General features: G+C 60.5%; 402 protein-coding genes, 2 tRNA genes and 8 pseudogenes (1 of these 412 only partly in view). 189 read left to right on the top strand and 223 right to left on the bottom strand.

Going from position 1 to position 461373, the window contains the following annotated elements; genetic code table 11:
- On the bottom strand, positions 1–235 hold the 5' portion of the coding sequence (locus ASE80_RS18365) for an MFS transporter (protein ID WP_056860189.1). The gene continues 977 nt to the left of window position 1, outside the view; only the first 235 of its 1212 coding nucleotides appear in the window; the start codon lies at positions 233–235; the stop codon falls past the left edge of the window.
- 97 nt (positions 236–332) lie between these two features.
- On the opposite strand from ASE80_RS18365, the gene ASE80_RS18360 reads away from it, so the two are divergent.
- On the top strand, positions 333–1154 hold the full coding sequence (locus ASE80_RS18360; protein ID WP_056860341.1) for an AraC family transcriptional regulator: 822 nt from the start codon (positions 333–335) through the stop codon (positions 1152–1154).
- Here ASE80_RS18360 and ASE80_RS18355 read toward each other — a convergent pair.
- Together ASE80_RS18355 and ASE80_RS18350 are read right to left on the bottom strand one after the other, a co-directional pair.
- A complete protein-coding gene (locus tag ASE80_RS18355; protein ID WP_111452759.1) occupies positions 1147–2334 on the bottom strand; it encodes an MFS transporter in 1188 nt (395 codons plus the stop codon). The two genes, ASE80_RS18360 and ASE80_RS18355, sit on opposite strands and share 8 nt — an antisense overlap.
- Positions 2334–3356, bottom strand: coding sequence for an alpha/beta hydrolase (locus ASE80_RS18350; RefSeq protein WP_056860187.1), 1023 nt, complete (start codon positions 3354–3356; stop codon positions 2334–2336). Before ASE80_RS18350 ends, ASE80_RS18355 begins: the two co-directional genes overlap by 1 nt.
- A 166-nt stretch (positions 3357–3522) precedes the next feature.
- Here ASE80_RS18350 and ASE80_RS18345 point away from each other — a divergent pair, with 166 nt between their 5' ends.
- Positions 3523–4440, top strand: coding sequence for an AraC family transcriptional regulator (locus ASE80_RS18345; RefSeq protein WP_056860186.1), 918 nt, complete (start codon positions 3523–3525; stop codon positions 4438–4440).
- On the opposite strand, the gene ASE80_RS18340 is transcribed toward ASE80_RS18345, so the two are convergent.
- Positions 4415–4921, bottom strand: a complete 507-nt coding sequence (locus tag ASE80_RS18340; protein WP_056860185.1) for a GAF domain-containing protein — start codon at positions 4919–4921, stop codon at positions 4415–4417. The two genes, ASE80_RS18345 and ASE80_RS18340, sit on opposite strands and share 26 nt — an antisense overlap.
- 52 nt (positions 4922–4973) lie before the next feature.
- A complete protein-coding gene (gene proP, locus ASE80_RS18335) occupies positions 4974–6476 on the bottom strand; it encodes a glycine betaine/L-proline transporter ProP (RefSeq protein ID WP_017138953.1) in 1503 nt (500 codons plus the stop codon).
- A gap of 153 nt (positions 6477–6629) precedes the next feature.
- Between proP and ASE80_RS18330 the strand changes: the two genes are divergently transcribed.
- A complete protein-coding gene (locus ASE80_RS18330; protein ID WP_056860184.1) occupies positions 6630–7160 on the top strand; it encodes a GNAT family N-acetyltransferase in 531 nt (176 codons plus the stop codon).
- A gap of 143 nt (positions 7161–7303) precedes the next feature.
- Positions 7304–8707: an MFS transporter gene (locus ASE80_RS18325; RefSeq protein ID WP_056860183.1), complete on the top strand. Its 1404-nt coding sequence runs from the start codon at positions 7304–7306 to the stop codon at positions 8705–8707.
- Positions 8708–8766: 59 nt separating this feature from the next.
- On the opposite strand, the gene ASE80_RS18320 is transcribed toward ASE80_RS18325, so the two are convergent.
- From ASE80_RS18320 to ASE80_RS18310, 3 genes are all read right to left on the bottom strand, one after another.
- Positions 8767–10059: a PQQ-dependent sugar dehydrogenase gene (locus ASE80_RS18320; protein WP_056860182.1), complete on the bottom strand. Its 1293-nt coding sequence runs from the start codon at positions 10057–10059 to the stop codon at positions 8767–8769.
- On the bottom strand, positions 10056–10481 hold the full coding sequence (locus ASE80_RS18315) for a DUF2231 domain-containing protein (RefSeq protein ID WP_056860181.1): 426 nt from the start codon (positions 10479–10481) through the stop codon (positions 10056–10058). The genes ASE80_RS18320 and ASE80_RS18315 overlap by 4 nt, the downstream gene beginning before the upstream one ends.
- A gap of 126 nt (positions 10482–10607) precedes the next feature.
- Entirely contained in the window at positions 10608–11120 is a 513-nt protein-coding gene (locus ASE80_RS18310; protein ID WP_056860180.1) for a GNAT family N-acetyltransferase, read from the bottom strand.
- Positions 11121–11243: 123 nt separating this feature from the next.
- Between ASE80_RS18310 and ASE80_RS18305 the strand changes: the two genes are divergently transcribed.
- The 3 genes and pseudogenes from ASE80_RS18305 to ASE80_RS30255 form a co-directional block, all read left to right on the top strand.
- A complete protein-coding gene (locus ASE80_RS18305; RefSeq protein ID WP_056860179.1) occupies positions 11244–11723 on the top strand; it encodes an AAA family ATPase in 480 nt (159 codons plus the stop codon).
- Positions 11720–12484: a nucleotidyltransferase domain-containing protein gene (locus ASE80_RS18300; protein ID WP_056860178.1), complete on the top strand. Its 765-nt coding sequence runs from the start codon at positions 11720–11722 to the stop codon at positions 12482–12484. Before ASE80_RS18305 ends, ASE80_RS18300 begins: the two co-directional genes overlap by 4 nt.
- 109 nt (positions 12485–12593) lie before the next feature.
- Positions 12594–12725, top strand: a pseudogene (locus ASE80_RS30255) (LysR family transcriptional regulator); the annotation flags it as partial.
- 12 nt (positions 12726–12737) lie between these two features.
- On the opposite strand, the gene ASE80_RS30820 reads toward ASE80_RS30255, so the two are convergent.
- From ASE80_RS30820 to ASE80_RS18290, 4 genes and pseudogenes are all read right to left on the bottom strand, one after another.
- Complete coding sequence (locus tag ASE80_RS30820; RefSeq protein WP_133257289.1) at positions 12738–13097, bottom strand: hypothetical protein; 360 nt, start codon at positions 13095–13097, stop codon at positions 12738–12740.
- Positions 13098–13394: 297 nt separating this feature from the next.
- Entirely contained in the window at positions 13395–14099 is a 705-nt protein-coding gene (locus tag ASE80_RS31915; protein WP_442962913.1) for a methyl-accepting chemotaxis protein, read from the bottom strand.
- Positions 14100–14297: 198 nt separating this feature from the next.
- Positions 14298–15254, bottom strand: a pseudogene (locus ASE80_RS31910) (cache domain-containing protein); the annotation flags it as partial.
- Positions 15255–15475: 221 nt separating this feature from the next.
- Positions 15476–16120 (bottom strand): aspartate/glutamate racemase family protein, encoded by a 645-nt coding sequence (locus tag ASE80_RS18290; protein WP_056860176.1) that lies wholly within the window; start codon positions 16118–16120, stop codon positions 15476–15478.
- Between the two features lie 85 nt (positions 16121–16205).
- Here ASE80_RS18290 and ASE80_RS18285 point away from each other — a divergent pair, with 85 nt between their 5' ends.
- From ASE80_RS18285 to ASE80_RS18275, 3 genes are read left to right on the top strand one after another with little or no spacing between them, the layout of a single operon-like run.
- Positions 16206–16652, top strand: coding sequence for an HIT family protein (locus ASE80_RS18285; RefSeq protein ID WP_056860175.1), 447 nt, complete (start codon positions 16206–16208; stop codon positions 16650–16652).
- On the top strand, positions 16649–17080 hold the full coding sequence (locus ASE80_RS18280; RefSeq protein ID WP_056860174.1) for a bleomycin resistance protein: 432 nt from the start codon (positions 16649–16651) through the stop codon (positions 17078–17080). Before ASE80_RS18285 ends, ASE80_RS18280 begins: the two co-directional genes overlap by 4 nt.
- Entirely contained in the window at positions 17073–17522 is a 450-nt protein-coding gene (locus tag ASE80_RS18275) for an NUDIX hydrolase (protein ID WP_056860173.1), read from the top strand. The genes ASE80_RS18280 and ASE80_RS18275 overlap by 8 nt, the downstream gene beginning before the upstream one ends.
- Here ASE80_RS18275 and ASE80_RS18270 read toward each other — a convergent pair.
- Both ASE80_RS18270 and ASE80_RS18265 read right to left on the bottom strand, forming a co-directional pair.
- The gene (locus ASE80_RS18270) at positions 17519–18079 is read right to left on the bottom strand and encodes a cysteine hydrolase family protein (protein ID WP_056860172.1); all 561 of its coding nucleotides are present in this window, start codon (positions 18077–18079) and stop codon (positions 17519–17521) included. The two genes, ASE80_RS18275 and ASE80_RS18270, sit on opposite strands and share 4 nt — an antisense overlap.
- Positions 18080–18345: 266 nt before the next feature.
- Positions 18346–18978 (bottom strand): TetR family transcriptional regulator, encoded by a 633-nt coding sequence (locus ASE80_RS18265; protein WP_056860171.1) that lies wholly within the window; start codon positions 18976–18978, stop codon positions 18346–18348.
- A gap of 120 nt (positions 18979–19098) precedes the next feature.
- On the opposite strand from ASE80_RS18265, the gene ASE80_RS18260 reads away from it, so the two are divergent.
- Positions 19099–19755: an O-methyltransferase gene (locus ASE80_RS18260; protein WP_056860340.1), complete on the top strand. Its 657-nt coding sequence runs from the start codon at positions 19099–19101 to the stop codon at positions 19753–19755.
- A gap of 103 nt (positions 19756–19858) precedes the next feature.
- On the top strand, positions 19859–22057 hold the full coding sequence (locus ASE80_RS18255; RefSeq protein WP_056860170.1) for an OsmC domain/YcaO domain-containing protein: 2199 nt from the start codon (positions 19859–19861) through the stop codon (positions 22055–22057).
- A 52-nt stretch (positions 22058–22109) separates the two neighbouring features.
- Here ASE80_RS18255 and ASE80_RS18250 read toward each other — a convergent pair whose 3' ends face one another.
- The 8 genes from ASE80_RS18250 to ASE80_RS18215 all read right to left on the bottom strand — a co-directional run bounded on the left by ASE80_RS18250 (position 22110) and on the right by ASE80_RS18215 (position 29411).
- Positions 22110–23276 carry a cystathionine gamma-synthase gene (locus tag ASE80_RS18250; protein WP_056860169.1) on the bottom strand — a complete coding sequence of 389 codons (1167 nt, stop codon included), beginning with the start codon at positions 23274–23276 and terminating at the stop codon, positions 22110–22112.
- On the bottom strand, positions 23273–24649 hold the full coding sequence (locus ASE80_RS18245; RefSeq protein WP_056860168.1) for a pyridoxal-phosphate dependent enzyme: 1377 nt from the start codon (positions 24647–24649) through the stop codon (positions 23273–23275). Before ASE80_RS18245 ends, ASE80_RS18250 begins: the two co-directional genes overlap by 4 nt.
- A gap of 139 nt (positions 24650–24788) precedes the next feature.
- Entirely contained in the window at positions 24789–25640 is an 852-nt protein-coding gene (dapA, locus tag ASE80_RS18240) for a 4-hydroxy-tetrahydrodipicolinate synthase (RefSeq protein WP_056860167.1), read from the bottom strand.
- Positions 25641–25925: 285 nt separating this feature from the next.
- On the bottom strand, positions 25926–26900 hold the full coding sequence (locus ASE80_RS18235) for an alpha/beta hydrolase (protein WP_056860166.1): 975 nt from the start codon (positions 26898–26900) through the stop codon (positions 25926–25928).
- 194 nt (positions 26901–27094) lie between these two features.
- Positions 27095–27574 (bottom strand): VOC family protein, encoded by a 480-nt coding sequence (locus ASE80_RS18230; protein WP_056860165.1) that lies wholly within the window; start codon positions 27572–27574, stop codon positions 27095–27097.
- A 50-nt stretch (positions 27575–27624) separates the two neighbouring features.
- The gene (locus tag ASE80_RS18225; protein ID WP_056860164.1) at positions 27625–28026 is read right to left on the bottom strand and encodes an ester cyclase; all 402 of its coding nucleotides are present in this window, start codon (positions 28024–28026) and stop codon (positions 27625–27627) included.
- Between the two features lie 16 nt (positions 28027–28042).
- Positions 28043–28762 carry an SDR family NAD(P)-dependent oxidoreductase gene (locus tag ASE80_RS18220; protein ID WP_056860163.1) on the bottom strand — a complete coding sequence of 240 codons (720 nt, stop codon included), beginning with the start codon at positions 28760–28762 and terminating at the stop codon, positions 28043–28045.
- A gap of 28 nt (positions 28763–28790) precedes the next feature.
- Positions 28791–29411, bottom strand: coding sequence for a LysE family translocator (locus tag ASE80_RS18215; RefSeq protein WP_056860162.1), 621 nt, complete (start codon positions 29409–29411; stop codon positions 28791–28793).
- Between the two features lie 236 nt (positions 29412–29647).
- Here ASE80_RS18215 and ASE80_RS18210 point away from each other — a divergent pair, with 236 nt between their 5' ends.
- Positions 29648–30136, top strand: a complete 489-nt coding sequence (locus ASE80_RS18210; protein WP_056860161.1) for a DUF2867 domain-containing protein — start codon at positions 29648–29650, stop codon at positions 30134–30136.
- Positions 30137–30290: 154 nt separating this feature from the next.
- On the opposite strand, the gene ASE80_RS31905 is transcribed toward ASE80_RS18210, so the two are convergent.
- From ASE80_RS31905 to ASE80_RS18090, 24 genes are all read right to left on the bottom strand, one after another.
- Positions 30291–30995 (bottom strand): methyl-accepting chemotaxis protein, encoded by a 705-nt coding sequence (locus ASE80_RS31905; RefSeq protein WP_256598176.1) that lies wholly within the window; start codon positions 30993–30995, stop codon positions 30291–30293.
- A 972-nt stretch (positions 30996–31967) separates the two neighbouring features.
- Entirely contained in the window at positions 31968–34130 is a 2163-nt protein-coding gene (locus tag ASE80_RS18200; RefSeq protein WP_056860159.1) for a TonB-dependent siderophore receptor, read from the bottom strand.
- A gap of 159 nt (positions 34131–34289) precedes the next feature.
- Positions 34290–35309, bottom strand: coding sequence for an alpha/beta fold hydrolase (locus ASE80_RS18195; protein WP_056860158.1), 1020 nt, complete (start codon positions 35307–35309; stop codon positions 34290–34292).
- Between the two features lie 139 nt (positions 35310–35448).
- Positions 35449–37995, bottom strand: a complete 2547-nt coding sequence (locus ASE80_RS18190) for an autotransporter family protein (RefSeq protein ID WP_056860157.1) — start codon at positions 37993–37995, stop codon at positions 35449–35451.
- 245 nt (positions 37996–38240) lie between these two features.
- A complete protein-coding gene (locus ASE80_RS18185; RefSeq protein WP_056860156.1) occupies positions 38241–39002 on the bottom strand; it encodes a PIG-L deacetylase family protein in 762 nt (253 codons plus the stop codon).
- A 177-nt stretch (positions 39003–39179) separates the two neighbouring features.
- Entirely contained in the window at positions 39180–39839 is a 660-nt protein-coding gene (locus ASE80_RS18180) for a glycosyltransferase (RefSeq protein WP_056860155.1), read from the bottom strand.
- Entirely contained in the window at positions 39836–40435 is a 600-nt protein-coding gene (locus ASE80_RS18175; RefSeq protein ID WP_056860154.1) for an SAM-dependent methyltransferase, read from the bottom strand. Before ASE80_RS18175 ends, ASE80_RS18180 begins: the two co-directional genes overlap by 4 nt.
- A complete protein-coding gene (locus ASE80_RS18170; protein ID WP_056860153.1) occupies positions 40432–41190 on the bottom strand; it encodes a PIG-L deacetylase family protein in 759 nt (252 codons plus the stop codon). Before ASE80_RS18170 ends, ASE80_RS18175 begins: the two co-directional genes overlap by 4 nt.
- A complete protein-coding gene (locus tag ASE80_RS18165) occupies positions 41187–42185 on the bottom strand; it encodes an acyl-CoA dehydrogenase family protein (protein WP_056860152.1) in 999 nt (332 codons plus the stop codon). Before ASE80_RS18165 ends, ASE80_RS18170 begins: the two co-directional genes overlap by 4 nt.
- A 1-nt stretch (position 42186) precedes the next feature.
- Positions 42187–44346, bottom strand: a complete 2160-nt coding sequence (glgX, locus tag ASE80_RS18160; RefSeq protein ID WP_056860151.1) for a glycogen debranching protein GlgX — start codon at positions 44344–44346, stop codon at positions 42187–42189.
- A 124-nt stretch (positions 44347–44470) separates the two neighbouring features.
- Positions 44471–44740, bottom strand: a complete 270-nt coding sequence (locus tag ASE80_RS18155) for a DUF2934 domain-containing protein (RefSeq protein WP_017138916.1) — start codon at positions 44738–44740, stop codon at positions 44471–44473.
- 24 nt (positions 44741–44764) lie between these two features.
- The gene (locus ASE80_RS18150; protein ID WP_056860150.1) at positions 44765–47521 is read right to left on the bottom strand and encodes a malto-oligosyltrehalose synthase; all 2757 of its coding nucleotides are present in this window, start codon (positions 47519–47521) and stop codon (positions 44765–44767) included.
- Positions 47518–49602 carry a 4-alpha-glucanotransferase gene (malQ, locus tag ASE80_RS18145; protein WP_056860149.1) on the bottom strand — a complete coding sequence of 695 codons (2085 nt, stop codon included), beginning with the start codon at positions 49600–49602 and terminating at the stop codon, positions 47518–47520. Before malQ ends, ASE80_RS18150 begins: the two co-directional genes overlap by 4 nt.
- Entirely contained in the window at positions 49599–51344 is a 1746-nt protein-coding gene (treZ, locus tag ASE80_RS18140) for a malto-oligosyltrehalose trehalohydrolase (protein ID WP_056860148.1), read from the bottom strand. The genes malQ and treZ overlap by 4 nt, the downstream gene beginning before the upstream one ends.
- Before the next feature lie 38 nt (positions 51345–51382).
- A complete protein-coding gene (gene glgA, locus ASE80_RS18135) occupies positions 51383–52939 on the bottom strand; it encodes a glycogen synthase GlgA (RefSeq protein ID WP_081321457.1) in 1557 nt (518 codons plus the stop codon).
- Positions 52940–53561: 622 nt separating this feature from the next.
- A complete protein-coding gene (locus ASE80_RS18130; RefSeq protein WP_056860146.1) occupies positions 53562–54512 on the bottom strand; it encodes a D-2-hydroxyacid dehydrogenase family protein in 951 nt (316 codons plus the stop codon).
- 26 nt (positions 54513–54538) lie between these two features.
- Complete coding sequence (locus ASE80_RS18125; protein WP_056860145.1) at positions 54539–55540, bottom strand: alpha/beta fold hydrolase; 1002 nt, start codon at positions 55538–55540, stop codon at positions 54539–54541.
- A gap of 43 nt (positions 55541–55583) precedes the next feature.
- Positions 55584–56027, bottom strand: coding sequence for a YqaA family protein (locus ASE80_RS18120; protein ID WP_017138910.1), 444 nt, complete (start codon positions 56025–56027; stop codon positions 55584–55586).
- A 3-nt stretch (positions 56028–56030) separates the two neighbouring features.
- Positions 56031–56477, bottom strand: coding sequence for a DUF411 domain-containing protein (locus tag ASE80_RS18115; protein WP_056860144.1), 447 nt, complete (start codon positions 56475–56477; stop codon positions 56031–56033).
- 112 nt (positions 56478–56589) lie between these two features.
- Positions 56590–57048, bottom strand: coding sequence for an SRPBCC family protein (locus ASE80_RS18110; RefSeq protein WP_056860143.1), 459 nt, complete (start codon positions 57046–57048; stop codon positions 56590–56592).
- 90 nt (positions 57049–57138) lie between these two features.
- A complete protein-coding gene (locus ASE80_RS18105) occupies positions 57139–59133 on the bottom strand; it encodes a methyl-accepting chemotaxis protein (RefSeq protein ID WP_056860142.1) in 1995 nt (664 codons plus the stop codon).
- Positions 59134–59310: 177 nt separating this feature from the next.
- Entirely contained in the window at positions 59311–60207 is an 897-nt protein-coding gene (locus tag ASE80_RS18100) for a calcium-binding protein (protein ID WP_236708847.1), read from the bottom strand.
- Positions 60208–60391: 184 nt separating this feature from the next.
- Positions 60392–61048 carry a M91 family zinc metallopeptidase gene (locus ASE80_RS18095; RefSeq protein WP_082463643.1) on the bottom strand — a complete coding sequence of 219 codons (657 nt, stop codon included), beginning with the start codon at positions 61046–61048 and terminating at the stop codon, positions 60392–60394.
- Between the two features lie 549 nt (positions 61049–61597).
- Positions 61598–62509, bottom strand: coding sequence for an AraC family transcriptional regulator (locus ASE80_RS18090; protein ID WP_056860139.1), 912 nt, complete (start codon positions 62507–62509; stop codon positions 61598–61600).
- Between the two features lie 102 nt (positions 62510–62611).
- Here ASE80_RS18090 and ASE80_RS18085 point away from each other — a divergent pair, with 102 nt between their 5' ends.
- Genes ASE80_RS18085 through ASE80_RS18065 form a run of 5 tightly spaced genes read left to right on the top strand, consistent with a single transcriptional unit; the run spans position 62612 to position 67016 of the window.
- On the top strand, positions 62612–63172 hold the full coding sequence (locus ASE80_RS18085; RefSeq protein ID WP_056860138.1) for a carboxymuconolactone decarboxylase family protein: 561 nt from the start codon (positions 62612–62614) through the stop codon (positions 63170–63172).
- Between the two features lie 38 nt (positions 63173–63210).
- Positions 63211–64272 carry an acyl-CoA dehydrogenase family protein gene (locus ASE80_RS18080; RefSeq protein WP_056860137.1) on the top strand — a complete coding sequence of 354 codons (1062 nt, stop codon included), beginning with the start codon at positions 63211–63213 and terminating at the stop codon, positions 64270–64272.
- Positions 64269–65072 carry an ABC transporter ATP-binding protein gene (locus ASE80_RS18075; protein ID WP_056860136.1) on the top strand — a complete coding sequence of 268 codons (804 nt, stop codon included), beginning with the start codon at positions 64269–64271 and terminating at the stop codon, positions 65070–65072. The genes ASE80_RS18080 and ASE80_RS18075 overlap by 4 nt, the downstream gene beginning before the upstream one ends.
- Positions 65059–66258, top strand: a complete 1200-nt coding sequence (locus ASE80_RS18070; protein ID WP_056860135.1) for an ABC transporter substrate-binding protein — start codon at positions 65059–65061, stop codon at positions 66256–66258. Before ASE80_RS18075 ends, ASE80_RS18070 begins: the two co-directional genes overlap by 14 nt.
- Positions 66255–67016, top strand: a complete 762-nt coding sequence (locus ASE80_RS18065; protein WP_056860134.1) for an ABC transporter permease — start codon at positions 66255–66257, stop codon at positions 67014–67016. The genes ASE80_RS18070 and ASE80_RS18065 overlap by 4 nt, the downstream gene beginning before the upstream one ends.
- A 48-nt stretch (positions 67017–67064) precedes the next feature.
- Here ASE80_RS18065 and ASE80_RS31140 read toward each other — a convergent pair whose 3' ends face one another.
- Positions 67065–67202, bottom strand: coding sequence for a hypothetical protein (locus ASE80_RS31140; RefSeq protein WP_162843025.1), 138 nt, complete (start codon positions 67200–67202; stop codon positions 67065–67067).
- Positions 67203–67374: 172 nt separating this feature from the next.
- Between ASE80_RS31140 and ASE80_RS18060 the strand changes: the two genes are divergently transcribed.
- A complete protein-coding gene (locus tag ASE80_RS18060; RefSeq protein WP_056860133.1) occupies positions 67375–67569 on the top strand; it encodes a hypothetical protein in 195 nt (64 codons plus the stop codon).
- Between the two features lie 27 nt (positions 67570–67596).
- On the opposite strand, the gene ASE80_RS18055 is transcribed toward ASE80_RS18060, so the two are convergent.
- The gene (locus ASE80_RS18055; RefSeq protein WP_056860132.1) at positions 67597–67974 is read right to left on the bottom strand and encodes a hypothetical protein; all 378 of its coding nucleotides are present in this window, start codon (positions 67972–67974) and stop codon (positions 67597–67599) included.
- A gap of 239 nt (positions 67975–68213) precedes the next feature.
- On the opposite strand from ASE80_RS18055, the gene pvdQ reads away from it, so the two are divergent.
- Complete coding sequence (gene pvdQ, locus ASE80_RS18050; protein ID WP_056860131.1) at positions 68214–70493, top strand: bifunctional acylase PvdQ; 2280 nt, start codon at positions 68214–68216, stop codon at positions 70491–70493.
- A 212-nt stretch (positions 70494–70705) separates the two neighbouring features.
- Positions 70706–70779 (top strand) — tRNA-Cys (locus ASE80_RS18045).
- 303 nt (positions 70780–71082) lie between these two features.
- Here the strand turns inward: ASE80_RS18045 and ASE80_RS18040 are convergent.
- Positions 71083–71724, bottom strand: coding sequence for a hypothetical protein (locus tag ASE80_RS18040; RefSeq protein WP_056860130.1), 642 nt, complete (start codon positions 71722–71724; stop codon positions 71083–71085).
- Between the two features lie 117 nt (positions 71725–71841).
- Between ASE80_RS18040 and arr the strand changes: the two are divergent.
- Positions 71842–72258, top strand: a pseudogene (arr, locus tag ASE80_RS18035) (NAD(+)--rifampin ADP-ribosyltransferase).
- Positions 72259–72435: 177 nt separating this feature from the next.
- Here the strand turns inward: arr and ASE80_RS18030 are convergent.
- Genes ASE80_RS18030 through ASE80_RS18005 form a run of 6 tightly spaced genes read right to left on the bottom strand, consistent with a single transcriptional unit; the run spans position 72436 to position 77599 of the window.
- Positions 72436–72669 (bottom strand): hypothetical protein, encoded by a 234-nt coding sequence (locus ASE80_RS18030; RefSeq protein WP_056860129.1) that lies wholly within the window; start codon positions 72667–72669, stop codon positions 72436–72438.
- A 24-nt stretch (positions 72670–72693) separates the two neighbouring features.
- Positions 72694–72945, bottom strand: coding sequence for a hypothetical protein (locus ASE80_RS18025; protein WP_056860128.1), 252 nt, complete (start codon positions 72943–72945; stop codon positions 72694–72696).
- Complete coding sequence (locus tag ASE80_RS18020; RefSeq protein WP_056860127.1) at positions 72946–73479, bottom strand: GNAT family N-acetyltransferase; 534 nt, start codon at positions 73477–73479, stop codon at positions 72946–72948. It lies immediately after the preceding gene.
- A gap of 31 nt (positions 73480–73510) precedes the next feature.
- Positions 73511–74932, bottom strand: a complete 1422-nt coding sequence (locus tag ASE80_RS18015) for an efflux transporter outer membrane subunit (protein ID WP_056860126.1) — start codon at positions 74930–74932, stop codon at positions 73511–73513.
- Positions 74929–76497: a DHA2 family efflux MFS transporter permease subunit gene (locus tag ASE80_RS18010; RefSeq protein ID WP_082463642.1), complete on the bottom strand. Its 1569-nt coding sequence runs from the start codon at positions 76495–76497 to the stop codon at positions 74929–74931. Before ASE80_RS18010 ends, ASE80_RS18015 begins: the two co-directional genes overlap by 4 nt.
- Positions 76490–77599: an HlyD family secretion protein gene (locus tag ASE80_RS18005; RefSeq protein ID WP_056860125.1), complete on the bottom strand. Its 1110-nt coding sequence runs from the start codon at positions 77597–77599 to the stop codon at positions 76490–76492. The genes ASE80_RS18010 and ASE80_RS18005 overlap by 8 nt, the downstream gene beginning before the upstream one ends.
- 112 nt (positions 77600–77711) lie before the next feature.
- Here ASE80_RS18005 and ASE80_RS18000 point away from each other — a divergent pair, with 112 nt between their 5' ends.
- From ASE80_RS18000 to ASE80_RS17990, 3 genes are all read left to right on the top strand, one after another.
- Positions 77712–78422, top strand: coding sequence for a CerR family C-terminal domain-containing protein (locus tag ASE80_RS18000; protein WP_056860124.1), 711 nt, complete (start codon positions 77712–77714; stop codon positions 78420–78422).
- 491 nt (positions 78423–78913) lie between these two features.
- Positions 78914–79519, top strand: a complete 606-nt coding sequence (locus ASE80_RS17995; protein ID WP_056860123.1) for a LysE family translocator — start codon at positions 78914–78916, stop codon at positions 79517–79519.
- 458 nt (positions 79520–79977) lie between these two features.
- Positions 79978–80961 carry a GlxA family transcriptional regulator gene (locus tag ASE80_RS17990; RefSeq protein WP_056860122.1) on the top strand — a complete coding sequence of 328 codons (984 nt, stop codon included), beginning with the start codon at positions 79978–79980 and terminating at the stop codon, positions 80959–80961.
- A 745-nt stretch (positions 80962–81706) separates the two neighbouring features.
- On the opposite strand, the gene ASE80_RS17985 is transcribed toward ASE80_RS17990, so the two are convergent.
- Genes ASE80_RS17985 through ASE80_RS17965 form a run of 5 tightly spaced genes read right to left on the bottom strand, consistent with a single transcriptional unit; the run spans position 81707 to position 88148 of the window.
- Positions 81707–82963, bottom strand: a complete 1257-nt coding sequence (locus tag ASE80_RS17985) for an NAD(P)/FAD-dependent oxidoreductase (RefSeq protein ID WP_056860121.1) — start codon at positions 82961–82963, stop codon at positions 81707–81709.
- A gap of 3 nt (positions 82964–82966) precedes the next feature.
- Positions 82967–84538: an aldehyde dehydrogenase (NADP(+)) gene (locus ASE80_RS17980; RefSeq protein ID WP_056860120.1), complete on the bottom strand. Its 1572-nt coding sequence runs from the start codon at positions 84536–84538 to the stop codon at positions 82967–82969.
- A gap of 60 nt (positions 84539–84598) precedes the next feature.
- Positions 84599–85546: a dihydrodipicolinate synthase family protein gene (locus ASE80_RS17975; RefSeq protein ID WP_056860119.1), complete on the bottom strand. Its 948-nt coding sequence runs from the start codon at positions 85544–85546 to the stop codon at positions 84599–84601.
- 38 nt (positions 85547–85584) lie between these two features.
- Positions 85585–86511, bottom strand: coding sequence for a 4-hydroxyproline epimerase (locus tag ASE80_RS17970; RefSeq protein ID WP_056860118.1), 927 nt, complete (start codon positions 86509–86511; stop codon positions 85585–85587).
- Between the two features lie 11 nt (positions 86512–86522).
- On the bottom strand, positions 86523–88148 hold the full coding sequence (locus ASE80_RS17965) for an APC family permease (RefSeq protein WP_056860117.1): 1626 nt from the start codon (positions 88146–88148) through the stop codon (positions 86523–86525).
- Between the two features lie 289 nt (positions 88149–88437).
- On the opposite strand from ASE80_RS17965, the gene ASE80_RS17960 reads away from it, so the two are divergent.
- The 3 genes from ASE80_RS17960 (at position 88438) to ASE80_RS17950 (ending at position 91913) form a co-directional block, all read left to right on the top strand.
- Positions 88438–89196, top strand: a complete 759-nt coding sequence (locus ASE80_RS17960; RefSeq protein WP_056860116.1) for an AraC family transcriptional regulator — start codon at positions 88438–88440, stop codon at positions 89194–89196.
- 72 nt (positions 89197–89268) lie between these two features.
- Complete coding sequence (treS, locus tag ASE80_RS17955) at positions 89269–91335, top strand: maltose alpha-D-glucosyltransferase (RefSeq protein ID WP_056860115.1); 2067 nt, start codon at positions 89269–89271, stop codon at positions 91333–91335.
- Positions 91336–91520: 185 nt separating this feature from the next.
- Positions 91521–91913: a tautomerase family protein gene (locus ASE80_RS17950; RefSeq protein ID WP_056860114.1), complete on the top strand. Its 393-nt coding sequence runs from the start codon at positions 91521–91523 to the stop codon at positions 91911–91913.
- Positions 91914–91961: 48 nt separating this feature from the next.
- Here ASE80_RS17950 and ASE80_RS17945 read toward each other — a convergent pair whose 3' ends face one another.
- The 4 genes from ASE80_RS17945 to ASE80_RS17930 all read right to left on the bottom strand — a co-directional run bounded on the left by ASE80_RS17945 (position 91962) and on the right by ASE80_RS17930 (position 94333).
- Positions 91962–92567 carry a cysteine hydrolase family protein gene (locus tag ASE80_RS17945; protein WP_056860113.1) on the bottom strand — a complete coding sequence of 202 codons (606 nt, stop codon included), beginning with the start codon at positions 92565–92567 and terminating at the stop codon, positions 91962–91964.
- A gap of 191 nt (positions 92568–92758) precedes the next feature.
- Entirely contained in the window at positions 92759–93460 is a 702-nt protein-coding gene (locus ASE80_RS17940) for a 2OG-Fe(II) oxygenase (RefSeq protein ID WP_082463641.1), read from the bottom strand.
- Positions 93457–93726 carry an Ada metal-binding domain-containing protein gene (locus ASE80_RS17935; RefSeq protein WP_056860111.1) on the bottom strand — a complete coding sequence of 90 codons (270 nt, stop codon included), beginning with the start codon at positions 93724–93726 and terminating at the stop codon, positions 93457–93459. Before ASE80_RS17935 ends, ASE80_RS17940 begins: the two co-directional genes overlap by 4 nt.
- Positions 93716–94333 carry a 2OG-Fe(II) oxygenase gene (locus tag ASE80_RS17930; RefSeq protein ID WP_056860110.1) on the bottom strand — a complete coding sequence of 206 codons (618 nt, stop codon included), beginning with the start codon at positions 94331–94333 and terminating at the stop codon, positions 93716–93718. The genes ASE80_RS17935 and ASE80_RS17930 overlap by 11 nt, the downstream gene beginning before the upstream one ends.
- Positions 94334–94545: 212 nt before the next feature.
- On the opposite strand from ASE80_RS17930, the gene ASE80_RS17925 reads away from it, so the two are divergent.
- From ASE80_RS17925 to ASE80_RS17915, 3 genes are all read left to right on the top strand, one after another.
- Entirely contained in the window at positions 94546–96264 is a 1719-nt protein-coding gene (locus tag ASE80_RS17925; RefSeq protein ID WP_056860109.1) for a hydrogenase maturation protein, read from the top strand.
- Between the two features lie 83 nt (positions 96265–96347).
- The gene (locus ASE80_RS17920; RefSeq protein WP_056860108.1) at positions 96348–96899 is read left to right on the top strand and encodes a GNAT family N-acetyltransferase; all 552 of its coding nucleotides are present in this window, start codon (positions 96348–96350) and stop codon (positions 96897–96899) included.
- A 54-nt stretch (positions 96900–96953) separates the two neighbouring features.
- A complete protein-coding gene (locus ASE80_RS17915) occupies positions 96954–97397 on the top strand; it encodes an anti-virulence regulator CigR family protein (RefSeq protein WP_056860338.1) in 444 nt (147 codons plus the stop codon).
- A 58-nt stretch (positions 97398–97455) separates the two neighbouring features.
- On the opposite strand, the gene ASE80_RS17910 is transcribed toward ASE80_RS17915, so the two are convergent.
- Complete coding sequence (locus ASE80_RS17910) at positions 97456–97866, bottom strand: VOC family protein (protein ID WP_056860107.1); 411 nt, start codon at positions 97864–97866, stop codon at positions 97456–97458.
- A gap of 263 nt (positions 97867–98129) precedes the next feature.
- On the opposite strand from ASE80_RS17910, the gene ASE80_RS17905 reads away from it, so the two are divergent.
- The 5 genes from ASE80_RS17905 (at position 98130) to ASE80_RS17885 (ending at position 103566) form a co-directional block, all read left to right on the top strand.
- A tRNA-Leu gene (locus ASE80_RS17905) sits at positions 98130–98216 on the top strand.
- A 375-nt stretch (positions 98217–98591) separates the two neighbouring features.
- Complete coding sequence (locus ASE80_RS17900; protein WP_056860106.1) at positions 98592–101423, top strand: xanthine dehydrogenase family protein molybdopterin-binding subunit; 2832 nt, start codon at positions 98592–98594, stop codon at positions 101421–101423.
- Positions 101416–101955 (top strand): (2Fe-2S)-binding protein, encoded by a 540-nt coding sequence (locus ASE80_RS17895; RefSeq protein WP_056860105.1) that lies wholly within the window; start codon positions 101416–101418, stop codon positions 101953–101955. Before ASE80_RS17900 ends, ASE80_RS17895 begins: the two co-directional genes overlap by 8 nt.
- Before the next feature lie 2 nt (positions 101956–101957).
- Positions 101958–103193: a c-type cytochrome gene (locus ASE80_RS17890; protein WP_056860104.1), complete on the top strand. Its 1236-nt coding sequence runs from the start codon at positions 101958–101960 to the stop codon at positions 103191–103193.
- 73 nt (positions 103194–103266) lie between these two features.
- Positions 103267–103566 (top strand): hypothetical protein, encoded by a 300-nt coding sequence (locus ASE80_RS17885; protein WP_056860103.1) that lies wholly within the window; start codon positions 103267–103269, stop codon positions 103564–103566.
- Positions 103567–103748: 182 nt separating this feature from the next.
- On the opposite strand, the gene ASE80_RS17880 is transcribed toward ASE80_RS17885, so the two are convergent.
- Positions 103749–104030: a hypothetical protein gene (locus ASE80_RS17880; RefSeq protein WP_056860102.1), complete on the bottom strand. Its 282-nt coding sequence runs from the start codon at positions 104028–104030 to the stop codon at positions 103749–103751.
- A 184-nt stretch (positions 104031–104214) separates the two neighbouring features.
- On the opposite strand from ASE80_RS17880, the gene ASE80_RS17875 reads away from it, so the two are divergent.
- Positions 104215–104673 carry a GFA family protein gene (locus ASE80_RS17875; RefSeq protein WP_056860101.1) on the top strand — a complete coding sequence of 153 codons (459 nt, stop codon included), beginning with the start codon at positions 104215–104217 and terminating at the stop codon, positions 104671–104673.
- Positions 104674–104675: 2 nt separating this feature from the next.
- On the opposite strand, the gene ASE80_RS17870 is transcribed toward ASE80_RS17875, so the two are convergent.
- Positions 104676–105203 carry a DinB family protein gene (locus ASE80_RS17870; protein ID WP_056860100.1) on the bottom strand — a complete coding sequence of 176 codons (528 nt, stop codon included), beginning with the start codon at positions 105201–105203 and terminating at the stop codon, positions 104676–104678.
- Between the two features lie 122 nt (positions 105204–105325).
- Between ASE80_RS17870 and ASE80_RS17865 the strand changes: the two genes are divergently transcribed.
- Complete coding sequence (locus ASE80_RS17865; RefSeq protein ID WP_056860099.1) at positions 105326–106033, top strand: DUF533 domain-containing protein; 708 nt, start codon at positions 105326–105328, stop codon at positions 106031–106033.
- Here the strand turns inward: ASE80_RS17865 and ASE80_RS17860 are convergent.
- The 10 genes from ASE80_RS17860 to ASE80_RS17815 all read right to left on the bottom strand — a co-directional run bounded on the left by ASE80_RS17860 (position 106030) and on the right by ASE80_RS17815 (position 115228).
- Positions 106030–106851, bottom strand: a complete 822-nt coding sequence (locus ASE80_RS17860; RefSeq protein WP_056860098.1) for a hypothetical protein — start codon at positions 106849–106851, stop codon at positions 106030–106032. The genes ASE80_RS17865 and ASE80_RS17860 overlap by 4 nt on opposite strands.
- An 18-nt stretch (positions 106852–106869) precedes the next feature.
- Positions 106870–107217: a DUF2493 domain-containing protein gene (locus tag ASE80_RS17855; protein ID WP_056860097.1), complete on the bottom strand. Its 348-nt coding sequence runs from the start codon at positions 107215–107217 to the stop codon at positions 106870–106872.
- Positions 107218–107282: 65 nt separating this feature from the next.
- A complete protein-coding gene (mgtA, locus tag ASE80_RS17850; protein WP_056860096.1) occupies positions 107283–109997 on the bottom strand; it encodes a magnesium-translocating P-type ATPase in 2715 nt (904 codons plus the stop codon).
- A 235-nt stretch (positions 109998–110232) separates the two neighbouring features.
- Positions 110233–110541: a hypothetical protein gene (locus ASE80_RS17845; RefSeq protein ID WP_056860095.1), complete on the bottom strand. Its 309-nt coding sequence runs from the start codon at positions 110539–110541 to the stop codon at positions 110233–110235.
- 317 nt (positions 110542–110858) lie between these two features.
- Entirely contained in the window at positions 110859–111470 is a 612-nt protein-coding gene (locus tag ASE80_RS17840) for a LysE family transporter (protein WP_056860094.1), read from the bottom strand.
- Between the two features lie 72 nt (positions 111471–111542).
- Positions 111543–112337, bottom strand: coding sequence for an AraC family transcriptional regulator (locus tag ASE80_RS17835; RefSeq protein WP_056860093.1), 795 nt, complete (start codon positions 112335–112337; stop codon positions 111543–111545).
- A 48-nt stretch (positions 112338–112385) separates the two neighbouring features.
- Positions 112386–113075, bottom strand: a complete 690-nt coding sequence (arsH, locus tag ASE80_RS17830; protein ID WP_371920486.1) for an arsenical resistance protein ArsH — start codon at positions 113073–113075, stop codon at positions 112386–112388.
- A 9-nt stretch (positions 113076–113084) separates the two neighbouring features.
- Complete coding sequence (locus ASE80_RS17825; RefSeq protein WP_056860091.1) at positions 113085–113555, bottom strand: arsenate reductase ArsC; 471 nt, start codon at positions 113553–113555, stop codon at positions 113085–113087.
- A gap of 13 nt (positions 113556–113568) precedes the next feature.
- On the bottom strand, positions 113569–114852 hold the full coding sequence (locus tag ASE80_RS17820; protein ID WP_056860090.1) for an arsenic transporter: 1284 nt from the start codon (positions 114850–114852) through the stop codon (positions 113569–113571).
- 19 nt (positions 114853–114871) lie between these two features.
- Positions 114872–115228, bottom strand: a complete 357-nt coding sequence (locus tag ASE80_RS17815) for a metalloregulator ArsR/SmtB family transcription factor (protein ID WP_056860337.1) — start codon at positions 115226–115228, stop codon at positions 114872–114874.
- Positions 115229–115407: 179 nt separating this feature from the next.
- On the opposite strand from ASE80_RS17815, the gene ASE80_RS17810 reads away from it, so the two are divergent.
- From ASE80_RS17810 to ASE80_RS17795, 4 genes are all read left to right on the top strand, one after another.
- Positions 115408–115623, top strand: coding sequence for a hypothetical protein (locus ASE80_RS17810; protein ID WP_017138831.1), 216 nt, complete (start codon positions 115408–115410; stop codon positions 115621–115623).
- Between the two features lie 75 nt (positions 115624–115698).
- The gene (locus tag ASE80_RS17805; protein WP_056860089.1) at positions 115699–116394 is read left to right on the top strand and encodes an AzlC family ABC transporter permease; all 696 of its coding nucleotides are present in this window, start codon (positions 115699–115701) and stop codon (positions 116392–116394) included.
- Positions 116391–116702: an AzlD domain-containing protein gene (locus tag ASE80_RS17800; protein WP_056860088.1), complete on the top strand. Its 312-nt coding sequence runs from the start codon at positions 116391–116393 to the stop codon at positions 116700–116702. Before ASE80_RS17805 ends, ASE80_RS17800 begins: the two co-directional genes overlap by 4 nt.
- Before the next feature lie 305 nt (positions 116703–117007).
- A complete protein-coding gene (locus ASE80_RS17795) occupies positions 117008–117361 on the top strand; it encodes a lipoprotein (protein WP_056860087.1) in 354 nt (117 codons plus the stop codon).
- Positions 117362–117506: 145 nt separating this feature from the next.
- Here the strand turns inward: ASE80_RS17795 and ASE80_RS17790 are convergent, their stop codons facing one another.
- From ASE80_RS17790 to ASE80_RS17755, 8 genes are all read right to left on the bottom strand, one after another.
- A complete protein-coding gene (locus tag ASE80_RS17790; RefSeq protein ID WP_056860086.1) occupies positions 117507–118211 on the bottom strand; it encodes a YoaK family protein in 705 nt (234 codons plus the stop codon).
- A 69-nt stretch (positions 118212–118280) separates the two neighbouring features.
- Positions 118281–119915 (bottom strand): ABC-F family ATP-binding cassette domain-containing protein, encoded by a 1635-nt coding sequence (locus ASE80_RS17785; protein WP_056860085.1) that lies wholly within the window; start codon positions 119913–119915, stop codon positions 118281–118283.
- Between the two features lie 124 nt (positions 119916–120039).
- The gene (locus tag ASE80_RS17780) at positions 120040–121089 is read right to left on the bottom strand and encodes a DNA topoisomerase IB (RefSeq protein ID WP_056860084.1); all 1050 of its coding nucleotides are present in this window, start codon (positions 121087–121089) and stop codon (positions 120040–120042) included.
- A gap of 74 nt (positions 121090–121163) precedes the next feature.
- The gene (gene modC, locus ASE80_RS17775) at positions 121164–122243 is read right to left on the bottom strand and encodes a molybdenum ABC transporter ATP-binding protein (protein WP_056860083.1); all 1080 of its coding nucleotides are present in this window, start codon (positions 122241–122243) and stop codon (positions 121164–121166) included.
- Between the two features lie 5 nt (positions 122244–122248).
- On the bottom strand, positions 122249–122935 hold the full coding sequence (modB, locus tag ASE80_RS17770; RefSeq protein WP_177336529.1) for a molybdate ABC transporter permease subunit: 687 nt from the start codon (positions 122933–122935) through the stop codon (positions 122249–122251).
- On the bottom strand, positions 122932–123690 hold the full coding sequence (modA, locus tag ASE80_RS17765) for a molybdate ABC transporter substrate-binding protein (RefSeq protein ID WP_056860081.1): 759 nt from the start codon (positions 123688–123690) through the stop codon (positions 122932–122934). Before modA ends, modB begins: the two co-directional genes overlap by 4 nt.
- A 113-nt stretch (positions 123691–123803) precedes the next feature.
- Positions 123804–124868, bottom strand: a complete 1065-nt coding sequence (locus tag ASE80_RS17760) for an NAD(P)H-dependent flavin oxidoreductase (protein ID WP_056860080.1) — start codon at positions 124866–124868, stop codon at positions 123804–123806.
- Between the two features lie 107 nt (positions 124869–124975).
- Positions 124976–125854 carry an alpha/beta fold hydrolase gene (locus tag ASE80_RS17755; RefSeq protein ID WP_056860079.1) on the bottom strand — a complete coding sequence of 293 codons (879 nt, stop codon included), beginning with the start codon at positions 125852–125854 and terminating at the stop codon, positions 124976–124978.
- A gap of 175 nt (positions 125855–126029) precedes the next feature.
- Between ASE80_RS17755 and ASE80_RS17750 the strand changes: the two genes are divergently transcribed.
- Positions 126030–126623, top strand: a complete 594-nt coding sequence (locus tag ASE80_RS17750) for a CGNR zinc finger domain-containing protein (protein ID WP_056860078.1) — start codon at positions 126030–126032, stop codon at positions 126621–126623.
- Between the two features lie 54 nt (positions 126624–126677).
- On the opposite strand, the gene ada is transcribed toward ASE80_RS17750, so the two are convergent.
- The 4 genes from ada to ASE80_RS17735 form a co-directional block, all read right to left on the bottom strand.
- Positions 126678–127730, bottom strand: a complete 1053-nt coding sequence (gene ada / locus ASE80_RS17745) for a bifunctional DNA-binding transcriptional regulator/O6-methylguanine-DNA methyltransferase Ada (RefSeq protein WP_056860077.1) — start codon at positions 127728–127730, stop codon at positions 126678–126680.
- A 75-nt stretch (positions 127731–127805) separates the two neighbouring features.
- Complete coding sequence (gene alkB / locus ASE80_RS17740) at positions 127806–128471, bottom strand: DNA oxidative demethylase AlkB (RefSeq protein WP_056860076.1); 666 nt, start codon at positions 128469–128471, stop codon at positions 127806–127808.
- Positions 128472–128474: 3 nt separating this feature from the next.
- Positions 128475–128633 carry a hypothetical protein gene (locus ASE80_RS30815; RefSeq protein ID WP_156376419.1) on the bottom strand — a complete coding sequence of 53 codons (159 nt, stop codon included), beginning with the start codon at positions 128631–128633 and terminating at the stop codon, positions 128475–128477.
- 26 nt (positions 128634–128659) lie between these two features.
- Entirely contained in the window at positions 128660–128962 is a 303-nt protein-coding gene (locus ASE80_RS17735) for a DUF1883 domain-containing protein (protein ID WP_003173824.1), read from the bottom strand.
- 213 nt (positions 128963–129175) lie between these two features.
- On the opposite strand from ASE80_RS17735, the gene ASE80_RS17730 reads away from it, so the two are divergent.
- The 4 genes from ASE80_RS17730 to ASE80_RS17715 all read left to right on the top strand — a co-directional run bounded on the left by ASE80_RS17730 (position 129176) and on the right by ASE80_RS17715 (position 131585).
- The gene (locus ASE80_RS17730) at positions 129176–129526 is read left to right on the top strand and encodes a hypothetical protein (protein WP_056860075.1); all 351 of its coding nucleotides are present in this window, start codon (positions 129176–129178) and stop codon (positions 129524–129526) included.
- A 171-nt stretch (positions 129527–129697) separates the two neighbouring features.
- The gene (locus ASE80_RS17725) at positions 129698–130345 is read left to right on the top strand and encodes a c-type cytochrome (RefSeq protein WP_056860074.1); all 648 of its coding nucleotides are present in this window, start codon (positions 129698–129700) and stop codon (positions 130343–130345) included.
- The gene (locus ASE80_RS17720; protein WP_056860073.1) at positions 130342–131265 is read left to right on the top strand and encodes a c-type cytochrome; all 924 of its coding nucleotides are present in this window, start codon (positions 130342–130344) and stop codon (positions 131263–131265) included. The genes ASE80_RS17725 and ASE80_RS17720 overlap by 4 nt, the downstream gene beginning before the upstream one ends.
- 89 nt (positions 131266–131354) lie before the next feature.
- Positions 131355–131585 carry a hypothetical protein gene (locus tag ASE80_RS17715; RefSeq protein WP_056860072.1) on the top strand — a complete coding sequence of 77 codons (231 nt, stop codon included), beginning with the start codon at positions 131355–131357 and terminating at the stop codon, positions 131583–131585.
- Positions 131586–131594: 9 nt separating this feature from the next.
- On the opposite strand, the gene ASE80_RS17710 is transcribed toward ASE80_RS17715, so the two are convergent.
- Together ASE80_RS17710 and ASE80_RS17705 are read right to left on the bottom strand one after the other, a co-directional pair.
- Positions 131595–131879 (bottom strand): hypothetical protein, encoded by a 285-nt coding sequence (locus ASE80_RS17710; protein ID WP_017135492.1) that lies wholly within the window; start codon positions 131877–131879, stop codon positions 131595–131597.
- A gap of 144 nt (positions 131880–132023) precedes the next feature.
- Positions 132024–132212: a hypothetical protein gene (locus ASE80_RS17705; protein ID WP_017135493.1), complete on the bottom strand. Its 189-nt coding sequence runs from the start codon at positions 132210–132212 to the stop codon at positions 132024–132026.
- A gap of 308 nt (positions 132213–132520) precedes the next feature.
- Between ASE80_RS17705 and galU the strand changes: the two genes are divergently transcribed.
- Both galU and gorA read left to right on the top strand, forming a co-directional pair.
- Positions 132521–133360: a UTP--glucose-1-phosphate uridylyltransferase GalU gene (galU, locus tag ASE80_RS17700; RefSeq protein ID WP_003212579.1), complete on the top strand. Its 840-nt coding sequence runs from the start codon at positions 132521–132523 to the stop codon at positions 133358–133360.
- Positions 133361–133457: 97 nt separating this feature from the next.
- Positions 133458–134816 (top strand): glutathione-disulfide reductase, encoded by a 1359-nt coding sequence (gorA, locus tag ASE80_RS17695; protein WP_056860071.1) that lies wholly within the window; start codon positions 133458–133460, stop codon positions 134814–134816.
- On the opposite strand, the gene ASE80_RS17690 is transcribed toward gorA, so the two are convergent.
- Positions 134817–135824: a DNA-binding protein gene (locus tag ASE80_RS17690; protein ID WP_056860070.1), complete on the bottom strand. Its 1008-nt coding sequence runs from the start codon at positions 135822–135824 to the stop codon at positions 134817–134819.
- 170 nt (positions 135825–135994) lie between these two features.
- Between ASE80_RS17690 and ASE80_RS17685 the strand changes: the two genes are divergently transcribed.
- From ASE80_RS17685 to ahpF, 3 genes are all read left to right on the top strand, one after another.
- Entirely contained in the window at positions 135995–136927 is a 933-nt protein-coding gene (locus ASE80_RS17685) for a site-specific integrase (RefSeq protein ID WP_056860069.1), read from the top strand.
- A 133-nt stretch (positions 136928–137060) separates the two neighbouring features.
- Complete coding sequence (ahpC, locus tag ASE80_RS17680) at positions 137061–137624, top strand: alkyl hydroperoxide reductase subunit C (protein ID WP_003173835.1); 564 nt, start codon at positions 137061–137063, stop codon at positions 137622–137624.
- Between the two features lie 127 nt (positions 137625–137751).
- Positions 137752–139317 carry an alkyl hydroperoxide reductase subunit F gene (gene ahpF / locus ASE80_RS17675; protein WP_056860068.1) on the top strand — a complete coding sequence of 522 codons (1566 nt, stop codon included), beginning with the start codon at positions 137752–137754 and terminating at the stop codon, positions 139315–139317.
- A gap of 106 nt (positions 139318–139423) precedes the next feature.
- On the opposite strand, the gene gloA is transcribed toward ahpF, so the two are convergent.
- Entirely contained in the window at positions 139424–139945 is a 522-nt protein-coding gene (gene gloA, locus ASE80_RS17670) for a lactoylglutathione lyase (RefSeq protein WP_017135498.1), read from the bottom strand.
- Positions 139946–140139: 194 nt separating this feature from the next.
- Here gloA and ASE80_RS17665 point away from each other — a divergent pair, with 194 nt between their 5' ends.
- Entirely contained in the window at positions 140140–140676 is a 537-nt protein-coding gene (locus ASE80_RS17665; protein WP_056860336.1) for a DUF4946 domain-containing protein, read from the top strand.
- 105 nt (positions 140677–140781) lie between these two features.
- Here ASE80_RS17665 and ASE80_RS17660 read toward each other — a convergent pair whose 3' ends face one another.
- Together ASE80_RS17660 and ASE80_RS17655 are read right to left on the bottom strand one after the other, a co-directional pair.
- Positions 140782–141144: a histone-like nucleoid-structuring protein, MvaT/MvaU family gene (locus ASE80_RS17660; RefSeq protein WP_056860067.1), complete on the bottom strand. Its 363-nt coding sequence runs from the start codon at positions 141142–141144 to the stop codon at positions 140782–140784.
- Between the two features lie 199 nt (positions 141145–141343).
- Positions 141344–142885 carry an EAL domain-containing protein gene (locus tag ASE80_RS17655; protein WP_056860066.1) on the bottom strand — a complete coding sequence of 514 codons (1542 nt, stop codon included), beginning with the start codon at positions 142883–142885 and terminating at the stop codon, positions 141344–141346.
- Positions 142886–143182: 297 nt separating this feature from the next.
- Between ASE80_RS17655 and ASE80_RS17650 the strand changes: the two genes are divergently transcribed.
- Genes ASE80_RS17650 through ASE80_RS17635 form a run of 4 tightly spaced genes read left to right on the top strand, consistent with a single transcriptional unit; the run spans position 143183 to position 148240 of the window.
- Positions 143183–143743, top strand: coding sequence for a fimbrial protein (locus tag ASE80_RS17650; RefSeq protein ID WP_056860065.1), 561 nt, complete (start codon positions 143183–143185; stop codon positions 143741–143743).
- A gap of 59 nt (positions 143744–143802) precedes the next feature.
- Positions 143803–144582, top strand: coding sequence for a fimbrial biogenesis chaperone (locus tag ASE80_RS17645; protein WP_056860064.1), 780 nt, complete (start codon positions 143803–143805; stop codon positions 144580–144582).
- A gap of 2 nt (positions 144583–144584) precedes the next feature.
- Complete coding sequence (locus ASE80_RS17640) at positions 144585–147206, top strand: fimbria/pilus outer membrane usher protein (RefSeq protein ID WP_056860063.1); 2622 nt, start codon at positions 144585–144587, stop codon at positions 147204–147206.
- Positions 147206–148240, top strand: a complete 1035-nt coding sequence (locus ASE80_RS17635) for a fimbrial protein (RefSeq protein WP_056860062.1) — start codon at positions 147206–147208, stop codon at positions 148238–148240. Before ASE80_RS17640 ends, ASE80_RS17635 begins: the two co-directional genes overlap by 1 nt.
- Here the strand turns inward: ASE80_RS17635 and ASE80_RS17630 are convergent.
- On the bottom strand, positions 148221–149117 hold the full coding sequence (locus ASE80_RS17630; protein ID WP_056860061.1) for a LysR family transcriptional regulator: 897 nt from the start codon (positions 149115–149117) through the stop codon (positions 148221–148223). The genes ASE80_RS17635 and ASE80_RS17630 overlap by 20 nt on opposite strands.
- A gap of 44 nt (positions 149118–149161) precedes the next feature.
- Here ASE80_RS17630 and ASE80_RS17625 point away from each other — a divergent pair, with 44 nt between their 5' ends.
- Both ASE80_RS17625 and hppD read left to right on the top strand, forming a co-directional pair.
- A complete protein-coding gene (locus tag ASE80_RS17625; RefSeq protein ID WP_371920482.1) occupies positions 149162–150118 on the top strand; it encodes a DMT family transporter in 957 nt (318 codons plus the stop codon).
- 245 nt (positions 150119–150363) lie between these two features.
- Positions 150364–151440, top strand: a complete 1077-nt coding sequence (hppD, locus tag ASE80_RS17620; protein WP_017135508.1) for a 4-hydroxyphenylpyruvate dioxygenase — start codon at positions 150364–150366, stop codon at positions 151438–151440.
- 64 nt (positions 151441–151504) lie between these two features.
- On the opposite strand, the gene rarD is transcribed toward hppD, so the two are convergent.
- The 3 genes from rarD to ASE80_RS17605 all read right to left on the bottom strand — a co-directional run bounded on the left by rarD (position 151505) and on the right by ASE80_RS17605 (position 154576).
- On the bottom strand, positions 151505–152386 hold the full coding sequence (rarD, locus tag ASE80_RS17615; protein WP_056860060.1) for an EamA family transporter RarD: 882 nt from the start codon (positions 152384–152386) through the stop codon (positions 151505–151507).
- Positions 152387–152581: 195 nt separating this feature from the next.
- Entirely contained in the window at positions 152582–153592 is a 1011-nt protein-coding gene (locus tag ASE80_RS17610) for an aldo/keto reductase (RefSeq protein ID WP_056860059.1), read from the bottom strand.
- A gap of 81 nt (positions 153593–153673) precedes the next feature.
- On the bottom strand, positions 153674–154576 hold the full coding sequence (locus ASE80_RS17605; protein ID WP_056860058.1) for a LysR family transcriptional regulator: 903 nt from the start codon (positions 154574–154576) through the stop codon (positions 153674–153676).
- 101 nt (positions 154577–154677) lie between these two features.
- On the opposite strand from ASE80_RS17605, the gene ASE80_RS17600 reads away from it, so the two are divergent.
- The gene (locus ASE80_RS17600; RefSeq protein WP_056860057.1) at positions 154678–155382 is read left to right on the top strand and encodes an SDR family oxidoreductase; all 705 of its coding nucleotides are present in this window, start codon (positions 154678–154680) and stop codon (positions 155380–155382) included.
- 144 nt (positions 155383–155526) lie between these two features.
- On the opposite strand, the gene ASE80_RS17595 is transcribed toward ASE80_RS17600, so the two are convergent.
- A complete protein-coding gene (locus tag ASE80_RS17595; RefSeq protein ID WP_056860056.1) occupies positions 155527–156837 on the bottom strand; it encodes an MFS transporter in 1311 nt (436 codons plus the stop codon).
- 198 nt (positions 156838–157035) lie between these two features.
- Between ASE80_RS17595 and ASE80_RS17590 the strand changes: the two genes are divergently transcribed.
- From ASE80_RS17590 to ASE80_RS17580, 3 genes are all read left to right on the top strand, one after another.
- Complete coding sequence (locus tag ASE80_RS17590) at positions 157036–158142, top strand: sugar diacid recognition domain-containing protein (protein ID WP_056860055.1); 1107 nt, start codon at positions 157036–157038, stop codon at positions 158140–158142.
- A 91-nt stretch (positions 158143–158233) separates the two neighbouring features.
- Positions 158234–159379, top strand: a complete 1146-nt coding sequence (locus ASE80_RS17585; RefSeq protein WP_056860054.1) for a glycerate kinase — start codon at positions 158234–158236, stop codon at positions 159377–159379.
- Between the two features lie 238 nt (positions 159380–159617).
- On the top strand, positions 159618–160130 hold the full coding sequence (locus tag ASE80_RS17580) for a GNAT family N-acetyltransferase (protein ID WP_056860053.1): 513 nt from the start codon (positions 159618–159620) through the stop codon (positions 160128–160130).
- On the opposite strand, the gene ASE80_RS17575 is transcribed toward ASE80_RS17580, so the two are convergent.
- Complete coding sequence (locus ASE80_RS17575; protein ID WP_056860052.1) at positions 160127–160819, bottom strand: aspartate/glutamate racemase family protein; 693 nt, start codon at positions 160817–160819, stop codon at positions 160127–160129. The genes ASE80_RS17580 and ASE80_RS17575 overlap by 4 nt on opposite strands.
- A 171-nt stretch (positions 160820–160990) precedes the next feature.
- On the opposite strand from ASE80_RS17575, the gene ASE80_RS17570 reads away from it, so the two are divergent.
- The 6 genes from ASE80_RS17570 to xylB all read left to right on the top strand — a co-directional run bounded on the left by ASE80_RS17570 (position 160991) and on the right by xylB (position 167706).
- Positions 160991–161485 (top strand): hypothetical protein, encoded by a 495-nt coding sequence (locus ASE80_RS17570; RefSeq protein ID WP_056860051.1) that lies wholly within the window; start codon positions 160991–160993, stop codon positions 161483–161485.
- Positions 161486–161755: 270 nt separating this feature from the next.
- Complete coding sequence (locus ASE80_RS17565; RefSeq protein WP_056860050.1) at positions 161756–163288, top strand: sugar ABC transporter ATP-binding protein; 1533 nt, start codon at positions 161756–161758, stop codon at positions 163286–163288.
- Positions 163281–164258, top strand: coding sequence for an ABC transporter permease subunit (locus ASE80_RS17560; RefSeq protein ID WP_017135608.1), 978 nt, complete (start codon positions 163281–163283; stop codon positions 164256–164258). Before ASE80_RS17565 ends, ASE80_RS17560 begins: the two co-directional genes overlap by 8 nt.
- Positions 164259–164291: 33 nt before the next feature.
- Positions 164292–165224, top strand: coding sequence for an ABC transporter substrate-binding protein (locus ASE80_RS17555; protein WP_056860049.1), 933 nt, complete (start codon positions 164292–164294; stop codon positions 165222–165224).
- Positions 165225–165242: 18 nt separating this feature from the next.
- Positions 165243–166244 carry a LacI family DNA-binding transcriptional regulator gene (locus tag ASE80_RS17550; RefSeq protein ID WP_056860048.1) on the top strand — a complete coding sequence of 334 codons (1002 nt, stop codon included), beginning with the start codon at positions 165243–165245 and terminating at the stop codon, positions 166242–166244.
- A gap of 7 nt (positions 166245–166251) precedes the next feature.
- On the top strand, positions 166252–167706 hold the full coding sequence (gene xylB / locus ASE80_RS17545; RefSeq protein WP_056860047.1) for a xylulokinase: 1455 nt from the start codon (positions 166252–166254) through the stop codon (positions 167704–167706).
- A gap of 181 nt (positions 167707–167887) precedes the next feature.
- On the opposite strand, the gene ASE80_RS17540 is transcribed toward xylB, so the two are convergent.
- The 3 genes from ASE80_RS17540 to ASE80_RS17530 all read right to left on the bottom strand — a co-directional run bounded on the left by ASE80_RS17540 (position 167888) and on the right by ASE80_RS17530 (position 170069).
- Positions 167888–168346 (bottom strand): REP-associated tyrosine transposase, encoded by a 459-nt coding sequence (locus ASE80_RS17540; RefSeq protein ID WP_056860046.1) that lies wholly within the window; start codon positions 168344–168346, stop codon positions 167888–167890.
- Positions 168347–168669: 323 nt separating this feature from the next.
- Positions 168670–169527, bottom strand: a complete 858-nt coding sequence (locus ASE80_RS17535; RefSeq protein WP_056860045.1) for an NmrA family NAD(P)-binding protein — start codon at positions 169525–169527, stop codon at positions 168670–168672.
- Between the two features lie 101 nt (positions 169528–169628).
- Complete coding sequence (locus ASE80_RS17530; protein WP_056860044.1) at positions 169629–170069, bottom strand: Lrp/AsnC family transcriptional regulator; 441 nt, start codon at positions 170067–170069, stop codon at positions 169629–169631.
- Between the two features lie 109 nt (positions 170070–170178).
- On the opposite strand from ASE80_RS17530, the gene ASE80_RS17525 reads away from it, so the two are divergent.
- Positions 170179–171084 carry a DMT family transporter gene (locus tag ASE80_RS17525; protein ID WP_056860043.1) on the top strand — a complete coding sequence of 302 codons (906 nt, stop codon included), beginning with the start codon at positions 170179–170181 and terminating at the stop codon, positions 171082–171084.
- Here the strand turns inward: ASE80_RS17525 and ASE80_RS17520 are convergent.
- From ASE80_RS17520 to fabF, 3 genes are all read right to left on the bottom strand, one after another.
- Complete coding sequence (locus ASE80_RS17520; RefSeq protein ID WP_056860042.1) at positions 171062–173041, bottom strand: peptidase U32 family protein; 1980 nt, start codon at positions 173039–173041, stop codon at positions 171062–171064. The two genes, ASE80_RS17525 and ASE80_RS17520, sit on opposite strands and share 23 nt — an antisense overlap.
- A gap of 194 nt (positions 173042–173235) precedes the next feature.
- Positions 173236–173616 (bottom strand): RidA family protein, encoded by a 381-nt coding sequence (locus ASE80_RS17515; RefSeq protein ID WP_056860041.1) that lies wholly within the window; start codon positions 173614–173616, stop codon positions 173236–173238.
- Between the two features lie 65 nt (positions 173617–173681).
- The gene (gene fabF, locus ASE80_RS17510) at positions 173682–174950 is read right to left on the bottom strand and encodes a beta-ketoacyl-ACP synthase II (RefSeq protein WP_056860040.1); all 1269 of its coding nucleotides are present in this window, start codon (positions 174948–174950) and stop codon (positions 173682–173684) included.
- 106 nt (positions 174951–175056) lie between these two features.
- On the opposite strand from fabF, the gene ASE80_RS17505 reads away from it, so the two are divergent.
- Entirely contained in the window at positions 175057–175533 is a 477-nt protein-coding gene (locus ASE80_RS17505; protein ID WP_056860039.1) for a winged helix-turn-helix transcriptional regulator, read from the top strand.
- On the opposite strand, the gene ASE80_RS17500 is transcribed toward ASE80_RS17505, so the two are convergent.
- Entirely contained in the window at positions 175534–176856 is a 1323-nt protein-coding gene (locus ASE80_RS17500) for an OprD family porin (protein ID WP_056860038.1), read from the bottom strand. It lies immediately after the preceding gene.
- Between the two features lie 471 nt (positions 176857–177327).
- Positions 177328–178197: an isocitrate lyase/PEP mutase family protein gene (locus tag ASE80_RS17495; protein ID WP_056860037.1), complete on the bottom strand. Its 870-nt coding sequence runs from the start codon at positions 178195–178197 to the stop codon at positions 177328–177330.
- A 280-nt stretch (positions 178198–178477) separates the two neighbouring features.
- Here ASE80_RS17495 and ASE80_RS17490 point away from each other — a divergent pair, with 280 nt between their 5' ends.
- Entirely contained in the window at positions 178478–179419 is a 942-nt protein-coding gene (locus ASE80_RS17490) for a cupin (protein WP_056860036.1), read from the top strand.
- 78 nt (positions 179420–179497) lie between these two features.
- Here the strand turns inward: ASE80_RS17490 and ASE80_RS17485 are convergent, their stop codons facing one another.
- Positions 179498–180394: a LysR family transcriptional regulator gene (locus ASE80_RS17485; RefSeq protein ID WP_056860035.1), complete on the bottom strand. Its 897-nt coding sequence runs from the start codon at positions 180392–180394 to the stop codon at positions 179498–179500.
- Positions 180395–180699: 305 nt separating this feature from the next.
- On the opposite strand from ASE80_RS17485, the gene ASE80_RS17480 reads away from it, so the two are divergent.
- Together ASE80_RS17480 and ASE80_RS17475 are read left to right on the top strand one after the other, a co-directional pair.
- A complete protein-coding gene (locus tag ASE80_RS17480; RefSeq protein WP_056860034.1) occupies positions 180700–181671 on the top strand; it encodes an ABC transporter substrate-binding protein in 972 nt (323 codons plus the stop codon).
- Complete coding sequence (locus tag ASE80_RS17475; RefSeq protein WP_056860033.1) at positions 181668–182981, top strand: LLM class flavin-dependent oxidoreductase; 1314 nt, start codon at positions 181668–181670, stop codon at positions 182979–182981. Before ASE80_RS17480 ends, ASE80_RS17475 begins: the two co-directional genes overlap by 4 nt.
- Before the next feature lie 51 nt (positions 182982–183032).
- Here ASE80_RS17475 and ASE80_RS17470 read toward each other — a convergent pair whose 3' ends face one another.
- Positions 183033–188471, bottom strand: a complete 5439-nt coding sequence (locus tag ASE80_RS17470; RefSeq protein ID WP_056860032.1) for a WGR domain-containing protein — start codon at positions 188469–188471, stop codon at positions 183033–183035.
- The gene (locus tag ASE80_RS17465; RefSeq protein ID WP_056860031.1) at positions 188459–189661 is read right to left on the bottom strand and encodes a M48 family metalloprotease; all 1203 of its coding nucleotides are present in this window, start codon (positions 189659–189661) and stop codon (positions 188459–188461) included. Before ASE80_RS17465 ends, ASE80_RS17470 begins: the two co-directional genes overlap by 13 nt.
- Positions 189662–189925: 264 nt before the next feature.
- Between ASE80_RS17465 and ASE80_RS17460 the strand changes: the two genes are divergently transcribed.
- The 6 genes from ASE80_RS17460 (at position 189926) to ASE80_RS17435 (ending at position 197186) form a co-directional block, all read left to right on the top strand.
- Positions 189926–190324 (top strand): cytidine deaminase, encoded by a 399-nt coding sequence (locus ASE80_RS17460; protein WP_082463638.1) that lies wholly within the window; start codon positions 189926–189928, stop codon positions 190322–190324.
- A gap of 54 nt (positions 190325–190378) precedes the next feature.
- Entirely contained in the window at positions 190379–191644 is a 1266-nt protein-coding gene (locus tag ASE80_RS17455) for a NupC/NupG family nucleoside CNT transporter (protein WP_017135630.1), read from the top strand.
- A gap of 10 nt (positions 191645–191654) precedes the next feature.
- Complete coding sequence (gene deoA, locus ASE80_RS17450; RefSeq protein ID WP_056860030.1) at positions 191655–192962, top strand: thymidine phosphorylase; 1308 nt, start codon at positions 191655–191657, stop codon at positions 192960–192962.
- Positions 192959–194188: a phosphopentomutase gene (locus ASE80_RS17445; protein WP_056860029.1), complete on the top strand. Its 1230-nt coding sequence runs from the start codon at positions 192959–192961 to the stop codon at positions 194186–194188. Before deoA ends, ASE80_RS17445 begins: the two co-directional genes overlap by 4 nt.
- Positions 194189–194256: 68 nt before the next feature.
- Entirely contained in the window at positions 194257–194883 is a 627-nt protein-coding gene (locus tag ASE80_RS17440; RefSeq protein WP_056860028.1) for a dTMP kinase, read from the top strand.
- 167 nt (positions 194884–195050) lie between these two features.
- The gene (locus ASE80_RS17435; protein WP_056860027.1) at positions 195051–197186 is read left to right on the top strand and encodes a TonB-dependent siderophore receptor; all 2136 of its coding nucleotides are present in this window, start codon (positions 195051–195053) and stop codon (positions 197184–197186) included.
- Positions 197187–197610: 424 nt separating this feature from the next.
- Here the strand turns inward: ASE80_RS17435 and ASE80_RS30810 are convergent, their stop codons facing one another.
- Both ASE80_RS30810 and deoC read right to left on the bottom strand, forming a co-directional pair.
- Complete coding sequence (locus ASE80_RS30810) at positions 197611–197787, bottom strand: hypothetical protein (protein ID WP_156376418.1); 177 nt, start codon at positions 197785–197787, stop codon at positions 197611–197613.
- A gap of 233 nt (positions 197788–198020) precedes the next feature.
- Positions 198021–198704 (bottom strand): deoxyribose-phosphate aldolase, encoded by a 684-nt coding sequence (gene deoC / locus ASE80_RS17430; RefSeq protein ID WP_056860026.1) that lies wholly within the window; start codon positions 198702–198704, stop codon positions 198021–198023.
- Positions 198705–198831: 127 nt separating this feature from the next.
- On the opposite strand from deoC, the gene deoR reads away from it, so the two are divergent.
- Complete coding sequence (gene deoR / locus ASE80_RS17425; protein WP_056860025.1) at positions 198832–199590, top strand: DNA-binding transcriptional repressor DeoR; 759 nt, start codon at positions 198832–198834, stop codon at positions 199588–199590.
- Here deoR and ASE80_RS17420 read toward each other — a convergent pair.
- From ASE80_RS17420 to rbsK, 3 genes are read right to left on the bottom strand one after another with little or no spacing between them, the layout of a single operon-like run.
- On the bottom strand, positions 199587–200633 hold the full coding sequence (locus ASE80_RS17420; protein WP_056860024.1) for an aldose 1-epimerase family protein: 1047 nt from the start codon (positions 200631–200633) through the stop codon (positions 199587–199589). The genes deoR and ASE80_RS17420 overlap by 4 nt on opposite strands.
- Positions 200630–201958 carry an L-fucose:H+ symporter permease gene (gene fucP / locus ASE80_RS17415; RefSeq protein ID WP_017135709.1) on the bottom strand — a complete coding sequence of 443 codons (1329 nt, stop codon included), beginning with the start codon at positions 201956–201958 and terminating at the stop codon, positions 200630–200632. The genes ASE80_RS17420 and fucP overlap by 4 nt, the downstream gene beginning before the upstream one ends.
- 27 nt (positions 201959–201985) lie before the next feature.
- Positions 201986–202906 carry a ribokinase gene (gene rbsK, locus ASE80_RS17410; RefSeq protein ID WP_056860023.1) on the bottom strand — a complete coding sequence of 307 codons (921 nt, stop codon included), beginning with the start codon at positions 202904–202906 and terminating at the stop codon, positions 201986–201988.
- Between the two features lie 207 nt (positions 202907–203113).
- Here rbsK and ASE80_RS17405 point away from each other — a divergent pair, with 207 nt between their 5' ends.
- Positions 203114–204310: a multidrug effflux MFS transporter gene (locus ASE80_RS17405; RefSeq protein ID WP_056860022.1), complete on the top strand. Its 1197-nt coding sequence runs from the start codon at positions 203114–203116 to the stop codon at positions 204308–204310.
- 94 nt (positions 204311–204404) lie between these two features.
- Positions 204405–205262: an SDR family oxidoreductase gene (locus ASE80_RS17400; protein ID WP_056860021.1), complete on the top strand. Its 858-nt coding sequence runs from the start codon at positions 204405–204407 to the stop codon at positions 205260–205262.
- Positions 205263–205459: 197 nt separating this feature from the next.
- Here the strand turns inward: ASE80_RS17400 and ASE80_RS17395 are convergent, their stop codons facing one another.
- Positions 205460–206374: a site-specific integrase gene (locus ASE80_RS17395; RefSeq protein ID WP_056860020.1), complete on the bottom strand. Its 915-nt coding sequence runs from the start codon at positions 206372–206374 to the stop codon at positions 205460–205462.
- A 108-nt stretch (positions 206375–206482) separates the two neighbouring features.
- Positions 206483–207301 carry a M949_RS01915 family surface polysaccharide biosynthesis protein gene (locus ASE80_RS17390; protein WP_056860019.1) on the bottom strand — a complete coding sequence of 273 codons (819 nt, stop codon included), beginning with the start codon at positions 207299–207301 and terminating at the stop codon, positions 206483–206485.
- A gap of 472 nt (positions 207302–207773) precedes the next feature.
- On the opposite strand from ASE80_RS17390, the gene arnC reads away from it, so the two are divergent.
- From arnC to ASE80_RS17335, 12 genes are all read left to right on the top strand, one after another.
- Positions 207774–208808 carry an undecaprenyl-phosphate 4-deoxy-4-formamido-L-arabinose transferase gene (gene arnC, locus ASE80_RS17385; RefSeq protein ID WP_056860018.1) on the top strand — a complete coding sequence of 345 codons (1035 nt, stop codon included), beginning with the start codon at positions 207774–207776 and terminating at the stop codon, positions 208806–208808.
- Entirely contained in the window at positions 208805–210796 is a 1992-nt protein-coding gene (arnA, locus tag ASE80_RS17380; RefSeq protein WP_056860017.1) for a bifunctional UDP-4-amino-4-deoxy-L-arabinose formyltransferase/UDP-glucuronic acid oxidase ArnA, read from the top strand. Before arnC ends, arnA begins: the two co-directional genes overlap by 4 nt.
- Entirely contained in the window at positions 210796–211680 is an 885-nt protein-coding gene (gene arnD / locus ASE80_RS17375) for a 4-deoxy-4-formamido-L-arabinose-phosphoundecaprenol deformylase (RefSeq protein ID WP_056860016.1), read from the top strand. The genes arnA and arnD overlap by 1 nt, the downstream gene beginning before the upstream one ends.
- Positions 211677–213332: a lipid IV(A) 4-amino-4-deoxy-L-arabinosyltransferase gene (gene arnT / locus ASE80_RS17370; protein ID WP_056860015.1), complete on the top strand. Its 1656-nt coding sequence runs from the start codon at positions 211677–211679 to the stop codon at positions 213330–213332. Before arnD ends, arnT begins: the two co-directional genes overlap by 4 nt.
- On the top strand, positions 213329–213676 hold the full coding sequence (gene arnE, locus ASE80_RS17365) for a 4-amino-4-deoxy-L-arabinose-phosphoundecaprenol flippase subunit ArnE (protein ID WP_056860014.1): 348 nt from the start codon (positions 213329–213331) through the stop codon (positions 213674–213676). The genes arnT and arnE overlap by 4 nt, the downstream gene beginning before the upstream one ends.
- On the top strand, positions 213673–214086 hold the full coding sequence (gene arnF, locus ASE80_RS17360; protein ID WP_056860013.1) for a 4-amino-4-deoxy-L-arabinose-phosphoundecaprenol flippase subunit ArnF: 414 nt from the start codon (positions 213673–213675) through the stop codon (positions 214084–214086). Before arnE ends, arnF begins: the two co-directional genes overlap by 4 nt.
- Entirely contained in the window at positions 214083–215462 is a 1380-nt protein-coding gene (locus ASE80_RS17355; protein ID WP_056860012.1) for a UDP-glucose dehydrogenase family protein, read from the top strand. Before arnF ends, ASE80_RS17355 begins: the two co-directional genes overlap by 4 nt.
- 4 nt (positions 215463–215466) lie before the next feature.
- Positions 215467–217089, top strand: coding sequence for an ArnT family glycosyltransferase (locus ASE80_RS17350; RefSeq protein WP_056860011.1), 1623 nt, complete (start codon positions 215467–215469; stop codon positions 217087–217089).
- Between the two features lie 231 nt (positions 217090–217320).
- The gene (locus tag ASE80_RS30805) at positions 217321–217545 is read left to right on the top strand and encodes a type VI secretion system contractile sheath small subunit (protein WP_330219949.1); all 225 of its coding nucleotides are present in this window, start codon (positions 217321–217323) and stop codon (positions 217543–217545) included.
- 164 nt (positions 217546–217709) lie between these two features.
- A complete protein-coding gene (locus tag ASE80_RS17345) occupies positions 217710–218423 on the top strand; it encodes an HPP family protein (protein ID WP_056860010.1) in 714 nt (237 codons plus the stop codon).
- A gap of 117 nt (positions 218424–218540) precedes the next feature.
- A complete protein-coding gene (locus tag ASE80_RS17340) occupies positions 218541–219644 on the top strand; it encodes an enoyl-CoA hydratase/isomerase family protein (protein WP_056860009.1) in 1104 nt (367 codons plus the stop codon).
- Positions 219645–219647: 3 nt separating this feature from the next.
- Complete coding sequence (locus ASE80_RS17335) at positions 219648–220799, top strand: acyl-CoA dehydrogenase family protein (RefSeq protein WP_056860008.1); 1152 nt, start codon at positions 219648–219650, stop codon at positions 220797–220799.
- A 139-nt stretch (positions 220800–220938) separates the two neighbouring features.
- Here the strand turns inward: ASE80_RS17335 and ASE80_RS17330 are convergent, their stop codons facing one another.
- The 5 genes from ASE80_RS17330 to ASE80_RS17310 are packed head-to-tail and all read right to left on the bottom strand — an operon-like array spanning position 220939 to position 226493.
- Positions 220939–221712, bottom strand: coding sequence for an enoyl-CoA hydratase (locus tag ASE80_RS17330; RefSeq protein ID WP_056860007.1), 774 nt, complete (start codon positions 221710–221712; stop codon positions 220939–220941).
- A gap of 11 nt (positions 221713–221723) precedes the next feature.
- Positions 221724–222851, bottom strand: coding sequence for an acyl-CoA dehydrogenase (locus ASE80_RS17325; RefSeq protein ID WP_056860006.1), 1128 nt, complete (start codon positions 222849–222851; stop codon positions 221724–221726).
- A gap of 9 nt (positions 222852–222860) precedes the next feature.
- Positions 222861–224045, bottom strand: coding sequence for an acetyl-CoA C-acyltransferase (locus tag ASE80_RS17320; RefSeq protein WP_056860005.1), 1185 nt, complete (start codon positions 224043–224045; stop codon positions 222861–222863).
- A 12-nt stretch (positions 224046–224057) separates the two neighbouring features.
- Positions 224058–224825 (bottom strand): SDR family NAD(P)-dependent oxidoreductase, encoded by a 768-nt coding sequence (locus ASE80_RS17315; RefSeq protein ID WP_056860004.1) that lies wholly within the window; start codon positions 224823–224825, stop codon positions 224058–224060.
- Between the two features lie 21 nt (positions 224826–224846).
- Positions 224847–226493, bottom strand: coding sequence for an AMP-binding protein (locus ASE80_RS17310; RefSeq protein WP_056860003.1), 1647 nt, complete (start codon positions 226491–226493; stop codon positions 224847–224849).
- A 226-nt stretch (positions 226494–226719) separates the two neighbouring features.
- On the opposite strand from ASE80_RS17310, the gene ASE80_RS17305 reads away from it, so the two are divergent.
- From ASE80_RS17305 to ASE80_RS17290, 4 genes are all read left to right on the top strand, one after another.
- Complete coding sequence (locus ASE80_RS17305; protein WP_056860002.1) at positions 226720–227613, top strand: bestrophin family protein; 894 nt, start codon at positions 226720–226722, stop codon at positions 227611–227613.
- A gap of 78 nt (positions 227614–227691) precedes the next feature.
- Positions 227692–228750 carry a HEAT repeat domain-containing protein gene (locus tag ASE80_RS17300; RefSeq protein WP_056860001.1) on the top strand — a complete coding sequence of 353 codons (1059 nt, stop codon included), beginning with the start codon at positions 227692–227694 and terminating at the stop codon, positions 228748–228750.
- Positions 228751–228992: 242 nt separating this feature from the next.
- A complete protein-coding gene (locus ASE80_RS17295) occupies positions 228993–230495 on the top strand; it encodes an ATPase domain-containing protein (RefSeq protein WP_056860333.1) in 1503 nt (500 codons plus the stop codon).
- Positions 230492–232162 carry an ATP-binding protein gene (locus tag ASE80_RS17290; RefSeq protein ID WP_056860000.1) on the top strand — a complete coding sequence of 557 codons (1671 nt, stop codon included), beginning with the start codon at positions 230492–230494 and terminating at the stop codon, positions 232160–232162. Before ASE80_RS17295 ends, ASE80_RS17290 begins: the two co-directional genes overlap by 4 nt.
- Before the next feature lie 26 nt (positions 232163–232188).
- Here the strand turns inward: ASE80_RS17290 and ASE80_RS17285 are convergent, their stop codons facing one another.
- The 5 genes from ASE80_RS17285 to ASE80_RS17265 all read right to left on the bottom strand — a co-directional run bounded on the left by ASE80_RS17285 (position 232189) and on the right by ASE80_RS17265 (position 238756).
- A complete protein-coding gene (locus ASE80_RS17285) occupies positions 232189–232566 on the bottom strand; it encodes a response regulator (RefSeq protein ID WP_003217591.1) in 378 nt (125 codons plus the stop codon).
- A 78-nt stretch (positions 232567–232644) separates the two neighbouring features.
- On the bottom strand, positions 232645–233838 hold the full coding sequence (locus ASE80_RS17280; protein ID WP_017138793.1) for a hybrid sensor histidine kinase/response regulator: 1194 nt from the start codon (positions 233836–233838) through the stop codon (positions 232645–232647).
- On the bottom strand, positions 233832–234431 hold the full coding sequence (locus ASE80_RS17275; RefSeq protein ID WP_056859999.1) for a chemotaxis protein CheB: 600 nt from the start codon (positions 234429–234431) through the stop codon (positions 233832–233834). The genes ASE80_RS17280 and ASE80_RS17275 overlap by 7 nt, the downstream gene beginning before the upstream one ends.
- Positions 234428–235258 (bottom strand): CheR family methyltransferase, encoded by an 831-nt coding sequence (locus tag ASE80_RS17270; protein ID WP_177336525.1) that lies wholly within the window; start codon positions 235256–235258, stop codon positions 234428–234430. The genes ASE80_RS17275 and ASE80_RS17270 overlap by 4 nt, the downstream gene beginning before the upstream one ends.
- The gene (locus ASE80_RS17265; protein WP_056859998.1) at positions 235259–238756 is read right to left on the bottom strand and encodes a response regulator; all 3498 of its coding nucleotides are present in this window, start codon (positions 238754–238756) and stop codon (positions 235259–235261) included. It lies immediately after the preceding gene.
- 266 nt (positions 238757–239022) lie between these two features.
- On the opposite strand from ASE80_RS17265, the gene ASE80_RS17260 reads away from it, so the two are divergent.
- The 3 genes from ASE80_RS17260 (at position 239023) to ASE80_RS17250 (ending at position 245143) form a co-directional block, all read left to right on the top strand.
- Positions 239023–242841 (top strand): hypothetical protein, encoded by a 3819-nt coding sequence (locus ASE80_RS17260; RefSeq protein ID WP_082463637.1) that lies wholly within the window; start codon positions 239023–239025, stop codon positions 242839–242841.
- A gap of 220 nt (positions 242842–243061) precedes the next feature.
- Complete coding sequence (locus tag ASE80_RS17255; RefSeq protein ID WP_056859997.1) at positions 243062–243427, top strand: response regulator; 366 nt, start codon at positions 243062–243064, stop codon at positions 243425–243427.
- A 315-nt stretch (positions 243428–243742) separates the two neighbouring features.
- The gene (locus tag ASE80_RS17250; protein WP_056859996.1) at positions 243743–245143 is read left to right on the top strand and encodes a DUF1254 domain-containing protein; all 1401 of its coding nucleotides are present in this window, start codon (positions 243743–243745) and stop codon (positions 245141–245143) included.
- A gap of 101 nt (positions 245144–245244) precedes the next feature.
- Here ASE80_RS17250 and ASE80_RS17245 read toward each other — a convergent pair whose 3' ends face one another.
- Positions 245245–245913, bottom strand: a complete 669-nt coding sequence (locus tag ASE80_RS17245; RefSeq protein WP_056859995.1) for a DUF3313 domain-containing protein — start codon at positions 245911–245913, stop codon at positions 245245–245247.
- A gap of 286 nt (positions 245914–246199) precedes the next feature.
- Between ASE80_RS17245 and ASE80_RS17235 the strand changes: the two genes are divergently transcribed.
- From ASE80_RS17235 to ASE80_RS17220, 4 genes and pseudogenes are all read left to right on the top strand, one after another.
- Entirely contained in the window at positions 246200–247531 is a 1332-nt protein-coding gene (locus ASE80_RS17235) for a sensor histidine kinase (RefSeq protein ID WP_056859993.1), read from the top strand.
- Positions 247528–247911, top strand: a complete 384-nt coding sequence (locus ASE80_RS17230) for a response regulator (protein ID WP_056859992.1) — start codon at positions 247528–247530, stop codon at positions 247909–247911. Before ASE80_RS17235 ends, ASE80_RS17230 begins: the two co-directional genes overlap by 4 nt.
- Before the next feature lie 9 nt (positions 247912–247920).
- Positions 247921–249171, top strand: coding sequence for an EAL domain-containing response regulator (locus ASE80_RS17225; RefSeq protein WP_056859991.1), 1251 nt, complete (start codon positions 247921–247923; stop codon positions 249169–249171).
- A 165-nt stretch (positions 249172–249336) separates the two neighbouring features.
- Positions 249337–249522 (top strand): annotated as a pseudogene (locus tag ASE80_RS17220) (haloacid dehalogenase type II); the annotation flags it as partial.
- Between the two features lie 12 nt (positions 249523–249534).
- Here the strand turns inward: ASE80_RS17220 and ASE80_RS17215 are convergent.
- Both ASE80_RS17215 and ASE80_RS17210 read right to left on the bottom strand, forming a co-directional pair.
- Positions 249535–250296 carry an N-acetylmuramoyl-L-alanine amidase gene (locus ASE80_RS17215; RefSeq protein ID WP_056859989.1) on the bottom strand — a complete coding sequence of 254 codons (762 nt, stop codon included), beginning with the start codon at positions 250294–250296 and terminating at the stop codon, positions 249535–249537.
- A 170-nt stretch (positions 250297–250466) separates the two neighbouring features.
- The gene (locus tag ASE80_RS17210; protein WP_056859988.1) at positions 250467–251465 is read right to left on the bottom strand and encodes a succinylglutamate desuccinylase/aspartoacylase domain-containing protein; all 999 of its coding nucleotides are present in this window, start codon (positions 251463–251465) and stop codon (positions 250467–250469) included.
- Between the two features lie 90 nt (positions 251466–251555).
- Between ASE80_RS17210 and ASE80_RS31465 the strand changes: the two are divergent.
- Positions 251556–252095, top strand: a pseudogene (locus ASE80_RS31465) (TetR/AcrR family transcriptional regulator); the annotation flags it as partial.
- Here the strand turns inward: ASE80_RS31465 and ASE80_RS17200 are convergent.
- From ASE80_RS17200 to ASE80_RS31895, 6 genes are read right to left on the bottom strand one after another with little or no spacing between them, the layout of a single operon-like run.
- Positions 252051–253049: a DMT family transporter gene (locus ASE80_RS17200; protein ID WP_056859987.1), complete on the bottom strand. Its 999-nt coding sequence runs from the start codon at positions 253047–253049 to the stop codon at positions 252051–252053. The pseudogene ASE80_RS31465 and the gene ASE80_RS17200 overlap by 45 nt on opposite strands.
- Entirely contained in the window at positions 253046–253744 is a 699-nt protein-coding gene (locus ASE80_RS17195; protein WP_056859986.1) for an ABC transporter permease, read from the bottom strand. Before ASE80_RS17195 ends, ASE80_RS17200 begins: the two co-directional genes overlap by 4 nt.
- A 7-nt stretch (positions 253745–253751) precedes the next feature.
- Entirely contained in the window at positions 253752–254456 is a 705-nt protein-coding gene (locus ASE80_RS17190) for an ABC transporter permease (RefSeq protein ID WP_056859985.1), read from the bottom strand.
- Positions 254456–255310, bottom strand: a complete 855-nt coding sequence (locus ASE80_RS17185) for a transporter substrate-binding domain-containing protein (protein WP_026013821.1) — start codon at positions 255308–255310, stop codon at positions 254456–254458. The genes ASE80_RS17190 and ASE80_RS17185 overlap by 1 nt, the downstream gene beginning before the upstream one ends.
- 24 nt (positions 255311–255334) lie before the next feature.
- Entirely contained in the window at positions 255335–256096 is a 762-nt protein-coding gene (locus tag ASE80_RS31900) for an ABC transporter ATP-binding protein (protein WP_133257292.1), read from the bottom strand.
- Positions 256093–257328 (bottom strand): pyridoxal phosphate-dependent aminotransferase, encoded by a 1236-nt coding sequence (locus ASE80_RS31895; protein WP_236708846.1) that lies wholly within the window; start codon positions 257326–257328, stop codon positions 256093–256095. Before ASE80_RS31895 ends, ASE80_RS31900 begins: the two co-directional genes overlap by 4 nt.
- 409 nt (positions 257329–257737) lie before the next feature.
- On the opposite strand from ASE80_RS31895, the gene ASE80_RS17170 reads away from it, so the two are divergent.
- Together ASE80_RS17170 and ASE80_RS17165 are read left to right on the top strand one after the other, a co-directional pair.
- Positions 257738–262651, top strand: a complete 4914-nt coding sequence (locus tag ASE80_RS17170; RefSeq protein ID WP_236708845.1) for a glycosyltransferase family 32 protein — start codon at positions 257738–257740, stop codon at positions 262649–262651.
- A 71-nt stretch (positions 262652–262722) separates the two neighbouring features.
- A complete protein-coding gene (locus ASE80_RS17165; protein ID WP_056859984.1) occupies positions 262723–264075 on the top strand; it encodes a cation:proton antiporter in 1353 nt (450 codons plus the stop codon).
- Here the strand turns inward: ASE80_RS17165 and ASE80_RS31135 are convergent.
- The 3 genes from ASE80_RS31135 to ASE80_RS17155 all read right to left on the bottom strand — a co-directional run bounded on the left by ASE80_RS31135 (position 264066) and on the right by ASE80_RS17155 (position 265047).
- Positions 264066–264206 carry a hypothetical protein gene (locus ASE80_RS31135; RefSeq protein ID WP_164488403.1) on the bottom strand — a complete coding sequence of 47 codons (141 nt, stop codon included), beginning with the start codon at positions 264204–264206 and terminating at the stop codon, positions 264066–264068. The two genes, ASE80_RS17165 and ASE80_RS31135, sit on opposite strands and share 10 nt — an antisense overlap.
- Positions 264207–264217: 11 nt before the next feature.
- A complete protein-coding gene (locus ASE80_RS17160) occupies positions 264218–264430 on the bottom strand; it encodes a hypothetical protein (RefSeq protein ID WP_056859983.1) in 213 nt (70 codons plus the stop codon).
- A gap of 71 nt (positions 264431–264501) precedes the next feature.
- Complete coding sequence (locus ASE80_RS17155) at positions 264502–265047, bottom strand: hypothetical protein (protein WP_056859982.1); 546 nt, start codon at positions 265045–265047, stop codon at positions 264502–264504.
- Between the two features lie 375 nt (positions 265048–265422).
- Here ASE80_RS17155 and ASE80_RS17150 point away from each other — a divergent pair, with 375 nt between their 5' ends.
- The 3 genes from ASE80_RS17150 to ASE80_RS17140 all read left to right on the top strand — a co-directional run bounded on the left by ASE80_RS17150 (position 265423) and on the right by ASE80_RS17140 (position 268322).
- Positions 265423–266832 carry a circularly permuted type 2 ATP-grasp protein gene (locus ASE80_RS17150; RefSeq protein WP_056859981.1) on the top strand — a complete coding sequence of 470 codons (1410 nt, stop codon included), beginning with the start codon at positions 265423–265425 and terminating at the stop codon, positions 266830–266832.
- Positions 266833–266834: 2 nt separating this feature from the next.
- Entirely contained in the window at positions 266835–267785 is a 951-nt protein-coding gene (locus tag ASE80_RS17145; RefSeq protein WP_056859980.1) for an alpha-E domain-containing protein, read from the top strand.
- A gap of 108 nt (positions 267786–267893) precedes the next feature.
- Positions 267894–268322, top strand: coding sequence for a nuclear transport factor 2 family protein (locus tag ASE80_RS17140; RefSeq protein WP_056859979.1), 429 nt, complete (start codon positions 267894–267896; stop codon positions 268320–268322).
- Between the two features lie 122 nt (positions 268323–268444).
- Here ASE80_RS17140 and msrA read toward each other — a convergent pair whose 3' ends face one another.
- The 3 genes from msrA to msrB all read right to left on the bottom strand — a co-directional run bounded on the left by msrA (position 268445) and on the right by msrB (position 271573).
- On the bottom strand, positions 268445–269140 hold the full coding sequence (msrA, locus tag ASE80_RS17135) for a peptide-methionine (S)-S-oxide reductase MsrA (RefSeq protein ID WP_056859978.1): 696 nt from the start codon (positions 269138–269140) through the stop codon (positions 268445–268447).
- A gap of 133 nt (positions 269141–269273) precedes the next feature.
- Entirely contained in the window at positions 269274–271034 is a 1761-nt protein-coding gene (locus tag ASE80_RS17130) for a cytochrome c biogenesis protein DipZ (protein WP_056859977.1), read from the bottom strand.
- A 38-nt stretch (positions 271035–271072) separates the two neighbouring features.
- Positions 271073–271573, bottom strand: a complete 501-nt coding sequence (msrB, locus tag ASE80_RS17125) for a peptide-methionine (R)-S-oxide reductase MsrB (protein WP_056859976.1) — start codon at positions 271571–271573, stop codon at positions 271073–271075.
- Between the two features lie 298 nt (positions 271574–271871).
- Between msrB and ASE80_RS17120 the strand changes: the two genes are divergently transcribed.
- The gene (locus ASE80_RS17120; RefSeq protein ID WP_056859975.1) at positions 271872–272582 is read left to right on the top strand and encodes a response regulator transcription factor; all 711 of its coding nucleotides are present in this window, start codon (positions 271872–271874) and stop codon (positions 272580–272582) included.
- Positions 272579–274045, top strand: coding sequence for a sensor histidine kinase (locus ASE80_RS17115; RefSeq protein ID WP_056859974.1), 1467 nt, complete (start codon positions 272579–272581; stop codon positions 274043–274045). The genes ASE80_RS17120 and ASE80_RS17115 overlap by 4 nt, the downstream gene beginning before the upstream one ends.
- Before the next feature lie 135 nt (positions 274046–274180).
- Here the strand turns inward: ASE80_RS17115 and ASE80_RS17110 are convergent, their stop codons facing one another.
- Both ASE80_RS17110 and ASE80_RS17105 read right to left on the bottom strand, forming a co-directional pair.
- Complete coding sequence (locus ASE80_RS17110; protein ID WP_056859973.1) at positions 274181–276439, bottom strand: ATP-dependent DNA helicase; 2259 nt, start codon at positions 276437–276439, stop codon at positions 274181–274183.
- The gene (locus ASE80_RS17105; protein WP_056859972.1) at positions 276436–278079 is read right to left on the bottom strand and encodes a VRR-NUC domain-containing protein; all 1644 of its coding nucleotides are present in this window, start codon (positions 278077–278079) and stop codon (positions 276436–276438) included. The genes ASE80_RS17110 and ASE80_RS17105 overlap by 4 nt, the downstream gene beginning before the upstream one ends.
- Before the next feature lie 200 nt (positions 278080–278279).
- Here ASE80_RS17105 and ASE80_RS17100 point away from each other — a divergent pair, with 200 nt between their 5' ends.
- Positions 278280–278504 carry a YgdI/YgdR family lipoprotein gene (locus ASE80_RS17100; protein ID WP_017135598.1) on the top strand — a complete coding sequence of 75 codons (225 nt, stop codon included), beginning with the start codon at positions 278280–278282 and terminating at the stop codon, positions 278502–278504.
- A 170-nt stretch (positions 278505–278674) separates the two neighbouring features.
- Here the strand turns inward: ASE80_RS17100 and ASE80_RS31130 are convergent, their stop codons facing one another.
- Positions 278675–278836, bottom strand: a complete 162-nt coding sequence (locus tag ASE80_RS31130) for a hypothetical protein (RefSeq protein WP_164488402.1) — start codon at positions 278834–278836, stop codon at positions 278675–278677.
- Between the two features lie 198 nt (positions 278837–279034).
- Between ASE80_RS31130 and ASE80_RS17095 the strand changes: the two genes are divergently transcribed.
- Entirely contained in the window at positions 279035–279298 is a 264-nt protein-coding gene (locus ASE80_RS17095) for a hypothetical protein (protein WP_236708844.1), read from the top strand.
- Here ASE80_RS17095 and ASE80_RS17090 read toward each other — a convergent pair whose 3' ends face one another.
- From ASE80_RS17090 to ASE80_RS17045, 10 genes are all read right to left on the bottom strand, one after another.
- Positions 279299–280729 carry a polyurethane esterase gene (locus ASE80_RS17090; protein ID WP_056859970.1) on the bottom strand — a complete coding sequence of 477 codons (1431 nt, stop codon included), beginning with the start codon at positions 280727–280729 and terminating at the stop codon, positions 279299–279301.
- Between the two features lie 215 nt (positions 280730–280944).
- A complete protein-coding gene (locus ASE80_RS17085; RefSeq protein WP_056859969.1) occupies positions 280945–284052 on the bottom strand; it encodes an autotransporter outer membrane beta-barrel domain-containing protein in 3108 nt (1035 codons plus the stop codon).
- Positions 284053–284221: 169 nt separating this feature from the next.
- Positions 284222–287179: an autotransporter serine peptidase EprS gene (eprS, locus tag ASE80_RS17080; RefSeq protein ID WP_056859968.1), complete on the bottom strand. Its 2958-nt coding sequence runs from the start codon at positions 287177–287179 to the stop codon at positions 284222–284224.
- A 30-nt stretch (positions 287180–287209) separates the two neighbouring features.
- A complete protein-coding gene (locus tag ASE80_RS17075; RefSeq protein WP_056859967.1) occupies positions 287210–288544 on the bottom strand; it encodes a TolC family outer membrane protein in 1335 nt (444 codons plus the stop codon).
- Between the two features lie 2 nt (positions 288545–288546).
- Entirely contained in the window at positions 288547–289860 is a 1314-nt protein-coding gene (locus ASE80_RS17070; protein ID WP_056859966.1) for an HlyD family type I secretion periplasmic adaptor subunit, read from the bottom strand.
- On the bottom strand, positions 289857–291614 hold the full coding sequence (locus ASE80_RS17065; RefSeq protein ID WP_056859965.1) for a type I secretion system permease/ATPase: 1758 nt from the start codon (positions 291612–291614) through the stop codon (positions 289857–289859). The genes ASE80_RS17070 and ASE80_RS17065 overlap by 4 nt, the downstream gene beginning before the upstream one ends.
- 103 nt (positions 291615–291717) lie before the next feature.
- On the bottom strand, positions 291718–292086 hold the full coding sequence (locus ASE80_RS17060) for an AprI/Inh family metalloprotease inhibitor (protein ID WP_056859964.1): 369 nt from the start codon (positions 292084–292086) through the stop codon (positions 291718–291720).
- Positions 292087–292135: 49 nt separating this feature from the next.
- Positions 292136–293584 carry a serralysin family metalloprotease gene (locus ASE80_RS17055; protein ID WP_056859963.1) on the bottom strand — a complete coding sequence of 483 codons (1449 nt, stop codon included), beginning with the start codon at positions 293582–293584 and terminating at the stop codon, positions 292136–292138.
- A 368-nt stretch (positions 293585–293952) separates the two neighbouring features.
- Positions 293953–295056: a DmpA family aminopeptidase gene (locus ASE80_RS17050; RefSeq protein WP_056859962.1), complete on the bottom strand. Its 1104-nt coding sequence runs from the start codon at positions 295054–295056 to the stop codon at positions 293953–293955.
- A gap of 9 nt (positions 295057–295065) precedes the next feature.
- A complete protein-coding gene (locus ASE80_RS17045; protein ID WP_056859961.1) occupies positions 295066–296430 on the bottom strand; it encodes an APC family permease in 1365 nt (454 codons plus the stop codon).
- A 200-nt stretch (positions 296431–296630) separates the two neighbouring features.
- On the opposite strand from ASE80_RS17045, the gene ASE80_RS17040 reads away from it, so the two are divergent.
- Positions 296631–297416 (top strand): helix-turn-helix transcriptional regulator, encoded by a 786-nt coding sequence (locus ASE80_RS17040; protein ID WP_056859960.1) that lies wholly within the window; start codon positions 296631–296633, stop codon positions 297414–297416.
- A gap of 79 nt (positions 297417–297495) precedes the next feature.
- Here the strand turns inward: ASE80_RS17040 and ASE80_RS17035 are convergent, their stop codons facing one another.
- Genes ASE80_RS17035 through ASE80_RS17020 form a run of 4 tightly spaced genes read right to left on the bottom strand, consistent with a single transcriptional unit; the run spans position 297496 to position 301266 of the window.
- Positions 297496–298575 carry a polyamine ABC transporter substrate-binding protein gene (locus ASE80_RS17035; protein ID WP_056859959.1) on the bottom strand — a complete coding sequence of 360 codons (1080 nt, stop codon included), beginning with the start codon at positions 298573–298575 and terminating at the stop codon, positions 297496–297498.
- A 60-nt stretch (positions 298576–298635) separates the two neighbouring features.
- The gene (locus ASE80_RS17030; RefSeq protein ID WP_056859958.1) at positions 298636–298977 is read right to left on the bottom strand and encodes a cupin domain-containing protein; all 342 of its coding nucleotides are present in this window, start codon (positions 298975–298977) and stop codon (positions 298636–298638) included.
- Positions 298978–299003: 26 nt separating this feature from the next.
- Complete coding sequence (locus ASE80_RS17025) at positions 299004–300410, bottom strand: NAD(P)/FAD-dependent oxidoreductase (RefSeq protein ID WP_056859957.1); 1407 nt, start codon at positions 300408–300410, stop codon at positions 299004–299006.
- A 49-nt stretch (positions 300411–300459) separates the two neighbouring features.
- Positions 300460–301266 (bottom strand): helix-turn-helix transcriptional regulator, encoded by an 807-nt coding sequence (locus ASE80_RS17020; protein ID WP_056859956.1) that lies wholly within the window; start codon positions 301264–301266, stop codon positions 300460–300462.
- A 256-nt stretch (positions 301267–301522) separates the two neighbouring features.
- Between ASE80_RS17020 and ASE80_RS17015 the strand changes: the two genes are divergently transcribed.
- Positions 301523–301795, top strand: coding sequence for a DUF1652 domain-containing protein (locus ASE80_RS17015; RefSeq protein ID WP_026013572.1), 273 nt, complete (start codon positions 301523–301525; stop codon positions 301793–301795).
- Between the two features lie 138 nt (positions 301796–301933).
- Here the strand turns inward: ASE80_RS17015 and ASE80_RS17010 are convergent, their stop codons facing one another.
- Positions 301934–304381, bottom strand: coding sequence for a UvrD-helicase domain-containing protein (locus ASE80_RS17010; RefSeq protein ID WP_056859955.1), 2448 nt, complete (start codon positions 304379–304381; stop codon positions 301934–301936).
- A gap of 220 nt (positions 304382–304601) precedes the next feature.
- Here ASE80_RS17010 and ASE80_RS17005 point away from each other — a divergent pair, with 220 nt between their 5' ends.
- Positions 304602–305297 carry a pirin family protein gene (locus tag ASE80_RS17005; protein WP_056859954.1) on the top strand — a complete coding sequence of 232 codons (696 nt, stop codon included), beginning with the start codon at positions 304602–304604 and terminating at the stop codon, positions 305295–305297.
- Positions 305298–305412: 115 nt separating this feature from the next.
- Here the strand turns inward: ASE80_RS17005 and pgm are convergent, their stop codons facing one another.
- The 4 genes from pgm to ASE80_RS16985 all read right to left on the bottom strand — a co-directional run bounded on the left by pgm (position 305413) and on the right by ASE80_RS16985 (position 311740).
- On the bottom strand, positions 305413–307059 hold the full coding sequence (gene pgm / locus ASE80_RS17000) for a phosphoglucomutase (alpha-D-glucose-1,6-bisphosphate-dependent) (RefSeq protein WP_056859953.1): 1647 nt from the start codon (positions 307057–307059) through the stop codon (positions 305413–305415).
- Between the two features lie 106 nt (positions 307060–307165).
- Complete coding sequence (locus ASE80_RS16995) at positions 307166–308572, bottom strand: aminotransferase-like domain-containing protein (protein WP_056859952.1); 1407 nt, start codon at positions 308570–308572, stop codon at positions 307166–307168.
- Positions 308569–309999, bottom strand: a complete 1431-nt coding sequence (locus ASE80_RS16990; RefSeq protein ID WP_056859951.1) for a hypothetical protein — start codon at positions 309997–309999, stop codon at positions 308569–308571. The genes ASE80_RS16995 and ASE80_RS16990 overlap by 4 nt, the downstream gene beginning before the upstream one ends.
- 718 nt (positions 310000–310717) lie before the next feature.
- Positions 310718–311740, bottom strand: a complete 1023-nt coding sequence (locus tag ASE80_RS16985) for a zinc-dependent alcohol dehydrogenase family protein (protein WP_056859950.1) — start codon at positions 311738–311740, stop codon at positions 310718–310720.
- A 247-nt stretch (positions 311741–311987) separates the two neighbouring features.
- On the opposite strand from ASE80_RS16985, the gene ASE80_RS16980 reads away from it, so the two are divergent.
- From ASE80_RS16980 to ASE80_RS16970, 3 genes are all read left to right on the top strand, one after another.
- Positions 311988–312902, top strand: a complete 915-nt coding sequence (locus ASE80_RS16980) for a LysR family transcriptional regulator (RefSeq protein WP_056859949.1) — start codon at positions 311988–311990, stop codon at positions 312900–312902.
- Between the two features lie 488 nt (positions 312903–313390).
- A complete protein-coding gene (locus ASE80_RS16975; RefSeq protein ID WP_056859948.1) occupies positions 313391–314224 on the top strand; it encodes an oxidoreductase in 834 nt (277 codons plus the stop codon).
- 26 nt (positions 314225–314250) lie between these two features.
- The gene (locus ASE80_RS16970; RefSeq protein WP_056859947.1) at positions 314251–315192 is read left to right on the top strand and encodes an AraC family transcriptional regulator; all 942 of its coding nucleotides are present in this window, start codon (positions 314251–314253) and stop codon (positions 315190–315192) included.
- Between the two features lie 154 nt (positions 315193–315346).
- On the opposite strand, the gene ASE80_RS16965 is transcribed toward ASE80_RS16970, so the two are convergent.
- The 4 genes from ASE80_RS16965 to ASE80_RS16950 form a co-directional block, all read right to left on the bottom strand.
- Positions 315347–315739 carry a RidA family protein gene (locus tag ASE80_RS16965; protein WP_056860328.1) on the bottom strand — a complete coding sequence of 131 codons (393 nt, stop codon included), beginning with the start codon at positions 315737–315739 and terminating at the stop codon, positions 315347–315349.
- Positions 315740–316690: 951 nt separating this feature from the next.
- Positions 316691–317461, bottom strand: coding sequence for a molybdopterin-dependent oxidoreductase (locus ASE80_RS16960; protein ID WP_056859946.1), 771 nt, complete (start codon positions 317459–317461; stop codon positions 316691–316693).
- Entirely contained in the window at positions 317454–318077 is a 624-nt protein-coding gene (locus tag ASE80_RS16955) for a cytochrome b/b6 domain-containing protein (RefSeq protein WP_056859945.1), read from the bottom strand. Before ASE80_RS16955 ends, ASE80_RS16960 begins: the two co-directional genes overlap by 8 nt.
- Before the next feature lie 71 nt (positions 318078–318148).
- The gene (locus tag ASE80_RS16950; protein ID WP_056859944.1) at positions 318149–318760 is read right to left on the bottom strand and encodes a hypothetical protein; all 612 of its coding nucleotides are present in this window, start codon (positions 318758–318760) and stop codon (positions 318149–318151) included.
- Between the two features lie 215 nt (positions 318761–318975).
- Here ASE80_RS16950 and ASE80_RS16945 point away from each other — a divergent pair, with 215 nt between their 5' ends.
- Both ASE80_RS16945 and ASE80_RS16940 read left to right on the top strand, forming a co-directional pair.
- Complete coding sequence (locus ASE80_RS16945) at positions 318976–319671, top strand: heavy metal response regulator transcription factor (RefSeq protein ID WP_056859943.1); 696 nt, start codon at positions 318976–318978, stop codon at positions 319669–319671.
- The gene (locus ASE80_RS16940; protein WP_056859942.1) at positions 319644–321038 is read left to right on the top strand and encodes a heavy metal sensor histidine kinase; all 1395 of its coding nucleotides are present in this window, start codon (positions 319644–319646) and stop codon (positions 321036–321038) included. Before ASE80_RS16945 ends, ASE80_RS16940 begins: the two co-directional genes overlap by 28 nt.
- 60 nt (positions 321039–321098) lie before the next feature.
- Here the strand turns inward: ASE80_RS16940 and ASE80_RS16935 are convergent, their stop codons facing one another.
- Together ASE80_RS16935 and ASE80_RS16930 are read right to left on the bottom strand one after the other, a co-directional pair.
- Entirely contained in the window at positions 321099–321599 is a 501-nt protein-coding gene (locus ASE80_RS16935) for a nuclear transport factor 2 family protein (protein ID WP_056860327.1), read from the bottom strand.
- 85 nt (positions 321600–321684) lie between these two features.
- Entirely contained in the window at positions 321685–322443 is a 759-nt protein-coding gene (locus ASE80_RS16930; RefSeq protein ID WP_056860326.1) for an SDR family oxidoreductase, read from the bottom strand.
- A gap of 222 nt (positions 322444–322665) precedes the next feature.
- On the opposite strand from ASE80_RS16930, the gene ASE80_RS16925 reads away from it, so the two are divergent.
- The gene (locus ASE80_RS16925; RefSeq protein WP_056859941.1) at positions 322666–324123 is read left to right on the top strand and encodes an MFS transporter; all 1458 of its coding nucleotides are present in this window, start codon (positions 322666–322668) and stop codon (positions 324121–324123) included.
- Position 324124: 1 nt separating this feature from the next.
- Here the strand turns inward: ASE80_RS16925 and ASE80_RS16920 are convergent, their stop codons facing one another.
- On the bottom strand, positions 324125–324985 hold the full coding sequence (locus tag ASE80_RS16920) for a LysR family transcriptional regulator (protein WP_056859940.1): 861 nt from the start codon (positions 324983–324985) through the stop codon (positions 324125–324127).
- Positions 324986–325104: 119 nt separating this feature from the next.
- Between ASE80_RS16920 and ASE80_RS31460 the strand changes: the two genes are divergently transcribed.
- The 3 genes from ASE80_RS31460 (at position 325105) to ASE80_RS16900 (ending at position 328193) form a co-directional block, all read left to right on the top strand.
- Positions 325105–326967 (top strand): NAD(P)-binding domain-containing protein, encoded by a 1863-nt coding sequence (locus ASE80_RS31460; RefSeq protein ID WP_236708843.1) that lies wholly within the window; start codon positions 325105–325107, stop codon positions 326965–326967.
- Positions 326968–327055: 88 nt separating this feature from the next.
- Positions 327056–327403, top strand: a complete 348-nt coding sequence (locus tag ASE80_RS16905) for a chorismate mutase (RefSeq protein WP_056859939.1) — start codon at positions 327056–327058, stop codon at positions 327401–327403.
- Between the two features lie 136 nt (positions 327404–327539).
- Entirely contained in the window at positions 327540–328193 is a 654-nt protein-coding gene (locus ASE80_RS16900; RefSeq protein ID WP_156376417.1) for a hypothetical protein, read from the top strand.
- A gap of 445 nt (positions 328194–328638) precedes the next feature.
- On the opposite strand, the gene ASE80_RS16895 is transcribed toward ASE80_RS16900, so the two are convergent.
- Positions 328639–329574: a helix-turn-helix domain-containing protein gene (locus ASE80_RS16895; RefSeq protein ID WP_056859937.1), complete on the bottom strand. Its 936-nt coding sequence runs from the start codon at positions 329572–329574 to the stop codon at positions 328639–328641.
- Between the two features lie 567 nt (positions 329575–330141).
- Here ASE80_RS16895 and oxdA point away from each other — a divergent pair.
- The 9 genes and pseudogenes from oxdA to ASE80_RS16855 all read left to right on the top strand — a co-directional run bounded on the left by oxdA (position 330142) and on the right by ASE80_RS16855 (position 339491).
- Entirely contained in the window at positions 330142–331200 is a 1059-nt protein-coding gene (gene oxdA / locus ASE80_RS16890) for an aliphatic aldoxime dehydratase (protein ID WP_056859936.1), read from the top strand.
- Between the two features lie 84 nt (positions 331201–331284).
- Entirely contained in the window at positions 331285–332151 is an 867-nt protein-coding gene (locus ASE80_RS16885; RefSeq protein ID WP_056859935.1) for a transporter, read from the top strand.
- 181 nt (positions 332152–332332) lie between these two features.
- The gene (locus tag ASE80_RS16880; RefSeq protein WP_056859934.1) at positions 332333–333847 is read left to right on the top strand and encodes an amidase; all 1515 of its coding nucleotides are present in this window, start codon (positions 332333–332335) and stop codon (positions 333845–333847) included.
- A gap of 78 nt (positions 333848–333925) precedes the next feature.
- Positions 333926–334519, top strand: a complete 594-nt coding sequence (nthA, locus tag ASE80_RS16875; protein ID WP_056859933.1) for a nitrile hydratase subunit alpha — start codon at positions 333926–333928, stop codon at positions 334517–334519.
- Between the two features lie 41 nt (positions 334520–334560).
- The gene (nthB, locus tag ASE80_RS16870) at positions 334561–335217 is read left to right on the top strand and encodes a nitrile hydratase subunit beta (protein ID WP_056859932.1); all 657 of its coding nucleotides are present in this window, start codon (positions 334561–334563) and stop codon (positions 335215–335217) included.
- Positions 335214–336470 (top strand): GTP-binding protein, encoded by a 1257-nt coding sequence (locus ASE80_RS16865; RefSeq protein ID WP_056859931.1) that lies wholly within the window; start codon positions 335214–335216, stop codon positions 336468–336470. The genes nthB and ASE80_RS16865 overlap by 4 nt, the downstream gene beginning before the upstream one ends.
- Positions 336471–336488: 18 nt before the next feature.
- Positions 336489–337487: pseudogene (locus ASE80_RS31655) on the top strand (PAS domain-containing protein); the annotation flags it as partial.
- A pseudogene (locus ASE80_RS31890) lies at positions 337488–337772 on the top strand (methyl-accepting chemotaxis protein); the annotation flags it as partial.
- 78 nt (positions 337773–337850) lie between these two features.
- Complete coding sequence (locus ASE80_RS16855; protein ID WP_056859929.1) at positions 337851–339491, top strand: AMP-binding protein; 1641 nt, start codon at positions 337851–337853, stop codon at positions 339489–339491.
- 139 nt (positions 339492–339630) lie between these two features.
- Here the strand turns inward: ASE80_RS16855 and ASE80_RS16850 are convergent, their stop codons facing one another.
- The gene (locus ASE80_RS16850) at positions 339631–340131 is read right to left on the bottom strand and encodes an Lrp/AsnC family transcriptional regulator (protein WP_056859928.1); all 501 of its coding nucleotides are present in this window, start codon (positions 340129–340131) and stop codon (positions 339631–339633) included.
- Between the two features lie 119 nt (positions 340132–340250).
- On the opposite strand from ASE80_RS16850, the gene ASE80_RS16845 reads away from it, so the two are divergent.
- Positions 340251–341285 (top strand): histone deacetylase family protein, encoded by a 1035-nt coding sequence (locus ASE80_RS16845; RefSeq protein ID WP_056859927.1) that lies wholly within the window; start codon positions 340251–340253, stop codon positions 341283–341285.
- Between the two features lie 215 nt (positions 341286–341500).
- Complete coding sequence (locus ASE80_RS16840; protein ID WP_056859926.1) at positions 341501–342916, top strand: amino acid permease; 1416 nt, start codon at positions 341501–341503, stop codon at positions 342914–342916.
- Positions 342917–343032: 116 nt separating this feature from the next.
- Here ASE80_RS16840 and ASE80_RS16835 read toward each other — a convergent pair whose 3' ends face one another.
- The 4 genes from ASE80_RS16835 to ASE80_RS16820 all read right to left on the bottom strand — a co-directional run bounded on the left by ASE80_RS16835 (position 343033) and on the right by ASE80_RS16820 (position 346955).
- Positions 343033–343491, bottom strand: a complete 459-nt coding sequence (locus tag ASE80_RS16835; RefSeq protein WP_056859925.1) for an Hsp20 family protein — start codon at positions 343489–343491, stop codon at positions 343033–343035.
- Between the two features lie 180 nt (positions 343492–343671).
- Entirely contained in the window at positions 343672–344037 is a 366-nt protein-coding gene (locus ASE80_RS16830; RefSeq protein WP_056859924.1) for a response regulator, read from the bottom strand.
- A gap of 23 nt (positions 344038–344060) precedes the next feature.
- Positions 344061–345503, bottom strand: coding sequence for an ATPase domain-containing protein (locus ASE80_RS16825; RefSeq protein WP_164488406.1), 1443 nt, complete (start codon positions 345501–345503; stop codon positions 344061–344063).
- Between the two features lie 201 nt (positions 345504–345704).
- Positions 345705–346955 carry an MFS transporter gene (locus ASE80_RS16820; RefSeq protein ID WP_056859922.1) on the bottom strand — a complete coding sequence of 417 codons (1251 nt, stop codon included), beginning with the start codon at positions 346953–346955 and terminating at the stop codon, positions 345705–345707.
- Between the two features lie 102 nt (positions 346956–347057).
- On the opposite strand from ASE80_RS16820, the gene ASE80_RS16815 reads away from it, so the two are divergent.
- Positions 347058–348026, top strand: coding sequence for an AraC family transcriptional regulator (locus ASE80_RS16815; RefSeq protein WP_056859921.1), 969 nt, complete (start codon positions 347058–347060; stop codon positions 348024–348026).
- 36 nt (positions 348027–348062) lie between these two features.
- On the opposite strand, the gene ASE80_RS16810 is transcribed toward ASE80_RS16815, so the two are convergent.
- The 6 genes from ASE80_RS16810 to ASE80_RS16785 form a co-directional block, all read right to left on the bottom strand.
- Positions 348063–348824, bottom strand: coding sequence for an SDR family oxidoreductase (locus ASE80_RS16810; protein WP_017135558.1), 762 nt, complete (start codon positions 348822–348824; stop codon positions 348063–348065).
- A 29-nt stretch (positions 348825–348853) separates the two neighbouring features.
- Positions 348854–349681: a DMT family transporter gene (locus ASE80_RS16805; protein WP_056859920.1), complete on the bottom strand. Its 828-nt coding sequence runs from the start codon at positions 349679–349681 to the stop codon at positions 348854–348856.
- Positions 349682–349763: 82 nt separating this feature from the next.
- Positions 349764–350660 (bottom strand): transcriptional regulator GcvA, encoded by an 897-nt coding sequence (gcvA, locus tag ASE80_RS16800; protein ID WP_056859919.1) that lies wholly within the window; start codon positions 350658–350660, stop codon positions 349764–349766.
- Positions 350661–350776: 116 nt separating this feature from the next.
- Positions 350777–351619 (bottom strand): DUF1460 domain-containing protein, encoded by an 843-nt coding sequence (locus tag ASE80_RS16795; protein WP_056859918.1) that lies wholly within the window; start codon positions 351617–351619, stop codon positions 350777–350779.
- Positions 351620–351669: 50 nt separating this feature from the next.
- Positions 351670–353724 (bottom strand): prolyl oligopeptidase family serine peptidase, encoded by a 2055-nt coding sequence (locus ASE80_RS16790; RefSeq protein ID WP_056859917.1) that lies wholly within the window; start codon positions 353722–353724, stop codon positions 351670–351672.
- A 42-nt stretch (positions 353725–353766) separates the two neighbouring features.
- Positions 353767–354678: a LysR family transcriptional regulator gene (locus ASE80_RS16785; protein WP_056859916.1), complete on the bottom strand. Its 912-nt coding sequence runs from the start codon at positions 354676–354678 to the stop codon at positions 353767–353769.
- Positions 354679–354792: 114 nt separating this feature from the next.
- Here ASE80_RS16785 and ASE80_RS16780 point away from each other — a divergent pair, with 114 nt between their 5' ends.
- The 5 genes from ASE80_RS16780 (at position 354793) to ASE80_RS16760 (ending at position 362835) form a co-directional block, all read left to right on the top strand.
- Complete coding sequence (locus ASE80_RS16780) at positions 354793–356007, top strand: MFS transporter (RefSeq protein ID WP_056859915.1); 1215 nt, start codon at positions 354793–354795, stop codon at positions 356005–356007.
- Between the two features lie 233 nt (positions 356008–356240).
- The gene (gene mexE, locus ASE80_RS16775) at positions 356241–357482 is read left to right on the top strand and encodes a multidrug efflux RND transporter periplasmic adaptor subunit MexE (protein WP_056860324.1); all 1242 of its coding nucleotides are present in this window, start codon (positions 356241–356243) and stop codon (positions 357480–357482) included.
- Between the two features lie 15 nt (positions 357483–357497).
- Entirely contained in the window at positions 357498–360677 is a 3180-nt protein-coding gene (locus ASE80_RS16770) for an efflux RND transporter permease subunit (protein WP_056859914.1), read from the top strand.
- A complete protein-coding gene (locus ASE80_RS16765) occupies positions 360674–362089 on the top strand; it encodes an efflux transporter outer membrane subunit (protein WP_056859913.1) in 1416 nt (471 codons plus the stop codon). The genes ASE80_RS16770 and ASE80_RS16765 overlap by 4 nt, the downstream gene beginning before the upstream one ends.
- A gap of 221 nt (positions 362090–362310) precedes the next feature.
- The gene (locus ASE80_RS16760; protein WP_056859912.1) at positions 362311–362835 is read left to right on the top strand and encodes a hypothetical protein; all 525 of its coding nucleotides are present in this window, start codon (positions 362311–362313) and stop codon (positions 362833–362835) included.
- Positions 362836–362896: 61 nt separating this feature from the next.
- Here the strand turns inward: ASE80_RS16760 and ASE80_RS30785 are convergent, their stop codons facing one another.
- The 3 genes from ASE80_RS30785 to ASE80_RS16745 all read right to left on the bottom strand — a co-directional run bounded on the left by ASE80_RS30785 (position 362897) and on the right by ASE80_RS16745 (position 368101).
- The gene (locus ASE80_RS30785; RefSeq protein ID WP_133257291.1) at positions 362897–363277 is read right to left on the bottom strand and encodes a hypothetical protein; all 381 of its coding nucleotides are present in this window, start codon (positions 363275–363277) and stop codon (positions 362897–362899) included.
- A gap of 238 nt (positions 363278–363515) precedes the next feature.
- Positions 363516–366950 carry a hypothetical protein gene (locus ASE80_RS16750; RefSeq protein WP_056859910.1) on the bottom strand — a complete coding sequence of 1145 codons (3435 nt, stop codon included), beginning with the start codon at positions 366948–366950 and terminating at the stop codon, positions 363516–363518.
- A gap of 131 nt (positions 366951–367081) precedes the next feature.
- The gene (locus tag ASE80_RS16745; protein ID WP_056859909.1) at positions 367082–368101 is read right to left on the bottom strand and encodes an AraC family transcriptional regulator; all 1020 of its coding nucleotides are present in this window, start codon (positions 368099–368101) and stop codon (positions 367082–367084) included.
- Between the two features lie 167 nt (positions 368102–368268).
- Here ASE80_RS16745 and efeU point away from each other — a divergent pair, with 167 nt between their 5' ends.
- Genes efeU through efeO (ASE80_RS16725) form a run of 4 tightly spaced genes read left to right on the top strand, consistent with a single transcriptional unit; the run spans position 368269 to position 372490 of the window.
- Complete coding sequence (gene efeU, locus ASE80_RS16740) at positions 368269–369114, top strand: iron uptake transporter permease EfeU (RefSeq protein ID WP_056859908.1); 846 nt, start codon at positions 368269–368271, stop codon at positions 369112–369114.
- A gap of 10 nt (positions 369115–369124) precedes the next feature.
- Positions 369125–370327 (top strand): iron uptake system protein EfeO, encoded by a 1203-nt coding sequence (gene efeO / locus ASE80_RS16735; RefSeq protein WP_056859907.1) that lies wholly within the window; start codon positions 369125–369127, stop codon positions 370325–370327.
- A gap of 14 nt (positions 370328–370341) precedes the next feature.
- Positions 370342–371646: an iron uptake transporter deferrochelatase/peroxidase subunit gene (gene efeB, locus ASE80_RS16730; protein WP_056859906.1), complete on the top strand. Its 1305-nt coding sequence runs from the start codon at positions 370342–370344 to the stop codon at positions 371644–371646.
- On the top strand, positions 371633–372490 hold the full coding sequence (efeO, locus tag ASE80_RS16725) for an iron uptake system protein EfeO (protein ID WP_305891257.1): 858 nt from the start codon (positions 371633–371635) through the stop codon (positions 372488–372490). The genes efeB and efeO (ASE80_RS16725) overlap by 14 nt, the downstream gene beginning before the upstream one ends.
- 60 nt (positions 372491–372550) lie before the next feature.
- Here the strand turns inward: efeO (ASE80_RS16725) and ASE80_RS16720 are convergent, their stop codons facing one another.
- The 3 genes from ASE80_RS16720 to pssA form a co-directional block, all read right to left on the bottom strand.
- Positions 372551–376417, bottom strand: coding sequence for a hypothetical protein (locus tag ASE80_RS16720; RefSeq protein ID WP_236708842.1), 3867 nt, complete (start codon positions 376415–376417; stop codon positions 372551–372553).
- A gap of 168 nt (positions 376418–376585) precedes the next feature.
- Positions 376586–379246, bottom strand: a complete 2661-nt coding sequence (locus ASE80_RS16715) for a hypothetical protein (protein ID WP_156376416.1) — start codon at positions 379244–379246, stop codon at positions 376586–376588.
- A 934-nt stretch (positions 379247–380180) separates the two neighbouring features.
- Positions 380181–381524: a CDP-diacylglycerol--serine O-phosphatidyltransferase gene (gene pssA / locus ASE80_RS16710; RefSeq protein ID WP_056859903.1), complete on the bottom strand. Its 1344-nt coding sequence runs from the start codon at positions 381522–381524 to the stop codon at positions 380181–380183.
- A 125-nt stretch (positions 381525–381649) separates the two neighbouring features.
- Between pssA and ASE80_RS16705 the strand changes: the two genes are divergently transcribed.
- Complete coding sequence (locus ASE80_RS16705) at positions 381650–382213, top strand: TetR/AcrR family transcriptional regulator (RefSeq protein WP_056859902.1); 564 nt, start codon at positions 381650–381652, stop codon at positions 382211–382213.
- Positions 382214–382267: 54 nt separating this feature from the next.
- Complete coding sequence (locus tag ASE80_RS16700) at positions 382268–382747, top strand: nuclear transport factor 2 family protein (RefSeq protein ID WP_056859901.1); 480 nt, start codon at positions 382268–382270, stop codon at positions 382745–382747.
- A 219-nt stretch (positions 382748–382966) separates the two neighbouring features.
- On the opposite strand, the gene ASE80_RS16695 is transcribed toward ASE80_RS16700, so the two are convergent.
- Both ASE80_RS16695 and ASE80_RS16690 read right to left on the bottom strand, forming a co-directional pair.
- Complete coding sequence (locus ASE80_RS16695; protein WP_056859900.1) at positions 382967–384121, bottom strand: PQQ-dependent sugar dehydrogenase; 1155 nt, start codon at positions 384119–384121, stop codon at positions 382967–382969.
- Between the two features lie 12 nt (positions 384122–384133).
- Complete coding sequence (locus tag ASE80_RS16690) at positions 384134–384451, bottom strand: hypothetical protein (protein WP_056859899.1); 318 nt, start codon at positions 384449–384451, stop codon at positions 384134–384136.
- A gap of 196 nt (positions 384452–384647) precedes the next feature.
- On the opposite strand from ASE80_RS16690, the gene ku reads away from it, so the two are divergent.
- Positions 384648–385502: a non-homologous end joining protein Ku gene (gene ku, locus ASE80_RS16685; RefSeq protein ID WP_056859898.1), complete on the top strand. Its 855-nt coding sequence runs from the start codon at positions 384648–384650 to the stop codon at positions 385500–385502.
- Positions 385503–385526: 24 nt separating this feature from the next.
- Positions 385527–388013, top strand: a complete 2487-nt coding sequence (gene ligD / locus ASE80_RS16680; RefSeq protein ID WP_056859897.1) for a DNA ligase D — start codon at positions 385527–385529, stop codon at positions 388011–388013.
- Between the two features lie 153 nt (positions 388014–388166).
- On the opposite strand, the gene lpxO is transcribed toward ligD, so the two are convergent.
- On the bottom strand, positions 388167–389066 hold the full coding sequence (gene lpxO, locus ASE80_RS16675; RefSeq protein WP_017138809.1) for a lipid A hydroxylase LpxO: 900 nt from the start codon (positions 389064–389066) through the stop codon (positions 388167–388169).
- Positions 389067–389430: 364 nt separating this feature from the next.
- On the opposite strand from lpxO, the gene ASE80_RS16670 reads away from it, so the two are divergent.
- A complete protein-coding gene (locus ASE80_RS16670; protein ID WP_056859896.1) occupies positions 389431–389817 on the top strand; it encodes a TIGR03067 domain-containing protein in 387 nt (128 codons plus the stop codon).
- 136 nt (positions 389818–389953) lie between these two features.
- Here ASE80_RS16670 and ASE80_RS16665 read toward each other — a convergent pair whose 3' ends face one another.
- Positions 389954–390766 (bottom strand): class I SAM-dependent methyltransferase, encoded by an 813-nt coding sequence (locus ASE80_RS16665; RefSeq protein ID WP_056859895.1) that lies wholly within the window; start codon positions 390764–390766, stop codon positions 389954–389956.
- Between the two features lie 154 nt (positions 390767–390920).
- Here ASE80_RS16665 and ASE80_RS16660 point away from each other — a divergent pair, with 154 nt between their 5' ends.
- The 3 genes from ASE80_RS16660 (at position 390921) to ASE80_RS16650 (ending at position 395388) form a co-directional block, all read left to right on the top strand.
- The gene (locus ASE80_RS16660) at positions 390921–392159 is read left to right on the top strand and encodes an MFS transporter (RefSeq protein ID WP_056859894.1); all 1239 of its coding nucleotides are present in this window, start codon (positions 390921–390923) and stop codon (positions 392157–392159) included.
- 142 nt (positions 392160–392301) lie between these two features.
- Positions 392302–393888, top strand: a complete 1587-nt coding sequence (locus ASE80_RS16655; RefSeq protein ID WP_074854431.1) for an ABC-F family ATPase — start codon at positions 392302–392304, stop codon at positions 393886–393888.
- A 324-nt stretch (positions 393889–394212) separates the two neighbouring features.
- Positions 394213–395388 (top strand): MFS transporter, encoded by a 1176-nt coding sequence (locus ASE80_RS16650; protein WP_056859892.1) that lies wholly within the window; start codon positions 394213–394215, stop codon positions 395386–395388.
- On the opposite strand, the gene ASE80_RS16645 is transcribed toward ASE80_RS16650, so the two are convergent.
- From ASE80_RS16645 to ASE80_RS16635, 3 genes are all read right to left on the bottom strand, one after another.
- The gene (locus ASE80_RS16645) at positions 395382–396419 is read right to left on the bottom strand and encodes an alpha/beta hydrolase family protein (RefSeq protein WP_056859891.1); all 1038 of its coding nucleotides are present in this window, start codon (positions 396417–396419) and stop codon (positions 395382–395384) included. The two genes, ASE80_RS16650 and ASE80_RS16645, sit on opposite strands and share 7 nt — an antisense overlap.
- A 241-nt stretch (positions 396420–396660) precedes the next feature.
- The gene (locus tag ASE80_RS16640; RefSeq protein ID WP_017138816.1) at positions 396661–397272 is read right to left on the bottom strand and encodes an FMN-dependent NADH-azoreductase; all 612 of its coding nucleotides are present in this window, start codon (positions 397270–397272) and stop codon (positions 396661–396663) included.
- A gap of 129 nt (positions 397273–397401) precedes the next feature.
- Positions 397402–398328 carry an AraC family transcriptional regulator gene (locus tag ASE80_RS16635; protein WP_056859890.1) on the bottom strand — a complete coding sequence of 309 codons (927 nt, stop codon included), beginning with the start codon at positions 398326–398328 and terminating at the stop codon, positions 397402–397404.
- Positions 398329–398485: 157 nt separating this feature from the next.
- On the opposite strand from ASE80_RS16635, the gene ASE80_RS16630 reads away from it, so the two are divergent.
- From ASE80_RS16630 to ASE80_RS16620, 3 genes are all read left to right on the top strand, one after another.
- Positions 398486–399865 (top strand): NAD-dependent succinate-semialdehyde dehydrogenase, encoded by a 1380-nt coding sequence (locus tag ASE80_RS16630; RefSeq protein WP_056859889.1) that lies wholly within the window; start codon positions 398486–398488, stop codon positions 399863–399865.
- Positions 399866–399978: 113 nt separating this feature from the next.
- Complete coding sequence (locus tag ASE80_RS16625; RefSeq protein ID WP_017138819.1) at positions 399979–400887, top strand: LysR substrate-binding domain-containing protein; 909 nt, start codon at positions 399979–399981, stop codon at positions 400885–400887.
- Positions 400884–401240: an MmcQ/YjbR family DNA-binding protein gene (locus ASE80_RS16620; protein WP_056859888.1), complete on the top strand. Its 357-nt coding sequence runs from the start codon at positions 400884–400886 to the stop codon at positions 401238–401240. Before ASE80_RS16625 ends, ASE80_RS16620 begins: the two co-directional genes overlap by 4 nt.
- Here the strand turns inward: ASE80_RS16620 and ASE80_RS16615 are convergent.
- Positions 401229–401612, bottom strand: a complete 384-nt coding sequence (locus tag ASE80_RS16615) for a DUF1294 domain-containing protein (protein ID WP_056859887.1) — start codon at positions 401610–401612, stop codon at positions 401229–401231. The two genes, ASE80_RS16620 and ASE80_RS16615, sit on opposite strands and share 12 nt — an antisense overlap.
- Positions 401609–402439, bottom strand: a complete 831-nt coding sequence (locus ASE80_RS16610) for an undecaprenyl-diphosphate phosphatase (protein WP_056859886.1) — start codon at positions 402437–402439, stop codon at positions 401609–401611. The genes ASE80_RS16615 and ASE80_RS16610 overlap by 4 nt, the downstream gene beginning before the upstream one ends.
- Positions 402440–402663: 224 nt before the next feature.
- Here ASE80_RS16610 and ASE80_RS16605 point away from each other — a divergent pair, with 224 nt between their 5' ends.
- From ASE80_RS16605 to ASE80_RS16595, 3 genes are all read left to right on the top strand, one after another.
- Entirely contained in the window at positions 402664–404298 is a 1635-nt protein-coding gene (locus ASE80_RS16605) for a methyl-accepting chemotaxis protein (RefSeq protein WP_056859885.1), read from the top strand.
- A gap of 175 nt (positions 404299–404473) precedes the next feature.
- Positions 404474–405037, top strand: coding sequence for a nicotinamide riboside transporter PnuC (pnuC, locus tag ASE80_RS16600; RefSeq protein ID WP_056859884.1), 564 nt, complete (start codon positions 404474–404476; stop codon positions 405035–405037).
- Positions 405034–405579 (top strand): AAA family ATPase, encoded by a 546-nt coding sequence (locus ASE80_RS16595; protein ID WP_056859883.1) that lies wholly within the window; start codon positions 405034–405036, stop codon positions 405577–405579. The genes pnuC and ASE80_RS16595 overlap by 4 nt, the downstream gene beginning before the upstream one ends.
- A 12-nt stretch (positions 405580–405591) precedes the next feature.
- Here the strand turns inward: ASE80_RS16595 and ggt are convergent, their stop codons facing one another.
- On the bottom strand, positions 405592–407316 hold the full coding sequence (gene ggt / locus ASE80_RS16590; protein ID WP_056859882.1) for a gamma-glutamyltransferase: 1725 nt from the start codon (positions 407314–407316) through the stop codon (positions 405592–405594).
- A 159-nt stretch (positions 407317–407475) separates the two neighbouring features.
- Between ggt and ASE80_RS16585 the strand changes: the two genes are divergently transcribed.
- Positions 407476–408123, top strand: a complete 648-nt coding sequence (locus ASE80_RS16585) for a TetR/AcrR family transcriptional regulator (protein WP_056859881.1) — start codon at positions 407476–407478, stop codon at positions 408121–408123.
- Between the two features lie 118 nt (positions 408124–408241).
- On the opposite strand, the gene ASE80_RS16580 is transcribed toward ASE80_RS16585, so the two are convergent.
- The 4 genes from ASE80_RS16580 to ASE80_RS16565 form a co-directional block, all read right to left on the bottom strand.
- Positions 408242–411760: a molybdopterin cofactor-binding domain-containing protein gene (locus ASE80_RS16580; protein WP_056859880.1), complete on the bottom strand. Its 3519-nt coding sequence runs from the start codon at positions 411758–411760 to the stop codon at positions 408242–408244.
- Complete coding sequence (locus ASE80_RS16575; RefSeq protein ID WP_056859879.1) at positions 411757–412248, bottom strand: (2Fe-2S)-binding protein; 492 nt, start codon at positions 412246–412248, stop codon at positions 411757–411759. The genes ASE80_RS16580 and ASE80_RS16575 overlap by 4 nt, the downstream gene beginning before the upstream one ends.
- A 201-nt stretch (positions 412249–412449) precedes the next feature.
- Positions 412450–412884: a MarR family winged helix-turn-helix transcriptional regulator gene (locus ASE80_RS16570; protein ID WP_082463654.1), complete on the bottom strand. Its 435-nt coding sequence runs from the start codon at positions 412882–412884 to the stop codon at positions 412450–412452.
- 188 nt (positions 412885–413072) lie between these two features.
- Positions 413073–414125, bottom strand: coding sequence for a 2,5-dihydroxypyridine 5,6-dioxygenase (locus ASE80_RS16565; protein ID WP_056859877.1), 1053 nt, complete (start codon positions 414123–414125; stop codon positions 413073–413075).
- A gap of 305 nt (positions 414126–414430) precedes the next feature.
- Here ASE80_RS16565 and ASE80_RS16560 point away from each other — a divergent pair, with 305 nt between their 5' ends.
- The 5 genes from ASE80_RS16560 (at position 414431) to ASE80_RS16540 (ending at position 419356) form a co-directional block, all read left to right on the top strand.
- A complete protein-coding gene (locus ASE80_RS16560) occupies positions 414431–415564 on the top strand; it encodes an FAD-dependent monooxygenase (RefSeq protein ID WP_056859876.1) in 1134 nt (377 codons plus the stop codon).
- Complete coding sequence (locus ASE80_RS16555; protein ID WP_056859875.1) at positions 415561–416361, top strand: alpha/beta fold hydrolase; 801 nt, start codon at positions 415561–415563, stop codon at positions 416359–416361. The genes ASE80_RS16560 and ASE80_RS16555 overlap by 4 nt, the downstream gene beginning before the upstream one ends.
- 10 nt (positions 416362–416371) lie before the next feature.
- The gene (locus ASE80_RS16550; protein WP_056859874.1) at positions 416372–417124 is read left to right on the top strand and encodes a maleate cis-trans isomerase family protein; all 753 of its coding nucleotides are present in this window, start codon (positions 416372–416374) and stop codon (positions 417122–417124) included.
- Between the two features lie 11 nt (positions 417125–417135).
- Complete coding sequence (locus ASE80_RS16545; RefSeq protein WP_056859873.1) at positions 417136–417768, top strand: N-carbamoylsarcosine amidohydrolase; 633 nt, start codon at positions 417136–417138, stop codon at positions 417766–417768.
- A 277-nt stretch (positions 417769–418045) separates the two neighbouring features.
- Positions 418046–419356 carry an MFS transporter gene (locus ASE80_RS16540; protein ID WP_056859872.1) on the top strand — a complete coding sequence of 437 codons (1311 nt, stop codon included), beginning with the start codon at positions 418046–418048 and terminating at the stop codon, positions 419354–419356.
- An 81-nt stretch (positions 419357–419437) separates the two neighbouring features.
- Here the strand turns inward: ASE80_RS16540 and pdxR are convergent, their stop codons facing one another.
- Positions 419438–420814, bottom strand: a complete 1377-nt coding sequence (gene pdxR / locus ASE80_RS16535) for a MocR-like pyridoxine biosynthesis transcription factor PdxR (protein WP_056859871.1) — start codon at positions 420812–420814, stop codon at positions 419438–419440.
- A 132-nt stretch (positions 420815–420946) separates the two neighbouring features.
- On the opposite strand from pdxR, the gene ASE80_RS16530 reads away from it, so the two are divergent.
- From ASE80_RS16530 to ASE80_RS16520, 3 genes are read left to right on the top strand one after another with little or no spacing between them, the layout of a single operon-like run.
- Complete coding sequence (locus tag ASE80_RS16530) at positions 420947–421423, top strand: carboxymuconolactone decarboxylase family protein (protein ID WP_056859870.1); 477 nt, start codon at positions 420947–420949, stop codon at positions 421421–421423.
- The gene (locus tag ASE80_RS16525; RefSeq protein WP_056859869.1) at positions 421413–421856 is read left to right on the top strand and encodes a GNAT family N-acetyltransferase; all 444 of its coding nucleotides are present in this window, start codon (positions 421413–421415) and stop codon (positions 421854–421856) included. The genes ASE80_RS16530 and ASE80_RS16525 overlap by 11 nt, the downstream gene beginning before the upstream one ends.
- Positions 421853–422443, top strand: coding sequence for an FMN-dependent NADH-azoreductase (locus ASE80_RS16520; protein ID WP_056859868.1), 591 nt, complete (start codon positions 421853–421855; stop codon positions 422441–422443). Before ASE80_RS16525 ends, ASE80_RS16520 begins: the two co-directional genes overlap by 4 nt.
- A gap of 60 nt (positions 422444–422503) precedes the next feature.
- Here ASE80_RS16520 and ASE80_RS16515 read toward each other — a convergent pair whose 3' ends face one another.
- Positions 422504–426730, bottom strand: a complete 4227-nt coding sequence (locus tag ASE80_RS16515; RefSeq protein WP_236708841.1) for a hypothetical protein — start codon at positions 426728–426730, stop codon at positions 422504–422506.
- Between the two features lie 430 nt (positions 426731–427160).
- Between ASE80_RS16515 and ASE80_RS16510 the strand changes: the two genes are divergently transcribed.
- Positions 427161–428306, top strand: a complete 1146-nt coding sequence (locus ASE80_RS16510) for a MalY/PatB family protein (protein ID WP_056859866.1) — start codon at positions 427161–427163, stop codon at positions 428304–428306.
- Between the two features lie 163 nt (positions 428307–428469).
- Here ASE80_RS16510 and ASE80_RS16505 read toward each other — a convergent pair whose 3' ends face one another.
- Positions 428470–428685, bottom strand: coding sequence for a TOBE domain-containing protein (locus tag ASE80_RS16505; protein WP_003173733.1), 216 nt, complete (start codon positions 428683–428685; stop codon positions 428470–428472).
- A 317-nt stretch (positions 428686–429002) separates the two neighbouring features.
- Between ASE80_RS16505 and ASE80_RS16500 the strand changes: the two genes are divergently transcribed.
- Genes ASE80_RS16500 through ASE80_RS16490 form a run of 3 tightly spaced genes read left to right on the top strand, consistent with a single transcriptional unit; the run spans position 429003 to position 431519 of the window.
- Positions 429003–429968, top strand: a complete 966-nt coding sequence (locus ASE80_RS16500; RefSeq protein ID WP_056859865.1) for an aliphatic sulfonate ABC transporter substrate-binding protein — start codon at positions 429003–429005, stop codon at positions 429966–429968.
- Positions 429969–429978: 10 nt separating this feature from the next.
- On the top strand, positions 429979–430806 hold the full coding sequence (locus ASE80_RS16495; RefSeq protein WP_056859864.1) for an ABC transporter permease: 828 nt from the start codon (positions 429979–429981) through the stop codon (positions 430804–430806).
- Entirely contained in the window at positions 430803–431519 is a 717-nt protein-coding gene (locus ASE80_RS16490; protein ID WP_056859863.1) for an ABC transporter ATP-binding protein, read from the top strand. Before ASE80_RS16495 ends, ASE80_RS16490 begins: the two co-directional genes overlap by 4 nt.
- A gap of 248 nt (positions 431520–431767) precedes the next feature.
- Here ASE80_RS16490 and ASE80_RS16485 read toward each other — a convergent pair whose 3' ends face one another.
- The 3 genes from ASE80_RS16485 to ASE80_RS16475 form a co-directional block, all read right to left on the bottom strand.
- Positions 431768–432688: a FecR domain-containing protein gene (locus tag ASE80_RS16485; RefSeq protein ID WP_056859862.1), complete on the bottom strand. Its 921-nt coding sequence runs from the start codon at positions 432686–432688 to the stop codon at positions 431768–431770.
- A complete protein-coding gene (locus tag ASE80_RS16480; RefSeq protein WP_056859861.1) occupies positions 432685–433203 on the bottom strand; it encodes a sigma-70 family RNA polymerase sigma factor in 519 nt (172 codons plus the stop codon). Before ASE80_RS16480 ends, ASE80_RS16485 begins: the two co-directional genes overlap by 4 nt.
- Positions 433204–433295: 92 nt before the next feature.
- Complete coding sequence (locus ASE80_RS16475; protein WP_056859860.1) at positions 433296–433913, bottom strand: LpxA family transferase; 618 nt, start codon at positions 433911–433913, stop codon at positions 433296–433298.
- 120 nt (positions 433914–434033) lie between these two features.
- On the opposite strand from ASE80_RS16475, the gene ASE80_RS16470 reads away from it, so the two are divergent.
- Together ASE80_RS16470 and ASE80_RS16465 are read left to right on the top strand one after the other, a co-directional pair.
- Positions 434034–434999: a threo-3-hydroxy-L-aspartate ammonia-lyase gene (locus tag ASE80_RS16470; protein ID WP_056859859.1), complete on the top strand. Its 966-nt coding sequence runs from the start codon at positions 434034–434036 to the stop codon at positions 434997–434999.
- Positions 434996–435376 carry a RidA family protein gene (locus ASE80_RS16465; protein WP_056859858.1) on the top strand — a complete coding sequence of 127 codons (381 nt, stop codon included), beginning with the start codon at positions 434996–434998 and terminating at the stop codon, positions 435374–435376. The genes ASE80_RS16470 and ASE80_RS16465 overlap by 4 nt, the downstream gene beginning before the upstream one ends.
- Here ASE80_RS16465 and ASE80_RS16460 read toward each other — a convergent pair.
- The 6 genes from ASE80_RS16460 to ASE80_RS16430 all read right to left on the bottom strand — a co-directional run bounded on the left by ASE80_RS16460 (position 435364) and on the right by ASE80_RS16430 (position 443036).
- On the bottom strand, positions 435364–435990 hold the full coding sequence (locus ASE80_RS16460) for a helix-turn-helix transcriptional regulator (protein ID WP_056859857.1): 627 nt from the start codon (positions 435988–435990) through the stop codon (positions 435364–435366). The genes ASE80_RS16465 and ASE80_RS16460 overlap by 13 nt on opposite strands.
- A gap of 290 nt (positions 435991–436280) precedes the next feature.
- Positions 436281–437891, bottom strand: a complete 1611-nt coding sequence (locus ASE80_RS16450) for a GMC family oxidoreductase (protein ID WP_056859855.1) — start codon at positions 437889–437891, stop codon at positions 436281–436283.
- A gap of 27 nt (positions 437892–437918) precedes the next feature.
- On the bottom strand, positions 437919–439136 hold the full coding sequence (locus ASE80_RS16445) for a mandelate racemase/muconate lactonizing enzyme family protein (RefSeq protein WP_017135452.1): 1218 nt from the start codon (positions 439134–439136) through the stop codon (positions 437919–437921).
- Position 439137: 1 nt separating this feature from the next.
- Positions 439138–440445, bottom strand: a complete 1308-nt coding sequence (locus ASE80_RS16440) for an MFS transporter (RefSeq protein WP_056860322.1) — start codon at positions 440443–440445, stop codon at positions 439138–439140.
- A 76-nt stretch (positions 440446–440521) separates the two neighbouring features.
- Positions 440522–441946, bottom strand: coding sequence for an aldehyde dehydrogenase (gene aldA, locus ASE80_RS16435; RefSeq protein WP_056859854.1), 1425 nt, complete (start codon positions 441944–441946; stop codon positions 440522–440524).
- A gap of 160 nt (positions 441947–442106) precedes the next feature.
- Positions 442107–443036 carry a LysR substrate-binding domain-containing protein gene (locus tag ASE80_RS16430; RefSeq protein WP_082463633.1) on the bottom strand — a complete coding sequence of 310 codons (930 nt, stop codon included), beginning with the start codon at positions 443034–443036 and terminating at the stop codon, positions 442107–442109.
- 285 nt (positions 443037–443321) lie between these two features.
- Between ASE80_RS16430 and ASE80_RS16425 the strand changes: the two genes are divergently transcribed.
- Positions 443322–444554, top strand: coding sequence for an MFS transporter (locus tag ASE80_RS16425; protein ID WP_056859852.1), 1233 nt, complete (start codon positions 443322–443324; stop codon positions 444552–444554).
- Here the strand turns inward: ASE80_RS16425 and ASE80_RS16420 are convergent.
- Positions 444492–445406: a LysR family transcriptional regulator gene (locus ASE80_RS16420; protein WP_056859851.1), complete on the bottom strand. Its 915-nt coding sequence runs from the start codon at positions 445404–445406 to the stop codon at positions 444492–444494. The genes ASE80_RS16425 and ASE80_RS16420 overlap by 63 nt on opposite strands.
- Positions 445407–445511: 105 nt before the next feature.
- Between ASE80_RS16420 and ASE80_RS16415 the strand changes: the two genes are divergently transcribed.
- The 8 genes from ASE80_RS16415 to ASE80_RS16380 all read left to right on the top strand — a co-directional run bounded on the left by ASE80_RS16415 (position 445512) and on the right by ASE80_RS16380 (position 455347).
- Complete coding sequence (locus tag ASE80_RS16415; RefSeq protein WP_056859850.1) at positions 445512–446393, top strand: HalD/BesD family halogenase; 882 nt, start codon at positions 445512–445514, stop codon at positions 446391–446393.
- 51 nt (positions 446394–446444) lie between these two features.
- Positions 446445–447671, top strand: coding sequence for a M24 family metallopeptidase (locus ASE80_RS16410; protein ID WP_056859849.1), 1227 nt, complete (start codon positions 446445–446447; stop codon positions 447669–447671).
- Positions 447672–447964: 293 nt separating this feature from the next.
- The gene (locus tag ASE80_RS16405; protein ID WP_056859848.1) at positions 447965–449599 is read left to right on the top strand and encodes an ABC transporter substrate-binding protein; all 1635 of its coding nucleotides are present in this window, start codon (positions 447965–447967) and stop codon (positions 449597–449599) included.
- A 65-nt stretch (positions 449600–449664) separates the two neighbouring features.
- Positions 449665–450618 (top strand): ABC transporter permease, encoded by a 954-nt coding sequence (locus ASE80_RS16400; protein ID WP_056859847.1) that lies wholly within the window; start codon positions 449665–449667, stop codon positions 450616–450618.
- Positions 450615–451451 carry an ABC transporter permease gene (locus ASE80_RS16395; protein WP_056859846.1) on the top strand — a complete coding sequence of 279 codons (837 nt, stop codon included), beginning with the start codon at positions 450615–450617 and terminating at the stop codon, positions 451449–451451. Before ASE80_RS16400 ends, ASE80_RS16395 begins: the two co-directional genes overlap by 4 nt.
- A 2-nt stretch (positions 451452–451453) precedes the next feature.
- Positions 451454–453091, top strand: a complete 1638-nt coding sequence (locus tag ASE80_RS16390) for a dipeptide ABC transporter ATP-binding protein (protein ID WP_056859845.1) — start codon at positions 451454–451456, stop codon at positions 453089–453091.
- A gap of 84 nt (positions 453092–453175) precedes the next feature.
- Complete coding sequence (locus tag ASE80_RS16385) at positions 453176–454345, top strand: hypothetical protein (protein ID WP_056859844.1); 1170 nt, start codon at positions 453176–453178, stop codon at positions 454343–454345.
- Between the two features lie 126 nt (positions 454346–454471).
- Entirely contained in the window at positions 454472–455347 is an 876-nt protein-coding gene (locus ASE80_RS16380; RefSeq protein ID WP_056859843.1) for a LysR substrate-binding domain-containing protein, read from the top strand.
- Here ASE80_RS16380 and ASE80_RS16375 read toward each other — a convergent pair.
- The 5 genes from ASE80_RS16375 to ASE80_RS16355 all read right to left on the bottom strand — a co-directional run bounded on the left by ASE80_RS16375 (position 455294) and on the right by ASE80_RS16355 (position 460418).
- Positions 455294–456670 carry an MFS transporter gene (locus ASE80_RS16375; protein ID WP_056860321.1) on the bottom strand — a complete coding sequence of 459 codons (1377 nt, stop codon included), beginning with the start codon at positions 456668–456670 and terminating at the stop codon, positions 455294–455296. The two genes, ASE80_RS16380 and ASE80_RS16375, sit on opposite strands and share 54 nt — an antisense overlap.
- Positions 456671–456847: 177 nt before the next feature.
- Positions 456848–458281, bottom strand: a complete 1434-nt coding sequence (locus ASE80_RS16370; RefSeq protein WP_056859842.1) for an NAD-dependent succinate-semialdehyde dehydrogenase — start codon at positions 458279–458281, stop codon at positions 456848–456850.
- The gene (locus ASE80_RS16365; RefSeq protein WP_056859841.1) at positions 458278–459312 is read right to left on the bottom strand and encodes an aldo/keto reductase; all 1035 of its coding nucleotides are present in this window, start codon (positions 459310–459312) and stop codon (positions 458278–458280) included. Before ASE80_RS16365 ends, ASE80_RS16370 begins: the two co-directional genes overlap by 4 nt.
- A 10-nt stretch (positions 459313–459322) precedes the next feature.
- Positions 459323–459835, bottom strand: coding sequence for a formaldehyde-activating enzyme (fae, locus tag ASE80_RS16360; RefSeq protein WP_056859840.1), 513 nt, complete (start codon positions 459833–459835; stop codon positions 459323–459325).
- A gap of 115 nt (positions 459836–459950) precedes the next feature.
- Complete coding sequence (locus ASE80_RS16355) at positions 459951–460418, bottom strand: GNAT family N-acetyltransferase (protein ID WP_056859839.1); 468 nt, start codon at positions 460416–460418, stop codon at positions 459951–459953.
- Between the two features lie 248 nt (positions 460419–460666).
- On the opposite strand from ASE80_RS16355, the pseudogene ASE80_RS31885 reads away from it, so the two are divergent.
- Positions 460667–460831: pseudogene (locus ASE80_RS31885) on the top strand (ribonucleotide-diphosphate reductase subunit beta); the annotation flags it as partial.
- Positions 460832–460965: 134 nt separating this feature from the next.
- Positions 460966–461373, top strand: a 408-nt coding sequence (locus ASE80_RS16345) for a ribonucleotide-diphosphate reductase subunit beta (RefSeq protein ID WP_177336528.1), incomplete at its 3' end; no start/stop codon positions are given.

Genomic DNA, 461373 nt, shown 5'->3' with positions numbered 1-461373 from the left:
CGATCCAGGGTTGCAGCAGCGAGGCGGTCAATTGGAAGGTCAGGGTGATCAGGCCCACCTGGGTAAAGCTCAGCCCGTAGTTGGCCTTGAGCATCGGGTAGATCGAGGGCAGCACGGCCTGGATCAGGTCATTGATCAGGTGGGCCAGGGCGCAGGCGCCGAGGACGCGCATGACCAAGGGGCTTACTTGGGGTGTAGTGGTTGCAACGGCGGGTGACGCGGTGACGGTCGTCATGCAGGCATTCCATACAGGGCAGCAAACTGAGGTGGCGAGTACTTGAGCCCGTCACCCATTTCTAATTGTTTCAACGGTTATGCTAAATTCGGTGCCAATGCCTGTCTCACGAAATTCGGGAGGCAACTGTCGCAAAAAGGGCGAAATGATCAAACCACTGAATGAATTTTTGCAGGAAATCGACGCAGGCGACTGGGCTGTCATCAGTTCCGCCACCGATTACCCCGAAAACTGGGTGATCCCCGAGCATAGCCACGAAAAGCACCAGTTACTTTACGCCATCGAGGGCGTGATGGTGGTGCACTCGGCGCACAACCAATGGACGGTGCCGTCCAATCGCGGCTTCTGGATGCCTTGCGGGCAAGTCCACTCGTTGCGCTGTGTGGGCCCGTTGAAAATGCGCAGTGTGTTTGTGCGCCCCGATGCATTCCCGAACCTGCCGACCGAGACCAAGGCGGTGAGCGTTTCGCCGTTGCTGAGTGAGTTGATCAAGGCGTCGGTGAGTTTGAGGCCGCCGTACGCCGAGGACTCACGCGATGCGCGGATCATGCACCTGATCCTCGATGAACTGGCGATTCTGCCGGCGTTGCCGCTGTCGCTGCCGCAACCGGGCGACCCGCGTATCAACCGGATTTGCCTGGCGCTGCAGCAGGATCCTGGGGATGCGTCGACGGTGGAGGATTGGAGTGGGCGGCTTGAGCTGGACCAGAAAACCATCCAGCGTCTGTTTCGCAAGGAAACCGGCTTGACCTTCGGCCAATGGCGCCAGCAGGCGCGGTTGCTGCTGGCGCTGGAGCGCATTGCGGTGGGGCAGAAGATTATCGATGTCGCCATCGAATTGGGTTACGAGAGCCCGAGCGCCTTTACCAGTATGTTCAAAAAGCAGTTTGGCAAGACGCCGAGTCAGTTTTTCAGGTAGGGCGGCTGGCCATCAACCCCGGCGCTGAGTGCAGCGCGGCCAGGCCTGCCAGCAACGCAGCCAGCCCCAGCGTGGCCGCGCTGAGCTCAAAGGTTGCCTGATAACCGCTGTGGTCGAACGCCAGGCCGCCGACAGTGGCACCGGCAGTAATCGCCAATTGAATGATCGCCACCATCAACCCACCGCCGGCCTCGGCATCGTCCGGCAACACGCGCGCCAGCCAGGTCCACCAACCCACCGGCGCGGCGGTCGCCACGAAGCCCCAGCAGCCAAGCAACACGGCGGTGGTGATCGGCGAGCCGCCGAAGGTCACCAGGGCCACGGCAATCCCCGCCATGATCAATGGAATGGCGATCAGCACAGGGTACAGGCGGTTTTTCAGCACGCGCTCTATCAGCACCGTGCCCGCCAGCCCGGCCAGGCCGAGCACCAACAGCAGCAACGAGAGTGTGGAGGTGCTGACCCGCGTGACGCTTTCCAGAAACGGACGCAGGTAAGTGAACAGCATGAACTGGCCCATGAAAAAGCCGCTGATGGCGAGCATGCCCAGGGCCACGGGCGGCTGTTTGAACAAGCGCAGCACGTTGCCGGGCTTGGCCTGGCCTTGCACCTTGATCGCGGGCAAGCTGAACAGCAGCCACAGGCCCGCCGCTACCGCCACCGGCACGACGCAGAAAAATGCGCCGCGCCAACCGATCAGTGCGCCGAGAAAGCTGCCCAAGGGCGCCGCGATCACCGTCGCCAGCGCGTTGCCGCCATTCACGATCGCCAGCGCGCGCGGTACTTGGGCCGTGGGCACCAGGCGCATGGCGGTCGCCGCCGACAGCGACCAGAAGCCGCCAATGGCCACGCCGATCAGCGCGCGACCGAGCATGAACGTCAGGTAGTTCGGCGCCAGCGCCACTACGGTTCCAGACAATATCATCAGGACGGTCAACGCCAACAGCAGACGCTTGCGTTCAACCCGCGCAGCGACGGCGGCGATGACCAGGCTGGTGAGCAGGGCGAACAGGCCGGACACCGAGATGCCTTGGCCGGCCTGGCCTTCGGAAATCTGCAGGTCGGTGGCCAACGGCGTCAGCAGGCTTACCGGCATGAACTCGGAGGCCACCAGTGCGAACGCCGCCAGCGACATCGCAAACACCGCAGCCCAGCTATGCATCTGTGGTTTATCGGACATTATTTCAACTGGCCTTTGAAGAAGGTGGCGAGTCTGTCGAAAGGGATCAGATCGACCCGGTCGTAAAGATCGACATGGCCTGCGCCCGGGATGATCACCAGTTCCTTGGGCTCGGCCGCCCGTTGGTAGGCGTCTTCACTGAACTCACGTGAGTGCGCGTCGGCCCCGGCGATCAACAACAGCGGGCGCGGGGAGAGCGTCTCGATATCGTTGAAGGGGTAGAAGTTCAGGAACTTCACGTTACTGGTCAGGGTCGGCCGCGTGGTGGTTTGCGGTGAGCCGCCGACGGGGGTGAATTCGCCGCGCGCCGTACGGTAGAAATCGTAGAACTCATCACCCACCGCATCGCCGGTAAGCGTGGCTGGCGTGCCGCCGGTGTAGACGGTTTCGCCGCCCTGGAATTCCACATAGCGCTGGTTGGCGGCCTGGCGCAGCAGTTGCTGACGTTGTGCCAGCGTCACGCTATGTTTGAGGCCATTGCGGTTGGCCGCACCCATGTCGTACATGCTCACGGTTGCGATGGCCTTCAAGCGTGGGTCGATCTTCGCGGCGGCGATGGCGAAGCTGCCGCTGCCGCAAATACCGATCACACCGATGCGCTCGCGATCGACCTGCGGGCGGGTACCGAGGAAATCCACGGCGGCGCTGAAGTCCTCGACGTAGAGGTCGGGCAGCACCGCATTGCGTGGTGAGCCTGCGCTGTCGCCCCAGAATGACAAGTCCAGAGAGAGGGTGATGAAGCCTTGTTCGGCCATTTTGGTGGCGTAGAGGTCTGCGCTCTGCTCTTTGACGGCGCCCATCGGGTGTCCCACCACCAGGGCTGCGCTTTTTGCGCCGGGGGCGAGGTTTTTCGGCATGAACAAATGGCCCGCGACCGCCATGCCGTATTGGTTGTTGAAGGTGACGTTTTGCACCGTCACTTGGTCGCTTTTGTAGAAGTTGTCAGCACCGTTGGACATGTCGGCTCCCAATGAAGAAAAAGACGTCAGCAGCACGCTCAGGGCGAGCAAAAGGCTTTTCATGGCGTGATCCCAGATGAGGTCGGTCCGCGCATTTTCCCGGCATGGGCCGGCGTTCTGTAGTGCGTTCCAGTGGATTACTTGCCTGATCCTCTGAGTCTTGTGGGTTGTCGGCGACACTTGCCTGCGGTGCGCGGTACAGTTCGGTCACGCGTTAAAAGAGCCTTTTATGACGATTAATCAATTGCCTCTGAACACCTTGATCCAAGCGATCAACGCGCAGGTCGCGGCGCCCGGCGACTACCCTATGCCAGTCCCGGGCCTGGGCTTTTATCGGCGTGAACAGCCGGCAGCGCCGGTGGTGTGCATGGTCGAGCCGTGTGTGGTGCTGGTGGTCCAGGGTGAAAAACAACTGTGGGTCGGCGGTGAGGGCTACCCCTATGACCCGACGCGATTTCTGCTGACGTCTCTGGATATCCCGGCCAACTCCGAAGTGCTGGTCGCCAGCCCGACCCGGCCCTGCCTGGGCCTGACCTTCAAACTGGACCTGCGCATCCTCGCCGAGCTGATCGCCCAGAGTGAGTTGCCGCCCACTCGGGAGCGGGCGGTGATGAAAGGGGTGGGAATCGGCACGGTCACCGAAGGCATGCTGGCGGCGTTCGCACGCTTGGTCGCTTTGCTGGACGAGCCCGAGGCGATCCCGGTACTCGCGCCGTTGATTCAGCGTGAGATCCACTACCGGCTGCTAAAGACCGACCAGGCCGGGCGCCTGCGTCGGATCTGCGCCGTTGACGGGCAGGGTTATCGGATCGCCAAGGCGATCGATTGGCTGAAGCTCAATTACACCGTGTCGCTGCGGGTGGAGGAATTGGCCGCGCGGGTGCAGATGAGCGCAGCCACCTTTCACCATCACTTTCGCCACCTGACGGCGATGAGCCCTCTGCAGTATCAGAAGTGGCTGCGTTTGAATGAGGCGCGGCGCTTGATGCTCAATGAACATCAAGATGTGTCCAGTGCGGCGTTCAAGGTGGGTTATGAAAGCCCGTCACAGTTCAGTCGCGAGTACAGCCGGCTGTTCGGCGTGCCGCCCAAGCGCGATATGGCCGCCTTGCGCGGCAAGCTTACTGATCAAGCGGGCTCAGGTTAGCGAAGAAAATACAGCCGATCAGCCGCGCAAACAGGCTCAGGGTTTCCGGCAGATTGGGGTCTTCAAACAGCATCGCGCGCGAATCCAGTGCGCACAACGCGCCGAACAGGCGCCCATCGGGCAGGAAGATCGGCGCACCGGCGTAGCTTTCGATGGCGAACTGCTTGACCACCGGGCGTGCGGCGAAGCGGCCGTTGTGGCTGATCTGCGGGATGAACAGAGTCTGCGGGTTAATGCAGAATTCACTGCACAGTGTGGTTTCGAGGTCGAGCACGTCGTCGACATGAATGCCCATGTCGGCCGTGTCATGCACCGAACAGACGACCCACTCAAGGTCGGTGAACTTGGCGATGCCGGCAAAGCGCATGCCGGTCAGGCGGGTGACCAGTTGCAGGATGCTGGTGGTGGCTTCTATCTCGGCGATGGCAGCGCGTTCGTCGGCGCTGAGTAGCGAATGTGCTGCGGTGACGCTTGGAACCATGTTCAGGCACTCCAAAGGCATGGCGGCAGGGGCCGCCACACCAGGTCAGTAGTCAGTTGATGCGTGGGTGCTGCTGCACCAAGTTCTGGCGCTTGGCTTCCAGTTCGGCAATCTGAGTGTCGATGTCTTCGATCTTCTGCTCGATATTGTCGTGGTGCTCTTGCAGTATTTCCTTGGCTTCTGCCATGTCCGAGGCCGCAGGCGCCGCGCCGCGCAGTGGCTTGTTGGCGGTTTCCTTCATGGTCAGGCCGGTGATCAGGCCAACCACGGCAAACACCATCAGGTAGTAGGCGGGCATGAACAGGTCGTTGGTGCTTTCCACCAGCCACGCCACGGCGGTGGGGGTGACACCGGCGATCAATACCGAGACGTTGAACGCACTGGCCAGCGCGCTGTAGCGCAGGTGCGTGGGGAACATCGCCGGCAGGGTCGAGGCCATTACGCCAATGAAGAAGTTGAGGACTACCGCCAGGATCAGCAGGCCGGCGAAGATCAGGCCGATCTTGCCGCTGGTGATCAGCATGAACGCCGGAATGGACAGGAACAGCAGGCCCACGCTGCCGGCGATGATGAAGGGTTTGCGGCCGATCTTGTCGCTGACAAAACCAATGAACGGCTGCACAAACAGCATGCCGACCATGATCGCGATGATGATCAGCACACCGCTGTTTTCTTTGTAATGCAGGTTATGCGACAGGTAGCTGGGCATATAGGTGAGCAGCATGTAATACGTCACGTTGGTGGCCGCGACGATACCGATGCAGGTCAGCAGGCTGCGCCAGTGCTGGGTGGCGACTTCCTTGAAGGAGACTTTGGGGCCGTGGGTCAGGCCTTGGCGGTCGCCTTGTTCGAGCTTGTCCATGTGCTGCTGGAAGGCCGGGGTTTCTTCCAGCGCGTGACGCAGGTAGAGGCCGATGATGCCCAGCGGCAGGGCCAGGAAGAACGGCAGGCGCCAGCCCCAGGCTTCGAAGTCGGCTTCACCGAGGATTGTCGAGATCAGCACCACGACGCCGGCACCGAGCACGAAGCCGGCGATAGAGCCGAAGTCCAGCCAGCTGCCGAGGAATCCGCGTTTACGGTCCGGCGCGTATTCGGCGACAAAGATCGAGGCGCCGGTGTATTCACCGCCCACCGAGAAGCCCTGGGCCATTTTGCACAACAGCAGCAGGATCGGCGCCCAGATGCCTATCGAGGCGTAGCCGGGGATCAGGCCGATGGCGAAGGTGCTCAGGGACATGATCACGATGGTGGCGGCCAATACTTTCTGCCGCCCGTACTTGTCGCCCAGGGCACCGAAGAACAGGCCGCCCAGTGGGCGAATCAGGAAAGGCACGGAGAAGGTGCCCAAGGCAGCGATCATTTGTACGCTGGGTGAGGCGTCGGGGAAGAACACCTTGCCAAGCACGTAGGCGACGAACCCGTAGACACCAAAGTCGAACCACTCCATGGCATTACCCAGTGCGGCGGCGGTGATCGCCTTGCGCACCTTGGTATCGTCGACGATGGTGATGTCTTTCAAACCGATGGGTTTGACGCTTTTCTTACGTAATTTCATGCGGGTCACTCTAAAACTGAACAGGGGAGGTGCCATCGTTGCGATGGCACCGCTCTGTCACTTCAGATACAAGCCGACACCAAATAATTCACCGCTATTTGCGTTTTTTTGCTGATGGGTTGAACTTTATGCCTTCAAGAAGGAATTGTGTACATGCCTGACACCTCCTCACGGCTGATCTATCGCAAGCCAGAAGCCAACGATGTGCAGCGATTATTCGCGATCTTCGGTGACCCGCGGACAAACCTGTTCAACCCTGCCGGGCCGATCGCCAGCCTGGAGCACGCCCAGCGCGTGCTCGACCACTGGCTGGAACAATGGGCCACCCAGGGTTATGGCTGGTGGGCGATTGCCCGCAAGGAACAGCCCGCATACCTCATCGGTTTTGGCGGCATAGCGCCGCTTAATTACCTGACCGAGCGGCGCATCAACCTGGGTTATCGCTTCGCGGTGGAGGCGTGGGGGCAGGGCTACGCCACCGAGTTGGGTCGGGATGCGCTGGCACTGGCCTTCCAGACACTGAATCTGCCGGAGGTCTTCGGCCTGGTGCGGCCCGATCACGCAGCCTCGATCCGTGTGTTGGAAAAGCTCGGCATGCAACCCTGCGGCATGCTCGACGATGTACCGGGCAAGGCGCCTAGCCGAGTGTTTAGCATTCGTCGTCCTACAACTGCTTTGCGCTGATTGCTTGCACGCCCGTGTAATACCTGAATAAACGCCAATCTTTCAGATTGACACCGCCAAGGCGCCCGGCTATAAAAGTCGCAGTTGTACGACGACATATGACGTTACATATGTCCTATCTAACAAAAATAAAAAGTGATGCCATGAATTTGAATGAGCCCATAAGCGCCCACCGCGTCGGCCAGGCCGTCGGCAACTATCGCTGGACCATCTGCGCGATGTTGTTCTTTGCCACCACCGTCAACTACCTCGACCGCCAGGTGCTGAGCCTCTTGGCACCGCAGTTGTCGACGCAATTTGGCTGGAGCAACACCGACTACGCCAACATCGCGGCGGTGTTCCAGTTCGTGTATGCGATTTCCATGCTGTTTGCCGGGCGCTTTGTCGACAAGATCGGCACCAAGGCGGCCTATGTGGTGGCCATCGCCATCTGGTCCACCGGCGCGATCATGCATGCGTTCTCGGTGCCGATGGGCGCGGGCATTGCCTCGCTCAGCGCCGCCATCGGCCTGGCGGTGATTCCGGTATCGATTGCCGGCTTTATGCTCTCCCGCGCGGTGCTGGCGATTGGTGAGGCGGGCAACTTCCCGATTGCGATCAAGGCCACCGCCGAATATTTCCCGAAGAAAGAACGCTCCCTGGCCACCGGCATCTTCAACTCCGGCGCCAACGTGGGGGCGATCCTGGCGCCGATCTGTGTGCCGCTGATTGCCGGCATGTGGGGCTGGGAAGCCGCGTTTATCGTGATCGGCATGCTCGGGTTTGTATGGGTGGCGGTGTGGTCGATGCTCTATGAGAAACCGGAGCAGCAAAAGCGCTTGTCCGCCGAAGAACTGGCCTACATCCGCAGTGACCAGACCGTACAGCCTTTCACGCCGGAGCCTGTAGGGGCGGCGCCGAAAAAAGTCTCGTGGTTCAAGCTGCTGACCTATCGCCAGACCTGGGCCTTCGCCTTCGGCAAGTTCATGACCGACGGCGTGTGGTGGTTTTTCCTGTTCTGGCTGCCCACTTACCTGTCGGCGCAATACAACATGAAGGGCGCGGACATCGTGATGCCGTTGGCCGTGCTGTACAGCATGACCATGGTCGGCAGTATCGGCGGCGGCTGGTTCCCCAGCTACTTCATGGCGCGTGGCGATGCCCCGTATGACGGCCGCATGAAAGCCATGCTGGTGATCGCACTGTTCCCACTGGTGGTGCTGCTGGCGCAACCGTTCGGTTACCTGAGCTTCTGGGTACCGGTGTTGCTGATCGGCGTGGGCGCCTCGGCGCACCAGGCGTGGTCGTGCAACATCTTCACCACCGTGTCGGATATGTTCCCGCAAAAAACCGTGGCGTCGGTGGTCGGCATCGGCGGCATGGCGGGTGGCCTGGGCGGTGTGGTGATGACCAAGATCGGTGGCTGGGTGTTCGACTACTACAAGTCCATCAACGACATTCACACCGGCTACATGATCATGTTTGCGATCTGTGCCCTGGCCTACCTGGTGGCGTGGAGCGTGATGAAAGCGCTGGTGCCGCGCCATAAGGAAATCACTGACTTGTAACCCATCCTCTGTGGTGAGGGAGCAAGCTCCCTCACCACAGTACCAGGGTTAAACAGCGGTTACCGATTGCGCGTCACCCGCCAAACGGTGTTGGCCAGGTCATCGGCAATGATCAGCGCACCTTTGGGGTCCACCGTCACGCCCACCGGGCGGCCACGGGTCTTGCCGTCATCGCCGCGAAAGCCGGTGGCGAAATCAATCGGTTCGCCCGCCGGCTTGCCGTTGCTGAACGGTACGAAGATCACCTTGTAGCCCACCGGGTTGTCGCGGTTCCAGCTGCCGTGTTCGCCGACAAACACACCGTCGGCAAATTGTTCACCCATGGCCGGGATCGAAAAATCCACGCCGAGTGCGGCAACGTGGGAGCCCAGGCTGTAGTCCGGCTTGATCGCGGCCGCGACTTTCATCGGGTTCTGCGGTTGCGCGCGCGGGTCGACGTTCTGGCCCCAGTAGCTGTAGGGCCAGCCGTAAAAGGCGCCTTCGCGCACCGAGGTGAGGTAGTCCGGCACCAGGTCGGGGCCGAGTTCGTCGCGTTCGTTGACCACCGTCCACAATTGCCCCGAGCCCGGTTGAATGGTCAGCGCGGTCGGGTTACGCAGGCCGGTGGCGTAGGGCTTGTGCGCGCCGCTGGCCGCGTCGATCTGCCAGACCATGGCGCGGTCGATTTCCACTTCCATGCCGCGTTCAGTGATGTTGCTGTTGGAGCCGATGCCCACATAGAGCTGGCGCCCGTCTTCGCTGATGGCCAGGGATTTGGTCCAGTGATGGTTGATCTGCGCCGGCAGGTCGGTGATTTTGGTCGGCGCGCCGCTGGCTTTGGTTTGGCCGTCGGCATAGTCGAAGCGCACCAGGGCATCCTGGTTGGCCACGTACAGCTTGCCGTCGGCGTAAGCCAGACCATAGGGCGCGTTGAGGTTGTCGGCAAACACGGTTTTGAGCTCGTAGTTGCCGTCACCGTCGGCATCGCGCAGCAACGTGATGCGGTTACCGCTCTTGACCTTGGTGTTGCCCTGGGCCTTGATCACGCTGGCGATTACGTCCTTGGGCTTGAGTTTGGCAGCACTGCCGCCACGGCCTTCGGCAACGAGAATATCGCCGTTGGGCAGCACCAGCGTCTGGCGTGGAATGGCCAGGTCGGTGGCGATGGCCGTGACGCTGTAGCCTTGCGGCACTGTGGGTTTTTGCTCGCCCCAGGGTGTCGGCTCGGCAATCTTCATGCTTGGCAGCAAGCTGCTTTGTTGCGCGGGCAGTTTGGGGTCGGGGCCGCGTGCCTGGGTTTTGTCGCCGGCGTCGCCACAGGCGCTCAGCAGCAGCGCCGCGCTCAGTAAGGTCAGCGTATGGAGTGGGTTCATTTGGCAGCTCCCGAGCGCAGGTTGGTCAGGCCGATCCACGTGGCAACGATCGCCAGAACCGTCACTATCACCGACAGCACCAGGCCCACAGGCATCATGGCGTAGGCGTCCTTGGCATGCTGGAACGCATTGACCAACCCGAGTACCCAGGTGATCAGCAACAGCAGGAAGTACGCGGCGGGGCGTCCGCCTTTTTGCTCGGCACGCACCAGGTTGACCAGCGCGAACAACAATGCAAAGCCACAAAACACCAAGGCTCCGGCGATCAGCCAGGAGGCGAAGTTGGCCCATTGGATCTGATAGGTCTGGCCGTAGGCGATGTCACTGAGCAACGCGCCCAGAAACAACGGCACGGTGCCGGCCAACAGGGTCGAATGCAGCGGGCCAGGCCTGACGAGTGGGTAGGCGGGAAGGGTGGTCATGGGGTCGCGGCTCCTTGTTTTATCCAACGCCCCGGGGCGGGGCAGCGCATAGGGAAGGAGCGTAGAGCCTGGCGGATAGTTCAGCGTAATTCGTGTCGAAATATTATTTTAGGCTTTGACAGTGCCTCAACGGGTCCACACATAGCGCACCTCTTCCAGCGTCACGCCGCCGCGCACCAGCGTGCGACGGCTACCCGGGTCTTCAGTGCCGCCAAAGCGTGTATAGAAACGTACGGCTCTTTGGTTTTCGGCTAAAACCCATAAAGAAATGCGTTTAAAACCCTGGTCAACCAAGCGCTGGAAACCCGCCTGCCACAATTGCGCGCCGATACCCTGGCCCCAATAATCGGCCAACACGTAGATAGCCATGACCTCTCCGGATGTCGTCTCGGGCGTGTCCGCATCACGGCAGGGGCCCAGCGACAGCCAACCGATAACGTTGCCCTCCACTTCGGCGACTAAAGTGTCCGCGTCCTGGCTTTCGATTGAACGCGCCCAGTAAGCTTCCTTCTGCGGCAGTGTGGTGGTCAGCGAGGCTAGAAAATCCGCCGGCATCAGGTCTGCATAAGCCTGTTGCCAACTGCGCACATGCACCTGAGCGATCTGCTTGGCGTCCTTGGGTAATGCATCACGAATCATAACCATCCCTTGTCGGTAATTTGTCGAAACCAGGGTGCCCATTCACTGTTACAGAACAGGTTCTCATTATGCAGAGCCCTGAAAACTGGCATGCTTCAGGGCCTGACAAAAGGAACCCTGTCCATGCCAACCCTGCACCTGCTGTGCGGCAAGATCGCCTCCGGCAAATCCACCCTGGCCAACACTTTGGCCGCTGAACACGCCGCCATCCTGTTAAGCGAAGACCATTGGCTCGCCACACTTTACCCCGGCGAAGTCCGCTCGATTGCCGATTACGTGAGCTGCGCCCAGCGTATTCGGGGTGTGCTCGGGCCGTTGGTGATCAACGTGCTGCAATCGGGCATCAACGTGGTGTTGGACTTCCCGGCCAATACGCTGGCTAATCGCGAGTGGCTGCTGAGTTTGGCCCAGGCGGCGCAAGCGCCGCACTGCCTGCACTATTTGGAGCTGGATGACGCCACCTGCCGCACTCGTTTACAGGCGCGCAATGCTCAGGGCAAGCATGATTTCGCCGCCACCGACGCCGAGTTTGACCTGATCACCCGCCATTTCTGTGTACCGAGTGAAGCCGAAGGCCTGGTGATTGAGGTGCATCATCCATGAGTACGGTGACCGGTGTGGATGCCCAGGGCTGTGTGCTGACGTTGGACGATGTCGCCTTCCAGCCTGAGTTTGAGCCGCTGCTGGCGGATGTCATCGCCAGCCTCTCCCTGTCTGGGCTGGACGGAATTTATGTGTATGGCAGTGTCGCCAGGGGCGAAGCAAGCCCCGGCGAATCGGACCTGGACCTTAGCCTGATTCTGCTCGAGCCGCCGGATGCATCGGTATTGGCCCACCTGCAAGCGCTGCGCCAAAGCCTGGAGCAAAGCCACCCGGAGGTCACCAAAATTGACTTCGATATCGGCCACCGCGCCGAAGTGCTGGCGCCCGAAAACGCAAATAAATGGGGTTTCTGGCTCAAGCATCATTGCCGTTGTGTGTGGGGCGAGGATCTTTCGCTGCGCTTTGAACGCTTCCAGCCTTCGCGCGAAATCGCCCTGGCGTTGAACGCGGATTTCGAACCGGTATTGAGCGAGTATCTCACGCGTATCGAGAAGGCCAGTACTCCACTCGGACGCCTTCGCCTGCAATGCGAGGCTGCGCGCAAGCTGATTCGCGCCACTAACACCTTGCGCGCCCGCAACGCGTCAACCTGGCCACACACCCTCGAAGAGCACGTTGCAGCATTCATTCAGCACCATCCGACGATGCGCATCCAGATCGCGTATTTCCTGTTTGAGGCGCGCAACCCCAGTGCCGAGGGTGAGGCATTTACTACCCGATTGCGCACCTTTATCGACTGGATGGTTTTACAGCAGGCATAGGCATAGATAGGTATATAGGCGCTCAACCTCACTTTACATACGCCGAGCCTATGATCAACTTCCGCCTGATTCACCACCTTTGGCTGTTCCTTGCCGTTGCAGGAGAACAGAAGTGCGCTCGGTGGCCTCGCAAATCGCCTTTGTCAGCTGCGGTCAGGGCATCGCGCTGGTGCCGGCGTCATTCAAGCAGCTGGCGCCGGAGAATGTGGTGCTGCGCGCGCCGACGCAAAAGCTCAATGTCCCCTGCAGGTCTTCAGCACTTTAGTTTTATTATGCCGCCACAGTTTTTAAGATTTTCAACGTCATCACGCATCCAGCGAGTAGTGCTGACAGTTTTATTTTGTATCTCTCTTGTAGTGGTTTTGTCGGGAACCTCTGGGTGAGTGCCGGGCGCGGAACATGAAAGAGGGAGTTCGCAGGCTGGCTGGTGCTGATACGCTGGGTCAGGTGGCGGCAGTACCTTCAGCGAGGCTGTTGTATTGAGGTCGCAAGTTAACCGGGCACTCTTGTTTTTTTGCCACGCTTCATCGCACTCGTTGGCGTATGCCATATTCAGCGTTGCCAATAGATACAGTATCAGTAGGGCGGCCGTAGTGTTTTTGGCGCGTTTCATATTTTTAACTCCTGAGTTTGGAGGTGAGGGGGGATTTGGATCCTTTCGCAGACAATTTTTTAGTACTCAGGATAGATGCTTGTGTGATGTTCTTAACCTGTAAGAAATAACAGTTTTTTATATCCATTTGAGCTAATTGATAGTGGGTTTTCTTTTATATAAAGAGCCTTTAATAAGGGCAAGTTGTCGATTGAACATTAAGATTCGTTTGTTGTCCGCTCGGCGCGGATAGATGTGTTGGCGGGAGGTATAAAATAGGCCCCATGGTTCGTTATGGGGCCTGTTTGGTTTCAGTGCTTACGACTTGAAGCGTCCAACGAGCCCACCTAACTCATCCGACAGGCCCGCCAACCGCTCGGAATCATCCTGCGCAGCATTGGCCAGGCTCTCCACCAACCTTGCCTCGTCATAGATCTGCTGGATGTGCCGGTTGATCTCTTCGGCCACGCTGTGTTGTTCCTCGGCGGCGGCGGAAATCTGCAGGTTCTGGTCGCGGATCTCGTTCACCGACAACTGGATGCCCTCGAAACTGTCCCGCGCGTTTTCGATGGACGACACGCTGGCGCGGGACAGGTCCAGGCAACTGCTCATCTTCTGGGTGACTTCTTCGGTCTTGCTGCCGAGGGTGCCGAGCAGTTGCTCGATCTCGCCGGTGGAGTCGGAGGTGCGCTTGGCCAGTGCGCGCACTTCGTCGGCCACCACGGCAAAACCACGGCCCTGATCGCCGGCGCGGGCGGCTTCGATGGCGGCGTTGAGGGCCAGCAGGTTGGTCTGCTCGGCGATGGCGCGAATGGTGCCGAGGATCTGGTTGATGCTGCGGCTGCCGGCTTCCAGCTCGACCATGGCCTGGGATGACTCGGTCAGGCGGCGGCCCAGGCGGTTGACGTTATCGGTGGTGACTTCGATCTGCTGTTTGCCTTCGGCCACACGGCGATGGCCGTTCTCGGCCGACTCCGCCGCGCCACTGCACGAACGCGCGACCTCGTTGGCGGTGGCGACCATTTCGTTGAACGCGGTAGACACCAACTCCACCGCCTCACGCTGGCGCCCGGCGGCTTCGTTCATGTTGTGCGCCACTTCGCTGTTGACCCGTGACGCGTCCTGAAGATTGGTGGAGGCCGCGCCAATATGCTGGATCAGCTGACGGATTGCGGCGAGGAATTTATTGAACCAGCCCGCCAGCTCGGCGGTTTCATCCTTGCCCTGTACCTGCAGCTCATGACGCAAATCGCCTTCACCCTGGGCAATGGACTGCAAGCCGGTGCTGACCTGGCCGATCGGTTTGACGATCACCTTGGAAAACGCCGCGGCGATCAGCCCGAAGATCAGCACCAGCACGGCCACGATTACCGTGGTCAGGTAGGTCATGCGCGTCGCCGCCGCCATGACTTCGTTGTATTCGATCAGCCCCACATACCGCCAGCCCAGGCCCGGAGAGGTCCACACGTTGGCCATGTAGCGCACACCGTCGATGACCACCTCGGTTGAGCCCTGAGGCGTCTCGGCCAGGTGCGCATAGGGCGCGCCGAGGTCCTTGAGCGGCTTGAAGTTGTGTGCGGCGTTGCGCGGGTCGACCAGCACCACGCCGTCCTCGATCAACATCACGTAGCCGCTTTCACCCAGCTTGATGCTCTTGAGCAATTCGGTGAGGTTCTTCAGTGACACGCTGACCACGAACACGCCCTTGGCCTTGCCGCTGCTGTCGAGCAGCGCACGTGCGGTGCCCACCAGCGCCACATCATCCTTGTCATAGTAGTAAGCGGGCGTGCGCACGGTCTTGTTGGGGCTGGCCATGGCGGCCTTGTACCAGGGGCGGGTGCGCGGGTCGTACTTGGCCAGCTGTGGGTCATCTGGCCATTTGGCGTAGGTGCCGTCTTCAAGGCCGATGGACAAAATGGCAGCGGAAGGGTGGGTGGCACCGAAACGGGCAAACTGCTCGATTACCTGCTGCGCCTGGGCGGGCATTGGCTGACTCGCGGCGTTTGCAGGCTGGTAATCCTTTAGAGTGTTCACGGAAGTGTATACAGGATCAGCGGACATTTGATCGACGTTCTGCAAGGTGCCGTCGAAGAATTGCCGGATATTGCCATCGATCTGACGTATTTCGCGGGTGCTGCCATCAATAAACTGATCGACCGCCTGAGTCCGCGTGTTCATGACGGAGATGACTGCAACCAGGCTGACCGGAATAAAGGCGACAGAGACGAACGCGAGCACGAGCTTGTTTTTTATTTTCATCGAGACGACCATCGGGCGAAGAGGCGATTTGATATCACTGACTGTTTCGGCCTGAGGGTTATAAAGCTTTAGCTTTATTTTGTGTACAACAACAATTGATTTTGTCCTGAGAAATTAACCTGCAGGAAGGCGCACTTGGGTTAACCCTTAATTGCCTTCAAGGCAGCCTTAAGGCCGGCGGTCGCGCTGGTCAGCGGCGTCGGCCCTGCCGTCACGAGAGCAGCGGCCCCGCCCATGGAGGCTTGGGCCAGCGCAACCACGGATGCGCCATCGATATAGGCCTGATCGGCCGCCTTGGCGATGGTCGACAAGTAACCCTCAATATTGCCCGCCTTGAACAGTGCCCATGCGCCTGGAACCAGCCGCACGTCAACGGTTGCGTCTGACTGCAACGCTGCGCGGTAGAACAGGCTCGAGGTGGGGGCGAGGGTGGTTTCGACGGCACATAACACCACGACCTCGCCGCCTGCTTGAACGGCTGTAAGGGCGAGGGCTTGGTCCGCCCTGAGAATGAATGACGGGATGCGCTCGTCAATCTCATCAACCGATGGCCCCAACGTCGAGCAGGTGAGCACTACGACGTCGGCGTGCTGAGCGAGTGAAAGCAATGCGTTGGCGGTTGAAGCCGCAATTTCAGGCGTTAGCCCGCCCATTTCTTCCGCTCCGGCCAGTAGGTCCGCACGTACTTCATGCTGCAAAATGGCGGGTGCGATTCCCAGAGCTTGTGCGGCTGCGTCGAAGACGGCAATGTTGCTGGCTGCGGTATGAAGGCAGGTGATTCGCATAGGGGGTCGCCAGGTTGGAAGTGCTGAGCCCCACAGTGTTATCACAGTTAAGATGCCGTCGATATCTTCTCATTAAGGACAATGCATGCCACTGATCACGGAACGTGTAGCGCTCGCCCGCAACGGCGCCAACGATAAGGTTATTTGCCGCATGGCCTCAGGCTGGGCGGTGATGGGCGATGTGCAGTTCTTGCCGGGCTATTGTTTGTTGTTACCCGACCCGGTGGTTGCCAGCCTCAATGATCTGGACGCCGAGGCGCGTGCAACCTACTTGCTCGATATGGCGCGCCTAGGCGATGCCGTGCTGGCGGCTACCGGTGCCTTGCGCATCAACTACGAGATTCTGGGCAACTCGGAACCGGAGTTGCATTGCCATATTTTCCCGCGCTACGCCTCGGAGCCGGAGGACAAACGCAAGATGCCGGTGTGGTTCTACGACTGGAAAACCGCGCCACCTTACGCTGAAGATCAACACGGTGAGTTGCGCAACACGATCGCGCACTTCCTCCAATCCGCCATGGAAGCTGGATGATGCATAGAAATAATCTGGTCCCGGAATTGATGGTGACCGACCTGAGCCGCAGCCTTGAGTTCTGGGTCGGTTGTCTGGGGTTCACGGTAGCTTATCAACGCCTGGAAGACGGCTTCGCGTATCTTGACCTGGACGGCGCTCAGGTGATGCTTGAGCAAGTCGATCCACGCGCCAATCAATGGCTCACGGGGGCGTTGGAACGCCCGTTTGGGCGCGGCATGAACCTGCAGATTGATGTCGTGGCGGTGCATCCAGTCATTCAACGGCTGGAGAGGGCGGCACACCCGGTGTTCAAGGCCAGCCAAGACGTGTGGTACCGGGCAGGCGAAGTCGAGGTCGGGCAGCGTGAGTTTCTGGTGCAGGACCCGGATGGTTATCTGGTCAGGCTGGTGGAGCGTTTGGGCGAAAGGGTTGCTGCCCATGCGTGAACGTCAAGCTGCGCGCCTGCTGGTGATCAGCCCTGCGCGAAAAGTGCTGCTGTTCCGGTTTGTGCACAAGAAAGGAGCGCTGGCCGGCAGGAATTACTGGGCGACACCCGGCGGCGGCGTCGAAGCCGGGGAGAGCTTCCACACGGCGGCGATCCGTGAGCTGCGCGAAGAGACCGGCATTGTGGTCAGTGACGTGCAAGCGCCGGTAGCAGATCGCCGATTTGAGCTGATGCTGCCCAGTGGCGAAACCGTGTTGGCCATTGAACAGTACTTTGTTGTTCAGGCGCAAAACGAGCACCTTTCGCGAGACGAATGGACGGCGCAGGAAGCCCAGGTCATGGCGGATCATCATTGGTGGTCGATTGAGGAGCTGCGATCGACGGCAGACACGGTATGGCCAGAAGGGCTTATCGACATGCTCGCCCAGGCAGGCGTTTTTTAAAGCATGGCGAGGATATTGGCGGTGCCTGTGACCCTGGCGTAATCCATCGCCAGGTTGCTCAGCGACAGCGCATGCACATCCTCGGCAGGCCAGAGGCGACCCGACAAATCAGCTTGATCAAAGGTGTAGCAGGCATCCGCCGCCACGGTGACCTCAAAACCCAGGTTGCCGCCGGTGCGCGCCGTAGACTCGACAGAGTTGTTGGTGATCACCCCAACGATCACCAATTGCCGGATCCCACGCCCATGCAGCCAACGCTCCAGGCCGGTGGCGGCGAATGCATCCGGTACGTTTTTTTCTACCACATGCTCATGCTTGAGCGGCGCCAGTGCCGGCTGGAACTCACAGCCCGGTTGGCCTGGCCAAAACACCGAGCCCTGGCTGCGGGACATATGCCGCACATGCACCACGGGGCGATTGGACTGCCGCCAGTCACGCAGCAGGTGCTGTATCTGCACCTCGGCGTCAGGGTTATTGCGTCGCCCCAGCTTGGGATCGTGCATGCCTTGCTGCATATCGATGATCAACAACGCGGCATTTGTGGCTAACGGTTCCATGGCACATCCTTTAGCTGGGTCAGGGGCGAAACATAGCAGCGATTGGGCGTGATTAAACAGGGCTGTTGTTCGAAGCTGATTTGCATGATGCACATCGATCCAAAGTGGGAGCTGGCTTGCCTGCGATAGCGGTCTATCCGTGCATACATCGGTGACTGACCCACCGCCATCGCAGGCAAGCCAGCTCCCACAGTCGCCGATGCTCCCATCGAGCGCTGGTGCCTTCAATCGCCGTGTGAACCTTGCGCTACGGCTTCGTTAAACAATCAGGGCCGATTGAGTGCATTCACATAAGCGCTGAACATGGCGGCCATGCCATCGGCGTACACCTCGATCTCGGCAGCGGTGCGCGGGCTGAAGGAAAAGTCTTTGCCCACGCAACCCAGCGTGCTGCGGAGGAGGTCGCACGCCAGTGCGCGGGTTGCGTCGGGCACCTCGGGCAGCAACTCGAGCATGAAGGTCTCGAAGGCCTGCCGGCCGGCTGCGCGCACTTGCACGGCTTCCGGCGCATCGCGGTACAGCGGCGCCGCGTCGTGCAGCGCACCGCGCATCAGCGCCTCCTCGCACTCGGAATGGATAAATGCATGCACCAAGGTACGCAGGCGGGTCAGCGGTGCTACTTCGGTTTGTTCGAGGATGTCGCGCAGCAGTTGGGTGGTCTGCTGCCATTCATCACTTTGCAGCCGAAACAGGATCGCGGCCTTGTTGGGGAAATATTGATACACCGAGCCGACACTCACGCCGGCTTTTTCCGCGACCCGTGCGGTGGTGAAACGCGTAGCGCCTTCCTTGGCCAAAACCTGAATAGCGGCTTCGAGAATCGCCGCCACCAACTCGGTCGAGCGTGCCTGTTGTGGCTGTTTGCGCGAGGCAATACGGGGCGTCTGGCGGGTGGTCATTTCGGGTTCCGAGCGCTGGGCGAACGCGAATAGCGAAGGCGATGAATCACTCGCATACTTTTAATGCGACGAATCAGTCGCATCTTAGTCCCCCTTCGACGGAAATCAATCATGACCACCCTGAGCACTCTGACTACCGCGCCTCTTGCCGCCTTGATCGAACGCCTCTACACCCAAGCCAATGCGGCGACCAGCCCGCTCATCGACACGGTGTCGCCGCAAGAGCGCAACCGCCTGATGCACAGCAAAACCGAGTACCTTGAGCTTTACACGATGCTCAAGGATCTGTGGCTGCCCGTCTCGCGTGACACCGGCAACCTGCTCTATATGCTGGCCCGCAGCAGCCATGCAAAAGCGATTGTCGAGTTCGGCACCTCGTTTGGGTTGTCCACCTTGTTCCTGGCTGCCGCACTGCGCGACAACGGCGGCGGCGTGTTGATCGGCAGCGAATTCGAACCGTCAAAGATTGCCCTGGCCCGTGAGCATTTCATTGAAGGCGGCGTCAGCGACCTGATCGAAGTGCGTGAAGGCGATGCCCTGGTTTCACTGGCGACAAACCTGCCGCCATCGGTCGACCTGCTGCTGCTCGATGGCGCCAAGTCGCTGTATGGCGACGTGTTGAACCTGGTGGAGCAGCACCTGCGGCCGGGCGCGCTGGTGGTGGCTGACAACACCAACTATTGCCCTGAATACCTGGCGCACGTGCGCGAACCTGGAAATGGTTACCTGTCGGTGCCGTTTGCCGATGATATCGAATTGTCGATCCGCCTCGGCTGAACGGGCACCGATCGGCAGCCGATTCGCAAAACCCTGAGACTTCCCGGCGAAAATCTTCATAATGACGGCCAATTTGTTTAGCTCGTTATTCTGGTGTGCCCGCATGGAAATTAAGGTCAACTTTCTCGACAACCTTCGGCTTGAAGCCAAGTTCGATGACTTCACGGTGATTGCCGACCAGCCGATTCGCTACAAAGGCGACGGTTCGGCCCCGGGTCCGTTCGATTACTTCCTGGCTTCGTCGGCGTTGTGCGCGGCGTACTTTGTTAAGCTGTACTGCGCAACACGCAATATTCCAACCGAGAATATTCGCCTGTCGCAGAACAACATCGTTGACCCGGAAAACCGCTACAACCAGATCTTCAAGATCCAGGTCGAGTTGCCGGCGGACATTTCCGACAAGGACCGCCAGGGCATCCTGCGCTCCATCGACCGCTGCACGGTGAAGAAAGTCGTGCAGGCCGGGCCGGAATTTGTCATCGAAGAAGTGGAAAACCTCGACGCGGATGCCCAGGCATTGTTGATGCCCAATTCCACGTCCGAGGCGGGCACCTACATCGCCGGCAAGGACCTGCCGCTGGAGCAGACCATCGCCAACATGTCCGGCATTCTCGCCGGCCTGGGCATGAAGATTGAAATCGCCTCGTGGCGCAATATCGTGCCCAACGTGTGGTCGCTGCATATCCGCGATGCACACTCGCCGATGTGTTTTACCAACGGCAAGGGCGCGACCAAGGAAGGCGCACTGGCGTCGGCGTTGGGCGAGTTTATCGAGCGACTCAATTGCAACTTCTTCTACAACGACCAGTTCTGGGGTGAAGAACTGGCCAACGCGCCGTTCGTGCATTACCCGGACGAGTGCTGGTTCCAGCCCGGGCCCAAGGATGAACTGCCGAGTGAAATCCTCGACGCCTACTGCCTGAAGGTCTACAACCGCGAGGGCGAGCTGCGCGGTTCGCACCTGTTTGATACCAACTCGGGCAATGAAGAGCGCGGAATTGTTGCGCTGCCGTTCGTGCGCCAGTCCGACGGCGAAGTGGTGTATTTCCCGTCCAACCTGATCGAAAACCTTTACCTCAGCAACGGCATGAGCGCGGGCAATACCTTGGCTGAAGCCCAGGTGCAGTGCCTGTCGGAGATTTTCGAGCGTGCGGTGAAGCGCGAAATCATCGAAGGCGAGTTCGCCTTGCCGGATGTGCCCGCAGAGGTGCTGGCCAAATACCCCGGCATTGTCGCGGGGATCGAAGGCCTGGAAGCCCAGGGTTTCCCGGTGCTGGTCAAGGACGCGTCCCTGGGCGGCGAGTTCCCGGTGATGTGCGTCACCCTGATGAACCCGCGCACCGGCGGCGTATTCGCCTCGTTCGGCGCGCACCCGAGCATGGAAGTGGCGCTGGAGCGCAGCCTCACCGAACTGCTCCAGGGCCGCAGTTTTGAAGGCTTGAATGACTTGCCGCAGCCGACCTTTGAAGGCCAGGCGGTGACCGAGCCAAACAACTTTGTCGAGCACTTTATTGATTCGAGCGGCGTGGTGTCGTGGCGCTTCTTCAGTGCACAGTCGGACTATGAGTTTGTCGAGTGGGACTTCTCGGGCGAAGGTGAAAACTCCAACGCCGAAGAGGCCGCCACTCTGTTCGGCATTCTCGAAGGCATGGGCAAAGAATCCTACATGGCTGTGTACGAACATCTGGGCGCTACGGCTTGCCGGATCCTGGTGCCGGACTACTCGGAAATCTACCCGGTGGACGACCTGATCTGGGACAACACCAACAAGGCGCTGTTTTTCCGTGCCGATATCCTCAACCTGCACAGCCTTGACGAGGAGGCGCTGCAGGCGTTGGTCGAGCGTCTGATCGAAAGCGAGCTGGACGATTACACCGACATCACCACCTTGATCGGCATTGAGTTCGACGACAACACGGCGTGGGGCCAGTTGACCATCCTGGAGTTGAAGCTGCTGATCTTCCTGGCCTTGCAGCAATATGAGGAGGCCAAGGAGTGCGTGGAGATGTTCCTGCAATACAACGACAACACCGCTGAACGCGGCCTGTTCTACCAGGCCATGAATGCGGTGTTGGAGATGCAGTTGGACGACGACCTGGACCTCGCCGATTACGAGGCCAACTTCCGCCGGATGTTCGGTCACGAGCGGATGGATGCGGTGATGGGTTCGGTGGACGGCAGTGTGCGGTTTTATGGCCTGACGCCGACCAGCATGAAGCTCGAAGGCCTGGATCGGCATTTGCGCTTGATCGAGAGCTATAAAAAACTGCATTCGGCGCGGGCCAAGGTCACTTCAGCCTGACTGATCGCTGGCTGATCGTTCCCACGCGGAGCGTGGGAACGATCATGTGGGGTTAGATCAGGGCCAGCGCCTGGGCCAGGTCAGCTCTCAAATCTTCCACATCCTCAACCCCCACCGACAACCGCACCAACCCATCGCCAATCCCCAACTGCGCCCGTGTCGCCGCTGGAATGCTCGCATGGGTCATGATCGCCGGGTGTTCGATCAGGCTTTCCACGCCGCCGAGGCTTTCGGCGAGGGCGAAAATCTTCACGTTTTCGAGAAAACGTGTGGCACCCGCCAGGTCACTGTTCAAGTCCACCGAAATCATCCCGCCAAACCCGTGCATCTGTTGGCGCGCCAGTGCGTGCTGCGGGTGCGAGGCCAGGCCTGGGTAGTACACCCGCGACACTTGCGGCTGCTGTTCCAGCCAGGTGGCCAGGTCCAGGGCGTTGCTGCAATGGCGCTCCATACGCAGTGCCAGGGTTTTTACCCCGCGCAGGGTCAGGAAGGCATCGAACGGGCCGGCAATTGCGCCGACCGAGTTTTGCAAAAAGCCCAGGCGCTCGGCGAGTTCCGGGTTGTGGCCGACGATGGCGATACCGCCGATCACGTCGGAGTGGCCGTTGAGGTATTTGGTGGTGGAGTGCACCACGATGTCGAAGCCCAGCTCCAGTGGGCGCTGGATCCATGGGCTGGCGAAGGTGTTATCCGCCACGCAGATGATGCCGCGATCGCGACAGATGCGCGCAATGGCGCTGAGGTCGGTGAGGCTCAGCAGCGGGTTGCTCGGGGTCTCGACCCAGACCATGCGTGTGTCGCTCTGCAGTGAGGCTTCAAAGGCCGACAGGTCGCTTAAATCGACAAAGCTGAAACGGTGCCCGGCGCTGCGTTGGCGCACCTTGTCGAACAGGCGGAACGTGCCGCCATACAGGTCGTTGCCGGAGACAATATGCGCACCGGCATCCAACAGTTCCAGCACAGTGGAAATCGCCGCCAGCCCGGAAGCAAATGCAAACGCCGCGCTGCCGCCCTCCAGGTCGGCCACGCAGCGCTCCAGGGCAAACCGCGTGGGGTTGTGGGAGCGCCCGTAATCAAAACCCTTGTGCACGCCGGGGCTGTCCTGCAAATAGGTGGAGTTGGCGTAGATCGGCGGCATCAGCGCGCCCGTGGTCGGGTCGGGGGATTGCCCGGCGTGGATCACACGGGTGGCAAACGCGCTTTTATCGGGCAGGCTCATGCAAGGGATCTCCGTAGGTGGTTAAGCAGGTCGACGCGGGTGATCAGGCCATGGAAGCCGGAAGTGTCGGCAATAATCGCGACCAGGCCGCGATCCAGTTCCGCCTGCAGTTCGGCCAGGCTGGCGCTGGGGGCCAGGGTTTGCAAGGTTTTGCTCATGGCGTCTGCCACCACCATGGAAAAATGTGTGGCGTCCTGATGCAGGCCCAGCAGGATGTCGGATTCGTCGATGACACCGACCAATTCACGCCCATCCACCAGCACCGGCAGTTGCGAGACATCCGCCAGGCGCATGCGCTGGAAGGCGGTGAGCAAGCTGTCGTCGGGGCTCACGCTGATCACCCGGCCGTCTTCGAAGCGCCGCGCGATCAGGTCACGCAGGTCGCCGTAGTGTTTGTATTGCAACAGGCCCGCGTCGTTCATCCATTGGTCGTTGTAGACCTTGGACAAGTAGCGCGTACCGGTGTCGCAGACGAAGGTGACCACGCGCTTGGGCTCGGTTTGTTCGCGGCAATAACGCAGTGCGGCGGCAAGCAGGGTGCCGGTGGATGAGCCGCCGAGGATACCTTCGGCCTTGAGTAACTGGCGGGCGTGGTCGAAGCTTTCTTCATCGCTGATGGAGTAAGCATGGCGCACGCTGGAGAGGTCGGCAATCGAGGGGATAAAGTCTTCGCCGATGCCTTCCACGGCCCAGGCGCCGGGCGTTTGCATGTTGCCGCTGCGGCTGTATTCGGCCATCACCGAGCCCACCGGGTCGGCCAGTACCATTTCCAGCTCGGGCTGCACGCGTTTGAAGAAGCGCGTAAGCCCGGTGAGGGTGCCGGCCGAACCGACACCGACCACAATAGCGTCCAGATCATGCTGGGTTTGCGCCCAGATTTCCGGGGCGGTGCTGGTTTCGTGGGCCAGCGGGTTGGCCGGGTTGTTGAACTGGTCGGCGAAAAATGAACCGGGAATGTCGTTGGCCAGGCGTGCGGCCACATCCTGGTAATACTCGGGATGGCCCTTGCCCACGTCGGAGCGCGTGATATGCACCTCGGCGCCCATGGCCTTGAGGTGCAAGACCTTTTCAGTCGACATCTTGTCGGGCACCACCAGCACCACACGATAGCCTTTGGCCCGGCCGACCAGCGCCAGGCCCAGGCCGGTGTTGCCGGCGGTGGCTTCGATGATGGTGCCGCCCGGCTGCAGGCGGCCGTCGCGTTCGGCGGCGTCGATCATCGCCAGGCCGATGCGGTCCTTGATCGAACCTCCGGGGTTCTGTGATTCAAGCTTGAGAAACAGCGTGCAAGGGCCAGTATCGAAACGGCTGACCTTGACCAGCGGCGTGTTGCCGATCAGTTCGAGCACGGCGGGACGTGAAAGGCTGGGCATGAATTCACCTTGGTTGCGAGCAGACAGAGGTGGAGCAGCAAAGTAAACGCGTGCCTTGGAACATAGGCCGGGATCGCGCCGGTCGCAACCGGGCGGTCCGTTGGATGTCTTTTTTTGGCGCATGAACCCGACAGGGCGTTTACAGCAGCTCGCCCAACGCCTGCTTTACGTGCGCACTGGCGGCTTGCATCGGCGCGCGCAGTTCGCTGCCGATCAAGCCTTGCAACGCCAGCGCAGCCTTCACCGGTGCCGGGTTGGGCTCCATAAACAGCGTGTTGATCAGCGGCAACAGCGTGAAAAACGTCGCCCTGGCCTCGGCCAATTGGTGGTCGCGAACTTGCTGGCACAGCGCCACAAAGGCCTCGGTGCGCACATGCGCCGAGGCCGCAATCGCGCCACTGGCGCCCAGGCATAGCGCGTTGAAGATCTGGATGTCTTCGCCGCACAATACATCCACGTCACCACTGGCCAGCAGCGCCAAGGTGTTGGCCAGGTTGCCGCCGCAATCTTTGATCGCAGCGATTCGCGGGTGTTTGACGATGTTCAACAACGTAGCCTGCTCGAAGGTTACGCCGGTGCGGTAGGGAATGTCGTAGAGAACAATCGGCACGCTGGAGGCATCCGCCACCGTGCGAAAAAACGCCTCAAGGCCAGCCTGGGAAGGGCGGATATAGCTGGGCGCGGGCACCAGCAGACCAGCGACCGGACGCTTGAGAATTTCGCTTTGAAAGTGCAGCAGTTCAATCTGATTGCTGCCCGCCAGGCCCATCACCACCCGCTGTGCGGGTACCCATTGCAGTACGGCATCGAGCACGGCGAGCTGCTCCTGGCGGCTCAACGCCGCGGCTTCGCCGGTGGTGGTGCAGACCATGATCCCGGCCGCGTGTTTTTCCAGCAGGTGGCTGACCAGCCGGTGCAGGCCGATAAAGTCGATGGCGCCATCCTGAAACGGCGTGACCACGGGCACCCATATACCTTGAAACGATGACATGCACTTTCTCCTGATGGTTGACCGCTAAAGTCACCGTCAGAAGGCCAGAGGGGATTGTGCAGAAGGAGGTGGGGTCCGTCGCGCTCAATGTCCTGTCAGCTCATCTGACGGGACAGCGCGCCCCGGTCACATGAGCGACTGTTTCTTCGATTTGAGGGCGTGCGCCACGCAACCTTGCGCCTTGGCAATCAAGCCAATGACGGGAAGGTTAACGAAAGACGCTGCTGACATGCGCTGGCACACCCTGAATAAGATCTGCATCTTCAGGGGATGTGACGGGATGTGTCAACCCCGCCGCAGGTGTTCACGCACAAATGCGGCGACCTCGGCTGCCAGCTCCGCATCTTCCGGTGCACCCATGAAGCCACCATGGGGCATGGCTTCGAACACATGCAGTAGCGCCGGCACCTGCGCCTGGCGCAGGGCACGGTGCATGCGCACGGTGTTGGACAGGAACAGATCCCGTGTGCCGCTTTGCAGAAAGGTCGGCGGGAAGCCAGTCAAATCACCAAACAGAGGCGACAGGTACGGGTGGGACAAATCCGCGCCGTTGGCATACAGCAAGTTGGTGCTCATCAGCGGCATGGGCAGAACCACGTCGACGCCTCGGTTGACGTGGAAACTGTCGCCGGATTCGGTCAGGTCGACCTCCGGCGAGAGCAGCACCAGCGCCGCCGGCGTCGGCAACCCTTCATCACGGGCGCGCAACACCATTGCCGCCGCCAGGTTGCCGCCTGCCGAACGGCCGCCAATCACGATGTGCTCAGGCGCATGGTGCTTGAGTACATGGCGGTAGGTGGCCAGACAGTCATCCAGCGCCGCCGGGTACGGGTGGTCGGGCGGCATGCGGTAGTCGATGCCGTAGCACATCACGTGGTGCTGGTCGGCCTGCTTGCCGGCGGCAATACGGCAGTTTTCGCCGCCACCGAACACCAGTGCGCCGCCGTGCAGATCAATGTAGGCAAAGGGTGTGTGGCCTGGCGGTGTGGCCACGTGCACGGTGGCGCTTTCTATGGTGATGGTGTGTAGGTTGGCGCGCAGGGCGTCCGCTTGCCCTGCGTTGGCGCTGGCGTAGTTCTGGGCGACGACGGCTTGCAGCTGGCGCCAGCCATCGTGGTCGTGCGGCGCGGGCATGCTGTGCAGTGCGTTCAGCGGCACGCCATCAGCCCCGACCAGGCGCTGGAGTGTTGCCTGGGCTGGGGCGCTGATCGAGCTTGGGACCGGGATGGTGCGCGGTTCGAGTTTTACGCCATGGTTCATGGGCCTGAGACTCGTGTTCGACGACTGAGGCCGCTAGGATGACAGAGTGCGGGCGGGTGCGGGAGCCGGCAAGCCTTACTCGGTCAACTGTGGGAGCGGGCTTGCTCGCGAAAGCGGTGTATCAGTGGCCGTTAAATTGACTGACCCACCGCTTTCGCGAGCAAGCCCGCTCCCACTTTAGGTTTGTGTTGCGTTCAACGCCCAGCTACCGCAGCTTCGATGGCGGCCACGTCAATCTTGGTCATGGTCATCATCGCATCGAACGCACGCTTGGCGATGTCAGGGTCGGCGTGAGTCACCGCCTCAGACAAGACGCGCGGGGTGATCTGCCAGGACACGCCCCACTTGTCCTTGCACCAGCCGCAGGCGCTGGCCTGGCCGCCGTTGTCGATAATGGCGTTCCAATAGCGGTCGGTTTCGGCCTGGTCGTCCGTGGCCACCTGAAACGAAAACGCTTCGGTGTGCGGGAACGCCGGGCCGCCATTCAGGCCCAGGCAGGGGATGCCCAGCACGGTGAAATCGACGGTCAACACATCGCCTTGCTTGCCCGCCGGAAAGTCGCCGGGGGCATGATGCACGGCCTTCACAACGCTGTCCGGAAACGTCTCGGCGTAGAACTTCGCCGCCTCCAGGGCGGTGCCGTTGTACCAGAGGCAGAGGGTGTTTTTGTTCATCTTGGGTCTCCACGGGTTGGTCGGGTGTAGAGAGTCTAGACGACAGTCGATCAAGGCTTATCGGGTGTCAGCTGTTGGGCTATCGCGGCTTTGTCGATCACCGACCAGACCTGCGCAATTTTGCCGTCGCGGCACTCGTAGAACACGTTTTCATCGAAGCTCACCGTCCTGCCATTGATCGGCAGCCCGAAGAACTCACCTCTGGGGCTCACGGTGAAATTCAACCGGCTGGCGACGGTAGGCGGGTCGGCTACCAGCAGTTGGATGTGAAACACCAGGTCGGGGATCTCACGAAAGTCGCGTTCCAGCATCGCGCGGTAGCCTGCCAGGCCGACAGCGGTGGCGTTGTAGGTCACTTGCGGGTGGACGAAGTGGCCCAGCTGTTCCCAGTCCTGGCGGTTGAGACAATCGATGTAGCCTTGGTAAAAGTCGGCGAGCTCGGTTCGGGTCATGTCGCGTTCTCCTTGGTCAAAAGCGCTCGTCAAGGATGGCGGGCAAGGTGATGTCCTTGACGAAACTGGCCGAAGACAAACTCAAGGCCATCCGCACCACCTGCACCACATCGTGCACGGGAATCGAGTGGCCTTCATCGCGTTGCGCGGCCTGGGCGCGTGGTGTGCTCAGCGGGTCTTCGGTGTTCAGGTAGCCCAGATTCAGGCACGTCACCGCCAGGCGCTGGTTTCGGTAGCCTTCGCGCAAGGCATCGGCGATTCCGCGCAGGGCGAATTTGGAGGCACCGAAGGCAACTTCCGGGCGACCACTTTGCGGCAGGCCGGAGGTGGAACCGGTGAGGATAATCCTCGGGTTGGCGCTCTTGAGTAGCACCGGCAGCAGGCGTTTGATCAGCAGGATGGTTGAAGTGATATTGCAACTGACGATGGCTTCCAGCTGGTCGTCGCTGTCGTCGGTGAACAGGTAGGCCGGGTCGAAGGCTAACGCTTCCCAGATGCCGAGGTTGTAGATCAGCGTGTCCAGCCCTTGCTCTGCTACTGCGTCGGCAATGACCTGCGCAGCCTTGGCAGGCTCGGCCAGGTTGGCCTCGACCCAATGCAGGTGCACACCGGCAAGCGGCGCGAGGATTTCAGGACGGCTGCGGGAAACACCGATCAGTGTGTCATCGGGCTCACCAAGGCCTTCAATCAAGGCTTTGCCCAGGCCTTTGCTTGCACCGACTATCAGGGTTTTCATCGACTTTTCCTTGTCTTGGGGGAGATAATTAAGTCCTGCGCGCCATCAACAATACCGTCGCCGCCGCCGATAACAACCCGGCGCAGCAACGATTGAAAATCCGCTTGCCACTGGGCTCGGCAAACCAGCGGCGCATGTGCAGGCCCATATACGCGTAGGCACTGATGGCGATCCATTCAAGCGCCAGGAACATCGCACCCAGCAGCGCGAATTGTGGGGTGATCGGTTGGCCTGGCACCACGAATTGCGGGAGGAACGCGGTGAAGATCAGGATGGCTTTCGGGTTGCCGGCCGCCACCAGAAACTCCTGACGCGCCAAGGCCCACAATCCCACCTGGTGCGTCGCTGATTCAGCTTCTTGCTCTGGATTAGCCCGCCACAGCTGAAACGCCAGATAAAACAGATACGCTGCACCGAGAATCTTGATCCCGTAGAACAGCAGCTCCGAAGTCTGCAACACCACCGCCAAACCGGCAGAGGCGAGGGCGATCATGCCGGCAAAGGCCAGCAAACGGCCAATACCGGCAAGGCAAGACGTGCGATAGCCATAGCGCGTGGAGTTGCTCACGGACAGCAGGTTATTGGGGCCGGGCGCCATGTTCAGGGCGAAGCATGCGGGGAGGAAGAGGGCGAGGGTGGCGAGGTCCATGGCGGCTCTGGGTTGGGGTGGATGGAAGCGTTGAGGATAAATGCAGTCGAGGCGCTTGAGCAATTAGCGCGTGAGCCCCCGCGCGCGTGGGGCACAATCACGAAGTCAGCCCCTGAGGTCAGATTTATCTTGGCTTACTACGATACCCAGCCTGCCCCGCGCTTTACTTGAGTCGCCATGCAAAATAACCTGCGCCCTGCGTCATCACACACCGCGTTTTTCAGGGAGAAAATCAGTTGGTTACCACGAACATTGTTCACGCGCTGGGTGTACCGACAGCGCTTGATTACTACGACCGCAGGTCGGTCCTGTTGCCCGCTGATATCACTGCACTGGAGGCGTGGAACATCATGACCGCCGAACCTGGGGTGTTCATGCAGTTGGCCTTTCGAATCCGCGACGGGATTTCTTCGCGGTTCGGTGTGAAACGTATCGGTGGGTTCTCGGGCTCACCGCGAAACACCGTGCAGGCGGGCGAGCGGCTGGATTTTTTCCTGGTAGAACACAGCGCCCCGGACGTGTTGGTGCTGACCGAGCGCGACCGGCACCTGGATGTGATGATTTGTCTGTCGATCACTGATCGGGTGTTTACGATTACCTCATCGGTGCTTACCCATAACACCTTTGGGCGTCTGTACATGTTGCCGGTGGGGCCGGCGCACAAGCTGATCGTCAACAGCAACCTGAGGCGACTCAAACGCACGCTGGATGCACTGGAACAGTAGCCTGTCGCCAAGCTGCGTACCTGAAGAACCTGGTACTCAGAGGCACGCTTGTGTCAGTGGCTGGCGCACCCGCACGGTGTATGCCTTGGCGCGGATGCGGGCAAGAAAATCGGCGATTCTGCCAGGCTGAGCCATCTTCACGCTGACGCTGTCTTCACGGATGAAACCTGCGCCCCAACGCATCCAGCCTTATCGCAATCGGCGGCAACCGCTCACTGCTGCGCGCCAGGGTTTCCACATCATCGGCGGTACTTTGCGCAATGTTTTGCACTGACTGCAGGCGCCCGACAATCTCCAGGTTGGCCGAGGTCTGTTCGCGGGTGGTCGTCACGATTCGCCCGTTCAGCTCGTCGATATGCGCGATGTCGGCGCCCACGGCCTGCAACATGTCCACTGCCAGTTGGCTGTCTTCCACACAACGCGCTACACCTGCCTGGCTGTCGTGCATGGCCTCGACGGCTTGGCGGCTGCCGTGTTGCAGGCCTTCGATGATCTGTTTGATTTCCTGGGTGGAGACGGCGGTGCGTTGCGCCAGGCTGCGGACCTCGTCGGCGACCACCGCAAAACCTCGGCCTTGCTCGCCGGCGCGGGCGGCTTCGATGGCGGCGTTGAGCGCCAGCAGATTGGTCTGGTTGGCGATGCTGCTGATCACTTCGAGTACCGAGCCGATCTGCTCGGCTTGTGTGGCCAGGCCTTGCACCGTCTCATTGGTGCCGTTGATGCGTGAGGCCAATTGGGTGATTTCATGCTGGGCGCGACCGACACTGTCCTGGCCCCGTGCAATCTGTTGGCTGGCTTTGCCCGCGTGTTCCACGGCTTGCTCGACGTGCAGGGTAATGTGGCCAGTGGCGTCTTCCATGCGCTGCATTGAGTCGGTCATCTGGTTGATTTCGACCAGTTGATGGCGCGCACCTTTTTCTAATGTGCCGCTGGCGCTGGCCAACGCCTGGCCGAGTTGGCCGAGACCGTGGGAGTCGCGGGTCACGCCATCGATCAGGTGGGTGATCTGCTGCAGGAAGTGGTCGAAACGCTTGGCCAGGGACACATGCGCCTTGCCTTCACCCTGGGCGGTTTCTACCGTGAGCTGGGACGTCACGGCGAGCATTTTTTCCAGCATTTCCTGGCTTTCGACCGCCTCGGCCTGGCTATGAATGGCGAGGTAGAGCAGGGCGACCGTCTCCATCACTACGTAGAAAGCGTGCACGAACACCATGTTCCAGCCGCCATGATGGTCCATCACAAACACCGGGAAACCCTGGTGCTGCAACGCGTGAAACACCACGTGGTGGACGGCGATGGTCACCGCCGCGACGAGGATCGGCAGCCAGTCGCGGTAAAACGTCAGCACCGCCAGCAGTGCGAAGATACCGAAGTGCGATTCGATCAAGCCCTCGGACTGGTTGATCTGCAGCGCGGCCATGACCATCAGGCCAGCGCCCAGCAAACAGCGCATCAATCGGGTGCCTCCGAGGGCGCGATAGAGCAGTGTGAGCACCACGCTGGCGCCGCCGCCGACGATCACGGCTTGCAGCCAGGTGTCGTGCCAGAAGGCCAGGCCCAGGGAGAATAGAAACATCAGCCAGATCAACGCCAGCATGATGCGGTCGGCTTTGCGGTAGTGCTCCAGGAAACGGGCGCGTTCGGGCATTCACTTTTACTCCATGTGGTCGAGCCAGGAACAAAGCATGTGGCGTGCCACGAAGGGCCGCCGGTAAAAAGCAAAGCAGGTATCAGGTTTTTTGCCGGATCAGCTGTAACCAATCGTTATCGGCAGTGGACAGGAAGACTTAAGAACGGCCGCCCGAACGGGCGACCGAAAATACAAACAGGGTCAGAAGCTATATTTGGCGGTCACCATCATATTGCGCGGTGCGCCGTAGGAGTCGCCGCCATAGCTCACGGAGCTGGAGATGGACTGGTAATACGTGCGATCAAAGATGTTGTTGGCATTGAGCTGCAGGTCCAGATGCTGGTTGACCTGGTAGCCAGCCATCAGGTCGGTCACGGCATAGGCGCCTTGTTTGAGGCGGTAGGTGCTGCCGTCCGCGACTTTGAAGTCGTTGTACAAACGGCTTTGCCAGTAGACGTTGCCGCCTATGCGGAGTTTTTCCAGAGCGCCCTGGAAGTGGTAGTTGGTGGTCAGTTTGAACAAGTGTTCCGGGATGTCGGTGTCGAACTGTTTGTTAACATTTTGCGGGTTGGCGTCATCCTTGATGGTGTGGGTGCGTGCATAGGTGTAGCCGCCGCCAACCTGCCAATTGGGGGTCAATGCGCCCTGCAGTTCCATGTCGATACCCTGGCTGCGAATCTCGCCTGAGGCTACCGCGCAGGATGCTTGCGGGCAGTTCGGTACTACGACCGCCACGGCACGGTTTTCCTGGTCTACACGAAACAGCGCGACACTAGCATTCAGTGCGCCGCCCAGGTATTCGCCCTTGATACCGACCTCATAGTTCTTGCCGACAATCGGTTTGAGCGGTGTGCCGGTGCTGTCCTTGTCACTCTGCGGAGTAAAGATGTCGCTGTAGCTGACATACACCGAGTGGTGGTCGTCCAGGTCGTAGATAAGTCCGGCGTAGCGGGTGAGGTTGCGCGTGACATGGTAATCGCCATCGTTGCTGCCATGGGCATCGTAGTCATACCAGTCCAGGCGGGCGCCCAGGATCAGCTTCAGCGGGTCGGCCAGGCTCAGGCGTGTGGTGAGGTAGACACCATCCTGGGTGGTGACGTCGCGGTCGCTGGTGGTGTGGACGAAGTCCGGTTTGCCCGCCGTCAGTGGCCAGTTCAAGTTGTACGGGCTGTAGTTGTGGGTGGTCATGTCAAAGATGCGGCGGCTGGCGCCGACCACCAATTCATGGGTACGCCCGAAGGCCTGGAAGGGGCCGCTGGCGAAGGCGTCGACGCCGGCCTGGTTTTCATCGTAAGAGGCCTGGTAAACCGTGCGCGCCAGGGTGTTGTTGACCCAGCGCGACTGGTAGGAGCCCGAAAACAGCGCGTCCTGCTCAGCGTAGTTGGCGTTGATCTGCAATTTCCAGTCGTTGGCCAGGCGCTGACGCAGTTCGGCAAACACCGTGTTGATTTCCTGGTCCTTGTTCTCCCAAGTGGTCCCTGGGTTGTAGGAGCGCGGCAGGTTCAAGTGATGGCCGTCCTGGCCAACCATCGAAGATCCCCAGAAGTAATTGGTCTTGTCCTTCTGGTTCGAGAAACCGAGGGTCAGGGTGGTGTCTTCGCTGAGGTCTGCCTCGGTGACGGCATAGAACAGGCCGTGGTCTTCCTTGGCTTTGTCGATAAAACCATTGGCGTCACGGTAAGAGGTCACAACCCGGCCGCGCCATGTGCCACTGTCATTGAGTGGGCTGGAGGCGTCCAGCTCGCCACGGTAGTCGTCCCAGCTGCCGGCGGCGCCGGTGAGGGTGACCTTTTGCTCGTCCAGTGGTCGCTTGCGTATCAGGTTGATGGCCGCCGAAGGGTTGCCTGCACCGGTCACCAAACCGGTGGCACCGCGTACGATCTCGACGCGGTCGAACATTGCCAGGTTCGGCTGGGCGCCGACTGAAACGCCGTTATAGCCGGTGGGGATGCCGTCATACATCAGGTTGTCGATGTCGAAACCACGTGAGGTATAGGATTCCCGCCCAGGGCCACTGGAGAAATTCAGGAACAAACCTGGCGTGGCTTTTACCACGTCGTTGATGCTGGTCATCGCCTGGTCGTCCATCCGCTGACGGGTAATGACCGTGACCGCTTGCGGGGTTTCACGCAGGGTAAGCGGCAGTTTGGTCGCGGTTGCCATCGAGCCGGTGGTGTAGGAATGGCTGCCTTCGGTCGTCGCACCGAGGACTTGCTCAGTGTTGATCTGCGTCGCACCCAGCTCAACCACCTCTGGCGGCTGTTGCGCGTCGGCGGCGAAGGCCGCAGGCGAGGTGGCAAGACAAACCGCCAATGCCATCAAACTGGGTGTAAAAGCTTTGCCACCATGAAGTTGCACAGACATGAAACGGAGTCTCCCCTGAACGCCGTCCCTAGCGAATAATAAATCTGTTGATAATTATTCGCATTAGTGTGGCAGATCGGGCCGTAGCAAAAAAGCCTTTGGGGAGACATAGTTAACAAAAATTTCACATCTTCCATAGGTGGCATATGGCTAGAGCCGTCACAGCTGGTCGGCGTCTATGACGGCCTTGGCAAACGCCGCCGGCGCTTCTTGCGGCAGGTTATGGCCGATGCCGCCGCTGACCAGACGGAACTGGTACTTGCCGGTAAAACGTTTGGCGTAGTCCTCCGGTAGCGGGTGCGGCGCACCGTTGGCGTCGCCTTCAAGGGTGATGGTCGGCACGCCAATGCTCGGCGACTGCGCCAGTCTTTGCTGCAGGGCCGCGTATTGCGCTTCGCCCTGCACCAGGCCGAGGCGCCAGCGGTAGTTGAACACCGTGATGGCCACGTGATCGGGGTTGTCCAGGCCTTTGGCGCTGCGCTCGAAGGTGGCGTCGTCAAAGGCCCACTTCGGCGAGGCGGTCTGCCAGATCAGCTTGGCAAAATCGTGGGTGTTTTTCTGGTAGCCGGCGGCGCCGCGTTCGGTGGCGAAGTAGAACTGATACCACCACTGCAATTCCGCTTTGGGTGGCAACGGGTTTTTGCCGGCGGCCTGGTTACCGATCAGGTAGCCACTGACGGACACCAACGCCTTCACGCGTTCGGGCCACAGCGCCGAGACAATATCCGCCGAACGGGCGCCCCAGTCATAACCGCCGAGCACCGCTTGCTGGATCTTCAGCGCGTCCATGAAGTCGATCACATCCTGGGCCAACGCTGCCGGTTCACCGTTGCGCAGGGTCTTATCCGACAGAAAACGCGTGTCGCCATACCCACGGGCATACGGGATCAACACGCGATAGCCCTTGGCGGCCAACAGCGGCGCGACGTTGGCGTAGCTGTCGATATCGTAGGGCCAGCCATGCAACAGAATCACCACTTGGCCATCGGCCGGGCCAACCTCGGCGTAGGCCACGTCCAGCAGGCCGGCCTTGATGTGCTTGAGCGTGCCGAAACCGGCTTGGTGCTGCGCTGCCGCGGGTTGCGGCTCGGGCATCTCGGCATGGGCCATGCCCACGGCAGTGAAGGGCAACAGGGCAAAGGCGAGGAACAGTGGGTGGCGTTTCAACTGAGCGTGCATGGCGAGCCTCCTTGGGCTTGATGTGTGCCGGGTGCTCAGTTGAACGTCGCGCTGTATCGGCTGTGTTTCAGCAAACGCTGTGGGTTAAACGTTGTGTATCGCAACGTCTCCTATACACAGACTGATACAAACATGCGGTTTAGAAATCCATGCTCAGCCCCAGTGTGACTTGGCGACCGTTGAGCGCGTTGCTGTCCAGGTTGCGGTTGTAGCCCAGTTGGCTGTACAGGCTGATGCCTTTGGCAATGGTCAGGTTGGCGCCGAGGTTGAGGTCCAGCGTGGTCGACTTCTGCTCAGTGTCGATGTCGGTAGCATCATCGAATCGCACCGTGTTGGTGCCGGCTCGGGCATGCCAGATGTTGGCGCGCACATACGGCTGCAGCGGCATGCCACGCACTTCATAACTGCCGCGCAGGCGGGCACCGAGACGCGTGGTAATGTGGGTGTCGGCGTCGTAGGCGACGGCGGAGATCCGGTCGTGCTGGCTGTCCAGTCGGGTGCGGTCAACGATGAGCTGGGCTTGTGGCTCCAACTCCCAGTGTGCGCCCAGCGTAAAAGGCCTGCCCACCTCGGCGGAAGCCAGTGCATTGCTGCCTTTGGTTTTCATCTTGATACCCCGCTCGGACTCGTTGTTGCCGGTGAAGCGGGTGCCCATTACCACCAGGTCCAGATACGCGCGGTTGGCGCCGATCAGTGTCCAGTAGACGCCCAGGCTGTCGCCGCGCAAGGTGAGGCTGCCCGCGTGCTTGTCCTGGAAACCAGCGTTGAAGCCCTTGACGTCGCCTTGCAAGCGGCTGTGGCCGACAAAAAAGCCGACTCGGTGAGTGTTGCCGTTGTCCGTGGTGGTGGCGTACAGGTCGCTGCCCACCTGGAACGCCGACACTGAGCTGTCCAGCGTCGGGCTGACCGTGCCGGCAAAGCGCTGGCGACTGTTGCCGCCGAACACGCGGGCCCAGCCGGTTGGAAACACTCCGGTCGGTTGTTGCCGACCCTGATCGCCCTGGCGTTCATGGTAAGTGCCCAGCATCCCTTGGACGATGTGTTCGGCGGCCTCAAAGAGCACCGAGTAAACCGGCACTTCAGCGCGGTAGAGGGGGATGGCGGCGCTGCCCGAGCTGGGTGGCAGTGCCGGTGTGCCAGGCGCAGGGGCGGGCGCCGCTATCACCGCACCGGGTGCGGGGAGGGCAGGCACGGTGGAGCGCAGGTAATAATTTTGCTCAGTACCGGCAGTCACGCCGCCTTTAAACAACTGATAGTCAAACGCACCGGCAGACACGGGGCCCGCCAACGAGAAAGCGCCGACGCTGCTGGTGGCGCCCTGGGTTGCCTGCACCACCGCAATGCCATCCTGCACGGTCAACGCACCTGCACCGCCCAGGTTGGTGATGCTGATCGCCGTGGTGCCCTGCAGTGTGCCTTGGCTGACCACCAGTTTGTCGCTGGCGGAGTTATCCGCACCCAACACCGTTTGCAGCGCCAGCCGACCGCCCGTGCCGATGTAATTGCCATTGACCGTCAAACTGTCGGTCGCACTGGAACTGCCGGTGGTCATGTCGATCAGGCCTGCATTGTTCAAGCTCACCAATTGCCCGGCCGTGAAGGGTGAGAGGGTGCCGGTGGTAACGCTCAATCGGCTCGTTGCATCGATGCTCATCGCGCCCGTCCCGGTATCACTGCTTCCCAACACGAATACGCCGCCCAGTGTCAGGGCTGAGCCATTGACTAGAAACACCCGTTCCCAGCCGGTGTAGTGGCTCGGGGCACTGGTTTGTGTGGCGTCAAAGGTCAGTGTGTCGTTACCCAGGCCGCCGTCCAGTTGGGGGTTGGAGGCCAGCAAGGTCTCGCTGAGGTTTTTCAACAGGGCAGCATCATCATCGGCGCCCATGAGGATTGCCCCATTGATGGTTCCCCCATCGATCCAGATGAACTGATCGGCGCCGAAGCTGGTGAGGATTTGGCCGTTGACCCAGCCACCACTGACCCGAATCAGATCCACGCCGGCGCTGGTGCTGATGTTGCCGCCGATGATGCTGGTACCCGATACCAGAATGGTATCCCTGCCAAGCCCAGTGACAAGGTTGCCGACGATGGTCCCGCCGCGCATATCGAAGACGTTGTTATCGAGTTTCATGTCGACCCGGCCAAGGGTGCCGCCGGTCATCAGCGCTTGATCGCCGTCTTCAAAAGCGCCCTTGACGGTGCCACCGGTCATGGTAAAGGTGTCATGCCCATCGCCTTGGGCCAGGGATTCGATGGTGCCGGCGCTCATGACAAAGTTATCGACGCCCCCGCCCTGGATGATCGCCCCGGCCTGCCCGCCGCTGATCTGTGCCAGGTCCGCGCCATCCCCTTGGGTGACGGCCCCGACGGTGCCCAACGTCAGGCGAAAGATGTTCGCGCCGTCACCCTGGTCCAACGCCCCATTGATTGCAGCTGTCGCACCGTTGATCTCCACCGAGTCGTTGCCGGCACCGAAGGTGACAGCGCCATTAAGGGTGCCGCTGCCGCTGAGGTTCAGCGTGTTGTTGCCGGCTGTGTCGGTAAAGCCCGGTGCGGCACCGCTGTCACAGGTCGAGGTGTCATTGCCGGCGGTGGTGTTGATCGTGCAAGCGCCTGGCGACGGCAGTGGCCAAGCCGCCATCAACGTGAAAGCCAAATACGTGAGAGAAACTGGCAGTGTGCGCATGACTGCTCCTTGTCAGAAGTTAGTTCCTGCACCTGGACAATCAGGTGCAGCTCTAGCCATGGCAAGGAAGTGCGCGATACGGAGCAGGGACTACAAGTTACCTGTTCGGCGAAAACACCGGCGAATGCAAGAGGTTGGCATGGCTTTCTCGACTGCACGTCAACCCGTGCAGGACTTTTTGCACCCTAGTCGCACATTGCGCCGGCCGCTACTGTGAGAATTAACAGGTACAGACGAGCGCTGCCCTAGGCAAACACGATCTCATAGGGCTCACGCATGCGCTCCAGCAATTCCTGGGCAAGCATCGGCGCCAGGCCGATCTCCGGGTCGCCGACCAATTGGCTGGCATACGCGTGGGCGGCGTGAAGTTTGCGCGCGACGCTCCAGCTGTCCAGGCGCACTTTGCGCGCGCGTTGCCAGGGGATCACCGAGCCTTCGCGCAGCGGCCAGTGCCAGGCCCATACCGGCAGCTCATACAGGCGCGCGCCGGTGAGCATGCAGGCTTTGGCGCTGGCGCGGCCGACGGCGTCATGGTCGTCGTTGCCGTCGTGGCGCCAGGTGGTAAACACCACGTCGCCCGGTTGCAGGTAGCGCGCAATGAACTGGCTCATGGGTTGTTCGCGGGCGGCGAGGGCGTTGTCACAAAACCCGCCGCGAATCCACTTCAGGCTGTGCAGTGGCATGCCCAGGCGCCGCAGTGCCTCGGCGCTTTCCTGCGGCCGGATCACACTCAGGCGGCTTGCCGGCCAGGCATTCGAGCCTGGGTGACTGGCGCTGCCATCGGTGATCGAGATCAACTGCAGCGGGTGGTTGAGGGTGCTGAGCAGTTGTAATAAACCGCCACAGGCTAACACCTCGTCGCCGGGGTGAGGCGCGATGACCACCACGCGCGCGCCGCGTGGCACCAGGGAGGAGGGCTTGATAAAGGGGATGTGCGCCAACTGCGGCGCACTGTTCCAGATTTGCGCAGGGCCGCGACGGCCCTCGCTCAATGAGGCAGATTTCATGGGTGTCACGTCCTTGTCGAATGATGCCGGGTCGTACCCCGTTGACGGGACGACGCTCTTGTACTCAGCACAGGCTCCGCTGCGATGAACTGCGGCCATCCAACCCTGGATGACCAGCAAGGCGATTTCAGCATAGTCAAGGATTCGGCGTTTTTACATCTTGCACGGCCTAAATTTTCAAGTGGCCTGCATCAGGCTCTTCAGGTAATCACCAAAACCGCCCTGTGCACGGCAGTCCAGGCGCGCGCTGGTAATCACCTGGGGCGTGTGGCTCCAGGCGATTGAAGCGCCGCAGCGTTCCAGGTTGCGCACCAGTTGCACATCCTCGTGGCAGGCCAGCGGCTCGAAACCACCGGATTGCACATAGGCAGCGGCGCTTACGCCCAGGTTGGCACCGTGAATATGCCGATGGCCGTCGCGGGCCTCGTAGGCTTGGGTGTAGCGGATCTGCGCGGCGGCGTCGAAGCCTTCGCTCCAGGCATCCACCGTTACCGTGCCGCACACGGCATCGGCGCCCAAGGCCAGTTGCGCCACCAACCAGTCGGGGGCGACACGGCTGTCGGCGTCGGTGCACGAAATCCAGCGCGCACCCTGGTTCAACAAGTGCCGCGCACCCACTCCGCGCACCTGCCCGACGTTACGTGCCTGCACGTGTAAACACTGCACCGGATACGCCTGGGCAATCGCCGCGCTGCCATCGCTGCAGCTGTCGAGCACGGCCAGGATCTGCACCGGTTCGCCGAGCAAGCCCGGGTGGCTGGCGGCAATCATTGCGGCTTTGAGGCAGTCGCCCAACAGCGCTTCTTCGTTATGCACCGGGATCAGAATGCCGATCATCGCAAGCCCTCATGGGTGGCGACCGAAGTGCCGTCACGGCTCCACAGGTCGAGTAGAAAGTCACTGTCGTGATGCTGGACGAGGTGGGCCATGCCCAGGCGTTGCGCGAGCATTTCGTGCACCTGTTCAGCCGTTTGCGGGCAGCCGTCGATGCGGGGGCGCCAGTGGCAGGCAAGCAGTTGGCCATTGTCGGTCAGTGCGTTGAGCGCGCAGTCGATCAGGCGCTGTAAGTCTTGGGTGTCGAGGTAGTAGCACAGCTCGCTCAACACGATCAGTTCGAATTGGCCGGGCGGCCATTCCTGAGGTAAACGGCTTTGCCGGATTTGGGCATGGGGAAACGCCATCAAGCGGGTTTGCGCCAGCGCCACGGCCGCGGCGGCCGTGTCGCAACACACCAGGCGGTCGCAGCGCGCTGCCAACTCGGCACTCAGCTCACCGTTGGCGCAACCGGGTTCAAAGATCGACGTGTAATGAGGGCGGGTCAGCACCGCCAGGGTCAACGCGCGCTTGCGCTGTTCGTACCAGCGCTGGCGAAAGGCCCATGGGTCGTCATTGCCGGCGAACAACTGATCAAAATACGGCGTGGCCACACTCATACAAACACCACTTCAAAAGGTTGCAGCAAACGCTCCACCACATAGGGTGCCAGCACCGGTGCCAGGCCCACCTGCGGGTCGCCTTCCAACTGGCTGGCAAAGGCATGAATGGCGTGACGTTTACGCGCCACCGCTTCAGGTGTCAGGGCGATCTTGCGCGCACGGTGCCACGGCACCTGGCTGTCTTCGGGCGTTGCCCAATGCCAGGTCCACACGGGCAGCTCGTAAAGGGTGGCGCCGACCGCCTGCGCCGCCTTGGCGCTGGCGCGGCCAACGGCTTCATGGTCGCAATGGCCGTCTTCGCGCCAGGTGGTGAACACCACGTCGGTGGGCTTGAGATAACGCTCTATGAATGCGCTCAACTCATCTTCACGGGCCGCGACCTGGCTGTCGGCAAAGCCTGCGCGCAGCCACTGCAAACTGTGCAATGGCAGGCCGAGACGGTGCAGAGCCTGGGCCGATTCCTGCGGGCGCACCACGCTCAAACGCTGGACCGGCCAGCGCCTGGAACCTGGGTGACTGGCGCTGCCATCGGTGACGGAAATCAGCTGGATCTGCCGGCCCAGCAGGGCCAGGCCTTGCAACAGGCCGCCACAGCCCAGCACTTCGTCATCCGGGTGCGGAGCAATGATGACGGCGCGGTGCCCCGCCGGCACCAACTGCTCGACACTGATCTGCGGCAACTGGGCCATCAGGGAGGAAGCTTGCCACTGGTGCAGTGGCGTGCCCTGGCCAACGATGGGGTTGGGTTTCATAACAGCCACCTCCCTGTGGGGTCGTCCGCCACCAGCTTTCCCAACGCCGCCAGGTCGCGCTCGGCGTGGCTTTGGCGTACATACACGGGTAAGTCCGCCATCAACTGGGCGAAGTGCGGATCTTTGCAATAAGGCCCGGCACCCACCGCGCGACCGACATGTTGCATGACCTGTTCGACCGTATCCTCGATGCACGCCCGTGCCTGTTGGGCCAACTGCTGAGAATCGGCGCGAGGGTCGCGGTCGATCTGCTCAGCGGCGTCGCGCAGTACACAGGCGGCGCTGTTGAGCACGCTGTCGACCGCGCCCAAATGCGCCAGCGCATGGGGTTCAGAGCGTTGGCTGCAATGTGCGCGCAGCACTTCGGCCAGGCGTTGAGCACCGCCATACCAGCAGGCGGCGATACCGACGCCGCCGTGCCAGAAGCCCGGCCGTGACAGGTAGTCGCCCGGCTCGCCGACCGCAATGCCGCGGGCCTCATCGAAGAGGATTTCGACACTGCCGGTGGCCGCCATGCCCACGGCTTTCCAGCCTTCGTGGGTGACGGTGACGCCGGGCTGAGCCATCTCGACCGCGACCAATTGCTGGCGGTCGTCTTCGTCCCAGGCCGTCAGCAAGCCATGGCTGACCACCGCTGCGCCGGAGCACCAGGCTTTGCGCCCATCGACGATCAGGCGCTGGCCGTCACGGCGCACACGCACCTTGGCCGTCGGCGGTTCGGCGGCCCACATGCCCCAAACGCTGCCCAGGGGCGGCAAGGGGCTGTCGAGCTCGGCGATGATCGCCAGGGCATCAGTGTGGCCTTCGAACAGCTTGCACAGGCGCAGGTCATGACCTGCCACCTGTGCCAGCCGGCTGAAGCGCTCGAGCGTCTGGCCGCTGCCGGGCAATGGCAGTTGGTCCAGGCCTTCTTCCTGAAGCGCCTTCAGTGCAACGCCCAGCGCCTGAGTATCGGCGTAGCTGCGGTTGCCTTGAAGGAATCCATGCAGGGCCATGTCACACCTCATCGTCTCGTTGCAGTTCGAACAGTAGCAGGGAGCGGCCCGTCACCGCGTATTCGTGCTCGAAATCAAAACGCTCCTGCCCGCGCACTGCCGGGGCATTGGTGTCGAGCATACAGGTCCAGAATTCCCCCTGCGGCACCGGCGGCAGGCGGAAATTCACCATGTCGTGGTGGGCGTTGACCACCAGCAACAGGGTCGCGTCACCGCCTGGGCGACGAATCCCGGTTTCCTGGGCGCGGCCGTCCATCAGCATGCCCAGGCAGCGGCCATGGCTGTCTTCCCACTGTTCGGTGCTCATCTCGTTGCCATCCGGCGCCAGCCAGGTGACGTCTTTTACGCCGAGATCTTCGTTGTAGTCGCCCACCAGGAAGCGCCCACGGCGCAGGATCGGGTAGGCCAGGCGCAACTTGATCAAGCGTTTGACGAACTTGAGCAGTGCCTTGCCGTCGTCGTCTAGGTCCCAGTTGACCCAGCCGATCTCGCTGTCCTGACAATAGGCATTGTTGTTGCCGTGCTGGGTGCGCGCGAACTCGTCACCGGCCACGATCATCGGCGTGCCTTGGGCCAGCAGCAGCGTGGCGAAGAAATTGCGCATCTGGCGCAGGCGCAGGGCGTTGATTTCCGGGTCTTCGGTGGGGCCTTCGACGCCATGGTTCCAGGACAGGTTGTTGTTGCTGCCGTCCTGGTTGTTCTCGTCGTTGGCCTCGTTATGCTTGTCGTTGTACGACACCAGGTCGTGCAGGGTGAAACCATCGTGTGCGGTGATAAAGTTCACCGAGCTGTAGGGTCTGCGCCCCCGATGGTTGAACATCTCGCCCGAGGCGGTCATACGCCCGGCAAAGTCCGCCAACTGGCCGTCATCGCCTTTCCAGAACGCACGCACGGTGTCACGGAAGCGGTCGTTCCATTCCACCCAGCCTGGTGGGAAGTTGCCCACTTGATAGCCGCCGGGGCCGCAGTCCCAGGGCTCGGCGATCATTTTCAGCTGGCGCAGCACCGGGTCCTGGCGGCAGGCCACGAGGAAGCTGTGGCGCTCGTCGAAACCGTCGCGGTAGCGCCCCAGAATGGTCGCCAGGTCAAAGCGGAAACCGTCCACGTGCATCTCGGTGGCCCAGTAACGCAGGGAGTCGGTGACCATTTGCAGCACGCAAGGGTGGCTCAGGTCCAGGGTATTGCCGGTGCCGGAATCGTTGATGTAGAAGCGCTTGTCGTCGGGCATCAGCCGATAGTACGAAGCGTTGTCGATGCCGCGCATCGACAGGGTAGGGCCGCGCTCGTTGCCCTCGGCGGTGTGGTTATAGACCACGTCGAGGATCACTTCGAGCTTCTGTTCATGCAGGTGCGCGACCATCTCCTTGAACTCGGCGATCTTGCCGCTGGCCAGGTAGCGCGGGTCGGGCGCAAAAAAGGCGATGCTGTTGTAGCCCCAATAGTTGGTCATGCCTTTTTGCAACAGGTGCTGGTCGTTGACGAAGGCGTGCACCGGCAGCAGCTCAACGGATGACACGCCGAGCTGGCGAATATGCTTGAGCACGTCATCTTCCATCAGCCCGGCACAGGTGCCGCGCACCGACTCGCCCACCGACGGGTGACGCATGCTGATGCCACGCAGGTGGGTTTCGTAGATGATCGTGCGGTCCCACGGCACCCGCACCGGCTGGTCGTTGCCCCAGGTGTGTGCGGGGTCGATGACCTTGCACTTGGGCACGAAAGGCGCGCTGTCGCGTTCGTCGAAACTGAGGTCGTCGTCCGGGTGGCCGATGGTGTAGCCAAACAGCGCCTCGGACCATTTGAGTTCACCCACCAGCTGTTTGGCATAGGGGTCGATCAGCAATTTGTTGTGGTTGAAGCGGTGACCATTGGCCGGGTCATACGCACCGTACACGCGGTAGCCGTAAATCAGCCCTGGGTGGGCGTCGGGCAGGTAACCGTGGAAGGTTTCGTCGGTGTATTCGGGCAGTTCGATACGTTCAAGCTCGACCTCGCCGGTGTCATCGAACAGGCACAGCTCGACCTTGGTGGCATTGGCTGAGAACAGCGCAAAGTTGACGCCCAGGCCATCCCAGGTGGCGCCTAGAGGGAAGGGCAAACCTTCACGAATCCGCGACGGCTCGTTTTCCGACGTGGCTGAGTTGTTATCGGGTTTGCTCATTAAATTGCTCCTGCAAGGGTCTTTTTTCGGGCCGAGCGCTACCGTGCCGACGGTTGCTCAGCTGACGCACTGAAAAGTAAAAAGGGCCGCCTGCCGAGCGTGTCGGCAGGCGGCGCGTGGGCTGTTAAGGTTTGGGCTTTTTCGGCGCCGCAGGCTTCTTGGCCGCCGGCGGTGCGGGCTTGCTGGCTGCCGGGGCCGGCGGCTTGGCTTTTGGCGCAGGCTTGGGTGCGGTCTTGGGCTTGGCCGCAGCCTTGGGTTTGCTCGGGGTCAGCGCTTCGGCTTCGGCCAACTTGCGCGCCATCTCCCAGTGGCGTGCATCTTCACCGTGGGGCTTGCCTTCGGACTCCCAGATCTGATGCGCCAACTCGCGTATGCGTTTGTCTTCAGTACTCATCGCAATACTCCTCACAGAAAATTTTCAGCTTTCTTGATCATCGGAATTGATAAAGACATTGACCGGGAAATCCCCCAGGGCAGCGCTGATCAACAGCTCCTTGTTTGGTGTGACTGCGCCTGTATGAAAAAGTCCCTTCCAGTTTTGTGTTGTGGTGGCGAACGGTAATTTCACCCGCGTATCGCCCCAAACCTGCGCATTGATATGGGGCTGTTCACCGTTTTCCAGCAAGCGATGGGGCCAGCGTGGCACCACCACCAGCAGGTGTTTGCCCTGATACGCGCGGCAAAATGCGACGACGTGATCGGCGTGTTTGCCCAGCACTTCCAGCGGGGTGTAGCTGCCGCGTTGGAAGAGTTCGGCATTGGCCTTGCGCACGGCCAGCACCCGGGCAATCAGCGCCTGTTTGATACGCCCGTCGCGCCAGTGGGACAACAGCTCGCCGACGTTCGGTGGGGTCTCCAGCGCGTGTTGCCGTGCGTTGAAATCCACCGGGCGGCGGTTGTCCGGGTCTACCAGGCTGAAGTCCCAGAACTCATCGCCCTGGTACAGGTCCGGTACACCCGGCACGGTGATACGAAGCAAGGATTGCGCCAGGCCGTTGAGTGCACCCGCCGTGGCGATAGCCTGGGCGGCACTGCCGATGGCATTGCGTAACGTGGCGCCGGCATCGCTGAGCAACAGGCGTGACAGGAAGGCTTCGACCGCCTGTTCATAAGCTTCGTTGGGCGCGCTCCAACTGCTTTGCAACTTGGCTTCGCGCAGGGCTTTTTGCTGCCATTGCCACAGGCGTTGCTGGTAAGGCTGCATGTCCGGGTTGGTATCCAGCGGCCAACTGCCGAGCAGCACTTGATAAAGGATCAGTTCATCGCCCGCCGACGGGCTGTGTGCATCATCGCGCAACGGTGCGGCGAGGCGGCGCCAGTGCTCGACCTGTTCGACATACCACGGCGCGCATTCGCTCAGTACCGCCAGGCGTGCCCGCGTGTCTTCGCCGCGCTTGTGGTCGTGGGTGGCGGTGGCCAGCAGGTTGTCGGGGAAGGTCTGCAGGCGCTGCTGATTGGCCGCATGAAAGTCCGCCAGCGGTGCACTGAACTGTTCGGTGCTGAAGCCCACATCGTTACGCGACAGCAGCACTGCCGAGCGGTAGAAGGCGGTGTCTTCCACCGCTTTGGCGGCCGCCGGCGACGTGAGCTGCTGGAAGCGCACGCAGGCATGCTTGAGCATCTTGCGCTCACGGCCCACCGGGCGATTGCGCCACGGCTGGCCGCCCAGCCATTTTTCCAGGTGGTCGAGCACTGGCCAGTCGCCTTCGCCCAAGGTGCTGCGGGCACCGGCCAAGGCTTGCAGGAAAAACACATCATCGTGCGCACTGCGCCCACGGGCGCTGATGTAGGTGCGGTACACCGGGAAGTGCACGATCAACTCCTGCAAGGCACGGCGGATCGCGCCCAGGGTCAGGTCGCGGGTCATCACGTCATCGCGGGCCACTTGCAGCAGCGCCTGGGCCACGCTCTCGAAGTCGCCGGCCAGGGAGCCGTTGAGAATCTGCTGGCGGGCCAGCCAGGCTTCTTCGATAAAGGCCGCGGGCCGTTCGCTGTGGCGCGTCCACAGCTCAGCCAACGGCCCAAAGCCTGCCGGGTCGTGTTGCAACAGCGACAGCTGGTTCATGAACTCATAGCCGGTGGTGCCGTCTACCTGCCAGTCTTCGCGCAGGGTTTCGCCTTCACCGAGGATCTTTTCCACGAAGATCGGCAAATGCCGGTTGGGCGAAAGGGAGTCCACGCGCCGGCGCAACTTGCGGCAATACCCGCGTGGGTCGGCCAACCCGTCGATATGGTCGATGCGCAAGCCGTCCACCAGACCTTGGCTGATCAGCTCGAAAATCTTGCCATGGGTGGCTTCGAACACGGCGCTGCGTTCAACGCGCAGGCCGCCCAGTTCGTTGACGTCGAAGAAGCGCCGCCAGTTGATATCGTCCGCTGCGGTGCGCCAACTGGCCAGCCGATACACCTGCTGTTCCAGCAAGGCGTGCAAGTGAGTGAAGCCATCCGGCTGGCGCCCGTCGAATTCGGCCAGCCGGCTTTCGATGGCGTGCAGCACCGAGGCTTCAGTGGCTCGTTCGGCCAGCACGTGTTTGAGCCAGCCGGCTTCGGTGTAGGCGTCATCCTGGAAGGCAAGGGCGCTGAAACGGTCGGCCAGGGGCTTTAACGGCTCATCGCTGCCCAGGATCATGGCGTAGTCACGCGGGCAAATCGGGAAGCGGTGCTCGTAATGCTCGACGTAAAACCCGCCTTGGTCGGCATCGAACTGGAGCTTCAGGTCGCCGCTTTGCAGCGCTTCACCGTAGTCGCTGCCCAGAAACGGCATCAGCAACTGGCCTTTGAGCAGCGGGTCCGGCGAGTGCCACTGGATATCGAAAAACTCACTGTAGGGGCTCATGCGGCCCCATTCCAACAGGTCCAGCCACCACGGGTTGTCCGCGCCGCCGACGGCCATATGGTTGGAGACGATATCGAGGATCAGCCCCATCCCATGCGCGCGCAGCGCCGCAACCAGCCTGTGCAAGGCCGGCTCGCCGCCAAGCTCGGGGTTGACGCGGGTCGGGTCGACCACGTCGTAGCCGTGCATGGAGCCGGCGCGGGCGGCGAGCAGCGGCGAGGCGTACAGGTGGCTGATGCCGAGCTGGGCAAAGTAGGGCACCAGGGGCACGGCATCATCCAGGGTAAAACCTTTATGAAATTGCAGGCGCTGGGTCGCGCGCAGGGGTAATGCATTCATCGGTCACGCTCATGGGCTTGGTTGCGCGCCACGGCCAGCAACTCCAGACGACGGGCGGCGCCGTTGTTGTCGAGCAGGCTGGCAGCCTCACCCGGCAGGCGGCGGCGCCAATTGGGGTGGGTGTCGGTGGTGCCGGGCAGGTTGGCTTGTTCCTCGATGCCCAGCGCGTCTTCCAGCGGCAATAGCACCAGCGGCGCGCGGGTGTGGCCCAGGTAGCGCACGCTGGCGTCGATCATATGGTCGGTGTCGTTGCGGATTTCATCGACGAAGTTCTGCGGGTCCTGGCTCAAGGCCTGGCGCAGTGCCTGGCGTTCGCGCAAGCGGTGTTCGCTCCACTGCTCCACGGTGGGCGCATCGATCAGGCCCAGCTGGATATTCCATTCAATATCGCGGCTGTGCCACCAGCCGTTGAGGGTCGGCAAGTCGTGGGTGCTGGTGGTGGCCAGCGCGTTGTCCGGCCAGTCGAGGATCGGCGTGAAGTGGCCTTCGTGGTTTTGCTCAAAGAGCAACACGCGCATGCCCAGGATCGAGCGGCCGCTGAGTTTTTCGCGCAGGCCATCGGGCACCGTACCCAGGTCTTCACCGAGCACGATGGCCTGGTGGCGGTGGGATTCCAGCGCCAGCAGGCGCAGCAGGTCATCCACCGGGTAATACAGGTAGGCGCCGTCGCGCGGCGTAGCGTCCATGGGAATGACCCACAGGCGTTGCAGGCCCATCACATGGTCGATGCGCAGGCCGCCGGCGTGGGCGAAGTTGGCCCGCAGCATCTCGATAAAGGCGCGAAAACCGTTGCGCTTGAGGCCTTCGGGGGAAAACGCCGAAATGCCCCAACCTTGGCCCGCGCGGTTGAGAATGTCGGGCGGCGCGCCGACGGTAAGGTTGGCCAGCAACTCGTCCTGCCGGCTCCAGGCCTGGCTGCCGCCGCCGTCGGCGCCCACGGCCAGGTCTGCGATCAGGCCGATGCCCATGCCGCTGCCACGCGCGGCTTGTCGCGCGCGCTCCAGGCAGCGGGCGATCAGCCACTGGCAGAAGGCGAAATAGCCGATTTCATCCGCATGCTCGGCGGCAAATTGCGCCAGCGCCGGGCTCTGTGGCGAGCGCCAGGCTTCGGGCCAGTGGCGCCAGTCGAGGTCTTCACCCGCGGCGGCGCGCAGGGCCTGCACGGCTTCGAAGCGACAGTGGTTTTCCAGGGCTTCGCCGCCGGCCTGGCGAAAGCTCAGGAAATCGGCGTGTTGCGGGTGCTGGCCGTGGCGGAAATCTTCATACAAGGCGCGCAACAGACGCTGCTTGGCGCGGGCGGCGGTGGGCCAGTCGATCAGGCTGAGCTGCTCCAGCTCGTGCAGCTCATCGGTGAGGTCCAATGCCTCGATGGCGTTGCGCACTTCGCGCTCGCCAAGGATGCAGGCGGGCGAGGCATACAGGCTGTTGAGGAACAAACGGCTGGAGGGTGAATAGGGGCTGTAGCGCTCGGTGTCGGCGCTGAACATGGCGTGCATCGGGCTGATGGCCAAGGCGTCCGCGCCGCGCTCGGCGGCGCTGCGGGCCAGGTGCTCCAAGGCCAACGTGTCACCGAAACCGCCGTCACCCAGACGGCGCAGTGCATACAGCTGCGCACTCAGGCCCCAGGCGCGGGCCGATTGGCTGTCGACCGCTTCACCGACGCTGTAGCAATGGGTCGGGGCCACGGCCAGGGTGAAAGTTTGGTCTTCAATATGCACCTGGTGATAACCCAGTGCTATCACGCCGGGCAGTTCGGCATTGCCATCCAGGCGCAATTCGAGGGTTTCGCCCTGTTCCAGGCTGACGCGGCAGGGTGTGTCCGGGGAGAAGTAACGCGCGAGGTCCAGACCCGCGCCGGTGTCCACGGTCATCAGCGGCGGCAGGTGCTTGTCTTGTTGCACCCGTTCCATTTCGAGCAGGCTGGCATCGATCTCGGCGTCGGTATCGGCCGGGTGGCCCAGGCCTTTGAGGACGGCACGCAAGGCGGCGGGTTTGACATGTTGCGGGCGGCCGTTTGCGTCGATCCAATCGACGGCCAGGCCCGCGCGGCTGGCGAGTATTTCCAGGTTCGCTTCGCTCAAGGGTGATCTCCAACAGGGGATAAGGCGACGCGTGCACTCAATGGCGCCAGTTGCGCGCCTTCATGGCCAGACGTCTCGAATAGCAGGTGTGGCGGCGCCGGGTGATCCAGCGGCGTGGTGCCCAGGTTCAGGTCGATCTGCAACACGCTGCCATTGCCCAGGCGCCAGCGCGCGGTGACGGCGCCGTCGGCCAGTACCTGCGCGCCCAGGGCCACGCTGCCCGGCAAGTGCGGCACGATATGCCGATGGCGCAGGCTCAGCAGCTGGCGGTATAGCTGCGCGTGTTCGTTCTCGGTGAAGCGGGGTGCTGACTGTAGAAAGGTCGGCAGCGCGTTGGGGTCGGGAATATGTTCGCGCCGTTCAGGGTCTTTAAACGCGGCGAAGTCGGCGAATTCGTTGCGTCGGCCTTCGCGCACGGCTTCGGCCAGCTCACCGTGGTGATCGGTGAAAAACAGGAACGGCTGCTCGGCGTTGACTTCATCGCCCATGAACATCAACGGAATCATCGGTGACATCAGCAGTAAGGTGGTGGCGGCTTTCAGCGCCTGGGGTGAGCACAGTTGGTGCAGGCGCTCGCCCAAGGCACGGTTGCCGACCTGGTCGTGGTTTTGCAAAAACGCCACGAAGGCGCTGGGTGGCAGGTCCCCGCTGGGCTCGCCGCGTGTGTGGCCGTGGCGGGTGGTGTGGCCTTGGTAGACAAAACCTTCGCCCAGGCAGCGCGCAAGTTTCTCGGTGGGGTCTTGCGCGAAGTCACTGTAATACGCATCCGTTTCGCCCGTGAGCAGCACGTGCAATACGTTGTGGAAGTCGTCGTTCCACTGCGCATCAAAGTCGTGCGTGAGCAGGCTGGCCTGGTTGAGTTCGTTTTCCAGTACCAGCCACACGTGCCGGCCGGTGTCCACCTGCTGGCGTACCCGATGCGCGAGTTCCTTGAGGAAACCGGGGTTGTCGATGGCGTGCACCGCGTCCAGGCGCAGGCCGTCGAAGCGGTACTCGAGCAACCACATCAGCGCGTTGTCGAGGAAAAAGTCGCGCACCTCGCGGCGATCGAAATCAATGCCGGCGCCCCAGGGCGTGTGCACATCTTCTTCAAAGAAGCCTTGGGCGTACTGGCCCAGGTAATTGCCGTCGGGGCCGAAGTGGTTGTAGACCACATCCAGGATCACCGCCAAACCGTGTTCGTGGGCACTGTCGATCAGGGCCTTGAGTTGTTCGGGGGAGCCATAGGAGGCTTGCGGGGCGTAGGGCAGTACGCCGTCGTAGCCCCAATTGCGCTCGCCGGGAAACTGCGCCAACGGCATCAGTTCAATGGCGGTAACGCCAAGCTCGGCCAGGCGGGGCAGCTGTTTTTCAACAGCGGCATAACCGCCCATTGCGCCGACATGCAGCTCGTAGATAACCGCCTGATGCCAAGGGCGACCTTGCCACTGGCTGTGTCGCCATTGATAGGCGAGGGGATCGACGACGATGCTCCAACCGTGTACGTCAGTCGCCTGAGCCCTGGAAGCGGGATCGGGCACGTCGTGTTCGCCATCGATGTTGTAGCGGTAACAAGTGCCCGCCGGGCACTTGGTTTCTACCTCGAACCAGCCATCTGCCTGGGGCAGCATGGCGATGGACTTGCCGTCTTGCAATTCAACGCTGACATAAAACGCGTCTGGCGCCCACAAGGCAAAACGCGTGTGTTGCGCGTCCAGCATGATTGCGCCGTGGGGCCAGGTTTCCAGAGTCCGTGACGGCATCTATGAAGACCTCCCTTTTTTTAAACAACAACTAAAAATTACTTCGTGGGTTTCCCCAGGGCCTTGGCCACCAGCTGTTCATACAGTTCAGCGTAGGGTTCCACCGCCTGGCTCCAGTTGAACGGCTGGGTCATGGCGCGGCTGCGCATGGCGTTAAGCAGGCCTTTATTGGCAAATACCCTGAACGCGCGGCTCAGCGCCTCTTCATAGCTCTCGACGGTGGACTCATTGAACAGGAAGCCGGTGACGCCATTTTCGATGGTGTCCGCCAAGCCGCCGGTATTGCGCGCCACCGGCAGCGAGCCGAAACGCTGGGCGTACATTTGGCTCAGGCCACACGGCTCGTAGCGCGAGGGCATGAGCAGGAAATCGCTGCCGGCGAACATGCGCCGTGCATCGGTTTCATTGAAGCCGATGCGCACACCCACCTGGCCCGGAAAGCGCAGGGCCAATTCGCGCATGGCGTGTTCTTCTTCCGGCTCGCCGCGGCCGATAATCGCGATCTGGCCGCCGTTTTCAACGATGTAACGACTGACCGCTTCGGTCAGGTCCAGGCCTTTCTGGTACACCAGCCGCGAGACCACCGCGAACAGCGGGCCGGTGGAATCGTGCAGGCCAAACAGCTCGCGCACATGGGCCGCATTCACCGCCTTGCCTTCCCAATCGCCGATATTGAAGTTATGAGTCAGGTGCGTGTCGGTGGAGGTTTCCCAGCTTTCATCGATGCCGTTGGGGATCCCACTGAGCAGGCCTTGCTGGGTCTTGCTGGCGAGGAAGCCATCGAGGCCACAGCCGAATTCCGGCGTAGTGATTTCCTGGGCGTAGGTCGCACTCACGGTGGTGATATGGCTGGAATAGGCCATGCCCGCCTTGAGGAACGACATCTTGCCGTAGAACTCCATGCCTTCCTGTTGCAGGGCATGGGGTGGAATGCCCAACTCAGGGGTAGAGGCCAGGCTGACCACACCCTGGTAGGCGAGGTTATGAATGGTGAACAGCGTGGGGGTGCGCGACCCACGCCAGTGCATATAAGCCGGCGCCAGGCCTGCGGGCCAGTCATGGGCGTGCACCAGGTCCGGGCACCAGTGGATTTGTGCGAGGTTGGCGGCCATGTCGGCGGCGGCCAGACCCAGGCGGGCGAAGCGAATATGGTTGTCCGGCCAGTCGCGGCCGTTGTTGGCGCCGTAGGGCGTGCCTTCACGCTCGTAGAGCTCGGGGCAGATCAGCACATAGATGACCAGGCCATCCTTGAGGTCCATGCGCCCGATCTTGCACGGCGGCAGCGCCGCGTGGCCGCCCAGTTCGCCGATGATATGGATCGGGTTGTCGCTTTCCATCACCTGCGGGTAGCCGGGGATCAGCACGCGCACATCATGCAGGTGCGCCATGGCACGGGGCAGGGCGGCGGAGACGTCGCCCAGGCCGCCGGTTTTCACCAGGTCGGCGAATTCGGACGTCACAAACAGGACTTTCTTGCGATTAGGGTTCTGACTCACGATCGGCCGCACAGTGTTGGGCAGGTCGGCCAACGAAGTCGGTCCCCCTGCCGGCTGACTAAAACGCTCTCCCTGAGTATCGACTGCAGCACTGATCATCGTTCTCTCCTACATATTGGGTCGGCTGATGGCCCGCTGCCATCGGCTCCGATTGGCCACATCCTGCGGCCAGGCGCACAAGCACAGTACAAACTGGCAAGGCGTATGCCAGTTGCACTCATTGCGAAAAAAGAGTGGATGGACGGGCATTCGGCTGAATCGCCTGCGCTCGCCTCCCTTAAAAACTTGACCTGCGGCAGAGTTGTAAAGTTTCGATTTTTTGCGGGGTTTTTGTTTTGGAACGGACCCATCGGTCATGAGTCTAGGACAGATCCCAGCGCCTGTATGGTTTATAGGCGTTTTTTGTAGGACAAAAAACTTGTAACGATATGCACCGTTCGCAATTGCTGTGATTTTGCGAGAACGGCCGGGGCAATAGTGGCGAACGGCCTATGTGTGGCGAGCAGGCTTGTTGTGGCGAGCAGGCTTGCCCTGCGTTGGAGCGCGCAGCGCTCCCAAATGGCCCATTCGGTGCATCAGGTAGGTCGGGTGTGTTCATTATGGGGCTGCTGCGCAACCCAACGCAGGGCAAGCCTGCTCGCCACAACAAGCCTGCTCGCCACAACAGGCCTGCTTGCCCCAAAAATCCTGCATGCCAGGAAAAGCCTGCTTGCCATACCGCTTACAGGCTGCGAATCGGCGTCCCGCTGGCCCAGGCTTGGATGTCTTCGATCATTTGCTGATAAAACTGCCGATAATTCTGTTCACTCACATACCCAACGTGCGGCGTGGCCAACACATTGGGCAAACGCCGGAAGGGATGATCAACCGGCAGTGGCTCTTCGCTATACACATCCAGCGCGGCCCCTGCCAGTCGCCCGGCTGATAACGCCTCGATCAGCGCCTGCTCATCCACAATCGGCCCACGTGATGTATTGACCAAACGCGCACTGGCCTTCATCCAGCTCAGCGCCTGGGCATCTACCAGGCCGCGACTGCGCTCGCTGAGCACCAGGTGCACGCTCAGAATATCCGCCTGCTCGAACAACTCACGCTTGCTGACCCAGCTCACACCCACCTCGGCGGCACGCTCCGGCGTGAGGTTCTCGCTCCAGGCGATCACGCGCATGCCGAATGCCTGGCCAAACTGGGCGACTTTCTGGCCGATGCTGCCCAGCCCGAGAACACCCAGGGTTTTGCCATACAGGTCGCCGCCCAAGCCGACCTGCCAACCGCCGGCGCGCAGTGAGTTGGCTTCGGCCAGCAGGTTGCGGGTCGAGGCCATGATCAGCGCCCAGGTCAATTCCGGCGCCGCCTGCTTGTAGCTGTCGGTGCCGCACACCTGGATGCCCAGGGCTTTAGCGGCAGCAATGTTGATGGCCGCGTTGCGCATGCCGCCGGTCACCAGCAGTTTCAGCTTGGGCAGGCCTTGCAACAGGGCCTGATCGAAGGTCGAGCGCTCGCGCATCACACAAATCACGTCGAACGCCTGCAAACGCTCGACCATCGTGGCGGTATCGGCGGGGTAATCGTGCAGAAAGTGCACCTGGCCCACCGCCGCCAGTGCCGACCAATCCACCACACCACTGGCTACATTCTGCCAATCATCAATGACTGCGATTTGTACCGACATTCACGAGTGCCTCGAAAAAGGTTGGATTAAAGGGCGTTCAACCCCTGCAACAGAGCCTGATGAAACTGCGCCGGTTCTTCCATCTGCGGTGCATGGCCCAGGCCCGGGAATTCCACCAGGGTCGCATGGGGGATCAGCTTGGCTGCCTGTTTGCCCAGCACGTCGTAGTGACCGAGCCTGGCCTTGACCGCCGGCGGCGCGATATCGCTGCCGATGGCGGTGGTGTCGGCGGTGCCGATCAGCAGCAGCGTGGGCATCTGCAAGTCCTTGAACTCGTAGTACACCGGCTGGGTGAAGATCATGTCGTAAATCAGCGCCGAGTTCCATGCGACCTGGGTGTGGCCGGGGCCTTTATTCAGGCCTGCGAGCATGTCGACCCAACGCTCGTATTCCGGCTTCCAGCGTCCGACGTAGTAAGTGTTGAGTTCATACTGGCGAATGCCGTCGGCGCTGAGTTTCAGCTCGCGCTCATACCATTGGTCGACGCTGCGATAGGGCACGCCCAGGGCTTTCCAGTCTTCCAGGCCGATGGGATTGACCAGCGCCAACTGCTCGGTTTGCTGCGGATACAGCAGTGCATAACGGGTGGCGAGCATGCCGCCGGTGGAATGGCCGATGAGGGTGGCCTTCTGAATACCGAGTTTTTCCAGCAGTTGATGGGTGTTGATCGCCAGTTGCTGGAAGCTGTACTGGTAGTGGTCCGGTTTGCTGGAGGTGCAGAACCCGATCTGGTCCGGCGCGATCACGCGGTAACCCGCTGCGCTCAAGGCCTTGATCGAATCGTCCCAGGTCGCGCCGCAGAAGTTCTTGCCATGCATCAATACCACGCTGCGGCCATTGGCACGGCCCTTGGCAGGCACGTCCATATAACCCATTTGCAGGGTTTTGCCTTGGGACTGGAAACTGAAATGTTCGACCGGGTAAGGGTATTGAAAGCCTTGCAGCTCGGGGCCATAGGCGCTGGCAAGGGCAGTAGCGGCACTTGCCGTCAGCAGGCCGGCGATGCAACAGGCGCGAATGAGAGACATGGAAGGGCTCCGATGGGAATGCCCGGATGCTGTTGCGAGGGGATTAAGTGGGGATTAACACCCAGTGCAAGGTCAGCGCCGCCAGTACGCCATAGCGCAGGCTCTTGGCCAGCGTGACCAGCAGCAAAAACCGCCACAGCGGTTCGCGCATGACCCCGGCGACCAAGGTGAGTGGGTCACCGATGATCGGCACCCAACTGAGCAATAACGTCCAGTGCCCCCAGCGTTCGTAATGGCGGCTGGCCTTGTCGAGCTGCTTTGCGCTGACCGGAAACCAGCGACGATCCTTAAAGTGTTCAACCCAGCGGCCCAGCCACCAATTGACCACCGACCCCAGCACATTGCCCACCGTCGCAATACCCAACAGCAGCCACAGGCTGTAGTGGCCGCTGAGCAATAAGCCCACCAGCACCGCTTCCGATTGCAGCGGTAACAAGGTTGCCGCGCCAAAGGCGGCGAAAAACAGCCCCAGGTAACCGGCGAGCATGAATCAACGGGCCGGGTAGTCGGCCACCACTACATCCTGACCGTCGCGCGTCAGGCCGATGACCTGGTAGGCCTCGCGCCGGTCGCCCATTTCCATACCGGGCGAACCCATGGGCATGCCGGGGGCGGCAATACCCAGCAGGTCATCGCGTTTGCGCAACGCCAGCACCTGCTCGGCGGGCACGTGGCCTTCGACGAACTTGCCGTCGATCACGGCGGTATGGCACGAGCCCAGGCGCGGTGCTACGCCCAGGCGCTGCTTGACGGCGCTCATGTCGGCTTCAACGTGGTCGTTGACCTTGAAACCGTTGGACTCAAGGTGAGTGATCCATTTTTTGCAGCAACCGCAGTTGGCGTCGCGGTGCACGTCGATTGGGATCAGGTCGGCCGCCTGGGCCAGGGTAGTGGTGAACAGGGCACAGAGTAAGGCCAGTCGCAACGGGTTTTTCATGCGGGTCTCGTGGGCAAGAGGACGGCGTCGGGATTTTGCGGCGATCATGACGACGTCATCGCAGGCAAGCCAGCTCCCACAGGGTGAGAGGGGTGTCAGTAATGTTTCTAAATTATACGAAAGCCGCGTTTTCAAGGCGGCGCTTGAGCTGTTCCAGCGCATTGGCCGACAGCTCGACCATGCGCGCGTGCAAGGTGGGCAGTTGCAACTCGGTCTCGTAGGTGAGCACCCGCTTGAACAGCGTGCCGCCACGGTGGGGTTGCAGGAAGTAGTGAATCGAACCGTCTACCGCCAGGGAAGTGAACACGGTCTTGAATTCACTGGGGCAGCGCGCGACCTGTACGCGATAGCTCATGGGGACGCGCACGCCCAGCAAGTCGATGATTTCGGTAAAGCGCGTGCCGGCCGGCAGTGAACCGGTGGTGCCGGTGTCGGCACTCAGGGAGGTGGGGTGCCACTCGTGACAGCGATCCGGCTGGGTCACGTAGTCGTAGATGACCTCGATCGGGGCCTGGATGAAGCGTTCCTGACTGATCCGCTCCAAGCGGACCGAATGCTCAGCTGCGTGCATGACACACCTCCTGTGTGGCGAGAGTTTGTCCTGAGAACTGTCAGAATAGTCCCACTCCCGCGCATTGCACGGGAGTGTCTCAGTCTTTTATCAGCGCACCTTGAAGCGGCCCATCAACGCAATGACCCGGCCATTGGCGTCCAACAGGCTCTGGGTGTTGGTTTGCGTGGCGTGGCCGCTTTCTACCAACTCGTCGACCATCTGTCGGATCTGCACCATGCTGCGGTTGATCTCCTCGGTCACCGCGCTTTGCTGCTCGGCCGCCGTCGCGATCTGGGTGCTGAGGTTATTGATATGGCTGACGGAACCAGCCATCTCGTCCAGCCCGGTGTTCACCCGTGCCGTGGCGTCGGCCGCCGACTGGCAACTGGCCTGGGTGTTTTCCATGGCCGCCACCGACGAACTCACGCCGGTGGTCAGGCGCGCGAGCATCTCATTGATCTGCGAGGTGCTGGCCTGGGTGCGCGCCGCCAACGCCCGAACCTCATCGGCCACCACCGCAAAACCACGGCCTTGCTCACCGGCCCGCGCCGCTTCAATCGCCGCGTTGAGGGCCAGCAGGTTGGTCTGGCCGGCAATCGCGCCGATCACCCCGAGGGTCTCGGTGATGCGTGCAGCGTCCTGGCGCATCGCCTCCACGGTGTGGGTGGCGCTGGCGACTTCGCCGATCAACGCGCTGACACTGGTGGACGCTTCGCCCACCACCACGCGGGAGCGGTCGGCGTGCTCGTTGGCGCGCTGGGTGAACGAGGCGGTTTCCGCCGCGTTTTGCGCGACGGTGTCGGCAGTCGAGCTCATTTCGGTGATGGCGGTGACGGTCTGGTCGGTCTCCGAGGCGTGGCGCACCAGGATCTGGTTGGTGTGGGCCGAGGTCTGCTGCAACTGCGCCAGGCTCGATGACATGGCGCCCGTGGCTTGGGTCACTTCACCAATCATGTTCTGCAAGTAGACGATAAAGTGGTTGACCGAATGGCCGATGGCGCCCAGTTCGTCTTCGGCGCGAATGGTGATGCGCCGCGTCAGGTCAGCGTCGCCGGCGGACAAGGCATCGATATTGGTCTTCAACGACTTCATGCGCTGCACCAGTTGGCGGATCGCAAAAGCGGCCAGCAGCACCAGCAGCAACACCATGGGGATTTGTATCAGGGCCAGGCTGCCGAGCACGTCATCGCGCTGGGCGGTGATCAACGAGGTGGGCAGGGCGGTGGCGAGGAACCACGGCGTTCCCTCGATCGGTCGCAGGTAGAAGGTGCTGGCCACGCCCTGGTTGTCGAACTCGGTGCGTACAAGCCCTTGGTCGCGGTGGGCCAGGGCTTTACTCACCTGGGCGGCAAACGCCGAGGTGCCGACCAGTTCGCTGATGTTCTTCAACACCACCGGGCCGCTGATGCGCGAGCTGTTGCTGATGATCTTGCCATCGCCTTCGACGATCAGCATCTGGCCGCCGATGTCTTTTTCCTTGCTGGCTACCAGCTCATTGAAGAACCCCAGGGTGACGTCAATGGTAGCCACGCCATAGGCTGCGCCATCGCGCTGAATGGCCATGGCACAGTTGGTGCGTGGCTCCTGGCTGGCGTCGTCCTTGTAGGCGGCGGCCCAGGCGCACTGGCCGCGCGGAGAGGCGAGGCCGCCTTTGTACCAGCTCTGGTCGTAGTAGTTGGGCGCAGCGTCGCTGTTCCAGAACGTGTTGACCGCCAACTTGCCCGACGCATCGCGGTGCCAGAAGGTACTGAACTTGTTGAGCCCAGGCGCGCGCTGGTTGGGCAGTGGCCAGATACCGCCGCCGAAGACTTTCAGCTCGCCATACTGGTCCACCAGGCCGGGCAGCACTTTGTCGATGGCATCGCTGTCGAGCAGGGGAATGGTTTGGGTGATGCTGCGTTGTTGGGCTTGAACCTTGTTCAGTTCGCCCTGGATGCGCTCAGCCACTTCGGCGACGCGGTTGAGCACCACCTGTTCTTCGGTATGGCGCAGCGTGGGGGCCACCAACTGGCCGATACCGACGACGGTCAACACCAATATCAGCAGGACGAACAGCACCAGGAACAGGGTGTAGCGGGTTTGGATGGAGCGCAGTGGAGGCATGGGGGTCGTCCTTACGAAGCGTTATTATCGACGCGGCTTTGTTAAAGCTTCGTAGGGCTATCGGCTTGAGGAGGAGGAGCTTTAGGTACGATGGTGCAATGTGGTTGGGTGAGCGGTGACCCTGCTGGCGTTTGCTGCGCAAGGTCACCGAATGGACGCGCTGTTATCCCAACAAATCTATTGGCCAGCGTTGCCCGGCTTCACCTCAGTAAAAGTTGAACCTTGGGTGCGGTCGAACTGATCGTTGGCCCCGGCGACAATGCTGTCCTGGCTTGAGTTATGCAGGATGCGGTCGTTACCCTCGCCGGTAAAAAAGTGCGTGCGGTCATAGCCCCACAAGCGGTCATCACCGTTGCCGCCATGCAGATAATTGTCTCCGCTACCGGCCATGAGTGTGTCGTTGCCATCGCCACCCTCCAGCTTGTTCCATTTGTGCGCATCGCTGAACCCGGCCTCGAGAACATCGTCACCCTCGTCGCCGATCAGGACGCTGTTGCCGGTGCCACCGTAGAGCCTGTCATTTCCTTCGTTACCTTCTGCATAGCCGAAGTTACTGCCGAGCCGCAGGGTGTCGTTACCGCGTTGCCCGGAGAGGCTGGTAACGCCTCCGCCGGCCTGGAGTGTGTCGTTGCCATCGCCACCCTCAATGAGCACGTAATGCTTGACGTCATCATCGATGATGACGCTGTCATCACCGCCATTTGTTTTGATGAGCAGGCTGTTGTTAAAGCTTTGTTGTGGCGGGATATCAACCACATACGACTGGCCATTAACGATGAACTGCAATTTGTCCCCTGGCCAGCTGCGCACACGGATGGTGTCGGCGTCGTTACCGGTTTCCACCAGAAGTTGATTGGCAACAATCTTCGGTTTATCGGGGTACGCCGCGCTCCAGGTGATTTCCCGGCTAAAGGTCACATTGTCTTTTTGGAGCAGAATGTGTGTCCTGACTTCGCGCGCGCCTGGTGCCAGATCGGCGGGTGGATCATAGGGTGAAGCTTTGGGCTTGACCGGCTCGACGCTTGGCACTAGGTGACGCGCGGTTGCTGGGGCGTGAGCGTAGGGAGAGAGCATGGTGATGTCCTTCTCAATAACCAAGGTATAAACCTGACAGCATGTCAGGGCTCCTCTTACGTGGGCGATCGATGCAAGAGCGTTCCTGGCAACCGCGCAGAGCTTGCGACTGGATATTTCGTTCGCGCCTCGATGTTTTCAAGCATCACCTGGCCTATGCCCGGTGACGCTCTACCGTGGAGGGTCAGACCAGGTAGCTCTTGCGTAAAGGCCGGCCCATTTCACGGTGCATGCCGTTTTCCGTGAAGTGTTCGGGATTGATGGTGGTGGGCGGGGTAGAGGGGTCGTTGTCGAAGTCAAAAGGCTGCGCGGTGCTGCCCGGTAAGCCGACGACCTGAAACTCTGTGTTGTGGATGTAATCGGTAATGGCAGGATTGGACGCTGAACGGTCCAAGGTGTAGCCAGGCAGATTCGTGCCTGTAGCGCCATTGTAGGCGTGACCGATTTCATGGACCAAGTTGACGACTGGTGGGGTAAAAAAGCGTTCGTCACCGGTATCCATCGGATCGTAATTCACCGCCCCCGCATCAGCACGTGACCCGGGTTTGTTGCCAATGACCCTGCCGTATCGTGGGTCATCAAGGTCGATTTTCTTGAACAGCGCACTCGGTACTCGACCTAGTTCAAAACTGCGAAACGAGTAGCTGTTTGCAACGGTTGCTTTCTGGATGGTGACTTTGGCGCCAGCTTTCGGGGCTTCCTTATCCATATCCGCCAGTATTTTTTGCCCATTGGGCGAGCTGCGCAGGAATTCGCCCTGAACCCAGCCAAAGCCTGTCGTCACCTGCGCCACCCAGTGCCCTGGTCCTGCCTGCCCCGGCGATAAAGGTATCATTCCCATCACCGCCTCCAAACGTGACGGGGTTATTGACTATTGTGCTGATGGTTACGTGGTCTGGCCCGCCATTGGTTTTAATGTGCAGCTCAATGGGCTCACCGTTTTTACCCTTTGCGTCGAAAGGGTATGACTTGCCATTGATCTGCACCTGCAAACTTCCGTCAGGGTTGTTGCCGACATGGAGCGTGTCGGCGGCGTTACCGGTTTCCAGGGTCAGGGTGACGCGCTCGATTTTGGGCGGTTGGGCATAGATGTCCCATTTGGCCTGCTGGGTGATTTTTACGTAGCCATCATCGAGTAAGGTCTCGGTTTTGGTTCGAGTTCGGCCATTCCCGGGGGCATAAAAATCTGGAGCGTTATAAATGGATTATCGTGGGGCAAGGGCTGTTGTGTGGTGCGTGTTCACGCGGTTGCCGGACTGCGGGGCGTAAGCGAGCGAGGTCGGAGTCATAGTTCCAAGGTCTGGGGGTAATGGACCCGTTGTGTGGAATTAACCCGCAACACAGTTCCATTTCTTACAGACGATGGTAAACAAACCGACTTCCCTGTTTGCTAATTCTGCAACTGCCCTTTGCGATAAGCCCCAGGCTGCTGGCCGGTGGTCTTGTGAAACGCCCGCGTAAACGCCGCCACCGACTGATAACCCACGGCCAGCGACACATCGGCCACGGTCATGTTTTCTTTGAACAGACGGCACGCATGGCGCATGCGCATCATCAACAGCACGTGCCCCGGCGATTGCCCGCACAGTTCGCTGAAGCGTTTGAAGAACGCCGAGCGGGACAAGCCGGTGCAGGCGGCCATGCTTTCCAGGGTCCATGGGTCTGCCGGGCGGGCGATCAATTGCTCCAACAGTTCGGTGAACGCCGGTTGCCGGCCCAGCGCTGCCAAGCCGCCCAGTTCGGGGTTATCGATGACCTGCTGACGCAACACATACAGAAACAACAAATGGCACAGACGTTCGAGCAGTGCCGAGGAGGGCGCCGGGACGCGCTCGCACTCTTGCAGGATCAATTCGAACAGATTGCGCGCAGCGGTCAGCGATGGGTCGCCGGCGCGCAGGATGATCCAGGCGGGCAGGCCGTCGACGATCATTGCCGACAACCCGGAATGGAAGTGAAAAAAGCCGCAGACCAGGCCGACGCCATCGTCGGCGTTGCTGTCCAGTGCCAGCATCGGTCGGCGCGGGCTTTCCTGCGCGGCTGCGGCCGTAGCCTCGCCAGACAGCCGATACTCGAGGTCACGCAGCAGAAACACCGCATCACCATTATTCAGGTGTTGGGGAAGGGGTTCGCCGTCAATATGCAACCAGCATTGGCCCTGCACAATCAGATGGAAACTCGCGCTGGCCAGCCCATGGGTGCTGGCGTGCCACGCGCCGCAATAGCGGCCGACATGGAACAGGCTGGTGTTGAGTTCGAGGCTGTCTAATAACCAATCAACGAGTGCACTGGACGAATTCATCTAACGGAAAGACTCTAGAGCAAGTAATCGCTACTTTAGCCTATTGAGGCGTTTTTTTATAACCAACAGACTTAGGTGATGAACCCATCAGGAGACCACTCCATGTCCCGTGTACCGTTGCTCACCCCCGAAACCGCCCCGGAAGCGGCCAAGCCCTTTCTGGAAAACGCGCTCAAGGGCTCGGGTTTCATCCCTAACCTGCTCGCCGTGTTGGCCAATGCACCGGCGGCGCTGGAAACCTACATCACCGTGTCCGGGCTCAACGCCAAGTCGGAGCTGACCCTGGCCGACCGCGAAGTGGTGCAATTGATTGCCGCCACCACCCACGGCTGCGATTTCTGTGTGGCCGGCCACACCGCCGTGGCGCGCAATAAGGCCAAACTGCCCGAAGACGTGATTGACGCCCTGCGCCAGCGCGGTGAATTGCCCAACGCCCGTTATGAGACACTCGCCGCCTTCACCCGCGAAGTGATCGCCACCCGTGGCGATGTCAGCGACGCGGGTTTTGAAGCGTTCCGCGCCGCCGGCTATACCGATGGCCAGGCGCTGGAAGTTATTTTGGGCGTCAGCCTGGCAACCCTGTGCAACTTCGCTAACGTGTTTGCCCGTACCCCGCTGAACCCGGAACTGGCGCAGTACCGTTGGGAAAAACCGGCAAGCTGAATCGGCGATGGTCCACCTGCTGTAAAAAGGAGAATTGAATGCTTGACCCAATCTTGAGCCGTTGGCTCGATGTTCAAGCGCAGGCCCTGGATGTGGGCAGTTGCGATCCACAGGAAGTGCTGCCACGGCTGGCAGAGTCAAATGTATTAAGCATCGGCGTGCCCAAGGCGCTGGGCGGGCTGGGCGGTGATGTGACCGGCGCGGTGGAAGCCATCGCCAATGTCGCCAGCCATTCCCTGGCGGCGGCGTTTGTGTGCTGGGGCCAGCGCTCTTTTATCGAATATTTGTTACAGAGCCCGAATGAGCGCCTGCGCGAGCAACTGCTGCCGGACTTGCTCAGCGGCAAGCTGGCCGGGGCCACCGGGCTGTCGAACGCCATGAAGTTTTTGTCCGGCATCGAAACCCTGCAAATCAGCGCGCAGCCGACCGAAGACGGCTGGACCCTCAACGGTCGCCTGCACTGGGTGACCAACCTGCGCAAGAACGGTTTTGTTGCGGCGGCGGCGATCGAGCATGCCGGCGGCGGCGCGCCGTTTATCCTGGCGATCCCGGATTCGGTCGCAGGCCTGCAGCGTTCGCGTGACCTGGAGCTGATGGGCCTGCAATCGAGCAACACGGCGGCCCTGGGCCTGGAAGGCGTGGAGCTGAGCCGCGACTGGTTGCTGCATGAGGATGCGCGCAAGTTTCTGCCGGCGGTGCGCCCGGCGTTCCTGGGCTTGCAGTGCGGCATGTCCATCGGCCTGGCGCGACGCTCCCTGGCGGAAGTCGCCAACCACCTCGGCGCCTCACGCACGGTGCTGCGTGACGAGCTCGAAGCCCTGCGGGTCACCCTGGATCATCTGGTCACAGAACTGAAAAGCGGCCTGCTCGCCGGGCGTTTCGCCGCCGAGCCGGTGCCTTTGTTCAAACTGCGTATCGCCCTGGCCGAAACCGCCGCCAGCGCGGTGCAACTGGAACTGCAAGCCAGCGGCGGCAAGGCCTACCTCACCGCCCATGGCAGCGGCTTTGCGCGGCGCTGGCGCGAGTCGGCCTTTGTGCCGATCGTGACGCCCAGCCTGGTGCAACTGCGCACTGAGCTGCACCGCCAGGCCAACCTATGAGTCAGGCGGTATTGAACGCCCAGGGCATTTGCCTGGGCTATGCCAGCGGGCCGGTGTTGCAAGGCTTTGACTTGCAATTGCAGGCAGGTGAAGTGGTGTCGATCCTCGGCCCCAGCGGCGTGGGTAAATCCAGCCTGCTGCGGGTGCTGGCCGGTTTGCAGGCGCCCCAGGGCGGTAGCGTGCAGGTGCTGGGCGAGCCACTGACCGGGCCGCATCCACGGGTGGCCGTGGCGTTTCAAGACCCCAGCCTGTTGCCCTGGCTGAACCTGGAAAAGAACGTCGCCTTCGGCCTGGATTTCGCCCGTCAGCCGCACTTGAGCCCTGAGGCGCGCCGCCAGCGCGTCGACCACGCCATTGCGGCGGTCGGTCTGGAACATGCGCGCCAGCAGTTTCCAGCGCAGTTGTCCGGCGGCATGGCCCAGCGCACCGCGCTGGCCCGCTGCCTGGCCCGTCAGCCGCAGGTGTTGCTGCTGGATGAGCCGTTTGGCGCACTGGATGAAGTCACCCGCGCCGACATGCAGCACCTGCTGCTCAAGGTCAACCGTGAGCAAGGGTCGGCGGCGGTGTTGATCACCCACGACATTGACGAAGCGCTGCTGCTGTCCGACCGCATCCTGCTACTGGGCAACCGCCCGGCGCGGACCTTGGGCGAATGGCACATCGAGTTGCCGCAACCGCGCGACGAGCAGGTCGAAGCCATCGGCGCGCTGCGTATCGAAATTCTGAAAACCTTACGGCAGGCGAGCCGCCCTCAACCCCACCCCATTGACCAACAGGAGTTTTCACATGTGTCTGGATGACCTCACGCACTCGCGCCGTGACTTTCTCAAACTCTCGGCGGTGCTCAGTGCCGCCGGTGCCTTGCCGTTGCTCAGCAGCCTGCAGGCCCGCGCCGCCAGTGAGCCGGACGCACCGGTGCGCATCGGCTATTTACCGATCACCGACGCCACGCCCTTGCTGGTCGCGCATAACAACGGCTTGTTCGAGGCCGAAGGCATCAAGGCCGAGCGCCCGGTGCTGTTGCGCAGTTGGGCGCAGGTCATCGAGGCGTTTATTTCCGGGCAGGTCAACGTGATTCACCTGCTGTCGCCGATGACGGTTTGGGCGCGCTACGCCAGCAAGGTGCCGGCCAAGGTCGTGGCCTGGAACCATGTTGGCGGTTCGGGCCTGACCGTGTCGCCAGGCATTACCGATGTGAAGCAATTGGGCGGCAAGTCGGTGGCGATTCCGTTCTGGTACTCGATCCACAACGTGGTAGTGCAGCAACTGTTCCGCGACAACGGCCTTACGCCCGTGGCGCGTGTCGCCGGCTCTGCGATTGCGGCCAACGAGGTTAACCTGATCGTGTTGCCGCCTTCGGACATGCCGCCGGCCCTGGCCAGCAAGCGCATCGATGGCTATATCGTCGCCGAGCCGTTTAACGCCCTGGCAGAGAACCTCCAGGTCGGCCGCGTGCAGCGCTTTACCGGCGATGTGTGGCGCAACCACGCGTGCTGCGTGGTGTTCATGCACGAGCATGACCTGACCAACCGCCCGGAGTGGTCGCAGAAAGTGGTCAACGCCATCGTCAAGGCGCAGGTGTGGACCCGGGATAACCGCGAAGAGGCGGTCAAGCTCTTGTCCAAGGACGGCCCTAATCGCTATACGCCGCATGCCGAACCGGTGTTGAGCAAGGTCCTGGCCCCGGCCGCCGCCGACCGTGCCGCGTACCTGGCCGACGGCGCGATCCAGCATGCCAACTGGGACGAGCATCGCATCGACTTCCAACCGTACCCATTCCCCAGCTACACCGAGGAGTTGGTGCGACGCCTGAAGGACACCTTGATCGAAGGCGACAAAAAATTCCTCGCCGACCTGGACCCCGCCTTCGTGGCCAAGGACCTGGTGGACGACCGCTTTGTGCGCAATGCCATCGAATCCGTGGGCGGCATGAAAACCTTCGGCTTGCCCGACGGTTATGAACGGCACGAGGAGATCGGCGTTTGAACAACGGCAGAATCCCAGGCTGGTGGCTGGGGCTGAGTGGTTTGGCGGGCTTGTTGCTGCTCTGGTGGTTGGGCGTGAAGGTGTTTGGCGACGCCGAGGGTTTATCGGCGCGCTTTTCGCTCGCGGCAACCGCCAGCAGCTTGTGGGAATTGCTGGGACGCAGCGAGTTCTACCTGCACATCGCCGTGAGCTTGAAGCGTATTTTTGTCGGGCTGTTGCTGGCCTTGCTGGTGGGTGTGCCATTGGGGTTGCTGGTGGGCAGTTCGCGCAACCTGGAGGCGGCCACCACACCGGCGTTCCAGTTTCTGCGGATGATCTCGCCACTGTCCTGGATGCCCATTGTGGTGATGTTGATGGGCGTGGGCGACCAGCCCATCTACTTCCTGCTGGCGTTTGCCGCGGTGTGGCCGATCATGCTCAACACCGCCGCCGGCGTACGCCAGTTGGACCCGCGCTGGTTGCAGCTGAGTAAAAGCCTGAGCGCCACGCGCTGGGAAACCCTGCGACGGGTGATCATTCCCGGCGTCGTCGGGCATGTGCTGACCGGCGTGCGCCTGGCCATCGGCATTTTGTGGATCGTGCTGGTGCCGTGCGAGATGCTCGGGGTCAGTGCGGGGCTCGGCTATTACATCCTCGACACCCGCGACCGGCTGGCGTATTCGGAGTTGATGGCGATGGTGGTGGTGATCGGGTTGCTGGGGTTTGCGCTGGATGCGTTTGCGCGGTGGTTGCATCAGCGTTGGGTGCATGCTGGCTGAACGGCGAACATCTCGCTTTCCGTCCTGGAAAGCGAGAGGCGTCCGGTATCAGCGACGTTCGTAGCCAGGGCCGCCATCGTAGCGATGGTCGTGCCAGCCACCGCCGCCACCGCGTGGGAAAAAGAAGCAGCCGCTCATGGTCAGCATGATCAGCAATGGAATCAGCAGCGTGATTCGACGGAGCATTTTCAAATCCTCTAAAGTACCGACAGGTTCAATCAGGCGCGGAACAAGCCAAAATTTCTCAGCGCCTGTAACATATGACCCTGCCGAACCGGTGCCATCCCCGTAACCGGGTATGTGCTTGGCATGCTCGGCGGTACAAAGTGGATACATTCTTAAGCTTCAGGAACCCGTCATGACCCAAAAGCAACGTTTGAAATATTCGATTCTGATCGCCCTGACAGTACTGGCGTCGATGTTTGGCCTGTCTTATCTGCAAAACACCGGCGTGATCAGCGAAAAAACGTTCCAGTACCTGGCGATTGCGATTGCCGTCGTGGTGGTGGTGATCAACGGCATCATGCGTCGTAAGGTCAAACCTAACTTCTGATGCCTGCTAAAGCGCCAGGCCGAAGCGTCAGGCGCGACCGTCGAGCACTTTGGCAGCCTCGGCATGGAGGCTGTAGCTCTTATCGGCATTGAGGGTGATCACGCCCTCGCTGCACAGGCGCTTGAGCACCTCACGCACGCTGAGAAACGACAGCGGGATGCCCAGCTCCAGCAAATGGCTGTGCACGCCGCGCACGCCCAGTGTGCGCTGGTTGTCGGCGGCGGTGAGCAGGGCGTCGATGACCTTCAGCCGGATCAGGCTGGTGCGCAAACCGAAGCACTTGAGCAAATGGCGGATACGCTGGTTGCCGTGCTCCGGCGCCTTGCCGAACGCTTGTGCGCCGCCGCCGTAATTGGCGTCGGCAGCCGGTGAATGTCCATCCGTGGGCGGTTGCGGGTTGTACATGCAAAAAACTCCTTATCAGAGCCTGATCAGGAAAATGATGGCGCTCTTATTTGAATAAGACGAACGAGCGAGCGAAATCATGAAGTCCCGGATGTAGAAATTTTGTCGGTATCCGCTTTGTCACACGTCAACTGCCGTTTAATAAACACTCGCAGCGGCTAAATTATTCCCGGTTGCCTGCGTTCTTACGGTGGGGTCGTTGCCCCTTGTAAGGGTGTTCATTTGACTGTGGAGCTTGCGTGATTATTTCCAACCGGTTGTCCAAGGCGTGCGTGGCAGGGCTGTTGCTGGGGCTGAGCCTGAACGCTTCAGCTCGTGAGCAGGTGACACAGGCTGGTGCAGATATTCGTCGCACCAGCTTCGGCGTGCCGCATATCCGCGCCAATGATGAGCGCGGTTTGGGCTACGGCATTGGTTACGCGTACGCGCAAGACAACCTGTGCCTGCTGGCCAATGAAGTGGTCACGGTGAACGGCGAGCGTGCGCGGTTTTTCGGCCCGGACCAGGCGACCCTCGAAGAGCGCAACAACCTCGCCAGTGATGTGTTTTTCAACTGGCTGAACACGCCCCAGGCGGTAGCCGCATTCTGGAAGGCGCAAACCCCGCAGATGCAGCAGCGCATCGAAGGCTATGTCGCCGGCTACAACCGCTATCTGAAAGAGCAGGGCGCACCGACCCAGTGCCCCGCCACGTGGGTGCGCCCGCTGGTAGTGGAAGACCTGGTCAAGCTGACGCGCAGGCTGCTGGTGGAAGGCGGTGTCGGCCAATTCGCCGAAGCCCTGGTCGGCGCCACGCCGCCTCAAGCCACTGCCGCTGTGCCGTCGAGCATGAAGGCCTTTGAACTGGCAGCAGCCAATCAGCAACGCTTCAGCCTCGACCGTGGCAGCAACGCCGTGGCCGTGGGCCGTGATCGTTCATTTAATGGCCGTGGCATGCTGCTGGCCAACCCGCATTTTCCGTGGGGCGGTGGCATGCGTTTTTATGAGATGCACCTGACCATCCCGGGCCAACTGGACGTGATGGGCGCAGCCCTGCCGGGTTTGCCGGTGATCAATATCGGCTTCAACCAGCACGTGGCCTGGACCCACACGGTGGACACGTCCAAGCATTTCACGCTGTATAGGCTGACCCTTGATCCGAAGGATTCCACGCGTTATCTGCTGGACGGAAAATCCATCGCTATGGAGCATCGTGCGGTGAAGGTCCAAGTCAAACAACCTGATGGCAGCCTCAAAGAGGTCACTCATACGGTCTACAGTTCGCAATTCGGCCCCGTGGTGCAATGGCCCGGCAAACTCGACTGGGACAGCCACTACGCCTTCAGCCTGCGCGACGCCAACCTGGGTAACGACCGCGTGCTGCAACAGTGGTACGCGATGAACCGCGCCACCAGCCTTAAAGAGCTGCAAACCTCGGTGCACACCCTGCAAGGCATTCCGTGGGTCAACACTGTGGCCGCCGACGACCAGGGCCAGAGCCTGTACATGAACCTGTCGGTGGTGCCCAACGTCAGCGCCGCCAAACTGGCGCAATGCAGCGACCCACGCGCCGGCCTGCAAATGATCATGCTCGACGGCGCCCACAGCGCCTGTGCCTGGGAGGTTGACCCGCGTGCGGCGCAGCCCGGCATCTTCGCTGCCGACAAACTGCCGCAACTGCAACGCACCGACTACGTGCAACACTCCAACGACTCGGCGTGGCTGGCCAACCCCAAGTCGCCACTCACCGGCTTCTCCCCGGTGATCAGCCAGGACCACATCGGCCTCGGCCCCCGCGCACGTTTTGCCGTGCAACGCCTGCAATCCCTGGAGAAACAACCGATCAGCGTGGCCGACCTGCAAAACATGGTGATGGACAACGAGGTGTACCTCGCCGGCCAGGTCATGCCCGACCTGCTGGAGTTCTGCGCCAAACACCTGGGCGCTGATGCCGCCGCACTGCAACCGCTGTGCACCAGCCTGAAAGCCTGGGACCAGCACGCCAACCTCGACAGCGGCATCGGCCTGGTGCACTTCATCAACCTGGTCGAACACCTGCAACAAATCCCCGACGCCTGGCGCGTGCCTTTCGACCCGGCGCAGCCGTTGACCACACCCCGTGGCCTGGCCATCGACCGTATCGAGGTGGCCAACGCCCTGCGCGAAGCCATGCTGGCCTCCAGTGAAGAGGTCGGTAAACTCAAGGCCACCCGCTGGGGCGACATCCAGGTCAGCGGCCAAACCCCAATGCACGGCGGCCCGCAACAATTGGGCATCTACAACGCCATGCAAACCGTGCCCCGCGCCGACGGCAAACGCGAAGTCGTCAGCGGCACCAGCTACCTGCAAATCGTCACCTTCGACGACCAAGGCCCCGAGGCGCTGGGCGTGTTGGCATTCTCCGAATCCAGCAACCCCGCGTCCAAACACGCCAAGGACCAGACCCAAGCTTTCTCCGAGAAAAAACTGCGCGCGCTGCCCTTCACCGAAGCCCAGATCAAGGCCGACCCGCACTATCAGCAGCAACGCATCCAGGAGTAGGGCAGGCCCGCAACCCCTTGATGGCTATACGAAATATTTTTGAAATCAAGGGGTTGCAGGTAAAAGCAAATACGTACATAATGGCGCCCATCGAACGCAACGAAGCATTTAAAACTTCAATGTATTCAATGAGTTAGAGTAGAGGCAGGGTTTTATAGCCCACTCAAGTTTTTATGCGGTGAATGTCAGTATTAAGGGCATTGATCGTTTGAGGCCGAGTAGCAAAATGGTTATGCAGCGGATTGCAAATCCGCCTACGCCGGTTCGATTCCGACCTCGGCCTCCACTCTTGAAAACCCCGTAGATTAACGTCTACGGGGTTTTTTATTGCCTGCAATTTGAGAGCCGTTCCGCAACCCCGCGCATGGCTCGCGCATTTGCAGTCAAGCGAATGCGCGAGCCATGCGCGGCGGCTGCGGGGAGGCGGAGATATTCTTCTTTTGCCTGGCCAAAGGCGACCCGCAATTAAAACGCCAAAAGTACAGCCCCGATCCAACTCAAAAAATCGAAATCGACCAGCGCTGATGCTCTGCTGCCGAGAGAAGGGGCGGACCTATGTTCAGTGACATGAATCCATCCCTTTCTTTTGTTAAGCCGCCACCGCCGTAGCAACCGGAGCGTACAGTGCTTGGCGTTCCTGAAGGCTCAGCAACTGCCAATTTTTCCCGACGCGTTTATACAGATCGGCGTTGTGTGGGATCTTCACCGTATTGAGCAGCCGCTGTTGGTAGCAGCCATACAGGTGTTTCAGAAAACCAGGTGGCATCACGATGTCTGTACTTGGCACATGGAACGAAATTGCCATGGGCCATTCTTTTTGACGAACGGACCCCAGCAGAGCAGGGCTGACGTCTTCAGGTTTGCCAATGGATACCCAGGTGGCGGGGTGTTTGCCATCCATCCAATAGGCGAACCATTCTGGCAGGCGCCCGCGCTTTGCCGGGTAGGGCATCAATACGCCAGCCTGCATTTTCTTGATCAGGTTTTCCCGAGTCAGTCGGTGGGTGATGCGAACGGTGGGAAGACGCTTTATTGCCTCCAGAAACGCTTTGTTATCAGCGAGTGCGCCAACGTGCGCAGCCACGTGCATGATCATCACGATGAGCGCCAGAACCCCAAGGAAAAGCCAGAATTTAATCGACGGGTCAACACGGACGTAAAGGGGGAAGGCATAAACGACAGCGGCCAACGGAATGAACGCGCCAGTGCAATATAGAAATTTCTTGTTCACGCGGGGGCCTCAAAAGAAAAGCGGTGATGCTACAGTGCCATCACTGTTTTGGCTTCTCCATTTCATCCTTTTTTTGTGCTACTACCCCAATTCCCTTCCTCCAAGGAGCACCCAGCCATGTCCACCACTGCCGGCGTATTCACCCGCCAGTTCTTCCACGGCACCCGGGCTGACCTGGAGCCAGACGACACCATCCGCGTCGGCTACCCATCCAACTTCACAACGGATAAACCGCTGTCCTAGGTCTATTTCGCGGGCACGTTGGACGCTGCAATCTGGGGCGCGGAACTGGCGCTGGGCGAGGGGGCAGAGCGTATTTATGTGCTAGAGCCCACCGGGCCGATCGTGGATGACCCCAACGTGACGGATAAGAAAATTGCCGGCAACCCCACGCTGTCGTATCGCTCGTTGGAGCCGCTGCGGGTGGTGGCTGAGGTGACGAAGTGGCAGGGTCATGCGCCTGAGCGGTTGCAGCAGATGAAGGACAACCTTGCCCGTTTGAAGGCGGAAGGTCGCGACGTCATTATCGACTGATTGAGTTGCGGGATAAGCCTACTCAGGCGACGTGGTAAGTCAGTTAGAGTGAGATGGGGCTGCTTCGCAGCCCAACGCAGGGCAAGCCTGCTCGCCACAGTTACGGTGTTCGCTTTTAATTGATGGGTGATGGTCATAAAAACGTGGAGCATTTCGGCTGTGGTTTACACCTTTTTGTCAGGCTTTTTTCGCGAGCGCCACAGCAGCGGTAATGGCCGCCCGCGCCTGGGGGCTATTTTTCCAGCAGGTCGACCCGACTACTGCCGATGCCTGCGCGAGAATGTCGCCCACGTCTGACTTTCCAAGCACTTCCAATGAGTCAATGCCCAACTGCTCCAGCCGTGTAATCACGGTGGGGCCTACGCCCTTGAGAGCGAGCAAGGCGGTTCTTTCTTCCAATGAAAACGGCATGTGTAAATTCCTTTTTATTGCTCACTAGGCCTCAGCGCGGACAATCCGTTGCGCCTTCACTTCTTCGGCGTACACGCCAAGCTTTGCTTGTTGCGCAGCCAGCAATGCGCACATTTTCATTAGCGCCACCGCTTCATCGGGTGTTCGGCCGTTCGCGGCCATCGCCGTCAGCTCCACCACCGACCAGCCGATAACTGCCCGCGCATCGTCAAGGTCGTAAAACAGTTCCTGTTGCGCGGTTCTGGGCCCGTCGAGGCCCTCTATCAGTTCGGCCATTTAGCGCTGCACCTGTTGTTTCAATTCTAGCCCCATGACGACCATCCCGATGTCGGCAAGGTCCGTGCTGAAGGGGATTTCGCCCATGCGCCGAAACCCGAATGCCTCGTAAAAACCCTGTGCACTGACGTTGGTTTTGAGCACGTCCAGCCACAGTAAATGCTCACCACGTTGCGCCACTTCATCGCGAACACACTGCAACAGTTGTTTGCCGTAACCCCTGCCGGCGGCGGATTTAAGCAGGTAGATTTTCTGCAGCTCCGCGCCCATTTCAGCGGTTAACGGTGCCGGCACTGCCCAATTCACTTTGGCAAACCCGACGGCGTTGCCTTGTTCATCGAAAGCAATAAACCACGCATGCCTGCCTGGCAACTCGAGTGACTGGCGCAGTGCACTGGATGAAAAATCCTGCTCAAGAAAACCGTGCATACCGGCAGGCGACCATAACGTGGAAAAATGCTCGCGATAGGTCTGGCAACCGACCTCGCGCAGCGTATCGATATCGGCCGTTGTCGCTTTACGAAGGGTGATCATGTTGTTCCCTGGTTTATGTGCGTAGAACCCTTTACAGCGTCCAGCCTAACCCAAGCGCCTTGTGCAGCGAGGCAAAATCCTTCAGCAGTTCAGCGTCGCCGGATATCCGGCTCTCTTGCGCCTGGTAGCGCGTGCGCTCGGCATCCAGCCAATCGAGGGTGCTGGCCGTGCCCGCGCGATAACGCTGGCGTGTCAGGTCGGCGGCGCGTACTGCCGAAGATTCCACGTTACGCAGCAGCACCACATTCTGGCGCTGATGCCCATAGCGTGCCAAGGCCACATCCGCATCGCGCAATGCACTCAATACCACGCTCTTGTACTGCGCCAAGGCTTCATCGCGTCCGGCCTCGGCGCCTTTGACGCTGGCGGCGACGCGGCCGAAGTCGAGGGCGTTCCAGGTGATGCGCGGCAGGATCAGCCAGGTGCCGCTGTCTTTGCGCGCAAGGTGGCCGGGGTCGCTGGCTGAGAACGACAGGTCGCCGGTGAGGCTGAGTTTGGGGAACCAGTCGGCGGTTTTTTCGCCGATCTGTGCGTTGCTCGACGCCAGTTTGCGTTCGGCCATGCGGATATCCGGGCGCGCCTTCAGCACCGCTGCCGGGTCGGCCAGCGGTACGGCGCTGGGTAAGGCGGGCAGGGCGCGGGCAGTGGCGAGTTGGCCATCCAGTTCGCCGGGCTCCAGGCCGCAGAGCAGGCCGAGTTGGTCGAGGGATTCGACGATGGCGGCTTGCAGTGGCAGGCGCTGGGCCTGGGTGTTTTCGGCTTGGGTGATGACTTGTTCGAGTTGCAGCTGCGAGGCCACGCCGCGCTCTCGGCGCTGCTGGGTGAGGTCCAGGGCCTGGTTTTCGATGTCTACGCTGGAGTCCACCAGCGTCAGGCGTGCTTGCTGGTCGCGCAGGTCGGTGTAGGCCTGGACGATTTCGGCGGCCAGTTGCACTTGGGCATCGGCCAGTTGCGCCTGGGACGCGTCGGCTTCGGCTTGCGCGGCTTCGACGGCGCGGCGGGTGCCACCGAACAGGTCGGCTTCCCAGCTGGCATCGAAGCCGGCGAGGTAGAGGTTCAGCGGACCGCGGCCGCCGCCACTGTTGCCACCCAACGCGGAGGTGTCGGGCGAGCGCAGTTTGAGCATCGCCGCATCACCGCTGACCTTGGGCATCGCATTGGCCTGCGCACCGCTGAGGCTGGCACGCGATTGCTGCAAACGGGCCTGGGCGGTGGCGATGTCCGGGCTGTTGTGCAGGGCTTTGTCCACCAGATCGTTGAGCTGCGCGTCGCCCAGCGTGCGCCACCACTGCGCGACAGCGGGTGCGCCAGGGGAGGTGTTATCGGCATGGGGCAAACGCCCGGCCGCCAGGGTTTTTGGCGCGACGTTGGGCGCACCCTGGTAGTCGGGGCCGACCGTGCAGGCGGACAGCAGCGCAACGCTGAGCAGAAGAGGAAGCTTGCGAGGGATCATCGGGTTACCGTGCGCTTTTTCAGAATAAAGATCAGGGGCAGGCACGCCAGCATCGCCAGTCCCAGTAGATAAAACGAGTCGTTGTAGGCCATCACTGAAGCTTGCCGCGCAATATCGTTGGCCAGTTGCGCAAAGGCTTGCAGCTGTGAGGTCGACGCATCACCGGTTTGTGCCAGGTAGCTGGCGGTGCTGCTGGCCATGTGGTCCTGGGCCAATTGGCTGTTGGCCTGGATGCCTTCGCGCAACATGTCGTCGTGAAAGTGGCTGCGCCGGTCCATCAACACGCCGAGAAGGGCCAGGCCGATGGTGCCGCCCAGGTTGCGCGACATGTTGTACAGCCCGGCGGCGTCGCCGGCTTCGTGGGTTTGCACCGAGCGCATGGATAATTGGCTCAGAGGCATCATCACCAGGATCTGCCCGAAGCCGCGCAGCAGTTGCGACCAGATAAAGTCGTGGCCGACGCTGTCGGTGGTGAGCGTGGTGTCGACGTAGCAGCTGGCCCAGTACAGCAACAGCCCGGCGCCGACCATCCAGCGCAGGTCGTAGCGGCCCAGCATTCTCGGCAGAATCGGCATCAACACAAACGCCGGAATCCCCGACAACAGCATGATCGCGCCGGATTGCTGCGCGTTGTAGCCCGACAAAATGCCCAGGAACTGCGGCACCAGGTACGCCGTGCCATAGATGCCGGCACCGACCGCTGTGCCGATCAACAACACGCTGCCAAAGCTTTTGTTGAGCACCAGTTGCAGGCGCAGGATCGGTGTTGTTGAGCGCAGTTGCCCCACCGCAATCAGGAAGAACCCGGTGACAGTGGCGATGCTCAGCCAGATGATCAGCAGCGAATCAAACCAGTGTTCGCGCTGGCCTTCTTCGAGCACCACGGTCAGCGAACTCAGGCCCATGGCCAGGCCGAGAATGCCCAGCCAGTCAGCGCTGATAAAGCGTTGCAGGTTCATGCGCTCGGTCGGCAGGCCGGTGATCAGCAAGGTGATCAGCGCGATGCTGATGGGCAGGTTGAGAAAGAAACACCAGCGCCAGTTGATGTTTTCCGTGAGCCAGCCGCCGATCACCGGGCCCAGCAACGGGCCGAGAATCACGGTCATGCCGAACATCGTGGTGCCGATCGCCAACTGGTGCGGCGGCAGGCGCGTGCGCACGATGGTCTGCGCGGTGGGGATCATCGCGCCGCCGGCAAAGCCCTGGCCGATGCGCCCGGCGATCATCGCACCGAGGCTGGACGACAAGCCGCAGAACATCGAAAACGCGGTGAACATCAACGCCGTGCCGATCAGAAAACGGCGCAGGCCGAATACCCGCGTCAGCCATGCGGCGAGCGGGATCATGACGATTTCCGACATCAGGTAGCCGGTGGCGATCCACGTGCCTTCGGTGCCGGTCGCGCCGATCTGGCCCTGGATTTGCGGCAGCGCCGAGTTGGTGATCGACACGTCCAGCGTCGCCAGCAACGCGCCCAATGCCCCGGCTGCGACGGCGATCCAGTCGGTCAACGAGGCGTTACGCGGTTTTTCGGCGACGGCCTCGGCCATCAGCGCCTCAGCCATGATTGGCATCCGCAGCGTGGGTGCGCGTGTCGACGTCGACGGTGGCCGACAGGCCGGGCATCAACGAGGCGCGAATATCATCGGGTACATCAAGCGCGATCCTCACCGGCACACGCTGGACGATTTTGGTGAAGTTGCCGGTGGCATTCGACGGCGGCAACAAGGCGAACTGCGCGCCAGTGCCGGGCGACAGGCTGTCGATATGGCCCTGCAGGTTACGGCCGGGCAGTGCATCCACGTGTACCGTTACGGCCTGGCCGGGGCGCATCTCGCCGATCTGGGTTTCCTTGTAATTGGCGGTCAGGTAGATCGCGCTGATCGGCACCACCGTCAGTAAGCGCGTGCCGGGCTGCACGTACTGGCCGACGCGCACACCACGGTCGGCGACCCGACCATCGAGCGGGCTGCGGATCACCGCATCATCCACATCCAACTGGCTCTGGGCTTCGCTGGCCTTGGCCACGCCGAGTTGCGCCTGGGCTTGTTTGAGTTGGGCTTGCAGGGTGCCGTAGCGGGTTTCGCTGGAGCGCAGCGCAGCCTGTTTGGCGGCCACGGTGCTGCGCGCCTGCGCCAGCTGGTTGTTGAGTTGCGCCAGGCGTTCTTCTGGCTCGGCGCCGGAGCGGGCCAGCGGCGCATAGCGAGCCACTTCGGTTTGCGCGTGTTGTGCGTCGGCCTGTGCTCCTTGCAGTTGGGCGCGGGCTTCGGCGATGGTCGAGTCCTGCTGCACCAGGTCGGCCTGGGCTTTGGCGTAGTCGGCATTGCGCGCGGCAATCGTCGCCGAGGCTTCGTCGCTCACCGCCTGGTATTTGCGCGCATCCAGGCGCACCAGCACGTCGCCGCGCTTGACGTTCTGGTTGTCGCTGACCAGCACCTCGGCCACATAGCCGTTGATCTTGGGCGCCACGCTGATGCTGTCGGCCTGCAGGTAGGCGTCGTCGGTGGTCTCGACAAAGCGCCCGTTCAGCCACCACCACGCGGCCCAGCCAAGGCCGCCCAGCAGCGCGAGGCTGGCGATACCCAGCAGAATACTGCGCGCCTTGCTGCGCTGGCCATTCACGGTGTCTTCAGGAATGACCTGAGGGGAGGGTGTTGCAGCGGACATCGGGTCATTCCTGTTTGTGAGAGCTGGTTTTATATCGGTTGGAATAAATTCTATTTTTCGCGAATTTTTGTCAACTGGTATATTTTGGTCCGGTATTCGAAAGGAGCTGCACATGGCACGACATAAACCCGCCGCCGAAGGTGGTTACCAGCGCGGTGAAGAAACCCGCGCACGTATTGTCGAGGCGGCGGTCGAGGTGTTTGGCGAGCGTGGCTATGACCGCGCGTCCACCCGCGACATCGCCACGGCGGCCGGGGTCAATGCGCCGGCGATCCAGTACTACTTTGATGGCAAGGAAGGTGTGTACCTGGAGTGTGTCGAGCATTTGATCACGCTGCTGTGGCGCAAGATGTCGCCGTGTGTGGAAGCCGCCGAAGCGGCGTTGGCCGATGCCAAGGCGAGCGATAAAACCTTGATCGATGTCTCGCTGGGCATTCTTGGTACTGTGGTTTCGACCATCCAGGACAGCCCCCAAACCACGATCTGGCGCGCATTCATGGATCGTCATCAGGCCGGCCTGTGCCCGCAAAGGGCAACCACTGCCTTCGAAGACCGCTTTAAGGCACGCATTGGCCGCGTCATTCGTCAACTGATCGCGCGCGTGGCCGGCTTTGCCCTGGAGGACGAGCGCACGGTGATTCATTCCATGGCGCTGTTCACCCAGGGCTTGGCGTTTCGCGTGCAGAAGCCCAAGTTGCTGGAAGCGCTGAAGTGGACCGAGGTGAATCAGAAAGAGATGGAGGCGGTGCGCGATGTGGTGCTGATGCAGGCCCGATTTACCCTGGAAGGGCTGGCGAGGCAGCGGGATATGCGCCCGGCTTGAACCCGTGTTTAACCCAGAACTTTTAACCTGAACAAGGAAGTACTATGTCGGTTTACGCCATTACTGCTGATTATGTGCCGCATATGTTTGCGTATCTGCGTAAGGGCTAGAGCCAGCATTGGTGCTTTTCTGTGGGAGCTGGCTTGTCGAATCGTCGTACCGCTGCGATGCAGACTCCTCGGTACCTCAGGCACACCGAGTTGATGCTATCGCAGGCAAGCCAGCTCCCACCTTTGACCGAGTATGGCTCTGCTGTTGCTCCGGCTCTAACATCCTTCATCAACGGTTCCCGGCGGGCTCAGCGGGAACCTTGGTAGGCCTGTAAGCCGTTGTGAAGTGTTCAGCACAGATTCAAGCAAGGTGCGCAACTTCTACCGATCAGCTCGATAACGCCAAAGTGTACGCCTCGATCCGCCCCTAGCTGTACGGGGCGACAAGGGCTGTAACCCACTACTGTCGCAGGCATACCACTACCGTTTGGATGCCGCGCCATGTTCATGTCCACCAGCCTGTTGTCCGCTTTTGTACTGTTTGCCTTCGTGTCCTCGATCACGCCCGGCCCGAACAACACCATGTTGCTCGCCTCGGGGGTGAACTTTGGCTTTCGCCGTTCGATGCCCCACGCGCTGGGAATCAGCATCGGCTTCATGCTGTTGGTGATTTCGGTAGGTCTGGGCCTGGGCGAAGTGTTCAAGGTGTTTCCGTGGGCCTACACGGTATTGCGCTATGTGGGCGCGACCTATTTGCTTTACCTGGCGTGGAAGATCGCCACGGCTGGCGGCATGTCCGAGAACCCTGACGAGCGTGGCAAACCCATGACCTTTTTGGGCGCGGCCGCGTTTCAATGGGTCAATCCCAAGGCGTGGATCATGGCGCTGGGGGCGATCACCACCTACACCCCGGCCGAAGGCTACGTGACCAATGTGTTGGTGATCGCACTGGTATTTGCCGTGGTCAACCTGCCCAGTGTGTGCGTGTGGGTGGGCTGTGGCAGTGGCTTGCGCAACGTGCTGCGCGAGCCGCGTTGGTTGCGGGTATTCAATGGGTCGATGGCGGCGTTGTTGGTGCTGTCGTTGTACCCGATGCTTTTTGCGTGAAGCAGTGCCTCACACCGGCGAGATGGTTGCCAGCAAGCCGATGCCGATGGTCAGCACCAGAAAACCGAACAGGAAAAGTGCCATCTTGGTCATAAGGCCTCCGAGGGGAAGGGAGTCGACAGGAGTGTCGGGATGGCGCCCATTGTCCGCTTCACTGGCGTTTCGATACAGACGCAGATAGCAAAGAAAAAACCGTATCAGATGGGTCCGCAGCGGCCAGGCTACGGGCCTGGGAGGCGGGCGCTTTTGTAAAGATCAGGCTTGAAGGCCGTGTTGACTATCACCAGGCAAGCATCCTTCATCGTGGCGGCGGCCAGTAAAGTGGCGCGCAGCATAGCAATTATTCTTTGCGGGAATGCGGCACGACAGCCGGCGCATTTGCCCCTAAGATAGCGCCCACTGCATCAATAATAAGAGTGGGCCAAGCCTCGATGGAAAGACGCCAGTTCAGCGGTGGCATGAAAGGCAAGAACCTGCGCTACCTCAATGAAAACTTCCAACAGCCGTCGCCGGTCACCCGCGTCGGTTTTTTGCTGCTCGAACACTTCTCCCTGCCGGCGTTCACCCAGACCCTCGACACGCTGATCACTGCCAACCTGCTACGTCCCGATCTGTTTGCCACGCGCACGTTCGGCTGTGACGAGGGCGAAGTCATCAGCGACCTCGGCCTGGTGATCCGCCCGGATGCGCGGCTGGAGGCGTCAGCATTGCCAGACCTGGATTTGCTGGTGATCTGTGGTGGTTTTCGCACCGAGCTCAAAGCCGGCGATGAGTTCACCCAGCTGTTGCGCAGCGCCGCCGAACAAGGCGTGAGCCTCGCCGGCCTGTGGAACGGCGCCTGGTTCCTTGGCCGCGCCGGGCTGTTGCAGGGCTATCGCTGTGCGATCCACCCGGAGCATCGGCCGGCGCTGTCGGAAGTGTCCAAGGCCGCCCAGGTCACCAGCGAACCCTACGTGATCGACCGCGATCGCCTTACGGCCTCCAGCCCATCGGGCGCGTTCCACATGGCCCTGGACTGGATCAAAAGCCTGCATGGCAAAGCCCTGGTCGAAGGTATCGAGGACATCCTGGCGTTCGAAGAATCGCGCTACCGGCGTATCAAACCCACGGAAAACATCAGCGTCAGCGCGCCACTGCGTGAAGTGGTGAAGCTGATGGACGCCAACCTTGAAGAACCCCTGGAGCTGGACCAATTGGCGGTCTACGCCGGCCGTTCGCGGCGCCAGCTCGAACGCCTGTTCAAGGAGCAACTGGGCACCACGCCGCAACGCTATTACATGGAACTGCGCGTCACCGAGGCGCGGCGCCTGTTGCAGCACACCGAGCTGTCACAGGTGGATGTACTGGTGGCGTGCGGGTTTGTGTCGCCGAGCCATTTCAGTAAGTGCTACAGCGCGTATTTCGGCTATCGGCCGTCCAAAGAGAAGCGCTTGGTCAAGTAGCGTTGAGGGCGAGCACTGTGACTGTCACTGCCACTGTGATTGTCACTGTGGCGAGCAGGCTTGCCCTGCGTTGGGTGGCGAAGCCGCCCCTCATTCAGACGACTCGGCGAGTCAGGTGTAACGGTATGGGGCTGCTGCGCAGCCCAGTGTAACGGTATGGGGCTGCTGCGCAGTGTCACTGTGGCGAGCAGGCTTGCCCTGCGTTGGGTGGCGAAGCCGCCCCTCATTCAGACGACTCGGCGAGTCAGGTGTAACGGTATGGGGCTGCTGCGCAGCCCAGCGCAGGGCAAGCCTGCTCGCCACAAGAACATCCAAGACCTAAAAGCGTGCCAATCGGTAAGGTGCCAGAAAGCAGCCGTTCCAAGATCTTTAAAAAACCCGAGTTGTCTTCGTTTAAGGGCGAACACTGTCACTGTGGCGAGCAGGCTTGCCCTGCGTTGGGTGGCGAAGCCGCCCCTCATTCAGACGACTCGGCGAGTCAGGTGTAACGGTATGGGGCTGCTGCCAAGCCCGGTGTAACGGTATGGGGCTGCTGCNAAGCCCTGGTGGTACGTAATGGCAGCTCCTGGAAAAACGCAGCCTGGAACGCGGCTGGTGATGCCGAGCCCCTAGAGCAGGCTTGCCCTGCGTTGGGTGGCGAAGCCGCCCCTCATTCAGACGACTCGGCGAGTCAGGTGTAACGGTATGGGGCTGCTGCGCAGCCCAGCGCAGGGCAAGCCTGCTCGCCACAAGAACTCCAAAGACCTTAAAAGCGCGCCAATCGGTAAGGTGCCAGGTCCGGCAACGGCATGCGCTTATCAAGCGTGGCCAGTTGCACAACCATCTCCGCCGTCACCGCCGCCTGCGTCAACCCCAAGTGCTGGTGCCCAAATGCAAGCAATACCTTGCCATCCGCCACCCGATCAATGATCGGCAGCGAGTCCGGCAACGACGGGCGAAAGCCCATCCAGGGGGTTGCGTCCCGGGTACTCAAGTCCTGGCGAAACAAGCCCTTGCTCAAACGATGCAGTTGCCAGGCGCGTTGCATATTGGCGGGGCGCTCCAGGCCTGCGAATTCGACCGTGCCGGCCAGGCGCAAGCCATCGCGCATGGGCGTCATGATGAATTTGCGCTCGAACGAGGTCACGGCAAAGGGCAGGCGCTGGTGCTCGTGGGGCAGCATCAGGTGATAGCCGCGCTCGGTGTCCAGCGGGACCGATGTGCCGGTGAGTGCAGCGGTGAGTTTGGCCGAATGGGCGCCGCAGGCGATCAGCACCTGGCGGGCGGTCAGGCTGCCTTGATCGGTCAGCAGCGATACGCCGTCCGACTCCAGGCGCCCATCGAGCACGCGTTGCTGCACAAACTGCACACCGCACGCCTTGGCCGCGCTCACCAGTGCGCACACCACGCTGTATGGATCAATAAAATGCCCTGTGCCTGGGAAGAACAGGCCTCCCTGGATTGCATCGCTCAGTTGCGGTGCGGCCTTGCGTATCGCCTCGCCCGACCAGAAATCCACCGGCACATCCTGCTGCTGCATGCGTTGGCGTAACGCATCGATAGCTTCCCCAGACGCGGCACGCTCAAATACCAGCAATGAACCCTCGGCGTGCAACAACTGCGGCTGCTCAATGGACAGCAGCAGGCGTTGCCACGCGCCCAGGCTGGCCTCATTCAGTGCGCGAATACCCGCCACCGTGCGCCGGTAGCTCGCCGGGCGCAGGTTGAGCAACAGCCGCGCAAACCAGGGCAGGGCGCGTGGCAAGTACTTCCAGTCCAGGCGCAGCGGGCCCATGGGGTCCATCAGCATGGCGGGCAGGCGCTTGAGAATCGACACGTCGGCAATCGGGAACACTTGCTCGGTGGCCAAATGCCCGGCGTTGCCATAGGAGGCGCCCATGCCCGGCGCCTGTGGGTCGATGACCACCACGCGCTGGCCTTGCCGGGCCAATTGCAGGGCGCAGGCGACGCCAATGATGCCGGCGCCGATCACGGCGATATCGGCGCGGTTGCTGTCGCTCATGGTTCAGGCCTCTCTCTGGCCGTCGAGCAAGCGCCGCAACCGCAGCGGGTTGGCGTGTTGCAGCGCAGCGGGCAGCAAGCTGTCCGGGAAGTCCTGGTAACACACCGGGCGCAGAAAACGCAGGATCGCTGCGGTGCCGACCGAGGTGCTGCGTGAGTCGCTGGTGGCCGGGAACGGGCCACCGTGGACCATGGCGTCGCACACTTCCACACCGGTCGGCCAGCCGTTGACCAGCAGGCGCCCGGCCTTGCGTTCCAATACCGGCAGCAGGGCTTGGGCGCGTGCCAGGTCGGCGTCGTCCAGGTGCAGTGTGGCGGTCAATTGACCTTCCAACTGCTCGGAAACCTGACGCACTTGCTCGTCGTCGGCACACACCACCACCAGGGAGGCCGCGCCGAAGACTTCCGCTTGCAGATGCTTATTACCCAAAAACGCGCTGGCCTGGGCCACAAACAGCTGTGCCTGGCCTTGATTCGGGCCTTGCGCCGCCATGCCTTTGGCGGCGATTTGTGCGTGTTCGGTCAAGCTGCCGACGCCCGCTTCATAGGCCTGGAAAATACCCGGTGTCAGCATGGTCTGGGCGGCGCACGCCGGGAGCAACTCACTCGCCGTGGCGACAAAGCGCTCGAGTGCCGGGCCTGCGACCGCAATCACCAAGCCAGGGTTGGTGCAAAACTGCCCGGCGCCTTGGGTCAACGAGGCGACAAAACCCTGGGCCAATGCTTCAGCACGCGCGTTCAGCGCCGCAGCAAACAGATACACCGGGTTGATCGAACTCATTTCCGCATACACCGGAATCGGCTCCGGCCGCGCTTGCGCCGCCTGGGTCAGGGCGAGACCGCCGCTGCGTGAGCCGGTAAACCCCACTGCCTTGATACGCGGGTCGCTGACCAAGGCAATGCCGACTTCGCGCCCTGAGCCATACAACAGCGAAAACACCCCGTCGGGCAAACCACAGTCTTTAACCGCCTTGGCCAGCGCACGGCCCACCAGTTCACTGGTGCCGGGATGTGCGCCATGGGCCTTGACGATCACCGGGCAACCGGCGGCGAGTGCCGAGGCGGTGTCGCCGCCCGCCACTGAGAACGCCAACGGGAAATTGCTCGCACCAAACACCGCCACCGGCCCCAGCGCAATATGCCGTTGGCGCAGGTCTGCACGTGGCAATGGCTGACGCGCCGGTTGCGCGGTATCCACACGCACGTCCAGCCATTCACCGGCGCGCACAGTGCGGGCGAATGTGCGCAATTGCCCGCAGGTGCGGCCGCGTTCGCCCTGGATACGCGCGCGCGGCAGGCCGGTTTCGGCCACGGCGCGTTCGATCAGGTCGTCGCCAAGGGCTTCAATGTTGTCGGCGATGGTTTCAAGAAAGGCCGCGCGCGCTGCCAGCGAAGTGTCGCGATAGGTGTCAAACGCGGCCCAGGCCAAGGCACAGGCTTGGTCGACATGCTCGCCATCGCCGCCTGGGTAGGCAGGCGCCAAGGGCAGGTCAGTGGCGGGATTAATCGCCTGGATCGCTTGGCGATGGCCGAGGATTGCGTGCTGACCGATCAGCATCTTGCCCGTCAGAGTCATGGGGAGTCCTTGAAAAATAAGGGTTGGCCGCTGCGAGAACCACAGCGGCGCGCGAGGGAGTCAGGCCACGTTCTGTTCAGCCGACCAGTTGGCGTACCACTGTCGGAACAACGCGTACTGGTGCTCGGCATAACGCTGTTGGGCGGTGCTGAGTGCGTCGGTTTCGTTGAAGTGCAGGGCGTAGCCCTGGTCGCCGTTGAGCACCATCAAATGCTTGTAATACAGCACCAGGTCGCAACCCTCGTCGAAGGACGACAGCACGCCCAGCGCGGCCTCCAGCTCACGGGCCAGGCGCCGGGCCTTGGCGTCGCCTTTGGCGGCTTTTTTGCTCAGGGCCACCAGTTGCAGCACTTCGCGCGGCAGTGCGTTGCCGATACCGGTGATGGCGCCGGTGGCGTTGCAATTGACGAAACCGTGTACCACTTGGGTGTCGACGCCGACCATCAGGGTCACGGCATCGTCCTGGGAGGTGATGTTTTCTGCGGCGTAGCGCAGGTCGGCGCCGCCGCCGAATTCCTTGAAACCGATCAAGTTGGGGTGTTCGCGGCGCAGTTCAAAGAACAGGTCTGCGCGGGTAGCGAAGCCGTAATACGGACTGTTGTAAATCACTGCCGGCAGGTTCGGCGCGGCCTTGAGGATCGCCGAGAAGTGCGCCTTTTGCGCGGTGGCCGAAGCGCCACGGGACAGCACGCGCGGGATTACCATCAAACCATGGGCGCCGACCTTGGCCGCGTGGGCGGCGTGGGCCACCGCTTCACGGCTGTTGACCGCGCCGGTGCCGACGATGGTCGGCACGCCAGCGGCAACCAAACGGGCCACGCCTTCCTGGCGTTCGGCTTCGGTCAGCAGCGGCCAGTCACCCATGGAGCCGCAATACACCACGGCGCTCATGCCGATATCGATCAGTTCACGGCCCTTGGCGACCAGGGCGTCGAAGTCCGGTTTACGCTCAGGCGTGCACGGGGTCATCAGTGCAGGGATGCAACCGGTGAAGATGTTGTCGCTCATTGTTCTAACTCCAGCGTTCAGTTAAATAAGGCCCAGGCTCAGATGCCCCAGGCAAAAGGGTCTTGTTCGTCGATCAGCAAGGTGCTGTCGGCGGTCATGTAGGCGCGGCCGGTGATGAAGGGGCGAATGCGCTCGCCATCCCATTCATAACGGCCTTCGAATTGGCTGCCGGTGATGCTGGCTTGCACCCAGGTGGCGCCCGGCGCGAGTTTGTCGTCAGCCGCCAGGCACGCCAGTTTGGCGCTGGTGCCGGTGCCGCACGGTGAGCGGTCGTAGGCTTTGCCGGGGCACATCACGAAGTTGCGGCTGTCGGCGTGGGCGTCGTCGGCGAACAGTTCGATATGGTCGATCAACGCACCGTCTGCACCGTGGATGCCTTGGGTTTCCAGGGCCTTGAGCATCGCCCAGGTGTAGTCGGTGAGGGTGTCGACGTTGTCCATCGCCAGCCGGTGGCCGTGCTGCGACACCAGGAAAAACCAGTTGCCGCCCCAGGCAATATCGCCATGCACCACGCCATAGCCCGGCACGTCCACCGCTACCTGCTGGCGATGACGGTAGGCGGGTACGTTGCGCAAGGTCACTGCGCCGTCGTCGTGCAAGGTGGCCGCTACCGGACCCACCGGCGTGTCGATGGTGTGCACGCCAGGCCCAATGCGGCCCAGGTGGTGCAAGGAAGCAACCAGGCCGATGGTGCCGTGGCCGCACATGCCCAGATAGCCGGCATTGTTGAAGAAGATCACCCCGCAGGTGGCGCCGGGCGTGACCGGCGCGCAGTACAGCGCTCCAACCAGCACGTCATTGCCACGCGGCTCCAGCAGGCAGGCGCGGCGCCATTGATCGTGTTCGCTGCGCAAGGTGTGCAACTGCTCGGCAATGGTTGCGCCGGCGAGCGCAGGGAAGCCGTCCATTATCAGGCGCGTCGGTTCGCCGCCGGTGTGGGAGTCGATAACATGCAGGCGCTTCATAACAGGCTCCATCAGTGAGTGGCTGGCGACAGTGGCGCGCTGTAATGCGCGTCGCTGACGGCTTCGCTTTCGTCGTCTTCGTGTTCCAGGCGCACCAGATGCGCGGGCACACCAGTGGCGGCGCCCCAGTAGTAGATGCCCAGGGCGCAGAGGGCGACGACCAGCGTGTCAAACGGATGGCTGATCACACCGATGCCGCCGAAACTGCCGAGATTGGACAGCAGGATGGTCACCGCATAAAAGCCGATCAGCCAGGCCGATGAGCGCACTTGCTGCTTGAGATTCAGGTGCGCGGTGGGCACCCAGCGTGCGCACAGCAGGTACACCACAAACATCAGAATTTGCAGGCCAAGCAACCACGACACGGTGCTCCAGCCCGACCAGTAAACGATCAGCGCGGCGATGATGAACGACAGCGGGCCGAGCACCGCCATGCCTTTGACCCGGAACGGCCGCGGCATGTCCGGTGCATTGCGGCGCAGCGCGGCGACGGTCACCGGGGCCACCGCGTAGCTGAGAATCAGCGCCGCCGACACCACATTGATCAGCGCTTCCCAGGACGGAAACGGCAGGGTCCAGAACACCGACAAACCAAAGGTCAACCACAGCGCCGGACGCGGTATGCCGGACTTCTCATCAATGCGCGTAAAGATCTTGAAAAACGTGCCGGTCTGCGCCCAGCCGTACACCACACGCGGCGTGGCGTTCATGTAGATATTGCCGCAGCCGCTGGGCGAGATCACCGCATCGGCCACCACCAGGTACGCCAGCCAGCCCACGCCCAGTGCCAGGGCAATGTCGCGATACGGCAGCGCCAGTTGCTTGCTGATACCCGCCCAGCCATCGGCGAGCATCTTGGTCGGCACGCCACCGAGGAACGCGGTTTGCAGCAGCACATAGATGGCGGTCGAGAGCAGCACCGAGAGGATCAAGGCAATCGGAATCGTGCGTTGCGGGTTCTTTACTTCACTGGCCACCGAGATGATCGGCGTGAGGCCCAGGTAGGCAAAAATCACCCCACCGGCCGACACGGCCATCTCGATGCCCGACAGGCCAAACGGGGCAAAGCCCTGGGTCTGGAAGTTCTCGGGTTTGAAGAAGGTGAATAGCACACCAATCACCAGCAACGGCACGATGAACTTGAACACGCTCACCAGGTTATTGGCGATGGCGAAGGTCTTCACGCTGCGGTAATTGAGCACAAAAAACAGGCACAGCAGGGCGAACTGCACCAGCCAGCCCAGGGTGGTCGGGTCGCTGGAACCGACCTTGGTCAGTTCGGGAAACCAGGCAGCGGCGTATTGGCGCGAGGCGACCACTTCGATGGCCACCAGGCTTGAGAACGCGATCAGCGTGATAAAGCCCATCAGGTAGCCCAGCAGCGGGCCATGGGAATACACCGGGTAACGCACCACGCCACCGGCGCGGGGCAGGGCGGCGCCGAGCTCGCAATACACGATGCCCAGCAGCAGCACGGCGAAACCGCCGATCAGCCAGGAAATAATCCCCGCCGGGCCGGCGATGGCGGACACGTGGCTGGCCGCAAATAACCAGCCCGAACCGAAGATGGCGCCTAACCCGATAAAGGTCAGGTCCATCAGTGAAAGTTGTTTCTTGAACTTGCCTTGAGCAGACATGGCGGCGCCTTCTTGTGAGTTATTGGATAGGCATGCAGTGGCGATATCCTGAACCGATCAAGGGGCGCTGCGATTGATGTTTTGCGTTGATGTGGATGACGAATTCGGCACAGTTTGTATCCGCCGATCTAAGCTTTTATGTGGGAGCTGGCTTGCCTGCGATGCGGTTGACTCGGTACATCAGGCACACTGAGTTGATGCCATCGCAGGCAAGCCAGCTCCCACAACCTTGTGTGGATACGCAGGCTGGCATAGTGCAATCTGCCTAAAAAAATCGGAGCCTCAGGCCATGCTGCCCAGTGCATTTTCGACCTTTCTACAGGCCAACCGCCCCACCAGCATCGAGCAACTATTGGCCGGGGTCGCGCAGTTGTTGCCCTTGCTCGACGTAATCCCCAATGCCGCGATTTTCATCAAGGATATCGACGCCCGTTACGTGCTCGCCAACCACACCCTGGTGCAACGCTGCGGCCTTAAACAGCTGCATCCGCTGCTGGGCAAGACCAGCGCCGAAGTGTTCCCCGCGCAATTGGGGCCGGGCTACACCGAGCAGGACCGACGCGTGCTGGAGCAGGGTTTTGTGCTCGAAGACCAGCTTGAGCTGCACCTGTATGGCAGCCGCGAACCGGGCTGGTGCCTGACCCACAAATGGCCGTTGTACAACGACAAGGGCACGATCATCGGCCTGGCGGGTATTTCGGTGGACCTGCAATCGGCCAGCGAAACGCACCCGGCCTACCAGCGCCTGGCCGCCGTGGATGAACACATTCGCCAGCATTTCAACCGACGCGTCACCCTCGGTGAGCTGACCCGCATTGCCGGGATTTCCGTGGCGCAACTGGAGCGCTACTGCAAACGCGTATTCCACCTTACGCCCCGGCAGATGATTCAGAAGGTGCGCCTGGAGCATGCGCGTCGGCTGTTGCACACCGACCTGCCGATCACCGAGGTGGCGCTGCAATGCGGCTACACCGACCACAGCGCGTTTACCCGCCAGTTCAAGGCGTTGACCGGGTTTACGCCCAGGCAGTATCGGCAATTGGAGTAAATGCAACGAATCATGGCATCCGCTGCTCCTATGCTTACGAATAACCTTTTCACGGCAAGAGGAAACAGGCTTATGACGGCGGCGGACAACGATCATGTGAACTGGCTGGTGCAACAATCCATGCTCAATGCGGCGCGTCAGCGGGCCAGGCTCTATAGCGGGCAAGGGCGCTTGTGGCAGCAGCCGTATGCGCAGACCCGGCCGCGTGATGCCTCAGCGTTGTCGTCCGTGTGGTTCACCGCGTACCCGGCATCGATCGTGACCCGTGAAAACGGCACGGTGCTCGAAGCCCTGGGCGACGAAAGCCTGTGGCAGGCGTTGTCCAAAATTGGCATTCAGGGCATTCACAACGGCCCGCTGAAAAAGTCCGGTGGCCTGGACGGTACGCGGCATACGCCGACCATCGATGGCAATTTTGACCGCATCAGCTTCGAGATTGACCCACAGTTGGGCACCGAAGCGCAGTTGCAGGCGCTGACGCGTATGGCCGCCGCGCACAATGCGGTGATCATCGACGATGTGATCCCCTCCCACACGGGCAAGGGCGCGGACTTCCGCCTGGCCGAGATGGCGTATGAGGATTATCCGGGGCTCTACCACATGGTCGAGATCCGCGAGGAAGACTGGCCCTTGCTGCCCGATGTGGCCGAAGGGCGTGATGCGCAGAACCTCAGCCCCGCGCAGGTGGATGCGCTGCGCGACAAGCATTACATCGTCGGCCAGTTGCAGCGGGTGATCTTCTTCGAGCCCGGCGTCAAGGAAACCGACTGGAGCGCAACCCCGGTGGTCGTTGGCGTGGACGCCAAACCACGCCGCTGGGTGTACCTGCATTATTTCAAGGAAGGCCAGCCGTCGCTGAACTGGCTCGACCCTTCGTTTGCCGCGCAGCAGATGATCATCGGCGACGCCCTGCATGCCATTGATGTGATGGGCGCCAAGATCCTGCGCCTGGACGCCAATGGCTTTCTCGGCGTGGAGCGCAAGCTGGACGGCACCGCCTGGTCGGAAAGCCACCCGTTGTCGATCACTGGCAACCAGTTGCTGGGCGGGGCGATTCGCAAAGCGGGCGGGTTCAGCTTTCAGGAGTTGAACCTCACCGTCGACGATATCGCCGCCATGTCCCACGGCGGTGCCGACCTGTCCTATGACTTCATCACGCGCCCGGCGTATCAGCATGCCCTGCTGATGGGCGACACCGAATTTCTGCGCCTGATGCTGCGTGAGATGCACAGCCAGGGCATTGACCCAGGCTCTTTGATCCATGCGCTGCAAAACCACGATGAGCTGACCCTGGAGCTGGTGCACTTCTGGACCTTGCACGCCCACGACAGTTACCTCTACCAAGGCCAGACCTTCCCCGGCAACAGCCTGCGCGAGCATATCCGCGAGCAGATGTACGAGCGCCTGGCCGGCGAGCATGCGCCGTATAACCTCAAGTTCGTCACCAATGGGGTTTCTTGCACCACCGCCAGCATTATCACGGCAGCCTTGGGCATCCGTGACCTGGAGGCGATCACGCCGGCCGATATCGAGCAGATCCGCCGTATCCATATACTGCTGGTGATGTACAACGCCATGCAGCCTGGGGTGTTTGCGTTGTCGGGTTGGGACCTGGTCGGCGCGTTGCCGTTGGCGGCCGATGCGGTTGCGCACTTGATGGGCGATGGCGACACGCGCTGGATTCATCGCGGTGCCTATGACCTGGTGGAGTTGAACCCTGACGCCGAACTGTCCGCCGGCCAGATGCCAAGGGCGAAAACCCTCTATGGCAGCCTCAACAGCCAGTTGCTGGACCCGGACTCGTTTGCGTCCCAGTTGCAGAAAATTCTCGCGGTGCGCAACGCCTACGGAATCGCCGCCAGCCGCCAGATTCTGGTGCCGGATGTGGAGCATCCGGGGCTGTTGATCATGGTTCACGAGTTGCCGGCCGGGAAGGGCACGCAAATCACCGCGCTCAACTTCGGCAGTACGGCACTGACCGAAACCCTGCACCTGCCCGACATTGCGCCGGGGCCGGTGGTGGACATTATCAACGAGCGGGTTGAGGGCGATCTGACTGCTGAGGGTGAGTTCACCATCACGCTGGACGCGTATGAGGGGCTGGCGCTACGGGTGGTCAGCCTGTCGCCGATGCTTTAGGAGCGCGAGGCGCTGATCGCCTGGTCGATCAGCGCTGATTATGCATTTGCCGGGAGCATTGATAACATGCAATTTGCGCATTATTAAATAAATAAATATACGCTTGATGAATTTTGTCGTTCGGGCTAGCGTAGTCTCAATGGCCGCTTTCGAGTACCGGCCACTGACCTGCCGAGGAATTTCCCATGCCTTTAGTTCGAATCGACCTGGCCGCCGACACCTCCACTGAAACCGCCGCTGCGATTGGTGACGTGATCTACGCCGCCATGACGAGCGTGGCCAATGTACCTGAGCATGACAAATTCCAGATCATCAATCGTCACGCCAAGGATGAGTTGGTGTATCCGGCGGCGGGGTATCTGGGGATTACCTACACGCCGAACATCGTGTTTATCCAGGTGACCTGGAGCGCCGGGCGTAGCATCGCGGTGAAAAAGGCTTTTTATAAATTTATCGCTGAGGGTATCCACGCCAAAACCGGGCTGCGCAAAGAAGATGTGTGGATCAGCCTGGTGGATGTAAAGCGCGAAGATTGGTCGTTTGGCAACGGAGAGATGCAGTACGTGCCCGACGAGTGAGGCAGGCCTGCAAGCAGGCGGCGACTCAGTGATGAGTCGCCGTTGTTTTTATTGGGCGTTCAATGCTTGTAGAAACTGGGTGTGTTTCAGCGTTTGCGAGAACATCGGCAAGGTGAAGTTCTCGGCGGCGTGTTGTTGCTCATCACTGAAGGTGGCGGTGCAGTCGGTCAACGTCACCACGTCGTAGCCTTTCTCATAACCCGAACGAACCGTGCCTTCAACGCAGCAATTGGTCAAAAAGCCCGCGACGACCAGGTTCTGGATGCCGTTGTTGCGCAGCACCAGGTCCAGGCCGGTGGTGGCAAACGCATCCAGGCCGCGTTTGCCCTCGATCAGGATGTCAGCCGGCTCACGGCTCAGTGCCTCGCTGATCTCAGCGCCCCAGCTGCCAACTCGAAAGGCGCTGCCGTCTGCCACACCCTTGAGAATGCCGTAGGAGCGGTGCGTCAGTTCGGGGTAGCCGTCGGCAAATTGAATCGGCATATGGATGATCTTCACACCGAGTTTTCGTGCTTGTTCAACGGTGGTTGCAGTGTTTGCCAGCATGTCGGTGCTGTGCATGACGCCTTTGACCGCGTCGTGAAACACCCCACCCGCAGTGGTGAAGTCATTTTGGAATTCAATCAGGACCAATGCGGTTTTCGTCGGGTTCATAGTGATGCTCCGTCAGGTGGTTTTTTCACTACAGCAGTTATAGGCGCCAAATCCAAGGGCCGCACTCATCGTGTGGGGGCGGGCTTGCTCGCCAATGCGGTGGGTCAGTCAGTGTTTACGTGTCTGACACACCGCATTCGCGAGCAAGCCCGCTCCCACATAAAAGCAGAATTGCGACTCGATGACCGCATTCATTTGGCATCGTGAAAAATGATCCCCAGCGTGTGGCGTTCTCCACGATGCAGGCGGCTCACCCCATGACGCACGCTGACTTTGCAAAAACCACGCGTGGAGCGTTCCGGGCGGCTGTTGACGGCAAAGATCAGCGCCTGGCCTTGTTCAAGGGGGACCACTTCAGCCCGAGCGGGCTTGCTGGAGCCAGTGTGAGTGAGGACGAACTCACCCCCTTCGAAATCCAGGCCCGGCTGGTCCAGCAGGAATACCACCTGAAACGGAAACACCTGCTCGCCATACAAGTCCTGATGCAGGCAGGTGTAGTCATCTTGTCGATAGCGCAGCATCAGCGGCGTGGGCCTGCATTGGCCGGCCTGGTGACATAGCGCTTTGAATTGGGCATGGGTGTCGGGGAATCGTTGATTGATCTTCAACGCCGCGTGCCAGCGATTGGCGACCGGTGCGAGGCGTTCGTACAGGCGCGAGCGCAGGTTGTCGACGAGCGCCGGCAGCGGGTAGCGAAAGTATTGGTATTCACCCTGCCCGAAAGCGTAACGCTGCATGACGATGCGGCTGCGGAAATGGCTTTCATCGGCATAGAGCGCTGCGAGTTGCTGACAGGTTTGCCTAGCCAAAAGTCTTGGCAGCAGCGCGAAACCGTCGTTCATCAGGTCCGCTTCTATCGTTGGCCAATCGAGACTTTCCAGATGAGTGTTCATAAGGGCTGCTGACGTTTCCATTCGCGATACTCGGCTGGCATGCACATGGCGCAGGGGCGATAGCCCGCAGCGATGGCGCTGGATTGATTGAGGAAAAACACCCGGTGCTGCACATAGCCACCACGGGCGATGGCGTGCAGCGCCGCGCGGCAATCCAGCTGGCCGTAGCGTTTGCCGCGTCGATGGCCACCCAGCGTGCCCGGTTGGGCGCTTGAGTAGGGTTGACCATCGCTGCCCAACAACCGCCATACACGCTCAGCAGTCATCGGGCGCCCCAGGGCCTAAGTGAAAACTGAGCAAAAAACCGCGCCGTTCGCCGCTTCGGACTGGGCTGATCGCGTGTTTCATATTCACCCGGTAGTAACCCTTGCTGCCCTTGAACGGGCGGTGCGCCGTGGTGATGACCGTCAGATCGCCACGCTGCAACGGCACCACCATCGGCCGCGATTGCATTCTGGGCCGTTGCTCGGTGAGGATAAATTCACCGCCGGTGAAATTCTCAGCGGGCGCCGACAGCACGCCGACCAGTTGAAAGGGGAATACGTGCTCGCCCTCGGCGTCCTGCCCCAACGCCTGGTGCTCGTCTTTGCGCAGGCATGTCAGCTGGGGCAGTGCTTGCTGTTGGCCGACGGCGCGGCACTGCGCGTGAAAGTCGGTGAGTTGGGGCGGGAAGCGGTAGGGCAGTTGCAGGATGTCGTTCCACTGGTTGGAAAGCTGTGCCAATGGCGGATAAAAGCCGTTCAGAAGGTGGGTGAACAAGCCTGGGACCTCAAGTTCGACCATGCCGGGCAGCACGATGAAACCTTCGCGGTCGAGTGCCAGGCGGATGATTTGCCAATCCAGGCGTTCCAGGGTGGCGGCAAGGGGAGTCATGAAAGCCTCGGTCACTGAGCATTCGCGCCAGTGTAGGCAGGCGCCCGGTCACTGAAACTCCGGTTCTTGCGACGCAATTCAGCACTCCCGCACCGAAGATTGATCTCGGTCAGGTGCCCCGCCTGGCAGGCCTTTTAACCTTGCGCTTCCATCAAAGGCCAGGGACGGCTCAATGCGAGCCTGTGGCCGTGCACCTCAAGGAAGAGTCTGCCATGCGATCACTGAAGATCATCTTGTTGTCCTCTGCATTCAACGGTCTGACCCAACGGGCCTGGCTGGATTTGCGCCAGTCGGGGTTCAACCCCAGCGTGGTGCTGTTCACCGATGAAGCCTCGGTGTGCCGGCAAATCGAGGCATCGGACGCCGACCTGGTGATCTGCCCGTTCCTCAAGGACCGCGTGCCGCAGCAGCTGTGGAGCAACCTCGACCGCCCGGTGGTGATCATTCATCCGGGTATTGTCGGTGACCGTGGCGCCAGCGCGCTGAACTGGGCCATCACCCGGCAGGTCAGCAGCTGGGGCGTCACCGCGTTGCAGGCGGTGGAGGAGATGGACGCGGGGCCGGTGTGGTCGACCTGTGAATTCGACATGCCCGCCGAGGTACGCAAGTCCGAGTTGTACAACGGGCTGGTGCGTGATGCGGCGATCACCTGTATTCGCGACGTGGTGGAAAAATTCACCCGTGGTGTGCTCCCTACGCCGCTGGATTACACGCAGCCCAACGTTATCGGGCGCTTGCAGCCGAACATGAAGCAGGTAGACCGGGCTTTCAGCTGGCACGACTGCGCGCGCTTCATCAAACGCAGCATCGACGCCGCCGACGGCCAGCCGGGTGTGTTGGCCAGCATCCAAGGCGAGCAGTATTACTTGTACGACGCGCACCTGGATGCACGCCGGGGCCTGCCGGGTGAAATGCTTGCGGTACAGGATGATGCGGTATTGGTCGCGGCCGGCGATCAGAGCGTGTGGGTCGGCTCGCTCAAACGCAAGGCCCAGCCAGGCGAGGAAACCTTCAAGTTACCGGCCCGTCACGTGTTGGCCGGGCGCCTGGCGCGCGTGCCCGTGCTGGACAGCTCAATCGCCCATCAAGCCTTCAATGAACAGGCCTATCAACCGATTCGCTATCGAGAGTGCGGCGATGTCGGCGAGTTGACCTTCGAGTTCTACAACGGCGCCATGAGCACCGTACAATGCCAACGGCTGGTCGCTGCACTGCGTTGGGCCAAGGCGCGCAGCACAAAGGTGCTGCTGATCAAGGGCGGGCGTGGCAGCTTTTCCAATGGCGTGCACCTCAACGTCATCCAGGCCGCAGCCGTACCGGGGCTGGAGGCTTGGGCGAATATCCAGGCGATCGACGATGTGTGCCAGGAACTGCTGACCGCCCGGCAACTGGTGGTCAGTGGCCTGACTGGCAGTGCCGGCGCCGGCGGTGTGATGCTGGCCCTGGCGGCCGATATCGTCTTCGCCCGTGCCGGCGTAGTACTCAACCCGCATTACAAGAGCATGGGCCTGTATGGCTCCGAGTACTGGACCTACAGCCTGCCGCGTGCGGTGGGCAGTGAAATTGCCCATAAGCTCACTGAAGAGTGCCTGCCGATCAGCGCCATTCAGGCACAGCAGTGGGGCATGGTGCAGGACATTGGGCCACGTTGCCCGAGTGCGTTCAGTGCATGGTTACTGCAAGCGGCCCAAGGCGCGCTGAGCGATGAGAAATACGCCGCGCAACGCATGCGCAAAGCCACTATCGACTTTGAGCCAATGGATCGCTGCCGCCAAAACGAGTTGGCCCAGATGGAACTGGACATGGTGCACAACCGCCAGCAGTTTGCCGAGAAGTGCCGCAACTTTGTGTTTAAGCGTAAAGCCTGCCAGACGCCGCAACGGTTGATTGCGCCGTGGGCGTTGGCGCGTAAGGGCGAACTGGTCGACTGAGCAGTACTGCGCTGCCCCATGTGCTTGCGAGTGCCATATCCCTTGCGCGATGATCTGGCACTGTCAGCGCCTGGAGTACAGTAATGCAATCGCTACCCATCCCGCCCTCCATCAAGGGCGCGTTAATTGAGCTGCGCCCGCTGGAAGCCGGGGATTTCGAGGCCCTGTATGGCGTCGCCTGCGACCCGTTGATCTGGGCCCAGCACCCCAGCCCCACGCGCTACCAGGAACCGGTGTTTCGCGAATGGTTCGAGCAGGCGCTGGCATCCCCCAGCGTTGTGGTGGTGATCGACCGAAGCAGCAACAGGGTAGTGGGTAGCTCTCGTTACTATGACTTCAGTGAGCCGCAGCGTGAGGTGGCGATCGGGTACACGTTTCTGGCGCGTGAAAAATGGGGCGGCGGGGCCAATGGCGAGCTTAAACAACTGATGCTCAAGCACGCCTTTCAGTGGGTCGATACCGTATGGTTCCACGTCGGCGCCGACAATATTCGCTCGCAACGGGCGATGGAGAAAATCGGCGGGCAGCTTTCGCATACCTCAATAAAAACCTTCGCAGGGCGTTCGCAAGAGAATCGGTTTTATAAAGTTGAGCGGGCTGCATTTGAGCGCTCCGTAATGGGCGAGCGCTACTGATTTCGGCAATTCGATCTATATTCAAAAGGGCAGTCCCTTCTGGAGTGAATGATCATGTTCAAATCTCGCTCGTTGGTAGTCGTCATCACTTGCATTGCCCTGGTCGCGGGCTCGGCGACGGCGTTGGCTGATCCTGGTAACGGGAAGGGGCAAGGCCATGGCAACGGCAACGGCAACGGCCAAGGCGGGCAGGGCAAGAAGGGCAAAGGCGGCGATTCGCACTATGGTCCGAGCATTGATCGAGGCAGTGTGCTGGGCGTGCTCGGTGGCTATCGTGATTATTGGCGGCCTGGCCCACCACTGCCCCCTGGCATACAAAAGAACCTCGCCCGAGGAAAGCCGCTGCCTCCAGGGATTGCGAAAAAGCTGGACGGCCGATTACTCGGCAGGCTGCCTCATTACGACGGCTACGAATGGCAGCAGGCAGGCACGGATCTGATCCTCGTGGCTATTGCTTCCGGGATCATCTACGAAGTGCTTAACGGCGCTTTTGACTAGTGCGCTGAAAGCCTGGCGCACGATAAACGTATCGTTCGCCGTCCTCTATGCAGCTAGCCTAAATGGCAGGGCCTTTCAGCTCGATCCGGTTATCATCCGGATCGTTGAAATAAATCGACCAGCCAGTCCCGTCTGCGCCATAGCGCTTCTGCGCTTTCTCAGCAAACACACCCGCCTCAGCCAAGTGGTTGAGAATCGCGGATTCATCAAAAGGCTCAACCCTCAGGCAGACGTGATCGACATTATGCCTTTGCTTGCCCGCCGGCTCCCCACCTTCACGACCGATCGACCCGTTCACATCGACCAGGTCAATCAGGGACGTGCCGGCACTCAGGTGGATCATGCCTAGGTCATCACGACGCTTTTTGACGTCACAGCCCAGTACCGAGGTGTAAAACGCCAGGCTGCGGGTGATGTCCTTCACGCGTAAAACAACATGATCTATATGTTGGATTGAAAAGGTGCGCATTGCGATCATTCCTGTTTGATCATGGGTTTTGGTATCGCCAAAGTCTTCAACTTAGCTGATTCTGGAAAACGAGTGCTGCATTTAACCCGTGGCATCGGCCCAGGACAGTCAGCCAACCCGCTTGGTGCAATGCCAGGTTGGCTGCGTAGATCACTGATCTGACAAGGTTTTTCAGCTCAGGATGAGCACGATAAAGGTGCGCCTCGACCTTGCATCCAAGCGCCGGGGTCTATATATTCCCAACCCTGCAACACCGCGCTACCGCCCGAATGGCGAAACTGGTAGACGCATGGGACTTAAAATCCCCCGCTCGTAAGGGCGTCCCGGTTCGATTCCGGGTTCGGGCACCATAGATATCAAGGGCTTGCATGATTTTTCATGCGAGCCCTTTTTCGTTTGTGCTCCCCAAAATCAGAAAACTCCACCGCTCGTTTTGTCGGCATGACCTGTTTGCCGATCCTTTTGCGTGTGTAGCCATCCTGATATTTCCCTGATCCTTCGCGACCTTTGCTTTAACTCAGAGCAAAGCGGCAACGCGTTGATTCTTTGTTCGGTTTTTGTAACAGATTGTTTGCGGCAGGCGCAGAAACCTATAAAGTTAACCTTTCGGTCAGCTTTGCACTGTCAACTCCAGCCTTTTGCTTCCAGCGAAAGCGCGCCTGCAAGGATCGATTCCCCAGAACATAACTAAAAGGGCGGACCCATAACCGCCCAGAGGATGATCCATGTCCAACCGTGATATCTCCCGGCGCTCGTTCCTTCAGGGCGGGCTGGTGGCGGGTGTGAGCGTGACGCTTACACCGCTAAGCACCCAGGCGCTGGCGGCCTTGATGGAAAACAGCGTGACCGTGCCGTCCGAGCAATGGCTGGGCAACAACGGCAAGGCACGCTCGCGTAACGACGCCTTGTCCAAGGTCTGCGGCAGCAAGGTGTTTGCCCGCGACATCCGCGCCAAGGACATGCCGGGTTGGCCGCAGCAGCAGGGCCATGCCATGTTGCTGAAGACAACCAAGGCCGATCGCATTTACGCCGGCTACGATCTTTCGTGGCTCGGCGCCGAGTTGCAACCTGACCGCATCGTCACCGCCGCCGACCTGGACAAGGACGGCATCGTCTTCCCGGAAGAGCACGCGCCGGATCCGCTGCTGCCGGAAGGCAAGGTGCCGATGTTCATCGGTCACCCTGTGGCGATCCTGATCTGGAACGACTTCGAGCGTTTCCGTCAGTCCAAGGCCAAACTCAAATTCAATGACAAAGCCATCCGTTACGGTGCCCAGGTGCCGTATTACGAACGTGATCCTTACGGCAGCTTCCGCTACGTGCGCGTCGGCGGTGCGACCTCGGCGGACGCGGATGAATTCGCCAGCCTCAAGGATTCGATCCTGTTCCCGATGCTGAAAAACCGTCGCCCGGTATGGAATTCCCAGCCGGACCTGCACGGCAACTTGACCGAGCGCGGGCTGTTTTACGCCGACCGGATGCAGCAGCAAATCGACGCGCCGCCAGACAACTGGCTGGTGTTCGACGAGCGCTACAAAACCCCGTCGATTGAACCGGCAGCGATGGAGCCGGACAACGGTAACGGCTGGTACGATCCGGCCACCAAGACGTTGCACTTTGTCGTCGCGACCCAGTGCCCGCTGGAAGCCGCCACCGAAACCGCAAAGATGATCGCGCCATCGCGCTTCGGCCTGGCGAATCTGAACATGCACCCGGGCTACACCGTTGGTTATGGTTCCAAGGACCACAACATTTTTGTCTACTACGCAGCCCTCGCCGCGCTGTATGGCGCCGGTGTGCCGGTGCGCCTGGCCAACGACCGCTATGAGCAGTTCCAGAGCGGCATCAAGCGTCACCCGTTCGACATCCGTTACCAATTGGCGGTGGATAAAAACGATCACAGTTTCCAGATCTTTCGTGCCGAGATGAACGTCGACGGCGGCGGGCGTATCAACTACAGCCCTTCGGTGGCAGCGGTTGGTGCCACGGCAGCGCAGTCGATCTACTACATGCCGCAGAACGATTTGCAGGTCACGGCCTACCATTCTCGCGCGGTTGAAGCGGGTTCGATGCGCGGTTACGGTACCCTGCAAAGCATGGCCTCGACCGAGATGATGGTCGACGAAATCGCCGGGCGTCTGGGCATCGATGCCATCGACCTGCGCAAGAAAAACGCCATGCTCTCGGGCATGAAAAACACCCAGGGCGCGGTGCCGGCCGGGGCGTTGCGCTTACACGAGATTCTCGACAAAGCGGCTGCCCACGACGTCTGGAAAAACCGCGACCAGATCAAAAACACCCGCGAAGCCGCTGACCCGGATAACTGGTATGGCGTCGGTTTTGCCATCTGCCAGAAAGACTTCGGCACCGGTTCCGAGGCACCCATGGCCAGCATCGAATTCACCGCTGAAGGGCATGTGACGTTGCGCCATATCGGCATTGAAATCGGCACCGGCATGTCCACCTCGCAAGCCCTGGTGGTGGCGGATTTCATCGGCATCCCGGCCACGCAAGTGAAGACCGGCGAAACCGAATGGGAAGAGTTGCAACTGATCACGGGCGGCAACCCTTACGTCATGAGCCAGGCCGAGCAGGATGGTTTCCTGCGCAACCCGCGCTGGGTCGGCAAACTGGCGTCGGCTTCGTCGGCGACCAACTCGGCGTATTACTTCAGCCACGCCACCCGTGAAGCCTCGCGCGTGCTGTTCAACCACGGCCTGTGGCCGGCGGCGTTGCAGATCTGGGGCCAAGGCCCTTACGGCGGCCAGGCCAACCCGTATGTGGTGCGCCGCGAAGATGCGCATTGGGTCGACGGCAAACTCACCGCCAACGGCATGCAGCCGCTGAGCTTTGAGCAATTGGCCAAACACGCCCACGAAAAAGGCCTGGTGACCGGCGCCACTGTGCACGGCTTCAACCGTTGGAGCTGGGCCGAAGCCGATTACAGCATCGACGGCGTGCGTGAACGCCTGCCGCTCGACGGCCTGGCCGTGAAGTACGGCGACGGCGCGCCAAACGCGAAGAAAGCCCAGATGACCAGCAACGGTTTCCACCTGCTGGATCGCCAGAACGTCCACTACCCGGACACCCAGTTGAACAACGCGGCGGTGACTTACTACAGCCCGGTCGCGACGCTGGTGGAATTGAAAGTGAACAAGGGCTCCGCCGACGTGCAAGTGCTCAACCATCACTCGTGGGTCGAGTGCGGTCGGGTGCTGGTGGAAGAACTGGTCAAGGGCCAGCTTGAAGGCGGGATCGCCATGGGCATTGGCCATGCGTTGATGGAAGAGATGCCGCTGTACGAAGGCGGGCCGGGGGAGGGTGACTGGAATTTCAACCGTTACCGTCTGCCGATGGCTCGACACGTTGCTGTGTGGAACCAGACGGCCGAAATCCTGCCGCCGCTGTCGCCGAGCGACCCGTCCAAGGGCATTGCCGAAGTGGTGATGATCCCGATCGTCGGCGCCATCGGTAACGCCGTGGCCCACGCCATCGGCAAACGTGTCCGCGACCTGCCAATCACTTCTGCGCGCATCAAGGAGGCCCTCAATGGCTAACCGTCCGTTTCAACTGACCCTCAACGGTCAATCCGTCGGCCCGGTGGACATCCCTGATGACCTGCCGATGATCGACTACCTGCACGAATACAAAAACCTCACCGGCTCGCGGCTCGGCTGCGGCCAGGGCATTTGCCACGCCTGCGTGGTGATCGTTGACAACCCGGACGGCACCAGCGAAGAAGTGCGTACCTGCATCACCGGGGCACACTATTTCGAAGGCAAGAAAGTACGCACCATCGAAGGCCACGCGACTCGCGACGAGCAGGGCAACGTGACTGAGCTGAACCCGATCCAGCAGCGCTTCGTCGATGAATTCGCCTTCCAGTGCAGCTACTGCGCGCCGGGTTTCGTCAATGCCGCGACCGTGCTGGTGGAGAAGCTGCAGCGTCAGCCGATCGTCAAAAGCCAGCTGGAAAAGGTCATCGAGGACAGCCTCGGTCACCACATCTGCCGCTGCACCGGCTATGTGCGTTACTACAACGCGACCCGCAACGTGCTGACCGATCTCGGTCTGGTCAAGGAGGGTTAAGCATGAAGCAACTACTTTCCCGTCTTGCGCTGGCGGTTGGCCTGGCTACTCCGGTGTTGCTGGCGCACGCGGACGATCAAGTCAAACGCGGCGAATATCTTGCCCGCGCCGCTGACTGCATGGCCTGCCACACCGCACCGGGTGGCGCGCCGTTTGCGGGCGGTCTGCCGATCGTTTCGCCGTTCGGCACCATTTATGGCACCAATATCACCCCGAGCAAAGAGCACGGCATTGGCCTGTACAGCGATGACGAATTCTTCGCTGCGCTCACCGAAGGCAAACGCCGGGATGGCGCGAATCTGTACCCGGCGATGCCGTACACCTCGTATCACCTGATGCCCCGTGCAGATTCGGACGCGATCCATGCGTACCTGAAAACCATCGAGCCCATCGAGCGTGCGGCCCCGGTTACCCGCCTGAGCTTTCCGTTCAACGTGCGTCTGGGCCTGATGGGCTGGAACATGCTCTACGGCAAGGATGTGAAACTTGCGCCGACCGAGGGCAAAAGCGAAGCGTTCCAGCGTGGCCAATACATGGTCGAAGTGCTCGGCCACTGCGGCGAATGCCACACGCCTCGGGGCTTGCCCGGCGCGATGCAGCAGGATAAACGCCTGACCGGCGGCATGCTCAACGGCTATCTGGCACCCAGCCTGTTGGCCACTGACCTGGCCGCTCGCGGCTGGAATCATGAGGACCTGAGCACGTTCCTCAAGCACGGCATGAGTGCCCAGGGCACGATGTTCAACGAGATGTTCCCGGTGTTCCATAACAGCACCCAGGGCCTTAACGATCCGGACCTGGCTGCCATGGCGACCTTCCTGCTGGGCGATCAACCGCCGGCGGCCAAGGTGCTGAGCGAGACGTCGCTGGAAGCCATGAGCCCAAGTGCCCGACGCGGTCGTCAAGACTATCTGAACGTGTGCGCCGGCTGCCACGCGCCGAACGGCGAGGGCAAGCCGCACATCGCGGTGGCCATGCGCGGCAACACCACGTTGCGCCTGGAAGACCCGCGCAACCTGCTGCGGGTGATCGAGGACGGCATCGGCGAGCAGAAATTCACCGGGTTTGAACGCATGCAACCGATGCCGGGCTTTGCCGACAAGCTCAATCACCAACAGCTGACCGACCTGCTCAACTACCTGCGCCAGGGTTGGGGCGGCCAATCGGGTGAGCTGGCGGTCAGCGACGTGCAGAAGCTTGCGGCCGATGCGCCGCCCGCCGAGCACCAGGCGCACTGAACCGCCGACGCCGGGAACGACCGGCAATGCCTGTCAGTCTACCTGTATGTACTCATGGGTAAGGCTCAGCACAATGGATAAGACAATCAGGTTGGATCAACTGGCGGCCACCGACCTTGGATCAATCAACGAAATATGGCTCGGCGGAACTCATACCCAGCTATGCCTATGGCGTGGCGAACAGGTGTTCACCCACGAGATGATGAGCGAGGGCACTCACGATCAGAATGTCCAACGCCTGTGCTTGCAGTTGGTCAACGCTGACGATCAGGCTGCAGTGGCCCATGTTGAGGCAATGGTGCGCGAACGCCTGAAAAAGACAGGGAAGGAGGGCGTGTTTTATCCCGCTGAGCAGGCAGACACTCATCTATAGGCAAAGGAGCATCGCCCAGGTGATCCTGGGATTTGAGGCAGAAGAGGTTGAGTCGGTGTTGCCACAATTGAGCAGCGCAGAGGTACGGATGCCGGTGACGAATATGCCATGGGGCACTACGTCTGCGCTGCTGCAGGACCCCGATGGAAACCGGGTTAATCTGTTTTCAGCGCCTGAACAGCTCAGACAAATGGCTGCCCGCTGAAACCCCGTGGCAGACGCTGCAGCCCCGGCAAATCGGTGAGGCGTTGCGTCCAGGCACTGCGCCAGTCCACGGCAGTATGGGTTTTGGCTTTGCGCGCGGAACGGCGGGCGGCGTTGCGCTGGGTGCGGCGCGCTTCTTTGTAGGCGTCGGTATTGCGGCAGCTGCGGCATTTGACTCGGTTCAGCTCGGTGCTGGACGTGAGGTTGGTGCCGTGATGGCCGCAAGCCAGATGCCCGGCGACCTTGAAGTGAGTGACCATGTAAGCGTCTCCTTCTTATGGGGGTACGCGCGGCCAAAAACCAGCGGCGACGCGTGGGCAGGGCGGGGGCAATCAACCCCGAGCCCTCAGGGTTGTGACCGCGCGGGCGGTGCGGCGTTCGGTTTTATTCCACGGGCGGTTCACGCTACCCTGTGGTGCCAACAATCATAAAAAGGAGTGAGTGATGAGCGTCGAAACCTTGCCGCTGGAAGGCAGTTGCCGTTGTAGTCGGGTGCGTTTCAGCGTGAGTTTGCCGCCGGTAATCACCATGGCGTGCCATTGCAGCGGCTGTCAGCAGATGACCGCCAGTGCGTTTTCCCTTAGCGCGTTGATTCCGGCCGCAGGTTTCACCGTGACCCAGGGTTGCCCGGTGATCGGCGGCTTGCACGGCGTGGACCGCCATTATTGCTGCCCGCACTGCATGAGCTGGCTGTTTACGCGCCCCCATGGCATCGATGAGTTCGTCAATGTGCGCGCAACCTTGCTGGATAACGCCCGCGACTACGTGCCGTTCATGGAAACCTGGACCAGCGAAAAACTGCCTTGGGCCGCGACGCCGGCGGTCGAAAGCTTTGCGCAACTGCCCGAGCCGCAGGACTTCCCGCGCTTGATGCAGGCTTACGCCACCTTCAGTGCCCGCTGAGTTCAATCAATCAGGGCCAGCAAGTCGGTATCACCGACGTCCACGCCCGCCTGGGTCAGCAATGTGGTTGCCTGGCCCCGGTGGTGGGTCTGGTGGTTGAAAAAATGCATCAGCAGTGCGAAGAACGGCTTGTGGTTCGCCACGCCGCGCATGTTGTGGTACTGCAGACGCTGGTCCAGATCGGGTTCGCACAGGCTGTTGGCCCAGTCGATGATCAGTTGGTCCAGCCAGGCGCGGCGGGCCGCCAGCTCGCGCAGGTTGGCAAAGGCCAGTTGCTTCAAGTCAGAAGGCGTGGCAATCGACGCTAATGGCGCCAGCCGGGCAAAGCCTGCCGGATGTTCGGCAAATCGCTTGAGCCACACCGTGTCCCCGAGTGTCAGGTGATTGAGTGTGCCGAGGATCGAGCCGAAGAACGCCTGCCGGTCCGTGGTCAGTTCTGCGTCGGTAAGCTGGCTGGCGGCGGCATAGACGTTGCGGTTCATCCACTGGTTGTAGTCAGCCATCAACAAAATGTGCTCAAGACGGTTCACGCGGTTTCTCCTTCAACGTGGTGAGGCCATCATAAGGCGTGCCTGCCCGGCGGTCTTGGTGTTCCTGCGCTGGCGGGCTATGGTTGTTGAACGCCAATACGACGCTGCGGGAGAGTGACACCATGAATACCGGCAATTTACTGGAACAGCTGCTGCGCGCCAGCCAGCAAAACAGCGGCGGCTCAGGCGGTGGGCTGGGCGGCCTGGGTGGTCTGCTGGGCGGCTTGTTGAACAGCTCCGGCAGCGGCAACGCTGCGGCAGGTGGTGGTGGGCTGGGTGGTTTATTAGGTGGCCTGGGCGGATTGTTGGGCGGTGCGCCTGCCGGTGGCACCCCGCAAACGCGTTCAGGCGGGATGAACTATGCGGCATTGGCCTCCTTGGGGATGGCGGCTTTCCAGGCGTATCAGGCCTGGCAACGCCAGCAGGCCAGCGCACCGCAGCAGGCCATCCAGACGGTTGACCAGCTTGACGGTCAGGCAGCTGAAGCCCATAGCCATGCACTGTTACGCGCTCTGATTGCGGCCGCCAAGGCCGATGGAGAGATCGATGACAAAGAGCAGGAAATGATTTCGGCCGAACTAGGCCGCCATACCGACGACGCTAACTTGCAGCAGTGGCTCAACGACGAAGTCGCCAAACCTCTGAATGCCGCCGATTTCGCCGAATATGCCTCTGATCCAGGGTTGGCGACCGAGGTCTACCTGGCCAGCGTGATGATGGTCAATGACCAGGCGCCGAAGGAGCGCGGCTACCCGGACGAACTGGCCGCGCAGTTGCAACTCGAACCAGCGTTGCAACTGCACCTGGAGCAACAGGCTAAAAAAGCCTAAAAACGCACAGTTGCGCCTGTGGTCAGCCATTGGTTGTAATCACCGGAGAGGCTCTGCCCAACCACCACATCCACATCCACCAGTTTGCCCACATGGAACCGCGGCCCGGCCTGCCACGCCTGGTCACCGCCTTCCTGGCCGTAACGCTCACCGATCAGCGTCAGCGTGTCCGCCAACTGGTACTCAAAGCCGGTGCCCCACGTCAGGCGGTGGTTTTGTTCACCGCCGTTGTAGGCGTGGGTCCAGCCGCCATTGAGGCTCAGGCGCAATGCCTGCACCGGTTGCCAGGTCAACGGCACATTAAAGTCCGCGCCGTCGAATGCATGCTGGCGGTCCAGGGCAAAGTGGCTGGTGGCAGACACGGCCATTTGCAGCCCCAGGCTTTCCTGTGACCACACCTGCGCCTTCACCTGCGGGCTGATTTGCGTCTCGGCATCCCCCGCATGACTGGCGCGCGACAGTGCCGCGCTCCACTCCACGGCAGGCAGTGCGCTGAAGGTGCACGCCGGGTTAAGCGTCTGGTTATGAATGTTGCCTTGATGCCGGTTGGCGGTGTACCAGGCGTCGACGCTGCACTCGCCCGGATCGTTGATCCCGCCGTCGTCGACCACATACGAACCGCCCGCCGCCTGGGCTTTGGAAAACAACGCGATCAGTAAGATAAGGCCAAGTGTGGTACCGACAAAAATCAGGTTGCGTTGCAGTGCGCGGCGCTTGGCCGGTGGCAGCAGCAACAGGGTATGGCGAGCGCCCCGGTAGTGACGTTCGCGGTATTTGGCAAACCCGTCCGGGCGCTGTGGGCTGTGTTTTTTGTGCATGATGCACCTCGCTTGAATTCAGCTTTCTACGGTCAGCACCGAAATGCCGCTGGCTTTGGCCTGGCAGACCAGCTCCGAGGTGTCTTCACCACCCGGCAGGGCGATGATCACGTCGGGGCGGCTGTCGGCGAGCATGAAATGGTTGCGCTGGCGTTCCGCCTGCTTGCCGTGGCGTTGCCAATTGGGCGGGTAGCGCACCACGTCGATGCGCATTTCCCGCGCCCATTCCTCGATGTCGCTGCCTAGGAACTGGTTGCCGCCGTGAATCAAAACCTGCACGGGGCGCAGGCGGTGGTAGGCGTCCAGCACTTGGCGGGACTTTTTGGTGTCAGCGTAATGACGACCTGCACAGATAAGCACGCGCATAGTCAGGGTCCTTGTGATGCACGGTGGCGGCCGGGCGACCGCCACCGTTTAAACGGCGGGGGTGATCAGTACCACTGCTTGAAGCGGCGGATGTAGATCGTTTTCATCAGTTGTGCCACGCAGCAGTAGGCGAGCAGGGTGCCGACCAGCCACGGGAAGTAGGCCAGCGGCAGCGGCTCCAGGCCGACCAGGGTGCCCAGCGGCGAGAACGGCACGTAGATCCCCAGGCAGATGACGATGGCGGTCATCATCAACACCGGCCAGGCAGCCGTGCTCTGGAAGAAGGGGATCTTGCGGGTGCGCAACATATGCACCACCAGGGTTTGCGAGAGCAGGCCCTCGATAAACCAGCCGGACTGGAACAGCGTCTGCATTTCCACACTGTTGGCGCTGAACACGTACCACATCAACGCAAAGGTGGTGATGTCGAAGATCGACGAGGTCGGCCCGATCCAGATCATGAAGCGGCCGATGTTCTTGGCATCCCACTTGCGCGGTTTGGCCAGGTATTCCTTGTCCATCTTGTCCCACGGCAAAGCCAGTTGGGAGATGTCGTACATCAGGTTTTGCAGCAGCAGGTGAATCGCCAGCATCGGCATGAACGGGATGAACGCACTGGCCACCAGCACCGAGAACACGTTGCCGAAGTTGGAGCTGGCGGTCATGTTCAGGTACTTCATGATGTTGCCGAAGGTTTCGCGGCCCTTGAGCACGCCTTCTTCCAGCACCATCAGGCTCTTTTCCAGCAGGATGATGTCGGCCGATTCCTTGGCGATATCGGTGCCGCTGTCCACCGAGATACCCACGTCGGCATCCCGCAGCGCCGGGGCATCGTTGATGCCGTCGCCGAGGAAGCCCACGGTGTGGCCGTTGGCTTGCAGGGCTTTCAGTACGCGGGACTTCTGCAATGGCGTGAGCTTGGCGAACACCGTGCGTTCTTCCACGCGGCGCAGCAGGGTGGCGTCGTCCATCGCTTCGATTTCCACGCCCAGCAGCGGCTGGCCGGGCTCCAGGCCGACCTGGCGGCAGATCTTGCTGGTGACCACGGCGTTATCGCCGGTCAACACCTTCACGGCCACGCCGATTTGTTGCAGCGCGGCAATCGCCGGGCCTGCGGTTTCCTTCGGTGGATCAAGGAAGGTCAGGAAGCCCTGGATCACCAGGTTGCGCTCATCGGCGGTGGTGTACTGCTGGCGCGCCATGGATTTAGGGATGTTGCGCGTCGCCACCACCAGGACGCGGAAACCGTCCTCGTTGTAGTCGTTGGCCAATGCCAGCAGTTCTTCGCGGCGTTGATCATCCAGCGGCACGGCGGTGCCACCTTCGAGCGTGTGTGTGGAGATGCTCAACATCTCTTCCACGGCGCCCTTGCACACCAGCAATTGGTCGCCGGCCGTGTCGCGCACCACAATAGACAGGCGCCGGCGCACGAAGTCGAACGGCAGTTCATCGACCTTGCTGTAGGCCAGCGGCAGCTGGAACTTGGGGTTCTGCTCCGAGAACTGCACCACGGCCTGGTCCATCAGGTTTTTCATGCCGCTCTGGTGGAAGCTGTTGAGCCAGGCCAGGGACAGCACCGCGTCATCGCGCTGGCCGAAGGCGTTGACGTGGTGCTCGAGGATGATCTTGTCCTGGGTCAGCGTGCCGGTCTTGTCGGTGCACAGTACGTCCATGGAACCGAAGTTCTGGATCGCATTGAGGCGCTTGACCACCACTTTGCGCTTGGCCATGGCGGTAGCACCCTTGGCCAGGTTGGCGCTGACGATCATCGGCAGCATTTCCGGGGTCAGGCCCACGGCAACCGCCAGGGCGAACAGGAACGCATCGCCCCAGTCACCTTTGGAGAAGCCGTTGAGGAAGAACACGATCGGCACCATCACCAGCATGAAGCGGATCAGCAACCAGCTGACGCTGTTCACCCCACGGTCGAAGGCGGTTTGCACGCGGGAACCGACAATCGCCTTGGCCAGTGAGCCAAAGTAGGTGCGCGGTCCGGTGGCGACCACCACGGCCTTGGCGCGACCGCTGACCACGTTGGTGCCCATAAAGCAGATGTTCGGCAGGTCCAGCAGGTTGCCTTGGTCGGCCGCAAGGGTAGAGGCGGATTTTTGCGTGACATCGCCCAGGGTGTCGTACTTCTCTACCGGCAAGGCTTCACCGGTGAGCACGGCCTGGCTTATAAACAGGTCGCGGGATTCGATCAGGCGAATATCGGCCGGGATCATGTCGCCGGCAGACAGTTGCACGATGTCACCGGCGACCAGGTCGCGCATCGGCACTTCGCGCAGGATCGGCTGGCTGCCGACCTGCTCGCGGCGCAGCACCGTTGCGGTGGTGCGCACCATGGCTTTGAGGGCTTCGGCGGATTTGGCCGAGCGGTGCTCCTGCCAGAAACGCAGCAGGCTGCTGAGCAGCACCATGGTCATGATGATGATGACCTTGGTCAAATCCACTTCTTCACCGGCCTGCAAGGGTAACCAGTAGTCAGTGACAAAGCTGATCCCGGCAAGCGTCAGCAGTACATAGATGAACGGGTTGTTCAGTGCCTGCAGGAACTGGACGATGGCATGAGGCGGCTTGTCATGGGCCACTTCGTTGTAGCCTTCGCGTTGCAGACGTGCCGAGGCGTCCAGTTCGGTCAGGCCGTCCTGGGTGGCACGCACATTGGCGAGGGTGGCCGACAGGCCGTTCTGGGCTTCACGGGCGGCACGCATCGACAGTTTGGTGTCGGTTGCAGTGCCATTTTTCTTGTGCAGAGGCGTGTTTTTTACGGCGCTCATTGTCTGTACTCCTGTCGCCAATTCTCGACAAAACATACCCGGTACTTACCTGAATACAGGCGAGCGAAAGCATGCCGAGCCGCGGACTTCGCGATCGGTTTAAATAGGGTGTTCACATAACTTCTACAGTGCCCGCTTAGTGCGCGTTAGTTAACTGGCGCGCAGCGGGCTACTACTGGATGTGTTCATAACGAACTCCAGAATAATCATCAGGAAGTTGCTGTTTCCAGCTGGTTTAAGCGGCGCGATTGCTCAGGTAAAACTCGAGCAACAGGCTGGCTTGAGCCAGGGTGGAAACCTGAGGTCTCTGCGGGTCTTGAGGGTCGGCGTGGTCCCAGTGCTGCAGCAATTGGCCGCTGGCAGGGCAGACACGCCAGTGCGCCAGCGGGGGAGCTGGGCGCAGGGGATCTTTGCTTGCTTGAGGGAAGGGTGCAGCAAAGGTTGAGCGCGCAGGCGCAAAGCCCACGGGGTCGCGGCACAGCTTGGCCCGCAGGGCTGCGGCCAGCGTGCGAATGTCAGGCAAAACAATCAGTTGAAAGGTCATAACACACCTCGGGACCGGACGAGCGACCGGCGAGGCAGTTACGGTGGAGCATCAAGCTCTAGCGCAGCTTACCGGACCTGGAAGGCGAGTCCTGTCATATTCTGGGTTTGGCGCCCGATGCCCGCGTGAGCGGTGCTCGGACAGCGACTAGATACTGTGTCCATTGGCTTCTTTTGTGAGGTTTAAAAAAGGCCCCGGTTGTGGGCAGGGGCAATCTACTCAGCGGGGTACAAAATGTCAACGCATAGTTGGTTAAATACGTCGGTGTTCAGAGTTTATTCAGATAGCCGCATCGACAAGTTGTGCGATATATAACTTCATATCCCTTGTGCAGCCAGAACTGCCAGATAGATCAATACCACACCGCAGGCGCCATAACTGATGCGTTGCCATAACGGTGAAGCGTTCTTGCGCAGCAGGTTGACCAACGCTGCAATCAGAAAGCACGACAACACCGATGCCAGCATAAAGCCCGCAAAAAACATCAGCGTTTGCCCATGGCTGGGCGTGGTGCCGACGATGCCGGACAAGGCGCTGCCCAGCGCACCCCAATAGACAATGTTTTTCGGATTGGCCAGGGAAATCGCCGCGCCTACCGCCAGCGCATTTTGCCCGGAGCTGGCAGGCGCGCTGCTCGCCTCGGGCAAGCGCCAGGCATCGATCAAGCTGCGGATCCCCAGCCAGGCCAGGTACAGCGCGCAGACCACCGTGAGCGGCACACGCACCGCGTCATGCTGGATGAGCAAGGCGATGCCGGTAAGGCCGATCACTGCCCACACCGCATCGCCTACCAGCGAGCCGATCTGCACCAGCAAGGCCGGGGTAAAACCGTGCAGCAGGCCCCGGCGCAGCGTCTCTGCCAGCACGGCGCCGGGCGAGAGGCAAAACACAAAACCGAATACCAGCGCGTAAAAGAAGATCGTCAACATGCCCGCGTTCCTTCAAGAGAGGGCGGGCAGTGTGGCGGCAGGTGGGGCAGGCGTCTTGAACCAGATTGCGCTTCAGCGTTTAAACAAGACGCTTTGATAGCGGCCGGGCGTGATGCCATAGGCGGCGCGAAAATGCCGATTGAGGTGGCTTTGGTCAGCAAAACCCAGGTCATGGGCGACTTCGCTGGCCGCCATGCCATTGCGCAACAAGCCTTTGGCGCGGCGGGTGCGCAGTTGCATCGCCCATTGCCGCGGGCTGAGCCCGGTTTCCTTCTGGAAGGCGCGCAGCAGGTGAAATTTGGACAATCCCAGCTCATCGCCGAGGTGGTCCAGGGGCAACACTTGATGCAAGTGCGCAGCGAGCAATTCCTGGGCGCGGCTGATCATGCTTTTGCCCGTTGCTGTGCTGCCGGGTACACGCACACCACTGACGCTGACCACCTCACCCAGTAGCAATACCAAGGCTTCCTCATTGAGATCGCGGACCAATGCATCGGTACTCAAGGCACCTTTCACCGCCACAGCCAGGCGCTGCGCCAGATCAGGCTGAAAGCACATCGAGCGATCAAACTCCAGTTGCGCCAACCCAAGGTCAGCGGCCAATTGATCGGCCGTGGCATACAGGCTGACAAACTGCCAGGGCGCGCCTGGCGCCGCGCCGCCGCCCTGGATCTGACCGGGGTTGTACAGCGTAATGCTGCCCGGCCCGGCTTCGAATTCGCGGCGGTCGAGCCAGACCTTTTCCTCACCGACGAGGTTTACGCCGATCACGCATTCATCGTGGCTATGGCGGGCAAAGGTCAGGCCGGTGCAGGCGGTGCTGCTGACTTCGTAGTTGCCCAGCCAGGCGTGGTGCAGAGTGCTCATGATTCAGCTCAGAATGCGGTTGGCATGAGCATACGCCAGCAGGGCCGCTCAAATCGACCGTTGGTTCACACGCTGCGACAGCTCATCGGCGCTTTCCTTGCGCTCCGAATAGCGGTCCACCAGGTCTGGGCGATCACGCAGTAATACGGTGAACTTCACCAGTTCCTCCATCACATCGACCACGCGATCGTAGAGCGCCGACGGCTTCATACGGTCCTGGTCATCGAACTCCATGAATGCCTTGGGTACCGAGGATTGGTTGGGGATCGTGAACATGCGCATCCAGCGCCCCAGCACGCGCAGTTGGTTGACCGTGTTGAACGATTGCGAGCCCCCGGACACCTGCATCACCGCCAGTGTTTTGCCCTGGGTCGGGCGAACCGTACCGAGGGCCAGCGGCACCCAATCGAGCTGGGCCTTGAACACTGCCGACATCGAACCGTGGCGCTCGGGCGAGCACCACACCTGGCCTTCAGACCACTGCATCAGGTCCAGCAGCTCCTGGACTTTAGGGTGATCATTGGGCGCATCGTCGGGGAGCGGCAGGCCCGAAGGATTGAAAATCCGCGTGTCGGCTCCGAAGTGGCGCAACAGCCGCGCGGCTTCTTCCACCAGCAAACGGCTGAACGAGCGCGGGCGTGTGGAGCCGTAAAGCAGCAGGATGCGCGGCGGGTGGCCTGGCCCGACGGGCAGCGGGCCTGCGAGGGTGCTGTTGAGGTTGGGCAGCGTGGTCATTATGTCCTCGGGTTAAAGCGCTGCGATGCGGGCCAGTTCTGCCTTCAACTCGGCAGGGCTGAGTTGGGCGAAGGGCAAGGCCAGGAACGCCTTGCAACGCCTTTCTATGGTGCTGAGCGTGGCCTTGAAGGCTGCGTCCACACTGGCCTCGTCACCCTGAACATCCGACGGGTCTTCCAACCCCCAATGCGCCTTCACCGCCGGCCCGAAATACACCGGGCAGGCCTCACCCGCAGCTTTGTCGCACACGGTAATCACCACATCCGGCGGGCTGCCCTCAAAGGCGTCATTGCCCTTGCTGTGCAGACCTTCGGTGCTGATGCCTGCGGCCTGCAACGTGCTCAGGCTGCGCGGCAGCACCTGGCCCTTGGGGAAGCTGCCGGAGCTGATCGCCTCGAAACCTGGCGGCGCGAGGTGGTTGAACATCGCCTCGGACAAGATGCTGCGGCAGCTGTTGGCGGTACACATGAACAGGACTTTCATTGCAGTATCTCCTTCAAAAACTCAGGCGCAAGGCGAGGGCGGCGAGGGTGATCAACAGCACCGGCAAGGTCAGCACGATGCCGACCTTGAAGTAGTAACCCCAGGTGATGGTGATGCCTTTGCGCGCCAGGATATGCAGCCACAACAAGGTGGCCAGGCTGCCGATCGGGGTGATTTTGGGGCCCAGGTCGCTGCCGATCACGTTGGCGTAGATCATCGCGTCCTTGACCACGCCCACGGCATGGCTGGACTCGATCGACAGCGCGCCGATCAGCACCGTCGGCAGGTTGTTCATCGCCGACGACAACAGCGCCGTCAGCACGCCGGTGCCCATGGCAGCGCCCCACACGCCGTAGGTGGCAAAGGTGTCGAGCCAGGTGGCGAGGTAGGTGGTCAGGCCGGCGTTACGCAGGCCGTAGACCACCAGGTACATGCCCAGGGAAAACACCACGATCTGCCACGGCGCTTCTTTCAACACTTTGCGTGTGGAGATCTTGTGGCCCTTGGCGGCGATCACCAGCAGCAACACAGCGCACACGGCGGAAATCGCACTGATGGGAATGCCCAGCGGCTCTAACGCGAAACAGCCCACCAGCAAGATACCCAGCACCCACCAGCCGGCGCGAAAGGTCGCACGATCATGAATGGCGCTGTCGGGGTCTTCGAGGTCGGCCGGGTCGTAGGCCTCGGGAATATCGCGGCGAAAGAACCACAGCAGGACCGCAAGGGTGGCGGCGACACTGACGAAGTTCACCGGCACCATCACCGCCGCGTACTCGTTGAAGCCGATCTTGAAGTAATCCGCCGAGACGATATTCACCAGGTTCGACACCACCAGCGGCAGGCTCGCGGTATCCGCGATGAACCCCGCGCCCATCACAAACGCCAGGGTCGCTGCCGGAGAAAAGCGCAAGGCCAGCAGCATCGACATGACGATGGGCGTGAGGATCAACGCGGCTCCGTCATTGGCGAACAGCGCCGAAACCAGCGCGCCCAGCAGCACCATATAGGCAAACAGCCGCCGGCCACGCCCACGGCCCCAACGCGCCACATGCAGGGCGGTCCAGGCAAAGAAGCCGGCCTCGTCGAGCAACAGGCTGATGACGATCAGTGCAACAAAGGTGCCGGTGGCGTTCCAGATGATGTGCCACACCACGGGGATGTCCGCCAGGCTGATGACCCCGCAGGCCAGGGCCAGAATGGCGCCCATGCTTGCACTCCAGCCGACTCCGAGGCCTTTGGGCTGCCAGATGACCAGAACGATGGTGAAGATAAAAATGCCAATTGCGACAAGCATGAATTAACGCTCCGATGGCTCAGCAGCAGGTGCTGGCCCGTTGTGGTCGGTCGCCCATGGCAGCAAGACGCTGCGCGTCGTGGTGCAACCAGGGCTGGTTGGCTTGCAAGGTGGTGTCCAGCACTTGAGTGACCCATGCGGGCAGTGCCGGGTTGATGCGGTAGTAGATCCATTGGCCCTGACGACGGTCCAGCAGCAACCCGCAACTGCGCAGTTGCGCCAGGTGACGGGAGATCTTTGGCTGGCTGTCGTCCAGAGCATGGATCAGTTCGCACACGCAAAGTTCGCCTTCGCGCAGGATCAATAACGTCAAGCGGGCGCGGGTGGCGTCGGCCAGGCATTTGAACAGGGTGGGCGGTGAGAAGGGGTCTGACATGATGAAAGTCTTTTTCATATATGTTTATACGAATATACGTATGTCCATATATGTAGGTCAAATCCTGTATTCGATTGATATGGATCAAACCCCGCCCAATCAACCACAAGTGACTGAAATTAAAATGAAACACGAATGTCCTAAAGTGCCTGCCCATTGCTGATGAAGGATGAACCCGCGTGACCCGTGCCACTCGCAACCTGCGCAAGACCCTCGATTCCGTCGCGGACAATAACGAAACCGCGGCGTTTGACCTGATGCGCGCCGTCGAAAAACTCGGCGATGAAGTGCTGCGCCAACGCCTGCTCAATACCATTCACCGGCTCAATCAGGACGCCCATGAACTGCGTGAGGCGCGCGACTCGGTGGAGCAGGTGTCGGTCAAGCTCGCCTGAGTGCGCAAGATCGTTCAAGACAACCCGCTTTAAACGCTGGCATGCTTGTCGACTGTCTGTCGATGAGCCGTCTCCATGCCTGCTGCCTTACCGCATTACGCCTTCGCCCGCGGCGCCATCGCCGTTATTCCGTTATCCCTGGCCTGTGCGCCGTGGGGGCTGCTCGCCGGCTCCATGGCCATTGACGCGCAATTTACCCCGCTGCAGGCCCAGGGCTTATCCGCCATCGTGTTTGCCGGTGCTGCGCAGTTGGTGGCCATCGGCATGCTCAAGAGCGGCGCCAGCCTGATCTCGATTGTGTTGACCACCTTGCTGCTGACTTCCCAGCATTTGCTGTATGGCATGCACATGCGCCCGACACTCTCGTCACTTAACGCCCGCTGGCGCATGAGCCTGGGTTTTCTGCTGACCGATGAGTTCTTCGCGCTGGTCAACCACTATGACCGCGAGACGTTCAATCGCTGGTATGCGTTGGGGGTGGGGCTGACGTTCTACATCGCCTGGAACCTCTTTACCCTGGCCGGCATTGTGCTTGGCAAAAGCATTCCCGGGCTTGACCAGTTGGGGTTGGAGTTTTCAATTGCTGCGACCTTTATCGCGTTGATTACGCCGGTGGTGCGTGATGTGCCGACGGTGGTGTGCGTGGCGGTGTCATTGCTGTTTTCGGTGTGGCTGAGCTTTTTGCACTGGGAGTCGGCGGTGGTGGTGTCCGGGGTGTTGGGCATGAGTGCGGGGTTTGCCTGCAAGCGGCTGGGGGTAGGGCAGAAGTGATCTACATCATGATTGTGGCCATGGGGCTGGTGGTTTTTCTTAATCGTTACTTGTTTATCGAGCCGCGTTTGCCGGTGCGGCTTAACCGTGGGGCGCGGGAATTTCTGGGGTTTGCAGTGCCTGGGATGCTGACGGCGATTTGCGGGCCGATCATTTTTCTTGCTGACCATAAGTTGAATCTGAGCCCGGGCAATCCTTATTTGCTGGCGGGCGTCTGTGCGGTGGCGTTGATGTTTTGGACGCGTAGCGTGTTGATTACGGTGCTGTTGAGCATGGGGTTGTTTTATTTGTTTCGCTGGTGGTTTTGAGGGGCACGCCCTGGTGTTGCTTTTACTGCCGGGGTTGCCGGCGATGGCGTTACCTCGATGTATTCAGAAACACCGTGGTGATGCCATCGCAGGCAAGCCAGCTCCCACAGGTTGACCGCATCTCGCCCTGAAATCGCAGGCAAAAAAAAGCCCGCGGGAGAGCGGGCAGAAGGGATACTTCTTAAAAATGAGCCTGCTGACTATAGGGGCCAGGCGCACCCTTCACAGTGAAACAAAGTTCATGCACGCATCAGACAATCAGCGGAGAGTGGTAAAGTCGCGTTTTTTCCAAAGGAAGCAATGGCATGCGAAAGCTGGTAATTGGCGCATTGGCAGTGGCCGCACTGTCCGGCTGTGCAGGCTCGAAGATGAAGGAAGCGCGCAGCGGTCAGCCCTACAAAACCCTGGCGTCGGACAAGGCCGCATTGGTGGTAGCCCAATGCATCCAGTTCGGCTGGCAGGACGAGGCGGTGTTCGGCGTTGACGCCGGTGGCTTCAAAGAGCCGCTCGAAGCCGGTGGTTTTACCGTCTACACCACGGGCGCTGACTACTTTGCCGATGTGCGCGTAGCCGGTGGCGGCTCCAGCATCAGCTACTATGCCGCCCAGGACACGATGCCGGCCAAGCGTCGGTTGGCCGCACTGGCAACCTGTCTGTAGGCTGTCTCCTTAGCATTTTTCGGAAATGCCCGGCGGGACAGGCGCTGGACATTGAATTATCATTCCTCCCGCTCGCTCGACGTGATGGCTCTTTACCAGTACACGGACGTCGAGGCCTTATCGTCGAGCGGGCCTCGTTTTCTTCCTAGCGCGGCATGTAGCCCAAGTGCCAGCGCCGGGGGATCTTCAGTGACACCATCCCCAGCACGGCGGCCAATGCGCCACTGACCAGCAGCGCCTTGAGCCCGAGCTGGTGCTCCAGCACCGCGCCAATCACGGCGCCCACGAACATGCCAACCCACGGCACCAGTTGCACCCGCCAACCATTACGCCGCTCCCCCAGTATCCAGCGCCCCAACCCGCGGCCAAAACGTGAGAGCGCGCCGGTCACATAGGTCAGGCCCACCGGCAAACCGTTGACCTCTTCCACGGCAGCATTGAGCATGCCCATCGCCAGAATCGCCGCCAGCAGCGCCGGCAACGTATCGTCGAAGGGCCACAGCGCGGCGCCGCACAACAAGGCGGCGATGCACAGCAGCAAAGGCAGCGCATGCCGGCGGCTGAAGCGGCTGACCACCACGCCCAGTGCGTTGCCCAGCACAAACATCGCCACCAGCAACAGCAGGCGCCCGGTCAGGCCCAGGTCACCGGCGCTGATTGCCACCGCCAGGCGCGTGGTGTTGCCGCTCATGAATGAGACAAAATCCCCGCTGGCCATAAAGCCAATCGCATCGGTCATGCCCGCCAGCACCGACAGGCTGGCCACCAGCATCAAGCCGACCCGCCCGCGCCAGCGTTGGCGATGGGCAAGCGCTGCATTGGCGTAAGGCCTTTGGGACGAAGGCAACATAGGAGCGGGCTCCGCAGTGAGATTATTCGGCCACTACCGTAGGACGCTTTGGCGGTGCATGCAATGACCTCAGACACTTTCCAGTCGCCAGCCGTTGGGCTGCCAGATCAAATGGTGGGTCGGCCGGATCGCCTGGATGAACGCCTCGTCATGGGACACCACGACAATGGCCCCGGTAAACCCGCGCAGCGCCTGCTCGAAGGCCAGTACCGATTCCAGGTCCAGATGGTTGGTGGGCTCGTCCAGCAATAACAGTTGCGCCGGCGAATCGCGCCACAAGGCAATCGCCATCGCAGCTTTCAAGCGTTCGCCGCCGCTCAGTTGGCCGGTGGGCTGGGTAACGCGCAGGGCGTCCAGTTGCAACAAGGCCAGGCGCGTGCGCAGCTCGGCTTCGGCCAGGGGCGTGTCGAGCAGGTTGAGTTGTTCGACGATGGAACGCTCATCCGTCAGCAGCGCCAGGTGCTGATCGATATACGCGGCGGGTATCGACACCGTGCAGGCGCCGCTGACCGCTTGCCATTGGCCTGCCAGCAGCTTGAGCAGGGTGGACTTGCCGCAACCGTTCGGCCCACGCACGGCCACGCGTACCGGGCCGATCAGGTTGAGCGTGAGGTAAGTCGCCGGCTGGTGCGGGTCGATCCACGGCAGTTGGGCGTGCTCCAGGGTGAGTACGTGTCGGCCGTTGGGCAAGGCCGAGCCGGGCAGGGCGAGCAAGGTCGGGGTTTCATCGACGACACGCGCATAAGCCTTGCGCACCTGGCCATCCAGCTCATGCTTGTAGGCGTGGTGAGCGCTGCGCGCCGTGCTGACGACTTCCTTGGCGGCGCCTTTCCAGCGGGCTTTGGTAAAGCGATCAACGTTGGCGGTTTCGGCATGCTTGCGTGAGCGGGCGGCATTGCGTTGCAGGCTGTCGTGATCTTTTTGCAGGCGCTTGCGTTCGCGGCTGCGTTGCAGGCGAGCATGCTCAAGCGCCATGGCGGCAGCGTACTGTTCGGTATCGCGTTGCTGGCGATAGGCGTCGTAATTGCCGCCATACACACGCATGCCAAGGGGCGACAGCTCGACGATGCGCGTCAGGGTATTGAGCAGCTGTCGATCATGGCTGACCACCACCAAACCGCCGCGCCACTCGCGCAAAACCCGCAGCAGCCACTCGCGCCCATGGCTGTCGAGGTGGTTGGTGGGCTCATCCAGCACCAGCAGGTCCGGCGCCGCCAATAGCGCACCGATGACGGCAACCCTGGCCAGTTGGCCGCCACTCAGTTGATGGGCTGGCGCGTCAAAGCCGAGCGCGTGTAAACCCGCGTCATCGAGTGCGGCACGCAGGCGTTCGGCAAGGTCCCAGCGATCGTCAATCAGCTCAAGGTCACCGGACCGGGCCTCGCCTCGGGCCATGCGCTCAAGCGCGGCCAAGGCCTGGGCAGTGCCGGTGATCTGCGCAAGGCTTTGTCCAGCTTGCAGCGTCAGGCTCTGTGCGACGTAAGCTACGCGGGCCTTGCCGTCCAGCGTACCGGAAGAGGGCGCAAGCACCCCGGCAAGCAGCTTCGCCAGGATACTTTTGCCACGACCATTACGGCCGACAATCCCGGTGGGTGTGTAATCAATGGACAGGGTGAGGTCGTCCAGCAAGGTTTCGCCATTGGCGAACTGGAAGCACACGTGTTGCAGGGAAACCAATACGGGCAGGCGTTTGACGTCAGTCATCAGCACCTCCAAAAAAATGTCGAACAGGCCAACAAGCGCGCCAGGCGGCTCGTTGCAGGTACATTTTGGAAGGCTTAGTGGTTCACGTCGGCGCTCATCCCGTGAGTCAGAAGGGACCCGCAGGCTAACCCGGCTTGGCGCCCTTGGGCAAGTCGGTGGCCAATTGCTCGAGGAACATCGCCAGCGCGACTTCTTCGGCTTTGAGGCCCTTGCGCACCCGTGGCTTGGGCAACTTGGACAGCTCGCCCAGGCTGAAATGCTCCAGCACGGCAGGGTGGATATAGCACTTGCGGCACACCGCTGGCGTATTGCCCAACTGTTTGGCGACGTCCTTGACCATCGCCACCACGTGGCGCTTGGCATCGGATTCAGGCTGCCACTGCAATTCGCGCAACACCGCCAGCGCCATGGCGGTGCCGGCCCAGGTGCGGTAATCCTTGGCGGTGAAATCGGCGCCGGTGAGGCTGTGCAAATAGGCATTCACGTCGTGGGAACTGACGGTGTGGCGCTCGCCGTCTTCGTCCAGGTACTGAAACAGATTCTGCCCTGGCAACTCCAGGCAACGCTTGACCACCGTGGCCAGACGTCGGTCCTTGACGCTGACCTGGTGCTCGACGCCACTCTTGCCGCGAAACTGAAACTGGATTTCGCTGCCCTTGATGTCCACATGGCGGTTGCGCAGGGTGGTCAGCCCGTAGGATTTGTTGTCGCGGGCATATTGGGTGTTGCCGACGCGGATCAATGTGGCGTCCAGCAACATCACCACGGTGGCCAGGACTTTTTCACGGGTGAACCCCGGCGCGGCGATTTGCGCTTCCAATTGTTTGCGTAATTTGGGCAAGGCCTTGCCGAACTCTTGCAGGCGTGAGTATTTGTCGGTGTCGCGCACTTCGCGCCAGCGGCTGTGATAGCGGTACTGCTTGCGGCCTCGGGCATCACGGCCGGTGGCTTGCAGGTGGCCGCGCGGGTCGGCGCAGATCCACACATCGGTGTAGGCCGGCGGCACGGCCAACGCATTCAGACGCTTGATTTCATCGGCATCGGTGATGCGCTGGCCTTTGGGGTCGACATACTGAAACTTGCCACGCAGCTTTTTGCGGCGGATGCCAGGTTGGGTGTCGTCAACATAATGCAGGTCGCGGGGCAGGTCGGCAGGCAGCGCAGAGTCGGGCATGGTGCAGGTTCCTTGGCAACAGATCAGGCCGGTATACCTGATTGACCACAGGGTTTTGCGCGGGTGCCAAATACTTACGCCAACACCGCCACCGCCTTGATTTGCGCCCACAACGTCTGGCCCGGATGCAGGTGCAGTTGGTCGCGGGAAAAGCGGGTAATCCTTGCCAGCAGTGGCGTACCTCCGGCATCCAGGCGCACCAGCACGTGGGCGCTGTTGTCCGCCGCTATTTCCTGGGTGACCGTCACCGGCAAGCGGTTGAGGATGCTGCTGGCTTCTTCGGCGTGCAGGCTGAGGCTGACGTCGCGTGCCTGCACCTTGACCCGCAACGGTTTGCCCAACGCCAGTGGTGCATGAGCCACGCGCATTTGCAACGGGCTGTCGGGCAATTGCAGGGTGAGCAGTTGATAGTGTTCATCGTAGGCAATCACGCTGCCATTGATGACCACACCGGCGTCATCGCCGAGTGCCATCGGCAAGTCCAGGCGTGCCAGGGTTTCGCCGATGGGGCCGCTGGCCAGGGCCTTGCCGTCGCTTAATAGCACGATGTGATCGGCCAGCCGCGCGACTTCGTCCTGGGCATGGCTGACGTACAGCACCGGAATATCCAACTCATCGTGCAGACGTTCGAGGTAGGGCAGAATCTCGCTTTTGCGCTTGCTGTCCAGAGCTGCAAGGGGTTCATCCATCAACAACAGCTGCGGGCTGGTAAGCAGCGCGCGGGCGATGCCGACGCGTTGGCGTTCGCCGCCGGACAAGTGCTGCGGGTGGCGTTCAAGCAAGTGGCCAATGCCCAGCAGTTCGGCGGCCTGGGCCAGGTCCACGCGGCGAAGCGAGCGTGCAATACGCTTGAGGCCGAATTCCAGATTGGCGCGCACCGACAAATGCGCAAACAGGCTTGCCTCCTGGAACACATAACCCAATGCGCGCTTATGCGGCGGTACAAACACACCGTTGCGGCTGTCTTGCCAGACCTCTTGGTTGATCTGGATAAACCCGTCTTCAGCCCGCTCAAGCCCGGCGATACAGCGCAGGCATGTGGTCTTGCCGGAGCCGGAATGCCCGTACAGCGCGGTCACGCCACGGCCGGGCAGGTGCAGGTCTACGTCCAGGGCAAAACCTGGGTACTTCAGGTTCAGGCGTACATCAATCATGGCGGTCAGCTCCAGCCCATCCTGGTTTTACGGCTGGAATAGAGCGCCAGCAATACGAGAAAAGCGAACACCACCATGGAGCCGGCCAGCCAGTGGGCCTGGGCATACTCCATGGCTTCGACGTGGTCGTAGATCTGCACTGAGACCACGCGGGTCTTGTTGGGGATATTGCCGCCGATCATCAGCACCACGCCGAACTCACCCACGGTGTGCGCGAAGCCCAGAATCGAGGCAGTGATAAACCCCGGACGGGCCAGGGGCAGGATCACCGTGAAAAACGTGTCCCAAGGGTTGGCGCGCAACGTCGCCGCCACTTCCAGTGGGCGCGTGCCAATGGCAGAGAAGGCGTTTTGCAACGGCTGCACCACAAACGGCATGGAATAGATCACCGAGCCGATCACCAGCCCGGCGAAACTGAACGTCAGGGTGCCCAGGCCCAGCCATTGGGTGAACTGGCCGAAATAACCGTTGGGCCCCATGGTCAACAGCAGGTAAAAGCCGATGACCGTCGGTGGCAACACCAACGGCAACGCGACAACCGCGCCTATGGGGCCGCGCCACCAGGAGCGGGTGCGCGACAGCCACAGGGCGATCGGAGTGCCGATGATCAGCAGGATCACAGTCGTCAGCGACGCCAGTTTGATGGTCAACCAGATGGCGGAAAAATCGGCACTCGACAGCGGCATAGTCAGTTGGCCAGTTCGTAACCGTAGGACTTGATCACCGCAGCGGCTTTTGGCCCCTTGAGGTATTCAACCAGGGCTTTGGCCGCCGCGCTGTCCTTGCCTTTATTGAGGATCACCGCGTCTTGCTTGATCGGGTCATGCATGGCCGCCGGGACGATCCACGCCGAGCCGCTGGTGACCTTGCCGTCCTTGTAGATCTGCGACAGCGCGACAAAACCCAACTCGGCGTTGCCGGTGGACACGAACTGGTAGGCCTGGGTGATGTTCTGGCCTTCGACCAGCTTGTCCTTGACCTTCTCGGTGAGGCCTTCTTTAGCCAGCACTTGAGTGGCCGCCAGGCCATAAGGCGCCGCTTTCGGGTTGGCGATGGACAGGTGTTTGAAGTCGTTTTTCTTCAGCACGTCGCCCTTGGCATCCACATAACCTTCTTTGGCCGACCACAGCGCCAGGGTGCCGACCGCGTAAGTGAAGCGTGAACCTTTGACCGTGTCGCCTTCGGTTTCGAGCTTTTGCGGGGTGGTGTCATCGGCGCTGAGGAACACTTCGAACGGCGCGCCATTTTTGATCTGGGTATAGAACTGGCCAGTAGCGCCGTAGGCGGCGACCAGTGTGTGGCCGGTGTCTTTTTCGAAATCGGCGGCAATCGCCTGGATCGGCGCGGTGAAGTTGGCAGCTACTGCGACCTGGACTTCATCGGCGTGGGCAGTGCCGAAGGCAAAGGCGGCAATAAGGGTGGCCAGGTGTGAAGCGCGGATCATCATGAAGCAGCTCCTTGGGGGTTGTACGGCTTGTTATAGGTAGAAGGCTTTACCGCTATGTATGGGAATATATAGCGGTTGGCCATTGCCGGTACAGTGCAAAGTTGCCCCAAGTGTCAGTCGCGCTTGAGCTTGGCCAGTGCCTGTTCGGCCAACTGACGGGTCAGGTCATAGCTGGAAATATCTTTACCCAGACGCAGTGCCTGGCCTGCCCACAGGTTGCTGAAGCCGGCTTCATCCCTGGCCTTGAGTGGCATCAGGGCGCCGCCAGCGGTGGGGAATGCCGGTGCCGTTGGGTTGATCGCGCCCAGTTCACGCATCACCCGATTGACGATGCCGCGCGCCGGGCGGCCGGTGAACAGGTTGGTCAGCGCGGTTTCGCTGGCCTGGGCATGGCGCAAGGCATAGTGGTGTGACCCGCTGACGGTGGCTTCAGGGGTGAACAGGTACGCAGTGCCGATTTGCACCGCCGAGGCACCCAGGGCCAATGCCGCGACGATGCCGCGTGCATCGCCAATGCCGCCTGCGGCGATCACCGGCACCTTCACCGCGTCGACCATTTGCGGCACCAGCGCCATCAAGCCGATTTGGGTGTTGAGGTCGTCACTGAGGAAAATCCCCCGGTGGCCACCGGCTTCAAAGCCCATCGCAATGATTGCATCGCAGCCATGCTGTTCGAGCCAAACGGCTTCTTCAACCGTGGTCGCCGAGGACAGCACCTTGGCACCGGTGGCTTTAACCCGATCGAGCAAGGCTTTCTCGGGTAGCCCAAAGTGAAAGCTCACCACCTCGGGGCGAAACTCTTCGACGACGTTGCAGGCGGCTTCGTTGAACGGCGCACGGTTGGACACCGGGGTGGGTGCATCAAAATCGGCGCCCAGCTCGCGGTAGTAGGGTTCCAGCAACGCCTTCCAGCGCTGGTCACGCGCTTGATCCGCAGCTGGCGGTTGATGGCAGAAGAAATTGACGTTGATCGGGCCTTTGCTGGCTTGGCGAATGGTGCTCAAGGCTTCGCGCAGTTGCTCAATGCTCAGCGCGGCGGCGGGCATTGAGCCCAAGGCGCCGGCCTGATTGGCGGCGATGACCATCGCGGCGGTGGTGGCGCCGGCCATCGGCGCCTGGATGATGGGCACGTCGATGCCCAGCAGGTCGAGAATACGGGTGTCTGGCCAGGTGCTCATGGGGCGTCTCCAGCGTGAGTAAGACTTTGCGCTGTTTTAGCAGGGCCATTGGCACCCGGCCAGTCTGTTTTATTCACTGGACAAGGTAGCGGTTTCGTGATTTTGCGTCAGTCGATGGCATGCCCCAATACCGTATGAATGCGTTCGGCGATATGCGCGGCGTGGGTTTCCAGGGCGAAGTGGCCGGTGTCCAGCAACTCGACCACGGCATTGGCATTGTCGCCCCTGTAGGCGTGGGCGCCGGGTGGAATGAAGAACGGGTCGTGCTCGCCCCAGATCACTAGCGTTGGCACCTGCGTGGCTTTGAAAAATGCCTGGAATTGCGGGTACAGGGTGAGGTTGTTGCGGTAGTCGAGAAACAGGTCCAACTGGATCTCGTCATTGCCCGGGCGCTGCATCAACAACGCATCAAGCATGTAGGACTCCGGCGCGATCAACTCAGGTGTACTTACGCCGTGCAGGTACTGGTAGCGCGTGCCTTCCAGGCTGATCACCGCGTTGCGGATCACTTCGCGGTTGGCCTGGCTGGGCTCGGCCCAATAGGCACGAATCGGTGCCCAGGCATCGCCGAGGCCTTCCAGGTAAGCGTTGCCATTTTGCGAGACCAGCGCGCTGACCCGTTGTGGGTGCGCCACCGCCAGCCTCAGGCCAACCGGTGCGCCGTAATCGAAGACGTACAGGGCGTAGCGCGTGAGTTTCAGTGCGTCGACAAAATGCCCCACGGTGGTTGCCAGGTTGTCGAAGCTGTAGCGGTAGTCGCGTTCTGCGGGCACTTCGGTAAAGCCGAAACCTGGCAAGTCCGGCGCGATCACCCGAAACCGCGTGGCCAGCAGCGGGATCAGGTCGCGGTACATGTGCGAAGAACTCGGGAAGCCGTGCAGCAGCAACATCACCGGGGCCGCCGGGTCGCCGGCTTCACGGTAGAACATGCGCACGCCGTCGGCATCGACGTGGTGGTAGCGAACGACAGGGGCTTGGATAGACATGATCAGTACGCCTTTTGTAACTTGTTTGGTTTAGTTTAGGGGTTACATCCTCTAAAAAGCTGCGCTCAAAAAAGTAACCTGTCAAATGATTTATACCGGTTATAAATCTGCCTGGTGTAACTACACAGAAATGGAAATAACGGTTACGATTGTGTCGTGATCAAGAGGATTCACCATGGCCATCTCTACGCCCTCAGTTGCACCACTCGAACCTTATGTCCTGGCCGATGAGCCGGTGTTGGACATGCTCAATACCCTGGCGACTATCGACGGCGTGCCGTGGGATTTCTGGCAGGCGGACGCGGACGTGCAGCGTTGGCTGGTGCGTTTGCAGTGGGCCGAGGCGGGCGGCATTCCGGTATTTGATGACGGCGCGTTGCTGCGCGCCGCGCGGGAGCTGCGTGAGGTGATTCGTGAATTGGTCGCCGCACGCAAGCAGGGCCAGGCGGGCAACCCGGCGGCCCTCAATGGCTTTTTGCGCAAGGCGGTGAGCCACCCGCAGTTGCTTTGGCCGGCAACCGGCGCGCCGCAATTGGAGCGCCAACGCAAAGTGCAGACCGCCGAGCAATTTTTGTCGCCGATTGCCGAAGCCGCGGCTAATTTATTGGTGGCCGGCGACTTCAACCTGATTCGCCGCTGCGAGCATCCGGAATGCATCCTGTGGTTTTACGACCGGACCAAGGCTCACAAGCGCCGCTGGTGCAGCATGGCCTTGTGTGGCAATCGGCATAAGGTGGCCGAATTCCGTAAACGAAAACTGGGGCTTTAACGGCAAGGGCGCTGCAAGCGATCAGATAACAGCCGGTGTCTATACCGGTATTCCCTAGGGTTTCACCGACTGTTCGCGCTCCAGCAGTTGCCGTTTGCGCTCTACGCCCCAGCGGTAGCCCGACAGCTCTCCATCACTGCGCACCACGCGGTGGCAGGGTATCGCCACCGCCAGGCTGTTGGCGCCACAGGCCTGGGCCACCGCGCGAAACGACTTGGGCGCGCCGATCTGCGCAGCTATCTGCGCGTAGCTGGCGGTGCTGCCCACCGGGATGTCGCGCAGTGCTTGCCACACCCGTTCCTGAAAGGCGGTGCCGCGCAAATCCAGGGGTAAATTCAAACCCAGGGCAGGGGCTTCGATAAAGCCCACGACCTGGGCGATCAACTGTTCGAATTCATGATCTGCGCCGACCAGTTCGGCTTTGGGGAACTGGTCTTGCAGGTCGCGCAGCAGGGCGTCCGGGTCATCGCCCAATAAAATCGCACACACACCTCGTTGGCTTTGCGCCACCAGAATCGCCCCCAGCGAGCATTGGCCCACGGCAAACAAAATCGTGCTGTTGGTGCCGCCGGCTTTGTAGTCGCTGGGCTTCATGCCGAGCAGTTGATTGGCGGATTCATAAAAGCGGCTGTTGGAATTAAAACCCGCGTCATACAACGCATCCGTCACCGAATGCTCGCCCTTGAGGCTGTGGCGGACTTTGCGCGAACGCAAGGCGCTGGCGTAGGCCTTGGGTGTCAGCCCGGTCACCGCTTTGAATACGCGGTGAAAATGGAATGCGCTTAGCCCGGCGCCATGGGCGAGTGCTTCCAGGCTGGGCGGGGTTTCGGCTTGCTCAATCTGCCGGCACGCCTCGGCCACCCGTTGGGCGTGGTGGGCCGCCAATTGCGTCTGGTCGCCGGCCGCGCGCTTGCTCGGGCGATAACCCGCCGCTTCAGCTTGTGCCGGGGTGTCGAAGAACTCGATGTTTTCCGGGCGTGGCAACCGCGAGGCGCTGCTGGGGCGGCCATACACGCCGGTGGTTTTAACGCCGTAGACAAACAAGGCGTCGGCCTTGGCATCGCGGGCGACGATAGCGGCCCAGCGTGGGTCTTGTTCGGTGGTCATGGCCTGCACTCTTGACGGATCAAAGCCAGATTAACCGCGTTGCTGATGGCCGACACTCTGAAGCTTGCGGTCAAATTAGCCGGCGGTGCGAAAGGTCAGGTTGATGCGTTGCGGGCCCATGACCGCATGCACGCCTTCCTTGATGGGCATCACCCCATGAAAACGCAAGCGATCGACGCCACCCCAGACCACCACGTCGCCGTGGAACAGTGAAACTTTCTGGGTTTTGTCGCTGCGCTCGTGGCCGCCAAACAGGAATATAGCCGGCAAACCCAGGGAGATTGAAACCACAGGGGCGTTATAGACACGTTCGTTTTTATCCTGATGCAGGGACATCTTGGCGCCTGGCACATAGCGGTTGATCAGGCAGGCGTCCGGGGCAAACGCGCTGAAGCCGGCTTCGGCTGCGGCAAGCGTGGCCAGTTCACGCAAGGTCTCGGGCATGGCCGGCCAGGGCTGCTGGCTGCGTGGGTCAATCGGGCTGTAGCGGTAGCCGGCGCTGTCGGTGGTCCAACCCAATGCGCCGCAGCTGCTCAGCGCTGCCGACATGGTGAAGCCGCCGGGCGTGACCATTTGCCGGAACGGCGATTGGGCCAACACCCGTCGCAACTCGGGCAGCAGGCGGTCAATCCAGGGCAGGGCGAAGCCCCTGAGTACGTAGGACTCGTCACCAATTTGCTCGCGCCCCGCCGGTTGCTGCAAGGCATCCTCAGCGAACAGGTCAGCCGTCGGGCCTGGCATGGGTTACAGCGCCTTGCTCACGGTGATGTCGGTGATTTCATCGGTGGCATCGTGGATTTTTGCCAGGGCTTCCTTGGCTTCTTCAACGCTTCCCGATGGCAGCAGGGCGAATTCAAAGCGACGTTCGCCATTGAGCTTGTACTTCATAACGTATTTAGTCACAGCGGTTTTCCTGTCGAGGGTTCGGCTCAGCTCAGTTTGGTGCTGGTGCGGCGAACGATGCGAATCTTGTGGGACAACGCAGGTTTGCGGGTCACGCTGATGGCGCGGCGCGTGACCACATCCAGGGTAATGTTCCAGAACCCGGTGCTGGGTGCGGTGATTTTCGCCGGGAATTTGTCAAACGCGCCGCCATGGTAAGTGTGGCGGCCGCCGTTCTTGAAACTGCGGAAATTGGCATCGCTCATCAGGCGAATGTTGCAGGTCTGCGAGCATTCGATGACAACGATGTCGCCCTCGTTGAGGTGCTCGCGCTGGTGGATGAATTTCATGGGGGTGTCTCCAGAAGGGCTTTTTCTGAAAAATCAGAATGATACGTAGGTTAAGATAGAGTTTATCAGCCCTGACGCGATTATTATCGGGTCGTCGTCGACGACTTCGACAATTTAAAACAGTTATTTCCCGAGTTTTCAGAGATAAATCCTACATTGGCGGGAGAAATTTTCTCTCTACGCTGTCGTAGGGTCTTTATCGGAGGTTTAAGTATGAAGTGGAGTGTGTTGGTTCTGGCCTTGGCGTTGGGTGGATGTGCTTCGGTTGCAGATATCAAGCAGACCCCGCCAACCCTAGTGGTTATTTCAGGCAAAAAACCGCCTGAATATGCCGCGTGTGTGGTCCGAAAACTGGAAGCGACGCGCCGGCCGCCGCAGATTGAGCCGCATAAGGACGGTGTACAGGTCATTGTGCCGCAGAAATTCTCGGCCGACCCTTCGGCGATCTTCGAGATCGAAGATCGCTCCAGCGGCAGCAGTATCAAGCTCTATGAAAGCATGTCAAATGTGCCGATTCGCCCAGGCGACATCAAGAAAGCCGGGGAGGATTGCATCTCCGGCTGAGCCTCTGGTTTATCCGCGTACTGAACCCGATAAAAAAGCCTGACCCTGCCGTTGCAGCGTCAGGCTTTTTTTTGCGTCTATTGAAGTGTTGTCGCCTGAGGATCATTGCCCTACTATTTGTAGGCTTATGCGTTTGTAGTCTAAGCATATAACTATAAGGAAGGAGCCGTGATGATGTTTCTGGAGCGACTGTTGATAGGCAGCGCGTTGCTATTGCTAGTGGGCAATGCCCACGCGCTGGAGGGAAAAAAGGTCTTTACCGAAGGCGGTTCACAGCCGGGCGCCATGCCCTGTGTGGCGTGCCACGGTGCCGATGGGCTGGGCCTGGCTGCCGCCGGTTTCCCCAGGCTGGCAGGGTTGCCGGCCGAGTATGTGCGCAAACAGTTGGCGGACTTCAGCAGTGGGGCGCGCAGTAATCCGGTAATGCAACCGTTGGCCAAGGCGCTGACTGAAGATGAAGTGACGGCGGTCAGTGAGGCGGTGGCGGCGATGCCGTTTCCGGGCGTGGCGACGGCGTATCGCAGCGATATGCCTGTAGGTGCCGCGCAAAAGCTTGCACTGCAGGGCGCCTGGGAACGTCAGATTCCCGCGTGCGTCAGCTGCCATGGGCCTGCCGGTGTCGGTGTAGGTGATGCGTTCCCACCGCTGGCGGGCCAGCCAGCCGCGTACCTGGCGGCGCAGTTGATGGCCTGGCAGAACGGCAGCCGTCACAATGACCCCAGCGACTTGATGGGCCATATCGCCAAGTCCCTGACAGCAGAAGAAGTGCAGGGCGTGGCTCAGTATTTCGCAGGGTTGAAGCAGGAGGCCAAGCCATGAAGCCCTTCACGTTAGCGGCTGTACTCGGCTTGCTGGTTGCACTGCCTGCCCACGCGGCACCGATTGCCATGGAAGACCAGTCCCAATTGCAACCATCGGCCAAGCCCGCGGCGGCCGACCTCTTCCAGCCGCCACAGGAAAGCGAGCTGCCCGACAATGCCTACGGCAAGCTGGTGCGCCAGGGCTACGCCTTGTTCGTCGACACCAAACGCCTGGCGCCACAGTTTGTCGGCAACGGGCTCAACTGCAGCAATTGCCACCTGGATCAAGGCCGCCTGGCCAACTCGGCGCCGCTGTGGGGCGCGTACCCGATGTACCCGGCGTATCGAAAGAAGAACGACAAGGTCAACACCTTCGCCGAACGCCTGCAGGGCTGCTTTCAGTTCAGCATGAATGGCGGCACGCCACCGGCCGCCGACAGCCCGGAGATTACCGCACTGTCAGTCTATTCCTACTGGTTGGCAAGCAAGGCGCCACTGGGCGTGGAGCTCGCGGGGCGCGGCTACCCGGACGTGGCGCAACCGGCCGAGGGTTACAACCTGGCCCAGGGCGCCGAGGTGTATAAGGGCCAGTGCGCGGTGTGCCACGGCGGCGAAGGGCAGGGGCAAAAGGTCGGTGACAGCTATGTGATGCCGCCGCTGTGGGGCAAGGATTCCTACAACTGGGGCGCCGGCATGCACCGAATCAACACGGCTGCCTCGTTCATCAAGCACAATATGCCGCTGGGCAAGGGTGGCAGCCTGAGTGATCAGCAGGCGTGGGATGTGGCGGCCTACGTCAACAGCCACGAACGACCGCAGGACCCACGCCTGGTTGAAGGCTCCATAGAGAAGACCCGGGTCAAGTTCCACGCCAATGACGGGGTCAATCTTTACGGTCAGACGGTAGAGGGCGTGCTGATCGGGCAGGGCATCCGTTAAACTGTCGGCCATTCAATGCGCCATTCAATGCAAAGATGCCGCTCAAACCCTAGGTTTGCGCGGCATTTGTCCTTCCTGGAAAGCCCGTCATGAAACGAGAACACGTCAAAGCCCGACATGCCGAAGGCCATATTTCGGCCACCCATGTTATCCAGAACCCCGCCGACCTGGGCGAGTGGATCGTATTTTTCAAGAAGAGCGGCGGTCGCAGTTACTTCCTGGTTGACGATCAGGACGAGGTTGAGTCATTTCCGCGCCTGGACGACCTGATCGAGACCTTGCGCGGCCTGGGGATCAAGTTCGCCGAAGTTCATCTGTAGCGCGCAGGGTTACTTGCACACCACCACGACGCTGCGGCTTTTGAAGTTGCCCACGTCTTTACCCAGGGTCTTGTCGCTTTCCTTGAGTGCCGGCGTGCCTTCGGTGCCGACGATGCGGTAGCCGGTGCCTGCACACGAAGCGTCAGCTTTTTCGTAGCAACTGGCCCACGAATTGGCCTCGCCCGAGCAGTCGATGGTCAGGCCTTGCTCACCGTTTTTCAGGTAGGTGTCGGACGTGGTGGTGCAGCCGGTCATCAGCGCCAGGGCCGCAGTCAGTGCCAGAATCTTGTTCATGAGTTGGGTCGTCGTTGAGGGTGTAGGTGGGGCGCAGACACTGTCGTGGGGCGTTTTCAGCAAGATTATAGCGAACGGCCATCAAGGTACAGACAAACACAAAAAAGCCCCGTCGACCGGGGCTTTGTGCGCAAGCAATGACGCTTACTTTTTATCTTTTGGGCGCTTGCTCGACGCGTGGCCGGCTTCATCCACAAACACTTCAGCCACCGCAACGGCCATGCTTTCGCTCGCGAATACCCCGGCGACGCTGTCGCCGTGGAAGTTGATCAGGTGCCAGCCGTCCGCTCGCTTGGTGATCAGGTAGCCGTTTACGCCTTTGGGTTCTGACATCTATCAATCTCGTGGTGTGGTTCAGGCGAGCAATGATAGCGCCAATTGGCCCTGGGGCGCGCAAGTTGTTGCAGGTCAGTGCCGTGCGGCGAAAAGCGTGCTAAAACCATTGAGGCGCTCGTAAGCAAAGGGGCGATGGCGGGTTATGTCGCGTCCTGAGTAAATGCTCTTCGTAGGATCAGCGGAACTTACGCGCACATTTTTTCTCTATGTTGACATCGCAACGCCAGCAGGACCCATTGTAAGGTGACTGCGGCCTGATTAGACTGCGCCGAATTCCGTACGCACAGCCCTTTGTAAGGACTTATATGATCAAGAAATGCTTGTTCCCAGCAGCCGGTTACGGCACTCGCTTCTTGCCAGCGACCAAAGCCATGCCCAAAGAGATGCTGCCGGTGGTGAACAAGCCACTGATTCAGTACGGCGTCGAAGAGGCACTGGATGCCGGCCTGAACGAAATCTCCATCGTTACCGGCCGTGGTAAGCGCGCGCTGGAAGACCACTTCGACATCAGCTACGAGCTGGAAAACCAGATCAAGGGCACCGACAAAGAAAAGTACCTGGTCGGCATCCGTAAACTGCTCGACGAGTGCTCGTTCTCCTACACCCGTCAAACCCAGATGAAAGGCCTTGGCCACGCCATCCTCACCGGCCGCCCGCTGATCGGTGACGAACCGTTCGCCGTGGTCCTGGCGGACGACCTGTGCGTCAACCTGGAAGGCGACGGCGTACTGACCCAAATGGTCAAGCTGTACCAGAAATACCGTTGCACCATCGTTGCGGTTCAAGAGGTCGACCCTCAGGAAACCAACAAGTACGGCGTGATCGCCGGCGACGACATCGGTGATGGCCTGATTCGCGTGCGTGACATGGTTGAAAAACCGGCGCCGGAAGATGCGCCTTCGAACCTGGCGATCATCGGTCGTTACATCCTGACGCCGGACATCTTCAAGCTGATCGAAGAAACCGAGCCAGGCAAAGGCGGCGAGATTCAAATCACCGACGCCCTGTTGAAGCAAGCCAAAGATGGCTGCGTGATTGCCTACAAATTCAAAGGCCGTCGCTTCGACTGCGGTGGCGCTGAAGGCTACATTGAGGCCACCAACTTCTGCTACGAACACTTCTACAAGACCGGTAAGGCTTACTGATTCACAGTAGCTCGCCCAAAAAGCCACCTTCGGGTGGCTTTTTCGTTTTTCAGCCCCATGTAAGTCGGTATGCTGATGAGCTGCCGAGGAGAGTGAAATGGCCTACGATTTTGATCTGTATGTAATTGGCGCCGGTTCCGGCGGTGTTCGCGCGGCGCGCTTTGCCGCAGGCTTTGGCGCAAAAGTGGCGGTAGCTGAAAGCCGTTACCTGGGTGGTACATGCGTGAACGTTGGCTGCGTGCCGAAAAAACTGCTGGTGTACGGCGCGCATTTCGCCGAAGACTTTGAGCAGGCCAGCGGTTTCGGCTGGTCACTGGGTGAGGCGAACTTTGACTGGGCGACCCTGATCGCCAATAAAGACCGCGAAATCAACCGCCTCAATGGCATCTACCGCAACCTGCTGGTCAACAGCGGCGTGACCTTGCATGAAGGGCACGCGCGTTTGGTTGATCCGCACCAGGTGGAGATCAATGGCGAGCGCTTTACGGCCAAACACATCCTGATCGCGACGGGCGGCTGGCCGCAGATCCCTGAGATCCCGGGGCGTGAGCATGCCATAGGCTCCAACGAGGCGTTCTTCCTCAAAGAGCTGCCCAAGCGTGTGCTGGTAGTCGGCGGTGGCTACATCGCCGTCGAGTTTGCGGGCATCTTCCATGGCCTGGGCGCACAGACAACCTTGCTGTATCGCGGCGACCTGTTCCTGCGCGGGTTTGACGGCGCGGTGCGCACGCACCTGAAGGAAGAGCTGACCAAACGCGGCCTCGACCTGCAATTCAATGCCGATATCGAGCGCATCGACAAGCAGGCCGACGGCAGCCTCAAGGCCACCCTCAAAGACGGTCGCGTGCTCGAAGCCGACTGCGTGTTCTACGCCACCGGTCGCCGCCCGATGCTCGACAACCTGGGGCTGGAAAACACCGGCGTCAAATTGGATGAGCGTGGCTTTGTCGAAGTCGACGACCTGTACCAGACCGCCGAAGCCTCGATCCTGGCGATTGGTGATGTGATCGGGCGGGTGCAATTGACGCCCGTCGCGCTGGCCGAAGGCATGGCGGTTGCGCGTCGGCTGTTCAAGCCTGAGCAATACCGCCCGGTGGATTACGCGATGATCCCGACCGCGGTGTTCAGCCTGCCGAATATCGGCACCGTGGGCCTGAGCGAAGAAGACGCGAAGAAAAACGGCCATAACGTGCAGATCTTCGAAAGCCGCTTCCGGCCGATGAAGCTGACGTTGACCGATTGCCAGGAAAAAACCTTGATGAAGCTGGTGGTCGACGCCGACACCGACAAAGTCCTGGGTTGCCACATGGTCGGGCCGGATGCGGGTGAGATCGTCCAGGGCTTGGCGATCGCGCTCAAGGCGGGCGCGACCAAGCAGCATTTCGATGAAACCATCGGCGTGCACCCTACGGCGGCGGAAGAGTTCGTCACCATGCGCACGCCTGTGGCGGGCTGATCAGGCGCCGGTTGTTGCCTCTGGCGGCGTTGCAACGACGGCCGCCAGGCGCAATGCCTCGATACTGGCCTGGGCCTTGATCAGGTCCAGCTCCTGGGTTTTGCTGAGCTGCTGTTGCTCACTCAGCGCCGCCTGGCGCGCTTGACTTTCCTCGACCGCAACCCGCAAACGCTCCTGAAGCAGGGTGCGTTCGCTGTCTATCCGCCCAAGCTGTTCGCTGAGTGTTTGCTGTTGCGCCTGGTCCTTGCGTGATTGCTCCTGCAAGGCGGTCAATTCCTTGCTGGTCACGCGGTGCTCGATCAACAGTCGTTCATTGTCGCGATGCAGCTGAGTGATCTCATCCTGACGCACCATGGCGCTTTGTTGCGCCTGGCGCAGCTCGGCCTGCACCTGCTGCAACTGGCCTTCATGGCGCCGTTGCTCCTGCTCGCGCTGCTCCTTGACCGCATTGCGGTAGTGCTCAAGTGCGTCGCGGGCGTGCAGGTGCTTGTCTTCCAGCGAGCGAATCTGCTCGTCCTTGTCGTTGATGCGCAACTCGTAATCGCTGCACGCCTGGCTGAGCCCCGCATTGCGGGTTTGCTCGGTTTGCAGGCTGGTGCTGGCGGTCTGCAAGGCGGCGCTTTCGTCGGCGAGTGCGGCGGCCTGGATATCAAATTGCTGCTTGAGCTGGCCGTGGGCTTCTTCAAGCGCTTGCACCTGGGCGAGCAGGGCGGCTTTTTGCTGTTCGAATTGCGCCAGCGCCAAGTCAATCGGCTCCTGGGCCTTGTCTTTAAGGCGTTGGGCCAGCCGCGCTACCAACTCGCCCAGCTCGTCGTCGATGGGCGCCTGGGTGATCGTCAGCCGGGTTTCGTTGTCATCCAGCTCCTTCAAATAGCGATGAATCGTGGTTTTCGAGCCGGTATTGCCCATCTCGATGCGTACCGCATCGATGCTGGGGTTTTCGCCACGGGCCAGGATCGCCAGGCGTGCCGTTTGAACCACTGCTTTGTTTATGCCGCCGCGCGCCATGGGGTCTCCGTCGATTTGGTACTGTGGTACGTGGTATGTATATACATACTGTATCACGAATAAAATACCGTTTAAATTCATGATTTAACAGATGGGATATTGGCGTATTATCCCGTGTCATAGCGGTATTAACCGTCAATGCACCCGCCAGCAGTACGAATAGGCCTTTTATGAGCGACCTGGACCGTTACCTCAACGTCGCTACCCGCGACAACACGCGGCGCAGCTATCGCGCGGCGATCGAGCATTTTGAAGTGAGCTGGGGCGGGTTCCTGCCGGCCACCAGCGACAGCGTGGCGCGCTACCTGGTGGCCCATGCCGGGGTGCTGGCGGTCAACACCTTGAAGTTGCGGCTCTCGGCGCTGGCGCAGTGGCACACCAGCCAGGGTTTTCCGGACCCGACCAAGGCGCCGGTGGTGCGCAAGGTGCTCAAGGGCATCCGGGCGGTGCATCCGGCGCAGGAAAAGCAGGCCGAGCCTTTGCAGCTCAAGCACCTTGAGCAAGTGGTGGCCTCCCTTGAGGTTGAAGCCAGGCAGGCCATTGAGGCGCAGGATCAGCCGCGATTGCTGCGCGCCAAGCGCGACACCGCGTTGATCCTGCTGGGCTTCTGGCGCGGCTTTCGCAGCGACGAGCTGTGCCGCCTGAACATCGAACACGTGCAAGCGGTGCCCGGCGCTGGCATCAGCCTGTACCTGCCGCGCAGCAAAAGTGACCGCGACAACCTCGGCAAGACCTACCAGACCCCGGCACTGCTGCGCCTGTGCCCCGTGCAGGCTTACAGTGAATGGCTCAGCGTCTCAGCCTTGGTGCGCGGCCCGGTGTTCCGTGGCGTAGACCGCTGGGGCAACCTGGGCGAGGAGGGCTTGCACCCCAACAGCGTGATCCCGCTGCTGCGCCAGGCCCTGGAGCGCGCGGGCATCCCTGCGGATCAATACACCAGCCACTCACTGCGCCGTGGCTTTGCCACATGGGCCCACCGCAGTGGCTGGGATTTGAAGTCGCTGATGAGTTACGTCGGCTGGAGCGACATGAAATCCGCCATGCGCTATGTTGAAGCGACACCCTTTTTGGGCATGACCCTGGCGACCCAACCGCTGCTTTGAGATTTCTTCTATTAATACAGAGACCTGATAGGGAAAACCAATCGTCAGCATCAGGTTTGCCAATGAGCCATCGACGCAAAGAGTGAGTAGGATTCATCTCATCAACTTCTCAACCACTGACGGAGAGTCACCGATGCCTATCATCAACAGCCAAGTAAAACCGTTCAAAGCGACCGCCTACAAAAACGGCAACTTCGTAGATGTGACTGACGCTGACCTGAAAGGCAAATGGTCGGTAGTTTTCTTCTACCCAGCCGACTTCACCTTCGTTTGCCCAACCGAACTGGAAGACCTGGCTGACAACTACGCCGAATTCCAGAAACTGGGCGTCGAGATCTACAGCGTTTCCACCGACACCCATTTTGCCCACGCTGCCTGGCACAACACTTCGCCAGCCATCGGCAAAATCCAGTACACCATGATCGGCGACCCAACCCTGACCATCTCCCGCAACTTCGACGTACTGATCGAAGAAGCTGGCCTGGCAGACCGCGGTACTTTCGTGATCAACCCGGAAGGTCAGATCAAGATCGTTGAACTGAACGACGGCGGCGTTGGCCGTGACGCTTCCGAGCTGCTGCGCAAAATCAAAGCCGCTCAATACGTCGCTGCTCACCCAGGCGAAGTTTGCCCAGCCAAGTGGAAAGAAGGCGAGGCTACTCTGGCTCCGTCCCTGGACCTGGTCGGCAAGATCTAAGTCTGTGAAACATCAAGGGCGGATTGCCGCACCTTAAGTAAGCTGCACCGCCCTCAAAACGCCCGGGCGAGATTCGCTCGGGCGTTTTTTTGTCTGCAATAAACCGAATTAACAGGAAATCGCCCGTATGTTGGATGCCAATCTTAAAGCTCAGTTGAAGTCATACCTGGAACGGGTCACCCAGCCGATCGAGATCATCGCCTCCCTCGACGACGGTGCGAAATCCCAGGAAATGCTTGCCCTTTTGCAGGACGTAACCAGCCTCACCACGCTGATTACCCTCAACACCGATGGCAATGATGCGCGCAAGCCGTCGTTCTCCATCAACCGCCCGGGTGCCGATATCAGCCTGCGTTTTGCCGGCATCCCCATGGGCCATGAATTCACTTCGCTGGTGCTGGCCCTGCTGCAAGTCGGTGGCCACCCGTCGAAGGCCAGTGTCGAAGTGATTGAACAGATTCGTGCCCTGAAAGGCGAGTTCAGCTTCGAGACCTACTTTTCGCTGTCGTGCCAGAACTGCCCTGACGTGGTTCAGGCGCTGAACCTGATGGCCGTGCTTAACCCGAACATCCGCCACGTCGCCATCGACGGCGCGCTGTTCCAGGCTGAAGTCGATGAGCGCCAGGTCATGGCAGTGCCCAGCGTGTACCTCAATGGCGTGAACTTCGGTCAGGGCCGCATGGGCCTGGAAGAAATCCTCGCCAAACTCGACACCAGCGGTATCGAAAAGGCTGCCGAGAAAATCAGCGCCAAAGATGCCTTTGATGTGCTGGTTGTAGGCGGTGGCCCGGCCGGTTCTGCTGCTGCGATTTACGCTGCACGTAAAGGTATTCGCACCGGCGTTGCAGCTGAGCGCTTCGGCGGCCAGGTGCTGGACACCATGTCCATCGAAAACTTTATCTCGGTGCAGGAGACCGAAGGGCCGAAACTGGCCAGCGCGTTGGAAGCCCATGTGCGTCAGTACGACGTGGACATCATGAACCTGCAACGTGCCAGCAGCCTGGTGCCGGCCAAAAACGCCGGTGACTTGCACGAAATTCGCTTTGAAAGCGGTGCGACCCTCAAGTCCAAAACCGTGATTCTGGCCACCGGCGCCCGCTGGCGCGAAATGGGTGTGCCGGGCGAGCAGGAATACAAGGCCCGTGGCGTGTGCTTCTGCCCGCATTGCGACGGCCCGTTGTTCAAGGGCAAGCGTGTGGCAGTGATCGGCGGCGGTAATTCCGGCGTTGAAGCGGCCATTGACCTGGCTGGTATCGTCAGTCACGTTACCTTGCTCGAGTTCGACAGCAAATTGCGTGCCGATGCGGTGTTGCAGCGCAAGCTCCACAGCCTGCCGAACGTGGACGTGATCACCAGTGCGCTGACCAGTGAAGTCAAAGGCGATGGCCAGAAGGTCACCGGCCTGGCGTACAAGGATCGTGACAGCGGCGAGTTCAAGACCATCGACCTGGAAGGCATCTTTGTTCAGATCGGCTTGTTGCCCAACACCGACTGGCTCAAAGGCACGGTGGAATTGACCCCGCGCGGCGAGATTATCGTCGATGCGCGTGGCGAGACCTCGCTGCCGGGCGTGTTTGCCGCCGGTGACGTAACGACCGTGCCGTACAAGCAGATCGTGATTGCGGTAGGCGAGGGCGCGAAGGCTTCGCTGAGTGCTTTTGATCACCTGATCCGCACTTCGGCACCGGCATAAAATCAGGTACCGAAAATAAAAAACCCCATGAGTGATCATGGGGTTTTCTCGTTCCCACGTTCTACGTGGGAATGCATCCGGTGACGCTCCGCGTCACGCAGAACGCTTACAGCGGCGCTGGCTGAATAATCTCAACCCAGTACGCATCCGGGTCTTTGATGAACGCCAGGCTTTTCATGCGGCCATCGCTCAGGCGCTTCTGGAAATCACAGCCCAGCGCTTCAAAACGCTCGCAGGCCGCGACGATATCCGGCACCGAGATGCAGATATGGCCAAAGCCGCGCGGGTCGGTATTGCCGTTGTGGTAAGCGAAGTCGGCATCGTTTTCGGTGCCGTGGTTGTGGGTCAGTTCCAGGATGCCTGGGATCGACTTCATCCACTGCGTGCGCGCAGCGGCGTCGGCCGGGATCTGGGCCTTGTCCACCAGGGCGAGGAAGTACAGGCTGAATTCGGCTTCAGGGAAGTCGCGTTTTTCAACCAGGGAAAAGCCCAGGACGCGGGTGTAGAAGTCCAGCGATTTGGTGATGTCCTTGACCCGCAGCATGGTGTGGTTGAACACGAAGTTCGAAGTGGCGGTGTCAGGTTGGGCAGTGACGCCCGGGAAAGTGTTCAGATCGTGCAGGCTCATGGGCCCTCCAGAAAAAATGGGGCAAACGCGACTCGTGACTTGAGTGGTCCCTTGGCTTGCGGCCGGCATCCGTGCCGCACCGTCATGATACGCAAGCGTGACCGGCCGAGCCAAATGAAAAAGGTCACTCAGCCCTTGCGAGTCAAGGGTGCCAGGCTCAAACTTCGACGCTTGAACCTTGGGTGTTTGTCTTGATGATTGAATTTCGTAAACCGCTGTTGAGCGCTGTGTGTATGTTGCTGAGCAGCCCCTTTGTGTTGGCGGCCGATCCGGAAATTCATTGGCCCAGTGGCTGGCAAGTCGAGGAGGTCGTGCCCGACGACGACGCGCCGGTAAAACCTCAGGCGGTGTCCCGTCAGCGCGCCATCAAGAATGATGAAAACGGTAACACCCTGATGGTCATGGAGTTGACCGGCACACCGATTGAGGCAGGTCATAAAGTTAATCTTGAAGGTGTACTGCTGGAAATGCGCAAATCCATCCAGAAGGATTTTGCCGGCAGTGGTTATCAAAGCGTGTGCACCAAAATGCACACCAGCACATTGAGCCGTCTTGAAGCGCTGGAAACTACTTGCGTGATTACCGAGAACGGCCGGCACATATTGTCACAAACATTGGTCGGCGCAGTTGATACCGATAAAGCCTATGTCTTTTCCTTCGCCGGCCAGGCCCAAGCCTATGAAGCCAGTAAGGACGAAGTCAATTCGGTGCGTGATAGCCTTAAACTTTGAGCGGGTTATCTCGCTGGTTTTTGAACACAGTGATCGGTTAATCAAGTTCGTTTTCGAAGCAAAAAAAACCCCGCATCCGCGGGGTTTTTTGTACGCGCCTTTCGATCAGCCGCGCAACCAGGAATCTACAGTGGCAGCGCCATACTGTTCTTTCCAGGCTTTCAGGCCGCGGTGGTTGCCGCCTTTGGTTTCGATCAGTTCGCCGGTGTGCGGGTTGTGGTAAACCTTGACCACACGTGCGCGGCGCTGTTTTGGTGCGGCGGCGGCAGTGCTGGCTTTGCCAGGGTTAGGATCAAGGATCGAGATGATGTCGCGCAGGCCTTTGCCGTAGTGCTTCATCAGGCCTTGCAGCTTTTCTTCGAATTCGATTTCTTTTTTCAGGCCGGCGTCGTTCTTCAAGGATTCCAGCTGAGCCAGCTGCTCTTGAAGGGCTTTTTCTGCTGCGCGAAATTCGGCGAGTCTGGACAAAATCTTTACTCCAATAGTGTAGTTGGCTGATATCAACTGCAGATAAAGCGTGTAAGCCAAGAGCTTTAAGGTAACTCAAAGAAAGAGGCCTTTCTGCGAGTTCAGCACAGGCAGGAAAAATTGTAGTAGTTAATGCCGCACGAGTAAATCACGGCGTTACCTGAATAAGATTATTTCATCCAACGGACTAGATGGCTATTCAATGGCTGGCCAGCGACTTAATGAATTCTTCACAGGGTAACGGCCGACCGAACAGGTAGCCCTGCAGGAAATCCACACCTTGGGCCGCGAGGTATTCGCATTGCTCTGCTGTTTCCACGCCCTCGGCCACAATACCCAGGTCCAGCTTGCCGCTGAGTTCTATGATGCTGTCCAGAATATGCCGTGAGAGTGCATCGGCGCCGATCATGGCGACAAAGCTTTGATCGATTTTCAAGTAGTCGACATTGAAGTTGCGCAAGTAACCCAGGCTGGAATGGCCGGTGCCGAAGTCATCAATCGCGATCATCACCCCCAGTTGATGCAGGGCATCGAACAGGCGGGCGGTGGTGTCGGTCGGCTGAATCAGCTCACGTTCGGTCAACTCCAGTACCAGCGTCACCTGGCCAGGGGCGAACGCAGCGAGAAATTCCCGACAGTCCTGCACCAGGTCCAGGTCCTGGCAGTGACGGGCGGTGATGTTCACGCCGATATGGAAACCCGGGCTGAAGCGTCCGGCATGCGGGGCCAGTTGTGCGGCGGTCTGGCGTAGCAACGAGCGGGTCATCGGCACGATCAGGCCCGAGTGTTCGGCCAGCGGGATAAACAGGTCAGGGCGAACCAGGCCTTCCTTCGGGTGCCGCCAGCGCATCAACACTTCACAGCCGGCCCATTCGCGGGTGTCGCCACGCACCACGGGCTGGAAATACGGAATGAATTCATTCGCCCCCAATGCCCGCTGCAACTCATGGGTCGGCGCGGACGAGCGCTTCTGCAGCCAGTGGGCCAACACGCCGGCCAGCACCCCAAAGAACACCAACAGACTGAACAGCGCCGGGTAACGCGCCTCCATGTACCGCCACACCTCACCGACGGGCATGCCGGCATCGACACTGTACGGGTAACGCTCAGAGGCCAGGTGCTGATGGGCCACCGCAAACTGCGGCATCGCCGTGGTGTGCACCTTGCCGTCGGCGTCCAGCCAGTTGGGCCCCACTTGCAGGATCAGGTGCGCGTAGCGGCTGATCAGGCGCAAGGCGTTGGTCAGGTGGTAGCCGTCAACCGAGGCAAATGCGGCTTTATCGCCATCGACCAGGCGGTAAACCAACAATGCGGTATCGGGTGTGACCGGGTTGCCGTTCATCAACCACAGCGTGCCCGCTACGTAGTCGTCCGGGTTGACCGGTGACTGGTAGTTGTCGCCGAACAACGAGCTGCAATAGATGTTTTTTTGCCAGGACAAGGTGGTTGCCCGCACAAAAGGGCGCCGCGTGACCTGCTCGCGCAGTGCCAGTTGCGCGCCGTTGTCGCACGGTTGGCCGGCCAGCGGCAGTAATGTCCGGGCGGCGAGGGCGGTGTTGTCGAGCATTAAATCGAACTGGCGCACAGCCTCCTGCGCGGTTTGGGCGGTGCTTTGCTCAAGGGTGCGTTCGGCTTGCCAATGAAGAATCACAACCCCCAATAAAACGGGAATCAGGCCGCAGGCAGTGCTGATGAGCGCGCGTGCGGTTCGGCTTCGGGGGCCTTTGGCGGTGAGGGGCATAGAGGCAGCCAATAACGGAATAAAAAGACGGGTGTGTGCCGATGATAGTTGGCATTGCGCAGTGCCGCTCACTTGTTTGGCGCGACTTGACCTAGCCGTTCGGTCAGTTGTTGCGATTGTCTCAGCTTGGCAAGATAAACATCGTTGCAAAAAGTAAGAGACTTCGGAACACCGACCCTTCCAGCCTCTCTCTCAGCCGTTTCAGCCCACTTCTGGCGGGACGGTCGACCCTCGTCTTTCAATTGTTGAAATTCGTTTCGTAACCCGTTAACGCGACTTGATAAGGAACTACCTGCAATGAAAAACCTCCGACTGGCCGCTGCCTTCCTGGCCGCTACCGGCGTCGCCGCGCTGCCTGCTTTTGCCGCAGACGGTACCATCAGCCTGACCGGTGAAATCACCGGCACCACCTGCAGTATCAGCGGCGGGGCAGGCTCGGCGCCTGGCGCCAGCCCGAACTTCGCCGTGGTGCTCAACAAGGTTCAGGCCAGCGCACTCAAGGCAAAAGGCCAGACGGCCGGCACCACCCCTTTTGTTGTGCGTGTGGGGGCGTGCCCCAAGGACACGACGGTGGCGGTGTTGTTCGAGAGCAGCAGCCCGGCGATCAACCCGGCTACCGGCAACTTGAAGAATCAAGCGCCGGCCAAACCCGTGCCTGCCAGCCTCGTTGAGGTGCAGATTGTCGACGGCACCACCCAAAAGCCTATGGACCTGCGCCTGGCGCTCAATTCGAGCAGCGCAAAAGTCCCCGACAAGGGTGAGGTGTCGCTGCCGTTTGCCGCGCAGTACTTCGCCACCGGCGCCGCAACCCCAGGCCCGGTGAGCACGCAGGTGCTGTACTCCGTCACGTTCCCCTGATCAGGGCCCGGAGCCTGGCGGTTCGCCAGGCTCCGGACAGCGCCTTGGAGGACCGCCCCATGCTTGCCCGACTCCTGTTCGCAATTGCCCTGCTGCTCGCCATTTCGGTGTGCAGCGGATGGCCATCCGTTGTCCATGCCGGCGTAGTGATCGACGGCACGCGGCACATTTACCCGCAGCAGCGCCGCGAAATCACCTTGCGCCTGACGAACGACGACGAACGCGCTCCGCGCCTGGTTCAGGTGTGGCTGGATAAGGGAGACCCAGCCTCAGACCCCTCTGGCAGCGAGGTGCCTTTCAGCCTTTCGCCGCCGGTGTTTCGCCTGAACCCGCAGAAAAGCCAGGCCGTGCGCCTGGTCTACACCCAAGAGCCACTGCCGGCGGATCGGGAATCGCTGTTCTGGCTGAATGCGCTGGAGATCCCGCCGAAGGTCAACACGGAGGCCGATGCCGATGATGCCCCGGCCAACCACCTGCAGTTTGCCTTTCGTATCCGTACCAAAGTGTTTTTTCGCCCCGCCGATCTGCCCGGCAGCCCGAACGAAGCGCCCACGCAATTACGCTGGACCTTGCGCCGCAGTGCCCAGGGGACGCTGCTGGAGGTACACAACCCATCGGCCTATCACGTGACATTCAACGAGGTGGCGTTGGCCATGGGCGCGCAAAAAGACGCGCCACTGCTGCAGGCGCAAGAGGGCATGGTGCCGCCAGGCGGCAACTTGACCCTGACGGTGCACGAGGCCGTGCAGGCCATCCCCGCGGATGCCCAGGTGCATTTCAAATTCATCAATGACTACGGCACGTTTTCCGCGCCGCAGCGTGCTCCTCTGAAGTTCTGACTATGCCTGCCTTGTTGCCACTCACATTCTGCCAAGGCGCTGCCTGGCTGCTTTCCCACCCTCGACTGCTGTGGCTGTTCGGCTTGCTGAGCACGCTTGTGTTATCGGCCGAGGCGGCCCCGTTGTTGTTTGATCTGGAGGCCTTTACCAGCGGTGTGTCCAGCCCGGCAGATCTGTCGCGCTTCACTACCAGCAATGTGTTAACGCCTGGGGTTTACCGCGTTGACGTGATACTCAACGGGCAATCACTGGGCCGTCGCCCGATCACCTTCGTAAACCTGGAAAAACAGGACGCTGCGCAACCCTGTGTGAGCGCGCAACAATTGGCCGAACTCGGGGTGGTACTGCGCAACGCCGAGGCAGCCGCCGAGGAGGATTGTCGCGATTTCGCCGCATGGATTCCCATGGCCGGCAGCCATGTCGATGTCGAGTCCCTGACCCTGGACGTGAGTATCCCGCAGGTCTACATCAATCGCTCCGCACGCGACTACGTTGACCCCGCCCAATGGGACGCTGGCATTGATGCCGCGCTGCTCAATTACACCTTCAGCGCCGCGGCGGTGACCTCGGGTGCGGGTGAAGATCGCGGTTACCTGGGCCTGGATGGCGGGGTCAACCTGGGTGACTGGCGGCTGCGCCACCAGGGCGGGCAAGCCTGGGCTTCACGAAGCGGCCACTTGCCTTATCAAGCCACGGCTACCTACCTGCAACGCGCCGTTTCCGCCTGGCAGTCGCAACTGACCATGGGCGACAGTTTCAGCAGCGGCCAGATCCTCGACGGCGTGCGCGTGCGCGGCATTACCCTGGCCACTGATAACCGGATGCTGGCGCCGTCGCAACAAGGTTATGCACCCCAGGTGCGCGGTGTTGCCGACAGCAATGCCACGGTGACGGTGCGCCAGAACGGCTACACCCTTTACGAAACCACGGTGGCGCCCGGGCCTTTTGTGATCGATGATCTCTACCCCACGGGCTACGGTGGCGACCTCGACGTCAGTGTCGCCGAGGTAGATGGGCGGCGCAGCACCTTTGTCGTGCCTTATTCGGTGGCCCCGCAGCTCTTGCGTTACGGCGCCACGCACTACAGCGCAACGGTGGGGCAGGTGCAGCAGCATGGCGTCAGCGATGCCAACGCCTCGGTGTTTCAAGGCACGCTGCAACATGGGCTGATCGATAGCCTCACCGTTTATGGGGGCGCCACCCTTTCCCAGGGCTATAGCCAAGGCAAGACGGGCCTGGCGATCAGTACAGCGGTCGGCGCGTTCGCCCTGGACACCACCCACTCGCGCACGCAGGTGCAAGGGCAGGCAGTGGCGCGCGGACAAAGCCTTGGCCTGGCCTATAACAAGAACCTGCCGTTTTCGGGAACGCATTTTGCGCTCGGCGCCTATCGCTTCTCGACCGCTGGCTACCTGAACCTGCCGGACGCCTTGAATGTGCGCGATCTGGGCCGTCACGGCGGGAACCTGGACAGCTATGCCCGGCAAAAAAGCCGCCTGGACCTGACGATCAGCCAGCAGTTGGGGGAGGGCACCCTGAGTGTGTATGGCAGCTCTACTGACTACTGGGCCGGGCAGCAAGGGCGCCAAACGTCGTTCACTGCCAGTTATGGGGCCAACTGGAAGTCACTGAGCTGGAACCTCTCGGCGCAGCGCTCGAGGATCAGCGAGCTGTATCGGGCGAGCGACCGTGAACGCGCCGAGGATGTTTTTTTCGGCCGCTCGGCGCGCACCGAACGCGTGGAGAATCACTGGGTACTGAGCCTCTCCATGCCTTTGGGCGAGGGCACGCGCGCTCCGACCCTGAGCAGTTCACTGTCGCGGGATGCGGGGGATTCGCGCGGCAGTCAGCAACAACTCGGCATCAATGGCTTGCTGGGGGAGGCGGCGCACACCCATTACGGCTTGGTCGGCAGTCGCGGCAGCGGCGATCACGGCGGCTCCAGTTTCAACGCTTACGCAGGTTATCGCAGTCACGCCGCCAACCTGCGCGGCGGTTATGGTCAGAGCCAGCGCAATGCACAAGTGTCCATGAGCGCCGACGGCGGCCTGATCGCCCACAGCGGTGGCGTCACCCTGGCGCAAAACCTCGGTGAAGCGTCGGCGCTGGTGCATGCGCCGGGCGCCCAGGGCGCGCAGCTCGGCGGTTCCGGGGTGCGTATCAACAAGCAGGGTTATGGGGTCATGTCTTCTTTGCGGGCGTACCAGCCCAACGCCGTGGACATCGACCCGCAGGGCATGCCCATGGACGTGGAATTAAAGGAGTCGAACCGTTCCGTGGTGCCGACCCTGGGCGCAATATCGCTGGTCAAGTTCGAGACCGTCAGTGGCCGGGCGGTGGTGATCAAGGCCACTCACCCGAACGGCAAGCCCCTGCCGTTCGCAGCCCAGGTATTTGACGCACAAGGTCACGAAGTCGGGGTGGTCGGCCAGGCGGGCAAGGCCTTTGTACGCGGAGTTGCCGACCACGGCAGGCTGACCGTGCAGTGGGCTGAGGCGGCGGGTGAGCGGTGTTTTATCCATTACCGTTTGCCGCCCCGCGCCCCCGACGAGCGCCAGCAAAACGCCGACCAACTGGCCAGCCAGTGCTCGCCCGACACCGCTGCACACGAGGAAAACAGCTGATGAACCGCACGCGCTGCCAACGGCCGGCCCTGCTTGTTGCACTGGCCTGCCTTGCACTATTGGTCACGGCAAACACCCAGGCCAATGCCCGGTGCGAGCCCGGCGCGCCCACAGTGTTTTCGCTGCCGCGTATCACTGTGCCCGCCAACCCGGCGGTGGGCCAGGTCCTGGGCGACCCGGACGGCTACCCCATTGAGGCGCCGCACGGGCTGAGCTGCACCTATTCCAACCTGGTCATCCAATACTGGTCGAGCATCGGCATCTCCCGCGATATTCGCTGGACCGGGCGCTATTTCGGGCATTCATCGCTGGCCATGCCGGTGTATGAAACCGGCGTGCCGGGGGTCGGCTTTGCATTTATGGCCCAAGACCGTGACGGCGGCCCGATGAAGATTGTGTCGACGGGTGTCGCCGTACTGCGTGGCCCCCTGCATCCCGGCCTTTCCACTTGGGGCATGCGCGGGCGCCTGTTTTTTGTGGTGACCGGCGCGATCCAGGGCGGCGCTGTCACGCCGCGAACCTTCTCGGGCCTTAACCTGTACACCAACCCTACGTACCACGCCTTTAACTTCGGCAGCATTGAAATCGGCGAACCCAGCCGGCCCACCTGCAGTGTGTCGACCTCCACCGTGGCGATTGCCTTGGGGGCCGTGGAAAGCCGAGCCTTCAAGGGCATCAACAGCGTCGCCGGCAATGGCAGCGGTACGATCACTTTGCAATGCCCCGTCGGCAGCCCGGAGCAGTATGTGCGGGTGACATTGGTCGACCAGACGCAACCGGCCAACCGCAGTGACCGGCTGTCGCTGACCGCCAACTCCACCGCCAAGGGCGTGGCCTTGCAGGTAGTGTTTGGTGGTCGCGTGATCACTTATGGCCCTCCTGCGGGCACTCGTACGGACGATCAACCCCTGGGCCGCGCTCGCGCCAATGGCACTTTCCAAGTGCCGTTGACGGCTCACTACATCCAGACGGCCGCGACAATTGAACCCGGCACGGCCAATGGCCTGGCGACATTTACCCTGGTCTATCGGTGACCCACTTCTGCGCAAGCGCGAGAAAAGCCAGTGTGGCAGGCGAGGCCTGGCGGCGATCCAGCACCGCCAGGCCGATGCGGCGCGGCACGGGCGGCGATAACGGCCGCTCGACATAACGGCCGTCGGCGTGTTCGGGCAGCGATGCCTGCGCCACGATGCTCACGCCGTCGCCACGGCTGACGGCCGCCAGCGTGCTGAGCAATTGCGCGCAACGATACCGCACGTTGGGCCGCAGACCGGCGACGCTGAACAAGCGCATCACCAGCTCCGATGAGCCGGCTTCGGTGAGGATGAACGGGTCCTTGCACAATGCCTGTAATGGCACCGACGCGCCGGCAACCAGCGCATGGGTGGCCGGCAACAACGCGACCAACTGATCCTCGAACAACGCCACGGTGTCGAAACGTTCACTGTCTGTAGGCGTGTCGGCAAGCACCACAAAACCCACGTCGACGCGCCGCTCGTCCAGCCACTGGATGACTTGCCGGTCCGGCCCTTCGTCCACATGCACTTCAATGCCGGGGTAGGCCCGCCGGAAGTGGCTGAGGATTGCCGGCAACAGGCGCACCGACGCGGTGGGCCCGAAGGAGCCGATGCGCAGCGTGCCACGCTTCATGCCGCGGGCATCGGCGGCTTCCTGCTGCAAGGTCGCGGCCAGACCGAGCATGGCGCGGGCGCGCCCGAGTAATTGCGCGCCGATGTCGCTCAACTCCACCAGCGTCTGGTGGCGCCGGAACAATTCCACGCCCAGTTCCTGTTCCAACGCCTTGACGGCATGGGACACCGCCGACTGGCTGATGCCCAGGCGGTGCGCCGCACTGGTGAAACCTTGCAGCTCGGCCACCAGAGAAAAAATTTCCAGCTGGGTCAAGGTCATGAGTAAAGGCTCATTTTACGATTACTGATCATTAGTCGAAGAATATGCCCATCCTGTCGCCTGTCGAGCAACTGCTATTGCAACCTCCGTCTGATCGCCTCACCTACCTGAAGCTCGCCGCTGTGACCATGATCTGGGGCGGCACTTTTGTCGCCGGGCGTTACCTGGCCAATCAAGTCGACCCGCTGCTGGCCGCCAGCCTGCGGTTTATCCTGGCTAGCCTGGCGCTGCTGCTGTTTATGCTGTGTGCACGCATCCCGCTGGCGCGGCCACGTCCCCGGCAACTGCTGCGTCTGGCGGTGCTGGGGTTTTTCGGGATCTTTTTTTACAACCTGTGCTTTTTCTACGGCCTGCATTACATCAACGCCTCGCGCGCTTCGTTGATCGTGGCGTTGAATCCGGCGGTGATCGGCCTGGCTTCCTGGTGGTTGCTCAAAGAGCGCCTCGGCGCTGCCAAGGTGCTGGGCATCGCCTTGTGCCTGGCCGGCGCTGCGGCGGTGATCGTCAGTCGCAACCCGCAGTTGCTGCACGGTGCATCGAGTACCTGGCAGGGCGACGTGCTGGTGTTTGGCTGTGTGCTGGGGTGGGGGATTTACTCGTTGTTTTCCCGCGGGTTGAATCAAAGCCTGGGGCCGTTGCAAACCGTCACCTGGTCAGTGCTGCTGGGCACCCTGATGCTGACGGTTGTCACCGCGCTCACCGGGCGCTTCACGCTTGCCGGGCTTGGCAGCCTGCAGTTGCCGCAGGTTGTGAGCCTGTTGTATTTGGGCGTGCTCGGCTCCGCGCTGGCATACATCGGCTATTACGATGGCATCCGGCGTATCGGCGCAACCCGCGCAGGCGTATTCATCGCGCTGAACCCGCTGACGGCGGTGGTCTGCGGCGCGCTGCTGCTCGGCGAACAACTGACGTTGCCCATGGCGCTGGGCGGCGCGGTGATCCTGCTGGGCATCTATCTGTGCAACAAACCCCTTGCGCAGCCCAGGGCAATAGGGATTTGATGAGAGTGCGGACAAATACTGTTACGCTGTGTAGAATCGATTTACGCATACAAGAATATGGACTTGCGCTCACGCAAGCCTCGGCCGTCAGAGACTGATGTAATCATGAAGCTACTCGGCTCCCCCCTGATCTTTGGTGACTTCCTCGCCCGCAGCGTGCGGGGTCTCTCGTGTGCGCCACCCTGCAACCTCATCCTTGCCTGTAATTGACTGCTTGCTACTTACAAGAATGATGAGGTGCCGAAATGGCCGACCAATACGAAAACCCAATGGGCCTGATGGGCTTTGAATTTATTGAATTCGCATCGCCGACTCCAGGCACTTTAGAGCCGATCTTCGAGATCATGGGTTTCACCAAAGTCGCGACCCACCGCTCCAAGAACGTGCACCTGTATCGCCAGGGCGAGATTAACCTGATCCTCAACAACCAGCCCGACAGCCTGGCCTCGTACTTTGCCGCCGAACACGGCCCGTCGGTGTGCGGCATGGCGTTCCGGGTCAAAGACTCGCAGCAGGCTTACAACCGCGCTTTGGAGCTGGGTGCTCAACCGATCCATATCGAAACCGGCCCGATGGAACTCAACCTGCCGGCCATCAAGGGCATTGGCGGTGCGCCGCTGTACCTGATCGATCGCTTCGGTGAAGGCAGCTCGATTTATGACATCGACTTCGTGTACCTCGAAGGTGTCGACCGCAACCCGGTAGGTGCGGGCCTCAAGGTCATCGACCACTTGACCCACAACGTGTACCGCGGCCGCATGGTCTACTGGGCGAACTTCTACGAGAAGCTGTTCAACTTCCGTGAAGCGCGCTACTTCGATATCAAGGGCGAATACACCGGCCTTACGTCCAAGGCCATGAGTGCCCCGGACGGCATGATCCGCATCCCGCTGAACGAGGAATCGTCCAAGGGCGCCGGTCAGATCGAAGAGTTCCTGATGCAGTTCAACGGCGAGGGCATCCAGCACGTGGCGTTCCTCACCGAAGACCTGGTCAAGACCTGGGATGCGTTGAAGAAGATCGGCATGCGCTTCATGACCGCGCCGCCGGACACCTACTACGAAATGCTCGAAGGCCGCCTGCCCAACCACGGCGAGCCGGTGGACCAACTGCAGGCGCGCGGTATTTTGCTGGACGGCTCCTCGATCGAGGGCGACAAGCGCCTGCTGCTGCAGATCTTCTCGGAAACCCTGATGGGCCCGGTGTTCTTCGAATTCATCCAGCGCAAAGGCGACGATGGGTTTGGCGAGGGCAACTTCAAGGCACTGTTCGAGTCGATCGAGCGTGACCAGGTACGTCGCGGTGTACTGACCACCGACTAAGCATCAGCAACAAAAAAGCCCGGCAGAGAAGGTTCTCAGCCGGGCTTTTTAGTGCCTGCACATTTTAAGCTTTGCGCTGACGCACCAAATGTTTGAAGCCTTCATACACCAGCACCATCACGGCCAGCCAGATCGGGATATACGTCAGCCACTGGCCGCCCTTGATGCCTTCGCCCAACAACAAGGCCACAAAGAGTAGCAACACCGGCTCCACATAGCTGAGCAACCCGAACAGGCTAAAGGCCAATAAACGGCTGGCGATGATGTAGCTCACCAGCGCCGAAGCACTGATCAAACCCAGCATCGGAATCAAGGCATAGAGCTTGGGGTGCACATCCAGCACGGCAAAACCTTGTTCGCCATGCTGCACAAACCACCAGGCCACCGGCAGCATCAGCGCCATGTCCAGCCACAAGCCACCCAGGTGATCGGTGCTCAGGTATTTGCGCACCACGAAGTAAACCGGGTAACCGATGATCACTACCAGAGTGGCCCAGGAAAAACCACCGGCCTGGTACAGCTCATTGAGCACCCCGAGCGCGGCAAAAAATACCGCGATCTGCTGCAAGCGCGACAAGCGTTCGCCGTACACCAGGCGCCCGGTCAGCACCATGGTCAGCGGCAACAGGAAATAGCCCACCGACACATCCAGGCTGCGCCCGTTCAGCGGCGCCCACATGAACAGCCACAGTTGCACGCCCAGCAGGGCAGACGACAACACCACGCCGCCGATCAGCCGTGGGCTGGCCGCCAGCCTGCGCAGTAACTCCCACACCCGCCGCCATTCACCGCTGACCATCATGAACACCGTCATGCACGGCACGGTCAGCAGCATGCGCCAACCAAAAATCTCCAGGCCGCTCAAGGGCGTGAGCAGCGAGGTAAAGTAATACATCACGGCAAACAACACCGAGGCCAAGACCGATAAAACAACACCTTTAGACACACTGTCCTCGCGAAAACTGTCTGATACAAAAAGAAGGGGGATTTCAGAAGGTGATTATGGTGCTTTTGGAGAGGGTCGGTCGCACTGTTTAGGGGCGTTTTGCAGAAAATTACTCACGAGCAGGGCGTCGCTTGAAACAGCTGGCGAGCAGGCAAGCCTGCTCGCCACAAGGGGAGGGTGAACGGTTTTTATCTGCTACGAGCGCGCAATGCGGCCCGACACAAAATGGCCCACATCATTAAACCCCGGCGTAGACGAATGCCCCGGCGTCACCAGCGAGTCAATAAACGCCTCGTCATCCGCCGTGATCTTCACCGCCAGCGCCCCGGTGTACGCATCCCACTGCGCCTCGGTACGCGGCCCGACAATCGCCGAGCTGACCGCCGAGTTGTTCAGCACCCAGGCAATCGCAAACTCGACCATTCCCACGCCCCGCCCCTGGGTGTACTGCTGAATCTGCTGGGCGATCCGCAATGACTCCACCCGCCATTCGGTTTCCAGGATGCGTTTGTCCTGGCGCGCCGCACGGCTGCCGGCTTCGGGCGTCACGTCGGGGGCGTATTTGCCGCTGAGCACGCCGCGGGCCAGTGGGCTGTAAGGCACCGCGCCCAGGCCATAGGCGGCTGCGGCGGTGAGTTGCTCGACCTCGGCCTGGCGGTTGACGATGTTGTACAGCGGCTGGCTGATGATCGGCTGGTCGACGCCAAGGCGCTCGGCCACGCGAATCACTTCGGCGATACGCCAACCCCGGTAGTTGGACAGGCCCCAGTAGCGGATCTTGCCCTGGCGGATCAGGTCGCCAATCGCCGACACGGTCACCTCCAGCGGCGTGTCGTGGTCCTCACGGTGCAGGTAATAGATGTCCAGGTAGTCGGTGTCCAGACGCTTCAGGCTGGCTTCCAATGCATTGAACATGCGCTTGCGGCTCAAGCCGCTGCGGTTGGGCAGGCCGTCCGCCGGGCCGAAGCCGACTTTGGTGGCCAGCACCCAATCCGAACGGTGGCGGGCAATGGCCTCGCCGACGATTTCCTCGGAGCGCCCGCCGGTGTAGACGTCGGCCGTGTCGATAAAATTGATGCCCTGGTCCCAGGCCTTGTCGATGATGCGCAGCGAGTCTTCCGTGTTGGTCTGCTCGCCAAACATCATGGTGCCCAGGGTCAGTGCGCTGACCTTCAACCCGGACTGGCCCAATGTGCGGTAAATCATGCAAAGCTCCTCATGGCAGGGAAACGTTACCCATGCAATACCAGACTCGGCAGCTCTGGAACAAGCCCTGCGCGTGTTTCTTCATGGATTCAGCAAGGCCTGGCAACGCTGCTGTAAAAAACCATGCAGCACTTTCACCCGTTCCGACACTTGCAGGCGGTGTGGGCACATCAGGTTGAACGGCGTGGGCTCGCCTTGCCAGTCGGGCAGCAACGGCACCAGCCGCCCGGCCTTGATATCGCCGGCAATATCGAGGTTGGCCTTATAAGCGATGCCGTGGCCTGCCAGCGCCCAGCGCCGCACGATTTCACCGTCATCGCTCAGGTAGTCGCCCGACACCTCGACCTCTTGCAGCAAGGCGCCCTGGCGAAAGTACCAGGTGCTATTCGCCTGCCCACGGCGCATGTAGCGCAGCGTGCTGTGCTGCGCCAGGTCAGCTGGCGTGCGGGGTGTGCCATGACGCGCCAGGTAGTCGGGGCTGGCGCAGGGGATGCGATGGTGGCCAGGCACCACCGGCAGCGCCACCAGGCTGGAATCCCTTGGCACACCAAAGCGCAGGGCGATGTCGACGGTGTCACGAAACAGATCCGCGTTGCTGTCGTTGAGCAGCAACTGCAGGCGGATAGTCGGGTGTTCGAGCTTGAACTCATCCAGCCAACCCAGCAGTACGTTACGGCCAAAGTCCGAAGGTGCCGCCAGTTGCAATAACCCACTCAAGCTCTGGCCTTGTTGCTTGATCGCCTGTTCACCTTCGGCCAGCGCTTCGAGGGCCACCCGCACGCTGTCCAGATAGCGTCGGCCTTCTTCGGTCAGGCGCATGCTGCGCGTCGAGCGGGCGAGCAAGCGGATGCCCAGCCGTGTTTCCAGGCGCTTGAGCGCAATACTTGCCGCCGCCGGGGTGAGGTTGAGGCTGCGCGCGGCGGCAGACAGGCTGCCGGTGTCGGCGGTACGCACGAACACTTCAAGGTCCAGGGTCGAGCTCATTTGTAAAAATCCTTTAAAGATCTTGTCGTTTTACCGGGATTTTTCACCGATTGCCAAGCTGAGAAGATCAACGCTCACTTTCTTAGCCAGGTAGCAACCCCATGACATCTTCCCTCAGCGGTAAAACCGTCATCGTGATCGGCGGCAGCAGCGGCATCGGTGCCGCCGTGGCCAAGGCCGCCACCGCCCGTGGCGCACAGGTGGTGCTGGCCGGGCGCCGTTTGACCTCCGGGGCGGACAATGGCGTACGCAGCGAACCGGTCGACGTAACAGACAGCGCTTCGTTGCAACGGTTGTTCGAAACGGTCGGGCGCTTTGACCATTTGGTGTACACCTCAGGCCCGTCGGTGCAGGCCAAACCGCTGGTCGAGACAGACCTGGACGAGGCCCAGGACAATTTCAACGTGAAACTCTGGGGCGCATTGCGCGCGATTCAGCAAGCGCTGCCGTTTTTGGCAGAGCATGGCAGCATCAGCCTGACCTCGGGCCAACTGGGCCGTAAGTTGATGGCGGGTCAGTTCATCAAGACGGGTATCAATGCTGCGACTGAAGCGCTCGGCAAGCAGTTGGCAAAAGAACTGGCACCACGGCGCGTCAACGTGATCAGCCCCGGCGTGATCGACACGCCGGCGTATGCGGGGCTGGCAGAAGAGCAACGCTTGGCGATGTTCGCCAAGGCCGGAGGGGCGTTGCCGGTGGGGCGAGTGGGGCAAGCAGAGGAGGTCGCGGCAGGGTATGTGCTGGCCATGGAAAATGGCTTTATAACCGGCGCCGTGTTGGATATCGACGGCGGCGGCCTGTTGTAAACGCCGAGTAAAAATGGGGTAGCTGCTTATGTGGGAGCTGGCTTGCCTGCGATGGCATCAACTCGGTGTACCTGATAAACCGAGGTGTCTGCATCGCAGGCAAGCCAGCTCCTACAGAAGAGGCCAGCTCCCACAGAGGCCGCGCTATACCTTCAAGGTGCGCGTCATGCGCAACGCCAACACACTGCCGGCCACAATCACCGCCGCCAGCAGATACAACGCCATGTCTGTGGACCCGGTGGCATCCTTCACAAAGCCGACGATGTACGGGCTCAAGAACCCCGCCATCTGGCCCATGGAGTTGATCAGCGCCAACCCGCCAGCCGCCGCACCCGTACTGAGCAGGGCGGTGGGCACCGGCCAGAACATCGGCAGGCCGGTAAGGGCGCCCATGGTGGCGATGGTCAGGCCGAGAATCGCAAGGGCCGGGGTGGTGGCGAAGTTCACCGCGATCACCAGGCCAATCGCGCCCATCAACATCGGTACCACCAGGTGCCAGCGACGTTCCTTGCGCAAATCGGCGGAGCGGCCCACCAGCAGCATGAACACGGCGGCCAACAGGTAAGGGATCGCACTCAGCCAGCCAATCACCAGGTTATCGCTGAAGCCCAGGTTCTTGATGATCGATGGCAGCCAGAAGTTGATGGCGTACACGCCGCTCTGGATGCAGAAGTAGATCAGCCCGAACGCCCAGATCGCCGGGTTCTTGAACACCTCGCCGAGCGAATCGGTGGTGGTTTTCGGCTTGTTGGCCAAATCCGTCGCCTGATCGGCTTCCAGCACCGCACGCTCATGGGGCGTGAGCCACTTGGCGTTGGCAAAGCTGTCGCTGAGCAGGAAGTAGGCGAGGGCGCCGAGTATCACGGTGGGGATACCTTGCAGCAGGAACATCCACTGCCAGCCTGCAAGGCCGCCTTGGCCTGGGGCGAAGTGGTTGAGGATCCAGCCGGAAAACGGGCTGCCCAGCAGGCCGGACACCGGAATTGCCGACATGAACAACGCCATGATCCGCCCACGGCGAAAGGTCGGGAACCACTGCGAGAGGTACAGCACCACGCCGGGGAAGAACCCGGCTTCAGCGGCGCCGGTCAGCAGGCGCAAGCCGTAGAAGTGGCTGGGGGTGGTGACGAACAGCAGGCACGTGGAAAGCGTGCCCCAGACAATCATCATCAGCGCAATCCAGCGCCGTGGGCCGAATTTGGTCAGCGCCAGGTTGCTCGGCACGCCGCACAGCACGTAGCCGATAAAGAAGATCCCGGCACCAAGGCCGTATACCGTTTCGCTGAATTTCAATGCATCGAGCATCTGCAACTTGGCAAAGCCAACGTTCACCCGGTCAAGGTAGTTGAACAAGTAGCAGATAAAAATGAAGGGGATCAGGCGCAGGGTAATGCGCTTGTAGATGGCGTTTTTATCGTCATCGGTGGCCAGTGTGGCAGCGGCGCTCTGTGACATGGCAGTCTCTCTTTATTATGATTTTTTCGCGATGCGAGGGTAACGTTGATCGCCCAAAGAGTCTCGGCCACCTTGTTGGGTGCTGTCTTTGTGCCTGTGCACTGTCAAGCGGGCTTTGCGCTGTGCCTCTGAACAACAACATGAACAACGGCATGAACAACAACATGAACAACCACGCCTTTAAAGGAACTTAGCCCCATGTTTGAGCTGGATCATGACCTGGCGCAGGACATCGTCAATCGCACCATGGCGATACTGCCCTATAACGTCAATGTCATGGACAGCCAGGGCCTGATTCTCGGCAGTGGCGAACCGGAGCGAATCAACACCCGGCATGAAGGCGCGCAGTTGGTGTTGGCCAACGGCAGAGTTGTGGAAATCGATGGCCAGACCGCCAAACACCTGAAGGGCGTGCAGCCCGGCATCAATTTGCCGTTGATGCACGACCAACGCCTGATCGGCGTGCTGGGCATCACCGGCGAGCCTGAGTTGTTGCGCACCTACGCGCAACTGGTGCGCATGACTGCCGAAATGCTGGTCAGCCATCGCCATCAACAAGCCGAGCAGCAGTGGCGGCGCCAACGCTGTGATGACCTGCTGGCCTTATTGCTGGCCGACAGCGGTGACTCACCGCGCCTGGTCGATGAAGCCCGGCAGTTGGGGCTCAAACCCCAGCTGGCCCGCACGCCCTACCTGTTCGAACTGGGTGCAGGCCAATCAGCGGAGGCCTTGAGTGCCTGGCTGAGCAGCCGATTCCCGGACAGTTGGTGCGTCAGTTCCGCACAGTTTTCCTTGCTGTGGTGCAGGCCTGCGGCGACCCAGGTGGATAATCCAAAACTGCTGGAAAAACTTCAGGGCCTGGGCTGGAAGGTCTTGCGTGTGGCGGTTGGCGGGCAGGCCGATGGCCTGGCCGGGTTGCGCCGTTGTTATCGGCGTGTCACAGACTTGCTGGCCTATGGTCGCGATATCCTGCCGCAATCGCAGCTGTTGACCCTTAATCGCTATCGCCTGCCGGTGATGCTCTGGCGCCACCGCAATGACGACGCCCTGGACGAATTGCTCAACCCCTTGCGCAACGTCCTGGCCAAGGACAGCAACGGCCAGTTATTGGCTACTTTGCGCAGTTGGTGTGAACACGACGGCCAAAGCCAGGCCTGCGCCGATGCCCTGGGCATTCACCGCAACAGCCTGCGTTACCGCATGGAACGCATTGCCGAACTCAGTGGTGTCGACCCGCTGACCCTCGACGGCATGCTCGCGCTGTACCTCGGCGTACAGCTATTGCCTCAGGCTTTGTCGGAATGAACAACAAACCTCACCGGCACTTGTGCATCGGACCGGCGTCATTGCCGATGGCAACTGGCAGCATGGGCGTTATAAAAACCGGAGAAAGCCCATGAAAATCATCATCGCCCCCGACTCATTCAAGGACAGCCTGAGTGCCGAAGGCGTTGCCCAGGCGATTGCCGACGGGCTCGTTCAGGTATGGCCGGATGCACAGATAATCCAGTGCCCAATGGCCGACGGCGGTGAGGGCACGGTGGATGCGGTACTCGCCGCCTGCAACGGCGAACTGCGCCGCGCAACGGTGCGCGGGCCCTTGGGGGAGGCCGTCGAAGCACGCTGGGGCTGGCTTGCAGACAGCCACACCGCGATGATCGAAATGGCTGAAGCCAGCGGCTTGCAACGCGTACCGACTGGCCAGCGTGATGCGTGCATCAGCAGCACATTCGGCACCGGCGAGCTGATCCGCGCGGCGCTGGATGCCGGTGCGCAGCGCATCATCCTGGCCATTGGCGGCAGCGCCACCAATGACGGCGGGGCAGGCGCGATGCAGGCGCTCGGCGTGCAGTTGTTCAACGCCCAGGACCAGGCCCTTGCACCGGGCGGCCTGGCCTTGGCAGGGTTGACGCGCATGAGCCTGGAGCACCTGGACCCGCGCCTGGCCCAGGTGCGTTTTGAAATCGCGGCCGACGTGAATAACCCGCTGTGCGGGCCGCACGGCGCGTCCGCCATTTTTGGCCCGCAAAAAGGCGCCAATCCGCAACAAGTCGAACAGCTTGACGCCGCGCTTGGGCACTTTGCTGATCACTGTGCCAAGGTTTTACCCAAAGACGTGCGCGATGAACCGGGCAGCGGCGCGGCCGGCGGCCTGGGGTTTGCCGCCAAGGCCTTTCTCGGGGCGCAGTTCCGTGCGGGCGTGGAGGTGGTCGCCGAGTTGGTGGGCCTGGACGCGGCCGTGCGTGGCGCGGACCTGGTGATCACCGGCGAAGGCCGCTTTGATGCCCAGACCCTGCGTGGCAAAACCCCTTTTGGTGTGGCGCGGATTGCTCAACGTCATGGCGTGCCGGTCATCGTGATCGCCGGCACCTTGGGCGAAGGCTATGAGCACATGTACGCCCACGGTGTGGCCGCCGCGTTCGCCTTGCCATCAGGCCCGATGAGCCTGGAGCAGGCTTGCCAGGACGCGCCGCGTTTGTTGCGTGAGCGCGCGGCGGACATTGCGCGGGTATGGCGCACAGCGCTCGGCCAGCGCAGTTAACAAGGCAGCTCCCACAGAAAGGCATATCTTCAGTGCATGCAAATCCGCAGCCGACCTCATATTCAAAACTGCATGCGGTCAACTGTGGGAGCGGGCTTGCCCGCGAATGCGGTGTGTCAGTCAATTAATCTGTAACTGGCCCACCGCATTCGCGAGCAAGCCCGGCTCCCACCCTAGCCAGGATGCAGCCTTGCCGCCTACACTGGCCGGCCACTTGTCTTTCATAGGATGAAACGCAATGCACACACCTGAACCCCATATCGTGATCCAGCGCTTTACCGAAGCCCACCTCGAAGGCGTCGCTGCGCTCTATAACGAACCGGCCGTATGCCGTCAGGTGCTGCAAATGCCTTATCAATCGGTGGAGGCCTGGCGCAACAAGCTGGCGTTGGATAACGAGCGGCGGCTACAGCTGGTGGCGGTGCATGGCGGCGAGGTCATCGGCCAACTTGGCCTGGAGCAGACCCTGCGAGTGCGGCGCAGCCATGTTGGCTCGTTCGGCATGGGCGTGGCCACGGCCTGGCAGGGCAAGGGCGTGGGTTCCCGGTTGTTGACGGCCGCGCTGGACGTGGCGGACAACTGGATGAACCTGCACCGCGTGGAACTCACGGTGTATGCCGACAATGAAGCCGCGCAAGGCCTGTACCGAAAGTTCGGCTTCGAAGTCGAAGGCCTGTTGCGCGATTACGCCTTGCGTGATGGCAAGTTTGTCGACACCGTCAGCATGGCGCGCCTGCGCCAACCGGCCTAATCGGCCAGTGCAAACGCCACCGCAGCCTGCGCATGCAGCTCGGTGGTGTCCAGCAGCGGCAGGTGGCTGTGCTGTGGCTTGATCAGCAGGCCGATTTCCGTGCAGCCAAGAATGATCGCTTGGGCACCCCGTGCCGCCAATGACTCGATCACGCGTTGATAAACCTGGCGCGAAGCCTCGCTGATCACCCCGACACACAACTCCTCATAAATGATCCTGTGCACGGCCTCGCGCTCGTGCGCGTCGGGCACGAGTACGGTCAAGCCCTGTGCGGTCAGGCGTGCCTTGAGAAAGTCCTGCTCCATGGTGAACGCGGTGCCCAGCAGGCCGACGGTCAAGGTGCCGGCTTCGACCGCTGCCGCTCCCGCCGCATCCGCAATATGCAGGAACGGAATCGACACCGCCGCCTCGATACGCGGCGCCACCAAATGCATGGTGTTGGTACACAGCACCACACAGTCGGCGCCACCCGCTTGCAGGCGGCGCGCGGCGTCTTCGAGGATCAGCGCGGTGTCACCCCAACGCCCGGCATGCTGGGCTTGTTCCACCGGGCCGAAGTCCACGCTGTACATCAACAGTTGCGCCGAGCGCAGCGGCCCGAGCTGGTCGCGCACGCGCTGGTTGATGATGCGGTAATACTCGGCGCTGGACTCCCAGCTCATGCCGCCGATAAGGCCGATGGTGCGCATGCGATGCTCCGGAACAGAAATGTTGCCTCACCTTACCCACCGGCCATGGATTAGTCATACGCAGTTGCCGGCGAAATCACCGGTGCAGTTGCGCAGGCGTTAATCATACGGTCAGCCGCCGCATCTGCCATGATCGTTGCTCGCAACCTGGCTCACCCAAGGAAAATGGCAATGGACGATGTACAGCAACTGGGCGAGATGCTTCGCCATTACGCCGACAGCGAAGCGCATAAAAAACAGCAATTTGACCTGCAGTCAGCGCGCTGGGCACAAAAGCTCGGTGAGGTGTTCGGGCAGATCGAACAGTGGCTGGAGCCGGTAAAACGCGTCGGTTTGCTCGAGGTTCAGCGCGAAGCCTACGTCGCCAGCGGCCCGGGCCTGCCAGCCGAGAGTTCGACCTTCAAGACCGAAAAACTCACCGTGCAGATCACCGGCAAGGCCGTGGAGTTCGTGCCGGAAGTGATGGGGGCCGGTGGTTCGGTCTCGGTGTCGGTGATCGGCCTTACCGCTGCGCGGCATGGCAGTGTGTCGCTGGTGCTGCCGGCCGATAAAAACGATTGGCTGTGGAAGAAAACCAACGGCTTGAAAGACCCGGACACCTTTGCCTTCGATGCCAACTTCCTGGCCACGCAACTGCAGAGTCTGATCCCGCGTGAGCGCGGCTGAAAGCGATTGGCTGGACTCGGTCAAGTGTCGGCGTGGGACGCCGGCGTGATCGAGTGCCAGTGGGCAGGACGGGCAGGGCAGGTTTGTCATTCGAGGGGCTTTAACATTCATTTCATTTTCGGGCGCGCAGGGCGAATTTCGCCGTTCTGCGCGTGATGAAACGTTTAATCAAACGAAAAAATGCCTACGCAAGCGCTTGCGTACGCAAATGCATCTGGCATAGAGTCGGCAACACTCGATTACAAAAATAATAAATCCAGGAGCTCATCCATGAGCCTTGAACCCTTGCTTGAGATGCAGGGCATCAGCAAAACCTTCAACGGTTTGCGCGTGCTCAAGAATGTCGGCCTGAAGGTTTACCCCGGTGAAATCCACGCCTTGATGGGTGAGAACGGCGCCGGCAAGTCAACCTTGATGAAAATCCTCTCCGGCGCTTACCAGGCCGATCCCGGCGGCGAAATCCGCATCGACGGCCAGCCCGTCGCCACCTTTGACCCTGCCACTGCCAAGACCCTCGGCATCGCCGTGATCTACCAGGAACTGAGCCTGTGCCCGAACCTCAGCGTGGCCGAGAACATCTACCTGGGCCGTGAACTGCGGCGTGGCTGGACCATCGACCGCAAGGGCATGCAAGAAGGCTGCGTCGAAGTGCTGCAACGCCTGGGCGCCGAGTTCAAACCCGCCACGCCCGTCAGCAGCCTGTCGATTGCCGAGCGCCAATTGGTCGAAATCGCCCGCGCCCTGCATGCCCATGCACGCATTCTGGTGATGGACGAGCCGACCACGCCGCTGTCATCGCGTGAAACCGACCGCCTGTTTGCCTTGATCAAACAACTGCGCAGCCAGGGCCTGGCGATCATCTATATCAGCCACCGCATGGCCGAGATCTACGAGTTGTCGGACCGGGTCTCGGTGCTGCGCGACGGCCAGTACATCGGCGAACTGACTCGCGATGCGCTGTCGGCCGAAGTGCTGGTAAAAATGATGGTCGGCCGCGACCTGTCAGGCTTCTACAAGAAGGAACACGCCGCGTACAACCCCGGCAACGTGGTGATGCGCGTGCGCGATATGGCTGACGGCAAACGCGTGCGCAATTGCAGTTTCGACCTGCACGCCGGTGAAGTGCTGGGCATTGCCGGGCTGGTCGGGGCAGGGCGCACCGAACTGGCACGCCTGATTTTCGGCGCCGACCCGCGCACCTCCGGCACCCTGGAAGTGGTCGGCAAGAGCGTCACCCAACTGCGAAACCCGGCGGATGCGATTCGCGCAGGGGTCGTGTACCTCACCGAAGACCGCAAGGCTCAAGGCCTGTTCCTGGACATGAGCGTGGCCGACAACATCAACGTGTGCGCCTGTGTACCGGATGCACATGCCGGTGGCGTGCTGGACCGTGGGCACGCGGCGCAACGCGCTAACGATGCGATCAGGTCGCTGTCGATTCGCGTGGCGTCGGGCAAGGTCAATGTTGGCGCGCTGTCCGGTGGCAATCAGCAAAAGGTGCTGTTGGCGCGGCTGCTGGAGGTCAAGCCGCATGTGCTGATCCTCGACGAACCCACCCGTGGCGTGGACATCGGCTCCAAGTCCGAGATCTACCGCATCATCAATCAACTGGCGCTGGCCGGTGTGGGCATTGTGGTGATCTCCAGCGAGCTGCCGGAAATCATCGGCACCTGCGACCGTGTGCTGATCATGCGCGAAGGCCAGTTAGTGGCCGAAGTCGGCGGGGCTTCGGGCCACGTCATTTCCCAGGAACGAATTATCGACCTCGCCACTGGTGGCGATCAGGTGGCTGCCCATGGCTGATTCAATGATTGCAACAACCGGCAAGGCCGAACGCGTGCGTGAGCTGATGCGCACCGTCGGCATGCTGCCCGTGCTGGTCTTGCTGCTGGTGGGCTTTGCCCTGGCCAGCGAGAACTTCCTCACGGTGCAGAACCTGTCGATCATCACCCAGCAAGCCTCGGTCAATGTGGTGCTGGCGGCGGGCATGACCTTTGTGATTCTGACGGCGGGCATTGACCTGTCAGTGGGCGCGATTCTGGCGGCGTCTGCGGTGGTGGCCTTGCAGGCATCGATGTCGCCGCAGTTCGGCATGTTCGGGATTGCGGCGGGCATTGGTTTTGGTCTGTTGCTGGGCCTGGTCAACGGCGGGCTGATCGCTTTTATGCGGCTGCCGCCGTTTATCGTCACCCTGGGGGCGCTGACTGCCATGCGTGGCCTGGCGCGTTTGCTGGCCGATGATAAAACCGTGTTCAACCCCGACCTGCCGTTTGCGTTTATCGGCAATGACTCCGTGCTCGGCGTGCCATGGCTGGTGATCATCGCCGTGGCCGTGGTGCTGCTGTCGTGGTTCATATTGCGCCGCACGGTGATGGGCGTGCAGATCTATTCAGTGGGCGGCAACCCGGAAGCGGCGCGGCTATCGGGCATCAAGGTGTGGAAAGTGCTGCTGTTTGTCTACGCCATGTCCGGCGCGCTGGCCGGGCTTGGCGCCGTGATGAGTGCTTCGCGCCTGTTCGCCGCCAATGGCCTGCAACTGGGGCAATCCTATGAGCTGGATGCAATTGCTGCGGTGATCCTGGGTGGCACCAGTTTTACCGGCGGCGTGGGCACCATCGGCGGCACGCTGATCGGCGCACTGATTATCGCGGTGCTTACCAACGGCCTGGTGCTGCTGGGGGTATCGGATATCTGGCAGTACATCATCAAGGGCATCGTGATCATCGGCGCAGTGGCGCTGGATCGCTATCGCCAGTCCGGCGCACGTACCTGATTCACCTCAACAACAATCACAAGAGAGACCGGTATGAACTTCAAACGTATCTTTCCCGTTATGGCCTTGGCTGCCCTGATGTCCCATGGCGTCGAAGCCCGCGAACTCAAAGCCCTGGGCATCAGCATGGGCTCGCTGGGCAACCCGTATTTCGTGACCCTGGCCGACGGCGCCACTGCACGGGCCAAAGAGCTGAACCCTGCTGTGAAGGTCACCTCGGTGTCGGCCGACTATGACTTGAGCAAGCAGTTTTCCCAGATCGACAACTTCATTTCATCCAAGGTTGACCTGATTCTGCTCAACGCCGTCGACCCATCGGCCATGGCCTCGGCGATCAAGAAAGCCAGGGATGCCGGCATTGTGGTGGTGGCGGTGGATGTGGACGCCAAAGGCGTAAACGCCACGGTGCAAACCGACAACGTCGAAGCCGGCAAGCTGGCCTGCCAGTTCCTGGTGGACAAGCTGGCGGGCAAGGGCAATGTGATTATCCAGAACGGCCCGCAAGTGACCGCTGTGACCGACCGCGTCAAAGGCTGCAAGGCCGCATTGGCCGGTGCACCGGATATCAAGGTGCTGTCCGATGATCAGGACGGCAAAGGCTCACGGGAAGGGGGCTTGAATGTGATGCAGGGTTACCTCACGCGCTTCCCGAAAATCGACGGCTTGTTCGCGATCAATGACCCGCAAGCCATCGGCAGCGACCTGGCGGCCAAACAGCTCAAGCGCAGCGGCATCATTATTACCTCGGTGGACGGCGCGCCGGATATCGAAAACGCGCTGAAGACCGACACCCAAATCCAGGCCTCTGCCAGCCAGGACCCTTGGGCGATGGCCCAGACTGCCGTCAACGTCGGCAATGACATTCTCAATGACAAAGCCCCGGCCGAAGCGGTAACCCTGCTCACGCCAAAACTGATCACCCGCGACAACGTTGCGACGTACAGCGGCTGGTCGAGCAAACATTGAGTTAAAGGGGAAAGCGTCGTGGTCACCATGGATGACGTGGCAAGCCGGGCCGGGGTGTCCACCTCGACCGTGTCCCACGTATTGAACGGCACCCGCAAGGTCAGCCCGGCCACGGTGCAGGCGGTGCAGCGCGCGATTCAGGCGTTGGGCTATATCCCCAACACCCTGGCGCGCTCGCTGGCGCGTTCGAGCACCAATACCATTGGCGTGGCGATCTCGGCGTTGTCCAACCATTACTTCAGCGAAACCGTGCAAGCGATTGAAACCGAGTGCGTCCGCCACGGCTACATGATGCTGTTTGCCGACCCGCACGATGACCCGGAGCAGGAGCTGCGGGTGGTCACGGCGCTGCATCACCGGCGGGTCGACGGGATTTTATTGGCGCCGTCGACCGGCTCCAGCGCGTTGGAATATCTGCAGGCCAACGAGATGCCGACGGTGCTGGTGGACCGCATGATGAGCGCGCAGTTTGATCAGGTCGGGGTGGAGAACACCCAGTCCACCCAGGCGCTGGTCGCACACTTGATTGAACATGGGCACCGGCGCATCGGCTTTATTGCCGGGCGCGAAGGGCTGAGCACTACCGATGAACGCGTGGCCGGTTACCGTGCGGCGTTGCAGGCCGCCGGGTTGCTGTTCGACCCACAGTTACTGGTCAACGGTGGTTCCAACAGCGAGCCTGCGCGGCAAGCAACCGCGCAGTTGCTGGCGTTACCGGTGCCACCCACGGCAATCATGGCCGGCAATAACCTGATGACGCTGGGCGCCATGCACGCTCTGCGTGACGCGCGCATCGAGGTGCCAGGCCAGATGGCCCTGGTGGGCTTTGATGATTTTGACTGGGCGGATTTCTTCGTGCCACGCCTCACCCTGATCGCCCAGCCGGTCAAGGAACTGGGCGCCCGCGCGGTGCATATGCTGCTGCAACGCATGGCCACGCCCGGCGCACCCACCCAAAGCGTGCGCCTGGCGCCGAGCCTGCAACGGCGTGACTCCTGTGGTTGTATTGAAGTGGAATAACTGACGTATGCGCAACCCTGTTTCCCTCGGCATAGACCTCGGCACTTCAGAGCTCAAGGCGATTTTGATGGACGTCGACGGTAGCGTGCTGGCCCACGCCGGTGTGCGCCTGAGTGTGTCGCGACGCCACAGCGGCTGGTCCGAGCAGGCCCCCGAAGACTGGTGGCAGGCCTGTTTGCAGGCGCTGGCGCAGTTACGCGAGCACGCGGCGTTTGCGCGTGTGGCGTGCATCGGCCTGTCCGGGCAGATGCATGGCGCGGTGCTGCTGGGTAAGGATAATCGTGTGCTGTACCCGGCCATCCTGTGGGATGACGCGCGCGCAGTGGCCCAGGCCGCGCAACTGGGCAGCGGCTTTGCCGACACCACCGGCAGCCTGCCGATGGCCGGGCTCACGGCGCCCAAACTGCTGTGGTTGCAGCAGCACGAACCCGAAGTCTTCAAGGCGATTGAGTGTGTGCTGTCACCCAAGGATTACCTGCGGTTATGCCTGACGGGCGAGCGCATCAGCGATATGTCGGATGCCGCTGGCACGCTGTGGCTGGACGTCGCGCAGCGTGAATGGTTTGCGCCGATGCTGCACGCCACCGGCCTGACATTGGCCCACATGCCCAGGCTGGTAGAAGGCGGTGCAGCGAGTGGTGTACTGAATGTCAGCGGGTTGGGCCTGTCGCCCGAGGTGGTGATTGCCGGAGGCGGCGGCGATAACCCGGTGGCGGCGGTGGGTATCGGTGCGGTCAATACCGGTGACGGCTTTATCACCCTGGGCACCAGCGCGGCCATCGTCGCCATCACCGACCACGCCGCCGGCAACCCGGCCAGTGCCGTGCACAGCTTCTGCCACGCCTTGCCCAACCGCTGGTACACCATGGGCGCCATGCTCGCCGGGGCCAGTTGTTTGCGCTGGGTGACGCGCTTGACAGGCCAGCCGGATGAACAAGCATTGCTGGATCAGGTGCAGGCGCAGTTGCCCATCGAGCAGCCGGTGCCGCTGTCAACGCCGTTGTTTCTGCCGTACCTGGCCGGTGAGCGCACCCCGCACAACGACCCGTTATTGCGCGGTGGGTTTATGAACCTGGGCCATGACTGCACCCCGGCGATGCTCGGTTATGCGGTGATGGAGGGCGTAGGTTTCGGCCTGCTCGATGCGCTGCGTGCGGTGCAATCGACCGGTGCCGACGTGACCGCCTGCGCCTTGGTCGGCGGCGGGGCCCGGAGTGAGTATTGGGCGCAGTTGCTGGCCAACATTCTGCAGCGAGAGATCTTCACGCTGCACGGCAGTGAATTGAGCGCGTGTGTGGGGGCGGCGAAGTTGGGGTTTATGGCGATCGGCATCGACCTGTTGGCGGCGGGGATGAAGGTGAAGATGCGCTACAGGCCGGATGCCCGGCAACAAACGACGCTGAAGGCCCGGTATTGCAAATTCCAAGGCTTGCTGACTGCTGCAAAAGCGCTGCACGACTAAAATTGTGGCGAGCAGGCTTGCCCTGCGTTGGGGCGCGAAGCGGCCCCTATACCTGAAGACGCAATACACCTGGAAATACGCGGTGGCTGGTTTGGGGCTGCTGCGCAGCCCAGCGCAGGGCAAGCCTGCTCGCCACAGGGAGCCTGTTTGCTGGAACAGCTCGGTGCATCCCGTAAGCTTTTTATAACCAGGCCGCATCCCATAACGGGTAATCACCAATGTGCTCGACCAGCCCGGCTCGCAGAGGGTTGGCGATGATGTAGCGGGCCATTTTCAGAACATCTTCATCGGCTCGAACGGCGCGGTCGTGGTAACCACGCTGCCAGAATCTTTCTCGGCTGCTTCGGGCTCGATTGATACTGAGCGTGCTGCGCGACTTGGTCTGGCGCATCACATCGCGCAGTGTTGAGTTGTTCAGGTCGAACAACCAATGAAAATGATCCGGCATCACCACCCACGCCAGTGAGTTGACGAGGCCCGCTTCGTGAGTTCGTTTAAATTCTGCGACCAACAAACGGCCCAGCTGAAAGTCCCGAAACAAGGGCAGACGCTGATGCACCACGGCAGTGACCAAATACGCTCGACCATTTTCTGAATAGCGGCCACGACGTAACAGATGGGAGTTGGGTTGAGGAGACACGCCGTTGTTCCTTGCATGGATAAGAGACTTTGACGCTAGCAGTGCAATCGTCCCAGCCAGGGAGACTTGCGTGTCCCGATATTTCTACACCCGTCCCCTGTGTTGAATCGCCTTCCTGTGGTGAGCAGGCTTGTTGTGGTGAGCAGGTTTGTTGTGGCGAGCAGGCTTGCCCTGCGTTGGGCTGCGAAGCGGCCCCTATACCTGAAGACGCAATACACCTGGAAATACGCGGTGACTGTTTTGGGGCTGCTGCGCAGCCCAGCGCAGGGCAAGCCTGCTCGCCACAACAAGCCTGCTCGCCACAGGGAGTCTGTTTGCAACACTCAGCGGGTGTTGTCGGCCAGTTCGCGCAGCACCGTCAGCAACGATGTTTGCCCTTTAAGCACCTGCTCCTGCTCAAAACAGATCCAACCTTCATTGAACCCATCGACCATGCGCATACGTGGCAATGGGTTCTGGGCGCCCTGGGCACGCAACAAGGCTTCCCACGTCTCACGCGCCACCGCTTCGGCGCGCACGTCGCGGTCGAGTACTTGCGACAAACCTTGGGCGATGTCGTTGGGGCTGACCCACTGGCCTTCCAGTTCAACCACCCGATGGCCGGCCCACTCTTGTTGCAGCAGTTGCGCGGCGAGGGTGCCGATATCCGCCGTGGCGATCATGGGCACCGCCTTGTCCAGAGGTTGCAGAAAGCTGTGGATCACACCGGTTTCACGCGCGGCGATCAGGTCGTACAGCGCGTTCTCCATAAACCAGGCAGGGCGCAGGAAGGTGACCGGTATGTCCAGGGCGCTAAGGGCCTGTTCCATCAGGGTGCGTTGGGTCAGCAGGTTGACCTCTGTGGCCTGGGCGCCGATGGTCGACAGGCACAGCACCTTTTTCGGCGTGGCCGCCTGCAGCGCCTGGCTGACTGCGGCAATCACTGCACGGGCTTCAGGAAAACCCGGCTGCGGATCAAACCCGGGAGGCGGCAGGATAAACACGCCGGTTGCGCCCTTGAACGCCTCGGCTAATGCCTGTGCGTCGTCCATCTGTGCAAAGACTACGTCGCAACCTTGATCGGCCCAGTAGGCCGCCTTGCCGGCATCGCGCATCACCGCGCGCACCGGTTGGCCGGCCTTGATGAGGTTGCGCGCCAGGGCGCCGCCGACTTTGCCTGTAATGCCAGTAATCACGTACATGAGCTTTATACCTGTGGGTTCCAATCAGTGGAGCCCAGCATAAAGATCGGCCAGTGATGACAGAATAGCGATTGCGTCACTGCGTTAGTGACGCAAAATCACTAATCAGCCAGCGGTGGCAAACGGCGTTTTACCGGGGTTTTCTTGACGATGGCCGTATTGGTTTCGGCATAGGCGTTGAGGCGGTCGAGCAGGCTGTCGAGCTGGTCCATGGTGCGCACATGCAAGCGTGCGATAAAGCAGTCGTCACCGGTGACCTTGTCGCACTCGGTGAATTCAGGTATCGACTGGATCTGGCGCTCCACCTCCTGCAACTTGCCGGGCAGGGGGCGAATGCGCACGATGGCTTGCAGTAGGTAGCCAAAATGCCTGGGGTCGATATCAACCGTGTAGTGGGTGAGTACGCCGCGCTCTTCAAGGCGCCGCAAGCGTTCGCCGACGCTGGGCGAGGACAGCCCGGTAATGCCCGCCAAGGCCTTGAGCGACAGGCGCGAGTCGTCCATCAAGGCGCTGATCAGTTGCTGGTCGATGGTGTCAATCATGCTGTCCGCCTAATAACAAAAGGTGAATAAAGGTTTTTGCCTTTTTTAGTCGCTGGAGCCGCTGACCAGCAGATTGCCATAATTGCGCCTCACTTGAGGAGCTTTCATCGTGGACACATCTATCCGTCGCGGGTCGTGGGAAATGGTCGCCGCCATGCTGATCTCGGGCACTATCGGCTGGTTTGTGCTGGTGTCGGGCGTGTCGGTGATCGAAGTGGTGTTCTGGCGTTGCGTCATCGGCGCACTGGCCCTATTGCTGGTCTGCGCACTGCTGGGTTACTTGCGACTGGAATTGCTTACCTGGGCCAAGTTCGGCCTGGCGATGCTCAGTGGCGTGGCCATCGTCGGCAACTGGCTGCTGTTGTTCGAATCCTATTCCCACGCGTCAATCGCCATCAGCACGGCGGTCTACAACGTGCAGCCGTTTATGTTGGTGATGCTGGCAGCAGTATTTCTCGGTGAGAAAATTACCGTGCAGAAACTGGCGTGGTTGAGCGTCGCGTTTCTCGGCATGTTGGCGATTGTCACCGCCCATGGCGAGCAGCAAAGCGGTGGCGCTGATTACCTGGCGGGTATCGCTTTGGCCCTGGGCGCGGCGTTTTTATATGCGGTTGCCGCACTGATCATCAAGCGCCTGAAGGAAGTGCCGCCGCATCTGATGGCGTTGATCCAGGTGACAACCGGCGCACTGTTACTCGCGCCGTTGGTGCCCTGGAACAGCCTGCCGACAGCGCCAACTGCCTGGGCCGCACTGGTCACGCTGGGCGTGGTGCACACCGGTTTGATGTACGTGTTGTTGTACGGTGCGATCCAGAAACTGCCCACCGCCATCACCGGGGCACTGTCGTTTATCTATCCGATTGCGGCGATTTTTGTTGACTGGATTGCGTTCGGCCATCGCCTGGGTTGGCTGCAATGGCTGGGTGTGGCCGCAATCCTGCTGGCGGCAGCGGGATTGCAGCGGGGCTGGTGGTGGCCCCGCGCCTCAAGGGCTAGTGCGTGCCCTGAAAGATGATGTTTTCCGGGTTGAAGTGCTCCACCTTACTGCCCGGCTGCGGCAGCCCAAGGATATGCCCCTTGATCTTGCCCACCACGTGCATCTCGCACGGTTTGCAGTCGAACTTGAGGGTCAGCACTTCATCGCCGTGAATCAACTGCATCGGCGCCACCTTGGTTTTCACACCGGTCACACCCTTGGCCTGTTTGGGGCACAGGTTGAACGAGAAACGCAGGCAGTGTTTGGTGATCATCACCGGCACTTCGCCGGTTTCTTCGTGGGCTTCGAAGGCGGCGTCGATCAGCTTGACGCCGTGACGGTGATAAAAATCACGGGCCTTCTGGTTGTAGACGTTGGCCAGGAATGACAGGTGCGCTTCCGGGTAGACCGGTGGCGGTGAGGTTTCAGCTTTACGCCCACCACGCGGGTGCGCGGCAACGCGTGCGGCAGTCAGTGCTTCGATCACTTCACGGCGTAAGGCCTTGAGCTGCGAGTTGGGGATGAAGAACGCCTGCGGTGCATCCAGCTCGATGTGCGTGGCGTGGTATTCGGTGGTGCCGAGTTGGCCGAGAAGGTCGCGCAGGGTGTCGAGCGCCTGTTCCGGCTTGTTGGCCACGCCAAACGGGCCGGGCAGGGTGACGCTGGCGCTGATGCCTTCTTCGCTGGTGGCGGTGACTTCAAGCTGGTCTTCACGCAGACGTGCCACCCAGGCCAGGCCAATGCGGCGCTCGGCGGAGGTTTTGAGCAGCGCTTGTTGCCAGTTATGGTCGAGGTTGCGGTTCAGCGGATGGTTCGGGCGCAGCTGATGCAGGCCGGCCGGCATTTCGTTCGGCTCAACGCGGTAGCGATAGCGCTTCTCACCGTCTTCCTCAAATTCGCCTTTAGGCTCGGCGATGTTGGCGCGGAACCCCACGACCTCGCGCTTGACCAGCACATTGAGGCCATCGCCATTGGAGAGTGGCTCATGGGTGACCACCTGCAGGTCGCGTTTGCCGGCCTTTTCCACTACACCCACCGGCAAGCCGGTAAAGGTCGGGGTATCGAAAGCGCCGATGTCGACCTTGCGGTCGGTGACAAAATAGTCGGTGCTGCCCCGGTGGAAGGTTTTTTCCGGGTCGGGCAGGAAGAAGTGCGCAGTACGGCCGCTGGAGGCGCGGGCCAGGTCCGTGCGGTCTTCGAGCACGTCATCAAGGCGCTGGCGGTAATAGGCGGTGATGTTCTTCACATAGCCCATGTCCTTGTAACGGCCTTCGATCTTGAACGAGCGCACGCCAGCCTCGACCAGGGCGCGGATGTTGGCGCTCTGGTTGTTGTCTTTCATCGACAGCAGGTGCTTTTCAAAGGCCACGACGCGGCCCTGGTCATCTTTCAATGTGTAGGGCAGGCGGCAGGCCTGGGAGCAGTCGCCACGGTTGGCGCTGCGGCCATTTTGTGCGTGGGAGATATTGCACTGCCCGGAGAACGCCACGCACAGGGCGCCGTGGATGAAGAACTCGACGGCCGCGTCGGTCTCGTCGGCGATGGTGCGGATTTCCTGCAGGTTCAGCTCGCGGGCCAATACCAACTGCGAAAAACCGGCCTGGTCGAGAAACTTGGCGCGGGCCAGGGTGCGGATATCGGTCTGGGTGCTGGCGTGCAGCTCGATGGGCGGAATATCCAGCTCCATCACGCCCAGGTCTTGCACGATCAAGGCATCGACACCGGCGTCGTAGAGCTGATGGATCAGCTTGCGCGCAGGCTCCAGCTCGTTGTCATGCAGGATGGTGTTGATGGTGGTGAACACGCGGGCGTGGTAACGGCGGGCGAATTCGACCAGTTGAGCGATATCGCTCACCTCGTTGCACGCATTATGGCGTGCGCCGAAGCTTGGGCCGCCGATGTAGATGGCGTCGGCGCCATGCAAGATAGCCTCGCGCGCAATGGCGACATCACGGGCCGGGCTGAGCAATTCCAGGTGGTGCTTGGGCAAGGACATAGTTTTTTTAGTCAGGCTTGTCACGGTTGAGGCGCGCATTGTAGCTGTGAAATGCCTGACCGGCATCTACCGCAGGGCGTCGTGTGGGAGCTGGCTTGCTTGCGATGTGGGTAACTCGGTACATCAGGCACACCGAGGTGATGCAATCGCAGGCAAGCCAGCTCCCACAGTGGATGGGTGTTGTGGCTTGGAACTCAGGCTTTGGCGGCCATCGCGGTGACTTCCACGCGCATGCCTTCTACCGCCAACGCAGCCACGCCAACGGCGGCGCGAACGGGCCAGGGCTTGGCGAAAAAGCGCTTGTAGACGTCGTTGAATGCCGCGCGATCAGCCATGTCGGTGAGGTAGATGGTCAGGTGCATCACCCGGTCCATGGAGCTGCCGGCCTTCTCCAGCGCGACCTTCAGCGCTTGCAGGGTGCATTCGCTTTGCAGGGTGATATCGCCCAGTTCCAGGCTGCCGTCGGCGTGCGTGGGGATTTGGGTGGAGACCAGGATGCCATTGAAACCGATGACGTCGCTGGAGATGGAGTCGGCATCCGGGTCGGGGGTGAAGGAAAGGTCGTGGTTGGCCATGGGCGCCTCTTGTTGGCAGTTGCAGAAAGGCGCCCATGGTCCCCGAAATCTACGGCAGGGGCAAACTACACCCAGCGCCGGAACAGCACGCTGGCATTCACCCCGCCAAAACCGAAGCCATTGGACAGCGCGTATTCAATCGGCATGGGCCGCGCCTCACCGCGCACCATGTCCAGGCCGTCCGCCAGCGCATCCGGGTTGTCGAGGTTGAGGGTCATCGGGGCCATCTGATCGCGCAGGGCGAGGACGGTGAAGATCGCTTCAATACCGCCGGCGGCGCCCAACAGGTGGCCGGTGGCGGATTTGGTCGAGCTGATGGCCGGGTGGCCACTGGCGCCGAACACGGTCTTGATGGCTGCCAGTTCGCCTTTGTCACCCACGGGTGTCGACGTTGCATGCGCATTCAGATACTGCACCTGGGACGCCTCGATACCGGCTTGACGCAACGCTTGCGTCATTGCCCGCCGCGCGCCATCGCCGTCTTCCGGGCCTGCGGTCATGTGATAGGCATCGGCGCTGGTGCCATACCCGACCAGTTCGGCGATGGGTTGCGCGCCGCGTGCCAGGGCGTGCTCAAGCGTTTCGATCACCAGGATCCCCGCACCTTCGCCCATCACAAAACCATCACGCGCCTGATCGAACGGCCGCGAAGCGAGTTCCGGCGTGTCGTTTAAGTCGCTGGACAACGCCCGTGCGGCAGCAAAGCCGGCGAGGCTGACCCGATGAATCGCCGCTTCCGCGCCGCCGCACACCGCCACATCGATTTCCCCGGCGCGGATCATTCGCGCCGCATCGCCAATCGCCTGTACACCTGCCGCGCAGGCGGTCACCGGCGCGCCCAATGGGCCTTTCAAGCCATAGTTGATCGACACATGCCCGGCCGCCATGTTGCTCAGAAACGATGGAATGGTAAACGGCGACAACCGCCGTGGGCCTTTGCTGTCGGTGGTGCGCACCGCCTCGGCAATCGCCGGGAAACCGCCGACGCCGGAGGCAATGATGGTGGCCGTGCGTTCCTGCTCTTGCGGCGTTTCTGGCGCCCAACCGGCTTGCTTCAGGGCTTCATCCGCAGCGGCCAGGGCGAACAGGATAAAGCGGTCCATCTTGCGCTGTTCCTTGGCGGCCAGCAGCCGATCGGGATCAAACCCGGCTTCGGGGTCTTGCAGCACAGTTTGCACCTGGCCACCGATGCTGACGGCCAGGTCGCCGACCAAGTCTTGCGGCAGGCGACGAATGCCCGATTGCCCGTTCAACAAGCGCTGCCAGGTGGATTCCACACTCGACCCCAGCGGCGTCAGCGCGCCCATGCCTGTCACGACGATACGTTTACTCATGATCAATCGACTCCTGTTGCTTGAGGGATACACAGCTGTGGACGTCACTATCATGATGAAAGTAACATGGCGTCACACACTTTTGCACCCGCACACAGGAACCTCCATGCAACGCAAATCCCTTGTCAGCGACGAATGCCCCATCGCCCGCAGCCTTGAACGGGTAGGGGAGTGGTGGAGCATGTTGATCATGCGTGACGCGCTGCACGGCTTGCGACGTTTTGATGAGTTCTCGCGCAGCCTGGGCATCGCGCCGAACATGCTGACGCGCCGCCTGAATGGTTTGGTGGAGGCCGGCATGCTCGAGCGCCGCGCCTACAGCGAGCGGCCGCCACGTTACGAATACGTGCCGACAGCCAAGGGCGAAGACTTTCGCATGGTGCTGATGGCGTTGGTGGCGTGGGGCAATCGGCATTACGCCGAAGAAGGCCGCAGCGTGGAGGTGGTGGAGCGCGAGACCGGCCAGTTGCTGGAGCCGATGATGGCAACCGCCGAAGGCGTGGTGGTGGGGTGGGAAGGCTGCGTGGTGCAGGCCGGTCCAGCCGCCAGCGCAGGCATGCGCGAGCGGCTGAGCCTGGATTGATTACAGCAGGGTAAACGGATAGTCGACGATCACCCGCAGTTCATTCAACTTGCCGTCGCGCTGGTCTGCATTGGATGAAACCATGGCGTCACGCAGGCGAAACGACAGGTTTTTCGCCGGGCCGCTTTGCAGCACGTATTTGGCTTCCACATCGGTCTCGTGGTGGTCGCCGTCGGCGCCATAGTCGCCGGCGTAGGCACTGTTGGTGGGTGTGTGGGTGCCGTTGATGTCCGAGCCGTTGACGTAGCGGGTCATGAAGCTCAGGCCCGGTACGCCGTAGCTGGCCATGTTCAGGTCATAACGAATGCCCCACGACTGTTCGCCCGGCCCGTTGAAGTCACCCCACTGGATCGAGTTGGCGAGGAACACCGAATCACCGCCTTCGCCCGCGCCATTGTTGCCGGTGCCGATGTAGTCGAACGGCGTGTCGCCGTGGACTTTCTGGAACGACAGCGTCAGGGTGTGCGCCGCCAGGAACGAGTAGGCCGCCGCCACCGAGTAGGTGGTGTTGTTGATGGCCCCGGCCTTGGCGCTGCCGGTGTCGAGAGTGCGGTACAGGTTGCCGTCCAGCGCCAGTGACTGGTCATGCCCCAGCGCGATCACGTAGTTGAGGTTGGTGTAGTACTGGCGCCAGATGTCTTCCAGCTCGCCGGCATACAGGGTCGCACTCAACGATGGCGTGAAGGTGTATTTGCCGCCGACAAAACTTGCGCTGTTGGCCGCCACGTTGGCGTAGGTCGCGTAGATGTCGTGGTCATGGTTGCTGGTCATGCCGCTGTTGGTGCTGGTGAAGTGCCCGGCTTCCAGGTCCAGGCCTGCGATTTCGCTGCTGGTGAGGTCAAAGCCGGTGGCGGTTTGCGGCAGAATGCGCGTACCGCCGGTGGCGAATACCGGCGCGGTGGGTTGCATGTCACCGAATTTGAGTTGGGTCTTGGAGACCTTGATCTTTACCGCAGCGCCCACCGAACCATAGCCATTCTCCGGATCGCCATTGCGGTTGGTCGGCAGTTCACCGGTGCCGGCATCGGCGTGGGTGGCGTCGAGTTTCATCGCGCCGTAGGCGTAGGCATCCACACCAAAGCCGATGGTGCCCTGGGTAAAGCCCGAGGCGTAGTTGAGCATCGCGCCTTGGGTCCAGTCGCGGTTGTCGGCCTTGCCACTTTGACGGTCGCGGTCGAAGTAATAGTTGCGCAACAACCCGGTAATGCTACTGCCGTCGATAAAACCTTTGGAATCGGCCTGGTCGCTGACCGACTCGGCGAGGGCCGCTTGGCTGATACTGGCGCACACCGCCAGCGTTAACAGGCTCCACTGTTTGATCATGTTGTTACTTCCCCGGAATAATTAACGCGTGCACAGAAACACCGCATGCTTGGATAGCGCTTAAGGTTGTATGGCAGATGTTTCAGGTGAGCGTAATGCTGTTTTTATTGTGCTCGACGTAGTTGTCGAAGCTGATTTTTATCATATTTTTCGAGGGGTGCAGCGGTGGCGCGGATTAAACTGGATTAATTAAACTTCACCTCGTTTAATTTTTTAAAGGTGTAGCGTTCGTCGGGTCTTAGCCGCTCTGCTTCGACAAAAACCTTTGGTTTGCCGCCGCAGTCTCTGCGGCGGATTTTTTAACTAAATTAAACGCACTTATATAAATATTCATCATCGCCATCGTTTTATCAGTAATGGCTATATGAATGTGCACACTTTAATTCGGGCTTGTAACAACACTGTTGCATTTGCCTGGCTGCGGTCAGATGTGGGAGCAAGCCCCTCCCACCTAAAACCGATCAGCGACAATTACTCTTTAACGTCCATGAACTCTTCAGCCCAGGCCACGTAGCTTTCCGGCAACGTGTAGGTATGGGTCAGCTCCGTAGCGCTGAGGTTGGAGGTGCTGCTGGTCAGCTTGCGCTGGGCGCGCAGGCTGTCGTAAGTGGCTTTGATCGACGCAAAGTAGGCGCCGTGGCCGGCCACCACAATGCGCACGCCCAGGGCCGCCAGGCGCTCGCTGTCATTGAGCTGCGGGTTGCCGTAGGTCACCAGCATCAACGGCACCGTCAGGTTGGCGGCGATCTGCTCAAGGTGGTCGAAGTCTTTGACGCCAACCATGCAGATGCCGTCCGCGCCGGCTTTCTCGTAGGCCTTGGTGCGTGCGATGACATCTTCGGTGGGCAGCACGCCGGCATTGGTGCGCGCAATGATCGACAGCTCCGGGTCAACGCGCGCTTCCAGCGCCGCCTTGACTTTGCCGATGCCTTCCTCGACGGAAATCAAATCGGTGGATTTGCGCCCGAACTGCGCTGGCAACAGCGTGTCTTCAATGGTCAACGCGGCCACACCGGCACGCTCAAGCTCTTCGACCGTGCGCATCACGTTCAGCGCATTGCCGTAACCATGGTCGGCGTCGGCAATAAACGGCAGTTGGGCGACGCGGCCGATGCGGGTGGCCTGTTCAACGAACTCACTCAGTGTGATCAACGCAAAATCGGGGGCTGCCAGTACCTGCAACGAGGCGACCGAACCACCGAGGATGCCGACTTCAAAACCCAGGTCGGCGGCGATGCGCGCGGACATGGGGTCGAAGACGGAGGCGGTTTCAACGCAGATGTGTTTTGCAAGCAGTTCACGGAAGTTGCGGCGCAACGCTGAGTGAGAAATCTTTGGCATGTTCTTTCCTGGCTTTGGTCATCGTCATGTGACGATCAATGTCTATTCGTGGTGGCGCCAAGATTACCACGCAGAGGAACCGGGGATTATGACGTTTGAGCATGAGATACACGCCGAACACATGGATCATCGGTTCACACTCAGGCGCTGGACAGGCTGATTGCACCGTCACAGGGCAGAGCCGCCCCATCCTGCACAACTGCTGTGCCGACGGAGTGCTTAATCTCTACAAACGCGATGCCTATAGTGGATTCAAACCCGCCCAAGCCTGAGGTGATTGATGAACCGCGAATTCAAACCCGACCTGACCGATGCAGTGCCAAACGAGCAAGTGGACGCCGAGTACTTCGAATACAGTAAGGCGGCCAACCCGATCAGTGCCAACCTGATTACCCGCATTCCCTACCACAGCTTCCCGGCCTCGCTGTACGACAGCGGCGCCTCGCGGGTGGTCGCGCTGGACCTCAGTGACGCGTTGGGCTGTGAAGGCCCGGCGACCGGGCCGGGGTTGTGTGCCAACTTTATTCGCTTGAACGCCGGTGATGCCCTGGACCTGCACCCCAATGCGACCTCACAGGTGTTTTATGTCATCGCAGGCGAGGGCCGGGTGGTACAGGGCGAGCATGATATCCCATGGTCGAGCGGTTGCTTTATCGCGCTGCCTGGCCTGCAGCCCGCGCGTTTCAGTGCGTCACAGGATGCTCGCCTGTACTACGTGCATGACGAACCGCTGTTGCGCTACCTGGGTGTGACGCGTAGCAGCGACCGCTTCGTGCCGACGCTGTACCCCGCCGCGCTGGCCAACCAGAAGCTGCGGGAAGCCGCGGATGACCCCCGTGCCCAGGACCGCAGCCGCATCAGCATTTTGCTCGGCAACCGCAATTTCCCCCAGACCCGAACCGTCACGCATGTGCTTTGGGCCATGTACGGCATCCTGCCACCGGGCTCGATCCAGAAGCCGCACCGGCACCAGTCGATTGCACTGGACTTCATTATCGACTGCCCCAAGGGCTGTTATTCACTGGTGGGCACGGAGCTGGACGCCGACGGCCAGATCCGCAACCCGGTGCGGGTCGACTGGTCGCCAGGCCTGGCGTTCGTCACGCCACCGGGTTATTGGCATGCGCACTTCAACGAGTCGGACACCGAGGCATTCCTGATCCCGATTCAGGACGCCGGGCTGCAAACCTACCTGCGGGCGCTGGATATTCGCTTCAGCTGACAGTACTCGGTCAAAATGTGGGAGCTGGCTTGCCTGCTCCCACAGGTTTTGCCTTAGTGCCAGCCGCTCAGGTCGGCCTTATTTCCAATACGGTGTTTCACCCAGCTGTTCGACGACAAAATCGATAAAACAGCGCACCTTGGACGACACGATGCGCTTGGGCGGGTAGACAAACCACACCGCAAACGCCTGTTCAGCCCCTAGGATGTTCCAGTGCGGCAACCAGACCTGCAACTCACCCGCCTCAACGCTTTTGCTCACCAGCCAATCAGGCAGCAAGGCAAAGCCCAGGCCTTGGCGTGCAGCGAGCAACTGCGCGTCCAGGTCGTTGATGCGGATACAGTCGCCGTATACCAGCGGCAGGACTTCACCACCGGCCTCGAAGGCAACATCATGCGTGCTCAGGATGGCGGGCAGGCCGGCCAGGTCCGCCGGAGTCGCCGGGGCCGCGTGCTGCGCACAAAACCCCGGGCTGGCCACCAGCAGGTACTTTCCCGCGCAGATCTTGCGCGCCTTGAGCGTGGAGTCGGGCAGGGCGCCAATCCGAATCGCCAGGTCAACGCCTGAATGGATCAGGTTGACCTGGGCGTTATCCAGCACCAATTCCAGCTTGATTTGCGGGTAGCGCGCCAGGAACAGGTTCAACACCGGCAGGATATGGTGTCGGGCAAACGCCGGCGGCAAATTGAGTTTGAGCACCCCACGCGGTTGCTGGTTGAGCGCCGAGGTCGCGGCCTTGGCTTGCTCAAGCTCATCCAGCACACGGCGGGCGTGCAGCAGAAACGTCTGGCCGCCTTCGGTCAGGTGCAGCGTGCGTGTCGAGCGATTGAACAGGGCGATGCCCAAATCCTGCTCAAGATCCTTCACGTAGCGCGAGACCGTGGATGCCTTGATGCCCAGTCGCTCAGCCGCCCGGGAGAAGTTATTGCCTTCGGCGGCTTCGACGAAGGCGGTGAGCGCAGCGAAATAATCCAAGTGCCGCCTCGGTGGTCAGCGTGGGTGAGCGCTCAGGTTACCGGCTGTGGCCTGGCACCGCCACGGGCACGGGGCCCGGTTGTTCGGCGTCGCGAGCAGGTGCATCTGGGGATGGGTGGACTCAAGCCAGTGTCGGTGGTGCCGGGCACCAGGCAATACCGGCCCCTGAGCTGCGCACGCAATGAAGTCTATAAAATGCATATTCCGCATTTTTATAGAATTAGGATATGCATTTTCAGTATTTTACACCGCGTGGTCAGTCCCTCATCTTCTCTCTCCTTATAAACAGGCATTTGGAGAAAAACGTGCGTTACCTGACAACACTGGCGGCCGGCATGACGGCCGCCTTGCTATGCCTGACTGCGCACGCGCAAACGCTGGTGGTTGGCGATCAAAGCTACAACGCCCAGGCCGTGATGGAAGCTGCGGGCGTGCTTAACGATCTGCCTTACACGCTGGAATGGAAGCAATTCACCGCCGGTTCGCCCGTCGCCGAAGCGCTGAATGCCAACAGCCTGGACATCGGCCTGCTGGGGGATGCGCCGGTGCTGTTCCTGGGCGCACTCGGCGCGCCGATCAAGGTAATTGGCATCAGCCGACAGAACCTCGAAGGCGTGGCGATTCTGGTCAGAAAAGACTCCTCGATCCACAGCCTTGCGGACCTTGCCGGCAAGCGCGCGGCCGTCTGGAAAGGCTCCTGGAGCCAGCAGCTGCTGATGACGGCGCTGGACAAAGCGGATGTGCCACGTGACTCACTGGAACTGCGCTACCTCAGCGCGCTGGATGCTTCCCATGCGCTGGAAGGCGGCTCGGTCGATGTGATCGCCACCTGGGAACCCTACGTTACCCAGCAGGAACGCCAGGGCGCACGGGTATTGGCGACGGCGGAAGGACTGATCCCGGCCCAGAGTTTCATCGCCGCCAACGCCAAGGCTATCGAGGCCAAGCGTGCGCCAATCACTGATTTTCTCCAGCGCCTGAAAAAGGCCCGGGACTGGACCCGCCAAAGCCCGGCCAATGCCGATGCGTATGCCGATGCCTGGGCCAAACGCACCCGCGCCGATGCCGACATCGCCCGCGCCTGGTTTGCCCGTGCGCGCACCACGGTCGAGCCGGTCACGGCCCAGTCGCCGGTGGAAGCGCAAAAGACCGTGGACTTTTTTGCCAGCCAGGGCCTGGTCAAATCCTATTCGGCGGCCAGCCTGTTCGACGACTCATTCGCGGCCGCCTTGCAACCCGCCGTGGCCAAAACGCTTCAAGGAACACTTAATCAATGACTAAAAGACAGCTGAAACTTGGCGCCCTGACGATGGGCTGCGGTGGCCCCGGCCGCCACAACCTGTGGCTTGATCCCGAGTTACCGGCCGATGCCAGCGTCAACGTCGACTGGTACATCGACATTGCCCGCCAGGCCGAGGCCGCGTTGTTCGACTTGATGTTTATCGTCGACAGTCAGTTCATCACGCCCGGCTCGCCGTCCCATTACCTAAACCGACTGGAGCCGCTGACCCTGTTATCGGCGTTGGCCGTGAGCACCCGCCATATCGGTTTGGTCGGCACGCTGACAACGTCCTATAACTCGCCGTACAACGTGGCACGGCGTTTGGCCTCTCTGGACCTGATCAGCAAGGGCCGCGCCGGCTGGAACGTGGTCACCAGCGGCGATGCCGGCACGGCCGGCAATTACAGCCGTGACGAGCATTACGACTATGACACCCGCTACGGCCGCGCCGCCGAACACGTCCAGGTGGTGCAGGGCTTGTGGAATTCCTATGAAGACGACGCCTTCGTGCGCGACCGTGCGACAGGCCAGTTCCTCGACCCGAGCAAACTGCACAGCCTGAACCACAAGGGCGAGCACTTTTCGGTGGTCGGCCCGCTGAATATCCAACGCTCGCCCCAGGGCCAGCCGGTGATCTTCCAGGCCGGTGACTCCGAACAAGGCCGCGACCTCGGCGCCGCCACGGCGGATGTGATCTTCACCCACGCCGCCAGCATCGAGCAGGGCCAGGCGTTTTACCGGGACATAAAGGGCAGGGCGCTGCAACACGGGCGCGATCCGGAGCAATTGCTGGTGATGCCCGGCGCGGAAATCTATGTGGGCGACACCGACGAACAGGCGCGTGAAATCGAGCAGTATTACCATCAGGCCGACCATAGTTTTGAGCTGGCACTGAAGGAGTTCGGGCGTAATTTCGGCTGGCATGATTTCAGCCAATACGACCTGGATGCGCCGTTTCCGCAGGAGAGCCTGGAAGCTGCACGCAGCAGCTTTTTTACCAATGCCAAGCGCATTGCCGATCAGGCGCGGGAGAAGGGGTTTACCTTGCGTCAGACGGTTGAATTTGGCCGGCAACTGCGGCCGGGGGCGTTTGTGGGCACGGCGGATACTGTCGCGCAGAAAATGGCGGATTGGCTGGAGGCGCGGGCGGTGGATGGGTTCAATATTTATATTGGGCATCCGGGGCAGTTCACGCGGTTTACGCAGGAAGTCATACCGTTGTTACAGGAACGCGGTGTGTACCGCACGGCGTATGAAGGCACGACGTTACGCGAAAGCCTCGGGCTTAAGATTCCGAGGCGTTGATACACGGGCCAGTGATGTGTGGCGGCGCCCGATGTGGGCGCCTTGGTGTCGTCATACCTGCTCTTGATAGCCTTTACGCAACTTCTCTGCGATCAGTTTTTCTGCCTCGCGTAGTGCACGGTCGGGGCTTTCCAGCGACTTGATCAACGTCTGGCCCTTCGTTCCGATGCGGCCAAAGCTCACCACTACGTCCGCCCCGGTGACGCCGATACGCCAGAACTTGTTCGAGTTGCCTTCACCGAACGTGAACTCGCGCAGGGTTGGCGTCGCTTCCAGGGGTGGCGGTAAATGGGCCTCGACCGCCTCCGGCTCGACGGTCTCTTCAGGTTCCGGCAGGGCGCTAACTTCGTCACCCCTCAGCAGCGCCTCGATGCCATCGAGCACATCTTCCGGGTTCCGTAGCCAGTCCTGGCTGGGTATATCGATAATCTTCCAGCCAAAACTGCGCAACACGGTTGGGCGAAAGATATAGCGTTCACGCACGTCAGCGGTAGCGGCCGTATCGCTGTCCAGCAACACGCCGAGGCTGAAGTGCTCACCATTGGCGTCGCTGATTGCCAGATCGCAGCGAAACTGCGAACGCCCCACATATTCCTGCACCTTGTGCCCACGTTTGCGCAGCGCGCTGGCGAGGGCGCTGCGCAGGCTGTCCTTGGGTAAATCGACGGCGAAGGATTGCTTGGCGCCGGGGTTGAGGTTAGCGAGAATGCCCTGGGAGCGCGGTGCATCGCCACTGGCGCTGGCCTGGGCGAACTGCAGGAAGGCGCGCAGCGCAGCAGCACCATCGTTGTGGGTGTTGGTGATAGCGTCCGCCTCGATGCTGGAGACAATCGCCATGCGTTTGCGCGCGCGACTGAAGATCACATTGAGGCGTTTTTCCCCGCCGCGCTGGTTGATCGGGCCGAAGTTCATCAGCATCTTGCCGTTAGGACCTGGCGCGTAGCAGATGCTCAAGATGATCACATCGCGTTCATCGCCCTGAACGTTTTCCAGGTTTTTGACAAACAAACCATTGAACTGCCCGGCGTCTTCCCGCACGTACTCGCGCTCCAGGCGCGTGGCGAAGGCCGAGTCACTGGCGGCCAAGTCCTCCAGCGCCTGCTCGATGGCGCCTTGCTGGGCCTCGGAGAAGGCGACGATGCCAAGGCTCAAACCTGTCTCGCGCTGCAGCAGTTCACGCACCAGGTTGGCGATATACCGCGCTTCGGCCAGGTTACTGCGGCTGAGATACACGCCATCGCTCATCTTCAAGAAGCTGATGGGGCTGTTCAGCAAGGTGTCTGCGCCTTGCGCCACTGCCTGGGCATCCGTGGAGTCAAGGGCGGCCTGGGCCGGGGCAGGGCGCTCGATCCGGCGGTCGGGAATGGTGATCAGTCGCCCTTCGTAGAACGCCGCATTGGAGAAGCTGATTAACGCTTCGTGACGGCTGCGGTAGTGCCAGGCCAGCAGGGTCGCCGGCAGATTACGCGCGGCCTGGCTCAGCAGGCTGTCGGCATCGAGATTGATTGCAATCTGTTCGCCGTCTTCCATGGCAATCAGTTCGCTGTCGTCCTGGTCATCGGCGCTGGAGAAGAAGTTGGTCGGTGGTAACTGCATTTCGTCACCCACCACAATCACCTGCTGTGCACGGCTCAATGCCGGTACGGCTTCTTCGCTGGGGATCTGGCTGGCTTCGTCGAAAATCACCACGTCGAACAGGTCCGGAATCAATGGCAACGTGTCGGACACCGACAGCGGGCTCATCAGCCAGATGGGCTTGAGGTCATTGATCACTCGACCACTGTCGCCACTTGCCATCTCGCGGATGGAACGATAGCGCATGGTCTTGCCCAGTTCGTGCTCCAGTTCGCGGCGGCCTTTGGCATAGACTTTTTTGAACTCGCGGGCCTGAGCGTCCAGCTGGGTCACCGACATCGCCGACTGCTTCACATGCTCGAGAAAACGCTGGTGCAGTGAGGCACTGAGCACGTGGGCATTGTGCTTGAGCAGGTTACTTTGCGCCTGGCTGACTTGACGCGCTGCCAGGCTCAAGGCCGGGCCGTCAAAACGCGCCAGTTGCGGATTCGCGCGATACAGCCGGGTGAGGTTTTCCTGGGCAATCAAGCCTTCCAGTGCCGGCTGCGTCAGGGCGTGCTGTTGCATGGCCGACAGGCAAGCGGGGTCAGCCTGGTGCAGCTCATTGAGCAGCGGCAGGGTGTCGGGCAATTCTTCGAGTTCTTCACGCAGGTCACGCAGGTATTCGGCCAACGCCCCCAGGCTCGGTGCGGCTTCAAACACACAATACTGCGCCACCGATTCGGCCAGGCGCGCCACTGGTTGGCGCAGGCTGGCTTCCTGACGCACGCCGGGCAGGGAATTCACGTTGCCGCGCAGGCCGTCGACCCACTGACGCAGCAACGGTGACGCACTCAGTTGGTGGAGCAGGTCTTGCAGGTTTTGCACGAATACATTGATGTCCGCTATACCGTAGCGACTTTGCAGACGCTGCTGTTCGGCCTGCAACTCGGTGGTGGCGCGGTGTTCGGCAGCCAGGTTGTCGAGCACGCTGCGATAGCTGGGCTGGACCGCGTGTTGGCTGAAGTCGTAGCGCCGTTGCAGTTCGCCACGCAGACGCCACCACGACGGTTGCAGCCAACGCAGCACCGAACCTTCCAGGCGTTGCACCAGATCCTGGGCGGCTTGGGTGTCCTGGGGCGCGAGCTTGTCGCGCCAATGGCGAGTGGCCTCACAGGCGTTGTGTTGCTGCACGGTCAGTGCCTGCAACGCCGCTTGTTCGGTGCTAAGCGCCTGGGAACCGGGAGAGCCTGGCTCCAGCAAGTCGAGGTGCTCGGCCAGATTGGCGCTGGTCAGTTGCTCGGCTGCCTGGGTCAGCAGGCACGCGTCAGTCAGGCTGGTGTCACTGGACAGCAGGCTCACAGGTGACTCCAGCAGCTCCTCGACGCTGTCCATCAACCCACTGGCTTCATCCAGGAATGCCTTGAGCTGGCCGTAGGCGTGCTCGTGGGTGATGAGGCCGGAGGCCAAATGGCTGAAAGGGTGGCGCGCAAAACTGTCGAGGCCGAAACGCTCATTGATTGCCTGGTACACGCGGCCGGTCAGCTCACTGTGTGCCTGCCAGTGACGCCACTGCGGCAGGCGCTCCAAGGCTTCGGGAGGCAGCTCGGCCGTGACGGCCGGCAGTTCGATGAGGTGACGCACCAGTTCACGTACCGAACAGGCAAGGGGTTCAGGCACCTCGGTCATGGCCTGTTCAAAACGCTCGATCAGACCCAATTGTTGGCTCAGGGAAGCAACTGTGGCGCTGCGCCGGGCTTGCAGTTGCTGCGATTGCGCATCACCGGCGATCCAGCGCTCATAACACTCGCGCAGGTTGCCCACGAAGGCCTTTTTGTCGGTCTGGGAGTCGTGGATCAGGCAGCACAAATCGCCCAGTTCACTCTGTTGCAGGCGGTGGAATACCACATCCAGCGCCGCGCGCTTTTCGCACACAAACAGTACCCGCAGGCCACGACCGGCGTAGTCAGCGATCAGATTGGTAATGGTCTGGGACTTACCGGTGCCAGGCGGGCCTTGGATGATGAAGTTACGCCCGGTACGGGCCAGGCTGACAGCCGCATTTTGCGTTGCATCACCTGCCACCACATTCCATTGTTCGGGCAACGGAATCGGGTCCGGGGTCTGGACTTCAACCTCCCGCGGCTCGATGGAGAACATGCGGTCAAACGCTTCGTTGCGGGCGGGCTCGTCGATCAACTGCGCGTAGTCGCGCACCAGCGACATCTTGCGATAGTTAAAGTTGGCCAAGGTCACCTGGGTCAGGTCGATGTCCCAGGCATATCTGTGCCCCTGATTGTCGGGCAGGGCGAACGTGCTGTTTTCGGTACTGCTGGCGACCATCTGCGGGTGTTGGCTGCGCAGTGACGGTTTGGCGCCTACCGCCAGACGCAACGGCAACTCACTGGGCAGCACCTTTTGCTGGAACAATTGCAGGCCCAGCGGTCGATAGTCTTCGCGGTCGTAGCTGAAGTCCGGTTTGACCAAGGGCATGGCCGAGCGCTGACGGGCGCGGCGGCGCTGGAAGTGGTGCAGGTGCTGCACCGCCTTCTGGTGGATCAGCTCGATTTGCGGTTTGCTTTGCAGGCGCAATTCGACGCCGGGCTCGGTCAGTTTGATCTGACGGGCAATATCGGCGTGAATGTCTTCCAGAGAAATCTTCTGCAGGTCGACGGTTTCCGGCAATTGGATATCGTAGAGCTGACGCAATTGATGACGCAGGACCGGGTTGAACTCGGCCTCGGTTTCATCGCACTGCAACATGAACTGGTCGCGTACGCCCTTTTTGCGGCTCAGTTCCACCGGCAGCCATAGCAACGGAGTGACGATGCGTTCTTCTGGCGTGTCCTTGAGGTTGTGCCAGCGCATGAACGCGGCGACCAGGCGCAGGTTGCTGAAACCGAATTCGGCGCGGTCACGGCGGGTTTCCTGGATGATGCGTTCCAGTGACGCCTGCAGCCACGTCTGGTCCTCGAACCGCAGCCATTGTTGTAGACCCACAGCCTTGCCACTGAGTATCTGTTCCGAGAAACCACCGAAGGCAGGCTGCCAGGTACACAACGCCTCGGGACGGATACTTTCGATACGCATCACCAGCGGCACGCTGGCCACGGTCAAATTGACGTTGGCCTGAGTCGGCCGGAAGTACAGCAGGCGATTACGCCGCGACAGGTCAAACAGCCGGTTGCGCAGATGCTCCAGCACGACAGTCCGTCTTGAGGCCGGGCCTTCAGCCTGGGCCAGTACGCGTTCGACATCCAGGCTCGCCGGCTGCTCGCGCCAGGACTCCAGGCGCCGCATCAGCGAGTCGACAGCGGTGGCGCGTTCATGACGGTTAAGCTCAGTCATCTCGACGATCAGGTTGGCCAGCACCGGATTGAGCCGGCTATTGAGCTGGAACAGGTTGCGCCGGTGCAGGGCAAACGTCTTCAGGTCGTTGATGTCGGCAAAATCCAAACCGCAGGCCAGGCACGCCAACACCTGGCCGAGTTGGAAGATATCTGTGATCTCGTCGTGATGCCCGACGTTATGCTCCCAGCTGTGCAACCCCGTCAGGAACACCGGGTGGTCGATGGCTTGGTGGAGGTCTTCCTGGACTTGCAGGTCGGTAATCGTCACACCACTGGCTGAATCCCGGGTCAGGCGTACCTTGCCGACGATATTGAGTGCCGACTCCGGATTGGGCTGTACCTGTTTGATCGCTTCCAGAGCCAGGCGTGGCAGCACGCCCTCGGGGTTGCGCAGTTGCAGCGTGCGCTCTGGCCCTTGTATTACATCCAGGTAACTGAGCTGGGCGACACGCCCGAGTTCATGCAACTGCGCCACCTGACGCAGCAGCGGCAAGGCCAGGAACAGCACGTCGTCGATGGGCACGGCGGCGCCATCGTGGGCCTGTAGCACCTGAGTGAATGTGACGGGTGGGTTTACTGGGTCCATGTGTCGACCTCCGCTTTGAGTGCGCGAACGATCGGGTCGAGCTCACGTTTGGGTAATTTGATGTCGCGCTTGAGTACGCTGATAAAGTCGTCGGCGCTGCCGAGCTTCTTCGCGGTACGCGCAGCATGCAGCAAGGCTTCGTCACGCAGGTCGCGGTCCACCAGGCTCAGGTCGAGCATGATGAAGTGCAGGTATTCGTGGATGCTCGCGTCGATACGCTCGGCATTCAGGGTGGCCAGGTCCAGCGGTGCTTCATTGTCTTTCCAGTCGGGGAAGAAGCCACGGACCTGATTGAGCACAACCTGCGACTGCAACACGCTGGCGCCCGTAAAGTTGGCAATGAACCCACGGGTGAGGGCGGTCAGCTCGATCTGGTCGGTCACATCCAGGCGGTTGAGCGATAATGGCCCGCGTAACCGCCTGTGCAACCAGGCGTCTGTCTCCGGCAACTGACGCCACCAACTCTCAACCGCCTGGGAGCGTAAAAACGTCTCTGGATGCGAAACGCCCTGAGACAGTTGCGCGTCCTTGCCGTCCAGCTCGCGGGCCTGTTGCAAATAACTGGCTGCGTCGACACTGACAATCCCGGTATGGATCTTGACCAGCGAAGTAATGGACGCTTCGGGGCCGCCGGCAACCAGGGCCGCACCACGGTCGGCGTAGATCTCGGTGTGCAGGCTGTATAAACGCGCAGTCTGTTCCAGGCTCGGTGGCGTATTCGCATCCGCCATTGCGTGATTGAGAATGCGCTCGGCGGTCAGGTAGTCACCGTCGTGCTCTGACCATAAACGGTAATGGGCCAGTTCATGCCCCAGCAACGCCAACAGTTCCTGGGCGTCCAGTCGTTCAAGAATGGGGCCATAGAACACCACATGCACTTCACCGGCCAGGTAATACAGGCTGGCATTCATCGCGCCATCGCCGGCTTGGTAAAGGGTGGCGGGAGCCTCGATCTGCAAGTGCTGCAACGCTGTGGCACAGGCTTGATAGGCCTGCGGATGAGTCTCGGGGTTCAGGCGATAGGTGTCGCGCAACAATTGCGCGCGCACATCCTGGGCATGTTCCTGCTGAACGCCCAGGGACGAGGCCCAGTTCCACACGGCAGGTTCACTGGTTTTCAGGTAGCCGACCACCTGCTGGTGGTAAGGCAGAGGGGACAGGCTGCTGATGTCCAGCGCGGGGGTACTCATCGTTCAAACGTCCTTGAGGATACGGCTCCATAAGCTGCGCCTGGGCAGCAGAGGCGTGGGCTGGCATCCCGGTGGCAGTGATAGGCAATAAACGCGGAGCATACCTAGAGGCAAAGGAAATTACTTGTGAAAGTACATCCCCCGCTTTTGCCCACGCGCAAAAATAAAGATTGAGTATTCACATCAAATGTTATTTTAATAACACCCATAAGAGCGTCACGACCTCCCTGGACGTGCTCGCAAGAAAATGGGATGCCCCTGTAAATGACAATTGAACAGCGTTTGATGGAACAGGCCAAGCGGGCGGCCGAGCGTACGTATTCGCCTTATTCCAAATTTCCGGTCGGCGCAGCGTTGCTGACCGCCGACGGTGAGGTCGTATTGGGCTGCAACGTGGAGAATATCTCCTACGGGCTGACCAATTGTGCCGAACGCAGCGCTTTGTTCAGTGCCATCAGCCAGGGCCATGCGCCGGGCAGTTTCAGGGCCATCGCGGTTTACGCACCCAACGTTTCACTGATAAGCCCTTGCGGTGCCTGCCGCCAGGTGATGCTGGAGTTGATGGCCAAGGATGCAGTGGTGATTTGCCAGGGCAGTGACCCTGCTGCCACGCGTATCTGGACCCTGGCGCAATTGTTGCCGGGCGCCTTCGACGCTTTCTAATCCTGGGCAGGCCAATCGGCCTGCGTCCGCTTGGTCCCTTGTTGAGACGCCTGCATGATCAGTCTTGTCGGAATAGCGACCCTTATTGTCATTGCCATTGCTTTATCCCACCAGCGACGCTCGATCAACTGGCGCACCGTTTCGGTGGCCTTTGTGATTCAGGTGTTGATCGGCGCTTTTGCGCTGTACGTGCCCTGGGGCCAGACGGTGCTCGCCGCGCTGTCGGGCGCGGTAGCCTCCCTGCAGCTTTATGCCAACAAAGGCATCGAGTTTCTGTTCGGCGGTTTGAGTTCGCCGCACATGTTTGAAGTGTTCGGCAATGGCGGGTTTGTATTCGCTATCCGGGTGTTGCCGATGATTGTGTTCTTCGGCAGCTTTATCTCGGTGCTGTATTACATCGGCGTGATGGGCTGGATTATCCGGCTGGTGGGCGGCGGCCTGCGCCTGTTGCTGGGCACCAGTCGGGTCGAGTCGATGGTGGTGACGTCGGCGATTTTCATCGGCCAGTCGGAGGTGCCGCTGGTGGTGCGGCCGTTCATTGCCAAGCTGACGCGCTCTGAGTTGTTCGCGGTGATGGTCGGTGGTTTTGCCGCGGTGGCAGGTTCGGTGCTGCTGGGTTACGCCGGGCTCGGGGTGGAACTCAAGTACCTGATCGCCGCATGTTTCATGTCGGCGCCGGGGGCGTTGTTGATGGCCAAGCTTATGGAGCCGGAAACCGAAGCGGCGCGCACCGACGAGGTGATTGAAGAGCTGGGGCAGGCCGAGAATCGGCCGACCAATATCATCGACGCGGCTGCCGAGGGCGCACAGGTCGGCTTGCGCCTGGCCTTGGCGGTGGGCGCGATGCTGCTTTCGTTTATCGCGTTGATCGCCTTGTTCAACGGGCTGCTCGGCTGGGCGGGCAACTGGTTCGGCTACCCGCAGTTGACCTTGCAACTGGTGCTCGGGCACGTGTTGGCGCCCATCGCGTTTCTGCTCGGGGTGCCGTGGCATGAGGCGGTGCTGGCCGGCGGCTTTATCGGGGAAAAACTGGTGCTCAACGAGTTCGTCGCCTATGCCGACCTGGCCAATTACCTGACCGCAGACAAGGCCGCCGCAGCCGGAGTGCCGCTGTTGTCGGCACACACCCAGGTGATCGTCACCTTCGCCCTGTGCGGCTTTGCCAACCTGTCCTCGATTGCGATCCAACTGGGCGGCCTCACGGGCATCGCCCCGCAACGGCGTCAGGAACTGGCACGGCTGGGCCTGCGGGCCATGATCGGCGGCACGCTTTCCAACCTGATGAGCGCGGCGATTGTCGGCTTTTTCATTTCGCTGTAAGGAGCGCAGTATGTGGTTGCCACAAGAAGTGATTCGCCGTAAGCGCGACGGGCATGCCCTGGCCGCTATCGACATTCAACGGTTCGTCGCCGGCATTGCCGACGGTAGCCTCAGCGATGGGCAAGTGGCGGCGTTCGCCATGGCGGTGTTCATCAAGGGCATGGACGTGAGCGAACGCATTGCCTTGACCGAGGCAATGCGCGACTCCGGCCAGACACTGAAGTGGGAACTGCCGGGGCCTATAGTCGACAAGCATTCCACCGGCGGCGTCGGCGACATGATCAGCTTGTTGCTCGCGCCCTTACTGGCGGCCTGCGGTTGTTATGTGCCGATGATCTCCGGGCGCGGCCTGGGGCATACCGGCGGCACCCTGGACAAGCTCGAAAGCATCCCCGGCTACGACTGCCACCCCAGCACCGAACGCCTGCGTGCGGTGGTGGCTGAAGTCGGCTGCGCGATCATCGGCCAGACCGCCAACCTCGCGCCGGCGGACAAGCGCTTGTACGTGATCCGTGATGTAACAGGTTCGGTGGAGTCGATAGACCTGATCACCGCGTCGATCCTCGGCAAGAAACTCGCCGCCGGCCTCGATGTGTTGATCATGGATGTGAAGACCGGCAACGGCGCCTTTATGGCTGAGCCTGAGCAGGCGCGAGCACTCGCCGCCAGTATCGTCGCAGTGGCCAACGGTGCCGGAGTCAACATCCGCGCCCTGATCACCGACATGGACCAGCCGCTGGCCCGCAGTGCCGGCAATGCCCTGGAAGTGGCTGAAGCGGTCGCTTTGCTCAAGGGCGAAGTGCGCAGCGAGCGCCTGTGGGCGGTGACGTTGGCGCTGGCCACCCAGGCACTGACGATGGCCGGCCTGGCGAGGGACGAGGCCCAGGCCCGTGATCAATTGCTTCAAGCCTGGCAGAGCGGCGCGGCCTTGCAGCGCTTTGAACAGATGGTGGTTGCGCTGGGCGGTCCGCAGGGTTTTACCGACAAACCAGATGAACATTTACCCAAGGCTGCCGTGTCGGTGCCGGTGTGGGCCGAGGAGGAGGGTTGTGTCACCGAGATCGACACCCGCGCCGTGGGGTTGGCGGTGGTGACCTTGGGCGGTGGACGCAGCCATCCGGACGACGTGCTGGACCTGTCCGTGGGTTTCAGCGAGTTGGCCTTCGTCGGCGAACAGGTGAATGCAACACGGCCTCTGGGCTGGGTACACGCGCGCACCCAAGAGCAGGCCGGGCAGGGCGCATCCGCCTTGCGCGCAGCGTATCGGCTGGGCGGTGAAAGCCCGGCCGCGCGCGAATTGATCCAGGCAATCCTATGAGCAAGGCCATCGTATTAGTGCTGGACTCATTGGGCATCGGCGCGAGTGCCGACGCCGCGCTGTTTGGCGATACCGGCGCCGACACCTTGCGCCATATCGCCGAAGCCTGCGCCCGTGGTGAGGCCGATGGGCCATTGCGACGCGGACCTTTGACCCTGCCGAACCTGGGCCAGCTGGGATTGGGCGCCGCAGCGGCGGCCAGTGGCAATGGCCCGCTGCCAGGCAACTGGGGCGACGCGACACCGATCGGCGCCTTTGGCCATGCGCGCGAGCAATCATCCGGCAAGGACACGCCGTCCGGGCATTGGGAAATGATGGGCGTGCCAGTGTTGTTTGACTGGGGTTATTTCGAGCAGCCGACCGAGTCCTTTCCACCCCAACTGCTGGCCGACCTGATCGAGCGGGCAGGGTTGCCGGGCATCCTGGGCAATTGCCATGCCTCGGGCACCACGGTGCTGGACGATTTGGGGGAATTGCACATCCGCAGCCGGCAGCCGATTTGCTACACCTCGGCCGACAGCGTGATGCAGATCGCCGCCCATGAAAGCCATTTCGGCCTTGAAGCACTGTACCGAGTGTGTGAAATCGCGCGCACCTTGTGTGATGAATACACGGTCGGCAGGGTCATTGCCCGACCGTTCACCGGCGAGCACGCGGGCCAGTTCCGCCGCACCGGCAATCGCCGCGACTACACCGTGCCGCCACCGTCAGCGACGCTGCTTGATCGCCTCTGCGACGCCGGCGGCACCGTGCACGCGGTGGGCAAGATTGGCGATATTTTCGCTCACCGAGGCATCAGCCGGTTGTACAAGGCCGATGGCAACGACGCGCTGTTCGATGCCACGCTCAAGGCCTACCGGGAAGCACCCGACAACAGCCTGGTGTTTGCCAACTTCGTCGACTTCGACATGCTCTACGGGCACCGCCGAGACCTGGCCGGCTACGCTGCCGCGCTGGAAGCCTTCGACCGCAGGCTGCCGGAGTTATTGGCGTTGATGGACCCGCAGACATTGCTGATCATCAGCGCCGACCACGGCTGCGATCCCTCGCGCCCGGGCAGCGACCATACTCGTGAGCATGTGCCCGTACTGGCTTATGGTGCAGGCGTGGCGGCGGGGTGGTTGGGCGAGCGAGCCAGTTTTGCCGATATCGGCCAGAGCCTGGCGGTGCACCTGGGGTTGGAGCCGTTGGCATGGGGCACGTCTTTTTTGCTGCGTGAGCCATAGCATTGCCAAGCGTCATCGGCCCCAAACTACGTTAAGGTGCTCATCACTTATCCATCATTACGTGAAGCATGAATCGTCCATTATTTGTCTCCCTGGATGGGCCTAAAGGCACAGGGAAAACCACGCTGTTGGAAGCCGTTACCCAAGCACTGCGGGCAGACAACAAAAAGGTGATCCGTCTTTGCGAGAGAAAAAGCGATCCCTACAGGGCTGAAACCATGGCCCTGGTCAACGCACACGCCAGAAACCCCACCGATGATTCGGAGTGGAGAGTGTGTGAGCGCTTTGCGGATAGCCGGCTCTGGATTTCCCGGCACGTGCTGACTAAACAGCCACCTGACAGCATTATCCTGATAGACCGTTGGTACCCTTCAGATGCCGCGTTTCGCCGCACAGTCCCGTTCGTAGACATACTGCAGTTAAACCTGGACCGACACGTGCAAGTGCCGGACCTGCATGTGGGCGTTATCACCGACCCCGAGATTTCATGGTCGAGGGCCGCGCAGCGACGGCGCGGGTTGGGCAGTACGTTGATCCATACGCTGCAGGAGCATGTCGAATGTACCCAGGCGTTCGTGCGAGCGGCGCAAGATCAGGGTTGGGTTTTGTGCCGTAATGAAGGGGCGATTGAACAGGCAACAGGGCAGGTGGTTTCCGAGATTTACGGCGTCCTTAAGGCAGTCGAAGCAGGTTAGAGAAATTGCCCCTGCCATCCCGGCCCTGGGATGGCATAGGTACAAAGCCGATACTCGAAAAAAGACAAATGAGAATGAGTGGCAAATGAGATTTGCTGGTATATCATGCCCCCCGAATTCCAGGCAGGTTTACCTTCCCGTCCGCTCATCCATTAGGTCCAAAATCCATGCGTCATACCCTGATTTCTCTCTGCGTACTTCAGGCGGTTGCCCCTGTTGCCTGGGCGCAGGTGGCCGGCAGCGAAAATGCCAGCCTTGAGTTGCAAGCCATCAATGTCACGGGAGACGTAGACGCCGAGACGGCTCAGGGGCCTGTCAAAGGGTATCGCGCCACACGCTCTGCCAGTGCCACGCGCACAGACACCTCAATTCATGAGACGCCACAGTCCATCACCGTAGTGCCCAAGGACGTGGTCGAGGACATTGGTGCGACGCGCCTGCAGGAGGCCCTGGACTATGCCGGCGGCGTCGGCCGAGCGAACAACTTCGGTGGCCAAGGGCTTACCAGCTTCACGGTGCGTGGGTTTACAACTGCAGAGTTCTACCGCAACGGTTTTCCGATCAACCGGGGCTATCCCAGCATGCCGGACGCCAACAGCATTGAGCGCCTTGAAGTGCTTCGCGGGCCAGCGACGATGCTCTATGGGCGCGGCGATCCCGGCGGTACCTTCAACGTGGTCTCCAAACAGCCTTTGCCTGAACGTACGGTCACATTGGGTAGCCAGGTGGATGATCAGGGTATGAAGCGCGGCACCCTCGATGCCTCCGGCCCGCTGGATGAGCAAGGCCGCCTGGCCTATCGCCTCAACGTGGTGGGAGAGGGCGGCGACACCTTCCGCGACCATGTCTCGACCGAACGCTATGGGGTCACGCCGGTACTGAGCTGGCAGGTCAATGACGACACCAAGGTAATTTTCGAAGGCGACTTCATGCGTAACAATCATCCGCTGGATCGAGGCCTGACCCGCTTCGCCAACCAGGGTGGCACGCCGTCCCGTGAGACCTTCTGGGGTGAAAAGTACGCCGGTAACCTGCACAACGATAACAACATGGCTCAGTTGCGCTTCGAGCATCTACTCAACGACAACTGGACACTGGGCGGTGGTGTGCAGTGGTTGGACGGTACGATGAAGGGCAATGGTGTTGAGGCAAACAATGCCACCAGCCTCAACGCCGATGGCCGAACCCTCCAGCGCAACTTCAACTACCGCAAGCTGGACTGGACCGACCAGGACTATCAACTGAACCTGACCGGGCGCTTTTCCACGGGCGGCCTTGATCACACGTTGCTGACCGGCATCGAGTACGAGGACTACGACTACAAGTCGATCATCCAACGCTCCAGCGGCGCGGCGGGAGCTTTCCCAATCGATATCTTCAACCCGGTCTATGGCCAGCCACGTCCGGCGCTGACGCGTACGCCGACCCACGATAAAGAAAACCTCAAGACTTACGCCGCCTTCGTCCAGGATCAAGTGGCGCTGACCGAGCGTTTAAAGGTGCTCGCCGGTGCGCGCTTTGAGCGCTTCGAGCACCAGTACGAATCCTACGTGCCCGGTGTGAGAAACTGGAACGCCGCCGACAACGCCGTCACGCCGCGCATCGGGGTGATGTATGACCTCACTGACACGGTTGCGATCTACGCGGACGCCGCGCGCTCGTTCAAGCCCAACACGGGTGCCAGTCGTCAAGGCGGCGGGTTCGAGCCGGAGAAGGGCAAGTCCTACGAAGTGGGCGTTAAGTGGGAAGCGCTGGACCGTCAGTTGAGCGTTGACGCGGCGATCTATCAGATCGAGAAGAAAAATGTCCAGGGTGTCGACCCGGTTGACTCGGCCTTCAATGTCGCGACAGGTCAAGTTCGCAGCCGCGGCTTCGATCTGAACGTGGCCGGTAACCTGACGCCCGAATGGCGCATGATCGGTGGCTATGGTTATGTGGATGCCGCAGTGACCAGAGACACGACCGTGCGCTCCGGAACACGTCTGGCGAATATTCCGCGCAATAGCTTCAGCCTGCTCAACGTGTACGAGTTTCAGGATGGCGCGCTCAAAGGGTTTGGCCTTGGCGCAGGTGGGAAGTACGTAGCCGAACGTGCCGGGCAGACCGCCAATGACACGTTCTCGATGGGGGCTTACACCGTCGTCGACTTGCTCAGTTATTACAAGGTAAACGAAAAGGTCAGACTCAACCTCGACGTGAAGAACCTGTTCAACCGTGAGTACGACGAAGGCTCGTTCCTGAACTTCTACGCTTATCCCGGTGAGCCGCGTACGGTGCAAGTGGGGATCTCTTATACGCTGTAACCCAATCGGAATAGGGTTCGTCGTGGGGGATTGGCGAACCGTGGGCCGGCCTTGGATCGGGGCGGGCTGCAAACTGAGCGCGTGGCGGTGCTGACTTACCATCGCCAGTGTGTGATACATAATTTAACATAATATACATTATGCGTAACACGATGTTACGTAATCAGGAGCAGTACGCGTCAGATTTTGAGTCAGCGTCTCCAGGCTTTTCATCCTCTGGCGAGCGCGTTGATGAGGTCATCTTTATTTATTGCCATGATAAAGCTCCTGCCGTGGATATGCCCAATGCATACCAATAGGGAGATGCTTTACTTTCTCAAGCAAATTTACACCTGTTAGAAGTACTAGTTTTTTAAAGTCCTCAATAATATACGAGCAAACGAATCGCTATATTCCTCCAGCTTATAACGAAAACTCCCTAGCCTTATTGCTGAGGTTTATTGATGGCTTTGAAGGGACCGTTCGTTGCTGTGCCATCTTGATCCAGGACCAGTAACGCCACACCTTTGGAGTTTGCCTCATTGAGGTTGATGTACCAGACGCCGTACAGATCTGTTTTTTCATAGTGAGCTGTGCTGCTGGGCAATGTTTCGCTGGTCATGACTGCGCCGACAGGCACTGACAGTGCGCCAATAGTAATGCGGCAGCCTTAATATGCTTTCTCAAATGAATCTGATGTCCTTTCAGAAAAAAATCGGTTTCGCTAGAGGCAGTTCTTATACTAGTGATTGATAATGGCCTCTAGTTCATCAGTTGAACTACCCTCCTCTTTATAATAACGATTAAATATAACTCAACTAAATATCTATTTAGTTGAGTTATATAAGCATCGTTTCAATAACCACCCACCGCCGCCATTTCCCCACCCACAATCGCAACCCCCGAGCTGCTGCCCAAGCGCGTAGCCCCGGCCTCAATCATCTTCACCGCCGTCGCATAATCACGTACGCCGCCGGACGCCTTGACCCCAACCCCAGCGCCTACTGTCTTGCGCATCAAGGCCACGTCTTCAAGCGTGGCGCCACTGCGGCTGAACCCCGTGGACGTCTTGACGAATGCCACGCCCAAATCCCGGCAGATTTCGCAGGCCTGGACCTTCTGTTCGTCGCTGAGCAGGCAGGTTTCCAGGATCACCTTCAACGGCACGGCGCCGCAGGCTTTATGCACCAGGGCAATGTCTTCACGCACGGCCTCAAGCAGCCCTTCCTTCAGCCAACCGATATTAAGCACCATGTCGATCTCCCCTGCCCCGGCGGCTATCGCCCGTTCGGCTTCGAAGGCCTTGGTGTCGCTCAGGCCGGCGCCCAGTGGGAAGCCCACCACCGCACAGATCACCACGCGATCATCGCTCAGGCAGGACGCGGCGTAAGGCACCTGCCCCGAGTTCAGGCACACGGAATAAAAGCCGTGCGCCTGCGCTTCCTCGCACAGGGTGCGAATCTGTTCACGGGTAGCATCGGGGGCCAGCAAGGTGTGATCGATGTACTTGGCCAATGCTGCGGGTTGAAGCGTATTCATATAACGTGCCCTTGCCTGTATGTTGCCAATGGTGGTGTACCGCGTGTTGCGGCGCTCACATTAAGCGTTACAATATTCACAATTAATGTTACTTAGTTAACACAAACAATCAAGCCCTGGAATGCCCGTGGACAGTAAAAAAGCCGAGCGACTCAAGCTTATCCAGCAAGCCCTGCAGGACCAGAGCGCCATTCACCTGCGGGAAATGGCGGCGCTGCTGGATGTTTCCGAGATGACCCTGCGCCGCGACCTCAGCCACTTCAGCGAGCATTTGCGCCTGCTCGGTGGCTACATCACACGGGTCGGCAGTGAGGCTGGCGATTACCGGGTCGCTGACCAAGGCACGCGTCACGTCGAAGAAAAACGCCGCATCGGCAAACTCGCTGCGCGGTTGATACAGCCCGGTGACACGGTATTTTTCGACTGCGGCACCACCTCGCCGTTTGTGATTGATTTCATCCCCGACGAGCTGGAATTCACCGCGGTGTGCAGCTCGTTGAACGTGTTGCTCAAGCTGCAGAACAAGCCCAACTGCCATATCGTGCTGTGCGGTGGCACCTTTCACCGCAAGAACCAGGTGTTTGAAAGCGGCGCCGAAAGCAGCATTCTCGACAGCGTGCGCCTCACGTGGGCGTTTGTGACGGCGGCGGGCGTCAGCCAGGAATTTGGCGTGACCTGCTTCAATTTCAATGAAGTCGAGGTCAAGCAAAAGGTCCTGCGCCAAGCCCAGCAGCGCTTGTTGCTGGCGGACTTCAGCAAGTTCGACACGGTGCGCACGGCGCACTTCGCCAGCCTTGCAGACTTTCATTACGTGGTCAGCGACAAGAAAATCCCCCAGGCCTACAAAGACGCCATCCAGGCCAGCGGCGCGCAACTGCTGGTTTAACCCAACAACATCTGGCGCTCCCGCGCATTCAAATAGCCGGTGGTGACGCTGAACGAAGCGCTGGCCCCGGCCGCCAGCACCCGCACGTGGCCTTTGGCTTTTTCGGCGTTATAACCTTCGGGTTCACAGGTTGACGGCAGTACGAACGCCGCCACTTGCTGGTCCGGTGAGTGCAGGATCCAACGTGCGGCGTGCTCGAACTCCTTGGGGCGATAACGGGTATAAAACGCCGCACCATTCGGGTGGTCCAGCAGAAAATGCGCATGGCCAGTCGCATCTGCACCCACGTCGTCGAAGAAAAACACGATTTCAGGGTCGTACAACGCCGGTGTGTCGAGACACGCCAACTGCGCCGGATGCTCGGCCAGTTGCGCCATATAGGCGCTCCAGTCCGGCGTGGGCTTGACGTGGTCCGGCACGCTGGTGCGCAGGCGCAGGCGCTGCATGCCCAGCGGCTCGACAAACTGCGCGCCGGCCACATAGGCGTAATTCATGTGGGCCATATACATCAGTTCCATGGGCTTGCCGGCCAGATTGGTGACGTCCAGGTCGATATCGAACAGCGCCGAATCGGCGCGTAGAGTCACGCTTGGGGTTGCCCTGTAGCGATCGCCAAAGCCCTTGGCATATTGGTAGGTGCCACCCAGGCGCACGACGCCCTCGCCTGTTTCCAGCCAGGCCGTGTCCATCGGCGCGCAGGGCATTTCGCCGTGCAAGGCATGGGTGTCATCCGGCGCCGGGCAGCCGTTGCGCAGCAAGCCACTGTGAAACATGAAGCAGCCGTAAGTGTCGATTATCGTCGGGCTGGGCCTTGGCTGCTCGAAGAGATGGGTCATGGTCAGGTCGCAGCCGTCGAACACGGCTGACCAGATCATCTGCCCCTGATAAGGCAACACCACCAGGCGTCCACGGCTGTTCTCCAGGCTCACGGCCAGCACGCCGGACGGGTAAACCCAGGCGCTGACCTTGAAGTCGTCGGATTGCAGCAGGACCTTTTCCTGCTCGCTGAACAGCACCGGATACAGCGGGATACGCGCGTTCATGAGGCCACCGCCGCTGCACCCGACGGCACGCTGTCCGATTGGCGCATGCACTTGAGCGCATACATCACGATCACGATAAAGCACAGCAACGGCACGCTGTAGGCCAACTGCATGTTGCCACCGCTGGCGTCGGACAACAGGCCCTGGAAGATCGGAATCACCCCGCCACCGACAATGCTCATCACCAGCAGTGAACCGCCGACACCGGTGTCTTCACCCAGGCCATCGATGGTCAGGCCGTAGATGGTCGGCCAGCACGGGCCAAGAAAAATGCTCACGCCAACTGCCGCATACACTGCGGAAATATTCGGCACCAGGATGGTATAAGCCAGCAGCACAATGCACAGCACGCCGTATATCGCCAATACCCGGGCCGGGTGCAGGCGGCGCATCAGCAGGTTGGCGATCATCTTGCCGACAAAGTAGGCGGCAAAGGTCGTCAACAGGAACCACGAAGCGCTGCGCTCATTCATGCCGCCCATTTGCATGGCCAGGCGAATGGTGAAACTCCACACACCGACCTGCGCGCCCACATACAGAAACTGCGCGAGTACACCAAAGGTAAAGCGCGGGTTGCGCCACAGTCGGCCCAGGCTTTGGCGCAGGCTGCCGGATTTATTGTCGACGGGCTTATTGCCCTTGCAGGCCGGGAACCTGGTAATGGCGATCAGGATAAACATCAGCACCAGTACGGCGATCATCCACTTGTAGGGCAACAGCGTGGACTGGATCATCTGCAACTGCTGCACCGCCGCCTCGGAGGCGCTCATTTGCGTCAGTTGCTCGGTGGTGGCATCGGTGTCCTTGAACATCACAAAGCTGCCCACGTACACCCCGGCCATGGCGCCAAACGGGTGAAAAGTTTGCGAGATGTTCAAGCGCCGCGTCCCGGTTTCCCGTGGGCCCATCAGGGTTGAATAGGTGTTGCACGCGGTTTCCAGGAACGACAGGCCCGCCGCGATCACAAACAGGGCCAGCAGGAACATGCCGTATTTGGCGGTGGACGCGGCTGGGAAGAACAGCAGGCAGCCCAGCATGTACAGCAGCAGGCCGATCAGAATCGTGCTTTTGTAGCTCAAGCGGCGCACCACCATCGCGGCCGGAATCGCCACGAAAAAGTACCCCAGGTAAAACGCCGACTGCACAAAGGCGGTCTGGAAATCGCTGAGCAAAAAGGCTTTCTTGAAGTGCGCGATCAACACGTCGTTCATGCTCGCCGCTGCGGCCCACAGCGCAAAGATGCTGCACAGCAGGATAAACGCGAACCAGGGTGTGCGGTTCAGATAGAAGCCATCGGGTGTCTGTTGCAGCGCAGGTTTGTTCATTATTGTTCTCCGGCTGGGTTGAGGGTCTTAGCGCTGTTGCTGGAAACGGGCGAACGCTTCGGCGTCGGGATAGGAGGTCTGCGTACCCAGCGCTGTGACCGAACAGGCCGAATACGCCACTGCCTGCTCCATGGCCTGGCGAATAGCGCCGTCGCGGCTCCAGTGCTGGATGAAACAACCGATAAAGGCGTCACCGGCGCCGGTGGTGTCACGGGCAACTACCCGCTGGCCAGGCACCTGGAACTCGCCCTCCGCGCCCACGTACAGCGCGCCGTGCTCGCCGAGGGTGACGATCACGTGGCGAATGCCGCTGGCGACCAGTGACTGTGCGGCGCTGCGGGCCGAGTCCGGCGAATCCACGAACCGGCCGGTGATCAACGCCAGCTCCGATTCGTTGGGAATCAGGAAATCCAGCTGCGCCAGATGTTCAGCGCTCAAGTTGGCCAGGGCTGGCGCCGGATTAAGCAGCACTGCAATGCCATGGCGACGGGCGAATTCGATGGCGTAGTAGACCGTGTCCAGGTTGATCTCCAGTTGCAGCACGATCAGCGTGCATTCACGCAGGTCGGCAGCCGCTGCCTCGATGTCCGCCGGCAACAAATGCGCATTGGCGCCTTTGACGATCAAAATGCTGTTATGGGAATCGGCGCGCACGAAAATCGGCGCCACGCCACTGGAAACGCCCCGCACCCGTTGGACGTAGCGGGTGTCGATACCAAACCGCTGGAAGTTGGCCAGGGTGTTGTCGGCAAACATGTCGTCACCGACTTTACTCAGCATCAGCACATCCGCACCAAGCTTGGCCGCCGCCACCGCCTGGTTGGCGCCTTTGCCGCCACACCCCAGGGCAAAGCCCGGCGCTTCCAGGGTTTCGCCCTGGTCCGGCATGCGGTCGATGTAAGTAATCAAATCCACCATATTGCTGCCGATGACTGCGATCTTGCCCATTGCTATCTCACCTTGTTGCGGCACGACCAGGCAGGTCGTAGCGCTCTTGTTTTGTTATTTAAATAACATTAAGTGTGATTATTCAATCTTTATTTTATGAAGATCCGCCAAGCCGCAGGAAAATGTAGCGTCTGTGTAAGCATCACCTTGTGTGCCCAGGTACAGCTCACTAAGCTGGCCGATCTTTTGCTTACACCCGGAACCCCCATGTCTCGAAGTATTGCCCACCTCGCCTTGTTGCTGGGGTTGATCACCGCCATTGGCCCGTTCGCCATTGACAGCTATCTGCCTGCACTGCCCACCCTGGGTGCCAGCCTGCAGGCGTCGCCGGCGGCCGTGCAGATGAGCCTGACGGTGTTCTTCATGATCATTGGCGTGTGCCAGTTGTTCTACGGGCCTATCAGTGATGTGTACGGGCGCAAGCCCCCGATCTACGCGGGCCTGGCGATTTTCGCGGTGGCCAGCGTCGGCTGTGCGCTTGCGCCGACGATTGAAGTGCTGATTGGGTTTCGCGCCCTGCAAGCCTTCGGCGCCTGCGCCGGTATGGTGATCCCGCGGGCGGTGGTGCGTGACCTGTACACCGGCCACGAAGCGGCGCGCCTGATGGCCTTGCTGATGCTGGTGATGAGTGTTTCGCCGATCCTCGCGCCCCTGGCCGGCAGCGTGGTGATTTCACTCTGGAGTTGGCGTGAAGTGTTCGTGGTGCTCGCGGTGGTTTCGCTGTTGTGCCTGGTGATGACCTTTGTGCAACTGCCCGAAACCCATCCTGCCGAACGCCGCCTGGGCAAGACCCTGGGCAGTGCGATCGGCAGCTACGGCGCCTTGCTGCGCGACCCGGTATTCACCGGCCTGTCGGTGGTGTGCGGGTTTGGCCTGGCGACGTTCTTTGTGTTTATCGGCAGCGCGCCGTTCGTGTACATCGAGTATTTCGGCCTCACGCCCACGCAATTCAGCCTGTGTTTTGCAGTCAACGCCGCGTCGTTCTTCGCCATGAGCCAGCTGACCGCACGCCTGAGTGCGCGTTTTGGCCTGGCGCCGCTGATTCGCGGGTCGGTGATCTGTGTGGCGGTGGTCATGAGTGCGCTGGCCGTCACCACCTTGTGGAGCGACAACCTCGCCTTGATGATGGCGCTGCTGTTTATCGGTTTCGGTTTCCTCGGCCTTCTGCTGCCGGCCGCCGGGGTGTTGTCCATGGAGGATCACGGCGCAGTCGCAGGTTCTGCGTCGGCGCTGCTGGGGGCTATCCAGATGATCACGGCGGCCGTGTCGATGACGCTGGTGGGCGTGTTTGCCGACCATACGCCTGCGCCCATGCTGGTCGGCATTGCGCTGTGCGCGGTGGCGGCGATGCTGGTGACCTTGTGGACCTTGCGCCGTTTGCCCGCTCACTTGGCGCGTGATTGACACCATTCGTCGGGCCGTGGCCCATCCATTACAACTATCGCGGGCGGCAAAACAACTAACTCCATAGCACCTTTGACGATCTATGGAGTTAGACATGACCGACTACCCTCGCCCACCCTTCGCGCCTCAAGCCCAGTCCGTGCCAGGCACCCAGAAGAAAATGGACCCGTACCCCGACTGCGGCGAGAAGAGCTACAAAGGCTCCGGCCGGCTGGCCAACAAGATCGCCCTGATCACCGGCGCCGACAGCGGTATTGGCCGTGCGGTGGCCATCGCCTTCGCCCGTGAAGGCGCCGACGTGGCCATCGCGTACCTGGATGAGCATGAAGACGCCCAGGAAACCGCACGCTGGGTCGAAGAAGCGGGCCGTCAATGCCTGTTGTTGCCGGGCGATATCGCGCAAAAAACCAACTGCCAGGCGCTGGTGGACAAGACCGTCGAGCAGTTTGGTCGCATCGATGTGCTGGTCAACAACGCCGCATTTCAAATGACCCACGAAACCTTTGAAGAAATCGAGGATGAAGAATGGGTCAAGACCTTCGATATCAACATCACCGCGATGTTTCGCATCTGCAAGGCAGCCTTGCCGCATATGAAAGCCGGCAGTTCGATCATCAACACCAGTTCGGTCAATTCCGATATGCCCAAGCCAACCCTGCTGGCCTACGCCGCCACCAAAGGCGCGATCGCCAACTTCACCGGTGGCCTGGCGCAGTTGCTGGGTGACAAGGGTATTCGCGTCAACAGTGTGGCACCTGGGCCGATCTGGACGCCGCTGATTGTAGCGACCATGCCCGACAAGGATGTGCAGAGCTTTGGCAGCGAAACACCGCTCGGCCGGCCAGGCCAGCCTGTGGAGGTGGCACCGATCTATGTGCTGCTGGCCTCGGACGAAGCCAGCTATATCTCCGGTTCGCGCTACGCGGTCACTGGCGGCAAACCGATTCTCTAACTCGTTGCGACTGTGTGGCAACGGCACTCTTGTGGCGAGCAGGCTTGCCCTGCGTTGGGATGCGAAGCAGCCCCAAACTCAGAGACTGAGTTCTTTCAGGAGAAATTCAGTACCTTTACTGGGACTGCTTCGCAGTCCAACGCAGGGCAAGCCTGCTCGCCACAGAGGGGCTCCAAAATCTTTGCTATGTTTCAGAACTACAAATCAAACCGGTCCACCGCCCGCCGCCGCTCGTTGTCATCGCGCACGTCATAACTGGCGGTGGTCTGGATATTGGTGTGATGCGCCAGTTTCTGCGCAATCGATAGATCATGTTCTTCAATCACCCGCGTGATAAACGAGCGCCGAAAGTCATGGGGCATGATCTTCACGCCCACCTGCTCACCGCGTTGACGGGCGATGTAGTAAATCGCGTGCTTGGTGATGCGTTCACGGGTGATATGGCTGCCACGGCGGATACGGTTGAACAGGAAACTATCGTCCTGCTCGCCGTCCTTGAGTTGCTCGCGGCGAAACGCCAGCCAGGCCTGCAGCTTGTCAAACGCCCAGGCCGGGGCGTACTTGATCAGCTCTTTGTTGCCTTTGCCAATCACACGCAAGCTGCGTTCATCGAAATTGATCTGGGCCAGATCCAGATTCACCGACTCCGACTTGCGCATGCCTGAACCATACAAAATGCCGATCACGGCGGCATCCCGCAGGCCTTGTGGGCGTGGGTCGGCGGCACAGACTTCCATCATTTCGCGGATCAGGCTGCGGCGCAGGTTACGCCCCTGGCTAAGCCGCGTGCCCGGAGTGGCCTTGACCGAGCGCATTTTCAACAGATGGTCCTGGCTGATCAGGCTCATCCGCCAGGCCTCGTTCATCACCCCGCGGACCGCATTCACATACAGCGATGATGTGTTCGGCGCACAACCGTCCTCGCGCAAGGCGCCGACCAGGGCAATCACCTGTTCGGGTTGCAGCAGGTGCCAGTCGATCTCTTCCAGGTTGATATCTTCGTAGCCCAGGCGGTCGGCGGCATCTTGCAGCACGTAGCGCATGGTCAGTTGGCTGGAGGGCGCCAAGCGGGTGAGGTAAAGGGTCAGTGGGTTGCGGATAGACTCAGTCAAGGTAGATCAGCCTTTGGATTAAATACCTCGTTCAAGCCATTGTTTAATCGAGGTATTTAGTGAATTGGCGAAGGCCGAGTCTAACCCGGCAGCAGGCCTGGCACAAAATCACGGCGCCGATTCGTCGTCCTCGGTCGGGTTTTCACCCTGAGGCTGCGCCTGGGATTGGCTCCAGTCGGCGTCCTGTTTCTGCATTAGTGCAAACCAGTGCTGACGCATGAACGCCAGGTAGCTGTCCGGCGCTTTGGCAAAGTCGCTTTCATCGCCGTAACAGCCCGGCAGCGGCAGCTCGGTGCCCTGCTCCTTGTACTGGCTGACCAGTGCCTGCTGCGCGGCAACGCTGCAGTCGGTCGGCAGCGGCATACCCCGCAGGGCACCGGCATCCTCGTCCCACCAGCTTGCGCCGACGCGATCGACACCGCGCAGACGGTACTTCTGCGACTTGCCCACATGCATGATCAGCTTGAACTCGCGCGGGCTGACATCACTGGTGCAGGTGCGCGAATAGCCCACCGTGGCCTGGGTAATGCCATCGCCGGCAAGGTCAGTGACCTTGGTTGCCGCCATATCAAAACGCAGCCCTGCGTCGAATTCGCAATGCTGCACATCGTCATAGAGCATCCAGACCCGCCTGGGACGCTCGCCGCCGAGCAAATACTGGGCCGCGTACACAAATGCCGATTGGGTGCCGTCATCATCGCGTTCACTGACCTGCTCGGCGAGTACCAGCAAGTTCTTGCCCTGGTGGTCGTCCCAGGTATAGGCCGCGACCTGTTTGCCACGCACTTCCACGCCGTCCGGCACCTGCTCGACGCTGGTAAGCGCCACGCCATCGTCGGCTCGAACGGTGGTGACACAGGCCACCGCCATCAACACGCCCATCAATGCAGGCCGCAACTGGCCGCGCAAAATCCGCACACTATTCATCCGACTACCCTGGCAAGAGATGGCTTACTTTACCGGCACTTGAGGGCCAATGCAGAGAAGTTTGTTGAATTAGCCTGCGCAGCAGCGCAACGCTGCAGAATCCATCGGGGTTTTGCCCGCAGAACCAATCCCCAGGCGCCTCAGCGGTTTAGCTGAACCCTACCTGTCTACCTGTCAAATAAACGAGTTTTTCATCCGCCTTTCATATTCGTTCAACAATTTTCCGCTTAATCTTGGCCCCAGGACTTGAGAACGAACCGCGTCTTCCCCGACTAACCTGTTGATTACGCTTTACCTTTAATAGTTTTCGTCTTTAATCTGCTAGCCCATGGAAGAAACCGTTGCCCGTCCTCAGGAAAGTCGAATGAATGCCGCATACCCACGCTACGTTGTTTAATCTTTCGGCGTTGTTTATCGATGGATTACTGCTGTTTTCACGCTCCAATTGTTCTAGCCCCGAGGTCATGAATCTTTGAAACCCTACCCTATTCATTGCGTGTCGATCGTTATCCCGGTCTACAACGAACAAGAGAGCCTGCCTGAATTGCTGCGTCGCACCACCGCAGCTTGCAAGCAACTGGCTTACGAATACGAAATCATCCTGGTGGATGACGGTAGCCGCGACAATTCCGCCCAATTGCTGGAAGACGCCGCCGCAGAAGACGGCAGCAACGTCGTGGCGGTGATCCTCAACCGCAACTACGGCCAGCACGCGGCGATCATGGCCGGCTTCGAGCAATGCCGTGGCGAGGTGATCATCACCCTCGACGCCGACCTGCAGAACCCGCCCGAAGAAATCCCGCGCCTGGTCGAGCAAGCCGCCCTGGGCTACGACGTCGTCGCCACCGTGCGTAACAACCGCCAGGATTCGGCCTTCCGCCGCTGGCCTTCGCGCCTGATCAACCTGGCCGTGCAACGCTCCACCGGCGTGGCCATGACCGACTACGGCTGCATGCTGCGCGCTTACCGCCGCACCATCGTCGACGCGATGCTGGCCTGCCGTGAGCGCAGCACCTTCATCCCGATCCTGGCCAACGGCTTTGCCCGCCACACCACCGAGATCCTGGTGCACCACGCCGAGCGTGAGCATGGCGAGTCCAAATACAGCGCCATGCGCCTGATCAGCCTGATGTTCGACCTGCTCACCTGCATGACCACCACCCCGCTGCGCCTGCTGAGCATCGTTGGCTTCAGCCTGGCGGCACTGGGCATGCTGTTTGCCTTTGCGCTGGTGTTCCTGCGCTTGGTGTTCGGCGCCGAATGGGCCGGTTCAGGCATGTTCGTGCTGTTCGCGGTGCTGTTTGTGTTCACCGGCGGCCAATTCATCGGCATGGGCCTCTTGGGTGAATACCTGGGGCGCATGTACAGTGACGTGCGTGCCCGTCCACGGTTCTTTATTGAAAAGGTGCTGCGTAACCAACCCGCAGAACCGGCTCCGGTCGTCGTCGTCGACGGCCTGGCAACTTCCCACTCTCCTACTTCTCCTTCCGATCAGGTTTCGTCATGAATTCAAAAGCTGTTGTCTTCGCTTATCACGATATTGGCTGTGCAGGTATTGAAGCCCTGCTGACTGCCGGCTACGACATTGCTGCCGTGTTCACCCATGCCGACGACCCCAAGGAAAACAATTTCTACGGCTCCGTCGCCCAACTCTGCGCCCGTAACGGTATCCCGGTGCACGCACCGGAAGACGCCAACCACCCGCTGTGGATCGAGCGTATTGCCAAGCTGAACCCGGATTTCATCTTCTCGTTCTACTACCGCAACCTGCTGAGCGAAGCCCTGCTGGCCACCGCCAAGAAAGGCGCGTTCAACCTGCACGGTTCCTTGCTGCCTAAGTACCGTGGCCGCGCTCCGGCCAACTGGGTGCTGGTCAACGGCGAAACCGAAACCGGCGTGACCCTGCACCGCATGGTCAAGCGTGCCGACGCCGGCGCGATCCTGGCCCAGCAAAAAGTCATCATCGACCGCACCGACACCGGCCTGACCCTGCACGCCAAACTGCGTGACGCGGCCACCCACCTGCTGCGTGATGCCCTGCCACAACTGGCCCAAGGCAAACTGGCCGAAACCGCCCAGAACGAAAGCCAGGCCACCTACTTCGGCCGCCGCACCGTGGCTGATGGCAAGCTGGACTGGAAAAAGCCGGCTGAAGAGCTGTTCAACCTGGTTCGTGCCGTGACCCAACCGTACCCGGGCGCATTCTGCGCTGTCGGCGAGCACAAACTCATCGTTTGGCAAGCTGAAGTGGTCAAGGGCAACGAAGGCCTGGCCCCAGGCCGTGTGATCAGCGTCAACCCGCTGCGCATCGCCTGCGGTGAAGATTCCCTGGTGGTCAAGTTCGGCCAGCGCAACGAAAACGGCCTGTACCTGGCCGGTCCTTCCCTGGCTGACGAACTGGGCCTGGTCGACGGTTCCGTACTGCGCGGCGCCGAGTCCGGCCGCAAGCCACGTCGCACCCGTGTACTGATCCTGGGTGTTAACGGCTTTATCGGTAACCACCTGTCCGAGCGCCTGCTGCGTGACGACCGTTACGAAATCTACGGCCTGGACATCGGTTCCGACGCCATCGAGCGCCTGCGCAGCCACCCGAACTTCCACTACGTGGAAGGCGACATCAGCATCCACTCCGAGTGGATCGAGTACCACATCAAGAAGTGCGACGTGGTCCTGCCGCTGGTGGCCATCGCTACGCCAATCGAGTACACCCGTAACCCGCTGCGCGTATTCGAACTCGACTTCGAAGAAAACCTGAAACTGGTTCGCTACTGCGTCAAGTACAACAAGCGCGTGATCTTCCCATCGACCTCCGAAGTCTATGGCATGTGCCAGGACCAGTACTTCGACGAAGACACCTCCAACCTGGTGGTCGGCCCGGTCAACAAGCAGCGCTGGATCTACTCGGTTTCCAAGCAACTGCTGGACCGCGTGATCTGGGCCTACGGCGACAAGGGCCTGAACTTCACCCTGTTCCGTCCGTTCAACTGGATGGGCCCACGCCTCGACCGCCTGGATTCGGCGCGTATCGGCAGCTCCCGTGCCATCACCCAGTTGATCCTCAACCTGGTGGAAGGTACGCCAATCCGCCTGTTCGACGGTGGTGAGCAGAAGCGTTGCTTCACCGACATCGCCGACGGCATCGAAGCCCTGGCCCGCATCATTGATAACGACAACGATGTCTGCAACGGCCAGATCATCAACATCGGCAACCCGGAAAACGAAGCCAGCATCCGTCAGCTGGGCGAAGAACTGCTGCGTCAGTTCGAAGCTCACCCGCTGCGCAGCAACTTCCCTCCGTTCGCCGGTTTCCGCGACGTAGAAAGCAAGGCGTTCTACGGCACCGGTTACCAGGACGTGGCACACCGCAAGCCAAGCATCGAAAACGCCAAGCGCCTGCTGAACTGGGAGCCGACCGTTGAGATGAGCGAAACCATCGGCAACACGTTGGACTTCTTCTTGAAAGAAGCCATGCTCGAAATCGCGGACAAGAAGTAATGCAGGCAGGCTTGCGAATCGACGTCGACACCTATCGTGGCACCCGTGAAGGTGTGCCGCGGTTGCTTGAATCCCTGGATGAAGCCGGGGTTAAGGCGACGTTCTTCTTCAGTGTCGGGCCGGACAACATGGGGCGCCACTTGTGGCGCCTGATCCGCCCGCAGTTTCTGTGGAAGATGCTGCGTTCCAATGCCGTCGGTTTGTATGGCCTAGATATTCTCCTGGCCGGCACCGCCTGGCCAGGCAAGCCGATCGGCCGTGACCTGGGGCACTTGATGCGCCAGGCCAAGGCTGCCGGCCATGAAGTCGGCCTGCACGCATGGGACCATCACGGTTGGCAAGCCAACACCGGGCGCTGGAGCGACGCACAGCTGGTCGAGCAGATCCGTCGAGGCGTGGACACCCTGAGCGACATCCTGGGTGAACGCATCGACTGTTCAGCCGCCGCCGGCTGGCGTGCCGATGAGCGCGTGGTGCAAGCCAAACAAGGTTTCAACTTTCGCTATAACAGCGATTGCCGGGGCACCAGCCTGTTTCGACCGACCCTGGCCGATGGCAGCGCGGGCACCCCACAAATTCCGGTAGACCTGCCGACCTTCGACGAAGTCGTCGGCCCGGTAGTGGCTGCCAAAGATTTCAACGGCTTCATTCTTGACCGGTTCGCCGAGTCGAAGCTGAACGTCTATACGATCCACGCAGAAGTAGAAGGGATTCTGATGGCTGACGATTTTCGCCAACTGCTCGCCCAGGCCGGGCAGCGCGGCATCGACTTCAAACCCTTGGGCGACTTGTTGCCCGCGGATGTGACCACCCTGCCCCAGCAACAGCTGGTGCGCGGCGCGCTCAGCGGCCGTGAGGGTTGGCTCGGAGTGCAAAAGGCATGATCCGGCGCTGGGCATTGCCCCTGCTCCTGTTGGCGTTTGGCGTGTTTTACCTGTTGCCCCTGGCCAGCCATGGCCTGTGGATCCCGGATGAAACCCGCTATGCGCAGATCAGCCAGGAAATGCTGCTGACCGGCAAGTGGGCCTCGCCACACTTCATGGGCATCCGCTACTTCGAGAAACCCGCTGCGGGCTACTGGATGATCGCGCTGGGCCAGGCGATTTTCGGGCAGAACCTGTTCGGCGTGCGCTTTGCGTCGGCCTTGAGCACCGGGCTGAGCATCCTGCTGGTCTATCTGGTCTCGCGCCGGTTGTGGAACGACCCGCAAAAAAGCCTGGTCAGCAGCGTGCTGTACATGAGCTTTGTCAGCGTGGCCTTGCTCGGCGGTTACGCCAACCTGGACCCGCAATTCACTTTCTGGGTCAACCTGACGGGCGTGGCCTTGTGGTTTTGTTTCGACAGCACCACGCGCAACGGCCGCCTGGGGGCCTGGGCCTTGCTCGGTTTTGCCTGCGGCATGGGCTTTATGACCAAAGGCTTCCTGGCCTGGCTGCTGCCGGTGCTGATCGCCCTGCCCTACGCGATCTGGCAGAAACGCTTTCGTGAATTGCTGGGCTATGGCGTGGTTGCCGTGGTCGTCGCCATTGTCGTCAGCCTGCCCTGGGCACTCGCCGTGCACCTGCAAGAGCCGGACTATTGGAACTTCTTCTTCTGGCACGAACACATCCAGCGCTTTGCTGGCGATGACGCCCAGCATGCCGAGCCGTTCTGGTTCTACCTGCCGCTGATGGTCGCGTTCTCGTTGCCATGGATCGCCCTGCTGCCGTCCACGGTCAAACAGGCCTGGCTGGAAAAGCGCCTGCCCAAGACTGCGTTCCTGCTGCTGTGGCTGTTGATGCCCCTGGCGTTCTTCAGCCTGGCCAAAGGCAAGCTGCCGTCCTACGTCATGCCGTGCCTGCTGCCCCTGGCGTTGTTGATGGGCTCTACGCTCAGCGACAAGCTGGCCAAGGGGCATGGCCGCGCCTTGCGCATCAATGGCTGGTTGAACCTGGTTATTGGGGTCGTGGCGTTGCTGGCCATCAGTTGGTTCCAATTGAAGAAGCCGGTGTATGAACCGGGTCAGGAAACCTTCAGCCTGGTGCTGGTGTTTACCTTCCTGTTCGGCTGGATCGTGGTCAACCTGCTGCAAGCTGCGCGCCCATTGAAACTGTGGGCTGCGCCGGTCATCGGCAGCTGGTTGCTGGTGGCCCTGGTGCCCGCCGCCCTGCCCCATTCGGTGGTTTATAACAAAACCCCGGACCAGTTCATCATCGACCACTTGCCCGAACTGCAACCGACCACCGCCCTGCTCAGCAATGACCTTGGCGCTGCATCGGCGCTGTCATGGCGCCTGGGTCGCCCGGACGTCGCACTGTACAACACGATCGGTGAGGTGAAATACGGCATTGCCTATCCGGACACCGCCTATCGCAAGGTCGGCACCGCTGACGTTCAACAATGGATGAGCGAAGCGCGTAAAAAAGGCTCGGTTGGTGTGGTCATGCGGGTCAAGGGCGACGATGAAGTGGCCGAAGTGAACCTGCTGCCTCAAGACGGCAAGCGCTATGAGCAAGGCAATATCGTCATCCTGATTTTCCCACAGGCTGCGCAATGATCACTTTGCTTCTCCTGTTGGGCGCCTGTCTGCTCACCTGCATGGGCCAGGTTTCGCAAAAGTTTGCGGTGGAAAGCTGGCGTGACCAGCCCGACGGTTGGGCGCCCAAATTGCGCTCGCCGTGGCTGTGGTCGGCGCTGGTGTGCCTGGGCCTTGGCCTGCTGGTATGGCTGCTGGTGTTGCAGCGCCTGGAAGTGGGCATCGCCTACCCCATGCTCAGCCTCAATTTTGTGCTGGTCACGCTGATGGCACGGTTTGTCTTCCATGAACACATCGATGGCCGTCACTGGCTGGGTGTCGCCCTGGTGATCGGTGGCGTAGTACTGCTGGGGCGTCACGTATGAGCCGCGCGCAAGGGTTTGCCCTGGCTTTGGGCAGTGTCGGCCTGGTCAGCGCCGCCCAGTTGGGCATGCGCTGGAGCATGACGCGCCTGCCATTGCCGACCGAATGGTTGAATGCGTTCAACAGCAACGCCATTGATATGGGCGCCCTGGGCGTGGTGGTGCTGGCGATCATCGCCTATGCGCTGTCGATGCTGTGCTGGCTTGGCGCGCTCAAACACCTGCCCCTGGGCCGCGCCTATTCATTGCTGAGCATCAGCTACGCGCTGGTGTACCTGCTGGCGGCCAGCCTGCCGATGTTCAACGAACATTTTTCGCTTTCAAAAACCCTGGGGGTGGCCTTGGTCATTCTCGGTGTTCTGGTTATTAACTCTCGTCGTGCTAGCGTTGCAAGCCCCAGGAATGCCCCATGAAAATCAGTGTATTTGGTAGCGGTTACGTCGGTCTGGTACAGGCCACCGTATTGGCCGAAGTCGGTCACGATGTGATCTGCATGGACGTGGACAAGAGCAAAGTCGAGTCGCTGCAAAAAGGCCACGTGACCATTTTCGAGCCGGGCCTGGCGGCCATGGTCAAGGAAAACCTGGAAAGCGGGCGCCTGCACTTTACCTATGATGAAAAACTCGCCGTAGAACACGGTGAAGTACTGTTTATTGCCGTGGGCACGCCATCGGACGAAGACGGTTCGGCCGACCTCAAATACGTGCTGTCGGTGGGCGATGCCGTGTCCCGCCATCGCGTGGAGCCGGTGATCCTGGTGGAAAAATCCACCGTGCCGGTCGGCACTGGCGATACCCTGCGCGCCCATATCGAAAAAAACCTGCACATCGCCGGTCGCCACCTGGCGTTCGATATCGTCTCCAACCCCGAATTTCTCAAGGAAGGCTCGGCCGTTGCCGACTGCCGCCGCCCGGACCGCATCATCATCGGCTGCGAGCGCGAAGAAGTGCGTGAAGTCATGCGCGACCTCTACGCGCCGTTCAACCGCAACCATGACCGCATCATCTTCATGGACCTGCGCAGCGCCGAACTGACCAAGTACGCCGCCAACTGCATGCTGGCCACCAAGATCAGCTTCATCAACCAGATCGCCGAGCTGGCCGAACACTTGGGCGCCGACATCGAAGCCGTGCGTTTGGGCATCGGCGCCGATTCGCGCATCGGCTACCACTTTATCTACCCAGGCTGCGGCTACGGCGGTTCGTGCTTCCCTAAAGACATGCGCGCCCTGATCCACAGCGCCAAGGAAGCCAACTGCTCCAGCGACCTGCTCGAAGCCGTTGAAGCGATCAACCAGCGCCAGAAGAGCAAGCTGTTCGAACGCATCAACGCTTACTTCAAGGGCGAGCTGCAAGGCAAAACCTTCGCCTTGTGGGGCCTGGCGTTCAAGCCCAACACCGATGACATGCGCGATGCCCCAAGCCGCGTGCTGATGGAAGCCCTCTGGGCGGCCGGCGCCAATGTCCGTGCGTTCGACCCCGAAGCCATGCAGGAAACCCAGCGCATCTACGGTGACGAGTCGCGCCTGACCCTGCTGGGCACGCCGGAGTCGGCCTTGAGCGGCGCCGACGCGTTGATCGTCTGCACCGAATGGCAGCAATTCAAGGCGCCGGACTTCGAACTGATCCACGCCCGCCTGAAAAACCCGGTGATCTTCGACGGTCGCAACCTGTACGACGGCGAGCGCCTGGCGCGCAAAGGCTTCAAGTATTTCCCGATGGGCCGTGGCGACTCCTGCGAGCTGCCGATTCCCCAGCAAAACTGGGTCGCGCCAGCCAAGGAAGCCTAAAGACGTGAACAAAGCTCAACCGCCGCTGCTTACAGCAACGCTGCGCAACCAGTCGCTGGGGCTTGGGCTCCTGGCGCTGGTGCTGTTTATTGTCGGCAACTGGCACCAGGCAATCATCGGCTTTGACTCGCGCTTTGTGGTGTTTGCCCAGGAAATGCTGCGCCATGGGCCGAGTTTTTTCCCCACCACCTATGGCCAGCCTTACGCTGACTACCTGGCGACCTCGACCCTGCTGACCTGGCTGTTGTCCTTGCCGTTTGGCGAGGTCAGCAGCCTGACGGCGTGGTTGCCCACGTCCATCGCCTCGGCGCTGATCGTGGTGCTGGTGTATCGCCTCACGGCGCCCTACTCCACGCGCTGGGGCCTGCTCAGTATCGCGATGTTGCTGCTCAGCAGCACCTTTATCAGTGAAACCCGCGCGGTGTCGCTGGACCAGATGCTCGCGGCCATCGCCTTGACGGTGTTCTACCTGGGCTATGCCCATGATCACTTCGGCGCGGCCAAACGCTTGCATTGGCTGTTCCTGCTGCTGATCCTGGGCTTTGCGGTGCGTGGGCCAATCGGCCTGGTGATCCCCACCGGCGTGCTGTGCAGCTACTACCTGATCAACCGTCAATGGCGCCAACTGTTCACCTTTGGCTTTATCGCCCTGGCCGTGCTGGCGGCGTGTGTCGGCCTGTTGTTGCTGTTGGCCAAGCTCAGTGGTGGCGAGGACTTCATGCAGGACGTGATCCGCATGCAGTTCCTGGGGCGCATGGACGGCACCGAAGGTTCCAGCGGTGTTTTGTATTACTTCACCAGTTCCATGGGCAACTACGCGCTGGCCTATCCGCTGGCGTTGCTGGTGTTGCTGGCGGTCGCCATCAGTGGTCGTCGGGCACCCGACCCGGCACTGAAGCTGGTGTTGTATTGCGCCGCGGCGGGCTTGCTGGTGATGCTCGGCCTGTCGGTCCCTCAGGCCAAGAAGGCACGCTACATCCTGCCGATGCTGCCCATGGCGGCGATCATTGCGGCCTATCCGTTCCAGGTCAGCCAAGGGCGCTTGTTCGCCTGGCTGCGCGGCTTGATGCTGGGCATCTGGACGCTGCTGCCGGCGCTGCTGGTGGTCGGGCTGGTGGTGGCGCGCAAGCGTTACCCGGCGCAGTTGGACAGCCTGGGGCTGGTCTTCGGCCTGCTTGGCGTGCTGCAAGCCGTGGCGCTGCTGTCACTGCTCAAGGCGCGTCTACGCCCGCTGGGGTCGGCACTGGCGGCGGTACTGGCGCTGTGGTCGACCTACATTGTGGTGGTCGAGCCGTTGGAGCGTACCCTCTACGACACCCGCACCTTCAGCCTTGGCGTCAAGGCGCAGATCATGCAGCAACCGGCACCGGTGGTGCTGCATGGTTTGGGCAAGGATGCGAAAGCCATCAAGTTTATGGTCAACTTCAACTGCGATAAGGTGCCGCTGTTTACCCAGTCGGCGGCAGACCTGGCGCCGCTGCAAGGCCCGGCGTGGCTGGTGATGAGTGCCCAGGACTTCGAAAAACTGCAGGATCCGCGCTTGCGTTCGATCACGCCGACGCTCACCGGGGAATTCGACAAAGACCCGTATGTGTTGCTCCACCTGGAGAAAGTCAGCGCGCCGTAAATACGCTGACAGCGGTCTGACGGAAACGGCGCCCACTCCTTCGAGAGTGGGCGTTTTTCGTTATAACCGCCCGGAAAGCGCCTACATAGCTATGCGTAAACGCTGGCGCACTTTGCCTTCCGATGCCCGGAACCCAAATGTAGACTCCTTTGTCATGTGCGTTAACTATCTACTACCGGGCGCAGTCAGCCTTCCACGCACACAGACCTGCTTGATCAAAAGGGCAATGCCGTGCCAGAAGACCTGTTGCTTATCCCTGCGCCGAGGCTGGATCGATTGATGGCGTTGCGCGACGCCCTGGTAGCACTGAAGGGGCCGCTGGCTGACGACCCTGCACTGCAGGAGAACCTGCAAAGACAGCTGTTCAATGAAGAGACGGACAGTCGTGTACTCGGGCGCATCTGCACGCCACTGCCGCAACCGACGCATCGCATCGTCTATAACGAGGGCCATTAACTGCATTATTTTTGCATTTAATCTTCATTAATATGCATTGGCGCCAGGGCAGCAAGCTCGGCACACTGCACAGGTTCCTCCCCCAACTGTTGGAACGTTCAAAGGGCTTATCCGGGCAACCAGGCGAGCCTTTTTTTTCGCCTGCTGCTTTATGGATCGTGTCGATGCTCGCTCGCTGGTTACCCGCTGCAATCAATACCCGCCCCGCTGAATGGAGCCGCGCCGCCATTGGCATGGCCCTGGGCACGCTATTGAGCGTCTGGGTGTGTGCCCAGGTATTCGGTATGGAAGTCGCCTTGCACCTGCTCGGACCGCTCGGTGCATCGGCGGTTTTGCTGTTTGCCGTGTCGTCCGGTGCGCTGGCTCAGCCCTGGTCGATTATCGGCAGCTACTTGTGCGCCGCCGTCGTGGCCTTGCTGGTGGCGCGGGTACTCGGCCGCACCCTGGGCAGTGCTTGCCTGGCGGCGGGCATGACGGTGGTGCTGATTTGCTGGCTGCGCTGCCTGCACCCACCCGCCGGTGGCCTGGCCATGACCCTGGTACTCGCAGACCCGGCCTCCATCGCCTTGGGTTGGCAGGAAGTGGCACCGGTGATGCTCGGCGCAGGCGCGCTGCTGGCCTGTGCGCTGGCCTATAACAACGCGACACGCACGCGTTACCCCAAGGGCGCAGTCGAGCCGCCGGCCATCGTGCTGGGCAACACCGCGCCGGTGACCGACGCGGCCATCACGGCAGCCGATCTGAAGCTCGCTCTGGCCGACATGGAGCAGTTCTTTGATGTGGAGCCGACCGAGCTGGAGCAATTGATCCACGCAGCGGAAGGCCATGCCCGGCGCCGCAGCATCGCTGAAGTGCTGGGTAGCCGCAGCGCTGCATAAATGCAAAAACGACCTGCATGATTCCGGGTTGTACTGGGCAAATTTGCACTGGTACGATCGCGAGATAGTTCGTGCGCGAACATCTTGATAAAGAACAATAAAAGCAGGGAGTTAGTGATGACTGCTCAGGTTTCATCCGAAGCAAGCCAGGCCGGAATTCTTCAAGACGAGGTACTGGCTGAAGTCCGCAACCATATCGGCCACCTCACCCTCAACCGCCCCGCCGGTTTGAATGCCATCACCCTGGACATGGTCCGCAGTCTGACCACGCAGTTGCAGACCTGGGCGGATGACCCGCAGGTGTATGCCGTGGTCCTGCGCGGTGCCGGTGACAAGGCGTTCTGCGCCGGTGGCGATATTCGCTCCCTCTACGACAGCTTCAAGCAGGGCGACAGCCTGCACCAGGATTTCTTCGTCGAGGAATACGCCCTCGACCTGGCGATTCATCATTACCGCAAACCCGTGCTGGCGCTGATGGACGGGTTTGTTCTCGGCGGCGGCATGGGCCTGGTGCAAGGCGCCGACTTGCGTGTGGTGACCGAGCGCAGCCGCCTGGCGATGCCGGAAGTGGCCATCGGTTATTTCCCGGACGTGGGCGGCAGCTATTTCCTCTCGCGCATCCCTGGCGAGCTGGGGGTTTACCTTGGCGTCACCGGCGTGCAGATTCGCGCCGCCGATGCGCTGTATTGCGGGCTGGCCGACTGGTGTATCGACAGCGCCAAACTCGCCGAACTCGACCAGAAGCTCGACCGCCTGCAATGGCAGGATTCGCCGCTCAAGGACCTGCAAGGCGTACTGGCCAAGCTTGCGGTTCAACAATTGCCTGACGCCCCACTGGCCGCGCTGCGCCCGGCGATCGACCACTTCTTCGCGTTGCCGGATGTGCCGAGCATGGTCGAGCAACTGCAGCAAGTCACCGTTGCCGACAGCCACGAATGGGCGCTCACCACCGCCAGCCTGATGCGGACCCGCTCGCCGCTGGCGATGGCCGTGACCCTGCAGATGCTGCGCCGTGGCCGCCGCCTTTCGCTGGAACAATGTTTCGCGTTGGAGCTTCACCTGGATCGCCAGTGGTTCGAACGCGGAGACCTGATCGAAGGGGTTCGCGCGTTGATTATCGACAAGGATAAAACCCCGCACTGGAACCCCGCGACGGTCCATGAGCTGGATGCCAGCCATGTCGAGAGCTTCTTCAGCAACTTCACGCAGAGCGAGAAATAAGCCATGCAAGATATTGAATACACTGAAGAACAAGTGATGATTCGCGACATGGCCCGCGACTTTGCCCGTGGCGAAATCGCCCCGCATGCGCAAGCCTGGGAAAAAGCCGGCTGGATCGATGACGCCCTGGTCGCGAAGATGGGCGAACTCGGCCTGCTGGGCATGGTGGTGCCTGAAGAATGGGGCGGCACCTATGTCGACTACGTGGCATATGCCCTGGCCGTCGAGGAAATTTCCGCCGGTGATGGCGCTACCGGCGCACTCATGAGTATCCATAATTCAGTCGGTTGCGGGCCAATCCTCAACTACGGCACCGATGCACAAAAACACACCTGGCTGGCCGAACTGGCCAGCGGCCAGGCGATTGGCTGCTTCTGCCTCACCGAGCCCCAGGCCGGTTCCGAAGCCCATAACCTGCGCACCCGCGCCGAATTACGCGATGGCCAGTGGGTAATCACCGGCGCCAAGCAGTTTGTCAGCAACGGCAAGCGCGCCAAGTTGGCCATTGTGTTTGCGGTGACGGACCCGGAGCTGGGCAAGAAAGGTATCTCGGCCTTCCTGGTACCCACCGACACGCCGGGCTTTGTGGTCGACCGCACCGAACACAAGATGGGCATTCGCGCTTCGGACACCTGCGCCGTCACGCTCAACCAGTGCACAGTACCCGAAGCCAACCTGTTGGGTGAACGCGGTAAAGGGCTGGCCATTGCCCTGTCCAACCTCGAAGGCGGGCGTATCGGCATCGCCGCGCAAGCCTTGGGCATCGCCCGTGCGGCGTTTGAGGCGGCGCTGGCGTATGCGCGTGATCGCGTGCAATTCAACAAGGCGATTATCGAGCACCAAAGCATTGCCAACCTGCTGGCCGACATGCAGACCCAGCTCAATGCCGCCCGCTTGCTGATCCTGCACGCCGCACGCCTGCGCAGTGCCGGCAAGCCGTGCCTGTCGGAAGCCTCCCAGGCCAAGCTGTTCGCCTCGGAGATGGCCGAAAAGGTCTGCTCCTCGGCGATGCAGATCCATGGCGGGTATGGGTACCTTGAGGATTACCCGGTAGAGCGTTACTACCGGGATGCGCGGATTACGCAGATTTACGAAGGCACCAGCGAGATTCAGCGGATGGTGATTGCCAGGGAGCTGAAGAACTACCAGCTCTGACTGCCAGTTGCTCGTTCCCACGCTCTGCGTGGGAATGCATCCGGTGACGCTCCGCGTCACGCCTCAAGAGCTGACGCAGAGCGTCAAGGGCGGCATTCCCACGCAGAGCGTGGGAACGAGCATCTTCAAGGTTTTCGGGTTACTGGTCCTTGAACTCAGGCGCGCGCTTGGCCACAAATGCCGCCATGCCTTCCTTCTGGTCCTGGGTGGCAAACGCGGCATGGAACACTCGGCGCTCAAAGCGCACGCCTTCAGACAGGCTCACCTCAAACGCACGGTTCACGCTTTCCTTGACCATCATGCTGATGGGCACGGACTTGCCGGCAATCAAGGTCGCGGTTTTCAGCGCCTCTTCAAGCAGGTCATCGGCCGGCACGATACGCGCCACAATCCCGCAGCGCTCCGCTTCGACGGCGTCGATAAAGCGCCCGGTCAGGCACATTTCCATGGCCTTGGCCTTGCCCACGGCGCGGGTCAGGCGCTGGGTGCCGCCCATGCCCGGAAGTACGCCGAGGTTGATTTCCGGCTGGCCGAATTTGGCGCCGTCACCGGCCAGGATAAAGTCGCACATCAAGGCCAGTTCACAACCGCCGCCCAGAGCGAAACCGTTGACGGCAGCAATGATCGGCTTGCGGCGGTTGGCCACGCGGTCACTGTCGCTGAACAGGTCGTCGAGGTAGATCTGCGGGTAGGTCAGCTCGGCCATCTCTTTGATGTCGGCGCCGGCGGCGAAGGCTTTTTTCGAGCCGGTCAGCACGATGCAGCCAATCTGCGGGTCGGCTTCCAGGCCGTCCAGCGCCTGGTTCAACTCGCTGACCAACTGGGCGTTCAAGGCGTTCAGGGCTTGCGGGCGATTGAGGGTAATCAGCCCGACGCGGCCCTGGACTTCAAGCAAAAGGGTTTCGTAACTCATGTATCGGCTCCTTAAAGGTTGCGTGAGATGACCATGCGTTGAATATCGCTGGTGCCTTCGTAAATCTGGCAGACCCGCACATCGCGGTAGATCCGCTCCAGTGGAAAGTCGCTCAGGTAACCGTAACCGCCCAGGGTTTGCAAGGCGGCCGAGCAGACTCTCTCGGCCATTTCCGAAGCAAACAGCTTGGCCATTGACGCTTCGACCAAGGCCGGCTTGCCGCTGTCACGCAGGGCCGCGGCGTAATGCACCATTTGCCGGGCCACCGCGATTTGGGTCGCCATGTCGGCCAACCGGAAGGCCACGGCCTGGTGTTCGATCAACGCCTTGCCAAAACTTTCGCGCTCGCGGGCATAGTCACGGGCGGCTTCGAAGGCGGCGCGGGCCATGCCCACCGATTGTGAGGCGATGCCGACGCGGCCGCCTTCGAGGTTGGCCAGGGCGATCCTGTAGCCTTCGCCCTCCTCGCCCAAACGGTTGGCCACCGGCACTTTTACGTCTTCGAAGAGGATCTGACAGGTGTCGGACGCATGTTGGCCGAGTTTGTCTTCCACTCGCGCCACCGTGTAGCCCGGCGAGTCGGTGGGCACGATGAACGCGCTGATCCCGCGCTTGCCTGCGGCCGGGTCGGTGACCGCAAACACAATCACGATCCCGGCGTTCTGCCCGGAGGTGATGAACTGTTTGCAGCCATTGAGCACGTAATGGTCGCCCTCAAGGCGGGCGCGGGTTTTCAGGCTGCTGGCATCGGAACCGGCCTGGGGTTCGGTCAACGCGAAGGCACCGAGCATGGCGCCGCTGGCCAGCGGCGTGAGGAACTGGTGTTTCTGCTGGTCGTTGCCGAATTTGAGGATCGGCACGCACCCCACCGAGTTGTGCACGCTCATGATGGTCGAGCACGCGCCATCGCCGGCGGCGATTTCTTCCAGGGCCATGGCGTAGGCCAGGTAGCCGGTGTCGCAACCGCCCCACTGTTCCGGCACCAGCATGCCGAAAAAGCCCAGCTCGGCCATTTCGCCGATGGCTTCCTTGGGGAAACGGTGCTCGCGGTCCCACTCGGCGGCGAAGGGTTTCAGGCGTTCCTGGGCAAATTGCCGGGCCGCTTCGCTGATTTGCAGTTGTTCGTCATTGGGCAGCATGTTGAGTCCTTAATACAGGCATTCGACGGCCATGGCCGTGGCTTCACCGCCGCCGATGCAGATGGCGGCAACCCCGCGCTTGAGGCCTTTCTGGCGCAGGGCCGAAAGCAACGTCACCAGGATGCGCGCACCGGAAGCACCAATCGGATGGCCCAGGGCACAGGCGCCGCCGTGAATATTGACCTTGCTGTGGGGGATTTCCAGCTTGCTCATGGTCACCAGGCTGACCACCGCAAAGGCTTCGTTGATTTCAAACAGGTCAACGTCGCCGAGCGTCCAGCCGGTCTTGCTCATCAGCTTGCGAATCGCGCCCACGGGCGCCACCGGGAACAACCCGGGTTCATCGGCAAACGCCGCGTGCCCGTGGATCACCGCCAAGGGCTTGAGGCCACGCCGTTGCGCCTCGGACTGACGCATCAGCAACAACGCCGCCGCCCCATCGGAAATCGAGCTGGAGTTGGCCGCCGTCACCGTGCCGCCCTCGCGGAACGCCGGTTTCAGGCTGGCGATCTTGTCCAGCTTGGCCTTGGGCGGTTGCTCGTCATGCAGGATGGTCTTTTGCTCTTTGCCGACGGTGACCTGCACCGGAACGATTTCGGCGGCAAAGCTGCCGTGGGTGATGGCCTCTTGCGCGCGGGTCAGCGAGGCAATGGCGAAGGCGTCCTGGGCTTCACGGGTGAAGCCGTTGTGCTCGGCGCAGTCTTCGGCAAAGGTGCCCATCAGGCGGCCCTTGTCATAGGCGTCTTCGAGGCCGTCAAGGAACATATGGTCGAGCACCTTGCCGTGGCCCATGCGGTAGCCGCTGCGCGCGCGGTCGAGCAGGTACGGCGCGTTGGACATGCTTTCCATGCCGCCGGCGACCACCACGTCGACACTGCCGGCCAGCAGCGAGTCGTGGGCGAGGATGGTCGCTTCCATGCCCGAGCCGCACATCTTGTTCAAGGTGGTGCAGCGCGTGGCCTTGTCCAGCCCGGCGCCCAAAGCGGCCTGACGCGCAGGCGCCTGGCCAAGGCCTGCGGGCAGTACGCAGCCGAACAGCACTTCGTCCACCGCATCCGGGGCAATCCCGGCCCGTTCGACGGCGGCGCGGATCGCGGCAGCGCCCAGTTGCGGCGCGGTCAGGCCTTTGAGGTCGCCCTGGAAACCGCCCATGGGCGTGCGCACGGCGCTGACAATGACAATCGGATCGTTCATGCGGTGTTCTCCTTACTTGGCGGCCATGCGCAAGGCGCCGTCGAGACGGATCACCTCGCCATTGAGCATGCTGTTTTCGATGATGTGGCGTACCAGCGCGGCGTACTCGGACGGTTTGCCCAAACGCGGCGGGAATGGCACACCCGCGGCCAGGGAATCGCGCACTTCGGCGGTCATGCCGGCCATCATCGGGGTTTCGAAAATGCCCGGGGCAATAGTCATCACGCGAATGCCAAAGCGCGCCAGTTCGCGGGCGGCGGGCAAGGTCAGGCTGGCGATGGCGCCTTTGGAGGCGGCATACGCCGCCTGGCCGATCTGACCGTCAAACGCGGCCACCGAGGCGGTGTTGATGATCACGCCACGCTCACCGTCGGCGTTCGCCTCGGTTTCAGCGATGGCAGCAGCCGCCAGGCGCAGCAGGTTGAAGCTGCCGATCAGGTTGACGTTGATCACCTGGGCAAAGCTGGCCAACGCGTGCGGGCCGTTCTTGCCGAGGATCTTCTCGCCACGTACCACGCCGGCGCAGTTCACCAGCCCATGCAGGCCGCCAAAGGCTGCAACGGCGGCGTGTACGGCCGCTTCGGCGGCGGCTTCCTGGCTGATATCGGCCACGGCGCTGCGGGCGTTGTCGCCCAGTTGCCTGGCTTTGGCGGCTACGGCGTCAGCGTTCAGGTCGACCAGCATCACCTTGGCACCGGCGGCAATCAACATTTCAGCGGTGGCCGCGCCGAGGCCCGAAGCACCGCCGCTGACCAGGAATACCTTGTTTTCAATCTGCATCATTGTTTCCTTAAAAGTGGATCAGGCGATGGCCTGTGCCTTCGCGATTTCCTGATTACGCAAAATAAAGCGTTGCAGCTTGCCGCTCGGGGTCTTGGGCAAGTCGCTGACAAATTCGATTTCCCGTGGGTAGGCGTGGGCCGCGAGGCGCTTGCGCACGTGCAGGCGCAGCTCCTCGGCCAGCTCCGGCGTGGCGCGGTACTGTTCGTTGAGCACCACAAAGGCTTTGACCAGTTCGGTGCGCTCCGGGCAGGGTTTGCCGACGACGGCGGCTTCGACCACGGCCGGGTGTTCGACCAGTGCGCTTTCGACGTCGAATGGCCCTACGCGGTAGCCGGACGTGGTGATCACATCATCACTGCGCCCGACAAAGCTGATGCTGCCATCGGGGTTGAGCTCCACGGTGTCGCCACTGAGGTAATACTTGCCGACAAATGCCTTGGTCTTTACCCCGTCGTAGCCGGCGAACCAGCACATCGGCGACTGTTCACGGTCGATGGCGAGGATGCCCGGCTGGCCCGCCGGCAGTTCCTGGTACTCATCATCGAGCACCACAATGCGGTGGCCCGGTGAGGCAAAGCCCGCCGAGCCAACGTGCACGGGGTGCTCCAGGCCATGGTGGTTGCACAGCACCATGCCCAGTTCGGTCTGGCCGTAATGGTCATGGATGGTCACGCCCAGGTTGTCGGCAAACCAGCGGATCACTTCCGGGTTAAGCGGCTCGCCGGCACTGCTGACGATACGCAGCTTGCCCTTGATCGAGCGCGCGAACTGTTCGCCGCCGGCGATCAGCAGGCGGTAAGCGGTGGGCGAGCCGGTGAGGTTGGTAATCCCGTACTTATTGATCACCCGGCAGGTGCTTTCCAGGGTGAACGGCCCATCGTAGAAGGTAATCGGGTGGCCCATGGACAACGGCCCGGTCACGCCAAAATAGATGCCGTAGGCCCAGCCCGGGTCAGCGACGTTCCAGAACGCGTCTTCGGGGCGCAAATCCACCGCGTCGCGGGTGTAGCTCTGGAACGCGACGATGGCCTTGAGCGGCACCGACAGTGCTTTTGACGGGCCGGTGGTGCCTGAGGTGAACATCAACAGGAACGGGTCTTCTGCGCCCAGCAGCACCGGCTCGCAGGTATTCGAATAATTCGGCAGCTCAGCCCAGAAGCTGTAGTCGCCGCGCACAATGCCTTCGCCCTTGTCCCCAGCCACCGTGACGATGGTCGGGCAGCCCTCGACGTCTGCCAGCTTGGGGCGGTTAACCGCATCGGTCACCACCAATGCGGCGCCGGAGCTGTTCAGCCGATGCTCGATGGCCTTGGGCCCGAAGGCGGTAAACAGTGGCTGATACACCGCGCCGATACGCCACGTGGCGAACACCACCACCAATAACTCTGCCGTGCGTGGCAGCAGCCCCGCCACCTTGTCACCGCGTTGCACGCCTTGGGCCAGGAGGAAATTGGCAAAGCGCGCCGCCTGGTCCTGCAATTGGGTGAAGGTCACGCTGGCGCTAAGCCCATCCTTGCCTTCCCAAAACAACGCAATGCGCCCCGGCAGCGCGTGGCGGTCGCAACACTCCACGCAGGCATTCAAGGCTTGCAGGTTGCCGGACAGGGCGGCGTCAACGGTGTGCTGGTAATCGAATGCGGTGGTGGCAGCCAAATACTCACGCATGGTTCCAAATCCTTGTGTGTTTTTATTTTCAGGACATTTTCACGACGAGAATCGTGGAAATAATCGCCCTGGCGCGCGGTGGCGGCAATGGTCAAAGCCTTCAACTTGGCTGACTGGTTTGGCTAATCATTGATCCGGCCTATCAGCCGGTCAGCCGCAGTGATTGGACGCTTTGGGCGCAACCTCCTAATCTCCAGGCCTGCGCCGCCAAAGAAGCCGTGTCCCGATGATCGTCCGTCCCAAACCCAACCTCATGGGTATCCTGTTTTCCCTTAAAGGTTCGATTGCCAAGCGCATTGCCTTGCGCAGCCTGATGGTCACGTTGCTGGCGTCGGTGATCGTGCTGGTGGAGACCCTGCACCCGGCCTACTTCTCCAAGGTCAATGCCACGCCGTTTACCTTGCTCGGGTTGTCGTTGTCGATCTTCATGAGCTTTCGCAACAACGCCTGCTACGACCGTTGGTGGGAGGGCCGCAAGCAGCTGGGGCAGATGGTCATTGAGGTGCGCTCGCTGATTCGCGAAACCCAGGTGCTGGGCGACTCACCTGAACGCGCCAGCCTGCTGCGTGGGCTGTGCGGGTTTGCCCACGGCCTGGTCGCGCACCTGCGCGGTGAAGAACAAGCCCGCGTCATCACGCCCTGGATGGCTGTCGACCCGGCGCATCCCAACCTCCCCGACCACGTGCTGCAGCAACTGGGCGCGCGCTTTTCGCGACTGGCCGAACAGGGCGTGATCAGTGAATGGCGCTACACCCAGCTGGAAACCCGGCTGGTCAGCCTCAGCCTGGTGCAGGCCGCCTGCGAGCGGATCAAAAACACGCCGCTGCCCTTCCCGTACACCTTGCTGTTGCACCGCACCATTTACCTGTTCTGCATTTTGCTGCCGTTCGCCATGGCCGAGCCATTGGGGTGGTTGACGCCGGTGTTCACCGCCATCGTCAGCTACACGTTTTTTGGTTTGGATGAAATCGGTGATGATCTGGAAGACCCGTTCGGTTTCGATGAAAACGACCTGCCCTGCAATGCGATAGTGCGCACCCTGGAGCGCGAGATTATCAAAGCCCTGGGCGAGATCGACCTGCCCCCTGCCCTGGAACCGGTGGATTACGTGCTCGGCTGATACGGGTTTGACACTCGTCGTGGTCTGGCCGAAGCTTGAGGCTTTGCGATTAGCTGCCCCCAGCTTTTGGACGCCTGCATGTCAAAGTCACGCCGTTATTCCATCCTCGGCCTGTGCGCCCTGTTGTTGCTTGTGTTGGTCACCTGGTATTTCTCCCGCTCCACCCCGGTGGTCGTACCGCCGGCGATTGCCCATGGTTACGCCAAGGCGTTGAAACAGGCGCGCAACGGCGAACCCGGCGCCGCCCGTGTGCTGTATCAACAGCTGGGTCGCCCGGACCTGTCACCTGAACGCCGCGCGGCGTTACACGCTGAACTGCCCAACTACCCAAGCCCTCAGGCGTTGAAGCTGGCGGATAAAGACCTGGCCGATGAGTCGCCGTTGGTTCGCGAAGCGGCGATTCACAGCATTGTCGGCCTGGTACCCAGCGGCCAGCGCACCTTGCTGCTTGGCCCGGCCCTGGACGACCCTGAACAAGCCGTGCGTTTTGCCGCCGCCAACGCCCTGCTCGGCCTGTCGCCGGATACCCTGGGCCTGTATTTCGGGCCTTTGCAGCAAGTGCTCGATGAATTTGTGAAAAAGCTCAAGGCTGAGCCCGAAACCGCCGAGGGCTGGATCCAGCTCGCACGCTTGTACATCCACAGCGCCCTGCTGCCGGACGCACAACATGCCCTCGAGCAGGCCATGCGCTTGCAGCCGGACAACCTGCAAGCCGTGGTGGCGCAGATCGAATTGCTCGATAAACAGGGCAAAACCGACGAGTCCCGTCAGTTACTGGCGCGGCAATTGGCGGCGCACCCGGAGTCGGCCTACCTGCAACACGCTCTGGGCATGTGGCTGTTGCACCATGGGGAGCGGCCGTACGCGTTGCTTGGCCTGTCCAAAGCCGTGGAGCTTGAGCCCGACAATCAGGATTACCGCTTCGACCTCGCCACCACCCTGCACGCCCAGGAAGAAGTGGACGCCGCCCAGCGTCAGCTGGAAGAAATCGTCCAGCGCCACCCCGCCAATCGCAAGGCGCGTGTGTTGCTGGTCAACTATTGGAAAGAAACCGGGCAGTTGCAGAATGTGCAGGTGTTATTGGCGCAGCTGGAGCAGCAGAACCCGGATGATCCGGCGTTGCAGCAGGGGCTTTAGTTTCGCGCGCTATGTGGGAGCTGGCTTGCCTGCGATGCAGACACCTCGGTCTGACAGATAAACCGAGGTGATGCTATCGCAGGCAAGCCAGCTCCCACACAAAAGCAGCGCTTTGGCGCAGGTCACAAATCCACTACGATTTATACGACAGGTTGAACCGCCACAAACCGCTACGGTCAAGTAAATATGGCGCGCCCAAGGTGGCGCGCCCCCATTACATGTACGTGACCCGAGGGCACTTCTTGTCTACATCCAAAGAGCTGTTCAGTGAAAAGGCGGCCACCGGCATCGAAGGTCTTGATGACATTCTTTCCGGGGGGCTATCACGCAGCCACCTGTTCCTGCTGGAAGGCGAACCCGGCACCGGGAAAACCACCGTAGCGCTGCACTTCCTGCAAGCCGGCGCAAAAAACGGTGAGCGATCCTTGTACATCACCCTGTCGGAAACCGAGCGCGAATTGCGCCAAGGTGCCAAGTCCCACGGCTGGGACATGGACGACAACATTCATATCTTCGAGTTGACCCCCCCGGAAAGCCTGCTCAACGCCGAGCACCAGCAAAGCCTGCTGTATTCCTCCGACCTGGAACTGGGTGAGGCCACCCGGCAGATTTTTGAAGTGGTGGAACGGGTCAAACCCACCCGCGTGGTGCTCGACAGTCTTTCGGAAATCCGCCTGCTGGCGCAAAGCTCGCTGCGCTATCGACGCCAGATCCTGGCGATCAAACACTATTTTGTGCGCTATGACGCCACCGTGCTGCTGCTTGACGACCTGACCACCGAGTCCCTGGATAAAACCGTGCACAGCGTGGCCCACGGCGTAATTCGTCTGGAAGAGCTGACGCCCACTTACGGCGCTGAACGCCGCCGCATCCGCGTGGTGAAGTACCGTGGTCAGAAATACCGGGGTGGCTTTCACGACTTCACCATTATGCAAGACGGCATCCACGTGTTCCCTCGCCTGGTGGCCGCCGAGCATCGTGGTGGTTACGTGCGTCAGACCTTGAGCAGTGGCATCCGTGAAATGGACGCCTTGATGGGCGGCGGCGTAGAAACCGGCTCCAGCACGCTGATCCTCGGCCCGGCCGGTACCGGCAAATCCTTGATCTCGATGATCTTCGCCGCCGCTGCCGTGTCGCGCGGCGAAAAAGCCGCGCTGTTCATTTTCGATGAAGAGCTGGGCCTGTTGTTCGAGCGCATGAAAAACATGGGCATTGACCTGGCCGCGCTGCAAGACACCGGCAACCTGCTGATCGAGCAGGTGGACGCGGCAGAGCTGTCGCCTGGCGAGTTCTCCCACCGAGTCAGGCGTTGCGTCGATGAACGTGGGATCAAGACTGTGGTCATCGACAGTATCAACGGCTACCAGGCGGCGATGCCTGAGGAAAACTCTCTGATCCTGCATATGCACGAGTTGCTGCTGTACCTGAACCGTCGCGGCGCGGCGACGTTCATGACGGTGGCTCAACATGGGTTGGTGGGCGACATGCAGGCGCCCGTCGACATTACTTACCTGGCTGATACCGTGATCCTGTTGCGTTACTTCGAAGCCCTCGGCAAGGTCCGCCGGGCTATTTCGATCATCAAGAAGCGCACCGGCACCCACGAATCGACCATTCGCGAATATCGTATCGCCAGCAATGGTTTGACGGTGGGCGAGCCTCTGGACAACTTCCAGGGCGTACTGCGCGGTATCCCGACATATATGGGCGCCGGTTCCCCACTGCTCAAGGAAGAGGGCGTGTGACCGGTCTTTCTCCCGTCTCCGAGCGCGCAATTATCCTCGCGCCACTGGGCCGTGACGGCTCCCTGGCGCTGATGATGCTCAAGGAAGCCGGCTACAACGGCATGGTTGCCGCCAACCTGACCGCACTCTGCGAAGCACTTGAGCACGGCGTCGGTATGTTGGTTATTGCCGCTGAAGCTCTGCGCGGTGTCGACCTGGAGCCGCTGCTGACCTACCTGCATGAGCAACCGGCCTGGTCCGACTTGCCCATCGTGCTGCTGACCCACCATGGCGGCAGTGAACAGAACGGCTCATCGCACCTGAGCGGTTTGCTGGGCAACGTGACCTTCCTGGAGCGCCCTTTCCATCCGGTGACCCTGATCAGCCTGGTGAGCGCAGCGCTGCGCGGGCGGCGCCGGCAATACGAAGCGCGTGACCGCCTGATCGACCTGAGCGAGAGCGAGCTGCGCCTGCAACGCACCCTGGAAACCCTTGAGCAGCAGGTTGAAGAACGCACGGCGCAACTGCGCAACAACGAAGAAGCGTTGCGCCAGTCACAGAAAATGGAGGCCGTCGGCCAGTTGACCGGCGGCATCGCCCATGACTTCAACAATATGCTCACCGGCATTATCGGCAGCCTGGAGCTGCTGCGCCGGCGGGTGGCCCGCGGCAAACTGGACGACCTCGACAGCTTGATCGACCTGGGCGTGACCTCGGCCAACCGCGCTGCCGGCCTGACCCACCGTTTGCTGGCGTTTTCACGCCGCCAATCGCTGGACTCCAAACCCGTGGAGATCAACCAGCTGGTCAGTTCCATGGGCGAATTGCTGCAACGCAGTATCAACGAAAGCATCGCTTTGGACATGCGTCTGAGCGATGAACTGTGGACCGCCGAGGCCGACCCCAATCAGCTGGAAAGCGCCCTGCTCAACCTGGTGATCAATGCGCGCGATGCCATGCCCAGCGGCGGTAGCCTGACTGTAGAGACCACCAACCGCCACCTCGACAATGTGTTCACGGCCGCCTATGGCACCTTGCTGCCAGGCGATTACGTGGAACTGAGCGTCAGCGACACCGGCTGTGGTATTCCCGAAAGCCTGTTGGGCCGGGTCTTCGACCCGTTCTTTACGACCAAGCCGATCGGCCAGGGCACCGGCCTCGGCTTGTCGATGATCTACGGCTTTGCCCGGCAATCCCATGGCCATGTGACCATCCACAGTGAAGTCGGCAAGGGCACGACGGTCAGCCTGTTCCTGCCGCGCTTTATCGGTGAGCGTGTCGCGGACGCGGTCGTCAACCCGGCGCTGCTGCCTTTCGCCAATGCCGGCGAAACCGTACTGATCGTCGAAGACGACGCCGCCGTGCGTCTGTTGGTCAGCGCTGTGCTCAAGGAATTGGGCTATGCCTTTGTCGAGGCTGGGGATGCCAATACCGCCGTGCCGATCATCCAATCCGACCAGCGTATTGACCTGTTGATCAGTGATGTGGGCTTGCCTGGCATGAACGGGCGGCAACTGGCAGAAATCGGGCGGCAATTGCGCCCGGAACTCAAGGTATTGTTTATCACTGGCTACGCCGAGCATGCGGCGGTGCGCGGGGGGTTCCTGGACCCGGGAATGCAGTTGATCACCAAGCCGTTCACCTTCGATTTGTTGACGGCGAAGGTGCGGGAGATGATCAAGCAATAGGGCTGCTGCGAGGCAGCCCTGTTGCTTCAGGCCAGCAGGCGCTGGATATGCTCTTGCAAGGTATCCAGATCAAAAGGCTTGGCCAGAATCGGCGCATTGCGTGTGATCGGGCTGTTGCAGTCGAGGATCTCCTGCGGGTAACCGCTGATAAAGATCACTTTCAATTCAGGTCGCAGCTTGATCGCAGGCTCAGCGATCTGCACGCCGGAAATCCCGCCCGGCAGGCGGTAATCCGTGACCATCAGGTCCAGGTGCGGCTTGGTGGCCAGAATCTCGAAGGCCTGCTCCCCATCGATCGCCTTCAGTACCCGGTAGCCCAGGCCTGCCAGGTATTCACCCAGCACAAACATAATGGATTCGTCGTCTTCGACGATCAGTACGACATCTTGTGCATCTTCACTCATGGGAAGCCTTCGTCCGGTCAGTTGCTGCAAGTACGACCATGGGGTCACGCAGAGGTTGCGTCGAGCTGACGATTGATTTCATTGCGGCTCGCCAAGTGGCAGGCACACCCGGAACAGCGCGCCCTCGCCTATCTGGCTCTCGACCTCGATGGTGCCGCCATGGGCCGTCACGATCTGCTCGGAAATAAACAGCCCCAGGCCCAGGCCTGCCGCGACATGGCTGGCCGAAACGCGTTCGAATTGCTGGAAAATACGCTTCTGGTTGTCTGCGCTGATGCCGATGCCACGGTCACGCACCTCGACGCGCGCCTCACCGTGCTCGGTGTACACACGCACATCCACCGGGCTTTTGGCACCGTAACGCAGGGCGTTGGTCAGCAGGTTGGTGACCACTTGTTCAATACGGAACTCATCCCAATTGCCCTCCACCGGCTCATCGGCAACCAGGTGCATTGAAGAACCGGCGGATGCCACTTGCGGGGCGAAGTTTTTCACCAGGTTGCGCACCAGTTGCGCCAGGTCGAAGCGCGCCGGACGAATCGACAGTTTGCCGGTGCGGATACGCGACACGTCGAGCATGTCCTCGATCAGGCGGATAAGGCTCTGGATCTGGCGCTCGTCGCGGTCGACCATGGCGTGCATCTTGTCCAGGGTGAACGCGGCGGCATTATCCCGCGCCAGGTGCATCTTGCGCAGCTGGGTCTCGAGGATCAGCCCGTTAAGCGGCGTGCGCACTTCGTGGGCGACGATCGACATGAAGTCGTCACGCATGCGCACAGCCTGTTCAAGCTCCGCCTGGGTGGCCTGCAGGCGCGTCAGCAGCAGTTCCTGCTCGCGGCGGCTGCGCTCCAGGGCTTCGACCTGCTGTTTCATCGCCTTGCTCTGGCGGTACAGGTCAACGAACACATTGACCTTGCTCTTCACCGCGTGGATATCCAGCGGCTTGTGCAAAAAATCCACCGCGCCGCTTTCATAGCCTTTGAAGGCATAGTTGAGTTCGCGGCCGGCGGCGCTGACGAACACAATCGGGATGTTCTTGGTCTTTTCGGTGCCGCGCATCAGTTCGGCCAGCTCGAAACCGTTCATGCCGGGCATCTGCACATCGAGAATCGCCATGGCGAACTCATGCTCCAGCAACAGTGACAAGGCCTCGTCAGCGCTCAATGCCTTGAAGACCTGGCGATCTTCGCGCTTGATCAGCGCTTCAAGGGCCAGCAGGTTTTCCGGCAGATCGTCGACGATCAGCAGTTTGGCCTGGACAGTACTTAACATGGGGAAGATTCCAGGGAAGCCAGCAGTGAACCAATCCGGCTCAAGGTGAGAATATGATCAGGTGTGTGCAAGGCCAGCGCCGCCAGGGGCATCACGGCGATACGCGCTTCTGTGGGCTCTTGGACGATGGTGGTGCCACCCGAGTCTTTGACGTGGGCAAGGCCACGCGCGCCATCCTGGTTGGCGCCGGTCAGCAGAATCGCCAGCAGGCTGTTGCCGTAGGTGTCGGCAGCCGAGGCAAACAGGTAATCGATGGCCGGCCGCGAATGATGCACGCGGTCTTCCTGGCTCATCGACAGGCTGCGGTCGCTTTCTACCGACAGGTGATAGCCGGGGCCGGCGAAATACAGGGTGCCTGGCGTAATCGTTTCCTTGTCGCGTGCTTCTTGCACCGGAATGCTCAGGCGCCGCGCAAAGACTTCGGCCAACTGGCTGCGACGCTCATCCGGCAGGTGCAGCACGGCAATGATCGGTAAGCCGAAGGTGTCAGGCAACGTACCAAAAATCGTCAGCAACGCCTCAACACCGCCGGCGGAAGCGCCGACGACGATGGCTTCAATCCCGCGTGGCGGGTTAGTTGCGGCGTCGCTCATGATTTTCGGTAGATCCGTTCCTGTTTGACCAAGGGTTCGAATTGCTTGCTGTAGGCGGAGAAATCCAGGGTTTCCTTACTGCCCAGCACCAGAAAGCCGCGATGGCACAGCGACTCATGAAACAATCCGAACGCTCGATCCTGCAACTTTTTATTGAAATAAATCAATACGTTGCGACATGAAATTAATTGAGTTTCTGAAAAGACGCTATCGGTTGCCAGGCTGTGATCGGCAAAGGTCACGTTCTCGCGCAGCGTCTTGTCGAAGATCGCGTAATCGTAAGCCGCTGTGTAGTAGTCGGCAAATGAACGTTGGCCGCCCGCCTGCTGATAATTGGCGGTGTAGGCACGCACGTTCTCCAAAGAGAAAATCCCCTGCTTGGCTTTGTCCAGGGACGCCGGGTTAATGTCGGTGGCGTAAATGATGGTGCGTTCCAGCAAGCCCTCTTCGCGCAGCAGGATCGCCATGGAGTACACCTCTTCGCCCGTGCTGCACCCGGCGATCCAGATTTTGATCGAGGGGTAGGTCTTGAGCAGCGGCACCACTTCCCGGCGAATCGCCAGAAAGTGCGACGGGTCGCGAAACATCTCGCTCACCGGGATCGTCAGAAACTGCAGCAACTGCATGAACGCGGCCGGGTCGTGCAACACCCGCTCCTGCAGCGCCGAAATGGTGGCGCAATCGAACTGGCGCAGTGCGTGGGCCACGCGGCGCTTGACGGACGCGCCGGAATAGTCGCGAAAGTCATAGCTGTACTTGAGGTAAATCGCCTCAATCAGCAGGCGCAGCTCAATGTCGCTGCTTTTTTCCAAGAAAACGTGCTCCACTTAAATGCGTTCCATCTTCGGCAGCCATACGCGAATCAGCGAGAACAGCCGGTCCAGGTCAATCGGCTTGGCCAGGTAATCGTTGGAGCCTGCCGCCAGGCAGCGTTCCTGATCGTCTTTCATAGCCTTGGCCGTCACCGCAATAATCGGCAGTTTCTTCCAGCGCGGGTCCTGGCGGATCAAGGCCGTCGCCTCGTAACCGTCCATCTCCGGCATCATCACGTCCATCAGCACCAGGTCGATGTCCTCGACTTCATTGAGTTTGTCGATGGCTTCATAGCCATTACGCCCGATCACCACCACCGCGCCTTTGTGCTCCAGGGCACTGGTCAGGGCGAAGATGTTACGCACATCGTCGTCTACCAGCAGGATCTTGCGCCCCTCGAAGACCTTGTCGCGGCTGCGGGCGGTCTTGAGCATCTTCTGGCGGTCATGGGACAGCTGGGATTCGACTTTGTGCAGAAACAGCGTCACTTCGTCCAGCAAGCGTTCAGGTGAGCGTGCGCCCTTGATGATGATCGAGCGCGAATACTTGCGCAGCTCGGCTTCTTCGTCACGGGTCAGGTTACGCCCGGTGTACACGATCACCGGCGGGAACGAGCAGATATCTTCGGTGGCCATGCGCTTGAGCAGCTCGTTGCCGAGCATGTCCGGCAGCTTCAGGTCGATGATCATACAGTCGTAGATGTTGGTGCGCAGCAGGTCCAGGGCCGCTTGGGCGTAGCCGACGTCGGTGATTTCAATGTCATCGTCGCCGATCAGGCGGGCAATGCTGTCGCGCTGCAGGTCATCGTCCTCCACCAGCAGCACGCGCTTGACCTTCTGGGTCAGCTTGGCTTCCAGGCGCGCAAACACGTCCTTGAGCTCTTCGCGGGTGGTCGGCTTCACCGCATAACCGATGGCGCCCATGTGCATGGCGGCTTCGACGCGGTCTTCAACGGAGATCACGTGCACGGGAATGTGGCGGGTATTGGCGTGTTCCTTGAGGCGTTGCAGCACGGTCAAGCCGGAATGGTCAGGCAGGCGCATGTCCAGCAGGATCGCGTCCGGGATGTACTCCTCGGCCAGGCTGTAGCCTTCGTCTGCGCCGTGGGCAACCAGGCAGTGGTAGCCCAGTTCGTGGGCCAGGTCGAAAAGGATGCGGGCAAAGTTGGGTTCGTCTTCCACCACCAGGATGCAGCGGGTGGCGAACGGTGCCTTGTCGCGGTCGTCGGCAAAGCGCGGAATCTGTTTGGCATCCACCACCGGCAGCGGTGAGATCGCCATGGGCTTGGGCGCCGGCGCCGCCACCACCTGGCGTGGCGCCTCGATCGGCGCGGCACCTTCCTCGCGCTCTACATAATGCTCCGGCAGTACCAGGGTGAACACGCTGCCCTTGCCCGGCTCGCTGGTCACGCTGATATAGCCGCCGAGCAAGCTCGCCAGGTCACGGGAGATCGACAGGCCCAGGCCAGTGCCGCCGTAACGGCGGTTGGTGGTGCCATCGGCCTGGCGGAAGGCTTCGAAGATGCTTTCCTGCTGGTCCAGCGCGATGCCGATGCCCGAGTCGCGCACGGTGAAGGCAACGCCCTCCCCTGGCGCACGGGACACCGACAGGCTGACATCGCCCTGCTCGGTGAACTTGACCGCGTTGGACAGCAGATTTTTGAGGATCTGCTCCAGGCGCTGGCGGTCGGTGAACAGCATCGGCGGCGCGTCCGCTTGAATGTCCACCTGGAAACCCAGCTTGCGATCTGCGGCCAAGGGTTCGAACATCCCGCGCAGGCCATCGACCAGGCGCGCCACGCTGGAGTTTTCCGGGCGCATTTCCAGCTTGCCGGCTTCGACCTTGGAAATATCCAGGATGTCGTTGATCAGGTTCAGCAGGTCATTGCCCGCCGAATAAATCGACTCGGCAAACTTGACCTGCTCGGCGCTGAGGTTTTCCTGCGGGTTCTCGGCCAGCAATTTGGCCAGAATCAACGAGCTGTTGAGCGGCGTGCGCAGCTCATGGGACATGTTGGCAAGGAACTCGGACTTGTACTTGCTGGAGCGCTGCAGCTCGTCGGCACGGTCTTCGAGCTCCAATTGGGCCTGGTTCAGCTCGACGTTCTTGCGGTCCATGGCATCGCGCTGATCGGACAGGATTTGCGTCTGTTCGGCGAGTTGCTCGTTGGTCTGCTCAAGCTCCGCCTGTTGGGTTTCCAGGTGGGCCTGGGACTCCTTGAGGATGCGCGACTGTTCTTCGAGTTCTTCGTTGGCGGTCTTGAGCTCTTCCTGCTGCACTTGCAGCTCTTCATTGAGTTGCTGGGTCTCGGCCAGCACTTCCTGCAGGCGCTGGCGATAGCGCGCGGCTTCGATGGAGGTGCCGATATTGCCGGCAATCAGTTCCAGCAACTCAACGTCACGTTCATCCAGTGGGCGCAGGAACCCCAGCTCGATCACACCATTGACGCGGTCATCATCACTGGTGGGCACCACCAGTACACTGCGGGTCGCACCTTCGCCCAGGCCGGAGCTGACCTTGAAGTAATCCACCGGCACATCGTCCAGGCGAATCAGGCGATCCAGCTGGGCGGCCTGGCCGACAATGCCTTCGTCGCTGTAGATCGCCTGTTCTTTTTGCTCCTGCTCGCGGGAAAACCCGTAGGTGGCCACGCGCTTGAGGCTGCCGTGCTCTTCGCGCACGTAGAGCGCTGCAACCGCCGAGCCCATGTATTGGGCAAAAAACTGCAGGATATTGCGCCCAAGCATGTTCAGGGTCAGTTGGCCGAGCACCTGTTCGGCCAGTTCGGTCTGGCCGTTACGCAGCCAGGCCTGTTGCTCCAGGCGCCGGGCAATCTTCTGTTGTGACGCGAGGTTTGCGCTGTAACTCTCTGAAAGTGCGACTAGATTTTTCCTGCCGATATAGGCCAGGAACCCGCTCAACCCGAGCACAAAAGCCAGGTACAAGGTCACGCTGATAATCGTGGTGCGGGTCACATCGGCATTGCGGCTGACACGAAATGCCTGCTCCATCGCCACCGCATCCGCGTATTCATTGCGAATCGCGTCGGTCAGGCTCTTGCCGCGTCCGGCCTTCACCGCCCCTCGGTAATCGCCGCTGTTGCGCTGCAAGTCGATCATCGACTGGGCGTACTTGTTCCACTCGTACTGCATCGACTCCAGGCGCTTGAGGCGATCGACCTGCTGCGGGTTGTCCGCCACCAGTTCCTGCAGGTTGCGCAGGTCACCAATGATGCGCGGCTTGGCGACTTCGTAAGGGTCGAGGAAATGCTCGTCGCCGGTGATCAGGTAGCCGCGCAGGCCGGTTTCCAGGTCCACCGTGAGCTTGGACGACTCATTGAGGTTATTGATAACCCGGTCGGTGTGCTCCACCCACTGGATTACCGACAGCAAATAAGTGATCAGGCAGACGAAAAACACCGCGCTGAGTACGCCGACGCCCAAAGGTAACGCGACGTTTCGGCTCAGCAGGGTACGGAAGCTCTTTTCATCGACGGACGACGCGGGAGTCATGGGCATGCCTTGGCCAAGTGCGGAAAAAGGGGGAGTTTGCCCGAATAGCAGTGGCCAAGGCTATGTTTGTGCGTTGTTTTGAAGTGCTTGCCTACAGGCTGCAAGTGAGTTTCGCGCCAATCCGGGCCGGTTTCGTCAGGCCACATACACACATGCACACAGATGCGGCGGAACGTAGAGGAAGGGTTGCGGCACTCAGGACAGCGCCTCAGGAACACGGAAGATCTTTTGGAAGGCGTCTTTATTGACCCACCAAGGTAACCCCAATGAGCATAACCACCCCTCCCCGTACACTTGCAGACAACCCCAGCCCTTTTGTCGTCGAAACTCCCGTAGCTGTTGCGCAAGGCGCCTCAAGCACTTCCACTACGAACGCCTCAGACGCCCAGCACTCGGTTCAAACACCTGCTCCCGACGCCTTGCGCACACAACAGGCAGACCAGCAAAACCTGCGCAACCTGGCCGCGCAACTGCGCGGCATTGATACCCGGGCGCATGGCAAGCCCGTTACCCCGGACGCCGTCTTGTCAGGGCTGAACAATAATCTTCTGACGGCCCAGAAAGACTCGGCGTACGCCCACGTGCAGCCCACAGCGCAAACCCTGGCGACCGTCATCACGCACCTGGGTTTTGAACTGCCGCGCACCGTCGAAGAAGTGGCGGCACTCGCGCAGAAATTGGAACAAAAGGCCTCACAGCATCCCCTGGGTGATTTCGGGGGCGCCCTCACCTGGCCAATTCCCATGGCGCCGGCGGACCAGCACAGCCTGCGCGCCTTCCTCAAATCCGACACAACAGGGTTGCCAGGTTTGCCGTTGCCACCCCATGGCAACGGCGTACTGACGTATCTGCTGAGCGGCAGCTCGGTCAGCCAAAGCGACTTGCAGAACCCGACCGTGGCGGTACAAAAGCTGCTCGACTCACCCAAGGCCCGAGCACTCGGCCAGGCTTTGCAGGACCACCTGCAGGGCACGGCCACGGATACCAGCCTTTACGACTACGTTTTAGCAGCGATTCACCTGGGGCTCGACCCAGAGTCACTCAAGTCACCTGAGCGCAACAAGATCGCCGAATGGCCTCTGCATGACCCTGATCACTGGGGGCAGCCACCCTCAGAGGTTGTGGCCTGTCTGAGCCGCCATCTTGAGAAAAATGGCCGCGCCAATTCCAACACGGTCAAACTCGCTACCCACCTCTTGCTGTCCAGGGTAGCGCCGCAGTTTCTGATTAAAGACATTCCCGACAGTGTAAAGATCGGCAGCGTGGCGTGGTTCAACCTGACGGTCGCGGCTGCGGCTATTGAAGCCGAACGGCCAGGTACCGTCGCCAATATGACCTTTGCCGAGGTGATGTGCGATGCCCAAAAATGTGCACCATCGGCTGCGAATGCGCACGCTCAGACCCGCGCACTGGTGGATTGGGGAGTCGCCAGCGGTGTACTGGTCAAAAATGCAGATGACAGCTACAGCCCCGAACAACTCAATACCCTTCAGGCTGCGTTCAACAGGCAAGTAAACAGGCGGCTGGTTGCAGGCCAGACATTGGACGATGCATTACCCACGCGAGAAGGTATTGCACGGGCCAGGCTCATCGAGCGATTCGGCGACCTGGGAGAGCTTTTCGACGCGAAGGTGCTCGGTACGGACCAGTATCGCGGGGAGCCTGGTCAAGTCGGTCTGGGCGGCCTGCATTCGCTATTGGATATCGCCATGATGGACATGCCGAATCCGCGCCCCTTTATGTCAACTGACCCGCGCATCCCACTGGAAGCCTTGAACAGTAACCCGAGGTTTGGCGTCCGTGAGGAGTTCGATCAGCAATTTGCACGCGCAATCGCTGAAAAAAAGGACGCGGTAGCTACAACTGTTCAGCACATGATCTCGCAACTTCCCTTAGAGGATCGAAAAAAATTCCAATTCGGAAAACTGGAGTTTTTCTATGAAGGTTCATCCAGGTTGTCGACCGGCTTTTGGGGCAGCACGCCGGATAAAAATAAACCGCAACTGTTGGTCAAGGTTGAGCTGGAGGGGCAGATAACCACCTACGAAATCGACCTCAACCGCGGCACGATTGAAAGGGCGCCGCTGTCCAGGATCACGGAGCCCAAGCCCAGGCAGGCCAACAGGGTATTTACCGTCAATCAGGTCAAACTCGAGGGTGCCGGCAGTCGTCTCAGCATGGAGCAACCGGTAACTGAAGGCCCCTTGGATAGCTTCAATAGCGGGCGTTCCTATCGCATAGGCACAGTGTTCGCCGAACACCTTGAACTCGACGACCCTGCGATAAAGGAGCAGGCGCGCGGCCAGACCACTCTGGATAAATTGGAGGGAGGGCCAAAACCGCTCAGTGATTTTTTGTTAAATCTGATTCCTTTCAGGTCGGCTGTCATCAACTTTAAAAAGGGCAACTATGGCGATGGAATATTCGACCTGACACTGGATATCTTCGGATTCCTGAGTGCCGGCGCCGCCACCGCCGGAAAACTGATCAAGATAGGTGGCTCGGCGCTTACCACTGGCGCCAAGGGGTTAAAGGCCGTCCAGATTATCGGTGCCGCCACGCTCGGCCTGCTCAACCCCGTGAGTGGTTTGGGTGATTTGGCGGTTGGAGGCCTCAAGCTACTGGGTAAAGGTGGCAATTACTTGCTGTCCAAAGGTGCCGATGCTATCAGCGCGCTCAAAACCGCGAGTAAAAGCCACGGCGTTGTCGCAACAGGCACCTTCAAGCTTGCGGAGCAGAGCGTTGAAGGGATGGCTGTGTTTCGAGAAGGCAAATGGTATGGCTACAACCCTGTTAGCGACCGTCCATATGGCCCGCCGCTCAAGGACTTCACGCCCCAGATCGCCGCACTTGAGGGAGAAATCAAACTCTCTTTCACCGAAAGCTGGCTAGGCAAAATGATTGGCTCCGTGGTGGCGCCGCCCGCGAACAATCCCCATTTTCGCAGGGATTTCATACGGGCAACAACCAACGCCAACCTCACCGATCGCGCCGCCTACATCCGCGGTCAAAACACCGGGCGGCCGGAGGCTATTTATGGCTACTCCTCAGCGCTGAACGTTGATGACTTAAAGCGCCTGGCCGTAGCCGAACACCGTACACCGGCTGAGCTTGGCAGTTTGGTGAAGCGCATCGATGAACTTGAGACCCTTCCTTTACGATTAGATACAGCACGCGACACTGCGAAACTTTCGGACCCTCTAGCGTATGCGAATGGATACAAAACCGGAAAACCCGAAGGTATCAAAGGGTTCTCAGACACCTTGACCAGCAATCAACTGGCAGAACTTGTTGCGGCGCGGGGGCGAACCGCCGAAGAGGTGGGACAACTGGTCAAATATATGGAAACCCGAAGAATTAACATCAGCCTGGAAAACTTCAAGGTATTCAGCGCCGAAATAACAGCCGCTGGCGGCAAAGTAACGCCACTGCCACAGGGGATGTATCTGAGTCAAGTGTCCCTGCTGTCGGAGGGCGAATGTGCAGCGCTGTCCAATGTGATGGCAGCGGCCATCAAGAACAATAACAAAAGCCAAGAAAGATTGATTAAAAACCTTTACGCCGCGATGACGCCTAAACTCAGCGCTCGCGAGATCGCCGAGTTACGCCAGTTGGGCAAAAACCAACAGGCGAACATCGAACAAGCCAAATTAGCCTTCAGAGACAATCTCAACCAGCTACAAGGCGCACTGGGCTCACAATTCCATTTGGGAAGGCAGTCCAGACAAGTGCCCTACACCACCATCATCTCGGAACTGGCTAATGCGCGCAGCGACAAAACGCTGTTAATCAGCGGCCCCAGCCATGGCATCACCGCCGGCGTGGTGACTGTCAACGGCAGGAAGGAATGGTTCTATTTCGATCCTAACTTCGGAAAAGCTACATTTGATACTCAAGCGGCAATGAGCGCTGCCTTGGAGAGTACCCTTAGCACCGGTCGCACTAAAAACTTACTGGCGCACTTTGTCGGGCAAAACCCCGGCGTGCCTGAGTATAGAATCTCAACATTTGACCCCGCTGATCTGAATAACATCACGGCACCGTTGAACATCGATGTGATGAAATTTTTCCAGACTGATCTGTAAGCCCCCTGTATGGACACTTGACGGTCGGCCTTCCGCGCGACCGTCAACTGCAATGGAAAGCACAGGATAGCGAGGTCAGAGGCATTACCGAAGGGCGACATTTGCATCCATTCCCTTCACAATGCCCCGCCAATGGAACTTGCCGAGAGGGCCGTGACTCAGTAGAGAACGGCCTTTCACCGCCAGACACCTGCCTTTCCATTTTTCAGGAATTCCCCTTATGAGCGCTGCCCCCTCCACCATCCTTGTAGTCGAAGACGACGCCATCGTGCGCATGCTGATCGTCGATGTACTTGAAGAGTTGGAGTTCTCGGTGGTTGAAGCTGCCGACGCCGAAGAGGCCCTCAAGATTGTTGAAAATACCGACCAGTCCATTGACCTGATGATGACCGATGTGGGCTTGCCGGACATGGACGGTAAACAGTTGGCGACCAAAGTACGTGAGTTACGCCCTAGCCTGCCAATCCTGTTCGCCAGCGGCTATGCCGATAACATCGACGTGCCCGCAGGCATGCAAGTGATCGCCAAGCCGTTCTCCATCGACCAACTGCGTGACAAGGTCAAATCGATGTTGCCCGCTGCTTGAGCCCGATACCTGCAGCGTTTTAGCCCTGCGCAAAACCGTGAGCATCCCCACACGCACACACTAATGCCTTTGGTCAGCCGGAGTCTGAACGCCTGCTACCTTCCCATCGGCGTGGGCGCATGCAAGGCCTGGAAAGCCGGCAGCTGTATCGTCAACACCCTTGTCGAGCCGCAATGGACAGTGGCACGCAAAGGCGATGGATTAGCTCAGTTCAGGTTGTTTGCAGGGATTAACGTGACGTTCGGCCAATAAAACAGGAAACTCGGCGCTTTGATCCCACGCCCTCTATAAAGCACTCAGGAAGGACGCAACAACATGATTGGAAAACCGACGCGCCTGCTGTTGGCGAGCCTCTCGATACTCATGAGCACCGGCGCCTGGGCCGACTTCACGGCGACCCCGACCGAAGCCCGGGCCATTGCCAAGGAAGCCTACCTGTACGGCTACCCGGTAGTGGAGATGTACAAGACGCTCTACACCCAAGCCGTCGACAAAGGCGGTGCCAACTTCAAGGCGCCGTTCAACCATATCGGCAATACCGCCCAGGTGTTCACGCCCAGGGACACTGCCTTCGTCACCCCGAACGCGGACACGCCCTACTCCTTCGTATGGATGGACCTGCGCAAAGAGCCGCTGGTACTGACCCTGCCCAAAATCGACGACAACCGTTACTACTCGGTGCAGTTGATCGACCTCTACACGCAGAACATTGCCTACCTGGGTACTCGCAGCACCGGCAACAATGGTGGCCACTACATGATCGCCGGGCCCGACTGGAAAGGTCAGCAGCCTGTCGACGTCGACCGCGTGATCTACAGCGAAAGCAACATCGCTTATGCGCTGTACCGCACGCAGCTGTTTGATGAAAAGGACCTGAACAAGGTCAAGCAGATCCAGAATGGCTACAAAGTCCAGCCGCTGAGTGCCTACGTGAAGCAACCTGCGCCGGCCAAAGTGGCGAAGATCGAATGGCCCAAACCCATGGCAACCATGACCGAAGGCCCGCAGCTGTTTCGCTACCTGAACTTCATGCTGGCCTTTGCCGCGCCCCAGGACAGCGAAAAAGACCTGATGGCGCGCTTTGCCAAGATTGGTATTGCCCCTGGCGCGGCCTTCAAGGTCAAGGACCTGACCGCTGAACAGCGCAAAGCCCTGGAAGAAGGGATCGCCGATGGCCGCGCCGAGTTTGCCGCGTTCAAGAAAGACAAGGTCGATACCCACCAAGTCACCAGCAGCGACCTGTTCGGCAGCCGTGACCGCCTGAAAAACAACTACCTGTACCGCTACGCCGGCGCCAACCTGGGGATTTTCGGCAACTCCACCGACGAAGCCATCTACATGACCTACTTCGTCGACAGCGAAGGCAAACCGGCCAACGGCGCGCGTCACAGCTACACCGTGCATTTTGCCAAGGACCAACTGCCACCGGCCGAAGCGTTCTGGTCGCTGACCATGTACGACGCCAAGACCAAACTGCTGGCGCCCAACCTCAAGAAGCGCTACCTGATCAACTCAGGGATGCTGCCCAACCTCAAGCGGGACGCCGACGGCGGCCTGACCCTGGCCTTGCAGCACCACGAGCCGCCAAAAGCCGAACAGAGCAACTGGTTGCCGGCCCCACCCGGTCCGTTTTACGCCGTACTGCGGATTTACCTGCCCAAGCCTGAGGTGGGCAATGGTCAATGGAAGCTGCCGCCACTGACACCGCTTAAGTGATGCTCCGGCACGCGCCTCAAGACATCAGGCCGACAAGGAAGCATCACGTTCACGAATGAAACCTGTGGCGAGGGAGCTTGCGCCCTTGCCACAGTCAGTTCTCAGGGCTTTTTGAGCTTCACAAACGACTGATGCAAGTCCGACGCCCAGCCGTCGATCACGCTTTTCACGTCATCGGCCTTCATCACCTGCGAGTCGTTGGACAACGGCTTGCCGGTGCCTTTGCGCACCACCTGGGCAATCACTTTTGCACTGCCGCCGTCGAGGAACTGCGCCTCGGTGCCTAGGGTGGTTTCCTGGTCACGAATGCCGGTGCCGGTGCTCACCGCAGCTGCCACCAGCGCCACAGGCACGTACTCGTAGGGCTTGAGGCTTTCGGTCTTGCTGCTGACGGCGGTAATGGCCGCGCGCACCACGATCACACCCGGGCCTGTCGCGTTGGCCAGCGGCAGCGACTTGGCCAGCTCACGCTTGAGCGCCTGGTTGTAATAGGTGTTGATGCCGTTGAGGGTGCTTTCCGGGATTTTTGCGGTGGCTTGGGGCTTGGGGTAGAACTGCGTCGGTTCAATGAACACCGCCGTGTAGGTATTCAGCTTCAGGTCGGGGTCAACCCAGCGCATCACCTCGACCCCTGAAGGCGACTTCGCCTCTTTGAGGTGGCTGTAGTCCGAGAGAAAGCCTGAATACTCGTCCGGTTGCGTTACCTTGCTGGCACAGCCGACCATTGCGATTGCAACGCACAGCGTGCTGATCATTAGCCTTGATTTCATCATTGAACTCCCTGGCAGTCATCGTCGAGACCTTGAACTGTAGGTATAGCCAACTTTGTCAAATCAGCCTCGACCCTCTGCGCTCGCAACGCCCAGCCTTGGACTGATCTATCCGTTTGAAGGCTGAAAATTTGCGGAGGGACGCTTTCAGCCTTCGAATCGCCATAATCTCTGCTATTGTCCAAAGACCTCATCTCCTCCTCATCGCTTCAACGCGATCTTCTGTGAGCATGCTCTGCGACACCGCTGTGGTGGTGTCGGGCCCGAATGTCACGGAAGTCAAGCGATGGACTCAGCCTTACCCGACCCGCCGCAATCGCGCGCAGAAAAGATCGTCGAATTCAAACGCCAGAAAACCCTGCTCAAGACCGGCGCGCTGCAAGACGCCATCTTCAACAGCGCGTATTTCTCCAGCATCGCCACTGACGAAAAAGGTGTGATCCAGATCTTCAACGTCGGCGCCGAACGTATGCTCGGTTATGCCGCCGTCGACGTGGTCAACCGCATTACTCCCGCCGACATCTCCGACCCCGGCGAGCTGATCACCCGCGCCGCCGCCCTCAGCCAGGAACTCGACACGCCCATCACCCCAGGCTTCGAAGCCCTGGTATTCAAGGCCTCGCGGGGCATCGAAGACATCTACGAGCTGACCTATATCCGCAAGGACGGCAGTCGCCTGTCGGCCATGGTCTCGGTCACAGCCTTGCGCAATCGCCACGATACGATCATCGGCTACCTGTTGATCGGCACCGACAACACGGCGCGCAAGCAGGAGGAACTCGAACGCCAGGGTTTTGAACGCGCGCTGGAAGAAAAGAACCTGGAACTGGAACACGCCAACCATATGAAGTCCGAGTTCCTCGCCACCATGTCCCACGAATTGCGCACTCCGCTGAACGCGGTGATCGGCTTTTCCGAGGCGCTCAAGGACGGCCTGGTGGGTGACATGAGCGATATTCAGCGCGAATACATCGGCGATATTTTCACCAGTGGCCAGCACTTGCTGTCGCTGATCAACGACATTCTCGACCTGTCCAAAGTCGAGGCCGGGATGATGGACCTGGAACTGGAGCCGGTTGAACTCGCAGGCTTGCTGGCCAACAGTTTGTTGATCGTGCGCGAAAAAGCCGCCCAGCAACGCATCCAGCTGAAACTCGACAGCCAGGGTGACTTCGGCACCCTCGCGCTGGACCTGCGCAAGACCAAGCAGATCATCTACAACCTGCTGGCCAATGCGGTGAAGTTCAGCGCGCACGGCAGCTGCGTGACCCTGGCGGTGCGTGAGGTCAGCCGCGATCAAGTCGGGCAGATTGCCGGCGACTGGCCCGTGCACAGCTTTGCCCTGTCACCCAGTGCGCAACAGCAGTTCCTTGAATTGAGCGTGAGCGATACCGGTATCGGCATTGCCGTGGACAACATGGGCAAACTGTTCAAGGCCTTCAGCCAGATCGACAGCAGCCTGGCGCGCAAATTCGAAGGCACCGGCCTGGGCCTGGCCATGGTCAAGCAGTTGACCGAACTGCAGGGCGGCAGCGTGGCGGTAGCCAGCCAACCCGACCTGGGCGCACGCTTTGTGGTGTGGTTGCCATTGCATCGCGCCAGAGAGGCCAGCGAATGACCGACATCCTGATCGTCGAAGACAACGAGGCGAACATGCGCCTGGCACGCCTGTTGCTGGTCAATGCCGGGTACAACGTGCTGTGGGCCGCCGACGCCGAAACCGGCCTGACCCTGGCCCGCGAACAGCAACCGGCGCTGATCCTGATGGATATCCAATTGCCCGGCATGGATGGCCTGGCGGCAACGCGCTTGTTGAAACAAGACCCGCACACGGCGCACATCCCGGTGATCGCCCTGACCGCCATGGCCATGAAGGAAGACAGCGAAAAAACCCGCCAGGCCGGCTGCGACGCGTATGTCAGCAAGCCCCTGAGCTACAAAGAGCTGTACCGCGTGATCGCCACCCTGCTACCCCCACACATCACATCCTCTGTATGAGTCCTCTCCATGGCCAGCTCACCCGCAACGCTGTTGATCGTTGATGACGAACCCCAGGTTCGCAAGCTGCTGGAAACCCTGCTGCAACATGAGGGCTACCAGACCCTGACCGCCAGCAGCGGCGAAGAAGCCTTGCAATTGGTGGCGCAGCAGCCGCCCGACCTGATCCTGCTGGACATCATGATGCCAGGCATGGACGGCTATGAAGTCGCCAGCCAACTCAAGGGCAATGCCACTACTGCGAACATCCCGATCATCATGCTCACGGCGCTCAGCGAGTCCGAGGCGCGGGTCAGTGGCTTGGAAACCGGGGCCGAAGAGTTCCTCAGCAAGCCGGTGGAGCACATCGAGTTATGGCTGCGGGTGCGCAACCTGCTGCGACTCAAGGCCCACGGTGATCAATTGAAAACCCATAACCTGATGCTCCAACAGCAACTGCAGGATCAGACCCACGAAACCGTGCATGACCTGGCCCGCGAGGCGCTGGAAGACGACCTGCGTCTGGCGGTCGAGCGCAGCGATTTCACCCTGTATTACCAACCCAAGGTCGAGCTGGCCAGTGGTGCCGTGTGTGCCCTTGAAGCCCTGCTGCGCTGGGACCGCCCCGGCCACGGCGCGGTGTCGCCGGCAGTGTTTGTGCCGCTGCTGGAAACCCTGGGCCTGATTGTGCCCGTCGGCCGCTGGGTCATCGACAACGTGTGCCGGCAGATCGCCGCGTGGCAATGCAGCGATATTGGTGCGGTGGAGGTCTCGGTGAACGTCTCCGGGCATCAATTGATTGAAGGCGACCTGATTGCCGATATCGCCAGCAGCCTGAAAAATACCGGCGTTGAGGCCCATTGGCTGGAGGTGGAACTGACCGAAAGCTCACTGATGGAAAACACCCAGCACACCATCGCCAGCCTGCAACGCCTGCGCGCGATGGGCGTGAAAATCTCCATCGACGATTTCGGCACCGGCTATTCCAGCCTGGCCTACCTGCGGCGCTTCCCGATCGACACGCTGAAAATCGACATTGCGTTTATCCGCGAAGTCACCAGTAACCCGCAAGACGCAGCCATTACCCGCACCATCATTGAACTGGCCCACAGCCTGGAATTGCGCGTGGTGGCCGAAGGCGTCGAATCCCAGGCGCAATTGGCGTTTCTGAAGGCAGCCGGCTGCGATCAAATCCAGGGCTACTTGTTCAGCAGGCCGTTGCCGATGCAAGAGCTTGAGCGTTTGCTCCTGGAAAAACGCAGCCTGGAACGCGGCTGGTGATGCCGAGCCCCTAGGCCTATGCTGCGGCTGTATTCCCCTGTGGCGAGCAGGCTTGTCCTGCGTTGGGCTGCGAAGCGGCCCTAATCCAGGCGCTGAGTGGTTTCAGGTAAAACTGCGGTGCCTTAATTGGGGCTGCTGCGCAGCCCAACGCAGGGCAAGCCTGCTCGCCACAAAGTGGTGCATATCTGCGCCACCCCACACTTGGATCACGCGGCGGCACGGGATATTGGCTTTCGTTGTGTATGGATCGACCGTGGCACCGGCCGCCAATTGCTGGCCGATTACACTCCGGATGCGATTCTGCCGATGCTCGACGGCATATCTGAGCTATTCAAATCTCTGGGTTGGTGAGCCACACCACAATCAGCGGAAATACTTATGGATCAACGCATATAAGGCGGCCGCGGTTTCTGCGTCCAGAAAACCGTCGTATTTTTCCGGGCGAAAGTGCGACTGAAATGCACGAATCAAATTGGCGTAACCGCTTTCACTGGATGACGCTGACGTGTCATACCCATATCGGCTCAAGTTACTGATGACGTCGGCTTTACTGGGCAGGTTTTGCGCGAATTGCGCCTGATAGTTTTGCATGATTGATTCTTCATACCAGGCGCCTACACCCGCAGCGTAGAGCGCCTTCCACGGAAAAGCGGGCCCCGGGTCACGTTTCCTGCCAAGCGCAATATCACTGTGCCCGACAACATTGGTCGCAGTGATATCCGGATGGCGGTCAATGATGCCCTTTGCCAGTTCTATTACTGCGGCAATTTGTGTGGGGTCATAAGCCGGAAAGCTAAACAGACCACGGTCATCTTTAGCCAGGTTCACGATTTCAATACCGATTGAGGTGTCATTTAGATTATTGCGTCCAGCCCACTGACTGACGCCTGCATGCCACGCGCGTTGATTTTCATCGACCAGATTGAAAATACGTTTGTCATTGAACCTGGCGGTATATTCCTCCTTAGAGTAATCGGGAATCAGATAATGGGCGCTGACCGATGGCCCCGTCAGAGCCGCAACCGAGGTATTAAAGTCGATGGCTGTATAGTGCATCACCAAAAAACGAATACGCCCGTTGAACCCTTCAACCGAGCGAAAGCTGCTGTTATCAATCTCATACATAACAATCTCCTTTTGTTAATTCACTGACTGCCCATTCCACCTCCTGTTAACTTAAACGATAGGACGGGTATAAAAACCTGTGATAAGTGACAGGCTTTTATACTCTTTTGAAGTAACGGCTACACCGTTTCTCTTCGAACGCGCAGCTCACTCAATGGCGCTGATATAACCTAAGGGTCCAGCACCCCACCGCTGTAGCTGTCCGACAACCGTGTGCCGGTGAATTTGGCCACCACCGACCCCTGGGCCACCAGGCGTTCACGGTGGCCTGTCACCCTGCGGCCGGTTTGTGCGGCCCGCAAAATCACTTCCGAAGACGGGTCGCCAGGGCGGCCGATGATGCGCGCGAAACGCTCGCCCTCTTCAACCGGGTCACCCAGGCCTTTTTCAAACACCAGCACGCCGGCGCAGGGCGCCAGGACGGTTTCCATGCAGCCCATGTCCACCACCTCGCCCTGCCATTCGCGGATGCGGGCGACTTCATCAATCACGCCATTGATGCACAGCCACGCCCACAGGCCGTCGGCGTCTTGTTGCGCGAGCGCGTCACTGACATCCGCCTGCCCGCGCAGCTCGACAGTTGCAGCCAAGCGCGGCGCAGCGTGGTTGATGATGGTTTCTTCAAAGGAGCCGTCACCGCCTTCATCCCACACAATCACCACCTCGACCTGCAACGCGGCCGCCAGTGCCAGGCCGTGTTCGGGCCAGAAGCTGCGATGAATGTAGAGGTACGGCAAGGCCTCATCGTCGGTGTGCAAGTCCAGCACCAGGTCGGCGTCGGAAGCCAACTGCACCAAACTTTTTTGCCAGTGCGCCAGGTTGCTCGCCGGGCGTTCCATGGCCAGGGAATGATCGAACGCACGGTTGAAGTTTTGCCCGGTGGCCTCATGGAAACGCCCGAGCAATTTGCCCTGGCGAAACTGGCCAATGCCAAAGGGGTTGGCCTGGGGCACCACGGTCACGCTGCCGCGCAAACGGCCCTGCGCCTGGCATGCCTGCAAGCGCGGCAGCAGTTGGTGCAGCACCAGCATGCCGGCGATTTCATCGGCGTGTACGCCAGCCTGCAGGTGCACCTTGGGGCCACTGCCGTCGCCTTCAAAGCGCCAGGCGCCGATGTGCAGCGTGTTGCCGGCATCGCCTGGCACCTGCCACGAAAGGTCTTTTGCCATGTCTTGCCCTCCTCTGATCATTTAATCGCTAGAGATTGAACACACGTTCAATTAACCTGAGCACTCCGGTCTTACATCAAAGGCATTCCCGTGACTGTCGACCCTCCCAAACTGCGCCGCGCCGACCCCGATGAACGCCGTGACTTATTGGTTGCCGCTACCCTCACCTGCCTGGCCCGCGACGGCCATGCCGGGATTTCGGTGCGCCGCATCGCCGCCGAAGCCGGGGTGTCGGTGGGCTTGCTCAACCACCATTTCGGCAGCATCGACGCGTTGATCGCCGAGACCTACCACAAGCTCGCCAATGAGCTGACCAGCGCGTTATGGGCGCAAGTCGAGCTGGCCGAAGGCGCCGCCGCGCGTCTGGACGCGTTTCTGCGCGCATCGTTTTCGCCACGGGTGATGGACCCCGACCTGCTCGGTGTGTGGGTGGTGTTCTGGAGCCTGATCCGCCACTCGCCCCACGTAAACCAGTCCCACGAAAACAGCTACCGCGCCTACCTGGCGCTGATCCAACAGCTGTTGGACGACCTGGCGCGCAGCGAAAACCTCAAGATCCACGACAGCCACCTGGCGGCCATCGGCCTATCGGCGATGCTCGACGGGCTCTGGCTCGAGGGGTGTCTGAACCCCGGCACGTTCAGCCCCGCCAACGGGCTGCACATCTGTCGCTGCTGGGTACAGGGGTTGCGTCACGGCGCATTCGGCGCCGACCACGTCCTGTGATTCCGGGTGGCGGGCGCTGAGCATGGCCAGGGTGCCGCTGACCGCGATCAACACCGCGCCGATGATCAGCGACACATCCATCGACGTGCCCCAGATCAGGCTCGACAGCAAAAACGCCCAAATCAACCCGGTGTATTCGAACGGCGCCAGCAAGGTCGCCGTGGCCCGACGGAAACTCGCAAACAACAAAAACTGGCCGATGCCGCCGACCAGACCTGCGGCCAGCATTCCCAGCCAGGCCGGGGTCGGCGCCGTGGTGTGGGTCCAGGGCAAGGTCACCGCCATGCACATCACGAACACCACGTTGGTGATCAGCATCTGTTCCAGCACCGAGGTTGCCGGGTCGACCTGGCGCAGCTGGATATAGGTGAACGCCCAGCACAACGCGGCGGCCAATGTCAGCACGATGGGCAGCGGATCGACCATGTTGCTGGGGCGACAAGCGATTACCACGCCGACAAAGCCGATGATCAACGCCACCCATTGCCCACGGCTGGCACGCTCCTTGAGGATCAGCGCAGCCAGCAGCGTGACCATGATCGGCGCGGAGAAATACAAGGTGGTCATTTCCGCCAGGGTCAGGTCCTTGGCGGCGGTGTAATACAGCAGCCACGCCAGCAGCGAGAGCAGCCCGCGAATGATCAGCAGCTTGCGGCTCACCGAGGTCCATGCCCGGCGCAACAGGCCCATGCGGCCGGCGATCACACAGGCACCGACCACCACCAGGCTGCGCCAGAACAAAATGCTGAACACCGAATAATCGGCCACCAGCCATTTGATCACCGCGTCCTGCAACGCCAGGAACGCGTAGGCCAGTGAGCACAGGGCAATGCCCTGCAGCGCGCGGTCCTGTTTCATCCCGTCGACCTGCGCAACGGCGTGCCGCGCCGTTCGGCGATGGCGTAGACGCCCTCGATCAGGAAGGTCAGGCACAGGTAAACACTGGCCACGAGCAGCAAGGGTTGATAAATCTGCAAGGTCTGCGCACGCACCACGTTAGCCGCGCCCAGCAGGTCGACCACGGCGATGGTCGACGCCAGCGCCGTGGATTTGAGCAGCATCACCGTCTCACCGGCCAGGGTCGGCAACAGCAGGCGCATCGCCCGTGGCAGGCGCACCCGCAGCAGCGCCTGACGCGGGGTCATGCCGAACGCCGAAGCGGCTTCCATCTCACCCTTGGGCACCGCCAGCAGGCCCCCGCGAATCACTTCACCGACATAGGCGCCCACTGACAGCACCAGGGCAAACACGATGTACCAGTAGCCGTCACGCAGGAACGGCCACACAAAGCTGCCCCGAATCATCGGGAACTGGGCAAACAGGCTGCCCAGGCCGTAGTAGAAAATGTAGATCTGGATCAGCAGCGGCGTACCGCGCAGCACACTGGTGTAGGCCAGCGCACTGCGCGCCAGCCATTTGCGGCGTGACAACCGTGCCAACGCCACCAGCACCGCCAGGGCAAAACCCAGCACAGCGCTGATCAACAGCAACGACAAGGTGGTCTGCAAGCCCTTGGCGATCAGCCCCGCGTAGTAACTTATCCACTCAGGCATGCGTGCCTCACTCGACAACCGGCATCCAGCGACGGATACGTCGCTCCAGGCGCCCGGACAGGTAGTTGGAAGCCAGCGTCACCAGGTAATACAAGGCAGCGGCCGTGAGGTAGAACAGCAAATAATGACGCGTGGAACCCGCCGCCTGCTTGGCGGTGTACAGCAGCTCGTTGGTGCCGACCACGCTGATCAAGGCGCTGTCCTTGATCAGGTTGATCCACAGGTTGGACATGCCCGCCAGCGCGTACGGCGCCATGATCGGCAAGGTCACCCGGCGAAACAGGCCAACGCCGCTCAAGCCAAAGGCCCGCGCCGCTTCGATCTGGCCGTGGGGAATCGCCAGGATCGCCGCGCGGAAAATCTCCGACGCGTAGGCACCCTGCACCAGCCCCAATACCAGGATCGCCACCAACGGCCCGCTGATGTTGACCTGGGCAAACCCCAGCCACAGCATCAAGGCATTGAGGCCCATGGAGCCGGCGTAATACAGCAGCAGGATCAGCAGCAGTTCCGGCACCGCGCGAAACACCGTGGTGTAACCGCGCATCAACAGCGCAATCGGGCGCGGCGCACTGAGCTTGGCGCAGGCCACCACGAGGCCGATCAGCAAGCCCACGGCAAATGCGCCGACGGAGATTTGCAGGGTCATCCATAACCCTTTGAGCAGTGCGTTGCCCCATCCTTGGTCACCAAAGCTGAGGAGATCGAGCATTATTCGGTCTTCTGGGCGATTTGCTGGTAGGGGCTGTCACAGGTCTTGCTCACAAACGCCGGCGTGTCGCCGCGCTTGCACGGGCTGACCGACAGGCCGAAGTAGTGCTGGGACAAGTCGTCATAGTCCTTGCTCACCAGCAGCTCGCCGATGGCCTTGTCCAGGCGGGCCTTGAGCGCGGTGTCTTCCTTGCGCAGACCGGCGCCGACGCCACGCCCGATAATCGGGTCGTAGGGCACGCTGGCGATATGCGCCAGGCCGCTGGCTTCGGGGGTCTTGACCATCATGGCGATGGCGGTGTCGTCGGCCATCATGTAGTCGATACGCCCGGCGATCAGGTCGGCATTCGCCGATTCCTGGGTGTCGTAGTACTTGAGGTCAGCGATATTTTCGTAGTACTTCTTCAGGTAGTTGGCGCTGACCGTGGAGATCTGCACGCCGATCAGCTTGCCCTTGAGGCCTTCGGGGGTGATGTCCACCGTGGCGCCTTTGGGGCCTGCCACGCCCAACAGTGAATCGTAATAGGCGCGGCTGAAGGCGATCTGCTTTTCACGCTCATCGGTCACCGACATCGAAGAGAAAATCACGTCGATTTTCTTCGCCAGCAACGACGGAATGATGCCGTCCCACGCCACTTCCTTGATCTGACACTCGGCTTTCATGCCTTCACACAGCTTGTGGATCAGGTCCACTTCAAAGCCCGACCACTGGCCGTTCCCACCTTTTACGGTAAACGGCGGATAGGGTTCGGCCGCCACCGCAAACACAATGGGTTTTTCTGCCGCCAGGGTAAAACCTGCGGTCAACATCAACACTGCACTGCCCAACCACGTTGCCATGCGTTTGCATTTCATGATTTGCCCCGTCTTTTTCTGGAGTTAGCGAGTTTGATGCGCGTTGACGAACTGTCGGCAACGCTCACTGCGTGGGTCGAGGAACACCGCGTCCGGCGTGCCGGTTTCTTCGATCAAGCCTTGGTGCAGAAAAGCCACTTTGGAGGACACATCCCGGGCGAAGGCCATTTCATGGGTGACCAGGATCATGGTGCGGCCCTCTTCGGCCAGGGAGCGGATCACGCGCAGCACTTCGCCCACCAGTTCGGGGTCGAGGGCTGAGGTGGGTTCGTCGAACAGCATGACTTTGGGGCGCATGGCCAGCGCGCGGGCAATCGCCACACGCTGCTGTTGGCCGCCGGACAGGAACGCCGGGAATTCATTGCGTTTGGCGGCCAGGCCAACGCGGTCGAGCAAGGCTTCGGCGCGCTCGATGGCTTCGGCACGGCTTTCGCGCAGTACCTGGGTGGGCGCTTCGATAAGGTTTTCGAGGACGGTGCGGTGCGGCCACAGGTTGAAGTTCTGGAACACCATGCCCAGGGTCGAACGGATACGCACCAGTTGCCTGGCGTCCGCCACCAGTGGCGCGCCGGGCATGCCGTAATTGAGCTTGATGCTTTCACCGTCCACATGAATGCTGCCCTGGTCGGGCACTTCAAGCATATTGATGCAGCGCAACAAGGTGCTTTTGCCCGAGCCGCTGGCGCCGATCAGCGAAATCACCTCGCCTTCATTGGCTGTGAGCGAGATGCCCTTGAGCACTTCGATATTGCCGAAGCGCTTATGCAGGTCGATCACCTCAATCATCTTGCGCGCTTCGACCGGCGGCAGCACCTCGATTTTAGGCGTCGGCGCCACTCGCGGCTCACCGGCAAGCTTGGCGACAAACCCGGCGATACGCTCGCAGGCCTCAGCCAGGCGGGCTTCGCCCAAGGTGAACGACAGCCGCACAAACCCTTGCGCGGGCTCGCCAAACGCCGCGGCATCCAGTACCGACACGCCGGCCTCGCGGAACAGCGCCAGGCAAAATCCAATGAACCCAAGCCCGTGCCGCGCACGTCCACCAGCACAAACATCCCGGCTTGGGGCGCCTGCACCTTGATGCCGGGGCACGCACTCAGGCCGGCAACGACCAGGTCACGGCGGCGCCGGTAGATGTCGAGCATGCCCAGTGTCACTTCATCATGGGCCAGCACGGCTGCCGTGGCGGCTTCCATCACAAACCCCGGCAAACCATAGAGCATGCTCAGCACCAGGGTTTCGGCGTGGCTGATCATGTCCGGCGACGCGATCAGCCAGCCGGTTCGCCAACCGGTCATGGCGTGGGATTTGGACAGGCTGCCGATCACGATGCAACGCTCGGCCATGCCGGGTAACGCGGCGAGGCTGTGGTATTGGCCGTCGAACACCAGGCTTTCGTAGACCTCATCCACCACCACCCACAGGTCGTGGGCAATGGCCAGGTCGGCTATCGCTTGCAGTTCCTGCGGGTTGAGCACCACGCCGGTGGGGTTGTTGGGGTTGGAGAAGAAGATGGCGCGGCTGCGCGGGGTAATGGCGGCGGCGAGCAAGCGTGCATCCAGGCGAAACCCGGACTCCGGCGAGCACGGTACGCGCACCAGGCTGGCGCCGCTGGCGTTGAGCGTAGCTTCGTAGGTGACGTACATCGGGTCGAGCACCAGCACTTCATCACCGGCTTGCAACAGGCACAGGGAACTGATGAACAACGCGTTCTGCGCGCCGGGCACGATGATCACGTTTTCGGCGCTCAGTGAGCGCGCCAGAGTCTTGCTGTAGCGCGCTGCGACGGCCTCGCGCAGGGCGCTGCGGCCGGGGATTTCGGTGTAGTGGGTGTCGCCGCTGCGCAAGGCGCTGACGGCGGCGTCGGTGATGAACGACGGCGTGGCGAAATCGGGGTCGCCGACGCTGAGGATGATGATGTCTTCGCCCTGGCTGGCGGCCTGGAACGCTGCGTGGTGGATGTCCCAGGCGGCGACGCCCTGCCCTGCAATTCGTTCGACGAAGGGGGAAAACCGCATGCCAGAGCCTCTCGTTCAAGAAGAAAACGCGCGAACCCGGTTGTGTGCAAACGGGTGGATGCGGTCAACATAGTGCAAACTGAACAGTCGTTCAATGGGTATGTTTGAGAGGGTGTCGTTTATCGAGTGAACAGGTCGTGAATAACATTCTCCTGGGTCTGTGAGCATAAGCTGAAGGTCTGCTTTTCTGTGGGAGCTGGCTTGCCTGCTCCCACCTTTGACCGAGTATGGCTCTGCTGGAAACACATTGAAACTGGACCAGCAGGCTGGCCTGTGGGGGCAGAAATATAGAGCAACGACATAATCGGCGGGTCGAGGGAATCAATCCGGGGCGGTTGTCACGCAGGAGAAACACTCCGTAATCACCCCAGGCCAAGGGTGTGTTTCCACACGCCAAAGGACGCCCCCTATGAACAGCATTTCCAGGCAGATCATCGCCGCGCCTCAAGCGGGTCCAGCTATGTCGCTACTCCCGCCGCTTTCACGGCCCAAACGTGACACCGCTTCCCCGCAGGAAGAGCAGGCCACCACACGCGCCAATGGAGACAGCGAACTGGCAATGCAATACGCCATCGCCCTGAACCTGGCTGGCCGTCGTACTCATGTTAAAGACCTCGATCACATTCCTCCCCACTCCACCTTTGGCCAATGGTGGCGGCACTTGCATGATGCCTTCCAAGCGCCCGATGTTCAGCAGTGGATGAAAGCCCTGGGAGTTGATACCACCTCGATAAAAATCGATGCCAAGTCAGGGCGAATATCCTTTTACCTTGAGCACTTTATTGACCCGCTGCGCACGTTGCACACGCTGGGTCAGGACGACAGCCAGTGGGCGGCTCTGAGCGGGCCTATCCTCCGGGCCGCGAGCGTCATAGAGGGCGAATTAGCTTTTGCACCTCCCGTCAATACCCCGGACGCGCCTGTACCCTGGCAGTTGGTCGGCCGATTTTATCAGGAGCCACAGAACCTGACGCTGTCTGGCATGCTCAAGCGAGCGGACGAAATCAGCCACCGGACGTATACCTTCAAGCGCCTCGACCCAACCCGCTTTACGGACAAGATCCAGGCGCGCAGCGAAGAAACACTTCAGCATCAGAAAGCGGCGCTCGGTGACATCCACAACTGGCACCGGGCGGGCACTGCACTGCAACGCCTGGCGATGGCCCTGGAAGATGGCAGTAAAAAAATCGAGGAGCTCCAGACCGAACTTCAGCAGCCACTCCCTCTGTCCGCAGACAGTACCTACCGGCCAACGGGCAGTGGCGCCCCAACTGAAGTCAGCCTGCAGCAGTTTCTGCAGGATCATGGCTGGGACATTCCCACCCACTCCGAGCAGCTTGAGAACCTGGCCAGCGCCCTCCTCGCGCCGAATTTAAAGTCCGCCACCCATGGCAATCTAGGGGGCGCGTCAGCATGGCCCGAACCGCTGGCGCCTGACGACCAGGCACAACTGAGGATGTCGATAAGCGCGGGAAAATTCGGCGATCTCACTTTGAAACCCTTCAAGAATGTCCTGGACTATCTGCTCAATGGCAGACCGATCTCCGCGGAGGAACAGCTCAATCCGCGACAACTGATCGACAGTTTGGTCAGCTCACCCAGAGGCACGGCACTGGGCGAGGCCATTCAGGCCACATTCGAAGCACGCTCAGTTAAAGGCAGTGCCAACGACTGGCTGCTGGCAGCCTTGGGGGTGGGGAAACACCGCGACGGCGATGGTCAAGGGCGTATCGAAGGCTACACGCTGGTATCAGCCACCAACAGCCACAAATCGGCCTCGGCGGTGGTCCAGGAGCTGAAGGAGCATCTGCTCGCCGGCGGCCTCGCCGACTCCGCGCCCGCAGCATCGGTACAGGCCTATATCAGTCTCGCCAGCCGCGCACCGCAGTTCCTGGTCAAGGGTATCCCGAATGAAGTGACGATGGGTTCCCACAGCTGGGTCAGCTTCACCACGGCGGTTGCCCGTGTGGAAGCAAAAGCGCCGGGCGCAACAAGCAGAATGAATTATGCGCAAATCATGTTGGCGGCCAACACGGCACCGATCTCGGACGAGGAGCGCCAGGTTGAATATGCCGCCCAGAACGAAGCGATCAAAACATGGGCGCTTGCCAATGGCATGGGCTATCCGACAACCGATACCGCCCTGACCGAGGTACGCACCGCGTTCGACCAGCATGTCAGAGAACTGAGCGAAGCAGCCGCGCTGCCCCCCCTTGAGACACCGACCACCCAAGCGATTGCGATCGAGTATCTGAAACAAGCGTGCCCGAACATGGACCCGGCGCTGTTCGAGAAAAAGTGCATTACGTCGCAACCTTCCACCCGCGTATTCCCCGGCCCCTACTCACTGTTGGACCTGCTCATCGATGGCAGAGCACTCAGATCCCCGCCGCCCGATTCCGACGACGGAAAGCCTGGGGCATGGGTTTCATCATCAGACGAAATCAATATCAGCGATCTGCTGCCAACCCTCAAAACCCTGCCGGATCCGATCAAGCAATTTAATCAGGACTTTCGCACATACTCTGACGCCGTCAAAAAGGCCACGTCGGCGCAGCTCAAGGTGCTGATTTCGAGATTGCCTCTGGAAGACAGGCAGAATCTGGAGTTCGGTGAAATCGTCGTGCACCAGGACATTCGCTACGACCGTGTGCCTGGCTCCAGTTATAACAAGCGTGTTGAAACAGGCGTGGTGCTGGTCGAGACCCGGCGCACCGTCAACGGTAAAACCCAGAGCATGCAGTATGCAATCAACCGGCTGGAGGGCACTATTACCCGGCAGCGGAGCCAGTTTTATGAAGCACTCTCGCCTGCCAGCCTGGCGTCCACCGGCCCACGTTATATAGCAGACCAGATAACGCCCAGGGGTGAGTCCCCCTCCGGGATAATGGACGAACGCAAAGGCGCCACAGGTGTACCGAAGAGCCTTGCCAGTGCCAGAACCCAATACCTGGCCGATGCATTGATCGAGGATATGAAGTTGCCTGAGCTGGGCGCCTATTCACGAGGAACAACCACCTTTCAGACGGAACACCGCACCACCGAAGCCATTCGTGAGGTCCTGCTGGGCCTGATCCCGTTCAGGGCGGCCCTCAAAAATTTCAACGAGGGCAAGACTGGCGACGGCGTTGTCGACTTGGCGTTCGACATTTTTGGTTTCATGGTCGGCGTCGGCTCCGCCGCCAAGGCCGCAAGAGCTTCATTTGTCGGTGCTTCCTTGCTGTCAAAAGCTGCCATTGCGTTCAAAATTGTTGGACGGGCAGCAGTCGGCGCGCTCAATCCATTGGGCGGTATTGATGACCTCGCACGTGAGGCGATAAGGGGCGTAAAGTTTGTAGCCGGCAAAGCCTATAAAGGTGTCAATTACCTGCGCGGTTCGTACCGCCATGTCAACCTGCTGGAGTTGGCCAAAAAAGCCGATATCGCTGAAGGCACATACCGTGCCGCCAACAGCGCTCGCAGCACTAAAGCTTTGGCCAAGTTCGACGAGGCAACCCAGAAGTGGTACGCCCTGGATCCACGCACGCAACAGGCCTACGGCAAACCGTTGGAGCACTTCGTCCCAGGCGTGCGCAAGCCTGGCGACTCGAACAGTTTGCGAGCAATCGCCAGCGACGACACCCTCCAGACCGCAAGCGAACAGCACGGCCTGGCAGCCACCGGGACGATCCAGGTGGGGCAGGAAACAGTCCAGCGCCAGGCTGTGATGTTCCAAGGCAATTGGCATGAATACGACGCGTTGAAGCAACGCGCCATTGGCCCGCCCTTGAAAGACTTTAAACCTGACCGCGTTGCTGCCAGCGGGGAAGTACGCTCACTGGACAACCTGCACGGCTATGAAACTCGCTACATCGCTGAGGACCAGTTATCGACCAAGGGTTTGCAGAACAATGTGTTTGTCGGCCGCAGTAATCGCGAATATGTGAAGGTCGATGGCAGGCTCTTTGAGTCCCGGGTCAAAGACGGCCAGCGCGTCATCCTCCACCCCAAAGGCACGGCCGCCGATATTCCGGTCAAGGATCTTGGCCCTTCAGGGTGGGCACCTTTGTCCCGATCCGAACGTTTGCTGGGCGGCGCAAGCAGTACACCGACGCCTTTCAGATTGGGGGATGGAACCTACGTAGTGCCGATGGACGGTATTAAAATCGTGGAAACGTCAGGCAATCCTTTCAGGATCAATTACAAAAACGTCGATCAGGAAGTTGCGTTCGATAGCACGGCGGGCGCATGGAGAAGCCCCCACGAACAAGGGCATCACTATTATTGGCGAACGCCCAAAGGCGACTGGCAACGGGGAACACTTGAAGAATCCAGAAAGGCTAAAAAAGCCAGCGACCACCGCTATAACTTTGTTGACGTTTCGTCGATTCCCAGCATTCCCAAACAGCTGGCTCCCGTGCCCAAAACACTGAACTATTTTTGGGCGGGCCAGGAAATACCTGCCCACCTGGTCGATAACATCGCCCAAAACGCCATGCGCACCCCAGGGTATAAATCAGTCCTGCACGTGGACGCTGACAGTCCCGACGTTTTCAAACAAATAGAAAGCAGGCTGAAAGAAAAAGTGCCTGGCATTACGGTGGTCAACCTCAATGAAGATGCCGCATTCAAGCAGTTGAAGAACGGCGAGATGTACAGCTACTTCCGACAAGGGCAAGGCAAGAACCTGGCGGCCGCTTCGGATGTAGCCCGCTACCCGATCATGAATAAGCACGGCGGTTTCTATCTGGATACCGACGATCTCATCCAGAACAACGTCGATGCCGCACAAATAGCAGCAGGCGCCGACGATGTGCTGCTCGGTTTACCGGTGACGCATCAACTGTCCGACTATAAAACGTTCTATAACACCAGCAACTTCGCGACTCGACCTGGCAACCCGGTGCTTGAAGAGATAATTAAGGAGATGAATGAACGTTTTACAACGAACAAATCCTACTTTGTGAATAATCGACCGACTGTCACTCGAGGGCCCGATGGCAAAGTCCAGTTCACCCCGGAGTTCAAGGCTTATGAGGCAAAAATATTCGATACCGTAGGGCCGAATATGTTTAATGACATCCTTAAGACCAAAAGACCCGACATGTACGAATTGGGTTTCGATAGCCTCGCCAAAGAAGCCAAGTTGGTCGATGGCAAGGTCGTGGCGCACGGTCCGGTCGTCAACGTTCACGAAAGCGTAAGTCAGGCCTACGCGCGCCAGGGCCTGGTGCCGCCGATAACGGTGCCGCTCCAGATTCAGAAAACCAAAGAGCATTACTTCCCGCTGCGCTACAAGTTCAGGGTGAGCGTTGGGGCTGACCATTCCTGGATCGATACCTGATCGAACCCGATTGAACCTGCACCGAGCCGTGGCCCTCCAACCGAGATAGACCACGGCCCGGTACATGCTCGATGACGTTTATTTTATGGATGGCCGTACTCGGCGCCGTACTGCTCACCCTCGCCCTCACCTCCTCCTACCTGCGCTGGATGCCGGTGACCACCTCGGCGGTGTGTCTGCTGCTGGGCGTCGCCATTGGCCCGCTGGGCGTCGACCTCCTGGGCTTGAATATCAAAGGCTCGGCGCGCTGGATGGAGCACCTCACCGAAGTCGCGGTGCTGTTCTCTCTATTTGTCAGCGGCTTGAAACTGCGCCTGCCGCTCAAGCATCGTACCTGGCGCGTAGCGTTTGGCATGGCCGGACCGGTGATGCTGCTGACCATCCTCGGTGTCAGCCTGGCGCTGCATTATGTGTTTGCGTTGTCCTGGGGGGTGTCGCTGCTGGTCGGCGCGATTCTGGCACCGACCGACCCGGTGCTGGCCGGGCTGGTCCAGGTCAATAATGCCCAGGACTATGACGCGCTGCGGTTCGGCTTGTCCGGTGAGGCCGGTTTGAATGATGGGACTGCCTTTCCGTTTGTGATCTTTGCCCTGCTGTTCATGCAACACGGCGGGTTTGATGGCGGCTGGTTCGGTGGCTGGGTCCTGAAAAACCTGGTGTGGGCGGTGCCCGCCGGGTTGTTGATCGGTTATTGGATGGGGCGTGGTATCGGCCGTGTGACCCTGTGGCTGCGCATCACCCATGCCGACAGCACTTTGTCACCCAACGACTACCTGACCCTGGCGTTGATTGCCCTGGCCTATGTGGCCGCCGAGGCCGTGGGCGGTTACGGCTTCTTGTCGGTGTTCGCCGCCGGGCTGGGCTTGCGCCAGGCGGAGTTCCGCTCCACGGGGCACTCGCAGACGCCCTCGGAGCATTTGGCGTTGCCGGTGGTGGGCCATCTGGAAGTGGAACCTGAGCGCGCCCTTCAAGGCGATGTGAGTGAACTGCAAGATACGCAAATTGCTGCCGGCGTGATGATGGGCGACATGCTGTCGTTTGGCAGTTTGGTGGAGCGTTCGATGGAAGTGTTCCTGGTGACCGTGCTGGGCATTGTGCTGGCCAGCCATTGGGATTGGCGGGCGCTGCCGGTGGCTGCGCTGCTGTTTTGCGTGATCCGGCCATTCAGCGTGCTGGTCATACCGTGGGGCAGCCTGATCAGCACGCGGCAGCGCGGCTTGATGGGCTGGTTCGGCATTCGCGGTATCGGCAGCATTTACTACCTGTTCTACGCGCTCAACCACGGGCTGGTCGGCACCAGCAGCGCGGTGGCAGTCGACCTGACGATTTCGGTGATCGCCTTGAGCATCGTCGTTCATGGCGTGAGCACCCAACCGATGCTGGCCTGGTATGAACGACGCGCAAAGGTGAACCCTCAGTCCTGATTTTCGGTGTTGCCTACATCCGCTGCATCATCCAGATCGTTCAGCGGTACTTCTGCATCGTCCATCAATGAGCCCGGGTCTTCGTTGCCCGGGTCATTGAGTTCTTCTTCATCATCGAGTTCCTGGGACATGACTGTCTCCTCTAACCGCCTTGGGTGTCGATATCGGCATCGGTTTCAGGCTTGGGCGCACGCTCGGGCTTGAAGTCTGGACTGTAGTCGTTTTCCCGCGCTTTGGGGTCGCTGGCAGGCTTCGGGTCTTTAGGCGCATCGGCAGCGGTGCCGGGCGCCGGCTCGCCGCCATCGATGGCCGGGTCGTTACGGTTGCTGGTTTGGGGGTCGTTACTGGTGTTCATAAATCACCTCTGTGTAAAACGCACACTGCGTAACGTTAAGGTTCCAGGCAGCGCCACGAAGTTCAAATTGCTTAAGACACCGGGTTATCCACCTGGATATAAAACGCATAGGCCCCCAGCAGCACCCAGAACACCATGAACAGCCACGGCGCGCGCATGGAGAACAGCAGCGACTTGCGATAGCCCTTATGGGATGACTCGGTCTCGCAGAACAGCGGTGAATCGTCATAGGCCAGGCCCATCACCGGCTCGCTGCGCAGCAACTCGCTCTGCTTATAGTGCCAGTGGTCGATGATTTCGTAGGCGGCACGAATACCCGGCCAGGCGTTCAGTGAGCTGAGAATGCCCAGGGCGGCCAGAAACGCCGGCACGATCAAGGTAAAAAACTTGCCCCACTCCGGGTTCAGGTTGCCCATGCCCGAGACAAACGCGATCACCAGGAACGACTGGGCCGTGAGGTAGGCGTCGGTGCGGTTGGCCAGGATGCTGGTTTCGTACTGGATTTCACGGCGGTAGAAGTCAAGGCGGTCCTTGGGCGAACCGAAGATCTTGGCATTGTGTTCGCTGTGATCGTCCACGGCAGCGGCCGGGGTGTTGGTAGAGATGATTCTGGGCACGACGTGCTCCACAAGGTGACGAAACTTGTTAGAAGAATCGGGCCTGGGTGAAGTTCAAGTTTGTTCGTGCACCCATTTAACGCATGCGCTGCACCCTTGTAGTGAGCGGGTTTGCGTGGCGAGTGCGTTTATGGCGAGCAAGCTCGCTCACCACAAGGTAATCACTGCTCTGAACACCGTTCCGGCACAGGCATTGCTTAATGCATTCATCTGCCCGGATACAGGAGCATTCGTTACCCCCCGACCCAGAGCCGACCCCATAAGAAAGTAAGGACCAGGCCCGTTGGCACCGTCAGCCACAGGCTCATAAAAATATGCGTTTTTTTAAGCGGCAGTGCCACCCAAGGCAACCCTGGGCACTGACAAGGTACTGGAATGGCTCGATCTTTCTTTGATGAAATGAATGACGCAAACGGCGCCTGCCGTGCGCACTATCAGGATTTCTCCCGCTGGCTGGCCAATACGCCGCCGGAACTGTTGGCCCAACGGCGTCGCGAGGCCGATTTGCTGTTCCACCGCGCCGGGATCACCTTCACCCTCTACGGCGATGAACAAGACACCGAACGCCTGATCCCCTTCGACATCATCCCGCGCAGCATCCCCGCCAGTGAATGGGCCGTGATCGAACGTGGCTGCATCCAGCGCGTCAATGCGCTGAACATGTTCCTTGCCGACATCTATCACGACCAGCGCATCATCAAGGCCGGGATCATCCCGGCGGACCAGGTGCTGGGTAACGAGGGTTATCAGAAGGCGATGGTCGGGCTGGACCTGCACCGCGACATCTACTCGCATATTTCCGGTGTCGACCTGGTACGCGACGGCGACGGCACCTACTACGTGCTCGAGGACAACCTGCGCACCCCCAGCGGCGTGAGCTATATGCTCGAAGACCGCAAGATGATGATGCGCCTGTTTCCGGAAGTGTTCGCCAAACAGCGCATTGCGCCGGTGGACCACTACCCCAATCTGCTGCTCAAGACCCTCAAAAGTTCCAGCCGGCTCGACAACCCCAACGTGGTCGTACTGACGCCGGGGCGCTTTAACAGCGCGTTTTTCGAACATGCGTTCCTGGCGCGGGAAATGGGCGTGGAGCTGGTCGAAGGCGCCGACCTGTTCGTGCACGACCTGAAAGTGTTCATGCGCACCACCGACGGGCCCAAACCGGTGGACGTGATCTACCGGCGTATCGACGACGCCTTCCTCGACCCCAAGGCCTTCAACCCGGATTCCATGCTTGGCGTGCCCGGCCTGGTCGCCGCTTACTGCGCGGGCAATGTGGTGCTGGCCAACGCGATCGGCACCGGCGTGGCCGATGACAAGTCGATTTACCCCTATGTGCCGGAAATGATCCGCTTCTACCTGGACGAAGAACCGGTTCTGCAAAACGTGCCAACCTTCCAGTGCCGCAAGCCGGATGAACTGTCCCACGTGCTGGCGCATTTGCCCGAACTGGTGGTCAAGGAAACCCAGGGCTCCGGCGGCTACGGCATGCTGGTCGGCCCGGCGTCGAGTGCCGCCGAGATCGAGGACTTCCGCCAACGCATCAAGGCACGCCCTCACGCCTACATCGCCCAGCCGACCCTGAGCCTGTCCACTTGCCCTACATTCGTTGAAAACGGCATCGCACCCCGGCACATCGACCTGCGCCCGTTCGTGCTCTCGGGCAAGGAAACCCGCCTGGTGCCTGGCGGGTTGACCCGTGTGGCGTTGAAGGAAGGCTCGTTGATCGTCAACTCGTCGCAAGGCGGCGGAACCAAGGACACCTGGGTGGTGGAGGGCTGAGTATGTTGAGTAGAACCGCCGCAGATCTGTACTGGATGTCCCGTTACCTGGAACGTGCCGAGAACCTGGCGCGCATGCTGGAAGTCAGTTATTCGCTGTCGTTGATGCCCCAGGCGGGGCGCAGTGACGGGCTGGATGAACTGGCCATGTCGCTGCTCAGCAGCGGCACCCTTGACGGTTATCTGGAGCGCCATAAACAACTGGACGCCGAACGCATGCTGCACTTCTTCGCCCTCGACGAAGAAAACCCGGCCAGCATTTACAACTGCCTGCGCGCCGCCCGTGGTAATGCCCACGCGGTGCGCGGGCGCATCACCGCCGACATGTGGGAAAACCTCAACGCCACCTGGCTGGAAATGCGCAGCATCGCCGCCGGCGGCCTGGCGCGCCATGGCATCAGCCACTTCTGTGACTGGGTCAAACAGCGCTCGCACCTGTTTCGCGGGGCCACCTCCGGCACCATCATGCGCAATGACGCCTACCGGTTTATTCGCCTGGGCACCTTTGTCGAACGTGCGGACAACACCTTGCGCCTGCTGGATGCGCGCTACGAGATGTTTGGCGAGGAATCCGAAGAGGTCAGCGACTTGTCGGCGCGCGGTTATTACCAGTGGAGCGCCCTGCTCCGTGCGTTGTCGTCATTCGAGGCTTACACCGAGCTGTACCCGAATGCACTGAATGCGCGCTCGGTCTCGGAATTGCTGCTGTTGCGCAGTGATGTACCGCGCTCACTGCATGCGTGCATCGAAGAGTTGAGCCATATCCTCGCCGACTTGCCCGGCAGCTATGGGCGCACGGCCCAGCGCCTGGCGGCCGAGTTCGAGGCACGCCTGCGCTATACCGGCATCGATGAGATCCTGGAGGACGGCTTGCACAGCCGCCTCACGGACTTTATCGACACCGTGCGCGAACTGGCGCGGGCGATTCACAGCTCGTACCTGGAAGTGGTGTGAGTGCATTCGGGTTACTTATCTGTCAATTCGGGTGATTGACCCTGCTTGAGTGCCGCTCTTATGTTGGGCAGGTGAACGACCTTCCCAACATAAGAACAGGTACAGCCCATGTCCGAACTCCACCTGAACCCCGCCGCCGCCCACACCCTGCAACGCTGGCACACCCTGCTGGCCACTCGCGACCTCACCGCCCTGCCCGAACTGCTCGCGCCTGACGCGGTGTTCCGCTCGCCCATGGCCCACACGCCCTACCCCGGCGCGCCCGTGGTGTCGATGATCCTCAACACCGTGATCAAGGTGTTCGAGGATTTCGCCTATCACCGTGAACTGGCGAGTGCCGACGGGCTCAACGTGGTGCTGGAGTTCAGCGCACGCGTGGGTGAAAAACAGCTCAAGGGCATTGATATGATTCGCTTCAACGAACAGGGGCAGATCGTCGAGTTTGAAGTGATGGTGCGCCCCTTGAGCGGGTTGCAGGCACTGGGTGAAGAGATGGGCCGCCGGCTGGCGCCGTTCCTGGCCAAGGCCAAATCCTGATGACGATCGTTCCCACGCTCCGCGTGGGAATGCCTCTTGTGACGCTCTGCGTCACGTCTTGGGACGCGGAGCGTCCTGGGCTGCATTCCCACGCAGAGCGTGGGAACGATGAGTCCGGGTGGTTATTGGTTTTTGACTAATACCGGCTCGGCACGGTACTGGTCGGGGAACAGTTTCTTGAGCTGCGCCACCTTGGGCAAATCATTGATCACGATGTAAGGGTAAGACGGGTTCTCGGTCAGAAAGTCCTGGTGATAGGACTCCGCCGGGTAAAACGTCTTGCCCATCTCCACCTTGGTCACGATCGGCTTGTCGAAGGCTTTGGCGGCGTCCAACTGGGCGATATAGGCCTGGGCGACTTTTTGCTGTTCGGCATTTTGCGCGAAAATTTCCGAGCGGTACTGGGTGCCGCTGTCCGGGCCCTGACGGTTCAGTTCAGTGGGGTTGTGGGCCACCGAGAAGTAGATCTGCAACAGCTTGCCGTAGCTGACTTTGCTCGGGTCGTAAGTCACCGACACCGACTCGGCGTGGCCGGTATCGCCGTCGCTGACCGACTCGTACTGGGCCGTGTTTGCCGCGCCGCCGTCATAGCCGGACACGGCGTTTTTGACGCCTTGCACATGCTGGAATACGCCTTGCACACCCCAGAAGCAACCACCGGCGACCACTGCGGTTTGCAGGTTGCCGGACTCGGCGGGCAGGTCCATGGCCGGTGGCGCGATCATCACCGCGTCTTCGGCACCCCCGAAGGAGAACGCCGAGCTTTGGCCGACGAAAGCGGCGAAGGCCAGTGCGGGTAAAAATTTGAGCAGCTTCATAAAACTCACTCCAGTACGCGGTCAAGTGTGGGAGCTGGCTTGCCTGCGATAGCGGTGTACCTGCCGACGATGATGTTGGATCTGCCGGTGCCATCGCAGGCAAGCCAGCTCCCACATGGATCAGGTTTTCACTTCAACCGAAGGTGAAGGCATACGCCGACACATGCGGGTCGAGAAATTCGATGCTGAAGGTGCGGTCCTTAACGCCGGCGGGCTGGCGTACCAGTTGGTACAGACGCTGCTCGGTCACCGTGCCACTGCCATCTGGCGCCACATCGGTGCCATGAGCATCGCCTGGGGCCTGGCCATCAATCTTCACCTTGAAGCGCACCGGCTTGCCATCGGCGCCAGGCCCCAGCACAAGGTGCAGGTCACGGGCATGAAAGCGGTAAACCACACGCCCGCCGGCCTGGTCGAGGGTGGCTTGCTGGCCGCCGACATTCCATGGGCCTTCCAGGGTCCAGTTGTTCAGGACCAGGTGGCCGGCCGCCGGGTAATTCACGACTTTGTCGGTGCCTAAGGTGCCGGTCGTGACGAAATTTTCCGCACGTTGAAAGCCCAGGTAGGTTTCCGGCGATTGCACTTCGTTCATGTCCGGCGCCTGCTGCACACCCTTGGCATCAGCCTCGATCAAGCCACCGGCGACGTGGGTTGCACCGGCCTCACGCAGCAGTTGCTGAATCACCCGCTCCGACTCGGCGTAGTCGCCCTCACCAAAGTGGTGATAGCGGATCTGCCCTTTGGCATCGGCAAAGTAATGCGCAGGCCAGTATTGGTTGTTGAAGGCGCGCCAGATCTTGTAGTTGTTGTCGATCGCCACCGGGTAGGTGATGCCCAGGTCTTTCATGGCCTTGGTGACGTTGTTCACATCGCGTTCAAAGGCAAACTCCGGGGCGTGTACGCCAATCACCACCAAACCCTGGTCTTTGTATTTCTCGGCCCAGGCTTTGACGTACGGCAAGGTGCGCAGGCAGTTGATGCAGGAGTAGGTCCAGAAATCCACCAGCACGACCTTGCCCTTGAGGGCCTCAGCCGTCAGCGGCGGGCTGTTGAGCCATTGCACCGCGCCCTCCAGCGGCGGCAGCGAGCCTTCGATCGGCAGTGTGTCGCTGTGGTTGGCAGCCGCCATCATGGCGCCACCGGCCATCATCGCCCCGCTCTTCTGTGCAGGCTTGACGCTCAGTTGATCCACCAGGCTTTGTTCCAGGCCGCCGGTTGAGGCGGTCGACAAGCGCGACAGCACGCCCGTGTCCAGGCCCAGGGCGATGGCAGCCACACCGGCCAGCATCAGCGCACCCAGGCCACGGCGCAGCCATTCACCGGCGCCCAGGGATTTTTTCATCAAGCCAAAGACTTTACCGCCGACCATCAGAGCCAGGGCCAGGGACGTGGCAGCCCCGGCGGCGTAAGCCAGCAAGAGCAAGGTAGTGCCGATACTGGCCCCTTGCAGCGCGGCGCCGGTCAGCACCAGCCCCAGGATGGGCCCGGCGCAAGGCGCCCAGAGCAAACCGGTGGCCACGCCGATCAGGAACGACGCGCCCGGCCGCGGTTTGGCATCGGCCCCGGCGGCTTCCGACAAGCGATTGCCGGCGGCCACCAACGGCCGCGTCAGGCGCTCCGACAGGTGCGGCAGCAACAGCGTGAGCCCGAACAGGGCAACGCACAGCAACGCGAGCCAACGCCCGTATTGATTGACTTGCACCACCCAACCGCCGCCCACCGCAGCCAGTGAGGCCACCAGGGCGAATGTCACCGCCATCCCCGCTAACAGCGGCAAGCCACTGCGCATAAACGGCTGCCCGGTGCGAGCGAAGACAAAAGGCAGAACAGGCAGGATGCACGGGCTGACAATTGTCAGCACGCCGCCCAGATACGCGAGAACCAGCAGCCACATGGGATCGACCCTTATACGAATTTAAAATAGACATCGGCTTAAGCCGCCGTGAACGTCATGGCGACGCCATTCATGCAATAGCGCAGGCCGGTAGGCGCAGGGCCGTCGTCAAATACGTGGCCCTGGTGGCCACCGCAACGGCGGCAATGGATTTCCTTGCGCACCACGCCATAGGAGGTGTCGACGTGGCTGGCGACCGCGTTGTCCAGCGGCTGCCAGAAGCTTGGCCAGCCGGTGTGGCTGTCAAACTTGGTGCTCGAGGAGAACAGCGGCAATGCGCAGCCGGCACAGGCAAAGGTGCCGGCACGGTGTTCATCATTGAGTGTGCTGCTGTAAGGGCGTTCGGTGCCCTCCTCACGCAGCACGTCGAATTGCTCGGCCGTCAGCAAACTGCGCCACTGGGCTTGGGTGTGGTTGACCTCAAAGGTCTCGGCCGCTTCGGCTTCGCTGATCATGTTGAGCTGTTTCAGCAGGCCACCGGCCAGGACGGCGACGCCCAGGCCACCACCGGCCAGCAGCATTTGTCGACGTGAGTACATACGATTCTCCTCAACCCATAAGCATTCATGGCGGGTGTGCAACTGTGGCGAGCGAGCTTGTTGTGGCGAGCGGGCTTGCCCCGCGTTGGAGTGCGCAGCGCTCCCGCTTTTTTGGGGCCGCTACGCAACCCAACGCGGGGCAAGCCCGCTCGCCACATAACACCCATCCGCAGCAACAATGTCGCCATCCTGAGCCTTGGACGGTCGCGAAATCCTCACGCAGAGTTAAACAATTCGTGATAACTACACTCTGGCAAAAGCCGCACAATGCGCGGACTACAAGCGAAGGTTTTCTGTTATGGATCAGCCCAAACGTGTCCTGGTGGTCGAGGACGATGCCCATATTGCCGACTTGATCTGCCTGCACCTGCGCGACGAGCAGTTCGAGGTGGTGCACAGCGCCGACGGCACCGAAGGCCTGGGCCTGCTCGAGCAAGGTGGCTGGGATGCACTGATCCTCGACCTGATGCTGCCCGGCGTCGATGGCCTGGAAATCTGCCGCCGGGCCCGCGCCATGGCGCGCTACACGCCGATCATCATCACCAGCGCACGCTCCAGCGAACTGCACCGCATCCTCGGACTGGAGTTGGGCGCCGACGACTACTTGGCCAAGCCGTTCTCGATGCCGGAGCTGGTGGCACGGGTCAAGGCCCTGTTGCGCCGGGTCGACGCCATGGCGCGCAACCTGAAGATGGACGCCGGCAGCCTTGAGCTGGGCGCGTTGTTCATCAACCCGCTGACCCGTGACGCCACCCTGCAAGGCCAGCGCCTGGACCTCACGCCGCGCGAATTCGACCTGCTGTACTTCTTTGCCCGCCAGCCCGGCAAAGTCTTCTCACGCATGGACCTGCTCAACGCGGTGTGGGGCTACAGCCACGAAGGCTACGAGCACACCGTGAACACCCATATCAACCGGCTGCGCGCCAAGGTCGAGGTCGACCCGGCCAACCCGGCGCGCATCCTCACGGTGTGGGGCCGTGGCTACAAATTCGCCGAGAGCGCGCCATGAAGCTGACCCTGACCCAACGCTTGTCGGTGGTGTTCGCCGTGTTGCTGGTGATCTGCAGCGGCACCTCGGCCTGGCTGCAAGTGCGCTCCAACCACATGCATGAACTGGAAGTGGTGCAAGGTCTGTCCCGCGACCTGGCGGCGCACATTGCCCGCGACACCCAACTGATGGACGCCGACGGCCTCAAGCCGGATGCCGTGCGCAACCTGTTCAGCCAACTGATGCTGGTTAACCCGAGTGTCGAGGTGTACCTACTCGATATCGACGGCCGTGTGGTCGGTAACGCAGCCCCCAGCGGGCATTTGCTGCGTGACCATGTGGATCTTGCGCCGGTTCGGCGCTTTCTCAGCGGCGCCATGCTGCCGATCCTAGGCGATGACCCGCGCAGCGTCGACGGGCGCAAAGTGTTCAGCGCTGCGCCGCTCAAGGCCAACGGCCAGCAAACCGGCTTTCTGTATGTGGTGCTGCTGGGCGAAGCCCATGATGTGTACGACGCCAAGGACGCCACCGGCATGGCCTTGAAGATCGCCCTGTGGTCCATCGGCCTGGTTGCCCTGCTCTGCCTGATGGCTGGCCTGATCGCTTTTGCCTGGATCACCCGACCACTGCGTCAACTGACCGACAAGGTCGGCCGGTTCGACATTAACGGCGCGCCGAAAGCCGCCGAAACGCCGGTTCCCGAACTCGACAGCGGCGATGAAATCGCGGTGCTCGATCACGCCTTCGTGCAGATGCAAAACCGTCTGGGCGAGCAATGGCGCGCCATTACCCATCAAGATCAGGAACGCCGCGAGATGGTCGCGAATATTTCCCACGACCTGCGCACACCCCTGGCGTCCTTGCATGGCTACCTGGAAACCCTGTCCCTCAAGGACGCGAGCCTGAGCCCCGAAGACCGTCGGCGCTACCTCGGCATCGCCCTGGACCAGAGCCGCAAAGTCGGCGGGCTGGCCCAGTCACTGCTGGAGCTGGTGCGCCTGGAGCATGGTTTTGTGCAGCCCGTGATTGAGGGCTTTTCGCTGCCGGATCTGGTGCAGGACATCTTCCAGAAGTTCGAACTCACCGCGGAAGCCCGCGCCATTACCCTCACCGCCACGCTACCGCCCAAAGTGCCGACAGTGTTGGCCGACCTGGGTTTGATCGAGCGTGTGCTCACCAACCTGCTGGACAACGCGCTGCGCCATACGCCGGTGAATGGCGAGGTCGAGGTGATCCTGGCCCCCGAGGGCGGTGCCGTGGCGGTCACCGTCAGCGACAGCGGCCCGGGCATTGACGCCGAGCTGCGCGAAGGCTTGTTCCTGCGCGCGTTCACCATCGGCGGCGCACGCCGCGATGGCGGCCTGGGCCTGCGCATCGTGCACCGCATCCTGCAATTGCATGGGCGCAGCATCCAGTTGGTGGAACGGCCTGGGCACGGCGCAACCTTCAGGTTCTCCCTGGAAACCCGCGCATCAGCGCGTTGACTGGCTTTCCTGTGGGAGCTGGCTTGCCTGCAATAGCATCAACTCGGTGTACCTGACACACCGAGGTGTCTGCATCGCAGGCAAGCCAGCTCCCACATTTTTCACCGAGTTCGGCCTGAACTAATGTTCCAGCCGTTACATCCCTTCCACCGCCCACCAGCGCGGCAACAACTGCCGCACACGCGCCTCGCCAAAGCGGTCATCGATCAACATCACCACGCCCCGGTCCTGCTGGCTGCGGATCACTCGCCCTGCCGCCTGCACGACCTTTTGAATGCCGGGATACAAATAGGTGTAGTCATAACCCGCGCCGAAAATCGCGCCCATGCGCGCTTTCATCTGCTCGTTGACCGGGTTGAGCTGCGGCAAGCCCAGTGTGGCGATAAATGCGCCGATCAAGCGCGTGCCGGGCAAATCGATGCCTTCGCCAAACGCGCCGCCCAGCACGGCAAAGCCGATGCCTTGGCTGTGCTGGGTGAACTGGTCCAGAAACCCCTGGCGCTCGGCCTCGGCCATGCCGCGTGACTGCAACCACAGCGCAATCTGCGGATGCCGCTCGGCCATCAACTGCGCCACCTGTTGCAGGTAATCAAAACTTGAGAAAAACGCCAGGTAGTTGCCCGGCTGCCTGGCAAACTGCTCGGCAATCAACTCGACAATCGGCGCCAGGGAGGCTTGGCGATGCACAAAACGCGTGGAGATGGCATCAATAATACGCACCTGCAGTTGCTCGGCCTGGAACGGCGACTCCACATCGATCCACGCGGTATCCCCAGGCAAGCCGAGCAAGTCGGCGTAATAGTGGCGTGGGCTTAAGGTCGCGGAGAACAGCACACTGCTGCGGGCGGCGGTCAGCCTGGGGCGGATGAATTCGGCGGGCACCACGTTACGCAGGCACAGCGTCGAGGCGCTGTGCTTGCCGAACTGGCGCTTGCTGATATCGAAGATGAAGTGTTCATTGAACAGCTCCGCCACCTTGGCAAACTGCAGCGCCTCGAAATAGAAGGCTTGCAGGTCGCCGCTGAGGGCTTCGGGGTGGTCGTTGAAATAATCGCCCATGGCGCTGCTGCACAGGCTCAGGGTCTGGAGCAATTTGTCGGGTTTACCGGCGTAAGCCTGGTACGGTGCGAGCTGGTCCTTGTGCAGGGCGTTCCATTCGCGATTCAGGCGCTGCAAAGGCTTTTTCAGAGGCTCCGGCGCGCTGTCGCGCAGGGTCTTGAGGCTGTACTGGTCGAGGCTGGCGCTGTACATCGAGCGGGCGCGCTCCACCAGGTTGTGGGCCTCGTCCACCAGCACGGCGGCGCGCCATTGGTTCAACTGGGCCAGGCCGAACAGCATGGCGCCGAAGTCGAAATAGTAGTTGTAGTCGGCGACCACCAGGTCGGCCCAGCGCGCCATTTCCTGGCTCAGGTAATACGGGCACACCTCATGGGCCAAGGCCACCTCGCGCAGGTTGCGCTGGTCCAGCAGGCGCACCTTGGACGCCGCCACGCGTGCCGCCAGCAAGCGATCATAAAAGCCCTTGGCCAACGGGCAGGAATCCCCGTGGCAGGCTTTGTCCAGGTGCTCGCAGGCCTTGTCGCGCGCCACCAGTTCAAGCACCCGCAACGGCAAGTCGGGGCTGCTGGTGTAGAGCACGTGCGCGGCGTCGAGGGCCAGCTTGCGGCCGGGGGTCTTGGCGGTGAGAAAAAACACCTTGTCCAGCTGCTGCGGCGCCAACGCCTTGAGCAGCGGAAAGATCGTGCCGACGGTCTTGCCAATCCCGGTGGGCGCCTGGGCCATCAGGCAGCGGCCGGTGCTGACGGCCTTGTACACCGACTCGGCCAATGCACGCTGGCCAGTGCGAAACGCGGCATGGGGAAACGCCAACGCCTGGGCGGCGTGGTTGCGCGCCTCGCGGTGCTGCATTTCCTGGTGGGCCCAGCCGAGGAACAGCGCACATTGCTGGTTGAAGAACTGCTCAAGGTCGGCCGCTTGAAAGCGCTGGTTCAGCAAGGTTTCGCCTTCGCCGACAATATCGAAGTACACCAGCGCCAGGTCGATCGCTTGCAGGCCAAGCTTGTGGCACATCAGCCAGCCGTACACCTTGACCTGCGCCCAATGCAATTGCCGATGGTTGGCGGGTTGGGCCTCGAGGTCGCCGCGATAGGTTTTGACTTCTTCCAGGCGATTGCTGTCGGGGTCGTAGCCGTCTGCCCTGCCCCGCACCTTGAGCTGCTGGTACTCGCCTTCCAGGGCCACTTCATTCTGGTAATGGGCGCTGCGCCGCGAGGCGACCGTACGATGGCCGATAATGCCTTCCTGGGCGCTGGGCGACGGCGTAAAGCGCAGGTCCAGGTCGCCGACCTTGGCCGTGAACTCGCACAGCGCGCGCACCGCAACGTTGTAGCTCAAGCGGTTTGCGCCCAGCGCACATAACAGACGGTGACGGGCATCTGGTACTCGCCGCAGAACTCCAGCCAGCGCAGTTGGTTGTCCTGCAGGCGGTCGCCGGGGCCCTTGACCTCGATCATGCGGTAGCTCTTTTGCGCCGGCCAGAACTGGATCAGGTCCGGCATGCCGGCGCGGTTGGCGCGTATATCCAGCAGCAGGCGTTCAAACCAGTAGCGCAGGTGGTCGGCGGGCAAGCACGTCAGGGCTTGCTCCAGCAGCTCTTCACTGAGCAGGTTCCAGAACACGAATGGCGACTGGATGCCCCATTTGTCCACGTAGCGCTGGCGGATAGTGGTTTTGTAACGCTCATCCGTGAGCTGTTCGAAGCAGGCGGCGAACAACGCTGCGCGACGTTGGTGAAAGTCCTCGCTGTGCAGGTCCACCGGCCCGCGCTGGAACGGGTGGAAAAACGACCCCGGCAGCGGCGCAAAAATCGCCTCCCAGCACAACAGCCCGAACAGCGAGTTGATCAACCCGTTTTCGACGTAATGCACCGGCGCATCGGGCTCACTCAGATGCGCCTGCACGCAGGATTCCACCGACATCAGCGGCGCCTGCACCAGTGCCAGGTCCAGGCGCGTGACCTCACGCGGCTTGACCTTGGGCAGCGCCGGCTCGCCGAGCTTGCGCCGCAGGCGTGGCAGCACGCGCAGCAGGTGTTGCTGTTCGGCAGCGCTTTGCGGTGCTTGTTGTGCCGCACACGCCAGGGCCATGGCTTGCGCGTAATCCTCCTGGCGTTCGAGCACGCGAATCAAGCGCGAGCGCGCACCGGGATAGGCGCAATCACGGTAGATCTGCGCCGCCAATTCCAGCTCGGCACTGCGCTCGCAATACTGGCCGATCTGGAACAGCAATTTAGCCCGGCGTTTTTCCAGCCAGGGGTTGTCGGTGGCCAGCAGCACGATCTGCGCCAGTACCTCGTCCAGCGCCTGCCCGGCTTCGAAGGCTTGCTGGCATTGGTGCAGGAACAGAAAACCGTGCACATCGTCACGGCTACGCAGGCCACGGGATTCGGCGCAGAACTCGACTTTTTCGTAGGTGTAGATACCCAGGTCCGCCAGCACAAACTCTGACCAGTCCTGGTGCAGGTTGCCGAAGAACATCAGCCGCAGGCGGTCGCACAGGTCCATCACGGTGAGGCTGTAGAGCGTGTCGTTCAGTTCGGGGCACCACTGGGCAAAGCTGCGTGACTCAGTGAACTGCGCCGCCAGCCCTTCCAGCCAGTCGGCCTTCTTGCCTTTGGGTTGGTCAATCCATGGCGCGAAGGCGGCGAGGATTTCGCTTTTTTGCAGCAGCGCGAACAGCTCTTCAACACTCAACGGGCTCAGGTTTTCGACCCAGCCCTGCTGCACCAGTGCCAGCGCGGCCGTGTGGGTGCAGCCGATTTCCAGGTAATTGAGCTTGCTCCCGCGAAAATGCACACCTTTGCGCATCACCATGCGCACCAATAACGCCTGGGACGGCTGCGGCAACCTGTCAAATTGCTGAATAAACTGCATTTCGTCCGGGTCGAGCAAATCGGCATAGCGCTGCCCCAGCCACAGCAGTACTTGGCGGAAGTTATGCAGGTAATACAGGGGATCGTCGAGGGGGTTGGCCATGTCGCGCACTGATCAAATACTGGTTATGCATACAGAGTGCCGCCAGTGGCGGGCTGTTGCAATCAGTAATAGATAAATGGCCCACGCAACTTTTTGTATAAAAGTGATCAGATAGGACAGTTGATGACGTAACATTTGTGGCTCGAGGCCTTAGGCCCGGGACTTTTCAGCAGGACTTTTCAGGGTTAAAGGTAAGGGTAATGAACATGAAGAATTTGGGTCTGCCGCTGGTTGCACTCACTTTTCTGCTGATGGCCGGTTGCTCCACGCAAACCGTAGTGACATTGCAAAATGGCACGCAGTATTTGACCAAGGACACCCCCAAGACCAAGACAGCCGATGGGTTCTATGAATTCACCGACATCGCCGGCAAGCACATCCGCATCAAGGCTGATGACGTTGCCACGGTACGCAGCGAAAAGTGAAAGCAATCGCCTGAACATAAAAAGCCCCGCAATGCGGGGCTTTTTCTTGCCTGCTTGATTTGATCGTTCCCACGCTCCGCGTGGGAATGCAGCCCAGGACGCTCCGCGTCCCAAAGCGTGACGCAGAGCGTCACAAGAGGCATTCCCACGCAGAGCGTGGGAACGATCAGTTAGCGGTAGTACGGGTGGTAATAAGGGTGATAGTAGGGATGGTAATAGTACGAGTGGTAGTACGGCCGGTAGCAGCATGGGCCGGGATAGGCCGGGTACACCGCACACCCGCCCAGGCCCAGCAATACCAGGGCGCACAGCAGCAATCGAAGTCGGGACATGCTCGGTTCCTCACATGACGCGCGAAACAGCTCGCGACGAGTGATTAAACGTGTGAGGCCCGCCCAACCCGTCGCAGCGCTGCGCCGTTGATCGATGAAGATTTATTTACCGAAGGATTTTCACCAACCTGGCGTTTAACCGATAAGCCGCCTTCATCTTCGAAGGCGGTAGAACGGAGAAAGACGGCCATGGCACTCATGTCCCGGACGATACGCGCGCTGTTACTCATCCCCCTGAGCCTGGCGGCCCTGGCCAGTGCACCGACGTTTGCCGACACCCTTATCATCCGTCAGCCGCCGCGGGTCATCGTAGTCGCTCCCCCGCCGCCGCCGGTTTATTACGGGCACTGGGGTTACGCCCCTCGGCCTTACTACTATCCACATCATGTTTACAGCTACGGCTACGGCTACCCCCACCGGCCGTACTACGGTGGCGGCTGGCGGGGGCACAATTGGCATTGATCAGCCGATGCTGACGCCGTCCGCCCACAGGCCGCCGTGCCCGACGCCGACCAGGGTCACCGAGTCGGCGCCAAAGGTCAGCACCGTGTCAGCGCCGACCACTTTGGCATGATCACGCAGGTCGGTGCTGCCTTCCACGTTCTGGAACACCAGCTTGTCCGTGGTTTGGTAGCCGATCACCCGATCATTGCCAAAATGGCCGCTGAACAGGAAGGTGTTATGCCCACTGTTGTCGCGGATCGTGTCATTGCCTTTGCCGCCTTCGATAAAGTCTGCGCCCTTGCCGCCCTGAATCAGGTCATTGCCGTGGCTGCCGATGATGAAGGTGTTGCCCTTGTGGGGTTCGGCATTGCGGTTGAGGTCCTGCACCCAGGTGGTGGCCCGCGCCGGGTCGGACAGGTTGGCGACGATCACCGTGGAGTCGCGGGTCATCTGGTCGTAGAAGCCGGACTCGAGGATGCGCGTCATGCCGTCGCCATAGCCGGTGGGCAAATGCGAGACCCAGGTCGGCAGGTTGACGATCGAAAACGGCAGGATATTCCACAACGTCGAGGCGTAGTGGTCGTTGAAGCTGACGATATTGTCGGTGGTCGACTCGTGGGGTTTGTCGTGCACGCCCAGGGACGACAGGTTGAAGGATGAGCCGTCAAGCGCGCGGAACACCGGGTCGTTTTCGTAGCCGATGTTCAACACTTTATCGCCCGCGCTCTGGGTCGGTGAGGCATAGGCCACGTAGTTGGCGTCCTTGTAGAACCCCGACCATTTGTTGTTGCTTAAATCCGCCATGCTGTTGACCGCCAGGCCGCCCAGGCTGTGGCCGCTGACCACCACGTCCTTGCCGCTCAGGCCATGGGCGCCGGCATAGTCGGCGACATTTTTGAGCAAGCCGCCAAAGGCTTCGCCCGCGTAGTTCTTGGCATAATCCTTGGGGCCAAAGGCCGCCAGCAGGTCGCTGATCACGTCGCCGATGGAGTCGGTGATCAGGCTTTCCCGTGGCCCCGAGGTGCCTCGAAAGCCGATGCCGATTTCGAGCAGTTTGCCGGCGTCATCGTACTTGCCCAGCACCTCGACCTGGGCCGTGGTGTAGCCGGCCTTTTCGCCAAAGAAAGTGCCGCGCGCATCGACCTTGCCGCCATAGCCCAGGGCACTGGCGCTGATGGGCGTCCAGCCGGCTTTTTGCACCGCTGCAAGCGCGGCTTTTTCCGAGTCGGGGTTCCAGGGAATGCCGGGAATCACACCTTGTGAATCCGTGCTGCCCAGCAGCGCACCCACCAGCGTGGCCGGCAAGCCAAGCCCCAGGCCATTGTGCTGGTAACCCACGGCAAAGCCGTTATCCAGGTTGTGGTAGGAATACAGCGTGATCGCCATGGCATCGGCGAACAGCGTTTTGGAGCCCTCGGTGCCGAGGTTTTTATAGTCAAAGATACCCATGGTAGTGCCTCTCTGTTGTTGGATTTGTAGAGAAAGCGAAAACACGTGTGGCTATGGAGCAGCTCTATCTGATCTCCCGCGATCCAAATGTGGGAGCGGGCTTGCTCGCGAAAGCGGTGTATCAGTTAACAGATTCATTGGCTGAACCACCGCATTCGCGAGCAAGCCCGCTCCCACATAAACCCGGTACTCACTTTAAGAAGTGTCGTCCCCCTTTAGAACGCCCAGTCGAGGCTCAACCCCACCCCGTGGACCTTGTCCTTGCTGGCCAGCAGGCCGTTGTAGTCAAAGTTCACCCGCGCATCCTTGCTCACCGCCAGGCTGACCCGCGCACCCACCAACGCCGCATCACGCACCATCGGCGCACTTTCCACTGCGAACGCCGGGCCGCCCGAGGCAAACGCCAGGTGTCGCTCGGAATCGATGCTGCTCAGGTTGTGCTGCCAGCCCAGGGTGCCGGACACTTCCAGTTGCTGGTGATCATTCACATTGAAGGTCTTCAAGGCGCGCACGCCCAGGGTGCTCAGCACCACATCGCGCGTATCGTCGTGGCCTTTGAGCGCGGCGGCGTCACCCTTTTCGGTGAACCCATCAGTGTTCAGATGCACATAGGCCAGGTTGGCGAACGGCTCCAGGGCCAGCGGTTGCAGGTTGACGCGATAGGCCGCTTCACCGAACACCTGAGTGCTGCTCGCGTCGACTTTGACCTTCTGCTTGCCGGCCACATCGCCGTATTGCAGGTCACGCTTTACATCGCCGCGGTGCCAGCTGTAGGTCGCCCCACCGCTCAGGCGCAGGGCACCGATCTCATGCCCGGCATAGGCACCGAAGTGGTAGCTGTCGACCGAGGCACGGGAGTGGGTGTCGTTGCCCATGTTCAACGAGGTGTCGCTGTAGCCGGCGACCAAACCGATACGCGTCGACTCATCCAACACGCCATCCACACCGGCGAGCATGCCGCCCAGCGACGTGGTGTAGCCCGCGGTGTCGCTGCGGCTGTCGGTCTTGCCCCATGCGCCCAAGGCCTTGACCCACACGTTGCCACGGCTGTCGAGGGTGTCGCTGCTGGCGCCCATCTCGCCATGGCGCAGGCGTTCGCCCACGGCTTCGCGCACGTAACGGCTGTCGTTGATCAATGCACTTTGCAGCGCCGGGTAGATTTCACCGGAGAGCTGCTGGAACGCGCCCTGGGCCGAGGCCGCATTCGGCGCCAGCAACAGGCTTTCATACACCGCATTGCCGGCGCCCAACTGGTCCGCCGCCGCCGCGACCGCCCGCTGGTTCGGCGTGACCGCCACACTGGCGAAGCTGTTGGTGCGCGCCACGTCCAGCTGCACGCCGTTGGCGGCATAGTTGAGGGTGCCGCCGATAAACAGGTAGTTCGGCAGCACTGCGCCGAAGCTGCCGGTCACCCCGCCTGCGGCTTGCAGAATGTTGTACTGGCGGCCGATCAGGCTTTGTGCCTGGGCGTTAGTCAACAGTGTCGGGCTGTTTTCCAGCGCCAGGGTCACGGTGCCGCCATTGAGCGTGGCGGTGCCGCCGGCAACGATGCGGTCGCTGCTGGTGGGCGACAGCTCCACCGCGTAGGTCGAACCCGCATCAAAGGTCACGTTGCCCGCCACATTCAAGGTGCCGATGGAGTTACCCGGCGCCACGGTGCCGCCGCTTTTGGCGGTCAACGAGCCGATACGGCCCGAGCCTCCGAGCACACCGGTCTGGCTTACGGTAACGTCGGAAGTGACCGAACCATTAATCGCCAGCAATCCCTGGTTGACCAGGGTCGGCCCGCTGTAGGTGTTGGTGCCGCTCAGCACCAGCGTGCCGATGCCTTGCTTGGTCAGGCCGCCATGGCCGGAAATGGCATTGCTCCACACATCCAGGCCGCAATGCACGTCGGTGCACAGACGCTGAGTCGGTTTACCGGCATCCACCACCGCACCGATGCCTGGCAGGTCGGCGACAAACTGGCTGCTGCCATAGGCGCCGTCGATACGGAACTCGGCAGGAATATCCTCGGCCGTGACGAACATCCCTGGCCCGTTGACGGCTTTGCCCAGGTTGATCATGCCCCAGCCATACAGCGCGTCGATGCCCGGTGCGCCAAGGTCGGTGGCGGTGGTTTTAAGCACCGTGGCGACCTGCTCGCCGCTCATGTAGGGGAAGCGCTCCATCAGCACCGCCGCTGCGCCGGCCACATGGGGCGCCGCCATGGAGGTGCCGTTTTTGTTGGCCCAGTCGCTGGTCAGGTTGCTCAGGTCGGTGCCGTTGATGATCGAACTGAAGATCTTGGTGCCGGGCGCCGACACACAGAAGCTTGCCGCATAACCACAGCGCGACGAGAAGGTGCTGATCACATACGGGTTGGCACTCGCGGTGTCCGGGTTTTGCTGCAAGGCCGCTACCGACAGCCAGTTCGGCGCGATCTCCGGCACGAAGTACGCCAGGCCCGACATCGCATCCGGGTTGTTACGGTTGTAGTCGTTACCGGCAGCAAAGATGGTCAGCACGCCGCTGCGGGCGGCATCGATTGCGCCTTGGTAGGCACCGCCGGCGATGGTGCCGAGGATCGGCCGGATATTGTTGAACTGCGCCTGGGCTTCATTGACCGTGAAGTTGGGGAACGCCGGATCGCGGCCGCCCTTGGCGTATTGATCGCCAATGCCGATGCCCCAGCTGTTGTTGATGATGCGTGCGCCGCTGGCCACCAGCCCATCCCAGCCGGCCTTGTACACCGCGCCGTCGTTACCGAGGATAATCCCGTCTTCCGGGCCCGGGTCGCCGTTTTCGGCGCTGAGGATTTGCGCATTGAACGCCACGCCGTGCATCGGCCCGCCGTCACGGTTACCGGCGGCAATCCCGCCGACGTGGGTGCCGTGGTTACCCAGCTTGCCGTTGGAGTCCTTGGACGGCGTGCCGTCATAGCGGAACGCATCGCCGGCCTTTACCGGAATATACGGGTCGGTGTATTGGCGGATGCCTTCGGTGACAATCGTCACCACCTTGTTGGGGCTGGCGAACTCCGGGTGCTGCGCATACACCGGCTGGTCAAAGATGCCCAGTTTGACGCCTTTGCCGGTGTAGCCGGCGGCATACGCGGTGTCCGAGTGGATGGCGCCCAGGCCCCAGTCAGCCTTGAACTCGTTGCTGCGCCAACTGGCGGCGTCGCCCAGTTTGCCGGTTTCCACATAGGGTGCGGCCTGGGCGGTCCCCAGACTTGCCAGGCAGCACAGCAACGCGCCGTATGGCACGCAGCTCAAAGCCTTGAGCGGGTAGCCCGGGCCTGTGTGAGTGGCGATCATTAACCCTGGTTTGCGTTTGTTCACGGTGACCTTCCTTAGTTTTCTTATTGCACTTTTTTGGAAATCCAACCCGATCGTTCCCACGCTCCGCGTGGGAATGCAGCCCAGGACGCTCTGCGTCCAAAGCGTGACGCAGAGCGTCACACGAGGCATGCCCACGCGGAGCGTGGGAACGATCATCGCTGCGGTGTTTTTAGAACTGCCAGTTGAGGCTCAGGCCCACGCCTTGGGTTTTCGCGCTCCCACCCAATTGGCCGTTGTAATCCAGGTTGACCCGCGTGGCCTTGCTCAGCGCCAGGCTGGCCTGCACACCAACCAGCGCGGCATCACGCAGCAAGGGCGAACTGCGCACGGCAAACGACGGCCCGCCGGCGACAAACGCCAAGTGTTCTTCGGATTCCACCGCCGTCAGGCTGTGCTGCCACCCAAGCGAGCCGGACAGCTCCAGCTGCTGATGGTCGTTCAGAGCCAGGGTTTTCAAGGCCCGCACGCCGAGGGTGCTGAGCACCGCATCGCGCCGATCGCTGCCACGCTCCAGCGCCGCCGCAGCGCCTTTTTCATGAAAGGAATCGCTGTCCAGGTGCACATAGGCCAGGTTGGCGAACGGCTCCAGCGCCAGCGGTTGCAGGTGAATACGGTAGGCAGCTTCAGTGAACAACTGCGCCGTGCGGGCATCCAGCTTGGTCTTTTGCTTGCCGCTGACTGCGCCGTATTGCAGGTCACGCTTTACGTCGCCGCGGTGCCAGCTGTAGGCGCCGCCCACGCTGACGCGCCAGTCACCCAGTTCACGCCCGGCATACGCGCCGAAGTGGTAACTGTCGATGGACGCCGATGAATGCGTGCCGCTGCCCATATTCAACGAGCTGTCGCTGTAGCCAGCCACCACACCTACGCGGGTCTGCTCGTCCAGAGCGCCGTCCACACCGGCGAGCAAACCGCCAATCGAGGTGTTCGAGCCAGCCGTTTCGCTGCGGCTGTCGGTCTTGCCCCAGGCGCCAAGGGCCTTGAGCCACAGGTTGCTTTCGCCGTTCACCGGCACATGGCGCAGGCGTTCGCCCACGGCATCGCGCAGTTGCAGGCTGTTGTTGATCAGCATCGCGCCAATCGCCGGGTAGATCTCACCTGACAGTTGCTGCAAGCCCTGGCGGGCCGTGGCCACCGAGTCCGACTGCAACAGGCTTTCATACACCGGGTTGCCGGCGCCCAGTTGCTCGGCTGCCGCCGCGACATTGCGCTGGTTGCGCGTGGCGGCAACGCTGGCGAACGCAGCGTTGTTGCGCCCCACGTCCAACTGCACGCCGTTGGCGGCGTAATCGAGGGTACCGCCGAGGAACAGGTAATTGGGCAACACCTGGCCAAACTGGCCCTGAATGCCGCCCGCCGCCTGCAGGATGCTGTACTGGCGGCCGATCAGGCTTTGCACTTGGCTCTGGCTGAGCAGTGTCGGGCTGTTTTCCAGCGCCAGTGTCACGGTGCCGCCGCCCAGCACGGCTTTGCCGCCTGCGACGATGCGGTCGCTGCTGGTGGGCGTCAGTTCCACCGCATAGGTGGAGCCCGCGCCCAGGTTCACATCACCGGCCACCTGCAAGGTGCCCACGGAATTGCCCGGTGCCACGGTGCCGCCGCTGTTGACGCTCAAGGCGCCGATGCGCCCGGAACCGCCGAGGGTGCCGCTGTTGTTGACCGTCACCGCCGAGGTCAGCGAACCGTTGACCGCCAGCAGGCCGCCATTGACGCTGGTTGCACCGCGATACGTGCTGTCGCCGCTGAGCACCAGGCTGCCGGCGCCGGATTTGATCAGGCTGCCCTCGTACACGCGGTTGGCGGCTGCCTGATCACGGGCAGTGCCAACGGCGTAATCGGTCTGGTCCTGCTGGCTGGCATTCGCGCCCACGCCGTTCTGCCAGCCCTTGTCGATCAGGGTTTGCTGCCACGCGCTGTGCTCGGCGCGGTCTTCGGCCTGGCGCTGGACCAGGGCCTGATCCGAGATGCCGTTGCTCCACACATCGCCCTGCCCGGCCGCGAGGTTGACGTTCATGCTGCCAAGCAATTGCCCGGGCCCGTGCATGGCCCGGCCGAGGTCCGGCACGCCCCAGCCCACAGTGGTGTTGGGCGCCTGGGTGATCGAACCGTCGAGCTGCGTGGCGGTGGTCAACAGCACCTGCAACGCCTGCTCATTGGTCATGTACGGGTAGCGCTCCATCACCAGCGCCAGCGCGCCGGTGGCATGGGGTGCCGACATCGAGGTGCCGGATTTGACCCCATAACCGCCGTCGGGAATGGTGCTGTTGATCAGCGCGCCGGGCGTGGAGATGCACCAGTATTTGGCAATCCCGCACTTGTTGTATTTCTGGTTATTGGCCTTATCCAGGCCGGACACTGCCAGCCAATGGCCTTCCAGTTCCGGCTGGAAATACGGCAAGGCCGAGCGCACGCTGGCATTCGCATAACCGCTGTTGCCGGCGCTGAACACATTGATTACACCGGCTTTGGCCACGTCCGCTGCGGCATCCAGCCAGGTGCCCCGGTTGTAATGCTGGGCATAGGCCGCATGCAGGTCGCCGAGGGTCTGGTAGCTGACATCCTTGGGCTGGCTGCCCCAGCTGTTGTTGATGGCGCGCACGCCGGAATCCACCAGCGCGGTGTACACCGCCTTGAAATACTTGGGGTCCGGGGTCGGGCCAAACAGGAAGCTGTCGTTGGCGTTGGTATTGCCCACGTAAATTTGTGCGTTATACGCCACGCCGTGCATGCCCACGCCATCACGGGCCGCGCCCATGGTGCCGGTGACATGGGTGCCGTGGGAGTCGTTGTTGGGGTTGAGTGCGCCGGTGGTGCTGAACGCGCTGCCATCCACATACGTGCCGCTGGCGCTGACCGCGTGGTAGCGGTCTTTTGAAGCTTCGGGGTGGTTGGGGTCAAAGCCCGAGTCCAGCGCGCCGACTTTGACCCCGTTGCCGGTGATGCCGGCTGCGTAGGCTTCATCGGCCTTCATGCGCCCCAGGCCCCAGTCGCTCTGGAATTCGGCGGAGCGCCAACTCGCCGGGTTACCCGCTTGGCCGGTTTCGGTGTAGGCCGCCTGTGCCGCAACGGACAACAGGAGTAACGAGCCTGCGGTAAACGGTTTGAAACGTGGTGAATGGGTGATCATCTAACCCCTCCTTATTCTTCTTATGGATGCTCATTTCACCGGGCCGAAAGCCTCATCGACTTTCGCCAGGTCGGTGTCGCGCAAGTTGCCCGCGTAGTAGTGCAATTTGGTCCAGGCCATCAGGTAGTCGTAACGCGCCTGCGCCAGGTCGCGACGGGTGCTGTACAGCTGTTGCTCGGCGTTCAGCGCGTCGAGGTTGACTCGTTCGCCGCCGAGGATGCTTTGCTTGGTCGACACCACCAGCGCCTCGGCCGAGGTCAGCGCCTTTTGGTACGCGCGCAATTTGCTCACGCCCGACAGGCACGCACTGAACTGGCGGCGCAGTTCGATCAGGGTTTCACGGGTCTTGCCTTCCAGCTCGTACTCGGCCTGTTCCATGCCACGGCTGGCCTGACGGGTGGAGGCAGAGATGCCACCACCGGCATACAACGGCAGGCTGACTTCAACGCCGATGGTGTTGGTGTCGTAGCGCTGGTTGTAAGTGTTGCCGCTGTCGGACTCCTGTTTGCGCGAGCTGGCATACGCGGTGATCTTGGGCAAATGCCCGGCGCGGTTGCGCTCCACTTCATAACGCGCGACTTCCACGGCTTGGCGTTGCGACGCCAGCGTGGGGTTATTGCTCAGCGCCAGTTCATGCCAGGTGTCGTAGTTGGCCGGGGTCAGGGTGAAGGCGGCAAAGCTCTGGTTCAGCGGCGCCAGGTCGTGGATGTCGACGCTTTGCACGCCGATCAACGCCCCCAGCTCGCGCAACGACGCGTCCTGCTCATCCAGCGCCTGGATCTCTTCGGCGGTGGCCAGCTCATAGCGCGACTCGGCTTCGAGAATGTCGGTGCGTGTGCCTTCGCCCTGCTGGAACAGGTGCTGGTTCTGCTGGAACTGCTGCTCGTAGGCCTTTTTCTTGGCGCGCGCGATGTCGATCTGGTCCTGGGCAAACAGCGCCTGGGTGTAATAGCTCAGCACCCGCACCAGCAACGCCTGGCTCTTGTCGCGAAAGCTTTCATCGGCAAACAGCGCCTGGGCCACGCCCTTGCGGTAGTTGGCGTAGGCTTCGTAGTCGAACAACGGCTGTTGCAGGCTGAAGGTCGAGCCATAGCTGTTGTAGTTGCGGTCGTCGCGGTAACTGCCGCCGCGCCCGTCCGGCAGGTGCGCTTCGGAATTGTTGCGGCCCTTGTTGTAGTTGTACGACAGGCGCGGCAACAGCCCGGCGCGGCCGATGGTGCGGTTTTCCAGGCCGGCGTCACGCTCCTTGATGGCGCCGAGAAACACCGGATCGTTACGCAATGCCTGCTCGTACACATCAAACGGGCCCATGGCGGCGTGGGCACTGGTGCAGCTCAACAATAAGGTGATGAACACAACGCGCATGCTCATTCCTCAGTCAACGCAGAACCGGCGCGATCGAGCAGCGGCTTGAACAGGTAATTGAGCAGCGAACGTTCGCCGGTGCGTACAAACATCTCGGCGGGCATGCCCGGCTTGATCACCAGGCCGTGGAGTTTTTCCAATGCCGCCTCGCTGACCGTGGTGCGCAGCACGTAGTAAGGCTGGCCGGTCTTTTCATCGAGCATCTGGTCGGCCGAGATCAGGCTGACTTCGCCCGGCACGCGCGGGGTGCGGCTTTGGTTGAACGCAGTGAAGAGGATATCGACCGGCAGGTGGGTGCCTACTTTATCGACCAGATTCACCGGCAGGCGCCCTTCCACTTCCAGGCGTGTGCCCTGGGGCACGATCTCCAGCAGGGTTTCACCGGCGCGCACCACGGCGCCCTCGGTGTGCACACTGAGGTTGACCGCAATGCCATCGGCCGGCGCATTGATTTCGCTGTGCTGCAAATCAAAACCCGCCGAGGTCAGCTGCTGCTCCAGGGTCAGGCTGCGCAGTTGCGCGTCGGCCAACTGGCTGCGCACTTCTTTCTGATATTCCTCGCTGTGCTGCTGCAACTTGAGGCGCGATTCGAGAATGCCCTGCTCCACTCGGCCACTTTCGCCGCTGTTTTGGGCCAGGTCCTGCTGCACCTGGGACAGTTGGCGCTGGTAGTCCAGCAAGCGGTTGCGCGGGATATAACCGTTGTCGGCCAGGGGTTGCAGGTTGGCCAATTGATCACGCAGCGATTGCGCCTGGGCGGACAGGTCGGTGCGCGCGCGGCGCATGCCACTCAGTTGCGAGGTGGCGCCATCGATATTGGCGCGGATTCCGGCCTGCTCGCGGGCAAAGGCTTCGCGGCGGCTGCTGAACAATTGGCGCTGGCCCTCCAGCACCAACGCCAAAGCCGGATCGGGGTTGGCGCTCAGCTCAGCAGGAAAGGTAATCGCGGCCTGGTTGTCACGCTCGCTCTGCCAGCGCGCGACGCTGGCCCAGGCCATGCGGTACTGGGCTTGCAGCGATTGCACGTCGGCCTGGTTCTGGGTCTGGTCGAGGCGAAACAGCGGCTGGCCCTGTTTGACCAGTTCGCCCTCCTTGACCAGGATGCGGCTGACCACGCCGGGGCTGAAGGTTTGCACGGCCTTGCGCTTGCCCGAGACCACCACCGTGCCTTGCACCGGGATACCCTGGTCCAAGGGCGCGAGGCTGGCCCAGAGGAAAAACCCGCCGGCGCCGACAACCGTCAGCAACCAGCCCATCTTCACGAAAAAACCGGCATCACGCTCTTTAAAACGGGGCTCAACTGTAAGGCTGCTCATGCGCCTGGATTCCTTCCGGTCTGGTACTGACGGCTAAGGCTCACACCGGCCTTTTCCCGTGGCGCTTCCTGCTGTTGCTGGCCCGACAACGCGCGCAGCACTTCCTGGCTGGGGCCGAAGGCCTGCAATTGGCCTTCGCTGAGCACCAGCAACTTGTCGGCCTGGGCCAACGCCGAGGAGCGGTGGGTGACCAGCACCACGCTGCTGCCCTGGGCTTTCATCTGCACGATGGCGCTGGCCAAGGCGGCCTCGCCCACGGTGTCGAGGTTGGAGTTGGGTTCATCCAGCACGATCAAACGTGGCGCGCCGTACAGCGCACGCGCCAGGGCCACCCGCTGCTTCTGGCCACCGGAGAGGCCGCCACCGTTGTCGCCCAGCACGGTGTCGTAGCCTTGGGGCAGACGCAGGATCAACTCATGCACACCGGCCTGTTGCGCGGCTTTCACCACCCGCTCCGGGTCGGCGTCACAAAAGCGCGCAATGTTGTCGGCGATGCTGCCGCTGAACAACTCGATGTCCTGGGGCAGGTAGCCGATATGCGGGCCGAGGTCGTCGCGGTTCCAGCGATGGATATCCGCACCGTCCAGGCGCACGGTGCCGGCCAGGGTAGGCCACACGCCAACCAGCACGCGGGCCAGGGTCGATTTGCCCGAGCCCGAGGCGCCGAGCACGCCCAGCACTTCACCGGCGCCGAGGCTGAAACTGACCTGCTGCAACGTCGCCACACGCCGCCCGGGCGGGCCAGCGCTGACCTGCTCAAAACTCACTTGGCCCTTGGGCGCCGGCAAGGTCATGGGCTCGGCTTCGGGTGGAAACTCGCGCAGCAGGTCATCAAGGCGCTGGTAAGCCAGCTTGGCCGAGCTCCACTGCTTCCACACCGCAATCAATTGGTCGATGGGGCTGAGCACACGGCCCATCAGAATGGACCCGGCGATCATCATCCCGGCCGTCATCTCGCCCTTGATCACCAGGAAGGCGCCCAGGCCCAGCACCAGGGATTGCAGGCACAGACGCAGGGATTTACTCAGCGAGGTCATCACCGAACCGGTGTCGCTGGCCTTGTTCTGAAACCCGAGGAACTGCGAATGCACCGCGAACCAGCGCTTGCGCAACGCGCCGAGCATGCCCATGGCCTGGATGGTCTCGGCGTTGTGCAGGTGGCTGGTGGCCAGTTGGGTCGACTGCTGGGAAAAAGCCCCCGCCTCGCCCAGGGGCTTTTTGGTCAGGTATTCATTCAGGCACGCCAGCGCGATCAGCAGCACAGCGCCTGCCGTGGCCAACACGCCCAGCCACACGTTGAAGAGGAAAATCACAAACAGGTAGATGGGAAACCATGGCGCATCAAAGAACGCGAACAGCGCCGGCCCGGTGATGAATTGGCGGATCACGGTCAAATCGCCCAGCGACTGCCCGGCGTGCCCCTGGCCGCGTTGCAGGTTGCGTTCAAATGCGGCTTTGTACACACGCAAGTTGAAGCGCCGTTCCAACTGGCTGCCGATGCGAATCACGACAAAACTGCGCAACACTTCCAGGGTGCCGATAAAGACAAAGAAGCCCACGACCATCAGCGTCAACATCACCAGGGTGGTTTCATTCTGGGAGGACAACACACGGTCATACACTTGCAGCATGTAAATCGACGGCACCAGCATCAACAGGTTAATCAAGGCGGTAAAGCAACCGATGCTGATCAAAATGCTCTTGTATTCACCCAGCGCCCTGAATAAAGGCGCAACCACGTGGGACTTCGCCATAGTATCTGTTCTTCCCCAAAGCAAATGACGCGCAATAGTTGCCCCAGCCCTGAAGTGGGGTGGCCAACTATTAATCTCTAGTTATAAGCTTATAACGCTTTAATTAAGGTGTTCGTTGCAGCACAACTTCCGCTATTGAAGCTGTATGCCCTTTGTATTCACCGTCGTTTTCGCGGTTCAGATGAATAATCCCGCTGCCCTCGGTGTTAAACAGCCAGATACCGTCCGGGGTCGGCGACCAGGTCATCGGTTTATCCCCCAGCCAACGTTCGGCGCAGGCGACATCACCGGCCAGGGCATTGGGCTGGTCCAACAGATCGAGTGCGCACACCTGATCCTGCTGCTTCAACTCCCAATGGCCGGCCAGTTGCGCGGTGGTGGGTAAAACAAGACTGCTCGCCATGACGTGGGCTCCTGCCGAAACGAACAACACCTGTGAAGCACAGGCGATCAAATGAGAAAAACGCGGCATCTGCTGCTCCATCCTGAGCGCGCGGCGCCGGGGCGCCGCGCGCTTTACATCAAGCTACGATGTCGCTGGCGACTGCCTGGCCGACGGTGGTGACGAGGAAATCCGCCACGCCGTGCCCGGAGAAGTCCACCGCCAAGGTGCCCAGATTGGTACCCGAGGCATAGCTCAGTACAGCATCGCCGGCATGCCCGGTGAATGCATTGACGTAGCTCAAGCCTGCACCTTTGGTGATGCCGGACAGGTCGATCTTGTCCGAACCGGAGGTGAAGTCAAAGATCTTGTCCGCCGCACCCGGCTTGGAGTCGGAACTGGCACCGTACACGAAGGTGTCATTGCCGGCGCCGCCCCACAGTTGGTCCGCACCGCCACCGCCGTAGATGATGTCGTTGCCGGCACCGCCCTTGATCACGTTGACGGCGTTGTTGCCGATGATCAGGTCATTGCCCGAACCGCCGAACGCGTTCTCGATGGTGACGCCCTTGGCGATGGACACGTTGCCTACCAGGCCGCCAACGTCGGAGAACGAGGCCTCATTGAGGTTGATCTTCTGGTTTTGGGTGAAACCGGAGAAGTCCAGGGTGTCGTTGCCGCCACCGTCCCATACCGAGAACACCAGCTTGTCGGCATTGGAGGTGGCGCTGAGGAAGTCACGCCCGGTGTTGGAGTTGAAACCGTAGGTGGTGTCGCCGGCGCGGGTGGCGTAGTTAGCGCCGTAGAGCTTCTGGATCGCGGCAATGTCGTCGATCAGCGGGCCGGACGAATAGGCTTCGACCCCGCCTTTACTGAAGTTCTGGTTGGTGTTGCTCTCACTCCAGTAACTCATGACGCTGTAGCCACGCGTGTCCTGTCCATAGTCCGCGTCTTTGTAGGAAGGGTTGCCGGTCCCGGCGTTGTAGTCGCCAGGGTGATCCAGGCCCAGGGTGTGGCCGATCTCGTGGGTCAGGGTCTGCCGGCCATAGTTATTCAGGTCCGGCGTCTTGTTCGGCGTGTAGCTGTTGTTGGTCAGGTACCAGGAGGTACCGTCCAGCCCGCTCTCGTTGTACTTGGCATTGGTGCCAGGCAGGTAAGCGAAGGCCGCTGCGCCGTCCTGGCCGCTGCTGTAGTTGCCGAAGGTCATGTGGAAGTCACCGCCCGAGGCTTTCTCGGTGAAGGTGACCTTGGCCACATCCGCCCAGGATTGCATGGCAAGTACGGCCTGTGCTTTCTGCTGGGTGTTGAACTGGCTGAACCCGGAGATGCCATGTTTGTTCATGGTGGCCGAGGAAGCCGAGGTCAGGAAGGTGTAGGTGAGATCGATCTTGCCGTTGCCATCAATGTCCCGATACGCAGCGTTCTCGCGCAGCAGGTGGTCGGCGGCCTGGTCCACGGTGAACGAGGGCTTGCCGTTGACCGTGAGGTTACCGCCACGGTCATAAAGATGGCTGAAGCTATCGATTTGCGAGTAAGCAGTGCTGGCTTGCGCGGCAGATACAATAGCTTTGTCTTTTACTTTTGACATAAACGTACTTCCTTGTTTGCAAGTGCATCAGTCTTTGTTCGATAGGAACCTCGCGGGCGAGGATCGTCCTATCACTCGCCTCTTTTGAAGGCGTATCGAAACTGACACAACTTGAAATCTTTCGTCTACACATATTTCAGCAACAAAAATGTGACGTAGATTCAACTTAAGGAAGTCGCACACAGCGTTTATTGGGGGTAATTGCGCTTGCGTCGCAAATCGCCGCCGAGTGTTATTTAAATATTAAATAGCGGTAAAGCCGCTCTTGATGAGCGGCCCTCTGGAATAATGGATCCAATATATTGACACGGTGTCATAGTTCAATATTAAAGAGCCACCACCGGCACTATTAAAGTGCATGTCCCCCATTACCGGGGCAGGCTCCAACCGCACTTGTTTAACGCGCCGATTAATACTTCGTCGGCAAGTCCGGGCACCGTGACGCCGTCTTCAGTGGTCATGTCCTCGCCCGCCAGGATCGCGTTGATGATCGCCTCCTCCACCGCCTCTGCAGCGGCACTGAACAACGGCGAAATATGGTCGTTGTTGACCATGCGCAACACGCTGCTGAGTGCCAGGTCCTTGCGCCCGTAATCTGCCGGTGGCAACCCGTGATTACCGGTGGCGAAGGCCAGGAACAGGTCGCCACTGGAATCCTCGGTGCCGCCGCCGGTGCGCGCGATACCGATGGACGCGCGTTGCGCCAGGCGCTGGCATTGATGGGGCAACAACGGCGCATCGGTGGCGATGATGACCACGATCGAACCCATGCCCGGCGTGCCGCGCTCGGCGAACGGCGAGGGTATGTCCATCAACTGGCGCCCCACCGGGTAGCCATCCACGCGCAGCTCCTGGCGCTTGCCATGGTTGGCCTGCACCAGCACACCGACGGTCCAGCCGCCCTGCTCCTCTGGCACACGCCGGGAGGCGGTGCCGATACCGCCCTTGAACTCATGGCAGATCATGCCGGTGCCGCCGCCGACGGCGCCCTCTTGCACCGGCCCGCCCTCGGCCGCCTCCAGCGCCTGGCGCACATGTTCTGGCTTGACGTGCTGGCCCCAGATATCGTTGAGCAGGCCGTCGTAGGTTTCCATCACCACCGGCATGCACCAGTACACCGCCGGGTCCGCCAGGCGCTCGCGCTCCAGGGCGATCAGGCTGTCGCGCACAATCCCGATGCTGTGGGTGTTGGTGATGGCGATCGGCGTGGTCAGCAGCCCCGCTTCGCTGATCCACTCAAGGCCGGTGGCGTCGCCGTTGCCGTTGAGCACGTGGTAGCCGGCGAAACACGGTTGCTGGCGTGCCTCCCCGGCGCGCGGCTGGATCACGCTGACGCCGGTGCGCACCTGTTTGCCGTCGACACTCGCCTTGAGCGTGGCGTGGCCCACGCGGACGCCGGGAACATCGGTGATGGCATTCAATTCGCCGGGCGTGCCCAGCCCCAACGTAATGCCCAATTGACGTGCACGCATACCCACTCCTTACAATTTCTGATACGCCGGACTCGTCCGGCCACTGATGCAATACAAAATCACCGACAAGGCCAACAAGCCGATGATGATCATGATGTCGCGCACCGACGCCGCCGCGATCAGGGTCACCAGCAGGTAGCCGGCGCCCAGTACCGCCAGCACTGCCGGCAGCGGCCATAACGGCATGCGATACGGATGCTCGCGATCACGCAGCAGCACCCGGCTCATCAGCGCGCTCAACGCCACCACCAGGTACACCAGGATGATCAGCAATACACTGAAGGACGTCAGGTCCGCCAGGTTCGAACTGAAACTCAGCAGCGCCGAAGGGATGGCCAGAAACAATGTCGCCAGCCATGGAGAGTCCCAGCGCGGGTGGATACGTGTAAACAGCGCGTTGATACGCGGCGTCCACAGGGCATCACGGCCGCTGCTGAACACCACGCGGCCAATCTGGATGACGATGGCGACAATCGCGTTGAACACCGACAGGAAGATCCCGGCGCTGACCAGACGTGACAGGGTTTCATTGCCGTGGCTGCTCAGCAGATAGCCAATCGGGTCGGGGCTGCTGATCATCGCGCTCAGCGACGGCGCGCCGATCAACAACGCCGTGATCGGCACCAGTTCGATCACCACCACCAGCCCCAGCGACCACAGCACCGCCTTGTGTACGCCTTTGCCACCGCACTTCATGTCTTCGGCCAGCAATACCGCCGGACCATAGCCATTGAACGAGAACAGGCCGATGCCCACGGCGCCGATCACCAACGCCCAGGGCGCCAGGTGCAGCACGCCGTTTTCGACGATCTGCGGCTGGAACAGCACGCTGGCCGGCTGCGCCGGGTTGCCAAAGCCGATAAACACGATCACCAGCAAGGCCGCCACTTCCAGCAGCAGGCACGTGCCGGTAATCCAGGCATTGAGCTTGATATTGAGGATACCCAGGGCGTAGCTGCACACCACGATGACCAGGGCCACGGTTTGCGAATCGAATGTTGTGCCCAGTGCATTATTCAGGTACGTCGCGGCGCCGGTGGCCAGTACCGGCGGGATAAACAACAGCATCACCAACACCGTAAGAAATGTCGCGTAACCGGCCATGCCGCCAAACACTCGTTTGGCATACACATATTCACCACCGGCGCTGTTATGGGCGCGACCGAGTTCGGCGTAACAGAAGGCGAACATCAGCGCGAGCAAGGCGGCCATCACAAACGCCAGGAACACACCACTGCCCGCCTGCTGGATGGCAAAGGGTGCAATCACGAATACCGAGCTGGCCGGCGTGACTGCCGAAACCGTGATGGCTACCACATCGAACACACTCAGGGTTGGCTTGAGCACGCCGTCTGGCGCGGGGGAAGCACTCATATCGTTATCCTCTATCGTTGTTTTTGGTAGGAGGCAGAAACGAAAAAAGTCAGGCGCTTGCGAGATATGTTTCTCGCTGGATGACGGAAAAGTAAACGCTGTGTTTATTCAGGCCAATTCCCCTATTGGCGTACTCCCCTTGACGATACGCGGCAAAAGCCGAACCCTTGGCCGATCTATTGAGGGCTGGAGCCGTGTTTATGAGCCTGTTCAGAGAGGTCGGCATGCATGCTGGCCTGGGCCGCACCGTCGCACACCTGGGCAGCGAGCGCTTCTGGAAACAGCTGGTGCTGTTGCTGCACCAATGCCTGCCGTTCGATAACGCCCTGGCGATTTTTTATCCCCTCGATGGTCCGCCCCTGGCCCTGGAAGAGTTTGACGCCCAGCCCAGCAGCAAACCGGCCTCGATGCTGGTGTACCTCAATGGCCTGTACCTGATCGACCCGTTTTACCAGGCTTACCGCGAAGGTTATGCCAGCGGCGTGTATCGCCTGGAGGAAGTGGCACCGGACCATTTTCGCCAGAGTGAATACTTCCTCAACTACTTCCACGACAACGTGCTGGAAGACGAGGTGCAATTCATTCTGCAATTGCCGGGTACGGGGACGCTGTCGTTATCGCTGGGCATGCAGCGGCGCTTCAACTTTGAAGAAACCGGGTTAATGACCACACTGGCGGCCTGGGTGCTGCCGCTGATGCAGCAGCACTGGCAGCAAAGCACCCAGCGTGCACCGGCGATGGACACGCAAATTCGCGATGCGCTGAGCCATTTTGGCAGCGGTGTGCTGTCGGAACGCGAGCTGGAAGTGGCGCGCCTGGTATTGCGCGGGTTCTCGTCCAAGGCCATGGCCGAGCGTTTGAAGATCTCGCCGGACACCGTGAAGGTGCACCGGCGACACCTGTACGCAAAGCTGGATATTTCGTCACAGCCGGAACTGTTTTCGTTGTTTATCCAGTCGTTGGGGCATGATCTGGAAAATCCCTGAAAACCGGGACGCGGAGCGTCCCTGGCTGCATTCCCACGCAGAGCGTGGGAACGATCAAACAGGGGGCTCAGTGTGACGCCTAGCGCCCGGTACGAATGGTGTTCCACACCCGCGTGCGAATCCGGTCGATGTTCAGTGGCATTGCTTCCAGTGCAAACAACTTGCCCATCATTTCCGGGCTCGGGTACACCTTGGTGTCGGCCTTGATTGCAGGGTCTACCAGGCTGTCAGCCGCCGCGTTGCCGTTGGCGTAGTGCACGTAGTTGGTGATGCTGGCCATCACTTCCGGGCGCAGCAGGTAGTTCATGAACGCGTAGCCGGCTTTTTCGTTCGGGGCATCGGCGGGCATGGCGACCATGTCGAACCAGATGGCGGCGCCTTCCTTGGGAATGTTGTAGCCGATGTTCACGCCGTTCCTGGCTTCCTTGGCGCGGCTTTCTGCCTGCAGGATGTCGCCGGAGAAGCCGACGGCCACGCAAATGTCGCCATTGGCCAGGTCAGCGGTGTATTTCGAGGAGTGGAAGTAGGCCACATACGGGCGCACTTTCATCAGCAGCTCTTCAGCCTTTTTGTAGTCCTCGGCCTTCTTGCTGTGGGGCGGCAGGCCCAGGTAGTTGAGCGCCGCCGGCAGCAGTTCCGGGCCGTTGTCGAGAATCGCCACGCCACATTTTTGCAGCTTGGCCATGTTCTCGGGTTTGAAAATCAGGTCCCAGGAGTCGACGGGCGCGTTATCGCCGAGCACCGCCTTGACCTTGTCGATGTTGTAGCCGATGCCGGTGCTGCCCCACAGGTAGGGGAAACCATGCTCGTTGCCCGGGTCGTTGTTTTGCAGGGCCTTGAGCAACACCGGGTTGAGGTTTTTCCAGTTCGGCAGCTGGCTTTTATCGAGCTTTTTAAGGGCGCCGCCCTGGATCTGCCGGGCCATGAAGTGGTTGGAGGGGAACACCACGTCATAGCCGGATTTGCCGGTCATCAACTTGCCGTCGAGGGTTTCGTTGCTGTCGTATACGTCGTAGGTGAAACCGATACCGGTTTCTTTCTGGAAGTTCTTGGTGGTGTCCGGCGCGATGTAGTCCGACCAGTTGTAGATCTTCACCGTCTCGGCGGCCTGGCTGATAGCGGCCACCCACATCAAGGGCAACAGGGCAATGGCTTTCATGGTTCGATTTCCTGGCGGTTTTAGGGCTGTTTTTATGGCAGGCGATCAAGGATCAAAGCGTTACAGCATCAATACGTAGGTCTTGCGCACGGTTTCTTGAATGTCCCAGATGCCGGTGCTGTTGGCCGGCAACATCAGTGCATCGCCGGCTTGTAGGTGAACGACTTCGCCGTTGTCCGGCGTGAAGGTGCAGCGGCCCTGGATGAAGTGGCAAAACTCCTGGGATTTGATCTGCCGACGCCAGCGGCCTGGCGTGCATTGCCAGATGCCGGTTTCGACGCCATCGCTGCGCTCAACACTTAAGGTCGAGGCCACGGCGATGGGCTCGCCCAAGGGCACGGCCACCGGTGAGGAGTCCGGCAGGTGGGCATTCAGCGCGTCTTTGAAGTGAGTGATGCTCATGGGTTTTCCCGTGTGAGTGAAACGTCTCAGTGCATGAAACCTTCCATGAACCCGGCCACGCCGGTCGCCAATTTGCGCCGCCACGGCGCGCTGTTGGGGTTGGCCAACACGTGGTCTTCATGGACAAAACTGCGGATGATCGCGTTGTAACCCAGCCAGCGGCAGGGCTCGGGCTCCCAGGCCTTGAGCGCGTCCAGGCCACGCTCGCGGATAACCCAGGGCTGGGTGGTCAGCGGCGTATCGAGGCCCAGAATCATGTCGGCCAACGTACGACCACCGAGGTTGGTGGCGCCGACGCCCTCCCCGCCATAACCGCCGGACAGCGCGATGCCGGTGGTGTGATCGCAGAGCATGTGCGGCCGGAAGTTGCGCGACATGCCGAGGTTGCCGCCCCAGGAGTGGGTAATCCTTGCGTGTTTGAGCTGTGGGAAGAGTTCGCTGAACAGGTAGCGACGCAGCTCCACTTCGTCGGTGCTCAGGTCGAAGTTATGGCGCAGCCTGCCGGCGAACTGATAGCCGCCGCGGGCGCCGAATATCAGGCGGTCATCGGCCGAACGCTGGCCGTAGGTGACCTGGCGACTGCTTTCGCCAAAGGCCTGGCCCCGGTTCAAGCCAATCTCATCCCAGGTGCTGGCCGGCAATGGTTCGGTGGCGACCATCAGGCTTTGCACGGGTAATTGATAGCGCCCCAATGGCGGCAACGTGGTGGCGTAACCCTCGACCGCCGGCACCACCCACGCGGCGCGCACGCTGGCGTTGGCCGTGCGCACGCTGCCGGACTGCCAATGGGTGACGGGGCTGTTCTCATAGATCGTCACGCCCATGCTCTCCACCACTCGCGCCAGGCCGCGTACCAGTTTGGCCGGGTTGATGGTTGCGACATGGGGCGCATAGATACCGCCATACGGCTTGGCGATGCGGATTTGCTCGGCCAGCTGTTGCGGGCTCAGCCAGCGGTAGTCCGCTTCGGTGAGGCCCTGGGCGTGGAGCGTGTCCAGGTATCGGCGCAGGCTGCCTTCCTGCTCCGGGTAACGCGCCGCGCAGTACAGCACGCCGCCCTTGCGGTAGTCGCAGTCGATGCCTTCACGGGCCAGCACTTGGGCAACCTCGTCGGGGATGCCATGCAACAGGTCAAACGAGGCGCGCCGTTGTGTCGGTGACAGGCCGGCCAGCAGGCGGTCTTCGCCCAACAGGTTGCCCATCAGCCAGCCGCCATTGCGGCCAGACGCACCGAAGCCTGCGGTCTGCGCTTCGATAATCGCGATCTTCAGCTCCGGGGCCTGGCGCTTGAGGTAGTAGGCGGTCCACAACCCGGTATAGCCGGCGCCGATAATCGCCACATTGACGTCCAGGTCGTGCGCAAGGGACGGCCGCGCCACCAGCGGGTCGTCCAACTGGTCCATCCATAAACTGATGTTGCGCCATGCCGGCATGCCAAGCTCCCCAACCTCATTTCGATAGGCTGGATCCTAGAGCGCGGCGTTATGGGCTGTCTTGCGCGCGTGCACGCAGAGAAATTTGTTTGACGTAGGCCTTGGGCGATTGCCCGGTGTGCTGGCGGAACGCGCTGTAGAACGCCGACAGCGAATTAAAACCGGCGGCAAAGGCCAGGTCATCGACCTTTATCGGCGGCACAACCTTGTCCAGCGCAGCCAGCAGGTGTTGGAGCCGGGCCTGGTTGACGTAACGGTAGAAGCTCTGCCCCAGCACCTGGTTGAGCAGGTAGGAAATCTGGTTGCGGCTGTAGCCACACTCATTGGCCACACGTTGCAGGTCCAGCTCCGGGTCGAGATAGGGTTGCTTGAGTTCGAAGTACTGCTGCAGATCGTTGGCCATATGCCCCAATTGTTGGGGCGACAGGCCCAGGCGGCTGACTGTCGGGCGCAGGGTTTGGGTCGGCTGCTCATGCACCAGGGAGGCGTACTCGTTGACGCGCCAGATCAGCCCATCGCGCACGGTGATTGCCTCACTGGTGCGAAATGACACCAGGCCCTGGCCGCCGCGCAGCGTAATGCGGTACTGGATAAACGCGGTGTCGCCGTCGGCGCGAATACGGTCGATGTGCTCGATCGCCTCGTCGGCGCCACGCGGCATGCTGGCTTGCAGGTACTCGCGCAACTCGGCCTGACCTATCACGCGGTTTTGGAAGAAGTCGTGGTACTGAATGTCGGGGTGGTAGTAGGACATCACGCCATCCAGGTCGCGATGGCGCCAGCACAGGTGATGGCGCAACACCAGATCGCCGGTGGCTTGGGTTTGTTCGCACTCTTCACTCAAGACGGGCGGCATGGAAGGCTCTGCGGCGGGAATGCCTGGGAGATTGCCGAATTTGCCGGCGGCATTCAATGGTCAATTGGAACTTCTGACTAGTGGCCTTTTGCCTAGTCATGAGTAAGACATGACCCATGTCATATAATCGCGAAAGAACTGCCGAACGGCCCCTAAAAAGTCACCGCGCGCTTGCGAACGAATGCTATTTTGAACTTCTTGATGCCACGACCAGTGAAGGTCATGGCCCCCTGCCGCGAGCTAAAGGAAGCGCTCAATGAACAAGGTGGGCAACATGAACAAAGTGACATTTCCCAATGCCTGCCAACTGATGCGCTGGCACTTTCATCCGATGGGCTTCGAGGGGAGCATGGACGCGCCCGGCAGCATGGTCGCCCGCCTGTTCGACCGGGCCAGCGGCGAGACGTTGATCGCGATTGCCGGCATTCCTTGCGCCACGGTGATGAATGCGGCGGATGTGGAGCGCATTATCGAAGCGGTGGAGGATGAGCTGGAGTGTTTTGTGCCGCCGCTGTCGTTGCGGGCCTAACGCTCATTTATAAGGCGATGACTATCTAATGTGGGAGCGGGCTTGCTCGCGAAGGCGTTTTGTCAGTTGATACATCTGTCACTGATACTCCGCTTTCGCGAGCAAGCCCGCTCCCACATTGGGAATTGTGTATAGCTGCTAGCTGCGTCGGTCATCAAAAAACGCCTTGCGCCCATCAACCCGCTCCGAAGCCCTTGGCACATTCACGCCCTGGCCTTCCGGCTTCTCCACATACCAATAGCAGTGGCTCACCGCGCGGGTAATCCCGACATACGCCAGGCGCAGCACTTCGTCTTTCTGCGCGCTGTCGTAGGGTTCGCTGTCGCCGTCCTTGCCCAGGCCCGCCATGCGGTAAACCTGGTTTTTGTAAGGCGAGCTGGTGACGTGCTGGCAATCCCCAAGCAGGAAAACAGCGTCCGCTTGCAGGCCCTTGGCACTGTGATAGGTCAGCTGTTTGAGCCGGCGGTCTTGTGGCGGCAAGCTGGAATCTACATTAACTACAGACTGAATATGCTCTTGTATCAATAACTTATCGCTACTTTTTCGATAAAGCATTAGCACTGTATTACCGCGTTGATAGTGCTCCAGCAACTGCCGCCCCAGTGCGGCATCGTCCCGCTCCAGTACCACCACGGGCTGCAAAGCCTTGGGCTCGCCACTGGCCTTGGCCTTCTTGCCGGGGATCGCCGGGGCTGCGCGCACCACATGTTCGGCGGCGTCGATGATGTGCTGGTGGCTGCGGTAATTCTCGCTGAGCATCACGCGGGTGGTGCCGGGCGACGGGAATTCCTGGTTGAACGCCATGAAGTACTGGGGTGAACTGCCGCGCCAGCCATAGATCGACTGCCAGTCATCGCCCACGCACAGCAAGGACGAGCGTTGCGCGCCACGCCCCACATGCATCGCCGGGCCACGGCTGCGGATCTCGCGCAGGCTGGCGCGAATCCACGAGACGATCTGCGGCGAAACGTCCTGAAACTCGTCGATCATCAGGTGCGACATCGGCCGCAGCAGTGGATCGCTGAGCAGTTTGAGGTTTTCCGGGGTGTTCTCACCGAACAGCGAGAACATGCGGTTATAGGTCATGATCGGCGGCGATTGATCGAGCAAGTGATCTTCCAGCGCCTTCCAGAAAATGCTCAAGGCTTCAAAGTAGCCGCGGTCCGGGTCGTCCTTGGCGAAGCTCATTTGGCCAACGGCCGTGGGCACATCCAGCCCGAGGTTCTCGATAAACCCGGCAGCCATGACGAAACTGTCCAGCAGCGGCGCCGAGGCCAACTCGCCCTTGACCTTGTAATCAAAGCCAGGCCCGGCGCTGGCGTCGCCCGCCAGGCTGCTTAAAAGGCGCTTTGATGACTCGTAGTTATCCAGCCATATCAATGGCTTGCGACAGAAAGCTTGAAACAGGGTGCGTTTAACCGCCCACTCGGCCCGCACCGAAAGCTTTGAATTGGGCCGGCTGATCTGAGGGTTTTCCCGCGGATCAAAACCCAGCACCACCCAGGCATCCAGATCCGGGATGTAGCCGTGGCTGTGAAACAGCGCACCATTGATTTCGAAGGTCTGGCGACTCGGTTCTATGCCCTTGATCGGCCAGGCGCCAGCACGAAACCACAGGTCCTCGATCACATCGCAGAGTTCTTCATCGCGCTTGGCCGCCAGTTCGGTGACGGCGATACGCTTCTGCACGTCGGGGTGGTCACGCTCCAGTTCCTTGAGTTGCAGGCCATGGCGGGCCAGCGGTGCGATCAGCTCGCGAAAGCGTGCATGGCGGCCATGCAGGCGGTGATAACAGGTGTTCATCTGCTGGCGCTGGGCGTCACTGATACGCAGGTCGAAGGGGTTGCTGTCGGCATCCTCGAAACCGCTGCTGAGGTTTTCAAACGCTTGCAGCCGCTCAAAGCCTGGCAGGCTGCGCACCATCGGCAGAATGCGTGAATGAAAGGTGCGCACCACGGCCTGAGCTTCTTTGAAATCAAGAGGCTGGCCCCACAGGCCAAGAATTTCCATGAGCTTGTTGATGAAGTCTTTGCGCGATTCGCGGGTGAAGGTCACCACGGTCATCGAGCTCAGCTCAAAGCCCAGATAGTGGCTCAGCAAGAGGATGCGCAGCACCAGCGAGGTGGACTTACCCGCCCCGGCACCGGCAATCACCGAGGTCGAAGGGGTATCACTGAAGATCATCTTCCACTGCGCGGCACTGGGCTGGGCGTGAGCCGGCAGCAAGCGTGCTACGTCAGCCTTCATGCGTTTTTTGACGTCGGCCGTGAGCGGCAGGCGCCAATCGTCGAACAGGCTGTCATCCACACCCGGCGCGCGGTGCTCGTCCGGGCGAAAGTCGCGGATCAGCAACACCTGGCGCCCTTCCTCGATCCCGTCGGCCTTGCCCTCGCGGTAGCCATATTCCACGCCGGCTTCGTGCCCGCTGCGAAAGCCGTCCGCCTGGCCGTGCAGCCAGGAAAACCGATGCTGGGCACGCAAGCGCGTCAGGCCATGGCCAAACAAACGGGCGGCGAGCCGTTTCAGCAGGGGCATTTCTGCCAGGGGACGCAGTTCGGGGGGCAGATCAGGCGTTTGTTGCGGCACGCGGACTCCAGCGATGAGGTTGGTTCTGGCGAAGGTGCCATGGTCGCCGGAATCGGCGCGCAGTTCCAGCCAATTGCTTTGTTGTCATGCAGTTAGGCGATGAAGTAAAAGTCAAAACGCCAGCAATCAATCGAATAAACAGATTGGAATCCGGCATTTTTTACGCTTTTTATCGATCATGTGCTGTTGGATGATAGCCACCATCCACAGGAGACCCATCATGCTCGAACTTCGACCTTTCACTACCCTGGGCGACGCCCATCATGGCTGGCTCGATGCCCATCATCACTTTTCCTTCGCCGAGTACCACGACCCCAAGCGCATGCACTGGGGCAACCTGCGGGTGTGGAACGACGACATCATTGCGCCCGGCACGGGCTTCCCGCAGCACCCGCATCGCGACATGGAAATCATCACCTATGTGCGTGAAGGCGCGATCAGCCATGCCGACAACCTCGGCAACAAAGGCCGCACCGAAGCGGGTGACGTACAGGTCATGAGTGCCGGCACCGGGATTGCCCACAGCGAATACAACCTGGAAGCCACGCCGGCCAAGATCTTCCAGATCTGGATTATCCCGAATGAGGCCGGGCTGCCGCCTTCCTGGGGTGCCAAGCCGTTTCCCAAGGGCAATCGTGAGGGCTTTGTGACCCTGGCCAGTGGCAAGGCCGGTGACACTGAGAGCTTGCGCATTCGGGCGGACGCACGTCTGGTGGCGGCTAACCTGAAGGCTGGGGAAAACGCCGAGTATCGGCTGGACAGCGGGCGCCGGGCGTATCTGGTGCCGGCGACGGGGGTGATTGAAGTCAATGGCCTGCGTGCGCAAGCGCGAGACGGTGTGGCGGTGGAAGATGAGCAGGTGTTGCGGGTGACAGCGGTTGAAGACAGCGAAATCGTGTTAGTAGACCTGGCCTGACCTTCAGCCCGAACCCAACAAACTGTGGGAGCTGGCTTGCCTGCGATGCGCACAACTCGGTACATCAGGTACACAGAGTTGATGCTATCGCAGGCAAGCCAGCTCCCACATTGCGTCAGTTGGCGCTGATGGCGCCATCTACCAGCACCTGCGCCTCTTCCACCAACTGCTTGAGGTGGTCTTCACCCACAAAGCTTTCGGCGTAGATCTTGTAGATGTCCTCGGTGCCCGATGGGCGTGCGGCGAACCAGCCGTTTTTGGTCATCACCTTCAAACCACCGATTGCCTGGTTGTTACCCGGCGCATGGCTGAGGATCTGCTCGATGCTTTCCCCGGCCAGTTGCGTGGAGGTGACCTGCGCAGGCGACAGCTTGCCCAGCAGCGCTTTCTGCGCCGGGGTCGCCTTGGCGTCGACACGAATCGCGAACGGCTCGCCCAGCGCATCCGTCAGGCCACGGTAGATCTGGCTGGGGTCCTGGCCTTTGCGCGAGGTCATTTCGGCCGCCAGCAGAGCCGGGATCAAGCCGTCTTTGTCGGTGCTCCAGACCGTGCCGTCCTTGCGCAGGAACGAGGCACCGGCGCTTTCTTCGCCGCCAAAACCCAGCGAGCCTTCGAACAGGCCATCGGCAAACCACTTGAAGCCGACTGGCACCTCAAACAGGCGCCGGCCGATACGCGCCGCAACGCGATCGATCAAGCCGCTGCTGACCACGGTCTTGCCCAAGGCTGCGTCGGCGCGCCACTCTGGGCGGTTCTGGAACAGGTAATCAATCGACACCGCGAGGTAGTTGTTCGGTGCCAGCAGGCCGCCGGATGGCGTCACGATGCCGTGGCGGTCGTGGTCCGGGTCGCAGGCGAAGGCGACGTCGAAACGCTCCTTGAGGCCGATCAAGCCTTGCATCGCATAGCTGGAGGACGGGTCCATGCGGATCTGGCCGTCCCAGTCGACGCTCATGAAGCGGAACGTCGAGTCGACCTCGGTGTTCACCACGTCCAGGTTCAAACGGTAGTGCTCGGCAATCGCCGACCAGTAGCGCACCCCTGCTCCGCCCAACGGATCCACGCCCAGGCGCAGGTCGGCGCTGCGGATGGCGTCCATGTCGATCACATTGACCAGGTCGGCCACGTAGCTGTTGAGGTAGTCATGGCGATGGGTGGTATCGGCCTTGAGCGCCTGGGCGTGGGTAATGCGTTTAACCCCGGCCAGCTTGTTGGCCAGCAGCTCATTGGCCTTGGCTTCGATCCACTTGGTAACGTGCGTATCGGCCGGGCCGCCATTGGGCGGGTTGTACTTGTAGCCGCCGCTTTGTGGCGGGTTGTGCGACGGCGTAATCACGATACCGTCTGCCAGGCCGCTGGTACGGCCACGGTTGTAGCAGATGATGGCGTGGGAAATGGCCGGGGTCGGCGTGTATTCATCGCCTTCGGCCAGCATCACGTGTACGCCGTTGGCGGCCAGCACTTCCAGCGCGCTGGCGCCTGCGGGGGTCGACAGCGCGTGGGTGTCCAGGCCGACGAACAAGGGCCCGTTGATGCCCTGGGCTTCACGGTACAGGCAGATGGCCTGGCTGATAGCAAGCACGTGCCATTCGTTGAAACTCAGCTCGAACGAGCTGCCACGGTGCCCGGAAGTACCAAAGGCCACGCGCTGGGTGGAGATCGCTGCATCAGGCTGGCCGGTGTAATAGGCCGTGACCAGTCGCGGGATATCCACCAGCAATTGAGCTGGCGCCGGCTTGCCCGCAAAAGGACTGATTGTCATGCATAAACCTCGAAGAAGAAGGATTCGGAAAAAATGACAGTTTACTGAGAGTTGGACTACTGCGCGACGGTATTGATCCTACAAGTCACAGAGAAGTTTCATGCATTTAGCTGATCTGTGCATCCCGCAGCGCCTCGCCCACCAATGCCAGGGCACTGTCCAGGTTGGGCTGCCCGTGGAAGGTGTTGCTCAACCGCAGATGCTGGTGGTGCAGGCCGCACACGCTGAACAGCTCACCGGGCGCCATGACGACCTGCCTCGCCAGCAGGTAGTGGAAAGCCTTGCGCATGTCCACCGCCCGGGTGACGCCCAACCAAAAGGTCGCCCCGCCCGCCGGCATTCGGTAAGTCACTAGATCACCCAAATGCTGGCCCAGCAGTTTGCTCATTTCGCCTGCCTGCTCAAGCAGCAGCCCGCGCAAGTGGTGCAGGTGCTGGTCGATTTTGCCGCTCAGGTACAAGCGTGCAATCGCGCGCTGGCGAATGGCGGACAGTCGGAACGAGCGCAGCAGGAACTGTCGCTGCAATTCAGCGCTCAAGTGCCGCGACAATGCGTAGCCAAACGGCGCCTCTGGGCCGAGTATTTTCTCGAAAGAGGCAAACACCACCAACCGCTCAGGGTTGACCAGGTCGCGCAGGGCAACCGGTGCCGGCTTGAATCCCAATTCGCCGCAGGTGTCGTTTTCCAATAGCCAGCAATCGTACCGATCGAGCAGTTGTGCCAGCTCCAGGCGGTCTTGAGGCTGCAAGGCAAAGGCGGACGGCAGGCTGAGCGACGACGAGAGCACGAGCAACTGCACCGACTCGGTACGCAGCATCCCTTCGAGCAAGGCCAGTTCCAGGCGGCCATCGTTGCCCCAGGGCAGCTCAAGGATACGCACCCCGGCATCCTGCAGCAGGCGCAGGATTGACCACTCGCAGGGCGATTCGACCACCACCGAGGCGCCGCGCAAGCCCAATACCTCGATAAGGATGTCGAGCACACCGCGCACGTCTGCGCCGATGTACACGTCATCAGCCTGCCAGCAGCGCGTCGGTGATGAGGTGTAGCGAGCCGCCAGTGCCGCCCTCAGCTCCCACACCCCGCAAGGTTGCGACCAAGGCTGCAGATGCCCTGGATACTGACGCACCAACTCGCGCTCGAGGCGCAGCAAGGTGCCGTCCAGTGAGGCCAGCAAGGCCGGTTCATCGCCACTGAGCACGGTCATGCCAGGGCGCCGGGACGCCATATACAGGCGTTCAAGCAAATCCCCGCTGGGGCACGCCACTGGGCCAGCGGCAAGCGGCCAAGCGTAGTACCCCGACTTGGCCACCGAATACACCCGGCCCTCCTTTTCCAGCAGCGAATACGCATACTGGATGGTGGAGATCGACACGTTGAGTCGCTGGGACAACTGGCGCAGCGACGGCAGCTTTACGCGCGTATCCGTGCTGACTTCGTTAATCAGGTTGATCATGTAGCGATAAACCGCCTGATAAGCAAAATCAGCCTGCCGTGCGCCCCGCAGCGTCATCGTCCAGACAGCTGAAAGGCCATGCCATCACGGGCTTGAGACCTGTGCACCGGCGCATTGCGAGCACCGCCGGGGGCCAGGTTCATCGGCCGCTTGCGGTAAAGATGCTGGAGCAAAGGCAACGGCAACCCGCTGGCATCGGCGACCCATTGCTGCAGCATCTCGGCTGCCGGTTTGCCCTGCAAGACCTTGTGCAGTTCAGGCAATGCCACCAGCATGCCAGGGTGGCACTGACGCAAATAGCCTTCCAGCCGCTCGCCGTGATGAATGAAAGGCGAAAACAGCAGGCAGACCAGTTGGTTCTCGTCCAAACCGAAGAATTGCTGGGCAAGGCTGCTCGACAACGCCCGCTCCCCGCGATTGGCCACCTGGCTCACCAGCTCTTCGGGCACCCGCCGACGCCGCAGGTAATTGCGCGCCTGCTCGAGGAACTCCTCGACGCCCTCCTCGTAATGCAGCTCGCGCAGGCATTCGGCCTGCAAGCCGCGCAGGTGTGCCATCAACGGCGGGTTGGCAAAGCTTGGGTGGCTGAAGTGAAAGCCCAGCGGGTCTGGCCTATAAGCCATGAAATCGACGAGCAACGGTGCACTGGCGCGGTCGATGCCTTCGAGCAAGTCGGCAATACCGATATAGGCCAGGTGGCGATACCCACCCGTGCTGACGTCAGCCTTGGGCACATAGTGCTCGCCGTACAGGTCACGGTAGAAGTCGCCGCTCCACTCATCCATGCGCGTAAACAACCCGCCAAGCGAGGTCGGCTTACCCTTGGCAGCCTTGACGCTTTTGGCCTGGGCGGCTTTTTTCAGCCAGGCCAGCAGCTGGCTCTGTTTGCGTGCGGAATCGCCACTGACCAGTGCGTGCACGCCACCGTTCCAGGCGGTGACACGCTGATAGAAATCCCCCAGTGCCAGGTAGGCATCGTTGCACAGCGTGGCGCGCACATCGCCGGAGGTCAGATGCCCCACCATCAGCATGTTGCGCTGGTGAGCTTCACAGCCGCGGCTGGAGGCCGGGCGCTGATGGTTGAAGGGCAACACCTGTTCGTTTTCGACCATCAACAATTCGACCCGGTCGTCATCATGGAAAAACAGCCGGCTGTAACCGCGATGAATCGCCTCGAGTGTGTCTTGCGTCATACCCGCGTGGCGCAATGTCGCCACCCGCAGCTGGAAGGTCCTGGGCGCACGCGCGGCAATACTCAATTGTGCAGCACGCAGTAACGCCAAGGTGTAGCTGCTGACTTCACCACCGCCATGGGCCACCAGCACTTTGTAATCGCCCACTTGTTCCATGCCGCCAGCGGCCACGACAATACGCTGAATCAACAATTGAAGTGCAGTGCGCTCCGCGCGTGTGAAATACCCAACCAAGCGTTGTTGAACTTGCTGGTAAACATAATTCATGGCCTGCTCGTGAATAGCGCTCATAGTTCTACTACCTGAGTTGAAATATCAGTTCAAAACAACTACCGAGCGTAGTTGCCCGATCTATTGCATGGGTAAGAACGTTGCCTGTGGTGCAGTGTGTGCGACAGATAAACACTAGCACCCGGTTACAAATCGATAAGTGCTGCTCAGGCGGCTCTTCTCCCAGCATCTCTGGGGCGAAAGCGCCGTACCACAGCATCCTGGCGATTGGCAGCAATGCTCCTAGGAATATTCAGACAGGCTCCTACAACGCTTTAACCTTGAATTCAAAGATCTATCTGACAAATAAAACTTGTCAAACTTAAATCTCCAGTCATGCATCGTTTGAAATCCGCCCTTGGAGTGCCAATCGCCTCGCGTCCTGGCAGAGGCTGCGCCACTCGTAGTTGCAGGAAGTACCCGCTGATGAATCCGAAAATCATTCATTACTCAGTCCTTGAGTTGAAAGTGAAGTGCCAATTATCAGGGCTGAAATAATGATTAACAGATACAGAAGCTGGCCGAAAAGCAGTTCAGATAATGACGTGGGCAAATGCGCAGGGCACAGACACAACAACGCCGCGCTGATTTCAGGGCGGCGGCGGGGAAAAGGGCATCGTTTGCGGGACCGGACGGCCGTGGCGCGTTTCAGACAACGCGCGGATTCAACCCTGTCATATGGCGCATTTGCCCCATGCGCCCAGGGTTAGCAAAACTCATTTACGAATCTTCCTACACCTCAAACAGCCTCAACCTGCAACGCAACACGCTCGCGGCACGGGCATTCATCCATGTAACGGTGCGCTTCTACAAACTGGCTGAAGGCGAACACGGTGGTTTTCAGTGGCACCAGCACGCGGTCGGCCGTCAGTTGGTTGATGTCACGCAATGCGCGTTGCAAGGCGACGTGGTCCTGAATGATGCCCAGTTCCGGCTTGCCGGTGAAGTTACCGATACAGTGCACAAAGAACTGGATGTTCTTCTGGAACGCTGCACAGGCCGGGAACGGCGTCTGGTTGCCGCCTTGCAAACCGTAGAGCACCAGGCTGCCACGGGGCGCCAGCACATCACCGAGCAACGACATCTGCGGACCGCCCAAGCCGTCGAACACCACATCCACGCCGCGGTTATCGGTGAACTTGTTGATTTGCATCAGCAGGTCCTGCTCTTCGGTGACGATGACCTTCTCGGCCCCCAGCGACAGCAGGTACTCACGCTCGGCGCTGTCCTTGGTGGCGGCGATCACCCGAACACCCAGCGCCTTGCCCAGTTGCACAAACGAAGGGCCGGCACAGTGGCTGGCGTCAGTCACCAGGGCAAACTGGCCGGGTTTGACCCGCGCAAGATCCATATAGGCAAAGTAGGCGATCAACAGCGGCGTGTAATGCACGCTGGCTTCAATCGGGCTCAGCACATCCGGATAAAGGGTCAATGCCGAGCGCGGCAATACGATTTGCTCGCCATATACCGGGTAATCATTGGGGCTTTCGGCCGGAAAACTGGCGACTTTATCGCCTACCGCCAAGTCATCCACGCCCTCACCGAGGGCCACCACCACACCGGCCATCTCATGGCCAAGGCCGGACGGCAAACGTGCATGGGAGGACGCCAGGTTCTGGCGCCACAGAATGTCATACCAGCTGATGCCAATCGCTTCGACACGCACCTGCACTTCGCCCGGTGCGGGCTGTGCGGCTGCATGCTCTTCGCATTTGAGCACCTCGGCCGGACCAAACTTGTGAAAACGGATCGTGCGGGACATCGCAAACCTCGTCAAAGTAACCTCTAATGCCATGAACTCTATCTGGGCTTTCCGGGTAAGGCCACCGGTCGCCATTAATAGTCGACATGTCTGTCATTGATTCCGCAAGTGAGGCATTCACCCCAAGTATCGTAGGAAAACTCAATTATCCGGTGCAGAGTACCAGCCTTTCCCCGTAAGATTCATGCCGGTCATTGTTTACATGTGGCCGCTCACGTCAAGTTTGCTGACTCTTCCAGGACACAAGATGAACCGTAACGACCTGCGTCGTGTCGACCTTAACCTCTTGATCGTATTCGAAACCTTGATGCATGAGCGCAGTGTGACCCGCGCTGCCGAGAAATTGTTCCTTGGCCAGCCGGCCATCAGCGCGGCGTTGTCGCGCCTGCGCGGGCTGTTCGATGATCCGCTGTTCGTGCGCACCGGGCGCAGCATGGAGCCGACGGCGCGCGCCGTGGAAATCTTCGCCCTGCTCTCCCCGGCCCTGGACTCGATCTCCACCGCCGTGAGCCGCGCCGCCGAATTCGACCCCGCCACCAGCACCGCCGTGTTCCGTATCGGCCTGTCCGACGACGTCGAATTCGCCCTGCTGCCGCAACTGCTCAAACGCCTGCGCGCCGAAGCGCCAGGCATCGTGCTGGTGGTGCGCCGCGTCAACTACATCCTGATGCCTGGCCTGCTCGCCTCCGGGGAAATTTCCATCGGCGTGAGCTACACCGCCGACCTGCCGGCCAACGCCAAACGCAAAGTGCTGCGCCGCAGCCTGCCGAAACTGCTGCGCGCCGACAGCGTGCCCGGCGCCCTGAGCCTCGACGACTTCTGCGCCCGCCCCCACGCCCTCGTGTCCTTCGCAGGCGACCTGAGCGGGTTTATCGACGAAGAGCTGGAAAAACTCGATCGCAAACGCCACGTGGTATTGGCCGTACCGCAGTTCAACGGGCTGGGCACATTGCTGGCGGGCACCGACATCCTCGCCACCGTGCCGGACTACGCCGCCGAGGCATTGACCGCAGCGGGCGGGTTGCGCGCCGAAGACCCACCGTTGCCGGTGCGCACGTTTGAGTTGCACATGGCGTGGCGTGGGTCGCAGGATAATGATCCGGGGGAGCGGTGGTTGAGGTCGAGGATTCAGATGTTTTTTGGCGCCCCTGAGAGCCTTTAGGCTTCGTCTGGCAGGCTGTTTAGCTGAGCATTTCTGGCTTTTCATGGGCATGGAGATCCATTCATTTGCAAGCCCGCCAGTCCCGTTGCCTCACCGAAATCGCCATCAATTTATTCTGGCCCAGCAAATACAACCGCGCCCCGTCAATAAATGGTTCAGGCACCTGATGTTCGATCTGTTCGGCGATTAACTGCGCGCGCAGCCTTTACTGCCAATGCGAAAACCTTGGAGCGCAGGTGCGACACCTTCGGCCAGACCGCATGCACATCAGCGTTACCGAAAAACGACTTGCGACACGAAGCAGACATTAGAGCAGGTAAATAAGCCCGTCGTTTTTCTTCCTTTGGCCTCGTTTTTTGCCAGCAGATTTCAGGTTGCTCACCGAGCACTCCGATAGAATCAGGCAATACTAAAATCGAATCAGGCATAGTTCCCACCCACTCTCCGCCCTAGCATAGCCTGACCTTATATATTCAGGAGTGCGCCCCATGCGTGCAGAAAAAACCATTTTTATCACGGGCGTTAGTAGCGGCTTTGGCCAGGCCCTGGCTAAGGAAGCTCTCGCTCAGGGCCATCGAGTGATCGGCACTGTTCGCAGCGAATCCTCTCTGGCAACGTTCCAGGCGCTCTTGCCTGAGAGAGCCCATGGCGTGGTGCTGGACGTTACCCACTTTAATGCCATCGACGCCGTCGTCGCCGCTATTGAGGGTCAGTATGGCCCGGTGGACGTGCTGGTTAACAACACGGGTTATGGCCACGAAGGGGTTTTCGAGGAGTCGTCGCTGGAGGAAATGCGCCGTCAGTTCGACGTCAATGTATTCGGCGCGGTGGCGATGACCAAGGCGTTTGTGCCCTTTTTTCGCCAGCGGCGGGCGGGACGTATCCTCAATATCACGTCCATGGGTGGCTATATCACCATGCCAGGTATTGCTTACTACTGCGGCAGCAAATTTGCCCTGGAGGGCATCTCTGATACGTTGAACAAAGAGCTTGCGCCCTTCAATATTTTTGTAACGGCCGTGGCGCCGGGGTCTTTCCGAACGGACTGGGCAGGTCGTTCGATGCAGCGTACGCCGCGCAGCATCAGTGACTACGATGCGACTTTCGACCCGGTGCGAAAAGCCCGTGAGGAAAAAAGCGGCCTTCAACTGGGCGACCCGCAGAAAGCCGCACGCGCCATGATGACTATTATCACCAGCCCTAATCCGCCGGCTCAACTGCTGCTGGGCAGCGACGCCCTGGCTCTGGTGCGTGACAAGCTGCAGCGGACGGCGGAGAGTATTGAGCAATGGGAAGCGCTGAGCTGTTCCACGGACGGCTGAGCATAAAAGTGGAGAACGTACAATCGATGCCGAAATCCAAGGACCCGAGCACTGCGCGTATGGTGCAGTTGATGGGCCAGCTTGCACCGCTGGAGGGTTACAACCTGAGTCCGCTGGATGATGTGCGTTTTCTGCGTTCCAACCGGCCGCTGAAGCGCACCCCGGTTCTATATGAGCCGGGCATCGTCATCCTCTGTCAGGGGCAGAAACGCGGCTATCTGGGTGATGAAATTTACATCTATGACGCCCAGCATTATCTGGTGGTGTCAGTGCCAGTGCCTTTTACAATGGAGACCGACGCTAGCGAGGCGGAGCCAATGCTGGCGGTGTACATACGTCTGGATTTCAATCTGGCCGGCGAGCTGATTCAGCAGGTAGATGAGGTATGGAACATCCGCGTGGCTCAGCCTATGGGTATGTACGCCTCGCCCATGGACGAACCGCTGCGCCAGTCGACCCTGCGTTTTCTGGAAGTCATGGGCGACTGCACCGACGCGCAAATCCTCGGACCAGCGATGTTGCGCGAACTCTACTACCGCATTCTCACTGGCGAACAAGGCGGTACCCTACGCGCGGCTATCGCCCAGCAGGGTCAGTTCGGCAAGGTGACGCGCGCCATTCACAAAATCCACCGCTGTTACCACGAGCATCTGGATGTAGAAATCCTCGCCCAGGAAGCGCAGATGAGCGTGCCTAACTTCCATCTGCATTTTCGCAAGGTGACCGATTCCTCGCCTATGCAGTACCTCAAGTCGACGCGGTTGCATCAAGCGCGATTACTGATGCTGCGTAACGACCTGACAGCGGCCAAGTCGGCATTTCTGGTGGGTTATGAAAGTGCTTCGCAATTTAGCCGCGATTTCAAGCGCCTCTTCGGACGCACGCCAATAGCGGAGGTGGCGCGGATGAAGCAGGCTTATACGTTGCCGGCACCGACAACCCCGTCGCCCTTCGTGTCATCACACTGAGTTTCAAACAATCCTGTCTTGCCCGTCGCCAGTAGGCGTGGGAACGTGCGGATGGCGTGCCTGCCGACACAACGGGCGAGTGAAGTGTCACATCTGCTGCCGCATAGATAAACACCCATCCAGGATTTGTATATTCAGGGGCCTATCAGAAAAGCTATCGCTCTACGGCGATGCATTTGATCTCCACGAGAAGGCCGGGGCGAGCCAGTTCACCGACACCTATGCATGTCCATGCACAAGTACTCCGAGGAAAGACTTTATCCTTCACGCGTCTAAAAATTGGCATGTGGCGGTGCATATCGACGTGATAAGTTGTCATTTCGACGACATCTTCAAATTCGCACCCGCCGGCTTCCAAGACGAGCCGGAGATTGTCCCAAGCTGCCAAAAACTGCTGCTCTGGGTCTTCGATAACTGATAATTCCGGCGTCCGGCCTACCTGACCAGCGCAGTAAAGAGTCTTTCCTACCTTTACAGCTGGTGCATAACCAGCATGCTCGCAGAGCAATCTCATGCCATCTGGAACAATGATCTGACGATCAGTCATGGTTGTGGAGCCCAAAATATAAACGGATACGAAAGCTAACTCACGTGCCAGAACGGCGTCCAATCGGGTCACTGGGACTCAGCCTCATAAAACCGCATTCGCCACTCTAGAAACCCCGGCCAGTAAGCGAACGACAGACCACTAATAAATAAAGACGCGCATTGGCGTAGCTGCTTTCTCGATAGAAATACTAGCCCCGCGGCGAAAGAGCTATCGAGATCCGCCCGTTTAACGCCCTTACTCTGAAATTGACTTGTCGAGAAGGTGGCTCTCGACTGAAGAGGACTTGCGACGGCGAAAAATCCGTACGCCAGGCGACCGTAGCGGTGCTCTAACAATCTCAATCGGTAACCAGGTGAGGGTTATCGGGGAAAGAGCCACTGCGGTAGCGAACGCATTCAATCCCTCTTTGCAGATCACATCAGAAGAGAATTCGCTTTCCTCGCCATTGAAAGTACACACGATTCGCTCATCAAAGGACTTTGAGTAGGGCCGTCTACCCTCCTCATTTCCGCAGGTGTGTTTGATAATCTCACTGCTATCCAGAATGTTTCGATCAGGGAAGTTGAAGTCCGCAATATCCAAGCCACTGGCTCGCGTACCTGGCACTGATCGGCCCGGTCTGCTGAAAGAACCGTCGGCGTTCCTTCGCCATGGCAACAATTGAAGCAGCGCTCGCATCTCCGGCCGGCATGACAGGTTTGTGGTCGATTCCGATAACAGATGAGCGCGGGTTGTATCCGGCTCCTGCACAGGTGATCTGGACTGAGCCTGCAATTGGGATTGGAAATCTGCACTATGGGTCGTTGCCCGCTTCTTGTTTTCTGAAGTCGGTAACACTGATGAAGCTGGCGGTACCGCAGATATATAGGTCATGGGGACGCCTCATATCAGGTCTGGTGTCATGAGTCTCGCCAGCATTCCTGGCGTGGCTGTTCAGTTTTTGCGCCATCAGATCCCGCTGAACCAGTTGTATCCCTGGTCTTCCCAATACCCGCCCGGGTTGTCGTTGCTCACGAAAATCTCGACAACATGCTTGGGGTTTTTGAAGCCCAATTTGGTGGGTACTCGAACCCGCAGCGGATAGCCGTACTCGGGCGGCAACGCGACATCAGCGTAATCCAGCGCCAGCAGTGTCTGTGGGTGCAAGGCCGTCGGCATGTCCAGACTGGAGTAATAGCGATCAGCACATTTGAAACCGACGAATTTCGCTGTGGTATCGGCACCGATGTGTTCCAGAAAGGTTTTGAGCGGTACACCTCCCCATTGTCCTATGGCGCTCCAACCTTCAACACAGATCAAACGGGTGATATCGCTACGTTGCGGCAGTTTGCGCAAGCTTTCGAGTGTCCATGGAGCCTTGTCCCTGACCCGGCCGGAGACGGCGAGCGAGTAACTGGCGAGGTCCACTTCAGGGATATCGTCCTGGCCATAGAATGCGTTGAACGGAAATGGCGTAGTGATCTGCGCGCGGGTGAAGGTCGGCGCCAGTTTCTGTCCGCTGAACAGCCATGCCTGGACCCTATCGTTCCAGCGCGACATGGCCCAAAGGACCTTGTCAACCTGATCGCCGTCCTGCAGGTTGCAGCCGGTCAGCATCGACATCGCACCCACGGTCAAGCCGGCACGAAGGAAATGCCGGCGCTGGATATTCTCCAACTCAAGCTGTTGCGCAGGTTCAAGCCTGACGCGCTGAACAGTTCCTTTTCTGGATTCAGTCATGGCCATTTCTCCTGATATCAAGCGACCGCACCCCACCTGAAATCATTGGCAGCAGGGTTTTGGGTACCAGCATTACCAACCCAAGATGAATCACGACGAATGCAGCAATTACCGCCATCGCCGCAAAATGTACGTAGCGAGCGACGTCATAGCCGCCCAGTAGCGCGACCAGCTCTTGAAGTTGAATGGGTTTCCAGATCGCCACACCCGAAATGACGACGAGTGCGCCTGCTGCCAGCACCATCCAGTACATCAGGCGCTGCACAGCGTTATAGACACCCTTTTCATGCACGAGCCGGAAGCGCAAAGCGTCCGTAAAATCACGCTTCAATGCGACAAGCCCAATGGGCAGCAACTCACGTTTGAAATGGCGACTGACGACGCCATACAGCACATAGATTGCTCCGTTGATCAGCAGCAGCCACATGAATGCAAAGTGCCAGGCCAGCGCCCCACCCAACCACCCGCCCACGGTTACCGACACTGGAAACCTGAAGCCGAACAGTGGCGAGGCGTTGTAAATGGCCCAACCGCTCATGAACATGCAGACCATGCAGGCGGCGTTGAGCCAGTGGGTGAGGCGAACCGGCCAGGGATGAAGCTTTTTCTGTCTCACGTGTTTCCCCCTCGAAACCAGCCATGTAGCGGAGCGTTGCCAAGCGGCAGCGCCCCTGCCTTTTCAGGTGATTACATCGGTGGCTGGAAGCCATCCTTGCCAACTGCAATGCCGCGCGCGGTGGTTCCATCTGCGGCGGGGAACACGACAATTTTCGTACCTTTGACCAGTTCATCGGCTTTGCCTGGCTCGACGTAGGCAATTGGCACATCGTCCGGTACGACGATTTGTTTCTCGCCACCCTTGTAGTTGACGGTCAATGTGCGGCCGTCAGCTTTGGACAGTTTCCCCACTGTACCGTTGGTCATGGTGCCTGTGCTGCCATCCGCGTTCTGCCAGCCATAATGACCTTCGCCGCTGCCCTTCAGGCTGGCGTCAAAAACCGTCACCTCCAGCGCCTTCAATGTTCCGTTGGCCTGCGGGATGGCCGCCGAGCCAATGAAGCTGTCGGATTTGATCGATTCGATATTGGCCTTCGATACCCGGTTGATACCGGTCTTGTCAGTCAGTCCGATAGTCTGCTGGGCGCCGGAGCGGACAGTGAATGTCAGCGTATTGTTGCTGACGCTTTCCACCGTGCCACGCAGCGGTTTGATCACCGGCATGTCAGCCGCGGTAGCAATGACGGCAGCACTGAGCATCAACAAACCGAATGTGGTAGACAAGGCGTTTTTTAGTTGCATGGTGACGATTCCTCATGGGGTGATGTGCCGCCATCCTCGACCGCAGACCGGGACGTCACGATGACCGCCGAATGACATTTTTGTCATTCGTCAGCCCTGCCCATGAATGACAGAAATGTAACCGACTGCGCCCGCTCATCCCGTTACACTGCACAGCCGAGATACCGATGTCGCGGGCTGAATCCTGTCATGAAGAGACCCGAGCGCGCCTCACGATGCATATCCTGCTAATCGAAGATGACACCAAAACAGGTGAGTACCTCAAAAAGGGGCTCGGCGAGTCCGGTTACAACGTCGACTGGACCCAGCACGGCGCCGACGGCCTGCACATGGCCTTGCATACGACCTACGATCTGATCGTGCTGGACGTGATGTTGCCCGGGATTGACGGGTTTCAGATCATCGAGCTTTTGCGCGCCAGACAAGACGTCCCCGTGCTGTTCCTGACCGCGCGCGACCAGTTGCAGGACCGCATTCGCGGCCTGGAACTGGGCGCCGATGACTACTTGGTCAAACCTTTTTCGTTTACTGAACTGCTGTTACGCATCCGCACCATCTTGCGTCGTGGTGTCGTGCGCGAAGCCGACCATTTCCACCTCGCCGACCTCGAGCTGGATCTGGTCCGGCGCCGCGTTACACGCCAGCAGCAGGTGATCGTGCTGACCAACAAGGAGTTCGCCCTGCTGCATCTATTTCTGCGCCGGGCAGGCGATGTGCTGTCCAGGACACAGATCGCTTCGGAAGTCTGGGACATGAATTTTGACAGCGATACCAACGTGGTGGACGTAGCGGTCAAGCGCCTGCGCAGCAAGGTCGATCAGCCCTACCCTATCAAGCTGATCCATACCATTCGCGGTATCGGCTATGTCTGCGAGGTGAGGCCATGCGGTCCCGACGCCAACCCTCTCTGACCCTGCGATCGACCGTGGCGTTTTCCATGGTAGCGATGCTGGCCGTGGCCGGTGCAGGCGTTTATCTGTATCAGACGATGAAAGCCTCGGTATTGGTGTACAGCGATCATGCGGTCATGGGCCGCCTGGAACATTTTCGCAAGCTGCTGCACTACGAGCTCGCCATCGAAAAGCTGCGCGACAGCCCGCAGATTTTCAAGAACATGCTCGACAGCGAAGACGACATCTTCATCATTGAAGAGCCCGGACAGCAACCGGTAATCCAGGTAAATCCACTGAACGTCACGTTGCCTGAACTGCCCGTGATCGGCCAGGATACAAAGCTGAGCGTCAGTGACCTGCGTAGCGGCGTGACCGACTCGGGAACAATGCTGCGCGCCGCCTCCGTCGTCACGACGTCGGGGGGACGTGAAGTGCGCCTGACCGCCGCGCACCTCATGGGCAAGGAAATGGCTATGCTCGCGGCGTATCGCGAACGTATCTACCTGGCCGTTGCCCTTGCGTTTCTGGCCACCGCGTTGCTGGGTTACCTGGTACTGCGTCGAGGGCTGCGTCCGTTACGCAAGATGGCCGCGCATGCGGCAGCGATAACACCCGAGCGTCTGCACAGCCGTATGGACAGCTCCGATACGCCGGTTGAACTGCAACAGCTGAGTGACGCCTATAACGCGATGCTCGATCGTCTTGCCCGGGGTTATCAACGATTGACGCAATTTTCCGCTGACCTTGCCCATGAAATCCGCACGCCAGTGGGGTCGCTGATGGGGCATTGCCAGGTCGCCCTTCGCCAGCGCCGCAGCGAGGATGACTATCAGGCACTGATCGCTTCGAACCTTGAAGAGCTCGAACGGATCTCGCGCATCGTCGAAAGCATTCTGTTCCTTGCGCGCGCCGATGAAGCGCACGCACTGGTGGAGCGCCAGCAACTATCGCTGCATGACGAATCGCAGCGCATTGCCGACTATTTTGAAGGCTTGGCTGAAGAGCGGCGAATGACCGTACAGATAACAGGCGATGGAAACGTGCTCGCTGACCCTTTGCTGCTGCGCAGAGCCTTGAGCAACCTGGTGGCAAACGCCGTTCGCTATGCCTACGAGGGCACCGAGATTCAGATCCGGGTGATGGAAACCCCCGGCGGAGCCCGCATTGAAGTGAAGAACCAAGGGCCTGTGCTGAGTGATGAAACCGTGGGCAAACTCTTCGACCGCTTTTACCGCGGCGATGCGTCTCGCCACCAGAACTCTGACTCCTACGGCCTTGGCCTCGCCATCGTCGTGGCAATCATGCAACTGCATGAAGGTCACGTGCGTGTCGAACAGCCAAAGCCCGGGGTTATCTGTTTTTCGCTGTCATTCCCTGGAGCTTGAACGACGTCGGCGGACAGTGCTTGTCGTTCGCTGCCCCCAACTGAAACTCATGCGCGCAGGTCAACTGTCTGAGGGCTTGCCCAGGCTCTGGTGCTCGACCGGCGCATACTTTTCTTCGCCAGCAACGGGTACCCAGTCCTTCAAAGGTGTAAGAAAGTGCAGTTCAAAACGACGTGACAAGAACGCCCATCTTCCGTCCCGACGTTCAAACCTGTCGTGGTACAGCCCGCTGACTTGCACCGGGCCTTTTTCAATGTCGTGAAACAGGCAATCCGCAGCCACCGTACCCACCGCGCTGTCACCCTTAATATCGATCAGCGGGTTGGCCATCCAGTGATGCATATGTGGCATCTGGCGCCAGCTGTTTTGCGCCATCGCGAGGATTTCGTCACGGTTTCCGGCTTGGCCAAAACCCGGTAGATCCAGTGTTGATTCTTCGTGCCAGATACCGCTCAGGAGCGAGGCGTCGATGCGGTCGAAGGCATTGGCGTAGGCGTTTATCAGCGACTCGATGGCGGCGCGACTTTCCAGGGCGTCCAGTCGGGCGGTCAGTTGTTCCATGTTCATGATGGGGTTTCCTGCTGAGGCTTCGCATAAGCGACGAAGGCAGCCCTCCGCGAGGGCTGCGCTACGGTTGAGCACGTGTTCAGATCTGCGACAGGCCGCCGTCGACCATCAGCTCCACACCGTTGACATATTTCGCATCGGCAGATGCAAGGAACAGCGCCGACGAGGCGATTTCTTCAGGTTGGGCCATATACCCCAGCGGAGTGATCTGCTCGACGTGTTGGCGCAGCGCGGCAATGTCGCTCTCGCTCATCTTCAAGCCGTTATCCATCAGAGGCGTGCGGGTGAAGCCAGGGCTCAGGACATTCGCTCGAATCTTGCGACCTTTGAGTTCGTTGGCCCAAGTCCTGGCGAAGGACCGTACTGCGGCCTTGGATGCGTTGTAGAGGCTCAGTCCTTCCATCCCATTGCTGGAACAGATAGAGGCCGTCAACACGATCGACGCACCGTTTTTCAACAATGGCATCAACGTTTGAACGGTAAAAAAAACCCCCTTCACGTTAATGTCGAACATGTTGAAATAAGCCGCCTCGGTGGTCTCGCCCAGCGGGTTCTTTTCGCAAATACCCGCGTTGGCAAACACTGAGTCCAGCTGATCGTCGCGCGCCTCAATTGTAGCTTTGAGTTTATCGAGATCAGCCTGGCTGGCGACATCGGAAATGACCGCTACGACTCTGTCGCCTAGCTTCGCCACCGCCGCCTCCAGCGTGGCTGCAGAACGACCCGTGATGTAAACACGCTTGGCTCCCTCGGCAATCAAACCTTGCGCAATTGCAAACCCGATCCCTGTGGATGCCCCGGTGACGACTGCAACCTGATTAGCGAATTTGCCTGACATATCTGACTCCTCAGTCTCGATTGTGTGGCTCGACTGGAACCACAGTGCGGCCATTTTGAGAGGAGTCAGGGGCTGAGCGGCACTGCCATAAATGAACATTGGCCGTTCATTTATGTGAGGCGTAAGGGAAGGTTTGATCGTTTAGATTGGAGTCAGCTGATTCAGAGCATGACCTGCAATCGAGAATATTCTGGAACCGAAGGGTTCCAGGAAGGAGACCTTATGCCTAAGACAAAAGTCGCCCCCCCGGAACCGCGGCGTTGGTTGATGTTCACCATCTTGTTGGTCGGTGCATTTTTACCGCCGCTGGATTTTTTCATCGTCAACGTAGCGCTGCCTTCAATTCAGCAATCGCTAGGCACGGCCTCCTCCGCCGAACAGTTGATCATCTCCTCGTATGCGGCGCTTTATGCCGTGACACTGATTACCGGTGGACGGCTGGGTGACATCTATGGCCGCATGAGAATGTTCTTCGTTGGTCTGGTTGGCTTTGCCGTTGCCTCACTGATCTGCGGTGTAGCCGAGTCACCCTGGGTGTTGATCGCCGGACGTTCGCTGCAAGGCGTGACGGCAGCCATCATGGCACCTCAGGCACTCGCATCAGTGCAGGCGATATTCCCCGACTCCGAAAAGCCCTTGGCACTGAGCCTGTATGGCGCGGTCTTTGGTCTGGCTTCGGTAGTCGGCCAGGCACTTGGCGGAATATTGATATCGCTCAACCTGATGAACCTGGGCTGGCGGGCGATATTTCTGGTGAATTTACCGATTGCGTTACTGGTCATCCTTGTCGCCATTCCAGTGGTCAAGGAAACCCACGCACCACAGACAAGCAAGCTGGATCTGGGCGGAACGCTATTGTCGATGGTGACGCTTGCGGCTCTGATCATTCCTCTGATCGAGGGGCGTGAATCGGGTTGGCCTTTGTGGGCCTGGCTGTCGCTTGCAGCGGTGCCGCTGCTGGCCTGGCTGTTCTGGCGCTACGAAGCCCGCCTGCATCAAGCGCAAGGTGCTCCGTTACTGAATCCTGCCGCACTGCGCGCGCCCGGTCTTGCCCGGGCACTGCTCGTCGCCCTCACCTTTTACGCGATCGGCGTGTTTTTCCTGCTGCTTTCCATTTATCTACAGGGAGCGCTGCACACGAGCCCACTCAATGCAGGCCTCGTCTTCCTTCCTTTCGGCGCGGGATTTTTGCTGGGACCGCTTTCCACCCCTCAGTTCAGGCGTTTTCTGGGGGCATACGTCAATCCCGTCGGAATGGGGCTTGAAGTGTTGGGATTTGTGCTCTTGGCCTGGCTCGTGGCGCACACGCCGATGTCCGCCAGCCCCGCTGCGCTGCCCCTTGCCGTCATTCTGTTTCTGATCGGTTTCGGACAAGGATTAGCCCTTCCGACATTGATGCGCATGATCACAGGACGTGTGGCACCCGCATACTCCGGCATGATTGCAGGCATTACCAGCTCCACCCTGCAAATCAGCACGTCACTGAGCGTGGCAATAATAGGCGGCATTTTCTACACCCTTCTAGGCACGGATACGGACGCGGCTGCCATCACCCACGCTTTCACCGTCTCCATACTCTGCATCGCAGCATGCCTGGCGGTAGGCGCGGGATTGAGCCTTACCCTGACGCGCCAACCTGCTACTGATCCGCAAACGGCGGCCATGCACCCAGCAGAGTGAGTCAACCGCATGCCTGATTGCCGATCATGATGGAAGCAAGATCGGCAAGAGCACGAAGGCTGTCCATCTGGCGCATGTCCTGGTGGTAGCCCATCCATATGTCGCGACCCGGTGGCGGCTCGTGCGGATCAATCAACCGCAGCGCCGTTAATTGGTCACCCAAGGCGCGGGGCAATACGGCAACGCCCTGCCCCTGCGTGCACATTTGCGCCTGGACTGTGCGGCTGCTACTGGTGAACAAGGTACGCGCCAGAGGGTAACGCTGCTGCAGCCACTGCACATCGGGATAATGAGACTGGGCAACACTCATGGTAATCAAACCAACCCCCTCGCCCTGTGGCTCGGGATCAGCAGATCCGACGGCCGTGTATAACCCATAGCTCAGGGAGATCAGCTTGCGGTGAACAATATCGGGTTCGGTGAAAGGGACGATTCGAAACGCGATATCGGCGTCGCGACGAGCCAGGTCAAACAATCGATGCCCGGCGATAACCTCAGGCACAATCAGAGGGTAACGTCGCCCCAGTTCACTGAGGACGGGGGCCAGCACATAACAGGCAAACCAGTCAGCGCAAGAAATGCGCAACACACCTTCTGGCTGGGCGCTGTCGCCCGCCAGGCGCCTTTCGATGGCCAACGCACTCTGCTCCATTTCCTGCGCTAGGCTGAGCAGCTTCTCTCCGCTGTCGGTCAGTACCAAACCTTGGGTGGTACGCAGGAAAATGGGCTGGCCACTGGACTGCTCAAGCACCTGCAAGCGCCGCCCCACGGTCGGATGGCTAACACCCAACAGCTTGGCAGCAGCGCCCAATGACCCACTGCGGGCAATCGCGAGAAAGATCCGCACATCACTCCAGTCCATACTCTACCCCGTACAAAAATGAACAGTGAGAGTGCAGTAATGGCAGTGCCGTAGCAATCCCAGGCTCGACATACTTCTCTGCATACACCTTCGTCGAAACACCAACCGAGGGACTGCAAATGAAGATTGGCTTTATCGGTGTGGGAAGCATGACCAGAGCGATCATTCCGTTGCTCATCCGGGCCGGCCATCACGTATCGGCATGGAACCGTAGTCACGCTGCGATTATGGATCTCGAAGGAGTAAGCGTTCTCGAATCCCCGTCCTCGGCCTTTCAGCAAGAGGTCGTCATCAGCCTGCTGGCCGATGATGCCGCCGTCAGGGAAGTGCTGCTGTCCAGCGCTGCTCTGGAAAATGCAGACAAGGCCTGCGTGCATGTCGTGATGTCGACTTTGTCGCCTTCACTCATGGTCGAGTTGCAGGGCATGCATGATGCAATCGGCATGGCATTGGTCGCGGCACCGGTTTTCGGCGTGCCCGCCGCGGCCGCGAGCGGCGAGTTGAACATCCTGGCGGCCGGATCGCAGCTAGCTGTCTCGACGGTTCAACCGCTGTTTGACCTGCTCGGGAAAAAAACCTGGTATCTGGGCGATCAGCCTGAACACGCGTGTATCGCGAAAATCGCCGGCAACATGATGATCACTCAAGCCATCCAGTCGCTGGGCGAAGCAAGCGGACTCGTTCAACGCCACGGACTGACACCTTCGATTTTCGTCAACCTCATGACCCAGACCCTGTTCGCCTGCCCCAGTTATCAACGGTATGGGCAGAACATCGCCAACAACAGCTTTGAACCGGGTTTCAAACTGTCTCTTGGCCTCAAGGATATAAATCTGGCTATTGATGCGGGCCGTCTCAAGGACCTGGAACTGCCTGCTGCGGATGCAGTGCGATCGAAAATGACGTCGGCAGTTGCCCGGGGAGACGGGCACAAGGACTGGTCGGTCTTCGCTACGCAGACACTTACCCAATCAGCCGATCATGCCCAGCAACCCTGGCGAAGCGCACCGATAAAACGTACGCGGCGTGGCAACTTCTGGGTGACCGGCGCCCGTGTTACCCAGAACGGTAAAAATTTCCAGAAGGGTCCGATGTACGTAGCCTGGGAATCCCCTGAGCACATCACTCAAGCCTATCCCGTGGTGCTGGTGCACGGCGGCACGCTGCAGGGCACCGAATGGCTGGATACACCCGATGGTCGCCCGGGATGGGCGCAGCGGTTCCTCGAAGCGGGCTTCGTAGTCTTTCGCGTCGACAGACCCGGCCACGGGCGATCGCCGTATCACCCCGACATCATGGGACCGATGGGGCCAGCGTTCTCCTATGAACGCGCCCGCGAAGTTTACTTTCCAGAGGGAGGTGGAGAAACGCAGTGGCCGTTTGAGTCGGATGACGAAGCAGCGTTTGACGCCTTCATTGCAGCTTACGGCCCCATGCCGGCTGACCTTGCGGCCTCGCAGACCCTGGACGCGGACCGACTGGCCGAACTGCTCGACAGAATCGGTAAGGCCATCATCGTTACGCATTCCGCTTCCGGGCCCAGTGGCTGGTTGGTCGCCGATCGTCGACCCGACCTGATCGCAGGGATTGTGGCAGTGGAGCCTATGGGGCCGGTATTTGGCCATACGCCGGGTATAGGCAGCCTCGAATGGGGACTGACCGCCGCCCCTTTGACCTTTGATCCCCCTCGCGAGACGGCGGAGCAAGTCCGCACAGCAGAACCATCGACCCTGAAAATTCCCGGATTGCAGGGCGTTCCGGTAGCGCTGATGACAGGTGAGACATCAGCGTTTGCTTCTTACGCATCCAGCATTGTCCCTTTCCTGCGAAATGCCGGTGCCAACATTCACCACCTGGATCTACCGGCACTGGGTATTCACGGCAACGGCCACGGATTGATCTATGAACGCAATTCAGACTCGGCTTTCAAGGTAGTCATGCAGTGGCTGGAGGAATCGTTGAACATGCCCGATCCCGCGTAAAGCGCCTGCTCAGGTTCTCCGTCCAATCATGGAAGGACCAAGGAAGGGTACAGACAAGCCCCTTAGAACAACTGCCACGAGGTTATCCATGGACAATTCCGACATCACGCGTCAACTCTCGGCATTCAGACAAACCATCGACAATATCGACGCCGCGCTCATCCACATGCTTGCTGAACAGTTCCGCTGTACTGATGAGGTCGGCTTGCTTAAAGCCCGACATCAATTGCCAGCGGTGGACAAGAAGAGAGAGCAGCATCAATACGAACGTCTGACAGCCCTCGCCCAGGAGGCCAACCTCGATACGGCCTTCGTCCAGAAGCTGATGCAGTTTGTCATCGGTGAAGTGGTCGACCGCCACAGACAATTTGCGGCCAGGCATAACCCAGGACTCTGCGAGGGCGCTGTCCTCAAACCTGAAAACACCGCCGTCTAACCCGCCGCCTCCCCTCACTAGACGCCCGGGAATTGCTGATAGATCGCAGACAACTCGATAGAGAAGCGACTGAATAAGCCCCTTTCTCCGACCGATTCCTGAAAGGCAATTAGACTATCAAGACGAGCAGAACCGCATGAAATGGCCAATGATCGATCAGATTCGCAGTTTCACTGTTTTACCCTCTGGCTACACATGGGATTACCTGAAACGCGAGGAGATCGATGTAGCGATAATTTTTTTCCAGACGTGGTTTCCCTCCATTACGGTGGGGTTAGGGAGCCCTTTTCTGAACCAGCAATTTTATGAAGACAACGTGGTGCTCGAAGACGATCTGGAGCGGGCGATGTTCGCTATAGTGGTCCGCCGAAATCATGAAATCGTCGCGATAGCAACGTGGGAAAAAATTGACGGCGCTGATGTCATCTTCGGGCGAGTGGGCGCGGTAGCCAAACATCATAGACAAACCAAACTGGCCGTAGCTGCCCAAGACCTCGGAGAAAAAATGGGAAGGTTCATGGGAGCGGGCTTGATCTATGGTATGGCGACAACCAGCGCTCCGTATATGCAACAAGCACTGGAGCATGCGGGTTACAAAGCCGTAGGAATAATGCCTGGCTTCGACCAAGAGGAAGCAGAGCCAGGAATCGTGCGCAGGGTGTACGAAGTTATCTACGCAAAGCAACTCGCACCCCACTCCAATTTTCTGATTCCGTCAGTGCACAACCTTACACCTACCGTCGCTCGGCTATATGCAGAAATATTTCACGAAACAATCAAAATTGACTGAGAGGCAAACATAAAAACCAGCATGTTTCAGATCAAATAAAGATCCCCGCTCACGCTTATTGCGTTGCTCGGGAGCGCCGCTTTAGCTTGCGTGCCAAAAGAACGCGAAGGCGCACCGAATACCAGGTACTGCCATACTGGAGTCAGTCGCAGGTCACAATTCAAGATCACTCGCACACTCAATGCGATTGGGGGCAAAACTGGGGGCATATTTGATATTTTTCCGCCTGAAAATATCGTCCTAGAGCCAAGTCAAAATGTTTTTTGGCGACCCTGATAGCCTTTAGGCGTTGCCCGAGCAAGCTGAGCATCTATTTCTTTCTGCTTTTCCACAAACCAGGGAAATCCATACCACTTCCAGTGGATGACCAGGTTCGGGTCACATCCGGAGGCTTGCCTTGAATGATTTGAAAAAGATGCCTCCAGTCTTAGCTCCAGCATTTCCTTCAATTGCGGCGTAAAAGCGTATTCGGCGCCACACCAAACGCCTTGCGAAACGCATGGCTGAAATGAGAAAAGTCAGAAAACCCGAAGTCCAGCGCCGCCTCGGACACACTGCGTACCTGGCCGCGTTCAATCGCCTCACGGCTGGCATTCAGGCGCTCTTTCCAGATCTCTGCAACGGGGGTTTTCTGGTAGCGTGCGAAGGCTCGCGTAACAGTTCGGGTGGACACGTTGTGGGCCTTGGCGATGGCTTCAATCGACAGGTCCGGCTCCGTGAGGTGTCGTTGGATGTACTTCATAATGCGGCCGTATAGGTCCATCTCCTGGTGGCTCGTCTTCAGGTCCTGGAGTTCCAGGCTGATCACAAGCAGGTCCAGCAAAGCACTTGAGTAACGCGTGGAGATGCGCTCATCCTGCAACGACGCTGGCGTGCTCGCGGCCTGATGCAACATTTCGCGTAACGGAACTACACCAGGGCGACGGTCGTCTAGGACCATTGCGGTGAACTCCGCAATACGCGGCAAACGCTCGGTGAGCAACGCTCGCGGAATACGGATCAAGTGGTTTTCGGTACCACCCAGGCTGAAGCGAAACGCTTGAGTTGCGTCATAAAGAAACAAATCACCCATTGCCAGGCTGGCTTTTCTGGCACCTTGTTCTATTTGGCCGTGGCCATTTCGAGCGAAACCCAACCATAAATCCTCGGCCGGACCGCTGCGCAGGTGCTGCTCGGAACGCTCCCAGTGATGCATCGGCGATGACAGCGAACAGATGTCCAGCTCGCCGACCGTATTGATGGCGAGCGCGCCATCAAAGCTGCTCTGGGACAAGGGTTTGCTATCGGCCGCCAGGCAATGCCGGCAGACCACTTCTTTCCAATAATCAAACCGACGTGCTGCGGGAACGGCAAGGGTCGAATACTGAGCGCTCGGATTCATGACACTGACCTCGACAACGATGCAACAGGCGCTTGAGAAGTTGAAACGTGCGGCCCATTTTCAGGCATGCACAGCAAATAACAGGCCAAGCACAGTGGCAGGCCTGCGCAGGTGCGCTGCCTTGTAATGTCAATCGCGACTTTCGCCATGCCCGGGAGGCTGTCGCGCTCCACGGCCCTCACCATTTAAGGGCACAGCACCTCACCCCAGCGGCTCAGGTGCACCAGCGCGGGCCACGGGTGAATGTCGGTTTCAGCGTTGTCTTTGCCAACCAAGCGATTGTCTCGCCGAACAAAGCGCCGCCTCATCACCCAGCCTAATTTCCACCTCACAGCAGCTCATACCCCGCTGATGAGGCACGCCATGCACCAACACTCTTCACAACGACAGGCTGACTCCCTTTGGCTTCTGCAAAGGCGCGACCTCGCGCCTGAAGCGTCGGCTTATTGGTTGATTGAATGGGGGGCCATGAAGCTGCTGCACCGACGGCAGGTCGCCAAGCACGACCTGCCGCCGACGCGCTGACGCCCACCCGCAGGCCTGAACGAAAATAACGAGGAGCTCAAGATGGAATCTGCAATCGACACACATCTCAAATGCCCACGCACCCTGTCCCGCCGTGTGCCCGACGAGTATCAACCGCCGTTCCCGATGTGGGTCGCGCGCGCTGACGAGCAACTGGAACACGTGGTGATGGCTTATCTCGGCGTGCAATATCGCGGCGACGCCCAGCGCGAGGCTGCATTGCAGGCAATGCGTCACATCGTCGGCAGTTTCGACCTGGCCGATGGCCCGCACACCCATGATTTGACCCATCACACCGACAGCAGCGGCTTTGATAATTTGATTGTGGTCGGGTACTGGAGAGACCCTGCAGCCCACTGTCGCTGGTTGCGCTCACCCCAGGTGAATGACTGGTGGTGCTCGCCGGAGCGCCTCGGTGAAGGCCTTGGCTATTTCCGCGAAATCACCGCCCCGCGCGCCGAGCAGTTCGAGACGCTGTACGCCTTCCAGGAGAACCTGCCCGGTGTCGGCGCGGTGATGGATGCGACCAGTGGAGAGATCGAAGAGCACGGTTACTGGGGCTCGATGCGCGACCGCTTTCCGATCTCCCAGACCGACTGGATGAAGCCCACGAGCGAGCTGCAAGTGATCGCGGGCGACCCTGCCCAGGGCGGAAGGGTCGTCGTCCTGGGGCATGACAACCTCACGTTGATTCGTTCCGGCCAGGACTGGGCGGACGCCGAGGCCGAGGAACGCTCGCTCTACCTCGACGAAATTTTGCCGACCTTGCAGGACGGTATGGACTTCCTGCGTGACAACGGCCAACCGCTGGGCTGCTACAGCAACCGGTTCGTACGCAATATCGATCTGGACGGCAACTTTCTCGACCTGAGCTACAACATCGGTCACTGGCGCTCGGTGGAAAAACTCGAACGCTGGGCAGAATCCCACCCTACTCACCTGCGTATCTTCGTGACGTTCTTCCGCGTGGCTGCGGGCTTGAAGAAGTTAAGGCTGTACCACGAAGTGTCCGTGTCGGACGCCAAGAGCCAGGTATTCGAGTACATCAACTGTCACTCGCAGACCGGCATGTTGCGCGACGCACTGCCGCCAACAGCCTGAGCGCCATCGGCGTTTAACGCCCCACCTTCTGCCTCCCAGCCACCCGTCTCGGGTGGCCCGGTCTCCCTGTGCGAGGAATAGATGATGAATAAGACCCGCCTGCTGACACTCTCCACCCTGTTGCCCGCGCTTCACGCGAACGCCGGTGAAGTCGCTCCCGGCGATTATGAGCAATATCCGGTTGGCGCTACTATCGGTGTGATTTATTACCAGCACGCCACCACGGACTCGGCCTACACCAACGGACACAAGGTCAGCTCTGACTTCAAGGTGAGCTCGGACATCGGCATCCTTCGTCTGCTCCATGTCTACGCACTCAGTGACACCGTCACCATCGACCCGCAATTCCTGTTGCCTTTCGGGCACATCTCCAGCGCAGGTGACGCCTCAGCGCTGGGCAATGCTCGCGGCGTTGGCGACTTGACCCTCACCGCGCCGGTCAAATGGCGGTTCAACGAAGCCCGCGACACCCTCAGTATCGCCCCCTACCTGTATGTGCCGACGGGCACGTATGACAAGGACGACCCGCTCAATATCGGAGAGAACCGCTGGAAATTCGAACTGCAGAGCGCCTACGTCAAACACTTCACCGAAAAATGGGCAATGGACCTGGTCGGCGGCGCTACCTGGTATGGCGACAACACTGATTACGGTGCAAATGCCGACCGCTTGAAGCAGGACGTTTCCTACGCAGCACAGATCATGGGGCGTTACATGCCAGACGCCACCACCACGTTTGGTATTGGCTTCGGGCGCACCTGGGGTGGTGAGACGAACGTCGAGCACGTCAATCAGGATAACGAGTTGGGCACCACCAACTTGCGTCTCACCGCCACCAAATTCGTCACCCCACAGGACCAGATCCAACTGCAATTGGGCAAGGACTTCTCGGTGGACAACGGCACCCAGGAAGACTTGCGCATCAATATGCGTTACGCGCACATTTTTTAACGCAAGGGTCCGCGACCGTACCCACTTGGCGCCTTTGCGCAGGGGTGTCCGCCTCAGCCAAGTCGATGTCTCTCTCAACCAAGCCTGGGACTGGATGCGCGGATTATCTTGAGCCCCTGGCCCACTGATATTGACGAGCATGCAGTGCTCTTCGGCCACTTACGATAAGGACAGCCCAACCATGGCAATCGTACGCCCTACCCTTGAACAGCTAATGGATATCTCGAGCGGCCTGCACATGCAGCTTAGCGCGCAGCAAGCCGGTGAATACCTGGCGCTTATGCAGCCCAGCTTCGACGCTTATGACCTGGTTGACGAGCTGCCTGACTTCATTCCGCCGGTTCGTTACGAACGCAGCTCGGGCTATCGCCCCTCGCCCGCACACAACCCGCTCAACGCGTGGTATTTCCGAACGGAAGTCAACGGTGCCCGCGAAGGCAAACTGGCGGGTAAGACGGTTGCACTCAAGGACAATATTTCACTGGCGGGCGTGCCCATGATGAATGGTGCCAAGCCACTTGAGGGCTTCATTCCATCATTCGATGCCACCGTAGTCACCCGATTGCTGGATGCCGGCGCAACCATCCTCGGCAAGGCGACCTGCGAACATTACTGCCTGTCCGGTGGCAGTCACACCTCCGATCCTGCGCCGGTGCACAACCCCTATCGCCACGGATTTGCCTCGGGTGGCTCGTCTTCCGGCAGCGCAGCACTGGTTGCCGCGGGCGAGGTCGACCTGGCAGTCGGCGGTGACCAGGGCGGGTCAATCCGGATTCCTTCGGCATTCTGCGGCACTTACGGGATGAAGCCCACCCACGGACTGGTGCCTTACACCGGGATCATGGCCATCGAGGCGACTATCGATCATGCCGGCCCCATCACGGCAAACGTGCGCGACAACGCCTTGATGCTGGAGGTCATGGCGGGAACGGATGGGCTGGATCCGCGACAAGCCGCGCCCCAGGTCGACGCTTACAGCGATTACCTGGAACGCGGTGTGAGCCGGTTGAGGATCGGCGTCCTGCGCGAAGGGTTTGAATTGGCCAACCAGGACCCGCGTGTGGCCGCCTCTGTGCGCACTGCCATCGCAGCGTTTTCGCGGCTGGGCGCGCACGTCGAAGAGGTCTCGGTGCCTGAGCACAAGATTGCCGGTTCGTTGTGGCACCCCATTGGCTGTGAAGGCCTGACGATGCAGATGATGCACGGCAATGGGGCCGGCTTTAACTGGGAAGGGCTGTATGACCTCGGGTTGCTGGACAAGCAGGCCGGATGGCGCGATCAGGCGAATGACCTGTCCGCCTCTCTCAAGCTGTGCATGTTCGTCGGTCAATACGGTCTGCAGCGCTACAACGGTCGTTACTACGCCAAGGCGCAAAACCTCAGGCGCCTCACACGCGCCGCTTATGACGCGGCATTGGCGCGCTATGACCTGCTGGTAATGCCGACCGTCCCGATCACTGCCCAGCCCCACCCGCAGCCAGGCTGCTCGATCACCGAGTACGTGGCCGGAGCGCTGGAAATGATCGGCAATGCCTGCGCCCAGGACATCACCGGCCATCCTGCCATGTCGATTCCCTGCGGGCTGGTAGACGGTTTACCGGTCGGGCTGATGCTGGTTGGCAAGCACTATGCCGAAGGCACGATTTACCAGGCGGCCGCGGCGTTCGAGGCGTCGTTTGACTGGAAAAACAGATAGCTGGTTTTGTCCCCGGCAGCGCAAAAAGAGTAAGCCACCAGGCGCTGCCTGGAAGCTCAACGATGAGGAGTCAACCTGATGACCACGCACGAAAAGAACCCATCAACGCCGGGCGAACGAGCACAGGCACTACTGCAGGTGCTCAAGCACAAAGAGCTGATCCCCGACGGTTACATTGAGCACATGACACAGCTGATGGCACACGAATGGAGCCCGCAGAACGGTGCTCGAGTAGTGGCCAAAGCCTGGACCGACCCACAGTTCCGCGAACTGCTGCTCAGGGACGGTACCGCTGCGTGCGCCCAATTTGGCTATACCGGCCCGCAGGGTGAATACATCGTTGCGCTGGAAGACACGCCGGGTGTGAAAAACGTGATTGTGTGCAGCCTGTGCTCCTGCACCAACTGGCCCGTCCTGGGGCTGCCGCCGGAGTGGTACAAGGGCTTCGAATTTCGTGCGCGCCTGGTCCGGGAGGGGCGCACCGTACTGCGCGAACTGGGCACAGAGCTGCCGAGCGAAGTGGTGGTCAAGGTTTGGGATACCAGCGCCGAAAGCCGCTACCTGGTGTTGCCGGTCAGGCCTGAAGGCTCCGAACACATGAGTGAGGAGCAGCTTCAGACGCTGGTGACCAAAGACGTGCTGATCGGCGTCGCCCTGCCCCGCGTTGACTGAGAAAAACAGCGCGTCATCGTTCATTTTCCGGAGTTTCTCTTATGGATGGCTTTCACGATCTCGGCGGTTTCCAAGGCTTTGGCAAAGTCCCTCACACCATCAACAGCCTGAGCTACCAACCGGTGTTCAAGCAGGACTGGGAGCACCTGGCCTACAGCCTGATGTTTATCGGTGCCGATCACCTGAAGAAGTTCAGCGTGGACGAAGTGCGCCACGCCGTCGAACGCCTGGATGTCCGCCAACATGTCGGTACCGAGTACTACGAACGCTATGTCATCGCTACCGCCACCCTGCTGGTCGAAACAGGTGTCATCACCCAGGCGGAGCTCGATCAGGCCCTGGGTTCTCACTTCAAGCTGGCGAACCCTGCGCAGGCAGAAGGCAGACCGGCGATCACCGGTCGAGCGCCTTTTGAGGTCGGCGACCGAGTTACCGTGCGAGACGAGTATGTGGCCGGGCATATCCGCATGCCGGCCTATGTGCGCGGCAAGGATGGCGTAGTCCTGCACCGAACATCCGAAAAATGGCCATTCCCGGATGCGATCGGGCATGGCGACTTGAACGCGGCGCATCAGCCGACCTACCACGTCGAGTTTCGCGTGAAGGACCTGTGGGGAGACGCGGCCGACGACGGTTTCGTGGTGGTCGATCTGTTCGAAAGCTATCTGGACCATGCCGATAGCACGGTGAACCTATGATGGCCGGCGCCTTGAAAAGCCGACTGCCGGTGACCGTGCTTTCCGGCTTCCTCGGCGCCGGCAAGACCACGCTGCTCAACCATATCCTGCGCAATCGCGAAGGCCTGAGAGTAGCAGTCATCGTCAATGATATGAGCGAGGTCAACATCGATGCCGAAGAGGTGCAGCGCGACGTGGCGCTGCACCGTGGTCGCGATGAGTTGATTGAAATGAGCAATGGCTGTATCTGCTGCACGCTGCGCGCCGACTTGCTCGAGCAGATCAGTGCCCTGGCACGTCAGGAGCGTTTCGATTACCTGCTCATTGAGTCCACGGGGATCTCTGAGCCAATGCCGGTCGCCGAGACGTTCGCGTTCCTTGACGCGCAAGGCTTCAGCCTCAGCGAACTGGCGCGGCTCGATACCTTGGTGACGGTGGTCGACGGCAGTCGTTTTCAGGCGTTGCTTGAGTCGCCGGACACCGTGGCCCGCGACGACGCACAGGAAAATACGCCCAAACGCCATTTGGCGGACCTGCTGATCGAGCAGGTGGAATACGCCAACGTCATTCTCGTCAACAAACTGGACCTGATCGACGAGCCTGGTTACCAGGCCGTGCACGCGATTCTCGCCGGCCTTAACCCGACCGCGCGGATCCTGCCGATGGCTCAGGGTAACGTTGAATTATCCGGCATTCTCGGTACCCATCTGTTTGATTTACCCAGCCTAGCGGCATCGCCCGGCTGGATGAAAAAAATGGCGGCCAACGACGTACCGGCCTCCGAATCGGACACCTATGGCGTGACGTCCTGGGTGTACCGCGAGCGCGCTCCATTTCACCCACAGCGGTTACTCGACTTTCTCCAGCGCCCTTGGCGCAACGGGCGCCTGTTGCGCAGCAAGGGTTACTTCTGGCTCGCCAGCCGGCACTTGGAAACCGGCCTGCTGGTGCAAAGCGGCAAACAGTTCCAGTGGGACTATGTCGGGCGCTGGTGGACCTTCATCGAGCAGTCGCAATGGCCACGGGATGAATATCGGTTGCAGAGCATCATGACCAAGTGGGACAGCATTGTCGGCGATTGCCGGCAGGAGTTGGTTTTTATCGGCCAGGACCTGGATACCCACGCGTTACAGCACGCGCTCGACGACTGCCTGTTGAATGCTCAGGAAATCAGCGCCGGCCCTTCAGCCTGGCAAGCCCTGCCGGGGGCGACAGTCTTTGACTCGCTGGCCTTATCAGCTGCGACGCAATCGCTGCAGGCTGATCCCATTTGACCGAGGCAGAGGTGTCCCATGCTTTTTTTCAGCCGAACCACCCGCTGGGCATTGACGCTGCTCGCCGACCGCCTGGAGCAGCCTGACCAGGCGAGCCCTCCCCTGTCGTCGAACAACCGGTTATTGCGCCGCATCCTGGCAAGCGTCGAACAACTGCTGCAAGAGCGACGAGCGCTCAAGGCGCAAGCCTGCGCACTGACGCTGGACGTCAACCAACTGGAAGAACGCCTGGCCCGCAATGACACGCTGTTGCGGCAATGGGCGGCGCGCTGGGCACTGGTCACGCTGGGCGCTGGGGAACTGTTCTGGGAGCTGGAACTGGATGGAACCGTGGCACCCGCGCCGGAATGCGTGATGACGCGGACGGGGTCTGAGTCGAACCTGGCCCAGGCTATCGATCAGCTCGGCAGTTGGAGCAAACAGTTGCACCCGGATGACCGGCAAGCACATCTGGCAGCGCTCGCCAGGCACCTTGCCGATCGTAGCGGGCGCACGCCCTTGGCCCTGGACGTGCGAATGAAACCTGCAGCAGACGGTGACTATCGCTGGTACACAATCAGCGGTGTCGCGCGACGCGATGCGCAAGGTGTCGCGCTTGCCATCGCAGGAACCGTTCGTGACATTCACGAACAGTACCTGCACAACGAGGCGCTCGAACTGGCGGCCACACGCTTCGACATTTCCCGGGAAATGCTGCATGACGGGCTCTGGGATATCGAGATAGTGGCCGGCGACCCGGCGAACCCGAAAAATACCATTTGGTGGTCGTCGCAAATGCGCCGACTGCTGGGTTGCAACACGATTGAGGAGTTTCCTGACACCCTCGAAAGCTGGACCTCACGCCTGCACCCCGACGATAGCGCACGGGCCATCGGCGCGTTCGTCGCCCATGTGGACGACCGCAGCGGCAAGACGCCGTTTGATGTGGATTATCGACTCAAACATAAAAATGGCACTTACCGCTGGTTTCGCGGCCGTGGGCAAACGCGCCGCGCGCAGGACGGTTCCCCGCAAAGGGTGGTGGGTGCCATCACCGACATCCATGCCCACCATGAAGAAAGCACCCTGCGCGAGGCGCAGGCGCAACAACATCGGGTGATGCAGGAAACCCTCACCAAGCTGACGCAGATTGTCGCCACCATTCAGGGCATTGCCAGCCAGACCAACCTGTTGGCGTTGAATGCCGCCATTGAGGCGGCGCGCGCAGGCGAAGCCGGTCGCGGTTTTGCGGTGGTCGCCGATGAAGTGCGCAAGCTGGCCACGCGTACCAGCCAAGCGACCCAGCAAGCAGCCGAGATGATGGACAACTAGCTACATCCAGGCGCCTGCGCGGCCTGCGTGGGCACAGGACATCTTCCAACAATAATAATCAGGTACGTTATGCGCGATTACGACTCAGCAGTGTCATCCTTCGACTATCTACAGCTGGCAGACCAAGACTTGCACGGCGAACCGGGAGCCTTGAACGCCTGCATCGAATGCTGCGACCGGCACGCTCACGGCAATGCTGTGGCGTTGTATTGCGAAACGCGCGATGGCCGCGCCAGACACTACACCTTCAGCGAACTGCAGGCGCATGCTGCGCGCTTTGGCAACTTTCTGCGAGCGCAGGGAGTGCAGCCGGGAGATCGTATTGCTGGCTTGATGCCACGCACGGTTGAACTGGTGATTGCCCTCCTGGGAGCCTGGCGCATCGGCGCGGTCTACCAACCGCTCTTTACCGCATTCGGTCCAAAGGCGATCGAGCAGCGTCTGGACTGCTCCAAGGCACGCTGGATCGTGACCGACTCCCACAATCGTCCCAAGCTGGATGAAATCCCTGGCTGCCCACCCGCAATCGTGATCGACGGCCCCCCGCAGCATCCGAGCGATTACGATTTCTGGGACGTGCTGGGTCGTCAACACACCGACTGCACACCTGAGCTACTGGACGCCAGCGCGCCTTTCCTGCTGATGTGCACCTCGGGCACCACAGGACCGGCCAAGCCGCTTGAGGTGCCTTTGAGCGCCATTCGGGCTTTCAAAGGGTATATGCGCGATGCAATCGACCTGCGCGAGGACGACCATTTCTGGAACCTCGCCGACCCCGGCTGGGCATATGGCTTGTATTACGCAGTAACCGGGCCGCTGGCGTGCGGCCGGGCCACGCTGTTGCATGACGGCCCTTTCACCGTGGAAAGCACCAGCCGGATTATCGTCAAGTATGCGATCAATAACCTGGCCGGCTCGCCGACGGCTTTTCGCCTGCTGATTGCTGCCGGGGACGAGTTTGCCGCCGCCGTGCGTGGTCGACTGCGTATCGTCAGCAGCGCCGGCGAACCACTCAACCCGCAAGTCATCCGTTGGTTCGCCGAACAGCTCGGCGTGGTCATTCACGATCATTACGGCCAAACCGAAATCGGCATGGTGCTGTGCAATCACCATGGGCTGCGCCATCCGGTACGTGAGGGTTCTGCCGGCTATGCGGTGCCGGGGTACCGGATTGTCGTGCTGGATGATGCGCATCGGGAACTGCCGACTGGTCAGCCGGGCGTACTGGCGGTGGATCGCGAGCGCTCGCCCCTGTGCTGGTTCAATGGCTACTTCGGCATGCCCACCAGGGCCTTTGTCGACCGTTACTACTTGAGCGGCGATATCGTGGAGCTTAATGAGGACGGCAGTATCAGCTTTGTAGGCCGTAACGACGATGTGATCACCACATCCGGCTACCGCGTGGGGCCTGTTGATGTCGAGAGTGCGCTGATCGAACATCCGGCAGTCGTCGAAGCCGCGGTGATCGGCAAACCCGACCCGCAACGCACCGAGCTGATCAAGGCGTTTGTCGTGCTGACCCACCGGTACCTGCCAAGCGCCGAGCTGGCCGAAATACTGCGCCTGCATGTCAAACAGCGTCTAGCTGCACATGCTTACCCGCGGGAAATCGAGTTCGTCGAACAGTTGCCCAAGACCCCAAGTGGCAAGTTGCAGCGGTTCATTCTGCGCAACCAGGAAATTGCCAAACAGCAGGCACTCGACACATGACTCACGGGCGAACGCCCAAATCAATGACCGACGGTGTCCGCCTGTTTTTAAGCGGACGCGACAGCCCTTAAATGCGCCAACGGTGCGCTTATACCAAGACGTTCAAAGCCCGGGTTGCCCGGGCCAGAACCTGCGACATTCAATCCTTGCTCAATTTGGGTATGGCCATACGGCTGCCCGCTTTGATTTCACGCAACGCCAGACTCGATTGAATAGACGCGATACCCACCTGGCGCCTCAGCACTTGCTCGATAAAGTCGCTGTAGCTATCAAGGTCCTCCGCCAACACTTGAAGCACGTAGTCGGCGTCTCCGGTGATCTTGTGGCAGGCCAATACCTCTGGCAATTGCGCAATCACTGCCTCAAAGGCGTCCGGAGCGTGGTCGGCGTGCGTGGAAAAGCGAATGTGCACGAATGCCATGATATCCAGCCCCAGCATTCTTCGATCAAGTGTTGCCTGATAGCCCTTTATCACCCCCGCCTCCTCCATTCTCTTGCGCCGTCGCCAGCAAGGCGTAAGGCTCAATGAAAGCCGCTCACTGAGTTCGGCATTGGAAATGCTCGCGTCCTCCTGCAATAGCTCAAGAATGGCCAGATCGGTCTCATCGAGGCTGATGCGTCTGGATATATTTTTCTTCATTACGCTATTCCTGAGTTAAATCGCCCGATAAATATAGAGAAACACAGAAACAAAGCAAAGAAATCGCGTCCTGACCAGAACAGAATATTTGCACTGGCCCACATTAACGGATGCGCAGAATGTTTACAGTTTTCAGTGATTCCCACCGTCTGCACCATGGCACCGAGTTGAAGGATGGCGTGCTCAAACCGTCGTTCGAGCAGCCCAGTCGGGCCGACACCGTTCACAACCGCGTCAAGCAAGTAGGCCTTGGCCAGATAGTCGAACCACGCGCATTCGACCGCTCGTGTTACGTCAACGCGCACAGCGAGCGCTACGTGAGCTTCCTGGAAAGCGCCTGGTCGCAATGGTGCGCCACAGGGCGCACCCATGATGCGCTGCCACTGGTGTGGCCGGTACGTGACTTGGCCAACGATCAGGTGCCCACGTTCATTGACGGCAAACTCGGCTTCTATGCGATGGATGCCGGCTCGCCGATCACTGCCACCACCTGGCAGGCGGTCAAGACCAGTGCCGATATCGCCCTGACGGGCCTGGCACTTATCGATGAAGGCCATGACAGTGCCTTTGCCCTTTGTCGTCCGCCGGGCCATCACGCGGCGCGTGAATACATGGGGGGTTACTGCTATCTCAACAACGCGGCCATTGCTGCACAGCAGGCAATCACCCAGGGCGCCAAACGCGTCGCGGTGCTCGACGTCGATTTTCATCACGGTAACGGCACCCAGAACATTTTTTACCCGCGCAATGACGTGATGTTCATATCGCTGCACGGCGAGCCGGCCGTGTCCTATCCCTACTATTCGGGGTTCAGCGATGAAGTCGGCGCAGGTGTTGGCGAAGGGTTCAACCTCAACTACCCGCTGCCGAAAAACACCGCCTGGGATACCTACCGCGACGCCCTGCTGCATGCCTGCAGGAAACTCCAGCAATTCTCGCCGCAGGTATTGGTGATCTCACTGGGGGTCGACACCTTCAAGGACGACCCGATCAGTCACTTCCTGCTGGAAAGCGAGGATTTCATCGGGATCGGCGAGCTGATAGCGAGTGTGGGTTGCCCCACCCTCTTTGTGATGGAAGGCGGCTATATGGTCGATGAAATCGGAATCAACGCGGTGAACGTATTGCATGGCTTCGAGAGCAAGCGCGCTTGAGCATCCGCCCGAAGACGGCGTGATCAACCTGAACATATAAAAACCCTGTTCCAGAGACTTGATCAGCAGCCGACCAAAGCCGCCCCCAGGCAGGTGCAAGGGGCCGGCGCTGTTCACATAAACCAACACCATCACCCGCCATTGCATCCTGACAATGGCGCTGGCTATGCACTTTTCTGCCAAAACTCAAAAACATAAAATCAAGAGGTTTTGAAATGAAATCGAATCTATCAGAGCAGGTTGAGCAGCCTGCGCTGCAGCGCACGCTCAGCAATCGTCACATCCAGTTAATGGCAATGGGCGGCGCCATTGGCACAGGTTTGTTCATGGGCTCCGGCAAGATCATCGCCCTCTCCGGCACCTCGATCATCCTTATCTACATGATCATTGGCCTGTTCGTTTACTTCGTCATGCGTGCCATGGGCGAAATGCTGCTGTCCAATTTGAATTTCAAGACCTTTGCGGATTTTGCCGGCGCCTACCTGGGGCCTCGCGCTGCGTTCTTTCTCGGCTGGTCCTATTGGCTGAGCTGGAGCGTTGCAGTGATCGGCGATGCCGTCGTTGTCGGCGGCTTTTTCCAGTACTGGTTCCCCTATCTGCCGGCCTGGATACCGGCGATCGGGATGCTGGCGACACTGTTTGCCTTGAACGTGCTGACGGTCAGGCTTTTTGGTGAAGTTGAATTCTGGTTCGCGATCATTAAGATCATCGCCGTCGTGACACTGATCGGGGTCAGCATCGTACTGATTTCCAGCTCGTTCGTTTCCCCCAATGGCGTCACCGCGTCCCTGGGCCATCTGGTGGATAAGCAGGCTGCATTCCCTAATGGCTTGCTGGGGTTTTTTGCCGGTTTTCAGATGGCCATATTCTCGTTTGCCGGCACCGAGTTGATCGGCACCGCTGCGGCAGAAACCCGTGCTCCGGAGAAGACGTTACCCAAGGCAATCAACTCGATTCCGCTGCGAATCATCCTGTTCTACGTGTTGGCATTGGCCTGCATTATTGCCGTGACGTCCTGGCAACAGGTTTCACCGGTAAAAAGTCCTTTTGTCGAACTGTTCCTCGTCGCAGGCTTTCCCGCAGCAGCCGGCATCGTCAACTTCGTGGTCCTGACATCCGCCGCGTCATCGGCCAACAGTGGCGTATTCTCCTCCAGCCGCATGCTGTTCGGGCTGGCCAATCAAGACAACGCTCCGGGTATCTTTCGGCGCCTATCGGGCAACAGCGTGCCTCTGTTGAGCCTGGCCTTCACGACACTGTTGATGCTGTCAGGTGTGCTCGTGCTGTTCATCGTTCCGGAAGTCATGACGGCCTTCACCATCGTGTCCACCGTGTCGGCGATTCTGGTGATCTTCACGTGGTCGACCATCCTCGCGTCTTACATTGCCTATCGCAAAAAACGTCCTGAGCTTCACGCCAAATCTGCTTACAAGATGCCAGGCGGCGTGCCAATGGCCTGGTTGTCACTGGCTTTTATGGGCTTCGTGCTCTGCCTGCTGGCATTGAGACCGGACACACGCGTTGCGTTGATGGTCATGCCGGGGTGGTTCATATGGCTGGCAATTGCCTATCAGCTGACACGCAGCAGGAAACCAAAAACCGCCGTTGAATCGGCAGGTCAATTCGGTTGAGTCAAAAGGCGTATTTCAACGGGCAACGACCACAGCAGAGAACCCCACACGTGCGCGCCTCAGCGGTTGATTAAAACAAAATAAAAAAGGCGCTCCGCAGAGCGCCTTTAACACACTTATTGCAGGCTTACTTGACGCTGGTCTGGCTTGCCGGCAGTACCGATCTCGATACGTTTTGGCTTGGCTTCTTCGGGTATAACCCGAAGCAGCTCGATGGCTAACAGACCGTGGGTGAGCGCTGCACCTTGCACTTCGATATGGTCAGCCAGCCGGAAGGACAAGCGGAAGGCGCGTTGCGCTATCCCTTGGTGCAGGTAAGTCACCTTCTCGTCGTTTTCACGTTTTCCACCAGAAACGCTCAATACGCCATTTTCAACCTGAATGTCTATGTCCTCCTCAGTAAGACCCGCCACAGCAATCACAATGCGGTATTGATCCTCACCATGCTTCTCCACGTTATGCGGTGGATAGGTATTACCAGCCTCACTGCGAAGCGCTGATTCAAACAGGTCGTTGAAGCGATCAAAACCCACAGACTGACGAAACAGAGGGGCCAAAGAAAGAGTAGTAGCCATAGTAAATCTCCTGAGTGTTCTCCAAGTGATTTAAGGCGCGACCCGATTGCGGCATCGCGTAGAACCGAAAATAGGTGCTACCAAAACGTTTTCAAGAGCCGCTCGAAAATTTTTTTTCAACTCGATTGTTCGGGCAGGCGGAGCCCGATCCCCATGGCTCCGGGTAGGTAGATGCAGTACTCACTGATCAGTGGCGAGCAGCTTTTTAACTTCGGCAATGATCAAGTCGATGTTGAATGGCTTCGCCACTACCGCATCAAACAGATCCGATCTCTGCATGCCGATGTGTGCCTGAGCACCGCTCATCAGGATGATCGGCAATTGATTCGCGCACGGGAGGGCTCGAACGGCTGTGGCGAATTCCAGGCCGTCCATCACGGGCATCATAAAATCGGTGATGATCAAGGCTGGCCGTTCTCTATCCAGCACTTCCAGTCCTTTTCGACCATTGCTGGCAGTCACCACCATGAACCCCTCATCCTCCAGTGCGAAGCTGAGAATGTCAGCGATCAAATACTCGTCGTCGACGACCAGGATGGTGGTCATGTTAATTCAACCCACTCAAAAGCTTAAGAAAGTGAACCGGGCGATGTCTCAGTGGGGGCTGAAGGTTCATGTCTCGAAGCCTTTTTCAGAAAAACATCGCGATCTTGAATGACAACCTCAAATCTGGAGGGGTCATAAGAGCTATCTCGTACCTTAAGAATGGAAAGCGTCCTGCTTAGTTCAGAGTGATTCTCAGAGAACCGCATCAGCATCAAGTTATCGACGATGCTGGACAGGTCAGAGTTTGGCGCGCTGACCTCGGAGCCAAATAGATCACGCATTTCCCAGGATGCGAATACGGTTACGCCCCGGCATCGCAGCTCATTCATCAGCGCACTCAAGAAGTCAGTAATTCGAGCCGGGTTTGTAGAGACTCGGGTCATACCGCTGAGGCTATCGATGAACAGGCGCTTGATGCCCTTTTCTTCTACAAGACTCAACAGGCGAGCGCCCAACCCATCCAGTAACCCCTCGGTAGTAGGCTGCCAGGCAATGCTCAGGGCGCCGCTGTCCTCCATACCCTGGATATCGATACCCAGTGATTGGCCTTTGAGTCGCAACCGTTGTGGGCTTTCATAAAAGCCAAAATGCAGTCCCGGAGCCTCCACCGTCGACTCGGCCAGAAACTTCAGGCCCAGCGTCGTTTTACCAATGCCGGAGGGGCCCATGACCAGAGACACGCTGGAACTGTAAAGGCCGCCACCCAATATGCGGTCCAGCGAACCAATGCCACTGGCAATACGCGTCATGTCGGCGCTGTCGGGGGCGGACGGGTGGCTATAAAGGCTTTCGAGCCGAGGGTAAACCACCAAACCATTGTCGGTAATCTCACACTCATGAAGGCCTGTCATGGCTCCACTGCCGCGAGTTTTACGCAGTTGAATACGACGTACCGAGCGAGTGCCAAACAGCTCTTCGCCCATTTCAATGACACCATCAACCATGGTGTGCTCAGGGCTGCCGTCGTCGAGACGGGAGCTGGTCAGAAATAGCACCGTGCAACCGGCGAAAGCGGCGTGCCCTTGCAACTCGGAAATGAATTTCTTGGTGTCGATGTGCGAGTCGGCTTTTGAGCGAGCATTGAGCAAGCCATCGACCACCATCACTGTAGCTTTTTGGCGACTTATTTCGCGCCGAAGCAGTTTCACCACCTCGTCCAGCCCTTCGTTTTCCAACGTGTCAAACGCGCTGACAAACTGAATGTCGGCGCCCACTTTGGACGCGTCGAAAAAGCTCAGGGTAGAAAGAAACTGAAACAGACGGTCGTGTGACTCGGCCAGCAGTGTGGCGACCAGAACCCGGCCTCCATTGTTCGCATGATGGAACCCAAGTTGGTTGGCCAGGATCGTTTTGCCAGACCCTGGCCGCCCCTGGATTATGTAGGAGGCGCCCGCGACCAGCCCTCCCTTGAGCAGAGCGTCGAGCCCTTCGATTCCACTTTGGAGGCGTTTTAGCTTTTCCACAATGCGACCCTGATCTGAAAAACAGGCTGTTTAAGCCCAATGATGGGAATGCTAACGCCATTTACGCTTTAGAGCCATTCAGACCTGGAGCGCGGTGGGCTAATCAACGGGAATGAAGTCCCAGATCATCTATCCCATGCGCGTATTGCGCAAGAAATGCTCAAGCACGTTACGAACGGGTTCGAAACGGTTTGGCTAACCGGATCAAAGATGCAACGCGGGCTTGGACTGGCGGATGCCATGGACGGAGGGGACGCGAACACGCAGCGCGATCAGCAACGCGGCCAGCAGCATCAACACGGCCGCGGCTACAAATACGCCTGCGCTGCCACCGAGGCTGAACACCGCACCACCAGCGGCGGCGCCCGTTGCGATGGCGGACTGCACCGAGGCCACCACCATGCCCCCGGCGCTTTCCGCCTGGTCAGGCACCGCGCTGGCGACCCAGTTCGACCACGCCACCGGCACGCCACCAAAGGCCAGGCCCCAGATCGCCAGCAGGACCGCCTGCCCCGGCACCGAGGCCGGCAACAGCACCAACCCCAGCGCGGCGACGCCGACCAGTGCCGGCATCAACACCAGCGTGGCCAGCGGGTGGCGCTCCAGCAGCCTGCCGGCCAACAGCGTGCCGACGAAGTTTGCGACACCAAACCCCAGCAGCATCAGTGACAGCCCTTGGGCACCGATACCCGTAGTCCCCTCGAGGAATGGCCGAACATAGGTGAACATCGCGAAGTGCCCGCTGTGCACCAGCACACAACCGAACATGCCCATGGCGATGCCCGGGCGCAGCAACACTTCGAGAACGGTGCGCAGGCTTGCCGGCCGGCGCGGCGCAAGGCGCGGCAGCGTGAACGACTGGAAAGCCAGCGTGACCATGCCTACCGCCGCCGCCGCAAAGAACGCGCTGCGCCAGCCATACAGCCCACCCAAGTAGCTGCCCAGCGGTACCGCAACGACCGTGCCGATGGCGATGCCGCTGAAAATGATCGACAGCGCCCTGGGCAACAAGGCACTCGGCACCAGGCGCATCGCTACCGCCGCCGCCATGCTCCAGAACCCGCCAAGGGCAATGCCCAGCAAGATACGCATCAACAACAGCACCGCGAAGCTGGAGGAAACGGCGACCAACAGATTGGAGGCGACCATCAACGTGGAAAAACCCAGCAACACCCAACGTCGGTCGATACCACGGGTCAGGCCTGGCACCAACAAGCCGGCGAACAACGCCACCACCGCCGTCACCGTTACTGCCTGGCCAGCCAGCGCCTCGGACACGCCCAGGTCAGTCGCCATCAGCGTCAACAAACTGGCCGGAAGGTACTCAGCAGTCAGTAATCCGAACACCCCCATGGCCAGGGAAAATACTGCCATCCACGCGGGGGTTGCAGGTTCTACGTCCGCGTCGACGCCAACATGGCGGTCGGAAACGGTATTACACACACAGTCAGTCATTGCACGGATCTCCCAATCTTCATTGCGAGCCGCAGTCTAGGCGCGGGAATCCGGATGATCTATGATCTAAAGTCTCTACTTTTTGACTAAAACACCTGAACGATGCCTACAGATCAGTTTGCGCTTTCCTCGGATCTCATCAACGAGCTGCTACGCGGCATGCGCCTGCGTGGGGTCGAGTACCGGCGTATCCAAACGGGGCCGACCTTTGGTTTGGGCTTCGCGGAAAAACCCGGGCACGCCTGGTTCCACTTCATGGCCGTCGGCACTGCGGTGTTGAAGATGGAGGACGGAACCACCTACGCGCTGTCTGCCGGCAACGCCGTGTTTATTTCCCATGGCGCAGCCCATCAACTGTTTTCCCATACGGACGTGCCGGTTCAAGACATCGACCGTTTAGACGGCGCCCCTCTGGGCGACACCGTCAGCGCGGTGGATACCGGGACTGACGGCAGCCCCACGCCAAGCACTATTGTGTTCAGCGGCTGCATGGAGTTTGAACTGGGCAGCATCCATGGGCTTGGTCGGCTGATGCCGGGCCTGATGCTGATTGATGCCGGTGGCCAGCGTTACCCCGGACTGGTGCCGATCCTGACCACCATGGAACGCGAGGTCAGCGCCGCCCGTGTCGGCTTCGCCGGTATCCTCGCGCGGCTGGCCGACGTGGTGGCGGCCATGGTCGTTCGCGGCTGGGTGGAGTGCGCCTGCGGCAATGCCTCTGGCCTGGTCGCCGCCTTGCGCGATCCACGCCTGGCCGGTGCGCTGCTTGCGCTCCACCAACAACCGGGGCGCGAGTGGACCGTTGCGCAGCTGGCCGAGCACTGCAATACCTCGCGCTCGGTGTTCGCGGACCGCTTTCAAGTGACTATCGGCATGACCCCGCTGCGCTACGTCACCGAACTGCGAATGCGCCTTGCAAGCCAGTGGCTGACCCTCGAAAGGCTGCCGATTGAAGAGGTGGCGCAGCGCTTGGGCTATACCTCCCAGGCCGCCTTCAGTCGTGCATTCAAGCGCATTACGGGGCAGACACCGGGATTGAGTCGCAAGGTCAGGCAGCCCGCGCTGACTTGAACCGGGCGCAAGCAGCCGATGAGACGTGGCGCCGGCTCATTTACCGCCCGTCACGTCGAGGAATGTACCGGTAACGAAGGATGCCTCCGCGCTCGCCAGCCATAGAATCGCGCGAGCCACCTCCTCGGGCTGACCACCGCGCCCCATGGGGATCGAGTCCTTGACCCGATCGACCCGCCCCGGCTCACCGCCACTGGCGTGCATGTCGGTATAGATATGCCCGGGGCGGATACAGTTGACGCGTATGCCTTCGCGCGCCACCTCCTTTGCAAACCCAATGGTAAACGTCTCCAGCGCGCCCTTTGACGCCGCATAGTCGACGTACTCATTGGGGCTGCCGAGGCGCGCCGAGGCCGAAGAGACATTGATCACCACACCGCCCGGGCCGTTGTGGCGGTAAGCCATGCGCTTGACCGCCTGCTGGGCACAGAGTATTGGCCCAATGGCATTGACCGCAAAGATGCGCTGCATCCGCTCCATGCCAAGGTCTTCCAGGCGAGACTGAGGCCCCAGCATCCCGGCGTTATTGACCAGCACGTCGATACGTCCGAACCTGCGGTCGATGGCCGCGAACAAGTCGGCCACCTGTTGCGGGTCGGCACTGTCGGCCCGCATCGCCAACGCCCGGCGCCCCAGTGCTTCTACATCCGCAGCCACGGCCAGCGCTGCGGATTCGTTGGCAACGTAGCTGATAGCCACGTCATAACCCCTTTCGGCGGCCAGCCGGGCGGTGGCGGCCCCCACTCCACGACTGCCACCCGTGATTAGAATCAGCGGTGCCTGCGAGACATTGACCATTGAACATAGCTCCTGAGCTGTTGGCTGTATCAGCCGATGATGAGAGTACCGCCGGCGATCACCACGCACGCCAGTATCCGGCGTGCAGTGAGCGTCTCGCCAAGAAACGCATAGCCGATCAACGCCGCGAACAGCACGCTGGTTTCGCGCAGTGCCGATACCGCGCCCAGGGGCGCTTCGTTCATGGCGTAGATGATCATTCCATACGCGAGCAATGAGACCAGGCCGCCGACCAACGCGGTCACTGTTCCGGGCCGGACGCAGAACAAGCTGCGGCTGTCGCGCAGGCCGATGTAGACCAGCGGCATCAGCACGCCCCACAGGGCGCACATCCACACCGTGTAGGCAAGCGGCGCACCGGAGAGCCTCGCACCGATGCCGTCGACCACGCTGTAGGCCGCGATAAAGCCGCCCGTTCCCAGCGCATAGGGCAAGCTGGGAACCGACAGACTGCGCCCTCTGAAGGCCAGCGAAATAATCCCGCCCGACACCAGCGCAATACCGACGAGCTCGCCGGGGGTGATGCTTTCTCCGGCAAACACGGCGGCACCAAAAGTGATCAGCACCGGCGATGATCCACGTGAAATCGGATAGACCTGCCCCAGGTCGCCAACCCGGTAACTGCGCACCAGAAACAGGTTGTAGCCCACATGCAGCAACCCCGACACCACCGCGTAACCCCAGCTTTCAATTGCCGGGGGCGCCATGAATGTCGCAGCAACCACACTGGTGATGGCGATGGCGACGCACATCACCGTCATCGACCACAGCCGATCGGCGCCGCTACGCAGCAGCGCGTTCCAACTGGCATGCAGGAGCGCGGCGAACAGCACGAGGAACACGAGATGGATAGGCATGCGCCACTGTAGGCAATGCGGCGCCGGGGCTAAAGCGAAGTCTCCTCATTTCGCCATGAGCATATGTTCATAACTCGCTTGTCTACGCCTGTACTTTCAGCGCCTCACTGACCAGCCATTGGCGAAAGCTGGCGATGTGCGGCTGCGATTCGATGCCCTTGGGACAGACGAAGTAGTAAGCCAGCGGCGATGGCAGCGGTATGTCGAACAGCCGCACCAAACGGCCATCGCTGATTTCATTCTCGACATGCCCGCTGCGCACCAATGCAACGCCCTGGCCGAGCAAGGCCGCCTCGACCGTCATGTTGGTATCGCCAAACCTGACGCTCTCCTTGAGCGGCAAATAGGCCAGGCCGACGGTCTGAAACCACACCTCCCACTTTGGCACCAACTCGGCGCCATCGCGCGTCAGCAGCGGGAAGTGCAACAAGTCTGCGGGGCTCTGCGGCGTCCCCACGCGTCGCAGCAGTTCGGGGCTGGCCACAGGGAATACCTGCTCCCCAAACAGGAACTCCGAATGCAGACCTGGGTAATTGCCCTTGCCGAGCCTGATCGCAACATCCGCCTGGCCGTGCGAGAAGTGGATGATTTTATCCGTGGTGTCCAGCGAGACCAACAGCTCGGGGTGCTGACGAGCCAGACGTGGCAAGCGTGGCAGCAACCATTTGAGCGCGAAGGAATAGGTGGTGCTGACGCTGAGTCGCACCCTGCCCTTTTGCTCGCGCAAGTCACCCAGCGTCGCCTCCAGGCTGATGAAAAACTCCCGCACGATGGGCGCCAGCGTGGCTCCCGCTGCCGTGAGGCGTAACGCCTTGCCACGCTCAAACAACTGCACGCCCCAAAGCGCCTCCAGGTGCTTGAGCTGGTGACTGACCGCGCTTTGAGTCACATGCAACTCCTGTGCGGCGGCTGTAAACGTCGGGTGGCGGGTCGCAACTTCAAAAGCACGCAAGGTCGCGGTGGGCGGCAGATCTCTCATAGGGGCGGTATCCAGCGAGTTATCGGAAAAGCGCAGGCATGAACTTTAGCTCATGCCGAAGCGAAGTTCACTGTAAACGTCGCCTCCCTGGCGGGACAGTGGCTCAATTGAAACCTTTACTCCTTCGCCCTCAGCACAACAATCCCCGGAGTGTTGGCCACATACGCCAGAAACGGCGAATCCACCACCTTCTGGCTGCCTGAATGTGAGGACGCATTGCGCAGTACGGGGCCTTTGTCCGTCATGATAAAGAACCCCACATGGGTCACATCCAGCCCGGCCAAGGGCGTATAGATGCCAATAAAATCGCCCTCGTGCAGGCGATTGATGACCGTCTTGTCGATAAAACCGGCGGGAATGTAGGTGACCGTACGCTGGACCACCGGCAGGCCAGGCAGGTAGGCGCTGCCGTCGGCTTTTTGGTTGAGGCGTTTTTCGCGGCGAACGGCATGGGCGCTTAGCTGCGCGGTGATGTCTTGCGCCGGTTTATACGTGCCGCTGTAGGCCCAATCGGTGTAGAAGTGCTTACGGCTGAGAAAATCGAGATCGCCATCAACATAACGCGTGCGCAACAGGTTTTTCATAAAGTCGGGTTGTGCTGCTGACTGTCGCAGGGCCTCGACGTAATCCAGGTAGGTAAAGCAATCCAGGCCTCGAAAATCGACCACCAGTTGTTCGGGTGTGCTCAGTGAGCCCTGTAACTTGTTGGCAACATAGGGCGTGCCTAAAAAGGCCTCCGAGATGAGGCCGATCTGTTGGCCTGCGGGAAGCAACCGGTAGTTTGGACGCTCATGGAGAATCGCATTGAGCTTCTCAACGGTGTAAGGATCCAGCGGTGCATCGAGCGTCAGCGGCGCGTTTTGCTGGCGTTCGAATGCATGAGTTCCAGTGGTTGCCCCCGACGAACCACAACCCGCCAACAGCATCGACATCAGGATAAAAACATAGGGTGTACGCATCTGACTCTTCACTTATCCAAGGGGCATCCGAACATACCGGCCGGCGCCGGTCAGGCGTGGCCGGCGCTCAAGCGCTCCCACAGAAAGCCGTAGACCAGCGCTTTCATGTACGCACTCTGGGCATTATCCGCCGCGCCGCCGTGGCCGCCTTCGATGTTTTCGTAGTACGTCACGTCCTGGCCGGCATCGATCATTTTGGCCGCAAGCTTGCGGGCATGGGCCGGGTGTACGCGGTCATCGCGGGTCGAGGTGGTGAACAGCACCGGCGGGTAGGTCCTGGCCGGGTCGAACAGGTGGTAGGGTGAAAACGTCTGGATGTAGGCCCATTCTTCGGGCACGTCCGGGTTGCCGTACTCTTCCATCCACGAGGCGCCTGCCAGCAAATGGTGATAGCGCTGCATGTCGAGCAACGGCACCTGGATGACCACGGCCCCGAACAGTTCGGGGTATTGGGTGAGCATGTTACCGGTCAACAGGCCGCCGTTGCTGCCACCTTGCACGGCCAGGTGCCGGGGCGAGGTGATGTTGCGGCTGATCAGGTCTTGCGCCACGGCGGCAAAATCCTCATAGGCGCGCGCACGCTTGTGCTTGAGCGCCGCCTGATGCCAACGCGGGCCGTATTCGCCGCCACCACGAATATTCGCCACGGCATACACGCCGCCTTTGGACAGCCAGGCGCGACCCAGCCCGCCGGAATACTCCGGGCACAGCGACACTTCAAAACCGCCATAACCGTAGAGCAAGGTCGGCGCGTTGGCGTTGTACTGCAAGCCCTGTTCGTGCACCAGGAAATACGGCACGCGGGTGCCATCTTTGGACACGGCAAAATGCTGTTCAACCACATGCCGGCTCGCATCGAAGAACGCCGGCATGGCTTTGAGCACTTCGGGTTGCGCGCCAAGCTCGGCCAGTGACAGCGTGACCGGCGTGAGAAAACCTCGGGTGACCAGCCACACCGCGTCGCTGTCATCGCTGTCGACGGCACTCACATCCACGGTCGCCATCGGTGGTGCGCCGGCAAATGCGCTGCGTGCCCAGCCTTGTGGGCCGGGCGTCAGCACGCTGAGGCGGTTTCTGACGTCCTCCAGCACGTTGAGCACCAAGTGGTTGCGGGTCCAGTCCATGCCGGCCAGTGAGGTGCTGTCCGATGGCACGAACAACAGGTCAAAGTCCCGCGCGCCGGCCATGAAGCGTGCAAAGTTGATCGCCAGCAACGAGCCAGCCACATAGCCATCACCCACCGCCCAATCATCACGCAATTGCAGGAGCAACCAGTCTTTGTGCACCGACTTGTCGGCCGAGTTCGGCGCATCGATTTTGCTCAGCGTGCCATCCGGGACGCGCAGGTACAGTTCGTTGTTGTAGAACGCCAGGGTGCGGCTGACGAAATCACGCTCGTAACCCGGTGTGCTGTCGTGCATCGCCGCGATATACATATCGTCGTGCCGGCCTTCGTAGACGATCGTCGCGTCACTCAGGGGCGTACCGCGCTGCCATTGCTTGACGATGCGCGGGTAACCCGAGCGGGTCATGCTGTCTGCACCGAAGTCGGTAAACACATACACGTTGTCGTGGTCGATCCAGCCCAGCCCGCCCTTGGATTCGGGCAACTCGAAGCCGTCATTGACCCAGGCTTTTTCGACCAGGTCGAATTCGCGCGTGACACTCGCGTCCGCACCACCACGGGACAGTGCGACCAGGGCGCGTTGATAGCCAGGATGCAGGCAGTCGGCGCCGTGCCAGACCCAATTCTCACCTTCCAGGGCATTCAACGCGTCGATATCCAGCACGGTTTCCCAGGCCGGTTGCGCCTTGCGATATTCCGCCAGCGTGGTCCGCCGCCACAGGCCGCGAGGGTGGGCGGCGTCGACCCAGAAGTTGTAATAGTGGGCGCCGATTTTTTCCACGTAGGGGATATTGCTGTCCGAGTCGAGCACCGCCAGCAGGTCGGCTTGCATCGCCTTGAAAGACACGGATTCGGCGAGCCGGGCGTGGGTCTTGAGGTTTTGTGCGCGCACCCAATTCAGCGCCTGCGTGCTGTCGACGTCTTCCAGCCAAAGGTAAGGATCGTCGCCCGTGGAAGGCGGAGTCGGGAAGTTTGGCATCTGCGCATCCTGTGGAAAATTTGTTCGGAAAATCAATGAGTGTCACTCAACCGCGCCCAACCCTGCAACCAGCACCTCCACCACCGCACGCACCTTGGGCAGCGCGTGGCGGTGTTTGACCCAGGCCACACTGATGCCCATGCCGACACAGGCCAAGTGCGGCAAGACTTGCACCAGCGACCCGTCCTGCAAGTGTTGCTCAACCAGCCACGACGGCAGTTGCGCGATACCGCAGCCGGCCAGCGCGGCCAGCTTCAGCCCGGCGCCATGGCCGATCACCAGTCGCGGCTGTGTGTTTATGTGCAGCGCCACGCCTTGTTCGCCGGCATGCCGCCAGGGGCTGACGCGGCCATCGACCCAGCCGTAGGCCATGCACTGATGCTGCTCGAGGTCACGCTCGGACTGTGGCATGCCGTGGCGGGCGAGATACGCCGGGGATGCGCAGAGCACATGCCACTCTCGGGTGAGTAACTGGTGCCCTACCGTCTCCGGCCAGGCCGGGGCGTCGCCGATGTGCACGACGACATCCACACCTTCCTTGAACGGATCGACAAAGCCATCGGAGAAAGAGATGTGCGGGGTCAGCAAGGGATGAGTGTTCAGCCACGGCAGCAGGATCGGCAGCACCTGCGCCTGGCCAAAGGCGCCGGGCAGGTCGATGCGCACACGCCCGCGCAGTTCGGTGTTTTCAGCCTGCAATGCCCATTCGGCTTCTTCCAGGTCGGCTAACACACCGGTGCAGGTGCGCAGGTAGGCAACGCCGGCATCGGTCAGCGACAACCTGCGCGTGGTGCGGTGGAACAGTCGGGCACCCAGACGGGCTTCCAGGCGCGCAATGCTTTTACTCACGGCCGAAGCGGTCAGGTTCATTTTCCCGGCGGTCGCCGTAAAGCTGCCGTACTGCGCGACACAGACGAATACATCGATGCCCTTCAGGCGCTCTGAGGAAAACATGCACAGCCCTTATTCATGAATTGAGTTCCTGTATCCGGATAAAAACCATCCTAAATCAGAACTTGGTTCAAAGGTAAGCTGCCTGCACTCTGATAAATGGACTCTGAGGCTCGAATGCTGGCCACGCTGAAACACTACCCCCCTGCCCTTAACCTGCTATTGAGTGCCTCGCTGATACTGACGCTCGCCCGCGCAATCACCCTGCCCTACCTGGTCATTTATTTGTCGGGCCACTTTGGCTTGAGCATTGCCGATATCGGCCTGGTGATCGGCAGCACACTGATCATCGGCTCGCTGTTGAGCCTGTATGGCGGTTTCCTGGTGGACCGAATGCGCAGTTACCGGCTTATGCTGACCTTCTGCGCTGTGTTCACACTGGGCTTTCTTGGCGCCGCTGTCGCGCCCGTGCTCTGGCTGTTTTACCTGTGCCTGGTGGCGGTGAACCTGGCGTATGCGGTGATCGATATCGCGGTAAAAGCCGGGTTTGGCAGCCTGCTTCCCGTCGACCGGCGCAGTGAAGCGTTTTCGATCAAATACACCCTCACCAATATCGGTTATGCCGTCGGGCCGTTCCTGGGCGCCAGGTTGGCCACCGTGGATGCCAGCCTGCCATTTATGCTGTCGGCCGGGCTTGGCGCCGGGTTCTTGCTGATCTATGGCGTGTGGGGTGACAGGCATCTGCTCACGGCCGAAGCCAACCCGCCCGCCATTGCGTTCCTGGCGGTCGGCACACTGCTGCTACGGGATTACCGCCTGGTGTGCTTTACCTTGGGCGGCTTGCTCAGTGCCGTGGTGTTCGGCCAGTTCACGGCGTACCTCTCGCAATACCTGATCGTCACCACGACGCCTCAAGAGACCTACCGGATCATCAGCACCCTTGTGGCCACCAATGCCTTGATGGTGATCAGCTTGCAATACAGCCTCGGCAAGCGGATTTCCCCGCGTTACCTGAATCGGTGGCTGGCCGCGGGCCTGAGCCTGTTTATCCTCGGGCTGGGCGGGTTTGCCCTGTCGACCACGCTGGTGATGTGGGTGCTGTCGATGGCGATTTTCACCCTTGGGGAAATTATCGTGTTCCCGGCCGAATACATGTTCATCGACAACATCGCGCCCAATCACCTGCGCGGCATGTATTACGCCGCGCAGAACCTGGGCAACGTCGGCGCAGCGTTGGGGCCGGTGTTGTGTGGGTGGGTGTTGGCGACGCAGCCGGCGTACAGCATGTTTTATATGTTGGTGTTTTTTGTTGTGGCGGGCGGGCTGATGTACTGTTTAGGCGGTTCGATTGGCAGCCAGCGCGGCCACCTGACGCCACCGGCTGACGGCTGAAGGGCAATTGCCGGGCAGCGACCTCCGCCTGTAAGCGTCGTTCCTTGCACGCTGCGCAATACACCTTTGTCATCACGCCCATTGATAGCTCCCTAACGAAAACGCCATTCTAGAGGGCTCGCCATCCGCTTATATCATTCCGAATGATAGTTACCTTTGCTTCATTCGATTCGTGACATAGCACATCGCCGCGCATGATCCGCCCATCTCAAATACATTGGCGGATGCACCTCATGGAACAGTCACTCAAACACTTGCGCTTCCCCTTGGCGATTTTGGCCGTGGTGGTGATGAGCGCCTGCGGCAAGACCCCGGATCAAGCGGCCGCCATGCCTCCTGCGAAAATCAGTGTGGCCAAGGTGCTGGAACAACCGGTCAACGAGTGGGACGAGTTCACCGGTCGCCTGGAAGCCCCGGAAACCGTGCAGGTTCGTCCGCGCGTGTCCGGCCAGATCGACCAGGTGGCCTTCACCGAAGGCGCCCTGGTGAAGAAAGGCGACCTGCTGTTCCAGATTGATCCGCGCCCGTTCCAGGCTGAGGTGCGCCGCCTCGAAGCCCAACTGGCACAAACCAAAGCCGCCGCCAGCCGTAGCGATAACGAAGCGCAACGTGGCGAGCGTCTGCGCCAGAGCAATGCGATCTCCGCCGAACTGGCTGACTCGCGCACCACCGCCGCCCAGGAAGCCCGCGCCGCTGTCGCCGGGATCCAGGCGCAGTTGGACCTGGCCAAGTTGAACCTGAGTTTTACCCGCGTAACGTCGCCGATCAGTGGCCGCGTCAGCCGTGCGGAAATCACCGCCGGCAACCTGGTGACTGCCGACACCACGCCGCTGACCAGCGTGGTCTCTACCGACAAGGTTTACGCCTACTTCGACGCCGACGAGCGCGTGTACCTCAAGTACACCGAACTGGCGCGTGAAGGCCGCCGTGGCGCGACCACCCCTGTGTACCTGGGCCTGTCCAACGAAACCGGCAACCAGCACCTGGGCCAGATGAACTTCGTCGACAACCAGGTCAACCCGGCCACCGGCACCATCCGTGGTCGCGCCGTGTTCGATAACAGCAAGGGCGAATACACGCCTGGCCTGTACGCCCGCTTGAAGCTGGTCGGCAGCGGCACCTACTCCGCCGTGCTGATCAACGACGAAGCCGTTGGCACCGACCTTGGCAAGAAGTTCGTGCTGGTGATGGACGGCGACAAGCCGGCTTATCGCTCGGTGGAACTGGGGCCGAAGATCGAAGGCCTGCGCATTGTGCGCAGCGGTTTGACCAAGGACGACACCATCGTCGTGAAGGGCTTGCAGCGCATTCGCCCGGGTTCGCCGGTTGCACCGGAAACGATCCCGATGGCCAGCAAGGAAACCCTCGCCGCCTTGGCACAACAACGACAAGCGCTTGAAGCCAGCAACCTGGAGCAAGTGGCGCCGGATAAAGCCGCGCCCAAGCTCGCAGCCGTCGCGACTCCACGCGGTTAAGGGATACAACTCAAGATGAATTTTTCCAAGTTCTTCATTTCGCGGCCGATCTTCGCAGCGGTGCTGTCGCTGTTGATTTTGATCGCCGGTGCGATCTCGCTGTTCCAATTGCCGATCAGCGAATACCCGGAAGTGGTGCCGCCTACCGTGGTAGTACGTGCCAACTTCCCGGGCGCCAACCCCAAAGTCATCGGTGAAACCGTGGCCGCTCCGTTGGAGCAAGCCATCACCGGCGTCGAGAACATGCTGTACATGTCCTCGCAGTCGACCGCCGACGGCAAGCTGACCCTGACCATCACCTTCGCCCTGGGCACTGACCTGGACAACGCGCAGGTACAGGTGCAAAACCGTGTGACCCGCACGCAGCCAAAACTGCCTGAGGAAGTGACGCGCATCGGTATCACCGTGGACAAGGCGTCTCCTGACCTGACCATGGTGGTGCACATCACCTCCCCGGATCAGCGTTACAACATGCTCTACCTGTCCAACTACGCCATCCTCAATATCAAGGATGAGCTGGCACGGCTGGGTGGCGTGGGCGATGTACAGTTGTTCGGCATGGGCGATTACTCCCTGCGCGTATGGCTGGACCCGAACAAGACCGCCTCGCGCAACCTGACCGCCACCGATGTGGTCACGGCCATTCGTGAACAGAACCGTCAGGTAGCGGCCGGTGCGCTGGGCGCGCAGCCTGCGCCCAACGACACCAGCTTCCAGCTGTCGGTCAATACTCAGGGCCGTTTGGTCACTGAGGAAGAGTTCGAAAATATCGTCATTCGTGCTGGCGCTAACGGCGAAATCACGCGTCTCAAAGACATCGCACGGGTGGAGTTGGGTTCCAGTCAATACGCCCTGCGCTCGTTGATCGATAACCAGCCGGCCGTGGCGATTCCGATCTTCCAGCGCCCTGGCTCCAACGCCATCGACATCTCCAATGAAGTGCGCGCCAAGATGGCGGAGCTGAAAAAGAGCTTCCCGGAAGGCATGGATTACCGCATTGCCTACGACCCGACCGTGTTCGTACGCGGTTCCATCGAGGCCGTGGTCCACACCTTGTTCGAAGCACTGATCCTGGTGGTGCTGGTGGTGATCCTGTTCCTGCAAACCTGGCGTGCCTCGATCATTCCATTGGTGGCGGTGCCGGTATCGTTGATCGGTACGTTTGCAGTCATGCACCTGTTTGGCTTCTCGCTTAACGCGCTGTCGCTGTTCGGCCTGGTACTGGCCATCGGTATTGTGGTGGACGACGCCATCGTGGTGGTGGAGAACGTCGAGCGAAATATCGAGTTGGGACTGGAACCGTTCCCGGCCACTGAAAAGGCCATGAGCGAAGTGACTGGCCCGATCATCGCGACTGCGTTGGTACTCTGTGCGGTGTTCATACCCGCGGCCTTTATCAGTGGCCTGACCGGGCAGTTCTATAAGCAGTTCGCCTTGACCATTGCGATCTCGACGGTGATTTCGGCGTTCAACTCGCTGACCCTGTCGCCCGCACTGGCTGCGGTACTGCTTAAAAGTCATAACGCACCCAAGGACGGCTTCTCCAGGTTCCTCGACAAGATCCTGGGTGGCTGGTTGTTCAAACCGTTCAACCGCTTCTTCGACAAAGCCAGCCATGGGTATGTAGGCACCGTGCGCCGGGTGATTCGCGGCAGTGGCATCGCGCTGTTCCTGTACGCCGGCCTGATGGTGCTCACATGGTTGGGCTTTGCCCACACGCCGACCGGTTTCGTACCGGCCCAGGACAAGCAGTACCTGGTGGCCTTCGCGCAATTGCCGGACGCCGCCAGCCTGGACCGCACCGAGGACGTGATCAAACGCATGTCCGACATCGCCATGAAACAGCCCGGCGTGGAAAGCGCTATTGCCTTCCCCGGCTTGTCGATCAACGGTTTTACCAACAGCCCGAACAACGGCATCGTGTTCGTGACCTTGAAGCCGTTCGATGAGCGTAAAGACCCGAGCATGTCCGCCGGCGCAATTGCCGGCGCACTGAACGGTAAATACAGCAGCATCGAAGAAGCCTACATGGCGATCTTCCCACCGCCGCCGGTACAGGGCCTGGGTACGATCGGCGGGTTCCGCCTGCAAGTCGAAGACCGTGGCAACCTGGGTTATGACGAGCTGTACAAAGAAGTGCAGAACATCATCACCAAAAGCCGTGGCGTACCTGAGTTGTTCGGCCTGTTCACCAGCTACACGGTCAACGTGCCCCAGGTCGATGCCGCCATTGACCGCGAAAAGGCCAAGACCCACGGCGTGGCGATCAGCGACATCTTCGACACCCTGCAGATCTACCTGGGTTCGTTGTATGCCAACGACTTCAACCGCTTCGGTCGTACCTACCAGGTCAACGTGCAGGCTGAGCAGCAGTTCCGCCAGGATGAAGATCAGATCGGCCAGCTGAAAGTGCGCAACAACAAGGGCGAGATGATCCCGCTGGCGACCTTTATCAAGGTCAGCGACACCTCGGGCCCGGACCGCGTGATGCACTACAACGGCTTTATCACCGCCGAAATCAACGGCAACGCCGCACCGGGCTACAGCTCCGGCCAGGCACAGGCAGCGATTGAAAAACTGCTTAAAGACGAACTGCCCAACGGCATGACCTACGAGTGGACCGACCTGACCTATCAGCAAATCCTCTCGGGCAATACCGCGCTGTTCGTGTTCCCGCTCTGCGTACTGCTGGCGTTCCTGGTACTGGCCGCCCAATACGAAAGCTGGAGCCTGCCGTTGGCGGTGATCCTGATCGTACCGATGACGCTGCTGTCGGCCATCACCGGGGTGATTATTTCCGGCGGCGACAACAACATCTTTACCCAGATCGGCCTGATCGTACTGGTGGGCCTGGCGTGTAAGAACGCGATTCTGATCGTCGAGTTTGCCAAGGATAAACAGCAGGAAGGTCTCGATCCGCTGGCGGCGGTACTGGAAGCGTGCCGCTTGCGTCTGCGGCCGATCCTGATGACCTCGTTCGCCTTCATCATGGGTGTGGTGCCCCTGGTGTTGTCCAGCGGTGCCGGTGCCGAGATGCGGCATGCCATGGGTGTGGCGGTGTTCTCCGGGATGATCGGGGTGACCTTCTTCGGTCTGTTGCTGACCCCGGTGTTCTACGTCCTGATCCGTCGTTATGTGGAGCGCGGCGAAGCACGCAAAGCGGCCAAGGCCTTGAAGCTGGAGACACAGCAATGAGCGTGAAAGTATTTTTGCCGAGCTTGCTGGTACTGGCGCTGAGCGCCTGCGCCGTGGGCCCGGACTACAAAACCGAAAAATTGGAGGCGGCCAATATCACGGCCGCCGCCGACACCAAAAGTTATGACCACGCCAAGTACGAAGGCATCTGGTGGCAGCAGTTCGACGACCCGACCCTCAACCAACTGGTGACCCAGTCGTTGAGCGGTAACCGCGACCTGCGTGTGGCGTTCGCCCGTCTGCGGGCGGCACGCGCCATCCGTGATGACGTGGCCACCGACATCATGCCGGTCGTCACCTCTCGCGCCAGCAGCGACGTGGGCAAAGGCCAGATCCCGGGCCAGACCACGAAACGCGTCAACAGTGAGCGCTACGACCTGGGCCTGGACATGGCCTGGGAAGTCGACTTGTTCGGCCGCATCCGCCGCAACCTCGAGGCCAGCGATGCGGACCAACAGGTCGCCGAGGCCGACCTGTACCAATTGCAAGTCACCATGATTGCCGAATTGGTGGATGCCTACGGTCAACTGCGTGGTGCGCAACTGCGTGAACGTATAGCCCTGGACAACCTGAAGAACCAGCAGGAATCGCGCACCATAACTGTGAGCCTGCGTGATGCGGGTGTTGGCGATCAGCTCGATGTGGAACGCGCCGACGCACGCCTGGCGGCGGTTGAAGCCAGTGTGCCGCAACTGCAAGCCGAGCAAGTGCGCGAGCGTAACCGCATCGCCACCCTCCTCGGCCAGCGCCCCGACAAGCTGAGCGTAGACCTGAGCCCCAAAGACCTGCCGGCGATTGCCAAGGCCTTGCCGATCGGCGACCCCGGCCAGTTGCTGCAACGTCGCCCGGACATCCTCAGCGCCGAACGCAAACTGGCCGCCGCCACCGCGCGTATCGGCGTGGCCAAGGCCGACCTGTTCCCACGGGTCAGCCTCAGCGGCTTCCTCGGCTTCACCGCCGGGCGCGGTTCGCAGATTGGTTCGGCTGCCGCCAATGCCTGGTCCCTTGGCCCAAGCATTACCTGGGCCGCCTTTGACCTGGGCAGCGTGCGTGCACGGTTGCGCGGTGCAAATGCCGAGGCCGATGGCGCCCTGGCGACCTATGAGCAGCAAGTGTTGCTGGCACTGGAAGAATCGGAGAATGCCTTCAGCGATTACGGCAAGCGCCAGCAGCGCCTGGTCTCGCTGATTCGTCAGAGTGAATCCAGCCGTGCTGCCGCTGACCTCGCCGCAATCCGTTATCGCGAAGGCACCGTGGACTTCCTGGTGCTGCTCGATGCGCAACGTGAGCGCCTGGCGGCTGAAGACTCCCAGGCCCAGGCCGAAGTGGACCTGTATCGCGGCATCGTCGCGATCTACAAGGCCCTGGGCGGTGGCTGGCAGCCGGACACGGTCGTAGCCAGCAGCAAGTGATGTAACGAGCTCCTTTGGTTGGTCGCATCCAGCCAATTTTTAGCCCTGCGGCTCATTCGGTCGCGGGGCTTTTTTTTGGGTTAATTTGAAAGGTATGGACGTCAGATACTGTTGTAGTCCCTCGCCAGTCATTTCCGATTATCAGTGCAAGCTGAAAACAGCGGTGCATTGCACTCAGGGTGCTTCTAGATTTTAGTTTCCGGTCATTGGAGGGTAAGAACATGGCAATCGTGTGGACCACCGAACCGATGCAACAGTCCAAGGCGACCGCTGCTGTTGTGATCAAAAATCCGAATGAAGTTAAGAATGCGTTTACCGTGACGGATGCACCTGAAGCATCGGCAGCGCTTCAACTTGATAGCGCGCAAGAGGTTAACCAGCTAAAGGATTTTTTAAAAAATTACGACATGACCTCCATCAGCACTGACGAGCTGAAAAAGGTGGGCAGACGGCTCTATAACAGCGGCGCCATTGATGAAGTGGCTTTCGGAATGTTCATCAGTGGAAACGGGGCGTTTGACGAGAAAGGAAACCAGGCAAACACTCACGTGCGTTATAACGCGGTCGCCTTATTCAATCAGAGGCTTGAAGAGTACAGTCAGTTTTTAGAAGATAATCCTGTGCATTCAAATTCGGACAATCTGCGATGGAAGCAAGGAATGATAGCGGCCAATCATGCCGTAGGCGCCCTGGCCTACTTCGCCAACTCAGCCAGTCACAAACTGGCGCTGGACGAGCAAGCTTGAAGGCGGTGTAAGGTCTGCAGTGAGCCAGAAAATAGCCCTCGCCCACTGCATAACGGTCCACTCAACGGCCGTATTTGACAGTACCCAAGTAGACTTTTGACGTGGCATCAGGGTTTTTTATGATCACTCGATAGCTGCCGAATGGGCCACTGTAGAGTACGTTACTCCCCGTATTCCCGGCGACTTGATTCCAAGAAGCACCCACTGCTTGCTGTAGAATCAACTGCGGCGGCCGTCCGCGATCAACAGCAGAAAGGGTGACGTCAATATTAGCGCTCAAACATCCGTTGGCAGAGGTGATTGCGAATGGCCCATACGCAATCTTTTCACTGTCGGCTTCAATAATCCCCGTATACGTATCCGTAATACTCCAACACCCCGCAGACACTTGAAACGACAAAAACACCCACGCCAGAACCGACAATGCAAAAAACCTTTTCATGATGTTCACCCTCACAGTTGAACGACAGGTTGATCAAGCCAGACACCTGACCCGCATCCGCTCCGAGCGTGATATCGGTAGGAATCATGCCACCCACTGTGAGTGAACTATCAAGCCGGGTATGCCAGTCGCTTCCTAAAATCATTAAGGAGCGCTCTGTCATACCTGGCAGTAGGGCTAAGTCAGGTTTTTCCTAATCCCGCCTGCCCGTTATTTAATCCGTTCAAGTTATCCAACATCAAATGCCGATGTTGCTGCCTTTAGACACTTGGGGCGGTGATTGCTCGGCAAAATCTCCCGTGCCTCTAATCGTGTTCGGCAAGGCGATATTTCCCATCAAGTTATTGACCTCTTTGCCCATACGCTCACGGGGCGAGAGCCTGAATAATTTCTGAGCGTTTTTGCCGCCACACACCAGTCTGCTGAAATCAGCGAGCCCTTTGGCGACTGTTTTCGGTACGTTCACGCCCATGCTTCTGACGCCCATTGCGGTGAGCCGAAATAAGGATTTCGCCGTGCCCGCCACGGCTCCCGGTAAATTAAACATCGACACCACGGCTTTACCGACACTTGCAAACCGCGTGGCTATCGATGCGGCCTTGGCGACGCCCGCAACCGCAGTGGCGACCACCACCAGAGCCCCTACAATTTCCAGGCCCAACCCAATAGCGCCCAGGGCAACACGACGGCGGTCACCGGAGGCGATCTCTTCGATATTGCCTTTGAACGGAATCAGGGTATTGATAACGAAATTATCGATGGCGTCCAAGCGCTGCTGAACGGCTTCGTTATACGTCGTGCCTGCAGCTTGTTTCGTCAGAAGCTGGGGGTCGACAAGCAAGTTGCCCAATTGCAGCACCCTGAGAACTTCAGTTGTCCGCGTCGATGCATAGGTGTTGGGCAAACCCGCTGATGCACCCTGACGCTTTGACTTCGCGGGGAAGTGCGCTTTGACGTCAATATCAACCGGCAATGTCGGGTTGAGACGCCGGCGCATGATTCTGCCAAAGGAACGGGTACCCGAATCGCTCATGAACGTCATCGCATCGACCAGTTCCGGGCGCTCTACGTAGCGATGAATGGTGGGGTCAAGCTCATAACACTTGGCGCCCAACCCATCCCTGAGAAATAGAATCGGGCCTATTTTTTGCTGTGCCTCTTCTTGACTGAGGTCTCCCTCCTGAGTCGAAGCACCATAGACAGTGACCTCGCCAAACTCCAACCGTCGCCGGTCTTCAACGGGCAGTTCGCTCAGCAGCATTTTCGCGGCAATGACCTGATAGTTTTCCAGGTTGTTAAGCCCGAGCATGAAAGGCACATCAAACACCGCCTGGATCGGCTTCAGCTTCACCAGTTGACGCTTTAGCGCCTCAAAGGCGGCTTTATCCAGAGGGTTAACAAAATTCAGGTCCTGCGTGTTTATATTTTCAGCGGTCAACACGCCTGACAAGTAAAGATCCTTGATCGAACAAGGCCCAGATACAAGCCCAAGGGCCGTGGTGTTGGGGCCTCTCCACAGGCGAGCGAGTGCGTCCGCAAGGTTGCTTGATGGCAGTGCATTAACCAGTAACGACTTGGGCGTGAACAGCACCGTTCGTTTATTAAAGAACTCACTCTGGCCAGGGCACACCCGCTCCAACTCCTGCTCACCCGCTTCCATGCGGGTTTTAAGCGATGACCTGGCCTCATCAAGACTGGTGGCCATTAACCCACTGTCCTGCACACGCTCGTTGTAAGTATTCAACGCGGTAATCTGTGCCATGGAGGAATAATCATCCTCCTCGGTCACGACGCCTTGGGCCAGGGCCCAGTCGTATATCGGCCCGGCACTGTGCATCACCTCTAACTGTTGGTGTTCAGGTGTGATCGGCGTTAATGAGGCACGAGCGCTGAGTTGTTCTGCGCTCATCAGGCGCGAACTGCCTTGGGAGACCATTTCCACCAGTGCCACTTGTACACGCAGGCTGACCAGTGACAACGTCCCCACACGTACGGTCTCGGCGCCCTTCACCAGAAACTCGGGGGCGACGGTCGATAACAACGCATGCGTGACCAGTATGGCTTGGTCGAGAGGCAGTTGCTTTTCCCTGGCGAGGTGCTGTTCAAGCTCAGTACGCACCTCGAACAGGGTTTTGCCTGTGTTCGATGCCGAATACAGGTTGTAACCGCCAATAACATTGCGCTGCGTGCCCAGGGTTGGATCAATGACCAGCAGATCACGGGTCAGGATCATTTGTTTGCGATAACTGGGCGAAGACTTTTCGGACGCCGCCGACGGATCTTTGAGTGCTGCCAGAATGGGTTCGCAGCGCTTCAGTCCTGCGCCTTGAGTCAATGCCTGGCTGATAAGTTCGTCGGCCTGCTGGCGGATGTCTTCTGGGCTCAGGCCTGCCCAGGGTTTGGGTGAGCAATCCAGCAGTGTCAGCGGTGGCGGTATGCTGGTGCCGGGCGCTGACCGGCGGACCCTGATACGTTGCGTCTCGGTCAGGCAGTCAGGTGATTGCTTGTCTTCCAGAAAATTGCGGGCATAGCTGCCCAGCGCGGGCTCTGGTGGCAGCGGGTTGAGTTTCCAGTTCAACAGGTTGCGCAACTCGCTCACCGTATTGATGGCCGGTAGGTCGCTCGACGTTGCAAATCGAAGCAATTGCCATAGATCAGTGATTGATTGTGATCTGATTATTTTCCCGGTTGCCTGGGAGTGCTCAATGGCACTGTTGAGCCGTTGCGCGAGCGCTGGATCGGCCAGAACTTGCTCGGTCACGTTACGCCACGATCCGGGTGCGCCGTTGGCGCGCACTAACAACTGCCCATTCTCAAGCCGAATCCGGGCATTCCTGTCTGCGTGGTTGGCGCTCAAGATGGGGGCCATCAGCGGATCACGCATCAAGGCCTTCAGTATCTTGAGCCCAGAGCGATTGGCGACGGCCAGTGACGATCGCGGATCAATTACCTGGGAAATCGTCCTCAGGTCGATGTCCTCGTCGTCTGGCTTGCCCTTGATCTGACTGAGCAGCGTCTTTATCCATGCGCGTTCATTTTCGACATCCATGAACTCGCGCTCTGCCAGCTTGCGCATTTCAGGTGAACGAAGGGGGTCTTCCTCCACAGGTATCAGCGGAAAACCGTTGGTTTTGAGTGCTGCGGCATCGGTACTGCTGATTGGCCAGCGAACCCCGTAGAACGCTGCGATCTCAGAGGGCAAAGGTTTGGTCAGAGTGTCGTTCAGGCCCTTTCCTTGCGGATCAAGGATGGCAGCACTGGCAATCACCTGCCGGCCGGCCGGCCACCAACCGCTGCCATCAGATGGGGTATACGTCGTGACTTTGCCGCTATCGAACGCGGTTATCGTCAGGGTGGACCCCACTATGTGCAGCGAATATATCCCGAAATCTTGCGCACTTAACCAAGCCTGCATGGACGGCGAGTTCCACGCATCAACAAAATGGCCCCTCCACTTGCCAATCGACGTCTGGGGTGAAAGGTCTTGAAAGCGCCAATCGTCTTGGTGCTTATCCGCCAGCAATGCGGCCAGCTCAGCGTCAGCGTCTGTTTTAACATCCTCCGCCGGCTGGCCCGATCGAGCGATCGACGTCGCCAGGATCAACTCACCGGGTGGCGGATTTGATCGGTGGGAGAGCGCACTACTGCCTGATTCAATGCGGGACAAGCTCATCAAACGTACTCCAGAGAAAGGAGCCTAATAGTCCGAGAACCGCCCCTTGCAAATGGATCGGCTTATTCCGAAGCTGGGCGGAGCAAGTGTATGTACACATTACCTCCAGAGGGCCTGCGCAGAAGCCTGCGTCACACAGACGGCAACGCGTCACTCAGGATCAGACTGCGATAGTGCCCAGGGTTTGAGCCGGACCATTTGCGGAAGGCTTTGTAAAAGGAGCTGACATCCGCAAACCCAAGGCGCACGGCAATTTCAACAAAACTGATATCGGCCTCGGCGAGCCACACAATCGCCAATTCCTTGCGCACGCTATCCTTGAGCCCCTGATAAGTCTGGCCCTCATCTGCCAGCCGGCGACGCAGGGTCGACGCGGATATACACAGGTTGGCGGCCAAGCCTTCGGTCTCCGGCCAAGTATTGGCAGGCATATGCCGCAGGTCATGTTTGATGCGATTGGCCAGGCTCGTCGGGTCGCGGTATTTGACCAGTATGTTGGCCGGCGCATGCGCCAGGAAACGCTTGAGTTCTTCCGGGCTGCGCTTGATCGGCAGGTCCAGGCAGTCGGCAGAAAAGATCATGCGCGTGCGTGGCCGGCCAAAGCGCAGGTTGTCGGAGAACATCACGCGATAGTCGTCGCAGAACTCCGGTGGCGGGCAGCGCAGTTCAATGGCCAGGATCGGAATCCGCCGACCCGCCAGCCAGCAGGCGACGCCGTGGACGATCATCCAGTAGGTGAAATAGGTAAACGCGCGTTTGGGTTCGGGTTCGAGCAAGACGATTTCTGCCAGGCTCTGTTGGCGCACCAGTTGTGCGGGCATCTGCTCGAGCATCAACGACAGAAAACCCAGGCCGGTTTCCAGGCCGGCATCCAGGCTCGGTTGCGCCATCGCGGCGCGGCACAGGAACGCCAGGCTGCCGGACTTGAGTGGGCGCGGGTCCATGCCAAAAAACTCGTCGTCCATACGCCGCGCCAACAAGCGCCACAGGCGTGCGTAGGCCGTGGCGGGCACACGCGCGTCGGGCTGTTCAAGCAACGCAGGGTCTATCCCGACCTTGCTCAAGGCTTCAGCCGTGGCCGCGCCGGGCGCGCAGCTTTGCAGCAGGGCTTCGCGCACAAGATGGATGGAGATGGTGTCTTTTTCCGCCATGGGAATCGGGCTATTCAATGCTGCAAAAGATGGGGTGCATCATAAGGGCGGTTGCGATTCGCCACCACCGTTCAGCCGCAGTTCAGCAAAGGTCCATATTGGCTGTTTAGTAATGAGTATCATTATGTTACAAATTAGCATCCTATCCAGCCTTGATGCGGTGCCGAATGCTCGTTCCTTTTCTAATCATGCTGCGCGAAGGCATTGAAGCCGCATTGATCGTTGGCATTATCGCCAGTTACCTGCAACAGACCGGCCGTGGCCAGTGGATGCCCGCCGTGTGGATCGGTGTGTTCCTGGCCGCCGCGTTGGCCCTGCTGGTAGGCGGTGGCCTGGAACTGGTCAGCGCGGAGTTCCCGCAGAAACAACAGGAACTGTTTGAAGGTATCGTCGGCCTGGTAGCCGTCGGCATCCTCAGCTCCATGGTGTTCTGGATGCGCAAGGTGGCGCGCTCCATCAAGCATTCCCTGCACGAATCCCTGGATCACGCATTGGCCGGCTCCAGGCACCAAGTCATCGCGTTGATCGCCATGGTGTTCTTTGCCGTGGCCCGTGAAGGCCTGGAAACTGTGTTTTTCCTGCTTGCGGTGTTCCAGCAAAGCGAAGGCCCGGGCGCACCGATTGGCGCCCTGCTCGGCTTGATCCTGGCAATTATCGTCGGCTTCCTGATCTACACCGGCAGCATGCGCCTGAACCTTGGCGCGTTCTTCCGCTGGACCGGTTTGTTCATCCTGGTGGTGGCCGCCGGCATTCTTGCCAACTCGGTGCAGGCCCTGCACGAAGCCGGGGTGTGGAACCACCTGCAAACCGTGCTGTTCGACTTCAGTGCCGTGCTGCCGATGGACAGCCCGCTGGGTTCAGTGCTTGCCGGGATGTTCGGCTACCAGGAAGCGCCGACCGTGAGCACCCTGGGTGCCTACCTGATTTATCTGGTGGTGGCGCTGGTAATGTTCTTCCTGCCCTCGCCCCCCGCCAAGCCTGTCGCCCAACCTTCTTCCGTTTCCAGCCAGTAAGGACCGTCTCTTGTCCAACCCAACCCTTCAACCGGCACCGCCGTCGCGCGCCCTGCGCTGGGCAGTGGCCGGCTCGGTGGTGGTGATGATCGCCGCCGGTGCGCTGTTTTATTACGCGTCGCAACTGGCTGCCGCCAAGCGCCAGACCAACCACAATGAAATCGCGGTGACCATTCACGGCCACGCCTGCGAGCCGAATGAAATCAGCGTGCCCGCCGGGCGCGCGAGTTTTCGCATCATCAACCGCTCCGACCGCGCGGTGGAATGGGAAATCCTCGACGGCGTGCTGGTGATCGAAGAACGCGAAAATATCGCGCCGGGCCTGAGCCAGGTGATCAACGCCAACCTGTTGCCCGGCGACTATGCGATCACCTGCGGCCTGCTGAGCAACCCGCGCGGCACGCTGCATGTGACCCCGACCGCTGCGTCCGATGCGCAGGCCAGGGCCAAGCCGTCGATGGTGGCGTTTATCGGCCCACTGTCGGAGTTCCGGGTGTACCTGAGCGGCCAAGGCAGTGCGCTGGTCAAGGCCGTGACCGCGCTGCAGCTAGCCATTGCCGCCGGTGACCTGGCCCAGGCGCAGGCGCTGTATGTACCGGCCCGTGAGGCGTATCAGCGCCTGGCTCCGGCCGCGCAACGCCTGGCGGAACTGGACAACGCGATCAACGCCCGCGCCGATTACTTCGAAAAACGCGAGCAAGACCCGGCGTTCAGTGGCTTCCATCGCCTCGAATACAGCCTGTTCCAGCAGCGCAGCCTCGATGGCCTCGGCCCGGTCGCCGAGCGCCTGCTCACTGACGTCACCACCCTCAAGCAACAGCTGCTTGCGCAATCACTGCCGCCGGAACAACTGGTCAGCATTGTGGTGCGCAACCTCAACAGCCTGGCGGATGTGCGAGCCGCCAGCGGTGAAGAGGAGCGCTACAGCCATACCGACTTGAACGGCTTTGCCGCCAACCTGGAGGCCGCCCGCAAGGTGGTCGACCTGATGCGTCCATTGCTGACCAAATCGGCGGCGGGCCTGTTGCCAAACATCGACAGCGCCCTGGAGGCCTTCGATGCCCAACTCAACAGTTTGAAAGTCGACGGCCAGTACCGCCGCTACGACAGCGTCACGGCCGATCAGCGCAAGCAGATCGCCGACAAGGCCAAGGCTCTGGCCGTTGCACTCGATGGAATCGACCCCGCCCTTGGCCTTTCCGGCCTGCAGTGAAGACGACCTAAGACATGAGTGATTCAGAACAGTTTTCTGCGCAACGCCGCCGCGTCCTGTTGGGCATGGCCGCCACCGGCGCCGCGATTGCCGGCAGCACCCTGACCTGCCCGGCCATGGCCGCTGCGGCCGAACAAGTCACCACCGCACCGCGCAGTGACAAGACCCAGGACCACCACGATTTCTTCGGCCAGCACCAGACCGGCATCGTCACCCCGCGCCCGGCCTGCGGCATGCTCGTCGCCTTCGACGTGCTGGCCAGTGACCGCGAAGACCTGGAGCGCCTGTTCCGCACCCTGAATGAGCGCATCGCGTTCCTGATGACCGGCGGCACCGTGCCGCAAGTCGACCCGAAACTGCCGCCCACCGACTCCGGAATCCTCGGCCCGGTGGTCACGCCGGATAACCTGACCATCACCGTCTCGGTCGGCGAATCGCTGTTCGATGAGCGTTTCGGCCTGGCCGCAGCCAAACCCAAGCGCCTGAGCCGCATGGTTGGCTTCCCCAACGACGCGCTGGAACCTGCGCAGTGTCACGGCGACCTGAGCCTGCAATTCAGCTCGAACACCCCGGACACCAATATCCACGCCCTGCGCGACATCGTGAAGAACCTGCCCGACCTGTTGCTGGTGCGCTGGAAACAGGAAGGCAGCGTACCGCCCCAGGCCCCGGCCAAACCCGGTGAGCCGGCGCAGAGCGCGCGCAACTTCCTCGGTTTTCGTGACGGCTCGGCCAACCCGAACTCCAACGATGCCAAGGCCATGGACCAGATCGTCTGGGTACAACCCGACAGCGACGAACCGGCCTGGGCCGCCAACGGCAGCTACCAGGCCGTGCGCATCATCCGCAACTTCGTCGAGCGTTGGGACCGCACGCCGCTGCAGGAACAGGAAAGCATCATCGGCCGCATCAAACCGACCGGCGCACCCATGGACGGCGACAAAGAAACCCAGGTACCCGACTACAGCAAGGACCCGGAAGGCAAGTTGACCAAGCTCGATGCGCACATCCGCCTGGCCAACCCGCGAACCCCGCAGACTCAGGCCAACCTGATCCTGCGTCGGCCGTTCAACTACTCCAACGGCGTCAACAAAAACGGTCAGCTGGACATGGGGCTGCTGTTCATCTGCTACCAGGCTGACCTGGAGAAAGGCTTTATCAGTGTGCAAACCCGGCTCAACGGCGAGCCCCTGGAGGAATACCTCAAGCCGGTTGGCGGCGGGTACTTCTTCACCTTGCCGGGGGTAACGGGGCCCAAGGACTTCCTTGGCCGCACACTGCTCGCTGCAACGCACTCTCAAACCACTGCCAACACCTAAAACACACCAGAGCGGAAAACGTCCCATGAAGAAGTCGACTATCGCGTTGTCGTTGCTATTGACCCTTTCACCGCTGGCAGCCTTCGCCGCCACCGCGCCTCTGGACCTGGTAGGCCCGGTGTCGGACTACAAGATCTACGTCACCGAAGAAATCGGCGAGCTGGTCACCCAGACCAAGGCCTTCACTGACGCCATCAATAAAGGCGACCTGGCCACCGCGCAGAAGCTCTACGCGCCGACCCGCGTGCACTATGAGTCCATCGAGCCGATCGCCGAGCTGTTCAGCGACCTCGACGCTTCCATCGACTCACGTGTCGACGACCACGAGAAAGGCGTGACCGCTGAAGACTTCACCGGTTTCCACCGCATCGAGTACGTACTGTTCTCCGAGAAGACCACCAAAGGTCTGGAAGCGCTGACCGCCAAGCTCAACACCGACGTCAACGACCTCAAGACCCGCGTGGACGGCCTGACCTTCCCGCCGGAAAAAGTCGTCGGCGGCGCTGCAGCGCTGTTGGAAGAAGTGGCGGCCACCAAGATCTCCGGTGAAGAAGACCGTTACAGCCACACCGACCTGTATGACTTCCAGGGCAACATCGACGGCGCGAAGAAAATCGTCGACCTGTTCCGTGGCCAGATCGAGAAGCAGGACAAAGTCTTCCTGGCCAAGGTCGACAAGAACTTTGCCACCGTGGACAAGATCCTCGCCAAGTACAAAACCAAAGATGGCGGTTATGAGACCTACGACAAGGTCAAGGACACCGACCGCAAAGCCCTCGTTGGCCCGGTCAATACCTTGGCTGAAGACCTGTCGATGCTGCGCGGCAAGTTGGGCCTGAACTGATCGATGCGCCCAGGCGTTCGTGCAGCCCTGCGGGGCGGCCGAACACCTGAGCGTCAAACATTACACGGGGGCGGGCTTGAAGTTTTCCAGCGGTGTCCCCTCGGGTTTATGGCTTACGGGGTTGATCGCGTACCACGAGCCGTTCTTCTGAACCGCCAGGACCTCCTGGCTGCCACTGAAACCTTTTCGGGCTCCTGGAAAGTTTTTCCCCCGATTGCCCACTACCGATTCCGAAGCGCCCGAGAGCCATCGCCATTGCTCGAACGTTGTGACCGGCAGATAAATGTTCGAGCCGATATGAACCGGCACTCCGTTGGCGACTTTACCCAGCCCCTTGGCACTACTTATCCCTCCACGGAAAATGCCGGGGATGGCTTCCAATGGGTTGAACAGTCCACGAATGTAGGTCACCCCGCCTTTGAGCGCGGCCAAGGTGAATGGTGTTCCACTGAAGGGAATCAACATTTTCAAGCCTTTGCCAAACGCCTTTAGTCCCGACCACCCGCCGGTCGCAAAAAAAGACAAGAAGTCGATCACCAGGCCTTTCGCGCCGTCCTCTGTTTTACCCTCCACCAAATCCGCAATCGCCCCCACAAAAGGAATCAGGCTCAGCAACATCCGAGCACCTTCAGCGGAAAATAGTCTGCTCGTGGAAAAAGGGTGATTACGCTTGTACAACTCCGTGGGCTCGTTGGCATAGGCGATCCGTGCATCACGGTCATCTTTGAAGTTATAGGCGATTAGCCTGTCGACTATCTGAGAGACTTTGGATGAAGCAAAGGTGTTCGGTGCACGATCATGAATAGGGCCCGTCCTCTCGGGTATCGGGTCTGCAAGCGCCTCGATAATCACTTGCGACGTTACCCCGGCACGCGGCTCAGAGCCTGTACTGTAGGCCTCAAAATCAAACGGTTGGGTCGTGCCATTCTGGATCACCGGCCCTGCATAGGTATGGAGGCTGTCGCGTAGCGTTTTATTTTCCACCTTACCGTTAAGCGGCAGCTCGGAGGGCAAGTCCGGTCGCTTGACCATCGTCATGGACCCTGGGAAAACCTCGTAGTAACCGAACCTGGGTTCGACCAGGCCAGTCTCATAGCGAAGCAAGAGGCCATGCTTGCCTTTGTTCTGCTCAACTTTTGAATCCGGCCCTTGATCAACGCGCAGCGAGTCTCCGGTCGCTTGGCGCAGGCTATAGAACGTGATCTTCCCCCACTCCAGCGCCTTGCGATCTTCAAGGGGCAGGTCAGCGATCATCAGTTTCAATGCGGTTGACTGCGCTGCACGGAGGTCGGCAACGTATTTATCGACGGCAGGTACTACTAATGGCTCGATCCTGGGCAATTGCTTGAGGCGCTCCTTAAAGGTCGCAAAGTCGACCTTCGTATGAGCAAACGCGCTACGCGTCCAATAGTCTTTGACGCCAAGCAATGGTGTGTTGTCCTTGTAATTCATCAAGATCACATCGATCAAAAACTTCTGATTGCGGTCGGTTTTTCCAGACCTGAATGCACCGGCGGAAAATCCTGTATCGGGATAATCAGGCACCTTGAGGTTGCGAATCTCGTCCTCGGTCATTTCCGGGAACAGCAGCACCAGTTGTTGGACCAGCACGCTTGATTCAGTCGGCGGCTCGCTTATCAATGCGTTGAACGCCTCACGGGTCTGGTATTCGCGCTCGGAAAAGGCTTTCGACGCGGCCTCGTAATCCCCTGTCGAATAGCGACCATCCGACGTGGCTGGAAAAATGCCGTTCATCACCGCCCAATCCAGCAGTGGCGAAACGCCCATTGTTTTGATCAAGGCTTCTTGTTTAGGCCCTGTAGCCGCCTGGCGTGCCAGCGCGAGCACTTGCGCAAGATTCAAGCGTGAATCGCCCGCTATCTCACAGCCCAGGCGCATGTTCATCCAGGCTGTGCTGCCGACCTTGATGTTCGCCGGGTCCTGGTTGAACAGTTTGGCCTTTTCGGCATCGACGCCAGGGTCTCGTTTGACCAGCATCTCCGGTGCCGACTGGGCCAGCAACAGATGAGCCATCAGGGCCGAAACCTTAGGGTCGACCCCCTTGCTTTCCAAGTGCCTCTCGACACTTTCACGCACCTCTTTAAGCGTACGGCCCTTATTGCCAGGCTGATACAACTCATAGCCCGCCACGGTGCCCCGCTTGCCCGGCACCGAGCTATCGACGCAGAACTTGAGCGTGGTGGCCAAGAGTTGGTGGCGATCGGCTCTGGTCAACGCTTGGCCATCGGCCACAGCGTAGAGCCCAATGGACTTGGCAATGTCTTCAGCCATGGCAATGGCCTGCGGCGAATCAAAAAAAGCGGCGAGATGACTGTCCGGGTCGGGATAGGATTGAAAGCCTGAGGACACGGGGGAAAAGGCCTTGAGCGCCGCTTCGACCTGCTTCGATCGACCTTTGAGCGTTACTATAGAGGACACGGGGGAAAAGGCCTTGAGCGCCGCTTCGACCTGCTTCGATCGACCTTTGAGCGTTACTATAACCTGAGAAGACAGCTGCGGCCCGCCGTAGGGCGTCATGCTTGCGTAATCACCCGCCAGCGGCGGCGGCGATAGTTGAGTGGTTAACCACGTGATCGTCGCACGCAGCTGGCCGACGGTTTTGGGGACATCGGGCGCATAAAACGCAAGGACCTGACGCGCATCATAAGTGCGTGTGGAGTACAGAGCGTTCCCGGTCTTTTTGCTCATCTTCACTAACTGGTCGTAAGCCTCGTTCATCTTGCGTGCCGCCGTCCCTTCAGCGTCGTCATGTCTAGACGCCCGCTCGACCTCATCGTCGAAAGCTTGCTGCATGGAAACCCAATCCCCTGCAAGATTACGCATCTGCAAGTCGCCCTCCGACAGCCTGAACTCAGGCATCCGGAACTCACCGCCTGGAAGATCGTACCCGGCCCTCTTCAAAAAGGCCTGGAAGGTCGCCGACTCCAGAAACTGAAGAAAAAGCTGGCGCGGTTTTTTGCTGCGCTGATCCAGTGAGGAGCCCGGGTCGACTTTCACGTTCTGGTCATCCAGGTGAAGCACATTCGTGTCGGGTTCACCCGTGAACTGTGAGCGAAACTGCTCTACCACACGTGTACGTACCGCACTGTCCTCGCGGCGCCGGGCCAGCTCTTTGAACTGGCGTTGCCATTCATCGCGTCGCGCCGCAGTGATCCTGGGCCACCCGTTGCTCTTGAGATGCTTGCCCAGGTGGTGCGCACTTTTTTCACTTTCCGGCGGCTTTACTCCGTAAAAATCCAGCAACACGTCACGGCCAATGGCGTTGGCACCGCCAGTAGCGGGAAGCCCCAGATTGCTCGGCGAAAGCACCTGTTGCAGGGCTGTGATCGTTTGACTGACTTGCCCCCAGCCAGAACCATCAGTGGCAGAAAAACGCTGGAAGGTTTCTTTACCGTCGCGTACCACAACGCCCACAACGCAATCATTGAATACCCGTATGGTTTCGGGCTTCAACGCTTGAGAACGGAACCACGCCTGGACGGATGGTTCATTAACCGCCTGGTTGTACATCTCGATGAAGGGCGCTACGGATGATTTTTTAGGATTGGCTTTTTCATCCGCTTTGCCTGTGTTCAACCCGTTAACCAACCTTTTCTGCAGCGCGATGTCCGCCTTTTCAGCGTCAGCTGTTGCAGGGTATCGCCGCCTGACATTGCCTGCTTTGGCGGGTGGCACCGCTGCGCTTTGAACGGCAGTGTCACGTTTAACCCGGCCTGCCTGTTCCTGCAGCTTCACCTCGCGCAATGACCTGCAATGATGCGTATGAGTTGGGCCGGGGCCTGGGGCCACAGCGATAACGGAGGGAGAAGCTGGTACATCGGGGGCGGGTAAGTCTGGGGTACTGACTTGAGCGGAGGAAGAAAGGGGTAAAACCGGAAAGCCACCTTTTGCAAGGATTGTCGACATTCAAAGTCTCTCTACCGATTGGATTGATGAGAGTTCTCGTCCCTAAAAACAATTGGTTAATAAACTAGTAAGTAATGCGAAGTCGGGCCGTAGGAATTTTCTCAACTAGATGGCAGTAACATCTTGGCAATAACCCCCCCAAGCCTCGGCCCGGCTTGGGGGGCGTTTTTATGCAGCCGTCGCGTTCAGCGGTTTAAACCCGTCCAACGGGGTGCCGATCGGCAAATGAGTGGTGGGATCTGTCGCATACCAATAAGTACCGATTTGCACCGCTTGAACCGGCACCGAATAATTGTGCCCATGGTGAGTGGCCCTCTGCCCGGCAGGACTTGCGGCTGCCGGAGGTTGATTCAGCGCGCGGCTCACGCCCAGGCATGTACGCATTTTTTCCTCCACAGAGCCCAGCGTGGTCAACAACAAAGGCTTGGGTACCTTGTCCAGCAGTTTAGGCAGGCTGAAAATGCCTCTGGCAGCGCCGGTCAGCAGGTCCGCCGTGCCATCCAGCGGGTTCAGGAAACCACTGACGATGCTGACCCCTTTTTCCAGTACACGAAAAGCCTTGGCACCGAAGGGCGCGACAACTTTTGTGGATTTGAACAAGGGACTCAGGGTCGAGCCTGCACCCCCAAGAACAGCGCCCACCGTGTCGATAATCAGCCCTCGCGTGCCCTCGACGATGTTGCCCTGGGCCAGATCCATGATTGCCCCTACGAACGGAATCATGCCCAGCAGCACCTGGTCCCTGTGAGCCGATAGCTCGCGCTGTTGCTCCAACGGCAACTTGCCCTGAGCGAGCTTCAACGCGGTGTCGCGATGATGAACAAAGTTGCCCGACATTATGCGGTCGACAATCGACCGGGTGCGGGCCGAAGAAAAACTGTTGGGCACCACGGTTTGCGTATCGCTCTGCTCGGTAGACGGCGCGGCGGGCAATGTATCCCCGATTTTTTCAATAATCAGGCGTGGCGATTTGACGCCGGACCTCGGCACTGCGCCGGAGCTGTAAGCCATAAAATCAAACGGTTCCTCTAAACCGTTCTGCAGTTTCGTTTCGGTGGGCGCCCAACGCCCGTACACCTTGGTGTGGTTTTGCAGTTCACCGCCCAGTGTCAACGTGTCCGGTAGATCATCACGTTTGATGATCAACAACTTATCCGGGAAGACCTCAAAATAGCGGATCACACCCAAATGTTCGCAACGTATCACCGTCCCTTTGCGCCCCCGCCGCTCCTCCACCTGATCGGGTGTCTGGTCGAGGGTGGGCACCTCGTCCACTTGTTCACGCAGGGCAAACAGCTCGACCTTGCCCAGTTCCAGGGCCTGGCGATCAGCTAAGGGCAGGTTGGCAATCATGCGTTGGGTGACGGTGCTCAAGCCCTGCTTGAGGTTGGCCAGATAGGTGTCGACCTCTGCGGGCAACTGGGCCTGCACATTCGGTAACTGCACGATTTTGGCATTCAGGGCGCGGACGTTTGCATCAATAGCGTCCTGGTCCGCTTTGCTCAGGCCCTGGTTGAAATCAAACGGGGTTTTGCGGGTGGGCGATTTCGGCAGCGCCTGCCCCGGCGTCAGGAGCATCCAGCGGCCCTCAACCAGGTCGCCGGTCATGTACGTCTCGACCAAAGGGCGTGTTACCGGCTCCGACGACTTCTTGTTGCGACGCTCATTCGGGTCTGCAATGTACACGCGCAGCGCTTTTATTTGCTCAACGCTGAGATCGGGAAAGACTGGCTGCAAGTTCTCGATCGCGCGTTTTTCTCGTGTCGGCAGCGCCACATTGAAGTGGTTCAAGGCTTGAAGGAGCTGCGTGCGCTGCGCGTCAAAAGCTTCTTTGGCCTGCTGGTACATCCGGGGTGTATAACGCCCATCCGCCGGTCGGGTGTAGACGCCCTGCATCAAGCCCCAATCGAGTAATGCGTCCATCCCGTAATTATCGAGTATGGCGGCCTCTTCCGGCGTGCGCGGGTCCAGCCGGCTGAGTGCCATAACCTGCGCGTAACTCATGGCACGCGAAACGCCGGCGCCGCCCTGACGCTCGGCAAACATGACGCCCAGGCGCAAATCTGCCCATTCAGGCGAACCTATGCGCAGCGTGTCGGGAATGCCCCGCACAAGAAACTCAGGCGCAGCACTGGCCAGCAACAAATGGGCCACGAGCGGCGCGGCGCGGGGATCGAGGAATTTGTTCTGTTTGAGATGGGCTTCGAGATCCGCGCGAACCTCGCCCATACTGCGCCCACTGTTGCCTGACTGATACACGTCATAGCCGGCGATTGTGCCTGGACGTGCGGCCGCCTGCGGATCAATGTTGAGTTTGATGGCAGCGATGATCCACTGCTTGCGTTCAGCGTCTGTCAACTGCTGGGTGCCGGACGCCCCATGAAAACGCTGGTCAAACGCCAAGCTATCCCCCAACAGCAATACCAGCGGGTCACTGAGCAACTGGCTGATGAAGTGATCGGCTTGAGTACGCAATTGCTCGGGCGTATGTCGATCGAGGATACCTCCGGTATTGAGTAGCACAAGCATGGAGTCGCTCGAGTCGCCATCCGTTTGGCCCTCTCCCACCGCAACCAGGGCGGCTTTATCGGCGGCAGACAAGTCTCCGGGTGCCCAGGTGTGGCCTAACAGGCCCGAGTAATTTCCCAACGGTGCAGGCGGCGGTAATACCGTGGTCAGCCAGCGCACGGCATTACGCAACTCACCCACGGTCTTGGGCAATGACAATCCATAAGCCTGCAAGGCGTCGCTGATCCCGACCTTGCCGGCTTCGTTACGGGTCAGTCCTGAGCTGCTGCTGACCGCCACGGCTAACCCGGCCAATTCCACGGCGTGCTCATCGGGCTTGTCTGTGAGGTGTTGAGTCAGGACGCCTGCCAGATGGGCGCGCTCATCCAGGGCGCCAATCGCTTGCCTGGCTGTTTGCACGCGAAGGCCGAGTTCAGCCTTGTTTTCGGGTGCTGACCAGTCAGCCGCCGCCAGTGCTTGCTGAGCTTGCATCACGCTGTCATCACCCGCGGGTGGTTGCACCCCATACCAGCGCATGACTGCATTGCGCGAAAAAGTGCTGCCGGTCAGGCTGGCATACGGCAACCCCGCCCCGTCAGGATCAAGACCGCAGGCAGCGGCGCGCAACCTTGCACTGGCCTCCCACCAACCGGATCCGTCGCGGGTGGTAAATGTTTGCACGCTGGTGACACCGTCACGGGTTACGCTGCCCGTCACCGAGTCGGGCTTGACCACCACCGTCGACAATGCCATGCCCTTGCTCAGGAACCAGCTCTGGAGCTCAGGCGTATTGAACGAGCGGCGGTAAGCATGGAACAGCGGAAAAATCGAGGTATTGGCAGCCAGGTGGATTCTGCGGTCTGTAGCTTGACGCAAGGCCTGGCTGCCCAGCCCCGTCTGCAGGGCGCGGTCAGCGCTTGAAACGGCCTCGGCAGGAACCGTAGGCAACGCAGGGAGTGTCCATGACGAGGGCGACTCGGGTTCCAGGCTGCGTTTGCCGCGAGTACCGGTTTCGAGCGCGGGGCCATGGGCGGGTGCCGGTGCAGATGGCAGCACCGGCGGGGTAAACGTGCGAGCGTGAACGAGTGGCGAGATGTTCGACATTTCTAGTTCCTCTGTACCAGTGAGTGGCAAGAGCTCTTGTCCCTAAGAACTGTCTAGGGAGAAATGTACGAACCTGGATCTGATCTGGGTGTCAGCAAACTCCTAAAACGGCTAAGGCAGTGAGAGAGTTTGCTATGCGCAGTGCGGCGACTTACAAGATCCGATAGAGCAACCGTTCAATCCGCACCCGGCTGACCCGTCGCAAAAACTTGCCGACTGCGGGCGGATACTCCACCAGGGTCTGCAATTGCTGATACCGCTCGATACGCGTGGTGTGCTGGAAGATCTGCGCGAGCTCTGTGCGCCGCGGCGCCAGCCACTCGCCCTTGGGGTCATCGATCAGCAGGGCATTTTCCAGATCCAGGCGGAACGCCCGTGGGTTGAGGTTGTTGCCCGTGAGCAAGGTGTAACGCTGGTCGACCCACATACCCTTGAGGTGATAGGTATTGTCACCGTCTCGCCACAAATGCAGGTTTAACTGGCCACTGTCGATCATCGGCTGATGACGTTTGGCGAAGCGGCGCAGGCTGATTTCATACAGGTAAGGCAACGCCGAGATCACCTTGAACGGCTCGCTGGGCGGAATGTAGAAATCGTTGGCGGTTTTGTCGCCGACGATAATGTCGACCTTCACCCCACGCGCCAGGGCGCGGTTTATTTCGCGGGTCACCGGCAGCGGCAGGTTGAAATACGGCGTGCAGATGGTCAGTTGATGCTGGGCACTGGCGATGAGTTCGAGGATCACCCGGTTCAACGGATTGTTCTTGCCCACACCCAGCAACGGGCTTACCGACAAGTGCCCATTGGGCAGCAACCCCGTGGTGGTGTCGTAGGCCGCGTGCTTCAAGCGGCTGCGCAAGTCACCGATGTCATTGCGCAGGCTGCGGGTGGTCGGCAGGTTTGGCAGGTCCAGGCGATGCACGGCCTTGGACGCAACCAGGCCGTGTTCCACCAGGTGTTGCATCGAATCAGCCAAAGGCTTGCTGTGGATCAGGTGATAGCGGTCAAAGCGGTATTTGTCGAACTTGTGCAGGTACACATTGTTCAGGCTGGCGCCGCTGTACAGCACGCTGTCATCGATCACAAAACCCTTGAGGTGCAGCACGCCAAACAGTTCGCGGGTTTGCACCGGCACGCCGTACACAGGCACTTCGCTGGCGTGGGAATGGGTCATGGCCTGGTACCAGGCGCTGTTGCCCGGCTGCTTGCCGGCGCCGATCAGGCCGCGCTGGGCGCGCAGCCAGTCAACCACCACCACGATATCCAACTCGGGCCGTGCCGCCTTGGCGGCGTGCAAGGCGTCGTAGATTTCCTGCCCCGCTTCGTCCTGCTGCAAGTACAGCGCAACGATGTAGATGCGCTGGGTGGCCTGGGCGATTTTTTCCAGCAGGCACAGGCGGTACGCAGCGGCACCGGACAGCACGTCGATGGCGTCGGGAGACAGCGGGAAACCACGCAGTTTGGGCAACAGGGAGCGTTTGAAGAACGACGGCATAAGGCTCGCAATGGGTCGAATCCGAAGAGGCACAGAGCTTACACCATGGGGCTGCTCAGGTCTCGCCGCGGCAGATGGAAAAAATTTAATTGACCAAGAAGAACGATCGTTCTACTGTCTACGCCATGAACGATATCAACAGCAATGAAACCCGCGACATTATCCTCGACGTCACCGAGAAGTTGATCTATCGCCACGGCATCGCCGCCACCGGCATGGAGTTACTGGTAAAAACCGCCGGCGTCTCGCGCAAAAGCATTTACCGTTACTTTGCCAATAAAGACGAACTGGTCATCGCCGCCCTGCAACGCCGCGACGCACGCTGGATGCAGTGGCTACGCACGGAAGTGGAACGCAGCGAAGGCAGCGGCGAGCGCCTGCTGGCGCTGTTCAGCGCACTCAAGGCCTGGTTTGGCTCGGCAGACTTTCGCGGTTGCGCCTTTATCAACACCAGTGGCGAAACCGGCGACGCCCAAGACCCGGTGCGCCTGTTGGCCAAGGCGCATAAACAAAAACTGTTCGAGTACGCCCTTGAACTGTGTAAAGCACATGGCACCCCCGACCCCGAACGGCAGGCCGCGCACCTGCTGATCCTGATCGATGGCGCCATTACCGTTGCCCTGGTCATGGGCGATTCAACAGCGGCTGATAATGCGCAATGCATGGCGCGAACCTTATTGGCGCTTTGAACGCACAGGCTGAGCAACTTTCGACAACACCCTGGTATTTATAGGAGCTGCCCCATGTCATCGACAGCAGAACAACGCCCGCCACTGCCACCGTTTACGCGTGAATCGGCGATTCAAAAAGTGCGCCTGGCCGAAGACGGCTGGAACTCCCGCGACCCAGAGCGCGTGTCCCTGGCGTATACCCTGGACACGCAATGGCGAAACCGCGCCGAATTTGCGCATAACCGCGAAGAGGCCAAGGGCTTTCTCACGCGCAAATGGGCCAGGGAACTGGATTATCGGCTGATCAAGGAGTTGTGGGCATTCACCGACAACCGTATCGCCGTGCGCTATGCCTATGAGTGGCATGACGACTCCGGCAACTGGTTCCGTTCCTATGGCAACGAAAACTGGGAATTCGACGAAAACGGCCTGATGGCCAACCGTTTTGCCTGCATCAACGATCTGCCGATCAAAGAAACCGAACGCAAATTCCACTGGCCGTTGGGCCGGCGCCCGGATGATCATCCGGGATTGTCTGACCTGGGCCTGTAAGCCACACGCATAGGTACCTACACAACCCGTTATTGTGGCGAGCAGGCTTGTCCTGCGTTGGGCTGCGAAGCAGCCCCTAACCCGGACGCCGAGTTTTTTCAGGAGAATTGCAGTGCCTTCACTGGGGCTGCTTCGCAGCCCAACGCAGGACAAGCCTGCTCGCCACAGGAGAAATTGGCGGCCTTCAAACCAGCTCCCACATTGGCTCATCGAGCTCTGTCAGTCCTGATTCAAGCCGACGCGATACAGCACGCCCTTGTCCTCATCGGTCAGCACATACAGGAAGCCGTCCGGCCCTTGCCGCACGTCGCGAATCCGCGCCTTCAACCCGCCCAGCAAGCGTTCTTCATGGATCACCTTGTCGCCGTCGAACTGCAGGCGAATCAATTCCTGGCTGGCCAACGCGCCGATAAACAGGTTGTGATCCCAGGCTTTGAAACGCTCGGCGTCGTAGAACGCCATGCCGCTGATACCGGGGGACTTCTCCCAGACGTGGTGGGGCTCCACAGTGCCCTCCACAACCTTGCCCTTGGCTTCCGGAATCGGCGTCAGCGAATAATTGATGCCATGGGTTGCCAGGGGCCAGCCATAGTTCTTGCCGCGCTCGATGATGTTGATTTCATCACCGCCGCGCGGGCCATGTTCGTTCTCCCAGATCGTGCCGCTCCAGGGGTTCAACGCCAGCCCTTGCGGGTTGCGCTGGCCATAGGACCAGATCTCCGGGCGCACGCCCTGCTGGCCCACAAAGGGGTTGTCGTCCGGCACACGGCCATCCGGGTAAATGCGCACGACCTTGCCTTGCAACTTGTCCAGGTCCTGGGCCGTCGGCCGGTCATTGTTCTCGCCCAGGGTCACAAACAGGTAGCCATCCCGGTCGAAGGCCAAGCGCGAGCCGAAGTGATTGCCGGTCGACAGCTTGGGCTCCTGGCGCAAGATCACCTTGAAGTCTTTGAGACCGCTCAAGTCATCGGCCAAGCGCCCACGCCCCACGGCAGTGCCGGCCGTACCACCCTCGCCGCCGCCTTCGGCATACGACAGGTAGACCAGGCGGTCCTGCTTGAAGTCTGGCGACAGTACCACGTCGAGCAAACCGCCCTGCCCTTTGGCCCACACCTGCGGCACGCCAGTCAGCGGCGCGGACAGTTTGCCGTCCGGGCTGACAAAGCGCAGATGGCCAGGGCGTTCGGTCACCAGGAAGCCTTGTTTGTCCGGCAGAAACGCCACGGCCCACGGGTGGTCGAGGCCTTTGACGATGGGGGTGGCGGTGATGCTGCCTTGTTCGCTGGGGAACTGCTGGGCATCCGCCGCCATGACGGCCGTCGCGGGCAGCAGGGCTGCGCAAATAGCGGCTAACAGGGTTTTACGTAGAAACATAAGACGGAGTCCTTACCGGCGATTGCCGTTGGCATCGTAAGTGGGCGCTTTGGGTGCAGTGGCAGGACGGCTCGGGGCCGCGTTACGCGTCGGGTAACGATTGCCGATACCGCCGTTTTCGACGGTGGGTGCAGGGCCGGTCGGCGGGGGTTGAACCCCTCGGGTGGTGGCCGGCGCATTGGGTTGGGTGCCCTGCATGCTGTTCGGGTTAGCCCGATGAATTGGGCTGTTATTGGTGTTGTAGCTGCCGGGCAGGTTCTGCGCCTGGGCCAATGGCGCGAGGGCCAGGCCCAGCGCGACGACGGCGAGGTAACGCACACAGCTGTTCATGACAAAACCTCTTTGGGGCGAGTAGTACGTGCTTTCGATAACACGCTACGCCTTGGGTTCGGCTTTCGACATTAAATAGTTTCTCATCAGATGTAACACGATCTGTCAGCGCATCTGTCCACGCATCTGCCAGCCGAAACTTTTGCGCCCGCCTGCGAGTCACCAGAACACCGACTCTTCTCAAGGAAACACAGCCATGCCAAGGGCAATCTGGAAAGGCGCCATCAGTTTCGGCTTGGTCCATATCCCGGTCTCGCTGGTCTCGGCCACGTCCTCCCAGGGCGTTGATTTTGACTGGCTGGACAAACGCAGCATGGACCCGGTGGGCTATAAGCGCATCAACAAAACCACGGGCAAGGAAGTCACCAAGGACAATATCGTCAAGGGCGTGGCCTTTGAGAAAGGCCGCTACGTGGTGCTCAGCGAAGACGAGATTCGCTCGGCCCACCCCAAGTCGACCCAGACCATCGAAATCATTGCCTTTGTCGCCGCCGACCAGATCCCGCTGCAAAACATCGACACGCCCTACTTCCTGGCCCCGGACAAACGCGGCGGCAAGGTCTACGCACTGCTGCGTGAAACCCTGAAAAAAACCGCCAAGGTCGCCCTGGCCAACGTGGTGTTGCACACCAAGCAACACCTGGCGGCGCTGATGCCGCTGGAGTCTGCGCTGGTATTGGTGATGCTGCGCTGGCCCGCCGAAGTGCGCAGCCTCGACGAGCTGGAACTGGGCAGTGACGTGACCAAACCGAGCCTGGCCAAGGGCGAATTGGACATGGCCAAACGCCTGGTCGAAGACATGAGCGCCGACTGGCAGCCGGACGAATACCGCGACAGCTTCCAGGAAAAGATCATGGCGCTGGTGGCGAAGAAGGCCAAGGCCGGCAAGGTTGAAGACGTTGAAAGCCAGGCCGGCAGCGAAGAGCGCAAATCGGCCGATGTGATCGACCTGACCGAACTGCTCAAGCGCAGCCTGGCCGGCAAGCCCGCCGCGAAAAAGCCCGCGACCAAAAAACCGGCCGCGAAAAAAGCCAGCAAAAAGGCCTCTTGAGCCCGCCATCAGCCGGAGAACGCCATGGCCAAGCCCCTGAGTGAGTACAAACGCAAACGCGACTTCGAGATCACCGCAGAACCCGCAGGCGAGGTGCCCGCCGGTAAATCCAAGGCCTCGGCGTTATCCTTCGTGATTCAAAAACACGACGCGCGCAACCTGCACTATGACTTTCGCCTGGAACTCGATGGCGTACTCAAAAGCTGGGCCGTGCCCAAAGGCCCGAGCCTGGACCCCAGCCAGAAACGCCTGGCGGTCCACGTTGAAGACCACCCGCTGAGTTACGGCAATTTTGAAGGCAATATCGCCGCCGGGCAGTATGGCGCCGGTGATGTCATCGTGTGGGACCGTGGGGTCTGGCAACCTCACGACAATCCGCACAAGGCGTATGCGGCCGGCAAACTCAAGTTCACCCTGGTCGGTGAAAAACTTTCCGGCGATTGGGCACTGGTACGCACTCGGCTCAAGGGCAGTGGCGACAAGGAACAGTGGCTGCTGATCAAGGAAAAGGATCAGCAAGCCCGCCCGGCCGAAGACTACGACATCGTCAAGGCCCAGCCCAAAAGCGTACTCAGCGACGCCACCGTGGGCAAGCCCGCACCCGCGCCTGCACCGCGCGCAAAGCGCCGGAAAGCCCAGACCACCCTGCCCGATCAATTCGCGCCACAACTGGCCACCCTGGTCGACCGTGCCCCAGCCGGCGATTGGCAATACGAGATCAAATTCGACGGCTACCGCATGCTGGCGCGTATCCGCGACGGCGATGTGCGCCTGTTCACCCGCAACGGTCATGACTGGACCGAGCGTTTGCCGCGCCAGGTCAAGGCGCTGCAAGCCCTCAAACTCCAGGACAGCTGGCTGGATGGCGAAGTGGTCAGCCTCAACGCCGACGGCTTGCCGGACTTCCAGGCGTTGCAGAACGCCTTCGATATCGGCCGCAGCCTGGATATCGTCTATTACCTGTTCGACGCGCCGTTTCTACAGGGCCAGGATCTGCGCGAAGCCCCTGTGGAACAGCGCCGTGCCGCGCTTAAGTCCGCGCTGTCGGGCAGCCGCAGCAAATTGCTGCGGTTTTCCGAAGCCTTTGCCGCCAACCAGCGCGACATCTTCGAAAGCGCCTGCGACCTGGCGCTTGAAGGCGTGATCGGCAAGCGCGTCGGCAGCCCTTACGTGTCCAGCCGCAGCGCCGACTGGATCAAACTCAAATGCCGCCTGCGTCAGGAGTTTGTGATTGTCGGTTACACCCGCCCGCAAGGTTCGCGCACCGGCTTCGGCGCACTGCTGCTGGCGGTCAATGACGACAACGGCTTGGTGTATGCCGGGCGTGTCGGCACCGGGTTTGATCAGCACACGCTCAAAACGATCTACGCCCAGCTCACGCCTTTGGAGCGCAAGACTTCGCCGCTGCACACACCGCTGACCAGCAGCCAGGCACGCGGCGTTCACTGGGTGAAGCCCGAGCTGGTCGGCGAAGTCAATTTCGCCGAATGGACCCGCGAAGGCGTGGTACGCCAAGCCGCGTTCATTGCGCTGCGCAGCGACAAGCCTGTGGCGCAGATCATCCATGAGCAACCGCGCGCGGCCAAATCGCTCAAGCAGGCTTCAGCGCCGAAAAAAGCCGGCAATGGCGTGAACATCACCCACCCCGACCGCGTGATCGACCCGCAAAGTGGCACGCAAAAGCAGCAGTTGGCCGATTTTTACGCCAGCATCAGCGAATGGCTCCTGCCGTTTCTGCACCACCGGCCGGTCTCGCTTCTGCGCGCGCCGGAAGGCATCGAAGGTGAGCAATTCTTCCAAAAACATGCCGAGCGCCTGGCCATTCCGCATATCAAGCAGTTGGACCAAAGCCTCGACCCCGGCCATGCACGGCTGATGGAAATCGACACCGCCAAAGCCCTGCTCGGCGCCGTGCAGATGGGCACGATCGAGCTGCACACCTGGGGCGCCACTGCCGACAAAATCGAAACCCCGGACCTGTTTGTGCTCGACCTCGACCCGGACCCCGCACTGCCCTGGAAAAGCATGCTGGAAGCCGCGCAACTGACCCTGTCGGTGCTCGACGAGTTGGGCCTTCAAGCGTTCGTCAAAACCAGCGGCGGCAAAGGCCTGCACCTGGTCATCCCGCTGGCGCGCCGGGATGGCTGGGAGACGGTGAAGGCCTTTGCCAAGGCCATCGCACAGTTCATGGCACAGCAACTGCCCGAACGCTTTACCGCCACCAGCGGTCCGAAAAATCGCATCGGCAAGATCTTTATCGACTACCTGCGTAATGCCCGCGGCGCGAGTACGGTGGCGGCCTATTCGGTACGGGCACGCCCGGGCCTGCCGGTCTCGGTGCCGGTGAGCCGGGAGGAATTGAAACGGTTGCGAGGTGCACAGCAGTGGACGGTGGCTAACCTGCATGAGCGTTTGGACACGCTCAAGGACGACCCTTGGGCCGGTTACGCCAACCGGCAGAAGATCAGCAAGAAGATGTGGGACAAACTGGGGGCTGAGCCGCCGCTGTGACAGGCATGTCGAGTGCCGGTCAGATGTGGGAGCTGGCTTGCCTGCGATAGCATCAACTCGGTATACCTGATACACCGAGGTGTCTGCATCGCAGGCAAGCCAGCTCCCACACTTGGATCTTCACTTATCAGGGAGACAGCAACCGCACGCAGATCAAATCAGGATAAAAATCAACGCCAACCCAGCAAAAATCGCCCACTTCTCAAGGTAATACCGCGCCCGATTACGCTTTTTCAGCTCTTTGCCACGCAAACGGATCTTGTACAACCGCGTAAACGCACGGTTCAAACCGCCCGTCTTGTCACCCTCATCATTAGGCGAACCCGCCGCCGCCATCACATTACGACTGAACCACCGGTTAAACGCCGCCGCCCAGCGGTATTTCATCGGGCGCTCAATGTCACAGAACAAAATAATGCGGTTCTGCTGCGTCGTGTTCTCAGCGTAATGAATGTAAGTCTCGTCAAACATCACCGGCTCACCGTCACGCCAGTAGTAACTCTCACCATCCACATTGATATAGCAACCCGGATCGTTCGGCGTATCCAGCCCCAAGTGGTAACGATAGGAGCCTGCATAAGGATCACGGTGACGCACCAGCTTGGAACCCGGCGGCAACTCGGCAAACATCGCCGCCTTGATCGAGCCAATACCTTGCACAAGCTCAGTGGTGCGCGGGCACAACTTCATCGCCGACGGATGACTGTCGCCGTACCACTTCAGGTAAAAACGCTTCCAGCCCGACTTGAAGAACGAGTTGAAACCCACGTCATTGTATTGGTCCGAGCGCTTGATCTCGCCCGCGCGCATCAGGTTCTGGCCTTCCTGGCGGATTTCCTCCCAGTGTTCCTGCAGCGGGCTCAGGTCCGGAAAGTCGCTGGGCGACAGAAACGGACGGCTTGGCTGCCTGGAAAACAAGTAGAGGAAGCAGTTGATCGGCGCCAGGAACGTCGAGTGATCGCTAAGCTGGCGGCCCAGCTTGTGTCGCACTCTGCCACGCAAGTGAACATACGCAATGGAGGCAACGTAGAGAACAACAATGATGAGTTTCAAGGGATTCGTCACAAGTTAGAAGAGAACAGGCTGCTCCTGCGTGCACACAACGGCCGAGGATTTATAAGCAGCACCTGAAATCACGATTACATAGTGGCGGCTGTCCGGACGAGTCACTTCCGGAACCAGGCCATTGGCCTTTATTTAGCCACAGTTTGTAACCAAAGGTTAACTAAGAATTGTGAAAAGCTGTCTACGCAGCGTGTAGGACGCGCAAGCGCCTGTGTGGACGCAAGCCCGGATTGGGGTTACCTGAAGCGCAGGCGGTTGCGCTGCCAATCCAGAAAAAATTCGTCATCCAAGCAGGTTCCAAGCCCCCTTCGGTTACAATCGCGCCGATCAACCTCCCGCAAAAGGAACTTGCATGACACCTCAACAAGACCCGGACTTCACCGCGCTCCAGGGCGCCTGGGAGCAGATCTCCCTGGAAGACAGCGGCGTACACAACCCGCCCGACGCACACAGCGCGCCGGGTGCCATCACCACGATTCGTGGCGATCAGTTCGAAGTCCAAACCGTGAATGGCGACCTATTGCTGGCTGGCCGGTTTTCACTGGACAGCAGCACCACGCCCAAACGCATTATCTGGGTGGACTCTATGGGCGATGACGCCGGCAAAGCCTTACCCGCCAGCTATCGCCTCAAAGGCGACGAATTTGTGTTTATCGCGGCGGATGAAGGCATGCCCCGCCCGACCGTCTTCAGCACCGGGCCAGGGCAAACCATGCGCACCTTTGTGCGTCGCCGGTGAATCCTGGCATCCGAAACGCCGACAGGGTTTTCACACCGCCTTCACCTCCAGGCCTTTAGCGTGAGGCCACCTACTCCAGTGACTCACTTGGCCCGCCGCTACTGTCGCGGGCCTTTTTTTGGGCGCAAAAACCGCTTTAAACCGAGCGTTTGATGGCCGTCAGGGTGAAACACAACGGCAATTGAGCTGGCTGGTGTTCGTACTGGTCATACAGCTCTTCCCGGTTGGAGTGCGGGTACTCCTGCAGATGCTCGATCTGCAGGTGCGCCGCAATCGCCCCGCTGACGACGCTGCCCAGGGTATGCACGTACCAGTAGGACGTCGGCCCAGGAACCTCTTTCAGCCCTTCGTAGACAATCGATTGCTGCAGCACGAACGGATCGCGTTGAAAGTACGAACTGGCGGGCAATAGCGGGTTAGCCGCCTGCGGGTCGAAGACTTCCAGGAAAGGATGCGTCTCATAGATCACCAGGGTGCCGCCGGGCTTGAGGGTGCTGGCCACATGCTGCATGAACAGCGCCACATCCGGCATCCAGCCGAGTACGCCAATGGTGACCAAGGCAATATCAAACCGGCCAAGCAGTTGCTCAGGCAGGTGATGGATATCGGCTTCGATGAACTGCGGGTCATGCGGGGAAGCATCCGCCAACGCCCGAGCTTGCGCCAGGAAGGCTGCCGATTGATCGACGCCCACCACTTCACGCGCGCCCAGGCCAAACAACGACAGGCTTTCACGCCCGTTGTTACAGCCGATCTGCACCGCCGCCTTGCCGGCAACGCCGACGGTTTGCAACAGCGCGGTAATGGTGGGGTCGAGGCACGAAAAAGTCGGTTCAGCGACAGATTGCAGCAGTGTGTTCCAGGTCGCGGTACCTTTGTGCAGCGCGGCAGAGGCGTCCCAGGCGGCCTTGTTACTGGCGATCGCCTGTTGAGCTGAGGGCATGTCCATTGCGTCTCCAAAGAGTCATTTCAGCGGGCTACGAAAAATAATCCAAATACCCGCCAGATAAAACCCTCAGCAGCCGCGAAACTTCTGTTCAGGCCCATGGGTCACTAACCCAACGAGTGTCCAGCCCCTGAACACCCTTTGCGAAGACAACGCCGTGGCCAATCACTCTGACCTGCGTAATACCTTGTCCCTGGACAGCCTCAACTTTTTCCTGGCAGATGTGCGCGACGGCCTCGGGCCCTACCTGGCGATTTACCTGCTGGCCGTGCACCAATGGGACCCGGCCAGCATCGGCGTGGTCATGACCCTGGCGGGCATCGCCGCACTGGTCACCCAAGGCCCGGCGGGCGCGCTGATCGACCGCACACGCAGCAAGCGCGCCGTGATCGCCGTGGCTGCGATCCTGGTGACCGCCAGTTGCCTGCTGCTGCCGTTTGTCAGCACCTTCAGTTGGGTGGCCCTGACCCAGGCTGCCAGCGCCGTGGCCGCCTCGGTGTTTGCCCCGGCCATATCCGCCATTTCCCTCGGGATTACCGGACCCCGCGCCTTCACCCGGCGTACGGGCCGCAATGAAACCTTCAACCACGCCGGCAATGCCGTGGCCGCGCTGCTGGCCGGCGGCCTGGCGTACCTGTATGGCCCGGTGGTGGTGTTTTACCTGATGGCCTTTATGGCGCTGGCCAGTATCGTGGCCGTGAGCTGCGTGTCGGCCAAGGCGATTGACCATGAAGTCGCCAGGGGCTTTGACCCGGCCCACCACAGCGATCACGAACAACCGTCCGGCGTGAAAGTGCTGCTGGCCAACCGGCCGCTGCTGATATTCGCCATCTGCTGCGCCCTCTTCCACCTGGCCAATGCGGCGATGCTGCCGTTGGTCAGCCAGAAGCTCGCGCAGATCAACCTGCAGATGGCCACGCCGCTGACCTCGGCGTGCATCGTCGCCGCGCAGTTGGTGATGGTGCCGATGGCCTGGCTGGTGGGGCTCAAGGCCGATGTGTGGGGGCGCAAACCGTTGCTGCTCGCAGGTTTCCTGATTCTGCCGCTGCGCGGCGTGCTCTACACCTTGTCCAGTGATCCGTACTGGCTGGTGGCGGTGCAGATGCTCGACGGCATCGGCGCGGGAATCTTTGGCGCACTGTTCCCGGTGATCGTCAAGGACCTGACCCAGGGCACCGGGCGTTTTAATGTGAGCCTTGGTGCGCTGTCGACGGTGTTTGGCCTGGGTGCGGCGTTGAGTAGCAGCCTGGCCGGTTTCGTGGTGCAACAGGCCGGCTACAACGCGGCATTCCTGACCCTGGCGGGCGTGGCCGCGGTGGCCTTGGCGCTGTTATGGCTGGCGATGCCGGAGACTCTGGAGAAACCATCGTTCGCCTGCCATACAACTGTCGCCTGACATATGCGACAATGCGCGCCAAATTCCAACACACAGCCAAAATATTCTGCTCAGCGACCGGGTTTCGCGCCTTGATGTCGCTGTTGACGCATGCCTGAAGGCTCCTGCCGCCACGCTCGCAACTCATTGATAGGTAAAGTAATTGATCTCCACAGCTAACATCACCATGCAGTTCGGCGCCAAGCCGCTCTTCGAGAACGTCTCGGTCAAATTCGGCGCCGGCAACCGTTATGGTTTGATCGGTGCCAACGGTTGCGGCAAGTCGACCTTCATGAAAATCCTCGGCGGCGACCTCGAGCCGTCCGGCGGCCAGGTCATGCTGGAGCCGAACGTGCGCCTGGGTAAACTGCGCCAGGACCAGTTCGCCTACGAAGAATTCACCGTGCTCGACACCGTGATCATGGGCCACGAAGAGCTGTGGCGGGTCAAGGCTGAGCGTGACCGCATCTACTCGCTGCCGGAAATGAGCGAAGAAGACGGCATGGCCGTTGCCGAGCTGGAAACCGAATTCGCCGAAATGGACGGCTACACCGCCGAATCCCGCGCTGGTGAACTGCTGCTGGGCCTGGGTATCCCGCTGGAACAACACTTCGGCCCGATGAGCGAAGTCTCACCCGGCTGGAAACTGCGGGTATTGCTGGCCCAGGCGCTGTTCTCCGACCCTGAAGTGCTGTTGCTCGACGAACCGACCAACCACTTGGACATCAACACCATCCGCTGGCTGGAAAACATCCTGACGCAGCGCTCCAGCCTGATGATCATCATCTCTCACGACCGTCACTTCCTGAACAGCGTGTGCACCCACATGGCTGACCTGGACTACGGCGAGCTGCGCCTGTTCCCGGGCAACTACGACGAGTACATGACCGTGGCGACCCAGTCCCGCGAGCAGCTGCTGTCGGACAACGCCAAGAAGAAGGCGCAGATCTCCGAACTGCAATCCTTCGTCAGCCGCTTCTCGGCCAACGCTTCGAAAGCCAAGCAAGCCACCTCCCGCGCCAAGGCGATCGACAAGATCCAGCTGGCCGAGGTCAAGCCATCGAGCCGTGTGAGCCCGTTCATCCGTTTCGAGCAGAACAAGAAGCTGCACCGCCAGGCTGTGATGGTCGAAAAAATGGCCAAGGGCTTCGACGGCAAGCCGCTGTTCAAGGACTTCAGCTTCCAGGTTGAAGCCGGCGAGCGCGTAGCGATCATCGGCCCCAACGGTATCGGCAAGACCACCCTGCTGCGCACCCTGGTCAACGAACTGACCCCGGACGCCGGCAGCATCAAGTGGACCGACGCCGCGGAGCTGGGCTACTACGCCCAGGACCATGCCCATGACTTCGAAGACGACGTGACCCTGTTCGACTGGATGGGCCAGTGGACCCAAGGCGAGCAAATGATCCGTGGCACCCTGGGCCGCATGCTGTTCTCCAACGACGAGATCCAGAAGTCGGTGAAAGTAATTTCCGGTGGTGAGCAAGGCCGCATGCTGTTCGGCAAGCTGATCCTGCAAAAGCCGAACGTGCTGATCATGGACGAACCGACCAACCACTTGGACATGGAATCCATCGAAGCGCTGAACCTGGCGCTGGAAAACTACCCGGGCACGCTGATCTTCGTCAGCCACGACCGTGAGTTCGTATCGTCCCTGGCCACCCGCATCATCGAGTTGAGCGCCACCGGCGTGATCGACTTCAGCGGCACCTACGACGACTACCTGCGCAGCCAGGGCGTGGTGTTCTAAGCACCCGCTGTGGCAAGCCGGCTTACTGTTGCAGACCCGCTTGCTGTGGCAGGCCGGCTTGTTGTGGCGAGCAGGCTTGCCCTGCGCTGGGCTGCGAAGCGGCCCTAAAACCAAACACCGCGTTTTGCCTGGCAGAACGCGGTGTTTTTTATTGGGGCTGCTGCGCAGCCCAACGCAGGGCAAGCCTGCTCGCCACAACAAGCCTGCAAGCCACCATGAAGCCCTCGCCTCATGCGGCCCATTCAGCAAAACCCGTTAGCCAGCTTCCTTTTCCCCCACGCCCTTGCCATCATGCCCTCACCGCCCGCCCGCGAATGAGTGACCATGCCTGCCGCCGCCCCCAGCTCCCTGTCGATCACCCTGCAGATCGTCTCCATTGTCTTCTACACCTTTATTGCCTTTATCTGCATCGGCCTGCCGATCGCGGTGATCCCAGGCTATGTGCATGAACAACTGGGCTTCAGCGCCGTAATCGCCGGGGTCACCATCGGTTCGCAATACCTGGCCACCCTGCTCAGCCGCCCGATGGCTGGGCGCATGTCGGATAACGTCGGCACCAAACGCGCGATCGTGCTGGGTTTGGCGGGTATTCTGGTCAGCGGCGTGCTGACGTTTTTCGCAACACTGGTTCAAAACATGCCCGGCCTGAGCCTGGGCATTCTGATCGTCGGCCGCCTATTGCTCGGCGTGGCCCAAGGCCTGATCGGCGTTGGCACCATCAGCTGGTGCATGGGCGCGGTCGGTGCCGAACACACGGCGCGCTCGATCTCCTGGAACGGTATCGCCTCCTACGGCGCCATTGCCATAGGCGCGCCGCTGGGCGTGGTGATGGTCGCCGACTACGGCTACACCAGCCTGGGTATCGCGCTGTCGGTGCTGGCTGCCGTGGGCCTGGTGTTGATCCGCAATAAACCGTCGGTGCCGGTGGTGCGTGGCGAACGGCTGCCGTTCTGGTCGGTGTTCGGGCGCATCGCCCCGTTTGGCGCCAGCCTGTGCCTGGCGTCGATCGGCTACGGCACGCTGACCACCTTTATCACCCTGTATTACCTCAACCGTGGCTGGGCCGGTGCGGCGTACTGCCTGACGGTGTTTGGCGCGTGTTTTATCTTGTCGCGCCTGGTGTTTATCTCGGCCATCAGCCGCTTCGGCGGGTTCAGCGCGGCGATTGCCTGCATGACCATCGAAACCGTCGGCCTGACCCTGTTGTGGCTGGCGCCGTCCACCGGTGTGGCGCTGATCGGCGCCGGGCTCACCGGCTTCGGTTTGTCGCTGGTGTACCCGGCGCTCGGCGTGGAGGCCATCAAGCAAGTGCCCAACAGCAGCCGTGGCGCGGGACTGAGTGCGTATGCGGTGTTTTTTGACCTGGCCCTGGCGATTGCCGGGCCATTGATGGGCGCCGTGGCACTGAACCTCGGCTATGGCTGGATCTTCTTCTGCGCCGCGCTGCTGTCGGTCACGGCCCTGTGCCTGACCGTGCAGCTCAAGCGCCGCGCTTATTGATCAGCGGTCTGCAAACCGGCGCGGGTCGACTGACCCAGGGTGTGCATGAAGAAGCGCCCCGCTTCCGAGATCAGGTCACGGTGGATGCCTTCGCGGTCGACACCGTCGGCATCCGTGCAAATCGCCGGCATGGCCAGCAGTTGGTCACTGTCACACGGCGCCATAAACACAAAGTGCCCGGCCCCGGCCAATAGTTTGAAATCCGGCGGTTGCGGCAGTTTGCGCGCCAGGGCGGCGGCGTTCTTGTCCACGGCCACCAGCTTGTCGCCGTCGCCGCTGTAGAGCAGCACCGGCACATGCACATCGGCCAGGGTGTGGCGGCCGAACATCAGGCTCAGCGGCGCCATCAGCATCAAGGCATGAATACGTGGGTCGGCTTGCGGCTGCAGGTCTTCGCGGTCGACCACCAGTTCGCCCTTGGTGGTGCAGGCATCGCGGTCTTCCGGGCGCTCCTGGCAATAACGGCGCAGGCGGTCGAAATCCGGCTTGGCCCCAGCCAGGATCAGCGCGGTTTCACCGCCGGCTGAATACCCGATAACCCCCACCTGGTCGATATTGACGAACGGCGACAGCATCGTATCGCCCAGAGTGGCGGTAATCGCTGCGGAAATCTGGATCGGCCGCCCGTACAGGTTGCTCACCGTGCCCAGGCGGCTGTGATCCTTGTAGTTGTCGCCGGGATGCAAAACGGCCACTACCACAAACCCCTTGCGCGCCAGCGAAGTGGCCAGGTCGTGCAGCGCCAGCGGTGTACCGGTGTTGCCGTGGGACAGCATCAGCATCGGGAAACGCCCGATAGCGACTTTGGAATCCTGGGTGGCGGCCACATGGTAAGGGCCCAACTGCGTGGAGTGTTCATCGTCGGTGGACGGGTAAAACGCGATGGCATTCATCGGCTGCTGATCCAGCGGGTCGAGAAAACTCATGCGATGAAAGCCCACACTCCAATGCGGGTGCGGCGCCGGGGCGGCGTGCACTGAAATCAGGCCGCCGAACAGGGAAAGAACCAAAACAGCACAAAGACGCATCATGGGGATGTCCACCTTTGCTGCGTGACCACGTTCAACACCCGCGGCATGTCGGTTTGAAAAGTCCATGGGCCAAGGCACTCGCTCCGGGTGATAAACCCATGCGTGCATAACCTGGGCCAAAGTAATGACAGCGGGCAAACGAAAAAACTCCGTACTCCGGTCGCGTTCAGGCGATCAGAATACAGAGTTTAGGCGCCCCGGCTCAGATTGGAACCGAACAGAGGCGAACTTTACACAAGCCTTACGCGGCGGCGAACAATTGTTCGTTGATCACGACGTTGGCGTCGCTCAAGGCCTTGCTGCGAACTTCTTCACCGTAGGCGAGGCCTTGGGCGCGGACAAATTCGATATCCGTGATGCCGAGGAAGCCAAATACCAGTTTCAAGTAATCCTCGTGGCCCACATTGCTTGCCTGGCCTGCGTGCAGACCGCCAGCGGTGGAAACAATGATCAGCTTCTTGCCGCCGCACAGGCCTTCAGGGCCGGCTTCGGTGTAACGGAAGGTTTGGCCGGCTACGGCAATACGGTCGATCCAGGCCTTGAGCTGGGACGGCACCGAGAAGTTGTACATCGGCGCACCGATGACTACGGCGTCAGCAGCGATGAATTCAGCCAGGGATGTGGCGCTCAGTTCGGCCTCGTGTTTTTGGACGGCGTCACGCAATTCGGCAGCGGTACCCAGGGCGCCCAGGGTCAGGCCGGAAAAATGGCTGATACCTTCGGCAGCCAGGTCACGATAGGTCACTTCCACACCCGGCTCAGCCGCTTGCCAGGCCTTGACCACACCAGCGCTGAGCTGACGCGAAGCCGAGTTGTCGCCGAGGATGCTGGAATCGATATGCAACAGTTTCATGCGGGTTCTCCAAGTGAGGATCGCGCCTGGGCGATCGAATGAGGTTAATCCTACACATGAACCCAATGATCGATTAGACGGCACAAATGTGATTGATCGTCCCGCCAGCAGGACAATAAGCTCGCCAACTCAGTGCGACGACACGTAAATAGACGCCGACGCAGGCGCCGGCAGCGCGTAAGTGCGCTTCATCCACTGAATCTCCTCCTGGGGCGTACGCCCGAACAAGCGCTTGAACTCTCGGCTGAACTGCGAAGCGCTTTCATAGCCCACCTGAACGCTCGCCGTTGCGGCGCTGATGTCGTTGCGCAGCATCAACAAGCGGGCCTGGTGCAGGCGCGTGGACTTGAGGTATTGCATCGGCGAGGTGTCAGTGACGGTGCGAAAGTGCGCATGAAAACTCGGTACGCTCATCATCGCCTCCTGCGCCAGCACTTCCACGTCCAGGTGCTGGTGGTAAAACCCATGAATCTTGCGAATCGCCCGCGCCACCTTGCCGAACTGGCCCTGGCGATTGAGCGCGGCACGCATCGAACCGCCCTGCTCGCCCGTGAGGATGCGGTAGTAGAGCTCGCGCATCAGGGTCGGGCCTAGAATCTGCGCATCCATTGGCGTGCTCATGGCCTCAAGAAAGCGCAGCAGTGATTCGCTGAGTTGCTCATCCATCGGCGATGAATACATGCCTCGGGGTTTGGCCTCGACCAGCCCCGGAAAGTCATCCAATGCCAGCATCAGTTCGGCGGCCAGGGTGAAATCCAGCCGCAGGTACACCGCCAGCATGGGTTCCTCTTCGCTGGCCTCGGTTTCCATGGTGAACGGCACCGGCACCGACACCACCAGGTAATGCTGGGCGTCGTACAGGTAAATCTCTTCGCCCAGATAACCGCGCTTGCGCCCCTGGCAGACAATCACAATGCCTGGGTCATAGAGCACCGGAACGCGGTGCAAGGGCTGATTCGAACGCAGGAAGCGCACGTCATCCAAAACGCTCAGGTTATAGCCTTCGACAGGCGCCAGGCTGCCCATCAGCTCGATGATTCGTTGGGTACGGCCCATGGTTCAAGGCTCTTGGCGAAAACTGCACGTTACTGCGCAATCGTCGCTTTGGCTACGCACTCATAGGAATAGGCAATCAGCACATTGGAATGGATATTCGCTCAAGCCGCGGTGTTCCGTAGCCTGAAACAGCACTTTCAGCCTTCGGAGTTTGCCCATGCTTATCGTCTCCAACCCCGCCACCGGTGAAGAAATCGGCCGTGTGGCCAAACACACCTCAGCCCAGGTCAAGGCCGCCGTTGACCGCACCTGCGCCGCCTTTGCCGAATGGTCCGGCAAACTCGCCAAGGAGCGTAGCGACATTCTGCGCCGCTGGCACGACAGCGTTAAGGCCGACAAGGAAGCCTTCGCCGAACTGCTGTGCCGCGAAAACGGCAAGTGCCTGAGCGAAGCCCGAGGTGAAATCGACTACGGCCTGGGCTTTATCGAGTGGTACGCCGAAGAGGCCAAACGCGTGTACGGCGACACCATTCCCACCCACGACCGCAATGCCAATGTGATGGTGACCAAGGAAGCCATTGGCCCGGTCGCGGCCATTACGCCGTGGAACTTCCCGTTCATGATGATCACCCGCAAAGTCGCCACAGCCCTGGCCGCCGGCTGCACCATGGTGATCAAACCCGCCGAAGACACACCGCTCACCGCCCTCAAGCTGCTGGACTACGCTCGCAAGGCCGGTATCGAAGCCGGGGTGCTTGAAGTGGTGGTGGGTGATCCCAAGGAGATCGGCCTGATCCTCACTGGCGACCCACGCATCCGCAAGATCTCGTTCACCGGCTCCACCGGCGTGGGCAAATTGCTCGCAGCGCAGTGCGCGGCAACCGTCAAGAAGATGACCCTGGAGCTGGGCGGCAACGCACCGTTTATTGTGTTCGCGGACGCCAATCTCGATGAAGCGGTAAAAGGACTGGTCGGCGCCAAACTGCGCAACTCGGGCCAGGTGTGCATCTCCCCGAACCGGATCTTTGTGCAGCACAGCATTTTCGAAGCCTTTATCCAACGTGTGAAGGCTGCCGTCGCCAACATCGAAGTGGACCAGGGCCTGCGCGAAGGCTTTGTGGTCGGGCCGCTGGTCAATCAACTGGGCTTTGACAAAGTCGTGCGTCTGGTCGAGGACGCCAGGGCGGCGGGCGCCAAGGTGCTGATGGGCGGCAAACCCCACGCCAAGGGCGGGCTGTTCTATGAACCGACCCTATTGACCGGCTTGCAGGACGACTCTCCGCTGGCGACTGAAGAGATCTTCGGCCCGGTGTTCGCCCTCTACTCGTTCAAGGACGAAGACGAAGTCATCGCCCGCGCCAACCAGACTGAATTCGGCCTGGTGGCTTATGCCTACACCAGCGCGCTGGGCCGTTCGTTGCGCCTGTCACGTCAACTGGAGGCTGGCATGGTGATCCTCAACTCGGGTTCAGTGGGCACGGCGTCGGTTCCCTTTGGTGGCATCAAGCAGTCCGGCTATGGGCGTGAAGGCAGCTATTATGGGATCGAGGAGTACGTGCATGTGAAGTATGTGTTGATGGCGGGGGCGCAGTTCTAAGCCCTCTGCCCCTCCAAAAGCCAGTGCCTGCAAGGCGCTGGCTTTTTTTCAGGCTGGATTTGCGCACGCCAGACGCGGATAGTTCGTCCCACTGACAGGACAATAGGTTGACCATGCAAGACCTCAACGACCTTTACTATTTCGCCAAAGTCGTCGAAGCCGGCGGCTTTGCGGCGGCCGGCCGGCTGCTGGGGATTCCCAAGTCACGGCTGTCCCGGCGTATTGCCGAGCTGGAAGAACGCCTTGGCGCCCGCCTGTTGCAGCGCACCACGCGGCAATTGACCCTCACCGCCGTCGGCGAGCGCTACCTGCGCCATTGTCAGGCGATGCTGCTGGAAGCGGAAATGGCCGACGAAGCCGTGGCCAGCATGTCCAGCGAACCGCGCGGGCGCCTGCGGGTGAGTTGCCCGGTGGGCATGGCCCAGCACATGTTGCCAGGCATCGTTGCCGGCTTTCTCGCCGCTCACCCACTGGTGCAGCTGGAGATGACCCTGGTCAACCGACGCGTCGACCTGGTGGCCGAAGGCATCGACGTGGCCCTGCGCGTGCGCGAGTTGGGCGATGAAGACCCCTTGCTGGTGACCAAGCGCCTGCGTCAGGCCCAGACAGTCTTGGTGGCCAGCCCGCAGTTCCTGCAAGGCCGCCAAATCAACACCCCGGACGATCTCAAGCAATTGCCGGTACTCGCTGCGCTTGAGGCTGACCGCCTGGTGCACTTGCGGTTGATCGACCCGCAGGGCAATACCGAAAACTTATCCATGGAAGCGCGCCTGGGCATCGATGACTTTATCGTGCGCAAAGCCTGCGCCTTGCAGGGCCTGGGCTTTACCCTGCTGCCGATGATGTATTGCGAAGAAGAATTGGCCAGCGGCCAATTGGTGCAGTTGCTGCCGCAATGGTCTTCGCCGGGCGGCTGGCTGCAGGCGGTCTACCCGCATCGCCGTGGTGTTTTACCGGCGATTCGGGCGTGGATCGACTATCTGGAAGAAGCCTTCAAGGGTTGCGGAGACCGTTTGCTATGAAGATGAGCGAAGCACAAGTCGCGGCGTTCTGCCTGGGCCTGCCCGGCGCACGTGAAGACTACAAATGGGGCGGCGTGCGCGTGTTCTCGATTGCCGGCAACAAGATGTTCGCCCTGCAGAACCTGCGCGGTGACTCGCTGGCGTTCAAGGTCGACAAGGAACTGTTCCTCGGCCATGTAGACCGCCCCGGCATCCACCCGGCGCCCTACCTGGCGCGGGCGCAATGGGTGATCATGAACACGCCCTACCCGCTGGGCGCCGAGGAACTGCGTGGCCTGTTGCAGCGCTCGCACCAACTGGTGGTGAGCAAGCTGCCCAAGCGCACGCAGGTTGGCTTGTTGCTAGAGGACTGACAGCAGCGTGCCGCCGAGGAACAACTGGTCGAGCCAGAACACCTCGTGCAGCACCACAATCACCCAGAACAGCACCTGATACGACACCTTGCGCGTCTTGTGGCGAAACACCTGTTGGGCAATCAGCGCCCCGGGCCAACCACCGGCCAGTTCCACGGCATGCAGGATATTTTCGCGCACGCGCGGGCCTTCAGCTTGAGCCTTGCGTTTGTCGCCCCAGTACAGGAAGAACGCCACCACGCTGACCACGCCATAGGCGGCCAGCGGGATCAGCGTTTCGCCGCGATACCACAGCAGCGCCGAGCCGATCAGCGGCGCGGCGCACAGCAACACAAAAATCAGCGCCTTCAGGCGCGGGTATTGAATGCTCATGGCTTGACCGCCGTCCAGTCGATCCAGCCAAACTGCCAGGTGGCCAGGATCACCAGGCCGAACGCGATCCGATACCAGGCAAACGCCGCGTAACTGTGGCTGGCGATGAACTTGAGCAAGGCCTTGACCGCTATCATCGCGAAGATGAACGAGGTGACAAAGCCGATGGCAAACACCGGCAAGTCATCGGGCTGGAACAGGTGACGGTATTTGTAGCCCGAATACACCGCCGCGCCGACCATGGTGGGCATGGCCAGGAAGAACGAGAACTCGGTGGCGGTTTTACGCGACAGGCCGAACAACAGGCCGCCGATAATGGTCGCGCCGGAGCGCGAAGTGCCCGGAATCATGGCCAGGCACTGGGCCACGCCGACCTTTAGCGCGTCTTTCCAGGTGATCTCATCCACCGTTTCAGCGTGCACTGCATGTTGGCGACGCTCGGCCCACAGCATGATCACCCCGCCCACCACCAACGCGGTGGCCACCGTGATCGGGTTAAACAGGTAATGCTTGATCAGGTCGGCAAAAATCACCCCCAATACCACCGCCGGCAGCACCGCGATGATCAGGTTGACGGTGAAGCGCTGGGCCTTGGGCTGGGTCGGCAAGCCGATCACCACGTCGAGGATCTTGCGCCGAAACGCCCAGACCACCGCGAGGATCGCGCCCAGTTGAATAATGATGTTGAACGCTTCAAAGCGTTCACCGCCGAAGCCGATCAAGTCGGCGACGATGATCTGGTGCCCGGTGCTGGAGATCGGCAGGAACTCGGTCAGCCCCTCCACCACGCCAAGAATCAATGCCTGTATGGCGGTCCAAAAATCCATGTATCCCCCAAAGGTCATGCGCTGCGGCACGCCTTGTCTGTCTTTTTAATGTTCACTGACCACGTGCAATCGTGACGCGCTGCGGATTTTCACCAGCCGTGCGCAAAAATTTCGTGAAAAATCAGGGAGTACTCAGGTTTTTCGGTTACAGGCCGAAAGCCTATCAGACAAGCTGGAATTGTCGATGCAGCACACAACTATAAAAAGCACGGAGTGACAGGACGATGAACAGTTTGCGCAGCATGTCGATCAGCCGCCGTCTCTGGCTGATCCTGATAGTCGCCGTGTTGATGCTGCTGACCCTCGGGTTGCTGATGCTCAAGCAGATCCATTACGACCTCTACCAGGCCAAACGCCAGCAAACCCAGCACGTGGTGCAGACCGCCAGCGGCGTACTGGCTTACTACCAGAACCTTGAAAAAACCGGCGCACTCACCCGCGAGGCCGCGCAACAGCAAGCCCTCAGCGCAGTGCGTGGGCTGCGCTACGACCACGATGATTACTTCTGGATCAACGACCTGACGCCCGTGATGATCATGCACGCGGCCAACCCCAAGCTCGACGGCCAGAACCTCTCGGCCATCCGCGACCCGGACGGTTTTGCGGTGTTCAATGAATTTGTGCTCCTGGCCAAGGCCAAGGGCGCCGGCATCGTCAACTATCGCTGGCCCAAACCGGGCGCCGACGCGCCGGTGGAAAAAACCTCGTACATCCAACTGTTCGAGCCGTGGGGCTGGATTATCGGGTCCGGCGTGTACGTGGATGATGTGCAGGCCGAATTCAACGGCCAGGTTTGGAAAGCCTCGCTGATCGGCCTGGGCATTGCGCTGGTGATGGCGCTGCTGGTGATCCTGATCGCGCGCAGCATCGTGCACCCATTGCAGGCGGCAGTGAACGCCATGGGCAATATTGCCAGCGGCGAAAGCGACCTGACCCGCACCCTCGACACCCACGGGCGCGACGAGGTCACGCAACTGTCGCAGCACTTCAATAGCTTCACCGCCAAGCTGCGCCAGGTGGTCGGCCAATTGCAGGTGTGTGCCAACGCGCTGGGCCAGTCGTCCACGGAGCTGGGCACCAATGCCAGCCAGGCCCACGACCGCAGCCAGCAACAGTCCCAGCAGATGGAACTGGTGGCCACGGCGATCAATGAAGTGACCTATGGCGTGCAGGACGTGGCAAAAAACGCCGAGCATGCCGCCAGCGAAATGCGCGACGCCCAGGCCCAGGCGCAGCAGGGCCAGGTGAATATCGACGGCAGCCTGCAACAGATCGTCCAGCTCTCCAGCACCATCAGCCAGGCCGTGGAGGTGATCCGCACGCTTTCCAGTGAAAGCACGCAGATTGGTGGCGTGCTGGAAGTGATCCGTTCAATTGCCGACCAGACCAATTTGCTCGCGCTCAATGCCGCCATCGAGGCGGCGCGTGCCGGTGAGCAAGGCCGTGGGTTTGCCGTGGTCGCCGATGAAGTGCGGCTGCTGGCCCAGCGCACGCAAAAATCCACCGCCGAAATCCAGGTGATGATCGAGCGTCTGCAAGGTCATTCGGAAGCCGCGGTCAAAGTGATCAGCGACAGCCACAGCGCCTCGCAATTGACCATCGAACAAGCGGGCCAGGCGGGGGCGAGCCTCACCGCCATCGGCCAGGCGTTGCGCAACCTCAACGGGCTGAATGCCTCGATTGCCAGCGCGACCTTGCAACAGGCGCATGTGGTGGAGGACATCAACCAGAACGTCACCCAGGCAGCGGGTTTGTCCCACAGCACCGCGCTGGCGGCGGAGCAGTCCAGCGTGGCGAGTGCGCATTTGCGCGGGTTGAGTGAGCAGCTTGAGGGGCTGTTGTGCCAGTTCAAGATCTAGCACTCATGATCGTTCCCACGCTCCGCGTGGGAACGCCGTCACGGACGCTCTGCGTCCAGGCCTGACGCGGAGCGTCAGGGGATGCATTCCCACGCAGAGCGTGGGAACGAGCATTCCTACGACCCACCATCTTGGTTACAATCACCGCCCTCACCCACTCTCCCAAGGAACCGCCATGTCCGGGCTTGAACTGTTCGCCGCCGCCCTGGGGGTGATCGCTGTCTGGCTGACGGTCAAACAAAACCCTTGGTGCTGGCCCATCGGCCTGGTGATGGTGCTGCTCTACACCTGGGTGTTCTTCGACGTAAAACTCTACTCCGACATGCTCCTGCAAGTGGTCTACGCCGGCCTGCAACTCTATGGCTGGTGGCAATGGACCCGCGCCGGTGAGGTCAAGCAGGGCCGCCAGGTCACGAGCCTGGGCTGGCCCGCGATCATGGTCAGCCTCGCCGTCGGCGCCGTGTTCAGCGCGTTGCTCGGTGCCGCCATGGCCCACTGGACCGATGCCGCGCAACCCTGGCTGGACGCCGCCCTCACCGGTTTCAGCCTGGTGGCGCAAATGTGGATGGCACAAAAACGCGTGCAATGCTGGGCGCTGTGGATCGCCGTGGACGTGATCTTCGTCGGCCTGTTTCTCTACAAAGGCCTGTACCTCACCGCCGCGCTGTATGCACTGTTCACCGTGATCGCCGTGCAGGGCTGGCGTGAATGGCGCGCCGACCCGGCGTTGCACGCATGAAAGTGGTGGTACTGGCCGGCCCCGAATCCAGCGGCAAAAGCTGGCTGGCCGCGCAACTGCACGCCCGCTTTGGTGGGCTGATGGTGGGTGAATACGTACGCTACTTCATCGACCATCACCAGCGCGACACCACCCTGGCGGACATCCCGGCCATCGCCCGTGGCCAACTGGCCTGGGAAGACGCTGCCCGCGCCGAGCAGCCTCACCTGCTGATCCTCGACACGCACCTGCTGACCAACAAGCTCTGGAGCCAGACCCTGTTCGGTGACTACCCGGCGTGGCTGGATGACGAACTGCTGGCCCGCCATTACGACCTGCACCTGCTGCTGTCGCCCGAAGACGTGGAATGGAGCGCCGACGGCCAGCGCTGCCAACCGGAGTTGGCGGATCGCCGAGTGTTTTTCCAGGGCAGCCTGGACTGGATCGAACAGCACCACCAACCCGCCCTGGTGATTCGTGGCGACTGGGAAGCACGCCGCACGACGGCCTTTGAGGCCGTCGAGCAACTACTCGCCCAACCAGGCCAGGCACCACCTGTATAAATACCTCACGCCTCAGTAACCGAGCGACAACCCGGTATTGCGGCGTGGGTCGTTCGCCCCGTAGAAGCGGTTGTTGCCCACCGGCTTGCCGCCCAGCGAAGGCGCGCCCACCAGGATCGCCGCCAAATGGTTGGCATCCTGGGGACCGGCAAACTTGTGGCCCCAGCTTTCGAGAATCTTCTGGGTGTCCGGGCTGACCGCGAAGGTTTCCAGGTTGGTGGTTTCCGGCATCCACTGCTGGTGGAAACGCGGCGCGTCCACGGCTTCCTGGATGTTCATTTTGTAGTCGATGACATTGAGGATGGTCAGCAAGGTCGCGGTGATAATCCGGCTGCCGCCCGGCGTACCGACCACCATCACTGCCTTGCCATCCTTAGTGACGATGGTCGGGCTCATTGACGACAACGGCGCCTTGCCCGGTGCGATAGCGTTGGCTTCGCCCTGCACCAACCCGTACATGTTCGGCACGCCGACCTTGACGGTGAAGTCGTCCATTTCATCGTTGAGGATCACCCCGGTCTTGCTCGCCATCACGCCGGCACCGAACCAGTCGTTGAGGGTGTAGGTCACGGACACCGCGTTACCCCACTTGTCGACGATGGAATAGTGGGTGGTGTTGTTGCCTTCATGGGGCGACACGCCCGGCTTGATCGCCTGGGAATCCCCGGCTTTCTGCGGGTCGATGGCGGCACGCAGTTTGGCGGCGTAGTCCTTGTCCAACAGGTGCGCGATGGGGTTCTTGACGAAATCCGGGTCGCCCAGGTAGCTGTTGCGGTCCACGTAGGCGTGACGCATGGCTTCAATCTGGTAGTGCAGGCCCTGGGCCGAGTGATAACCCAGGTCGGCCATCGGGTAGCCTTCGAGGATATTCATGATCTGGCAGATCACCACACCGCCGGAGCTTGGCGGTGGCGCCGAGACCACGTGGTAGCCACGGTAGTCGCACTCGATGGGCGCCAATTCGCGGGTCTTGTACTTGTCCAGGTCAGCCTGGGTGATGATGCCCTTGCCGGCCTGGCTGGAATCCACCAGCGCCTTGGCGACCCAACCTTTATAGAAACCGTCGGTGCCCTTGGCGGAGATTTCCTTGAGGGTCTTGGCCAGGTCTTTCTGCACCAGCTTCTGGCCGACCTGCATCGGCTGGCCGTTGTGCAGGAAAATCCCGCGCAGGTCCTTGTCTTTTTCAAACTCGCCGGTGGCGGTGTGCAGCAGGTCGATATCACCCTGCTCCAGTTCAAAGCCGCTTTCGGCCAGTTTGATCGCCGGGGCAATCACCTGGGCGCGCTTGAGGGTGCCGTATTTGTTCAGCGCGGTTTCCATGCCGGACACGGTGCCGGGTACGCCGACGGCCAAGTGGCCCTTGGCGCTGAGGCCGTCGATGACCTTGCCGTCTTTGTCCAGGTACATGTCGGCGGTGGCTGCCAACGGGGCTTTTTCACGGAAGTCGAGGAAGGTCTTGCGCCCGTCTGCCAGTTGCACGGTCATAAAGCCGCCGCCGCCGAGGTTGCCTGCTGCCGGGTACACCACGGCCAGCGCATAGCCCACAGCAACGGCCGCATCCACCGCGTTGCCGCCGGCCTTGAGCACATCCACGCCAACATGAGTGGCCAAATGCTGGGCGGTCACCACCATGCCATTTTCACCGGCCACCGGGGCCTGTGACGCGGCTTGCACGCCGTTGACCGTCAACACCAGCGCAGTGGCAATCAGGGTACGGCTGAAGGGTTGGTATTTCATCCATGGCTACTCTATTTATTGAGGTGCACCAAAATAGCCCGACTTGAATCCAATCCCCAGCGCAATGGCGTTTTTATTACAGAACTTGTCGGTCATAGAACGGGCACGAAAAAGCCCATGCTATATTTCGCGCCCAGACTGGCGGCAAGGCGCTTTGTGATGGCGATCAAGAAGACCGGGATTCGAGCGCAACAGGCCGACCAGACACGTGCGCGCATCTTGCAGGCGGCGGTCAAGGTGTTCACCCGCGACGGCTATTCCGGTGGGCGCGTCGACACCATTTCCAAGGCCGCGGACTCCAACGACCGCATGCTTTATTACTATTTCGGCAGCAAGGAACACCTGTTCGTCTGTGTGCTGGAACATGTCTACGAACAGTTCAATAAAGCCGAAAGCACACTCAAGCTGGACCAGGGCGACCCCGTGCACGCCTTGCGTGAACTGGTGGCCTTTATCTGGAGCTACTACGTCAAGCACCCCGAGTTCGTGGCGATCCTGAGCATCGAGAACCTGCACCAGGGCAAACATGCCCGGCAGTCCGGCGAGATGCGCAGGCTGTCGGGCGAAGCGGTTGGCGTGTTACGCCCGATCATCGAAGCCGGCCAGGCCCAGGGCGTGTTTCGCCAGGACATCGACCTCAAGCACGTGTATTTGATGATTGCCTCGCTGTGCTACTTCTATAACTCCAACCGCCACACGCTGAGTTCGTTTCTGGGTGAAGACCTGGCGGATAAGGGGCAGCAGCGGGATTGGCTGGGGTTTATCAGTGACCTGGTATTGCGGGGCGTAACGCCGATACCCCGGTAGAAACCGGTTCATCCTGTGGGAGCTGGCTTGCCTGCGATGGCATCAACTCGGTGTGCCTGATTTACCGAGTTGTCTGCATCGCAGGCAAGCCAGCTCCCACAGTTTTAACCGCGTCCTGTCAGTGGGTGCCAGGGTTGGCGCGCAGGTGCGCGACCTTTTGTTCCAGGCCTTTCCACGCCGGCGCATTGGGTGCAAAGCGTCCGCGCAGGTAGTCGACCAGATCCGCCACCTGGCTATCGGACAAACTGTCCCTGAACCCCGGCATATACCCCAGGTCCTGGGTCGCCGGGTTATTGATGCCTTGCAAAATCACCTTGATCAAATTATCCGGCTGGTCACTGAACACATTGGTATTGCTCGCCAACGACGGGCTCACCCCAAACAGCTTCGGCCCCAGGCCATCGGCATGACAGGCTTTACATGAGCCTTCGAATACACGTCGGCCATTCGGGTTCGCAACAGTCGCAACCTGAACGTGCGCCTCGGCAGTTGCCTCCCCCTTGAGCGACGCCAGGTACACCGCCATCGCACGAATATCGGCCTTGGGCAGCTTTGACAACTCACTCACCACCGGCCCCATCGGGCCTGCCGCCACGCCGTGGGCATCGGAGTAGCCAGTGCTCAGGTAAGTAAATAATTGCTCTTCGGTCCACGGCGTGGGTGCCTTGGACAACCCCGTCAACGCGGGCGCCTCCCAGCCATCGACCACGCCCCCGGCAAGGAAGGATTTGCCGCCCTTCTGCGCGCCCATCAGGTTACGCGGCGAGTGGCACGCGGCGCAGTGCCCAAGGCCATTGACCAGGTAATTGCCGCGATTCCATTGCTCGCTGCGCTCAGGCTGCAGGGTGATTTCACCCTGCCGCAGGTTCAGTGCATTCCAGCCGGCCATCAAGGGTCGGATATTGAACGGAAAGCGCATGGCATTCGGGGTCGGCGCCTGGCTCACCGGCGCCTGGGACATCAGGTAGGCATACAGCGCCTGCATGTCCGCCTCATTGATATTGCGAAACGCCGTATAGGGAAACGCCGGGTACAGGTTGCGCCCATCGCGGCCAATGCCGTCACGCATCGCCCGCTCGAATGCCGGGTACGACCAGGCGCCGATGCCGGTTTTCACGTCAGGCGAGATATTGCTGCTGTACAGCGTGCCGAACGGCGTTTGCATGGCCAGGCCGCCGGCATTCACGGCGCCACCCGGCGCGGTATGGCACACCGCGCAATCGCCCACCGCCGCCAGCAGGCGCCCGCGTTCCAGGGTGGCCCTGGACCAGGTGCCCGCGCCGGGCGGCGCAATCGGTGCGATTTCGTTGTGAAACGGCCACGCGGTGGCCAGCACTGCGCCCAAGGTGGCAAACAGCGCACCGAACCACCACTTCCTGCGTTTTTCCGGCGACTTGGCAGGTTCGCCAAGGGTGCCGGCGTTCAGCGCCGCCAATACCCGCTCGGGCGTTATCGGCAACTCGCGAAAACGAATGCCGGTGGCGTCATAGATCGCATTGGCAATCGCCGCCGCACTCGGCACCGAGGCCGACTCGCCAGCGCCCATGGGCGGCTGGTCCTGGCGCGGCATCATCAGCACGTCGATATCGGGTACTTCGGGGAAGGTCAGGATCGGGTAGCCGCCCCACTCCTTGCTCGCCACCCTCGACTCTTCAAAGGTCACCCGCTCCTTGAGTACACGGCTGGTGGACTGGATCACATTGCCGTGGATCTGATGCTGCACGCCCGCCGGGTTGATCATCATCCCCGAGTCATGGCCGATCACCACGCGCGTCACCGACACATCGCCGGTGTGCTTGTCGATGGCCACGTCCGCCACCCACGCCGCCCACGCGGCACCGAAACCGGGGAACTTGCTGTGGATATAGCGCGCATAGGCAAAGCCGCGACCGCGCAACAGGTGGTCCTCGCTGGCGGTTTGCATCGGCGCCGTGCGCGGCGTCCAGTTGGCCCGTTCGGCGGTGGATTTGACCAGCTCGATGGCGCGCTCGTCCTTGAGGTAGCGCAGGCGGTATTCCACCGGGTCGACGCCCGCAGCGAAGGCCAACTCGTCGATATAGGATTCATGCGCAAAGGTGTTGGGCAACGCCGATACGCCGCGCATCCACGAGGCGCGCACGATGGGCGCCATGTCGTTGATGGTCACGCGCATATTGTCGATGGCGTAGGGCGGGATCGAGGTGCGGTCGCCCATCTCGAACATCGCCGCCACCGGCTCCACGCGGCCAGTCAGCAACAGCGCCAGGGTCGGCGCGCCGTTGGACGGGTAGCTGGTTTCAAAATCATAGGCGGCAATGCTGCCGTCGGCGTTGAGCCCGCCGTCCACGTCCATCAACTGCGCGGTGCCCTTGGGTTCCCACAGGTGTTCCTGTTCGCGGGTCAGTTGCACCCGCACCGGCTTGCCCACGGCGCGCGACAACAGCAACGCATCGGCGCACACATCGTCCGCGCAGTTACGCCCGTAACAGCCGGCGGCTTCCATGCGGATCACGTCGATCAGCGCTTCATCGCATTCCAGCAACCACGCAAGGTCGGCGCGCAGCAGGTGCGGGTTCTGGCTGCCCGACCACACGCGGCTGCCGGTTGCTTGATAGTCCGCCACGCCACACGAAGGCCCGATCGAGCCATGCATCTGGTACGGCCACAAATAGCTGCGCGGCATGCGCTGGCTCGCACCCGCCAGGGCTTCGTCGACATTGCCCTGGTCGAGCACCGTGCGGCGTACCCGTGGGTTGTCGCGGATGGCTTGCTCGACATCACTCATGTCCGGCAAGGCGTTGTTCCACGGCTTCCAGTGCACCTGGAGTGCGTGGGCGGCCTTGATCGCCTGTTCTTCGCGCAACGCCACCACGCCGACAAAATCGCGAATCACCACCACCGCGACAATGCCGGGAATATGCGCGATGGACGCCTCATCCACACTCAGCAGGCTGTTGCCGACAAAATCGCCGCAGTCGAGCCCGGCATACGGTGGGCGGACCACGCGGCCATGGAGCATGTCCGGCACGCGCATGTCGTGCACATAGGTCAGCTCGCCGGTGGCCTTGCCGGGGATATCCACGCGCGCGGCGTCCTTGCCGACCAGGCGGTAATCTTCGACAGGTTTTAACGGCGCGTCACCACTGATGCGCAACTGATCATGCTGGCCGCTGACCAACTCGCCGTAGGTGGTGGTGCGCCCGTCGGCGGCATGCACAACCCCGGCTTCAACCTTGAGGCTGCCGGTGCTCACGCCCCAGCGTCCTGCTGCGCGCGCGAGCAAAAAACGCCGTGCTTCGGCGGCCGCATTGCGCAGCGGGACCGCCGAAATCTGCAAGGTCGCACTGGCGATGGTGGCGCCCTGGTTGGGCGCACGCTCGGTATCGCCCAGGACCATCTTGACCTGCTGCATGTTCAGGTCCAGCTCCTCGGCCACGATCTGCGCGAGCGAGGTGCGAATGCCGGTGCCCAGGTCCACATGGCCGTTGAAGGCATACACAAGGCCGTCATCGTTTACCGCAATGAACAACCCCAGTTCCCTGGGTTTAACGGTGGGTGTGCCGCCCTTGGCCACCGGGCCAGAAGGTGGCAGCACATCATCGACAATCAATAAGACGCCAGCCTTGGCCAGCCATTGCTCACGGGACATATCCGTCATGGTCGGCCCTCCACGCTCATAAGGTGCGCGGCACGCAGCACCGCGCGCAGGATTTCGATATGGGTGCCGCAACGGCACAGGTTGCCCGACAGCTCATTGCGCACCTGGGCTTCGCTGGGGTTGGGGTTGCGGTCGAGCAAGGCCTTGGCGGTCATGATCATGCCGTTGAGGCAATAACCGCATTGTGCCGCCTGCTCCTCGATAAAGGCTTGCTGCACGGGGTGCGGCGCCTGGCGTGTGCCGAGGCCTTCGAGGGTGACGATCTCGCGCCCGGTTGCACCCGCCAGTGGAAACACGCACGACCGCGCCGCCACGCCATCAATGATCACGGTGCAGGCACCGCACTCGCCCAGGCCGCAGCCGTACTTCGGGCCGTTGAGTTGCAGGTCATTGCGCAGCACCAGCAGCAGCGGCGTATCCGCCATGGCACTGACTTCGCGGGTGTGGCCGTTGACCTTGAGGCCAACGGTGATGGGTGGGCTGATCATTCGCTTCGCCTGTATCATTTGATGAAGCAACCACTACACGAAACAGTCAAAAAAAAGCGCCGCAACGTTGGGGCCTCGCGACACACTTGACACGTGAAGTGACTACTACATGAACTCAGAGCAAAAACGATGCCAAAGGGTGGGCGCTTGTTGTGGGGTGATTGAGCCTATGTGGCGAGCGGGCTCGCCACAGGAAGGCCGCTATTCCTGCGGATCGTCGATCATCTTGCGCAGCAGGAACAGCACCGCCACCCGCTCTGCGGGGTTGAGGTTGCTCATGGTCAGCTCGCTGATCTGCGCGGCGCGCGGCGCGGTTTGCGCGACCAGTTCGGCGCCGGCTGGCGACAGGTCGACCACCACTTTGCGTTTGTCCTGAGGGTCCGGCTCCAGGGTAATCAGCGCCTTGCTCTTGAGCCGCTCGACGATACCGCGAATGGTCGCCTGGTCGACGGCCGTGGCCTTGACCAGCTCGGTGAGGGAACTTGCACCGTGATCGCGCAGCGCACACAGGGTGACGAACTGCACGGCGGTGAGTTGCGAGTCGCCGACATTCTGCTGAAAAATCGCCAAGTGGCGCTGGTAGGCCTTGCGCAACAGGTGGCCAACTTGTTCAGAGAAAACGTAGGAATCAGGCACGGCGTGGCTCGGTGGGTGATTGGCGATGGTGGGCATGATGGCGGGGATGGTGAACGGACTCAAGCCTCGAACTGACGGAACACCTCAAACTGTGGGAGCTGGCTTGCCTGCGATAGCGCCGGGTCAGCCAGCCATGATGTGACTGACAGACCGCTATCGCAGGCAAGCCAGCTCCCACAGTTGAACACTCAACGTGCCAGGGAGGCTGGTGGTGCGACTACATCTCCCGCGATCACCACCGCCTCATCATCCAGGTACACATCACAATTGCGCAGTGGAATATCCATATGGCACGGCGTCTTGCGTGTGCCGCCCACTTCGGTATTCGGCCCGGTGGAGAACAGGAAGTTGCCGTAGAACGCCCGCGCATCCATGCACATGCCGTCGTTTTTGTCGTGCAGGCCCATGGCCGTCCACTGCGCCTTGGGTTGCAAGCCCCAGCCGATATGGGAGATGCCGTAGACCTCCGGGTCATTGAAATACTTCATGTAATCGCGCAAGTACTCGGCCTCGAAACCCCCGTGGATTTCAGTGATAAAGCCCTTCTCGATCTCCAGAGTGATCTTCTCGCGGGTGTAGGTCTTGAACGGCAGCAGGATGTCACCGATATCCAGCACCAGCACGCCCTCGGCGGTTTCTTCGTTGGGCCAGGAGAACAGAAAGCCACTCGGCCAATGGTCCCAGCGCCCAGGCTCGTCGGCAAAGCCGTACTCGGTGACCGACGGGTATTGGCCCAGCGCTGCACGGAAATCACTGCCCGCGCGGGATTTGACGTGGATCGAGCGGGCCTTTTTCAGCAACTGCTCGGCCGCTAGCACGCGAACCTTGTCGGCTTCGGTGGGCAACATGCGCGCCAACACTTCCGGCGGCTCCACGGCCAACAGGATGCGCGTGCCGGTCTTGAGGATCTGCTCCTGCTCCGGCGAGTGCAGCAGCATCATGGTGTCGACGATCAGGTCGGCGGCCTCCAACGCGCGCTGGGTGGCGATATTGCCGGTGAGCGCGGTGTCGCCGCAGTAGGCAGTCATGTCGTTGCCCATGGCCTTGGGATGGTTGAACGACGGCAATTCCACCGCATACACCTTGGCCCCCAGGCGCTGCGCCGCGTCCATCGCAGCACGCACGGTGCGCGGGTCGGAGTAATGGCTCTTGAGCACGGCGACGCTCTGGGTGGGGTCAACCTTCGACAGTTTCAACACGTGCTCAAACATCTGGGTCAGTTCGCAATCGCTTACCGGCATTTTCCTGTCTCCTGTGGGGCTGCACCAAGTTCAAGCACCACGCTTCACTCCAGTGCATTTTTATAGCGTATACGCCAATTAAAAACGATAAGACCCGAATTAAAGACGAACTGCAAGTGGCACGCCAAAACGTTACCAATCCACAAAAACCCTACAGATAAAGGTCAAAAACCGTTACAGAGGAAAAATACGGCCAAAGGATAAAATTTTAAAAGCAGGCTTCCCATTTCAAAAAATGAGCGTATACACTTTAAAACCTTGCGGACAGATGCCGCCAAAATCAAAAAAAGAGAGGTTTACGCCCCATGGGAAGCACACAAAAAATCGCCATCGTCGGTGCCGGCCTGGGCGGCGCCGCGGCAGCCACCCTGCTGCAGCAAGCCGGTTTCGATGTCGATATCTATGAACAGGCGCCGGAGTTTTCGCGCTTGGGTGCAGGCATCCACATGGGGCCTAACATCATGAAAATCTTCCGCCGCATGGGCATCGAAAAACAGCTGGACCTGATGGGCTCGCACCCCGAGCACTGGTTCAGCCGTTGCGGCGAAAGCGGTGACTACCTCGCGCGCATCCCACTCACCGGCTACGGCGCTTCCTACATCACCGTGCACCGTGGCGACTTGCACGCGTTGCAGATGTCGACCCTCAAACCCGGCACCCTGCACTTCAACAAGCGCCTGGAAACCCTCGAAGAAACCGATACCCAAGTGCGCCTGACCTTCGCCGACGGCGACGTGTCCTACGCCGACATCGTGATCGGCGCCGACGGCATCAACTCCAGGATCCGCGAAGAGCTGCTCGGCGTGGAAAAACCGTTGTACAGCGGCTGGGTCGCGCACCGTGCGCTGATCCGTGGCGACCAGTTGGCCAAGTACGACTTGAAGTTCGAAGACTGCATCAAGTGGTGGACCGAGGACCGCCACATGATGGTCTACTACACCACCGGCAAGCGCGACGAGTACTACTACGTGACCGGCGTGCCCCATGCCGAATGGGACTTCCAGGGCGCGTTCGTGGACAGCAGCCGCGAAGAGATGTTCGACGCGTTCAAGGGCTACCACTCCACCGTACAGGCGCTGATCGAGTCCACCGAAAGCGTGACCAAATGGCCGTTGCGCAACCGTAACCCGTTGCCGCTGTGGAGCCGTGGCCGCCTGGTGTTGCTGGGCGACGCCTGCCACCCGATGAAACCGCACATGGCCCAGGGCGCCGGCATGGCCATCGAAGACGCGGCCATGCTCACCCGCTGCCTGCAGGAAACCGGCATCAGCGACTACCGCACGGCGTTCCAGCTCTACGAAGCCAACCGCAAGGAACGCGCGTCCCGCGTACAAGCGGTGTCCAACGCCAACACCTGGCTGCGCACCCAGGAAGACCCGGCCTGGGTCTACGGTTATGACCTGTACGCCCAGGCGCTGAAATCGGGGGTGGCCGCGTGAGTACCTTTCTGTACGGCGCCCATGTGCAAGCCAATGGCATTCGCCAGCACTACCTGCGCTACGGCGGCAAAGGCCCGGCGCTGATTTTGATCCCGGGCATCACCAGCCCGGCGATTACCTGGGGTTTTGTGGCTGAACGCCTTGGCACCCGGTTCGACACTTACGTGCTGGATGTGCGCGGGCGCGGTTTGTCGTCCACCGGGCCGCAATTGGACTACAGCGCAGACACCTGCGCCGAGGACATTGGCGCGTTTGCCGATGCGCTTGGGCTCGATAGCTACCACCTGGTCGGCCACTCCATGGGCGCGCGGTTTGCCGTGCATAGCGCGGTCATGCACCCCCAGGGCGTCAACCGCGTGGTGCTGATCGACCCGCCAGTGTCCGGCCCCGGCCGCCGTGAATACCCGAGCAAGCTGCCATGGTACGTCGACTCGATCCGCCAATCGCTGGTCGGCATGGACGCTGATGCGATGCGCGCCTTCTGTGCCACCTGGACCGTCGAGCAACTGAAACTGCGCGCCGAGTGGCTGCACACCTGTTATGAGCCGGCCATCGTGCGCGCCTTCAACGACTTTCACACGGTCGACTTCCACCAGCACCTGCCCAGGCTCAAGGCCCCTGCCCTGTTGATGGTGGCCGGGCGCGGCGGCGTGATCCTCGACGAAGACATCGCCGAAATCCAGGACCTGCAGCCCGCGATCCAGGTCGCCCGCGTGCCGAACGCCGGGCACATGATTCCGTGGGATGACCTTGAGGGCTTTTTTGCCGCCCTTGACGGCTTCCTCACACAACAATAAGGACACCACCATGCTCAAGCCTTACCGCATCGGCCAGATCGTGCCGAGTTCCAACACCACCATGGAGACCGAGATCCCGGCGATGCTTAACGCGCGCCAGGCGATCCGCCCCGAACGCTTTACCTTTCACTCCAGCCGCATGCGCATGAAGCAGGTGCGCAAGGAAGAACTGGCGGCCATGGACGGCGAGTCCGACCGTTGCGCCATCGAGCTGTCCGACGCCAAGGTCGACGTGCTGGGTTATGCCTGCCTGGTGGCGATCATGGCCATGGGTCTGGGTTATCACCGCAATTCCGAACAGCGCCTGCGTAAAGCCACCGCCGATAACGACGCCAACGCGCCGGTGATCACCAGCGCCGGCGCCTTGATCGAAGGCTTGAAAGTGATGGGTGCCAAGCGCATCGCCATCGTCGCGCCGTACATGAAGCCACTGACCGAGCTGGTGGTGAACTACATCCGCGAAGAAGGCTTTGACGTGGTGGACTGGCGCGCCCTGGAGATCCCAGACAACCTCGAAGTGGCGCGCCACGACCCGGCCAACTTGCCGGCCATCGTCGCCGGCATGAACCTGGAAGGGGTGGACGTGATCGTGCTCTCTGCCTGCGTGCAGATGCAGTCGCTGCCGGTGGTGGCCAAGGTTGAAGCGCAAACCGGCAAACCGGTACTCACCGCCGCCATCGCCACCACCTACGCCATGCTCAAGGCCTTGAACCTGGAGCCTGTGGTGCCCGGCGCCGGCGCCCTGCTGTCCGGCGCTTACTGAGGAGCGTGGTGATGAACGAACAATCCGCCGACGCCAACTACCAGGGCGTCTGGGGCAATCGCATCGGCTTCGGCAAAAAATCCGCGCTGCTGATGATCGACTTTATGCAGGGCTACACCACCGAAGGCGCGCCGTTGTATGCCCCTGAAGTGGTGGTGGCCGTGGCTGAAAGCGTCGAGCTGCTGGCCACTGCTCGCCAGCACGGGATTACGGTGGTGCACACCAATATCCGCTACCATCCCGGCCATTTCGCCGATGGCGGTATCTGGGTCAAGAAAGCCCCGGTGATGAAAGACATGGTCGAGGGCAACCCGCTCGCGGCGTTCTGTACCGAGGTGTTGCCCCAGGCGGATGAAGTGGTGATCACCAAGCAATACGCCAGCGCCTTCTTCGGCAGCAGCCTGGCCCCGATGCTGCACGCCCAAGGCATCGACACCGTGGTGCTGGCCGGCTGTTCCACCAGCGGCTGCATCCGCGCCACGGCGGTGGATGCGGTGCAGCATGGGTTTCGCACCATCGTCGTGCGCGAATGCGTCGGCGACCGACACCCGGCGCCCCATGCAGCCAATCTGTTCGACATCGACAGTAAGTATGGCGATGTAGTGAGCAAGCAGGAGGCGATGAGCAAGTTCAAGGAGCAATAAACGGTTACGAAGAACTGCGCCACAGAGCGCGGTCTTGCACAAAACTGTGAGCCGCTCCGCCCAACGGTGGGAGCTGGCTTGCCTGCGATGACGGAGTGTCAGGCAACATAATTGTTGCTGATCCACCGCTATCGCAGGCAAGCCAGCTCCCACATTGAAAAGCCGGTGCAGCTTTCAGTCTTCTGTCACTGCCTTTGGAAGTCGCTTCTACAGCACTCCAAAGTGCTGAAAAAAGCGGCTGTATAAAAACCATAAGTCACCGCCAGGAGACACCCCGATGCCCATTGCGAATGCAGCGCCCGCGACTACGGTCGCCGACCCCGTTACCACGCTCTACCACAAGATCACCTGGAAGCTGATTCCGTTCCTGTGTTTCTGCTACCTGGCCGCCTACCTGGACCGCATCAACATCGGCTTCGCCAAGTTGCAGATGCTCGACCAGTTGCACTTCAGCGAAACCGCGTTCGGCCTGGGTGCCGGCTTGTTTTTCGTCGGCTATATCATCTTCGAAGTGCCCAGCAACCTGGTACTTGAACGCGTGGGCGCGAAGATCTGGATCGCGCGCATCATGATCACCTGGGGCCTGCTCTCGGCCTGTACCATGCTGGTCACCTCCACCACCCAGTTCTACATCCTGCGCTTTCTGCTTGGCGCCGCCGAAGCGGGCTTTTTGCCGGGCGTCTTGTATTACCTGACCACCTGGTTCCCGACGCACCGACGCGGGCGCATCATCGCGCTGTTCATGATCGGCCTGCCGCTGTCCAGCGTCATCGGCGGCCCGCTTTCAGGCTGGATCATGGGCCACTTCGACAACCTGGGCGGCCTGCGTGGCTGGCAATGGTTGTTCCTGATCGAAGCGGTGCCCAGCGTCCTGCTTGGCGTGCTGACCTTCTGGGCACTGCCCAATACATTCCAGCAGGCCAAATGGCTGTCAGACGAGGAAAAAGCCTTGCTGGAAAGCGAACTGCGCAAGGACGAAGCCGACGCCACCGGCAGCAAGCACAGCTTCCGTGACGGCTTCTTCAACCTCAAGGTGTGGATGCTCGGTGGTATCGATTTCTCGATCCTGCTCAGCGCCTATGCCATGGGGTTCTGGATGCCGACCTTCATCCGCAATGCCGGGGTGACCGACACCTTCCACATCGGCGTGCTGACTGCATTGCCCAGCGTTGCCGCCTTGCTGGGCATGCTGCTGATCGGCGCCAGCTCCGACAAACACCGTGAACGCCGCTGGCACATCATCGTGCCGTTCTTCATCGGTGCGGCGGCGATGGCCACCAGCACGTTCTTTACCCATAGCGTGGTCGCCACCGTGTTGCTGTTCGCCATCGCGTCAGCCGCCATCATCGGCGCCGTGCCGGTATTTTTCAGCTTGCCGGCAACCTTCCTCAAAGGCACCGCAGCGGCCACCGGTTTTGCCCTGGCCTGTTCGCTGGCGAATATCGCAGGCCTGGTCAGCAACTCGTTGATGGGGGTTGCGATCGACGTCACCGGCAGCAGCGCGGGTGCCTTGTGGTTTTTCGCTGGCTGCCTGATTCTCAGCAGCTTCCTGGTCATCGCCTTGCCGGCGAAACTGGTGAACCGTTAACCTGATCACGTTGCCGACAGCCGTCCAACTCTGATGGGCCAAAGCTGACAGGTGCGGGCTTGATCGCCACAGCAAGCCCGCTCACACATTTGACTGGTGACATGCCCGAAATATGTCCCGCAGCCTCAATGCCTGTTCAGCGGCCTGTTCGGCCGTGGCCACATTGGTAAAGCCCATCAACAAACCCTGCCCGCCTCCCGGCTCCAGGGTCCACGACGACAAGGCGTTAACCGCCAACCCCGCTTCATTGGCGGCTTCGGCAACCACGCGATCCGGCACGGGCACCAGCAACCGCGCCAACAAATTAATCCCCCCGGCCTGTTCATCCACGCGTAAAAAATCTGCGCAATGTGCCTGTAACGCCGCCACCAAAAAGCCCCTTCGCAGCGCATATAACTGACGCATCTTCTTCAAATGCCGGGTGAAGTGGCCCTGCTCGAGAAAATCCGCCGCGGTCAGCTGCAACAACTGCGCACCGCGCTGCTGCAACGCCTCGGCGCTGCGCCCGAACACCTCCACCAACGCCGCCGGCACCACCAGATAGCCCAAGCGCAAGCCCGGAAACAGCATCTTGCTGAAGCTCCCGGAATGAATCACCCGGTCGTGCACGTCCTGGCTCTTGAGCGCTGCCAATGGCTGGCCCTGGTAGCGAAACTCACTGTCGTAATCATCCTCCAGCACCCAACTGCCCTGCGCTTGCGCCCAGGCCAGCAACGCCTGGCGCCGCGCCAGGCTCAACGCCACACCCAGCGGGCTCTGGTGGGCCGGCGTGACAATCGCCAATCGCGCCTGCGGCTCACGCTGGATGCCCTGCGCCACATCCAGCCCATCACCGTCGACCGGTACCGGCACCAGCTCAACCCCTTGATGGAGCAACAACTGCCGCGCATGCACATAACCCGGGTCTTCGTACCAGCAGCGCTGCCCGGCCATCTGCAGCGCGTCGCACATCAGCGTCAGGGAGCCGGCATACCCCGAACAGATAAATACCTGTTGGGGCGTGCATTCCACGCCCCGGTACAGCGCGAGATAACTGGCAATCGCCACGCGCAACGCCTGGGCGCCGCGCACGTCGCCCATGGCCAGGCTGTCGGCATCGGTGCGGCGTACCTGCTGGGTGACCAACCGCGCCCAGAGCTTGCGTGGGAAGGCATCCAGCGCCGGCTGGCCCATTTGCAAGGCGGGCGGCGCCGAGGTTGGTGGTGGTGCGGCGGGCTGGGGCTTCATGGCCACCTGCGGCAATGTCCGCGCAATCACGGTGCCCGCCTGCCCACGCGCCTCGAAAAAACCCTCGCTGACCAGCAACTGGTAAGCCGCCTCCACGGTCCCTCGGGCGATCTTGAGTTCCAGCGCCAGACTGCGCACCGACGGCACCCGGTCACCGGGGCCGAGCTGGCCCTGGTCGATGGCCAGGCGGAAGCGGCGGTAGATTTCCTGATATTTGGGCAATGACGACATCACAAGGGGCTCGGCAGAACGACAAGGCAGAGTCTGATCATGTCCCAACCCACTTGTCCAATCATGCCCCTGTCGAGCAACCCTGCCACCCCCGAAAATGGCGCATCTCTTAACGCAACCCAAGGATCATCCATGAAACACCGTCTCGATTACGGCCACGCCGCTCCTGTTGGTTACAAGGCCCTGGGCGCCGTGCACAGCTATGTGCATGGCTGTGGCCTGGAGAAAGAACTGATTGAGCTGGTGTACCTGCGGGTTTCGCAGCTCAATGGCTGCGCCTATTGCCTGGACTCCCATTCCCGCGACTTGCTCAAGCAAGGCGTAAGCCTGGAAAAGATCATGCTGCTGGCCGCCTGGCATGAAGCCCTGCCGCTGTTCACGGTGCGTGAACAAGCCGCCCTGGCCTGGGCCGAAGTGGTCACCCAGGTGGCGCAAACCCACGTGCCGGACGCCGATTACGCCGCCGTCGCCACGGTGTTCAACGACAAGGAAATCGCCGACCTGACCCTGGCCATTTCCTTGATGAACGCCTTGAACCGCGTGGCCATCAGCTTTCGTAAAGTGCCGGAGGCGATCAAGGCCCACCTGGTGAACCTCAATGACCAATGAGCACGTCGAGTTCGCCCTCATGGAAACCGAGGCCGACTGCATTGCAAGCTTTGCCGTGATGCAGCAACTGCGCCCGCACCTGACCGACGCCGCCCGTTTCGCCGCACAGGTTCAGCGCCAGCGCCGGCACGGCTATCACCTGCTGGCCGCGCGTGAACACGGCAAGGTTATTGGCCTTGCCGGTTACCGCCTGACGGAAAACACCCTGTACGGCGAGTTTATCTACGTCGATGACCTGGTGGTGGACGCCACCTTGCAGCGCCGTCGCCTGGGCGAGCAGTTGCTCGACCGGGTCCGCGCAGAAACCCGCGCCCGCGGTTATCGTTACCTGGTGCTGGACACCGGCCTGCATATGGCCCTGGCCCAGCGTTTTTACTTTCGCCAAGGCCTGCTGCCGCGAGGCATGCACTTTTCCCAGGACCTGAGCCAATGACCCGCGCCCTGCTCCTCAGCTTCAGCCCCCACGGCAAGGCCGCGCAGACCTTCAAGCTGGCCCGTGCCCTGCTCAGCGACCTGGTGCCTGGCGCCGACGTCATCGAGCGCGACTACGGCAGCCAGGCGCTGGCGCCGTTGACCCGTGAATACGCGAACGCACTCACTACCCCTGGCGGCTTGAGTGGCAGTGCCACGGCGTTGTCGGAACAGTTGATCGTCGAACTGGAAGCCTGCGACCTGTTGATCGTCTGCACGCCGGTGCACAACTTCACCGTGCCGGCGGCGCTCAAGGTCTGGATCGACCATGTGGTGCGCATCCATCGCAGTTTCACCATCAATGCGCAGTTCGAGAAAGTCGGCCTGCTCAAGGACCGACGCACCTTTGTGCTGGTCAGCAGCGGCAATGCGCGCAAGGGGCATGAGCCGGACTTTCTCACGCCCTACATGACCACCATCCTGTCTACGGTGGGTATCCATTCGGTGGACTTCGTTTACCTGGGCGCCATGGTGCGCGGCGAAGAAGCGGTGGCCCGCGCTGTGGAACAGGCACACCGGCAGCTGTACGAAGCGATCCGCCCCAGCTGAATGCAGGGCACGCTTGAGTGCGCAGATCGACTGGCCCCTCCATGGGCCCGTCAGCGCTCGTCATGCCTTGGGGGTTTCGACGTTCAAACGGTTTACCTGCACAACCCGGTCGTCCGAACCCGCCTTGCGTGGGGCATTGATCGTAATCATCACGCCATCATTGGTGAGGAAAGTGGGCCTGGCCTTATCCTCCGTCCCGCCCTTGGGGTAGGCATTCTTGATAAACAACGTCCGGTATTGCCCAGGCTTGTCGCCCTTGAGCGTGGCCACCAGGTCACCCTCAGGCGTAACGCCCCAATCGAAAACCTGCGAGGCGCTGTAGTCCAGTTTGATAACACTTTCGACCGGATCATTGATGGTCACAGCCTGATTGCCCTTGTTGATTTCGTAAGTATTAAACCCACCCTGGCCGACGATGTCGGCGCCACCATTGATCACAATCACGTTGGCGCCTTTGCCCGTCAGCACCACGTCCTTTTTGCCGTTCAACGTCAGGTGATTGTCTTGATCATTGCCCTGGATATAACTTTCGCCATTTTCAACCGTGACGGCATTGGAGAACGCATGGAAATACGCAATGGGCGTTACACCGTTGGTTTTGGAGTCCTGGGCGTTGACCGAAACCGCCCCGGTTTTAAAGTCGATGATATGCCCTGAATAGGCCGCTGTTTTAGTCTCGCCATCGACGCTGTAAGTGGTACGCAGCTCACCCGAAAAGCTCAGCGTATTGGTGCCCTCGCCGCCCCAGAGTTCTGAGGCCTTTGGGCTGAAGCCGTTTTTCTCGGTATCCTGCACCTGCCGCATTTGCTCGAGTGTCTGGCGTGCATCGGCATTGAAGTTAAAGGTATCGTCGGCGTTTCCGCCGGTGATCAGCTTTTTGCCGCCCTCAAAAGAAAAATAATTGTGTTTTTTCATCACCCCGGCGACCACGTCATCTCCGTCGCCCAACGCCCAGAACGTGCCCCTGCCTCCTCCCTGTACACCGTCGACAGGCTTGATCGACAGGCCATCCCAGGACGCTTCAGGCGCGGTAATCCGATCATTACCGCCGCGCAAGGTGGCCGTCGGGACTTTGCCATCGACTTTGATCAGGTTCAGTAGCAACGCCGGAATGTTCCACCAGAGTGCCGGGGTCAACGGAACTTTTCCTGGAACCTGTGTGACCTCGACCTGCGTGTTGCCATACACGACACGTTCATAAAGATCCTTGCCTGGCCCTTCCAGGAACGCCTTGTAGCGAGCCCGGGTTTTATCCTCGTGTTCATGGGCGTATTTCGCTTGCAAGTAGGGTTTCATCACATCAAAACCTGGTGCAAAGCCCAGGAATGACTTCAGGCCAAGGGTAAACTTCTGGTTGCTCGTCAACGGTGTGTGTTTATCAATATCTTCCACAGTGCGCACGGCTGAATAAATCGACTGTGCAACCATCAATCCGCCGGCCACCACCAGCCCCGCCGGCCCGGCACTGCTGGACCCCGCGAGAAACGCGGCCCCCAGGGCAATCGACGTAGCGGCATTGGCGACGGCCAATGCACCATTGACGTAGTGATCCTGAGCTTCCTTACCGCTGCTGCGCCCCGCCTTTATGAACGAATCGACGGCCGTATAGGTATCAATCGGAACACTGATAATTAAACCGACACGCCCTGCCACTGTGCCAATCATCTTGCCAACCGAAGATGACTGAAAACTGAGTATTGTCGGTGCGGCCCTGTTGACGACCTTTTGCGCGACTTTATTGAGCGCCGCCTCCACGGCCATCCCGGCATAATCAGCGCCTACGCCACCAAACCCTATGGCGGCTGCCGTGGTGTCGCCACGCTGGAGGCCCTGGACAGCCGTGCGCAGCCCTTGGAAGGTACTGTAAACCTGAAAACCCAAACCACCCGAGGTCGCCGCGCCTGTCTTTGCGGGCGTACCGGAGGAAAAAAAGTCCGTCGGCAGCGGTTTATTGCTGCGCTGCATATCCCGTATCGCGGCAGAGTGTCGCGACATGTCACTCATCGATTGCTGCAGAACCTCAGGGATGGTGCCGCCGTCACGCCGTTTCAGCAACGGTACCGTGGACTCACGCAGGGAGGCGATCTCGGCAAGCACATTACTTGCACGCTCGCCGACAGCATCCGATCCGGATTTGATAAACGCTTCCAGGCGCAGATAGTCAATTTCCATCGCGCCGACCATCTTTCTGCCGTCTGGATCAGACGGCATCTGCGTCTCGATCGGGTCGCCATTGAGGTTTACGCCCATTTTGTAAAGCTCGACACGGCTGACCTCGATTTCACCGAACTTAATGGGCGGCTGGCTGGCATCCAGCTTTTTCAGGCGTTCTATTACCGCTGGGTCAATCGCGGGTACCGTCTTTGGCGGTGTGAATGCAGTGACTGTCGGCGACGCCTGCGCGGGTGTTTTGGGCGGCGTCACTGCACGGCCCGATGGCGTAGCGATCGGAGCGGCGGGGCTGGTTGCTGTAGGAAACAGTTTGTCGTGCGCGGCCTTGGTTTGTGGGTTGAGCTTGCCTTCATAGAGACGCGACGTATAAGTCTCTTCCAGGAAATCCCGTGAGCTTTTGCCGGCACGCTGACTGTCTTGAGGGCCGGCCTCGCGAAACGGTTCCTTGCTGGCAATCACTTCCAGGAAGCCTTTGGCATCGGCTTTGTAATAGCCAAGCATACCGAGCTTGCCGGCGATCAACGCGGCTTGCTTCTGGGTGACGGAATCAAGGCCTTTGGCCCCAGCCTGATGACCAACGCGATCGGCGACGGTAGTGTCCGCCGAAGAAGCAGGCGCGAAAAAGTCGTCGCCGATAATCAACGTGGGCGGATTGCTGAACAGCAGCTTCGTTTGCGGATGATCGCCCGGTTTGGCAATGACGACGTCGATAACACCCGCCACCGCCAAGGCTTTTTTCGGCGTTTTGGCCTGAATGCGTTGCAGCGCTGCGTCCACCGCCTTGGCTACCTGTTCAGACCTGACGGGGTCACTGCCGGGTGGGCTGACGATATCAAACGTCGTACCTCGAACAACCTCGGTACGCGAATTGAATGGCGTGCCTATTTGTTTGCTGGCCAGAGAGGATCGCTGTTGCTCTATACGCTCGAAGGCATAAGGATATCCAACAGGCGCAGCGGCTTCCTTCATGGCCTTGATCAAACTGTGCTCGAGTTCCCTCATGGGCGACAACAGTGAGGAGTCCGGGTATTTGCCGATAAAGTCCTGGACGGACTTTAAAGTCTCTTTCGCATGATCAAATTGTGACATCCCCTTGGATTCATGCAGCTTGCCCAAGCCGTGGGTAATTTTCTCATAGTCCGCCGCCCCCTGTGCGGCTGGGGCCGGCGCCTGTTTACCGAACGTCTCTTGGGTTGGCACACGCGTGGCGTCGATCACCTTAACGTTATCAAGGCCGTTCAAGGGCGCGTCGTACATGAAACGTATAGCGTTATTGTCGCTGGAAACCTCAGGGACATGGTCAGGTTTAAACACACTGATCAGATATTCAGGATTAGCACTGTCCTTGTTATACGGCTGATGTAAATATTTCAGTTCGGGGCTGGTAAATATCCTTTTCAAGCCTTTTTCAAACGCTTCTTTAGAAGAAAACGTCGTAAACCCAATATTCGGATCATTGTAATAGTAGGTTCGAGCGCCTGTAGCGTCGACGATAACCCCTGCCGTCAGGCGATGCTCGTCAGCGCTGATCAACAGTGTTGTGGTCTCAGTCGCGTTATAAAGTCGCGGCGCAATCTGTGTATAGGCTTGAACTTTCCTGGTCGCCGGGTCATGCGCAACTTCACGGTCGTCAACCTTGCCATGCACCTCGGCCAGCTTGCGAAAAAACACTTGGGATTCGGGATCATCCGGATGCGCCAGCGCCTGGTACACATTGCTCAAAAACGTGTCCTGCTTGCCTTCTGCCACGGCCAACGACAAAAGATGGCTGAATCCCGAACATTGCCCGTCCGATAACTTATTGATTAAAGAGAGGTAATAACCCTGTGGCATGGGTGTGACCTTCACCCCTTTGTCCGTGATCACCTTGGTAAATATTCTCGCATCGTCATGCGGGCCACTGATAAGGCGTTGCTCAACCCTGTATCGCAGTGCTCCCAGTTGCTGCGGGCTCAATGCCTGGTTCAGTGCCAACCGCATCAGTGCCAAGTCGCTCATTTTTGCTGAATACCCCGGCAGTGTTACGGCCGAGGGAGTGTCATAGCCTTGTTTAAAGTCGGCATGCCCTGGCCCCACAGCGGCATCGCTCATCTTGCTGACAAAATGTTCAAGCACTTTGTCGTCCGGTAGGGAGGCAGGCGGTGTTACTCGGCCCCGAACCTCGACAGTTGAGGTATCCCTGCGGGTTCGGCTGTGCTCAGCGGGTTGTACAGGCGGCGATGTGTCGGTAAGCGCAGGTTGAACATGGCCAGAGAACCGTTGAGTCGTAGCCGAGGAGACGTGCGACATGAAGACTTCCAAGTATAAATAAAGTGAAGCGCTGCCCCTGTAACAGGCATGCCGTAGAGGGCTAACCTACAAACACACACTGTGTGTAACTATCAGATTTATCTGCGAACTTTCTGTTAGTAGCGTTGCCTTTCAGCACCCCGTCTCAAGGTGTTTTTCGTCCTCGCGCCTACCCAAAAACACTTGTTCCTTATCACCGGGGCTGGGGCTAGAATCAGCGCCATTCCTGCACCTGCCTCCCTGATACGAGCCCCCCATGAGCTTTGATTTCGACACGATCCACCCCCGCCAAGGCACCGGCAGCACCAAGTGGAACCGATACCCGCAAGACGTTCTGCCGATGTGGATCGCCGACATGGACATCGCCGCACCACCCGCCGTGCTGCAAGCCCTGCACGCACGCCTCGACCAGCAGGTTCTCGGCTACAGCGTGGCGGGCCCGGATGTGCGCGAAGCCATCATCGCGGACCTGTGGGCAAAGTACGCCTGGCGCGTACAGCCTGAAGAGTTGCTGTTCCTGCCCGGTGTCGAGCCTGGTTTCAATATGGCCCTGCATGCGTTCGTACAGCCGGGCCAGCCCGTAGTGCTGCAAACCCCGAACTACCGGCCGATTCGCCTGGCACCGGGCCACTGGAACCTGCCGCGTATCGAAGTGCCGTTTGAATTGATCAATGGCGAGTACGTCACCCCCATACCCGCCATGCGCCAGGCGCTGAGCGGCGCCGGTGCGCTGCTGCTGAGTAACCCGCACAACCCGGTGGGCAAGGTCTTTGCGCGTGAAGAATTGCTGGCCGTGGCCAATGCCTGCATGGACAACGGCGCACTGATCATCAGTGATGAAATCCATGCCGAGCTGTGCTTTGACGGCCGTCGCCATATTCCCACCGCCAGCCTCAGCCCCGAGATCGCCCAACGCACCATCACCCTGATGTCGGCGAGCAAGGCCTATAACGTCGCCGGCCTGAAGACCTGCTTTGCCGTGGTGCAAAATGCCGAGGTGCGCGAACGCTTCAACAATGCCCGCTGCGGCATGGTCGACAGCGTCAGCCCGCTGGGCCTGGAAGCCACCCGCGCCGCCTACAGCCAATGCAGCGAATGGCTGGACGCACTGGTGCAGTACCTGCAAGCCAACCGTGATTATCTGCTGCACGCCGTACAAAACCGCTTGCCCGGCGTGGTGATGCACGCGCCCCAAGGCACCTACCTGGCCTGGCTGGATTGCAGCGCCCTGGGCCTCGCCGACCCGCAGCAGTTCTTCCTGGAACAGGCCAGGGTCGGCCTGAGCGCAGGCATCGAATTCGGTGATGACAGCCAGCAGTTCGTGCGCCTGAACTTCGGCTGCCCACGATTGATGCTCGAAGAGGGTTTGCAACGTATGGAACGTGCGCTGCGTCTGCGCTGAAACGCAGACGCATCAGTCGGGCGGCGGTGGCCCACGAACTATCTGAAGAGACCTAGCACAATGTGGGAGCTGGCTTGCCTGCGATAGCGAATTAACATACGCCATGTTTATAACTGATACACCGCCATCGCAGGCAAGCCAGCTCCCACACTTGCGAACACATTTACAGCTTGGCAATCGACACTTCAGTCGACTTCACAAAGGCAATCACTTCACTGCCCACTTTCAATTCCAGGTCACGCACCGAGCGGGTGGTGATCACTGAGGTGACGATGCCGGACGCGGTTTGCACGTCGATTTCAGACACCACTTCGCCCAGCAGAATTTCCTTGATCACGCCCTTGAACTGGTTGCGCACGTTGATCGCTTTGATGGTCATGTCGGCTTTCCTTTTGGCTGTTGGGTCAATCCGCACGAATGCGCAGGCCCTCAAAATGCGTTATCGGCACCGATATTAAAAGGAATATATAAGTCTTTATTTATACGATATGGATATATACAAGGTGTTCGCCTGCCAACAGCCGTTCAACACTTTGCCCTCTCCCGCGACAGCCGAATCAGCAGAACCCCGCGCAATCCGCTGCGCACAAGGTGGCACAGAGACTGCATATTCCTTTAAAGCATGATGGAACATGCTGTTTCAGTTTTCTGAATATAAGAAAAGCCTTCTCTCAACGCCTTGCCTGGAGCTGTTCCATGAAACCCTTTGCTTTATTGAGTGCCTGCGCCCTCGCCCTGTGCCTGCAACCCCAAGCCTTTGCCGCCGAAACCGACCCCGCCCAGGTCAACCTGGATTACGCCTATTATTCGCCCGTTAGCCTGGTGCTCAAGCATTTCGGCTGGCTCGAACAGGCTCTTCCTCACACCAAGGTCGGCTGGGTGCTGAGCCAGGGCAGCAACCGCTCGCTGGAATACCTCAACAGTGGCGGCGTCGACTTCGCCTCGTCTGCCAGCTTGTCGGCGGTGTTGAGCCGCGCCAATGGCAGCCCGATCAAATCGGTGTACGTCTACAGTCGGGCTGAATGGACCGCGCTGGTGGTGCGCAAAGACTCGCCGCTCAACACCGTCACAGACCTCAAAGGCAAAAAAATCGCCGCCACCAAAGGTACCGACCCGTACCTGTTCACCCTGCGCAGCCTGCAACTGGCGGGGCTGAAAAAGGATGATGTGGAGCTGGTGCATTTGCAGCATCCCGACGGCCGCACCGCCTTGGAGAAAGGCGACGTGGACGCCTGGGCCGGTCTTGACCCGCACATGGCCGCGAGTGAGATCCAGGCCGGTTCGCGCTTGCTGTACCGCAATAAAGACTTCAACAGCTACGGCGTGATCAGCGTCACCGAGCAATATGCCAAAGCACACCCGCAGACCATCACCAAGGTCCTCGGGGCCTATGAAAAGGCGCGCGATTGGGCCGTGAAGCACCCGGATGAATTCGCCAAATTGCTCGCTGATGAAGCTGGCCTGCCGCTGGAAGTGGCCAAGCTGCAATTGTCGCGCACCGACCTGAGCAACCCGCTGCTGAGCGCCAAGGACGTGGCGTCATCCAAGGCCGCCGCGCCGATCCTGGTGTCTGAGGAATTGGTCCGTCGTGGCGTGGATGTCGACCCCGTGATCGATCAGTTGATCGACACGTCGTTTGGCCAAACCCTGCCCAAGCCTTAAGGGAGGCGTGATGACCGATAAAAGCCAATCACTGCCGCTGCCGACGGCTGTGGTGATCAACCGCAGTGCCTGGCCAAGACGGCTCAAGGGTCTGGTGCTGCCGGTGTTGATCCTGCTGGTGCTGGAGGGGGTGGTGCGCATCGGCTGGCTGCCGTCCTACCAGATGCCTGCCCCCAGCGAAATCGCGGTGACCCTCACCGACCTGGCCGAAGGCGCGTTGTGGAAACACATCAGCGCCAGCCTGTTACGGGTACTGGCAGGGTTTGCCATCGGCGCCAGCCTGGCCCTGGTGTTTGCCGCCTGGGTAGGATTGAGCCGTGAAGCCGAAGCGTATCTGGAGCCGACTTTCGCCGGGCTGCGCTCGATCCCGAGCCTGGCCTGGGTGCCGCTGTTGCTGCTGTGGCTGGGTATCGATGAAACTTCCAAGGTCGTGCTGATCGCGATTGGCGCGTTCTTTCCGGTATACCTCAACGGTGTCGCGGCGATTCGCGATATTGACCGCAAGTTGGTGGAAGTCGGGCAAATGTACGGTTTCAGCCGGTCACGCCTGGTGCGCCGGATTCTGCTGCCCGCCGCCCTGCCCGGCCTGTTCACCGGGCTGCGCAGCGGCTTGAGCCTGGCGTGGATGTTCCTGGTGGCGGCCGAACTGATTGCGGCCACCAAGGGCCTCGGATACTTGCTCAGCGATGGTCGGGAAACCTCACGGCCCGACATCGTGCTGGCCGCCATTATCGTGTTGGCACTGCTGGGCAAGCTCAGCGATGGCCTGCTCGCAGCGCTGGAAACACGCTGCCTGGCCTGGCGCGACACCTTCACAGGCCAGGGTGCGGAGCAATGAGTATGCAAGCATTATTGGAGCTTCGCGTGGCGCGCAAAAGCTTTGCCGGCATTGCGGTACTGAGCAATGTGCACCTGGCGTTGCAACCGCGCGAAACCGTCAGCCTGCTGGGGCCCAGCGGTTGTGGCAAAAGCACATTGTTGCGCATCGTCGCCGGCCTGGAGACCGACTTCCAGGGCGAACTGCGCAGCCCGGATGGCGAAGTCGCCTTTGTGTTCCAGGAACCACGGCTGATGCCCTGGCTCACGGTGGAGCAGAACATCGGTTTCAGCGATGACCGCCACTACGACAAGGCCTGGGTCACCCAGTTGATCGAAGAAGTCGGCCTGACCGGCTTCGCCCAGGCGCTGCCCAAGGCCTTGTCCGGCGGCATGGCGCAACGGGTGGCCATTGCACGCGGGCTGTATTCACGCCCGCAGGTGTTATTGCTTGATGAGCCGTTCAGCGCAGTGGATGCCTTTACCCGCATGAAACTGCAGGACTTGCTGCTGCAACTGGCCAAACACCACGCGATTGCCTTGCTGCTGGTGACCCATGATGTCGACGAGGCGCTGTACTTGAGTGACCGGGTGCTGGTGATGGACAACCGGCCGAGCAGTATTCGCCAGGAACTGGCAGTCGACCTGCCACACCCACGGGACCGGCGTGACCCGGCACTGGCGCAGCTCAAGGCACAGTCATTGACCGAGTTGCAGCGCGCGCATGTGATTTAGGCTCCTGGAAATGGGTTAACTTCCAGTGGCAAACAGGACTGTTATGCCAAGCCCCCTGTTGTGGCGAGCAGGCTTGCCCTGCGTTGGGTCGCGCAGCGGCCCCTTGGGTTCGCAAAGCAGAACATCTGGAAAATTGCGGTGACTGTTTTGGGGCTGCTTCGCAGCCCAACGCAGGGCAAGCCTGCTCGCCACAATAAGCCTGCTCACCACAATAAGCCTGCTCACCGCTACGAACCTGGTTGCCAGCGTCAAACCAGGGTTCGGCTGAGTGTCACCCAATACCGCGTGCGCGCTCGCACTTCAAACCCCAGCGTCTGGGCCAGCAGCGTGAGGATGCGATCGGTGTCATCCAGGCGAAAGCTGCCGGTGACCCGCAGCGTTTCCAGGCTCGGGTCCCAGCGCAACACACCAGGGCGGTAACGTTCCAGCTCGCGCAGGAAATCCCCAAAGGGCTGGTTCTGCGCGGTCAATACGCCGTCACGCCAGCCCAGTTGCTGCACATCAAACGCCGCCCCGGCACTCAGCCCGTGAGGCCTTAACGAGGCTTGCTGACCGCTGTTCAACGTGGTCAATTGCCCGGCCAGATCACGCACCTGCACTGCGCCCTTGAACACCGACACCCGGCAGCCGGACGCCAATTGCCGCACGCACACGTCGGCCTGGCTCACCGCTACCTGGCCGTAGCGCGTGTGCACACTGATCGCCGCTGCGCCCGGCACCGTCAGCGCTAACTCGCCGTCCACCAGCGTGATGCGCCGCTGTGCCAGGTCAACATCCACCGCCGTCGCCGTGTTGAGTTGCAGGCTGCTGCCGTCGGCCAATGGCAGGCGCTTGCGCTCGCCGGTGGCGGTGTGCAAATCAGCCCGCCACGCCTCAATGGGCAATTGGCGGCTGATCAACCAGGCAGTCGGCACCAACGCCGCCACGCCCAGGGCCCGCTTGAGCAACGCACGCCGCCCCGCTTGCGGGTGGTCGAGGCTGGCCATTGCCACTGCCTGGGGCAAGTCACTAAAGCGCCGGCGCAGCGATTGGGCCTTCTGCCAGGTCTGTTCGTGCTGAGGATGGCTGTCGCGCCAAGCCTGCAAATTGGCGTGGTCACGCTCGGTGGCCGCGCCGGACTCCAGCAGCGCCAACCATTGGGCGGCGGCGCGCGCAACCTCGCGGCTCACAGGTCCACCAGCAAGCAATGTTCATAGGCCTGGGCCATGTAGCGCTTGACCGTGCGCTCAGAGACGTCGAGCCGCTCGGCAATCTCGCGATAACCCAGGCCCTCCAACTGGCTCCACAGAAAAGCGCGGCGTACCACCTGTGGCAAACCGTCAAGCAACTCATCCAGGGCGTGCAGGGTTTCCAGTACCAGCCAGCGTTGCTCGGGCGACGGCACGCAGGTCTCGGGCAAACTCGCCAGCGCCTTCAGATAGGCGTGCTCAAGGCTGCGGCGCTGATGAAAGTTGGCCAGCAAACGCTTGCCGACGGTCACCAGATACGCGCGCGGCTCCTGCATTTGCGCAATCGGCTGGGCACTGGCCAGCACCCGCACGAAGGTATCCTGGGTCAGGTCCGCTGCATCCCAGGCATTGCCCAGGCGCCGCCGTAACCAGCTTTCGAGCCAGCTGCGATGATCACGGTACAAACTCGACAAGGTCAGTTCGCCAGTGTGGGTCGGGGCAACAGCATCAGTCATGGCAAGCAACCTGCGCGGCGCGAGTGAGTCTCAAATGAGATTCATTCTATTTAATATCGCGCGGGTGCACCATGCTCTTTTCAACTTTGCGTTTATGCCGTGAGTTCTGCGTCAAACACTTGCCCACGCCCTACTACGCTGGCAGGCGCCAATACCGCGCCCGGTGCCAATACCGCGTTGGCGCCAATCCGGCACTGATCGCCCAGCAAGGCGCCAAACTTGTCGCAGCCGGTACGCTGCAACTGCCCGGCGACGCGCACCCACACGTCCTTGTCCGACCGCTCGTTACGGTAATTGGCGACAATACTGCCGGCTTCCAGATTGATCCCATGCCCCAGAACCGAATCGCCGACAAAGTTGAAGTGCGCCAGTTTGCTGCCACTGAATACAAATGAGGTTTTCAACTCTGCGCCGGGGCCGATGATGCACCGCGCATCCAGCCAGCAACCGCCGCGCAACAGCGAGCCACTGGCAATAAAACACTCGGCGCCGATGATCAGCGGGCCTTTGAGCAAGGCGCCGGGCTCGACGGTGGCGGTACGGTGGATGGCGATTTCATCCTGAATGATGTAATCGGCTGCCAGCAGTTGAGTGAGCATCTGGCGAACAATCACTGGGGCCTGGGTCGTCAGAGCCCAAGGTGCGAGGTCAGCCCAGGGTGCCAGCGGCGATTGGGAAAAGTCGGCGATGTATTCGGCGAGTCGTATCAACGTTGAGCCCTCTCGTAGTCAGAGAAACGCAAAACTTTAGCACTTCGGCGGGACGAGGCAGAGCTTTACTATTTGTCTTTATATAGATATTTTATCTAGATCAGCAAACGAGGACCGCTCATGCAATTGCCCGACTATTTCAATGTCGTCGCCGCCGCCCAACGCCTTGAAGGCTTCGCCCATCAAACACCGGTGTTCACCTCACGCACCCTCGACGCCGAAACCGGCGCCCAGGTGTTTATCAAATGTGAAAACCTGCAGCGCACCGGCTCGTTCAAGTTTCGCGGTGCGTTTAACGCCCTTTCGCAGTTCGACGCGCAGCAGCGCAAGGCCGGGGTGGTGGCGTTCTCCTCCGGCAACCATGCCCAGGGCATTGCGTTGGCCGCCCAATTGCTCGGTATGCCGGCGACCATCGTGATGCCCGCCGACGCGCCCGCCGCCAAGGTCGCCGCCACCCGGGAATATGGCGCCCGCGTGGTGCTGTATGACCGCTTCAACGAGGACCGTGAGCAAATCGGCCGCACCTTGGCGGTGGAACATGGCATGACGTTGATCCCGCCTTACGACCACCCACACATCCTCGCCGGCCAAGGCACGGCCGCCAAGGAGCTGTTGGAATTCACCGGCCCTCTGGACGCCCTGTTCGTCGGCCTGGGTGGCGGCGGCATGCTCTCGGGCACCGCGTTGTCGACCCGCGCGCTGGCCCCCGATTGCCAGCTGTTTGGTGTTGAGCCCCACGCAGGCAACGACGGCCAGCGTTCATTCCAGACCGGCACCATCGTGCACATCGACACCCCGGCGACCATCGCCGACGGTGCGCAAACCCAACACCTGGGCGACTACACCTTCCCGATCATCCGCGACAAGGTCACCGACATTCTCACCGTCTCCGACGCGCAATTGGTGGCCGCGATGAAGTTCTTTATGCAACGCATGAAAATGGTGGTCGAACCCACCGGCTGCCTGGGCCTGGCGGCGTTGCGCCAGTTGGGCGAGCGGTTCAAGGGCCGGCGCGTGGGCATTATCGTCACCGGCGGCAACGTCGACATCGCGCGCTATGCCGCGCTGCTCAGCGAGGCACCATGAATATCATCCACACCGAGACCGCCTCGGCGCCTGCCGGGCATTACGCCCAGGCCATCAGCCACGGCGACACGCTGTATATCTCCGGGCAATTGCCGGTCAGCCCGGATGGGCGCCACAACCTTGAAGCATCGTTTGCCGAACAGGCCCAGCTTGCGCTGGCTAATCTGCTGGCCATCCTGAAAGCCGCCGGTGGCTCGCCGCAGGATCTGGTGAAAGTCACGGTGTATGTGGCCGGGGTGCAGCATTGGGCACAATTCGACCGTATTTACGCCGCCGCGCTGGGCGAGCACCGCCCTGCCCGCGCGGTGGTGCCGGTGCCCGAGTTGCACCACGGTTACCGGGTGGAGATTGAAGCTGTGGCGCGCTACTTGGCGTAGGTGTAGACCGCCGCCCGTGACACGCCCAGGTGCGCAGCCACGGTCTCCATGGCCCGGCGAATGTCCATGCAGCCCGAGTCTTTGAGCTCTTGCAGCAACAGCCGTCGATCCGCCGCCTTGAGCGCGCGCGGCGTGGTGGCCAGGCGTGCGGCGAACTGGTCGATACGGGTGCGGATCACATCGGCACCGGACGGCTCCAGGGATTCAATCAAGGTGTCGCCGGTAACCGAGCCAAATTGCTCGAGCATGCCCTGCAGGCCACGGAACAGTGAAAGGTCGACGTTCATGCACAAGGCCGCGACATACTTGCCGCTGGTGTCCTTGATGCCGATCGAGGTGCTTTTGACCTGGCGGCCATCGGCGAACTGATTGCGGTAATTGGCAATGATCTGCGGGTAGTCGGGGTCGGCAATCCGCGCCAGGCCCAACTCGGTGGTCGGGTCGCCCGGCGAGCGCCCGGAGAGGTTGTTATGGATCGCCAGGATCGCCTGCTGCGGGTCGCGCAAATCGTGCAGCACCACTTCGCAGAACGGGCTGAAGGTTTTGCTCAAGCCTTCGGCAATCTGTTCGAGCTGGCTGATCAGGGTGGTTTCTTCAGGAGAGGTCTTTTTCATGCAAGACAACATATCCAGTCCTGGACAGGCCGTCAATTTGGCCATTGTCCACCCTAGTGGAACTTCAACCATGGACACCCTGGTAGCACTGCTAGACACGTTGAAAATGCAGCGCAACCTCCAGCGCCTGCAACAGCGCCCCCACGTCAAAACCCGAAAGTGGGAGCTGGCTTGCCTGCGATAGCGGTCTTCCAGTGACAAATGTGTCTGCTGACCCGACGCTATCGCAGGCAAGCCAGCTCCCACAATTCTGGCTGTATTTCAAATCAAGCTCGGCGGGGCTACCACAATCAGGCATCCTCAAGAATGAGGTCGGCGCCCTTCTCCGCCACCATCAATACCGCTGCATGGGTGTTACCCGAGGTCACATTCGGGAAAATCGACGCGTCCACAATGCGCAGGCCTTGCAACCCGTGCACCTTCAAGCGCTTGTCCACCACCGACACCTGCGGGTCCGAGCCCATCGCACAGGAGCCGCACAGGTGGTAGATCGAGCCGCTGTTTTCGCGGAAGTATTGCAGCATCTGCTCGTCGCTCTGCACGGCGGCGCCAGGTAACACCTCGGCCACCGTGATGCCTTTGAGCGCAGGCGCCTGCATGATCTTGCGCATCAAGCGGCTGCCCTGGATGACCTCGTCAATGTCCTTTTGCGTACTCAGGTAGTTCGGATCAATCAGCGCTGCGTCCCGTGGGTTATTCGAGGCGATGCGGACAGTGCCGCGGCTGGTCGGCCGGCACGGGTTGAAGCACAGCAGGAAGCCGGAATAAGGCTCGGGCTTGAGGCTGGCCTTGTTGTTTTTCGGGATCTGGTACGACAGCGGGTTGAAGTACAACTGCAGGTTCGGGTCCGCCTGTTCATCGTTACCGCGAAAGAAACCACCGGCCTGGTTGACGCTCATCGCCAACGCGCCCTTGCGAGTGAACAGGTATTTCAGGCCCAGTTTCAGCTGGCCGAACAATGAGCTGAGTTCGTCGTTAAGGGTGGGAATATTGGCCTTGTAGTAGTAGCTGGCGCACAAGTGGTCCTGCAGATTTTCACCCACGGCCGGCAGGTGCTTGACCAGCGGGATGCCGTGTTCGGCCAGCAGTTGCTGATCGGCCACGCCGGACAGTTGCAGGATCTTCGGCGTGTCGACGGCACCCGCGCAAAGGATCACTTCCTTGCGTGCCTTAAAGGTGCGCACCACGCCCTTTTGGGACACGCGAATCCCGCTGGCGCGTTGCTGGTCATCAAACAGCACACGATCAACCAGTGCATGCAACTCAACGGTCAGGTTCGTGCGACTGAGCGCCGGATGCAAATGCGCAAAGCTGCTTGAGCAGCGCTCGCCATTGCGGGTGTTGACGTCATACAGGCCCGCACCTTCGAAATGGGGGCCGTTGAAGTCATCACTGAGGCCGTAGCAGAGCTGTTCGCAGCCCTTGAGGAACGCGTCACAAATCGGGTGGGTCTGGCCCTTCATCGGTGTGATGCTGATGGGGCCGCTGCCGCCGTGGTACTCGGTGTCGCCCAGCGGGTGATTTTCCAGTTTGCGGAAGTACGGCAGTACATCCTTGAAACCCCAACCGTCGTTACCGTTGGCCGCCCAGTCATTGAAGTCATGGGCCTGACCGCGCACGTAGATCATGGCGTTGATCGAACCCGAACCGCCCTGCACCTTGCCGCGCGGCGCATAGATTTCCCGGCCAGCCAAGTGTTTTTGCGGCTGGCTGTAGTACATCCAGTTAAAGGTCGGGTTGTAATACATCTTGGCGAATCCGACCGGGATCTTGAACCACCAGGAACTGTCTTTGCCACCGGCTTCCAGCAGCAACACCGAGTATTCGCCCGAAGCGGAAAGCCGGTTGGCCAGAACGCAGCCGGCAGCACCCGCGCCGGCGATGATGTAGTCATATGTCATTCACGGTTACCGCGTAAGTCGTTTTTATCAGCCCTTGGCGGGCGAAGTGTCTTTGACGTCAGCTGGCGTCGGCGCCATCTGCAGGTGCAAACGCTCGCCGGTGTACGGCGTGTGTTTGCGCACCACGTCCATGTTCAGCTCCACGCCCAGGCCCGGTTCGGTGGACGGGATGATGTAGCCGTCCTCCCATTGCAGCGGCTTGGTCAGCACTTCGGCGTGGAAACCGCCCCAGGTCATGATGCTTTCCTGGATCAGGAAGTTCGGCGTGCACGTGGCCAACTGGAAACTCGCCGCCGCGCCAATCGGCCCGTTGTACAAGTGCGGCGCGATTTGCGCGTAGTAGGCCTCGGCCATGCTCGCGATTTTCTTCGCCTCCAGCAGCCCGCCGCAGCGCGCCACGTTCATTTGCAGGATCGACGCGCCACCGGCCTGCAGCAGTTTGAAAAACTCGTACTTGGTGGTCAGGCGTTCGCCGGTGGCAATCGGGATGCTGGTCTTGGCCGCAACCTGGGCCATGGCGTCTTCCTGGCCAGGCGGCACCGGTTCTTCGAACCATAGCGGGTCGTACTTCTCCAGGCGCTTGGCCAGGCGAATCGCCGATGACGGCACCATCTGCCCATGGGTGCCGAACAACAGGTCACACTTGTCGCCCACCGCCTCGCGGATCTTGCGGCAGAAAGTCTCGCAACGCTCCAGCACTTCCAGCGAAATCTGGTGGCCCGAGTACGCGGTGTACGGGCCGGCCGGGTCGAACTTCACGGCGGTGAAGCCTTTGTTCATATTCTCGATGGCGCACTCGGCGGCCAGGTCCGGGTCGTCGTAGTCGTACTCGCCCTTGCTGTTGACCGGGTACAGGTAGGTGTAGGAACGCAGGCGCTCGTTGACCTTGCCACCCAGCAGCTCATAAACCGGCTTGTTGGCGGCTTTGCCGATGATGTCCCAGCACGCCATTTCCAGGCCGCTGACCACGCCCATCATGGTCAGGTCCGGGCGCTGGGTGAAACCGCTCGAATAAGCCTGGCGGAAAAACCGCTCGATGTGGTGCGGGTCGTGGTTGAGCAGGTAGCGCTCGAACACATCCTCGATGATCGGCAGCATGGCCTTGGGACCAAAGGTGGCGGCGTAAATCTCACCGACACCTTCAATGCCGCAGTCGGTCTTGAGTTTGACGAACAGCCAATACATGCCACCGATATGCGGTGGTGGGACGGCAACGATATGGGTTTCAAGGGCGACGATTTTCATCTCAGGCACCTGTCTGGTTGAATTTTTTACGGTTGATTCGGGCGCGCAGCGTCAGGGCCGCGAGGGTCCCGAGCACGCCGATAAAGGCGATGTAGCCGAAATACAGGTTGTAACCGGCCTTGCCTGGGTAGGTGTCGGTCAGGTAGCCATTGATCAGCGGGATAAAGGTGTCGGGCAGGTAACCCACCACCGAGACGATGCCGATGGCCAGGCCGGTGATGCGCAGCGGAATGTCGCAGCTGTCGAGAATCGCCCAGTACAGACCGCGAATCGCATAGGTCATCAGGCCGATAAAGATCACCGTGCCGATCAGCAGGCCGAGGCTGTTGAGCGCCGGGAACACGATCAGCCCGACCATCGCCAGGGTTACCAGCACCAGCGCGACGATCAGCACTGAGATGTTCGAGAACTTGTCGCCCAGCCAGCCGCCGCCGATGCCGCCGATGGGGCGCATCCACAGTTTGATGGTGGTGATGGTGCCGGCCATCACCGCAGTCATGCCGCTGCCTTGCAAGTAGTCGGAGAAGCTGTAGGTAGCCCAGAACATGTGATAACCGCAGAACACGATGGCGGTCACCAGCCACAGCTCGGGGATTTTCACCAGGGTGGTCAGATCAGCGATCAGGTTGAACTTGCCCTTCTCTACCGCTGGCGTCTCGGCCAGAGACTTGGGGTCTTTGAGCAGTACCAGCCCGCAGCCAATGGCTATACAGATAAACGAGTACAGGTACACCACGTGCTTGAAGCCTTGGGCCGCCGACTGGCTTTGAGTTTCGGTGGCATAGGCAAACAGGCCCAGGGCCACGGTCGCCAGCAAGGCTTCCACCAGGCCGCGACCACCGTCAAGGATGCCGAAGAACCGCCCCTGCTCACTCTGATGAGCAATCATCTTCACGCGCTTGAGCACCGAGGCCCAGAACGTCAGGCCAGTGGTCAGCCCCCAGCAACCGAAAATGATCATCAGGCCGGTCATTGACGGCACGCTGGCGTACCACAGGCCCAGTGCGCCGGTGGCGACCAGCGAGAAGAAGATCAAAAAGCGTGGCGGCAAACGGTCGGCCAGCCATCCGCTGGGCAGGTAGCTGAGCAAAAAGATCGTGCCGAGCATGGAGTACAGGTAGCCCAGTTGACTGTGGTTTATCTGGAACACGTCGAGCATGGTGGTCTGGTAGACCTGGCGCAGGTAGAGGATCGGGTAGATCGCGCCGGCGGCGAGTACCAGCAACAGCAATTGGAAATAACGGCTGGCAGTGTCGTTTGCCGCGGGCACGGCAACGGAAACCTGGGCAACGGGTGCAGGCTTGGACATCATGTGGACCTCAGGCACCCGCTGCGCGGGCGCCCTGATAATTGTTTTTATTAAAGGTGCAACAGGTGCGCGTGGATCAGTACTTCATGACCACCAGGCGGGTCTGGGTAAATTCAAGCATCCCGTGCTTGCCGTCATCGCCGCCCAGCCCTGAGCGTTTCCAGCCGGCATGGAAACCCTGATACGGGTCTGCCGGCGTGCGATTGACGTACAGCTCGCCGGCTTCGATGGCATTCGCCACTTTCATCGCCGTGCGGTAGTTCTCGGTGTAGAGCACCGATGACAGGCCGAATTGATGGTCGTTGGCCATGGCCAGCGCTTCGTCGATGTCGCGGTACTTGAGCACCGGCAACACCGGACCGAAGATTTCTTCCTGAATGATTTCCATGTCCTGGCGGCAACCGCTGAGCAAGGTCGGCGGATAGAAATGGCCCGGCCCGGCTGGCAGCACACCACCTGTTTCCAGTACAGCACCGGCGGCGACGGCGCGCTCGACCATGGCGTGGATATTCTTTTGCGAGCTGGCGTTGACCAACGGGCCCATCAGGCTTTCGTCCGTGGAACGGTCACCGAACTTCACCGCGCTGATCTTGGCTTTCAGCAAAGCGAGGAATGGCTCATAAATACTTTCGTGCACATACACGCGTTCCACCGCCGTACACAGCTGACCGCAGTGGGTGGTCTTGGACGCAACGATAGCGCTGGCGGCTGTTTCCAGGTCGGCATCCGGTTCGATGATTGCCGGGGTCTTGCCGCCCAATTCCAGGGATGGTTTGGCGATATTGGCCTTGCAGTAATCGAGCACGGTACGCCCGGCGTTCACGCTGCCGGTGAGGGTGATCAGGCCGACGGCCTTGTGCGTGCAGACGCTGGCGGCGGTGGCGTGGTCCATGGTCAGGATGTTGATCACACCGGCTGGAATACCGGCTGTCACCACTGCCTTGGCAATTTCAAACGCCGACAGTGGCGTGTTGTTGCTGGGCCGCACCACCACGGTATTACCCGCGATCAGCGCCGGGGCGATCTTGCGCAACAGCGTGTAGACCGGGTAGTTGAACGGGATCAGACAGGCCACCACACCAATCGGCTCGCGGTGCAGGAACAGGTTTTCGTCCGAGGTATCGCTGGGGATGATTTCGCCTTCGATGCGGCGCGCCCATTCGGCGTGGTAACGGGTAATTTGCGCGGCGTAGCGGGCTTCGTTGCTGGCGTCAGTGACGCTCTTGCCGGACTCGCTGGCCAAAGCCGTGCCGATGGCTTCGGCGTGGCTGTCCAGCGCATCAGCGAAGGCACGCAGGTGCTCGGCACGCTCGATGCTGGTGAGCTTGCCCCAGGTTTTCTGGGCGATGGCGGCGGCGTCGACGGCGGCGATGGCCTCATCGGCGGTGGCGGCGCTGACATGGCCAACCAGGGATTCATTGGCAGGGTTGTAGACCGCGATCAGGGCGTCGCTGGCGGGTTCGACGAATTGACCGTTAAAGAAATTGCGCTCGAATTGCATGTGGTTTGCCCAACGTTGTTGTTTTGCGAGTGACATGCAGTTTTGTATTTGCTTGGGGGGTGTGCAAACGACTTATTGGGCGGGGTAACGTGAGGAAAATGCAGGTTTGTGTGCCTGTGGGAGCTGGCTTGAATCCGTGGCTAATCGGATATGTACACAATCAACCCGCCGCAGTAGAGGGCTCCAACTGCCGCTGCGCCAACCAGATCTCCTCCTGCAACCACAGCCCGAACACCTGCAACTGCGGCATATCCGTCTGCTCCGGCCGGGTCACCAGCCAATAGGACTGATGCCCTTCCACATGCACATTCAGCACCTGCGTCAACTGCCCACTGGCCAGTTCCGCTGCGACCATGTGCCAGTCGGCAATGGTAATCCCCAACCCATCCGTCGCCGCCCGAATCGCCAGGTCCAGCAAGTCGAACTCATAGCCGCCCTGGGTATCCACCCCATGAATCCGCGCCGCGTCCAGCCAATGCTTCCACGTCAAGTAACGCTGATCTTCACTGGCCAACACATGCAGTAAGGTCATGCGATTCAGATCCACGCCATCACTGCATTCCCGGGCATACAGCGACGGCGCGCACACCGCGATGTGCCGCTCTTGAATCAGCAATGAACTGTCCAGGCCATCCCACTCGCCATTGCCGAACCGAATGGCGCAATCGAGCGTGCTGGTTTGCGCCAGGCTGTCCTGCAGGCAGGTGGTAATGCTCAACTCCAACTCCGGATGCGCCTCGCGCAAACGCCCCAAACGCGGCATCAACCAGCGGCTGGTAAACGTCGGCGGCGCGTTGATGTGCAAGCGGTTGGAATGGGTTTTCTGCTGGATGCTGCGCACTGTCAGTTCAATCTTGTCGAACGACTGGTGCAACGCCCGCAACAACACGCGCCCGGCACTGGTGAGTTCGAGGTGATGGTGGCGCCGTTCCAGCAGGCTCTCCCCCAATTGTTCTTCCAACTGGCGTACCTGGCGACTGACCGCGCTCTGGGTCACGTTCAACAGCTCGGCAGCCCGGGTAAAGCTGCCGGTGCTGCCGGCGACTTCGAAAGCTTTGAGGGCATTGAGACCAGGCATTTTGCGTTTCATGGAGGGCACTCGACAACGATTAACAAGGAAGATTGAGCAGAGAAATACCCGTACAACATACCTTTTTGTATTGGGCCAGCGGTAGCACTCCCCCCACAGAGAAAAATACTCGACCGAAATCAATCGTGTCGTTTTTGGACTAAACACGTCGCTGACGAATAAATAGCACGCGTATAACGCATGCACACTAAGACAATTAAGCATTGGCTGCCCGCGCACTACAAAAGTTAGTCTTCCCTCCAATTAAGTCTATTGGTTCTTCGCCAACTAAATCGAGGCCGCGCCATGTCTAGCACCCCTATTTCAACGCGGCGAAGTATCGGTTTACTGGCATTGGTATTTACCGCCTGTAACGCGACCACCCACGGTTTCAGTATTTTTCTGTATTCCGCCTTATTGCCGCAGATCCGTGGGGTATTTGAACTGAACTACAGCCAGGCCGCCTTGATTGCAGCCGTGCTGCAGCTGTTCTACATGGGTGCCTCGATTGCCAGCGGCATCGCCGCGGCCTGGGTGAGCCCACGCAATATGGTGCGCCTGACCATCGTGTTAAGCCCGGTGTTGCTGGCACTCGCCGTCGCCACGCCTTGGGTAGTGCCGTTTGCGCTATGCCTGGCGCTGGTGTCGGCCTGCGCGGTGTCGAACTGGAACGCGATTGCCGCATTGGCCCGAGAAGTGATCCCGGCGACTCATCGCAGCCGCGTGCTGGGGTTGGCGTCGTCGGGGGCCGCTTTTGCCATTTGCTTGAATGGGCTATTGATCGCACTGTTGCAAGGTCTGTCATTGCGCCAGTTTTGGTTGATCTGTGCAGGCCTGACGCTGCTGGTCACGCTGCTGACCTTGTGGACCTTGGCAGCGCACGTCGAACAAGCGCCCCGCTCTGTCCAGCCGCCCGCATTCACCCAAGTGCTCAAACAATGGCTGCAACTGTGCGTCGACCAGCCAGTGGCCTTGCACATCGTGATACTCAGCGGATTTATCGGCGCAATCAGTGGACCGTTCCTCAACTTTTTATCGGCCTTTGTCAGTGACCGCCTGCACGCCGGTGCGGCGGTTACGGGCTCGATGTGGACGTTGATCGGCATTGGCGGCGCCATCGGCGGGCTGCTATTGGGCTCGCTGGCGGATCGCTGGGGCGCACTGCGGGTGCTGGCGCTGAGCATTAGCGCATTCGGCCTCGCCATGCTCGGCCTGCTGGGGCATCCCAGCCTATTACTGAGCTGGTGCGCTGCCGGATTGTTCGCGCTGTTCTATTTCCCTTCATGGGGTTTGATGGCCGCCTACCTCAGTGCACGCCTCGATCCGGTGCAAAGCCTGCAAGTGGTGAGCCTGAGCATGGTCAGCTACGGGCTGGCCAGTGCTTCGGCCAATGGGCTGTGTGGTTGGCTGTTGCAGGTCAGTGGCGAATTTGCCGTGGTACATGCCTGGATTGCCGGCTGGGTACTGGCGAGTTTGTTACTGCTCAAGCGCATGGCTCATCGTCAGGTCCTGGACGCGCTGGCTGTGCAGGTACCCTGAGCGCCCCAACTGGCGCTGCAATATTTCTACCAGTGCGTCCACTTCCGGCACCTGGCAACCTGCCGAGCGCCAGAACATCAGGCGCGCCGGTGCAATCGGTGGAAAGCCTTGTTGCTCATCCAGAATCTGCCAGCCCTGCGGCACCAATCGTCGCGCCATGACTCCTACCGACAACCCCTGCTCGATGGCAATCGCAATACCACGCGGGCTTTGGCTGGTATAAACCACCTGCCATGAACGCCCGGCCTGAGCCAGCGCCTGCACGGCATTGGCACGGAACGCACACCCTTCGGCGTAGACAGCCAGCGGCACCGACTGGCGCCCTACGCCACTCCAACTCGGCGCCGCCACCCACACCAACGGTTCATCGCACAGGTATTCCCCCGGTTGCAGGCCCGCATGTTCAACACCCAGTACCAAGTCCAGCTCGCCGCGATGCAAGCGGCTGACCAGCGCGGTAGACATCTCACAGCAAATATCCGGGCGTACCTGGGCAAACTGCGCCTGAAAGTCCTTGAGCATCCCGCCCAGGCAATATTGGGCATAATCTTCGGGCATACCCACATGGATACACACCTGCTCATTGGGTAATTGAGCCGCGTTGACCGCCTCAAGGTGCAGCTTGAGGATCTGCCGCGCATAGATCAGAAAGGTTTCGCCGCTCGGCGTGAGGCCGATGGAGCGGCTGGTGCGGTGAATAAGCGGCGTTCCCACGATCTCTTCCAGGCGCTGCAAGCTCTGGCTGACGGTCGACTGGGTTTTATGCAGGCGCTCGGCAGCCGCCGAAAACCCCTGGCATTCGATAATTGCCACAAACACTTTAAGTAAGCTGCCATCCAGTTCGCCTGACATCACTATCGCCCCTGCCGATGGATTCGATCACAACTTGTAATTTCCCCTTCAAACCGGTTTACGCAACTATCGACTCAACACAACAGCCTACTTCAGGAGCCGTGTATGAGTCTTAAACTTGCCGATGCCGAAACCGGTGATATCAGCGATATCATTAATACAGCGCTGTACCCCATACATGATTCGGGCCATGTTCAACTGCGCGCATTAATTGAACATGCGCGTGCCGAACTGGCCGAAGACGGTTGCTGCCTGCTGAAGAACTTCCTGCGCCCCGAAGTGCTGGAGCAGGCGCGCCTGGAAGGCCAGGCGCTGTCGGGGAAGACGTTCTATTCGGTGCGCAAGGTCAACCCCTACTTCACCGAAGACGACCCCAGCCTGCCCCAGGATGACCCGCGCCGCACGTTCATGGAGCGCACCAGTGGATTCGTGACCCGCGACATGATCGCCCCCGACGCGATCATCCATCGCCTGTACGTGTCGCCAATGATGAAGCGCTTTATCGGCGCCTGCCTCGACGAACCGGAGATTTTCGAATACGCCGACCCTTTCGCCGGCCTGGTGATCAACGTGATGCCCGAGGGCACCGAGCAGCCTTGGCACTTCGACACCAACGAATTCATTGTCAGCATGATGACCCAGAAGCCCGAGGCCGGTGGCCTGTTCGAGTACGCGCCGATGATCCGCTCGCGCAGCCAGGAGAACCTCGGCGCCGTCGGCAAAGTGGTGCGTGGCGAAGACCGCTCGCGGGTGCAGGAACTGGAACTCAACCCCGGTGATTTGCAGATCTTCAAGGGCCGTTTCTCGGTGCACCGCGTCACCCGCGTGGAAGGCTCAACCGAACGCAACACCGCGATCTTCGCCTACTCCGAGAAACCCGGAATCATTGGCCGCGCCCAACGCACCAAACAGCTTTACGGACGCCTGTCCGAAGCCCACCTGCAAGCCGAACGCAACCTGGTGCGCAGCGACCAGTTGCTCGACTGATTCACGCCCATAAAAAACCAAAAAACCGTCTTTGCCCTGCGAGGAACACCCATGAGTCTGTCCGGCCCCAACCGCAAACCCGCCGACTGCGAACCCACCTATGACGAAATCCAGCAAATCCAGCTGGACCGCCTGCAACGGGTACGCAACGAACTGAAAAAACGTGACTACGCCGCCTGTGTGCTGTTCGACCCCACCCATATGCGCTACGCCACCGGCTCACGCAACATGCAGGTGTACTCGGCGCGCAACCCGGCGCGCTATGCGTTTATCCCGGCAGAAGGCCCGGTGGTGATCTTCGAGTTCGGCGGCTGCCTGCACCTGGCCGAAAGCCTGAATACCGTGGATGAAGTGCGCCCGGCCAAAGCCATTTCCTACTACTTCTGCGACAGCTTCTTGAGCAACGTCACCGCCGACTGGGCCGCCGAGATTGACGAACTGGTGCGCAAGTGCGGCGGGGGTAAACGCATTGCCATCGAAAGCGCCACCTCGGCCGCCGCGTTCGAACTGCAACGGCTGGGTTACCAAGTGTTTGACGCCCAGGAACCGCTGGAGCGTGCGCGCTGCATCAAGGTGCCCAACGAACTGAAAATGATCCGTGCCAGCCTGCGCGCCACTGAAACGGGAGTGCGCCTGATGGAAAGTAAACTGGTGCCGGGCATCAGCGAGAACGAACTGTGGTCGCATCTGCACCAGCATGTGATCGCCACCGATGGTGATTACGTCGAGACTCGCCTGCTGTCCTCCGGCCCACGCACTAACCCGTGGTTCCAGGAGTGCAGCACGCGGCCCATCGAAGCCGGTGATCTGGTGGCGCTGGACACCGACGTGGTCGGACGCTTTGGCTACTACGCTGACTTTTCGCGCACCTTCCTCTGTGGCGACCAGGCCGCCACCGCCAAACAACAGGAACTGTACAAACTGGCCTACGAGCAAGTGCAGACCAACGTAGAAATGCTCAAGGCCGGGCGCAGCTTCAAGGAGTATGCGGAGATGGCCTGGAAGATTCCCCAACATTACAAAAACAACCGCTACTTCGCCCTGGCGCACGGGGTTGGCATGACCGGTGAATACCCTTACGTGGTGCACCGCGAAGACATCGACGCACTGGGCTATGACGGCGTGTTCGAAGCCGGCATGACCATCTGCGTGGAAAGCTACATCGGCCACGATGACGGCGGCGAAGGCGTGAAGCTCGAAGAACAGATCTATATCCACGAACACGGTATCGAGTTGCTCTCTGATTACCCGTTCGACCCGCGCCTGTTGCCACGCTGAACACGTCTAGCTCGAGAGGTGGCCTTGGTTAGAATCCGTAACATGCATTTATAGAAGGTTACTGCGCAGAATTTGTCGTTTGTCCATCTTTGCGCAAATGACAAAACTGCGGGCATCTCTAATAAAAACAACATGAGAGCTGCCCTATGTCCTATCCCATTGCCCGCCTTCTGACTTCGTTGCGCCTTGTTCTTCTGCCGGTTTCACAGCGGTTCGTGCTGCGCCGTTGCTGCGCTTGCCACTGACCCTTTCGGTTCAACAAAAACGCATATTCGCAAGTACCGGAGAGGCTTATGAAAGACTTGACTACCCTGGACGGCGCCCCGCCGCATCCAGCCATCAATGACTTGTGTGTGCAAGTTAAAAGCGCCGAAATCAACCGCCGCCAGTTCCTGCGCACCGCCGCGCTGCTGGGCGTCACCGTCGCCAGCGCCAGCACCTTTCTGGGCTCTGCTTTACTGGGCAGCGACGCCCAGGCCGCCGACGCCACACCGGCCCGCCAAGGCGGCAGCCTGCGCTTTGCCTGCGCGATCCAGGAAATCCAGGACCCGATGCTGATCACCTGGATCGAAGCCTCGAACCTGTTGCGCAATTCGCTGGAATACCTAACCTGGGTCGACGCCGACAACATCACCCACCCGTACCTGGCAGAAAGCTGGAGCCCGTCTGACGACCTCACCACCTGGACCTTCAACCTGCGCCAGGACGTGAAGTGGAGCAACGGTGACAGCTTCAACGTCGACGACGTGCAGCACAACATCGAACGCTGGATCGCTGCCGACTCCAAGTCGGTCAACCGTACTGCGTTCCAGGACATCAAGGCCTTCGAAAAGGTCAGCGACTACCAGTTTCGTCTACAGCTCAAACGGCCAATGCTGGCGATCCCGGAAATGCTCAACGCCTTCACCTGCGCCATCGTGCACCGCAGCTTCAAGGCTGGTGACGACTGGTCCAAGAACCCGCTGGCCACCGGGCCGTTCAAGCTGGTGGCGTTCGCAGTGAACAAGCAGGCGACCTTCGCCAAGCGCGCCGATTATTGGGGCAAACCCGCCAACCTCGACGAGCTGCGTTACATCGACATGGGAACCGACGTGTCTACCCACCTTGCCGCACTGCAAGCCGGGCAAGTCGATGTGCTGTACCGCGTGACCGTGGCCGAACTCGACCTGGCCAAGCGCCTGCCCGGCGCGCAGCTGCTGACCTGCAAATCCGCGCAAACCGTGGTGATGCGCATGGCCTGCGACCAGAAGCCCTTCACCGACCTGCGCATCCGCAAAGCCGTGGTGCTCTGCGCTGATAACGCGCAGATGCTCAAGATCGCCTATCGCGGCATGGGCACGCTGGGCGAAGACCACCATGTAGCCCCCTCCCACCCCGAATATTTCCCGTTACCCAAACGCGAGCGTGACGTGGCGGCGGCGAAAAAGCTGCTGGCCGATGCCGGTTTCCCCAACGGTTTGGATATCGACCTGATCGTCGGCAACACCCAGGGCCGCTATGAGCAGGACTGCGCGCAGATCCTGCAACAGAACTGCCTGGAAGCCGGAATTCGCATCAACCTGAAAGTGGTGCCCGCCGCGCAGTATTGGCCAATCTGGGACAAGGCCGCCTTCAGCCTCACCTATTGGGCGCATCGCCCGTTGGGCGTGATGTCCCTGGAGCTGGCCTATCGCGGCGGCGGCGCCTGGAACGAAAGCCACTACAGCGACCCGGCGTTCGACGCCGCGCTGGACAAAGCCATGGGCATCATCGACCCCAAGCAACGCGCGGTGGCGATGCAAAGCGTCGAGCAGATTTTGCAGGACGCCTGCGTGATCGTGCAGCCGTTCTGGGGCGACAAGTTCACCGCCGTGAGCAAAAAAGTGCAGGGCTTTGAGGTGCATCCTTCCGACTTTTACCCCATGGGTAACGTGTGGTTGAGCGCCTGAATCAAGGCGCACGCGTTTCCTGCCCACATGGGCAGGCATTCCAAACTTCGTCGGAGCATGCACCCATGGCTCATTTTCTATTGCGAAAATTATTAGCGCTGATGGCGACGCTGCTGTCGGTGTCCTTGATCGTGTTCCTGGCCCTGGAACTGAACATCGAGGACGTCGCGATCAACGTCCTCGGCCCCTACTCCGCCGCGGATCAGCGCGCGGCATGGCTGGTGGAACATGGCTACAACCAACCCTTCGTGTGGCGTTACCTGCTGTGGCTCAAGGACTTTGTCAGCGGCGACTGGGGTACCTCGGTGTACTTTCGCGAATCGGTAATCAAACTGTTGCTGCCTAACCTGGCGCAAACCCTCACCCTGGCCGGCCTGGCCTTGCTGGTGATGGTGCCCGTGGCGTTGACCCTGGGGATTCTCGCCGGCATTCGCCAGGGCTCGGTACTGGACCGGCTGGTGTCATTCCTGTCGATCGTCACTACCTCGATCCCCGACTTTGCCAGCGCGGTGTTCGTCTCGGCGATCTTTGTGTTCTGGCTCAACTGGCTGCCAGGCGTAAGCAGCATGAGCGACGGCTTCAGCGCCGTGCAACTGGTGCTGCCGTTGATGGTGCTGTGCCTGTTCGGCATCGGCTACCTGGCGCGGATCACCCGGGCGTCGATGGTCGAGGTGATGCAGTCGCCGTACATCCGCACCGCGCGGCTCAAAGGCGCTTCCACCGCGCGCATCGTGGTTCGCCATGCCCTGCGTAACGTATTGATCGCGCCGATCACCGTGATCATGCTCTACATCCCATGGCTGCTGTCCAACGTGATCGTGGTCGAGGTGTTCTTTGCCTACAAGGGCTTTGGCTCGCTGCTCTACACCGCGTCGCTGAACCATGACGTGTACCTGATCGAAGCCTGCGCGATGGTCAGCGCGGTGGTGGTGGGCATCACCAAGATCTTCTCGGATCTGGCCTACACCTGGCTCAACCCGCGCATCACCCTGCGCAGTCTTGGCGGGGGTGCTCAATGAATCGTCTGCACGCCTTCAAACATCCCCTGGCGTTGCTCGGCTTGTTGCTGGTCGGCGGCTGGGTGCTCACCGCGCTGTTTGCGCCGTGGTTGGCGCCGCATGATCCGTTGGAGAGCTTCACGCCCTTGCTGACGCCGATGAGCGTCGGCGACAACGGCCAAAGTTTCCTGCTGGGCACCGACATGATCGGCCGCGACATTCTCTCGCGGCTGATCTGGGGCACACGCACGGTGCTGTTGTGGTCGATCCTGGCCACCCTCACGGCGTTCGCCGTCGGTATCGCCATGGGCCTGTGTGCCGGTTACTTCAACGGCTGGGTCGATGCGCTGCTGTCGTATGTGGCCGACACCGTGCTGTCGTTCCCGGTGCTGGTGTTGTACATCGTGATCATCATTGCCCTCGGCGCCTCGGCGCTGAACATCCTGATTGCGGTGACGTTTACCAGTGCGCCGGCGATCTTTCGCATCATGCGCGCACTGACCATCGACATTCGCTCACGTGACTACGTGCTCAGCGCGATCACCCAGGGCGAAGGCTCGCTGCGCATCATGCTGGTGGAGATTTTGCCCAACTGCGGTGGCCCGTTGATCGTGGATTTCTGCCTGCGCATCGGCTACACCGCGATCATGATCGGCGCCCTGGGCTTTCTCGGCCTCGGCCTGCCGCCGCCCACACCCGACTGGGGCGGCATGATCAACGACGGCCGTGCCATGGCCATCGCCTTCCCGCACCTGGTGATCTTCCCGTGCATTGCCATTTCCACCCTGATGCTGGGCCTGAGCCTGCTGGCTGACGGCCTGGATGAAAACGCCCAGCAAGGCGCAAGGAATTGAGCATGAACCCACAACCTGTATTGCGCGTGCAAAACCTCTCGATTGAACTGCCTGTCGGCGCAGACCGCAGCCATGCCGTGCACGGCATCAGCCTGGAGGTGCACAAGGGCGAAATACTCTGTGTGATCGGCGAATCCGGCTCCGGCAAATCGGTGCTGTCGGCGGCGATTATGGGCGACTACGCCAAAGGCTTGCGCCACGCCGGTGGGGTGATCGACTTCCTTGGCGATGACATTTGCCGCCTCGACGAAAGCCGCCTGCGCCAGCTGCGCGGCAACCGTATCGCGATGATTTTCCAGGAGCCCATGGCAGCGTTGAACCCGGCGATTCGGATCGGCAAGCAAGTCGAAGAGATCTTTAATATCCATGCGCCGCAAATGCCCCCGCGCGAACGCCGCGAACGCATGCTCGCGTTGCTGGAATCCACCCAGTTGCCCGACCCGCCGCGCATCGCCAACAGCTTTCCCCATCAACTCTCCGGCGGCCAATGCCAGCGCGTGGTGATCGCTATGGCCTTGGCGATGAACCCGGATTTGTTGATCGCCGACGAACCGACCACCGCCCTCGACGTGACCACTCAAGCCCAGGTGTTAACACTGGTGCGCGACCTGCGTGGGCGCGGCCAGCACGGCATTTTGTTTATCACCCACGACTTCGGGGTGGTGGCGCAGATCGCCGACCGCATTGCGGTGATGGAAGGCGGCCGCCTGGTGGAAATCGGCGAACGCGACCAGGTGCTCAACGCCCCGGCCCACGCCTACACCCGCAAGTTGATTGCGGCGGTGCCGGCGCTGCACCCGGAACTGCATAAGCCGAGCGCCGACGGCGAGCTGGCGCTGCGCATCGAGAACCTGACCAAGACCTACACCGTCGGCGGCAGCTCGGTCGCGGCCTTGCGTAACGTATCGCTGAACCTGCCACGCGGCAAAACACTGGCGATTGTCGGCGAGTCCGGCTCGGGGAAAAGCACGCTGGTCAAGGCTGCAATTCGTCTGATCGACAGCGACAGCGGGCATGTGTGGGTCGGTGATACGGACTTCCTGGCCTTGCGCGGCGCGGCCCTGGCGGCCAATCGGCGGCGTATCCAGATGATCTTCCAGGACCCGTATGGCTCACTCAACCCGCGCCATCGAGTCGGCGACATCATTGCCCGTGCTGCGCAACTGCGTGGTTTATCGGCCAAGGACGCCTGGGCCGAGGCCGGTGATTTGCTTGAACAAGTGGGCCTCAAGCGCGATGCGCTCAAGCGCAAACCCCGGCAGTTTTCCGGTGGCCAGCGCCAGCGCATCGGCATCGCCCGCGCCCTGGCGATGCGCCCGGAAGTGTTGATCGCCGATGAAAGCGTCTCGGCGCTGGATGTGTCGGTGCAAAAGCAGGTGCTGGAGCTGCTGGCCGATCTGCAAAAGCAACTCAACCTGAGCATCCTGTTTATCACCCACGACCTGCGCGTGGCGGCGCAGATCAGCGACCACATCGCCGTGATGCGCCAGGGTGAGGTGGTCGAATACGGCAGCGCCGAACAGGTGCTGTTGCGGCCCCAGAACAGCTACACCCAGGCCTTGCTCGCCGCCGCGCCAGGCGCCACGCAATTACCGGCCGCCGGGCCGCCGCTGAGGTTGATCCGCCCCGCCGCGCACTGAGTTCCAAGCCTTTCCCTGTGTCGCAGCGTTCGCTGCGACAACGGGCTGCTGTTGCCCAAAATAACTAATAACGAGAGTAAAACCATGCGACCAACCCTACGTTACATCGCCCTGGTCCCCGTGCTCGGCGCCCTGGCGGCACCCGCCATGGCCTACCAGGTTACCGACAACCTTGACCTCGGCGGCGCCGTACGCGCGCGTTGGGACTATGACCCGGACCGCGGCATCCAGAAGTTCGGCCTCGACACCGCATTCCTCACCGCCAAGTACAACTCCGACACCTGGATCGGTGAGGCGCAGTACCGCTTCTACGGGCGTTCGTACCCGTACCAGTACACCAAGAACTACGGTGATATCCAGTTCGCCAAATTTGCGTGGGTGGGCTACAAGTTCAATCCCGACCAGCAAGTGCAAGTGGGTCTGAACACCGTGCCGTTCGGCTTGCAGCCCTATTTCGGCAGCACCTTCTACGAAACCCTGGGCAATGTGATCGGCCTGGAAGACGTGCAACAGGTCGGCGCCAAATACATCCAGCAAAGCGGTGACTGGAATATTCAGGCCGGTTATTACCTGCGCCCGGCGTGGCAAGGTAAAGGCACCAGCAAGGGCGTGACCTATTCCAGCGTGGTCTCCGAAGCCGACAGCTACGTGGCCGACGGCAGCAACAACCAGGAACGCAACACCGTGGTGGTACGCGTGGCCAAGGCAATGGACCTGGGTAACTGGAAATCCGAAGTCGGCCTCTCCGGCCTCACCTCGACCCTGGAGAACAAAGACACCGGCGACGACGGCCGCCGCAACGCCGTGGCCATTCACTACCTGGGCAAAAACGGCCCGTGGGGCGTGCAACTGCAGGCGGCGCGCCAGCAAATGTCGCCGCGCAACGAAGGCACCGACGGCGTGGTGACGCTGGGCGGGTATGACGGCACCTTCAACGTCGCCAGTCGCGGCAACTTGTATGTGGCGGATTTGAGTTACGACGTGGGCGGCAAATACCTGTTCGATCAGATCAGCGGTGTGAAGCTGTATGCCAACTACAGTGCCTTTGACAAGTCTGACAATGACTTCAAAACCTCACAACGGCTGATCCTGGGCACCTCGTTTTCGGTCAGTAAATTGTGGGTAGCGACGGAGTGGCTGATCGGCAAGAACGACCCGTATATTGGCGGCAGCAGCTACACCCAGAGCTTGGGCGCAGGCGGCAGTAATCAGTTGGAAAATCAGCTGTACATGAACATCGGTTACTACTTCTAATAGGCCACCGACGCCATCGCAGGCAAGCCAGCTCCCACATTGAAATGCATTGCCAGTGTGGGGGCTGGCTTGCCTGCGATGAAGCCCGCAAAAACACCATAAAAATAACAAGTATGGACCCCACCCATGCGCCACTTGCCCGCCCTCACCATGCTCCGCGTCTTCGAAGAAGTCGCCCGCCATCGCAGCTTCAGCCAGGCCGCGGTGGGCCTCAATGTGACCCAGGGCGCGGTCAGCCGCCAGATCAAGCAACTGGAAGACTACCTCGGCGTCGCCCTGTTCATTCGCACGCCCCAAGGCCTGTCCCTGACCGAAGCCGGCTTTGCCCTCTCGCCGCACCTGAGCGACGCCTTCGACCATATCGAGCGCGCCCTGCAAGCCGTGCGCGTGCCCAACCTGCGCCAGCGCCTGCGCGTCGTCGCACCGCCTACCTGGGCCACGCGCTGGTTGTCGGCGCACTTGCGGCGTTTCTGCGAGCGCTACCCGGATATCAACCTCAGTGTCACCCACCAAAACACCCACGACAGCCTCGCGGAGATCGACTGCCGGATTCGTTTCGGCCTGCATGCGGACCCGCATTGCAGCAGTGAGCTGTTGGTGATGGAACGGCATATTGCCGTAGCCAGCCCGGAGTTGTTCGAAGGCGGCCAACCGCCGGATCTGCGGCGCTTCCCATTGCTGCATATCCTGCACGACGGTAAGCGTTTGAAGGTTTGGGAGAACTGGCTGGCGGCCATGGGCCGAGACGACATCGATGCGGGCCAGGGCCTGGAATTCAGCACCCTGGACCAAGTGATCCACACTGCCCTGGCCGGCGGTGGCCTGGCGGTGATCGACCGGCAGATGATCGAACGTGAACTGGCCAATGGCAGTTTGGTGCCGATCACTCCCGTGGAAGTGATCGGCCCCTATGGTTATTGGCTGGATGTGGCAACCGACAAACAGGGCTTATCCAAGGTTGGCTTGTTTACGCAGTGGTTGGGCCAGGTCAGCAATCCCTGACACCGGCGGCGCTTGGGCTTTGCACGCCTGACTCAAGGTCAACGCCTTGGTCTCTGGCGCCCAGGCCCAGGAGATGATCGCACCCAACACCAGGATAGCCGCGAGAATGCCCATGGTCGGGCTCAAGCCGATCCCCGCCACACTCACCGGCAGCAAAAACGTGCTGATCGCCGACCCCAACCGACTTACCGCCGTCGCCAGGCCAATCCCGCTGGCACGCACTTCGGTAGGAAAGCTTTCGGCCGGGAACACGCCAACCAAGTTGCTCACGGCCGACAACACCAGCGTGAACACACCAAAGGTCAGCACCATCAACCACGCCATACTCCCCGGCAACACAGCGAGCAAAAACAACGCCGCCGCGAGGATGATGAATGAGTTTATGAGGAAGCCCCGCCGCGAGAACTTCACGGTGCACCAAATACCTATTAATGCACCGACAATCAGCAACAGGTTAAGCAGCAACTCAGTACCGAACCCCTGGGACAATCCCATCTTCTGCAGGATCGATGGCAGAAACGTATAGATCGCGAAATACGGCATCACGATACAGACAAAAAACAGGCAATTGAACGCGGTGCGCTTACGGTACTCACGACTGAACAACACGCCATAACCGGAACGGGTCTGCGTCGGCGGCTCTTCATCCAACACCACATGCTCGCCCAAGTGCTTTTTGACGATGGCACGGGCCTCGGCGATGCGCCCACGGTTGACCAGCCAACGCGGTGATTCCGGCGTGCCGACTCGGGCGATCAGGATCAACCCGGCCGGAATCGCCGACGACGCGAGCATCCAGCGCCAGGCGTCGTCGCCGAGGCTGAGCATCGCGGTACCGACAAAGGTTGCCGCCACATAACCAACGGTCCAGACCACGCTGAAAGAGCCGAGCAACACGCCGCGATGCTTCTTCGGCGCGAACTCGGCAAGCATGGCGTGGCCCACGCTGAAATCTCCGCCCAGGCCAATGCCGATGAGGATGCGGCACAGCAACAGGCCCATGGCCGTCTCGGCATAAAACTGCATGACCGAGGCGACGGTAATCAGCACAAAGCTGACCAGGAAGATTTTCTGCCGGCCGAGGCTGTCGGAAATCCAGCCGAAAAACAGGCTGCCCACAAACAGCCCGATCAGCGCCGAAGCGCCGATGAGGCCTTGCCAGAAGGCATCCAGTTGCATCTGTGGGCTGAGCAGGGTGAAAGCGATACCGATCAAGCCAAGGATATAGCCGTCGGTGAAATGCGCGCCGAAGGTGAGGCCGGCGATTTTCAGGTGAAAACGGCCGATGGGCAGGTCGTCGATTTTGACGGGTTGAGCAGTCATGGTGTTCTCCATTTTGTTGTTCTTGACGGAGTAACAGCGGGCAACACCCGATCCAATGTGGGAATGGGCTTGTGTGGGAGCTGGCTTGCCTGCGATAGCGGTGTGTCAGTTAATCGATGGGTGGCTGACCCACCGCTATCGCAGGCAAGCCAGCTCCCACATTAGGACTGCGTGGTCTTACAGCCCTCCCATTAACAGGTATTTGATCTCCAGGTAATCATCCAGCCCATACTTGGAACCTTCACGGCCCAGGCCCGATTCCTTGATCCCACCAAACGGCGCAACCTCGGTGGAGATGATCCCTTCGTTGATGCCGACCATGCCCGCCTCCAGGCCTTCGGCCATGCGCCACACCCGGCCGATATCGCGGCTGTAGAAGTAGGCGGACAAGCCGAACGGCGTGTCATTGGCGCGTTGCAGCACCTCGGTCTCATCCTTGAAGCGGAAGCACGCGGCCACCGGGCCAAAGGTCTCTTCCTGGGCGATCAGCATGTCGCCATGGGCTTCGGTGAGAATGGTCGGTTCGAAAAAGGTGCCGCCCAATGCATGGCGACGGCCGCCGCAGAGCAGTTTGGCGCCCCTCTTCAGCGCATCGCCCACGTGCGCTTCAACCTTGGCCAAGGCCGCCGCATTGATCAGCGGGCCTTGCTCGGTGTCGCCGTCCAGCGCACTGCCCACGCGCATGGCGCTGACGGCTTCGGCCAGTTTGCGCGTGAACGCGTCGTAAACGCTGTCCTGGATAAAGAAGCGGTTGACGCACACACAGGTCTGCCCGGTATTGCGGAACTTGGACGCCATGGCGCCTTTGACGGCGGCGTCCAGGTCGGCGTCGTCGAACACGATAAACGGCGCGTTGCCGCCCAGTTCCAGCGAGACTTTTTTCAGCGTGTCGGCGGCCTGGCGCATCAGCAGTTTGCCGGTGCGCGTGGAGCCGGTGAACGACAGCTTGCGCACTACGCTGGAAGCTTGCAGCGCGCCGCCGATGGCCACCGCATCGCCGGAGACAATATTGAACACCCCGGCCGGAATGCCCGCCTGCTCGGCCAGTACCGCGAGGGCAAACGCCGACAGCGGGGTTTCTTCCGATGGCTTGAGAATCATCGTGCAACCGGCCGCCAGCGCCGGGCCGACCTTGCGGGTGACCATGGCCAGCGGGAAGTTCCACGGCGTGATTGCCGCGACCACGCCGATGGCTTCCTTGGTCACAATAATGCGCGCGTCGGCCTTGTGGGTCGGTATCACGTCGCCATAGGCACGCTTGGCCTCTTCACCAAACCACTCCAGGAAACTGGCGGCGTAGACCACTTCGCCCATGGCTTCGGCCAAGGGTTTGCCCTGCTCCAGGCTGAGCAGTTGGGCCAGGTCTTGCTGATGGCTGAGCATCAACTCGCTCCAGCGCTTGAGGCGCTGGCTGCGTTCCTTGGCGGTGAGCTTGCGCCAGGCCGGCAGCGCGCGGTTGGCGGCGTCGATGGCCAGGTTGGTTTCTTCAGCACCAGCGCGTTGCACCTCAACAATCAGCACGCCATTGGCCGGGTTGACCACCGGGTAAGTCGGCCCACCGCTGGACCATTGGCCGTCGATGTAGTTGCCAGTACGGATCAGCGGGTTCATGCCACGGCCTCGATCAGGTTGAAACGGTCCAGGCCCGGGCGGGCCGCGCGCAGGATGCGCTTGCCGGCGGTGTAATCATTGATCACGTCGCACGGGGTGTAATTGCGTTCCAGCTCGTGCAGCTCTTCGGCGTCGAGTTGGGTATCCAGGGCCGCCAGCGCGCTGTCGAACTGCGCAGTGGTGTCGGCGCCCACCAGCATCACGTCGACGCCTGGGTGGTTGGCGACCCAGGCCTGGGCAATCTGCGCGTTGGACACGCCACGGGCACGCGCCACGCGCTGTACCGAATGAGCGATGTCGAACGAGGCCTGGTCGCTGTACATCTGCTGGGTGAAAAAGTCGGTCTGGTTGCGCGTCGACTGCACTTCGCCGGTCAGCAAGCCACGCGCCAGCGGACTGAACACCGAGACGCCCAGGCCCTGGTCGCGGCAGAACGGGATCATCTCGCGTTCTTCTTCGCGGTAGGCGCAGTTCAGTTGCAGCTGCATATTGATCGGCTTGACCCAGCCATTGCGTTCGCAGGCCATGAGGATTTTCGCCAGTTGACCGGTGAGCATGGTCGACACGCCGATGTAGCGGGCCTTGCCGGAACGCACGATATCGTTCATCGCCGCCATGGTTTCTTCGACCGGAGTGTTCACATCGAAGTAATGCAGCATGAACACGTCGACGTAATCCATGCCCAGACGGGTAAGGGACGCGTCGATACTGTCCATGATGTGTTTGCGTGAGTGGCCGCTGGCATTGATGCCGCTGCGGGTGCCGTAGCCGACCTTGGTGGTGACCACAATGTCTTCACGCCGGGCCACACGCTTGAGGATGCGCCCCACCACTTCTTCGCCGACGCCTGCAGAATAGAAGTCGGCCAGGTCAATGAAGTTGACGCCGTTGTCCAGGGCGTGGGCGACGATCGGCTCGCTTTGCTTTTCATCGAAAATCCACGGTTTCCAGTCCGGGGTGCCCATGTTCATGGTGCCCAGGCACAGACGCGAGACTTGCAGGCCGGAGTTGCCCAAACGAATGTATTGCATGGCAGTCTCCTCAGGCCTTTGGCGTGTAGAAAGGGTTGCTGATGTGGTTGACCACATCCGCAAATTGCGCGGTGTACGGCGTGCCATTGAGGGCCGCGCGGATCGCGGTGCGGCAGGCGTTGTAGTTGTTCAGGTAGACCGCATCGAGGTCATCGCAGCCTGGGTTGACCCAGTTGGCGGTGACAATCGCCCACTCGTCTTCGGCTTCCGGCGGCAAGGTGCCGTCCAGCAAGGCTTCGAGCACCGCCTTGGCGATGCCGGCCTGGGACGCGCCCCAGGTGGCGTTGCCGTGCAGGTCGCTGCCGATCGCGGCTTTGTTGACGTAGAGGGTCATGGGTTTGACCGGGATATTCGGCTGGGCGATCACCATAAATGGGCAATGGCCCTGGCTTGGGGACGCCAGACTGTTGGCGAACGCTTGGCCGGCAGGGCCGTTGCGTGGGCCGATCAGGATGTTGATGTGGGCAGCATTGACGCCAGGGCCTTCGAAGCCTTCGCCGATGTACAGATCAAGTGCTTTCATTTTCGCAATCGCTCGTTGTTGTTATGGGAGCTGTTTGGCGAATTTTTAGCACTGGCGGCAGAAGCGCCCGTAACCATTAAAAGTCATGGGGCTGTGAGTTTTTATCATGCCCCTGCTAGAGGGCGAGTTCCATCTTGATAATCTCGATGGAAACCGGGCTGTTGCCTCGGCTGAAGGTGCCCTCGCCGACCTTGCGAAAGCCGAAGGCGGCATAGAACTTTTCGGCGTTAAGGGTCGCTTCCAGGTAAGCCTTGGCATGGCCGGCGTTCTTGATGCGCTGCAAGGCTTCATTCAATAAGCGTGCGCCAATGCCCTGCCCGGCGGCAGCGCCGCGCACGAACAGCTTGCTGATTTCATGCCCGTCGATTTCGATAAACCCCTGCAGCCTGTCGGTGTACGCCAGCCACAGGTTGCCGGCGGCGATGGCCTCGCGATAGGTAGCAGGTGAGCGGCCGTCGAGCCACATGGCGATCTGTTCGGGGCCATAGTCACCTGTGCAGAGTGTTTCGACGGAGTTTCTATGCACGTCGAAGAGGCTTTGCGCGTCTTCCAGCAAGGCGGATCGGATCAGTATTTTTTTCATTCCCTTGAAATTCCACTGGCAGCCAATGAACCCAGGTTTTATAGCTCAACCGACGCTGCGCCGCGACCCAAGACCGCACATCTTGTGCGTTGACCTGCTTTGTTACACACAATATAGTGTGCCCACAAACACAAACCACCACTACATAGTGTGCAGTATCGGTATTTACCGACCACACTCTGCGCAGTATTTCAATGCCTTGAAGCCTGCAAAAACCTATTTTTCGAGTACCAGGAAGGAGAATTTCAATGTTGAGTTGGGATGAAGTCGACAACGAAGACACCGGTGCAGCGGTGATCAAGGGCGCCAACGCCGGCCACGCCAGCGAAGCCAACATGGACCGTCTCGACGGTGCCGGTGCTGCCGCCGCCCTGGAAGCGCGCAACGTCACCGCCAGCGACTCGGCGGCGATCATCCGCGCCAAGGCCGCCCTGGACAAACTCGACGTCGCCGAAGGCCTCGCCGAACTCGAAGGCTCCGCCGCTCGCGTCGCCGTTGACGAAAAGCGCATGATCAACTGCCGCGCCGACCTCACCGCGCATGATTCATCCGCGCCAAGGCCGCCCTGGACAAACTCGACGTCGCCGAAGGCCTCGCCGAACTCGAAGGCTCCGCCGCTCGCGTCGCCGTTGACGAAAAGCGCATGATCAACTGCCGCGCCGACCTCAACCAACTCGTACCTTTCAAGTACGACTGGGCCTGGCAAAAGTACCTCGACGGCTGCGCCAACCACTGGATGCCGCAAGAGGTCAACATGACCGCCGACATCGCCCTGTGGAAAAACCCCGAAGGCCTCACCGACGACGAACGCCGCATCGTCATGCGCAACCTCGGCTTCTTCTCCACCGCCGACTCCCTGGTTGCCAACAACCTGGTRCTGGCCGTKTACCGCCTGATCACCAACCCGGAGTGCCGCCAGTACATTGATCACCAACCCGGAGTGCCGCCAGTACAT

Origin of the sequence: Pseudomonas sp. Leaf15 (assembly GCF_001421425.1) — a bacterium.
GTDB lineage: Bacteria > Pseudomonadota > Gammaproteobacteria > Pseudomonadales > Pseudomonadaceae > Aquipseudomonas > Aquipseudomonas salomonii.
This window is presented reverse-complemented; position numbering and strand designations above follow the sequence as displayed.

Coding starts and splice junctions, on each gene's coding strand:
- ASE80_RS17050 (WP_056859962.1), bottom strand. CDS start 295,056: ATGCGTGCACGTCAATTGGGCATTACGTTGGGGCTGGGCACGCCCGGC.
- ASE80_RS17320 (WP_056860005.1), bottom strand. CDS start 224,045: ATGAACGATCCGATTGTCATTGTCAGCGCCGTGCGCACGCCCATGGGC.
- ada (WP_056860077.1), bottom strand. CDS start 127,730: ATGACCACCGAACAAGACCCACGCTGGGCCGCTATCGTCGCCCGCGAT.
- ASE80_RS16840 (WP_056859926.1), top strand. CDS start 341,501: ATGAAATCGAATCTATCAGAGCAGGTTGAGCAGCCTGCGCTGCAGCGC.
- ASE80_RS17235 (WP_056859993.1), top strand. CDS start 246,200: ATGGACTCAGCCTTACCCGACCCGCCGCAATCGCGCGCAGAAAAGATC.
- efeB (WP_056859906.1), top strand. CDS start 370,342: ATGAGTGATTCAGAACAGTTTTCTGCGCAACGCCGCCGCGTCCTGTTG.
- ASE80_RS17685 (WP_056860069.1), top strand. CDS start 135,995: ATGAGCGACCTGGACCGTTACCTCAACGTCGCTACCCGCGACAACACG.
- ASE80_RS30785 (WP_133257291.1), bottom strand. CDS start 363,277: ATGAAAAGGTTTTTTGCATTGTCGGTTCTGGCGTGGGTGTTTTTGTCG.
- pssA (WP_056859903.1), bottom strand. CDS start 381,524: ATGCCGTCGTTCTTCAAACGCTCCCTGTTGCCCAAACTGCGTGGTTTC.
- ASE80_RS16395 (WP_056859846.1), top strand. CDS start 450,615: ATGAATCGTCTGCACGCCTTCAAACATCCCCTGGCGTTGCTCGGCTTG.
- ASE80_RS17730 (WP_056860075.1), top strand. CDS start 129,176: ATGAAGTGGAGTGTGTTGGTTCTGGCCTTGGCGTTGGGTGGATGTGCT.
- ASE80_RS16770 (WP_056859914.1), top strand. CDS start 357,498: ATGAATTTTTCCAAGTTCTTCATTTCGCGGCCGATCTTCGCAGCGGTG.
- ASE80_RS17055 (WP_056859963.1), bottom strand. CDS start 293,584: ATGTCAAAAGTAAAAGACAAAGCTATTGTATCTGCCGCGCAAGCCAGC.
- treZ (WP_056860148.1), bottom strand. CDS start 51,344: ATGCCGTCACGGACTCTGGAAACCTGGCCCCACGGCGCAATCATGCTG.
- ASE80_RS18255 (WP_056860170.1), top strand. CDS start 19,859: ATGGAAATTAAGGTCAACTTTCTCGACAACCTTCGGCTTGAAGCCAAG.
- ASE80_RS17310 (WP_056860003.1), bottom strand. CDS start 226,493: ATGCGTGAGTATTTGGCTGCCACCACCGCATTCGATTACCAGCACACC.
- ASE80_RS18085 (WP_056860138.1), top strand. CDS start 62,612: ATGTCCCGTGTACCGTTGCTCACCCCCGAAACCGCCCCGGAAGCGGCC.
- mgtA (WP_056860096.1), bottom strand. CDS start 109,997: ATGAGCGCCGTAAAAAACACGCCTCTGCACAAGAAAAATGGCACTGCA.
- ASE80_RS30810 (WP_156376418.1), bottom strand. CDS start 197,787: ATGACCAGCGAAACATTGCCCAGCAGCACAGCTCACTATGAAAAAACA.
- ASE80_RS18230 (WP_056860165.1), bottom strand. CDS start 27,574: ATGAACAAAAACACCCTCTGCCTCTGGTACAACGGCACCGCCCTGGAG.
- ASE80_RS18305 (WP_056860179.1), top strand. CDS start 11,244: ATGCCAACCCTGCACCTGCTGTGCGGCAAGATCGCCTCCGGCAAATCC.
- ASE80_RS17530 (WP_056860044.1), bottom strand. CDS start 170,069: ATGATTGACACCATCGACCAGCAACTGATCAGCGCCTTGATGGACGAC.
- ASE80_RS16745 (WP_056859909.1), bottom strand. CDS start 368,101: ATGGCGGAAAAAGACACCATCTCCATCCATCTTGTGCGCGAAGCCCTG.
- ASE80_RS18330 (WP_056860184.1), top strand. CDS start 6,630: ATGCCTGACACCTCCTCACGGCTGATCTATCGCAAGCCAGAAGCCAAC.
- ASE80_RS17860 (WP_056860098.1), bottom strand. CDS start 106,851: ATGCACAAAAAACACAGCCCACAGCGCCCGGACGGGTTTGCCAAATAC.
- ASE80_RS17640 (WP_056860063.1), top strand. CDS start 144,585: ATGCCTGCCTTGTTGCCACTCACATTCTGCCAAGGCGCTGCCTGGCTG.
- ASE80_RS16665 (WP_056859895.1), bottom strand. CDS start 390,766: ATGGACATGCCCTCAGCTCAACAGGCGATCGCCAGTAACAAGGCCGCC.
- ASE80_RS17590 (WP_056860055.1), top strand. CDS start 157,036: ATGTTTGAGCTGGATCATGACCTGGCGCAGGACATCGTCAATCGCACC.
- ASE80_RS17845 (WP_056860095.1), bottom strand. CDS start 110,541: ATGACCTTTCAACTGATTGTTTTGCCTGACATTCGCACGCTGGCCGCA.
- ASE80_RS18105 (WP_056860142.1), bottom strand. CDS start 59,133: ATGCCTCCACTGCGCTCCATCCAAACCCGCTACACCCTGTTCCTGGTG.
- ASE80_RS18090 (WP_056860139.1), bottom strand. CDS start 62,509: ATGAATTCGTCCAGTGCACTCGTTGATTGGTTATTAGACAGCCTCGAA.
- ASE80_RS17945 (WP_056860113.1), bottom strand. CDS start 92,567: ATGAACCCGACGAAAACCGCATTGGTCCTGATTGAATTCCAAAATGAC.
- ASE80_RS17890 (WP_056860104.1), top strand. CDS start 101,958: ATGAAGCAACTACTTTCCCGTCTTGCGCTGGCGGTTGGCCTGGCTACT.
- ASE80_RS18150 (WP_056860150.1), bottom strand. CDS start 47,521: ATGAATGCATTACCCCTGCGCGCGACCCAGCGCCTGCAATTTCATAAA.
- ASE80_RS17715 (WP_056860072.1), top strand. CDS start 131,355: ATGAAACGAGAACACGTCAAAGCCCGACATGCCGAAGGCCATATTTCG.
- ASE80_RS17420 (WP_056860024.1), bottom strand. CDS start 200,633: ATGAACGCGCGTATCCCGCTGTATCCGGTGCTGTTCAGCGAGCAGGAA.
- ASE80_RS16985 (WP_056859950.1), bottom strand. CDS start 311,740: ATGTCCCGCACGATCCGTTTTCACAAGTTTGGTCCGGCCGAGGTGCTC.
- ASE80_RS16995 (WP_056859952.1), bottom strand. CDS start 308,572: ATGACGCTGCGGGGCGCACGGCAGGCTGATTTTGCTTATCAGGCGGTT.
- ASE80_RS16565 (WP_056859877.1), bottom strand. CDS start 414,125: ATGCCGGTAAGCGATTGCGAACTGACCCAGATGTTTGAGCACGTGTTG.
- ASE80_RS16525 (WP_056859869.1), top strand. CDS start 421,413: ATGACCAATGAGCACGTCGAGTTCGCCCTCATGGAAACCGAGGCCGAC.
- mexE (WP_056860324.1), top strand. CDS start 356,241: ATGGAACAGTCACTCAAACACTTGCGCTTCCCCTTGGCGATTTTGGCC.
- ASE80_RS16950 (WP_056859944.1), bottom strand. CDS start 318,760: ATGCAACTAAAAAACGCCTTGTCTACCACATTCGGTTTGTTGATGCTC.
- ASE80_RS18345 (WP_056860186.1), top strand. CDS start 3,523: ATGACGATTAATCAATTGCCTCTGAACACCTTGATCCAAGCGATCAAC.
- ASE80_RS16690 (WP_056859899.1), bottom strand. CDS start 384,451: ATGAACAGCTGTGTGCGTTACCTCGCCGTCGTCGCGCTGGGCCTGGCC.
- ASE80_RS17790 (WP_056860086.1), bottom strand. CDS start 118,211: ATGTTGCCTTCGTCCCAAAGGCCTTACGCCAATGCAGCGCTTGCCCAT.
- ASE80_RS17535 (WP_056860045.1), bottom strand. CDS start 169,527: ATGTACGTGATTACTGGCATTACAGGCAAAGTCGGCGGCGCCCTGGCG.
- ASE80_RS17090 (WP_056859970.1), bottom strand. CDS start 280,729: ATGGGTATCTTTGACTATAAAAACCTCGGCACCGAGGGCTCCAAAACG.
- ASE80_RS18060 (WP_056860133.1), top strand. CDS start 67,375: ATGACCCAAAAGCAACGTTTGAAATATTCGATTCTGATCGCCCTGACA.
- arnT (WP_056860015.1), top strand. CDS start 211,677: ATGATCCGGCGCTGGGCATTGCCCCTGCTCCTGTTGGCGTTTGGCGTG.
- ASE80_RS17940 (WP_082463641.1), bottom strand. CDS start 93,460: ATGAACACTCATCTGGAAAGTCTCGATTGGCCAACGATAGAAGCGGAC.
- ASE80_RS18245 (WP_056860168.1), bottom strand. CDS start 24,649: ATGCCCAGCCTTTCACGTCCCGCCGTGCTCGAACTGATCGGCAACACG.
- ASE80_RS17910 (WP_056860107.1), bottom strand. CDS start 97,866: ATGCGCACCTTTTCAATCCAACATATAGATCATGTTGTTTTACGCGTG.
- ASE80_RS16720 (WP_236708842.1), bottom strand. CDS start 376,417: ATGTCGACAATCCTTGCAAAAGGTGGCTTTCCGGTTTTACCCCTTTCT.
- ASE80_RS18115 (WP_056860144.1), bottom strand. CDS start 56,477: ATGAAAAACCCGTTGCGACTGGCCTTACTCTGTGCCCTGTTCACCACT.
- ASE80_RS17975 (WP_056860119.1), bottom strand. CDS start 85,546: ATGAGCGACAACATCTTCACCGGTTGCATCCCTGCACTGATGACCCCG.
- ASE80_RS16865 (WP_056859931.1), top strand. CDS start 335,214: ATGATGGCCGGCGCCTTGAAAAGCCGACTGCCGGTGACCGTGCTTTCC.
- ASE80_RS18320 (WP_056860182.1), bottom strand. CDS start 10,059: ATGAACCCACTCCATACGCTGACCTTACTGAGCGCGGCGCTGCTGCTG.
- ASE80_RS17990 (WP_056860122.1), top strand. CDS start 79,978: ATGAAAGGCAAGAACCTGCGCTACCTCAATGAAAACTTCCAACAGCCG.
- ASE80_RS18155 (WP_017138916.1), bottom strand. CDS start 44,740: ATGAGTACTGAAGACAAACGCATACGCGAGTTGGCGCATCAGATCTGG.
- ASE80_RS16900 (WP_156376417.1), top strand. CDS start 327,540: ATGAAATGGCCAATGATCGATCAGATTCGCAGTTTCACTGTTTTACCC.
- ASE80_RS16595 (WP_056859883.1), top strand. CDS start 405,034: ATGAAAGTGGTGGTACTGGCCGGCCCCGAATCCAGCGGCAAAAGCTGG.
- ASE80_RS31135 (WP_164488403.1), bottom strand. CDS start 264,206: ATGTCCCAGGAACTCGATGATGAAGAAGAACTCAATGACCCGGGCAAC.
- ggt (WP_056859882.1), bottom strand. CDS start 407,316: ATGAAATACCAACCCTTCAGCCGTACCCTGATTGCCACTGCGCTGGTG.
- ASE80_RS16830 (WP_056859924.1), bottom strand. CDS start 344,037: ATGACCACCATCCTGGTCGTCGACGACGAGTATTTGATCGCTGACATT.
- ASE80_RS16790 (WP_056859917.1), bottom strand. CDS start 353,724: ATGCCAAACTTCCCGACTCCGCCTTCCACGGGCGACGATCCTTACCTT.
- ASE80_RS17500 (WP_056860038.1), bottom strand. CDS start 176,856: ATGATCAAACAGTGGAGCCTGTTAACGCTGGCGGTGTGCGCCAGTATC.
- ASE80_RS17570 (WP_056860051.1), top strand. CDS start 160,991: ATGGACGATGTACAGCAACTGGGCGAGATGCTTCGCCATTACGCCGAC.
- ASE80_RS16400 (WP_056859847.1), top strand. CDS start 449,665: ATGGCTCATTTTCTATTGCGAAAATTATTAGCGCTGATGGCGACGCTG.
- ASE80_RS16425 (WP_056859852.1), top strand. CDS start 443,322: ATGTCTAGCACCCCTATTTCAACGCGGCGAAGTATCGGTTTACTGGCA.
- ASE80_RS16880 (WP_056859934.1), top strand. CDS start 332,333: ATGGCAATCGTACGCCCTACCCTTGAACAGCTAATGGATATCTCGAGC.
- ASE80_RS16505 (WP_003173733.1), bottom strand. CDS start 428,685: ATGACCATCAAAGCGATCAACGTGCGCAACCAGTTCAAGGGCGTGATC.
- ASE80_RS16815 (WP_056859921.1), top strand. CDS start 347,058: ATGCCTACAGATCAGTTTGCGCTTTCCTCGGATCTCATCAACGAGCTG.
- ASE80_RS31900 (WP_133257292.1), bottom strand. CDS start 256,096: ATGATTGAGGTGATCGACCTGCATAAGCGCTTCGGCAATATCGAAGTG.
- ASE80_RS17160 (WP_056859983.1), bottom strand. CDS start 264,430: ATGAACACCAGTAACGACCCCCAAACCAGCAACCGTAACGACCCGGCC.
- ASE80_RS18095 (WP_082463643.1), bottom strand. CDS start 61,048: ATGGGAATGATACCTTTATCGCCGGGGCAGGCAGGACCAGGGCACTGG.
- fucP (WP_017135709.1), bottom strand. CDS start 201,958: ATGAACAAACCTGCGCTGCAACAGACACCCGATGGCTTCTATCTGAAC.
- ASE80_RS17650 (WP_056860065.1), top strand. CDS start 143,183: ATGAAAAACCTCCGACTGGCCGCTGCCTTCCTGGCCGCTACCGGCGTC.
- ASE80_RS16445 (WP_017135452.1), bottom strand. CDS start 439,136: ATGAAAATCGTCGCCCTTGAAACCCATATCGTTGCCGTCCCACCACCG.
- ASE80_RS16695 (WP_056859900.1), bottom strand. CDS start 384,121: ATGTTTCTACGTAAAACCCTGTTAGCCGCTATTTGCGCAGCCCTGCTG.
- ASE80_RS17960 (WP_056860116.1), top strand. CDS start 88,438: ATGCTGCCCAGTGCATTTTCGACCTTTCTACAGGCCAACCGCCCCACC.
- ASE80_RS17580 (WP_056860053.1), top strand. CDS start 159,618: ATGCACACACCTGAACCCCATATCGTGATCCAGCGCTTTACCGAAGCC.
- ASE80_RS18235 (WP_056860166.1), bottom strand. CDS start 26,900: ATGAACCATGGCGTAAAACTCGAACCGCGCACCATCCCGGTCCCAAGC.
- ASE80_RS17150 (WP_056859981.1), top strand. CDS start 265,423: ATGGCTCGATCTTTCTTTGATGAAATGAATGACGCAAACGGCGCCTGC.
- ASE80_RS17515 (WP_056860041.1), bottom strand. CDS start 173,616: ATGGCCAACCACGACCTTTCCTTCACCCCCGACCCGGATGCCGACTCC.
- ASE80_RS18180 (WP_056860155.1), bottom strand. CDS start 39,839: ATGATCGGCATTCTGATCCCGGTGCATAACGAAGAAGCGCTGTTGGGC.
- ASE80_RS18225 (WP_056860164.1), bottom strand. CDS start 28,026: ATGACCCGAACCGAGCTCGCCGACTTTTACCAAGGCTACATCGATTGT.
- ASE80_RS18355 (WP_111452759.1), bottom strand. CDS start 2,334: ATGTCCGATAAACCACAGATGCATAGCTGGGCTGCGGTGTTTGCGATG.
- ASE80_RS16750 (WP_056859910.1), bottom strand. CDS start 366,950: ATGAGCTTGTCCCGCATTGAATCAGGCAGTAGTGCGCTCTCCCACCGA.
- ASE80_RS16795 (WP_056859918.1), bottom strand. CDS start 351,619: ATGCGTACACCCTATGTTTTTATCCTGATGTCGATGCTGTTGGCGGGT.
- ASE80_RS17345 (WP_056860010.1), top strand. CDS start 217,710: ATGCTCGCTCGCTGGTTACCCGCTGCAATCAATACCCGCCCCGCTGAA.
- ahpF (WP_056860068.1), top strand. CDS start 137,752: ATGTTGGATGCCAATCTTAAAGCTCAGTTGAAGTCATACCTGGAACGG.
- ASE80_RS17835 (WP_056860093.1), bottom strand. CDS start 112,337: ATGAGCACTCTGCACCACGCCTGGCTGGGCAACTACGAAGTCAGCAGC.
- modC (WP_056860083.1), bottom strand. CDS start 122,243: ATGATTGATGTACGCCTGAACCTGAAGTACCCAGGTTTTGCCCTGGAC.
- ASE80_RS17880 (WP_056860102.1), bottom strand. CDS start 104,030: ATGGTCACTCACTTCAAGGTCGCCGGGCATCTGGCTTGCGGCCATCAC.
- ASE80_RS17200 (WP_056859987.1), bottom strand. CDS start 253,049: ATGAAACAGGACCGCGCGCTGCAGGGCATTGCCCTGTGCTCACTGGCC.
- ASE80_RS16820 (WP_056859922.1), bottom strand. CDS start 346,955: ATGACTGACTGTGTGTGTAATACCGTTTCCGACCGCCATGTTGGCGTC.
- ASE80_RS16630 (WP_056859889.1), top strand. CDS start 398,486: ATGCTTATCGTCTCCAACCCCGCCACCGGTGAAGAAATCGGCCGTGTG.
- ASE80_RS17755 (WP_056860079.1), bottom strand. CDS start 125,854: ATGTCTATCCAAGCCCCTGTCGTTCGCTACCACCACGTCGATGCCGAC.
- ASE80_RS17305 (WP_056860002.1), top strand. CDS start 226,720: ATGATCGTCCGTCCCAAACCCAACCTCATGGGTATCCTGTTTTCCCTT.
- ASE80_RS17100 (WP_017135598.1), top strand. CDS start 278,280: ATGAACATGAAGAATTTGGGTCTGCCGCTGGTTGCACTCACTTTTCTG.
- ASE80_RS16380 (WP_056859843.1), top strand. CDS start 454,472: ATGCGCCACTTGCCCGCCCTCACCATGCTCCGCGTCTTCGAAGAAGTC.
- ASE80_RS18340 (WP_056860185.1), bottom strand. CDS start 4,921: ATGGTTCCAAGCGTCACCGCAGCACATTCGCTACTCAGCGCCGACGAA.
- ASE80_RS17105 (WP_056859972.1), bottom strand. CDS start 278,079: ATGGCCAACCCCCTCGACGATCCCCTGTATTACCTGCATAACTTCCGC.
- ASE80_RS17655 (WP_056860066.1), bottom strand. CDS start 142,885: ATGCCCCTCACCGCCAAAGGCCCCCGAAGCCGAACCGCACGCGCGCTC.
- ASE80_RS18300 (WP_056860178.1), top strand. CDS start 11,720: ATGAGTACGGTGACCGGTGTGGATGCCCAGGGCTGTGTGCTGACGTTG.
- ASE80_RS18020 (WP_056860127.1), bottom strand. CDS start 73,479: ATGATCACCCTTCGTAAAGCGACAACGGCCGATATCGATACGCTGCGC.
- ASE80_RS17440 (WP_056860028.1), top strand. CDS start 194,257: ATGAATCGTCCATTATTTGTCTCCCTGGATGGGCCTAAAGGCACAGGG.
- ASE80_RS17355 (WP_056860012.1), top strand. CDS start 214,083: ATGAAAATCAGTGTATTTGGTAGCGGTTACGTCGGTCTGGTACAGGCC.
- ASE80_RS16500 (WP_056859865.1), top strand. CDS start 429,003: ATGAAACCCTTTGCTTTATTGAGTGCCTGCGCCCTCGCCCTGTGCCTG.
- arnE (WP_056860014.1), top strand. CDS start 213,329: ATGATCACTTTGCTTCTCCTGTTGGGCGCCTGTCTGCTCACCTGCATG.
- ASE80_RS17720 (WP_056860073.1), top strand. CDS start 130,342: ATGAAGCCCTTCACGTTAGCGGCTGTACTCGGCTTGCTGGTTGCACTG.
- ASE80_RS17210 (WP_056859988.1), bottom strand. CDS start 251,465: ATGGCAAAAGACCTTTCGTGGCAGGTGCCAGGCGATGCCGGCAACACG.
- ASE80_RS16520 (WP_056859868.1), top strand. CDS start 421,853: ATGACCCGCGCCCTGCTCCTCAGCTTCAGCCCCCACGGCAAGGCCGCG.
- ligD (WP_056859897.1), top strand. CDS start 385,527: ATGGCCAAGCCCCTGAGTGAGTACAAACGCAAACGCGACTTCGAGATC.
- ASE80_RS18195 (WP_056860158.1), bottom strand. CDS start 35,309: ATGCACGCTCAGTTGAAACGCCACCCACTGTTCCTCGCCTTTGCCCTG.
- ASE80_RS17930 (WP_056860110.1), bottom strand. CDS start 94,333: ATGACTCCCCTTGCCGCCACCCTGGAACGCCTGGATTGGCAAATCATC.
- galU (WP_003212579.1), top strand. CDS start 132,521: ATGATCAAGAAATGCTTGTTCCCAGCAGCCGGTTACGGCACTCGCTTC.
- ASE80_RS17920 (WP_056860108.1), top strand. CDS start 96,348: ATGCAATCGCTACCCATCCCGCCCTCCATCAAGGGCGCGTTAATTGAG.
- ASE80_RS16430 (WP_082463633.1), bottom strand. CDS start 443,036: ATGAAACGCAAAATGCCTGGTCTCAATGCCCTCAAAGCTTTCGAAGTC.
- ASE80_RS17230 (WP_056859992.1), top strand. CDS start 247,528: ATGACCGACATCCTGATCGTCGAAGACAACGAGGCGAACATGCGCCTG.
- ASE80_RS18280 (WP_056860174.1), top strand. CDS start 16,649: ATGATGCATAGAAATAATCTGGTCCCGGAATTGATGGTGACCGACCTG.
- ASE80_RS16980 (WP_056859949.1), top strand. CDS start 311,988: ATGAACCGTAACGACCTGCGTCGTGTCGACCTTAACCTCTTGATCGTA.
- ASE80_RS16460 (WP_056859857.1), bottom strand. CDS start 435,990: ATGAAAAAGACCTCTCCTGAAGAAACCACCCTGATCAGCCAGCTCGAA.
- ASE80_RS17435 (WP_056860027.1), top strand. CDS start 195,051: ATGCGTCATACCCTGATTTCTCTCTGCGTACTTCAGGCGGTTGCCCCT.
- oxdA (WP_056859936.1), top strand. CDS start 330,142: ATGGAATCTGCAATCGACACACATCTCAAATGCCCACGCACCCTGTCC.
- ASE80_RS17185 (WP_026013821.1), bottom strand. CDS start 255,310: ATGAAATGCAAACGCATGGCAACGTGGTTGGGCAGTGCAGTGTTGATG.
- ASE80_RS18275 (WP_056860173.1), top strand. CDS start 17,073: ATGCGTGAACGTCAAGCTGCGCGCCTGCTGGTGATCAGCCCTGCGCGA.
- pdxR (WP_056859871.1), bottom strand. CDS start 420,814: ATGTCGTCATTGCCCAAATATCAGGAAATCTACCGCCGCTTCCGCCTG.
- ASE80_RS17710 (WP_017135492.1), bottom strand. CDS start 131,879: ATGAACAAGATTCTGGCACTGACTGCGGCCCTGGCGCTGATGACCGGC.
- ASE80_RS16615 (WP_056859887.1), bottom strand. CDS start 401,612: ATGAGCATTCAATACCCGCGCCTGAAGGCGCTGATTTTTGTGTTGCTG.
- gorA (WP_056860071.1), top strand. CDS start 133,458: ATGGCCTACGATTTTGATCTGTATGTAATTGGCGCCGGTTCCGGCGGT.
- ASE80_RS17115 (WP_056859974.1), top strand. CDS start 272,579: ATGAAGCTGACCCTGACCCAACGCTTGTCGGTGGTGTTCGCCGTGTTG.
- ASE80_RS17560 (WP_017135608.1), top strand. CDS start 163,281: ATGGCTGATTCAATGATTGCAACAACCGGCAAGGCCGAACGCGTGCGT.
- ASE80_RS17300 (WP_056860001.1), top strand. CDS start 227,692: ATGTCAAAGTCACGCCGTTATTCCATCCTCGGCCTGTGCGCCCTGTTG.
- ASE80_RS16405 (WP_056859848.1), top strand. CDS start 447,965: ATGAAAGACTTGACTACCCTGGACGGCGCCCCGCCGCATCCAGCCATC.
- pgm (WP_056859953.1), bottom strand. CDS start 307,059: ATGACAATCAGTCCTTTTGCGGGCAAGCCGGCGCCAGCTCAATTGCTG.
- eprS (WP_056859968.1), bottom strand. CDS start 287,179: ATGATCACCCATTCACCACGTTTCAAACCGTTTACCGCAGGCTCGTTA.
- ASE80_RS16970 (WP_056859947.1), top strand. CDS start 314,251: ATGCCGAAATCCAAGGACCCGAGCACTGCGCGTATGGTGCAGTTGATG.
- ASE80_RS17760 (WP_056860080.1), bottom strand. CDS start 124,868: ATGAGCACCTGGCCAGACACCCGTATTCTCGACCTGCTGGGCATCGAC.
- ASE80_RS31905 (WP_256598176.1), bottom strand. CDS start 30,995: ATGGAAGACGCCACTGGCCACATTACCCTGCACGTCGAGCAAGCCGTG.
- ASE80_RS17040 (WP_056859960.1), top strand. CDS start 296,631: ATGAGCCTGTTCAGAGAGGTCGGCATGCATGCTGGCCTGGGCCGCACC.
- rbsK (WP_056860023.1), bottom strand. CDS start 202,906: ATGGGCAAGATCGCAGTCATCGGCAGCAATATGGTGGATTTGATTACT.
- ASE80_RS17520 (WP_056860042.1), bottom strand. CDS start 173,041: ATGTCCTTGCCCAAGCACCACCTGGAATTGCTCAGCCCGGCCCGTGAT.
- ASE80_RS16365 (WP_056859841.1), bottom strand. CDS start 459,312: ATGCAATACATTCGTTTGGGCAACTCCGGCCTGCAAGTCTCGCGTCTG.
- ASE80_RS18270 (WP_056860172.1), bottom strand. CDS start 18,079: ATGGAACCGTTAGCCACAAATGCCGCGTTGTTGATCATCGATATGCAG.
- ASE80_RS16645 (WP_056859891.1), bottom strand. CDS start 396,419: ATGATGCGTCTTTGTGCTGTTTTGGTTCTTTCCCTGTTCGGCGGCCTG.
- ASE80_RS17470 (WP_056860032.1), bottom strand. CDS start 188,471: ATGGACCCAGTAAACCCACCCGTCACATTCACTCAGGTGCTACAGGCC.
- ASE80_RS16705 (WP_056859902.1), top strand. CDS start 381,650: ATGAACGATATCAACAGCAATGAAACCCGCGACATTATCCTCGACGTC.
- ASE80_RS17690 (WP_056860070.1), bottom strand. CDS start 135,824: ATGGCGCGCGGCGGCATAAACAAAGCAGTGGTTCAAACGGCACGCCTG.
- treS (WP_056860115.1), top strand. CDS start 89,269: ATGACGGCGGCGGACAACGATCATGTGAACTGGCTGGTGCAACAATCC.
- ASE80_RS17070 (WP_056859966.1), bottom strand. CDS start 289,860: ATGAGCAGCCTTACAGTTGAGCCCCGTTTTAAAGAGCGTGATGCCGGT.
- ASE80_RS18075 (WP_056860136.1), top strand. CDS start 64,269: ATGAGTCAGGCGGTATTGAACGCCCAGGGCATTTGCCTGGGCTATGCC.
- ASE80_RS31130 (WP_164488402.1), bottom strand. CDS start 278,836: ATGTCCCGACTTCGATTGCTGCTGTGCGCCCTGGTATTGCTGGGCCTG.
- ASE80_RS16530 (WP_056859870.1), top strand. CDS start 420,947: ATGAAACACCGTCTCGATTACGGCCACGCCGCTCCTGTTGGTTACAAG.
- ASE80_RS17885 (WP_056860103.1), top strand. CDS start 103,267: ATGGATAAGACAATCAGGTTGGATCAACTGGCGGCCACCGACCTTGGA.
- ASE80_RS16545 (WP_056859873.1), top strand. CDS start 417,136: ATGAACGAACAATCCGCCGACGCCAACTACCAGGGCGTCTGGGGCAAT.
- ASE80_RS17805 (WP_056860089.1), top strand. CDS start 115,699: ATGCCTGCTGCCTTACCGCATTACGCCTTCGCCCGCGGCGCCATCGCC.
- ASE80_RS17665 (WP_056860336.1), top strand. CDS start 140,140: ATGATTGAATTTCGTAAACCGCTGTTGAGCGCTGTGTGTATGTTGCTG.
- ASE80_RS17630 (WP_056860061.1), bottom strand. CDS start 149,117: ATGACCTTGACCCAGCTGGAAATTTTTTCTCTGGTGGCCGAGCTGCAA.
- fae (WP_056859840.1), bottom strand. CDS start 459,835: ATGAAAGCACTTGATCTGTACATCGGCGAAGGCTTCGAAGGCCCTGGC.
- ASE80_RS17635 (WP_056860062.1), top strand. CDS start 147,206: ATGAACCGCACGCGCTGCCAACGGCCGGCCCTGCTTGTTGCACTGGCC.
- ASE80_RS17840 (WP_056860094.1), bottom strand. CDS start 111,470: ATGTTGACGATCTTCTTTTACGCGCTGGTATTCGGTTTTGTGTTTTGC.
- ASE80_RS18360 (WP_056860341.1), top strand. CDS start 333: ATGCCTGTCTCACGAAATTCGGGAGGCAACTGTCGCAAAAAGGGCGAA.
- ASE80_RS16540 (WP_056859872.1), top strand. CDS start 418,046: ATGCCCATTGCGAATGCAGCGCCCGCGACTACGGTCGCCGACCCCGTT.
- ASE80_RS18310 (WP_056860180.1), bottom strand. CDS start 11,120: ATGATTCGTGATGCATTACCCAAGGACGCCAAGCAGATCGCTCAGGTG.
- ASE80_RS17020 (WP_056859956.1), bottom strand. CDS start 301,266: ATGCCGCCCGTCTTGAGTGAAGAGTGCGAACAAACCCAAGCCACCGGC.
- ASE80_RS16585 (WP_056859881.1), top strand. CDS start 407,476: ATGGCGATCAAGAAGACCGGGATTCGAGCGCAACAGGCCGACCAGACA.
- ASE80_RS17025 (WP_056859957.1), bottom strand. CDS start 300,410: ATGCCGGCATGGCGCAACATCAGTTTATGGATGGACCAGTTGGACGAC.
- deoA (WP_056860030.1), top strand. CDS start 191,655: ATGTGGTTGCCACAAGAAGTGATTCGCCGTAAGCGCGACGGGCATGCC.
- nthA (WP_056859933.1), top strand. CDS start 333,926: ATGACCACGCACGAAAAGAACCCATCAACGCCGGGCGAACGAGCACAG.
- ASE80_RS17980 (WP_056860120.1), bottom strand. CDS start 84,538: ATGACTCTGACGGGCAAGATGCTGATCGGTCAGCACGCAATCCTCGGC.
- ASE80_RS17275 (WP_056859999.1), bottom strand. CDS start 234,431: ATGAGCGACGCCGCAACTAACCCGCCACGCGGGATTGAAGCCATCGTC.
- nthB (WP_056859932.1), top strand. CDS start 334,561: ATGGATGGCTTTCACGATCTCGGCGGTTTCCAAGGCTTTGGCAAAGTC.
- ASE80_RS17255 (WP_056859997.1), top strand. CDS start 243,062: ATGAGCGCTGCCCCCTCCACCATCCTTGTAGTCGAAGACGACGCCATC.
- ASE80_RS16975 (WP_056859948.1), top strand. CDS start 313,391: ATGCGTGCAGAAAAAACCATTTTTATCACGGGCGTTAGTAGCGGCTTT.
- ASE80_RS17825 (WP_056860091.1), bottom strand. CDS start 113,555: ATGAAAGTCCTGTTCATGTGTACCGCCAACAGCTGCCGCAGCATCTTG.
- ASE80_RS17985 (WP_056860121.1), bottom strand. CDS start 82,963: ATGAGCGACAGCAACCGCGCCGATATCGCCGTGATCGGCGCCGGCATC.
- ASE80_RS16895 (WP_056859937.1), bottom strand. CDS start 329,574: ATGAATCCGAGCGCTCAGTATTCGACCCTTGCCGTTCCCGCAGCACGT.
- ASE80_RS17795 (WP_056860087.1), top strand. CDS start 117,008: ATGCGAAAGCTGGTAATTGGCGCATTGGCAGTGGCCGCACTGTCCGGC.
- ASE80_RS17505 (WP_056860039.1), top strand. CDS start 175,057: ATGCAACGCAAATCCCTTGTCAGCGACGAATGCCCCATCGCCCGCAGC.
- hppD (WP_017135508.1), top strand. CDS start 150,364: ATGGCCGACCAATACGAAAACCCAATGGGCCTGATGGGCTTTGAATTT.
- ASE80_RS17280 (WP_017138793.1), bottom strand. CDS start 233,838: ATGTTAAGTACTGTCCAGGCCAAACTGCTGATCGTCGACGATCTGCCG.
- ASE80_RS17145 (WP_056859980.1), top strand. CDS start 266,835: ATGTTGAGTAGAACCGCCGCAGATCTGTACTGGATGTCCCGTTACCTG.
- ASE80_RS17605 (WP_056860058.1), bottom strand. CDS start 154,576: ATGAGCTCGACCCTGGACCTTGAAGTGTTCGTGCGTACCGCCGACACC.
- ASE80_RS16480 (WP_056859861.1), bottom strand. CDS start 433,203: ATGACTGATGCTGTTGCCCCGACCCACACTGGCGAACTGACCTTGTCG.
- ASE80_RS18000 (WP_056860124.1), top strand. CDS start 77,712: ATGGCACGACATAAACCCGCCGCCGAAGGTGGTTACCAGCGCGGTGAA.
- ASE80_RS17285 (WP_003217591.1), bottom strand. CDS start 232,566: ATGAGTGAAGATGCACAAGATGTCGTACTGATCGTCGAAGACGACGAA.
- ASE80_RS17165 (WP_056859984.1), top strand. CDS start 262,723: ATGACGTTTATTTTATGGATGGCCGTACTCGGCGCCGTACTGCTCACC.
- gloA (WP_017135498.1), bottom strand. CDS start 139,945: ATGAGCCTGCACGATCTGAACACTTTCCCGGGCGTCACTGCCCAACCT.
- ASE80_RS17735 (WP_003173824.1), bottom strand. CDS start 128,962: ATGAAATTCATCCACCAGCGCGAGCACCTCAACGAGGGCGACATCGTT.
- ASE80_RS16760 (WP_056859912.1), top strand. CDS start 362,311: ATGGCAATCGTGTGGACCACCGAACCGATGCAACAGTCCAAGGCGACC.
- ASE80_RS16930 (WP_056860326.1), bottom strand. CDS start 322,443: ATGTCAGGCAAATTCGCTAATCAGGTTGCAGTCGTCACCGGGGCATCC.
- ASE80_RS17325 (WP_056860006.1), bottom strand. CDS start 222,851: ATGCTGCCCAATGACGAACAACTGCAAATCAGCGAAGCGGCCCGGCAA.
- ASE80_RS17610 (WP_056860059.1), bottom strand. CDS start 153,592: ATGATTTACCGCACATTGGGCCAGTCCGGGTTGAAGGTCAGCGCACTG.
- ASE80_RS18100 (WP_236708847.1), bottom strand. CDS start 60,207: ATGCTCTCTCCCTACGCTCACGCCCCAGCAACCGCGCGTCACCTAGTG.
- ASE80_RS17625 (WP_371920482.1), top strand. CDS start 149,162: ATGCCCATCCTGTCGCCTGTCGAGCAACTGCTATTGCAACCTCCGTCT.
- ASE80_RS17950 (WP_056860114.1), top strand. CDS start 91,521: ATGCCTTTAGTTCGAATCGACCTGGCCGCCGACACCTCCACTGAAACC.
- pnuC (WP_056859884.1), top strand. CDS start 404,474: ATGTCCGGGCTTGAACTGTTCGCCGCCGCCCTGGGGGTGATCGCTGTC.
- ASE80_RS18110 (WP_056860143.1), bottom strand. CDS start 57,048: ATGCACGCAGCTGAGCATTCGGTCCGCTTGGAGCGGATCAGTCAGGAA.
- ASE80_RS17405 (WP_056860022.1), top strand. CDS start 203,114: ATGTCTCGAAGTATTGCCCACCTCGCCTTGTTGCTGGGGTTGATCACC.
- ASE80_RS31140 (WP_162843025.1), bottom strand. CDS start 67,202: ATGCTCCGTCGAATCACGCTGCTGATTCCATTGCTGATCATGCTGACC.
- ASE80_RS17925 (WP_056860109.1), top strand. CDS start 94,546: ATGCGATCACTGAAGATCATCTTGTTGTCCTCTGCATTCAACGGTCTG.
- ASE80_RS17750 (WP_056860078.1), top strand. CDS start 126,030: ATGGCCATCTCTACGCCCTCAGTTGCACCACTCGAACCTTATGTCCTG.
- ASE80_RS18200 (WP_056860159.1), bottom strand. CDS start 34,130: ATGTCTGTGCAACTTCATGGTGGCAAAGCTTTTACACCCAGTTTGATG.
- efeU (WP_056859908.1), top strand. CDS start 368,269: ATGCTCGTTCCTTTTCTAATCATGCTGCGCGAAGGCATTGAAGCCGCA.
- ASE80_RS16495 (WP_056859864.1), top strand. CDS start 429,979: ATGACCGATAAAAGCCAATCACTGCCGCTGCCGACGGCTGTGGTGATC.
- ASE80_RS17245 (WP_056859995.1), bottom strand. CDS start 245,913: ATGAAATCAAGGCTAATGATCAGCACGCTGTGCGTTGCAATCGCAATG.
- ASE80_RS17995 (WP_056860123.1), top strand. CDS start 78,914: ATGTTCATGTCCACCAGCCTGTTGTCCGCTTTTGTACTGTTTGCCTTC.
- ASE80_RS18130 (WP_056860146.1), bottom strand. CDS start 54,512: ATGTCGGTACAAATCGCAGTCATTGATGATTGGCAGAATGTAGCCAGT.
- ASE80_RS17190 (WP_056859985.1), bottom strand. CDS start 254,456: ATGCTCGATCTCCTCAGCTTTGGTGACCAAGGATGGGGCAACGCACTG.
- ku (WP_056859898.1), top strand. CDS start 384,648: ATGCCAAGGGCAATCTGGAAAGGCGCCATCAGTTTCGGCTTGGTCCAT.
- fabF (WP_056860040.1), bottom strand. CDS start 174,950: ATGAGTAAACGTATCGTCGTGACAGGCATGGGCGCGCTGACGCCGCTG.
- ASE80_RS18005 (WP_056860125.1), bottom strand. CDS start 77,599: ATGTCCGCTGCAACACCCTCCCCTCAGGTCATTCCTGAAGACACCGTG.
- ASE80_RS16650 (WP_056859892.1), top strand. CDS start 394,213: ATGCCTGCCGCCGCCCCCAGCTCCCTGTCGATCACCCTGCAGATCGTC.
- ASE80_RS18250 (WP_056860169.1), bottom strand. CDS start 23,276: ATGAGCCTGCCCGATAAAAGCGCGTTTGCCACCCGTGTGATCCACGCC.
- ASE80_RS16410 (WP_056859849.1), top strand. CDS start 446,445: ATGAGTCTGTCCGGCCCCAACCGCAAACCCGCCGACTGCGAACCCACC.
- ASE80_RS17335 (WP_056860008.1), top strand. CDS start 219,648: ATGCAAGATATTGAATACACTGAAGAACAAGTGATGATTCGCGACATG.
- ASE80_RS16420 (WP_056859851.1), bottom strand. CDS start 445,406: ATGTCAGGCGAACTGGATGGCAGCTTACTTAAAGTGTTTGTGGCAATT.
- ASE80_RS18015 (WP_056860126.1), bottom strand. CDS start 74,932: ATGATCCCTCGCAAGCTTCCTCTTCTGCTCAGCGTTGCGCTGCTGTCC.
- ASE80_RS16415 (WP_056859850.1), top strand. CDS start 445,512: ATGAGTCTTAAACTTGCCGATGCCGAAACCGGTGATATCAGCGATATC.
- ASE80_RS16625 (WP_017138819.1), top strand. CDS start 399,979: ATGCAAGACCTCAACGACCTTTACTATTTCGCCAAAGTCGTCGAAGCC.
- ASE80_RS17390 (WP_056860019.1), bottom strand. CDS start 207,301: ATGAATAGTGTGCGGATTTTGCGCGGCCAGTTGCGGCCTGCATTGATG.
- ASE80_RS18080 (WP_056860137.1), top strand. CDS start 63,211: ATGCTTGACCCAATCTTGAGCCGTTGGCTCGATGTTCAAGCGCAGGCC.
- ASE80_RS16990 (WP_056859951.1), bottom strand. CDS start 309,999: ATGAGCGCTATTCACGAGCAGGCCATGAATTATGTTTACCAGCAAGTT.
- ASE80_RS17935 (WP_056860111.1), bottom strand. CDS start 93,726: ATGACTGCTGAGCGTGTATGGCGGTTGTTGGGCAGCGATGGTCAACCC.
- msrB (WP_056859976.1), bottom strand. CDS start 271,573: ATGTACTCACGTCGACAAATGCTGCTGGCCGGTGGTGGCCTGGGCGTC.
- ASE80_RS16940 (WP_056859942.1), top strand. CDS start 319,644: ATGCGGTCCCGACGCCAACCCTCTCTGACCCTGCGATCGACCGTGGCG.
- ASE80_RS16905 (WP_056859939.1), top strand. CDS start 327,056: ATGGACAATTCCGACATCACGCGTCAACTCTCGGCATTCAGACAAACC.
- ASE80_RS17600 (WP_056860057.1), top strand. CDS start 154,678: ATGACATCTTCCCTCAGCGGTAAAACCGTCATCGTGATCGGCGGCAGC.
- ASE80_RS16610 (WP_056859886.1), bottom strand. CDS start 402,439: ATGGATTTTTGGACCGCCATACAGGCATTGATTCTTGGCGTGGTGGAG.
- ASE80_RS17555 (WP_056860049.1), top strand. CDS start 164,292: ATGAACTTCAAACGTATCTTTCCCGTTATGGCCTTGGCTGCCCTGATG.
- ASE80_RS17490 (WP_056860036.1), top strand. CDS start 178,478: ATGAACCGCGAATTCAAACCCGACCTGACCGATGCAGTGCCAAACGAG.
- ASE80_RS31895 (WP_236708846.1), bottom strand. CDS start 257,328: ATGCGGTTTTCCCCCTTCGTCGAACGAATTGCAGGGCAGGGCGTCGCC.
- ASE80_RS16370 (WP_056859842.1), bottom strand. CDS start 458,281: ATGAACCCGCTGATCCGTACTGGCAACTACATCGACGGCCAATGGTCC.
- ASE80_RS17250 (WP_056859996.1), top strand. CDS start 243,743: ATGATTGGAAAACCGACGCGCCTGCTGTTGGCGAGCCTCTCGATACTC.
- ASE80_RS16920 (WP_056859940.1), bottom strand. CDS start 324,985: ATGGACTGGAGTGATGTGCGGATCTTTCTCGCGATTGCCCGCAGTGGG.
- msrA (WP_056859978.1), bottom strand. CDS start 269,140: ATGAAGCTGCTCAAATTTTTACCCGCACTGGCCTTCGCCGCTTTCGTC.
- ASE80_RS16670 (WP_056859896.1), top strand. CDS start 389,431: ATGACACCTCAACAAGACCCGGACTTCACCGCGCTCCAGGGCGCCTGG.
- ASE80_RS17495 (WP_056860037.1), bottom strand. CDS start 178,197: ATGCCAAAGATTTCTCACTCAGCGTTGCGCCGCAACTTCCGTGAACTG.
- ASE80_RS17060 (WP_056859964.1), bottom strand. CDS start 292,086: ATGCCGCGTTTTTCTCATTTGATCGCCTGTGCTTCACAGGTGTTGTTC.
- ASE80_RS18220 (WP_056860163.1), bottom strand. CDS start 28,762: ATGAAAACCCTGATAGTCGGTGCAAGCAAAGGCCTGGGCAAAGCCTTG.
- ASE80_RS17855 (WP_056860097.1), bottom strand. CDS start 107,217: ATGCGCGTGCTTATCTGTGCAGGTCGTCATTACGCTGACACCAAAAAG.
- ASE80_RS17865 (WP_056860099.1), top strand. CDS start 105,326: ATGAATACCGGCAATTTACTGGAACAGCTGCTGCGCGCCAGCCAGCAA.
- ASE80_RS18290 (WP_056860176.1), bottom strand. CDS start 16,120: ATGCGAATCACCTGCCTTCATACCGCAGCCAGCAACATTGCCGTCTTC.
- ASE80_RS17915 (WP_056860338.1), top strand. CDS start 96,954: ATGTTCAAATCTCGCTCGTTGGTAGTCGTCATCACTTGCATTGCCCTG.
- ASE80_RS17030 (WP_056859958.1), bottom strand. CDS start 298,977: ATGAGCATCACTCACTTCAAAGACGCGCTGAATGCCCACCTGCCGGAC.
- ASE80_RS18285 (WP_056860175.1), top strand. CDS start 16,206: ATGCCACTGATCACGGAACGTGTAGCGCTCGCCCGCAACGGCGCCAAC.
- ASE80_RS17265 (WP_056859998.1), bottom strand. CDS start 238,756: ATGACTCCCGCGTCGTCCGTCGATGAAAAGAGCTTCCGTACCCTGCTG.
- alkB (WP_056860076.1), bottom strand. CDS start 128,471: ATGCCAGGCCCGACGGCTGACCTGTTCGCTGAGGATGCCTTGCAGCAA.
- ASE80_RS16635 (WP_056859890.1), bottom strand. CDS start 398,328: ATGGGCCGTACCCAACGAATCATCGAGCTGATGGGCAGCCTGGCGCCT.
- deoC (WP_056860026.1), bottom strand. CDS start 198,704: ATGAATACGCTTCAACCCGCAGCATTGGCCAAGTACATCGATCACACC.
- ASE80_RS16580 (WP_056859880.1), bottom strand. CDS start 411,760: ATGACGGATATGTCCCGTGAGCAATGGCTGGCCAAGGCTGGCGTCTTA.
- glgA (WP_081321457.1), bottom strand. CDS start 52,939: ATGATCAGTGCTGCAGTCGATACTCAGGGAGAGCGTTTTAGTCAGCCG.
- ASE80_RS16440 (WP_056860322.1), bottom strand. CDS start 440,445: ATGTCCAAGCCTGCACCCGTTGCCCAGGTTTCCGTTGCCGTGCCCGCG.
- ASE80_RS17225 (WP_056859991.1), top strand. CDS start 247,921: ATGGCCAGCTCACCCGCAACGCTGTTGATCGTTGATGACGAACCCCAG.
- proP (WP_017138953.1), bottom strand. CDS start 6,476: ATGAAATTACGTAAGAAAAGCGTCAAACCCATCGGTTTGAAAGACATC.
- ASE80_RS17585 (WP_056860054.1), top strand. CDS start 158,234: ATGAAAATCATCATCGCCCCCGACTCATTCAAGGACAGCCTGAGTGCC.
- ASE80_RS17475 (WP_056860033.1), top strand. CDS start 181,668: ATGACTAAAAGACAGCTGAAACTTGGCGCCCTGACGATGGGCTGCGGT.
- ASE80_RS18070 (WP_056860135.1), top strand. CDS start 65,059: ATGTGTCTGGATGACCTCACGCACTCGCGCCGTGACTTTCTCAAACTC.
- ASE80_RS17140 (WP_056859979.1), top strand. CDS start 267,894: ATGTCCGAACTCCACCTGAACCCCGCCGCCGCCCACACCCTGCAACGC.
- ASE80_RS16805 (WP_056859920.1), bottom strand. CDS start 349,681: ATGCCTATCCATCTCGTGTTCCTCGTGCTGTTCGCCGCGCTCCTGCAT.
- ASE80_RS17095 (WP_236708844.1), top strand. CDS start 279,035: ATGTCCCGGACGATACGCGCGCTGTTACTCATCCCCCTGAGCCTGGCG.
- ASE80_RS17970 (WP_056860118.1), bottom strand. CDS start 86,511: ATGAAGCGCCTGCATGTTATCGACTCCCACACCGGCGGCGAACCGACG.
- ASE80_RS17065 (WP_056859965.1), bottom strand. CDS start 291,614: ATGGCGAAGTCCCACGTGGTTGCGCCTTTATTCAGGGCGCTGGGTGAA.
- modA (WP_056860081.1), bottom strand. CDS start 123,690: ATGATGATCCGCGCTTCACACCTGGCCACCCTTATTGCCGCCTTTGCC.
- ASE80_RS16375 (WP_056860321.1), bottom strand. CDS start 456,670: ATGACTGCTCAACCCGTCAAAATCGACGACCTGCCCATCGGCCGTTTT.
- ASE80_RS18010 (WP_082463642.1), bottom strand. CDS start 76,497: ATGGCTGAGGCGCTGATGGCCGAGGCCGTCGCCGAAAAACCGCGTAAC.
- ASE80_RS17565 (WP_056860050.1), top strand. CDS start 161,756: ATGAGCCTTGAACCCTTGCTTGAGATGCAGGGCATCAGCAAAACCTTC.
- ASE80_RS17705 (WP_017135493.1), bottom strand. CDS start 132,212: ATGTCAGAACCCAAAGGCGTAAACGGCTACCTGATCACCAAGCGAGCG.
- dapA (WP_056860167.1), bottom strand. CDS start 25,640: ATGTCATCGTTTCAAGGTATATGGGTGCCCGTGGTCACGCCGTTTCAG.
- ASE80_RS16845 (WP_056859927.1), top strand. CDS start 340,251: ATGTTTACAGTTTTCAGTGATTCCCACCGTCTGCACCATGGCACCGAG.
- ASE80_RS16510 (WP_056859866.1), top strand. CDS start 427,161: ATGAGCTTTGATTTCGACACGATCCACCCCCGCCAAGGCACCGGCAGC.
- ASE80_RS31460 (WP_236708843.1), top strand. CDS start 325,105: ATGAAGATTGGCTTTATCGGTGTGGGAAGCATGACCAGAGCGATCATT.
- ASE80_RS31915 (WP_442962913.1), bottom strand. CDS start 14,099: ATGGTCGCCACCGCCAACGAGGTCGCGCGTTCGTGCAGTGGCGCGGCG.
- arnA (WP_056860017.1), top strand. CDS start 208,805: ATGAATTCAAAAGCTGTTGTCTTCGCTTATCACGATATTGGCTGTGCA.
- ASE80_RS17130 (WP_056859977.1), bottom strand. CDS start 271,034: ATGTGGCTGCTGGTTCTCGCGTATCTGGGCGGCGTGCTGACAATTGTC.
- ASE80_RS18170 (WP_056860153.1), bottom strand. CDS start 41,190: ATGAAACCCAACCCCATCGTTGGCCAGGGCACGCCACTGCACCAGTGG.
- ASE80_RS16560 (WP_056859876.1), top strand. CDS start 414,431: ATGGGAAGCACACAAAAAATCGCCATCGTCGGTGCCGGCCTGGGCGGC.
- ASE80_RS16575 (WP_056859879.1), bottom strand. CDS start 412,248: ATGATCAGCCCACCCATCACCGTTGGCCTCAAGGTCAACGGCCACACC.
- ASE80_RS16780 (WP_056859915.1), top strand. CDS start 354,793: ATGCTGGCCACGCTGAAACACTACCCCCCTGCCCTTAACCTGCTATTG.
- ASE80_RS17965 (WP_056860117.1), bottom strand. CDS start 88,148: ATGTCTGCTCAAGGCAAGTTCAAGAAACAACTTTCACTGATGGACCTG.
- ASE80_RS17875 (WP_056860101.1), top strand. CDS start 104,215: ATGAGCGTCGAAACCTTGCCGCTGGAAGGCAGTTGCCGTTGTAGTCGG.
- ASE80_RS18175 (WP_056860154.1), bottom strand. CDS start 40,435: ATGAGTGTGGCCACGCCGTATTTTGATCAGTTGTTCGCCGGCAATGAC.
- ASE80_RS16960 (WP_056859946.1), bottom strand. CDS start 317,461: ATGACTGAATCCAGAAAAGGAACTGTTCAGCGCGTCAGGCTTGAACCT.
- glgX (WP_056860151.1), bottom strand. CDS start 44,346: ATGAGCAAACCCGATAACAACTCAGCCACGTCGGAAAACGAGCCGTCG.
- ASE80_RS16490 (WP_056859863.1), top strand. CDS start 430,803: ATGAGTATGCAAGCATTATTGGAGCTTCGCGTGGCGCGCAAAAGCTTT.
- ASE80_RS16885 (WP_056859935.1), top strand. CDS start 331,285: ATGAATAAGACCCGCCTGCTGACACTCTCCACCCTGTTGCCCGCGCTT.
- ASE80_RS17315 (WP_056860004.1), bottom strand. CDS start 224,825: ATGCAGATTGAAAACAAGGTATTCCTGGTCAGCGGCGGTGCTTCGGGC.
- arnF (WP_056860013.1), top strand. CDS start 213,673: ATGAGCCGCGCGCAAGGGTTTGCCCTGGCTTTGGGCAGTGTCGGCCTG.
- ASE80_RS16605 (WP_056859885.1), top strand. CDS start 402,664: ATGAACAGTTTGCGCAGCATGTCGATCAGCCGCCGTCTCTGGCTGATC.
- ASE80_RS17005 (WP_056859954.1), top strand. CDS start 304,602: ATGCTCGAACTTCGACCTTTCACTACCCTGGGCGACGCCCATCATGGC.
- ASE80_RS18325 (WP_056860183.1), top strand. CDS start 7,304: ATGAATTTGAATGAGCCCATAAGCGCCCACCGCGTCGGCCAGGCCGTC.
- ASE80_RS16765 (WP_056859913.1), top strand. CDS start 360,674: ATGAGCGTGAAAGTATTTTTGCCGAGCTTGCTGGTACTGGCGCTGAGC.
- ASE80_RS17645 (WP_056860064.1), top strand. CDS start 143,803: ATGCTTGCCCGACTCCTGTTCGCAATTGCCCTGCTGCTCGCCATTTCG.
- ASE80_RS18165 (WP_056860152.1), bottom strand. CDS start 42,185: ATGGCCCTGCATGGATTCCTTCAAGGCAACCGCAGCTACGCCGATACT.
- ASE80_RS16470 (WP_056859859.1), top strand. CDS start 434,034: ATGCAATTGCCCGACTATTTCAATGTCGTCGCCGCCGCCCAACGCCTT.
- ASE80_RS18120 (WP_017138910.1), bottom strand. CDS start 56,027: ATGCTCGCCGGTTACCTGGGGCTGTTTTTCGCCGCCTTTGGCGCGGCA.
- ASE80_RS18185 (WP_056860156.1), bottom strand. CDS start 39,002: ATGAAATCTGCCTCATTGAGCGAGGGCCGTCGCGGCCCTGCGCAAATC.
- ASE80_RS18055 (WP_056860132.1), bottom strand. CDS start 67,974: ATGTACAACCCGCAACCGCCCACGGATGGACATTCACCGGCTGCCGAC.
- ASE80_RS17400 (WP_056860021.1), top strand. CDS start 204,405: ATGACCGACTACCCTCGCCCACCCTTCGCGCCTCAAGCCCAGTCCGTG.
- ASE80_RS18125 (WP_056860145.1), bottom strand. CDS start 55,540: ATGTCTCTCATTCGCGCCTGTTGCATCGCCGGCCTGCTGACGGCAAGT.
- ASE80_RS16855 (WP_056859929.1), top strand. CDS start 337,851: ATGCGCGATTACGACTCAGCAGTGTCATCCTTCGACTATCTACAGCTG.
- ASE80_RS18215 (WP_056860162.1), bottom strand. CDS start 29,411: ATGGACCTCGCCACCCTCGCCCTCTTCCTCCCCGCATGCTTCGCCCTG.
- gcvA (WP_056859919.1), bottom strand. CDS start 350,660: ATGAGAGATCTGCCGCCCACCGCGACCTTGCGTGCTTTTGAAGTTGCG.
- ASE80_RS17815 (WP_056860337.1), bottom strand. CDS start 115,228: ATGTCAGACCCCTTCTCACCGCCCACCCTGTTCAAATGCCTGGCCGAC.
- ASE80_RS17170 (WP_236708845.1), top strand. CDS start 257,738: ATGAACAGCATTTCCAGGCAGATCATCGCCGCGCCTCAAGCGGGTCCA.
- ASE80_RS17455 (WP_017135630.1), top strand. CDS start 190,379: ATGATCAGTCTTGTCGGAATAGCGACCCTTATTGTCATTGCCATTGCT.
- ASE80_RS18350 (WP_056860187.1), bottom strand. CDS start 3,356: ATGAAAAGCCTTTTGCTCGCCCTGAGCGTGCTGCTGACGTCTTTTTCT.
- ASE80_RS17465 (WP_056860031.1), bottom strand. CDS start 189,661: ATGAGTACCCCCGCGCTGGACATCAGCAGCCTGTCCCCTCTGCCTTAC.
- ASE80_RS16355 (WP_056859839.1), bottom strand. CDS start 460,418: ATGAAAAAAATACTGATCCGATCCGCCTTGCTGGAAGACGCGCAAAGC.
- ASE80_RS16550 (WP_056859874.1), top strand. CDS start 416,372: ATGCTCAAGCCTTACCGCATCGGCCAGATCGTGCCGAGTTCCAACACC.
- ASE80_RS17045 (WP_056859961.1), bottom strand. CDS start 296,430: ATGAGTGCTTCCCCCGCGCCAGACGGCGTGCTCAAGCCAACCCTGAGT.
- ASE80_RS16390 (WP_056859845.1), top strand. CDS start 451,454: ATGAACCCACAACCTGTATTGCGCGTGCAAAACCTCTCGATTGAACTG.
- ASE80_RS17015 (WP_026013572.1), top strand. CDS start 301,523: ATGAACAAGGTGGGCAACATGAACAAAGTGACATTTCCCAATGCCTGC.
- ASE80_RS17820 (WP_056860090.1), bottom strand. CDS start 114,852: ATGCTTGTCGCAATTGGCATTTTTATCTTCACCATCGTTCTGGTCATC.
- ASE80_RS18190 (WP_056860157.1), bottom strand. CDS start 37,995: ATGCGCACACTGCCAGTTTCTCTCACGTATTTGGCTTTCACGTTGATG.
- ASE80_RS16640 (WP_017138816.1), bottom strand. CDS start 397,272: ATGAAACTGTTGCATATCGATTCCAGCATCCTCGGCGACAACTCGGCT.
- ASE80_RS16810 (WP_017135558.1), bottom strand. CDS start 348,824: ATGGTCAATGTCTCGCAGGCACCGCTGATTCTAATCACGGGTGGCAGT.
- ASE80_RS16785 (WP_056859916.1), bottom strand. CDS start 354,678: ATGTTTTCCTCAGAGCGCCTGAAGGGCATCGATGTATTCGTCTGTGTC.
- xylB (WP_056860047.1), top strand. CDS start 166,252: ATGCGCAACCCTGTTTCCCTCGGCATAGACCTCGGCACTTCAGAGCTC.
- ASE80_RS16925 (WP_056859941.1), top strand. CDS start 322,666: ATGCCTAAGACAAAAGTCGCCCCCCCGGAACCGCGGCGTTGGTTGATG.
- ASE80_RS16850 (WP_056859928.1), bottom strand. CDS start 340,131: ATGAAGAAAAATATATCCAGACGCATCAGCCTCGATGAGACCGATCTG.
- ASE80_RS17035 (WP_056859959.1), bottom strand. CDS start 298,575: ATGAAAGCCATTGCCCTGTTGCCCTTGATGTGGGTGGCCGCTATCAGC.
- ASE80_RS16450 (WP_056859855.1), bottom strand. CDS start 437,891: ATGACATATGACTACATCATCGCCGGCGCGGGTGCTGCCGGCTGCGTT.
- ahpC (WP_003173835.1), top strand. CDS start 137,061: ATGCCTATCATCAACAGCCAAGTAAAACCGTTCAAAGCGACCGCCTAC.
- ASE80_RS17595 (WP_056860056.1), bottom strand. CDS start 156,837: ATGTCACAGAGCGCCGCTGCCACACTGGCCACCGATGACGATAAAAAC.
- ASE80_RS17900 (WP_056860106.1), top strand. CDS start 98,592: ATGTCCAACCGTGATATCTCCCGGCGCTCGTTCCTTCAGGGCGGGCTG.
- ASE80_RS16385 (WP_056859844.1), top strand. CDS start 453,176: ATGCGACCAACCCTACGTTACATCGCCCTGGTCCCCGTGCTCGGCGCC.
- ASE80_RS17330 (WP_056860007.1), bottom strand. CDS start 221,712: ATGAGTTACGAAACCCTTTTGCTTGAAGTCCAGGGCCGCGTCGGGCTG.
- ASE80_RS17725 (WP_056860074.1), top strand. CDS start 129,698: ATGATGTTTCTGGAGCGACTGTTGATAGGCAGCGCGTTGCTATTGCTA.
- ASE80_RS17260 (WP_082463637.1), top strand. CDS start 239,023: ATGAGCATAACCACCCCTCCCCGTACACTTGCAGACAACCCCAGCCCT.
- ASE80_RS17785 (WP_056860085.1), bottom strand. CDS start 119,915: ATGACTGACGTCAAACGCCTGCCCGTATTGGTTTCCCTGCAACACGTG.
- ASE80_RS17340 (WP_056860009.1), top strand. CDS start 218,541: ATGACTGCTCAGGTTTCATCCGAAGCAAGCCAGGCCGGAATTCTTCAA.
- ASE80_RS17445 (WP_056860029.1), top strand. CDS start 192,959: ATGAGCAAGGCCATCGTATTAGTGCTGGACTCATTGGGCATCGGCGCG.
- ASE80_RS18315 (WP_056860181.1), bottom strand. CDS start 10,481: ATGACCACCCTTCCCGCCTACCCACTCGTCAGGCCTGGCCCGCTGCAT.
- ASE80_RS17215 (WP_056859989.1), bottom strand. CDS start 250,296: ATGTATGAGATTGATAACAGCAGCTTTCGCTCGGTTGAAGGGTTCAAC.
- ASE80_RS16935 (WP_056860327.1), bottom strand. CDS start 321,599: ATGGAACAACTGACCGCCCGACTGGACGCCCTGGAAAGTCGCGCCGCC.
- ASE80_RS17460 (WP_082463638.1), top strand. CDS start 189,926: ATGACAATTGAACAGCGTTTGATGGAACAGGCCAAGCGGGCGGCCGAG.
- ASE80_RS17195 (WP_056859986.1), bottom strand. CDS start 253,744: ATGCCTGAGTGGATAAGTTACTACGCGGGGCTGATCGCCAAGGGCTTG.
- ASE80_RS18030 (WP_056860129.1), bottom strand. CDS start 72,669: ATGCCGTTTTCATTGGAAGAAAGAACCGCCTTGCTCGCTCTCAAGGGC.
- ASE80_RS30820 (WP_133257289.1), bottom strand. CDS start 13,097: ATGAAACGCGCCAAAAACACTACGGCCGCCCTACTGATACTGTATCTA.
- ASE80_RS16465 (WP_056859858.1), top strand. CDS start 434,996: ATGAATATCATCCACACCGAGACCGCCTCGGCGCCTGCCGGGCATTAC.
- ASE80_RS16945 (WP_056859943.1), top strand. CDS start 318,976: ATGCATATCCTGCTAATCGAAGATGACACCAAAACAGGTGAGTACCTC.
- ASE80_RS17120 (WP_056859975.1), top strand. CDS start 271,872: ATGGATCAGCCCAAACGTGTCCTGGTGGTCGAGGACGATGCCCATATT.
- ASE80_RS16620 (WP_056859888.1), top strand. CDS start 400,884: ATGAAGATGAGCGAAGCACAAGTCGCGGCGTTCTGCCTGGGCCTGCCC.
- ASE80_RS18265 (WP_056860171.1), bottom strand. CDS start 18,978: ATGACCACCCGCCAGACGCCCCGTATTGCCTCGCGCAAACAGCCACAA.
- ASE80_RS17075 (WP_056859967.1), bottom strand. CDS start 288,544: ATGCGCGTTGTGTTCATCACCTTATTGTTGAGCTGCACCAGTGCCCAC.
- ASE80_RS18025 (WP_056860128.1), bottom strand. CDS start 72,945: ATGGCCGAACTGATAGAGGGCCTCGACGGGCCCAGAACCGCGCAACAG.
- arnD (WP_056860016.1), top strand. CDS start 210,796: ATGCAGGCAGGCTTGCGAATCGACGTCGACACCTATCGTGGCACCCGT.
- aldA (WP_056859854.1), bottom strand. CDS start 441,946: ATGCAATTCGAGCGCAATTTCTTTAACGGTCAATTCGTCGAACCCGCC.
- ASE80_RS17895 (WP_056860105.1), top strand. CDS start 101,416: ATGGCTAACCGTCCGTTTCAACTGACCCTCAACGGTCAATCCGTCGGC.
- ASE80_RS16700 (WP_056859901.1), top strand. CDS start 382,268: ATGTCATCGACAGCAGAACAACGCCCGCCACTGCCACCGTTTACGCGT.
- ASE80_RS17575 (WP_056860052.1), bottom strand. CDS start 160,819: ATGCGCACCATCGGCCTTATCGGCGGCATGAGCTGGGAGTCCAGCGCC.
- ASE80_RS16835 (WP_056859925.1), bottom strand. CDS start 343,491: ATGGCTACTACTCTTTCTTTGGCCCCTCTGTTTCGTCAGTCTGTGGGT.
- ASE80_RS16965 (WP_056860328.1), bottom strand. CDS start 315,739: ATGACTGATCGTCAGATCATTGTTCCAGATGGCATGAGATTGCTCTGC.
- ASE80_RS17780 (WP_056860084.1), bottom strand. CDS start 121,089: ATGCCCGACTCTGCGCTGCCTGCCGACCTGCCCCGCGACCTGCATTAT.